The following is a 459,083-nucleotide window of genomic DNA, read 5'->3' as shown; positions in this document are numbered from 1 at the left end:
CTACGCCGACCTCTCCGGCCAAGGCGCTGCCGCCACCGCAGTGGCCTTCTCCGGCTATGTGCTCGGCGTGCTACCCGTGCTGCTGGCCCTGGGCGGGCTGGCCGACCGGGTCGGGCGCAGGCCATTGGTGCTTGCCGCACTGGCCCTGTCGATGGTCGCCACCGTACTGATGCTGCTGGCCCCCAGCCTGCAAACCCTGGGCCTGGCGCGGCTGTTCCTTGGGTTGGGTACCGGCCTGGCTTCGGCCACGGCCACCGCCTACATGGGAGAACTGATGGGCGGCTTGGACAACACCCGCGCCGCCAACTGGGTCACCGCCAGCACCTCGCTGGGCTTTGGCCTGGGCGCGGCGCTGACCAGCCTGTTCCTGTTGCGCGGCCCCAGCCTGACCCCGGGCAGCTTCCACCTGCAACTGCTGCTGGCGGCGCTGGCCATGTTGCTGGCATGGCGCCTGCCCGACCCACGCCCGGCACAACGCAACCCCATGCTGCGCCTGCCCTGCTACCCGCGTGGCAGCGTGGCCTATGGCCTGGCCATTCTGCTGGCGTGGGCCTGCGTGGGGCTGGTGATTGCCCTGCTGCCGGGCATCCTGCGCCAGCATGGGCTTAGCGCCTGGTCGGGGTTTTCGACCTTTTGCGTGATCAGCTGCGGGTTGTTGTTCCAGCCCATGGCACGACGCCTCAGCAGCCGTACGGCCACCTTGCTGGGGCTGGTGATATTGCCCTGCAGCTATGCCGTGCTGGCCTGGGGCGCGGACAGCGGCCAGCTGGGCGCGGTATTGCTGGGTGCGGTGGCGGCCAGTAGTGCGTGCTACGGGTTTATCTACCTGGGCGGGCTGGCAGCGGTGAACCAGTTGGCCGGCAGCGAGAAGACACGGGCCAGTGCCGGGTTCTTTCTACTGGCGTACCTGGGGTTCAGCCTGCCGGTGATCTTTACCGGCTTGCTGAGTGACCGGCTGGGGTCGCGGTTGGCGTTGCTGGTGTTTGGTGGGGTGCTGGTGGTGGGGTGTTTGCTGGTTGGGCTGGCATTGTGGTGGTCTGCCAGGGCCTCTTCGCGGGCCTGCCCGCTCCCACAGGGTTCGCGCTAGCCTTTGTGGTGGCCTGCAAGGGCCTCTTCGCGGGTAAACCCGCTCCCACAGAGATATCACCGGCCCCGAGAGCAGTGGGGTACCTGTGGGAGCGGGTTTACCCGCGAAGAAGGCCACACCGATATCAGATCAGATCGCCGTAGCCCCACCATCCACTGTCAGGCAATGCCCTGTGGTAAACGCCGCGCCGTCGCTGCACAAGTACAGCACGGCGCTGGCAATTTCCTCGACCTTGCCAATACGCCCCACCGGATGCATGGCAGCGGCAAACTCGGCCTTGCGTGGGTCGGCCTCATAGGCGCGGCGGAACATGTCGGTGTCGATCACCGCCGGGCACACCGCATTCACCCGGATGCCCTTCTTGGCGTACTCGATGGCCGCCGACTTGGTCAGGCCGATCACCGCGTGCTTGGAGGCGCTGTAGATGCTCATCTTCGGCGCCGCACCCAAGCCCGCCACCGAGGCGGTATTGACGATGGCCCCACCGCCCTGGGCCAACAGCAACGGCAGCTGGTACTTCATGCACAGCCATACACCCTTCACGTTGACGCCCATGATGGCATCGAACTCCGCCTCGCTGCCTTCGGCCAGGCGGCCCTGCTCGATCTCGATACCTGCGTTGTTGTAGGCATAGTCCAGCCGGCCATAGGCGGCGATCAGGCGCTCGTGCAGTTGGCGCACTTCGGCATCACGGGTAACGTCGCAGGCAATGAACAGCGCCTCCCCGCCCGCCGCGTGGATCAGTGCCACAGTGGCCTCGCCACCGGCCGGGTCGAGGTCGGCCACCACCACCTTCAAGCCCTCCCGGGCGAAAGCCAGGGCGGTCGCCCGGCCGATGCCGGCAGCGCCGCCGGTGACCAGGGCTACCTGGCCGGAAAAGGTCATGCTCATCGCGTGCTCCAAAGGGTGCTTGGTGGGGTTCAGAGCATAGTCAGCCACCACCCGGCCGGGCAGCATCATAACCCCACCGGTTGGGCTACCATGCTTGTCAGTGATGTTAAGGACCTGCCTACATCAACAGGGTAGATTTGACGTCTCCCCCTTCCACTGCCCACAAGGACCCGCCATGACCAACACCAACCGCCGCTTCCTGCTCGCCAAACGCCCGGTCGGCGCCGTGCGCCGTGACGACTTCAGCTTCGAGACCGTGCCCGCCGAACAACCCGGCGAAGGCCAGGTGCTGGTGCGCAACCTGTACCTGTCGCTGGACCCGGCCATGCGCGGCTGGATGAACGAAGGCAAGTCCTACATTCCGCCCGTGGCCTTGGGCCAGGTGATGCGCGCGCTGGGTGTTGGCGAGGTTGTCGCCTCCAACCACCCCGCCTACAAGCCGGGCGACCATGTAAGCGGTGCACTTGGCGTGCAGGACTATTTCACTGGCGAACCCCAGGGCCTGCACAAGATCGACCCCAACCTGGCGCCCCTGCCCCGCTACCTGTCGGCGCTGGGCATGACCGGCATGACCGCCTATTTCGCCCTGCTGGACGTTGGCCAGCCCAAGGCCGGTGACACCGTGGTCATTTCCGGCGCAGCCGGCGCAGTGGGCAGCATTGTCGGGCAGATTGCCAAGATCAAAGGCTGCCGCGTGGTCGGCATTGCCGGCGGCGCCGAGAAGTGCCAGTACCTGAAGGACGAACTGGGCTTTGACGGGGTGATCGACTACAAGGCCGAAGACGTGCTGGCCGGCCTGAAGCGCGAATGCCCCAAAGGCGTGGATGTGTACTTCGACAACGTCGGCGGCGACATCCTCGATGCCGTGCTGACCCGCATCAACTTCAAGGCACGCATCGTGATTTGCGGCGCGATCAGCCAGTACAACAACAAGGAAGCAGTGAAAGGCCCGGCCAACTACCTGTCGCTGCTGGTGAACCGCGCGCGCATGGAAGGCTTTGTGGTGATGGATTACACCAAGGACTACGGCAAGGCCGCACTGGAGATTGCCGGGTGGCTGGCCAGCGGGCAGGTGAAGAGCAAGGAAGATGTGGTGGAAGGGCTGGAGACCTTCCCCGAGACACTGCTGAAGCTGTTCAGTGGGGAGAACTTTGGCAAGTTGGTGCTGAAGGTTTGAGATTGAGGTAGCCAATACTGGCCTCATCGCCGGCAAGCCAGCTCCCACAGGTACAGCGCCACCCTTGAGCCCGACGCTGTACCTGTGGGAGCTGGCTTGCCGGCGATTGGGCCGCACAGCGGCCCCGGCGATAACTGCAGCACCGCGTTCGCAGCGCGTCAGACTTTCCTGAACCTTGCCCCCACCGCTTCAGCTTGAAGCAGCAAGCGAACTATCCTACGCAGCGGTCGGAAGCAGCTGAATTGTCGGGGAAATCCCTCAGGGATAACTTCACCGGGTCGCCATGTTGGTGACCGGGTGTGAGAACCTGTTATGCACTGCTGCTCCACTGTTCAATGGCAGCCATTCGCGGGCAGGCTTCGGCTTGGCCGGCGTCAGTGCACCGGTTTCTCACCCCGCGCAATGGCTGCCACCCTTGTCCGTGAGAAAGATCCGGGTGGTTTCTCCTCGTCACGCACTGGATTTTCACTATGAAAAAGTACACCCCCTCCCCAATCCTAACCGCAGGCCTGGAAACCTTCCTCGAAGCCGGCAACCCCACACAAGTCTTCGCAACGTCGCTCTGGTAGCATCCGCCCCCGCACCAACATCTTCGCTGCCTCAACCGGCAATCACAGCTAAATCAAGAGCATGGGCCTGGCAAGCAGCACGGCTCTAACGGGGGATCAATGGATTTATGGACTGCCTTCCAGGCACTCATCCTGGGTGTGGTTGAAGGGCTCACGGAGTTTCTACCAATCTCCAGTACCGGGCACCAGATCATCGTTGCCGATTTGATCGATTTCGGCGGTGAACGCGCGATTGCATTCAACATCATCATCCAACTGGCAGCGATCCTGGCGGTAGTGTGGGAGTTTCGCGGCAAGATCCTGGAAGTGGTGTTCGGCCTGAGCAGCCAGCCTACGGCACGGCGCTTCACTGGCAACCTGCTGTTGGCATTCATGCCGGCGGTGGTGCTGGGCGTGCTGTTCGCCGACCTGATTCACCACTACCTGTTCAACCCGATCACCGTGGCAACGGCCCTGGTGGTTGGCGGGGTGATCATGCTCTGGGCCGAACGCCGTACCCACCGCGTGGCGGTCGACCATGTCGATGACATGCGCTGGACCCATGCCTTGAAGATCGGCTTCGTCCAATGCCTGGCGATGATCCCGGGCACCTCGCGTTCCGGGTCCACCATCATCGGCGGCCTGCTGTTCGGCCTGTCGCGCAAGGCGGCGACCGAGTTCTCGTTCTTCCTGGCGATGCCGACCATGGTCGGTGCGGCGGTGTATTCGGGCTACAAGTACCGCGACCTGTTCCAGCCCGGCGACCTGCCGGTGTTTGCCATCGGCTTCGTGACCTCGTTCATCTTCGCCATGATCGCCGTGCGTGCGCTGCTCAAGTTCATCGCCAACCACAGCTACGCGACGTTCGCCTGGTATCGCATCGTCTTCGGTTTATTGATTCTGGCTACCTGGCAGTTCGGCTGGATCGACTGGTCGACAGCTCAAGGCTGATATCACGCCACAAAAATGAAAAGGGCTGCATTCGCAGCCCTTTTCATTGGTCAGGTTCAGCCGCGTATTTCAGCGACTACCGCAGCCAGCGCTTGCGCCGGGTTGGCGGCCTGGCTGATCGGGCGGCCGATCACCAGGTAGTCCGAACCGGCATCCAGTGCCTGGCGCGGGGTGAGGATACGGCGCTGGTCATCCTGCGCACTGCCCGCCGGGCGAATGCCCGGGGTCACCAGTTGCAGCGAAGGGTGCGCAGCCTTCAGCGCCGGGGCTTCCAGCGCCGAGCACACCAAACCGTCCATGCCAGCCTTCTCGGCCAGCGCGGCCAGGCGCAGCACCTGCTCTTGCGGGTCGACATCCAGACCGATGCCGGCCAGGTCTTCACGCTCCATGCTGGTCAGCACGGTCACGCCAATCAGCAACGGCTGCGGGCCGCTACGCTTGGCCAGCTCTTCACGGCAGGCCGCCATCATGCGCAGGCCACCGGAGCAATGCACGTTCACCATCCAGACCCCCATCTCGGCCGCAGCCTTCACCGCCATGGCGGTGGTGTTGGGGATGTCGTGGAACTTGAGGTCCAGGAACACTTCGAAGCCCTTGTCGCACAGGGTTTCGACAATGCCCGAAGCGCTGCTGGTGAACAGCTCCTTGCCAACCTTCACCCGGCACAGCGCAGGGTCAAGCTGGTCAGCCAGCTTCAGGGCGGCCTCACGGGTAGGGAAATCCAGGGCGACGATCAGGGGCGTCTGGCAGGCGGACATGGGCAGGGTCTCTTGGCAAGTCGAAAACGGCGCGCATTGTAAACGATGTGGCACAGGCTTTGGGGCCCGCGGGTCACGGAATTGGCCCGGCAGCGGCTGGCTCCTATAATTGAACCAACGGAACGGGCAATTGCTCAACATTTGTACAAGCGCTGCCCATCACCAGCAAAGGAGAACGACAATGCCCTGGTATGCCTGGCTGATACTCATCATAGCCCTCGGCTCGATCGTCGGCGGGCTGATGTTGCTGCGCGATACGGCAAAAAAACTGCCACTGACCGAAGAACAGCTGCGCAAGGTGCATGAGCGCAATGCCGAAGCGGATGCCAAGGATGCGCAGGACCGCTAGCGCGCCAGCGTCGCAAAGCCGCGTTCATAGAGTTGCACATAACTCATTGACTCAGCGGGGCCCCTGTGGGAGCGGCTTTAGCCGCGAATACCGGCGCAGCCGGTGCCATGCACCGCGTTGGGTTCTTCGCGGCTAAAGCCGCTCCCACATTGTCAGCACCAACTTCCAGACATGCTCCTACAGGCTATGAGGCAACCTGATGGGGCAAGACAGTTGCTCCCGCAGGGTACGCGGACCGCTTTCGAATTCAGTTTTCTCAATTGAATCTTGATAAAAGTCAGGGCCAGGACTCAAACCCCAGCCCCTCCCCCCTTACTCCACCATCACCTTGTCCCGGTTACGCTCCAGCAACGCATTACCAATCCCCTTGATCTCCAGCAGCTCATCCACCGAAGCAAACGGCCCATTGGCCTCCCGGTAAGCCACTATGGCCTCGGCCTTGGCCTTGCCTATCCCGTTCAGCTCCTTCTGCAACGTCAGCGCATCAGCCGTGTTCAGGTCCAGCCGCTGCGGCGGCTGGGCCTGCTGCTGAGTTACCACCGGTGCCGGCTCGGGTACCGCCGTGGTGCTGGCCGGGGCGGCGCTAAGGGAAAAGGACAGGCTGGCAAACAGCGGCAGCAGCAGGTACGACAGAACGTTGTTACGCATGGTGAACACTCCTTAGGTTGGTCATTTTCCAACAGCCGTTTTCCTTCGGCTGTGCAATCAACCCTAGCGGCAAACCTGACAGCGAAACAGCCAGCATCATCGGCGAATGGTTACCAAATCGATCAATCACCCAGCCAACTTCGCGAACCCAGAGACAATGGCTTTTCCCTCTCCCCCACCCCGACCCGAGAGCATTGGCGCCACACTCCATTGCCTGTAGCCGAATACCCGTTTGTCCGACGCCGCATACACAGCAAAACCCGCCCACATTCCTACAATCCCCGGTGAACAAGGCCTTACCACGAACAACCGCACTCCCCCGCCGGCAAACACCCCCCTGAAAACTGGCATCACATAAACCAACTGCTAGATTTTTGAGCAATGGACAGCCGTTTGCTTGAAGGACCCAAGCTGCATACCCCATACACCCGCCGCCTGCCCTCGCACCCAGCCCGTCCACCAGGCCAGCCTTCGTGCGCCCGATCGGCCCCTTTGGCCCACCAGTACTGCCCCGTCCAGCAAGAGGATCACCGCCGTGCCCCTCAAGACCCTCACCGTATTTGGCACTCGTCCAGAAGCCATCAAGATGGCCCCCCTCGCCCTGCAACTCGCCCAGGACGCCCGCTTCGAATCCCGCGTGTGCGTCACCGGCCAGCATCGGCAAATGCTCGACCAGGTACTGGAACTGTTCGGTATCACTCCCGATTACGACTTGAACATCATGAAGCCCGGCCAGGACCTGACCGGCGTGACCACGGGGATTTTGCAGGGTATCCAGCCGGTACTGGCCGAATTCAAGCCCGATGTGGTGCTGGTGCATGGCGACACCGCGACCACGTTTGCCACCAGCCTGGCGGCCTATTACCAGCAAATTCCCATCGCCCACGTAGAGGCCGGTCTGCGCACCAATAACCTGTATTCACCCTGGCCAGAGGAAGGCAACCGGCGCCTGACCGGCACCCTGGCCGCCCTGCACTTCGCCCCCACCGCCACCTCGCGTGACAACCTGCTAAGGGAAGGCATCGACCCGTCGAGCATTTTCACCACTGGCAATACCGTGATCGATGCCCTCCTGGAAGTGGTGCACAAGCTGGAGAGCCCCGCGCTGAGGGCCCAGTTCGAACGCCAATTCGATTACCTGGCTGCCAACCGCCGCATGGTACTGGTAACAGGCCATCGCCGAGAGAACTTTGGCGGTGGCTTCGAACGAATCTGCCAGGCACTGGTACAGACGGCGCGCCAGTTTCCGGAGGTGGATGTGGTGTACCCGGTGCACCTCAATCCCAACGTGCGCGAGCCGGTCAACCGGCTGCTGGCGGATGTGGGGAATATCTACCTGATCGAGCCGCTGGATTACCTGCCGTTCGTTTATCTGATGAGCCGTGCCTATGTGATTTTGACCGACTCGGGGGGCATTCAGGAGGAAGCGCCAGCGTTGGGCAAACCTGTGTTGGTAATGCGCGATACCACTGAGCGGCCGGAGGCAGTTACAGCCGGGACTGTGAAGCTCGTGGGCACGGAGCTAGGTTCTATTGCCGGTGAGTTGGCTAGGTTGCTAACGGATCATGGAGCGTATCGGGAGATGAGCGTGGCGCATAATCCGTATGGAGACGGGAAAGCGTGTGGGAGGATATTGCAGGCGCTTGCTGAGTTTGCCGACACGCTCAATGGTGAGAAGGCGCCAGCAGTTCATCCACCGAAGCAAACAGCCCATCGGCCTCCCGGTAGGCCACAATAGCCTTGGTCTTTCCTATTCTATTCAACTCCTTCTGTGAAGTGAGCACCTCAGCCGTGTGCAGATCCAGCCGCTGCGTGTACTAGGTCTGCTGCGGGTTTATCACAGACTCCAGCTCGTGCACACAGTGGCGCTGGTTGGGCGGCGCAACGGAAAAGGGCAGGCTGACGCACAGGTACAACAGAACGTTGTTAGGCATGGTAAACACTTAAATAACGCAACCAGCCCACCCAAAGAAATGGCATAACGCCATTTTCTAGGTTAACTTGATGAAATAAAGGCGATGGCAAATCGCCGCTAGGTAAATTCCGCTTTAACATAGGTTTCATTCAGACCAAAAGCTGTTGTTTTTTCCGAAAACCTTTCCAGACAAGACCATCGCCCGCTCGTCGTGTGCCTCAGTCAGACTGAATTTGTTGGCATGATGGCTGAATAGATTAAAACAATCGTTTTTATTGATTCATTTAATAAAAATATCATCCGATCAATCGATTAAAAGGGGCAGAAGCGGGTGGTCAGGGGAAAAAAACGTGCCAGACAGGGATGTCATATTGATGACGAAGTGATAAATTTGCGTCAATTGGACAACCTCTATGCTTGAAGGATCCGGGCAAACATGAATTTTTCTTCACCTCCCAGCAAGCCCCCCGCTCACGTGCGTGGCGCTACCCAGGCCAGCCCCCCCGGCCGATTTGCGTAACACCCACGATCCGCCCCGTAGCACCGATCCAAACGCCTTCACTCACACACAGAAGACCGTCGCCGTGTCCTTAAAGGCCCTCATCGTATTTGGCACCCGCCCAGAGGCCATCAAAATGGCTCCTCTGACATGCGACCTTGCCCAGGACGACCGCTTCGAGTCGCGCGTTTGCGTAACCGGCCAGCACCGCCAGATGATGGACCAGGTTCTGGAACTGTTCGAGATTACTCCCGACTACGACTTGAACATCATGAAGCCGGGACAGGACCTGACAGACGTAACCACTGCCATCCTGCAGGGTCTGAAACCTGTACTGGCCAGTTTCAAGCCGGACGTGGTACTTGTGCACGGCGATACCGCCACTACCTTTGCCACCAGCATCGCCGCTTACTACCAGCAGATTCCGGTCGTCCATGTCGAGGCAGGTCTGCGTACTGGCGACATCTATTCCCCCTGGCCGGAAGAGGGCAACCGTAAACTCGCTGGCGCACTTGCGTCGCTGCACTTGGCACCTACCGAGACCTCGCGCGATAACCTGTTGAGAGAAGGAGTCAATCCACAGAATATTGTCGTGACAGGCAATACCGTGATAGATGCGCTCTTGCAGGTGGTCGCCAAACTGGATACTGATCTTGGGCTAAAGGCGCAGCTCACCTCCCGCTTTGAATTTCTACACCCGGAGCGCAAGTTGGTTCTGGTCACTGGTCATCGCCGAGAAAACTTCGGTAGCGGCTTCGAGCGTATCTGCCAGGCCTTAGTAGAGACTGCGCAGCGCTTCCCTGAAGTGGACATCGTTTACCCGGTGCATCTGAATCCGAATGTACGAGAGCCAGTCAACCGCTTACTGGGCGGTCTCGACAATGTACACTTGATTGAACCGCTTGATTACCTTCCCTTCGTCTACCTGATGAAGCAGGCATATCTGATTCTCACTGACTCGGGCGGTATCCAGGAGGAGGCACCTTCGCTAGGTAAGCCTGTTCTGGTCATGCGAGATACTACAGAGCGACCTGAAGCAGTCAGTGCTGGCACAGTAAAACTGGTGGGTACTAGTGTAAGTGCCATTGTGAATGGATTACATAGTTTACTGACTGATGACAATATATATAGAGCCATGAGTCACGCCCATAATCCTTACGGGGATGGAAAGGCGTGCTCGCGGATCATCGCTACCCTAAGCAATTTGATTAAGAGGCAGTAAATGACTTTGGGTACCATCGCCGTGATTGGATTGGGCTATATTGGCCTGCCCACTGCAGCCGTATTTGCTTCTCGGAAGATAAAAGTAATAGGTGTTGATGTTAACCTTCATGCAGTAGAAGCAATCAATCGTGGTGAGGTTCATATCGTCGAGCCTGATCTCGACATGCTCGTACATGCGGCTGTGACTGAGGGTTATCTACGGGCTACATCAGTAGCTGAACCGGCCGATGCATTCCTGATTGCCGTACCTACTCCCTTTAATGAAAGACATGAGCCGGATCTATCGTTCATCAAGTCCGCGAGCAACAGCATCGCGCCGGTTTTGAAACCTGGAGATCTAGTAGTGCTCGAATCCACCTCGCCGGTGGGGGCGACCGAGCAGATGGCCGCTTGGTTGGCAGAAGCACGTCCGGATTTAACGTTCCCTCAGGATGCGGGAGAAGCGTCGGATATTCGTATTGCCCATTGCCCTGAGCGCGTATTACCGGGGCATGTCCTTCGTGAACTGGTACATAACGATAGAGTGATTGGCGGCATAACAGCGCGTTGCTCTGAAGTGGCCGCTAGCCTCTATAAAATTTTTGTAGAAGCTGAGTGCGTGATTACTGACGCTCGTACTGCCGAAATGTGCAAGCTGACAGAGAACAGTTTCCGCGACGTTAACATCGCCTTCGCCAATGAGTTATCTATTATTTGCGATAAATTGGGTGTAAATGTATGGGAACTGATTCGTCTGGCAAATAGACACCCACGTGTAGACATCTTGAAGCCTGGCCCGGGCGTCGGTGGGCACTGTGTCGCAGTGGATCCCTGGTTCATTGTAAATCAGGCTCCCAAACAGTCCCCATTGATTCGTACCGCGCGCGAGGTAAACGATGGGAAGCCTGCTTGGGTCATCGATAAGGTAAAGAGACTGGTCGATGAAGTAAGTGAAATTGCTGGAAAAAAAAGAGGAAGTGTTCAAATTGCCTGTTTGGGCCTGGCCTTCAAAGCAGACATCGACGATCTGCGTGAAAGTCCAGCATTGGCAATCACTCTCGAGCTTGCGAGGTTGTTCCCTGGGCAAATAGTTGCTGTTGAGCCAAATATTGATTTGCCTCCGAATATTTTGCGCGAAGCTGAAGTACCTTTGATAGAGTTCGCTGACGCCATGAAGGCGGATGTTCTATTGTTACTTGTTGATCATAAAATCTTCTCGAAGCAGGTGTTCGACCTGGGTCAGGAGAAGCGGCTTTTGGATACGCGGGGCGTATTCGCTTGACGTCAGTTTAAATTAGTACCTTTCTAGTGGGCGCGAGCCCGAATTAATTAACACGGAGTAGATAATGAAGCAGACGCTTCTGGAAAAACTTAATGACAAGACTGGCGTCATTGGTATCGTCGGGCTTGGCTATGTAGGGTTACCGCTGGTCCTACGTTACGCTGAAGTCGGCTACAAGGTGCTGGGTTTCGATATCGATCAATCGAAGATCGACCATATCGAAGGTGGCACCAGTTACATTGAGCACATTCCGGCAGCCTCTATCGCCCGCGCGGTAGAGCAAGGCTTCAAGGCTACTACCGACTTTTCGCAAGCCCGTGATGTTGATGCCCTGATTCTCTGTGTGCCTACGCCGCTCAACAAATACCGGGAGCCGGATCTGAGTTTCGTATTGGATACCACTGATTCGCTGGTGCCCCATCTCCGCGCGGGGCAGGTCGTATCATTGGAAAGTACGACTTACCCAGGTACCACCGAGGAAGAATTGCTGCCACGCATCGAATCGCGTGGCTTCCAGGTGGGAGAGGATGTATTTCTGGTTTACTCGCCGGAGCGTGAGGATCCGGGCAACCCGAATTTCACCACACGTACAATTCCAAAAGTGTGTGGTGGGCATACCACTGCCTGCCAAGAAGTGGGGATGGCACTGTACGGTCAGGTTATCGACCATGTAGTACCTGTTTCCAGCACCCGTGCTGCGGAAATGACCAAGCTTCTTGAGAACATCCACCGAGCCGTAAATATCGGCCTAGTCAACGAGATGAAGATCGTTGCAGACAAGATGGATATTGATATTCACGAAGTCATCCGTGCTGCAGCGACCAAGCCCTTTGGTTTCGTACCTTATTACCCTGGGCCTGGCCTTGGCGGGCACTGCATTCCTATCGACCCCTTCTACTTGACCTGGAAGGCCCGCGAATACGGTCTGCACACTCGTTTTATCGAGCTAGCCGGTGAGGTTAACTCTGCAATGCCTGACTACGTGATTTCCAAGTTGACTGGTGCGCTGAATGATCGAGAAAAATCAGTAAAAGGCAGTAAGGTACTGGTTCTGGGTATTGCGTATAAGAAAAACGTAGATGATATGCGCGAGTCTCCGTCTGTCTTCATGATGGAAAAACTGCGTGGACTGGGCGCCATTATTAGCTACAGCGATCCGCATGTTCCGGTATTCCCAAAAATGAGGGAGCACAGCTTTGATCTGAGCACTGTACATCTATCTGCGGAAAGTATCGCCGCATATGACTGCGTCCTCCTTGCTACTGATCATGACTGCTTTGATTATGAGCTTATAGGTTCTAGCGCCCAACTCGTCATTGATTGCCGCGGGCGCTTCAAAGCCATTGCAAATAACGTGGTGCGTGCTTGATATGAAAGACAACATATTCGAGTTTGACTATCATGGTGCTGCCATTGCTTTTAGGTTTCCCGAACGCTCGGATTACATAAAAGAAAAGATTATTTCCAACGCAAACTTTTATGAAGAAGATTTGCTTGCCGAAATAAGCAGGCTACCCATCGCTGAAGGTGCTTTCTGCGATGTCGGTGCTAACATTGGTAATCACAGTGTTTTTTTCTCTCGAATATTGGGTCGAGATGTCTACTCCTTCGAGCCCGTCTTGGAGAGCTACGGACTGCTATCTGAAAACATAAAACTCAATGGCGTGGAGTCGCACGTTCAAGCATTTAATGTGGCGATAGGAGCCACAGAGAGCCGCGGGGTTATGCAGGTTCACGAGCGGAATCTCGGTGCTTCCAAATTGGTGGAGGAAGAAGGGGGCGGCGTTAAAATATCGCTGCTGGATTCCATCCTCCCCCCCAAATCTAACATCGCCCTGATCAAAATTGATGTGGAAGGATATGAGTGCCAGGTATTGCGCGGAGCCACTGAGACGATAAAGCGTTGCAAGCCTGTATTGGTTATCGAGTCTCAGTCTATAGTTTCTTTTATTGAGCTTGGCTCTATCCTTCAGGATTATGGATACGTACCCATTGGGCAGAAGGGAAACACGGCGACTGTTTTTTTTGTGCATGAAGAAAATATGCCGCTTTACCGAGACATGATTCCGTTTCTTTCGCGAAATGATGTGGATGAAGCGCGGCGTAGAGTTCAGGGGCAGTTGGAAGGCGTTAAGTCAAAAATTCTCTCTTCGATTAAGGTTGTCGGTGAAAAGCTAGAGTATGACGGCTCAGATCTTGCTGCAGATATCCAGCAGTTAAAGGGATCAAGCGCTGGGGTGCAGCAGTTACTCGAAGGTGTTGTTACCACCTTTAATGAGCATCTTCGAGACGACGGGCGTGTACGTGAATTTGAACACCGTTGCCAAAAGCTTGAATCTGAGCTCCAGGAACAAGTGCTCTTGCTTGAGGAACTCAGCCGTTCTTCCGAGCAAAAAATAGCAGCTTGCGAACGAACAATCTCAGCTTTGCAGATGAATAATTCTGAACTTGAAGGGCAAGTACTCTTGCTTGAGGAGTTTAGTCGTTCATCTGAACAGGAATTGGCGGCTTGTGAAGAAACTATTTCTGCTTTAAAGACCAATAATTCCGAACTTGAGGGACAGGTACTCATGCTTGAGGACCTCAGTCGCTCGTCTGAGCAGGAGCTAGCAGTTTGCGAACAAATCATTTGTACTTTGAAGGCAAATAACTCTGAGCTTGAGGAACAGGTGCTATCGCTTGAGGGTGATCGTCGCGCTTCTGAACAAAAAATGATAGCTTGTGAGCAGGCTATATCTGATTTGAAGGTGAGCAACTCCAAACTTAAAGGGCAAGTACTCTCGCTCGAAGAGCTCAGTCGCACCTCTGAGCAGAAAATCACAAATTGTGAACAGACTATATCCAGTTTAGAAATCAGCAATCAGGCGCTAGCCTCAAGGTTAAAGCTTGAGCAAATTAGATCTGAACATCTGCACTCAGCGCTGGAACGGAGCTTCAATAGCAGGCTTCATAAACTGCAAAGCAATATGTTTTCTGTATCCAACAAGGCTACATTCGGCTTGGTCTCGGCCAGGAAAAGCTGGGATGTTTTTTCCGGCCAGTTGGATAGGCAAATCCGTATAGCGCAGGAACGGCAGGGTCCGGCGCTCACCTATGTGGCAGAGCGGCCCTCGGAAATTAAACAACATCGCGTAGATCTAGCACATTCCAACCTAAAGAAAACCAATGCGGCAAACACTCCGAAAGTGCGAGTCGGCATTGCATCTATCGAGATTCGCAGAACAGCTCTAAGTCATGTGATTGACTGCTTATATGACCAGGTTGATGAGCTGTACATTTACCTGAATGATTATTCGTACATTCCGGATTTCCTAAACAGGGAAAAGATCACTGTAATTCACGATAAAGGTGATGTTGGCGATCGTGGAAAATTCTATGGACTCATCAACTTTGAAGGATACTACTTCACCTGCGACGACGACATCTCCTATCCTCCGTACTATGTTAAGCATTGCATAGATGGTATTGAGCGTTACGGTCGGAAGTCCGTGGTCGGCTGGCATGGGTCGATTATTCTCCATCCGTTTGTAGATTACTACACTCCCACATCTCGTCGAGTCTTGTCGTTCCGAGCGGGTCGCCCTAAGGACACTGCAGTTCACGTTTTGGGTACTGGATGCACTGCCTTCCATACAAGCACCATCCAGCTAAGATATGAAGATTTTAAAACATCTAATATGGCGGATATCTATTTCGCCCTAATTGGACAGGCGCAAAGTATACCTTTCGTGGTATTGAAACACGATGCTGGGGAGGCCCTGCCTTTAGATATCCCTGACGACAAGGCCATTCATAAGGAATCCATGGCCTCGACTGGTTCAAAAGCTGATACGAAAGCACTGCAAAACAAACTTGTTGCAGAGCATAAAAATTGGAGCGCACCAGTTGCCGATATTGCTGTAGCACGCGAATCAAAAACTGTTGCTTATGTAGGACGTGTTGATACAGAACGCTGGAAAAAAGGCGGCATTCTCAAGTCCGGGAAAATGATCATCAACGCTTTGCGCCGATTCGGCCATAGAGTTATTCCCGTAGAGCTCGACACAGAATACAGCGCCCAGATTGCTAGCATTAAAGATGCCGATATAGTGTGGATATATCCTGGGGATCCAAATCGCCCGGATTTTCGTCTTGTAGAGCAACTGATTGAGCACGCGGCGGGAAGTGGCAAGAGCGTTTTTGTTAACCTCTCATTTAATGCGATGCCTACTAGAACTGACTGGATCGTAGAAAGGCTTTCCGCCTGGAAGCTCGCCTATGGCAGCCGTGTAAAAGCTTGTGTGTTTACCAATACGCTCAAAGGTATTTCTTCTTTCTCCGGCCTTGAAGACAACTTGGTTTGCTTGCCCAAGACCATTGACTTTAATGTCGATTTTCCATGTCCAACATTCAATTCTACCAAGGGAATATTCTTCGGCGATCTGCAAAAGTTACTAAACAAGGATTTGGTTGGCGGCGATATAGCCGCGTGGCTTGACGCGTTGCGGAAGGAATTACCCGGAGTTCCTTTGTACGCTGTTCGTCAATATGGTGGGAAGATCGATCGAGACCTGGGTCTTGAGGTAATACCTTACACCGTTGGTCAAGCGTGGGACAATTTCATCTCATCTTGCCGCATAGTCACATGTTTAACCCCTCACGCCACCTTTGAAATGATACCTGTTGAATCTGCTGGCTTAGGCATCCCTGCTGTCTATCGACCGATGCTGCATGCTCATTCTGAGGTGCTTTCGGTTTCGGGCATAGAAGTGAAAAATGTTGAAGAGTTCGTCCATGCCTGCAAGTGTTTATACACTGATGAGGCAATTTGGAATAGTTACAGTGTCAGTTCACGGCTTCGTGCACAAAGCCTCCATATAGACCATATTTCTGCGTCTATTCATCAGCAAATGGTAATGGCTAGTCGCTGAAATGAAAGGTATAGAAAATGGCGTTTAACAAAGAATTGAAGGCGAGAGGGTTGTCTGTAGCGGATCAGTACATCCCCCGCTCCCCATTTCGCTATGAACCGAAGGTGACGCTTGGCTCCTGCGAAATACAGGCGGGTGTCAGTGTAGGTATGCATACTTACATAAACGATGGTTTTGTCCGCTCTAATGTTGTAATTGGTCGGTACTGTTCTATTGGTCGAAATGTGATAATCGGTTCAGGCCATCATGAAATGGGCTTTTTGTCTACAAGTTCATTTTTCAATGCGCCGCCAAATACAGGCTCTAGTATCAAGTTAGCGGACTACAAAAAAAGGATCCGCGTGATAATAGGGCATGACGTTTGGGTTGGAGATCGTGCAATAATTCTTTCTGGGGTTTCGGTGGGTAATGGCGCCGTCATTGCCGCTGGATCGATTGTAACTAAAGACGTTGCTGACTACTCGGTAGTTGCCGGCGTACCTGCGAAACCTTTGAAATGGCGATTCGAGGACGAGTCCGTTCGTGATCGACTATGCCGAGTACGCTGGCATGAATTTGATCCTGAGAAACTCAAAGCCTTAGATATTTCTAACATTCATGAGGTTTTGGATACATTGGAGTCTTGGCCGGATGAGTGGCGGACTATGAAAAATAATCGACATGTACTGCTGTGAGACCTGACGTGCGAGATAGACTGATCAAATTGATAAAAAAGATCGGCGATCATGCGCTAGATTTTGCATTTGGTTTATTTTGCCTACGCAAAAAAATATACGATGACGATGTTTACCTTTTTTTGGCAATAAATGGCGCCGGTCTCGGACATTTGACCAGAGCTCTCGGTATAGCAAAGGCATTGAAGCGAAATAGACCTGAGACGAAGATTATCTTTCTCACCACAAGCATTGGTGTTCCCTTGGTTCTTCGCCAAGGGTTTACCTGTTTTCATGTACCACCATTTGCAATGGCGGGAGGTATAGGCGCTCGTGATTGGAATGGATTATTCTTTTCGCAACTTTTAAGTTTGATTTCACTTTATAGGCCTTCCAAAGTTGTTTTTGATGGAACTGTCCCTTACGAAGGTTTGCTGAGGGGAATGCGAAGGTTTCCTGCGATCAAGTTTATTTGGGTGAAAAGAGGGCTTTATAAGGATGTCGCTCTGAATGACAGATTGAAATCCCATGTACGGCGATTTTCCTCAGTTATCATTCCTGGTGAAATCGGGGATGATATTCCAGGCCCTAGCGGCAATGTAGTATTCGTGCCGCCGATTGTGATGTGTGAGAGGGAAGAGGTTCTACCCGTTGAGACTGCGATAGAGCGACTTGGGTTGCGGCCAGACAAAAAAAGGGTGCTAGTTCAACTCGGGGCAGGAAATATTAATGACATTTCTGGGCAGTTGGGGAAGGTCGTTTCCTTTTTGAACGACCGCGGCGATGTGGAGGTTTGTGTGGCTCACTCGCCTATTTCCCTCCACCCGTTTTTTCTTCCTAGAGTAAAGAATGTCGAACTCTACCCGATGAGTTGGTATTTTTCTGCCTTCGACCTGGTGGTTTGTGCCGCAGGTTATAATTCGGTCTGTGAGGTCGTTTATCACGAAGTCCCAACAATTCTTATACCTAACGTGTCTACAAAATCTGACGATCAGGTGAAACGAGCGGAGATGGCAGCGCTATTTGGAATCTTGGCGCTGAAAGAGCCGCTTGACAGAGAAGAGTTTCTCGATTCCGTTAGCCGCCTCATTGATGGGCAGGATAACAATACTCCCGACTGGAAGGCCAGTCGGAAGGTAAATGGGGCTGACAAAGCCTCTCATGTCATTCTTAACGTTTAGTGAGTAAAGTGATGTCTTCTGCTCTTGTTTTCAGGCGCGATATTGCAGGGCTTAGGGCTGTTGCTGTTATAGGTGTATTGCTATTCCATCTTGGCTTCTCCTGGGTTCCAGGGGGATTTGCCGGAGTTGATGTTTTTTTTGTAATCTCTGGTTATTTGATTACCAGTATATTACTTCGTGATGCTGCGTCCGAAACTTTTTCCTTCTCTAATTTCTACTTGCGACGAATTAAACGACTGCTTCCTGCTGCCTTGGTTGTAACGATATCCAGCTTGATTGCCGGTTACTTCCTGCTTGACCCTGCGGGATTTGAGAATTTGGCTTCCAGTGCACTGTACGCTTCATTCTTTTCTGCAAATATATACTTTTATTTGAACTCCGGATATTTTGATGCGAGCTCAGAAGAGTCCCCCCTATTACACATGTGGTCGCTCGGGGTAGAAGAGCAATTTTATATATTTTTCCCTCTAATTGTTATCGCACTGTTATCTCGCAGTCGGCGCATTGCCTTCTTCGGCATCGCAGCAATTTTTGTAGCGTCTTTTATTTTTTGCTTGTTCATGGCCTTTCATGATCCGATGTTTGGCTTTTATATGTTCCCAATGCGCGCCTGGGAACTTGGCGTCGGATGTCTTCTTGCTTTTTCGATTGGTAGTTCTGCTTCGGCTTATCTAAGGCAAGGTTTGGCCCTTTTGGGCTTGGTATTGATTGTTGGCTCAATGCTTCTATTGAACAAAGGGCTTTCCTATCCAAGTTATTGGGCTGCCATACCGGTGCTCGGAACTGCGTTGCTGATTCACTTTGGCCGCGAAGTTCCTTTTACCGAGCGCTGCCTTGGCTTTTGGCCTATGCAATTTATAGGAAAAATTTCCTATTCTGTTTATCTGTGGCATTGGCCATTGATTGTATTTTATCGCGCATATTGGTCTGGAAAAGAACTTTCTCTTACAGAATCGTTAGTGCTTCTTACCATTAGCCTATTTATGGGCTGGATATCTTGGAAATACGTAGAAGAAAAAATCCGTACGACGCCCATAAGGCCTCGATTTGTCGTGGGCACGGCGGCCATGGCAACATGTTTATTGGCACTTCTGGCAGGTACGGTACTGTTTTCCAACGGTTTCGAGAGCAGGCTCGTACGAAATACTGCTGAACTTACAGACATAAAGAAAATGTGGGACTGGACTTGTGTAGAACAGAAACTTGTTCCAGGAGGAGGACCTAGCTGTGTAGTTGGAGCCAGTTGGAAAAGCGCTGAAAAACACGGAGTTATTTGGGGCGATAGCCATTCTGAGCATTTCGCGGCCATCTTGGATTCAATTGCCAGCAAGAAAAATATTTCTATCGTTATCGCTCCCCGGTCTTGCCCTCCTTATCTAAATTTAAAATATGTCGGTTATAACAGGCCTGATGCTCCACTTTTTGGCCAGCGCTGTTCGACCAAGCAAGAGCTAATGTTGAAGTGGGTTAATGAATCTAATGATATCGATTTCATTATTATGGCCGCTGCCTGGAGTGGTCATGGCGAGAATCTTGCCTCCATTTCGGCAGATGTTACCAAGCACGGTCCTGAGTTGATGTATGATTCATTCTCAGCCCTTCTTAGTGGCTTGAGACTTGACGGGCGAAAACTGCTCCTCCTTGGTGAGATTCCGCGATTGAATTTCAGCTATAACGCCTGCGCTGGGGCTTCCTTAGGCATCCCATTCCGCCAGTGTTATTACGATTTCCGCACCTTGAATTACACAACTGTTACGGCCAGGCATGAACCTTATAATAGAGTACTGAGACAATTGGCATTGGATTGGAAGGCAAAGGTCTTGCTTCCTAGTCAAATGATGTGCACTCGGGATAGTTGCGGAACGTTCTTTGGTGGCGAGTTTATTTACCGGGATAGCAATCATCTGCGTAGAAACCTGAAGCCAGAAACGAACGCCGTACTTGCCAATGTCATTGGTCTTAATGGGTTCATTGACGAGCTTTAGTGCATTGTGGGTGCAGGAGCTTTGAAGAGCTCCTGCCTTCTTGCAGAATGAAGCACCAGCGTATTCAAGGTTATAAGGTAGTAGAGATGAAAGGTTTGTGGTTGATCTCAGTGCTGGGCTCCTTCTTTCAGTGGTCATTATCACTACTGAACAAGCTTCTGGTCGGGGCTACACTCTGCACCATATTGGTTGTTATTTTCTCAATTGCATCTCAATTATTCCTGATGGCCTCGTTCTTATTACCATTGAAGGTTATCATTCTAATGGGCTCGGACGGCATGCCGGGTTACTTCCCAAGCGTATTAATGCAGTATGAGAAAAACCATGTTATTTTCTTTCTCGTAGCACTTTCCGTTGTTTTTTATTTTCTATATTGGGGTTGCGAGCGCTTGATTCATGTCTCCTCTGATAAGGGGGCAGCGACACTTTTGTCTAAGAGTCGCAAACTTATCATTTTTCCCAATCAACGCGATCTTGCAAAAGTTTTCTTTCATCGCTATACAGGAATGCTGTCTGCATTCGTTTTTTGCTTAATCGCATTTTGCTGTATTGCTTTTGTTTTTGGTACGTTAGCGCTATTTTTGTTCGGACTTGTTTTTGCATTACTTTTAGGGATCGCAATTTTTCTCGAGCATTCCGAGTCTTCAAGAGATGTTATCTTCAGAAGCAGAGTGGTGGTTTTCAATGCCGTTGCGGCGCTTATTTTCATGGCTGGATTCTGTTTCATAGTCGTGGATTTTTTGTTGGGTGGCGGCGTGTCAGGTTATGTCGCTATCATTGCGCTTCTTCTCGTCAGACAGATGTTTGCTCGTGCATCTCAGGGTATATTAGACGGTATATCGCTGTCTTCGCAGCGTGATCAAATAAACGCCCTCTTCTTCCACGCGCATTCTTACTCAGCCCGTAATGCTGTTTTCGATCGTCCAGACTTCTGGGCATTACTTGGTGAAAAGAACACCATAATGATTGAATCTGTCGTACAGGATGTGGTTGGCCGAGAGGCCCGTGTCGTAGATTTCAAGTGGCGTGAGGTCGGTTGTTTTGGAGTATTGGGCTTCGAGGCCAAGTGTCTGGTAGATGGTAAATCAGAGACATTTGTCGTAAAAGTGTTCGAGCCCAGCCGAGAGGGTTTGCTCGTGCACGAGCAGGCACTTCTTTCGGTTGTCGATCGGTCATTCCCTTCATTCTCGTTTTTGGGAAGTACCGTGTTTGAAGGGTTCAAGGTCAGTGTTTTCTCCGCATACCCTTCAAGGGATATTGTATTGGCGGAACAGAACCTTTGTGGTTTGGAAGTCCTGGCAGAGCTCTGGTCGCTGCCACCACCTACTTCTCTGGTTGATATGCATGCTCGCTCAAAGCCAACGCTATCTGCTCGCGTTGCCGCTCTTGATTTTGGTCTTTTGAGATTGGCGGCTTACTCCGGACACGAGTCGGCGGTGGTAGAGCATTGTGCAAACCGGATGCCTGATATATTAGATTTTATTCAGAGCATGCCGCTTTCTATCTTTAATCCGGAATTAAACCTGTCGTCCATGCGACGTGCCGAGAAACGGATTATTGTTTCTCACTGGGGTGCGTGGTCCATCGAGCCTATTGGAGTAGGATGGTATTTCAAAGACAGCGGCCATCGATTTTTAAATGAATGGCTGCAGTTCGCTAAGATTCGACGCCCAGAACTCGAGAAGCTAACTGAGGCACAAGTAACCTTGGTTTCACTTATATCTGCCTTAGATTTCTACTATCGGCGCCAGTCGTTTAGAAGTGCAATAGAATTATTGCCTCAAATTCTGTCTGCCGCTGAGGCATTTCTCGTTGAAGCTTGATGTCGCTTGAACGATTGGTTTCTTTGGAGGGATGATGGCAACAGTCTCAATGATCGTATGGAACGATTTCCTCAATGATGCTCGCGTTCTCAAAGAGGCACAAACCCTCCAGAGCGCTGGCCATGAGGTGACAGTTTTTGCCTTGCATAAGCACGGTGTGACTTCTCGCACACAGGTTTTGAGTGATCGAATCAGGATAATACGCATCCCCCGCAGTCCGTTCTCTTGGCCAAATTCATCTCCCACCTCAACAAGAGGAGTCGGGCGGATTGATCGACTGGGGGTTGTAGGGCGGATGTCCCGAATTGCAGCCAGGCTGTGGACGCATGCCATGTTGTGTTGGCGCATGGCTCGCAGAAGTGCGGATGTGGTACATGCTCATGATGTCAATGTGCTTCCAACGGCATGGTTAGCTGCTCGTTTGAGCGGGGCGAAGCTTATATACGACGCTCACGAAATTAGTACCGGTAGGGAAGGCTATGCCAGTTTCCGGACGTTGGTTGCGATCATTGAACGAGCCTTGATGCCACGAGCCCAGGGCACTATCACCACTACTGACGCTCGAGCTAAGTTCTTTGCACGGGCATATGGAGTTGCGCGTCCAATCGTGCTGCAGAACCGGCCGCGTCTTCAGCCGGAGCAGGTATCCACCCGCATTCGGGATGAACTCCAGCTTGAGCAGCCCTGGCCTATCGTTCTTTACCAGGGGGGACTGCAACAGGGACGTGGGTTGGAGCGTCTTGTTCGGGCAGCAGCTCTGGTGCCGTACACGTACTTCGTTCTCATCGGTGGAGGACGGCTTGATGCAAGTTTACGCTCCATCGCAGCCGAACTAGGTCTAGGGGAGCGAGTTCGCTTTATTCCAACCGTAGGACTGGCAGAATTGCCTAGCTATACCGCATCTGCTGATATCGGCGTTCAGCCGATCGAGAATACCTGTTTAAACCATTTCACCACTGACTCAAACAAATTGTTCGAATACGTACAGGCCGGTTTGCCTGTAGTGGTCTCCGATCTACCAGAAATTCGGCGAGTGGTTAGGAAGCATGATTTGGGCCTGCTAGTTCCGCCTGGGGAGACCGAGGCTCTTGCCGCTGCACTGCGATCGTTGGTTGAAGACGAAGTCAGACGCAAGCTTCATGCCGGGCACTCGCGCACTGCCGCTGCCGTACTGAACTGGGAGGCGCAGGAGGACGATCTGCTCGACCTCTATAAGCGGGTGCTTGGGCCAATGGCAGGCTGATTCAGTACGATGATGACAAAACGAATCCTTTTTTTAAGTTTTTTTTACCCTCCGGATCTGTCAGCTGGCTCGTTTCGTTCGGCTGCGCTGGTCAAGGCGCTGCGTTTGCAGGGGGGGGAACAGTTGCATCTTGATGTGGTCACCACCCAGCCAAACCGTTACAACACCTTTAAAAGAGGCGCCGATACCTGCGAAGAGCATGATGGCTTACATCTACGACGTATTGTTCTGCCGAAGAACAAGGGTGGGCTGCTAGGGCAGGCATGGTCATTCCTGCATTTTGCGCTAGGCGCCTACCGATTCGCTCAGGGTAGAGAGTACGACGCAGTGTTCGCGACCTCGTCTCGGTTGATGACTGCGGTGCTGGGAACGTTTCTGGCGGCCCGCAAAGGCGCGCAGCTTTACCTTGATATCCGCGATATCTTTGTTGAGACCCTGGCTGGCGTGTTCAATTCGCCTATCTGGCGGCCGGTGGTATGGAGTTTCTCGATGCTGGAACGTTGGGTCCTTCGGCGAGCGACTGCCGTCAACCTTGTTTCACCGGGTTTTTTGCCTTATTTCCAGTCGCGATATCCGGACAGAAGGTTCTCGTTCTATTCCAATGGGGTGGATGCTGAGTTCACCGAGCCGCTTGTCTGCACTGAAAAGGACCGAGCAGAAGGAGAGCCTTTACGCGTGCTATATGCGGGTAACATCGGTGACGGTCAGGGGTTGCATTTAATCCTGCCTGCTTTGGCAGAGCGCTTGCGGGGGCGGATTAGGTTTCAGGTCATCGGTGATGGCAGGCATTCGGCGACTCTTCGTGAAGCGCTTAGCCTGCGCCAGCTCGACAATGTAGAACTTCTTGCGCCAGTACCACGCCAGCAAATCAAGGTGTTCTATGAGCAGGCCGATGTATTGTTTCTGCACCTGAACGACCTGCAGGCTTTCAAGCGAGTATTGCCATCAAAGCTTTTCGAATATGCTGCGTCGGGCAAACCAATATGGGCAGGTGTCTCCGGTTTTTCTACTGATTTTATTGCCAAGGAGGTATCCAATGCTGCCGTTTTTCCTTCGTGCAATGTGGCCTGCGCGGTTGAGGCTTTCGAAGCCGTAAAACTAGCTAGTGTCGATCGCCGGAAGTTTGTCGAGCGCTACGCTCGCGAGCGTATCATGGGGGAGATGGCGCGTGAAATACTAGAGCTGACACGATCAGTCTGATCCGCACCGTATCGGTTTGATCTAGGATATATTGACTCTCAGCCAACCTCATAAAAATCGAGAACACAGCATAGGATGAGCAGAACGCTTTAAATGTGCTCTTCGCTTAGCGCTTATTCACTATCTAGACCTCGATTGTGAGCGTTTCCACCATTATTCTTACATCGACATTGATAAATCTCCAGCCCGCAGAACCTTCGGGCTGGAGCAAGCATTTACCAGTTGACGATTGACACCTTTTCATTCGGAGGTGTGAACACGACTCCAGCCCTGTAGCTGTAACTATCGCCCTTTTTGAGCTCGAAACCGTTTGGTCTAGTAGACTTGTCCGCCAATACGACGCCGAGATACCACTTAGAGTACTTGCTACCTCTGATCAACATCTGACGTTCGTCCACGTAACGTGCATCGCCGTCTTCGTAGCCGCGATCCATCCAAAGCATCATGCCGCCGTGCTGCTCACTCTCAAAGGACGCAGCCCAGACGCTGGGGTTTTGCGATTTTGGCCCAGTATTAAAATCAACATCAATATATTGTTCAGTTGAGATTTCAGAGCCAAACAACGTCCGCCAATCTTTGAAACCAGTGGTAACAACTTGCAGACCGTGATCGGCGAAAACCCCGACGTCATCAAGAGCTGTATTTTGAGCATCAACATATATACCGCCATTCCGAAACTCTACTACAAACTCCTGACGCATAACCAAGCGCCCGGATTCTTTTGTATTAAACCCAACAATCTCGTTTGTCACATACACCGTAATATCTTCAGCCCTACCTCTTCCCGGGTCAGATTTTTCAACACCATCAATAACTATCTGGAAGTTAGTATTTTTTGCTGTGGGCTTACCATCGACGGCCCCTGTAGATCCATGACTGCCACCAGTATACGCCGTAGATCCCTTATCGTAATTACCGAGCGCCTTTACAATCATCGGTGGAAGCCAACCACTATCGGTGCGGTTTACTAGCATCCATTTGCCGAACGCACTTCCATTCTTTTCTCGATGCTCCACGGCACGAATATTCGGCAAATTATTTACACCCCAGCGCTCGAATGTAACCCTATAGCTATGCTCGCCATCATCCCACCAAACACGCAGAGCTTTTCCATCTCTGATATCCCAACCAAGTTCAGAAATTTCCCTTTCTTTTTTCTCGCCAGATGCAGACCAGAAATCAGTACCCTTGAACGGGGGTAACTCACTTTTAGGCAGAGAAACGATTACCAATATTGCCATCACTAATGCCGCAGCAAAAACTAAAATCTTTCTTTTCACGAATTGCTCTTCCAGAGATAGCCCCTCCCGGGCCTTGCAACCGCAATACTATCCTCTGGAAAGAGGATTCGCAAAATCAAGAGACCTTGACTTAGCCAGCGTTCGGTAATCCGTGTGGTTGCTGAGTTCTTTATCCAAATCCATGACGGTGGCTCGTTCCACCCAAACGGCCACCGGATGCGCGATGGCATGCTCCGAGTGATCTGCTCGGGTTCGGCATTCGATTAGATGCTCAAAAACGATCGCTAAAGCGACCAGCGGAGCTAGGATTGATCGCTTTGCGAATCTGGATGTTTGATCGGCCTTAGGTCCGGCAGCTCAACATCATCGAGCGCATGTTTGGCTCGCTGAAAATGAACCGCCGGATCGTGTCACGCATCAATAAGCCCTAGAAATCTCCACCGCCATGGTTTCGCTGGCTTAATCCATACACTGTTTCAAAATTTCTTTCGTACAGAACGTAAGATATGTGCTCAAGTGTCGCCTAATAAACCCTATCCCCCACCAACCTCTTCAAATACTGCCCATACCCATTCTTAGCCAACGGCTCCGCCAGCTTCAGCAACTGCTCCGCCCCAATCCACCCCTGCCTGTACGCCACCTCTTCCGGACAAGCCACCTTCAACCCCTGCCGCCGCTCGATGGTCGCGATATACCCACTCGCCTCGAGCAACGAGTCGTGCGTCCCGGTATCCAGCCAGGCATACCCGCGCCCCATGATCTCCACCGACAACCGGTGCTGCTCCAGGTACACCCGGTTCAAATCGGTAATCTCCAGCTCCCCCCGCTCAGATGGCTTGATGCCTTTGGCAATCTCGACCACGTCCTTGTCGTAGAAGTACAACCCGGTCACGGCATAACTGGACTTCGGCTTGGCCGGCTTCTCCTCCAGGCTGATCGCCTTGCCCTTCTCATCGAACTCGACCACGCCGTAACGCTCGGGGTCGTGAACGTGGTAGGCGAACACGCTGGCGCCTTCGCCACGGTCCATCGCGCTGCGCAGCAGCTGCTGGAAGTCATGGCCGTAATAGATGTTGTCACCCAGCACCAGCGCCGACAGGTCGTTGCCGATGAAGTCTTCACCAATCAGGAAAGCCTGTGCCAGGCCGTCTGGCGAGGCCTGTACGGCGTAGCTGATGTTGATGCCCCACTGGTGGCCGTCGCCCAGCAGTTGCTCGAAACGCGGGGTGTCCTGCGGGGTGGAAATGATCAGGATGTCCTGGATACCCGCCAGCATCAGGGTGGTCAGCGGGTAGTAGATCATCGGCTTGTCGTAAACCGGCAGCAGCTGCTTGGAAATAGCCAGGGTCGCGGGGTGCAGACGGGTACCCGACCCGCCCGCCAGGATGATGCCTTTACGCTTCATAGTGGTCATTTCTCGTGTATTTCCGTAAGCATGCGAGCCACACCCAGGCGCCAGTCTGGCAGGGTCAGGGCAAAGGCTTGCTGCAGTTTATGGGTATCCAGACGCGAGTTGGCCGGCCGCTTGGCCGGGGTCGGGTAGGCATCGGTGGTCAATGGGTTGACCTGTTCGGCGTGGGCTTTCAATGGCACGCCCAGGGCCGCTGCCTGCTCCAGCACGTAACGGGCGTAACCGCACCAGGTGGTTTCGCCGGCCGCCGCCAGGTGGTACAGGCCGGTCAGGGCCGGCTCGCGGCGGGTGGCGGTGATGGTGTGGGCGGTGATGTCGGCGATCAGTTCGGCACCGGTCGGGGCGCCATGCTGGTCATCGATCACGCCCAGGCTGTCGCGTTCCGCCGCCAGGCGCAGCATGGTCTTGGCGAAGTTGTTGCCACGTGCGGCATACACCCAGCAGGTGCGGAAGATCAGGTGCTGGCAACCGGAGGCCTGAATGGCCTGCTCGCCGGCCAGCTTGCTTTCGCCATAGGCATTCAGTGGGCCGACGCTGTCGTCTTCGCGCCAGGCTTGAGTACCCTGCCCCGGGAACACGTAGTCGGTGGAGTAATGTACCAGCAGTGCTCCGCAGTCGGCGGCGGCGCGGGCCAGCACGCCGACGGCTTCGGCGTTTACCTTGAAGGCTTGCTCGCGGTCGCTTTCCGCCTTGTCCACGGCAGTGTAGGCAGCGGCGTTGACGATTACATCGGGAGCATAGGCGCGCACGGTTTCGGCCAGGCCCGGCAGGTTTGCCAGGTCACCGCAATGTGCCTTGCTACGGGAATTGAGCGCCAGCACCTGGCCCAGCGGGGCCAGGCTGCGTTGCAGTTCCCAGCCTACCTGGCCGTCCTTGCCCAGTAGCAGAATCTTCATGCCGAGCGCCCTGCGTAATTTTTCTCGACCCAGTCGCGGTAGCTGCCGGACTGTACGTTCTGCACCCACTCCTGGTTGTCGAGGTACCAGGCCACGGTCTTGCGAATGCCGGTTTCGAAGGTTTCGGCAGGCTTCCAGCCCAGTTCGCGCTCGAGCTTGCGGGCGTCGATGGCGTAGCGGCGGTCATGGCCGGGGCGGTCGGTCACATAGGTGATCTGCTCGGCGTAGGGCTTGCCGTCGGCGCGGGGGCGCAGTTCATCCAGCAGGGCGCACACGCGGTTGACGATTTCCAGGTTGGGCTTTTCGTTCCAGCCGCCCACGTTGTACACCTCGCCGGTCTTGCCGGCTTCGAGCACGCGGCGGATGGCGCTGCAGTGGTCCTTGACGTACAGCCAGTCGCGAATCTGCTGGCCGTCGCCGTAAACTGGCAGCGGTTTGCCAGCCAGGGCGTTGACGATCATCAGCGGGATGAGCTTTTCCGGGAAGTGGTAGGGGCCGTAGTTGTTCGAACAGTTGGTGGTCAGCACCGGCAGGCCGTAGGTGTGGTGGTACGAGCGCACCAGGTGGTCGCTGGCGGCCTTGCTCGCCGAGTACGGGCTGTTGGGCTGGTACTGATGGGTTTCGGTGAAGGCCGGTTCGTCGGCGGCCAGCGAACCATACACTTCGTCGGTGGACACATGCAGGAAGCGGAAGGCCTGACGCGACTGCTCATCCAGGCCGCCCCAGTAGGCGCGAACGGCTTCCAGCAGGCGGAAGGTACCGACGATGTTGGTTTCGATGAAGTCTTCCGGGCCGTGAATCGAGCGGTCGACGTGCGACTCGGCGGCAAAGTTGACGATGGCGCGCGGCTGGTGGGTTTTCAGCAGCTGTTCCACCAGCGCGGAATCCCCAATGTCGCCATGCACGAAAGTGTGCCGCGCATCGCCCTGCAGGCTGCTCAGGGTCTGCAGGTTGCCTGCGTAGGTGAGTTTGTCGAGGTTGACCACGGGCTCGTCATTGCCGGCCAGCCAGTCCAGCACGAAGTTCGCGCCGATGAAGCCCGCACCACCAGTTACCAGAATAGTCATCGTTCAGTTCTTCCCAATTCCCGCGTTCAAACTTCACAACGTTTGAAGTTCATGTAGGCGTTCCTTTATCGGCACCGCCGTTTATTTTGTAAGTGCAGCGTTCAGGGCTCCATGCGCCGGCGCTGGTACAGCCAATCCACGATTTCCCCGCCAGGCACGTAACCGCTTACGGTGTCGCGCAGCAACTGTCGCACAGTGGCAAAGTCATCTTCCGCAGTCGCCTCGCGCAGGGCGTCAAGACGCTGCTTCAGCACGTCCCAGGGCAGGTAGTCCTCGTGGGCGCTCATGATCATGGGGTGGCGGGTGGCAATCACGTTGTCGCCGATCAGCAGCTCTTCGTACAACTTCTCGCCCGGGCGCAGGCCGGTGAAGTTGATGGCGATGTCGCCCAGCGGGTTGCGCTCGGAGCGGATACTGAAGCCGGACAGGTGAATCATCTTTTCCGCCAGTTCCACGATCTTCACTGGTTCGCCCATGTCCAGCACGAACACATCACCGCCCTGCCCCATGGAACCGGCCTGGATCACCAACTGCGCGGCCTCGGGGATGGTCATGAAGTAGCGGGTGATTTTCGGGTGGGTAACGGTCAGCGGCCCACCGGCCTTGATCTGCTTGTGGAACAGCGGAATGACCGAGCCCGAGGAGCCCAGCACATTACCGAAGCGCACCATGGTGAAGCGGGTCTTGTTCACCTGCGAGACGTTGCCGGTGTCACCCATCAGTACTGGTGCCAGCTCGCGGCTAAGGGCCTGCAGCACCATTTCGGCCAGGCGTTTGGTACTGCCCATCACGTTGGTGGGGCGCACGGCCTTGTCGGTGGAAATCAGCACGAAGTTGGCAACGCCGGCCTGCAGCGCGGCCTGGGCTGTGTACAGGGTACCGAACACGTTGTTCGACAGGCCTTCGGCAATGTTGTGCTCGACAATCGGCACGTGCTTGTAGGCCGCGGCGTGGTACACGGTGTCCACCTGCCAGGCGCGCATCACATCGAGCATCTTGGCCTGGTCGCGGACCGAGCCGAGGATAGGGATCAGCTGTACGGCCAGGCCTTCGCGATTGATGCGATGTTCCAGTTCGCCGGCAATGGTGTACAGGTTGAATTCGCTGTGATCGAACAACAACAGGGTGCGCGGCGTCTGCCCGAGGATCTGGCGGCACAGCTCGGAGCCGATCGAGCCGCCGGCGCCGGTCACCATTACTGTCTGGTCGATGATGCAGTGCTGTAGCAGGTCGCCTTGTGCCGGCACCGCATCGCGGCCCAGCAGGTCGGCAATGTCCACTTCCTGGATGTCATCCACCTTGACCCGGCCGCTGGCCAGGTCCATGAAGCCGGGCACACTGCGCACGTGCAGCGGGTAGCCTTCCAGCAGGTTGAGGATTTCGCGGCGACGGCTGCGGCTGACCGAGGGCAGCGCCAGCAGGATTTCTTCGGCGCCGGTATCGTCGATCATGCGTTGCAGCTGTTCCGGCTGGTACACCTGCAGGCCGGCGATCACCCGGTCGGTAATGCTGGCATCGTCGTCGATGAACGCAACCGGGCGCATGGCCTTGCCCATGCGCAGCGCCGCCACCAGCTGGTTACCGGCCGAGCCGGCGCCATAGATGGCCACCCGTGGCAGGCCGTCGTTGCGGTTGGCAAAGGGCACGTGCTGCACGGCAGTGGCAAACCAGTCGCCGAGGAAGTACTGGCGCATGGCCAGGCGCAGGCCGCCGACCATGATCAGGCTCAGCCACCAGTAGTTGAAGGTAATCGAGCGCGGCACCACGTTCTGGTGGTTGCTGGCCCAGTAGATGATGAAACCGAGGATCAGCGCCGACAGGGTTACCGCCTTGATGATGGCGATAAGCGCGTCATTGCCGAAATAGCGCATCACCGCCCGGTAAAGACCAAAGCGGATGAACAGCGGGATCGAGATGATCGGCGCCGTGATGAACAGCCAGGTGTGATCACGGACAGGGTTGGCCAGGTCATCGATGCCCAGGCGCACGACAAACGCCAGCCACAGCGCGAACCAGACCAGAATTACATCGGTCGCTACCTGGATCAGCCGCTTGTGGCGTCGAGGTAGTCCTAGCAGTCTTGAGCGCAGCTTATCCATAGAACCTCTGAGAGCGTTGCAAAGTGACATGTCTAGCGTCTTCTTTCTATCACTCTAGCTAGTGTTCGAGTTCACCGGCGCGCCAGCGCACGGCCAGAAACGCCAATGGCAGGTAGGCGATGATCACGCCCAACACGCCGTCCAGGCCCAGCAACAGCACACACAAGGCCACTGGCAGCAGCCAGAACAGGTTGAGCCCGGCCACAGCCAGGGTCACCGGTAGGTGCTTGCCATAGTGGCGCGAGGCGAACTGGTAGGCGTGGCTGCGGTGCGCTTCGTACACCTTGTCGCCGCGCAGCAGGCGGCGGATCAGGGTGAAGGTAGCGTCGACCACGAACACGCCCAGCAGGATCAGCCAGCACCAGAACAGCTGCGGCGCGGCCCAGGCCGCCTGCAGCGACAGGCCTGCCAGCACGATACCAAGGAAGCCACTGCCGGCGTCACCCATGAAGATCCTGGCCGGCGGGAAGTTCCAGAACAGGAAGCCTAGCGTGGCCGCCGCCAGCAACAGTGGCAGCGCCATCAACTGTGGCGCACCGGCCAAGGCCGAGAGCAACACCATGCCCAGGCAGGCGGTCACCGCTTCGACGCTGGCGATACCGTCGATACCGTCCATGAAGTTATACAGGTTGAGCATCCACACGCTGTAGAACGCGGCCAGGATGTAGCCGAACCACTGCAGGTCCAGGGTAAAGCCGAACACCTGCAGCGGCGCCAGGCCGCCCAGCCAGTACAGCATCCAGGCGGCTGCAGCGAAGTGGCCGAGCAGGCGCCAGCGGGCAGCGATGTGGCCGTGGTCGTCCATGAAGCCGATTACCGCGATCAGTGCCCCTGCCCCGCCGATGGCAACCAGTACCGGCAGCGGCACTGCACCCGCCAGGCCCAGCAGTGGCAGGCAGCCCAGAAAGCTCAGCACAATGGCCACACCGCCACCCCGTGGGGTGGGCACGGTGTGCGAACTGCGCGCGTTGGGCACGTCGATGATCTGCTTGTTCAGGGCGTAGCGCCGCAGCGCTGCGGTCAAGAGCAGGGATGCCCCTGCGACCAGGGGGATAAGCCACCATGCCATCATTCGTCTTGCTCTTTCAGAAAGTTGAGTGCCGTGGCCCGAAGTGCCTGGTCGACATCCAGCGGAGGCTGCCAGCCCAGCAGTTCACGGGTTTTGCCAATGTCTACCTGCAGCGAGCCGCACAGACGCTGGGCCAGCCCGGCCTTGCCGGCCAACGTGGCCGCACCCTTCAGCCAGGCGGCGGGTACAGGCAGCAGCCTGGCTGGCTTGCCCAGCGCATTGCCCAGCCGTTGCAGCAGTTCGGTGGTGGACAGGTCGTGGCCATCGCTGGCCAGAAAAGTCTGGTTGGCGGCGGCCGGGTGGTCGATGCAGGTCACAAGCAGGTCCACCAGGTTGTCCAGCGCCACCAGGCTGCGTTTGTTGTGGATGGCGCCGAACGGTAGCGGCACGCCTTTGCTCAGCCAGTTCATCATGCTGCGGAAGTTGGCTTTCACGCCTGGGCCATATACCAGCACCGGGCGCACGATCACCACTTCCAGCCCGGTTTCAGCGGCCAGTTGGCGCAGGCCGTCTTCGGCTTCGCGCTTGGAGATGCCGTACGGGTCCGAAGGCGCGGGGGTTTCGTCGGCGGTGAACGGCTGGCGGCCGTTGGTGGTTTCGCCGTTCACCTTCACCGAGCTTACAAAAATGAAGCGCCGCACGCCGGCCTGGGCGGCGGCCCGGGCCAGGCTCAGGGTACCTTCCACGTTTACCCGGCGGAACTCGGCCAGCGGATCGGCGGCGGTTTCCTGCATTACGTGCACGCGGGAGGCCAGGTGGATTACGGTGTCGACCTGCTCGAAATGCCCGGACGCAACATCCACCGCCGCCAGCGCGCTGAATGGCCGGTAGTCGACGCCCGCCAGCCGCTGGCCGGGCGCTTGTCGTACCAGCGCGCGCGGCGCCCAGCGTGTGTCTGCCGCAAGCCGCTGCAGCAACGCATTGCCGACAAAGCCGCTACCGCCGGTGGCCAGGATACCCGGCCGTTGCCCGTTGCCTTGCTCGGCCATCAGCCTCTCCCCGCCCGGCCCAGCAGGCGGGTGAACACGTTACGGTACTGGTCTGCCACCACCGACCAGCGGTATCGGCGGTTGGCAATTTCATGCAGGCGCGCCGACAGCTGCCCACGGGCGCCTTCATCGGCAAACAGGTCTTGGGCGTGGTTGCGCAGCGAGGTGCTGTCGGCAAAGTACAGCGCCTGGTCTTCGGTGGTGGCGCGGTTGAACGACACATCGAAGGCCACCACCGGCAGGCCAAGCCACATGGCTTCGACAAGCGACGGATTGGTACCACCGGCACTGTGACCATGCAGGTACACCGTGGCATTGCTGCGCAGCGGGCTCAGTTGCTCCACGTCGTAGATCGGGTCCAGCAGGTGAATATTGCTCACCCCTTCGTATTGCTTGCGCAGTTGCACGCCGTATTCACTGTGGTTCCAGTTGCCGATGATTGCCAGCGGCATGCCAGAGCCAGCGAAGGCTTCGAGAATGACATGGATGTTGTTCTCCGGCTCGATGCGGCACACCGTAAAGGCATAGGGTGCACCCAGGAAGGGGTAAGCCTGGCGGGCTTGCTCGCTTGGCTCGCCGGCCCTGGCCTGGTCGCCGCCATAGGCAATCAGTTCGCTGGGCTTGTTGTATTCAGCGGTCACATATTCCTGCAACACCTTGTTGTCGGTGATGACCGCATGGGCAAAACGCACGGCCACCGCTTCGGACAACTTCAGGAACCAGCGGGCGAAGTTGGACCACTTGGCGCGCTTCCATTCATAGCCGTCGATGTTCACCACGATCGGCTTGCGGGTCAGCAGGCGCATGAATGGCAGGGCAATGCAGCCGGAAACCCCCAGAATCAGCATCAGGTCATGCTTGCGGTAGGCGTGCAGCATGCTCAGCACATCGTACGGAATGCTTTGCACGCCATTGGCCTTGAGGTTCAGGTAGACCAGGCGGGCACGTTCGAAAAACTTCGGGCGCTGGGGGTAATGGGGTGCACTGCAATATACGGTGAGTTCGCAGTCAACCGGCAGGTTGCGCACCAATTGTTCGGTCAGTGTTTCCCAACCACCGTATTGTGCGGGCAAACCGACCGTACCAATCACTGCAATCTTATAGGTCATCAAACACCATCACGATATTTTTCTGGAAGTTGGCGGTGGAAAACTCACTCGCTTTTCTGCGTGCGCGCTCGGACAGTGCCTGGCACACCTGTGGGTCCTGCGACAGGCGCGCAACGGTGCGCACCAGTTGTTCATGGTTCTTCGAATCGATCTGGTAGCCCTCAACCCCGTCACTGACCAGTTCGACCGGGCCTCCTACCGGGGGCACTATGGTCGGGATGCCGAAAGCCATTGCCTCGAGAATGGTCAGGCCAAAGGTTTCGACGCAGCTCTCAACGCGAGAAAGGTTCAATACCAAACTGGCGTTGGAGTAGAACCGCACTACATCCGAAGTGGCGGGGTGAAGGGCAAGGTTTTCAGGTACGGTTACGCTCTTGAAGTAGTCATCTACCTCATCCTGGCTGGCGCTGAGGACCAATGTGAACTTTACCTGGGTGTGATCAGCCATGGCCGACGCCAGGGCAACGAACTCGTTAACGCCCTTGTAAGCCTTTAACGACGTCAACATCAAAACACCAAACTGCCCCTGATGCCGATGCTGGTAGACGGAGCTAGCAGCTTGGCGTTGAAAAGAATCGGCCAGACCGTTATAGACGGTGATTGCGGGCACACCTGCAATCACATCATGTTGCTGCAAGTACTTTGAAACATAGACGACTTTGCTGGCACAACGACCGATAACCCAACGAAGAAATGCTTTGAGTACAGCCGGGTTGATCGACGTCTCGTGGAGATGATAAACCACTGTTGCGCCTCGCAATTTTCCAGCAAGGGCTGCGCCAAACGGTAGCATTGTATTGACCAGCACAATCGAACCTGGCCGGGCGCGTCTGCACAGGAGGAAGAATAGAGCTACCTGGGACCAGAAATATGCCAGCAAAGTCAGCCAACGGTTGCCGAAACGCCTGTATGCGTACTTGTAAGTCGGTACATCCAGTTCGTCCAGAACGCCTTGACCGCTACTACCTACATACAAACTGCATTCATTGTCATGGCTCTGCAGCGCCATGATGGTCTGACCCAGCATGCGAGGGCTGCCACTGTAATCATTTAGCAGGTGGGCACAATGAAATGTCTTCACAACGGACCTGCTTTGCTCGAAACTCATTTGACAAACCCCGCGCTGGAAAACAACGCCTTCAGAAAGGATGGGCGGCGGTAAACAACAGCTTTGCGTACGGCTGCATAGAAAAGATAAGAATTTAGCAAGCCGCGCACCATCAACGAGTGCGACTCAAAGCTGATGCGAAGACCCAGCACCATCTCCTCAAATCGAAACAAGGCACGTGCAGGGGTGTCGGCGCTGTGCTCGGATAGGTCGTGTGCAATCGTCACATTCAGAACACATGCCTTAGGGAATACCTTTTCATAACGAATGAAGAAGTTGCTGTCTGTGGCATAAAACCGTAGACGCTCATCATAAAACGGCGACATGCGCTTGTAGCAGGCTTTGGTGAAGATCAAGCCGCTGTTTATACCCACCAGGTTCTTTGAAGAGACTACGCCAGGGGTGACGGAGGGTGTCAAACGGCCCTTGAAAAGCCAACGTGCTCCCGGGCTGACCAACTGGTGGTTACTGACCATCATCGGTAGGAATACACCAACCTGATCACCATCATGCGTGTCGAGCACTTGCTGGATCTGCTCCAGGCAGCGAGAAAGGCTTACATCCGAATAGTTGGTGTCGTCATCCGAGATCATGAACAGGTCGACCCCGGCTGCAAACACCTGTTCGGCAACCTGGTTATAGACCACCGACAGCCGCTGGTTGTCCGCCTCGTGCCAGCGCACACCCGGGCACGGCTGTGCCACGCCGGGGGAGTTGTTCCAGACGTGCAGTTGCAGGTCGATACCCTCGTCGCGCAGCAACGCCTGCTGCGTGAGCAACGACTGCAGGGCAATCGAGTCCTGGCTAGCTTTCCGATACAGGACGATCAGGACTGCCAGGCTCAACTTTTGTTCTTCTGTTTTCACCAAGGATCACCATCACCACGATCGCGAAAATGTAGAGGACAACACTGTTCGTATAGGACTGGAAAAAGAACGAGCTCAGGAAGAACGGGTAGCTGGCAATCACGAAGTTGCCCAGGCCATTTTTCCAGGAGCTGGCATGGGCCCTGTCCCGGACGATGATCGTCACCAGCTTGTGATACCAAAGGATCAACCCGGCCATGATCAGTAGGCCGACCCAACCGCAGGTGGCCAGCAGGTTGAGCCAGAACGAATCGAACCAGTGCGGCTGGCCCGGGCCTACCGCGCCAAAGCCATAGCCCATGGGGTGCGCGCCAAGCACCTCAAACATGTGCAGCCACTGGCGCTCGCGGTCCAGGGCCGACAAGTCCTCGGTGTAGCCCATCGACAGGTAGGCGAAAATCGCTGCGGTCAGACCCACGAACTGCAGGTAGCCCAGCAGCGAGATCAGCCAGGCCGTGCGCAGCACCCGGGCCACCACCAGCATCGAGCAGATGCACATCAGGCCGATCATGGCCGTACGTACCGAACCGATCACAATCAGCCCGCACAGCAGCAGGAAGGCAAAACTCAGCAGCAGGCGCCGGGTCAAAGACCAGTTGCGCCCGCTGAGCAACACGGCCAGGGTCATGGCGGCGGTATTGAGGATTACCGCAGAAAATTCCAGCGTGCCGGTAAAAAAGCCAGAAACCCGGGGCAGCCCGTCACGCATCGAGTTGTAGGGTTGCAGCTCATAGCCTTTGGCGGTAAGCAGCGGCCAGTACCAGAACTGCTCGACCGAAGCGATGGTCAGGTACTGATACAACGCATACACGCCGGTGAGTACGCTCATTGCCAGCACTGACCAGTACACATGGCGCAGCTTTTTCTCGGTCGGCACCGCCTGGGCCCAGACGGCCACCGCCATGCCAATGAACACCGGTACGGCCAGCGCGCGGAACATGCGCACCGACGATGCGCTCAAGTCGCCGAACAGCAGGTACAGGAAGGCGAAAAACAGCACCACCAGCAACCACCGCCCGACTTCAAGGTTGACCTTGCCACGCGCCGTGACGCTGGCCAGCACCCGCAGCAGGAGCCACGTGATCATCAGTAGGCTGATCATTTCTCGCCATCCGGCAAACACACTGCCCAGCCCCAGCGTCAACACTACGAAGTCGCTGAAGAACAGCAGGCAGAACAGCACGCCGATAAAGATCCTGATCACACTCACCCTCGCGCTCTGGTCAGCCTGGCCAGCCGGAACAGCGTGACCTTGATCAAGAGTTTGATTCTCGGTACCCAGGCATAGGCAAACAGCGCTCGCAACGCCAGCTTCGGGTCTATGCGGCACAGGGCGTCGAAGACATCCGCAGGGATCATGCTAGTGACCTTACCTGTCGGTTTCATGAAATCGAGGTTGCCCGTCCACGGCAACATGGCTGCCAGTTCGTTCTCGCTGTATTCGCCCTGCTCGATGCAAGCCAGGTAACGCGCTTTCACCGCCTCCAGCGAATTGACCCGCTGCACCGCCTCCAGTACCGGGGCACTGGGCCGGGGCTGTTCGATGCTGGCCAGCAGTTGGTCGACGCTGGCCACCTTCAGGCTGTCTGCGGGGGAGTAGCCCTGGATCGGCGCCACCAAGCCCACGCAACGCCGGCCCTTGAGCAATTGCTCGGCGAACGCCGTGCCACCGGGTATAGGGAAGCTGTCCAGGTAGAAGTCGGCTTTTTCCGCAAAGGCCAGGTAGTCCTTGTACGGTAGGTGGCGGCGGATGAAGAAGCGCTTGGGGTAGCGCAGCTTCACTGTCCACCACCAGGTGTTGGTCAGGGGGTTGGCGCCGATGATCCAGCACTCGGCATTGGGGAAACGCTGAAGAATCGCCGTGATCGACGGGCGCATGTCCAGGCCGCCGTGGGGCTTGTACTTGGCTGCCGAGGCAGCGCTGAACACCTTGATCCGCTCGTGGGTTGGCACGGCATCCGGCACTCTGGCGCCGCTGGTCTCGATCGGGATCGCCAGGAAGCTCTTCTGGCAGGTGAGGTGCTTTTTCTTGTCCAGGTGGTGCCCGTAGGCGCTGATCTCGAAATACACGTCGGCCACCGACGCACCAAAGCTGAACACGTGGTCGGCGTGGTTGACGAAGTACACCGTCAGCGCGGCACCACGCTGCTGCTTCAGCAAACCACAGGCAACGGTGGTGATGATGTCGTCCGGGTGAATGTGCAGCACCACCTTGTCGTACTGGGCCAGGATGTCGACGATGGACTGCAGCCGGGCGCACGGGTCATCGCCGTTTGCCACCTCGATATGGGCAAAATAGCCTGCCAGGCGTTCAAGCACCTGGGGCTTGGCGCTGCGCGCAACCAGCAGGTCCACAGGCCCCTCGTGCATGTGCGCCAGGCGCTCCATCAGCCGGGTATGCCCGCCTTGCATATAGGGTTCGCTGACCACATGCAGGCAACCGCGCGATACGCTGCTGGCAGCCGGCAGCTTGACCTGGCTGGCGCATCGGGCCACCAGGTGGCGCTCCAGCGCGGCCGCCTCGTAGATGTCCAGGTCCACGGCCCAGAGCAGCGCGCCATAGACTTGCGCCTGGGCCAAAGCCGGGCCCGGCGCTGCCGTCAGTATCCGATCCTGCAGCTGCTCCACCACTTGCTTCATTGTTCAGCTCCGTGCCGAATCAGCGACAATCGTCGGCAAACGCCGGAAAACCGTGAAATACATGACAATCGCGTACAACAGGTAATTGACTGCGTAGGCCAGTGTGACCTTCTCGTAACCCCAAAGCTGCGTGAGGTACACCGTCAAGCCGTACAGCGACAGGGTCGCGAGGATTTCCGTCACCAGGTACAGCCGCGTCAGGGCCTTGCCCAGCATCAGGTAGGCCATCAGCCAACTGGCGATCTTCAGGCTGTCGCCGACCATCTGCCAGGCGAACAGCTCGCGCATTGGCAGGAACGATTCGGAGAACAGTACCTGAATGATGAAGTCGCGCAGCAGGTAGATCACCAGCCCGGCGAGAATGGTCATCGGCAGGATCAGTTTGTAGCCCTGCAAAATCTCCCGGCGCAGCTCGCCGGCATCTGCCAGTTCGGACAGCCGCGGCAGGTAATACACCGCCAGGGTGGTGGTGATCAGCATCAGGTACGCCGAACTCAGACGCCACATGGCCTCCCAGTAGCCGGCTTGCTCCCAGCCGAAGGTGTTGCCCAGGTAGTCCCGCAGGAACACATGGCAAACCGGCAGGGAGCATGCCGTGACCACGGCCATCAGCGCGAACTTCGAGAGCCGGCCCAGGGCCTGACGGTCCAGGCCACCAAAAAAGTCGGCCAGGTGGAACCAGGGCGTGCGCATGCAGATCAGCAAGGTGGCCACAAAGCTCAACGACTGGTACACGGCCAGGGCTACCAGCGCACCGTACAGCCCTAGCTGGATGGTCAGCGCGCAGGTTACTACCAGCGAAATCAAGCTGCCCAGGATGTTGGCCAGCACATAGCGGGGCACATCCTTCTTGCCATTGAGAACCCCCAGCAACAATGAGTTGAAGGCAAAGAACACCAGGGTGGCGGCAAACCACAGCAGCACCGAAGCCAGCGATTCATCATTGAAGAACCAACTGGCCAAGGGTTTGCGCAGCACGATGATCAGCACCGCAAGCAGCAGCGAAACCAGTACCGACAATGTGCCGGCGGTTTTCCACACCTTGCGTTGCTCTTCGGGCTGCTCGGCAAACTCCGCCGTGTACTTGGTCACACCCGTGCTGACGGCACCGCTGGCCAGGGTGGTGAACATGGTCACTGCGTTCTGCAGCTGGCCGATGGCCGCATACCCGGCCGGCCCTACATACAGGGCCAGCACCTTGTTGAGGCCAAGCAAGGTGGCCATCTTTACCGCAACCGCTATGGCATTGAGCAGGCTAGTTCTGATCAGGGTCATACCTGGCACTCAAGGACGCGAAAAGCTGTTGCAGGCGTCAATGACGTGCTGGACTGAGGACGCAGTCAAGGTCGGGTCCATGGGCAGGCTCAACACCTGCTCATGCAGCCGCTCGGTCAGCGGCAACGACAGGTCGGCCAGTTGCGGATAGGCCTGCTGTCGGTGTGGTGGAATCGGATAGTGCACCAAGGTCTGTACACCTTGCTGGGCCAGATGCTGCTGCAACTGTTCGCGGCATTCGCTGCGCACCACGAACAGGTGCCAGGCATGCTGGCCGGCAACCCCCGGGTCAGGCAAGTGGATGGCCGGGTTGTCGATGCCGGCCAGGTACCGCTGCGCAACCTGCTGGCGCAAGCGTGTTTCTTCGTCCAGGTACGGCAACTTCACGCTCAGCAGCGCAGCCTGCAGTTCGTCCAGGCGGCTGTTCACCCCTTGGTACATGTTCATGTACTTCACATGCGAACCGTAGTTGCGCAACGATTTCAGCGTATCAGCCAGCGCATCGTCGTTGGTGGTGACCGCACCGGCATCACCCAGTGCCCCAAGGTTCTTGCCTGGGTAGAAGCTGAAGCCCGAGGCATCGCCCCATGCCCCCGCGCGGCGCCCGTCCAGCTTGGCAGCGTGGGATTGGGCAGAGTCTTCCAGCACTAGCAGGCCATGTTGCTTGGCGAATGCGTTGATCGCAGGCATGTCGGCCAAGCGGCCATACAGGTGCACCGGCATGATCACCCGGGTGCGCGGGGTCAGCGCTTGCTCCAGGTTGTGCGCGCCCAGGTTGAAGCTGGCCTCATCGGGCTCCACCAGCACCGGCACCAGCTTGTTCTCGGTAATCGCGAGGATGGTGGCAATATAAGTGTTGGCAGGTACCAGCACCTCATCACCCTCGGCGATGCGGCCCAGTTGTTTCCAGGCACGCAAGGTCAGTATCAGCGCGTCCAGGCCGTTGGCCACGCCAATGCAGTGCTTTACTCCGCAGTAACCGGCGAACTGGGCTTCGAACTGCTTGAGCTTTTCGCCCATGATGTACCAGCCCGAGTCGATAACCTCGGTGCAGGCATCAATCAATGCCTGACGGTATTGCGCATTCACACCCTGCAGATCGAGAAACTTAACCATTGCGGTCTATCACCCTGATAATTTTTGCTGGATTGCCTACAACGACCGCGTAAGGCGGGACGTCCTTGGTCACCACCGCCCCGGCCCCCACCATGGCGTACTCGCCGACGACAACGCCTGGCAGCAAGGTGGCATTGGCGCCGATGCTGGCGCCGCGCTCCAGGGTAATGCCATTGAACCGCTCCGGGTAAACCTTGGAACGTGGCATCGCGTCGTTGGTAAAGGTGGCGTTGGGGCCGATGAACACATCATCGGCAATACGGGTACCGTCCCATAGATAAACGCCAGACTTGACCGTGACGTTATCGCCCAGCACCACGTCGCCTTCAATCAGGGTATGTGCGCAGATGTTGCAATTACGCCCGATCTGCGCACCTTTCATGATCACGACAAACTGCCAGACCCGGGTGCCTTCGCCGATGGCGTCGCTTTTCACATCGGCCAGTTGATGAATGCTAGGCATCGCGTTTCAGCTCCGTGAACGTGGTGTAGTCACGAATGTAGTCGGCCTCGTCGTAATGCGCGTCGGCCAGTACCAGCAGCACGCAATCCGGGCTGAAATCATGCATTTCGTGCCAGACCATGGGCGGAATCAGGATGCCCTTGTTGAACGCGTCCAGCCAATGGTCGGTGCGGGTGGTACCGTCATCCATCAGCATCCGGCAGCGCCCGGACACGCAGATGGCCAGTTGGTTGAGTTCCTTGTGGGCGTGGAAGCCGCGGGAAACCCCGGGCAGCGTTTCGGTCAGGTAGTACACACGCTGGATGGCGAACGGCACGTTGTCCAGGGCTTGCAAGGCCACCAGCTGGCCGCGGTGATCGCCCAGCACCTTGAACAGCTCGATCTGGGCCAGGGTGCCCTCATCGGCGGCACTCAAGTGGTGCCGGAACGATGGGGCCTGGTTGTCCTTTTCGCTGACGATCAGGCCATCACGCATGGGCCAGTCGATCGCAAGGTCGGGGTCATCCCAGTGGATACTGCCTTCGGCTTCCTTGTTGTAAACATCGGTGGTCTTGTACAGGAAGTGGGTGTCGTCCTCGAGGGCGATAAAACCGTGCGCGAACCCTTCGGGGATCCACAACATGCGGTTGTTGCGCTCGCTCAGCTCCACCCCCACCCATTGCCCGAAAGTCGGGGAGCCAGGGCGGATATCGACTGCCACGTCATAGACAGCGCCACGCACTACCCGCACCAGCTTGCCCTGGGCGTGCGGCGCGCGCTGAAAGTGCAAGCCGCGCAAGACGCCGCGGTGGGACATGGAATGGTTGTCCTGGACGAACGCGCGGGGCTTGCTCAGGCCAAGCTCGAGCAATGCGCCATGAAAGCGGGTTTCATTGAAGGTTTCCGTGAACCACCCGCGATCATCCTCGTACACGGCGGGTTCCACTATGACTACATCAGGAATGTTCGTTTGAACAAGCTTCATCGGTAAACCTTTGGCATGATGTTTTGTCGGGGCCAGCCAGGCCAGCCCCCTTATTACGGCAGTTTCACCGTTTGCACGGCAAATGTCTCGCGCTAAATGTAGCGTGCGCGCTGATGTTCATGTTCAGCGTCAGGCCCGGCGTCTTTGCAGATTTTGCAAGGCATATCTCAGGGTTGCAATCAGGCAACCCAGGCCAAGGCCAACAATCACACCCAATGCAATGATCAAGTTGCGCCTGGGTTTAATCGGCACGTCCGGTTGCTCTATCGTGCCGTCAAGCTGATAAACACTAAAATTGCGCTTCGCTGCTACGAGCCCTTGGTAAAACTGCTGCCTTGTTTGTAAATCACGGAGTTCAAGGATGAACGGATCTTCGCTTTTACGCTGCTGCAAATTACCAATTTCCGCAGCCAGCGCCTTGCTTCCGCGCATGTAAGTCAGCTCACCGTCCATTTTCGACGACAATGCCTTGGAGACTTCGCCGTTTATCAGCGGTGGATTTTCCAGGCCAATGGCAGTTGCAATGCGCAGCGCCTCTTGCAAGCGGGTGATCTTGTCCTCACGCTCGCGCTGGCCGTTTTCCCGCAGGTTGTCGAGCTCCAGTTGCAGCGCGCTGGCGCGGACCTCGGCCTCCCTGGTCGCATCGTGCAACAGCTCGGCCTTGGCAGCCGCGCTGGCCTTGTCGACATAGGCAGCAGCCCAATCGGATGCCACGGCAGGGTCACGACCCCGGAAGGCCACGTAGGCCCGAGCCGGCTCACCTGCCGGTTGCACCACATCAAAGGAGCCATTGAACGCAGCGTACAAGGCGCCTTGCGTCCCCTGACCCCGGGGGATGGAGGGCAGGTAAACTTCTTTGAAAAACTGCCGTCGCAGGGTCTCACCGTTCAAATGTTCGACGAAGATATCAAAGACCTTCCGTGAGGTAAAAGGCTCGAGCCCGGTCTGGTTGGTCCGCCCATAGTTCAAGTCGGCAATATCACTTGACGAAGGCGCCGTCAGAAAAACTTTCGCTTCATAAACCGGTTTGGCCAACAGCGCATAAGCCAGTGCAATGAAAGTGACAGCTATCGTAACCAGAAAGATGAGAAGCTTTTGTCGCCATACCCCCTCCAGAAACTCCAACAAGTCAACTTCTTCACTATTGCTACTGCGGTGCTCAACGTCATTGCGCATTTCTTGGGTTTTTCCTTGGGTCTGACTGTGTGCACGGTTTCTGGTATACCAAAACAACACGAGCGACTGCATGGAACTGGCGAGACGCGCTCCCTCTCCAGTGTAGCGGCAATATGCCAATACCTAGCCCATCCAGCGTCGGGGTTAGTCGCAGTAGATAAACCTCGCCTGAATAAGTTCCCGCCGGGCGGCAGCCTGCATGCATTGTCAGACCAAGGGTTCAGGGTATCGAGACCTCCAGGCAGGCGCCCGCCTGTTCAGCCTGCTGGCGCAACGCCCCTTGCAGCGCTTTTTTTGCGCCTATTTCGCCATGTACCAACACCACCTTCGCGGGTTGCAGCTGGCCGCCCAAGGCAAACCGCACCAGCCCCTGTTGGTCCGCATGCCCGGAATATCCCGGCAATGTCATGACCTTGGCGCGCAGCTCATGCATCTGCCCATCCAGATCAATCTGCACAAACCCTTCCGACCCTTCACTGGCCTGCATCACCGCCCCCGGCGTCCCCTTGGCCTGATACCCCACAAACATCACCTCATGTCGCGAATCACCCAGCATGGCCTTGAGGTAATTGACGATGCGCCCACCCGAGCACATACCGTTACCAGCAATCACGATCGCTGGCCGTCCGGTGCTCTTGAGGTAATTGACCACTTGCTGATGGCGGGCATGGGTATCCACACTGATCAGTTGGCTGAACCCCAGCGGGTCGCGCCCTTCGGCAAGGCGCGCCCTGGCCTCGGCATTCCAGTAGTCGTGCAGTTCGCGGTACACGCCGGTGATGCGTTGGGCCAGAGGTGAATCAAGGATGATAGGTAACTGCGACCAGTCCAGCGGATCGCCATCGGTGGCCGGGGCTGCTTTGTTCAGCAGGGCCTTGCGGTTCAGAATGCCTTCCAGTTCGTACAGCAGCTCCTGTGTACGGCCAAGGCTGAACGCCGGAATCAGCAGCGTGCCCTGGTCGGCCAGGGCGCGGTCGATGGCCGCTTCCAGGCGCTGCTCGCGGTCACCGGCAGGCGGGTGCAGGCGGTCGCCGTAGGTGCTTTCGAGCACCAGCACATCGGCCCGCTCCGGGGGTTGCACGGGGCGCAGCAAGGGGTTGTTGCAGGCACCGAGGTCGCCGGAAAACACGTAGCGAGTGTTGGTTTGCTCATGCTGGATGTCACACTCGACATACGCCGAGCCCAGCAGATGCCCGGCACGTTGCAGGCGAATGCGACAGCTGACACCGGGGCGCTCGACCAGTGCGTGCCACTGCTCGAAAGGCAGGGGCACGATGAGGTCACGGAGGAAATCGAGGTATCTCGCCACATGGGCGGGCTCGCTGCTGATGCTCAGCTTGTAGGCGTCCTCCAGTATCAGCGGCAGCAACCGCGCGGAGGGCTCGCTGCACAGGATGGGGCCACGGTAGCCGGCAGCCAGCAGCGCCGGGATGCGGCCAACATGGTCTAGATGCACATGGGTGATGACCAAGGCCTGGATGCCCTGGACGTTGAAGCCGAGCGGCGCCGATGCTGCGCCTGGCGCGGCATCGCTGCCCTGCTCCAGGCCGCAGTCGATCAGCAGGCTGGTGGATAGATCGAGGTGCAGTTGATGGCAGGAGCCGGTAACGCCATGGGTGCCACCGTGATGGGAAAGAACAGGATATTCCATGCTGCACACACTCGCCTGGACCGAAAATGAAGTGCGTTATTACTCCATGACGACCGGTATAGGCATAGGTGAGACTTTCCCAAACAGTTGTAGGAAATGTCCTTAGTTACCGCTCAATGCTGCCTGGCGGGCAGAAGCCTTGATCTTGCGCTTGCTGCGCTGCACGCCGTAGGCACCCAGCAGTGGACCGACTGCCAGGCCAATGACCAGCGCGGCCAAGACCAGTACGGCGACCGGCATGGCCGGGGCTGCCCAACCGAACAGGACCAACGAGACGGTTTGCTGGTTCTCCAGCACGAAGAACAGCACCACAGCCGCCAACAGCAGCACGAACACCGCCGCCAGGGCGCGCTTGAGGTTACGCATCAGATTGCTCCTTGTGGATCAGGTGTGGGCCTCATCATGCTCTTCTTCATTGACCCGGTCGCGCAGCTCTTTGCCGGGTTTGAAGTGGGGCACGAACTTGCCTTCGAGGCTGACCGACTGGCCGGTCTTCGGGTTACGGCCTACGCGTGGGGCGCGATAGTGCAGCGAGAAGCTGCCAAAACCACGAATCTCGATGCGATCACCAGTGGCAAGGCATTGTGACATCTGTTCAAGCATGGTCTTGATGGCCAGCTCCACGTCCTTGGACGAGAGCAGCCCCTGATGGGTGACAATACGTTCGATCAGCTCCGACTTCGTCATATTTTTCCCTTCGTTATCAAGCAGCTAGATCATTGCTTAACCAGTTTGTAGCACGCTGGGAGGGATTTGAACAGGGTGGTTCTTGACTTAATAAAAAAATTCAAGATTGAAGTTTTACAGGAATGGTCTAGCTGGCGGGGGTTGGCAGGGCTGGCCCCATCGCCGGCAAGCCAGCTCCCATAGGGGCCGTGCAGGCTTTTGCAAATCCGGCCTGGGTCGCTGCCCCTGCAGAGACGCAGTCTGCTTTCAAGCCAGGCATCGACCTGTTGGGGAGCGGGCTTTTCGCGACACAAGACCGTTTACAAGAGGCCCGTTCAAGTACTGGCGCCCGGCACAGACCATGTGGGAGCGGGTTCACCCGCGAACACCGGCGCAGCCGGTGCCATGCATCGCGCTGAATTCTTCGCGGCTAAAGCCGCTCCCACAGGGTACACGGACCGCTTGCGAATTCAGTGCTCACCTTCTGCGCAGGGCACGCCAGCTGTTGGGGGCCAGGCGCCTATGCCAACTGCTGCCGGGAACCCGCTCGGGAAAAGCGCTTGCGCATCGCCAAGGCAGGCTTCTCTACCAACTGCCACGACACATACCCCGCCAACCAGGATGCCGGTACGGCAGCTAACATCAGCCAGTAAGGCCCGGCCCACGGCATCGCAGCCGCCAACACTTGCTGGATAGGAAATGCATACAGGTAGATACCGTACGAGTAATCCTCCAAAAACGAAGGAAGCTTCAACTGCGGGCGATAAGCTGCATACAACGTGCCGTACATCGTCAGAACGGCAAACGCAAAAACCTCAAGGCGCCCACCCTTGACCAACAGGAACAACACAACACAGGCAAGCAACAGCCACCCGTTGTACGGGATCACCGCCCGGCACGAATAAAACGCCGACCCGGCCAGGAAACACACAACCAGCTTGAACGGGTAGCCCGCAAAGGCTGGGTGCAAGGTATGCAGGCCAAGCGCAATCACCAGCGCGGCAAGCGTCAGCGCCGTCATCGGCCATCGGCAAACCTTGGCCACCAGCACCAACATCCCCAGCACCACGTACATGCGCGCTTCCAATGGAATGGTCCACAAGCTGCCATTGACCGATTCTCCATAGTGCCGCGGGGTAAAGCCCACCCCAGGCAATACGAACTGGGCATCCTTGAACACCAACAGCGGGCTATAGACGTACCTGTAAACCTGGCGCTGGGAAAAATACTCAGCAAGCGGCAGGGAGGTAACCACAGGCCCCAGCACAAAGGCCATGAGCAACAGGCACACCAGCAAACCAGGCAGGATCCGCAAGGCGCGGGCAAGGTAGAAGTCCCGGGCGCTGTTCTTTTCACCACTGGCAGCGATCAACAAACCGCTGACCATGAAGAATACTTCCACGCCCAGGCTATGAACGGGCACCGGCATACCCAACTGCAACCCAGGGTCGGTACAACTCAGGCACTCCAGATAGGACAACGCAAAGGAATGCCCCACCACTACGGCAGTTGCCGCCAGCAGCCTGATGATCAGGAAATTGTTATCGCGCCCGCGATTTTCCATGACGTCGCCAAACATCAACATCGCACAATCCCCCGACATGGCCTTCTTTCAGCATAAAAAAAAGGCGACCCGAAGGTCGCCTTTTTTTACCGATCAAACAGAACTCAGTTCTGCTTGGCCATTGCTTCGCGCAGCAGCGCAGCCATGGTGGTGTCGGCAGCCGCTTCCGGAGCGTTTTTCAGGCTCTGGATGGCTTCGCGCTCTTCAGCATCGTCCTTCGACTTGATGGACAGGCTGATAACGCGGGACTTGCGGTCAACGCTGATGATCTTGGCTTCGATCTCTTCGCCTTCCTTCAGAACGTTACGCGCGTCTTCAACGCGGTCACGGCTGATTTCGGAAGCTTTCAGAGTAGCTTCGATGTCGTCGGCCAGGGTGACGATGGCGCCTTTGGCGTCAACTTCTTTCACGATGCCCTTGACGATAGCGCCCTTGTCATTGACAGCAACGAAGTTGGAGAACGGATCGTCTTCCAGCTGCTTGATGCCCAGGGAGATGCGCTCGCGCTCTGGGTCGACCGACAGGATGACGGTTTCCAGCTCGTCGCCCTTCTTGAAACGACGTACGGCTTCTTCGCCGGTTTCGTTCCAGGAGATGTCGGACAGGTGAACCAGGCCGTCGATGCCGCCGTCCAGGCCGATGAAGATACCGAAGTCGGTGATCGACTTGATGGTACCGGTGATCTTGTCACCCTTGTTGAACTGGCCGGAGAAGTCTTCCCATGGGTTGGACTTGCACTGCTTGATGCCCAGGGAGATACGACGACGCTCTTCGTCGATGTCCAGAACCATGACTTCCACTTCGTCGCCAACCTGAACGACTTTCGACGGGTGGATGTTCTTGTTGGTCCAGTCCATTTCGGAAACGTGTACCAGACCTTCAACGCCTTCTTCCAGCTCAGCGAAGCAGCCGTAGTCGGTCAGGTTGGTAACGCGAGCCTGTACGCGAGTACCTTCTGGGTAACGGGCAGTGATAGCTACCCACGGATCTTCGCCCATCTGCTTCAGACCCAGCGAAACGCGGTTGCGCTCGCGGTCGAACTTCAGAACGCGTACGTCGACTTCGTCGCCAACGTTAACGATTTCCGATGGGTGCTTGATGCGCTTCCAGGCCATGTCGGTGATGTGCAGCAGGCCGTCGATACCGCCCAGGTCCACGAATGCGCCGTAGTCGGTGAGGTTCTTGACGATACCTTTGACTTGCTGGCCTTCCTGCAGGGTTTCCAGCAGGGCTTCGCGCTCGGCGGAGTTCTCGGCTTCCAGCACGCTGCGACGGGAAACGACAACGTTGTTGCGCTTCTGGTCCAGCTTGATGACCTTGAATTCCAGCTCTTTGCCTTCCAGGTGGGTGGTGTCGCGCACAGGGCGGACATCAACCAGGGAGCCCGGCAGGAACGCACGGATGCCGTTAACGTCGACAGTGAAGCCGCCCTTAACCTTACCGTTGATAACGCCCTTGACCACTTCTTCGGCGGCGAAAGCTGCTTCCAGAACAATCCAGCACTCGGCGCGCTTGGCTTTTTCACGGGACAGTTTGGTTTCGCCAAAGCCGTCTTCGACCGCGTCCAGCGCAACGTGAACTTCGTCACCGACCTTGATGGTCAGCTCGCCAGCTTCGTTGTAGAACTGCTCGAGCGGGATGACGCCCTCGGACTTCAGGCCAGCGTGTACGGTAACCCAGTCGCCGTCGATGTCGACAACGATACCGGTGATGATGGCACCCGGCTGAAGATTGAGGGTTTTCAGGCTTTCTTCAAAGAGTTCTGCAAAGCTTTCGCTCATTTTAATTCCTGTAGATTCGGGCGAAACAGACGCCCATCGCCACATTCCAGACAATGTGGGTTTGTTTTAAGTAAAGGAAAGCCGGCAGGACGTTGACTGGTGCCCCTGCCTGCTTTCCTGGCTATCAGAGAAGGTCGCGTAGCGCGATCTCGCTCCTGATACGTTGCAACACCTGCTCGATGGACAACTCGGTAGAGTCCAACTGAATGGCATCGACCGCTGGCTTCAGCGGGGCCACTGCACGTTGGGTGTCGCGCTCATCACGCGCACGAATCTCATCCAGCAGACTCGACAGACTAACATCTTCACCCTTGCCCTTCAACTGCAGGTAGCGGCGACGTGCCCGCTCCTCCGCACTGGCGGTGAGGAAGATCTTCAACGGCGCGTCCGGGAACACCACGGTACCCATGTCGCGACCGTCGGCAATCAGGCCCGGCGCCTCGCGGAATTCACGCTGACGCACCAGCAACGCATCACGCACGGCCGGCAGCGAAGCGACCATCGAGGCACCGGCACCGACTGTTTCGGTGCGGATGACATTGCTGACGTCCTCGCCCTCGAGGATGATCTGTTGCAGCTTACCGGGCTCGGCGGCGACGAACTGCACATCCAGATGGGCGGCAAGCTTGGTCAGCAGCTCTTCGTTGGTGAGATCGACGCCGTGGTTGCTGGCATTGAACGCCAGCAAACGGTACAGCGCGCCAGAGTCCAGCAGCCTCCAGCCCAGCTCGCGGGCCAGCAGCCCGGCAACCGTGCCCTTCCCCGAACCGCTTGGCCCGTCGATGGTGATGACCGGCGCCAGGGCACTCACGACTTGCCCTCTTCCGCCACGCGGATGCCCACTTCGGCGCACAGCGCCAGGAAGTTGGGGAACGAGGTGGCGACGTTGGCGCAATCGTGGATGCGGATCGGCGCGCTGGCGCGCAGCGAGGCAACACTGAAGGCCATGGCGATACGGTGGTCACCGTGGCCATGCACTTCGCCGCCGCCCAACTGGCCGCCGTCGATGATGATGCCGTCCGGGGTCGGCTCGCACTTGATGCCCAGGGTGATCAGGCCGTCGGCCATGACCTGGATACGGTCGGATTCCTTCACCCGCAGCTCTTCGGCACCCCGCAGCACGGTACGCCCTTCGGCGCAGGCAGCGGCGACGAACAGCACCGGGAACTCGTCGATCGCCAGTGGCACCAACTCTTCAGGGATGTCGATGCCTTTCAGCCTGGCACCGCGCACGCGCAGGTCGGCCACCGGCTCGCCACCGACTTCACGCTGGTTTTCCAGGGTGATGTCACCGCCCATCAGGCGCAGGATGTCGATCACGCCGGTACGGGTGGGGTTGATGCCAACGTGCTCCAGCACAAGCTCCGAGCCTTCGGCGATGGACGCCGCCACCAGGAAGAACGCCGCCGAGGAAATGTCGGCCGGTACTTCGATACGGGTGGCAGTGAGCTTGCCGCCGGACTGCAGCGAGGCCACCGGGCCGTTGCTGTCGACGCTGTAGCCGAAGCCGCGCAGCATGCGCTCGGTGTGGTCACGGGTTGGCGCAGGCTCGGTGACGGTGGTCTTGCCTTCGGCGTACAGGCCGGCCAGCAGCAGGCAGGATTTGACCTGGGCACTGGCCATCGGCAGCGTGTAGGTCAGCGCCTTGAGCTTGTGGCCACCGCGGATGGTCAGCGGCGGGCGGCCTTCAGGGCCGGTCTCGACCACGGCACCCATTTCGCGCAGCGGGTTGGCCACACGGTTCATCGGGCGCTTGGACAGCGAAGCGTCGCCGGTCATGGTCACATCGAACGGCTGGCCGGCCAGCAGGCCCGACAGCAGGCGCATCGAGGTACCCGAGTTGCCCACGTAAAGCGGCCCGGGTGGCGGCTTGAGGCCGTGCAGGCCAACGCCGTGAATGGTCACGCGGCCGTGGTTGGGGCCTTCGATGACCACACCCATGTCACGGAATGCCTGCAGGGTCGCCAGCGCGTCCTCACCTTCGAGGAAACCTTCGACCTCGGTGGTGCCTTCGGCCAGCGAGCCGAGCATGATCGAGCGGTGGGAAATCGACTTGTCGCCCGGTACGCGGATCCGCCCGGACAGGCGGCCACCCGGTTGGGCCAGGAAAATCAGATCGTTGGCGTTCATAGCGTCCACATAGGCCCGGCGGGCCAGGATTTTACTGAAATGCTCGCGGGCAACGCGTGCGCGGGTGAATACACCCAGCAGCTGGTGCCCGTCCCCTTCAGCGATCGCGTCGCGCAAGGCGTCGAGATCGCTGCGATATGTATCAAGCGTGCGCAGGACAGCGTCGCGGTTGGCGAGAAAGATGTCGTGCCACATGGTCGGGTCGCTGCCAGCGATTCTCGTGAAATCGCGGAAGCCTCCCGCAGCGTACCGGAAGATCTCGAGGTTTTCATTGCGCTTGGCCAGTGAATCGACCAGGCCGAAGGCCAGCAGGTGCGGCAGGTGGCTGGTGGCGGCAAGCACTTCGTCGTGGCGTTCGACCGACATGTGCTCCACATCGGCGTCCAGCGTGCGCCACAGGCGGTCGACCAGGGCCAGGGCGGCCGGGTCGGTTTCGGCCAGCGGGGTGAGAATGACCTTGTGCCGGCGGAACAGGGTGGCGTTGGAGGCCTCTACCCCGCTCTGCTCGGAGCCGGCGATGGGGTGGCCGGGGACGAAGCGCGACAGGCGGGCACCGAAGACGGCTCGCGCCTCACGGACGACGTTGCCCTTGGCACTGCCGACATCGGTAATGATGGCATCGCCGAGGTCGAGTTGAGCCAGGCGGGCCAGGACCTTTTCCATGGCCAGGATCGGCACGGCCAACTGGATGACATCGGCACCGACACAGGCGGCGGCAAGGTCTTCCTCGCAGCGATCGACCACGCCCAGGGCCACGGCCTGCTTGCGCGAGGGGGCGTCCAGGTCGACACCGACCACTTCGCGGCACAGGCCGCTTTCACGCAGGCCCTTGGCGAACGAGCCACCGATCAGGCCGAGGCCGACCACGACCAGACGGTTGATGATTGGCGCGGGTTTGGTTGTTACTGCTTTTACCACTGGTGCGAACCCTGTTCAGAAATCTAGGCAGCCTGTGAGGGCCATTGGGGCTGCTTTGCAGCCCATCGCAGGCAAGCCAGCTCCCACAGGGACTGCACAAACCTCATGGCTTGCGCGGTATCTGTAGGAGCGGCCTTGTGTCGCGATGGGGCGCGAAGCGGCCCCAACCCTCTCAAATCAAAGCACCGCCTTCGGATAAGAGCCCAGCACCTTCAGCGCCACAGCCTCCTGGCTGATCTGCTCGAGCACCGCCTTGATCAGCGGGTCGCGGTGATGGCCAACGAAGTCGATGAAGAACACGTAGGTCCACTTGCCGCTGCGCGACGGGCGGGTCTCGATGCGGGTCAGGTCGATGCCGTTCTGGTGGAACGGTACCAGCAGCTCGTGCAAGGCACCCGGCTTGTTGCTCATCGAAACGATGATCGAGGTCTTGTCGTCGCCGGTCGGCGGTACTTCCTGGTTGCCGATCATCAGGAAGCGCGTGGAGTTGTCCGGGCGGTCTTCGATCTTTTCGGCCAGGCGGGTCAAACCGTACAGGTTGGCCGCCATGTCGCCGGCGATCGCCGCCGAATTCCACTCGCCCTTGACCCGCTTGGCCGCCTCGGCATTGCTCGACACGGCCACGCGCTCCACGTTCGGGTAGTGCGCGTCCAGCCACTTGCGGCACTGGGCCAGCGACTGGGCGTGAGAGTAGATGCGGGTGATGCTGTCGGTCTTGGTGTTCTCGCCCACCAGCAGGTGGTGGTGGATGCGCAGCTCGACCTCGCCGCAAATCACCATGTCGTGCTCGAGGAAGCTGTCCAGGGTGTGGCTGACCGCGCCTTCGGTGGAGTTTTCCACCGGCACCACACCGAAGTTGACGGCACCGGCCGCCACTTCGCGGAACACTTCGTCGATGGCTGCCATCGGCCGGCTGACCACCGCGTGGCCGAAGTGCTTCATGGCCGCAGCCTGGGTGAAGGTGCCTTCAGGGCCGAGGTAGGCGATTTTAAGCGGTTCTTCCAGGGCCAGGCACGACGACATGATTTCGCGGAACAGCCGCGCCATCTCTTCGTTGTCCAGCGGGCCCTTGTTGCGCTCCATCACGCGCTTGAGCACGGCGGCTTCACGCTCGGGGCGGTAGAACACCGGCTTTTCGCCTTCCGCCAGCGAGGCGGTCTTGACCTTGGCCACTTCCTGGGCGCAACGGGCGCGCTCGCTGATCAGCTCGAGGATCTTTTCGTCGAGGCTGTCGATGCGAACGCGCAGCGCCTTCAGTTCGTGCTCGGACATCAGCCGTGCTCCTTCTCGAATTCGGCCATGTAGGCCACCAGGGCTTCGACTGCTTCAAGGCCCAGGGCGTTGTAGATGGAGGCGCGCATGCCGCCTACCGAACGGTGGCCCTTGAGGTTGAGCAGGCCACGGGCATCGGCGCCGGCGAGGAAGGCCTTGTCCAGGCGTTCGTCAGCCAGGCGGAACGGCACGTTCATCCACGAACGGGCGTTGTGGCTGATCGGGTTGGTGTAGAACTCGCTGCTGTCGATGAAGCCGTACAGGCGGTCTTTCTTGGCGCGGTTGCGCTGCTCCATGGCATCGACGCCACCCTGCTCTTTCAGCCATTCGAACACCAGGCCCGAGAGGTACCAGGAGTAGGTGGCCGGGGTGTTGTACATCGAGCCGTTGTCGGCCGAAACCTTGTAGTCGAGCATGGTCGGGCAGCTGCTGCGGGCGCGGCCCAGCAGGTCTTCGCGCACGATCACCACTACCAGGCCGCTCGGGCCGATGTTCTTCTGCGCGCCGGCGTAGATCAGGCCGTACTGCGACACGTCGATGGGGCGCGAGAGGATGTCGGACGACATGTCGACCACCAGTGGCACGTCACCGGTTTCTGGCACCCAGTCGAACTGCAGGCCACCGATGGTCTCGTTGGACGCATAGTGCACGTAGGCAGCGTTGCTGGTCAGCTTCCACTCGTTTTGGCCAGGGATGGCCAGGTAGTCGTAGGGCTTGGCGCTGGCGGCGACGTTGACGTTGCCGAAGCGGCGCGCTTCCTCGATGGCCTTCTTCGACCAGATGCCGGTCTCGATGTAGTCGGCGGTGCCGTTTTCCGGCAGCAGGTTCAGCGGGATTTCGGCGAACTGCTGGCTGGCGCCGCCCTGCAGGAACAGCACCTTGTAGTTGGAGGGGACGGACAGCAGGTCACGCAGGTCCTGCTCGGCCTTTTCGGCGATGGCCACGTAATCGTCGCTGCGATGGCTCATTTCCATCACCGACAAGCCCTTGCCATGCCAATCCAGCATCTCGGCCTGGGCGCGCTGCAGGACAGCGTCAGGAAGCGCGGCAGGGCCTGCGCAGAAGTTAAAGGCTCGTTTGCTCACATCCACTCTCGCTCTGCCAAATGGTACAAATCGTCAATCTTCAATGCTGCCAGGAACACTGTGGGAGCGGGTTCACCCGCGAACAAGGGCGAAGCCCTTGCCATCCACCGCGGTGCCTTCTTCGCGGGTAAACCCGCTCCCACAGGGCAATGCATCACCCTCGAGAGCATTGCCTGGCCTGATCAGTCAAACGGGGCGACCTTGGTCGCCCCGTTCGGGTTTTACGCTTGCTTACTCCTGCTGGGCCTCTTCGGCGCCAGCAGCTTCTTCGTTGTCTGGCGCTTCAGCCTCGACACCCTCTTCGTCCGTCTCGATCACATCATCGAGCTCGTCCTCGGAAGGCTCCTGGATACGCTCCAGGCCCACCAGCGTCTCGTCGGTAGCCAGCTTGATCAAGGTCACGCCCTGGGTGTTGCGGCCCAGGCTGGACACTTCGCCAACGCGGGTACGCACCAGCGTGCCCTGGTCGGAGATCAGCATGATCTCTTCGCCTTCCTGCACCTGGATGGCACCGATCAGCAAGCCGTTGCGCCCCTTGGTACCCATGGCGATCACGCCCTGGCCACCACGGCCGCGACGCGGGAACTTGGACAGCGGTGTGCGCTTGCCGAAGCCACGCTCGGAGGCGGTGAGGATCTGCGCGCCGGATTCCGGAATCAACATGGAGATGATCTGCTGGCCCTTGCCCAGCTTCATGCCGCGCACGCCACGGGCGTTACGGCCCATCTCGCGGACCACGCTTTCAGCGAAGCGGATCACCTTGCCGGCGTCGGAGAACATCATGACTTCCTTGGCACCGTCGGTGATGGCCGCGGCGATCAGGGTGTCACCTTCCTTCAGCTTCAGGGCGATCAGGCCGTTGGAGCGCGGACGGGCGAACTGCACCAGCGGGGTCTTCTTCACGGTACCCGAAGCGGTGGCCATGAAGATGTAGGCGCCAGTCGGCTCGGCAACCCACTCAGGGGTGTCGCCCTCTTCCTCGTCCACTTCCTCGGCCTCGACCACTTCGCCTTCGAGCACGGTGTCATCCGCATCCTCCAGCTCTTCGTCGGCATCAGCGCTCTGCTGCAGGGCCTCGAGGTCGATCTGCAGCATGGCGGTGATACGCTCACCCTCCTCCAGCGGCAGCAGGTTGACCATTGGCCGGCCGCGTGCGGCACGGGACGCCTCAGGAATGTCGTAGGTCTTCAGCCAGTACACCTTGCCCTTGCTGGAGAACAGCAGCAGGGTGGCGTGGCTGTTGGCGACCAGCAGGTGCTCGACGTAGTCCTCGTCCTTCACCCCGGTAGCCGACTTGCCTTTGCCGCCACGGCGCTGGGCCTGGTAGGCAGACAGCGGCTGGGTCTTGGCGTAGCCGCCGTGGGAGATGGTCACCACGCGCTCTTCTTCCGGGATCATGTCGCCGTAGTTGAGGTCGTGGCGCGCATCGAGGATTTCGGTGCGGCGGGCATCGCCATATTCGGCGCGGATGGCTTCCAGCTCTTCGCGGATCACTTCCATCAGGCGCTCGGCGCTGCTGAGGATGCGGATCAGTTCGCCGATCTGTTCGAGGATTTCCTGGTACTCGGCCAGCAGCTTTTCATGCTCCAGGCCGGTCAGGCGGTGCAGGCGCAGGTCGAGAATGGCCTGGGCCTGTTCCGGCGACAGGTAGTACTTGCCCTCACGCAGGCCGTACTGCTCCGGCAGGTCCTCGGGGCGGCAGGAATCGGCGCCGGCGCGCTCGACCATGACCTGCACGGCACTGGATTCCCAGGCGGTGGAAATCAGGGCTTCCTTGGCTTCGGACGGGGTCGGCGAGGCCTTGATCAGGGCGATGACCGGGTCGATGTTGGACAGCGCGACCGCCTGGCCTTCGAGGATGTGGCCGCGTTCGCGGGCCTTGCGCAGCTCGAACACGGTACGGCGGGTCACCACTTCACGGCGGTGACGCACGAACGCTTCGAGCAGGTCCTTGAGGTTGAGCAGGCGCGGACGGCCGTCGACCAGGGCCACCACGTTGATGCCGAATACGCTCTGCAGCTGGGTTTGCTGGTAGAGGTTGTTGAGCACCACCTCCGGCACCTCGCCGCGACGCAGCTCGATGACGATGCGCATGCCGTCCTTGTCGGACTCGTCGCGCAGCTCGGTGATGCCTTCGATCTTCTTCTCTTTGACCAGCTCGGCGATCTTCTCGATCAGGCGCGCCTTGTTCAGCTGGTACGGCAGCTCGGTGATTACGATCTGCTGGCGGCCGCCGACCTTGTCGATGTCTTCGATCTCGGAACGGGCGCGCATGTAGATGCGGCCACGACCGGTACGATAGGCCTCGATGATGCCCTGGCGGCCGTTGATCAGGCCGGCAGTCGGGAAGTCCGGGCCAGGGATGTGCTGCATCAGCTCATCGATGGTGACTTCGGGGTTGTCGATGAGTGCCAGGCAGCCATCGATGACCTCGCCGAGGTTGTGCGGCGGGATGTTGGTCGCCATGCCCACGGCGATACCGCTGGAACCGTTGACCAGCAGGTTGGGGATACGGGTCGGCATGACCGCCGGGATCTGCTCGGTGCCGTCATAGTTGGGCACCCAGTCGACGGTCTCTTTGTGCAGGTCGGCCAGCAGCTCGTGGGCCAGCTTGGCCATGCGCACTTCGGTGTATCGCATGGCTGCGGCGTTGTCGCCGTCCACCGAACCGAAGTTGCCCTGACCGTCGACCAGCAGGTAGCGCAGCGAGAACGGCTGGGCCATACGCACGATGGTGTCGTAGACAGCGGTGTCGCCGTGCGGGTGGTACTTACCGATCACGTCACCGACCACACGGGCGGATTTCTTGTACGGCTTGTTCCAGTCGTTGCCCAGTTCGCTCATCGCATAGAGAACGCGACGATGCACGGGCTTCAAGCCGTCACGCGCATCGGGCAGCGCTCGCCCGACAATCACGCTCATCGCGTAGTCGAGGTAAGACTGTCTCAGTTCGTCTTCGATATTGACCGGGAGGATTTCTTTGGCCAGTTCGCCCATGAGAAGCCTGATTCCTTTTTCTGGTGAAACTTCGCAGCTCCATCAAGGGCCGAACGAAGCTCGCCGCCGCAGCGCATAAGGGTGCGACGACTTACGACAAATCAATGAGTTGTGCCATGGATCTGCGCAATGAAGGCCGCCGTGATGGGCGGTCTTGGAAACTGCCGGATGTTATCACAAAGGCATGGGAGGTGGGGAGATGTGGCAGGTGGCCTCACGTGAGCGAAAATCTGGATTTTTTATAGCCTGTGCCGGCCTCTTCGCGGGTAAACCCGCTCCCACAGGTACACCACCGCCCTCAGGCCTTGTGCTATCCCTGTGGGAGCGGGTTTACCCGCGAAGAGGCCGGCACAGGCAGTGCAAAAATCAGTGCAGGCGCTTGCGGCAGATCAACTGCGCCAGCTTGGCCGTATCAGGCCGTTCGACGATGCCGCGCTCGGTCACGATCACGTCGATCAGGTCGGCCGGGGTCACATCGAACACCGGATTGAACACCTCGACATCCGGCGCCACCCGGGTACCGGCAATGTCCAGCAACTCGTCGGCAGCGCGCTCTTCCAGCGGAATGTCCTCGCCAGTGGCCAGGTTCAGGTCGATGCTGGTGCTCGGCGCCACCACCATGAAACGTACGCCGTGGTGCATGGCACTGACTGCCAGCTGGTAGGTGCCGATCTTGCTGGCCACATCGCCGTTGGCGGCGATGCAGTCCGCACCCACCACCACCCAGGTGATGCCCTTGCTTTTCATCAGGTGGGCCAGCGCCGAATCGGCACACAGGGTCACCGGAATGCCCTCGTTGGCCAGCTCCCAGGCGGTCAGGCGCGAGCCATGCAGCCAAGGGCGGGTCTCGCCGGCATATACCCGCTCGACCATACCCTCCAGGTAGCCGGCGCGGATCACCCCCAGCGCGGTACCGAAGCCACCGCAGGCCAGGGCGCCGGCGTTGCCGTAGGTGAGCAGGGCCTGGGCGTTGCCCTGGTGGCGGCGGATCAGTTCGATTCCCTGCTGGGCCATGGTCAGGTTGGCTTCGCGGTCGCTTTCGTGGATGGCCTGCGCTTCGGCCTCCAGCGCCGCCAGCACATCTTCGTCCGGGCGCAGCCGCTGCAGGCGCTCGCGCATGCGGTTCAGCGCCCAGAACAGGTTGGCGGCGGTAGGGCGCGCCTCAGCCAGGGTAAGGAAGTCTTCTTCCAGGTCCATTTCCCAGTCGCCACCCTCGGCCAGCCGCTCTTCCAGGGCCAGCACCAGGCCATAGGCCGCGGCAATGCCGATGGCCGACGCGCCGCGCACGGCCATGTCGCGGATCGCCGCCGCCACCTGCGCGACATTGTCGCAGGCCAGCCAGTGCTCTTGCGACGGCAGCAGGCGCTGGTCGAGCAGGTGCAGGACGCCGCCCTGCCAGCGGATCCCGGTCACCTTCTCCGCCGCCAAAAGTCGCTCGCGCATCGCCTCTCCCCGTCGTTCGGATATCAAAAGCCGGCGATTATAGCGACCCTCGGGGCCGAGCGCTCGGGTATACTCCGGCGCAATTTTGCGAAGTTTCAGAGGACTGTTCTAATGAGCAACGTCGACCGCGCCGAAATCGCCAAGTTCGAAGCGCTGGCCCACCGCTGGTGGGACCGCGAAAGCGAGTTCAAGCCGCTGCACGAAATCAACCCGCTGCGCGTCAACTGGATCGACGAACGCGCCAGCCTCGCCGGCAAGAAAGTGCTGGATGTGGGTTGCGGTGGCGGCATCCTCAGCGAAGCGATGGCCCTGCGCGGCGCCACGGTCACCGGCATCGACATGGGCGAGGCGCCACTGGCCGTGGCCCAGCTGCACCAGCTGGAGTCGGGCGTGCAGGTGGAGTACCGGCAGATCACCGCCGAAGCCCTGGCCGAGGAAATGCCTGAACAGTTCGACGTGGTCACCTGCCTGGAAATGCTCGAGCACGTGCCCGACCCGTCTTCGGTCATTCGCGCCTGCTACCGCATGGTCAAGCCTGGCGGCCAGGTGTTCTTCTCCACCATCAACCGCAACCCCAAGGCCTACCTGCTGGCCATCGTCGGCGCCGAGTACATCCTGAAGATGCTGCCGCGCGGCACCCACGACTTCAAGAAGTTCATCCGCCCGTCCGAGCTGGGCGCCTGGAGCCGCGTTGCCGGCCTGCAGGTGAAGGACATCATCGGCCTGACCTACAACCCGCTGACCAAGCACTACAAGCTCAGCAGCGACGTTGACGTCAATTACATGGTCCAGACCCTGCGCGAGGAATAAGCATGCGTTTGCGAGCAGTACTCTTCGACATGGACGGCACCTTGCTCGACACGGCGCCGGACTTCATCGCCATCTGCCAGGCCATGCTTGCCGAGCGCGGCCTGCCGGCTGTCGATGACAAGCTGATCCGTGATGTGATCTCCGGCGGTGCCCGGGCGATGGTCGCCGCGACCTTCGCCATGAGCCCGGAGGCCGAAGGCTTCGAGGCCCTGCGCCTGGAGTTCCTCGAGCGCTACCAGCGCGACTGTGCAGTGCACAGCAAGCTGTTCGACGGCATGGCCGAGCTGCTGGCCGACATCGAGAAAGGCAACCTGCTGTGGGGCGTGGTCACCAACAAGCCGGTGCGCTTCGCCGAGCCGATCATGCAGCAACTGGGCCTGGCCGAGCGTTCGGCGCTGCTGATCTGCCCGGACCATGTGAAAAACAGCAAGCCCGACCCCGAGCCGCTGATCCTCGCCTGCAAGACCCTGGACCTGGACCCGGCCAGCGTACTGTTCGTCGGCGACGACCTGCGCGACATCGAGTCTGGCCGCGACGCCGGCACCCGCACGGCGGCGGTGCGCTACGGCTATATTCATCCAGAGGACAACCCCAACAACTGGGGTGCCGATGTGGTGGTGGACCACCCACTGGAACTGCGCAAGGTTATCGACAGCGCGCTGTGCGGCTGCTGAACCCCGCCTAGACCGCAGCACAGCCCCTGTGGGAGCGGGTTCACCCGCGAATGCGTCAGCCCGGACAACATCGGCACCTGAACGTACGCATTCGCGGGTGAACCCGCTCCCACAAGGGACGGTGCCGCGCCAACGAACTCGAAGGACCTACCATGTTCGACTACACCGCCCGCCCCGACCTGCTGCAAGGCCGGGTCATCCTGGTTACCGGTGCCGGCCGCGGCATCGGCGCCGCTGCCGCCAAGGCCTACGCTGCGCTGGGCGCCACCGTGCTGCTGCTGGGCAAGACCGAGGCCAACCTCAACGAGGTCTATGACCAGATCGAAGCCGCCGGGCACCCGCAACCGGTGGTGATCCCGTTCAACCTGGAAACCGCCCTGCCCCACCAGTACGACGAACTGGCGGTGATGATCGAGGACCAGTTCGGCCGCCTCGACGGCCTGCTGAACAACGCTTCGATCATCGGCCCGCGCACACCGCTGGAGCAGCTGTCGGGTGACAACTTCATGCGCGTGATGCACATCAACGTCGATGCCACCTTCATGCTCACCAGCACATTGCTGCCGCTGCTGAAGCTGTCGGAAGACGCTTCGGTGGTGTTCACCAGCAGCAGCGTCGGGCGCAAGGGCCGGGCCTACTGGGGCGCCTATGGCGTGTCCAAGTTCGCCACCGAGGGCCTGATGCAGACCCTGGCCGATGAGCTGGAAGACGTTGCACCGGTGCGCTCCAACAGCATCAACCCAGGCGCCACGCGCACGGCAATGCGGGCACAGGCCTACCCCAGCGAAAACCCGCAGAACAACCCGCTGCCCGAAGAGATCATGCCGGTGTACCTGTACCTGATGGGGCCGGACAGCAAAGGGGTGAATGGGCAGGCGTTCAACGCCCAGTAAGACTTTTGCCTGTACCGGCCCTTTCGCGGGTGAACCCGCTCCCACAGGTACTGCACTGCCCTCATGGGCGGTGATTATCCTGTGGGAGCGGGTTCACCCGCGAAGAGGCCGGGACAGGCGAACACTCAGCCGGCGGCCAACGTCGGCCGCATGCGCCCCTGCTGGCGCCCTTCCAGCTGCATGCACCGTTCCAGGAACAGGTACATGCAGTCATAGCTCTTGCAAATCGCCTTGCGCAGTTCATTGCGCAGCCCCAGGGTCGGGTTCTCGCCAGCCAGGGTGCAAATGATCTCCAGCGCCTCCCACGGGTGCGCGTCGTCATACTGGGCATGCATCTTCAGCCACTTCATCGCCCGCTTGCGCTGGTCCTCCGGGAAGCCCAGCGCATAGGTGTCGGTGGAACACACCACCGCCGACCATTCACCGGTCGCACCTTCGATGGCGTAATTGGTCGCCGCCATGGAAATGGCCAGGTTCTCGGTCGCGCACACGCGCCAGCACCAGTCATTCAACCCGTTCAGCTCTGGCGGTACATCCTGGGCCTGCAGCTCGTGCAGGTGCACGCCATGCGCCTGGCACCAGTTCACCCAGTAGTCGGCATGGTTGAGCTCGACACGGATGTTGCGCATCAGCCAGCGCCGCGCCATGTCTTCGCCCTGGTGTCGGCCATAGCGGGTCTTGGTCAGGTTGTGGGCCATGTACAGCGAGAACTGCTCCACCACCGGCCAGCCACCGATCAGGTACTGGCGAATGGTCGATTGCTTCAGCTGGCCATCGCGCAGGCGCGCGTAGAACTCATGCTCGACGACCCGGCGCTTGCTCTCGCGGCAGTCTTCAATCAGTTGCTGGGCCCATTGGGGGTAGCTGGCGGGATCCATCAACGGCCCGATACGAACGAATGCGTCAATCACTTTCAGCTCCTTGATCCTTGTGATTTCTAGCTAGCGAAACGTGCCAGGCGCCCGCTGCAACAGAGGCCGGGCGGCGATCCGTTGGCGCTGCAGACTGTCACAGGTGAACACCTGAGGGCGTTCGATGAGGTAGCCCTGGGCGTAATCCACGCCAATTTCCTGCAAGGCCTGCTCGATCAAGGGTGTTTCGACGAATTCGGCAATGGTGCGCTTGCCCATTACGTGACCGATGTGGTTGATGACCTCGACCATGGCCCGGTTGACCGGGTCGTCGAGCATGTCCTTGACGAAACTCCCGTCGATCTTCAGGTAATCCACGGGCAAATGCTTGAGATAGGCGAACGACGACATGCCAGCGCAGAAATCATCGAGCGAGAAGCGACAACCCAGCCCCTTCAATTCGTTGATGAAACGAATGGCGCTGCCAAGGTTGGCTATGGCGCTGGTTTCGGTGATTTCGAAACAGATCATCCGCGGCGGGATGGCGTATTCGACGAACAGGCGTTGCAGGTATTCGAGGAACTTGTCGTCGCCAATACTCGACCCCGAAAGGTTGATCGCACAGATCGACAACGGCCCCTCGCGCCCTTCGTCCAGGCACTGGCGGATGACCAGGAACACATTACGCACCACCCAGCGGTCCAGCGCGGTCATCAGGCCATAGCGCTCGGCCGCCGGGATGAAGCTGCTGGGCAGGATGGTCCGCCCGCTTTCGTCGTGCAGGCGCAGCAGGATCTCGATATGGCCGGGGCCTTCGAAGGTTTTCAGCGGGGCGATTTCCTGGGCGTACAGGCAGAAGCGGTTTTCTTCCAGGGCCACGTGCAAGCGCTGGATCCAGGCCATTTCGCCAAAGCGCATGGACAGCTCGCTGTCGTCGGCGTGGTACACCTGCACGCGGTTGCGGCCCTTTTCCTTGGCCATGTAGCAGGCCATGTCGGCGGCGCGCAGCGAGGTTTCGAGGGTGCCTGGGGCCTGCGCCATGTGCACCAGGCCGACGCTGACGGTGGTAACGAACGGGCGCCCCTTCCACACGAAATGCAGGCTCTGCACCAGTTGGCGCAGCTGCTCGGCGATACGCTCGGCCTGGTCGGGCGGGCAGTTTTCCAGCAGCACGCCGAATTCGTCCCCACCCAGCCGGGCCAGGGTGTCGCCTTCACGCAGGCCGGACTGCAGCACGGCGCAGATGTGCCGCAGCAACTCGTCGCCGGCGGCATGCCCGCAGGTATCGTTGACCAGCTTGAACTGGTCGAGGTCGAGGAACATCAGCGAATGCCGCCCGGGCTGACGCGCCAGGTCGTTCAGCGCCTGCTCCAGGCGGTATTCGAACTCGCGGCGGTTGGCCAGGCCGGTCAGGGCGTCGTGGGTCGCCTGCCAGGACAGGTTGGCGATGTACTGGCGCTCCTGGGTCATGTCGTGCAGCACCAGCACGATACCGCTGACCTGGCCGTCATTGACGATCGGCGAGCCGACCAGGTTGACCGACACGGTGCTACCGTCCAGGCGCTGGATCAGCCTGGCATGTTCGGCGCCACCCTTGAGGCTGCCGCTGAGTACCTGCTCGACCAGGCTGCGGCCGTCCTCCTCGGCCTGCTCGTCCACCAGGCTGAACAGCGCCGACAGCGGCAGGCCCTCGGCTTGGCCGGCCTGCCAGTGGGTCAGATGCTCGGCGGCCGGGTTCAGGTAGCCGATACTGCCCTCCACATCGGTGGTAATCACCGCATCGCCAATGGCCTGCAGGGTAATCTGCGCCCGTTCCTTTTCTTCCTGCAGGGCGCTGGCAAAGGCCTGGCGCTGGGCCAGCAGCTTGCTGGAGCGGCGCCAGGCAATGGCAATCAGGAACATCGCGGTCAGCAGGTTGGTGATCAGCAGCACCCGCAGCAGCATGCGCGAGCCTTCGCCCAGGGCATCGCTGAACGCCTTGGCGGCCGGGGTTACCCCTTCGTTGATGGTGACGATGCGCGCCTTCCAGTCGCTGACGGTGCGGGCGTCGACCGGGCCAGCGGCGAAGCTGCTGCGCATTTCCATGGCCAGCATATCCAGCTTGCCCAGGTAGTCGTCGCCGATGTCCCAGTAGTCGATGGCCGTCTGCATGTAGCTGACGTTGCGAAAGTTGCGGTAGAACCAGATGATCCGCTCGACATCGTCGGGGTGGTTACCGCCTTGCAGCACGGCCTGGCGTGCGGCGTCCAGGTCGGGGCTGGGCTGGTCGAGCACCTCGCGCAGTTGGTGGTCGCCCTGGGGCACGGTGATGGCCTGGCGATAGCGATGGTAGGTGCTGTCGTCGCGGGTTTCGGCGTACAGGTTGAGGTAGTAGATGGCGTCTTTCTGCGCCTTGGACCAAAGGCTCTCGCCCGCCACATAGGCACGCACGGCCGAGAGCGTATAAAGGCTGAGGCTGCCCAAGGCTACCTGGAAGACCACAACGGCGATGAAGGGCCAGGTGATGCCGAGCAACTTTGGCGCTTCTAGAGTGCGATGTCCCTTCATGGAGTCCCTGTCACAGAGCAGATAAGGCGCAAATCAACCCAGACAAAGCACAGCGTAGGCCATTTGCCATACCGGCGGTTGGGTTTTTTATGGCAGGGAACTGGGGAATTTTTGCATGGCCTTCCCGGCCCTATCGCCGGCAAGCCAGCTCCCACAGGATTACCACAGGCCTGAGCATTGTGGGATACCTGTGGGAGCTGGCTTGCCGGCGATAGGGCCCGCACAGGCTGCCAAAAATTCAGCTCTGCTGCAGGTGCCCATACAACTTGGCATACAACCCACCCTCGGCAATCAGCTGCTGATGGTCGCCATCCTCGGCCACGTGCCCGCCGTCGAACACCAGCACCCGGTCGGCCTGCTTCACCGCCGACAGGCGGTGGGCGATGATCAGTGTGGTGCGGCCACTGAGGAAGCGCGCCAGGGCCTGGTGCAGGTTGTATTCGGTGGCAGCATCCAGCGCCGAGGTGGCTTCGTCGAGGATCACCACCTTGGGTTCGGCCAGCACCATGCGGGCAATGGCCAGGCGCTGGCGCTGGCCACCGGACAAGCGCACGCCGGAGCGTCCCACCACACTATCCAGGCCCTGCGGCAAGGCGGCGATGGTGGCATCCAGCTGGGCGATACGCAGCGCCTGCCAGCAGGCCTCGTCGCTGCAGTCACGGCCCATGGTCAGGTTGGCGCGCACGGTGTCGTTGAACAACGAGGGGTGCTGCAACACAACCGCAACGTTTTCGCGCAGGGTCTCCAGGCCGATTTCCTGCAGGCTGGCACCGCCAAAGCGAATGGTGCCGGCCTGGGCGCTATAGAGGCCCAGCAACAGTTGCACCAGCGTGCTCTTGCCACCACCGCTGGCGCCGACGATCGCCACTTTCTCGCCCGGGGCGATGGACAGGTCGAGGTGTTCGAGCACCGGCTCGTCGGCATAGGCAAAGCGCAGGTCGCGCACTTCGATGCCCACCGTATCGCGGCCGGCGAACGGGTCGCTGGCAGCCGGGTACTGCGGCTCGTCGGCGCGTGCCAGCAGCTCGTTCAGGCGGCTCAGCGCACCACCGGCGGCGTAGTAGGCATATTGCAGGTTGAGCAGTTGCTCCACCGGGCCGATCATGAACCACAGGTAGCTGAACACCGCCAGCATCTGCCCGATCGAAAGGTCGGAGAACAGCACGGTGAGCATGGCCGCGGCGCGGAAGATATCGATGCCGAACTGGAACAGCAGGCCACTGGCGCGGCCGCTGGCATCGCTTTTCCACTGCGAGTCCACGGCGTAGTCGCGCACTTCGCGGGCGCGCAGGCCAAGGCGGCCGAGGAAGTAGCCCTGGCGGTTGCCGGCGCGGATTTCCTGAATGGCATCGAGGGTTTCCGCCAGCGCTTGGGTAAACCGCGCGGTGCTGTCGTTCTCGAGCTTTTTCAGGTGCTTGACGCGCTTGCCCAACTGCACGGTGAAGTAAATCACCAGCGGGTTGAACAGCAATATCAGCAAGGCCAGCTGCCAGTGCATCCAGACCAGGATGGCCGCCGTGCCGGTCAGGGTCAGCATGGCCACCAGGAAGCGGCTCAGGGTTTCGCCGACGAACTTGTCGAGGGTGTCCAGGTCGGTGACCAGATGGGTGGTCACCGTGCCGCTGCCCAGGCTTTCGTATTCCTTCAGCGAAATGCGCTTGAGCCGCTCGATCAGGCGAATGCGCAGGCGGTAGACGATGTCCTTGGCCAGGCCGGCGAACAGCTTGGCCTGGATCACGTTGAACGCCAGCGCGGCCAGGCGCAGGCACAGGGTCAGCAGCAACATCAGGCCGATATAGCCCGCCGCCACCTGCCAGCTGGACGGCAGCAGGTGGTTCATCCACTTCAACGCGGCATCGCCATGGCCCAGCAGTACTTCGTCCACCAGCAGCGGCAGCAGCAGCGGGATGGGCACGCTGCAGCAGGCCGCCAATACGGCGATCAGGTTGGCGGACCAGAGGTTTTTCTTGTGATGCAGGGCCAGGCGGCGGATTTCCGCCCAGCTCAGTCGATCGGCCGCAGTGTGAGGCTTGCCCGGCACCGGGTCGGGTGACCCAGGCACATCAAGCACAGGCGGCCTGCTGCAGCCAGCGGCCGAGCAAGGGTTGCAGGCGCTCCAGCGGCTGGTAGCCGTTGGTCAGCAGGGCCAGCTGGCCATTGCGTTCGGCCAGCAGGGTCGGGAAACCGGCGATGCCCAGGTCCTGGGCCCAGCTGAAATCGGCTGCAGTGGCAGCGCGGGTGTCGGCACGGGCGAAAGCCTCGGCGAACACGGCACGGTCGAAGCCTGCCTGTTCGGCCAGGTCGACCAGATGCGGCGCAACGGTCACGTCCACGCCCTGCTCGTAGAACGAACGCTGGATCAGCGCCAGCAGCGGCCAGACGCGCTCGGTGTCCAGTTCGCGGGCAGTGACCAGGGCACGGCAGGCCGGCTCGGTGTCGTAGACGAAGCCGTCGGGCATGGCCCCCTCGAAGCGGAACGGCTGGCCGGTGGCATCGGCCACTGCCTGCCAGTGTTCGAGAATGTACTTGCGGGTAGAGCTGTCCAGGGCGCTGCCGCCGGTACGCAGCCCGCCCGGCACCAGGTGGGTAGGCACGCCTGCATCACGCGCCTGGGCGATCAGGGCCGCGGCCACGGGTGCGAAACCCCAGCACCAGGAGCACATCGGGTCCATCACATAGATCAGGCGTGCAGACATGCATCAAGCCTCGGCTTTGTAGTTGTAACCGATCGGGTGCGGCAGGTTGCGGGCCTTGGCCAGCTCGATCTGCTTCTGCCGGTCGATGGCGCTGCGCCGGGTCTTCTCGCTCAGGCTGTCCCAGCAATGCGGGCAGCTGACCCCTGGCGAATAGTGCTCGGACGCGCGCTCCTCTGCATTGATCGGGTGGCGGCAGGCGTGGCACTGGTCGTACTCGCCTTCGCTCAGGTCATGGCGCACCGTGACGCGGTTGTCGAAGACGAAGCAGTCGCCGTCCCACAGGCTTTCTTCCTGAGGCACTTCCTCGAAGTACTTCAGGATGCCGCCCTTAAGATGATAGACCGCCTCGAAGCCTTCACCGAGCATGTAGCTGGAGGCTTTTTCGCAACGAATGCCGCCGGTGCAGAACATGGCAACCTTCTTGTGCTTGCTCGGGTCGAAGTTGGCCTTGATGTAGTCGGGGAACTCGCGGAAGGTTTCGGTCTTCGGGTCGATGGCGCCCTTGAAGGTGCCGATGGCCACTTCGTAGTCGTTGCGGGTGTCGATCAGCAGCACTTCCGGGTCGCTGATCAGCGCGTTCCAGTCCTTGGGCTCGACGTAGGTACCGACCGCCTGGTTCGGGTCCACGCCCGGCACGCCGAGGGTGACGATCTCTTTCTTGAGCTTGACCTTGGTGCGGTAGAACGGCTGTTCGTCGCAGTACGATTCCTTGTGGTCGACATCGGCCAGGCGCGGGTCGTTGCGCAGCCAGGCCAGCAGGCCGTCGATGCCTTCGCGGGTGGCCGACACGGTGCCGTTGATGCCCTCGTGGGCCAGCAGCAGGGTGCCTTTGACGTTGTTGTCGAGCATGGCCTTGAGCAGCGGTTCGCGCAGCTCGACGTAGTCTTCCAGGGTGACGAACTTGTACAGCGCCGCGACGACGATGGGTTGGGACATGAAGCAGGTTCTCCAGGTGGTTGCCCTCGTAAGGGGCGGACCGGGTTTGACAGGTGTAGAAAAAGCTTGGGGGCGCTTTGCGCCCCTTTCGCGACACAAGGCCGCTCCTACAAGGGAATGCACAACCCGATGGCTGTTGCGGTCCCCTGTAGGAGCGGCCTTGTGTCGCGAAAGGGCCGCAAAGCGGCCCCCGGATCTTGCAGGATTCTACCAGAACAACAGCAAGGTTTCAGTGCCCGCCGCCCGCGCACACAGGCGAGGCCGGTGCAACGCCGACCTTGGCCCACTCTTCGGCGGTGTAGGTGTGGATGGCCAGGGCATGGATCTCGCCCATCAGCTCACCCATGGTGGCGTACACCTTCTGGTGGCGCTTGACGCTGTTCAACCCGGCAAACTGCTCGCTGACGATCACTGCCTTGTAGTGGGTCTCCTGACCACGACTGTGCATGTGGCTTTCGTTGAGCACTTGCAGGTGTTGCGGCGCCAGGGCAGCCAGCTGCTGTTCGATACGCTGTTGCATGGTCATCGCGGCGTACTCACTTCTTTGCCGGGGCAGCGGCCTTGCCAGCGTTCGGGTCCAGTTCCTTGGTCATGTCGTCCAGCAGCTTGTTCACCACCGGTACCGCTGGCTCCAGGCTCTGCTGGGTCAGCTGGGCCGACTGCTGGGTGACCTTGGGCATTTCGCGCAGCACTTTCTTGCCCAGCGGCGATTCGTAGAACTTGACCAGGTCCTTGAGCTCCTGCTCGGTGAAGGTCTGGGTGTACAGGTCGACCATCTTCGGCTTCAGCTTGTTCCAACCGATGGCGTTGTCCAGCGCGGCGTTGGCCTTGGCCTGGTAGCTTTCCAGCACCGGCTGCTTGGCGGCCGGGGCCTTGGTCTGGGCGAAACGCTGGGCGAACATCTGCTGGACCTGCATGTACACCGGGGTGCCCAGCTTGTCGGCGTTGGCCAGGGTCAGGAATTTCTCGGCAGCAGCGTTGTGGCTGGCGGTGGCAGCGAGTACCTGGCCGCTGGCGCAAGCCAGGGCAACGGCGGCACAAAGGACACGGAGACGGGTCATTGCATTTCCTTCGGAAGAGAGGGAGGCGGGTACCTCAGAGTAGAGCATTCTGCGCCGTGGTGGCGATGTGCTCAAGTGGCACGACGAGCGATGGAACCGCTCGGTCGAATCAGGGCCTAAACTGCGATTTCGAACTACACAGGAGTGAGTACAGAATGAGCCGTATCGAGACAGACAGCCTGGGCCCGGTCGAAGTTCCTGAGGACGCCTACTGGGGTGCGCAGACCCAGCGTTCGCTGATCAACTTCGCCATTGGCAAGGAACGCATGCCCATCGCGGTGCTGCACGCCCTGGCGCTGATCAAGAAGGCCGCGGCACGCGTCAACGACCGTAACGGTGACTTGCCAGCCGACATCGCCCGGCTGATCGAACAGGCCGCCGACGAAGTGCTGGACGGCCAGCATGACGACCAGTTCCCGCTGGTGGTCTGGCAGACCGGCAGCGGCACCCAGAGCAACATGAACGTCAACGAAGTGATCGCCGGCCGGGCCAACGAATTGGCCGGCAAGGGCCGTGGCGGCAAGGCGCCAGTGCACCCCAACGACCACGTCAACCGCTCGCAGAGTTCCAACGACTGCTTCCCTACCGCCATGCACATCGCTGCGGCGCATGCGGTGCACGACAAGTTGCTGCCGGCCATCGCAGAGCTTTCCTCGGGGCTGGCCGAGCTGTCGGCACGCCACCACACGCTGGTGAAGACCGGCCGCACGCACATGATGGACGCCACGCCGATCACCTTCGGCCAGGAAGTGTCGGCCTTCGTCGCCCAGCTCGACTATGCCCAGCGCGCCATCCGCGCCACCCTGCCGGCGGTATGCGAACTGGCCCAGGGCGGCACTGCCGTGGGTACCGGGCTCAACGCCCCGCATGGTTTTGCCGAAGCCATCGCCGCCGAACTGGCGGCGCTGTCCGGCCTGCCATTCGTCACTGCGCCGAACAAGTTCGCTGCCCTTGCCGGCCACGAGCCCCTGACCAGCCTGGCCGGCGCGCTGAAGACCCTGGCCGTGGCCCTGATGAAAATCGCCAACGACCTGCGCCTGCTGGGTTCCGGCCCGCGCGCCGGGCTGGCCGAGGTACGCCTGCCGGCCAACGAGCCGGGTAGCTCGATCATGCCCGGCAAGGTCAACCCGACCCAGTGCGAAGCGCTGTCGATGCTGGCCTGCCAGGTGCTGGGCAACGACGCGGCAATCGGCTTTGCCGCCAGCCAGGGGCATTTGCAGCTGAACGTGTTCAAGCCGGTGATCATCCACAACCTGCTGCAGTCGATCGAATTGCTGGCTGACGGCTGCCGCAACTTCCAGCAGCACTGCGTGGCGGGCATCGAGCCGGATGCCGAGCAGATGGCGGCGCACCTGGAGCGGGGGCTGATGCTGGTAACGGCGCTGAACCCGCATATTGGCTATGACAAGGCGGCGGAAATTGCCAAGAAGGCCTATGGCGAAGGCAAGACCTTGCGCGAGGCGGCACTGGAGTTGAAGTACCTGACCAATGAGCAGTTCGACCAGTGGGTGAGGCCGGAGAACATGCTGGCGCCGGGTGGCAAGAGCTGAGTCGTGCACTGCCTTTACCGGCCCTTTCGCGGGTGAACCCGCTCCCACAGGATTACCACCAGGCTGAATATTGTGGGATCCCTGTGGGAGCGGGTTCACCCGCGAAGAGGCCGGTACAGGCGATCAATGAACCTGGGCCAGCCGCGCCCTGCGCGCCCGCCACCCGGCCACCAGCGAAGGCCCCAGCGCCACCACCGCCGAGCCCAGCACCACGGTTACCGCCCCCACATAGCCCAGCGCATTGATGTCCTCGGCCTGCACATACTCAGGCCACACCAATGCCGCCAGCGCCACCGCGACGAAGGTCACCAGCGGGGTCAGCGCCAGCGTGGCACTCACCCGCGATGCTTCCCAGTGCGCCAGCGCCTCGGCGAACGCGCCGTAGGCCACCAGGGTATTCAGGCAACAGGCCAGCAACAGCCAACCTTGCACCGGGCTCAGCTGCAACGCCTCCAACGGGTGCACCCAGGGCGTCAGCAGCGCGGCGCAGCTGAGGTAGATCACCATCATTACCTGCTGCGAATTCCACACGGTCAGCAGCTGCTTCTGGCTGAGCGCATAAAACACCCAGATGCTGGTGGCCAGCAGAATGGTCAGCACGCCGGTGGTATAGGTGCCGAGCGAGGTCAGCAGCTCTTCCAGACGCTGGTTGAAAAACAGCCCGAACCCCGCCAGCAGGATCAGCAGGCCCACGCCCTGCCCCAGGCTGAAACGCTCGCGGAACACGAACACGCTGGCCACCAGCAACAGCACCGGGCCGATCTGCACGACCAGTTGCGCGGTGCCCGGGCTAAGCAGGTTCAGGCCGATCAGGTACAGCACGTAGTTGCCCATCAGGCCGAGCACGGCCACAGCCACCAGGCCCTTGCCCCTGGGCGCCAGTTTGCCGAAGGAAGGCAACCTGCGCTTGGCGGCCAGCCAGGCAAACAGCAGCCCGCCGGAGACCAGCAGGCGGTACCAGGTGACGGTGACCGGGTCGACCACTTGCAGCACCTGCTTGAGCTTGATCGGCAGGATGCCCCAGAGCAGCGCAGTCAGAAGTGCCAGGAACAGGCCATAGCCCCAGCGGCCGGTAATGGTGTGCATAAAATCCTCGATCAAGCCCGTGGTGGGGGTGGTTGAATTCTACGGGCTTGGAGGGCGGGGACGGTGGAGAGTGCCGAGAAAAGAATTCATCAGGTCATTCTTCTGGGGCATGGCTTGGTGGGTGGGTTGGCTGTTCTGGCCTCTTCGCGGGTAAACCCGCTCCCACAGGGACCCCACAAGATTCAGAGTGCATGTGAATCCTGTGGGAGCGGGTTTACCCGCGAAGAGGCCGGCACAGGCAACCAGGAACTTCGATTATTTCTTGTCCTTGGCAAACGCCGCCTCAAGCGCCTGGTTGATGGTGCGCAACACCTTCACCCGCGCCCAGCGCTTGTCGTTGGCCTCCACCAGCGTCCACGGCGCAATCTCGGTGCTGGTGCGGTCGACCATGTCACCCACCGCCTGGACATAGTCGTCCCACTTGTCGCGGTTGCGCCAGTCATCCTCGGTGATCTTGTAGCGCTTGAACGGGATCTGCTCGCGCTCTTCGAAACGCTCCAGCTGGGTCTGCTGGTCGATCGCCAGCCAGAACTTGACCACCACCGTGCCGGCGTTCACCAGCTGTTCCTCGAAATCGTTGATCTCGCTGTAGGCGCGCATCCAGTCGGCCGGGCTGCAGAAACCTTCCACCCGCTCCACCAGCACCCGTCCATACCAGGAACGGTCGAAGATGGTGAACTTGCCACGCGCCGGAATGTGCCGCCAGAACCGCCACAGGTATGGCTGCGCGCGTTCTTCTTCAGTGGGTGCGGCAATCGGCACGATACGGTACTGGCGGGGGTCCAGCGCGGCGGCCACGCGGCGGATGGCACCGCCCTTGCCGGCAGCGTCATTGCCTTCGAACACCGCCACCAGGGCATGCCGACGCATGCGCTTGTCGCGCAGCAGGCCGGCCAGGCGGGCTTGCTCGGTGACCAGTTGCTCCTGGTAGTCGGACTTGTCCAGGCGCAAGGTCATGTCCAGCGCGCCAAGCAGGCTGAGCTGGTCGATGCTGCGGCCCAGCGGGGCGACGTTGCCCCGGTGTTTGCCCTTGGGGCTGTTATCCAGTGCTGCCAGCAGGCTTTCCAACAGGATGCGCCCTACCGCCAGGCTGCGGTAGTTCGGGTCGACGCCCTCGATGACATGCCACGGCGCGTAGTCGCGGCTGGTGCGGCGCAGCACTCGCTCACCAAAGCGCACGAAACGGTCGTAGGTTTCCGACTGCTGCCAGTCCAGCGGGCTGATCTTCCAACTGTGCAGCGGGTCGTCCTTGAGCGACTTCAGCCGCGCCTTCATCTGCTTCTTGGACAGGTGGAACCAGAACTTGATGATCAGCGCACCTTCATCGCACAGCATCTCCTCCAGCCGTTCGGCGCCGGTGATGGCCTGGTCGAGCACGGCATCCTTGAACACCCCATGCACCCGCCCCTGCAGCATCTGGCTGTACCAGTTGCCGAAGAACACGCCCATCCGCCCCTTCGGTGGCAGGGCCCGCCAGTAGCGCCACGCCGGCGGGCGGGCCAGCTCTTCGTCGGTCTGCTGGTCGAAGGTGAGCACATCGATCATGCGCGGGTCCATCCACTCGTTAAGCAGCTTGACCGTCTCGCCCTTGCCGGCGCCCTCGATGCCGTTGATCAGCACGATCACCGGGAAGCGCGCCTGCTGCTTGAGTTCGTACTGGGCTTCGAGCAGGGCCTCGCGCAAAGCGGGTACCTCGGCGTCGTAAGCCTCCTTGTCGATGCTGTGGCCGATTTCTGCGGATTCGAACATGCACTGGCTCCTTCAATGGATAAGCAAGACTAGCGGATTTGAAGGCTTGTGCAGTACCTGTGGGAGCGGGCGCGCCCGCGAAGCGGCCGGCACAGCCTGCGCAAACCTCCCGGATGGCATAAAATCCGCCCATCCGCTGCAACCGAGCCAACCATGTCCACCCTCCTCCAGCACGCCCAGATCGACTGGGACGACCAGGGCCGCCCCCATTCGCGGCAATACGACGACGTCTATTTCGCGGTCAACGAAGGCATCGAAGAAACCAAGCACGTGTTTCTTGGGCAAACCCGCCTGGCCGAGCGCCTTGCCAACCTCGCCCCGCACGCCTGCCTGGTGATCGGCGAAACCGGGTTCGGCACCGGCATGAACTTCTACTGCGCCTGGCAACTGTTCGAGCAACACGCCCACGCCGAGGCCCGCCTACATTTCGTCAGCGTCGAAAAGTACCCCCTCGGTCGCGACGACATGGCCCGCGCCATGCGCCTGTGGCCGGAACTGGCGGCCTACAGCCAGCCCCTGCTGGAGCAGTACGTGGCAGTGCACCCGGGCTTCCAGCAGTTCACCTTCGACAACGGCAGGGTCACCCTCACCCTGCTGATAGGCGACGCACTGGAACAGTTGCCGCAACTCGATGCGCAGATCGACGTGTGGTTCCTCGACGGCTTCGCCCCGGCCAAGAACCCCGACATGTGGACCCCGGAGCTGTTCGCGCAGCTTGCACGGCTGTCACACCCGGGCACGGTGCTAGGCACCTTCACCACCACCGGCTGGGTACGCCGCAGCCTGGTCGACGCCGGCTTCGCCATGAAGAAGGTGCCGGGCATCGGCAAGAAATGGGAAGTGATGAGCGGCGCCTACGTCGGCCCTGTGCCCAGCCCCGGCGCGCCATGGTACGCGCGCCCTGCTGCCGCAGCGGGGCCGCGTGAAGCACTGGTGATTGGCGCCGGGCTCGCCGGCAGCACAACCGCCGCCAGCCTGGCCCGGCGTGGCTGGCAGGTTACCGTGCTGGAACGTCACCACACCCCGGCTCAGGAAGCTTCGGGTAACCCGCAAGGGGTGCTGTACCTGAAGCTGTCTGCCCACGGCACGGCGCTGTCGCAGATGATCCTGGCCGGTTTCGGCTACACCCGGCGCCAGCTGCAGCGCCTGCAACGTGGCCGCGACTGGGATGCCTGCGGCGTGCTGCAACTGGCCTTCGACAGCAAGGAAGCCGAACGCCAGGGCAAACTGGCTGGCGCCTTCGAACCCGGTCTTCTGCACTCGCTGGAACGTGCTGAGGCCGAAGCCATCGCCGGGGTGGCCTTGCCGGCTGGTGGGCTGTTCTATCCCGAAGGTGGCTGGGTACACCCACCAGCGCTGTGCCAGCAGCAGTTGCAGCACCCGGGTATCAACCTGCTGACGCACCAGGAAGTGCTCGAGCTGCGCAAGGTGGACGGGCAGTGGCAAGCCTGGGCTGGCGAACAGCTGCTGGCCAGCGCGCGGGTGGTGGTGCTGGCCGGTGCCACCGACGTACTGCGCTTCGAGCCATGCGCGCAGCTGCCGCTCAAGCGCATCCGCGGGCAGATCACCCGCCTGCCGGCCACCGCCAGCAGTCGCGCGCTGCGCACCGTGGTGTGTGCGGAAGGCTATGTGGCGCCGCCGCGTGGGGATGAACATACCTTGGGGGCGAGCTTCGACTTCCACGCCACAGACCTTGCGCCGACAGTGGCCGAGCACCAGGGCAACCTGGCATTGCTGGACGAGATTTCGCTCGACCTGGCCCGGCGCCTGGGCACCGCCGAGCTGGACCCTGGGCAATTGCAGGGGCGTGCGGCGTTCCGTTGCACCAGCCCGGACTACCTGCCGATCGTCGGGCCGATGGCGGATGCGCAGGCGTTCGCCCAGGCCTATGCAGTGCTGGGCCAGGATGCGCGGCAGGTGCCGGATGTGGCCTGCCCCTGGCTGGATGGGTTGTATGTGAACAGTGGGCATGGCTCGCGCGGGTTGATCACCGCGCCATTGAGTGGCGAGCTGGTGGCGGCGTGGGTGTGCGGGGAGCCGCTGCCGGTGCCACGGGCGGTGGCGGAGGCCTGTCATCCGAACCGGTTTGCCTTGCGCAGGTTGATTCGAGGGAAATAGGGGATTGGGCTGCTGTGCAGCCCATCGCGACACAAGGCCGCTCCTTGTATCTCGACTTTCGCCTCACAAGAGGCGAAAGTTCTCGACTGATCATCGAGGGAGGGTCATGAAGCGGAGCCGCTCCAAGGGCATCGAGCCCGTATTGTAGATAACGCTCTGGCCCTCCAACCCCACTCGAACAGTTCGAACGGTATCTAGTGCCGCCCCCCGGCGTGAGCACGCATTCGCAAGGTTGAACCGAGTGCTGGGTGATCGAAACTTCGTTGTCTGAGGGAGAAGATCATGTCTGTTGTTGTTGGCGTCGATGTAGCCAAGCGATCTTTCGATATTGCAACTCCACTTCCCAATGGGAAAGTCCGTACCAAAGCCAAGCTGGCCAATAATCCGAGTGGTTTTGAGCAATTCGCAACCTGGCTTGAGCAACATGCCGAACCACGTGCCTGGGTTATCATGGAGGCCACTGGCACTTATCACGAAGCGCTTGCTGAGTGCTTTCATGCCAAGGGTTACCGGGTGTGTATTCTGAATCCCGCCGTGATTGCCAAGTTTGCCGGAGCGGACCTTCGACGCGTCAAAACTGATAAGGCTGATGCCAAGGTTATTGCTGCTTACGGTCAGCAGAAAAAAGATTTGCTTCGTCAGTGGAAGCCTGAGCCGCCAGCTCAGCGGCGCTTGCGGGCCTTGGTGCGGCGTCTGGACGACCTGAAAGAGATGCAGCAGATGGAGCAGAACCGTCTGGATGTGTCGCAGATCGCTGTCCAGGAATCGATCAGAGCTGTAATTGGGCACATCAGCGAAGAAATAGCGAAAACCCGTAAGGCTATTGAGCAGACGATCGATGACGATCCAGACCTGCGCCAGCGACGAGAACTGATTACGTCGATTGATGGCCTGGGAGACACCACGGCCGCGCTGATCCTTGCAGAACTGGGTGATCCGCTGAAGTACGAAAGCCCGTCAGCCATGGTTGCGTTTGCAGGCCTCAACCCGATGATCCATCAATCGGGAGAGAAGATTGGCCAATCGACCATTTCCCGTACAGGAGCCCCAAGATTGCGCGCCGGCTTGTGGATGCCAGGCACTGTCTCGATCAGATACAACCCGGTCGTGAAGGCACTGGCAGAGCGTTTGAGCAATCGGCGTAAAGCCTACAAGCAGATAGTCTGCGCTGCTATGCGTAAGCTTTTGCACCTGGTGTATGGCGTAGTGAAATCCGGCAAACCGTTTGACCCTCAAATCGCTCTTGCGGGGTGAGGGTCAAGACGGTATCTACAGGAGATCGCGTTCCCTTGTAGGAGCGGCCTTGTGTCGCGAAAGGGGCGCATAGCGTCCCCAGGCCTTTGCCCCATATAACAGATCGATCTAAAACTCTCGCAAAGCACATGGGTCAGTTCCTTAAGGTGCCCTAATCCGGGGCACCCCCTCCCCAACGGAAAAACCGGTAAGGACCTATGTGCGGATTAGCAGGAGAGTTGCGTTTCACCCCCATCGACCAAGCCCCTCGCCCAGCCGACCTGGCTGCGGTAGAGCGCATAACCCATCACCTGGCGCCCCGCGGCCCGGATGCCTGGGGCTTCCATAGCCAAGGCCCGATCGCCCTCGGCCACCGGCGCCTGAAAATCATGGACCTGTCCGACGGCTCTGCCCAGCCGATGGTCGACAACACCCTGGGCCTGTCGCTGGCTTTCAACGGCGCCATCTACAACTTCCCCGAACTGCGCCAGGAGCTGCAAGCCCTGGGCTACAGCTTCTGGTCCGACGGCGACACCGAGGTGCTGCTCAAGGGCTACCACGCCTGGGGCGCGGCCCTGCTGCCCAAGCTCAATGGCATGTTCGCCCTGGCCATCTGGGAGCGCGACAACCAGCGCCTGTTCCTCGCCCGCGACCGCCTGGGCGTCAAACCCTTGTACCTGTCGCGCAACGGCGAGCGCCTGCGCTTCGCCTCGACCCTGCCAGCGCTGCTCAAGGGTGGTGACATCGACCCGATGCTCGACCCCGTGGCACTCAACCACTACCTGAATTTCCACGCCGTGGTGCCGGCACCACGCACCCTGCTGGCCAACGTGCAAAAGCTGGAACCCGGTACCTGGATGCGCATCGACCGCCATGGCGAAGTGGAACGCCAGACCTGGTGGCAGCTGCACTACGGCGCCAACCCCGACGAACGGGAACTGGACCTGGAAGGCTGGACCACCCGCGTGCTCGACGCCACCCGCGACGCCGTGGCCATTCGCCAACGGGCAGCGGTGGACGTGGGTGTGCTGCTGTCTGGCGGGGTCGATTCCAGCCTGCTGGTCGGCCTGCTGCGCGAAGTGGGCGTGGACGACCTGTCGACCTTCTCCATCGGTTTCGAGGATGCCGGCGGCGAACGCGGCGACGAGTTCCAGTACTCCGACCTGATCGCCAGGCACTACGGCACCCGTCACCACCAGCTGCGCATCGCCGAGCACGAGATCATCGAGCAGTTGCCAGCGGCCTTCCGCGCCATGAGCGAGCCGATGGTCAGCCACGACTGCATCGCCTTCTACCTGCTGTCGCGGGAAGTGGCCAAGCACTGCAAGGGCGTGCAAAGCGGCCAGGGCGCCGACGAGCTGTTCGCCGGCTACCACTGGTACCCGCAGGTAAACGGCGCCGAAGATGCCTTTGCCGCCTACCGCGATGCCTTCTTCGATCGCAGCCACGCCGAGTACCGCGACACCGTGCAGGCACCTTGGCTGCTGGAAAGCGACGCGGCCGGCGACTTCGTCCGTGAACATTTCGCCCGCCCCGGTGCCCCCGATGCGGTAGACAAAGCGCTGCGCCTGGACAGCACGGTAATGCTGGTCGACGACCCGGTCAAACGGGTCGACAACATGACCATGGCCTGGGGCCTGGAGGCGCGCACGCCATTCCTCGACTACCGGCTGGTGGAGCTGTCGGCGCGCATTCCGGCACGCTTCAAGCTGCCCGACGGCGGCAAGCAGGTGCTCAAGCAGGCGGCGCGGCGGGTGATCCCGCACGAGGTGATCGACCGCAAGAAAGGCTACTTCCCGGTGCCGGGCCTGAAGCACCTGGAAGGCGCCACCCTCGGCTGGGTACGTGAGCTGCTGACCGACCCCAGCCAGGACCGCGGGCTGTTCAACCCGGCCATGCTCGACCGCCTGCTGAGCAACCCGCACGGCCAGCTGACGCCGCTACGTGGTTCCAAGCTGTGGCAGCTGGCGGCACTGAACCTGTGGCTGAGCGAACAAGGAATCTGACCGATGAAAGCCCACGAAATCGCTTACGGTCAACGCCTGCTGCGCGGCCAGGCGCCGTCCTACGAGCGCCTGCAGGCGCGCCTGGCCGGCGATGGCAGCCAGCCCCACGACCAGCCACGCGCCGTGCATTGCGGCTGGGGCCGGTTGCTGATCGGCCACACCTACCCCAACCCGGCCGACCTGGCCGCCGACCTGCTGGAAGAGCGCCCCGGCGAGCGCGATATCGCCCTGTACGTGGCCGCGCCGCAGCAGCTGCTGGCCCAGGCCCCGCAGCAACTGTTCCTCGACCCCTCCGACACCCTGCGCCTGTGGTTCACCGACTACCGCCCGGCGCAGCGGGTGTTCCGCGGCTTCCGCGTGCGCCGGGCGCAGAACCCGGGCGACTGGCAGGCAATCAACACCCTGTACCAGGCGCGCGGCATGCTGCCGGTCGACGCCGAGCTGCTCACGCCTCTGCACCTGGGCGGCCCGGTGTACTGGCTGGCCGAGGACGAAGACACCGGCGCGGTGATCGGCAGCGTCATGGGCCTGAACCACGCCAAGGCATTCGACGACCCCGAACACGGCAGCAGCCTGTGGTGCCTGGCGGTAGACCCGCATTGCACCCGTCCCGGCGTGGGTGAAGTGCTGGTGCGCCACCTGATCGAACATTTCATGAGCCGTGGCCTGGCCTACCTGGACCTGTCGGTGCTGCACGACAACCGCCAGGCCAAGCGCCTGTACCAGAAGCTGGGTTTTCGCAACCTGCCGACCTTCGCGGTCAAGCGCAAGAACGGCATCAACGAACAATTGTTCCTGGGGCCTGGGCCTCAAGCCGACCTCAACCCGTATGCACGCATCATCGTCGACGAAGCGCTGCGCCGAGGCATCGAGGTACAGGTGGACGATGCCGCCGGCGGCCTTTTCACCCTCAGCCTGGGCGGGCGCCGCATTCGCTGCCGTGAGTCGCTCAGCGACCTGACCAGCGCCGTGACGATGACCCTGTGCCAGGACAAGCGCCTGACCCAGCATGCCCTGCACAACGCCGGGCTGCTGGTGCCAGCGCAACAGCTGGCCGGCAATGCCGACGACAACCTGGCGTTTCTCGACGAGCATGGCGCGGTGGTGGTCAAGCCGGTCGATGGTGAGCAAGGCCAGGGCGTGGCGGTGAACCTCACCTGCATCGACGACATTACCCGCGCCGTGGCGCATGCCCGCCAGTTCGACAGCCGCGTGTTGCTGGAAAGCTTCCATGCCGGGCATGACCTGCGCATCGTGGTAATCGGCTACGAAGTGGTCGCGGCAGCCATTCGTCACCCGGCGCAGGTGCTGGGCGATGGCAAGCACAGTATCCGCCAGCTGATCGATGCCCAAAGCCGTCGTCGCCAGGCGGCAACCGGTGGCGAAAGCCGCATTCCGCTGGACGACGAAACCGAGCGCACCCTGCGCGCGGCGGGCTTTGGTTATGAGGATGTGTTGCCCGCCGGCCAGCGCCTGGCCGTGCGGCGCACCGCCAACCTGCATACCGGCGGCACTCTGGAGGACGTGACCGAGCGCCTGCACCCGGTGCTGGCCGACGCCGCCGTGCGCGCTGCACGGGCGCTGGAGATCCCGGTGGTGGGGCTGGACTTCATGGTGCGTGATGCCGGGCAACCGGAGTACGTGATCATCGAGGCCAACGAGCGTGCCGGGTTGGCCAACCATGAACCGCAGCCGACCGCCGAGCGTTTTATCGACCTGCTGTTTCCGCATAGCCGGCCTTTGGCATAACCGCTGCTGGCCTCTTCGCGGGTAAACCCGCTCCCACAGAGACCCCACAAGTATCGAGGGCTGTGGTGGACCTGTGGGAGCGGGTTTACCCGCGAAGAAGCCGGCATAGGAGTAAAGGAGTCCCCCAACCATGTCCGACCGACATCCCGAACCCGATCTCGACTACCTCAAGCGCGTACTGCTGGAGATGCTCGCCATCCCCAGCCCCACCGGTTTCACCGACACCATCGTGCGCTACGTGGCCGAACGCCTGGACGAGCTGGGCATCCCCTTCGAGCTGACCCGCCGCGGCACCATCCGCGCCACCCTCAAGGGCCGGCAGACCTCACCCGACCGCGCCGTGTCCGCCCACCTGGACACCATTGGCGCCAGCGTGCGCCAGTTGCAGGACAATGGCCGCCTGGCCCTGGCGCCGGTCGGTTGTTGGTCCAGCCGCTTCGCCGAAGGCAGCCGGGTAAGCGTGTTCACCGACACTGGCGTATACCGGGGTAGCGTGCTGCCGCTGATGGCCAGCGGGCATGCCTTCAACACCGCCATCGACCAGATGCCGATCAGCTGGGAGCACGTCGAGGTACGCCTGGACGCCTACTGCGCCACCCGCGCCGACTGCGAGGCGCTGGGTGTGAGCATTGGTGATTTCGTTGCCTTCGACCCGTTGCCCGAATTCACCGAAAGCGGCCACATCAGCGCCCGCCACCTGGACGACAAGGCAGGTGTGGCAGCGCTGCTGGCGGCGCTGAAAGCCGTGGTGGAAAGCGGCCGCCAACCGTTGATCGACTGCCACCCACTGTTCACCATCACCGAAGAGACCGGCTCGGGGGCGGCTGGTGCCTTGCCCTGGGATGTCAGCGAGTTCGTCGGCATCGACATTGCCCCGGTGGCGCCCGGGCAGGCTTCCAGCGAGCATGCTGTGAGCGTGGCCATGCAGGACTCGTCGGGGCCTTACGACTACCACCTGTCCCGGCACCTGCTGAAACTGGCCGGCGACCACGACCTGCCGGTGCGGCGCGATCTGTTCCGCTACTACTTCAGCGATGCCCATTCGGCAGTGACGGCGGGGCACGATATTCGTACCGCGCTGGTGGCCTTTGGTTGCGATGCCACCCATGGCTACGAGCGAACACACATCGACAGCCTGGCGGCATTAAGCCGGTTGTTGTCGGCATACCTGCTGAGCCCACCGGTGTTTGCCAGTGATTCGCAGCCGGCCAATGCGTCGTTGGAGCGCTTCAGCCACCAGCTGGAGCATGATGCGCAGATGGAGAGCGATACGCGGGTGCCGGCGGTGGATAGCCTGGTTGGCAACAAGGGCTGAGGCCCTGGGGGCCGCAACGCGGCCCCAAAATCCCGAATGTTTCGCGTAGCATGCCCCCACCGACACCCTAGGCAACGCCCACCATGCTGATCCCCTACGACCAACTGCAAGCCGAAACCCTGACCCGCCTGATCGAGGACTTCGTCACCCGCGACGGTACCGACAACGGCGACGACACCCCGCTGGAAACCCGTGTGCTGCGGGTGCGCCAGGCACTGGCCAAGGGCCAGGCGTTCATCCTGTTCGACCTGGAAAGCCAGCAGTGCCAGTTGCTGGCCAAGCATGACGTGCCCCGGGAGTTGCTCGAATAGCAGGTCTGGCCTCATCGCCGGCAAGCCGGGCTCCCACAGGAATACCGCAGGCCTGATCCTTGCGCGGCCCCTGTGGGAGCGGGCGAGCCCGCGAAGAGGCCGGCACAGGCAACATCAGATTCCACGGGCTTTATCTTTCTGCCCCTCCTTGATGCGCTTGTACACCTCGGCCCGATGCACCGGCACCTGCCGTGGTGCATCCACGCCAAAGCGCACCACCCCGTCCCGCGTCTCCACGACCATGATCCGAATGTCATCGCCAATCACGATGATCTCTCCTACTTCGCGCCCTATTACCAGCATGCTCCAATCCTCCAGCGTGAGGGAAAACCGGAGCCTGCCCTGATGGCATACGGCTACTCAATAGTTCTGCCGCGATTCAGAAAGACCCTACATTTCCAGGTAACTTTACTTACAGACGAATCATCGCGACTGGGCCTTGGCCCGCATTTTTACCGCCATTTCGGCCATTTCGTCATACAGCCGCTCAGGGGCCTGACGCTTCAGTTGCCAGGCCTGGCGCCCAGCCTCATGGGGCAGGATCAGGAACTCGCCAGCCGCGACCTGGTGGTGGATGTGCTCGGCGATGTCCGCCGCATTGATTGGCGAGCCTTCAAGCAGTTTGCCAACCTGGGCTTTCATCGCCGGGTTCGGCCCACGGAAAGAGTCCAGCAGGTTGGTCTGGAAGAACGACGGGCACACCACGTGCACCGCCACCTCCAGTTGGCGTAGCTCGACCAGCAGGCTTTCCGACAGGGCCAGCACGCCGGCCTTGGCCACGTTGTAGTTGCTCATGCCCGGGCCCTGCATCAGCGCGGCCATCGAGGCGATGTTGATGATTCGCCCCTTGCTGCGCTCCAGCAGCGGCAGGAAGGCCTTGCAGCCCTTGACCACGCCCATCAGGTTGACCGCGATCTGCCAGTCCCAGTCTTCAAGCGACAGCTCGGCAAAGAAGCCGCCCGAGGCGACGCCAGCATTGTTGACGATCACGTCGATGCCACCGAACTGCTCGGTGCAGGCCTGCGCCAGGGCGGTGAGCTGGCTGTAGTCGCGCACGTCGCAACGCTGGACAAAGCCCTCGCCACCGGCTGCGCGGGCCAGCTCCAGGGTTTCGCGCAGGCCGGCTTCGTTGACATCGGCCAGCGCCAGGCGCCAGCCCTCACGTGCCCAACGCAGGGCGATCTCGCGACCGAGGCCGGACCCGGCGCCGGTGATCATGATGCGGTTTTGCATGGTGGCTGGCCTTGTTCTGATGGGTTGTGCAGCGAGTCTAATCAAGGCTTGGGGGGCTGGCAGGGTTCATCAGGGTAGTGAATGGACGGGCATGACTGCGTGGTTGGCCTGTGCCAGCCTCTTCGCGGGTAAACCCGCTCCCACAAGATCACCACAGGCCTGAAGGTTGCGCTGTTCTTGTGGGAGCGGGTTTACCCGCGAAGAGGCCGGCACGGCGCTACACAAATGGAATCTTTCACAAACTCCGGCAGTCCTTATTTACAAGAGGCCAGCAGTCCGAGGCCCTTGACCCTCAACCACGCAAGGACTCCGTCATGACCACGATTCTCATCATCATCCTGATCCTTCTGCTGATTGGTGGCTTACCGGTCTTCCCGCACTCGCGCAGCTGGGGCTATGGCCCGTCCGGCATCATCGGCGTGGTGCTGGTAATTCTGCTGGTGTTGTTGCTACTAGGCATGATCTAGCGGCAAAAACACAAAAAAACCGCGCCGAAGCGCGGTTTTTTTATTGCCTGAAGGATCAGTGCGAAACAGCACCCGAAGCACCCAGGCCAGTCTGCGAACGCACGAACTGCGGGAAGAACAGCGCACGTTCGTCTTCGGCAGCCTTGGACTTGTCGGTGACCGAGAAGAACCAGATGCTGACGAAGGCAATGGCCATGGAGAACAGTGCCGGATACTCGTACGGGTAGATCGGCTTCTCGTGGCCGAGGATCTGTACCCAGATGGTAGGGCCGAGAACCATCAGCGTCACCGCGCTCACCAGGCCCAACCAGCCGCCGATCATGGCGCCGCGGGTGGTCAGCTTCTTCCAGTACATCGAGAGCAGCAGTACCGGGAAGTTGCAGCTTGCCGCAATGGAGAACGCCAGGCCGACCATGAAGGCGATGTTCTGCTTCTCGAACAGGATGCCCAGGCCGATCGCCAGTACGCCCAGGGCGACGGTGGTGATCTTCGATACGCGGATCTCGTCCTTGTCGTTGGCCTTGCCCTTGCGCCATACGCTGGCATACAGGTCGTGGGACACTGCCGAAGCACCGGCCAGGGTCAGGCCGGCGACCACTGCCAGGATGGTGGCGAAGGCAACAGCCGAGATGAAGCCGAGGAACACGCTGCCACCCACCGCGTTGGCCAGGTGCACCGCTGCCATGTTGTTACCACCCAGCAGGGCACCAGCGGCGTCCTTGAAGTCCGGGTTGGTGCTGACCAGCAGGATGGCGCCAAAGCCGATGATGAAGGTGAGGATGTAGAAGTAGCCGATGAAGCCGGTGGCGTACAGCACGCTCTTGCGCGCTTCCTTGGCGTCACTGACGGTGAAGAAGCGCATCAGGATGTGCGGCAGGCCGGCGGTACCGAACATCAGCGCCAGGCCCAGCGAGAACGCGGAGATCGGGTCCTTGACCAGGCCACCCGGGCTCATGATCGCCTCGCCCTTGGCGTGCACCTTGATCGCTTCGGAGAACAGGGTGTTGAAGTCGAAGCCCACGTGCTTCATCACCATCAGCGCCATGAAGCTGGCACCGGACAGCAGCAGCACGGCCTTGATGATCTGTACCCAGGTAGTGGCCAGCATGCCGCCGAACAGCACGTACAGGCACATCAGGATACCCACCAGGATCACCGCCACGTGGTAGTCCAGGCCGAACAGCAGCTCGATCAGCTTGCCGGCACCGACCATCTGCGCGATCAGGTAGAAGGCCACAACCACCAGCGAACCGGAGGCCGACAGGGTGCGGATTTCCTTCTGCCCGAGGCGGTACGAGGCCACGTCGGCGAAGGTGTACTTGCCCAGGTTGCGCAGGCGTTCGGCGATCAGGAAGAGGATGATCGGCCAGCCGACCAGGAAGCCGATCGAGTAGATCAGGCCGTCGTAGCCGGAGGTGAACACCAGTGCGGAAATACCCAGGAACGAGGCCGCCGACATGTAGTCGCCGGCAATCGCCAGGCCGTTCTGGAAGCCGGTGATCTTGCCACCGGCGGCGTAGTAGTCAGACGCCGACTTGTTGCGCTTGGAGGCCCAGTAGGTGATGCCGAGGGTGAAGGCGACGAAGGCCACGAACATGGCGATCGCAGAAACGTTCAGCGGTTGCTTCTGCACCTCGCCGGTCAGGGCATCGGCGGCCCACACGGCGGGTGCGAAGGCTCCGCAGGCCAGTACGGCCAAGGTTTTGGCGTGGCGAATCATTGTTGCGCCTCCTTCAGGATGGCCTTGTTCAGCTCATCGAATTCGCCGTTGGCGCGGCGCACGTAGATGGCGGTCAGGACGAATGCCGAGATGATCAGGCCGACGCCCAGGGGAATGCCCCAGGTAATCGATGACTCAGGGCTGAGCTTGGTGCCCAGTATCTGAGGACCGTAGGCGATCAGAAGGATGAAGGCGCAATACAGGCCGAGCATGATCGCCGATAGAATCCAGGCGAACCGTTCGCGTTTGGTAACCAGCTCCTTGAAGCGGGGGCTGTTTTGTATCGAGAGGTAAATGCTGTCGTTCATTGTTTTTGTCCTAGCAGCACAGATAGGGGTGGAACCCACGACCCTTACTTTATGCGGCTATGGAACGCCAACCAGACGACCTTAGTCTTAGATGCAACGGTGTTTTACCAGTTGCGTAACAAAGTTATGGCCCTTTCGCGGGTGAACCCGCTCCCACAGGGGATTTGCGCAAGCCCGAAGACTGCGCAAATCCCTGTGGGAGCGGGTTCACCCGCGAAACAGCAAAACTGGCCCTGACGGGTTGTTACTTGCCAGTCCACTCCTTCACGCGATCAGGGTGCTTGGCCACCCAGTCCTTGGCCGCCGCTTCAGGCTTGGCGCCTTCCTGGATAGCCAGCATCACTTCGCCAATCTCGTCCTTCGACTGCCAGTTGAATTTCTTCAGGAACTCCGCCACTTCCGGGGCCTTGGTCGCCAGTTCCTTGCTGCCGATGCTGTTCACGGTTTCCGCGGCGCCATATACGCCTTTCGGGTCTTCGAGGAACTTCAGTTTCCACTTGGCGAACATCCAGTGCGGTACCCAGCCGGTCACCGCAATCGACTGCTGCTTGTTATAGGCTCGGCCCAGTTCCGCCGTCATCGCCGCACCGGAGCTGGCCTGCAGCTTGTAACCGGTCAGGTCGTAGTCCTTGATGGCCTGCTCGGTTTTCAGCATCACCCCGGAGCCGGCATCGATGCCGACAATCTTCTGCTTGAAGGTGTCGTCGGTCTTGAGGTCGGCGATGCTCACCGCCTTGACGTACTCGGGGACGATCAGGCCAATCTTGGCGTCCTTGAAGTTCGGGCCGTAGTCGACCACGTTGTCCTTGTTCTTGGCCCAGTACTCGCCATGGGTCACCGGCAACCAGGCCGACAACATGGCATCCAGCTTGCCGGTTGCCACGCCCTGCCACATGATCCCGGTGGCCACGGCCTGCAACTTCACGTCGTAGCCGAGCTTCTGCTTGATCACTTCGGCGGCCACGTTGGTGGTAGCCACGCTGTCAGCCCAACCATCCACGTAACCAATGCTTACTTCTTTGGCCATCGCCTGTGCCGCCCCCATGGCCAGTACCATGGCAGTGCCCACACCCAGGAAACGTCGCATTCTTGTATTAGCAGCCATCAAAGCATCCCCTCGTCAGGTCTCGGAATTTGCATCATCGTCCTGCAACAATAGTCGACCTGCTCCAGCTGCGACCTGTATGCGCGCCATATGCGACAGCACTATGCCATTAGCGCCATCGGCCTGCGGCGACCTGCGCGATCCTTGCATGCCAAAGGTTTGGCGCCGGGCTACTATCTACCCTTTTGCGCCTGACGATGGACCGCCCGATGCCCAGTTCTACCCGCCTGCTGCTGCCGTTGTACCTGCTTGCCTGCCTGCTCGCCCTGCTCGGGCTCGGAGGGCTCTGGTACGGGCTTGGCAAGCCGGTGCAACTACCGGACGCGGCCAGCCCGACGCACAAGCTGCAATGCGCTTCGTACACCCCGTTCGACAAGGACCAGTCGCCCTATGACCAGCCGTTCCGTCTGCGCCCGGCCCGCATGGATGCCGACCTGGCGTTGCTGGCTGAGCGTTTCCAGTGCATCCGTACCTATTCCCAGACCGGTCTTGAGGCAATCCCGGCACTGGCGCGCAAGCATGGCCTGAAGGTGATGCTGGGCGCCTGGGTCAACGCCCACCCGGCCGACACAGAAAAAGAAATCGAGCTGCTGATCGCCGCCGCCAACGCCAACCCCGATGTGGTCAGCGCGGTGATCGTCGGCAACGAGACGCTGCTGCGCAAGGAGGTGACCGGCGCACACCTGGCCACGCTGATCGCCCGGGTGAAAAGCCAGGTCAAGGTGCCGGTGACCTACGCCGATGTGTGGGAGTTCTGGTTGCAACACCCGCAGGTGGCGCCGGCGGTGGACTTTCTGACTATCCACCTGCTGCCTTACTGGGAAGACGACCCGCGTGGCATCGACGAAGCCTTGGCCCATGTCGCCGATGTGCGCCGGGTGTTTGGCACGCGCTTCGCGCCCAAGGACATCCTGATCGGCGAAACCGGCTGGCCCAGCGAAGGCCGCCAGCGCGAGACCGCGCAGCCCAGCCGGGTCAACGAGGCGCGCTTCATTCGCGGGTTCGTGGCCATGGCCGAAAGCAACGGCTGGCACTACAACCTGATCGAGGCGTTCGACCAGCCATGGAAACGCGCCAATGAGGGGGCGGTCGGTGGTTACTGGGGGCTGTACGATGCCGACCGGCAGGACAAGGGCGTGCTCGAAGGGCCGGTGAGCAACCTGCCCTACTGGCCGCAGTGGTTGCTGGCCAGTGCCGTGCTGATGGTATTGATGCTGATGCTTGCCGGGCGCCCCGCCACCCCGACGGCTACCATGCTGCTGCCGTTGTTGGCGGCGTTTGGGGCAGGCTGCCTGGGGCTTTGGGGCGAGCTGATGCGTACCCATGCGCGCTTTGCCGGGGAGTGGCTGTGGGCGGTGTTGCTGGCCGGGCTGAACCTGCTGGTGCTGGCCCATGCCGTGCTGGCCCTGGCGCGGCGCACGGGCTGGCGCGAGCGCCTGTACGCCTGGCTGCGGGCGCGGGCCGGCTGGCTGTTGCTGGCGGCGGGTTTTGCCGCAGCGGTGAGCATGCTGGCGATGGTGTTCGACCCACGCTATCGCAGCTTCCCGAGCGCGGCGTTGGCGTTGCCGGCGCTGGTGTTTGCACTGTGGCCGGTGCGGGCGCGGCGGGCGGAGGTGGCGTTGCTGGCGTTCATCGTCGGTGCCGGGGTGGCGCCGCAATTGTTTGTTGAGGGGTTGGAGAACCAACAGGCCTGGGGGTGGGCCGGGGTGAGTGTGCTGATGACCGCGGCCTTGTGGCGGAGCTTGCGCCTTGCTCGCACGGCCTGAAAATACACATCCCTGTAGATACTCTGTTGGCGGTCAAGCTTTTCTGAGGTGTTCAGAGCTGAAAAGCTTGGCCGTATCAAATGGCTCATTCCCGCGCATGCATGCCCAGATGCCTGTCAGGTACTTGCGCATGACCGCAGCGATAGCCTGCATTTTCTTCTTGCCCCTGTTGACCAACGACTCGTAAAAAGCCTTCGCATAAGGGTCGCAGCGCACTGCGGTCAAGGCAGGCATGTACATGGCTGCCCGTAGATAAGCATTCCCACTTTTGCCGAGTCTGCCGGGCTTATCAATGCTCGTTCCCGATTGGGTCTGTCGAACATCGAGACCCGCGTGGCGAGCTACCTGCGAGGACTTGAGTATTTGAGGAAGGATGGTCAGTTCAGCCAATGCCGCAAGTGCCGAGACTTCTCCCATCCCAGGCCCTGCGAGCAGCTGCTTGTACTGCCGAGTAAGCGTCGGACACTGGGCGACCAGCTCGCGGCCCGCCTTACGAAAGCGCTCAATTCGATTATCCAGTGAAGCAATCGCTTCCTCCTGATCCTCGATCAGCATCGACACGGTTGTAGCGGTCGCCTGCAATGCATGCAGTTCGTTCTTCGCCCTTGTACGATGCCCCACCAAACGATTGATGTGTCGCCCCAGAGCCCTCAGCTCAAGCTGCACAAGGCTTGGAGGTGTCCACAAGCGCGGTGTCATACGCTCGCCGTACTCGGACAGCAGTTGAGCATCTATTGCATCGGTCTTGCTGTTCACCAGCATTAGTTTGGCGAAATTGTGGAAGCTCTTGGGGTTGATCACGGATACAGGAAGGTCAGCCGCATGTAGCTCAAGGGCCAAGTCCAGGTAATAGATTCCGGTCGCCTCCATCACGATCGACTTGGGTTTGAGTGCCAGCAGCTTTTTCACCGCAGCCTTACGGCCTGCAGGGGTTTGAGCGATATCCCACTGTCCGGCCGGACGCCCATCTTTACGCACCGCAACGACCGAAGTACGTGAGCCGATATCGACGCCAACCCAGACACTCATTTCTTCCCTCTCCAAGCGAGTTAGGTAACAATGGCCTCCGGTTCCCCGACCTCGAACTTCATGCTGCTGCAACCTTGTAATGCGAAGTCCGACTTGTCGGCTTCTCGATACTCTTCGCAGTGGGCAATGAGGCGGGGGGCCTCTCTACATACAAGGTCAGGGGCAATGCCTGCCTTCAGGAGCGATCGGCCTCCCCGGAAGTGCTTCTTCAGCCCGACGAGAATAACCTCTCCCGCTAGGCCAGACACAACATACAAGGAGCGGCCTTGTGTCGCGATGGGCCGCAAAGCGGCCCCAGGATTAGCGCAATGGCATAGATTGCTGGGGCCGCTCTGCGGCCCATCGCGACACAAGGCCGCTCCTACAAAGTCCGCGTAGCACCAGCGTCCCGCACCAGCCGCAACCCCGCCAGCACCAGCGCGAACACGGCAATGCTGGCGGTATACAGCACCAGCGCCGGCACCGCGAAGACCAACGCCACCACCGCCAGCCACCAGCCTCCGCGGCCGGCAACCACCTGCGCCAGAAGCGCCAGCCCCAGCCCGCCCCAGGCCATCACCTGGTGATGAATGCCCAACCCCAGCAACGACCGCACCTCGCATTGCCAGTACGCCGCCGGGGCCGTGCACAGCCCCACCCACTGCCCGTCCTCCATCAGCCCGTAGCGCACGCCATAACTGGCAGCAAGCCAAAGCCCCAGAAACAGCACAAGCAGCGCAGCCGGCAGCGAACGAGACATCCAGTTCTCCAATAGCGGTAATCGAAAGCATCCATGATCGCCGATGCCCAGTTGTAAGGCAAAATCACATTCCTGCAGCTATGTTGCAGATAACAAGCACACCAAAGACCACCGCAGCTGGCAACTTTGCCCGGCCCGTTGTGGTCCTAGCCTGCACACTGCTCGACCTTGCGTTCTTTTGGGGGATTACATGCTTCGATCTTTGCGCCTCGCTGCCTTGCTCGGCGGCCTGCTCATGGCTGTGGCCGCTTCGGCGCGGGATATCGACGCCGCGAGCTATGGCTACCCCTTGACCAACCCGTTCGAGGCAACCATCGCCACCACGCCGCCGGACCAGCGCCCCACCCTGCCCGGCGACGACGAAATCAGCCAGTCCGACTACAGCCTCAACCTGCGCCCGGACCGTGAGTTCACCCTGCCCGACAATTTCTGGGCAGTGAAGAAGCTCAAGTACCGCCTGGCCCGCCAGGACCACGAGGCGCCGCTGATCTTCATCATCGCCGGCACCGGTGCGCCCTACACCAGCAGCATCAACGAATACCTGAAAAAGCTGTTCTACCAGGCCGGCTTCCACGTAGTGCAGCTGTCCTCGCCCACCAGCTATGACTTCATGAGCGCCGCCTCGCGCTTCGCCACCCCAGGCGTCAGCCAGGAGGATGCCGAAGACATGTACCGGGTGATGCAGGCCGTGCGCGCCCAGCACCCACGCCTGCCGATCAGCGAGTTCTACCTCACCGGCTACAGCCTGGGCGCACTCGACGCTGCCTTCGTCAGCCACCTGGACGAAACCCGCCGCAGCTTCAATTTCAAGCGCGTGCTGCTGCTGAACCCGCCGGTCAACCTGTACACCTCGATCAACAACCTGGATAAGCTGGTGCAAACCCAGGTCAAGGGCATCGACCGCAGCACCACCTTCTACGAGCTGATGCTGACCAAGCTGACCCGCTACTTCCAGGAAAAAGGCTACATCGACCTCAATGAAGCCCTGCTGTACGACTTCCAGCAGTCGCGCCAGCACCTGTCCAACGAGCAGATGGCCATGCTGATCGGCACCTCGTTCCGCTTCTCGGCGGCCGACATTGCCTTCACCTCCGACCTGATCAACCGGCGCGGCCTGATCATTCCGCCGAAGTTCCCGATCACCGAAGGCAGCAGCCTCACGCCGTTCTTCAAGCGCGCCCTGCAGTGCGACTTCGACTGCTACATGACCGAGCAGGTCATCCCCATGTGGCGCGCCCGCACCGACGGCAACAGCATCCTGCAACTGGTCAACCAGGTAAGCCTGTATGCGCTGGAAGACTACCTGAGCAGCAGCGACAAGATCGCCGTGATGCACAACGCCGACGACGTCATCCTCGGCCCTGGTGACATCGGCTTCCTGCGCAAGGTGTTCGGAGACCGCCTGACCCTCTACCCCCATGGCGGCCACTGCGGCAACCTCAATTACCGCGTCAACAGTGACGCCATGCTGGAGTTCTTCCGTGGTTAACAAACTCCTCTTTGCCACTGCCCTGTTCGCCGCCGGCCAGGCCATGGCCGCCGAAACCGCCCCTCGGGCCAGCGTGGTCGAGGCCGACCCGCAAGTCACCGAAGCACCGTTGACGCCCGAGGCCGATGGTTTCGTCGACCCGCTGCGCGAGCTGAAATTCAACCCGGGGCTGGACCAGCGCGAGTTCGAGCGCTCCACCCTGCAAGCACTGAATGTGTACGACCCGCTGGAATCGCTCAACCGGCGCGTCTACCACTTCAACTACCGCCTGGACCAATGGGTGCTGCTGCCGATGGTAAGCGGCTACCAGTACGTCACCCCACGCTTCGTGCGCACCGGGGTGACCAACTTCTTCAACAACCTGGGCGACGTGCCAAACCTGTTCAACAGCGTGTTGCAGTTGAAGGCCAAGCGCTCGGCAGAGATCACCGCACGGCTGATGTTCAACACCATCATCGGCGTGGGTGGGCTGTGGGACCCGGCGACCAAGATGGGCCTGCCGCGGCAAAGCGAAGACTTTGGCCAGACCTTGGGCTTCTACGGCGTACCGGACGGGCCGTACCTGATGCTGCCGGTACTGGGGCCGTCGAACCTGCGCGATGCCACCGGGCTGGTGGTGGACTATGCGGGCGAACAGGCGATCAACTACCTGAACGTGGCCGAAGCCAGCAGCGACCACCCGGAAATCTCCGTGCTGCGCGTGGTGGACAAGCGCTACAGCACCAAATTCCGCTATGGCCAGCTCAACTCGCCGTTCGAGTACGAGAAGGTGCGGTATGTGTATACCCAGGCGCGCAAACTGCAGATAGCCGAGTAAGCAGGCCAGGCCTCTTCGCGGGTAAACCCGCTCCCACAGGGACTGCACCACCCACAGGTATCGTGCGATCCCTGTGGGAGCGGGTTTACCCGCGAAGAGGCCGGCACAGGCAACATCAAATCCCCAGGAACTGGCAAAGCTCGCGCTTCTTGGCCAAGGCATCCTTTCGCCCCAGTTCGATCAGCTCGCTGCAATAACTGGCCTCGAACAGCAAATAGCTCAACACCCCCGCCCCGCTGGTACGCGTCGCCCCCGGCCCGCGCAGGAACATGCGCAACGCCGCCGGCAACTCGCGCCGGTGCCGCGCGGCAATCTCGTCCAGCGGCTGGCTGGGCGCTACCACCAGCACATCGATTGGCGCCAGGCCCAGACGCCGGGCGTCGAGGTGCGCCGGCAACAGGTGGCTCAAGTGGTTGAGGCGCTGAAGCAGCTCGATGTCGTCTTCCAGGCTGTCAATGAACGTACTGTTGAGCATGTGCCCGCCGATCTGCGCCAGGCTCGGCTGCTGCCCGCTGAACACCCGCTGGGTCGGCAATGGTGGCGCCGGCCGCTGCGGGTTGCCGCTGACCCCGACTACCAGTACTCGGCTGGCGCCCAGGTGCAGGGCCGGGCTGATCGGCGCCGATTGGCGTACCGCGCCATCACCGAAATATTCGTCGCCCAGCCGCACCGGGGCGAACAGCAACGGGATGGCCGCGCTGGCCAGCAGGTGGTCGATGGTCAACGGCGTGGGCATGCCGATGCGGCGGTGGCGCAACCAGGCTTCGATGGTGTCGCGGCCCTGGTAGAAGGTCACCGCCTGGCCGGACTCGTAGCCAAAGGCGGTTACCGCAACGGCGCGCAGTTGTTCGGCAGCCAGGGAGTGGGCGATACCGTCCAGGTTCAAGTGCGCCTGCAGCAAGCCGCGCAATGGGCTGCTGTCCAGCAGCGCCACTGGCGCCGGGCCACCCACGCCCAGCAGGTTGTGGGCGACGAAGCGGCTGGCCTGGCGGACCACCCCGGGCCAGTCGCTGCGGATCACCAGATGGCTGCGAAAGTTCTGCCAGAAGGCGGTGAGCCGCTGTACGGCGTCGCTGAAATGGGTGGCGCCGCTGGCCAGGGTGACGGCGTTGATGGCGCCGGCGGAGGTGCCGACGATGACCGGGAAGGGGTTGTGTGCGCCAGGCGGCAGCAGCTCGGCAATGCCGGCCAGCACGCCGACCTGGTAGGCAGCGCGGGCGCCGCCGCCAGAAAGGATAAGACCGGTTACCGGGGGTGGGGCCATAGGAGTCCTTCCTGGGGTTGGTGTGCTGTCAGTGCCGACCTATTCGCGGGTGAACCCGCTCCCACAAGTTCTCCACAGGCCTTGAAGGCTATGCAATACCTGTGGGAGCGGGTTCACCCGCGAATAGGCCGGCACAGGCAAAGCACGGCTCAGCGCTTTTTCTTCTCATACAGCCGCGGCGCCCCTTCGGGCCGCGACTTGAACCGGCGATGCGCCCACAGGTACTGCTCGGGGCATTCGCGCAACACGCTTTCCACCCACTGGTTGATGCGCAGGCAATCAGCCTCTTCGCTCTCCCCGGGGAAGTCCGCCAGCGGCGGGTGGATCACCAGCCGATAGCCGCTGCCGTCCTCCAGGCGCTTCTGGGTGAACGGAATCACCTGTGCCTTGCCCAACCGGGCAAACTTGGTGGTGGCAGTCACCGTCGCCGCCGGGATGCCGAACAGCGGCACGAACAGGCTCTGTTTCGCGCCATAGTCCTGGTCGGGTGCGTACCAGATCGCCCGGCCCGAACGCAGCAGCTTGAGCATGCCGCGCACGTCCTCGCGCTCCACCGCCAGCGAGTCGAGGTTATGCCGCTCGCGGCCGCTGCGCTGGATGAAGTCGAACAGCGGGTTGCCGTGTTCGCGGTACATGCCGTCGATGGTGTGTTGCTGGCCCAGCAATGCGGCGCCGATTTCCAGGGTGGTGAAATGCACGGCCATCAGGATGGCCCCCTGCCCCGCCTGCTGAGCGGCCTGCAGGTGCTCCAGCCCCTCGACATGGGCCAGACGCGCCAGCCGGGCCTTGGGCCACCACCAGCTCATGGCCATTTCGAAGAAGGCGATACCGGTAGAGGCAAAATTGGCCTTGAGCAGGCGCTGCCGTTCGTCGACCGACAGCTCCGGGAAACACAGCTCCAGGTTGCGCGCGGCAATGCGCCGCCGCTCACCGGCAAAGCGGTACATCACCGCTCCCAGCGCGGCACCGACTTTCAACAGGACCCGGTACGGCAACTGGACCACCAGCCACAGCAGGCCCAGGCCCAGCCACAGGCCCCAGAAACGTGGGTGAAGGAAATAGGGACGAAAACGCGGGCGTTCCATTGAAGCTTCCGGAAAGACAAAGGCCGCGCATTCTACAACGGATCAGCGCATGTTGCGGGCAACCGGTCTTATCGTTATAAGTCAGGGCACTTTTTTCGCAACAAGCCGTCTATGCAGACCATGAGCCCAAACCACACACCCGACACCGCCTCCGTGTTCCAGCTCAAGGGCAGCATGCTCGCCATTACAGTGCTGGAACTGGCGCGCAATGACCTTGAAGCCCTCGACCGCCAACTGGCGGCCAAAGTCGCCCAGGCACCGAACTTCTTCAGCAACACGCCGCTGGTGCTGGCGCTGGACAAGCTGCCGGCCGACGAGGGGGCAATCGACCTGCCCGGCTTGATGCGCATCTGCCGCCACCACGGCCTGCGTACCCTGGCCATCCGTGCCAACCGCATCGAGGACATCGCCGCGGCCATCGCCATCGACCTGCCGGTGCTGCCGCCATCAGGAGCCCGCGAACGGCCGCTGGAGCCCGAGCCCGAGGTGAAGAAGCCCGAGCCGGCCCCTGTGCCACCGCCAATCCTCGAGCCCGAAGTGCGCCCGACCCGCATCATCACCGCGCCAGTACGGGGCGGCCAGCAGATCTACGCCCAGGGTGGCGACCTGGTGGTGACCAGCTCGGTCAGCCCGGGGGCGGAACTTCTGGCCGATGGCAACATCCATGTGTACGGCGCCATGCGCGGCCGTGCCCTGGCCGGCATCAAAGGCAATACCAAGGCGCGTATCTTCTGCCAGCAGATGACCGCCGAAATGGTCTCCATCGCCGGCCAGTACAAGGTCTGCGAAGACTTGCGCCGCGACCCGCTGTGGGGCACCGGCGTGCAAATCAGCCTGTCTGGCGACGTGTTGAACATCACCCGTCTTTAACGGATACTTGCCAGCATTTTTAGTGCAACTTTTTATCGTTGCCATTTATTTGTATTTTTGCAGGGACTTGTGTCCCGATTATTTTAGGGGTGAAACACCTTGGCCAAGATTATCGTGGTTACTTCCGGCAAGGGGGGTGTGGGCAAGACCACCACCAGCGCCGCCATTGGTACCGGCCTCGCACTGCGCGGCCACAAGACCGTCATCGTCGACTTCGACGTGGGCCTGCGTAACCTCGACCTGATCATGGGCTGCGAACGCCGCGTGGTGTACGACTTCGTCAACGTGGTCAACGGCGAGGCCAACCTGCAACAGGCCCTGATCAAGGACAAGCGCCTCGAGAACCTGTTCGTGCTGGCCGCCAGCCAGACCCGTGACAAGGACGCGCTGACCCAGGAAGGCGTGGAAAAGGTCCTGATGGAGTTGAAGGAAACCTTCGACTACGTCATCTGCGACTCGCCGGCCGGTATCGAGAAAGGCGCGCACCTGGCGATGTACTTCGCCGACGAAGCCGTCGTGGTGACCAACCCCGAGGTTTCCTCGGTACGCGACTCCGACCGCATGCTGGGCATCCTGTCGAGCAAGTCGCGCCGCTCCGAGAACGGCGAAGAGCCGATCAAGGAACACCTGCTGATCACCCGCTACCACCCGGAGCGCGTGGAAAAGGGCGAAATGCTGAGCATCGCCGACGTCGAAGAGATCCTGGCGATCAAGCTCAAGGGTGTGATCCCCGAGAGCCAGGCAGTGCTCAAGGCTTCCAACCAGGGTATCCCGGTGATCCTCGACGACCAGAGCGATGCCGGCCAGGCCTATAGCGATACCGTCGACCGTCTGCTGGGCAAAGAAAAGCCCCTGCGGTTCATCGAAGTGCCGAAGCAAGGATTCTTCGCGCGCCTGTTTGGAGGCAAGTAAACCATGAACCTTTTTGACTTCTTTCGTGGCAGACAGAAACAGACCAGCGCGTCGGTAGCGAAAGAGCGTCTACAGATCATCGTGGCGCACGAGCGCGGCCAACGCAGCGAACCGGACTACCTGCCAGCGCTGCAGAAAGAACTGCTGGAAGTGATCCGCAAGTATGTGAACATCGGCAACGATGACGTGCATATCGAGCTGGAAAACCAGGGTAGCTGCTCGATTCTGGAGCTGAACATCACCTTGCCGGATCGCTGATTTCGCGACCTGGCCTGGATCATTGGGGCTGCTTTGCAGCCCATCGCCGGCAAGCCAGCTCCCACAGGGTCCGCGCTGTACCTGTGGGAGCTGGCTTGCCGGCGATGGGCCGCAAAGCGGCCCCAATGGTTTCCCCGATATCACAGAGATACTGCAATGCCGCTGTCCAACATCCAGATCCTGCACGAAGACGCCGCCATCCTGGTGATCAACAAACCGACCCTGCTGCTGTCGGTACCCGGCCGCGCCGAGGACAACAAGGACTGCCTGATCACCCGCCTGCAGGAAAACGGCTACCCCGACGCGCTGATCGTGCACCGCCTGGACTGGGAAACCTCCGGCATCATCCTGCTGGCCCGGGACGCCGACAGCCACCGTGAGCTGTCGCGCCAGTTCCACGACCGCGAAACCGAAAAGGCCTACACCGCGCTGTGCTGGGGCCAGCCGGCGCTGGACAGCGGCAGCATCGACCTGCCGCTGCGCTACGACCCGCCGACCAAGCCACGGCATGTGGTGGATCACGAGCAGGGCAAGCATGCGCTGACCTTCTGGCGCATCGTCGAGCGCTGCGGTGATTACTGCCGGGTAGAGCTGACACCGATTACCGGGCGTTCGCACCAGTTGCGCGTGCACATGCTGTCGATCGGGCACCCGCTGCTGGGCGACCGGTTGTATGCCAATCCCGAGGCGCTGGCGGCCCATGAGCGGCTGTGCCTGCATGCCTCGATGCTGAGCTTTACCCACCCGGTAACCGGGGAGCGGTTGAAGTTCGAGTGCCCTGCGCCTTTCTGAATTCGTATTGCCTGTACTGGCCTCTTCGCGGCTAAAGCCGCTCCCACAGGGACTGCACAGCCCTCAAGAGCGGTGCGGTCCCTGTGGGAGCGGCTTTAGCCGCAAAGAGGCAGACACAATTTACTGACCCAATACGCTAAACTCGCGCCACTGCTGTCTGGAGTGAGCCATGCGCGACGCACTGAATTCTGGCCTTGTCGATTTCCTCAAGGCCTCCCCCACGCCCTTCCACGCCACCGCCAGCCTGGCCCAGCGCCTGGAAGCTGCCGGCTACCAACGCCTGGACGAGCGCGACAGCTGGGCCACAGTGCCTGGCGGCCGCTACTACGTCACCCGTAACGACTCGTCGATCATCGCCATCAAGCTGGGCAAGCAGGCACCGTTGCTGAACGGCATCCGCATGGTCGGCGCCCACACCGACAGCCCGTGCCTGCGGGTCAAGCCGCAGCCCGAGCTGCAGCGCCAGGGCTTCCTGCAACTGGGCGTCGAAGTGTATGGCGGCGCCCTGCTGGCGCCATGGTTCGACCGCGACCTGTCGCTGGCCGGCCGGGTCACCTACCGCCGTGACGGCAAGGTCGAGAGCCAGCTGATCGACTTCAAGCTGCCAATCGCAGTCATCCCCAACCTGGCAATCCATCTCAACCGCACCGCCAACGAAGGCTGGGCGATCAACCCGCAGAACGAGCTGCCGCCAATCCTTGCCCAAGTGGCGGGTGACGAGCGCATCGACTTCCGCGCCCTGCTCACCGAGCAACTGGCCCGCGAGCACGAGCTGATCGCCGATGTGGTGCTGGATTACGAGCTGAGCTTCTACGACACCCAAGACGCCGCGCTGGTGGGCCTGAACGGCGACTTCATCGCCGGTGCGCGCCTGGACAACCTGTTGTCGTGCTATGCCGGCCTGCAGGCCCTGCTGGCCGCCGACAGCGATGAAACCTGTGTGTTGGTGTGCAATGACCACGAAGAAGTGGGCAGCTGCTCGGCCTGCGGCGCCGACGGCCCGATGCTGGAGCAGACCCTGCAGCGCCTGCTGCCGGATGGCGACGCCTACGTGCGTACCATCCAGCGCTCGCTGATGGTGTCGGCCGACAACGCCCACGGCGTGCACCCCAACTACGCCGACAAGCATGACGGCAACCACGGGCCCAAGCTCAACGCCGGGCCGGTCATCAAGGTGAACAACAACCAGCGCTACGCTACCAACAGCGAAACCGCCGGGTTCTTCCGCCACCTGTGCATGGCCGAGGAAGTGCCGGTGCAGAGCTTCGTGGTACGCAGCGACATGGGCTGTGGCTCGACCATCGGGCCGATTGCTGCCAGCCACCTGGGCGTGCGTACGGTGGATATCGGCTTGCCGACCTTTGCCATGCATTCGATTCGCGAACTGTGCGGCAGCCATGACCTGGCGCACCTGGTGAAGGTGCTGAGCGCCTTCTACCGTTGCCGCGAGTTGCCTTGATGTTGATGTAGGCAGGCTCGGCCTCTTCGCGGGTAAACCCGCTCCCACAGCGACCGCACAACTTTCAGCAGTTGTGCCATGCCTGTGGGAGCGGGTTTACCCGCGAAGAGGCCAGACCTGCCCAAGGTCAATCCCGCTTCGCCTGCTACCCGCTATGCTTGTTACATGGCCCTACTGCAAAAGGATTGCTGTCCATGTCCCCGTTCCTTTCCCTGTTCGTGCCGGTGTTCCTGTTCCTCATGCTGCTGACCATCGGCTTCAGCCTGCGCGAGCGCAACATCGGTGTGCTGATGATGTGGGTCGGCACCCTGGGTATCTTCGGCCTCACCTGCTGGAAAATCCTGGAGCAACTGCCGTCGTGAACCTCTACACTCGGCCAATCGTTTGACCTGAGGTAGTTTTGCCAGTGCCTGCCCTTCTGCGTTGCCTGTTCCTGCTGCTGTTCCTGTTTGTCACCCCGCTACAGGCTGCGGGCCTGCCCGGCCTGCTTGGTGGCAGCACGCCCGCGCAGCCTGAGGCCAGCGAACCGCTGGGCAAGTCGCTGGACGAGGTGATCAAGAACCTGGAAAACGACCAGCAGCGGGCCAAGCTGCTGGCCGACCTGAAAAAGCTGCGCGACGCCACCAGGCAATCGCAACCTACCGTCGAACAGGGCGTGCTCGGCCTGATCGGCGGCGCCCTGCATGACTTCGAAAAGCAGTTCAGCGGCGATGCCAGCCCGTTCCGTCGCTGGGCCGCGGAAATCGAACAGGCCCAGGTCGAGCTGACCGAGCTGGTGGTGCCGGTGCACCAGTGGCCGGCCATCCTGTTCGGCTTTGCCGCCATCATCGCCGTGTGGAGCGTGCTGGCCTATGCCTTCAACTGGGTCGGGCACCGGGTACGCCTGCGTTTTGGCCTGAGCGAGGAACTGCCGCAGCACCCGCGCACCTGGGACCTGGTGCGCTTTGCCCTGCGCAAGCTGGGCCCATGGCTGGTTGCGCTGGTGTTCACCGTGTACCTGAGCTTCGTGCTGCCGCCGTCGCTGGGCAAGTCGCTGGCCATGGTGCTGGCCTACGCACTGGTGGTCGGCACCTGCTTCTCGGCCATCTGCGTGATCGCCTTCTCGCTGCTCGACGGTCCCCATCGCCACCGCGCCCTGCACATCCTGCGCCACCAGGCGTTTCGCCCGCTGTGGCTGATCGGCAGCTTCGCCGCGTTTGGCGAAGCGATGAGCGACCCGCGCCTGACGGTCGCCCTCGGCACCCACCTGGCCCACGCGCTGGCCACCTTGGCCAACGTGATTGCGGCGCTGTGCACGGGGCTGTTCATCCTGCGTTTCCGCCGCCCGATCGCCCACCTGATCCGCAACCAGCCACTGTCACGGCGCCTGACCCGGCGCACGCTCAGCGACACCATCGAAATCCTCGGCAGCTTCTGGTTCGTGCCGGCACTGATCCTGGTGGCGATTTCGCTGTTCGCTACGTTCATCTCGGCCGGTGACACCAGCACTGCCTTGCGCCAGTCACTGATGTGCACGGTGCTGGTGGTGGTGTGCATGGTGCTCAACGGCCTGGTACGCCGCCACGCTGCCAACCCCAAGCGCGCCAACAAGCGCCAGGCGGTGTACGCCGAGCGCCTGCGCAACTTCGGCTACCTGCTGGTGCACCTGTTCATCTGGCTGGTGTTCATCGAGCTGGGGCTGCGCGTGTGGGGCCTGTCGATGATCAGCTTCGCCGAAGGCGACGGCCACGACATAAGCGTGCGCCTGCTGGGCCTGGCCGGCACGCTGATCGTCGCCTGGCTGGTGTGGATCCTTGCCGACACCGCCGTGCACCACGCCTTGGTGCGTTCGCGCCGGGGCCTGGCCAACGCCCGCGCGCAAACCATGATGCCGTTGATCCGCAACGTGATGTTCGTGGTCATTTTCATCATTGCGGTAATCGTCGCCCTGGCCAACATGGGCATGAACGTCACCCCGCTGCTGGCGGGTGCCGGCGTGATCGGCCTGGCCATCGGCTTTGGTGCGCAGTCACTGGTGGCCGACCTGATCACCGGGCTGTTCATCATCATCGAGGACTCGCTGGCCATCGACGACTACGTGGATGTGGGTGGGCACCTGGGCACGGTGGAGGGGCTGACCATCCGTACCGTGCGCCTGCGCGACATCGACGGCATCGTGCATACCATCCCGTTCAGCGAGATCAAGAGCATCAAGAACTACTCGCGCGAGTTCGGCTACGCGATCTTCCGCGTGGCGATCCCGCACAGCATGAACATCGACCAGGCAATCACGCTGATTCGCGAAGTGGGGCAGAAGCTGCGCAACGACCCGCTGATGCGCCGCAACATCTGGTCGCCGCTGGAGCTGCAGGGGGTGGAGAGCTTCGAGTCGGGGTCGGCGATCCTGCGGGCGCGGTTCAAGACTGCGCCGATCAAGCAGTGGGAGGTTTCGCGGGCGTTCAACCTGGCGTTGAAGCGGCAGCTGGACGAGGCGGGGCTGGATTTGGCGACGCCAAGGTTGTCAGTGCAGGTAGTGACTGCCGGTTCCTCCAGTTAGGGCCTCTTCGCGGGTGAACCCGCTCCCACAAGTACTGTGCAGGCTGAAACCTGTGCGGTCCCTGTGGGAGCGGGTTTACCCGCGAAGAAGCCAACACTTCATCCCGCCTGGGCTCGAATGCGGATGGCATCATGCCGCCAATACTCCAGATCACAGTCGATCAGGTGCCCATGCTGGTCACTGTTGACCCGGGTGATATGCAACCCGGGGCTTCCCGCCGACACCTTCAAGGCGCTGGCCGCCTCCACTGGCAATGCCGTCGGCAAGATCTCGAAGCACACCTGCCCATACTGGATGCCATACACCCGCCCATAAATCTCGGTCAGCGACTGGGCCAGGTCCTGTTCGAGAATCTCCGGGAAGTACCGGGGGTTGAGGTAGTGCTCGGCATACAGCACCGCTCGCCCATCGATCCGCCGCAACCGGCAGATACGCACCACGCTGGACAACGCCGGCAGCTGCAAGCGCGCACAGATGGCCGCCGAAGCCGGCTGCAGCCGCGCCGACAACAGCCCGGTACTGGGCACCCGCCCTTGGTCGCGGACCATGGCATGGAAGTGGCTGCGCTCGATCAGGTCGTAGGTCAGCCGTTCGGGCGCGACGAACCAGCCGCGACGCTCTTCGCGGTAGATCAACCCTTGGGCTTCCAGCTGCACCAGCGCCTCACGCAGGGTAATGCGCGTGGTGTCGAACACCTCGCTGAGCTTGCGCTCGGCCGGCAGCTTGCCGCCCGGCGCCAGCAGGCCGTGCTCGATCTGTTCCTGCAGGGCGTGGCAGATAGCTGTTACCGCACGCGGTGGCATCGACTGCATCAAAGGTTACCTATCTGGACTAGTCCAGCCCCAGAACAGGGCACTTGGAGAATAGTGCAAGCCTAGGCAGGGCTGATGAACATCCCGTGACAAAGGCTTTGGCCAGACACTGCCAGAAACGCGCCAAGCCAGCAGAACCGGGGCGGCTGCGTGGTCTACGCTGTAGCTTCAGGGCCGTCATCGGCCCTTCCCTACATCAAACTGTCACGCAAGCAGCCTACCTTGGCTCAAGGTTTGCTGACCTAGACCAACGGTCACCAGACAACGGCTTCACTCATAACAACCATCGCTAAAGGCACCCACCCAAGGAGCTTCGGATGAAAAAGTTGTTCATGGCGTCACTGCTCGGTTCGGCCATCGCCCTGTGTACCACGGCCATGGCCGCCGATACCGACCTCAAGGCCCTGGAAGACGCCGCCCGCAAGGAAGGCAACGTCAACAGTGTGGGCATGCCCGATGCCTGGGCCAACTGGAAAGGCACCTGGGAAGACCTGGCCAGCAAGTACGGCCTCAAGCACAGCGACACCGACATGAGCTCGGCCCAGGAAATTGCCAAGTTCGAAGCCGAGAAGGACAACGCCAGCGCCGACATCGGCGACGTGGGTGCTGCCTTCGGCCCGATCGCCGTGAGCAAGGGCGTGAGCCAACCGTACAAGCCGAGCACCTGGGACCAGGTGCCGACCTGGGCCAAGGACAAGGACGGCCACTGGGCACTGGCCTATACCGGCACCATCGCCTTCATCATCAACAAGGACCTGGTCAAGGAAGGCGAGCGGCCAACCTCCTGGCACGACCTGGAAAAAGGCAAGTACAAGGTCGCCATTGGTGACGTCGGCACCGCAGCCCAGGCCGCCAACGGCGTGCTGGCTGCGGCGATCGCCTACAAGGGTGACGAGACCAACCTGGCACCCGGTCTGCAGCTGTTCACCAAGCTGGCCCAGCAGAAGCGCCTGTCGCTGGCCAACCCGACCATCCAGACCCTGGAGAAGGGCGAGGTGGAGGTGGGCGTGGTGTGGGACTTCAACGGCCTGAGCTACCGCGAGCAGATCGACCCCAAGCGTTTCGAAGTGCTGATCCCGTCGGATGGCTCGGTGATCTCCGGCTATACCACCGTCATCAACAAGTACGCCAAGCACCCCAATGCGGCCAAGCTGACGCGTGAGTACATCTTCAGCGACGCCGGGCAGATCAACCTGGCCAAGGGGCATGCGCGGCCGATCCGTGCCGAGCACCTGAAGCTGCCGGCAGACGTGCAGGCCAAGCTGCTGCCGAATGAGCAGTACAAGGCGGCGCAGCCGATCAAGAATGCCGAGGCCTGGGAAAAGACCTCCAAGGCACTGCCGCAGATGTGGCAGGAGCAAGTGATCATCGAGATGGAGTAAGGGGCTAGCTTTTGTAGTGCCTGATCCGGCCCTTTCGCGGGTGAACCCGCTCCCACAGGGACAGCGTGCACCTCAATGCTGGCGCACAACCCTGTGGGAGCGGGTTTACCCGCGAAGAAGCCAACGCGATTCATGACTGGAGCCACCATGCAACACAACGTCATCCTGGTCCTGCTCGACGGCCTCAACTACCAGGTCGCCCACCACGCCATGGGCCACCTGCACGCCTACGTCGAGGCCGACCGTGCCGCGCTGTACCGCGTGGAATGCGAATTGCCGTCGCTGTCGCGGCCGCTGTACGAGTGCATCCTCACCGGCGTGCCTCCGATCGACAGCGGCATCGTGCACAACAACGTCAACCGCCTGTCCAACCAGCGCAGCGTGTTCCACTACGCCCGCGAGGCCAACCTCGGCACTGCGGCGGCGGCCTATCACTGGATGAGCGAGCTGTACAACCGCTCGCCCTTCGACCCGCAGCGTGACCGCCATACCCACGCACCGAAACTGCCGATCCAGCACGGGCTGTTCTACTGGGACGACCGTTACCCCGATTCGCACCTGCTGGCCGACGGCGAGTACCTGCGCCGCCGCCACGCCCCCAACTTCCTGCTGGTGCACCCGATGAGCATCGACGATGTCGGTCACCACCATGGCCTGGACAGCAGCCAGTATCGCAACGCCGCGCGCAGCGCCGACATCCTGCTGGCCGACTACCTGCCAGCCTGGCTCGAAGAGGGCTACCAGGTACTGGTTACCGCCGACCACGGCATGAACAACGACCGCTCGCACAATGGCCTGCTGACCGAGGAACGCGAAGTGCCACTGTTCGTCTTCGGCGATGCCTTCAGCCTCGACCCTGCGGCCAAACCGCTGCAGACCGAGCTGTGCGGAACCATCTGCGAGCTGCTTGGCGCGCCGCATGACAAGAGCGTCTGCCGGGAGCTGCTGAAGTGACCACACCCAAGCGCGGCAGCGCCCGTAGCCGCTACCTGGCCTTGCTGTGCCTGCTACCGTTCGCCGTGTTCTTCGTCATCTTCCAGATTGCCCCGCTGGCCTGGGTGGCGATCAACAGCCTGCAATCGGAAGCGGGCTGGGGCATGGACAACTTCAGCAAGGTATTCGCCTCGAAGTTCTACTTGCAGGCTCTGCAACGCAGCCTGGAGATCAGCTTCTGGTCGAGCCTGTTCGGCATCGTCATCGCCACCCTCGGCGCCTACTCGCTGCGCCAGGTGGACTCGAAGCTGCGCGACTTCGTCAGCGCCTTCGCCAACATGACCAGCAACTTCGCCGGGGTGCCGCTGGCCTTCGCCTTCATCATCCTGCTCGGTTTCAATGGCGCGCTGACCCTGCTGCTGAAGCAGGTCGGCCTGCTGGAAGACTTCAGCATCTATTCCAAGAGCGGGCTGATCCTGGTGTACACCTACTTCCAGATCCCGCTTGGCGTGTTGCTGCTGTACCCCGCGTTCGACGCCCTGCGCGAAGACTGGCGCGAGTCGGCCGCGCTGCTGGGCGCCAGCCACTGGCAATTCTGGCGGCATATCGGCTTGCCGGTGCTGGCTCCGGCACTGTTGGGCACCTTCGTCATCCTGTTGGCCAACGCCCTCGGTGCCTATGCCACCGTGTACGCGCTGACCACCGGCAACTTCAACGTACTGCCGATCCGCATCGCCGGCCTGGTGGCTGGTGACATCAGCCTCGACCCCAACCTGGCCAGCGCCCTGGCGATGGTCCTGGTGGGGCTGATGACGCTGGTCACGGTGGTGCATCAATGGCTGCTGAAAAGGAGCTACCATGCGCGCTGACGCCCGTTCCGGCGGCTGGTACCACCGCGCCGTGGTCTACCTGCTGTTCCTCATCCTGCTGCTGCCGCTGGCCGGCACCCTGCTCTACTCGCTGGCCACCAGCTGGTCGGCCAGCCTGCTGCCCAGCGGCCTCACCTTCAAATGGTACATCGCACTGTGGAGCGAGCCGCGCTTCCTGGCGGCCTTCGGCCAGTCGCTTCTGGTGTGCGTGGGCGCGCTGCTGCTGTCGGTGGTGCTGATCCTGCCGCTGCTGTTCGTGGTGCACTACCACTTCCCGAGGCTCGACGCGCTGATGAACATCCTCATCCTGCTGCCGTTCGCGGTGCCGCCGGTGGTGTCGTCGGTGGGGCTGTTGCAGCTGTATGGCAGCGGGCCCATGGCCATGGTCGGTACACCGTGGATCCTGATCGGCTGCTACTTCACCATCGCCCTGCCGTTCATGTACCGGGCCATTACCAACAACCTGCAGGCGATCAACCTGCGCGACCTGATGGACGCCGCCCAGCTGCTGGGCGCCAGCACCTGGCAGGCAGCGCTGCTGGTGGTACTGCCGAACCTGCGCAAGGGCCTGATGGTGGCGTTGCTGCTGTCGTTCTCGTTCCTGTTCGGCGAGTTCGTGTTCGCCAACCTGCTGGTCGGCACCCGCTACGAGACCCTGCAGGTGTACCTGAACAACATGCGCAACAGCAGCGGCCACTTCAACAGCGCGCTGGTGATCTCTTACTTCGCCTTCGTGCTGGTACTGACCTGGGTCGCCAACCGCCTGAACAAGGACAAGACCTGACATGAGCTTCGTCAGCGTACAGAAACTGCAAAAAAGCTACGCCGGCAGCCCGGTGTTCGAAAACATCGACTGCCGTATCGAACGCGGCGAGTTCGTTACCCTGCTCGGCCCTTCCGGTTGCGGCAAGTCCACGCTGCTGCGCTGCATCGCCGGGCTGACCCCGGTGGACAGCGGGCAGATCCTGCTCGACGGCCATGACATCGTGCCGCTGAGCCCGCAAAAGCGTGGCATCGGCATGGTGTTCCAGAGCTATGCGCTGTTCCCCAACATGACCGTGGAGCAGAACGTGGCCTTTGGCCTGCGCATGCAGAAGGTCAAAGCCGACGAGAGCCAGGCCCGGGTGCGCGAGGCGCTGGAGCTGGTGGAACTGGGCAACTTCGCCGGGCGCTACCCGCACCAGTTGTCCGGCGGCCAGTGCCAGCGCGTGGCCCTGGCCCGCTCGCTGGTCACCCGCCCGCGTTTGCTGCTGCTCGACGAGCCACTGTCGGCACTGGATGCGCGCATCCGCAAGCACCTGCGCGAGCAGATCCGCGCCATTCAGCGCGAGCTGGGGCTGACCACCATCTTCGTCACCCACGACCAGGAAGAGGCGCTGACCATGTCCGACCGCATCTTCCTGATGAACCAGGGGCGCATCGTCCAGAGCGGCGACGCCGAAACCCTCTACACCGCGCCGGTGGACCTGTTTGCCGCCGGCTTCATCGGCAACTACAACCTGCTCGACGCCGACAGTGCCAGCCGACTGCTGCAGCGCCCGGTGGCCAGCCGCCTGGCGATCCGCCCCGAGTCGATCACCCTGGGCATCAACGGCGAACTGGACGCCGAAGTGCGCAGCCACAGCCTGCTGGGCAATGTGATCCGCTACAAGGTGCGGGTGCGCGAGGTGGAACTGGTGGTCGACGTGCTCAACCGCTCACCGTCCGACCTGCATGCGGACGGGCAACGGGTAAGCTTGTCGATCGACCCCACGGCGCTACGGGAAGTGGCCTAAGGAGAATAAGCACCATGGCATTGGCAATTTTCGATCTGGACGAAACCCTCATCCACGGCGACTGCGCGTCGCTGTGGAGCGAGCAGATGGCCCGGCTGGGCTGGGTCGACGGCAAGGAATTCGTGCGCCGCGACCATGAGTTGATGGAGGCCTATGGCAAGGGCCACCTGCAGATGGAGGATTACATGGCCTTCAGCCTGGAGCCGATCGCCGGGCGCACCCTGGAAGAGGTCGAGCACCTGGTGGAGCCGTGGGTCGAAGAGGTGATCGAGCCGATCATCTACGGCGACGCCTGCCGCTGCATCGCCGAACACCGCAAGCGCGGGGATCGCATCCTGATCATTTCGGCGTCAGGTACGCACCTGGTCGGGCCGATTGCGGCGCGGCTGGGCGTGGACGAGTTCCTGGCGATCGAACTGGAGGCGGTGAATGGGGTTTATACCGGCAAGACCCATGGGGTACTGACCTATCGCGAAGGGAAGATCACGCGGTTGCTGGAGTGGCTGGACCAGGAGCAGGAGAACCTGGAGGGGGCAAGTTTCTATTCCGACTCGCGCAACGATTTGCCGTTGTTGCTGAAGGTGGATCATCCGCATGTGGTGAACCCGGATGCGGTGTTGCGCGAGCATGCCGAGATCAACAAGTGGCCGATCCTGAGCTGGGTCTGAGGTAATCGCATTGCCTGCACCGGCCCTTTCGCGGGTAAACCCGCTCCCACAGGGAACACACAGTTTTCAAGCCTGTGGTAATCCCTGTGGGAGCGGGTTCACCCGCGAAGAGGCCTGGCCTGTTTACATCAGGCTAGGGTCGATCACCATCACCAGCTTGCCCGACACCTGGTTGGTCTCAAGCTCGGCATACGCCGCCTGGGCAAACTCCACCGGGTAGGTATCCACCAGCTGCGGCGACAGGCGCCCTTCGGCAAACAGCGGCCACACCTGCTGCTGCAATTCGCGCAACAACTCGGCCTTGAAGCCGTCATCGCGGTTGCGCAGTGTGGAACCGGTAATCTCCAGGCGCTTGCCCAGTACCTGCGCCAGGTCCAGCTCGAACTTGCGCCCGCCCATCAGGCCGATGATCACCCAGCGCCCGTCACGCGCCAGCAACTTGAGGTTGAGCTCACCGTAGCTGGCGCCCACCGGGTCAAGAATCACATCGAACGGGCCGAAACCTTCCAGCGCGTCCAGGTTCTCGTTACGTACCACACCACCGGCGGCGCCCAGCGCCTCGCAGTAGGCCAGGCGGTCCTGCGAACCGACGCTGACCCACACCGGGCTGCCGAACGCCTTGCACAACTGGATGGCAGCCGAGCCAACGCCGCTGGCGCCAGCGTGCACCAGCACCTTCTCGCCAGCTTTCACGCCACCCAGCTGGAAGATGTTCAGCCAGGCAGTGGCATACACTTCCGGCAACGCCGCCGCCTCGTGCAGGCTCAGGCCCTCGGGCACCGGCAGCACGTGACGGGCATCCACCACCACTTCCTCGGCCATGGCACCGCTGGCCAGCAGTGCGCATACCCGATCACCTACCCGCCAGTCAGCACCGGCACCCACTTCTTCGATCACGCCGGAACACTCCAGGCCCATGTATGGGCTGGCGCCTGGCGGTGGTGGGTACAAACCTTTCATCTGCAGCAGATCGGCGCGGTTCAGCCCCGCAGCAGCCACGCGAATGCGCACTTGGCCTGCGTCGCAGGTCGGGCGTTCGGCCTCGACCCAGGCCACATGTCCGTCAACGCCTTGCAATGCCTTCACAGTGCCTCCATAGTTGAATCATATGACCGAGCCTGGGAACGCCAAGTCCCCAGGCTTTTTGCAGTATGCATCCGGTTATTTGCAACCGGTGAACAGAAAAGACGGCCTACTATGCGTGATCAATTGTCTCCACGTCGAATCAGCATGAAGCATTTCCTCCCAAGCACCGCCCTGGCGCTGATGATCGGCCTGGGCAGCCTCACGCTCGGCGGCAATGCGGCGGCCGCCAACAAGTGGGACAGCCTGCAGCCGGACCGCGACGAGATCGTCGCCAGCCTCAACGTGGTGGAATTGCTCAAGCGCCACCACTACAGCAAGCCGCCGCTGGACGACGCCCGCTCGGTCATCATCTATGACAGCTACATCAAGCTGCTGGACCCGGCACGCAGCTACTTCACCGCCGCCGACATCGCCGAATTCGACAAATGGAAAACGCAATTCGACGATTTCCTCAAGAGCGGTAACCTGGACCCTGGCTTCACCATCTACAAACGCTACCTGGACCGCGTCAAGCAACGCCTGGACTTCGCCCTGGCCGAGCTGAACAAGGGCGTGGACAAGATCGACTTCAACGCCAAGGAAACCTTGCTGATCGACCGCAAGGACGCCCCGTGGCTGAAGAACCAGGCCGAGCTCGACGACCTGTGGCGCAAACGCGTCAAGGACGAAGTACTGCGCCAGAAGATCGCCGGCAAGGAACCCAAGCAGATCCAGGAAACCCTGACCAAGCGCTACAAGAACCAGCTGTCGCGCCTGGACCAGACCCGTGCCGAGGACATCTTCCAGGCCTACATCAACACCTTCGCCCAGTCCTACGACCCACACACCAACTACCTGTCGCCGGACAACGCGGAAAACTTCGACATCAACATGAGCCTGTCGCTCGAAGGCATCGGCGCAGTGCTGCAAAGCGACAACGACCAGGTCAAGATCGTGCGCCTGGTGCCGGCAGGCCCGGCGGCCAAGACCAAGCAGGTGGCACCGGCCGACAAGATCATCGGTGTGGCCCAGGGCAACAAGGAAATGGTCGACGTGGTCGGCTGGCGCCTGGACGAAGTGGTCAAGCTGATCCGCGGCCCGAAAGGCTCGGTGGTGCGCCTGGAGATCATCCCGGCCAGCAACGCGCCCAGCGACCAGACCAGCAAGATCGTGTCGATCACCCGCGAGGCGGTGAAGCTCGAAGAGCAGGCTGCGAAGAAGTCGGTGCTCAAGCTCAAGCAGGACGGGCGTGACTACAAGCTGGGCATCATCGAGATCCCGGCCTTCTACCTCGATTTCAAGGCCTACCGCGCCGGTGACCCGGAGTACAAGAGCACCACGCGTGACGTGAAGAAGCTGCTCACCGAGTTGCAGAAAGAAAAAGTCGACGGCGTGGTCATCGACCTGCGCAACAACGGCGGCGGCTCGCTGCAGGAAGCCACCGAGCTGACCAGCCTGTTCATCGAGAAAGGCCCGACCGTGCTGGTGCGCAACAGCGACGGCCGTGTCGATGTGCTGGAAGACGAAAACCCCGGTGCCTTCTACAAGGGCCCGCTGGCGCTGCTGGTCAACCGCCTGTCGGCCTCGGCGTCGGAGATCTTCGCCGGTGCCATGCAGGACTACCACCGTGCGCTGATCATCGGTGGCCAGACCTTCGGCAAGGGCACCGTGCAGACCATCCAGCCACTCAACCATGGCGAGCTGAAGCTTACCCTGGCCAAGTTCTATCGGGTTTCCGGGCAGAGCACCCAGCATCAGGGCGTGCTGCCGGACATCGACTACCCGTCGATCATCGACACCAAGGAAATCGGCGAGAGCGCCCTGCCCGAGGCCATGCCATGGGACACCATTCGCCCGGTGGTCAAGCCGGCGGCCGACCCGTTCAAGCCGTTCCTGGCCCAGCTCAAGGCGCAGCATGAAGCGCGCAGCGACAAGGACGCGGAGTTCACCTACATCCGTGATCGCCTGGCCCTGACCCAGAAGCTGATGAACGAGAAGACCGTCAGCCTCAACGAGCAGGACCGCCGTGCACGCCACGACGAAATCGAGGCCAAGCAGCTGGCACTGGAGAACATCCGCCGCAAGGCCAAGGGTGAAGAGCCGCTGAAGGAGCTGAAGAAAGAGGACGAGGACGCGCTGCCGACCGAAGATGAAAACACCAAGCCCGAAGACGATGCCTACCTGTCGGAAACCGGTCGCATTCTGATCGATTACCTGAGTGCGAGCACCAAGGTAGCCAAGAAGTAAGGCACTGCGGCAATGATGGCAAATTAGCTTCACCTGTCATCAAACAGTCATGGCGCTGTCGTGAAATAGAGGGGCCGGGCGTGGAAACGCCCGGCCCTTTCATTTTCAGGAAAACGTCATGACCGTCGCCGAACAGCTCAGTGCCTTGAGTGCCATCCTGGCTCAACGCAACATTCACAGTCTGTTCCAGCCGATCATGTGCCTGAGCGAGCAACGGGTCTTCGGCCACGAGGCGTTGAGCCGCGGGCCGTCCAACAGCCCGCTGCACGCCCCACTTAACCTCTTCACCATCGCCCGCCAGGCCGGCCGCCTGACCGAGCTGGAGGCAACTTGCCGGGAAAGCGCCTGCCGACGTTTCAGCGAACAGCAGTTGCAGGGCAAGCTGTTTCTCAACATCTCGCCGGAGTCGCTGCTAGAGCCGCACTATCCCTCCGGTCAGACCCTGAAGCTGCTCGAACAGGTCGGGCTGCCGCCCAGCCGGGTGGTAATCGAGCTGACCGAACACACCCCGACCGACGACTTCCAGCTGCTGTCCAACGCCCTGCACCACTACCGCGACATGGGCTTCTCGATTGCCATCGACGATCTGGGGGCGGGTTATTCGAGCCTGCGCCTGTGGTCGGAGCTGCGCCCCGAATACGTGAAGATCGACCGCCATTTCATCGACGGCATCCACCGCGACCCGCTCAAGCGCGAGTTCGTCGGTTCGATCTTGCAGATTGCCAGGGCGTCGAAGGCTCAGGTAATTGCCGAAGGCATCGAGCTGGCGGAAGAGCTGGCGGTGCTGGTGGAGATGGGTGTGGACCTGGTGCAGGGCTACCTGCTGGGACGGCCGCAGGAGCTAGGGACGCGCGAAAGCCGGCCGCTACCGGCGCTGATGAATGTTCCGCAGGCAGAACAGCCGACGGTGCGGCTCAATGTCACGATCGGGCAGTTGCTGGAATTGTTTGGCCGGCACCAGCAACTGGATGCACTGGAAGTGGTAGATGCCGATGGCAGGGCTTGCGGGCTGATCCACAGGGATGCTTTGCCTGTGCCGGCCTCTTCGCGGGTAAACCCGCTCCCACAGGTTCACCACAGGGCTTGAGCCTTGCGTTGTACCTGTGGGAGCGGGTTTACCCGCGAAGAGGCCGGCACAGGCAAAAATCAGGCTGTTTCGGGGTAGCTGTACTCGAACACCCGCACTACCTCGGAGGCATGCCACGACGCCGCCTCCATGCCATCCACCGGCCCGGAGAAACGCCCCAGGCGCTCCACGCATTCAAAGAAGCCGGTACGCGGCAAACGGCTGGCACCCTGGCTGATCACCAGCGAGCTGCGCAATGGCTGCTCGGCGCGGGCATCCAGCACCGCCAGGTACTCCAGCGCGGCGGTCAGCGTCTGCATGGCCGGGCTGGGCAACTGCAAGCGCTCGATCAGCGCTCGATACGTCAGCAGGTGACGTTGACGACGGGCCAGGTCAAGCTCGCCCAGCAGGTTATCCCAGTGCTGACGGCTGATCCTGACCTGGCTCATGATGGCTCGCTCCAGCCAGCTACCCCCAGATGCCAAGCCAGGGCTCGGCGGATGGCAGCATCCGGCTGGCGCTCGCCCGATTCGATCATGGCCAGGTAAGCCGGGCTTACGCCGACATTGCGCGCCAGTTGCTCAGGCGCAATGCCCTTGGCCTGGCGAATCTGCGCCACTTCGCTGAAGGCTGGCAAGGGCGCACTGGCTGCATCGCCCTGCGCTGCACTGGCAACCACCTCGGCAGGTGCCTGCCCCGCGGCCTTGAGCAGTGCCTGGTACTGCTCCCAGGGAACGACGGCGTACTCGGGTTGACCGTCCCGGCTGATGACCTGAATACCCATTACAAACCCCTTTAAAAAGGATTACAGCATGTAATCCGTAGGCATAACCCTTATGCCAATTATATTACCAACTCTGGGGTCTGTGCAGTTGCGCTGCGGTTGCGGCCAGTTTTCACTGCGTGTTGCGTTCCAACCGCAGCGCTTCGGGGGTGGCCGGCAGGCGCTCGACCACGCGCAGCCGTTCGGGTGCCTGGCTGTCACGCCAGGCCTTGAAGCGCGCCAGTTCGTCGGCCACGGTCTTCAGCACCCAGCCCAGCACCGCGATGTCGTCCAGAAAGCCCACGCCCAGCAGCCAGTCGGGGATGGCGTCGATGGGGCTGACGAAATACAGCAGCCCGGCAACGATGGTGACCAGCGCCCTGGGGCTGATGGCGCGGTACTCGCCGCGCCACCAGGCCAGGCACAACGACTGCAGCAGCTTCACATCTTCACGCAACTGGCCGATGCGCGGGCCTTTGCGGGCTACCGCAAACAGCAAGGCCGGCAACCGGCCACGGCTGAGGAGGCGCTCGGCCAAGGGCAGGAAACGGGCGAAATTCCAAGGTGCGCTCATGGAGCCTCCAAGAGGAAAAGGTTATCCACATTTATTGTGGATAACCTTGTGAACAGGGCGACGTTTCCGACCCCAGGTGCCTGCCAGGCAAGGGCCCCGGTCAGATCGGGCGTTTTTTACACAGCCGTTTCACACCGTGGTTGCGTACGCCGCAAACAGTTTGCGTCAGAAGCCTTCTGCTTCTTCACGCTGCATTTCCTCGGACAGTATCAGCAGTTGCAGGTTCGTCCAACCACCTGGCACAAACGAAAACGCCCCGTCAGGACGGGGCGTTTTGCGTGGGCCAGCCAGTGTTACTTGGCAGGCGCTTCGGCCGGGGCCTCAGCAGGAGCTTCCGCTTCCGGCTCGGCACCTTGCAGTTGAGCTGGATCCTTGATGGCGATCAGTTCCAGGTCGAACACCAGTACCGAGTTGGCCGGGATCAGCGGGCTCGGGCTCTGCGCGCCGTAGGCCAGTTCAGCCGGGATGAACAGTTTGTACTTCTCGCCGACGTGCATCAGCTGCAGGCCTTCGACCCAACCCGGGATCACGCCGCTGACCGGCAGGTCGATCGGGCTGCCACGCTCGACGGAGCTGTCGAACACCTTGCCATCGATCAGCTTGCCTTCGTAGTGGACGGTGACCACGTCGGTCGCCTTGGGCTGCGGGCCGTCGGCCTTCTTGACCACTTCGTACTGCAGGCCCGAGGTAGTGGTGACCACGCCTGGTTTCTTGGCGTTTTCCTCGAGGAATTTCTTGCCGGCGGAAGCGGCTTCTTCGCTGGCCTTGGCCAGGCGCTCTTCGGCACGCTTCTGCAGCGCGGTGAAGGCCTCTACCAGCTCTTCGTCCTTGATGCGCTGTTCTTTCTTGCCAACGGCGTCTTCGATACCGAGGGCGACTGCTTTGGAATCAAGGTCTTCCATGCCTTCCTGAGCCAGGCTCTTGCCCATGTTCAGGCCGATACCGTAGGAGGCTTTCTGTGCCGGAGTCTTCAGCTCGGGGCTGCTGGTCTGTTGATCACAGCCAGCCAGTACCAGGCCTACCAGGGCAACCGCAGCCGCCAAACGATGCTGTTTCATGCTATTTCCTTGTTCATGCGCCAAAAGGGCAATCAGGGTAAAGCCGCGAGCTTAGCAGGCGGCCATGACCAATGGCTACCGGCATAGGAGCGGGTTTTGGTAAGGAAGTTCAGTAGTTAAACGCTTATTCATCAAAGGATGTGCAGCCAGTGGCCAGTATTGATCGGTTGCGACGCCTTTGCCCGGTTTTGCGGGGGATTTATTTAGCTGAATGCTGAGAAGCCTGCACTGGCCCTATCGCCGGCAAGCCAGCTCCCACAGGGATAGCACCTGCTTCAAGGCCTGTGGTTAACCTGTGGGAGCTGGCTTGCCGGCGATAGGGCCGAACCTGCGTTCAGGGGTAGCTGCCCTCTCGATACTGCCCTGCCACCTCGCGCAGCACTTCGCACACCCACTGCCCCGCCAGGCTCTGCGGCAAGGCGGCATTGCGACAGATGCCGACCGAACCGCCGGGTTCGCGCACGCCCAGGTCGAGCTCGACCAATTCGCCACGGCGCAGGTCGAGCAGCACCGCATCACGCGGCGCCACCCACACGGCATCGCTGCCCAGCAGGTAGCGCCGGCTTAGCGCCAGCGACAAGGTTTCCAGGCGCTGGGCCGGCATCTGGATGCCACCTTGTACGAACAGGCTGTCGGCATGTTGGCGGATGGTGGTGCCTGCAGGTGGCAATACCAACGGGTAACGGCCCACCTGCGCTCGCTCCACCGGCGTACCGGCCAACAACGGGTGGCCGGGCCGCACCACCAGGCTCATCGACTCGCTGTACAGGTGCTCGAACGACAAGCCCTGGATCTGCGGGCTGTCGGTCATGCGCCCGACCACCAGCTCCAGTTCACCCAGGCGCAACTGGCCGAGCAACTGCGCACTGACCCCGGTGACCACGCTGATCACCAGCGCCTCATGCCGCTGGTGCAGGCGGCACAGCACTTCGGGCATGAGCAGGCCTTCGACCGTGGACAGCACTCCGATGCGTACTTGCGACGGCGCCCGCGCCTCGCCACGCAGGCTGCTGACACCATCGCGCAGGGCCTGCACGCTGGGCCCGGCGTAACGCATGAAACGCGTGCCGGCCGGGGTCAGCTCGACGCCCTGGCGGCTGCGCGCAAACAGGCGCGTTTCCAGCAGGTCCTCGAGCTCCTTGAGGGTCTTGGATATGGCTGGCTGGCTGATTGCCAGGATGTCGGCAGCCCTGGCCAGGCTGCCCTGCCGGGCAATCTCCAGGAAGCACAGCAGGTGGCGGTACTTGATGCGGGTGTCGAGGTTCATGGGCTCAAGCTTAACGCATGCAGATAACCTGTACCGGCCCTTTCGCGGGTGAACCCGCTCCCACAGGGGGGCCCCACACCCTTACAGGTTAACGCGATACCTGTGGGAGCGGGTTCACCCGCGAAGGGGCCGGTAGAGACAAATCAGCATCAAGCCACAGCCAACTCCACCGCCTCCCCGTTCAACCGCACCGGCCACACGCGAAGTCGCTGCCCGCTATCCTCCAGGCATTCCCCGCTCTGCAGGCTGAAGTGCTGCTTGTACAACGGCGCCGCCACCACCAGCTCGCCCTGCACACTGCCCACCAGCCCGCGGCCGATGATGTTGGCACCGGACCGCGGGTCGCGGTTGTCCACCGCATACAGCGGCTGCGCCTGCCCCGGCAGGTAGAACAGCGCCACCTGGGCCCCGTCGAGCCAGACCACCACCCCGGAATCGGCCACCAGGTCATCCGCCTGGCACACGGCCTGCCAGTTCTCGTGGGTTTTCACAGCAGCATTGGACAGGTTCATCAGACAGCCTCCTCGACGGTTGGGATCAGGTGCAGTGGCGCAGCAGGCCGGCGCTGTTCGCGTTCGCGCACGAAGTGCACGTCCGGGTCGGCGCGGCGGTCGTTGACGAAAGTACGGAAGCGCTTGAGCTTCTCGGGGTCGCCAAGGGCGTTGGCCCACTCGCACTCATACTGGTCGACCACATGCTGCATCTGCGCTTCCAGCTCGCTGGCCAGGCCCAGGCTGTCGTCGATGATCACCTGCTTCAGGTAGTCCAGCCCGCCTTCCAGGTTCTCGCGCCACACCGAGGTGCGCTGCAGTTTGTCGGCGGTGCGGATGTAGAACATCAGCACGCGGTCGATCAGGCGTACGAGGGTCTCGTCGTCGAGGTCGGTGGCAAACAGTTCGGCATGCCGCGGGCGCATGCCGCCGTTGCCGCACACGTACAGGTTCCAGCCCTTGTCGGTGGCGATCACGCCGATGTCTTTGCTCTGTGCCTCGGCGCATTCGCGGGTGCAGCCAGACACCGCGAACTTGAGCTTGTGCGGGCTGCGCAGGCCTTTGTAGCGGTCTTCCAGGCGCAGGGCCATGCCGACGCTGTCCTGCACGCCGTAACGGCACCAGGTGCTGCCAACACACGATTTCACCGTGCGGGTCGACTTGCCGTAGGCATGGCCGGTTTCGAAGCCGGCCTCGATCAGCTCGCCCCAGATCAGCGGCAGCTCGTGCAACTGGGCGCCGAACAGGTCGATGCGCTGGCCGCCGGTGATCTTGGTGTACAGGTCGTACTTTTTCGCTACCTGGCCGATCACGATGAGCTTGTCGGGGGTGATTTCACCGCCGGGGATGCGCGGCACCACCGAGTAGGTGCCGTTCTTCTGCATGTTGGCCATGAAGGTGTCGTTGGTGTCCTGCAGCGGCACCAGCGCCGGGTCCATGATCGGCTGGTTCCAGCACGAGGCGAGGATACTGCCCACCGCCGGCTTACAGATGTCGCAGCCAACGTGGCCCTTGCCGTGGCGCTCGAGCAGTTCGTTGAAAGTACGGATACCCTCTACCCGCACCAGCCCGTACAGCTCCTGACGGGTGTAGGCGAAGTGCTCGCACAGGCTCTTGTCCACCGCCACGCCACGGGCGGTCAGTTCGTGCTCGAACACCTGCTTGAGCAGTGCCGCGCAACCACCGCAACCGGTAGCGGCCTTGGTGCAGCCCTTGACTGCGGCAAGGTCGCCGCAGCCGCTGTCGATGGCGGCGCAGACTGCGCCCTTGCTGACGTTGTGGCAGGAGCAGATGGTCGCGCTGTCGGGCAGCGCATCAGCACCCAGGGCCGGTGCACCGTCGCCTTGCGGCAGGATCAGTGCCGCCGGGTCGGCCGGCAGGGCGATGCCGTTCTGGGCGTATTGCAGCAGGGTGTCGTAGTAACTGTTGTCGCCGACCAGCACCGCACCGAGCACGTGCTTGCCGCTGGCATCCACCACCAGCCGGCGGTAGGCGCTGTTGGCTTCGTCGATGAAGCGGTAGCTGCGTGCACCCGGGGTGGCGCCATGGGCATCGCCGATGGAGCCGACATCCACGCCCAGCAACTTGAGCTTGGTCGACATGTCGGCACCGGTGAACTCGCCAGCGGCTTCACCCATCAGCAATGCTGCCAGGTTGCGCGCCATGCTGTAGCCCGGGGCAACCAGGCCGAACACGCTGCCGTTCCACGAAGCACACTCGCCAATGGCGAAAATGCATGGGTCGCTGCTGCGGCAGTGGTTGTCGATGACCACGCCACCACGCGCGGCAATGTCCAGGCCACAGGCACGGGCCAGGGCATCCTGCGGGCGGATACCCGCAGAGAACACGATCAGGTCGGTTTCCAGGTGCTCGCCGCCCTCGAAGTTCATGCGGTAGCGGTAGTCTTCACCCGCACCGATCGACTGGGTGGCACGCGACAGGTGCACACCAACACCCAGCGCTTCGATCTGCGCCTTGAGCGCGGCACCGCCCTCGCCGTCCAGCTGTACCGGCATCAGCCGTGGGGCGAATTCCACCACGTGGGCTTCCAGGCCCAGCGACTTGAGGGCGTTGGCTGCTTCCAGGCCAAGCAGGCCACCACCCACTACCACGCCACGGCGGGCACTGGCTGCGGCAGCGCGGATGGCATCGAGGTCGTCGAGGGTGCGGTAGACCAGGCGGGCATTGCCGCTGGAACCTTCGATCGGTGGCACGAAGGGGTAGGAACCTGTTGCCAGCACCAGCTGGTCGTAGCCATAGCGGCCCTCGGCGGTGACCACCTCAAAGCGCTCACGGTCGATTTCCAGCACCGCTTCGCCGAGGTGCAGGTGCACACCGCTGACGCCGTAGAAGTCCTGCCCGCACAGGGCCAGGGTTTCGGCACAGCTGCCGCCGAAGTATTCGGACAGGTGCACGCGGTCGTACGCACGTTGGCGCTCTTCGCCGAACACATGCACTTCGAAGCGCTGCAGGGCGCCGCGGCTGACCAGTTGTTCGACGCAATGGTGGCCGACCATGCCGTTGCCGACGATGACCAGTCGCTCTCGTTGCCCGCTGCTCGCTGTTGCCTTCATAAGCCGATCCTCGATCAAAAAAAAAGCGCCTGGAGCCGAAGCTCCAGGCGCCTTTGCCTGTATTCATCACGGTAGGGGCCCGGGTTGATCGCCGTTGATCAGGGGGCTTTGTTGTAACCAGGGTAAAGCAGGGAGTGTGCCAACCCTGTTTCCTGTACCGGCCTCTTCGCGGGTAAACCCGCTCCCACAGGGATCGCCACATTTTTCAGACCTGTGCAGTACCTGTGGGAGCGGGTTTACCCGCGAAGAGGCCGGCACACTTCATGCACATTCACAGTGCACTACACCCCATCCTGGGGCACGTCAGTACACATCCCGCCGATAGCGTTTGGCCTTGCTCAGATTCTCGACATAAGCCGCAGCCGCCACTGCATCCATGCCGCCATGCTCGGCCACGATCGCCCGCAACGCCGCATCCACATCCCTGGCCATGCGCTGCGCGTCGCCACACACATAGAAGTACGCCCCCGCCTCCAGCCACTGCCACAGCTGCGCGCCCTGTTCGAGCATGCGCTGCTGCACGTAGACCTTCTCGGCCTGGTCACGCGAAAACGCGGTGTCCAGGCGCAAGTGGCCTGTAGCCTGCCAGGCCTGCAACTGCTCCTGGTAATAGAAATCGGTGGCCGCGTACTGCTCGCCGAAGAACAGCCAGTTGGCCCCTTTCGCCCCACGTGCCTCTCGCTCTTCGAGGAAGGCCCTGAACGGCGCAATGCCGGTACCAGGCCCAACCATGATCACCGGCACGCTGTCGTCCTCGGGCAGGCGAAAGTGCTTCGACACCTGCGGGAAGATCGCCACCTTCAGTGCCTGCGCACGGTCGGCAAGGAAGCTTGAGCACACGCCTTTGCGCGCGCCATAGCGCACCGTGGAAACGGTCAGGTGCACCTGCTGCGGGTGCGCCAGCGGGCTGGAGCTGATCGAATACAGGCGCGGCTGCAACGGCTTGAGCAGCTCCAGCCAGCTGGCCAACGGCAGCTGCTGGGGGAAGGCGCGCAGCACATCGACCAGTTGCCGCCCCCACAACCAGTCCTGCAGCTCGGCCTTGCACTCGGGCTGCAGCAGGCGCTGCAGGTCCGGGGCATTGCCAGCGAAAGCCTGCAGCTGCTGCGGGGTGACCTTGGCGATCTCCAGGTGCGCTTGCAGGGCTTCGGTCAACGGCATGGCGGGCTGGCCTTTCAGCTCGACCATGGTCTGGCCATCGAGCTGCATCAGCGCCAGCAACTCGTCGACCAGGGCCGGACAGTTGCGCGGCCAAACGCCCAGGGCATCACCAGCGGCATAGGTGAAGCCGCTGCCGCTCAGGTCGAACACCAGTTGACGGGTTTCCTTGGTGGCACCCGGGCCGTTGAGCAAGCGGTTTTCCAGCAGGGTGGCGGCCCAAGGTTGCTGCTTGCCGTAGGCCGACACGGGCGCAGGCTCGGTGACCGGTTGCGGTCCAGCGGCGCGGCCTAGCGTGGGCAGCAGCGCATCCAGCCAGGCGGCGAAGGCGTCGTCGAAGTCCGGCTCGCAGTCCACCCGCTGCAGCAGGCGCCGCCCCCCAAGCTCGGCCAGGCGCTGGTCGAGCTGGCGGCCAAAGCCGCAGAACTGGTCGTAACTGGAGTCGCCCAGGGCCAGCACGGCAAAAGGCAGTTCGGCACAGTGGGCGCCCTCCTCGCCCTGCAAGGCGTGCCAAAATGCTGCTGCGCTGTCGGGCGCTTCGCCATCGCCAAAAGTGCTGGCGATCAGCACCACGCTGGCGGCGCCCTGCAGCTGGCGCGGGCTGACCGCTTCCATGCAACTGAGCTGCACATCGAGGCCGGCGGCGCGCAGGCGCTCGGCACAGCGTTCGGCCAACAGCTCGCCGTTGCCGGTTTGCGAAGCCCACAGCACCTGGTGCCGTGGTGCTTTCAACGGCACATCGGGCAGCGCCGCAGGCTGGGCGAACAGCCCGGCCAGCAAGCCATCGACGAACAACCGGCGGTTGGCGGCCAGCGGCGCACTGGCCGGCAGGCAGGGCACGCCCTCGGCGCGGGCCTGGTCCAGGCCCAGCAGGAAGCCTTGCAGGTAATGGCGCTCTTCCTCGGCCAGCACCGGGGCTGGCAGGGCGTCCAGGCCAAGCAGTCGGGACAGGGTGGCGGTCGGCATGCGGGCAGGCTCCGGATTGGCAGTGTTCAGATCAAGGGCTTCGATGCGCTCACCGGCAACCCGCTCCAGGGTCACGGCACAATGCTTGAACGCTGGCTGCAGCGACAGCGGGTCGACCGCATCGCAGGTCACGGCGTTGATCGCCAGCTGCTCGCCGATCAGGTCGTTCCAGTGGAACGGGGCAAAGCAGTTGCCCGGCATCACCCGGTCGCTGATTCGCACGGGCAGCACGGCCTGCCCACGGCGCGAGCGAATGGCCACCTGGTCCTTTTCGGCGATGCCCAGCCGGGCAGCATCGTCGCGATGGATTTCCACGAAGGGGCCGGGCTCCAGCTTGTTCAGCGCCGGTACCTTGCCGGTCTTGGTCAGGGTGTGCCACTGGTGCTGCACGCGGCCGGTATTCAGCACCATGGGGTAATCGGCATCTGGCAGCTCCGCTGCCGGCAACCAGGGGCGGGCGAAGAAGCGAGCCTTGCCGCTGGCGGTCGGGAAAGCCAACGTCGGGCACTCGCCCTGGGCATCGCGCAGCTGCGTCTGGCTGCTGCCGTCGTTGCGATAGCGCAATGGGCTGCGCGGGTTGTCGCGGCCCGGGGCGCAGGGCCACTGGTGCGGCTGCTCGCGCAGTTCGGCATAGCCGATGCCCCGCAGGTCGTAGCCGGTGGTTGGGTTGTGGAAGCGGCGGATTTCTTCGTACACCGCTTCGGCATCGGGGTAGTCGAAGGCGTCGGCGTAGCCCATGGCACAAGCGACCCGGGCGATGATCTGCCAGTCTGGCAGGCTCTGCCCGGGCGGTTCGACGGCGCGTGGCATGAGGGTGAGGTTGCGCTCGCTGTTGATCATCACGCCCTCGCCTTCGGCCCACAGCGCAGCCGGTAGCAGGATGTCGGCGTAGCGGTTGGTCTCGGTGTCGAGGAAGGCGTCCTGGGTAATCACCAGCTCAGCCTGGCGCAGGCCGTCGATCACCTGCTGGCGGTTGGCGACACTGGCCACCGGGTTGCTGCAGATGACCCAACAGGCTTTGACCACGCCGCTTTTCATCTGCTCGAACAGCGCCACCGTGCCCTCGCCGCCTTCGCTGCGCAGGCTGCCTGGGGCCAGTTGCCATTGCTGCTCGACGAAGGCGCGGTCTTGCGCTACCAGCGCCGAGCGCTGGCCTGGCAGGCCGGGGCCCATGTAGCCCATCTCGCGGCCGCCCATGGCATTGGGTTGGCCAGTCAACGAGAACGGCCCGCTGCCGGGGCGGCAGATGGCACCCGTGGCCAGATGCAGGTTGCAGACCGCATTGGTGTGCCAGGTGCCGTGGATGCTCTGGTTCAGCCCCATGGTCCAGCAGCTCATCCAGTTGCTGGCGCTGCCGATCCATTCGGCGGCCTTGATGATGTCGGCCTCGGCCAACCCGGTGATGGCGGCCACGCGGTCAGGGGTGTAGTCATCGAGAAAGGCCGGCAGTTCGTCCCAGCCTTCGGTGTGGCGGGCGATGAAGCCGGGGTCGGTGTGGCCGTTACGCAGCAGCAGGTGCAGCAGGCCGTTGAGCAAGGCCATGTCGCTGCCGGGGCGCACCTGCAGGAACAGGTCGGCCTTGTCGGCGGTAGCAGTGCGCCGCGGATCGACGACGATCAGCTTGGCACCCGCCTTGACCCGGTCGAGCAGGCGCAGGAACAGGATCGGGTGACAGTCGGCCATGTTGGCGCCGATGACCAGGAATACGTCGGCATGCTCGAAGTCCTGGTAGCTGCCGGGCGGGCCATCGGCACCGAGCGACAGCTTGTAGCCGCTGCCGGCACTGGCCATGCACAGGCGCGAGTTGGACTCGATGTGGCGGGTGCGGATAAAGCCTTTGGCCAGTTTGTTGGCCAGGTACTGTGCCTCCAGCGACATCTGCCCGGACACATACAGTGCCACGGCGTCGGGGCCGTGCTGGTCGATGATGCCACGCAGGCGCGCAGCGGCGGTGGCGATGGCCTGGTCGATGCCGGTTCGCGCTGGCTGCTGGCTGCGCTGCTGGCGTACATAGGCATCCTCCATGCGCCCGGCGGCGGTCAGCGGCAGGTGTGCGGTGAGGCCTTTGGTGCACAGGCGGCCAAAGTTGCTGGGGTGCTGCTTGTCGCCGCTGATCTTGCCGACCTTGCCATCGGCAACGCTCATGACGATGCCGCAACCGACGCCGCAATAGGGGCAGACGCTGCGCACTTCGCTGTTGGCCATGGGCGGGCTCCTGTGGGGAACGCAAAAGGCGCCGGCTGCTCCGGCTTGCTGGGCAAGCGGGGCAACACGGCGCCTTTGTCGTGAAGTTTTGTGGGCTGTCGACGTTGATAGCCCTGGGTAGCGGTAGATCAGCAATTTATGGGCCAGCTGTGCCGACCCTTTCGCGGGTGAACCCGCTCCCACAGGTACATCGCAGCCCTCAGGCCCTGTGATATCCCTGTGGGAGCGGGTTTACCCGCGAAGAGGCCGGTACAGGCTGTGCACCATGCGATGGCAACCCCGCCCTCCATGGCGCTATGCTGGGGCAAATTCCAGCATGAGCAACCGCCCTCCCCCCATGTCCCAGGTGATTATCAAGACCCCCGCCCAACTCGACCTGATGCGCCGCGCCGGCCAGCTGCTTGCCCAGGTGTTCGCCGACCTCGACAGCTTCATCCGCCCTGGCGTGACCACCATGCAGATCAACGACCGCGCCGAAGCGTTCATCATCGGCACGCTCAAGGCCCGCCCGGCGAGCAAGGGCCAGTACGGGTTCCCTTATTCGCTAAACACCTCGGTAGACCATGTGGTGTGCCATGGCATGCCCAAGGCCGATGAAGTGCTGAAGGAAGGCTCGATCATCAACGTCGACATCACCCTGGAACAAGGCGGCTACATCGCCGACTCGTCGAAGATGTACAGCATCGGGCCAATCAGCGATGAGGCGCAGCGCCTGGTCGACACCACCTATGACGCGCTATGGAAAGGCATCGAACAGGTACGCCCCGGGGCTACGTTGGGCGATATCGGCCATGCCATCCAGACCCATGCCGAAGCGGCGGGCTACAGCGTCGTGCGTGAGTATTGCGGGCATGGCATTGGCCAGCAGATGCATGAAGGGCCCGAGGTGCTGCACATTGGCCAGCGCGGGATGGGCCTGAAGTTGAAGCCGGGGATGGTGCTCACCATCGAACCGATGATCAACCAGGGCGGACGCGGGACGCGCACGCTGAAGGATGGCTGGACGGTGATTACCCGCGACCACAGCTTGTCGGCGCAGTGGGAGCATACCGTGGCGGTGACCGAGGATGGGTTTGAAGTGCTGACATTGCGGGAAGAAGAGCGTCGCGGCTGAAATTGCCGGGGGCGCAAAGCGGCCCCAGGATTTCATGAGCGATGAAATCGCTCAGGATGCAGAAACAAAAAAAGCGACCCTAGGGTCGCTTTCTCTGTTACTTCCGGGTGTTCAGTAGGCCCTGGAAGCGGAATATGGCGCAGCGGACGGGACTCGAACCCGCGACCCCCGGCGTGACAGGCCGGTATTCTAACCGACTGAACTACCGCTGCGCTAAACATCGAGTGGTGGGTGATGACGGGATCGAACCGCCGACCCTCTGCTTGTAAGGCAGATGCTCTCCCGGCTGAGCTAATCACCCATGTCTCTCGGTGTGGCGCGCATTCTACGGGTGACTTGGAGCTCTGGCAAGCACTTATCCAACTTTTTGCAAATTTCGCTAAAACACCAAATCGCAGGCACAAAAAAAGCGACCCTAAGGTCGCGTTCTCTGTTACTTCCGGGTGTTCAGTAGGCCCTGGAAGTGAAATATGGCGCAGCGGACGGGACTCGAACCCGCGACCCCCGGCGTGACAGGCCGGTATTCTAACCGACTGAACTACCGCTGCGCTAAACATCGAGTGGTGGGTGATGACGGGATCGAACCGCCGACCCTCTGCTTGTAAGGCAGATGCTCTCCCGGCTGAGCTAATCACCCTTCGTCTCGGTGTGGCGCGCATTCTACGGACGGCTCCGTACACTGGCAAGCACTTTTTAAACTTTTTTCAAAAAAAACCTCAGGCCTTTCAAAGACCTAGCGTTGCCACGTGCACCTTTACATCCAGCTACAGCTACTGGCACTCCGACAGGGTTGGCCTGGGAGCACCGCTCGGAGAATAATGCCCGCCTCATGCATTAAGGAGAGATTGCCCCTCATGTGGTTCAAGAACCTGCTGACCTACCGCCTGACCCAGGAAGTCCCATTCGAGCCTGAAGCGCTGGAAGCGGCACTGGCCAGCAAGCCGGCCCGCCCCTGCGCCAGCCAGGAGCTGACCACCTATGGTTTCGTCGCGCCATTCGGCAAGGGCGAAGACGCTCCTCTGGTGCATGTCAGCGGCGAGTACCTGCTGATTGCCGCGCGCAAGGAAGAACGCATCCTGCCCAGCAGCGTGGTCAACGACGCGGTGAAGGAAAAGGTCGAAGAGATCGAGACCGAGCAGATGCGCAAGGTCTATAAAAAGGAACGCGACCAGATCAAGGACGAGATCATCCAGGCCTTCCTGCCGCGCGCGTTCATCCGCCGTTCGATGATCTTCGCAGCCATCGCCCCGCGCCTGGGCGTGATCCTGGTCAACTCGGCCAGCGCCAAGCGTGCCGAAGACCTGCTGTCGACCCTGCGTGAAGTGATGGGCTCGCTGCCGGTGCGCCCGGCCACCGTGAAAATCGCACCGGTTGCCACCATGACCGAGTGGGTCAAGTCGCAGGAAGCTGCCGAAGGCTTCTATGTGCTGGACGAGTGCGAACTGCGCGACACTGCCGAAGACGGCGGCATCGTGCGCTGCAAGCGCCAGGACCTTACCGGCGAGGAAATCCAGCTGCACCTGAGCACTGGCAAGGTGGTCACCCAGTTGGCCCTGGCCTGGCAGGACAAGCTGTCGTTCATTCTGGATGACAAGATGGTGATCAAGCGCCTGAAGTTCGAAGAGCTGCTGCAGGAGCAGGCCGAACAGGACGGTGGCGATGAGGCTGCCCAGCAGTTCGATGCCAGCTTCCAGTTGATGATGATGACCTTTGCCGAATTCCTGCCGGTGCTGTTCGAGGCGCTGGGTGGGGAAGAGATCCCGCAAGGGGTCTGAGGTAAATGAGGTATCGGTGCAGGCCTGAAAGATATTTTTTGCCTGCACCGGCCCTATCGCCGGCAAGCCAGCTCCCACAGGAACACCACAGTATTCGGAACCTGTAGCGTACCTGTGGGAGCTGGCTTGCCGGCGATAGGGCCCCTGAAATTCACGCAGCTATAAATAGAAAAGGAATTGCCCCCATGCGTGCCCTCGCCACTCTCAGCCGCTTCGTCGGCAATACCTTCGCCTTGTGGGTGCTGGTGTTCGCCGTACTGGCCTTCGTGCAACCGCAATGGTTCATCGCCCTGAAGGTGGCCATCGTGCCGCTGCTGGGCCTGGTGATGTTCGGCATGGGCCTCACCCTCAAGCTCGATGACTTCGCCGCCCTCGCCCGCCAGCCCTGGCGGGTGATGCTGGGGGTGGTCGCGCACTTCGTGATCATGCCGGGCATGGCCTGGCTGCTGTGCCAGATGTTCCACCTGCCGCCGGAAATCGCCGTGGGCGTGATCCTGGTCGGTTGCTGCCCGAGCGGCACGGCGTCGAACGTGATGGTCTGGCTGTCGCGCGGCGACCTGGCGCTGGCGGTGGCGATCGCTGCGGTGACCACCCTGCTCGCCCCGCTGCTTACCCCGGCGCTGATCTGGTTCCTGGCCTCGGCCTGGCTGCCGGTGTCCTTCATGAACATGTTCTGGTCGATCCTGCAGCTGGTGATGCTGCCGATCGTGCTCGGGGTGCTGGCCCAGCGGCTGCTTGGCGCGCGAGTGCAAGCGGCGGTGCAGGTACTGCCGCTGGTGTCGGTGGTGAGCATCGTGATGATCGTGTGCGCGGTGGTGGCGGCCAGCCAGGCGAAGATCGCCGAATCGGGGCTGCTGATCATGGCTGTAGTGGTATTGCACAACAGCTTCGGCTACTTGCTGGGGTACCTGACCGGCAGGCTGTGCAAGCTGCCACTGGCACAGCGCAAGTCGCTGGCGCTGGAGGTGGGCATGCAGAACTCCGGGCTGGGCGCGGCACTGGCAGCGGCGCATTTTTCGCCGCTGGCTGCGGTGCCGAGTGCGTTGTTCAGTGTTTGGCACAATATTTCCGGGGCGCTGCTGTCGACCTGGTTCCGGCGCATGGGGGAACCTGTGGCAGAAGCTGAAGGTGGGGAGCCGGCCAGGCATTGATGTTGCCTGCACTGGCCCTTTCGCGGGTAAACCCGCTCCCACAGAGATCTCCACAGTACTCAGACCTGTGCAGTACCTGTGGGAGCGGGTTTACCCGCGAAGAGGCCCGCACAGGCTTGCCCAGAGGTTTGCATATGTGCACCATGGTACCCACTGTGAGGACGACCTCACGACGCACCGCGTGACCATTCCGGGGACGGCCCCATCATTGACAACGATGGAGACACACCATGTCCTGGATCATCCTGTTCTTCGCCGGCCTGTTCGAGGTCGGCTGGGCCGTCGGCCTGAAATACACCGACGGCTTCAGCAAGCCACTGCCCACCGTCCTCACCGTCGCCGCCATGGCCATCAGCCTGGGCCTGCTGGGCCTGGCCATGAAAGAGCTGCCGCTGGGCACCGCCTATGCCATCTGGACCGGCGTCGGCGCGGTCGGCACGGTGATCGCCGGTATCATCCTGTTCGGCGAGTCCATGGCCCTGGTACGCCTGGTCAGCGTGGCGCTGATCGTTACCGGCCTGGTCGGCCTGAAAGTCAGCGCCAGCTAACGCCCTCCGCCTAGCGCAGGTTGCCGCGCAGGCGGCTGACCTGCTCACGCAACGCCTCTGGCTGCGCCGCCTCCACCGGGATGGCGGCGCCTGCCACGATGGTCACCCGGGACCACAGGCGCTTGAAAAAGCCCTTGGCCGGGTCACGGCTGAAGAAGCTGCCCCAAAGCCCCTGCAAGGCCAACGGAATGACCGGCACCGGGGTTTCTTCGAGGATGCGGTTGACGCCGCCCTTGAACACATCGATTTCGCCGTCCCCGGTCAGCTTGCCCTCCGGGAAGATGCATACCAGCTCGCCATCGGCCAGGTACTCGGCAATGCGCGCGAAAGCACGTTCGTAGATGGCCAGGTCCTCGTTGCGCCCGGCAATCGGGATGGCGCCTGCGGTGCGGAACACGAAGTTGAGTACCGGCAGGTTGTAGATCTTGTAATACATGACGAAGCGGATCGGCCGACGGATCGCCCCGCCCAGCAGCAGCGCATCGACGAACGACACGTGGTTGCACACCAGCAGCGCCGCGCCTTCGTCGGGAATGCGCTCGAGGTCGCGGTGCTGCACGCGGTACATCGAATGGCTGAGCAGCCAGATCAGGAAGCGCATGGTGAACTCGGGCACGATCCTGAAGATATAGGCGTTGACCGCGATATTGAGCAGCGACACCACCAGGAACAGCTGCGGGATGCTCAACTCGGCCAGGCCCAGCAGGATGATGGTGAGTACTGCCGACACCACCATGAACAGGGCATTGAGGATGTTGTTGGCAGCGATCACCCGGGCGCGCTGGTCTTCGGGCGTGCGGGCCTGGATCAGTGCATACAGCGGTACGATGTAGAAGCCGCCGAACACCCCAAGGCCGACGATCGACAGCAGGATCCACCAGGCCTGGCCCATGCCCAACAGCGCCAGCCAGTCGTGCGGCGCCGCAGCAGCCGGTACATCGCCGGAGTGCCACCACCACAGCAGGCCGAACAGGCTCAGGCCGAACGAGCCGAAGGGCACCAGGCCGATTTCCACCTTGCGCCCGCTAAGCCGCTCGCATAGCAGCGAACCCAGGGCAATCCCCACCGAGAACAAGGTCAGTACCAGGGTCACCACCGTGCCATCACCGTGCAGCCAGTCCTTGGCGTAGGCCGGGATTTGCGTGAGGTAGATGGCGCCGACGAACCAGAACCACGAGTTGCCGACGATCGAGCGCGACACCGCCGGCGGCTGCCCCAGGCCCATGCGCAGGATCGCCCAAGACTGCTTGAAGATATTCCAGTCCAGCGGCATTTGCGGCGAGGCGGCGGCGGCCCGCGGGATCCAGCGGCTGGCCAGGTAGCCGAGCACGGCGGTGCCGACCACGCCACCGGCCACCACGGCGGCATAGCTTTCGCTCGACATCATCACCCCGGCGCCGATGGTGCCGGCGAGGATCGCCAGGAAGGTACCGGTTTCCACCAACCCATTGCCGCCGACCAGTTCTTCCTCGCGCAGGGCCTGCGGCAGGATCGAGTACTTCACCGGGCCGAACAGCGCCGAATGGGTTCCCATGCCGAACAGCGCCACCAGCATCAACGTCAGGTGGTTGGTGATGAAGCCGAGTGCGCCTACCGACATGATCGCGATCTCGGCCAGCTTGATGGCCCGGATCAACGCATCCTTGGCGAACTTCTCGCCAAACTGCCCGCCCAGCGCCGAAAACAGGAAGAACGGCAGGATGAACAGCAGGGCGCACAGGTTGACCCAGATCGAACGGTCACCGTCGCCCAGGCTGAGCTTGAACAGGATCGCCAGGATCAGCGACTGCTTGAACAGGTTGTCATTGAAGGCACCCAGCGACTGGGTGATGAAAAACGGCAGGAAACGCCGCTTGCCGAGCAAGGTGAATTGCGAGGAATGACTCATCGTCCATGGTCCTGAGGGCTTTTCAATTGGAGGCGCGCCGGGCGCGACAAGCCACAAATCTGCATGGGAAATGCACTGACTGGCAAGCGCTCAAGGATTCTGGAGGGCTGTACCGGCCCTTTCGCGGGCGTGCCCGCGAAAGGCCTGCGCAGCAGGCCTCTGTTGGCATATGCTGGTCACCACGGCAAAACAGAACAACAAGGATGTGTATGCTCGCCGCCATAAAACGCTACCCGCACACTGTACGCCTGCTGCTCGGCACCACCTTCACCCTCACCGTCGCCCGTGCCCTCACCCTGCCCTACCTGGTGGTGTACCTGGCCGACAATTTCCAGCTGCCGATCAGCCAGATCGGCCTGCTGATCGGTGGCGCACTGATCATCGCCTCGCTGCTGAGCCTGTATGGCGGCCACCTGGTGGATACCTTGCGCAACCACACACTGGTCAGCGCCAGCACTTTGCTGTTTGCCCTGGCCTTTGTCGGCGCGGTCGCCAGCAACTCGGCACTGCTGTTCTTTCTCTGCCTGATAATGATCAACCTGGCCCTGGCAGTGGTCGACATCGCCGCCAAGGCGGGCTTCTGCGCATTGCTCCCGGTGGAGGAGCGGGCCGAAGTGTTCGCCATCAAGTACACCCTCAGCAACGTCGGCTACGCCGCCGGCCCGCTGCTGGGGGTGGCCATGCTGGAGCTGAATGACCATATGCCGTTCATCGCCTCCGCCCTGCTCGGCCTGGGCATGTGCCTGGCCTACTGGCGCCTGGGTGACCGCAGCCTGCAGGCCAGTGTGCCGGACAAGCCCGGGGTCGGCTTCGGCCAGGTGGCACTGGGGCTGGCCCGTGACCGGCGGCTGGTATGCTTCACCCTGGGCGGGGTGCTGAGCGCGGTGGTATTCGGCCAGTTCACCGCCTACTTGTCTCAGTACTTGGTGGTAACCAGCAGCCCGGCTGAGGCGGCGCGCCTGATCGGCTACCTGGTGACCACCAACGCGGTGACGGTGATCGCCCTGCAGTACCTGATCGGCCGCCGCATCAGCCGCCAGCGCCTGATGCCCTGGCTGCTGGCCGGCATGGGCCTGTTCATCGCCGGGCTGCTGGGCTTTGCCTTTGCCGGTTCGGCGCTGGCGTGGTGCCTGGCGATGCTGGTGTTCACCCTGGGCGAGATCATCGTGATCCCGGCCGAGTACATGTTCATCGACCTGATCGCGCCGGAGCACTTGCGTGGGGTGTATTACGGAGCACAGAACCTGTCCAACCTCGGCGCGGCGCTGGGGCCGGTGATGGTGGGGTTCGCCCTGGTGCATCTGTGGCCGGGGGCGATCTTCTACCTGCTGGTGTTGTCGGTGATACTGGCGGGAGTGTTTTATTGGCTGGGTACCCGTAGAGGATGATGTCTGCTCTGCTGGCCTCTTCGCGGGTGAACCCGCTCCCACAGTGCAGTACCTGTGGGAGCGGGTTCACCCGCGAAAGGGCCGGCACAGGTTAAAGAGAACCCTGCGACCACCTGCCACTGCGACCATCGTCTGCGCTGACGAAGCGGCACCTGCGTGCCAGACTGATTGATCGGGACCGCGTTATCTTTTTGCTTCGGAGTTTTCATGTCGTTGTCCAGCGGGCTGATCGCCGTGGTCGCCCTGGCCTATATGGCCATCATGTTCGCCATCGCCTTCTACGGCGACCGCCGCAGCACGCCGTTGCCGCCGAAGCTGCGTGCCTGGGTGTACAGCCTGTCGCTGGCCGTGTACTGCACCAGCTGGACCTTCTTCGGCGCGGTCGGCCAGGCCGCCGAACAGCTCTGGGCATTCCTGCCGATCTACCTGGGCCCGGTGCTGCTGCTGATCTTCGCACCCTGGGTGCTGCAGAAGATGGTGCTGATCAGCAAGCAACAGAACATCACCTCGATTGCCGACTTCATCGCCGCGCGCTACGGCAAGTCGCAATCCCTGGCGGTGGTCGTGGCGCTGATCTGCCTGATCGGCGTGCTGCCGTACATTGCCTTGCAGCTCAAGGGCATCGTGCTGGGCGTGAACCTGCTGATCGGCGCCAATGCCGATGCCACCGGCACCCGCGTACAGGACACCGCACTGGTCGTGTCGCTGGTACTGGCACTGTTCGCCATCGTCTTCGGTACCCGCAGCCTGGACGTGACCGAACACCACCGCGGCATGGTCCTGGCGATTGCCTTCGAATCGTTGATCAAGCTGCTGGCCTTCCTGGCCGTGGGTATCTTCATCGTCTTCAACCTGTATGACGGCTTCGACGACCTGTTCAGCCAGGCCCGCCAGTCGATCCACCTGCAGGACTATTGGCAGGAGACCATCAACTGGCCGTCGATGGTGGTACAGACCGCCGTGGCGATGATGGCGATCATCTGCCTGCCACGGCAGTTCCACGTTACCGTGGTGGAGAACATCGAACCCCAGGACATGCGCCTGGCGCGCTGGGTATTCCCGATGTACCTGGCACTGGCCGCGCTGTTCGTGGTGCCGATTGCCCTGGCCGGGCAGATGCTGCTGCCGGGCACGGTGATTTCCGATTCGTTCGTCATCAGCCTGCCGCTGGCCGAGGCACACCCGAGCCTCGCCCTGCTGGCATTCATCGGTGGTGCCTCGGCGGCCACCGGCATGGTCATCGTCGAGGCCGTGGCGCTATCGACCATGGTCTCCAACGACATGCTGCTGCCCTGGCTGCTGCGCCGTACCAACGCCGAGCGGCCGTTCGAGGCGTTCCGTCACTGGATGCTCTCGGTACGCCGGGTGACCATCGTGGTGATCCTGCTGCTGGCGTATGTCAGCTACCGCCTGCTGGGCTCCACCGCCAGCCTGGCGACCATCGGCCAGATCGCTTTCGCCGCCGTGACCCAACTGACCCCGGCCATGCTCGGTGCGCTGTACTGGAAACAGGCCAACCGCCGCGGTGTGTTCGCCGGCCTGGCCGCTGGTATTTTCCTGTGGTTCTACACCCTGGTGCTGCCGATTGCCGCGCACAGCGTGGGCTGGTCGCTGCAGCTGTTCCCAGGGTTGGCGTGGCTGCACGGCAACCCGCTGAACCTGCCGATCAGCCCGCTGACCCAGGGCGTGGTGCTGTCGCTGGCGGGCAACTTCACCCTGTTCGCCTGGGTCTCGGTGCTGTCGCGCACGCGGGTTTCCGAGCACTGGCAGGCCGGCCGCTTCATAGGCCAGCAGACCAGCGCCAGGCCTAGCAGCAAGCCGCTGCTGGCGGTGCAGATCGACGACCTGCTGACCTTGGCCTCGCGCTTCGTCGGTGAAGAACGCGCCCGGCAGAGCTTCATCCGCTTCGCCTACCGCCAGGGCAAGGGCTTCAACCCCAACCAGAACGCCGACGGCGACTGGATCGAACACACCGAACGCCTGCTGGCCGGGGTACTCGGCACCTCGTCGACCCGTGCCGTGGTCAAGGCCGCCATCGAAGGCCGCGACATGCAACTGGAAGACGTGGTGCGTATCGCCGACGAAGCCAGCGAGGTGCTGCAGTTCAACCGCGCCCTGCTGCAAGGGGCCATCGAGAACATCAACCAGGGCATCAGCGTGGTCGACCAGAACCTGCACCTGGTGGCCTGGAACCGCCGTTACCTGGAACTGTTCAACTACCCCGACGGGCTGATCAGCGTGGGCCGGCCGATCGCCGACATCATCCGCTACAACGCCGAGCGCGGGCTGTGCGGCCCGGGCGAGGCGCAGGTGCATGTGGCGCGGCGCCTGCACTGGATGCGTCAGGGCCGTGCGCACTCCTCCGAGCGCTTGTTCCCCAATGGCCGGGTGATCGAACTGATCGGCAACCCGATGCCGGGCGGCGGTTTCGTCATGAGCTTCACCGATATCACCCCGTTCCGCGAGGCCGAACAAGCCCTGCGCGATGCCAACGAAAGCCTGGAGCAACGGGTGGCGGAACGCACTCATGAGCTGTCGCAACTGAACCAGGCGTTGTCCGAAGCCAAGAGCCGTGCCGAAGCGGTGAGCCAGTCCAAGACCCGTTTCCTGGCTGCGGTCAGCCATGACCTGATGCAGCCGCTGAATGCCGCCCGGCTGTTCTCCGCCGCCTTGTCGCAGCAAGCCGGGGGCATGAATGACGAGGCCCGCCAGCTGGTGCAGCACATGGACAGCTCGCTGCGCTCGGCCGAAGAGCTGATCAGCGACCTGCTGGACATCTCGCGCCTGGAAAACGGCAAGATCACACCGGATGCCAAACCCTTTGCCCTCAACGAGCTGTTCGACACCCTGGGCGCAGAATTCAAGGTGCTGGCCGCCGAGAAGGGCCTGGAGTTCCGCCTGCGTGGCAGCCGCCTGCGGGTGGACAGCGACATGAGGCTGCTGCGCCGGGTGCTGCAGAACTTCCTGACCAACGCCCTGCGCTATGGCAAGAGCCCGATCCTGCTGGGTGCACGGCGCCAAGGTGAGCGGTTGTGGCTCGAGGTTTGGGACCGCGGCCCGGGCATCGCCGACGACAAGCTGCAGGAGATCTTCCAGGAGTTCAAGCGCCTGGATAGCCACCAGACCCGCGCCGAGAAGGGCCTGGGCCTGGGCCTGGCGATCGCCGACGGCCTGTGCCGGGTGCTGGGGCACAAGCTGGAAGTGCGCTCGTGGCCGGGCAAGGGCACGGTGTTCCGCGTCAGCGTACCGATTGCCCGCCAGGCCGCCCCGGCGCCCACCGCCCCGGTGGAACAGGGCGGCCAGCCCCTGGCCGGGCTGCAGGTACTGTGCGTGGACAACGAAGACAGCATCCTGATCGGCATGAACAGCCTGCTCAGCCGCTGGGGCTGCCAGGTATGGACCGCGCGCAACCAAGCCGAATGCGAAGCCTTGCTGGGCAAAGGCATGCGCCCGCACCTGGCGCTGGTGGACTACCACCTGGACGACGGCGAGACCGGTACCGGGCTGATGGGCTGGCTACGCGCGCGCCTGGGTGAACCGGTGCCGGGTGTAGTGATCAGTGCCGACGGCAGCAAGGAAACTCTCGCCATGGTGCATGCCGCTGGCCTGGACTACCTGGCCAAGCCGGTCAAGCCGGCGGCCCTGCGCGCCATGCTCAATCGCCATCTGAGCCTGGTTCAGTAAGCGCTTCGTCCGGCAACGCCTCGTCGGACAACGCCCGCTCCAGCAGGTCGGCCGGCAGGCTCTTGCTGGCGCGGGCGCCCAGCAGCTTCAACTGTTCGCTGCGGCTGACCAGGTTGCCGCGCCCTTCGCACAGCTTGTTACGCGCGGCAGCATAGGCCTTGTCCACCTGCTGCAGGCGGCTGCCCAGCTCGTCCAGGTCCTGGATGAACAGCACGAACTTGTCGTACAGCCAGCCGGCACGCTCGGCGATCTCGCGGGCGTTCTGGCCCTGGCGTTCCTGCTTCCACAGGCTGTCGATCACCCGCAAGGTAGCCAGCAAGGTGGTCGGGCTGACGATCACGATCTGCCGGTCGAAGGCTTCCTGGAACAGGTTCGGCTCGGCCTGCAGGGCTGCCGAGAACGCTGCCTCGATCGGCACGAACAGCAGCACGAAATCCAGGCTGTGCAGGCCTTCGAGGCGGTTGTAGTCCTTGCTAGACAGACCTTTGACGTGGCTGCGCAGCGACTGCACATGCTGCTTGAGCGCGGCCTCGTCATTGCTGACGACGAACTGCTGGTAGGCGGTGAGGCTGACCTTGGCATCCACCACTACCTGCTTGTCGCCCGGCAGCATGATCAGCACATCAGGCTGGAAGCGCTCGCCATCGGCGCTCTTGAGGCTGACCTGGGTCTGGTATTCGCGGCCCTTTTCCAGGCCGGCATGCTCCAATACCCGTTCGAGGATCAGCTCACCCCAGTTGCCCTGGGTTTTCTGACCCTTCAGCGCCTGGGTCAGGTTGGTCGCTTCGTCGGACAGCCGCAGGTTCAGTTGTTGCAGGCGCTCCAGTTCCTTGCCCAGCGAGAAGCGCTCGCGGGCTTCCTGCTGGTAGCTTTCCTCCACGCGTTTTTCAAAGGCCTGGATGCGCTCCTTGAGCGGGTCGAGCAACTGGCCGAGATGCTGCTGGCTGGTCTGGGCGAAGCGCTGCTCGCGCTCGTCGAAGATCTTGGTAGCCATGTCGGCGAACTGGGCGCGCAGGGTGTCGCGAGCTTCCTGCAGGTCTTCCAGGCGCTGCTGGTGGCTTTCCTGCTGCTCGCGCAGTTCGGCGTCCAGGCGTGCGGTCTGCGCCTCCAGGCGGCGCAGTTCGGCTTCGCGGTTGGCACGTTCGAGGTTCCAGGCGTGGGCGGCGTCGCGGGCGTTGTCGCGATCGATCTGCAGCAGTTCCAGCTCACGGCCCTGGGCGGCCAGCTGGGTCTGCTTGACGGTGTTGGCTTCAGTAAGGTCGCTGACCTCGTCGCGGCTGGCCTCCAATTGCGCCTGCAGGCCGGCCATGGCCAGCTGGGCAGCATTGAGGCGCTCTTCAAGCAAGGCCTGCTCGCCTTGCCGCGCGCCCTGGCGGCGCTGCACCTGCATGACCCAACCCAGGCAAGGTAATGCACCTGCCACCAAGCCCAGCAGAATGCTGGCCAGATCCACTGTCATGCTTACCCCGAATGATCCTGGATGAATGCATCGCAGCTTATCAGCCTGAGCGGTGTGTTGCCTGTTCCGGCCTCTTCGCGGGTAACCCCGCTCCCACAGGGATTGCACAGTATCCGAGGTATAGCTATTCCTGTGGGAGCGGGTTTACCCGCGAAGAGGCCAGTGCTGGCAACACACCTCAGGCATGAAACCACTGCCTCAAAAGCCGCCGCGCCTCCTGCGACCCCTGCCCCGCCGCCAGCTCCAGCCAGTACCGCGCCTGCTCCGGCTCGCTGTGCTGGCACAGTCGCGCGTATTCCAGCTGCGCCCGCCGGTCACCGGCGCGGGCAGCCTGGCGCAGCAGTTCATGGCCAATACGCCGGTCACGGGCATTGCCGCAATCACGGCACAACATCTGCCCCAGCCGGCTTTGCGCCACTACCACACCCTGACGTGCTGGCTGTTTCAACAGACGCCCGGCCAGGTGCTTGACCTGCGGCTTGTCACCCAGGCGCGGGTTATCGAGCAGCCACAAGGCCACTTTGAGGGAAAACCGTTTGGGGGGAGGCGCAGGCGTGGATGCTGCGGGGCTGGCGAGGGGTTTACCGCGAAACTTCATGAGCAACAGGTATGGCAACTCGAAAGGCGCGCCACTTTACCCTTTTTTTTGCACCTTGGCCTTTCGATTTCCGGAGGATTGAAAAAATTTTCAATGATCTTTTCTTGACGTTTTCAAGTGGATGACCAAGAGGGCTTCCGGAGCATGTCGATTGTCGGACAGTTCACTGTATTGCTGGCACGCCCGTCCTAGAGCAAGCGCTCGGGACAATCCACAGTTCCTGTGGATAACTCGGTGGACAACCACCCCACATCCCTCGCAAACCCCCATGAATTGGGGCTTTCGCTCAAACTGACGATTTTTTCACCAGCTAAAAATAGTGTTTTTTTTCATTGACTTAACCGCCCAGTCAAGGCATTGGCGAAGCGGTTGTGGCGTACTGCGAGCCAGTTGCAAGCGCTGCTCCGAATGTGAACAAGTGCACCATAAACCTTCATTTGAGTGCACGAAATCGGTACATCCGGCCGGATGCGGGCTTTTTGCCCCCTCTTCCCAGCAGAGCAAATACGCGCCATACTGCTCGGCTCACCTGAACAAACATGAAATGCTTGCCAAGCGCCTGTATTTCCGTTAAGGTGCGCCTCGTTAGTACCAAGCTGAAAGTCAATTCTGGCCTTGAGCGTCCTTGCAGACCCGCTCCTCCCAAGGGTGGCGCTGCTGAAACCAGGACCGGCCAATTCGATGATTCACTCGCCAGCCCAGCGCTGTTCAAGCACGAATCACGTGACAGATTGATCAGGATCCCACCCCGACGGCCTTGAACCATGGCCCCGGCGTGCTGCCTGCCTTCTGAAGTACCTACCAGTCAGCCCACGCGCCCACCTTTGATTGCGCTCCCTCTGGCTGCCCTGTTCCAGTCAGGTTCGTTCGTCCCTTAATAAAGGCGTCACTGGAACGTTTCTATCATGCACGGATCATAACCCCGTGTTTAAAGCAGGAACCTCCAACAATATGCAAACTCATCATCAGATTCAGGCTGCCATTGGCACCCTCTCCCAGGCCTTCTCGCCGTTGAAGTGCCTTATCGTTGCACCTCGCAAGGGCAGCTTCAGCTTCACCCTGGTAGACGAACACGGCGTCGCCTGCCACACCGAGCGGCTGTACCCCGAACAGTACAGCCGCAGTGAACCGCTGCAGGCGGTCATCGCCCGCACCCGCCAGTCGCTCACTGCGTGAGTGGCGAATATTGCGGTATTCAAGCGCTGAATGATCACATCGCAAGCCTGCCTGAACGTTCGTGGCGTAATTGCCTTAAGGCATATAGCCCGAAACGTCAGGCAGCAATCGATTTAAAAACAGCCCTTTACACCACGATTATCACACTACACTTCAACTCGAGCGGTGCTTGCCGCTTCCGGCGGGCCTGATCACTCACCAGCTGCCAAGCTCCAGCGCCCGTCCGGCCCCTAACTGCTCGAGGGCATCATGGGTATCGCGGCGAATGAATTGTGTCAGTATGTGATCCGACCCACCCTGGTCTACCTGAACCGTCACTGCGCCAGCGCCGAAGCCTTGCTGCTGGGCATCGCCGCCAGCCAGTCGGCCCTGGGGTCGGCCTTGCACGACCGTCGTGGCCATGGCCTGTACCGTATCGGCGAACACCGTCACCAGGCGATCTGGGACGACTACCTTGCCCGAGACCCCGACCTGGCCAGCCTGGTCCGCGGCCTGGCTAGCCAGCACGCCTTCCTCGGCGGCCCGCACCTCGAACTCACCGTAAACCTGCGCTATTCCACCGCCATTGCCTGGATGCTCGTCGAAGAGCAGGCCACGCCCTTGCCTGCAGCCGACGACCTTCTCGCACTGGCGCGGATCTGGCGACAGATTTTCAACCCCCAAGGTCGCCTGCGCGACTTCACCCACGCCTGGCATACCTGCATAGATCAGAGATTGCCGCAGGCATCTTGAGACACGTCCTACAACGAAACCGGAAAAAAGGGAATTTTGGTCGGATTGTCCTACAAAACCGCTCTATCTCCTGCGATTGAGGCTATAGCGCGGCGCGTGATTTGTTGGTAGCTTTTCGACCCGGAGATCCCAAGGAGTTTTCTAATAATGAAAAAAGTAATGCTCAAAACCTCCCTCGGCATTGCCGTTGCCCTCGCTTCCAGCCAACTGCTTGCCGCAGGTTTCGCGCTGAACGAGCAAAGCATCAGCAGCATGGGGACCGGTTTCGCGGGACGTTCGTCTTCTGCCGAAGATGCCAGCACCGTATTTGGCAACCCTGCTGGCATGTCGCGCCTCAAGCGCGAACAAGTAACCGTGGGTGGCGCAGCTGTCATCGCCAAGTCCGACATCTCGGGCCCGGGTAGCAACTTTGGGGGGGAAACCGATGGCGACATGGTGCCGCTCGTTGGTGTGCCCATGGGTTACTACGTCAAACCGATCGACGACCACTGGAGCGTAGGCTTCGGCGTCTACGTACCGTTTGGCCTGGTGACCGACTACGGCGATGGTGACGCTGCACGTTACTGGGGCAAGAAGAGCCATGTCGAGGTAATCACCTTCCAGCCAACCGTAAGCTACGCCTTCAACGACAAGGTCTCGATCGGTTTTGGCCCGACCTTCAACCGCATCAAGGGCGAACTGGGCTCGAACTTGCCTACCCCCGCGTTCCTGGGTGGTCAAGACGGAGAGGTAAAGATCAAGGGTGACGATACCGCCGTGGGTTACAACATCGGCATCCTGGTCCAGGCCACCGACCGCACCCGTCTCGGCCTGACCTACCACTCGATGGTCGACTACAAGCTGGAAGGCAAAACTCGCGTCAGCACCCCGCTGATCGGACCGTTCAACGGTGACAAGTTCGATGCGACACTGAAGATCAAGACACCGGAATCGGTCGATTTCTCGGTCACCCACGAACTCGATGACCAGTGGACCCTGTACGCCGGTAGCACCTGGACTCGCTGGAGCCGTCTGGAAGACATCACCGTGCAAAACGATGTCCCAGCGCAACTTGCAGGTTCGGCATTCGAGACCATCAAGGAAGACCAGAATTGGCACGACACCTGGGCTCATGCCATTGGTGCGTCTTACAAAGTCAACAAGGAGTGGGTACTGCGCACCGGCTTTACCGTCGACCAGTCGCCTACCAACAACCACGACCGCTCGCCGCGCATTCCGACTGGCGATCGTAAGGTATTCAGCCTGGGTGCTGGCTGGAGCCCGAACGACGATATGACCATCGACGTAGCCTATTCCTACCTGTGGGAAGAAGACGTCAAGGTCAACCAGGTCAGCCCCACCAAAGGCAGCTACCAGGCCAAGTACGAGAACAGCGCTCACGGTATCGGTGCGTCCCTCACCTACCGCTTCTGATCAGTACGCTTCACATGAAAAACCGCCCTCGTGGCGGTTTTTTCATGCTTGCACCTGCCAGCTGTCGCCCAGGGCTTCGCAAAGGTAGTCCATGAATACACGCACTTTAGCGGTCATGGCGAAGCGGTCGGCCAGGCACAGGTAGATATCCATCGGTTCGGTCTGGGCATAGGCCTGGGCGCTGTCGCTGTATTCGAACAACGGCACCAGCGCCCCGGTGGCCAGATGCGGCCGGACGATGAACTCGGCCAGGCGGGTGATGCCGCCATCGTGCAGTGCCATCTGGGTCAGGGCATCGATGTCGTCGCTGATCAGGACACTGCCGAATTCTGCCTCGAACCGCAGCCCGTCGCGCATGAAGCCCCAACGCAGGAAGCGCCCATCCACCGGATAGCGGAACACCAGGCAGCGATGATCACGCAAGCCCTCGGGCGTGGCCGGTATACCGGCGCTTTGCAAGTAACCGGGCGAGGCACAGCAAATGAATGGTATACGGGCGATATGCCGGGCCACCAACTGGTCCTCCAGCTGTGGAGCAATGCGCAGGCTCACATCCACATCTTCGCGAGCATGGTTGACCCGGCGATCAGTCGTTACCAACTCTATCGAAAGTAGTGGGTAGCGGGCACTGAATGCGGGTATCAATGGTGCCAGAACGTGGCGACCGAAGGCGGATGTCGAGGCAATGCACAGCCGCCCCTGGGGTTCACTGTCGGGGGTGGTGACGGCCTGTTCGGCCATGGCCAGGTCGCGTTCGATGTGCCTGACGCGTTCGTAGTACTGGGTACCGGCGGGTGTCAGCGCCATACTGCGGGTGGTGCGGCTGAGCAGGCGAACCTGCAAGTGGCCTTCCAGGCGTGCCAGGTTCTGGCTGACCGCAGCCGGGCTCAGGCCCAGGTTGCGGGCACCGGCGGCGATACTGCCGGCTTCGACCACCTTGATGAAGCTGCGAATGGCGTTGAGCAGGTCCATGCTGAGCCTTTGGATTCGTAAGAATCTCTTTATAAAGAACTCAGTACGGCTGGTCTACAGCTGCTGCCCGGAGCGTTGCTAACTTGCGCCTTTACCCACCTTCCAGGAGTTCGCATGAGCAACCTCTCCCAGGCACGCAGTCGACGCAAATTGCACCCGGGGGCCATGCCCTACGTCTTTGCTTTCTACATGTCGTCGATCATGGCGCTGTTGATGTGTTTCGTGATTACGGCAGCGAATGCGGGGGTTAACGCCGAATATCTCGGTAACGTGCTGAAGGCGTACCAGTTGGCGATGCCTGTGGCGTTCGTATGTGTGTTGATGGTCAGGCCGGTGGTAGTGCGGTTGGTGGCGATTACGGTGCATGCAAAGTAACCCGTGGGGCCTCAGCGCTTGCCGGGCATCCATGCCCGTCACCTCCCTCCGCAAGACCTCTGCTCGGCCTCCTGAAGTCGCAATCTGCGGCGCCTGAACTATCGCGCGCTTAGAAGCAAAAGCCGAAGCAAGAGCAAGAGCAAGAGCAAGAGCAAGAGCAAGAGCAAGAGCAGCCAGGTTATGGCTGGGAGGCAATGGCCTTTTCGATGGCTGCCCGGAATGCTGGGTCATCCGGCTTGGTCAGGCTGGAAAAGTTACCAATCACCTTGCCCTTGCGGTCCACCACGTACTTGTAGAAATTCCACTTCGGCGCACTGCTCTGGCTGGCAAGTTCCGCGAACAGCGGTATCGCATCCGTGCCCCGCACCGCCTGTGTCTTGGTCATGGTAAAGGTGACGCCATAGTTGGCATAACAGACCTTGGCAGTCTTCTCGCTATCGGCGTCCTCCTGCTTGAAGTCATTGGACGGCACGCCAAGCATTTCCAGGCCTTGCTCGTGATATTCCTTGTATGTCGCCTCAAGCCCCTCGAACTGCGGCGCAAAACCGCAGTAACTGGCCGTGTTGACCACCACCAGCGGCTTGCCGGCAAAGCGCTCGCACAGGTCCACCTGCCCCTTGCCCCGCAACTCTGGCAGGCTGCTTTGCAACAACGCCGGGCAATCGGCAGCCCAGCTCGATGCGCCGGCAAGCAGGGCCAGCACCGGCACCATCAACCAATGTGCACGCATGACTCGTTTCTCCCGCAAGACAACCCTTGAACTTGCAGGGTAGCGCCTAACAAACACTCATGCCCAGTTGCATCATCGCCATCCCGCCCTTGTGCCAGCCCCACCACAACAGCGCCAGCAGCAACAGGGCGGCAAGGGCCAGTAGCCCTTGAGCCACATAGCGGTTCATGCAGCCTGGGCCTGCAGGCGGGCGACCGGGCGTTCGCGCACCGGCCAGTTGAGGGCGGCAGCCAGAAGGCTGAGCAGGATGGAAATCTGCCAGACCAGGTCGTAGCTGCCGGTGCGGTCATACACCACCCCGCCCAACCAGCCGCCAAGGAAGGCGCCCAGCTGGTGGAACAGGAAGACGATACCGCCAAGCATGGACAGGTTGCGCACGCCGAACAAGGTGGCCACCGTGCCGTTGGTCAACGGCACCGTGGACAACCACAGCAGGCCCATGGCGATGCCGAACAGGTAAGCGCTGATCTCAGTCACCGGCGCCCACAGGAACAGCACGATCACTACCGCACGCAGCAGGTACAACCCGGTCAGCAGGCGCGGCTTGGACATGCGCCCGCCCAGCCAGCCGGCGGTGAAGGTGCCGACGATATTGAACAGGCCTACCAGCGCCAGCACCGTTGTGCCGGTAGTCGCAGCCAAGTGCTGGTCGACCAGGTAGGCCGGCAGGTGCACGCCAATGAACACCACCTGGAAACCACAGACGAAAAAGCCCAGCGCCAGCAACCAGAAACCGGAGTGCGAGCACGCCTCGCGCAGGGCCTGGCCCAGGGTTTGTTCGGCACCATGAGTGGGCAGCGGGCGGTCACGCAGCAGGCCGACGAAGGGCACGATCAGCGCCACCATCAGGCCCAACACCAGCAACGCTGCGGACCAGCCCAGCCACTGGATAAGGCCGAGGGTGCCCGGCAACATGGCGAACTGGCCGAAAGAACCGGCAGCACTGGCAATGCCCATGGCCATGCTGCGCTTCTCCGCTGGCACGGCACGCCCGACCACGCCCAGGATGACTGAGAACGAGGTGCCGGACAGGCCCATACCGATCAACAAGCCGGCACTCAGCGACAACGACCAGGCAGAGTCGGCCATGCCCATCAGCACCAACCCGGCAGCGTAGAGAATACCGCCAATGATCACCACCCGCGCCGCGCCCAGGCGGTCGGCCAGGGCGCCAGCGAACGGTTGCGCCAGCCCCCAGATCAGGTTCTGCAAGGCAATGGCGAAGGCGAACACCTCACGCCCCCAGCCGAAGTCCGCGCTCATCGGCGCCAGGAACAGGCCGAAGCCGTGCCGCACACCCAGGGATAGCGCCAGGATCAACGCTGCCCCCACCAATACCCACCCGCTGGTTCGCCACACCGAAGTCATTGTCGTTATCTCCAGCACATCGCAAGGTTTTACGGGTATATACCCGCTTATAGTCGTATCAAATCAAGCCAGTTGGTTCAGCAAACGCACCAGTTCATCCCGCTGCCCTGTCCCCAGCCGCTCCACCAGTTCGGCCTGTGCCTGTTCCCAGGCCGGATGGGCCGCACGCAGCAGCTGGGTACCGGCCTCGGTCAGCAGCACCACGCGGTTGCGCTGGTCGTCACCATCGGCCAAGGCCACCAGCCCTTCAGCCTCCAGCACCCGCAGGTTGCGGCCCAGGGTACTGCGCTCAAGGCCCATGGCTTCCGCCAACGTGGTGATACTGGGGCGATCGAGCCGCTGCAGATGACGCAACAGGGAAAACTGGGCGACATTGACCCCAAAGCCGGCAAGGGCCTCGTCGTAATGTCGGCTCACCCCACGGGCGGCACGACGCAGGTGGGTACAGATACATTCACTGGTCAGCATGGATACGTGTATATACCCGCGTCAGTAATGTTGCAAGAGAAAGCGTTAACGGGGCTGCTACGCAGCCCCAAGTTACCTAACTGACAGGCATAACCCTCAGCCCGGGTTCAAGCGCCTGCGAATCGGCTCGAACTCCGCTGTAGCCTTGCGCGCCAGCGGGTCTGGAGCGCCCTGCTCGATTGCCTGCCAATAGCGCCACGGCACCTTGGCCGAGCCCAATTCGTAGTCCATGCCGTCCCAGTTATCTTCACGAAAGCTGTAGAAGGCCCAGTGCAACCGGTAGTGATCCAGCACGCTGAGCACGTCTTCCAGGTATTGCCGGCAGCCCGGTAACCTGCGCATGCAGCCGAACTCGCCCACCACCAGGCGCGAGCTGGGCACTTTCATGGCGGCGGCCCAGTCCAGCGGCTGGCGCAGGTACTGCGCCACACGTTGCCCATCCCATTGCTGCGCCTGCCCCGCGAACGGTGCCGGCCCGGGATAGGCGATGGGTTGCTTGCGCGTCATGTTCGGTGCACTGGTCACCAGATAGGGCTCGTACATGTGTACGCTGTACAGCACCCGCTGGTCCTCCAGAGGTGCCGGCCAGTAACCGAAAGCGTCGGCGGCGGCGAACCAGCCGGCATCGAGCATGACCGGCGTGTCGGAGTCCTCCTCGCGAATGGCTGCTATCAACTGCCGATACAAGGCAGGCAGATCACGCGCACCGCCCTGCTGCCGTGCATACCACTGCTGCATTTGCCCAGGGTCGGCATGCTCGGCCAGGCCACCTTGCTTCTCCGGGGCGGGCTCGTTGACCAGGTTGTAGGCAGCGATGGCCGGGTGGCCTTTCAGCTCACGGGCCAGATCCCGCCAGAACGCCGCAGCCTGCAACCAGTAGCGTTTGTCTTGCCAGAGGCGGTCGTCGAACTGGCCCTGATTGTTTTGCGACCAACGCATGCCGGGTAGCGAAAGCGGTGCGATGACCACCTTGAGGCCGGCCTTGTGGGCGCGGTCGAGGGTGGCTCGCAGCGTGGCCAGGTCGGTGGCAGGCAGGCCTTGGTAGGCATCGGCATCGCCGAGGAGGAAGTCGCGTTCTGCCGGCTGCCACTTGTCGTAGGACAGCCGCACCCAAGTCGCGCCATAACCGCCCAAGGCGTCGAAGTAGGCTTGATCAGGTGGCAGCCGGTTGAAGCTGTTGCCACCGTGGCGGGGGCTGTTCCAGAAAGCCATGAGATCGGCTGCCATGGCTGCGGGCACCATGGCCAACAGAAACGCAGCGAGAATGACATGACGCATGGTGCCGACACTCCTCGACAGTTAGCGGAGGGGCAAGCATACGCCAGTGAAAAGATGTCGGCTCTTGCTGAGTTTTTCAGGAATTTACCGACACGTTAGGCTCAGAAACGCCCTACAGAAACATCCTGCTTGCGCGGTCACTTGCAGGAGCAAGACTCAGAGGCCCAACGCCAACCCCAGCACCACGGCCAGTTCGAGCAGCTCCAGCATTGCACCGGCGGTATCGCCGGTAGCCCCGCCCAGGCGCCGGCACATCAGCTGTCGCAACCAGGCAAACACGGCGAACGCCAGCAGCACGATCCACCCGCCCAGGCCCAGGCAGAAAAGCACACAGCCCAGCAGCACCCACCCGGCCGCATACCGGGGAAGATGCTCGGCCAGCGCCTGCCCCAAACCACCCTGCCGTACATAAGGCGTACTCAGGAACAGCCCAAGCATTGCTGCCCGCCCGATCAAGGGTGCCAGTAGCAACTGTGCGCCAATGCCCCGCTCGACCAGCACCCACAACGCGCAGAACTTCAGCAACAGCACCAGCACCAGGGTGACCACGGCAATCGGCCCACTACGCGGGTCTTTCATGATCAGCAGGGTGCGTTCGCGGTCACCGAAACCGCCAAGCCAGGCGTCGGCACTGTCTGCCAGGCCATCCAGGTGCAAAGCGCCACTGAGCAGCACCCACAATGTCAGCAGCAGGGCCGCGTGCAGCGGCGTCGGTGCACCCTGCAGCAGGTGGCTGGCCAGCCACAGCAACAGGCCGAACAGCAACCCGACCAGTGGGTAGCAGAGCAGCGAGCGGCCTATCTCGCGCGGCGCTGGCATGCCTGGCAGAGTCACCGGCAGGCTGCTGAGAAATTGCAAGGCAATCCACAACGGCAACATTTCAGCGCCCCTCGACCAACTGGCCGTCGTCACCCGGCACCAGCCGCATCAGCGCAGCGTGGCCGACTTCGACCTGCAGTAACTGCGCCCTCGGCAAACCACGGGCACGGGCCAGCAGCAGCCGCATCACGCCACCATGGGTGATCAGCAGCACGCGCTTGCCGGCATGCTGCCGACTCAGGCGTTCGACAGCAGCCAGCACGCGCTCGGCAAACGCCTCGACCGGCTCGCCATTTGGCGGTGTGAATGCGTAAGGGTCCGCCCAGAAGCGCCCCAGCGCGTCCGCCTGGTCTTCCATGATCTGCGCCGCACTACGGCCCTCCCAGTCGCCAAAATGCAGCTCCTGTAACGCCGCTTCACGCTGTACGGGCAGGTTCAGCCGCTCGCCCAGCTCCTCGGCAAAATGCGCACAGCGCTGCAGCGGCGAACTGACCAGGACCTCCCACGGGCCGGCTTCGGCCACGGCATGGCGCATCTGCGCCCAGCCCTTGGCAGTCAAGGCATCATCAAGGCTACCACGCAGCCCGCCCTGTTCCGTTTCGCCATGGCGCAGCAGGTCGAGGATCATGCCGAGCGGTCCGCCACCGCAGCCTCGGCGAAGGTCGCCATCTGCCCGTGCAACGCACAGGCCAGGCGCAACAGCGGCACGGCCAGGGCAGCCCCACTGCCCTCGCCCAGGCGCAGGCCCAGCGCCAGCAACGGTTCGGCCTGCAACGCGTCGAGCAAGGCTTTGTGCCCAGGCTCTGCGCCTTGGTGGGCGAACAGCAGCCAAGCCCGGCACTGCGGGTTGAGGCGCACCGCCAGCAGCGCGGCGACACTGCAGATGAAGCCGTCCACCAGTACCGCGATACCTGCCTGCGCGCAACCAATGTAGGCACCGGCCAAGGCCGCGATCTCGAAACCACCGACACAACCCAGTGCCTGCAATGGATCGTTAGCGCTCAGGCCATGCAGGCTCAGCGCCCGTTCGATGACCTCGGCCTTGTGCCGCACCCCGGCGTGGTCCAGGCCGGTGCCCGGGCCACTCAACTCAGCCGGCGGGCAGCCCAGCAGGACGCTGGCCAAGGCAGCGGCAGCCGTGGTGTTGCCAATACCCATCTCGCCACCGATGAACAGCTGCGCGCCCTGTTCGGCGGCGCGCACGGCACTATCGCGACCAGCCTGCAGGGCGGCCTGCAGCTGGCCCTCGGTCATCGCTGGCTGGCGGGCGAAGTTGGCGGTACCGGCGCCCAGGCGCAGATGGCGCACGCCAGGCAGTTCCAGGTGCGGGTCGATGGTGCCCAGGTCGACCACTTCCAGGCTTGCCTGCAGCTGGCGCGCCAGCACGCTGATCGCCGCGCCACCGCCGACGAAGTTGCGCAGCATCTGCCCGGTCACCGCTTGCGGGTAGGCCGAGATGCCTTCCTCGACCACGCCGTGGTCACCGGCAAAAATGCTGATTGCGGTGCGGTCCAGGGTCGGCCGCTCACAGCCCTGCAGGCCGGCCAGCTGAATGGCCAGGCCTTCCAGCTGGCCCAGCGAACCGGCAGGTTTGGTCAACTGCTGCTGACGGGCGCGGGCCTGGTCCATGGCGGGGTTGTCGAGAGGTTGGCAGGGGGATTGCCACCAGGGTTGGGTCATGGTCATGGGCCTGTTCGTAGTTGGGTAATGGAAGCTTACAGAAACTCCGTAAGCGCGCCGTGCACCCTGTGGGAGCGGGTTCACCCGCGAAAAATGCGACGCGGTGCATGGCACCGGCTACGCCGGTGTTCGCGGGTAAACCCGCTCCCACAGGGGCCCTGCCAGATGCTCACGGCGCGGGTCCTTTGAGCATTAGGGGCAGGCCGGCCACGGTCAGCACCACGCGCTGACAGCGTTCGGCCACAGCCTGGTGCAGCCAGCCGGCCAGGTCGACATAGCGCCGGGTCAGCTCACCCATGGGCACGACGCCCAGGCCGGTTTCGTTACTGACCAGGATCACCGTGCCCGGCAACTGTTCCAGGCAGGCCAGCAGCGCATCACGCTCCTCGGCCAGGCGCTGGTCATCTTCGAGCATCAGCAGGTTGGTCAGCCACAGGGTCAGGCAATCCACCAGCAGGCACCGCCCTTCGGCCGCTTCGGCGCGCAGTACCGCGGCCAGGGCCAGGGGTTCTTCGATCACCCCCCAGTCACCGGGGCGACGCTGGCGGTGCAGCAGCACACGTTCGTTCATTTCACCATCCAGCGGCTGGCTGGTGGCGATGTAGGTCACCGGCAGGCCACTGGCGCTGGCAAGTTGTTCGGCCAGGCGGCTCTTGCCAGAGCGGGCGCCGCCGAGGATCAGGTTGAGCATGTCAGGCCACCCCACAGAGTTGGCGCAGGCGCGCGGTGTCCAGGTGCTTTTCCACCAGGTCGGCCAGGCGCTCGATATCGCGTTCGCGCAGGGCCTCGTAATCAATGACCTGCACATCCTCCAGGCCAGCCCAGCGCAGCAACGCCGCGCACGACTGGCTGCCTTCGAACAGGCCGTGCAGGTAGGTGGCAAGTATCTGGCCATCGGCACTGACAGCACCATCGCAACGGCCATCGGCAAGTTGCACGGCAGGCTGCTCCAGGGCAGGCCCCGTGGTGACGCCGGCATGAATTTCGTAACCGGCAATCGGAACTGTGTCGAGGTTCAGCGTGCCAACGACGTTGCGCAGCTGCTTCTCGGCTTCGAGCACCGTGGCGTAATCGAACAGGCCAAGCCCCGGGCTGGAGCCAGCCCCCCCTTCAAGACCAAGCGGGTCACGCACTTCGCGGCCCAGCATCTGCAGGCCACCGCAGATACCGATCAGCTTGCCGCCATAACGCAGGTGCCGGTCGATGGCCTTGTCCCAACCGCGCTCACGCAGTTGCGCCAGGTCGCCGCGCACACTCTTGGAACCCGGCAGGATGATCAGGTCGGCAGCCGGGATCGGCTGGCCCGGGCCGATGAACTGCAGGTCCACCTGGGGGTGCAGGCGCAGTGGGTCGAAGTCGGTGTGATTGCTGATACGCGGCAGCACCGGGACGATCACCTTGAGCACGCGCTCGGTCTTCGCCCCCTGGCGCACATCGATGCCGTCTTCGGCTTCCAGATGCAGGTCGGTGACATACGGCAGCACACCCAGCACCGGTTTGCCGGTGCGCTGCTCCAGCCAGTCCAGCCCCGGCTGCAGCAAGGCGATGTCGCCGCGAAAGCGGTTGATGACAAAACCCTTTACCCGCGCTTGCTCACTGGGCGACAGCAGCTCCAGCGTGCCGACCAGATGGGCGAACACGCCACCACGATTGATGTCGGCAACCAGGATCACCGGGCAGTCCACCGCTTCGGCAAAGCCCATGTTGGCGATGTCACCGGCACGCAGGTTGATCTCCGCTGGCGAGCCCGCGCCCTCGACCATGACCACCGGCCAGGCGGCGCTCAAACGCTGGTGCGAAGCCAGCACCGCCTGCATGGCGATGGCCTTGTAGTCGTGGTAGGCCACCGCATTCATGCTGGTGACGGCACGACCATGAATGATCACCTGGGCGCCGGTGTCGCTGTTGGGCTTGAGCAGCACCGGGTTCATGTCGGTGTGTGGTTGCAGCCGGCAGGCCTGGGCCTGAACCGCCTGGGCCCGGCCGATTTCACCGCCGTCGGCGGTCACCGCGCTGTTCAGCGCCATGTTCTGCGGCTTGAACGGCACCACGCCGACGCCCTGGCGCAACAGCCAGCGGCACAGTGCGGTCACCAGCGTGCTCTTGCCGGCGTCGGAGGTGGTGCCCTGCACCATGAGCGTAGTCATGCCGTTTCCTTTTGATAATCCGCCAGGGCCTGGGCCAGGCGCAGCTCATCCGCCGCGCATTCTGGCAGCCCAAGGCGTACCGCTGGCGGCTGCTCGAACAACCGCACCAGGATGCCGCGGCGGGCAAGAAAGTCATGCAGGTGCGCGGCATGCTCGCTGCGCACGTACTGAAACAGGTCGCAACCGCCGCTGGGCGCCAGGTCGGCGCTGCGCAACAGCATCGCCAGCCGCTGGCTGGCGGCGGCGCAGCGTTCGACCTGCACACGCTGGGCAGCGTGGTCGGCAAGGCTGGCCTGGGCCAGCACCCGGGTCGGGCCATTGACCGTCCACGGGCCGAGCAACTCGGCCAGGCGCTGCAGCAGGCTGCGTTCGGCGGCAACGAACCCGAGACGCACGCCAGCCAGGCCGAAGAACTTGCCGAACGAGCGCAGCACGATCAGCCCTGGGCGCTCGGCACAATCGACCACGCCATCCGCCGGGGTGTTGTCCATGAACGCTTCGTCGACCAACAGCCAGCCACCGCGGGCAGCCAGGCGCGCGTGCCACTCCAGCAGGCGCTCACGCGGCACCCGGCGGCCGGTGGGGTTGTTGGGGTTGACCAGCACCAGTACATCGAGGCTGTCGAGCGTCGCGTCGACCTGCGTTTCGTCCAGCTCTAGCAACTGGTGCCCCGCCCGTTGCCAGGCGTAGGGGTGCTCGGCATAGCACGGCGTCATTACCCCTACCCGACCGGTTGCGCGCAGCAGTGGCAAGGCCTGGATCGCAGCTTGGGAACCAGCCACCGCCAGCAATTGGCGGGCGCCGTAATACGCCCGTGCAGCGTCTTCCAGGCCGTCCTCGGTCTCCGGCAGGCGGGCCCAGGCCTCCATGGGAATCGGTGGAATCGGAAAAGGCCATGGCGCAATGCCGCTGGACAGATCGAGCCACTGCTCGCGGGCGATGCCGTATTGCCGTACCGCCCGCAGCAGGCGGCCTCCGTGTTCAAGCATTGATATAGGCCCCCAGGCAGATCACCAACAGCCACAGCCATACGCCGCGCTGCACCAGGCCCCAGCCGCGCTCGATGGCGTCGGCGTCGGCCACTGGCCCGTCACCCAGGCGTGGCCGCTCATGCAGCTCGCCGTGGTACACCGCTGGCCCACCGAGTTCCACCCCTAACGCACCAGCACCGGCAGCCATCACCGGCCCGGCATTGGGGCTATCCCACAGCGGGCCCTGCTTGCGCCAGCAGGCCAGGGCCAGGCGGGTCTTGCCCAGCAGCGCGTAGGTCAATGCCACCAGCCTGGCGGGAATATAGTTGAGCACATCGTCGACGCGCGCCGCGCACCAGCCGAAGCGTTCGAAGCGCTCGTTGCGGTAGCCCCACATGGCGTCCAGGGTGTTGCTCAGGCGGTACAGCACCACGCCCGGCGCGCCAGCCACCACGAACCAGAACAGCGCGGCGAATACCGCGTCGCTGCCATTCTCCAGCACCGATTCGGTGGCCGCTCGGGCTACCGCGGGTTCGTCCAGTTCGCGGGTTTCGCGGCTGACCAGGTAGCCCACACGGCGCCGCGCTTCCTGTAGGTCACCCTGGCGCAAGGCACTGGCCACCGGCAACACATGTTCGCCCAGGCTGCGCAGCCCGACAGCGCAGTACAGTGCCAGCACATCGACCAGCCAGCCGATATACGGCAGCCAGGAGAGGATCAGTGCCAACAGGGTAAGCGGCACCACGGCGAGGAACCATGCGCTCACCCCGTGGCTGCGCCAGCCGCGCCCACCGGCATTCAAGCGGCGCTCAAGGTTACTGGCCATGTTGCCGAAGGCCACCAGCGGGTGGCGCCGCTGCGGCTCGCCCAGCAAGGCATCCAGGGCCACCCCGGCCACGGTCAGCAAGGCCACGCTCATTGGTGCTCTCCCCATTGGTTCTCAAAGAGCATTTCACTCAAAGGCCGTTCCTCGGCCCAGTTTTCCAGCACCAGCATCGGTGCCGGGTAGAACTCGGTTACCGGCCCCAGGCACAGCACTGCGACCGGCTTGGCCCCGGCCGGCATGCCCAGCAGCGCCGCCAGCGCCTGCGGGTCGAACAGCGACACCCAGCCCATGCCAAGGCCTTCGCCACGGGCGGCCAGCCACAGGTTCTGGATGGCGCAGGCCAGCGAGGCCAGGTCCATTTCGGGCAAAGTGCGGCGGCCGAAGATATGCGGCTCGCGGTTGTCCATCAGGGCGGCCACCAGCAGCTCGGCGCAGTCGTTGATGCCTTCCACCTTCAGTTTCATGAAGGCGTCGGAGCGTTCGCCCAAGGCTTCGGCGGTACGTACCCGCTCTGCTTCCACCAATGCCTGGATGCGCGTGCGCAGGTCGCGCCGGGTGATGCGGATGAAACGCCAGGGCTGCATCAACCCGACGCTCGGTGCCTGGTGCGCGGCAGCCAACAGGCGGCCCAGCAGTTCCGGGGCTACCTCGCCACCGGCGAAGTGGCGCATGTCACGGCGTTCGCCGATGGCCCGGTAGATCGCGGCGCGCTCGACGTCGCTGTAGGCGTGCTCGCTCATGGTCGCAACAGCGCCGCCGCCGCATCTGGGTTGGAGGGGAAGTAGAAGTGCACGTAGGAAGCCGTCAGCCGACCCAGGCGGTACACCGCTTCGTGGCCACGCCCGCCGTTGGGGCTCAGGCCTCGGGCAATCGGCTCCAGTGCGGTACTGGTCAGCGAATGGTGATAGGTGTGCCCGCGCAAGGTGCCTTCCGGTAGTTCCACCGCCTGCAGCGCCAGGGCTGCCAGGCGCTTCTGCATGGTTGCTTCGCCGGGCAGCAGGCCGAGCAGTTCGGCACGCTCGCCGGCTACGTCAGTCAGGGCATCGAGCAGGTACAGCATGCCGCCGCACTCTGCCAGCAACGGTTTGCCCAAGGCGTGATGGGCGCGTATCGCCTCGCTCATCGGCGCATTGGCGGCCAGGGCGTGATGGTGCAGTTCGGGATAACCGCCCGGCAGGTACAGGCTGTCCACTGCTGGCAGCTCGCGGTCATGCAGCGGCGAGAAAAACTCCAGCTGTGCCCCCAGCTTGCGCAGCAGGTCGAGGTTGGCGCCATAGGTGAAGGCAAAGGCCTCGTCCCGCGCCACGCCAATGCGCACACCGGTCAACGAGGCAGCACTGGCTTGCGGTTCGGGTTCGGCAAAGGCCACTGGCGGCGGCAAGGCAGCATCGCAACTGGCACCAAGCGCCTCGGCAGCGGCATCCAGGCGCGCGTCCAGGTCGTTCAGTTCGCTGGCCTGGACCAGCCCCAGGTGGCGGCTGGGCAGCTCGATACCGCGCTCGCGGGACAAGCCCCCATACCAGCGCAGGCCTTCGGTCAGGCTGCCTTCCAGCAGTTGCGCATGGCGCAGGCTGCCAACCCGGTTGGCCAGCACACCGGCAAATGGCAGGTCCGCCTGGTAGCGCGCCAGGCCCAAGGCCAGGGCGCCGAAGGTCTGGGCCATGGCCGTGCCATCGATCACCGCCAGCACCGGCACGCCGAAGTGGCGCGCCAGGTCGGCGCTGGACGGCGTGCCGTCGAACAGCCCCATCACCCCTTCGATCAGGATCAGGTCGGCCTCGCCGGCGGCTTCCCACAGCAGGCGGCGGCTTTCCTCGGCGCCGATCATCCACAGGTCGAGCTGATACACCGGCGCGCCGCTGGCCCGCTCGAGGATCATCGGGTCGAGAAAGTCGGGCCCGCACTTGAACACCCGCACCTTGCGCCCGAGGTTGCGGTGCAGGCGGGCCAGGGCGGCGGTGACGGTGGTCTTGCCCTGGCCAGAGGCCGGTGCCGCGATCAGTACGGCGGGGCAATGGCGCGGCTGGCTCACAGCTCCACGCCCTTCTGTGCACGAATGCCGGCCTGGAACGCGTGCTTGAGCATGCCCATCTCGGTCACGGTGTCGGCCAGCTCGATCATCTCGGGTTTCGCGGCACGGCCAGTGACGATTACATGCTGCATCGGTGGGCGGGCCTGGATGTCGGACAGCACCTGATCAAGGTCGAGGTAGCCGTGCTTGAGGGCGATGTTCAGTTCATCGAGCACCACGAACTGCACGCTCGGGTCTTGCAGCAACTGGCGCGACACGGCCCAGGCCGCTTCGGCGGCGGCGATGTCGCGCTGGCGGTCCTGGGTTTCCCAGGTAAAGCCTTCGCCCATCACGTGGTAGCGCACCTGCTCGGGGAAGCGGCGGAAGAACAGCTCCTCGCCGGTGCTGTTGCGGCCTTTGATGAACTGCACCACACCGCACTGCATGCCATGGCCCAGGGCGCGAGCGAGCATACCGAAGGCCGAGCTGCTCTTGCCCTTGCCATTGCCGGTCAGCACCAGCAGCAGGCCGCATTCGTTGGGGGAATTGGCGATACGTTCGTCGATGATCGCCTTCTTGCGCTGCATGCGCGCCAGGTGGCGTTCGTCGCGTTCGGTGGATTCGCTCATCAGGGTTCTCCGCTGGCTGGCGCCACGGCAACGCGCGGCGACAGGTAAAAGGCGGGCAGACGGAGAACGCGCAGGGGCCGTGGCCGTAGGCCACGGTGCACCGCGCATCACCCTCCGTGATGCCGTTGGCAGTATCAGGCCGGTCTCCGGGCTTGTGAGCGGGCCTTGGCCCAAGCCTGCGCGCCTTCCCGGGTGCTGGCACCCAGTGGCCCTGCGCGGCCGCGACTCACCTACCGTTGCGGGGGCAGCGCCGGAATCGCGCCATGCTGGCACCCACCGGCTTCCCAGTTTCACCCTGCCCAGACGGGGCTGGCAGGACACCTGAAACACGCGCGAAGGTTAGAGGGTTGCACCGGGAGCGTCAATCGAAGCGGGCTGCTTTGCAGTCGAACAGGCATCGCCCGGGTAATGGCCAATTCACCTGGTTGTGCCACACTGAATACAGTGATATCACATAGCCATTACTTTCAGCTGAACGCGACAACAACGATAACAGGAGAGCGCAGCATGCGAGGCCAGATCATCAACAACCCGCGTCTGGAGTTCCTCGCCCCGGCGCTGGAGCGCTGGGGCGACTGTATCGACCGCTTCAACCAGTTTGCCGGCGATGCCGAAGCACCTTATTGGCATGGTGCAGCCGCCAATACCGGGCTGCTTGCCGCAGCGGCGTGGCAGGCCGAACTGGCGGCGCTGCAGCAGTTTGCCGGCAAGAAGCAGCGCGACGAAGGCGAGTATGAAGGGCGCTGCGACCTGTCGATCAGCAGTGCCGATGAAGCGCTGTACCTCAGTGTCAGCCAGCGCTGGCCAAAAATCGCCCGGCTGGACATGGCCGACGCCCTGCAGCAGACCGCTGCCCTCGCGCGTCAGGTGGCCTACCCCAGCCAGTTGAAGGCCGGGGCGTTGTTCATCAGCCCGTGGAAGGCTGGCCAGCATGCCAGCCCTGAGGAACTGCAGGACCTGGTCGACGACCTGCAGAAACATACTGCCTGTGCCATCGCCTGGTACTTCCCGTATGCCTATCGCAAGTTGCACAACGAGCTGGGGCAGTATTTTCCGGGGGTGGCGTTGTTGCTCAAGCAGGCTTGAAGCAACTTCGGCTCAGGCCGGGGCCGGAACTCGTTTCGCAAGCGCGATATGGCTTCTGTGGGAGCGGGCGTGCCCGCGAAGAATTCAACGCGGTGGCTGGCACCGGCTACGCCGGTATTCGCGGGCGCGCCCGCTCCCACAGAGCCCCTGCTAAATCTTTCAGTTATATGCGGCCCCCTGCGCGCCCTTCAGGTCCTAACGCATCATGCCGAGTTCGGCATCATCCAGCAGCGCTTTGCCCAAGGCACAAAGGTAGTGCGCGGCCCAGATCAGCTTTGGCTTGTCTTCCATCAGGCCGTCGATGGTCAGATCCCGTGCATAGCCAATCAATTCCGAGGCTTGTTCGCGGGCGTTCTGGCAGGAGATGCCGGGTTCGATGCGGAACAGGGGGTGGGTCTGGTTTTCACCTTGAAAGAATATGGTTTTGCCGACTGTGCATTTCGTGTCTTCGGTGGTCATTTAGGGCTCCTGTCGTAGTGAAGCGACCACCGACCGCGGCTAAACAGTATGGTGGCAGCTGTACGTGGGTTAGCCGACCGGGACGTCAGGCACCCGGCGCACCCGCAGGTGCCCCACGCACAGCCGCCATGAGGCGCCAATGCCGATTGCTCGGTATTGCACGGCTGCGGTGTCTGACGATTTCGGGCGGCTAACCCGGTCATTGAAGGTCAACGACATGCCGAGACTAGAGACCGCATTTGGCACGCGCAACGGAGAATAGGCGTTGGGAGTATCTTTGGGAAACGGCCTACAAGAAAGGTGTTAAATCTGATTCTTGGGCCCGCCCCGCCACCTTGCAACTGGCACATTGAGCCACCACCAGACCTGCACGCTCTTGCTCTTGCTCTTGCTCTTGCTTTTGCTTTTGCTTTTGCTTTTGCTTTTGCTTTTGCTTTTGATCTTGATCTTGATCTTCGCGACTTCAGGAGGCCGAGCAGAGGTCTTGCGGAGGGAGGTGACGGGCATGGATGCCCGTCAAGCGCTGAGGCCCCATGGATGGGGCCTGCAGCGCGTACTCCCGGGAGCAAGACCGGCGCGAGGGAACCCCGGAGCGCAGCGTAGGGGCCGGATGATGGGAGCGCAGCGTTTTTTGGTTACTTTTTGTCGCGTTTGACAAAAAGTGACTCGCCGTAAGGGCGAAAAGGTGAGTATGAGTCGCCATCGTAAATGGACTATGCCCGATATCAAAACCAGTACTTTTCCGCTCTTTGCTCTTTGCTCTTTGCTCTTTGCTCTTTGCTCTTTGCTTTCAAGCGTGGGCATCAACAACAAGGTCAACATTCATTTGCGAAGGTGGCGCTTAATCACCTTTCCGCCCTTACGGCGGGTCACTTTTTGTCAAACGCGACAAAAAGTAACCAAAAAACGCTGGCTCCTATCATCCGGCCCCTACGCTGCGCTCCGGGGTTCCCTCGCTACGGGCCTGCTCCCGGGAGTACGCGCTGCAGGCCCCATCCATGGGGCCTCAGCGCTTGACGGGCATCCATGCCCGTCACCTCCCTCCGCAGTCCCACCGCTCGGCCTCCTGAAGTCGCAATCTGCGGCGCCTGAACTATCGCGCGCTTAGAAGCAAAAGCAACGGCAACGACAACGACAACGACAACGACAACGACAACGACAGTTGGATGGTTGCCGGGAACCTGGCGAATGCCGCCGACCTCTCAATTCATAGGCCCTGTTAGGAGGACGCCGCCCATGAAACACCTGACGCCTTGGTTATTGGCCGCCAGCCTGACTGCCTGCGGCGAAACCGCCCTGCTGAATGTACTCGACGGCAGTGGCCCAACGCCCCAGTTGCCCGCTCCGGTCAAAACTGCCCTCCCCACCGTGAATATCGCCCCGGCAGTGGGCTGGCCAAAGGACGACAAGCCCGAGGCAGCACCAGGAACTCAGGTGAAAGCGTTTGCCAGCGGACTGGACCACCCTCGCTGGCTTTACCTGTTGCCCAACGGCGACGTGCTGGTGGCCGAAACCAACGCCCCGCCAAAGCCCGAAGATGGCAAGGGCCTGCGCGGCTGGGTCATGAAGAAGGTGATGAAGCGGGCAGGTGCAGGCGTGCCCAGCGCCAACCGCATTACCCTGCTGCGTGACGCCGACCACGACGGCGTGGCAGAAATCCGCACAACCTTCATCGAAGACCTCAACTCACCGTTCGGCATGGCCCTGGTCGGCAAGAACCTCTACATCGCCAACACCGACAAGCTGCTGCGCTTTCACTACGAGCCCGGTGCCATGCAAATTCGCAATGAAGGCCAGTCGGTGGTCGAGTTGCCAGGCGGGCCGCTCAACCACCACTGGACCAAGAACGTGATCGCCAGCCCCAATGGCAAGAAGCTTTTCGTGACGGTCGGTTCCAACAGCAACGTAGGCGAAAACGGCCTGGACAAGGAACAGGGGCGCGCCGCGATCTGGGAAGTTGACCCAGCCAGCGGCCAGCACCGCCTGTTCGCCACCGGCCTGCGCAACCCAAACGGCCTGGCCTGGGAGCCACACAGCGGTGCGTTGTGGACGGCAGTCAACGAGCGTGACGAGATCGGCAGCGATCTGGTGCCGGACTACATCACCTCCGTGAAGGACGGCGGTTTCTATGGCTGGCCCTACAGCTACTATGGCAGGCATGTGGACGAGCGCGTACAACCGCCAGCGCCTGACAAAGTGGCCCAGGCGCTGGTTCCCGACTATGCCGTGGGCCCACACACGGCTTCGCTGGGGCTGGCATTCGCCGAACCGAATGGGCTACCACCGCCGTTCCAACAGGGGGCGTTCGTGGGCCAGCATGGGTCGTGGAACCGCAAGCCGCACAGTGGCTACAAGGTGATTTTCGTGCCGTTCGACCCGTCAGGAAAACCCTCGGGCAAGCCTGTGGACCTGCTTACCGGGTTTCTGGATGAGCATGGCAAGGCCAAGGGCCGCCCGGTCGGGGTAATCAATGATGGGCGTGGCGGCGTGCTGGTAGCCGATGATGTCGGCAATGTGGTCTGGCGGGTGAGCAAGGCGCCGTGAGCCCGCATTGCCAACAGGATTGGGGCCGCTTTGCGGCCCTGCCATTCAGGGATTCTGCGCCAGATGCCCTTGCGGTATGACGCGCTTCGCCTGCAGGTAAGCCTTGGCCCAGTAGCTGTTGGACAGGTAGTCCAGGCGCACCGTGCCGCCGCTTGAAGGCGCATGCACGAAGCGCCCTTCCCCGACATAAATGCCAGCATGGCTGACCTGCGAGCCACCACTGGTGGCGAAGAACACCAGGTCACCGGACTGCAGCGAGTTGGCATCCACGGTCGGTGCGCGCATGACGATCATCTCACGCGTAGAACGCGGCAGGCTTATGCCGGCGGCATCACGGTAAACGTACTTGATCAGGCCACTGCAATCGAAACCGGAATCTGGCGTGTTGCCACCCCAGCGATAAGGCGTGCCCACCAGGCCGATAGCACGCATCAGCACGTCATCGGCAATCGGCGAAGGGCTGGGTTGGCTATAGGTTACCTGCGGCTGTACCACAGGGGCCGGCGCAGGCGCACGGCTGGAGCAGGCAGCCAGCAAGGCTGCCAAGGGGAGAAATGCGAAGCGCGCCATCTTTACCATGGCCAGAACATCCTGTCTGAGTCCGCTGGGCCGCAGCCGAAAAGAGTTGAGAATTTAGATTAGACGTTTTCTATAAATGCGCACGGCGGCGAGCTTTTTCAAAGCATCGCCGCCGTGGCAGGATATATCATTTTGCTATCAGTTGCGCGCGATATTGGTGGTCGGCGCCATGGCCAAGGCACGCTTGGCTTCGATGAAGGTCTTGCTCCAGTAGCGATCACCGAGGCTGTCGATGCGCACGCCACCGCTGCGGCGGCTGCTGGAGTGGATGAACTGGTTGTCACCCAGGTAGATGCCGGCATGGCTGACGCGGCCGCGGCCATTGGTGCTGAAGAACAGCAGGTCACCTGGCTTGAGCTTGTTGCGGGCCACTTTCGGCGCATCGACGTTGATCATTTCTCGCGTGGAACGCGGCAGGGTCACGCCCGCTTCTTCGCGGAACAGGTAGCCGATGAAACCACTGCAGTCGAAGCCGGACTTCTCCGAGGTACCACCGAAGCGGTAGCGGGTGCCGATCAACGACATGCCGCGCTCTAGAATGCTGTCAGCCAGTGCTGGCAACTGGTAAGGCTTGCTGCTGGAGAAAGACTGCAGGTCATCTTCGGTGGCCAGCTCTTCCGGCTCGCCGAATACCGACGAGGACGAGGCTTTGGCCTTGAACGCCGATTGTGCGGCGATCGGGGAGTGATCCTGGGACTGCGGCTCTGAATGAGATGCTGGGCCTTGGGCCGCGCAGCCAAAAAGCAGGGTCACGAGTGCGAGTGGCACGAGGGGTGCGAAGCGCTTCAGCATGGGCACGACCGTGTCTGTAATCCTTTAGAAGGGTGAAACTATGCCCTCTATCATGGCCATTTGCAAATTTTATCGAAAAAGATGTGACTTTTTTGTTTTGCCGCTCTGGCCCAACGTTTTCAGGGGCTTACCAACCCAGGGTTTCCTTGAGGAAAGGAATGGTGAGCTTGCGTTGCGCCTGCAACGAGGCCTGGTCGAGGCGTTCGAGCAGGTCGAACAACGCACTCATGCTGCGTGCGCCGCGGGTGAGGATGAAGTGGCCGACTTCATCGGTGAGGTGCAAGCCACGGCGCGATGCACGCAGTTGCAGGGCGCGCAGCTTGTCTTCGTCGGACAGGCCACGCATCTGGAACACCAGGGCCAGGGTCAGCCGCGACTTCAGGTCGGGCAGCTTGATCGGCAGTTCGCGCGGCGATGCCGAGGCAGCCAGCAGCAGCCGCCGGCCGCTGTCACGCAGGCGGTTGAACAGGTGGAACATGGCCTCTTCCCAGTCAGCCTTGCCGGCGATCACGTGCAGGTCATCGATGCACACCAGTTCGTACTGGGCCAGGTAGTCGAGCAGCCCTACACCACGATCGAGCAATTGCGCGAGCGGCAGGTAGACAGCGGGTTCGCCGCGTTGCTGGAAGCGATGGGTGGCAGCCTGTAGCAGGTGGGAACGGCCAACACCTTGCTTGCCCCACAGATAGATAAGGCTCTCGGTCCAGCCGGCGTCGGCTTCGCATAACCGCTCGACGTAGCCCAATGCCGCAGCATTGGCGCCCGGATAGTAGTTGATGAAGGTGGCGTCATCGCGCAGGCGCACACCCAGGGGCAACTGGATCGGTGGTTTCATGCTCGCGGGCGGTCGACAGGACCGCAGGGGGCCTTTGGTGAACAATCTGCAAAGTCTATACCCGCAGCGCGGGGCGCACAATCACGGCAGCGGATAGCCCAAGTAAAATCAACGAGTTGCGCGCCAAACGCCTGTGGCATCGGCCCTGTAGGAGCGGCCTTGTGTCGCGATGGGCCGCAAGGCGGCCCCGGAAATCCTGAGCCAGGGCAGATATCCTGGGGCCGCTGCGCGCCCCATCGCGACGCAAGGCCGCTCCTACAAGGGTCAGCGCAGCCAAGAGGCCTCAAGCTCACAACTCCGGGTCAATATCCCCGGCATACATGTCCGATTCCTTGTACAGATCATGCACATGTCGCAGCAGCACCATGATCACCGCCGCCACCGGCAGCGCCAGCAACACCCCGGTAAAGCCGAACAGCTCACCGCCGGCCAGGATCGCGAAAATCACCGCCACCGGGTGCAGGCCGATACGATCGCCGACCAGCAGCGGGGTCAGCACCATGCCTTCCAGCGCCTGGCCGACCATGAATACCGCGACGATGCCCAGCATCGGGTACAGGTCGCCACCAAACTGGAACAGGCCAGCCACCAAGGCCGCGCCGATGCCGATGATGAAGCCCATGTACGGCACGATGGCCGCCAGCCCGGCGAGCATGCCGATCAACAGGCCCAGTTCCAGCCCCACCAGCATCAGACCCGCCGAGTAGATGATGCCCAGCGCCACCATCACCAGCAGCTGCCCACGCACGAACGCGCCCAGCACTTCGTGGCACTCTCCTGCCAGGCCGAGCACCTGCGCCTCACGCTGACGTGGCAACAGGTTGCGCAGCTTGCCCATCATCAGGTCCCAATCTCGCAGCAGGTAGAAGCCCACCACCGGGATCAGCACCATGTTGGCCAGCCAGGCCATCAGCGCCAGGCCCGAGGCGGTGGCATGGGACAGCAGCACGCCGACGATATCGGTGGTCTGGCCCATGTGCGTGCTGATGGCGGCCTTGATCTTGTCGAACTTCCAGAAGCCGTCAGCCAGGCCCAGGCGGCTCTGCACCCAGGGCAGCGCCACGTGCTCGAGCCAGTCGAGCATCTGCGGCGCCAGCTCGTACAGGCGCACCAACTGCTTGGCCAGCATCGGTATCAGCACCAGCAGCAAGGCCAGCAGCAACAGGGTGAACAGGCCGAACACCACGACTACGCCCCAGGTGCGCGACAGCCCCAGGCGCTCCAGGCGGTCGACCAGCGGGTCGGCCAGGTAGGCCAGCAGGATGCCGACCAGGAATGGGGTAAGAATGTTGTGCAGGCTGTAAAGCAGCACGGCGACCAGCAGGGCAACGCCCAGCCAGATCCAACGACGCATGTCGGTCACGGTGTGCTCCCCTTACCAGCGAAAACGCAAACCGTCGAACGGCTTGGGTGCTGACTGGGTCGGCACTGGTTGCCCGGCCCCGGCAGTGTCTGCCGGTGCTGGAGGCGCCTGCACTGCGGGCGCCTGCTCTACCGGTACTTCCTGCAGCTTGGCCAGGCCAAGCTGGGCGCGCAGCTGTTCGCGGTTGGCGGTCACATCGTAGGTCAGGGTGCTGCCCTCGGCCATTTGCAAGCGTGGGCCAAAGGGTTCGAGCACGCGGGCGAGTTCGGCGTAGCGCTGCAGATTCATCCCCTGCACTTGCACCTGCAACTGGCTGCTGGCACCTGGGCGAGTGACGTAGCGCGGCGCCAGGCGGCTGCTGAGCGCCAGCATCACGGCGTCGGCCAACGCTGCCGGGTCGGCACCCTCGGCAGTACCTTGCTCACGCTGGTCGCCCAGCCACAGCTGCCACTTGCCCTGCCACTTGCCGTCGGTTTCCCGGGCATGCACCGCCAGCAAGGCATCGGCGCCGTAGCGCCCCGAGGCTTCGCGCAGCGCCGCAGGGTCGCTGCCTTCGATCTGCTCGGCATTGGCCACCAGTTGCTCCTGCAGGTCGGCCAGCGGCAGGCGCAACGGCAAGCCACGGTGCTGAGCGGCACGGCGCAGGGGTTGGGCGCTGGCCTGGCCGTCACCGACCAGGTTGCTGCCTTCGATACTGTCGTTCAGCCACCAGCCGAGGATCGAGGGGCGGTTGCTGCCCCACAAGGCCAGGCCGGCCTTGCGCAAGGCCCGTTCGGTACTGCCTGGGTCGAACTCGACCAGCACCGATTCGGGTGGCCCTGCTTCGCTGGCGACCTGGTTGATGATTTGCTGCGGGTCCTTGCGCAGCGCGGCCAATGCCGGGCTTTGCGCCGCCTTGGGGTCGCCGGTCAGGCGCGTTACCAAGGTATCGAGGGCCTGGGTGGTAGCCGCGGCACGGGCCTCGGCGCCCTGCCCGGTGACCGGCTCGCGCACTTGATAAAGGCCGGAGACATTTTCAGCATGGGCAGTGGCCGAGATCAGGGCCAGGCAACCGACTGCCAGAATATTGAAGAAACGCATGGAGGATTCCTGTCCAGAACACATGGAGCGACGGGGCGCTGCCCTGCAGGCTGTGACCGCCACGGACAAGAAATGCTCCGTGACACCGGGCATTTCTGCCTGCCACCTTTCCTATACCTTATACAGCCACCCGCGCGGCAACCAGTCGCGGCCCATGAAAGGATGTTTTTTAATGCTTTCGGCACCTGCCCGTCGGCCTGAGGATGGCCGCTGCCCGGCAACCCTGATAAAATCGCGCGCCTTCACAGACCACTGACGTTTCAGGCAGCCGCCGCTTACCAGCCGGCCTTGGCCGTCATGGTCGTTTTTAAGAATCCCTCCCTCCTAAAGGCCTGGATCAATGAGCAAGCAACCCTCCCTGAGCTACAAGGACGCCGGTGTAGACATCGACGCCGGCGAAGCACTGGTCGAACGCATCAAGGGCGTGGCAAAACGCACCGCACGCCCTGAAGTCATGGGTGGCCTGGGCGGCTTCGGCGCCCTCTGCGAGATCCCGGCCGGCTACAAGCAGCCGGTGCTGGTCTCCGGCACCGACGGCGTCGGCACCAAGCTGCGCCTGGCACTGAACCTGAACAAGCACGACAGCATCGGCCAGGACCTGGTCGCCATGTGCGTCAACGACCTGGTAGTGTGCGGCGCCGAGCCGCTGTTCTTCCTCGACTACTATGCCACCGGCAAACTGAACGTCGACGTGGCCGCCACCGTGGTCACCGGCATCGGTGCCGGTTGCGAACTGGCCGGCTGCTCGCTGGTCGGTGGTGAAACCGCCGAAATGCCTGGCATGTACGAAGGCGAAGACTACGACCTGGCAGGCTTCTGCGTCGGCGTGGTGGAAAAGGCCGAGATCATCGACGGCTCCAAGGTTGCCACCGGCGACGCACTGATCGCCCTGCCGTCCTCGGGCCCGCACTCCAACGGCTACTCGCTGATCCGCAAGATCCTCGAAGTGTCCGCCACCGACATCGAGAACACCCAGCTGGGCGGCAAGCCGTTGACCGACCTGCTGATGGCGCCGACCCGCATCTACGTCAAGCCGCTGCTGCAACTGATCAAGAACACCGGCGCGGTCAAGGCCATGGCCCACATCACCGGTGGCGGCCTGCTGGACAACATCCCGCGCGTACTGCCTGCCAACGCCCAGGCGGTGATCGACGTGGCCAGCTGGCAGCGCCCGGCAGTGTTCGACTTCCTGCAGGAAAAAGGCAACGTCGACGAGCATGAAATGCACCGCGTACTGAACTGCGGCGTCGGCATGGTCATCTGCGTGGCCCAGGATCAGGTAGAAGCAGCCCTGAACGAACTGCGCGCCGCTGGCGAGCAGCCATGGGTGATCGGCCACATCGCCGAAGCCGCCGAGGGCGCTGCCCAGGTCGAGCTGCAGAACCTCAAGGCACACTGATGCCAAGCAAGACCTGCAATGTAGTGGTACTGCTGTCGGGCTCCGGCAGCAACCTGCAAGCCCTGATCGACAGTTGCCAAGGCCAGGACAGCCCGGTGCGCATCCGTGCGGTGGTTTCCAACCGCGCCGATGCCTACGGCCTGCAACGCGCCGCGGCGGCCGGTATCGACAGCGTCGTGCTTGAGCACACCCAGTTCGACGGCCGTGAAGCCTTCGATGCCGCGCTGATGGCGCGCATCGACGGTTTCGCCCCGGACCTGGTAGTGCTGGCCGGCTTCATGCGTATCCTCAGTGGCGACTTCGTGCGCCACTATCAGGGCCGCCTGCTCAACATCCACCCGTCGCTGCTGCCCAAGCACAAGGGCTTGCATACCCACCGCCGGGCGCTGGAGGCAGGCGACGCCGAGCACGGCTGCAGCGTACACTTCGTGACTGAGGAACTCGATGGCGGCCCACTGGTCGTACAGGCTGTGGTACCGGTGGTGCCGGACGACACCGTCGAAAGCCTGGCCCAGCGGGTTCACCGCCAGGAACACCTGATTTACCCGCTGGCGGTGCGCTGGTTCGCCGAAGGGCGCTTGCGCCTTGGCGAACAGGGTGCATTACTGGATGGCCAGCCCCTGGCGGCCAGCGGTCACTTGATTCGATCCTAGGAGAATTTATGCGTCGCGCCCTGCTCTTGGCTCTCGCCGTGCTCGCCCTGCCCCTCCAGGCAGCTGATCTGAAGCCGTTCTCGGCCAGCTATACCGCAGACTGGAAGCAACTGCCCATGAGCGGCACCGCCGAGCGCAGCCTGGTCAAGAATGCCAACGGTACCTGGGACCTTAACTTCAAGGCTTCCATGATGATCGCCAGCCTGACCGAGCAAAGCACCCTGCGCCTGGACAACGACACCCTGCTGCCGCAGAAGTACCACTTCGAGCGTGGTGGCCTGGGCAAGGCCAAGAAGGTCGACCTGACCTTCGACTGGAACAGCAAGAAGGTCACCGGCAGCGACCGTGGCGACGCCATCACCCTGCCACTGAACCGTGGCGTGCTGGACAAGTCGTCCTATCAGCTGGCCCTGCAGCACGATGTGGCCGCTGGCAAGAAGAGCATGACCTACCAGGTGGTCGACGGTGACGAGATCGACACCTACGACTTCCGCGTGCTGGGCACCGAAAAGGTCACCACCAAGACCGGCCAGGTCGATGCGGTGAAGGTCGAGCGCGTGCGCGACCCAAGCCAGAGCAAGCGCATCACCGAGCTGTGGTTTGCCAAGGACTGGGACTACCTGCTGGTGCAACTGCGCCAGGTCGAGACCGACGGCAAGGAATACGTGATCGTGCTGCAGGATGGCACGGTGGATGGCAAGCTGGTGAAGGGCAACTGAGCCAGCGCTGCCAGCAGCACCCGAAGCCCCGCCTTGCGCGGGGCTTTTTTCTGACCTCTCAAAGCTCCCACACTTGACCGCGCTCCGGCTTCCATGAAACTTGTTTCATCCCAGTTTTATTTACTTAGCCTGCTAACAAACTCTATAAAGAGGGTGTGCGACACAGTGTCGCAGTCAACTGAAGCAGTGGAGTTTAACGATGACAGTCCAAGTAACCGAACGCGACGAATCGAAAATGTCCCACGAAGGCCTGGCCGCTGGCGTGCGGATCTGGGATGTGCACCAACAAGGCCAGCTGGTGGGGATGTTCCACAACGAACATGAAGCGCACCAGTACCGTACAGAGCTGGAAAACCTGGAAAACCAGCGCGCCACGCAATGACCCCATCTTCAAATGAAAAACCCCGCCTAGGCGGGGTTTTCATGGTTACCACATCAGATCATCCGGGATCTTGTAGGCCGCGTACGGGTCGTCTTCGTCCGCTTCCTCGACATGGGTGTTCAGCAGCAGGATGCGGCTTGGGTCGCGCTCCTGGATCTTCACCGCAGCTTCACGCGGGATGACTTCGTAACCACCGGCATGCGCCACCACAGCCAGCGCGCCATTGCTCAGCTTGGTCCGCATCAGGGCATTGACGGCAATGCGCTTGACCTTCTTGTCGTCGACGAAGTTGTAGTAGTCCTCGGTGCTCAGCTTCGGCAGGCGAGTCGCTTCGATCAACTGCTTGATCTGCGCGGCGCGGGCTTTCTGCTCGGCTTTTTCCTGCTGCTGGCGGTTCAGTTCCTGGTCACGCTTGGCTTTCTCGGCCATGGCTTCCTTGGCCAGGCGCTGTTGGGTGTCGTCCACCTCGACCTGGCCTTTGTGCTCCAGGCGTTTCTGTTTCTTCTCGGCCTTGTTGGCCTGGGAAACCTGTTTCTGGTTGACCAGACCGGCTTTGAGCAGTTGGTCGCGAAGGGAAAGGCTCATGAATGTTCACTCACTTATGCAACAGCTCAGCTGCAGCTGGGCAGGTTCTTTTCCTGACGTTTGGCTTCGCCCCAAAGGGCGTCCAGTTCGTCAAGGTTACAATCTTCGATGGATCGCCCACTGTCGCGCAATGCCTGTTCGATGAAGCGGAAACGCCGCTCGAACTTGCGGTTGGCACGGCGCAAGGCGTGTTCCGGGTCCTGCTTGAGGTGACGGGCCAGGTTGACGGCGGCGAACAGCAGGTCGCCGACTTCATCCTCGAGCGCATCGGCATCGCCATCGGCCATGGCCTGCAGCACTTCGTCCAGCTCTTCGCGGACCTTGTCCAGCACCGGCAATGCCGCAGGCCAGTCGAAACCGACCGTGGCCGCGCGCTTTTGCAGTTTGGCTGCCCGCGACAACGCCGGCAATGCCGCTGGTACGTCATCGAGCAACGACAGCTGTTCGGGCTGGCTCTTTTCCGCGCGCTCTTCAGCCTTGATTTCTTCCCAGCGTGACTTGACCTGGGCCTCGCTCAGGCTGGGGGTGTCCACCGGCGCGTACAGCTCGCCGGTGGGGAATACATGCGGGTGACGGCGAATGAGCTTGCGGGTGATGCTGTCGACCACGCCGTCGAACTCGAAACGCCCCTCCTCGCGGGCCAGCTGGCTGTAGTAGACCACCTGGAACAGCAGGTCGCCCAGCTCACCTTGCAGATGCTCGAAGTCGCCGCGCTCGATGGTGTCGGCAACCTCGTAGGCCTCTTCGATGGTGTGCGGGACGATGCTCGCGTAGTTCTGCTTCAGGTCCCACGGGCAGCCGTACTGCGGGTCGCGCAGGCGGGCCATGAGGTGCAGCAGGTCGTCGAGGGTGTAGGTCATGTAAGCAGGTCCTTCGGCGATGGCTTCTTCGCGGGTGAACCCGCTCCCACAGGAAAAGTGCACATTTGAAGACTTGCACCATCCCTGTGGGAGCGGGTTTACCCGCGAAGCAGGCGCCGCGGTCTCAAGGGGTACGATTACGCCGCGTCTCGATGATATTCGGCAACTGCGAGATCCGCCCCAGCAAGCGCCCGAGCGCGTCCAGGCCCGGAATCTCGATGGTCAGCGACATCAGCGCGGTGTTGTCTTCCTTGTTCGAGCGGGTGTTCACCGCCAGCACGTTGATCTTCTCGTTCAGCAGCACTTGCGACACATCACGCAGCAAGCCCGGGCGGTCATAGGCACGAATGACGATGTCGACCGGATAAGTCTGCACAGGGATCGGCCCCCAGCTGACCTGGATCATGCGCTCCGGTTCCTTGCCCGCCAACTGCAGCACCGAGGCGCAGTCCTGGCGGTGGATGCTCACGCCGCGGCCCTGAGTGATGTAGCCGACGATGGCGTCGCCCGGCAGCGGCTGGCAGCAGCCGGCCATCTGCGTCAGCAGGTTGCCGACACCCTGGATCTGGATGTCACCACGCTTGCCGGTGCGCGGCCCGGTAGGCTTGCGCGGTACCAGTTCGATCTGCTCGATGCGCTCGGGCTCCAGCAACTGCTGGGCGGCGTTGACCAGGTGCGCCAGGCGCAGGTCGCCGGCACCGAGCGAGGCAAACATGTCCTCGGCGGTCTTGACGTTGGTCTTTTCGGCCAGGCGCTCGAAATCCACCTGCGGCAGGCCCAGGCGGCTGAGCTCGCGTTCGAGCAAGGTCTTGCCGGCGGCAACGTTCTGGTCACGAGCCTGCAGCTTGAACCAGTGCACGATCTTGGCCCGCGCCCGCGAAGTGGTGACGTAGCCCAGGTTGGAGTTCAACCAGTCACGGCTGGGGTTGCCGTGCTTGCTGGTAATGATCTCGACCTGCTCGCCGGTCTGCAGGCTGTAGTTGAGCGGTACGATACGCCCGTTGATCTTGGCGCCGCGGCAGTTGTGGCCGATTTCGGTGTGCACGCGGTAGGCGAAGTCCAGCGGCGTGGCACCCTTTGGCAAGTCGATGGCGTGGCCGTCCGGGGTAAATACATAAACCCGATCCGGCTCGATGTCGACCCGCAACTGCTCGGCCAGGCCACCGATGTCGCCCAGCTCTTCGTGCCACTCCAGCACCTGACGCAGCCAGGAGATCTTCTCTTCGTAATGGTTGGAACTGGGCTTGACGTCGGTGCCCTTGTAGCGCCAGTGGGCGCAAACCCCAAGCTCGGCTTCCTCGTGCATGCCGTGGGTACGGATCTGCACTTCCAGCACCTTGCCCTCGGGGCCGATCACCGCGGTGTGCAGCGAGCGATAGCCGTTCTCCTTGGGGTTGGCGATGTAGTCGTCGAACTCCTTGGGGATGTGTCGCCACAGCGTGTGCACGATACCCAGCGCGGTGTAGCAGTCGCGGATTTCCGGCACCAGCACGCGTACCGCGCGCACGTCGTAGATCTGGCTGAATTCCAGGCCTTTGCGCTGCATCTTGCGCCAGATCGAATAGATATGCTTCGCCCGGCCGCTGATGTCGGCCTTGACGCCAGTGGCCAGCAGCTCGTTCTGCAGCTGGTTCATCACCTCGCTGATGAAGCGCTCGCGGTCCAGGCGACGCTCGTGCAGCAGCTTGGCGATCTGTTTGTACTGGTCGGGTTCGAGGTAGCGGAAGGACAGGTCTTCCAGCTCCCACTTGATGTGGCCGATACCCAGACGGTGCGCCAGCGGCGCATAGATATCGAACACCTCGCGCGCGACACGCAGGCGTTTCTCGTCGTCGGCTGCCTTGACCGCACGGATCGCGCAGGTGCGCTCGGCCAGCTTGATCAGCGCCACGCGCACATCGTCGACCATGGCCACGAGCATCTTGCGCAGGTTCTCGACCTGCGCCTGCGAGCCCAGCACCAGCGACTGGCGCGGGCTGAGGCTGGCGCTGATGGCGGCCATGCGCAGCACCCCGTCGATCAGCTTGGACACCACCGGGCCAAAGCGCTGGCTGACCTCGGCCAGGGTCACCTTGCCCTCGCGCACCGAGCGGTAGATGACCGCCGCCACCAGGGAATCCTGGTCGAGCTTGAGGTCGGCGAGGATTTCAGCGATCTCCAGGCCCGCCTGGAAGCTAGACGTACCGTCCGCCCAGGAATGCTTGGCCGGGTTGCCCTTTTTCTCGACCTCATGGGCAAACTCGCAGGCCTCTTTCAACGCTGCGCGATCCAGTGCCGAATCGACGCTTACCACATGGTCCAACCATGCTTCGAGATTGATACTGCCGTCGGTGTTGACCGGCTGGTGCACTCTCACCTGTACCATCTTTGTTTTACCTTTCCATACAGCACACCACTCGGGTGCGCTGGCGATCACCGTGCGGCCACCATTCCGTGGAGACCGCACCAAGGGGCCAGTCAGCTAGCCCGCTTCGAATAACGCCATGGCCTCGACATGCGCCGTCTGAGGAAACATGTCGAGAATCCCGGCCCTTTTTAACCGGTACCCCTGGCCGACCAGCACCTGGGCGTCTCGCGCCAGCGTGGCCGGGTTGCACGATACATAGACCAGCCTTCTGGCCTTGAGGCGGGCGATGCCTTGCACCACCTCGAAAGCACCGTCGCGCGGTGGATCCAAGAGTACCGCAGAAAAGCCCTCGGCGGCCCATCCGGCGCCCGCCAAAGGCTGCGATAAATCGGCCTGAAAAAACCGTGCGTTATGCACATTGTTGTTCCGGGCATTGGCCGCGGCCCGATCGACCATGGCCTGCACGCCTTCCACTGCCACCACCTCACGCGCCTGACGGGCCAGCGGCAGGGCGAAGTTGCCCAGGCCGCAGAACAGGTCCAGCACGCGCTCGTCGGCCTGGGGTGCGAGCCAGGCCAGGGCCTGCTCGATCATCGCCGTGTTGACCTGGGCATTTACCTGCACGAAGTCACCTGGGCGCCAGGCCAGTTCCAGCTGCCAGGGCGCCAGGGCAAAGCCCAACTGCGCGGCCGGGTCCACTGGCGCCGGCTCTCCTTCACCCTGCAGCCACAGCTGGGCGTTGGCCTGTTCGCAGAACGCCTGCAACCTGGCCAGGTCTTCGGCGGGCAACGGCGCGACATGGCGCACCAGCAGCGCCTCGGCAGTACCGCTGAACAGTTCCACATGGCCCAGCGCCTGAGGCTTGCTCAGCGAGCGCAGCACGGTAGGCAGGTGGCGCAGAATCGATTGCAAGGGCTGTACCAGCACCGCGCAATCGTCGATGGCAATGATGTCCTGACTGGCCTCGGCGCGGAAGCCGACCTCCAGCTGGCGCGCCTTGACGTCCCAGCGCACTGCCACGCGGGCGCGACGCCGGTAGCCGAACTCGGGCCCGCTCAGCGGTGCAGCCCATTCCTCGGGCTGCACGCCGGCCACCCGCTGCAGCTGCTCGGCCAGGGTGCGTTGCTTGAGCGCCAGCTGCGCTTCGTGCGGCAGGTGCTGCAGACTGCAGCCTCCGCAGCGCTCGTAATATCGGCACGGAGCCTGACGGCGTTCGGGGCTGGCCTGCAGCAAGCGCTCCAGGCGGGCCTCGACCACTTTGCCACGGGCATTGAGCACCCGCGCCTCTACAGCCTCCCCGGCCAGGGCGCCACTGACGAACCAGGTGCGCCCTTCGTGGAAGGCAATGCCGCGGCCGTCACCGGCCAGGCGCTCGATTTCCAGGCGCTGTTTCTTGCCCACCGGGACCTGGGGGCTGCGGTTGCCGCCGGCCGGCTGAAAGCGCAGGCCGCTGTTGCTTTTCTTCTTGGACATTTAGCTCGGGTCGAACAGGCCGGTGGACAGGTAACGGTCGCCGCGATCGCAGATGATCGCGACCATCGTGGCATTTTCCACCTCGCGGGACAGACGCAGCATGGCTGCAACTGCACCACCGGAAGACACACCGCAGAAAATGCCCTCTTCACGGGCAAGGCGGCGGGTGGTTTCCTCGGCTTCCTGCTGCGACATGTCGACCACGCGGTCGACGCGGCTGGCGTCGAAGATTTTCGGCAGGTATTCCTCGGGCCAGCGGCGGATGCCCGGAATGGCCGAGCCTTCCATTGGTTGCAGACCGATGATCTGCACCGCCGGGTTCTGTTCCTTGAGGTACTGCGAGCAGCCCATGATGGTACCGGTGGTACCCATGGAACTGACGAAATGGGTGATGGTGCCCTGGGTCTGCTGCCAGATCTCGGGGCCAGTGCTGTTGTAGTGAGCGATAGGGTTGTCGCCGTTGGCGAACTGGTCCAGCACCAGCCCGCGGCCTTCGCCCTGCAGCTTCTCGGCCAGGTCACGGGCGCCTTCCATGCCCTCTTCCTTGGTCACCAGGATCAGCTCGGCGCCGTAGGCGGTCATGGCAGCCTTGCGCTCGGCGGTGGAGTTGTCGGGCATGATCAGGATCATCTTGTAGCCCTTGATCGCCGCAGCCATCGCCAGGGCGATGCCGGTGTTGCCGGAGGTGGCTTCGATCAGAGTATCGCCGGGCTTGATCTGGCCGCGCAGTTCGGCGCGGGTGATCATCGACAGTGCCGGGCGGTCCTTTACCGAGCCGGCGGGATTGTTACCTTCGAGCTTGAGCAGGAGGGTGTTGCTGGTTTCGCCAGCAATACGCTGCAGGCGAACCAGGGGCGTATTGCCGACGCAATCGGCGATGGTTGGGTACTGCAAGGTCATGGCGTATTTCACAATCCGGACGGCAGGGGTGCCTATCATACCGGCAAACCCTTCGCGGCCATATCACGCAATCTGTGGTGAATATAGCTACAAGTTATATCGATAACCTGTACCAGCCCTTTCGCGGGTGAACCCGCTCCCACAGGGATTGCGCTGCATTCAAGATAACTGCTGTACCTGTGGGAGCGGGCGTGCCCGCGAAGAGGCCGGCACATGTAACGGCAAGCGCATCCACAACCGCAGCCCGCGCTTGCCATTCTCCGCCCACAAGGTGCCGCCCTGGCGCTGGATCGCACTGCGGGCAATGCTCAACCCCAGGCCGAAACCGCCATCTCCTGGCCGCGAACCGTCCAGCCGCGAGAACGGCGCAAAAATCCGCTCCAGGTCTTCTTCAGCCACGCCACCGCCCTCGTCTTCCAGCCACAACCTCCAATACCCGCCTTCACGTTGCCCACCGAGGCGCACCACACCATCGGCCGGCGAATGACGAATGGCGTTGCGCAACAGGTTTTCCAGCGCCTGGGCCAGGTGGTTGAGGTTGCCCTGCACCCAGCAGTCGGCCGGCACTTCGCAGCGCAGCCGCGCCAGCGACCAGCCGCTTTCATAGCTGGCATTCTCGGCCAGCAGCTCCCACAGCGCCTGCACCTCGATCGGCTCCAGGTTCATCGGCGCACGTTCGGCGTCCTGCCAGGCCAGTTGCAGGGTGTCCTCGACCAGCTGCTGCATGCAGTCCACCTCCCGCGTCAGGCGTTCACGCAGGCGTTGCAGGTCGGATTCGCCATCGCAGGCCACACGCAGCCGGCTCAGTGGCGTACGCATTTCGTGGGACAGGTCACGCAGCAACTGCTGCTGCATGGTTACCGTGCCCTGCAGCCGCTCGGCCATCTGGTCGAAGGCTCGGGCCAGTTCGCCCAGCTCGTCATGCCGGGCGATGGTGCGTGGATCGAGGCGCGCCGACAGCTGGTCGGCGCGCCAGGCGTTGGCCTGCTCGCGCAACTGGTTCAACGGCACGATGAGCATGCGATAAAGGCCCACGCACAACAGCAGGGTAAACAGGCCGGGAATGATGCCGTTGGTGACGATGCGCCACAGCATGCGGTATTGGCCGGGGTTGAAGCGCTGCGGCAGTTCGATCACCAGCATGCCCTGCTCCGGTGCCCCCGGGAACGGTATGCGCAGCCATGGCTGCTCGACGCTGCGCCGGCTCATCGGCCAGTCGACACCACGCAGGCGGGTGAGCCGCTGCATGATCTGCGGGTCGAGGCTGGCGCTGTCCAGCGGCCGCAGGTTGAGGTCGAGTACGCCAACCCAGCCGCGTTCGCGCTGGTGCATCGCCGTCACCCACCTGTCCAGCCCCATCCGCCCGCCACTGCGCCAGGCCTGCTCGGCCTCGGCAGCATAGCCACGCAAGGCCTGCCGCGCCGGCTCCGAGAGGAAAGCGTTCTGGGTTTCCATGTGCCGGCCCCAGGTGTAGCTGAGGCCGATCATCAGCAGGCAGAAGCCCACCAACAGGATGGCCAGCTTCCAGAACAGCGAATGGCGGTCGAGCATGGGTCACTCCGCCTCGCTGGCGCTGAGTACGTAGCCCTTGCCCCACACGGTGCGGATCTGCCGTTCGTGATAGCCGATGCCCTTGAGCTTGCGACGGATCTGGCTGACGTGCATGTCCAGGCTGCGATCATGCCGCGAATAGCCTCGCTGCAGCACTTGCTGGTAGAGGAACGGCTTGCTCAGCACTTCGTCGAGGTTGCGGTTGAGGATGTCGAGCAGGCGGAACTCGCTGGGGGTCAGCCCGGCCAGGCGACCCTCCAGGCGCACGTCGTACAGTCCCTCGTCGTATTGCAGTTCGCCACTGGCGGCATGCGCGTGCGGGGCTTGATGGCGTCGTTCGAGGGCCACGCGGCGCAGTATTGCTTCGATGCGTACCTGCAGCTCGGCCATGCTGAACGGCTTGGGCAGATAGTCGTCGGCACCGCGCTGGAAACCGCTGATGCGGTCGGCCTCGGCACCCAGCGCCGACATCAGGATCACCGGCGTGGCACTACGCTTGCGCAACTGCGCCAGGGCATCCAGACCGTTGAGCCCGGGCAGCAGGATGTCCATAAGCACCACATCGAAAGCCTGGCGGCCTGCCGTTTCCAGACCCTCCAATCCATTGCGGCACCAGGTCACCTGGAAACCGCCGCGCTGCAGCTCTTCGTGCAGGTAGGCACCGAGAACGGGGTCATCCTCGATGGCAAGGATGTTGGAATTGTGAATAGCTACAGGATTCATTGGCAACTGCCATGCATTCTCAATCGCGTGATTATTGAGTATCCAGCGCCTGCCAGGCAACCGCCCTGCGACCAATGCCCCTGCAAGGGCGCAAAACACATACTAAAGAGGTGCAATAGCACTGCAGGCGGAGTAACTTCCCGGCTTGGCCGTCATTGCGTGACGGTGTCCAGGCACATGACAGGAGGCGAGTGTGCTCGATCGCTTGGGAATTCGCAGCCGGGTCCTGCTGCTGGCTCTGCTGCCGGCCGGCCTGATGGCCCTGGTGCTGGGTAGTTACTTCACCTGGCTGCAACAGAACGACCTCCGCACCCAGTTGCTGCAACGCGGCAAGATGATCGCCGAGCAACTGGCGCCGCTGGCTGCGCCCGCCATGGCCAAGCTGGCACCGGCGCAACTGGAGCGTATTGCCGCGCAAACCCTGGAGCAGGCGGATGTGCGCGCGGTCGCCTTCCTGGCCCCTGACCGCACGCGTCTGGCCCACGCTGGCCCGAGCATGCTCAACCAGCCGCCCAGCGGCGGCACCGGCACCCAACTGCTGCAACGCAGCGGCAATGATGCCACCCGCTACCTGATGCCGGTGTTCGGCCACCATCGCGACCTGGCCACCGATGCCGTGCCGGCCGAAACCGAACGCCTGCTGGGCTGGGTCGAGATCGAGCTGTCCCACGACGGCACCCTGCTGCGCGGCTACCGCAACCTGTTCACCAGCCTGTTGCTGATTCTCGCCTGCCTGGTGCTCAGCGGCTTGCTGGCACTGCGCATGAGCCGCACCATCAACGACCCGATCAAGCGCATCAAGCACGCGGTCAACCAGCTCAAGGACGGCCACCTCGAGGAACGCCTGCCGGCCATGGGCAGCCATGAGCTGGACGAGCTGGCGCGCGGCATCAACCGCATGGCCGAAACCCTGCACAACGCCCACGAAGAGCTGCAACACAGCATCGATCAGGCCACCGAGGACGTGCGCCAGAACCTGGAAACCATCGAGATCCAGAACATCGAGCTGGACATGGCGCGCAAGGAGGCCCTGGAGGCCAGCCGCATCAAGTCGGAATTCCTGGCCAACATGAGCCACGAAATCCGCACCCCGCTCAACGGCATCCTCGGTTTCACCCACCTGCTGCAGAAAAGCGAGCTGACACCACGCCAGCTGGACTACCTGAGCACCATCGAGAAGTCCGCCGACAACCTGCTCGGGATCATCAACGAGATCCTCGATTTCTCCAAGATCGAGGCCGGCAAGCTGGTGCTCGACAGCATCCCCTTCAACCTGCGCGACCTGATCCAGGACACCCTGACCATCCTCGCCCCGGCCGCCCACGCCAAGCAGCTGGAGCTGCTCAGCCTGATCTACCGCGATACCCCGTCGTCGCTGATCGGCGACCCGTTGCGGCTCAAGCAGATCCTTACCAACCTGGTCAGCAACGCCATCAAGTTCACCCGCGAGGGCACCATCGTCGTGCGCGCCATGCTCGAAGACGAGCACGAAGACAGTGCGCAACTACGCATCAGCGTGCAGGACACCGGCATCGGCCTGTCGCCGCAGGATGTGCGTACGCTGTTCCAGGCCTTCAGCCAGGCCGACAACTCGCTGGCCCGCCAGCCTGGCGGCACTGGCCTGGGGCTGGTGATTTCCAAGCGCCTGATCGAACAGATGGGCGGCGAAATCGGTGTCGACAGCACCCCGGGCGAGGGTTCGCAGTTCTGGATCAGCCTGAACCTGCCCAAAGCCCACGACGGTGTCGAGGACCTGCCGCTGCAACCGCTGCTGGGTCGCCGCGCAGCCATCGTCGATGGCCACGAACTGGCGCGCCAGGCGTTGGAACACCAGCTGGAGGACTGCGGCCTCAGCGTCAGCCTGTTCCCCTCCTTCGACCAGTTGCTGCAGGGCGTGCAAGCTGCCAGCCAGGCCGGCCTGCCATTCGACTTCGCCGTGCTCGGCGCCAACCTTGGCAACCTGTCGCCCGAGCAGCTGGGCCATTACCACCAGCAGCTCGAACGCTACCATTGCCAGTGCGTGGTGCTGTGCCCGACCACCGAGCAGGCGCTCTACCATCCGTACCTGCCCAACGGCCATGGCCAGTTGTTGTCCAAGCCGACCTGCACGCGCAAACTGCGCCGCCTGTTGCTGGAACTGCTACAACCGCGCCGCCCGCAAGGCGAGGTGAACAGCGTCAACGGCCAGCGCCAGCCGAAAATCCTCTGCGTCGACGACAACCCCGCCAACCTGTTGCTGGTGCAGACCCTGCTCGAAGACATGGGCGCCGAGGTGCTGGCCGTCGACAACGGCTATGCGGCGGTGCAGGCGGTGCAGGACGAGCCGTTCGACCTGGTGCTGATGGACGTGCAGATGCCGGGCATGGACGGCCGCGCCTGCACCGAACAGATCCGCCTGTGGGAAAACACCCAAAGCAGCAACCCGCTGCCGATCGTCGCCCTCACCGCCCACGCCATGGCCAACGAGAAACGCGCGTTGCTGCACGGTGGCATGGACGACTATCTGACCAAGCCGATCAGCGAACGGCAACTGGCCCAGGTGGTGATGAAATGGACCGGCCTGAGCCTGGGCGCACCACAGCAGGAACGCCTGGCCGAGCAACTGGACAACAGTGATGACCTGAAGGTGCTGGACCCCGAGGAAGGCCTGCGCCTGGCCGCCGGCAAAGCAGACCTGGCGGCCGATATGCTGAGCATGCTGCTGAACTCGCTGGAAGCCGACCGCGAAGCCATACGCGCCGCCCGCGAGGCCGACGACCGCAACGGCCTGATCGAACAGGTGCACCGCCTGAACGGCGCCTCGCGTTATTGCGGCGTGCCGCAGTTGCGGGCCGCGTGCCAGCGCAGCGAAACCTTGCTCAAGCAGGAAAACCCGCTGGCACAACAGGCACTGGATGAACTGGATGCGGCGATCAACCGCTTGGCGGCGCAGGCCAGATTGAGCGCCTGACCAACGCGGTCTTGGTAGGAGCGGCCTTGTGTCGCGAAAGGGCCGCAAGGCGGCCCCGGCGATCGTCGCCATGGCATAGAACCTGGGGCCGCTCCGCGCCCCTTTTGCGACACAAGGCCGCTCCTACAGGGCCTGTGTCGTTAATGAGTCATGTATAAGGAATCAAACATGCGCGCCCTGTTGTTCAGCAGCCAGCACTACGACCAGGAAAGCTTCACCCGGGCCGCCAGCGGCACCACCCTGGACCTGCACTTCCAGCCCGCCCGCCTGACCCTCGACACCGCGGCCCTGGCCGATGGCTACGAGGTGGTCTGCGCCTTCATCAATGACGAGCTCGACGCCCAGGTGCTGCAGCGCCTGGCCGCAGGCGGCACACGCCTGGTCGCCCTGCGTTCGGCCGGCTACAACCATGTCGACCTGGCCACCGCCCAGCGCCTGGGCCTGACCGTGGTGCGAGTGCCGGCCTATTCGCCGCACGCCGTGGCCGAACACGCCGTGGCGCTGATCCTGGCCCTGAACCGGCGCCTGCACCGGGCCTACAACCGCACCCGCGAGGGTGACTTCACCCTGCACGGGCTTACCGGTTTCGACCTGCATGGCAAGACCGTCGGCGTGGTTGGTACCGGCCAGATCGGCACCGCGTTCGCCCGCATCATGGCCGGTTTTGGCTGCCAGTTGCTGGCCTATGACCCCTACCCCAACCCCGAGCTGCTGGCCCTGGGCGCGCGCTACCTGCCATTGCCCGAGTTGCTGCGCGAAGCCCGCGTCATCAGCCTGCACTGCCCGCTGACCGAACACACCCGGCACCTGATCAATGCACAAAGCCTGGCCCAGTTGCAGCCCGGCGCCATGCTGATCAACACCGGCCGCGGCGCGCTGGTCGACACCCCGGCGCTGATCGACGCGCTGAAGAGCGGCCAGCTCGGCTACCTGGGCCTGGACGTCTACGAAGAAGAAGCCCAGCTGTTCTTCGAGGACCGCTCCGACCTGCCGCTACAGGACGACGTACTGGCCCGCCTGTTGACCTTCCCCAACGTGATCATCACCGCCCACCAGGCGTTCCTTACCCGCGAGGCACTGGATGCCATCGCCGCGACCACGCTGGACAACATCAACCGCTGGGCGGCAGGCAATCCACAGAATCTGGTGATGGGTTAGTGCTAGGATACGCGGCATTTCTGGAGGACCCATGGTCGAGCACGATTTCCGCTACACCCTTTTCAACCCGCAACACACGCTTATCGAGTGCCGCGCCCTGGTGCCGGGCCGCTATCAGGTCACCGGCAACGGCGGCTCGATGCACATAGGCGACACCCTGCTGGTCACCCTCAAGGGCAGCAAGGACTTGTCCATGCGCCTGACAGTGGAGAGCGTACGCCACCTGATCAACCCGCGCGGCCAGTGGGTTGCCGTGGCCAGCGGCCCGGTGTTCAACGAACTGGAAATCCTCACCTGGCAGGTCGCGTGCGACAGCTGCGACGCCGTGCTGGACTTCGAGTTCGCGGTGGACGCCAAGCTGGGCAAGAAAGCCCGCCAGCCTGCAGCCAGCGCGCGCGTAGCCGAGCTGGGCTGGGCCAGCCGTGGCGAAAAACACCTGTGCCCGCGTTGCCAGGAGAGCGCCGAGTGAAGAATCTGCTGACCGGCGTGCTGATTGCCAGCGGCCTGCTCGGCTGCGCCGCGGAACCTTCGAAACTGCAGCAGGAGCGCAGCTACGTGCTGGAGTGGATTGGCGAACGACCACTGATCGACTACAGCCACCTGACCCTGACCCTGGCCAGCGATGGCCGTGCCTATGGCAACGGCGGCTGCAACCACTGGTTCGCGCCGTACACACTGGACGGCGAGCACCTGAGCTTCGGCAAGGTCGGCAAGACCCGCAAGCTCTGCGCACCGGCGTTGATGGAGCAGGAAAAGCGCTTCCTGCAGGCGCTGGAAACGGTGCAGCGCTGGGATGTGTCGCCTATCGAGCAGGTGCGTTTCTGGCCGGCCGAAGGCAAGCCGCTGCGCTTCTGGCCTGAGGAAGGCTGACCGATCCTCTGGCCTCTTCGCGGGTAAACCCGCTCCCACAGGTTCGGCGCAGGCTTTGAAAGCGGCGCTGTACCTGTGGGAGCGGGTTTACCCGCGAAGCTTTCTGGATCAGGCGCCTTTCAGGGCCTTGATCCTGGCCTGCAGCCCTTCCAGGGTCTGCTCGCCCATCAGCTGCTCCCGCACCTTGCCCTTGTCATCGATGATGTAGGTCACCGGCAATGCCTCGCTACGTGGCAGGTCATAGCGTTCGGCCGGGTCCTGTGCCAATACGGTGAAGGCGATGCCCAGGGTTTCGGCAGCCTGCTTGAGCTCCTGCCCCTGCAAGCCGTCGAAGTTCACACCCACCACCTTGATACCGTCGGCCGCCCACTGCTTGGCTGCCGCGTTCAGTTCAGGGATTTCGGTACGGCACGGTCCGCACCATTCGGCCCAGTAATTGAGCACCAGCCAGTGCCCATCGAGTTGTTCGGCCGTAATCGTATTACCGTGTTGGTCCACGCCATAATCGGCACCGCAACCACCGAGCAACAGGCTCGCGGTGATGGCCAGTACTGCTGCCAGACGCCTTGCCATGGGTCAATCCTTCTCGAGTTTTAAAGCAAATTGGTCAGTCGCTGCGGTTAGAATAGCCGCCACACCCTGCTGGATGCGACCCGACATGACCGACCTCACGCTCTATCATAACCCGCGCTGCTCGAAATCCCGCGGCGCCCTGGAACTGCTCGAAGCTCGCGGCCTGGCGCCGACCGTCGTTCGCTACCTCGAGACCCCGCCCGACGCTGCCACCCTGAAGGCCCTGCTCGGCAAGCTGGGCATCGCCCCGCGCCAACTGCTGCGTACCGGCGAGGACGAGTACAAGGAGCTGAACCTGGCCGACCCGGCGTTGACCGACGCACAACTGATCGAAGCCATGGCCCGGCACCCCAAATTGATCGAGCGGCCGATCCTGGTCGCCGGTGACAAGGCCGTGGTTGGCCGCCCGCCCGAGAAAGTACTGGAGATCCTGCCGTGAGCCAGCCTTACATCCTGGTGCTGTATTACAGCCGCCATGGTTCGACCAGCGAGATGGCCCGGCACATCGCCCGCGGCATCGAGCTGGCCGGCATGGAAGCCCGCCTGCGCACGGTGCCGGCAATTTCCACCGAGTGCGAAGCGGTGGCCCCGGACATCCCGGCCAGTGGCGCGCTGTACGCCACCCTGGACGACCTGCGCCACTGCGCCGGCCTGGTACTGGGCAGCCCGACCCGCTTCGGCAACATGGCGGCGCCGCTCAAGTACTTCCTGGATGGCACCAGCAGCCTGTGGCTGGGCGGTGAACTGGTCGGCAAGCCGGCAGGCGTTTTCACCTCCACTGCCAGCCTGCACGGCGGGCAGGAAACCACCCTGCTGTCGATGATGCTGCCCCTGATGCACCACGGCATGCTGGTGATGGGCCTGCCGTACAGCGAATCGGCACTGCTCGAGACCCGTGGCGGCGGCACCCCGTATGGCGCCAGCCATCATGCTGGCGCCGATGGCAAGCGCGAGCTCGACCAGCACGAGATCGCCCTGTGCCGCGCCCTTGGCCAACGCCTGGCGACCACCGCCAAGGCCCTGGAGGCCGCACGTGGCTAAGAAGCCCAAGGTATTGCCGGCGCTGGAATGGTTGGCACCGCGCCTGCGCCTGACGCGGGCGCTGAGCCTGGCGTTCTTCTTCGGCCTGATCGCCCTGCTGGTAGTGAACAACCTGTGGTTCGCCAACCTGCACGGGGCGCGGGTCGAGGTGATCCTGGCGATCGAACTGGTGCCGTTGTTGCTGTTGTTGCCGGGCATGCTGACAGGCAGCGCCCGGGCACATGCCTGGACCTGCTTCGTGGTGAATATCTATTTCATCAAGGGCGTGCTGGCGGCGTTCGACCCGGCGCGGGCGGTATTTGGCTGGGTAGAAGTGCTGGTGAGCCTGGGGCTGTTCATTGCCGGGCTGCTGTATGTGCGCTGGAAGTTCCAGCATGAGCGGCGCATGGCGGGCGAAGGGGCGTAAATTCTGGGGCCGCTTTGCGGCCCTTTCGCGACACAAGGCCGCTCCTACAGGGTATCGCGTATTCCTGTAGGAGCGGCCTTGTGTCGCGAAAGGGCTGCAAAGCAGCCCCAGCAATCTCAATGGTTGACGGTATGCGCGAGCATCACCGACAACTGGCACAGCGGCCGCCCACTCTCGGCATGCCACTGGTTGAACGCCTGCTGTACCAAGGCCAGGTCCCGCTGGCTGGTCGGCGGCTTGTCGATCAACTTCTGCGCAATCAACGCCGCAGCCATGTCATCGGTAGGGATGAACGTATCCTTGCCGACCATGCGCAAGAAGCGCGGTGCCGACAACCCGCCCAGCTGGTTACCGTGCTTGGCCAGGTACTTCCACAAGCCGACGATGTCGGTCACCGGCCAGTCGGCGATGAACGCACCAAAGCTGCCCTTCTCCTTCGCGATATCAAGCACCATCTGCGCATTGCGCGGCACGCTCTTGAGCTTGCCCAGGTGGCGGATGATGCGCTCGTCGTGCATGAGCCGCTCGAGGTGTTCGGCGCCCATCAACACCACCTTCTCCGGGTCGAAGCCGAAGAACACCTGCTCGAACGCCGGCCACTTGGCATCCACCAGGCTGTGCTTGAGCCCGGCGCGGAACACGCGCAGGGCCAAGGTCGACAGGTAGCGGTCGTCACTGATATCACGCAGCTGCGCCGGCGTGCGCGGCTGCGGCAGGAAGGCCTCCAGCGCCTGGGCCGAGCCGAAGCGGTTCAGGCAGTATTCGTGCAACCACTGGTAATCGCGCATGGGCTCAGATGTTCAGCACGTCAAGGAAACGCGGGGTGGCGTTTTCGTCGATCTTCAGGCTGGTGAAATCGAACAGGTTGCGGTCGGCCAACTGCGACGGTGCAACGTTCTGCAGGGCGCGGAAGATGCTCTCGGTACGCCCCGGGTGCTTGCGCTCCCATTCCACCAGCATGTCCTTGACCACCTGGCGCTGCAGGTTTTCCTGCGAGCCGCACAGGTTGCACGGGATGATCGGGAATTCCTTCATGTCCGAGTAGGCCTGGATGTCCTTCTCGCTGCAGTAGGCCAGCGGGCGGATCACCACGTTGCGGCCATCGTCGGCGCGCAGCTTCGGCGGCATGCCCTTGAGCGCGCCGTTGAAGAACATGTTGAGGAAGAAGGTTTCGACGATATCGTCGCGGTGGTGCCCCAGCGCCATCTTGGTCGCGCCGATTTCGTCGGCAAAGGTGTACAGGGTGCCACGGCGCAGGCGCGAACACAGCGAGCAGGTGGTCTTGCCCTCGGGGACCAGCTCCTTGACCACAGAATAGGTGTCCTTCTCGACGATGTGGTACTCGACGCCCAGTTCCTTGAGGTAGGCCGGCAGCACATGCTCGGGGAACCCCGGCTGCTTCTGGTCCATGTTCACCGCAACGATCTCGAACTTGATCGGTGCCACCTTCTGCAGGTGCAACAGAACGTCGAGCATGGTGTAGCTGTCCTTGCCGCCGGACAGGCAGACCATGACCTTGTCGCCATCCTCGATCATGTTGTAGTCGGTGATGGCTTCGCCGGCGAGACGACGCAGGCGTTTTTGCAGTTTGTTCTGGTTGACCGAGAGGGTGCCCATAGCGCTTGGATCCGCGAGGTGTGACAAAAGCCGGCTATTTTACGCACAAACGCGGCGGCGCTGTAGGCATTCCGATAAAGACTTCATCGTAATCAACAGCGCGCCTTACAGCGCAATTTGCTCTAAAAAGCACGGTTTATGCCGGTAACGGCTTCCTATACTGCGACATAAGGCCACATTACCGCTTGCTTCGGTGTTCCGGCCTGGCGCCGCTTGCGCTCCATCTGGGGGGCGTTTGGCAACATTGAGAGGAGTGATCGGCATGATTCATCACGTTGTGGGGCTGTTTACCCATCCCGACCAGGAATGGCGGGAAATTCGTGGCGAAGAAGAAACCATCAGCCACATGTACCTGACGCACACCCTGATCCTGGCTGCGATCCCCGCCGTGTCGGCCTTCATCGGTACCACCCAGGTCGGTTGGGTGATCGGCGACCGGCCAGCGGTGATGCTGACCATGGAAAGCGCCATCTGGATGAGCATCATGTCGTACCTGGCCATGCTTGCCGGGGTGGCGGTAATGGGGGCGTTCATCCACTGGATGGCCCGCACCTACGATGCCAACCCGTCAATGGCACAGTGCATCGCCTTTGCCACCTACACCGCCACACCGTTGTTCATCGGCGGCCTGGCGGCGCTGTACCCGCACCTGTGGCTGGGCATGCTGATCGGCACCGCCGCCATCTGCTACACGGTGTACCTGCTGTACGTCGGCTTGCCGACGTTCATGAACATACCGTCCGACGAAGGCTTCCTGTTCTCCAGCTCGGTGCTGGCGGTAGGCCTTGTGGTACTGGTGGCGATCATGGCCGCCACGGTGATCATCTGGGGACTGGGCGTGGGGCCCGTCTACACCAACTAGAACAGACCCGACCAACACTGGGGCATCAAACCTGGGGCCGCCGCAAGGCGGCCTCTGGCTGTGCGCTGACCGGTGGCTCGGCAGCCTGCCCGGGGTTGCGGCATAATGCCCGGTCAGGAGAACCACCCCGCCATGCCCGAGCTGCTCAGACAACGCGTCGAAACCTGTTACCAGCAAGCTGAAACCTTCTTCAAACGCCCCTTCCCGCGCCCGGAGGTCAGCTTCAAGCTGCGCGGGCAAAAAGCCGGTGTCGCCCACCTGCACCAGAACCTGCTGCGCTTCAACCTGCAGCTTTACCGCGAAAACCAGGAAGACTTCCTGCGCCAGACCGTGGCCCATGAAGTGGCGCACCTGGTGGCCCACCAGCTGTTCGGCGACCGTATCCAGGCCCATGGCGAGGAGTGGCAGCTGATCATGCGCGGGGTGTATGAACTGCCGCCCAACCGTTGCCACAACTACGAAGTGCAACGGCGCGTGGTGACCCGCTACATCTACCGCTGCCCGTGCCCACAGAGCGACTTCCCGTTTACTGCGCAGCGGCACAAGCTGGTGCGCCAGGGGCGGCGCTACCTGTGCAAGCGGTGTCGGGAGATATTGGTGTACAGCGGCGAGACGCGCGTGGAATAGGTTGTGTTGTGCCTGTTCCGGCCCCTTCGCGGGTAAACCCGCTCCCACAGGGATACCACTGACGTCAGGCCTTGTGGTAGCTCTGTGGGAGCGGGTTTACCCGCGAAGAGGCCAGTGTTGGCGACACATGAATCACAGGCACAAGAAAGGCGACCCTAAGGTCGCCTTCTTTGCATCAGCCTGTGCCTTACTTCTCGACGAAGGCACGCTCGATCAGGTAGTCACCCGGCTCGCGCATGCGCGGGGAGACCTTCAGGCCGAAGCTGTCCAGCACTTCGCTGGTCTCGTCGAGCATGCTCGGGCTGCCGCAGATCATCGCGCGATCGTCCTGCGGGTTGATCGGTGGCAGGCCGATGTCGCTGAACAGCTTGCCGCTGCGCATCAGGTCGGTCAGGCGGCCTTGGTTTTCGAACGGTTCACGGGTCACGGTCGGGTAGTAGATCAGCTTGTCGCGAACCGACTCGCCGAAGAATTCGTTCTGCGGCAGGTGCTCGGTGATGAACTCGCGGTAGGCCACTTCGTTCACGTAGCGCACGCCGTGCACCAGGATCACTTTCTCGAAGCGCTCGTAGGTTTCCGGGTCCTGGATGACGCTCATGAACGGTGCCAGGCCAGTGCCTGTGCTCAGCAGGTACAGGTGCTTACCCGGTTTCAGGTCATCGAGAACCAGGGTACCGGTAGGCTTCTTGCTGATGATGATCTCGTCGCCTTCCTTCAGGTGCTGCAACTGCGAGGTCAGCGGACCGTCCGGCACCTTGATGCTGAAGAACTCCAGGTGCTCTTCCCAGTTCGGCGAAGCGATGGAATAGGCGCGCATGAGCGGACGGCCGTTGTCCTGTTGCAGGCCGATCATCACGAACTGACCGTTCTCGAAGCGCAGGCCCGGGTCGCGGGTGCACTTGAAGCTGAACAGGGTGTCGTTCCAGTGGTGCACACTGAGGACACGTTCGTGGTTCATGTTGCTCATTTAATGGGGCTCCTGAAGAAAGACGCGGCGCGCGCAAGACGCGCAGTTGCGCGATAGTTTAGGGGCAGCGACAATATCTGTTAACTGGATTATCAAGATATGTGTTATCGGTTATATAGATATGCGATTTACACTTCGTCAGCTGCAAGTCTTCGTTGCCGTGGCCCAGCACCAGAGCGTTTCGCGCGCCGCCAGTGTGCTGGCCTTGTCGCAGTCGGCCGCCAGCACCTCGATCACCGAGCTTGAGCGCCAGTCCAGCTGCCAGCTGTTCGACCGCGCCGGCAAGCGCCTGAGCCTCAACGCCCTGGGCCAGCAACTGTTGCCGCAGGCCGTGGCCCTGCTCGACCAGGCCAAGGAAATCGAAGACCTGCTCAACGGCAAGTCCGGTTTCGGCTCGCTGGCGGTCGGTGCCACGCTGACCATCGGCAACTACCTGGCCACCCTGTTGATCGGCAGTTTCATGCAGGTGCACCCGGAAAGCCAGGTGAAGCTGCATGTGCAGAACACTGCGCATATCGTGCAACAGGTGGCGCATTACGAAATTGATCTGGGTCTGATCGAAGGCGATTGCAACCACCCGAACCTGGAAGTGCAGCCCTGGGTCGAGGACGAGCTGGTGGTGTTCTGCGCGCCGCAGCACCCGCTGGCCAAGCTGGGCCGCGCCGATGTACAGACCTTGTCCCAGGAAGCGTGGATCCTGCGCGAGCAGGGCTCAGGCACGCGCCTGACCTTCGACCAGGCCATGCGCCACCACCGCGCCAACCTCAACATCCGCCTGGAGCTGGAACACACCGAAGCGATCAAGCGCGCGGTGGAGTCGGGCCTTGGCATTGGCTGCATCTCGCGCCTGGCCCTGCGTGACGCCTTCCGCCGCGGCAGCCTGGTGCCGGTGGAAACCCCGGAGCTGGACCTGATGCGCCAGTTCTACTTCATCTGGCACAAACAGAAGTACCAGACCTCGGCCATGCGCGAATTTCTCGAACTGTGCCGCAACTTCACTGCCGGTTTCACACGCAGTGACGAGATCGTGTTGCCACCGATCGCTTAAAGCAGGATCACGCCCCACACCAGCGCCACCATGGTCAGTGCCACCAGTTGCGCGGCGCTGCCCATGTCCTTGGCGTTTTTCGAAAGTGGGTGGCGCTCGAGCGAAATGCGGTCGATGGCTGCCTCCACCGCCGAGTTGAACAGTTCGACGATCAAGCCCAACAGGCACACGGCGATCATGATCGCCCGCTCCGCACGGCTGACCGGTAGCCAGAAAGCGATCGGGACCAGCAGCACATTGAGCAGCACCAGCTGGCGGAACGCGGCCTCGCCCTTGAAAGCGGCGCGCAGGCCGTCCAGCGAATAGCCGGCAGCGTTGAAGATACGTTTGAGGCCGGTCTGGCCCTTGAATGGCGATGTCATGTATGTCACTTCACAACGGAAAGGCCAGCAGACTAGACCGGCACGGGTCAAAAAAGCGTGAAGCCACACGCACTCAGCTACTGGCAACCGATTCAAGTTGTTGCAGCAGCAAAGCCGCCTGGGTGCGAGTACGCACGCCCAGCTTGCGGAAGATCGCGGTCACGTGGGCCTTGATGGTCGCTTCCGAAACGCTCAGCTCATAGGCGATCTGCTTGTTCAGCAGGCCTTCGCAGACCATGGTCAGCACGCGGAACTGCTGTGGCGTGAGGCTGGCCAGCCCTTCGCTGGCGGCCTTGGCCTCGGCCGAGACATCGACTTTTTCGAACGCCTGCGGCGGCCACCAGACCTCGCCATCGAGCACTTTACGCACCGCATCCTGAATAACTTCCAGGGTGCTGGACTTGGGAATGAAGCCACTGGCGCCAAACTCGCGGGACTTGACCACCACTGCGGCCTCTTCCTGCGCCGATACCATCACCACGGGTATCTGCGGGTATTGCCCGCGCAGCAGCACCAGCCCGGAAAAACCATAGGCCCCTGGCATGTTCAAGTCCAGCAACACCAGGTCCCAATCGGCTTTTTCGCTCAGGCGGGTTTCCAGTTCGGCAATACTGGCGACTTCAACCAGGCGTACATCCGGGCCCAGGCCGAGGGTAACGGCCTGGCGCAAGGCGCCACGGAACAGCGGGTGGTCATCGGCAATCAGGATTTCGTAAGTGGCCATCGATCTGGGGATCCTGTTCTGTGTCGGGCACTCGGGTAAGGGTCATTATGAACCAAAGCAGGGGTTGTGCCCCTTGGACTATAGGAAGGTATGCAAACGCTGGTGGGTATCGTCCTGCTCGTCCAGCGGCAGGCGCCGCTTGCCGCTCAGGTAATGCAGGCTGAACACATCCAGGTAGGCGTCCAGCGCCTGCGAGGCCTGGGTATCGCCAGCCAGGTCCAGGCACATGGCGGCGACTTCCGCAGTGCAGAAGTGATCATCGCGCTTGGAGCGGCGCAGCCGGTAGCGGGACATCTGCTCGGCCTGCAGGCTCAACACCGGGAAGCGGTCAAGGTACGGGCTTTTGCGGAACATCTTGCGCGCTTCGGTCCAGGTGGCATCCAGCAGGATGAACAGCGGGCGCTTGCCCGGCTCGCGCACCACTTCGCTGACTACTCGCTCCTGGGCAACGAATTCGCCGGGAAAGACGATGTAGGGCTGCCAACGCGGATCGCCCAGCAACGCCAGCAAGCGTTCGTCGACCGAAGTGCGCAGCCAGCCGAAGGCCGAGGTGTCCTGGATCAGGTCGGCGATCAGCCAGCCGGTATTGGTGGGCTTGAGCGGCTCGGTGTCATGCATCAGCAGGCACACGCCGGACTCGGCCTGCACCCGAGGCTTCCAGGCGCACAGGCAATGAGTGGCAATGACCCGGCAGTCGGGGCAGCGCTCGGCACGCGAACCACGGGCGATGAAGGGCTTGTTGCTGCGCGCCAGGCGTTCGGCGCGCAGGCGCGCTACCGCATGGCTCATGCCGGCAGGCCTCTGGACAGGTTGGGAATGGACACAAGGATGACTCGGAGAAAACTAAGGGCGCCAGTCTATCAGAACAGCGGCCAATTGCTGTGCAGGTGGCGGCGCGGTCCTTATAATCGCTGTTTTTACCCAGCCTCGCGCCTGCGCGCTTCTGGGGCTGCTGCGCAGCCCCATTTGCAGCCAACGTGCGGTTGTCACGGAACGCCGTCGACCCGCGCATGTCAAAGCGCCAGTCATCGAACCAGGAGAGATTCATGCTGCGCCGTATCGTACCCGCCCTGAGCCTGTTGCTCGCCCTGCCCCTGGCAGCCCAGGCGGCTTCCAAGCAGGAATACGACCTGAACAACATGCTGCAGAAGGTTGCCAAAGAGAGCAGTGTCGGCACCCCGCGAGCCATCAACGAGGACATCCTCGACCAGGGTTACACGGTGGAAGGCAAGGCACTGGTCAACCACCTGAGCGTGCGCCAGGAGCATGCTGCGCGCATGCAGGCCAACCCCGATCAGGTACGCAGCCAGCTGGGTGACAGCGTCTGCCGCAACAGCGGTTTCCGCAACCTGATGTCCAAGGGCGCGGTGATGGTCTACCGCTTCACGGTCTACAAGACCAACCAACCGATCATGGATCAGGCGTTCGACAACGCCAGCTGCGTCGCAGGCAACAAGAAGAAGTAACCACTTCGATCGCTACGCCTTCTCGTCCTCACGGTCGCGCCAGTGCCCTTCAGCGGCATCGGCGCGCATCTCTGCCAGCAGCGCCTGCAAGTAGCGCGACTGGCATTCCAGCCCCGACAGCCTGCGCCGGCACTCGGCTTCCAGGCTCAGGTGATGCACCTGGGCCGCATTCTCCAGCTGCTGGTAAAGCTGCCGGTCCACTTCGATGATCAAGCGATGCATACCGCCACCTCCTGCATCGACACGTTTCGCTCTACCCAGTTAACCAAACCCGCATCCCCAGTGGCTGCATGCCGACGGGCGGCGATGCCGAACACCCCGGCACGATTGAGCGCAAGGGTCTAGATTGAGGTCAGAGGTATTGGTGCAGAAGGAGACGTTGCATGCCTTACCAATCGAGTGAACTGCTGTTCAGCCACTTCCGCGACAACAACATCGACCTGAGCAACATCGACGAACAGCTGCAACTGGTAGCCCCGAACAGCCCCAACCTGCCGCTGTACCGCGACATGATGCTGACCATCCTGCGCATGGCCCATGACGACACCGACCGCTGGAGCGCCAAGATCACCCTGCAGGCGCTGCGCGAACTGGACCATTCGTTCCGCACCCTGGAGCGCTACAAGGGCCGGCGCAAGGTGACCGTGTTCGGCTCGGCGCGCACCCCGCTGGAACACCCGATGTACGCCCTGGCCCGCGAACTGGGCGCAACCCTGGCACGCTCCGACCTGATGGTCATCACCGGTGCCGGCGGCGGCATCATGGCAGCTGCCCACGAAGGCGCCGGCAGCGACCACAGCCTGGGGTTCAACATCACCCTGCCCTTCGAGCAACACGCCAACCCCACGGTGGATGGCACCGACAAGCTGCTGCCGTTCCATTTTTTCTTCATCCGCAAGCTGTTCTTCGTCAAGGAGGCCGATGCCCTGGTGCTGTGCCCGGGTGGTTTCGGCACTCTGGATGAAGCGCTGGAAGTGCTGACCCTGATCCAGACCGGCAAGAGCCCGCTGGTACCGGTAGTGCTGCTGGATTCGCCAGGTGGCAGCTTCTGGCGCGACTGCCTGGACTTCATCAGCCGCCAACTGGAGGAGAACCGCTACATCCTGCCCAGCGACCTGAAACTGCTGCGCCTGGTGTACAGCGCTGACGAGGCAGTGGAAGAAATCAACCAGTTCTACAGTAACTACCACTCCAGCCGCTGGCTGAAGAGCCAGTTCGTGATCCGCATGCATCACCCGCTCAGCGAGGCGGCGCTGTATGACATCCAGGAAGGCTTTGCCGACTTGCGCCTGAGTGGCAAGTATCACCAGCAACCTGACAGCAGCGCCGAGCACGAAGTGGGCAATTTCAGCCACCTGACCCGTTTGTCATTTGCCTTCAATGGTCGGGATCAAGGCCGGCTGCGTGAACTGGTGGACTTCATCAACCTGCCGGAGAACTGGGCCAAGCCGCAACCCATGCATACCACGCAGCGGGCCAGGGAGGCGTTGAAGGTCAGTTGATCGTGATACTAGTCCGCGCATCCTGTGGGAGCGGGTTCATCGAGGCGTCGAACCGCCGCGAAGAATCCAACGCGGTGTATGACACCGGCTGCGCCGGTGTTCGCGGGTAAACCCGCTCCCACAAGAGCACGCACTGTCTGATGCCTCGCCTCAAACCTGTGGGAGCGGGCAAGCCCGCGAAGGGCCGCAAAGCGGCCCCGGTCTTCAGTAATCGTCGATATCACGCCCACTGAGCAGGCGGCCGATCATGTCCATGGGGAAACCCCGGTACGCCAGAAAACGGGTCTGCTGGGCACGGCTTCGGGGATCTTGCGGGCGTTGACCAGCAAACTTGCGCTGCCATACATCACGCATGCGCTCGCCCCAGTCCACCTCGCTCTCGCGAAGCGCCTGCTCGATATCAGCACGCGCCAAACCGCGCTGGCCTAGCTCTTCGCGAATACGCGCAGGGCCATAGCCGGAGCTGGAACGGTACCGGATGAAACTTTCGAGGTAGCGGGCTTCGCTAAGCAGCCCTTCTTCGGCGAGCCGGTCGAGTTCAGGCTCGATCAGCTCGTCCGAAGCGCCGCGCTGACGCAACTTGCGCGTCAGCTCGACGCGACCGTGCTCACGTCGCGCGAGCAGGTCCATGGCTGTCCGCCGAATGGCGACGGGGGTGTCGAGTACGGCGGACATGTTCGGCTATCTACCGCGCAATCAATAACCGGCGTCAGCGTCGGCCATGTCATCGGCATCGGCTTCGGCAGCAGCAGCCTTACCAGCAGCCGCAACAGCCCCAGAGGTCAGCAGCTTCTCACGAATCTGCTTCTCGATCTCGGCACCAATAGCCGGGTTCTCAGCCAGGTACTTGGCAGCGTTGGCTTTGCCTTGACCGATCTTGTTGCCTTGGTAGGCGTACCAGGCACCGGACTTCTCGACCAGACCCTGGGAAACACCCAGGTCAATGATCTCGCCGTTACGGTAGATACCCTTGCCGTAGAGGATCTGGAACTCGGCTTGACGGAATGGTGGAGAAACCTTGTTCTTGACGATCTTGACGCGGGTTTCGCTACCGACCACCTCGTCGCCTTCCTTGACCGCGCCGGTGCGGCGGATATCCAGACGCACCGAGGCGTAGAACTTCAGGGCGTTACCACCGGTGGTGGTTTCCGGGCTGCCGAACATCACACCGATCTTCATACGGATCTGGTTGATGAAGATGACCAGGCAGTTGGCGTTCTTGATGTTACCGGTGATCTTGCGCAGCGCCTGGGACATCAGGCGCGCCTGCAGGCCCACGTGCATGTCCCCCATCTCGCCTTCGATCTCGGCCTTCGGTACCAGGGCGGCCACGGAGTCGACGATGATCACGTCGACAGCGTTGGAACGCACCAGCATGTCGGTGATTTCCAGGGCCTGTTCGCCGGTGTCCGGCTGCGAAACCAGCAGGTCGTCGACGTTGACGCCCAGCTTGCCGGCGTACTCGGGGTCGAGGGCGTGTTCGGCGTCGACGAAGGCGCAGGTGGCGCCGTTCTTCTGGGCTTCGGCGATGACCGACAGAGTCAGCGTGGTCTTACCCGACGATTCCGGGCCGTAGATCTCGACGATACGGCCTTTTGGCAGGCCGCCGATGCCCAGGGCGATGTCCAGGCCCAGCGAGCCAGTGGAGATGGCAGGGATAGCCTGGCGCTCGTGGTCGCCCATGCGCATGACGGCGCCCTTGCCGAATTGGCGTTCGATCTGACCCAGGGCCGCAGCCAAGGCGCGCTTCTTGTTGTCGTCCATTGAAATCCTCACGTGTTCGACTTGGCCCTGACGGCCGGAATACCTGTATAAGTAGCCAGTATTATTCCACAGGCAAGCGCCCGCGCAAACCCCTGTTGTCGATTTACTCGGCACCAAGCTGTAACAAGCCGTCTAACGCGGCGATCACCGTCTGTCGGCGCACAGCCTCGCGGTCGCCGTCGAACTGGCGCCGCTCGCTGTACACATGGTTACCGTCGCCCCAGGCCAGCCACACGGTACCCACTGGTTTGGCCGGCGAACCACCGTCTGGCCCGGCCACGCCGCTCACCGCCACGGCAAAGCGCGCGCCGCTGGCAGCCTGGGCGCCGCGGACCATCGCTTCGACCACTTCCTGGCTTACCGCGCCAACCTGGCCGAACAACGCTGCGGGCACTCCCAGCTGACGGGTTTTCTGGGTGTTGGAATAGGTCACGTAACCGGCCTCGAACCAGGCCGAGCTGCCGGGCACACGGGTGATGGCCTCGGCGATGCCGCCACCGGTGCAGGATTCGGCGGTGCTCACCTGCGCGTTGAAGCGGCGCAGGTGCTCACCCAGGCGGATGGCAAGCGTGGTGATCGGGTCCATGTCGGGCTCCTTGTAGACTGCCTTCTACCCTAGCATTTCAGGATTGGGGAATGGGCGTCTGGCGGCGTGCTGGACATGAGGATGTTCGCCTCTGGATTTTTGGCGCCTGAAGCCCACACCAATCAGAAATTCAGCCGCAGCACGGTCCGCCAGAGGTTCTTCATCGGTGAACGACGATGCTTGGTCCAGTTGCGCTCCCACCACTCGTCCTCATTGCGCACCACCTGTTCCAGGTCGCTACCGGCCACGGCGGCGGCGTGCTGGCGGAACATCATGGGGAATACGCAATGCTGGCGGATCCGGTGCTTGACCACCACATCCACCGGCGTGCCATCGTAGGGGGTCTGCGCCAGGATCCGGCAGCCCTCGCGCGACAGCACATAAGCATGCAGCGCCACCACCCGCCCGCGGGCGATGAACGGGAACCAGGTCAGCCAGGTTCGCCCCATGGAATAACCCAGGTGCAAGGCCTCGAAAGGCCGTTTCTGCATGAAGCGATTGACCCAGCGCACTTGCGAAGGCTTGAACTCATAAGCCTTGGCATCGTCTTCGAAGATCAGGATTCGATCGAGGCCCTTATCCAGCGCATGACGGGCCAGTTGCTGATGGGATTCGTAGCAACCGCGCTTGGGATCGCTGTTTTTCTCGACGACATGAAAGTGCACTTCGTTGTCGAGCTGTCGCCCGATGGTTTCGCTGAACAGCGTGCGCCGGTCAGCGCGGGTGTCGAGGGAAATACAAAAAACCGCATCTACATCAAAACGAACTGCGCTCATGGCACTAATCAACCTGTTGCAATAACTTTCTATTGGGCCGCAGGCCCCCGCGAATGCGTCAGGCAAGCCATCCTGATGGGTAAGAGCGCGCAATTCTCCATGGCAGCTCGGTGCTGTCAACCTGCCTTCAATACAACCCTGCGCGCTTGCCAGACATGCAGGTACTGCCTGCCGGGTAGCCGTGTTAACCTATGCGGCTTGAAAAATCCGGTGGGTCTCGGCGTCGCGCATGCAACACAGAACGCCCCAATTTGCCCCACAATATTGAGACCTACTTTTTAAGCCCTTGATGAATAAAGCAATCTCCGATTTCTCCGCACACACCCCGATGATGCAGCAGTAGCGGAAATAATCGACCTCAGACCGCGACCAATGCGGCCTGCGAATCGAGCCTGTCTAATATGGTTCTGCCAGTTTCAGCGACTTTCGCCCAGCAAAACCGAGATGCTTTTGAGCGGTTTTAGACACCTGAACCACCCTCCCCGGCGTTCTGCCGAACGATTCCCTTCCTTTGTGTAGCCGCTCACTGCTTGTCGGGTCGCAGGCACCTTTCCTGCCCGGCAAACTCCATCGGGAACAACCCGAAGCTGAGAGGTGGCCGTCATGCAGCCCCCGACGGTACCGTGCCCTGAACGCATCGCGCCGCAGCTCGTTACGCTGGTCGGCCGGCCACCCGCCGGCGCCTGGCGATACGAGATTAAGTATGACGGGTACCGGATGCTGGCCAGGATCGATGGCTCGGTTCAGCTGTTCACCAAGAACGGGTACGACTGGACGGACCGTATGCCGCTGGTGGCCGCGGACCTGGCCCGGATGGCCGTCCACTCGGCCTGGCTCGACGGCGAGGTGGTTGTGCAGGATGACGATGGCCGGCGGCGGGCATCAGTTTGGAGAGCGACATGGAGCCGCAGTAGGCGGGGCGAATGCCCTAGGAGGCATTGTGTACGAGGTGTTGGTTGAAGCGGAGGCCAGTGTGCTGCAATGCGAGATCACCGACCTCGTTGACGAGCAGTCGAAGACCGGCGCCTGGTCGAGCGACTGGGACGCCCATGGCTACAGGGAGTTAGAGTTCCGTGTGGTCTCCGGTCAGTGGCTCGATCCAGACGGTACACCCCATGACCTGGGCATGAACGGCTGCGCAGAAGTTGTCGACCGATACGCCGAGTTCATCGAAGAAGAGTTATGGGCGCCCTGCCCTGCCGATTCAATGAAAAGGTGGCAAATTCTTTCCGCCCTTTTCCCGAAGCACAAGTGACCGAGACGCTGGGCTTACGGTTCAACACCATCTTTTGCCTTTATCGATGGAGCACCTTGAGCATCAGCGAGCCAGTTGGCAATGGCGCGTGCGACAATGCACGAACACTCAACCATCATCATGTGCTGTTCTCCTTCGATTAGATGCAGCGTCGAACCTGCTATTCGATCGGCTGTTCGCTTCATCGCGCCTTCTCCGAAGAACTGGTCATCCTTTCCGCCAATAACCAAAGTCTGTGCCTCGATGCTGTTCAGCCAATCTGCACGCTCGCCGGAACATTCCAACAAAGCATTCAGGTAACGAACAATCGTTTGGGTATTCCCCATTCGCTGAGCCAGTCGCTTACGACCAAGCCAAAGTGCCGCGCGTAGCAAGGCGTTTCGCCATGGGCGCCGAAAGACAGTGGTGAAACTTTCCATCAATGCAACGTAATCTTGAGCCAGGACGTGGGACACTTGCTGACGAACCAACCCCCTGCCGGTTTCGCCAAGCTCGTGAGCGCTTGAAACAAGAATGAGCCTGCGGACAAGGGCAGCGTTCCGAGAAGCGAGGCGCAATGCCAGGATGCCCCCGAATGATATACCGACCAGGATAATGGGCCCAAATCGTCGAGCGACCAGCTCCGCCATACGTTCCGCAAGTATCTGCAAGGTCGCACCTGGTACTGCATCGGGATACCCAAGCAAGACGAACGAAGTATTTGCAGGCAGAATTCGGGCGATTCGCCGACAATCCCTGCGCTGACGGCGAGGCGTCTGCTGCCGCATAAATCCTTGTCCACCGTTAATCACAACGACTTCCGGCGGCTTTTCTCCAAAATGAGTGTACGGGATACCACGCGCTTCGCAGAACTGGATAACGGGACCTGTTGCCTGCGATTCGGTGCCTGGACGTAAAGGATATTTCGAAAACATAATCTATGGTTTTAGTGTATTCATCATGCGCCGGGCGCCTGGACATTCGCGCTTGCAGAAACCGAAGCGACGGCCTTTTCAAGAAACTTCAGCAGACAGGGATGGAGCCAGGTACCGACGCGCAATTCTTCTTCGGACTCCTCTGCACGGCGTATGGCCTGGAGTGCGGCGTCGTCCAGTGCCAGCTTGTGCCGCATGGCCAGCCACGACCTTGCGATCAGCTGCACCTCGGCGCTCGTGGCTGGACAATGAGCGTTGCGCAGGACTTCCAGGCTATCAAGCAGGCCTGGCCACTCCCGCATCACGCCGATGTAAGTGCGTCGCAGGTATTGATAGGCGTTGGGGCTCAAATGCTTGCGATAGATCAGCAGGCGGTGCTCGCAGAACGCCTTCAGGATGTACTCTCCAAGCTGTGGAGAAAACCCCGTATTAAACAGGTCCTCCCCGCGCGAAGTGAGCAGATTGTCCACGCGCACGAACATTCCAGCGTTTGACCGCGTGTCTTTTTCCACCAGCGCAATCCAATCGCGTGCCGCACGGCGAGCAGCCGATGCGCGTGGAGACACTCCCCTTTCAAACAATGCCCTGAGGCCATCAATACGCTTCTGCCAAGGAGCCGCAAATCTTCCGTTAGCTCCAAGCAAGGGCAAACTGAGATCATCTTCACTGAGATGGTGGCGATAGAACGCCATCGCTTCCAGCGTATTGAGGCAACCCGCCTCCGACAGGTCTTCTTCAAGTAGTGCACGTTGCAAACGTTCCAGACGGGTGCGAAGTTTGTGCTGATGCGCTATCTCGGCATCGACACGGATCAGCTGCGCAGAAAGAATGGCCGGGGTTGAAAGTGTTCCTTCACACAGGATCTGGCGGATTTCACCCAGAGAAATGCCCAGCTCGCGAAGCGCCAGGATTTTGTTGAGCCGTTGGATGTCTGCCGCTCCGTAAAGCCGATAACCGGCATCGGAGCGAACTGACGGTTCAAGCAGCCCGAGGTTGTCATAGTGGTGCAATGTGCGTACCGAAAGCCCCGCCCGCTTGGCAAGTTCGCCGACTTTTAGCTGCACAGCAATGTCCCCTCACGCCAATTCAATGCACATTAGCCTACAGTTGCGGTGAACAGGCGCAAGCCACCATCCACGGCCTGGAGCCCATCTCGCCGACGCATGAAGTAGCGTGCGTTAATGGCTTCCGCATCCAGGCATTCCACATCGCAGAACCCGTTACAAAGGAGCATCTCCATTAATTGAGCGGGATCAAACGCGCTTAGCCAGGGCTCCCCTGCGGCCGCGAAAGACCGCGCAGCCATATCTTCCATCCATTGCTCTACCGGAGACAGAAACTCGCGTGAGATGCGGGCATCGAACACAATCTCGCTCTGGGAAGAATAAAGGGAAACCTGGCGGATGATCGCCGAAACGACTGAGGTTTCCAGGTAAGGAAGCACGCCCAAGCAGCTGAATATGGTCGGCAGCTTCGGATCAATTCCATGGTTACCGAGCAATTCCATCAGGGGGGCTTCAGCCAGGTCGGCAGTCAGAAAGACCACGTTGGAAGGAACGGAAATGCCGCTCTCCTTCAGACGGTCAAGTTTCCATTGTTGGGTCTGCGCTTGATCCAGTTCGACGCATCTGACGTTGTCAGGGATGCGAAGGAACAGCGTGTCCAGGCCTGCTCCCAAGATCACGACCTGGCGAACTCCGGTGCCAATAGCGCGAACGACCCTGTCTTCCACAAGCCTGGTGCGTGCGACCACAGCGGCGCGCATTGTTCGAAGCATGGGAGCGTTGTGGACATAGGGGTCAACGAGCGTTTGTCGCGCCAGGTTGCTGCCCAATATGTCGAACGCGTGTCTATCCTGCAAAAGCGTGGGCTCATCGAGCAGTTGATGGACCGCACGTGCAAGGGCCATGGTAAGCGCTGACTGGCGGCGGGGAATGCCATCGAGCAGTGGTTGCGGGTTCATGTTTCAATCACATCCCATTGATTTCAGTTGACCATAGAAATGGTCAACCCTCCCGTAACGTCAGGGTCAAGTCCGTTTTCCCGTTCCTGTTCGACTCTTTCGCCCATCAGGATCAGCCCCCAGGGCAAACTAGTTGTTCAGCTCAGAGAAACAGGCTCATGTAGCCAAGACAACATTCCTATCTGCACCGTCCGCTTTCGACCCAAAGCAGCCGTTCGAATTTGCTTGCGCAACCAGGCGGTTGTCAGCTTGAAGCATGCTTGGGCCAGCATTCACGGCAAACTGCTAAAAAAGTGCCCGAACACCTGGCCACAGTGTAGGGGTGATGCCAAGAATCAGGTGCTTTCTATCTGGAGCGCCAAGGCGCAAGATCAGTGGCTCTGCCAAGCAGCTAGTCGAATAACACCCGTGGCGGACCAGCAGGAACAAGCGATCTTGTAAATAGATACGCACTAGGCAAAACAAGTATTCTAGGGAGGGGACATGGTTTTAAATTTCGACAAACTCAACGCCGGCACGGCGTCTAAGCAGATTGATCCGCGAAAAATCTTCACCACGTTGAAGCGAGACACTCGATTTCGTCGCCCGCTTGATGAGCAAGCTGACGTACTGGACGCCTGGTTCACTCGTAGAGCAGCACGCGACCTGACACTGAAGATGAACACAGGTGGCGGGAAAACCGTGGTCGGGCTTCTGTGCCTTCAAAGCTCGCTCAATGAAAACTGAATCGCCCCTGGTTTCGTAGACACCTCCAAGCCTCATAATGAGGCCCAAATAGGAGGTGCCATGAGTCGTCAGCGTTACCCCGAAGAATTCAAGATCGAAGCGGTCAAGCAAGTGACCGAGAAAGGCAAACCTGTCGCCGATGTCGCCCAGCGCCTGGGCATGTCCGTGCACAGTCTTTACGCCTGGATCAAGGTCTACAGCAAGCCCCAAGAGCAGCGTCAGCAAGACGACGATCAGCAGGCCGAACTGCGCAAGCTACGCGCTGAACTCAAGCGCGTGACGGAAGAGCGAGACATCTTAAAAAAGGCCGCCGCGTACTTTGCCAAGGAGTGCGGCTGAAGTACGCCTTCATCAAGAAGCACTCGACTGATTACCCGGTGCGGCGCCTTTGCCAAACCCTCAAGGTGCACCCCAGCGGCTATTACGCCTGGCTGGCCGAGCCTCAATCTGCCCGAGCAAAAGAAGATCAACGTCTGCTTGGCTTGATCAAACACGCTTGGCTGGAAAGCGGAGGTGTATACGGCTACCGCAAAATTCACGATGACCTGCGTGAGCTGGGAGAGGAATGCGGCCGAAATCGAGTCAGGCGCTTGATGCAGGCGGAGGGGCTGCGTTCTCAAACGGGCTATCGGCGGCGTCCAGGGTTCTATGGTGGAAAACCAACAGTGGCCTCGCCCAACCACCTCGCGCGGCAGTTCAAGGTAAGTGAGCCGAACAAGGTCTGGGTGACAGATATCACTTACATCCGCACCTATGAAGGGTGGCTCTACCTCGCGGTAGTGCTGGATCTGTTCTCACGCCAAGTAATTGGTTGGTCAATGAAGCCAAGGATGTGCAGCGACCTGGCTATCGACGCGATGTTGATGGCTGTTTGGCGACGCAAGCCTCAGCAGCAAGTTATGATTCACTCAGATCAAGGCAGTCAGTTCAGTAGCTCGGATTGGAAAAGCTTTTTGAAGGCCAACAATGTAATCAGCAGCATGAGCCGGCGGGGAAACTGCCACGACAATGCCGTAGCCGAGAGCTTTTTCCAGCTTTTGAAGCGAGAGCGAATCCGACGAAAGATCTACACAACCCGTGAAGAAGCCCGAAGTGATATTTTCGATTACATCGAGATGTTCTATAACCCTAAACGCCGACACAGCAGTGCTATGCAGCTGTCTCCAGTAGAGTATGAGAAACGCTATTTCCTGAGCTTGGAGAGTGTCTAGAAAACCAGGGGCGATTCACAGGAAGGTTCCCGGGCTCACCTTGTTCTGCACCCGGGGCGGTGGCAAGCCGGTCTCCTATGAAACGGTTAAGGATGCATTCAAGAAGGCCTGCGATCAGGCCAACGTCACCGGAGCTACCATCCACGACCTTAGAGCCAAGTCGCTGACCGATACCGACAAACAGGGTAATGATGCCCAGAGGCTGGGTGGTCACACAGATGGCCGGATGACTCAGCGCTATCTGCGCCTTCGAGATATCAAAGTTGCAACCGGCCCAAGGTCAGTCGCATTGGAAAAAACATCCGTATCCAGCCCAACGAAAAAGCCCCTCAAATGAGGGGCCTTTTCTGTGCTTCTGATCAAAGGATCAGGCCATCAGTACTGGCTCAGCCAGGCCGTTGGCAGCACAAATTTGGTGAATATCACGCGATGCTTGCTTGAAATCAGCGATCGACTTTCGAGATTTCTCAAGGTTTTCCTTTCGCGCTGTCTGCGACATGGGCCTTAGATTTCGCAACGATTTCCCAACCATATGCATATCTCCCATTCCCTTTCTCACTTTCTCACTGTCTTTCATTTCTATCAGACGGGAATCAAAACGTCTTGGTTCCCCAGGTATGCATCTTTGAGTCGGGCTAGCCAATGACGATACGTTAGCCCGTCCTCCTCACAAATCAAGCTTTCTGATGGGGCGTCTCTTACAGAACCATCAGGAGCCATTAAAAGCAATGCTGTATAGACATCCATAAAGAGGTCATCGAACAGCTTGAACTGCTGCTGCAAGGGTTCCTTGAGCGGATGCTCAGGCTCAACCTCGTCTGCAAAGCAGAGATATTCTCCTTGCTGCGTTCTCCTCGGCCGGTGGTACATCACCACACCAGGCTTGAGGGGAGGCAGAGATCGCACGTTCTCGGTGGCTCTTACCAAGAACCATAGCCAAATAGTGGCAGCAGCACTCATGACGTAGCGACCAAAGGTGATTTCCACCATTCCCTTGGTCTCGTTCAGCGCCACGATCAGATCAATCATCGTTGCTACACACCCGCCGCCGTTGTGGCGCAGATGTAGCTCGAAGCTGCTACCAGGCTGTGCTGCGTTCAGCTGATCTATGACAGGCTGAACCGAGGCACGAGAGATTTCGTTGGGAAGCTCCAGCCGAATTTTGGCGGGAACCCTTACGATTTCGTCCAGCTGATCATTTGCTGCAGCTTCCAATGCTTCGCCTACCAACGCTTGATTCGGACGCGAATGGTACATGGGTGAAATGGCAGTGCCAATATGCAATCACGCATTATCTGATGAAATCTCTGTCCCAAAAGCGGACGAATCTTGGCAGAATACCCGCCTTAATTTTAGACAGATCGCGATTGTCTAATAGACGAACAGCTGTAAGGCCTTGAATGTCCAGTCTTTCCGACCATACCCCAATGATGCAGCAGTACTGGAAGCTGAAGAACCAGCACCCGGACCAGCTGATGTTCTACCGCATGGGCGACTTCTACGAGATCTTCTACGAAGATGCGAAAAAAGCCGCAAAACTGCTGGACATCACGCTGACCGCGCGCGGTCAGTCGGCCGGCCAGTCCATCCCCATGTGCGGGATTCCGTTCCATTCGCTGGAAGGCTACCTGGCCAAGCTGGTCAAGCTCGGCGAATCGGTGGTGATCTGCGAACAGATTGGCGACCCCGCCACCAGCAAGGGCCCGGTGGAACGCCAGGTGGTGCGCATCATCACCCCCGGTACGGTCAGCGACGAGGCCCTGCTCGACGAACGTCGCGACAACCTGATTGCCGCGCTGCTCGGTGACGAGCGCCTGTTCGGCCTGGCCGTACTGGACATCACCAGTGGCAACTTCAGCGTGCAGGAGATCAAGGGCTGGGAAAACCTGCTGGCCGAGCTCGAGCGCCTGAACCCGGTCGAGCTGCTGATCCCCGACGACTGGCCGCGCGACCTGCCTGCCGAAAAACGCCCGGGCGCCCGTCGCCGCGCGCCATGGGACTTCGACCGTGATTCGGCGCGCAAGGCCCTGTGCCAGCAGTTCGCGACCAAGGACCTCAAGGGCTTTGGCTGCGACAAGCTGACCCTGGCCATCGGCGCCGCCGGTTGCCTGCTGATCTACGCCAAGGAAACCCAGCGCACTGCCCTGCCGCACCTGCGCAGCCTGCGCCACGAACGCCTGGACGACACGGTCATCCTCGACGGCGCCAGCCGCCGCAACCTGGAGCTGGACATCAACCTGGCCGGCGGCCGCGACAACACCCTGCAATCGGTGATCGACCGCTGCCAGACCGCCATGGCCAGCCGTTTGCTGAGCCGCTGGTTGAACCGCCCGTTGCGCGACCTCAAGGTGTTGCAGGCACGCCAGGACTCGATCCGTTGCCTGCTCGACGGCTACCGCTTCGAGAAGCTGCAGCCGCAGCTCAAGGAAATCGGCGATATCGAGCGGATTCTCGCCCGTATCGGCCTGCGCAACGCCCGCCCACGCGACCTGGCACGCCTGCGCGACGCCTTGGGCGCGCTGCCCGAGCTGCAGAACGCCATGGCCGAGCTGGAGGCACCGCACCTGGCCCGCCTGGCCGCCATTACCGGCACCTACCCCGAACTGGCCAGCCTGCTGGAGCGGGCGATCATCGACAACCCGCCGGCGGTGATCCGCGATGGCGGCGTGCTCAAGGCCGGCTATGACAACGAACTGGACGAGCTGCTGGCGATCAGCGAGAACGCCGGCCAGTTTCTGATCGACCTGGAAGTCCGGGAAAAGGCCCGCACCGGCCTGGCCAACCTCAAGGTCGGCTACAACCGGGTGCATGGCTACTTCATCGAGCTGCCGACCAAGCAGGCCGAGCAGGCCCCGGGCGACTACATCCGCCGTCAGACCCTCAAGGGCGCCGAGCGCTTCATTACTCCGGAACTGAAGGCGTTCGAGGACAAGGCGCTGTCGGCCAAGAGCCGCGCCCTGGCCCGCGAAAAGATGCTCTACGACGCTCTGCTGGAAACCTTGATCAGCCACCTGGCGCCGCTGCAGGACAGCGCCGCCGCCCTGGCCGAACTGGACGTGCTCAGCAACCTGGCCGAACGTGCGCTGAACCTGGACCTGAACTGCCCGCGCTTCGTCGACGAGCCGTGCCTGCGTATCGAGCAGGGCCGTCACCCGGTGGTGGAACAGGTATTGACCACACCGTTCGTGGCCAACGACCTGGGCTTGGACAACAGCACGCGCATGCTGATCATCACCGGCCCGAACATGGGCGGTAAGTCTACCTACATGCGCCAGACCGCCCTGATCGTGCTGCTTGCGCACATCGGCAGCTTCGTGCCGGCGGCCAGCTGCGAGCTGTCGCTGGTCGACCGCATCTTTACCCGCATCGGCTCCAGTGACGACCTGGCCGGCGGCCGCTCGACCTTCATGGTCGAGATGAGCGAAACCGCCAATATCCTGCACAACGCCACCGACCGCAGCCTGGTGCTGATGGACGAAGTGGGCCGCGGCACCAGTACCTTCGACGGCCTGTCGCTGGCCTGGGCCGCCGCCGAGCGCCTGGCCCAGCTGCGTGCCTATACACTGTTCGCCACGCACTACTTCGAGCTCACCGTGCTGCCGGAAAGCGAGCCGCTGGTGGCCAACGTTCACCTGAACGCCACCGAGCACAACGAGCGCATCGTGTTCCTGCACCACGTGCTGCCTGGCCCCGCCAGCCAGAGCTACGGCCTGGCCGTGGCGCAGCTGGCTGGCGTGCCGACGGCCGTCATCCAGCGTGCCCGTGAACATCTGGCGAGACTGGAAACCACCAGCCTTGCGCATGAACAGCCCCCGGCCCAAAAGGCCAAGGACGTGCCACAGGTCCCGCACCAGAGCGACCTGTTCGCCAGCCTTCCACACCCGGCCATCGAGAAGCTGGGCAAGCTGCAGCTGGACGACATGACCCCGCGTCAAGCTATCGAAATGCTATATCAACTAAAGAACCTGTTATAACGGCGCCCACTACAAGCTGGTAGAATCCGCCGCGGTTTGCTGGTGCTGCAGGTTATTAGCCTGGCCTGCAGCCACATGCCCGTAAACCGCGCGGCCCTGAGAGGAAGGGCCGCCGCCGTCGCCTGAGGAGAGAATTAGAAATGACCTTCGTCGTCACCGACAACTGCATCAAATGCAAATACACCGACTGCGTGGAAGTCTGCCCGGTGGACTGCTTCTACGAAGGCCCGAACTTCCTGGTCATTCATCCGGACGAGTGCATCGACTGCGCCCTGTGCGAGCCGGAGTGCCCAGCGCAAGCCATCTTCTCGGAAGACGAAGTGCCAGCGGGCATGGAAAACTTCATCGAGCTGAACGCCGAACTGGCGGAAGTCTGGCCGAACATCACCGAGCGTAAGGACGCCCTGCCAGACGCTGAAGAGTGGGACGGCAAGACCGGCAAGATCGAACACCTGGAGCGCTGATAGCGCCGCATACGAAAAAGGCCCTTGCGGCCTTTTTTGTTTTTTGCAGGCAAAAAAAAGGGGCGGTTTGACCCGCCCACATTTTTTTCCGTAGTCCCTGCTTGTCCCAAACATCATCCTGATGAAATCGCTTCTTGCGATGTCCCTGGCTTTCCTCCTGAAAGCCTGTGCATGTCCCTGTGCACAGTTCGAATACTAGCGACTTGCGCTGGGCGGGCAACCGCTAAACCTCACAGGGTATTGCAGGTGACACATTTCCTCACAGCTGAATAAGCGAAGGTTTTCAATGAGTTGGGAAAATACAGGTGCTGGATACGACAATGATTTACTGAAGCATACATAGAAGGCTTACAGAACAAGTAAGCAAAGGCTTACACGCGATGTTACTGGGGTGGCGCGGTACACATTTGATATTGGTTTTGCCTGAGCGATTTTGGGGCTGCCTTGCAGCCCATCGCGACACAAGGCCGCTCCTACAGAGGACCGCGATCGCCTGCATGATCGCGCCCCCTGTAGGAGCGGCCTTGTGTCGCGAAAGGGGCGCAAAGCGCCCCCGGCAATTTTGAATGGGACACCTCTGGTCGCCACATACAAAAACGCCCCGAGGTCATCGGGGCGTTTGCTGTTACAGACCTTCGCTACTGGAACAACGATTCACTGGAAAGGCCGTTCTTCTCGAGGATCTCACGCAAACGCTTGAGCCCCTCGACCTGTATCTGCCGTACCCGCTCACGGGTCAGGCCGATCTCCAGGCCGACATCTTCCAGGGTGCTGCTTTCATGCCCGCGCAGGCCAAAGCGGCGCACCACCACCTCACGCTGCTTGTCGGTCAACTCACCCAGCCATTGGTCGATGCTCTGCGACAGGTCGTCATCCTGCAGCAGTTCGCACGGGTCGGTCGGGCGGTCGTCGGTCAAGGTATCGAGCAGGGTCTTGTCCGAGTCCGGGCCGAGCGACACATCCACCGAAGACACCCGCTCGTTCAGGCCCAGCATGCGCTTGACCTCGGCGACCGGCTTCTCCAGCAGCGTGGCGATTTCTTCTGGCGAGGGTTCGTGGTCCAGTTTCTGGGTCAGCTCGCGCGCGGCGCGCAGGTAGACGTTCAGCTCCTTGACCACGTGGATCGGCAGGCGAATGGTGCGGGTCTGGTTCATGATCGCCCGCTCGATGGTCTGGCGAATCCACCAGGTCGCATAGGTCGAGAACCGGAAACCACGCTCCGGGTCGAACTTCTCGACTGCACGGATCAGGCCCAGGTTGCCCTCCTCGATCAGGTCGAGCAGCGACAGGCCGCGGTTCACGTAACGGCGGGCAATTTTTACAACCAGGCGCAGGTTGCTTTCGATCATGCGCTTGCGGCCGGCGGGGTCGCCCTTTTGCGACAGGCGCGCAAAGTGCACTTCCTCTTCCGGCGAAAGCAGAGGCGAGAATCCGATCTCGTTGAGATACAGCTGGGTGGCATCGAGCGCCCGGCTGTAATCGATGTACTTGTGTTGCTTGAGCGAAGAGCCCGACTTGGCCCTCGTCCGAACCGAAGATACAGCAGGTTCGTCTGACACCACATCCGTTTCCAAAACGATACCCGTCTCCATCAGAAGTAGGTCATCGTCGATGTCAAACTCCGGCACTTCTTTACTGAGAGCCATTGTTATAGTCCTTTGCTGAGTTCGAACTCAGACTCGAGCGGCACCTGTCTCCCTGGCAGCGCTGGAGCCTGTCCCCTCTACATCACAGGAACAGGCCGGGCCCAACGGTCAACGACGTGGCAGGAACTGGAGCGGATCGACGGGTTTGCCCTGGCGGCGAATCTCGAAATGCAGCTTCACCCGATCAGTGCCCGTGGACCCCATTTCAGCAATCGACTGCCCTGCCTTGACCTGCTGCCCCTCCCGAACCAACAGCCTGCGGTTATGGCCGTAGGCACTGACGTAGGTATCGCTGTGCTTGATGATGATCAGTTCGCCATAGCCCCTCAAGCCACTCCCGGCGTACACCACTGAACCATCAGACGCAGCAAAAACAGGCTGTCCCAAATCACCGGCGATATCAATGCCTTTATTCAAACTACCGTTTGAAGCGAATTTTCCAATCAGCACGCCATTGGCAGGCCAGGTCCAGCCACCTACTGCGCGCTCTGCGGCAGGCACCGTGGCAACCACCGGGGCGCTGCTGGAGGCTGCCGGCGTGGCCGGCCTGGTGGTGCTGGCAGGGGGTGTGCTGGTACTGCCCACAGGCCGCCGGATGACCGTGGTCTTGCTCGACGACGACGGGCTGGACACCACCGTGGTGCTGCCGGTAGAGCCACTGCTGAAACGAATCGCTTGCCCCGGGCGAATAGTGTAAGGCGCCGCGATGCCGTTGCGCGCAGCCAGTTCCTTGTAGTCCCAGCCATAACGGAAGGCGATGGAGAACAGCGTATCGCCAGGCTTGACGATGTATTGCCCGGTGGTTACAGCCGGGCGCTTGGGCACGGTGTTATTGCGGTCGACCACCCGCGCGCTATTGCTGCTGGTGCTAGAGCAACCCACCAGTAGCGTGCCCATGGCCAGTGCAATCACCAGAAGCGTGAAACCCGACCCGTCCTTGCGCTGCCGAATGACTGTGTGACCCACCCGCGCTCCCCTCATGGTGCCGAAAACGATATGAAGACAAGAAATGCAATATTGTTGCAATTATAACCAAGCCCGCCCGCATTGGCAGGGTGGGTGAAAGACTGCTGCAAAGCCTTGGTGCACGCAGTGCGCTGGCGCTTCACCCCGCCAGATAGACAGGGCGTTGCCGCAAGAATTCGGTGCTGGCGCAAAAATATCGCGCGGCTCGAACCAGCCGTGTTCAGGCCAGCGGGCCGTTGAGCAGCGGTACGAAGCGCACGGCCCCCAGCACCCGGCGAGAGAATCCATGCTCCTCGCGCACGATCAGCATCAGCTGCTGGGTTTCACCGGCCGGCCCTACCGGGATCACCATACGGCCACCGGGTGCCAGCTGGTCAAGCAGTGCCTGCGGCACTTCCGGCGCCACGGCGGTGACGATGATGCCATTGTACGGCGCCAGCGCCGGCCAGCCTTCACAACCGTCGCCCCAGCGGAACACCACGTTACGCAGGTTCAGCTCCACCAGGCGCTCCTTGGCCCGGTCCTGCAGCACCTTGATGCGTTCCACCGAGAACACCCGCTCGACCAGCTGGGCCAGGATTGCCGTCTGGTAGCCCGAACCGGTGCCGATCTCCAGCACCTTGTCCAGCGGCCCGGCCTCGAGCAGCAGCTCGCTCATGTGGGCAACCATGAATGGTTGCGAGATGGTCTGGTTGTGGCCGATCGGCAGCGCAGTGTCTTCGTAGGCGCGATGCGCCAGCGCCTCGTCGACGAACAGATGGCGCGGGGTACGACGGATCACGTCGAGCACCTTGGTGTTCGATACGCCCTCCTCGCACAGGCGCTGGATCAGCCGCTCCCGGGTACGCTGGGAGGTCATGCCGATGCCACGCCGCAGCATATCGTCCTCGCGCATCAGAGCAGGCCCTCCAGCCAACCGTCGAGCTGCTCGAAGGCATCACTGAAGGTGCGGTCGAGCTGCAGCGGAGTGATCGATACATAGCCCTGCATCACCGCATGGAAGTCGGTACCCGGGCCACCGTCCTCGGCATCCCCGGCCACGGCGATCCAGTAGCCCTCCTTGCCGCGCGGGTTGACCACCTTGGTCGGCGCCGCCGCCCGCGCCCGGTGACCGAGGCGGGTGAGCTGAATGCCACGAATGTGCTCCAGCGGCAGGTTGGGGATGTTGACGTTGAGCACGGTGCGCGGCGGCAAGGCCAGACGCGACTGCGCCTCGACCAGGCGGCGGGCGATATGGGCCGCGGTCGGCAGGTTGTCCGGCTGGCGCGACAACAACGAAAACGCCAGCGAGGTACCACCGAGAAAACGGCCTTCCAGCGCGGCCGCGACCGTGCCCGAATAGAGCACGTCGTCGCCCAGGTTGGCACCGAGGTTGATCCCCGACACGACCATGTCCGGCGTCTGTGGCAACAGCCCATTGAGCCCCAGGTGCACGCAGTCGGTCGGCGTGCCGTTGAGGCTGATGAAGCCATTGGCCAAGGTCTGCGGGTGCAGTGGCCGGTCCAGCGTCAGCGAACTGCTGGCGCCGCTCTTGTCTTGATCCGGGGCTATAACCACGCACTCGGCGTAATCCGCCAGCGCAGCGTGCAGCGCGGCGATGCCGGGTGCGGTAACACCGTCGTCGTTCGAAATCAGAATACGCATGAGCTGTCCGTCTGCCCCGCCGACACCAGATCCACGACTTCGCGCACCACCACGGTGGCGAAGCATCCGGCCGGAAGGACGAATTCCAGTTGCAGGATATCAGGCTCGGGATAATGCCACGTAAGACCGCCAATAGGGAGCCGCAGAATACGTCGTTCGTGATCCATGCCCGCCAAGGCCAGCCACTGGCAAAGTGCCGGCTGCCGTGCGGCGATCGCATCCTCTTGTTGCGCAGAACTTCCCGTAGCCGGCGAATCGCCTGCTCCCCACAGCGGGCCGGTCGGATGCAAGTCAAGGATCGCCAGCCGAGGATCGGAACATTCCGACTCCCCAGCAGGAAAGAAGCTACGACTGGTGGTGAACGCCAACAGGTCGCCCACCTGGGCACGCGCCCAGCTACCGTCGGCAACACGGGCGGCCAGCACCTGGTTGAACAGGTAGCTGCGCCCGGCCGAGAGCAACCGCGAACGCACGTTGCGCTGTTCGGGCAAGGCCTTGCGTGCGGCCCAATCGAGGGCGTCGTGAACGTTGCCGCCACCGTGACCGAAGCGCTGAGTGCCGAAATAATTCGGCACGCCGTGCTGCTTGAGCTGTTCCAGGCGCGCATCCACCGCCTGGTGATCGGCAGCCAGGGCAGTCAGGCGCAAGGTGAAGCCGTTGGCCGAATGCGCGCCACGCTGCAGCTTGCGCTGGTGGCGCACCTGCTTGAGCACACGCAGGCTGGCATCCTCGGCACGTGACAGGTCCGGGTCGGCCTTGCCTGGCAGGTGCAGGCTGAACCACTGGCGGGTCAGGGCCTGGCGGTCCTTGAGGCCGGCGTAGCTGATCGTGCGCACCGGCACCCCAGCGGCACGGGCCAGGCGGCGGGCCGCCTCCTCGGTGTTCAGGTCACGCTTCTCGACCCAAAGCCACAGGTGCTCGCCCTGGCCCGACAGCGGGATGTCCAGTACTTCGTCGACCTGGAAATCTTCGGCCACCGCCTTGAGGACGGCGGTACCCAGCGGTTCGCCCGATGCGCGCGGGCCCAGCAGTTCCAGTTCGGTCATGCTGGCAGCAGCAGGGCTACCGAATGCACGGCGATGCCCTCCTCGCGGCCGGTGAAGCCCAGCTTCTCGGTAGTGGTAGCCTTGACGTTGACCTGGTCGAGCTCGACCTGCAGGTCTTCGGCGATCAGCTTGCGCATGGTTTCGATGTGCGGGGCCATCTTCGGCGCCTGGGCGACGATGGTGGCGTCGATGTTGCCGACTTTCCAGCCCTTGGCCTGGACGATGCCGACCACATGGCGCAACAGCACGCGGCTGTCGGCGCCCTTGAACTGCGGGTCGGTGTCGGGAAAGTGCTTGCCGATGTCTCCCAGCGCTGCCGCGCCTAGCAAGGCATCGCTCAGGGCGTGCAGCAACACGTCGCCATCGGAGTGGGCCAGCAGGCCGTATTTGTGGGGGATACGCACCCCGCCCAGGGTAATGAAATCACCGTCGCAGAAACGGTGCACATCGTAGCCATGGCCAATACGCATAGAAAAACGCCCTGAATGAGTCAGGGCGTGATTCTACCTGCTTTTGAGGCATTGGGGCTGGGGTGATCGGCACAGCATTGTCTGCGCCTGTGAGATCGAGCGCCGCCCGCGCGGCGCTTCGCGGGTGTTCGCCTTGACACTTTCTGCGCTTGTGAAACCGAGCGCCGCCCGCGCGGCGCTTCGCGGGGCAAGCCCGCTCCCACATTTGTTGCAACGTGGCCATGTCTGTTGGAGAGGCGTTGCCCGCCTTGGTGCATGTCTTCAGACAGGTGGGGCGGCAACAATGCCCACCTCGAAATCCCGTCATGCCAACAAGGCTGACAACCATGGCCTCACAGACATGGCCACGTTGCAACAAATGTGGGAGCGGGCTTGTCCCGCGAAGCGCCGCGCGGGCGGCGCTCAATCTCACAGGCGCTGAAAACGCTATGCCTTACACCCGCCCCAGCGCCACCGCATGATGACGCAGGTGTTCCTCGATAAAGCTGGCGATGAAGTAGTAGCTGTGGTCATAGCCAGGCTGCAGACGCAGGGTCAGTTCATGCCCCCCTTTGCGTGCCGCCTGCTCCAGGGCTTCAGGCTTGAGCTGCTTCTCGAGGAAGTCGTCGCGGTCCCCCTGGTCCACCAGCAACGGCGGACATTCGCCGGCCGGGGTCTCGGCCAGCAGCACACTGGCATCCCACTCGCGCCAGCGCGCACGGTCTTCACCCAGGTAGCGGCTGAAGGCTTTCTCGCCCCAAGGGCAATCCATCGGGTTGCTGATCGGCGAGAACGCCGACACCGAACGGTAGCGCCCCGGATTGCGCAAGGCGCACACCAGCGCGCCATGCCCGCCCATGGAGTGGCCGCTGATGCTGCGCTCGCCCGAAGCCGGGAAGTGCGCTTCGATCAACGCAGGCAACTCCTCCACCACATAGTCGTGCATGCGGTAGTGCTGGGCCCAGGGCTGCTGAGTGGCATTGAGATAGAAGCCGGCACCCAGGCCGAAGTCCCAGGCGCCGTCCGGGTCGCCCGGCACCTGCTCGCCACGCGGGCTGGTGTCGGGGGCGACGATGATCAACCCAAGCTCCGCGGCCAGGCGCTGGGCGCCGGCCTTCTGCATGAAGTTCTCGTCGGTGCAGGTGAGGCCGCTGAGCCAGTACAGCACCGGCAGCTTCTCGCCCTGTTCAGCCTGCGGCGGCAGGTAGACGGCGAACACCATGTCGCAGCCCAGCACCTTGGAGTGATGCCGGTAACGCTTGTGCCAGCCGCCGAAGCTCTTCTGGCAGGAGATGTTATCCAGGCTCATGGCAAACCTCAGAAGTGGATCACGCTGCGAATGCTCTTGCCTTCGTGCATCAGGTCGAAGGCCTTGTTGATGTCTTCCAGGCCCATGGTGTGGGTGATGAAGGTATCCAGCGGGATTTCGCCCTTCTCGGACATCTCCACGTAGCTTGGCAGCTCGCTGCGGCCACGTACGCCACCAAACGCCGAACCACGCCATACGCGGCCGGTGACCAGCTGGAACGGACGAGTGGCGATTTCCTGGCCGGCACCGGCCACGCCGATGATCACCGACTCACCCCAGCCCTTGTGGCAGCACTCCAGCGCGGCACGCATCAGTTGCACATTGCCGATGCACTCGAAGGAGAAGTCCACACCGCCGTCGGTGAGGTCGACGATCACTTCCTGGATTGGGCGGTCGTAGTCTTTCGGGTTGATGCAGTCGGTAGCACCCAGCTGACGGGCGATTTCGAACTTGGCCGGGTTGATGTCGATGGCAATGATGCGCGACGCCTTGGCCTTGACCGCACCGATTACCGCAGACAGGCCGATGCCACCCAGGCCGAAGATGGCCACGGTGTCACCCGGCTTGACCTTGGCGGTGTTGAGCACTGCGCCAATACCAGTGGTGACGCCACAACCCAGCAGGCAGACCTTTTCCAGCGGCGCTTCTTTCTGGATCTTGGCCACGGAGATTTCCGGCAGCACGGTGTACTCGGAGAAAGTCGAGGTACCCATGTAGTGGAACAGCTGCTGGCCCTTGTAGGAGAAGCGCGTGGTGCCGTCCGGCATCAGGCCCTTGCCCTGGGTGGCGCGGATAGCCTGGCACAGGTTGGTCTTGCCCGAGAGGCAGAACTTGCACTTACCGCATTCCGGGGTGTACAGCGGAATGACGTGGTCACCGACGGCGACCGAGGTGACGCCCTCGCCTATCGCCTCGACGATCGCGCCACCTTCGTGGCCGAGGATCGACGGGAAAATGCCCTCCGGGTCGGCGCCCGACAGGGTATAGGCGTCGGTGTGGCAGACACCGCTGGCGACCACGCGCAGCAGCACTTCACCGGCCTTGGGCATGGCCACGTCGACTTCGACGATTTCCAGGGGTTTCTTGGCTTCGAAGGCTACGGCAGCACGGGACTTGATCATCAAAGGTCTCCAGACAGAGGGTCGATTCAGTCTGGCAGTGTAATTCACCGTCTTTTGATGAATAATCATGGCAAAGACAAAACATTATTGCCATGCAGGGATAATCAATGAGTAGCCGCTGGGAAGGCATCGACGAATTCGTCGCCGTGGCCGAGTCGGGCCAGTTCACCGCGGCCGCCGAGCGCCTGGGGGTTTCCTCGTCGCATATCAGCCGGCAGATTGCCCGCCTGGAGGAACGGTTGCAGACGCGCCTGCTGTATCGCAGCACCCGGCGGGTGACCCTGAGCGAGGCCGGGCAGACATTCCTGCAGCACTGCCAGCGCCTGCAGGATGGCCGCGAGGAAGCCCTGCGCGCCATGGGCGACCTGGCCAGCGAGCCCAAGGGGTTGCTGCGCATGACCTGCGCGGTGGCCTATGGCGAGCGCTTCATCGTGCCGCTGGTGACACGGTTCATGGCGCTGTACCCGCAGCTGCGGGTGGATGTGGAACTGAGCAACCACACCCTCGACCTGGTGCACGAAGGCATGGACCTGGCCATCCGCCTGGGCCGCTTGGCCGACTCGCGACTGGTGGCAACCCGCCTGGCGCCACGGCGCATGTACCTGTGCGCCTCGCCGGCTTACCTGGAACGTTATGGCCGGCCGCACAGCCTGTCGGAGCTGGCGCGGCACAATTGCCTGGTGGGCAGTTCGGACTTGTGGGCGCTGCAGCAAGACGGCCGCGAGATCAGCCAGCGAGTGCAGGGCAACTGGCGTTGCAACAGCGGGCAGGCGGTGCTGGACGCGGCGCTGCAGGGCATGGGGTTGTGCCAGCTGCCGGATTATTACGTGCTGGAGCACTTGAACAGTGGCGCGCTGGTGTCGTTGCTGGAGGCGCACCAGCCACCGAATACGGCGGTGTGGGCACTGTATCCACAACAGCGGCACCTGTCGCCGAAGGTGCGGCGGCTGGTGGATTACCTGAAGGAAGGGTTGGCGGGGTTGCCGGAGTATCGCTTGAACTGAAACCTCGTGCTGCCTGGTCTGACCTCTTCGCGGGTAAACCCGCTCCCACAGGTACAGCGCAAACCTGAAGGGATGTGCGATACCTGTGGGAGCGGGTTTACCCGCGAAAAGGCCGGCACAGGAGCAAGAAATTCAGCGGCGCCCTGCCCAGCGCTGGCGCAACCACTCCAGGTCTTCCGGCCGGGTCACCTTGATGTTGTCGCTGCGCCCTTCGACCAGCCGTGGCGCCTGGCCAGACCACTCGATGGCGGAGGACTCGTCGGTCACCAGCACATCCGACACCAGGCACTCGGCCAGCGCCCGATGCAAGGCCCCCAGGCGGAACATCTGCGGCGTATAGGCCTGCCAAATGGTGCTGCGGTCCACGGTGGCACCCACCCGGCCATCGGCATCGGCGCGTTTGAGGGTATCGCGCGCCGGCACCGCCAGCAGGCCACCCACCGGGTCGTCCGCCAGCTCCGACAACAGCTTGTCCAGGTCGCTGCGCGTCAGGTTTGGTCGCGCGGCATCATGCACCAGTACCCAGTCGCTGTCCGCCGCCCCTTGGGCATGCAGCATCAGCAAGGCATTGAGCACCGAGTCGGCACGTTCGCGGCCACCCGCTGCGCGCTGGATGCGTGGGTCGCTGGCGCAGCGCAGGCGAGGCCAGTACGGGTCATCTTCGGCAATGCTGACCACCACACCCTTGAGCATCGGGTGGCCGAGAAAACAGTCGAGGCTGTGCTCGAGAATGGTCTGCCCAGCCAGCTCCAGGTACTGCTTGGGGCGGTCGGCAGCCATGCGGGCGCCTACGCCCGCAGCAGGAATCACGGCCCAGAAGGCGGGTAACGTTTCGATCATTTCTGTGGCAACTGGAAGAGGGTTTCGCCCTCTTTGACCATTCCCAATTCGTGGCGAGCCCGCTCTTCAACGGTCTCCATGCCTTTTTTCAGTTCCAGCACTTCGGCATCGAGCACGCGATTGCGCTCGAGCAAGCGCTCGTTTTCGGCATGCTGCTCGGCAATCTGCTGCTTCAGCTCGGTCACTTGCGCCAGGCTGCCGTTACCCACCCACAGGCGGTACTGCAGGCCACCCAGTAGCAGGAGCAGGACGAGGAACAACCAATAGGGACTGCGCATCACGTTATCCAGATTAAAAAGGCTGCCCGGGTATTTTTACTTCGGGGCCTCGAATAGCACGAAGCCTGGCCGAGGCCAGGCTTCGTCGACAGAAACCCGTTGGAATGTAGGAAAGAACAGTACGAACGTTCCTACAACTCCGGCTGCTGTCTTTTTACCATCTCTTGCTTAGCCGCGAAACTCGGCACGACCGCGGTAAACCGCTTTGGCACCCAGTTGCTCTTCGATGCGCAGCAGCTGGTTGTACTTGGAAACGCGGTCGGAACGGCACAGCGAGCCAGTCTTGATCTGGCCAGCAGCGGTACCCACGGCCAGGTCGGCAATGGTCGAGTCTTCGGTTTCACCGGAACGGTGCGAAATCACCGCGGTGTAACCAGCAGCCTTGGCCATCTGGATGGCCTCCAGGGTTTCGGTCAGCGAGCCGATCTGGTTGAACTTGATCAGGATCGAGTTACCGATGCCCTTCTCGATGCCTTCCTTGAGGATCTTGGTGTTGGTCACGAACAGGTCATCGCCAACCAGCTGCACCTTGGTGCCGATCTTGTCGGTGAGGATCTTCCAGCCAGCCCAGTCGGACTCGTCCAGGCCGTCTTCGATCGAGATGATCGGGAAGCGCTCGGTCAGGCCTTTCAGGTACTCGGCGAAGCCTTCGGCGTCGAACGACTTGCCTTCGCCAGACAGGTTGTACTTGCCGTCTTCGTAGAACTCGGAAGCCGCGCAGTCCAGGGCCAGGGTCACGTCGGTGCCCAGCTTGTAGCCGGCTTTCTCGACGGCTTCGGCGATGGCGCCCAGGGCGTCTTCGTTGGAAGCCAGGTTAGGGGCGAAACCACCTTCGTCACCAACGGCGGTGTTCAGGCCACGGGCCTTCAGCACGGCTTTGAGGTGGTGGAAGATTTCAGTACCCATGCGCAGGCCGTCGGAGAAGGTCTTGGCGCCAACTGGCTGAACCATGAACTCCTGGATGTCGACGTTGTTGTCGGCGTGCTCGCCACCGTTGATGATGTTCATCATCGGTACCGGCATCGAGTACTGGCCCGGGGTGCCGTTCAGGTTGGCGATGTGCGCGTACAGCGGCAGGTCCTGGTCCTGAGCAGCGGCCTTGGCGGCAGCCAGGGAGACGGCGAGGATGGCGTTGGCGCCCAGCTTGGCCTTGTTCTCGGTACCGTCCAGTTCGATCATGGCGCGGTCCAGGCCCTTCTGGTCGGCAGGGTCCTTGCCCAGCAGCAGGTCACGGATCGGGCCGTTGATGTTGGCGACGGCCTTCAGCACGCCCTTGCCCAGGTAACGGCTCTTGTCGCCATCACGCAGCTCCAGCGCTTCGCGCGAGCCAGTGGAAGCACCGGACGGCGCGCAAGCGCTGCCGATGATGCCGTTGTCGAGCAGTACATCGGCTTCCACGGTGGGGTTGCCACGCGAATCGAGAACTTCACGACCTTTGATGTCGACGATTTTTGCCATTGTTGTAAGCACTCCAGAATTGACGAAAACAACTTAGCTTAGGAAATTCTTGCCGTTCACCGGGCGGACATGCAGTGGGCAGGCCGGGTGAATGGAACCCCTGACCGGCTGGTCAGGGGTGGATCGGACGGTACTTTACCCGAGAATCGAGCTTTACGCGGTTTCTACCGTCGGAAAACTTTTCACCAGGTCGTCCAGTTGCTTGAGCTGGGCCAGGAACGGCTCCAGTTTGTCCAGGCGCAGGGCACATGGGCCATCGCACTTGGCATTGTCCGGATCGGGGTGGGCTTCGAGGAACAGCCCGGCCAGGCCCTGGCTCATGCCGGCCTTGGCCAGGTCGGTAACCTGGGCGCGGCGGCCACCGGCGGAATCGGCGCGACCACCCGGCATCTGCAGGGCGTGGGTCACGTCGAAGAACACCGGGTACTCGAACTGCTTCATGATGCCGAAGCCGAGCATGTCCACCACCAGGTTGTTGTAGCCGAAGCTCGAACCACGCTCGCAGAGGATCAACTGGTCGTTACCGGCCTCCTCGCACTTGGTCAGGATGTGCTTCATTTCCTGGGGTGCGAGGAACTGGGCCTTCTTGATGTTGATCACCGCGCCGGTCTTGGCCATGGCCACCACCAGGTCGGTCTGTCGCGACAGGAAGGCCGGCAGCTGGATGATGTCGCACACCTTGGCTACAGGCTCGGCCTGGTAGGGCTCGTGCACGTCGGTGATGACCGGCACGTTGAAGGTGCGCTTGATCTCTTCGAAGATCTTCAGCCCCTCTTCCATGCCCGGGCCACGGTACGAGGTTACCGACGAACGGTTGGCCTTGTCGAAGCTGGCCTTGAACACGTACGGGATACCGAGCTTCTCGGTCACCCGCACGTACTCCTCGCAGACCTTCATTGCCAGGTCACGGGACTCCAGGACGTTCATGCCGCCGAACAGGACGAACGGCTTGTCGTTGGCGATCTCGATGTTACCGACGCGAATGATCTTCTGGGTCATTGATCAGGCCTTGTTCTTCTGAGCCAGGGCTGCCTTGACGAAGCCGCTGAACAGCGGGTGGCCGTCACGCGGGGTCGAGGTGAATTCCGGGTGGAACTGGCAGGCGACGAACCATGGGTGGTCCTTGGACTCGACCACTTCCACCAGCGCACCGTCTTCGGAACGGCCAGAAACCACCAGGCCGGCGTCGACCAGTTGCGGCAGCAGGTTGTTGTTCACTTCGTAGCGGTGACGGTGACGCTCGGTGATCACGTCCTTGCCATAGCAGTCGTGCACCTTGGAACCGGCGGCCAGCTGGCAGTCCTGGGCGCCCAGGCGCATGGTGCCACCCAGGTCGGAGGCTTCGTTGCGGGTTTCGACGGCACCGGTGGCATCGGCCCACTCGGTGATCAGGCCGACTACCGGGTGGCCGCTGTTGCGGTCGAACTCGGTGGAGTTGGCGTCTTTCCAGCCCATCACGTTACGGGCGAATTCGATCACGGCCACCTGCATGCCCAGGCAGATACCCAGGTATGGCACCTTGTTCTCACGGGCGTATTGCACCGCGGTGATCTTGCCTTCCACGCCGCGCAGGCCGAAACCGCCCGGCACCAGGATGGCATCGGCGCCTTCGAGCAGGCTGGTGCCCTGGTTCTCGATGTCTTCCGAGTCGATGTAGCGCAGGTTGACCTTGGTGCGGTTAGTAATGCCGGCGTGGCTCATCGCTTCGATCAGCGACTTGTACGCATCCAGCAGCTCCATGTACTTGCCGACCATGGCGATGGTCACTTCGTGCTCGGGGTTGAGCTTGGCATCGACCACCTTGTCCCACTCGGACAGGTCGGCGCCATTGCACTGCAGGCCGAAACGCTCGACGACGAAGTCGTCCAGGCCCTGTGCGTGCAGCACGCCCGGGATCTTGTAGATGGTGTCGACGTCTTCCAGCGAAATCACCGCACGCTCTTCAACGTTGGTGAACAGCGCGATCTTGCGACGCGACGAGGCATCGACCGGGTGGTCGGAGCGGCAGATCAGCACGTCAGGCTGCAGACCGATGGAACGCAGTTCCTTCACCGAATGCTGGGTCGGCTTGGTCTTGGTCTCGCCAGCGGTGGCGATGTACGGGACCAGGGTCAGGTGCATCAGCATGGCGCGCTTGGAGCCCACTTCGACGCGCAGCTGGCGGATGGCCTCGAGGAACGGCTGCGACTCGATGTCACCCACGGTACCGCCGATTTCCACCAGGGCCACGTCGGCATCGCCGGCGCCCTTGATGATGCGACGCTTGATCTCGTCGGTGATGTGCGGGATGACCTGGATGGTCGCACCCAGATAATCACCACGGCGCTCTTTACGCAGCACGTGCTCGTAGATGCGGCCGGTGGTGAAGTTGTTGTTCTGGGTCATGGTGGTGCGGATGAACCGCTCGTAGTGGCCCAGGTCGAGGTCGGTCTCGGCGCCATCGTGGGTGACGAACACTTCACCGTGCTGGAACGGGCTCATGGTGCCCGGATCGACGTTGATGTACGGATCCAGCTTGAGCATGGTGACCTTCAGGCCCCGCGCTTCCAGGATGGCCGCCAGGGAAGCCGAGGCAATGCCTTTCCCCAATGAAGAAACAACACCGCCCGTGACGAATATGTAGCGCGTCATGAAAAACCCTAGAAGTCTGCGTTAAGGCGGCCAGCGCCGCCGGAGAAAGCGAAGGAAGGCCGAAGCCCCCGATCACCTGCGTCAATCACAGTGCATCTCGAAAAACTGCCGCGTCTGTACAGACCAGGGGTATCCCCGGCATGGAGCTCGCTCGTCATTTTCAGAATCAGCCCAGCAAAAAACTGCTTGGTAATCGGCAACTCCTGTGTTTTCGCGGAACCCACAGAAGCTGTATCAAGAAGGGAGGGTAGTCTACCCGAATGTACACTTCAGCTCAAACCTTGCGCGTTCGTCGGCAACTGCCAGCACAGCTGGCAATCAGCCTGCACCAGCCCGGGCAGGTTGGCCACCGCCAGCAGGCGCTCGCCCTGGTACAGCAATGGCAGGCGCGGGCGCAGGAAATGCGGTACCTGCTGTTCGTTGAGCAGGCGCTTGAGGTCGCGTCGGCCGCGGCCGGGGACATCGAGCACTTCGCCGCCCTGGCGGTAGGCAATGCGCAAGCCGTCCAGCGGCGCTGCGCCAACAAGACGCACACTGCCGTTACCCGGCAACAACAAAGGCTCGGCGGGATCGGCCCAGGCCAGTTCGCCGACGGGCAGTTGCAGCCAGTCTCCGCTCAACCACCAGATACGCCCATGACTGCGCAGCAGTTGCCCATCGGCAAGGCGCCAGGCGGGCTGGGCATCGGCTGCAGCATCGCGCAGGTCCGCCCAGCCGGCCCAGTGCCGGGCATCGGGCAGGCGGGCCCGGCGGCTCAGCCAGTATTGCAGGGCATTGCGCTGACGGGCCGGCGACAGCGCCACCAGGGTAGCCAGGTCGAGGGAGTCCAGCCCCGGCCAGGCAACCGGCCCGCCCTCCTCCGCGAGCGCCAGGTCATCCTCGGCCAGCTCGTCCAGCAGGCCCTGGGCTTCGCCCAGATGCTCGGCGGCGCGGGCCAGGTTCTGGCTGGCCTGCGGCCAACGTTGCCGAAGTAGCGGAAACACCTCGCTGCGCAGGTAGTTGCGGGCAAATTGTGTGTCAGCGTTTGACGGATCTTCGATCCAGGCCAGCCCGTTGGCCTGGGCGTGGTCCTGCAGTTGCTGGCGAGAGCAGCCCAGCAACGGCCTGACCAGGCTGCCCTGCCCTAGCGCCCGCTGCCCCGGCATCGCTGCCAGGCCACGCAGGCCTGCACCGCGCAGCAGGCGGAACAGCAAGGTTTCGGCCTGGTCGTCGCCGTGCTGGCCGGTGAACAGGATGTCGCCTGGGCCCAACAGCTGGCGGAAGGCGGCATAGCGGGCGTCGCGGGCGGCCTGCTCGAGGCTGGCGCCGGTGCTGACCTGGACATGGATGACCTGAAGTTCGATGCCGAGATTGTCGCAGACGGTCTGGCAGTGGGCGGGCCACGCGTCAGCGGCGGATTGCAGGCCATGGTGGATGTGGATGGCGCGCAATGGAGGGGATGCGTGATTGCGGGCGCGGTCGGCCAGCAGGTGCAGGAGGACGGTGGAGTCGAGACCGCCGGAAAAGGCGATGTACCAGGCTGGGGCGTTGAGCCAGGGGGTGAGGTTGATCATCGAACCCGCACTCCATTCGAGAATGCGTTCGCGGGTGAACCCGCTCCCACAGGGATCGCGCCGTTCCAGAGGGCTGCGCAGTACCTGTGGGAGCGGGTTCACCCGCGAACACCGGCGAAGCCGGTGCCATTCATCTCGCTATCAGAGGCCGTAGCTCATCAGGCGATCGTAACGGCGGGCCAGCAGCGCGTCATGGTCGAGCTTGCCGAGCATGTCCAGCTGCTGCACCAGGTCGGCACGGATGCTTTCCGACATCTTCGCCGGGTCACGGTGGGCGCCGCCCAGCGGCTCCTGGATGACCTTGTCGACGATGTTCAGGCTCTTCAGGCGCTCGGCAGTGATGCCCATGGCCTCTGCTGCGTCGGCTGCCTTGTCGGCAGTCTTCCAAAGGATCGAGGCGCAGCCTTCCGGCGAGATCACCGAGTAGGTGGAGTACTGCAGCATGTTCAACTGGTCGCACACGCCGATGGCCAGCGCACCGCCGGAACCACCCTCACCGATTACAGTGGCGATGATCGGGGTTTTCAGGCGCGCCATCACGCGCAGGTTCCAGGCGATGGCCTCGCTCTGGTTGCGTTCTTCGGCGTCGATGCCCGGGTAGGCGCCCGGGGTGTCGATGAAGGTCAGGATCGGCATCTTGAAGCGCTCGGCCATTTCCATCAGGCGGCAGGCCTTGCGGTAGCCCTCTGGGCGCGGCATGCCGAAGTTGCGGCGTACCTTCTCGCGCACTTCACGGCCCTTCTGGTGGCCGATGACCATGACCGGCTTGCCGTCCAGGCGCGCGGTACCACCGACGATGGCAGCGTCGTCGGAGAAGTGACGGTCACCATGCAGCTCTTCGAACTCGGTGAAGATGTGCTCCAGGTAGTCCAGGGTGTAAGGACGACGCGGGTGACGAGCCAGGCGGGCGATCTGCCAGCTGGTCAGGTTGCCGAAGATGCTTTCGGTCAGGGTGTTGCTCTTGTCTTGCAGACGGGCAATTTCATCGCTGATGTTCAGCGAGTTGTCGTTACCTACCAGGCGCAGGCCTTCGATCTTGGCTTGCAGGTCGGCAATCGGCTGTTCGAAATCGAGAAAATTCGGGTTCATAGTCATCCGTCTTGGGTCTACGGCCAGGCGGCCGGCCGGTTGATCCGTTTGGCGCCCTACCTTAAGGGATCAGGCGCATTCAGGTCGAGATTAAATTTTTTGTCGGTTCAACGATATTGCAGGAAGACGTTCTCACGCCCGAACTGGTCACGCAGCGCCTGAATCAGCCCATCGGCCGGGTCGATCGCCCACTGCTCGCCGAACTGCAGCATGGCCTTGGCGTCGCTGCCGGTGTACTCGAGGGTGATCGGGCAGGCGCCGCGGTGGCGGGTAATCAGTTCGCCCAGCCACTTCAGCCGGTCGCCCTTGAGCGCTTCGTGTGCCACCTTCAGGCGCAGGCTTTCGGCCAGCTTGGTGCGCGCATCCTCCATGGTCATCACCTGCTTCACCCGCAGGCGCAGGCCACCGGAGAAATCATCGTTGCTGACCTCGCCTTCGACAACCACCATGGCATCGGTCTGCAGCAAGGACTGTGCCGCCAAGAAGGCATCGGCAAACAGCGACGCCTCGATGCGCCCGGAACGGTCGTCCAGGGTGACGAAGCCCATCTTGTCGCCCTTCTTGTTCTTCATCACCCGCAGGGCAATGATCATGCCGGCGATGGTCTGGGTCTCGCGTGACGGCTTGAGGTCGATGATGCGCTGGCGGGCAAAGCGGCGAATCTCGGTCTCGTACTCGTCGATCGGGTGGCCGGTGAGGTACAGGCCAAGGGTGTCCTTCTCGCCCTTCAGGCGTTCCTTGAGGGTGAGTTCGCGCACCTTGCGGTGGTTGGCGTAGACGTCGGCATCCGCCTCTTCGAACATGCCGCCGAACAGGTCGACGTGGCCACTGTCAGCGGTGTGGGCAGCCTGCTCGGCAGACTTGATGGCCTCGCCCAGCGCCGAGAGCAAGGTTGCCCGGTTGATGTCGATGTTGGCCTGGTAGGCCTTGATCTCGTCATGGAAGTGCGGGCCCAGACGATCCAGCGCGCCGCTGCGGATCAGTGCGTCGAGGGTACGCTTGTTGACCCGCTTGAGGTCGATGCGCTCACAGAAATCGAACAGGTCCTTGAACGGGCCACCCTGCGCGCGGGCCTCGACGATGGCCTCCACCGGGCCTTCGCCCACGCCCTTGATGGCGCCCAGGCCATAGACGATGCGCCCGTCATTGTTCACGGTGAACTTGAAGTCGGAGAAGTTCACGTCCGGCGCGTCGAGGCGCAGCTTCATGTTGCGCACTTCTTCGACCAGCACCACCACCTTGTCGGTGTTGTGCATATCCGCCGACAACACAGCAGCCATGAACGCCGCCGGGTGGTGGGTTTTCAGCCAGGCAGTCTGGTACGACACCAGGCCATAGGCGGCGGAGTGGGATTTGTTGAAGCCGTAACCGGCGAACTTTTCTACCAGGTCGAAGATGTTACCGGCCAGCTCTGCATCGATATTGTTGTTGGCACAACCTTCGATGAAACCACCCCGCTGCTTGGCCATCTCCTCGGGCTTCTTCTTACCCATCGCACGGCGCAGCATGTCAGCGCCACCGAGGGTGTAGCCAGCCATTACCTGGGCGATCTGCATCACCTGTTCCTGGTACAGGATGATGCCGTAGGTCGGTGCCAGCACCGGCTTCAGGCCTTCGTACTGGTAGTCAGGGTGAGGGTAGGCGAGCTCGGCGCGGCCGTGCTTGCGGTTGATGAAGTCGTCCACCATGCCCGACTGCAGCGGGCCTGGGCGGAACAGCGCCACCAGTGCGATAAGGTCTTCCAGGCAGTCGGGCTTGAGCTTCTTGATCAGCTCTTTCATGCCCCGCGATTCAAGCTGGAACACCGCCGTGGTTTCGGCCTTCTGCAACAGCTCGTAGGTCTTGCGGTCGTCCAGCGGGATGAAGTCGATGTTTACATCGGGCAGGTTCTTCTTGGCCTGCTCGCGGTTGATGATCTCCATCGCCCACTTGATGATGGTCAGGGTGCGCAGGCCGAGGAAGTCGAACTTCACCAGGCCGGCAGCCTCGACGTCATCCTTGTCGAACTGGGTTACCAGGCCGCCGCCCTCTTCGTCACAGGCGATCGGCGAAAAGTCGGTGAGCTTGGTCGGGGCGATGACCACGCCACCGGCGTGCTTGCCGGTACCGCGGGTCACGCCCTCGAGCTTCAGGGCCATGTCCCAGATTTCGCGGGCGTCTTCGTCACCCTTGAGGAAGTCGCGCAGGATCTCTTCCTGCTCGTAGGCCTTCTCCAGGGTCATGCCCACTTCGAACGGGATCATCTTCGACAGACGGTCGGCCAGGCCGTAGGATTTGCCCTGGACCCGCGCCACGTCTCGCACCACCGCCTTCGCCGCCATGGTACCGAAGGTGATGATCTGGCTGACCGCGTTACGGCCATAGGCTTCGGCCACATAGTCGATCACCCGGTCCCGGCCATCCATGCAGAAGTCGACGTCGAAGTCGGGCATGGAAATACGTTCAGGGTTGAGGAAACGCTCGAACAGCAGGTCGTAGGCCAGCGGGTCGAGGTCGGTAATCTTCAGCACGTAGGCCACCAGCGAGCCGGCACCCGACCCTCGGCCCGGGCCGACCGGCACGCCGTTGTTCTTGGCCCACTTGATGAAGTCCATGACGATCAGGAAGTAACCGGGGAAACCCATCTGGATGATGATGTCCAGCTCGAACTTCAGGCGGTCGAGATAGACCTGGCGCTTCTCTTCGTAATCGGGCGTGGTCTCTTTCGGCCACAGCACTGCCAGGCGCTCTTCCAGGCCTTCGTGGGACACATGCCGCAGGTAATCATCAATGCCCATGCCGTTGGGCGTGGGGAAGTCGGGCAGGAAATACTTGCCCAGCTGCACCTGGATGTTGCAGCGCTTGGCGATCTCGACGGTGTTGGCGATGGCGTCGGGCAGGTCGCTGAACAGCTCGGTCATTTCCTCGGCCGACTTCAGATACTGCTGGTCGCTGTACATCCTTGGCCGGCGCGGGTCGTCGAGGGTCCAGCCCTCACCGATGCACACGCGGGTTTCGTGAGCATCGAAGTCCGACTGCTTGATGAAGCGCACATCGTTGGTTGCCACCAGCGGAGCGCCGAGCTTGTCGGCCAACGCCACGGCGGCGTGCACGTACTCCTCGTCGCGGGCGCGGTTGGTGCGCTGCACTTCGACATAGAAGCGCTCGGGGAACATGCCCATCCAGTCTCGCAGCAGGGCCTCGGCCTCATCGCCCTTGCCGGCCAGCAAGGCCATGCCGATGTCCCCTTCCTTGCCTGCGGACAGGGCGATCAGGCCCTCGCTGGCGGGGGCGATCCAGTCACGCTGGAGGATGACCAGGCCGTTGCGCTGGCCGTCGGTCCAGCCGCGCGAGATCAGCTCGGTGAGGTTGCGGTAGCCCTTGGGGTTCATGGCCAGGAAGCAGATACGCGACAGCGGTGCTTCCGGATCGGCAGCGGCCAGCCACAGGTCGGCGCCGCAGATCGGCTTGATGCCGGCGCCCATGGCGGTCTTGTAGAACTTTACCAGCGAGCACATGTTGCTCTGGTCGGTGATCGCCACCGCCGGCATGTTCATCCCGGCCAGTGCCTTGGCCAGCGGCTTGATCCGCACCAGGCCGTCGACCAGCGAGAATTCGGAGTGGACGCGCAGGTGAACGAAGGGAACCGACATGGAAGATCCTGTAGCAGTGCTGAACGACAAGGGCGGGATTGTAGCTTAAATGCGAGGGGGTTTTGGGGCTGCTTTGCAGCCCATCGCCGGCAAGCCAGCTCCCACAGGGACCGCGTAGCTGTCAGGGATTGTACGATCCATGTGGGAGCTGGCTTGCCGGCGATGGGCCGCAAAGCGGCCCCCAAAAATCAGATCAGGGCGTCGGTGACGCCTTCAAGCGCTTCCCAAGCTGCCCTCACCGGAGCAAAGGAACGCCGATGAATGGGCGTCGGCCCAAGCCGTGCCAGCGCCTCGAGGTGCACCGGGGTCGGGTACCCCTTGTGGCCCCCAATACCGTAACCCGGATAGATCAGCTCGAACGCGCTCATCTCTCGGTCGCGGGTCACCTTGGCCAGGATCGACGCCGCCGCAATGGCCGGCACCTGGCTATCCCCCTTGACTACCGGCGACGCCGGTACGGCCAGTTTCGGGCAGCGGTTACCGTCGATCAGGGCAAGCTTCGGTGTAATGTGCAAGCCTTCCACCGCTCGCTGCATCGCCAACATGGTGGCATGCAGGATGTTCAGGCGGTCGATTTCTTCGACCTCGGCGCGGGCGATGCAGAAGCTCAGGGCCTTTTCGCAGATTTCATCGAACAGCGCCTCGCGCCTGGCTTCGGTGAGTTTCTTCGAATCGTTCAGGCCGAGGATCGGGCGCGCCGGGTCGAGGATCACCGCTGCAGTCACCACCGCGCCGCACAGCGGGCCACGGCCCACTTCGTCGACACCGGCGACCAGGTCCTCGACCAGGTTGAAGTCCAGTCCAATTTGCATGTCAGCGGTCCTTGAGCAACGCCAGTACCGCCTCGGCAGCCTGGTTGGAGGCGTCACGGCGAAGGGTGCGGTGAATTTCGTCGAAACGTTCGGTCTGCTGGCTGCCATCGGCTACCAGAGGCGCCAGGGTGCTGGCCAGGGCTTCGCTGGTGGCGTCGTCCTGCAGCAGTTCGGGTACCAACGCCCGCTGGGCCAGCAGGTTCGGCAACGAAACGTAGGGGCTCTTTACCAGCCGTTTGAGAATCCAGTAGGTAAGAGGCGCCAGGCGATAGGCCACAACCATCGGCCGCTTGTACAGCAGCGCTTCGAGGGTGGCGGTACCCGAGGCGATCAACACCGCGTCACAGGCCGCCAGGGCCTGGTGCGACTGGCCATCGAGCAGGGTCAGCGGCAGCTCGCGCCCTTCAAGCATCTGCTCGACCTGGGCGCGCCGGGCGGCGTTGGCACAAGGCAGCACGAAACGCACGCCTGGCACCTGCTGGCGCAGCCGTTCGGCCGCATCCAGGAACAGCGCCCCCAGGCGCCCGACTTCGCCGCCACGACTACCCGGCATCAGCGCCACCACCGGCCCTTCACCCAGGCCAAGCGCGGCACGCGCCGCCGGGCGGTCGGCTTCGAGCGGGATGGTGTCGGCCAACGGGTGGCCGACGAAACGTACAGGCACGCCCTGCTCTTCATAGAACCGCGCCTCGAATGGCAACAGCGTCAGCATCAGGTCGCAGCCTTCGCGAATCTTCAGCACACGCTTCTGCCGCCAGGCCCAGACCGACGGGCTGACGTAGTGCACGGTCTTGATCCCGGCCTGACGCAGTTTCAGTTCGATGTTGAGGTTGAAGTCGGGGGCATCGATGCCGATGAACACGTCGGGCTTTTCGCCGATCAGGGTCTCGATCAGCAGCTTGCGGCGCTTGAGCAGCTCACGCAGGCGCCCCAGCACTTCAACCAGGCCCATGACGGCCAGGCGTTCCATGGGGAAATAGGATTGCAGGCCTTCGGCTTCCATCAAGGGGCCGCCAACGCCGATGAACCGAACGTCCGGGTGGCGCGCCTTGATGGCACGCATCAAGCCTGAACCCAGAATGTCGCCGCTGGCCTCACCTGCGACCAAGGCTACGCAAAGCTGGGCCATGTCAGCGCGTAATGCCGCGGGCGGAGTTCACGATCGACTGACGGAACAGCTCGACCTCAGGGTGTTGCGCGGCCAGTTCGGTCAGTTCCTTGAGCGCGTCTTCGACGGTCAGGCCCTGGCGATAGACAATCTTGTAGCAACGGCGCAGCACGTGAATGACCTCATCGCTGAAACCCCGACGGCGCATGCCTTCGAAGTTCATGCTGCGGGCCTCGGCCGGGCTGCCGAACACGGTGACGAAGGCCGGGACGTCCTTGCCGATAGCCGTGCCCATGCCGGAAAACGCATGGGCACCGATATGGCAGTACTGGTGCACCAGGGTATAACCGGACAGGATCGCCCAGTCACCCACATGCACATGGCCGGCCAGAGCGGTGTTGTTGACCAGGATGCAGTGGTTGCCGATGACGCTGTCGTGGCCGATGTGGGCATAGGCCATGATCAGGTTGTGGTCGCCCACAGTAGTTTCCGCACGGTCCTGAACGGTACCGCGGTGAATGGTCACCCCTTCGCGGAACACATTGTGGTCACCGATGACCAGACGCGTTGGCTCACCCTTGTACTTGAGGTCCGGGGTGTCTTCGCCGATCGAGGAAAACTGAAAGATACGGTTGTGCTTGCCGATGCGGGTAGGGCCTTTGAGCACAACATGCGGGCCGATAACGGTGCCCTCCCCGATCTCTACATCAGGGCCAACGATCGACCAAGGGCCGACCTCGACGCCATCGGCCAGTTTGGCCGAGGGATCGATAATGGCCCGAGGATCAATCGAATTCATAGGGAGCGTTCCGCGCAGGTGATTTCTGCCGAGCAAACCGGCTTGCCGTCGACCAGGGCGCGGCATTCGAACTTCCAGATCATGCTCTTGCGGCTGAGAAATTTGGCTTCCAGCACCAGCTGATCACCCGGCAGCACCGGCTGACGGAAGCGCAGTTTGTCGGAGCCGACAAAGTAGTACAGGGTGCCATCGGCCGGCTTGGCATCAAGCATCTTGAAGCCAAGGATGCCGGCCGCCTGGGCCATGGCTTCGATGATCAGAACGCCCGGCATGATCGGGTGCGCCGGGAAGTGGCCATTGAAGAACGGCTCGTTGATGCTGACATTCTTGTAGGCACGAATGCTCTGGGCCTCGTAGTCCAGATCCGTCACGCGGTCCACCAACAGGAACGGGTAACGGTGAGGCAGGTATTCGCGAATCTCGTTGATGTCCATCATTTCGGGGGGGAAGCCTGTAATAAGAATAGGGAGCGCAGGTGCTGACCACACGCTCCTTTTGCAGTCCAAAGAGGAGCCAGCTAGCGACTGTTCACTCTTGCTCAGGGAATGGTATCAGCCTTCTGATGTCGGCTGGCCACCTGAGGTCACGGTATCGACGCGTTTTTCCAGCTGCTGGAGACGCTTGGCCATGTCGTCCAGGTGCCGGATACGCGCGGCGCTCTTGCGCCATTCAGCCAGTGGCTGCATGGCAGTGCCGGAAGAATAGGCACCCGGTTCGGTGATCGAACGGGTCACCATGGTCATCCCGGACACGAAAACGTTATCACAGACATCGATATGACCCACCATGCCGACACCTCCGGCAATGGTGCAATGCTTGCCGATGCGCGTGCTGCCGGAAATTCCGACGCAGGCGGCCATGGCCGTGTGCTCACCGATCTGCACGTTGTGGGCGATCTGGATCTGGTTGTCGAGCTTGACCCCGTCAGCGATCCGCGTATCCGACAGCGCACCGCGATCGACCGCAGTGTTGACACCGATTTCCACGTCGTCGCCGATGGTCACGCCACCGATCTGAGCGATCTTGCGCCACACGCCCTTCTCGTTGGCAAAGCCGAAGCCTTCACCGCCGATCACCGCACCCGACTGGATGACCACACGCTTGCCGATGGTCACATCATGGTACAGGGTGACCCGTGGGGCCAGCCAGCCACCCTCACCGATCACGCAACGGGCACCGACCACGCAGTGTGCACCCACACTGACATTGGCCGCGATGCGCGCACCGCTTTCGATGACCGCGAACGGCCCGATGCTGGCACTGGCGTCCACCTGCGCGTCCTCCGCCACCACGGCGCTGGGATGAATACCCGCCACAGCCTTAGGTTTGGGATCGAACAGGTGGGAAATGCGCGCGTAGGCCAGGTACGGGTCGGCGACGATCAGCGCATTGCCGGCAAAGCCTTCGGCGTCCGCCGCCTTCAGCAGCACCGCAGCCGCCTGGCTGCTATCCAGGAATTTGCGGTACTGCGGATTGGCGAGGAAGCTCAACTGACCTGGGCCAGCCTCCTGCAAAGTGGCCAGCCCGGTAATCTGCAGCGCCTCGGGGCCCTTGAGGGTGGCGCCGAGGGCCTCGGCCAGCTGGCCTAGCGTCATGGTCACGGTCATATCAACGGGCTTGGTTCATGCGCTCGATGACTTGGCGGGTGATGTCGTACTGCGGTTTGACATCGATGACCGCGCCACGCTCGAGGACCAGGTCGTAACCGCCTTTCTTGATCACTTCCTCGACAGCGCCATCCAGCTTCGGCTTCAGTTGCTTGAGCATGTCGCGGTCGGCAACAGCCTTGGCTTCGTTCAGTTCCTTGGACTGGAACTGGAAGTCACGGGCTTTCTGCTTGAATTCGAGCTCAAGACGCTCACGCTCCTGCTGCTGCATCTTGTCGCCGCCCTTGATCAGACGGTCCTGAATGCCCTTGGCGCTGCTTTCCAGGCTTTTCAGCTTGGTCAGTTGCGGGCCGAACTTCTTCTCGGCATCCACGGCGTATTTCTTGGCCGCGTCAGATTCCAGCAGGGCCATCTGATAGTTCAGGACGGCAACCTTCATTTCGGCGAAAGCCGGGGTGGCGACCAGCGCCGCGGCCATTACGGCCAGTTGGGTCAACTTACGCACGATGCACTCCTGGATAAACCGTTGTCATTAAGCGAGGGCCGACCTCAGAAGGTCTGGCCCAGAGAGAATTGGAACACCTGGGTGTCGGCATCGTCCGGCTTCTTGACCGGCATTGCCAGGCTGAAGCTCAGCGGGCCCAGTGCGGTGATCCAGGTCACGCCCAGGCCGACCGAACTGGCCATGCCCGAGAAACCGACCTTCTCGCAATCAGGCTGGTTGCCGCAATTGGTGTCGAACACGTTACCCACGTCCCAGAACACGGAGGTGCGCAGCGAACGCTGGTCCTTGACGAACGGCAGCGGGAACAGCAGCTCGACACCGCCTTGTACCAGCACGTTGCCACCAAACGGCAACGGATCCTGGTCCGGGTCCTTCAGGGTGCCTGGCCGCGTACCGTCGCTCGGCGTACTGCGTGGGCCGAGGCTGCTGTCCTTGAAGCCACGCACCGAGTTGAAGCCACCCGCGAAGTAGTTCTCGTAGAACGGCAGGCCAGAGGTACCGCCGTAGCCATCACCATAGCCCAGCTCGGTGTGCAGGCGCAGGGTGTAGTTGTTGCTGATCGGCTTGAACAACTGGCCACGGTAGTCGAGCTTGTAGAACGACAGGTCACTTCCTGGAACAGTCGATTCCAGGGTCAGGCTCTGCGAGTGACCGCGGGTTGCCAGCACGCCCTTGTTCAGGGTCGATTCCGACCAGCCGATCGAGGCCTTGAAGTTCAGGAAGTTGTCGCCTTCCTCTTCGAGGAAATCGAAGATCTCGTCAACGGTGTACTTGCCGGTCTTGATCTTGTCCTGCTGCACGCTCAGGCCGTAGGTAAGGCGCGAGGTCTCGCTGATCGGGTAGCCCAGGCTGACGCCCGCACCGTAGCTGTCCACCGCGTAGCTGGCCACATCGACGTCGAGGTCGTCGTAGTCGGTGCTGCGGTAGAAGGCGTTGTAGCCCAGGCTCACGCCATCGGCAGTGAAGTAGGGGTCAACGAAGCCGAAGTTGTAGCGGGTCTGGTATTCCGAACGGGTCAGGCCGATGGAAACCTTGTTACCAGTACCGAGGAAGTTGCTCTGGCTGATCGAACCACCGAGGATCAGGCCGGCGCTCTGGGCGAAACCGACGCTGGCGGTGATCGAGCCGGAGGCCTGCTCCTCGACGCTGTAGTTGACGTCGACCTGGTCGTCGGTGCCCGGCACCGGCGGGGTCTCGACGTTCACTTCCTTGAAGAAGCCCAGGCGTTCCAGACGGGTCTTGGACTGGTCGATCAGGTAGGTCGAGGCCCAGCCGCCTTCCATCTGGCGCATTTCGCGACGCAGCACTTCGTCTTCGGTCTTGGTGTTGCCGCGGTAGTTGATGCGGTTGACGTAGGCACGCTTGCCCGGATCGACCACGAACATGATGTCGACGGTGTGGTCTTCATCGTTCGGCTGCGGCACGCCGTTGACGTTGGCGAAGGTGTAGCCTTCGTTACCCAGGCGGCGGGTGATCAGCTCGGAGGTGCTGGTCATCACCTTGCGCGAGAACACCTGGCCAGGCTGCACCAGCAGCAGCGACTTGACCTGGTCTTCCGGCACCTTCAGGTCACCGGACAGCTTCACGTCACGGACGGTGTACTTCTCGCCTTCGTTGATGTTGACGGTGATGTAGACGTGTTTCTTGTCCGGCGTGATGGACACCTGGGTGGAGGCGATGTCCATGTTGATGTAGCCGCGGTCCAGGTAGTAGGAACGCAGGCGCTCCAGGTCACCGGAGAGCTTTTCGCGGGCGTACTTGTCGTCGTTCTTGAAGAACGACAGCCAGTTGGTGGTCTTCAGCTCGAACAGCTGCGCCAGGGTCTCATCGTCGAACACGTTGTTGCCAACGACGTTGATGTGCTGGATGGCGGCGACGGTGCCTTCGTTGATCTTGATCTTCAATGCCACGCGGTTGCGCGGCTGCGGCACCACCTCGGCGTCGACCTCGGCCGAGTAGCGGCCCTGGGCCACGTACTGGCGCTGCAACTCGTTACGCACGCCTTCGAGGGTGGCACGCTGGAAGATCTCGCCTTCGGCCAGGCCGGATTGCTTCAGGCCCTTCATCAGGTCTTCGGTGCTGATCGCCTTGTTGCCTTCGATCTCGATGCTCGACACCGACGGGCGCTCGACCACGTTGATGATCAGGACATTGCCATCGCGGTTCAGCTGAATGTCCTGGAAGAAACCGGTCTTGAACAGGGAACGGGTCGACTCCACCAGGCGGCGGTCGTCGGCCTGGTCGCCGACGTTCAGCGGCAAGGCACCGAAGACACTGCCGGCGGAAACCCGCTGCAGGCCGTTGACGCGGATATCGGAGATGGTGAAGGACTCGGCGTGAACTTCAGCGATCATCAGTGCGGACATGACCGCAGTTAGCAGCAGACGTTTCATGAAGTCCTTTTATTCCAACTGGCAATAAACAGCCCGCCGCGACAAAACGGCAGGTTTCGCAATTGAGCGAAGCTTTATAGTCGACCCAGATCGTTGATCAGGGCGAGCAACATCACCCCTATGACCAAACTGATACCGATCTGGACCCCCCAACCTTGCACCCGATCCGACAGCGGACGACCGCGCGCCCACTCGACCAGGTAAAACAGCAAATGCCCCCCATCCAGAACCGGGATGGGCAGCAGGTTAAGAACCCCCAGGCTTATGCTCAGATAGGCCAGGAAATTCAGGAAATCCCCCACGCCGGACTGGGCTGAAGCGCCCGCCACTTTAGCAATGGTTATCGGTCCACTCAAGTTTTTTACCGAGAGCTCTCCGAACAGCATTTTCTTCAGCGATTCAAGGGTCAGGACACTCATGTTCCAGGTGCGTGACAAGCCCTCGCCCACCGCATCCAGCGGGCCGTAGCTGACTTCGCGGAGCATGTTGGCGGGCCATTCGCCACCTTTTACCCCGGCGCCAAGATAGCCGCCGGCCGCCTTGCCCTCGCCCTTGCGAGCCAGGGTGACCGGGACCTCCAGCGCAGCACCATCGCGTTCGACACGCACCATGACCTTGGCCTGTGGACGAGCCCGCACGGCATCGACCACCTGCTGCCATTCGCTCACTGCCACGCCATCGAGGGCCAGCAGCTTGTCACCGGTTTTCAGGCCCGCAGCGGCAGCCGGCCCCTTCGGATCGATCTCGGCCAACACCGGCACGATTGCCGGGCGCCAAGGGTGCAGCCCCAGGGACTGGATCGGGTCCGGTTCGTCGGCGCCCTTGAGCCAGCTGTCCAGCTTCACCTGCAATTGGCGCTCGGCGCTGGCACCCTCTTCGCGCACGCCAACTTGCAGGGTGCCGCTCTCACCCAGGCGGCGAACCAGCTGAAGGTTGACCGCAGACCAACCATTGGTCGGCTTGCCGTCGATGGAGACGATTTCCTGACCTGCGGTCAGGCCTGCCGATGCTGCCAGGCTGCCAGCATCGACCGCACCGATCACCGGGCGGATCTGCTGGGTGCCCAGCATCGCCAGCACCCAGAAGAACAGGATGGCCAGCAGGAAATTGGCAACCGGGCCCGCCGCGACGATCGCGATGCGCTGGCGCACGGACTTGCGGTTGAACGATTGCTCGACGAGTGCAGGCGGCACATCGCCTTCACGCTCGTCGAGCATCTTGACGTAGCCACCCAACGGGATCGCCGCGATCACGAACTCGGTGCCGTGGCGGTCATGCCAGCGCAACAGTGGCGTGCCAAAGCCCACCGAGAAGCGCAGCACCTTGACACCGCAGCGGCGCGCCACCCAGAAGTGGCCGAATTCATGGAAAGTGACCAGTACACCCAAGGCTACGAGGGTGCCGATAATCATGTAGAGCGCTGTCATATCCATCTCCGAATGATGTTCAGCGGGCTGGCATCATGCCCAGCCCCCTCGCGAACCGTGGTGGGCCAGCATCAACGACCGTGACGCCTCAGCCACTCACGGGAAAGCTCCCGGGCACGCTGGTCGGCGGCGAACACCGCGTCCAGCGATGGCAGCGGTACGACGGGCTCCTGATCGAGCACCTGTTCGATCATACCCGCGATCTCCGGGAAGCGGATACGCCGCTGGAGAAATGCCTCGACCGCGACCTCGTTGGCCGCATTGAGCACGGCCGGTGCGCTGTTGCCGGCCTCGGCAGCCTGCCGCGCCAGGCGCAGGCAAGGGAAGCGCTGTTCGTCGGGCGCCTGGAAATCCAGACGGGCGATGGCGAACAGGTCCAGCGGAGCCACCCCGGAATCGATCCGCTCGGGCCAGGCCAGGGCGCTGGCAATGGGCGTGCGCATGTCCGGGTTACCCAGCTGCGCCAGCACCGAACCGTCCACGTAGTCCACCAGGGAGTGGATCACGCTCTGCGGGTGCACCACCACTTCGACCTTGGCCGGTGCGGCATCGAACAGCCAGCAGGCCTCGATCAGTTCCAGGCCCTTGTTCATCATGCTGGCCGAATCCACGGAAATCTTGCGCCCCATGGACCAGTTGGGGTGCGCGCAGGCCTGTTCCGGGGTAACGTCCAGCAGCGCCTCGACGGGGGTCTCGCGGAACGGGCCGCCAGAGGCGGTGAGCAGGATCCGGCGTACGCCGACGGCACTCAGGCCGCGCGCATAGTCGCCGGGCATGCACTGGAAGATCGCATTGTGCTCGCTGTCGATCGGCAGCAGCACGGCACCACTGCGCCGCACCGCTTCCATGAACAGCGCGCCGGACATCACCAGCGCCTCCTTGTTGGCCAGCAACACCTTCTTGCCCGCCTCGACCGCCGCCAGGGTCGGGCGCAGGCCGGCGGCGCCGACGATGGCCGCCATCACCGCGTCCACTTCCGACGCAGAAGCCACCTGGCACAACCCGGCCTCGCCTTCCAGCACCTCGGTGGCGCAACCCGCCGCAGCCAGGCTCTGGCGCAGTCGGGTGGCCGCCTCGGCGCTCGGTACCACGGCGAACGCCGGGCGATGGCGCACGCACAGGGCCTGCAACTCGTCGATACGCGAATAGCCACTCAGGGCGAACACCTGATAGCGGTCAGGATGGCGGGCGATGACGTCCAGCGTGCTCAGGCCAATGGAACCGGTGGCCCCGAGCACGGTAATACGCTGCGCACGACTCACATCACACCCCATTCGGCAGCCCACAGCAGCACGGCGAAAATCGGGATCGCCGCAGTCAGGCTGTCGATGCGGTCGAGCACCCCACCATGGCCGGGCAACAGGTTGCTGCTGTCCTTGATGCCGGAACGGCGCTTGAACATGCTTTCGGTCAGGTCACCGACCACCGAAGACATGACCACCAGCGCGGCACTCAGCAGGCCCAGCAGGATCTGGCCGAAGCCCCAGTCGCGACTGATGCCGACCACCAGGGTAATCACCAGGCTGACCGCCAGGCCGCCATACACGCCTTCCCAGCTCTTGCCCGGGCTGACCTGAGGCGCCAGCTTGCGCTTGCCGAAGGCACGGCCAGAGAAGTACGCGCCAATATCGGCAGCCCACACCAGCACCATGACTGACAAGATCAGCCAGTTACCCAACGGCCAGTGCTTGAGCAGCACCAGCCCCTGCCAGGCCGGCAGCAAGACCAGCAGGCCGATCAGCAACCGGCAGGCGGCACTGGCCCACAGCTCGCTGCTGCGCGGATAGGTAAGCACCAGCCAGGTGGCCAACCCCCACCAGATCACCGCAGCACCCAGCACCCAGGGCGCCAGCTCCGGAAGGATGTACAGCAGCATCAGCGCTCCGGCGACGACCACGGCATAGGCGATGCGCAGCGGCTGGGCCATGAGCCCGGCCAGACGCGCCCACTCCCAGGCGCCGAGGGTCACCACGAAGCCGATGAACAAGGCGAAATCCCCACCGTTTAGCAGGAAGAAGCCACCCAGCGCGATCGGCAGCAGGATCAGCGCGGTAATGATGCGTTGTTTAAGCATTAAGCACGAGCTCCAGCCTCGACCTGCTCGCTGGTCTTACCGAAGCGGCGCTGGCGCGAAGCGAAATCGGCCAGGGCGTTGCGCATGGCCTCGTGTTTGAAGTCCGGCCAGTACAGGTCGGAGAAATACAGCTCGGCGTAGGCCAGCTGCCACAACAGGAAGTTGCTGATGCGGTGCTCGCCACCGGTGCGGATACACAGGTCCGGCAGCGGCAGCTCGCCGGTTGCCAGGCAGGTCTGCAGCAGGCCCGGAGTGATATCTTCCGGGCGCAGGTGCCCGGCTTGCACTTCCCGCGCCAGCCGCTGGGCGGCTTGGGCGATGTCCCACTGGCCACCGTAGTTGGCCGCGATCTGCAGGATGAAACGGTTGTTGCCGGCGGTCAGCGCCTCGGCTTCGCGCATGGCGGCCTGCAGCTCGGGATGGAAACGCGAACGGTCACCGATGATACGCAGGCTGATGTTGTTCTCGTTGAGGCGCTTGGCCTCGCGCCGCAGGGCCGAGAAGAACAGCTCCATCAGCGCACCGACCTCTTCGGCGGGACGCTGCCAGTTCTCGCTGGAGAAAGCGAACAGGGTCAGTACCTCGACCCCGGACTCGGCACAGACTTCGATGACCGCGCGAACGGCGTCGACACCCGCCTTGTGCCCGGCAACGCCGGGCAACAGGCGTTTTTTCGCCCAGCGGTTGTTGCCATCCATGATGATCGCGACATGACGCGGCACCGAGGACGGCGCCGCTGGCTTGGTCTTTTCCATTAAAAAACCCCGGCCTTAGACGGCCATCAGGTCCTTTTCCTTGGCTTTGAAGGCGGCATCGACCTCGGCAACATACTTGTCGGTCAGCTTCTGGATTTCGTCAGCGGCGCGACGCTCTTCGTCTTCGCTGATTTCCTTGTCCTTGGTCAGCTTCTTCAAGTCGGCCAGGGCGTCACGGCGCACGTTGCGCACGGCCACCTTGGCATCCTCGGCAACGCCGCTGGCCTGTTTGGTGTAGCCCTTGCGGGTTTCCTCGGTCAGGGCCGGCATCGGCACACGGATGGTGGTACCGGCGCTGGACGGGTTCAGGCCCAGGTCGGAGGTGAGAATGGCCTTCTCGATGGCGGCGCTGAGGTTCTTGTCGTGAGCGACGATCTTCAGGGTGCGGGCATCTTCGACGGTGATCGCGGCCACCTGGTTAAGCGGCATCTCGCTGCCCCAGGCCGTGACCTTGACGCTGTCCAGGATGCTCGGGTGGGCGCGACCGGTGCGGATTGCCGCCAGGTTGCGAGCCAGGGCCTCGAGGGACTTGGTCATGCGCTCCTGCGCGTCTTTCTTGATGTCGTTGATCATGCTTGGCCTTCCTCGATCAGAGTGCCTTCAGCGCCACCCACCACGATGTTCAGCAGGGCGCCAGGCTTGTTCATGTTGAATACCCGCAATGGCATCTTGTGGTCACGGCACAGGCAGATTGCGGTCAGGTCCATCACGCCCAGCTTGCGATCCAGGACCTCGTCGTAGGTCAGGTGATCGAACTTCTCGGCATGTGGGTCCTTGAATGGATCGGCAGTGTACACACCATCGACCTTGGTCGCTTTCAGCACCACGTCGGCATCGATTTCGATGGCGCGCAGGCAGGCCGCGGAGTCGGTGGTGAAGAACGGGTTGCCGGTACCGGCGGAGAAAATTACCACATCCCCGGAGTTGAGGTGACGAATAGCTTTGCGACGATCGTAATGATCGGTGACACCGACCATGGAAATGGCCGACATGACCAGGGCCGGGATGTTCGAGCGCTCGAGCGCGTCGCGCATGGCCAGGGCGTTCATCACGGTGGCCAGCATGCCCATGTGGTCACCAGTGACACGGTCCATGCCGGCTGCGCTGAGCGCGGCGCCGCGGAACAAGTTACCACCGCCGATCACCAGGCCGACCTGGACACCGATCCCTACCAGCTGGCCAACTTCGAGGGCCATGCGATCCAGCACTTTCGGGTCGATCCCGAAGTCTTCCGAGCCCATCAGGGCCTCGCCGCTAAGTTTGAGCAAAATGCGTTTATAGCGAGGTTGGCGACCACTCACCTGCTGAGCCATTGCGAGTCTCTCCTGCGGCGTACTTTTAGAAAATTCGTGCGGGCTGTTTGCAGCCAGCTAACTGTAGCGTGGCACCGCTTCGGTGCCAGCGGCGATGGGCCTTATAAACCCTTCGCCGTTTTGACAAAGAGGCTGCGCGCGTGAGCGGGCAGCCTCTTTGGGGCGACAGACGGGGCTGTCTTACTGCTTGGCAGCAGCGACCTGAGCGGCAACTTCAGCAGCGAAGTCGTCGACTGGCTTCTCGATGCCTTCGCCTACCTTGAAGTAGGTGAAGGAAACGATTTCAGCACCGGCTTTCTTGGCCAGCTCGCCAACCTTGACTTCCGGGTTCATGACGAAGGCTTGCTCGACCAGCGAGGCTTCGGCCAGGAACTTCGAGATACGACCTTTGATCATGTTCTCGACGATGTTTTCCGGCTTGCCGGCGATCTTGTCAGCGTTCAGCTGCAGGAAGACGCCCTTCTCGCGCTCGATGGCTTCGGCCGATACTTCCGACGGCAGCAGGAACTCAGGGTTCGAAGCTGCAACGTGCATGGCGATGTTCTTGGCCAGATCGACGTCGCCGCCTTTCAGGACAACGGCAGCGCCGATCTTGTTGCCGTGCAGGTAGGCACCGACAACGTCACCTTCAACGCGCACCAGGCGACGGATGTTGACGTTCTCGCCGCACTTGGCAACCAGGGCTTCACGAGCAGCTTCGCGCGAGGCGATCAGCGGAGCGGCGTCGGTCAGCTTCTGGGCGAAAGCTTCTTCGATGCTTTCGGCAACGAAGTTCTTGAAGTCATCTTGCAGGGCCAGGAAGTCGGTCTGCGAGTTCACTTCCAGCAGGACGGCGGATTTACCGTCGGTCTTGACCGCGATAGCGCCTTCAGCAGCGACGTTGCCAGCCTTTTTGGCGGCCTTGATGGCGCCCGAGGCACGCATGTCGTCAATGGCTTTTTCGATGTCGCCGTCGGCCTTTTCCAGGGCCTTCTTGCAATCCATCATGCCTTCGCCGGTACGCTCGCGCAGTTCTTTGACCAGCGCTGCAGTAATTGCTGCCATTTCAAAATCCTCTTGGAAAGTTTTTCAACCATTCCACCCGTTCGTCACGGGCGTTCAATTCTGCGAATCCGCTGTGTTTATCTCAGCTGACCCATGATGCGGGGCCGATGCTGACAGCAGGATTTCAAGGTGGCAAAAAGGGGGCAGAGCCCCCTTTTTGCGTGCCAAGTCGACGCTAGCGTCTAATTACTCGGCAGCAGGTGCAGCCGCTTCTTCAGCGTAAACTTCGGTGCCGCCGGCAACGTTGTTGCGGCCGCGGATGACTGCGTCAGCCATCGAAGTCATGTACAGCTCGATAGCGCGGATGGCGTCATCGTTACCTGGGATGATGTAGTCAACACCTTCCGGGCTGCTGTTGGTATCGACAACGCCGATAACCGGGATGCCCAGCTTGTTGGCTTCGGTGATCGCGATGCGCTCGTGATCAACGTCGATAACGAACAGAGCGTCTGGCAGACCACCCATGTCCTTGATGCCGCCCAGGCTGCGATCCAGTTTTTCCAGGTCGCGGGAGCGCATCAGAGCTTCTTTCTTGGTCAGCTTGGCGAAAGTGCCGTCTTCGGCCTGGGTTTCCAGGTCGCGCAGACGCTTGATCGAAGCGCGGATGGTCTTGTAGTTGGTCAGCATGCCGCCCAACCAACGGTGGTCAACGTACGGCGAACCGCAACGAGCAGCTTGCTCGGCGACGATCTTGCCGGCGGAACGCTTGGTGCCGACGAACAGGATCTTGTTCTTGCCCTGGGCCAGGCGTTCTACGAACGACAGAGCGTCGTTGAACATTGGCAGGGTTTTTTCCAGGTTGACGATATGGATCTTGTTACGCGCGCCGAAAATGTACTTGCCCATTTTCGGGTTCCAGTAACGGGTCTGGTGGCCGAAGTGCACACCGGCCTTCAGCATATCGCGCATGTTGACTTGGGACATGATAGTTCCTTGATAAGTCGGGTTGGGCCTCCACGTATCCCAATGACCAACCCGCGAATTCTGCAACTCGGGGCACCCAGGTCATCGTGTCGACACGTGTGTGGGTTAATGCTGACGGGGTCATCCCCGAAAGCGGCGCATTTTATACCACAGACCGCGGCCGAACGGAACCCGGATACCATTGCGTCCGTCAGCGGCTTTTGCAGCACCCCGCCAAACAGGCGAGAATGCTTTCCATAGATGACAGCTTCAACAAGGGTAACCGATTCGTGTGGGCGCGGGCTTGCCGGCGATGGACTGCGCAGCAGCCCCAATTCTCCATCCGCATGCCGACCGATCGGCGCCCTGCTCTGCTAGAATCCGGCCTTTCCCGTTTGTTCGCGCCGTGCACGGCGCCGTAGAGAGCCTGTAATGACCGTCACCATCAAGACTGCAGAAGACATCGAGAAGATGCGCATCGCCGGCCGCCTGGCCGCCGAGGTGCTGGAAATGATCGAGGAACACGTCAAGCCCGGTGTCACCACCGAAGAGCTGGACCGCCTGTGCCACGACTATATCGTCAACGTCCAGCAGGCCATCCCGGCACCGCTCAACTACAAGGGCTACCCGAAGTCGATCTGCACCTCGATCAACCATGTGGTCTGCCACGGCATCCCCAACGACAAGCCGCTCAAGGATGGTGACACGCTGAACATCGACGTCACCGTGATCAAGGACGGCTACCACGGCGACACCAGCCGCATGTTCCATGTCGGCACCGTGCCGGTATGGGCCGAGCGCCTGTCCAAGGTCACCCAGGAATGCATGTACAAGGCCATCGAACTGGTCAAGCCAGGCTGCCGCCTGGGCGACATCGGCGAAGTGATCCAGAAGCACGCTGAAAAGAACGGCTTCTCGGTGGTGCGCGAGTTCTGCGGCCATGGCATCGGCAAGGTGTTCCACGAAGAGCCGCAGATTCTGCACTACGGCCGCGCCGGCACCGGCATGGAGCTGAAGGAAGGCATGACCTTCACCATCGAGCCGATGATCAACCAGGGCAAGGCCGACACCAAGGTGCTGGGCGACGGCTGGACCGCCATCACCAAGGACCGCAAGCTCTCGGCCCAGTGGGAGCACACCCTGGTGGTGACTGCGACCGGCTACGAGATCTTCACCCTGCGCAAGGACGACACCATCCCGCGCACCTCGGCCTGACCGCACTCCCACAGGCCACCCCCACGACAGGAACGTGACGCGATGCCCCAGGTGGACCCCGAGCTGTTCGACCGCGGCCAGTTCCAGGCGGAACTGGCCCTCAAGGCGAGCCCCATCGCCGCCTTCAAGAAAGCCATCCGCCAGGCCGGCGAGGTGCTCGACAAGCGTTTCCGCAGTGGCAACGAAATTCGCCCGCTGATCGAGGCCCGCGCCTGGCTGGTCGACAACATCCTGCAACAGGCCTGGAACCAGTTCGACTGGGGCGATCAGAGCGGCATCGCCCTGGTCGCGGTGGGCGGTTACGGGCGCGGTGAGCTGCATCCGCATTCGGACATCGACCTGCTGATCCTGCTGGGTGCCGCCGAACACGAGCAGTACCGCGATGCCATCGAACGGTTTCTCACCCTGCTGTGGGACATCGGCCTGGAAGTTGGCCAGAGCGTGCGCACCGTCGACGAATGCGCAGAGCAGGCCCGAGCCGACCTGACGGTTATCACCAACCTGATGGAAAGCCGCACCATTGCCGGTCCCGAAGCGCTGCGCCAGCGCATGCTGGAAGTGACCAGCACTGCGCACATGTGGCCGAGCAAGGACTTCTTCCTGGCCAAGCGGGCTGAACTCAAGGCCCGCCACCACAAGTACAACGACACCGAGTACAACCTCGAACCCAATGTGAAAGGTTCACCCGGTGGCCTGCGCGACATCCAGACAGTGCTGTGGGTGGCCCGCCGCCAGTACGGCACCCTCAACCTGCACGCGCTGGCCGGCGAAGGTTTCCTGCTGGAAAGCGAGAATGAGCTGCTGGCCTCGTCCCAGGACTTCCTGTGGAGGGTGCGCTACGCCCTGCACATGCTGGCCGGGCGCGCCGAGGACCGCCTGCTGTTCGACCACCAGCGCAGCATCGCCGCGCTGCTGGGCTACAGCGACGACAACCCCAAGCGGGCGATCGAGCAGTTCATGCAGCAGTACTACCGGGTGGTGATGAGCATCAGCCAGTTGTGCGACCTGATCATCCAGCACTTCGAGGAGGTCATCCTCGCCGATGACGACAGCGGCACCACCCAGCCGCTGAATGCGCGCTTCCGCCTGCATGACGGCTATATAGAAGCGGCCAGGCCGAACGTGTTCAGGCGCACGCCGTTCGCCATGCTGGAAATCTTCGTGCTGATGGCCCAGCACCCCGAGATCAAGGGCGTACGTGCCGATACGGTGCGGCTGCTGCGTGAGCACCGGCACCTGATCGACGACACCTTCCGCACCGATATCCGCAACACCAGCCTGTTCATCGAGCTGTTCAAGTGCGAAATCGGCATCCACCGCAACCTGCGGCGGATGAACCGCTACGGTATCCTCGGCCGCTATTTGCCCGAGTTCGGCCTGATTGTCGGGCAAATGCAGCACGACCTGTTCCACATCTACACGGTCGATGCGCACACCCTCAACCTCATCAAGCACCTGCGCAAGCTGCAATACACGCCGGTGTCCGAGAAATTCCCGCTGGCCAGCAAGCTCATGGGGCGCCTGCCCAAGCCCGAGCTGATCTACCTGGCCGGCCTGTACCACGACATCGGCAAGGGCCGCCAGGGCGACCATTCGGAGCTGGGCGCGGTGGACGCGCAGAAGTTCTGCGAACGCCACCAGTTGCCGGCCTGGGACAGCCGGTTGATCGTCTGGCTGGTGCAGAACCACCTGGTAATGTCGACCACCGCCCAGCGCAAGGACTTGTCCGACCCTCAGGTGATCAACGATTTTGCCCTGCACGTGGGCGACGAGACACGCCTGGACTACCTGTACGTGCTGACCGTGGCCGATATCAACGCCACCAACCCCAGCCTGTGGAATTCGTGGCGGGCCAGCCTGCTGCGCCAGCTGTACACCGAGACCAAGCGCGCCCTGCGCCGTGGCCTGGAAAACCCGCTGGACCGCGAAGAGCAGATTCGCCAGACCCAATCGGCGGCGCTGGATATCCTGGTGCGCGAAGGCACCGACCCGGACGACGTCGAGCAACTGTGGTCGCAGCTGGGCGATGACTACTTCCTCAAGCACACCGCCGCCGACGTGGCATGGCACAGTGACGCGATTCTCCAGCAGCCGGCCGATGGCGGGCCGCTGGTGCTGATCAAGGAAACCACCCAGCGCGAATTCGAGGGTGGCACGCAGATCTTCATCTATGCCCCCGACCAGCACGACTTCTTCGCCGTGACGGTGGCGGCCATGTCGCAGCTGAACCTGAACATTCATGACGCGCGGATCATCACTTCGAGCAGCCAGTTCACTCTCGATACCTATATCGTGCTGGACAACGACGGCGGCTCGATCGGCGACAACCCGCAGCGGGTCAAGCAGATTCGCGATGGCCTGACCGAAGCGCTGCGCAACCCCGAGGACTACCCGACCATCATCCAGCGCCGGGTACCGCGCCAGCTCAAGCACTTCGACTTCCCGCCACAGGTGACCATTCTCAACGATGCCCAGCGACCGGTGACCATCCTCGAAATCACCGCACCCGACCGCCCAGGCCTGCTGGCCCGGCTGGGGCGGATCTTCCTGGAGTTCGACCTGTCGCTGCAGAACGCCAAGATCGCCACCCTTGGCGAGCGGGTGGAAGACGTGTTCTTCATCACCGATGCCGACAACCAGCCGCTGTCCGACCCACAGCTGTGCAGCCGGCTGCAGGAGGCCATCGTCCAGCAGCTGCAGGCCGGCCAGGCCAGCGATGCCAGCCCTACCCGCGTAACCTTTTAACGACTAGACGATTGACGAGACCTTGCGCCGATGAACCATGCCTTGACCCAGCTTCAGCCCTACCCGTTCGAGAAACTTCGCGCCCTGCTGGGTAGCGTTGCACCTGCGGCGGACAAGCGCGCCATCGCCCTGTCGATCGGTGAGCCGAAGCACGAATCGCCGGCGTTCGTTGCCCAGGCCATGGCCGACAACCTCGACAAGCTGGCAGTGTACCCAAGCACCATCGGCCTGCCGGCCCTGCGCCAGGCCATCGGCCAGTGGTGCGAGCGGCGCTTCGGCGTACCGGCCGGCTGGCTGGATGCCGACCGCCACATCCTGCCGGTCAACGGCACCCGTGAAGCGCTGTTCGCCTTCACCCAGGCCGTGGTCAACCGCGCCGATGACGGCCTGGTGGTCAGCCCCAACCCGTTCTACCAGATCTACGAAGGCGCAGCGCTGCTGGCCGGTGCCACCCCGCACTACCTGCCCTGCCTGGAAAGCAACGGTTTCAACCCCGACTTCGACGCCGTGCCGGCTGAAGTGTGGAAGCGTTGCCAGATCCTGTTCCTGTGCTCGCCGGGCAACCCCACCGGCGCACTGGTGCCGATAGCCACACTGAAGAAGCTGATTGCCCTGGCCGACGAGCACGACTTCGTGATTGCCGCCGACGAGTGCTACAGCGAGCTGTACTTCGACGAGGATGCCCCACCACCAGGCCTGCTGACTGCCTGTGCGGAACTGGGCCGCAGCGACTTCAAGCGCTGCGTGGTATTCCACAGCCTGTCCAAGCGCTCCAACCTGCCGGGCCTGCGCTCCGGCTTCGTCGCCGGTGACGCCGAGATCATCAAGCCGTTCCTGCTGTACCGTACCTACCACGGCTGCGCCATGCCGGTACAAACCCAGCTGGCCAGCATTGCTGCCTGGCAGGACGAGGCGCATGTGCGCGAGAATCGCGACCAGTACCGCGCCAAGTACGATGCCGTGCTGGATATCCTGCAGCCGGTGCTGGATGTGCAGCGCCCGGATGGCAGCTTTTACTTGTGGGCCAAGGTACCCGGCGGCGATGCCGAATTCACCCGCGACCTGTTCGAGGCCCAGCATGTGACGGTGGTGCCGGGGTCGTACCTGTCGCGTGAAGTGGATGGCGTGAACCCGGGTGCCGGGCGTGTGCGCATGGCACTGGTTGCACCGCTGGCCGAGTGCATCGAGGCGGCGGAGCGAATTCGCGCGTTTCTGCAGAACCGCTGATTTCGCAAGACCTGTGGGAGCGGGTTTACCCGCGAAGAATGCAACGCGGTGCATGGCACCGGCTTTGCCGGTGTTCGCGGGTGAACCCGCTCCCACAGGAGCCCTAAGAGGGAAGCCCCACGATCTACCTGACTGCCCCCAGGTTTGCCTCACTCATATCCAGCTCCCCCAGCACCTGCCGCACCACCTCATCCCCCACCAGATGCTGGCGATGCAGGTTGTACAGTTCCAACCGCTGCGCCCGCAGCGCCCGCAAGCGCAAACGCCGCTCCAGCAGGTCCATCTGCTCGGCCAGGGCCTTGGCCTCGGCGCTGTCGTTATAGCTGTCCAGCTCATCACGGTATTCCGCCATCAAGCGCGCCTTCAACTCGGTCGCCAGAGTCGCCTGCGCGGCATCCTGCGGCGCATTGCTGTCGATCACTTCCTCGGCCTCCAGCGCATGGATCGCCGCCTCGGCCGTGCGTCGCCACGCTTCCTGCACCTCCTGATGCAGCCGCTCGTCCGGGCTTTTGGTAATACCGCGCAGTAAAATCGGCAACGCGATACAGGCACTGATCAATGACAGCAGGATCACCCCCGCCGCAATGAAAATCAGCAGGTCACGCTCCGGGAAGGCTTTGCCCGCCCCTATCAGCAGCGGGATCGACATCACGCCGGCCAGGGTGACCGCACCGCGCACACCACCCAGGGTCAGCAACCAGCAGGAACGCGCCGTGGGCATCAGCACCAGCGCGGGCTTGCCGCGCCAGCGGCGTACCACACCGATCGAGCGCCAGATGCTCTGCACCCAGATGAACCGCAACAAGATCAGCGCGGCAAAGATCGCCACCACGTCCAGACAGCGGTAGGCCAGGGTCGGCCATACAGTCGCTTCGTGGCTGACCACCGCCTTGATGATGTCTGGCAGCTGCAGGCCCAACAGCAGGAAAATCAGGCCATTGAAAGCGAACTCCAACAGCGACCACACGCTGCGGTTGAGCAGGCGCGTGCTGGTCTGCCTTGGCAGCAGGTCGAGCCAGCTCTGCATCATGCCGGCCGCCACCGCCGAAAGGATGCCCGACACGCCCAGGCGCTCGGCCAGCACGTAGGCGGCGAAAGGCAGCAGCAACATGAACACCACGTGGGTGGCCGGGTCGTCCCAGCCGCGGGCGATCATCCATGCCCGCAGGCGGCCGATCAGCCAGCTCAGGGCCACGCCCACCGCCAGGCCGCCCAGGGCGACCAGAACGAAGCTGAAGCTTGCATCCGTCAGCGAGAACACCCCGGTGATCGCCGCCGCCAGGGCAAACTTGAAGGTCACCAGGCCCGAGGCATCGTTCATCAGGGCCTCGCCCTGGAGCATGTGCATCAGCGGGGTGGGCAGCCGGTCCTGGGTAATGGCCGAAACCGCCACGGCGTCGGTCGGCGACAGCACTGCGGCCAGGGCGAAGGCCACGGGCAGCGGGATGCTTGGCAGCAACCAGTGAATGAAGTAACCGGCACCGACCACGGTAAACAGCACAAGGCCCACGGCCAGCGCCACCACCGGCCCACGAATGCGCCACAACTCGCGCTTGGGAATGCGCCAGCCGTCGGCGAACAACAGCGGCGGCAGGAACAGGAACAGGAACAGCTCGGGGTCCAGTGCCACATGCAGGCCCAGTGTCGGCCAGGCGAGCAAGGCACCGGCGGCGATCTGCACCAGCGGCAAGGGCAGCGGAATCATGCGGCCGACCAGCTTCGACACGCTGACCAGCGTCAGCAGGATGAGAACGGTATAGGCGGACTGCATCCGGGAAAGCTTCCTTTGTGAACCAGAGACGACAACAGGGCGAAACATCGCCATTGAAACAATATGTTAGCGGCGATGGGCGATTCGGGGCCGCTGCACGATAGTCGCAGGTGGCAGATGAATATGTAACATGATGATACCCAGCAATCGTGACTGAGGTTGGCGAGCATCGTGCGCTAGTCAGCGCTTGAACTGCTGAAAACCCGTCGTATAATCATGCTTAACGAATAACGTTAAGCATTCAGCCTCATGATTCGAAGCTTTAGCTGTGCCGACACGGAAGCACTTTTTATTCATGGAAAGACACGGCGTTGGTCAGATATCAAGTCAGTTGCGGAACGCAAACTGGCCATGCTCGATGCCGCAACAGAGCTGCGAGACCTTCGGTCGCCACCTGGCAACCGTCTCGAGGCATTGAGCGGCAACCGTGCCGGCCAGCACAGTATCCGTGTCAATGACCAATGGCGCCTGTGCTTTACCTGGACCGACAACGGGCCGATTAACGTTGAAATTGTCGATTACCACTGAGGTGCATCATGCTCAAGAACGGTATGCGTCCGATTCATCCCGGAGAAGTCCTGCGTGAGGACTTTCAGAAAGAAATGGGTTTCAGCGCCGCGGCACTGGCCCGGGCGCTAGGCGTTGCCACGCCAACCGTCAACAACATCCTGCGTGAACGGGGCGGTGTTTCCGCCGACATGGCGCTGCGCCTGTCCATCTGCCTGGACACCACCCCCGAGTTCTGGCTCAACCTGCAGACCGCCTTCGATCTGCGCACCGCCGAACAGCAACACGGTGATGAGATCATCGGTTCGGTACAGCGCCTGGTCGCTTGAGACATACCTTGATCAATAAACGTGGGCACCACGGGCGTGGCGCCGCGAGGATCGTTCCCGCATAATCCCGCGACTGAAATTGGAAAACGGAGAGATTGGGGCAGCCTGTGACCCCAATGCACACAATGACCTACACGCTCTACGGCATCAAAGCCTGTGACACCATGAAAAAGGCGCGTACCTGGCTCGAAGACCAGGCCATCGCCTACGAATTCCACGACTACAAGGCCCAAGGCATCGATCGTGACAGCCTGAATCGCTGGTGCGACGAACACGGCTGGGAAGTCATCCTCAACCGTGCCGGCACCACCTTCCGCAAGCTGGACGACGCCAGCAAGGCCGACCTCGACCAGGCCAAGGCCGTCGAGCTGATGCTGGCCCAGCCGTCGATGATCAAGCGCCCGGTGCTCGACCTTGGCGCGCGTACCCTGGTCGGCTTCAAGCCCGACCTGTATGCCGCTGCCCTGGCCTGAGCCGCTACCCTATTTCGCACGAGGTAATCACATGTCCAATACCCTGTTCAGCCTGGCCTTCGGTGTCGGCTCCCAGAACCGCCAGGGCGCCTGGCTGGAAGTGTTCTACGCACAACCGCTGCTCAACCCGAGCGCCGAACTGGTCGCTGCAGTAGCCCCGGTTCTCGGTTACCAAGGTGGCAACCAGGCCATCGCCTTCAGCAACGCCCAGGCCGCGCAACTGGCCGAAGCCGTGAAAGGCGTGGATGCCGCCCAGGCCGCCCTGCTGACCCGCCTGGCTGAAAGCCACAAGCCGCTGGTCGCCACCCTGCTGGCCGAAGACGCCGCGCTGACCTCGACCCCAGAGGCCTACCTCAAGCTGCACCTGCTGTCGCACCGCCTGGTCAAGCCGCACGGCGTGAGCCTGGCCGGCATCTTCCCGCTGCTGCCGAACGTGGCCTGGACCAACCAGGGCGCGGTCGACCTGGCCGAACTCGCCGAACTGCAACTGGAAGCGCGCCTGAAGGGCGAGCTGCTGGAAGTGTTCTCGGTGGACAAGTTCCCGAAGATGACCGACTACGTGGTCCCGGCCGGCGTACGTATCGCCGACACCGCCCGCGTGCGCCTGGGCGCCTACATCGGCGAAGGCACCACCATCATGCACGAAGGCTTCGTCAACTTTAACGCCGGCACCGAAGGCCCGGGCATGATCGAAGGCCGCGTTTCCGCGGGCGTATTCGTCGGCAAGGGCTCGGACCTGGGCGGCGGCTGCTCGACCATGGGCACCCTGTCCGGTGGCGGCAACATCGTCATCAAGGTTGGCGAAGGCTGCCTGATCGGCGCCAACGCCGGTATCGGCATTCCGCTGGGCGACCGCAACACCGTCGAAGCCGGCCTGTACATCACCGCCGGTACCAAGGTGAACCTGCTGGACGAGAACAACCAGCTGGTCAAGGTGGTCAAGGCCCGCGACCTGGCCGGCCAGACCGACCTGCTGTTCCGCCGCAACTCGCTGAATGGCGCGGTGGAGTGCAAGACCCACAAGTCGGCCATCGAGCTGAACGAGGCGCTGCACGCGCACAACTGAGAACCCTCGGCGGTTTGAAGTGTTAAGATCGGGTCTGGCGCCAAGGTGCCAGACCCGATTTTCATTCCAGGCCCCGCGACCATGTTCCAGCCCTCCCCCTGGCGTGCCGATTTTCCCGCCATCGCCGCCCTGCAACGGCAGCACCAGACCTACCTGGACAGCGCCGCCACCACCCAGAAGCCGCAAGCCTTGCTCGATGCCCTGAGCCATTACTACGGCCATGGCGCGGCCAACGTGCACCGTGCCCAGCACTTGCCCGGCGCACTGGCGACCCAGGCCTTCGAAACCAGTCGTGACAAGGTTGCCGCCTGGCTCAATGCTGCAGACTCGCGGCAGATCATCTTCACCCACGGTGCTACCTCGGCGCTGAACTTGCTGGCCTACGGCCTGGAACACCGCTTCGAGGCCGGTGACGAAATTGCCGTCAGCGCCCTGGAGCACCATGCCAACCTGCTGCCCTGGCAACAGTTGGCGCGCCGGCGCAACTTGCGCCTGGTGGTGCTGCCGCTGGATGCCCATGGCCGCATCGACCTGGACCAGGCGCTGCAACTGATCGGCCCGCGCACCCGGGTGCTGGCGGTGAGCCAGCTGTCCAACGTGCTGGGCACATGGCAGCCGCTACCGGCGCTGCTGGCTCATGCCCGCGCCCAAGGCGCGTTGACCGTGGTCGACGGTGCCCAGGGCGTGGTGCATGGCCGCCATGATGTGCAGCAGCTTGGCTGCGACTTCTATGTATTCTCCAGCCACAAGCTGTACGGTCCGGAAGGTGTTGGCGTGCTGTACGGCCGCAGCGAGGCGCTGGACCTGCTGCACCACTGGCAGTTCGGTGGCGAAATGGTGCAACTGGCCGAGTACCAAAGCGCCAGCTTTCGCCCGGCACCGCTGGGGTTCGAGGCAGGTACGCCGCCGATCGCCGGAGTGATCGGCCTGGGCGCGACCCTGGACTACCTGGCAAGCCTCGATGCCCAGGCACTCGAAGCCCATGAAACCAGCCTGCACCAGCATCTGCTGCGCGGCCTGGCGGACCGTGATGGGGTGCGTATCCTGGGCAACCCACAGGCGGCCCTTGCCAGTTTCGTCATTGAAGGCGTACACAACGCCGACATCGCTCACCTGCTGACCGAGCAAGGCATTGCCGTGCGTGCCGGCCACCACTGTGCCATGCCGCTGCTGAAGGGTTTGGGCCTGGAGGGCGCGATCCGCGTGTCATTGGGGCTGTATAACGACAGCGATGACTTGCAGCGTTTCTTCGCGGCGCTGGATCAAGGCCTGGAGCTGTTGCGATGACGCTGCCCGATCAGGCGCGCCAGGCGCTGGAAGCTTTCGAGCAGGGCAAGGGTTGGGAACAGCGTGCGCGGCTGCTGATGCAGTGGGGCGACCGGCTGGAACCGCTGGCTGACAGCGATAAGACCGAGGCTAACCGCGTGCATGGCTGCGAAAGCCTGGTATGGCTGGTGGCCGAGCAGGTCGAGGGTTTGTGGCGGTTCAAGGCCAGCAGCGATGCACGCCTGTTGCGCGGGCTGCTGGCGTTGTTGCTGGTGCGGGTGCAGGGGTTGGCCAACGAAGAGCTCGCCGGGCTCGATCTGCGTGAGTGGTTCACTCAGCTAGGCCTGGAGCGTCAGCTGTCGCCATCGCGCAGCAATGGGCTGCATGCGGTGTTGCAGCGGATGGCGGAGTTGGCTTCCAACCGTTGAATCGGTGCTGGCCTCTTCGCGGGCTCGCCCGCTCCCACAGGTATCGCGTGGTGTTTTGGCTGGCGCTGTACCTGTAGGACCGAGTGGGCCAGAAGCAGTTATTCAGGCTTGACCCGCTCCGAAGGCCGCCGCGCCCCCGCTACCAGTTTTTCCACCGCCTTGCTCGCCGCCACCATGCCAAAGGTCGCGGTCACCATCATCACCGCGCCAAAGCCACCCGAGCAGTCCAGCCGCACACCCTCGCCCACGAAGCTTTTCTGCAAGCAAACGCTGCCATCGCCCTTGGGGTAGCGCAGCTGTTCGCTGGAGAACACACATGGCACGCCATAGTTGCGGCTGACATTGCGCGAGAAGTTGTAGTCGCGGCGCAGGGTGGAACGCACCCGCGAGGCCAGCGGGTCGTTGAAGGTCTTGTTCAGGTCGGCGATCTGGATTTGGGTCGGGTCGATCTGCCCACCGGCGCCACCGGTAGTGACGATGGCGATCTTGCGCCGCCGGCACCAGGCGATCAGCGCCGCCTTGGCCATGACGCTGTCGATACAGTCGATCACACAGTCGAGGTTTCCGGTGATGTATTCGACCATGGTGTCGCGGGTGACGAAGTCGGCCACTGCATGCACCGTGCACGCCGGGTTGATAGCCCGCAGGCGCTCGGCCATGACCTCGACCTTGGGCCGCCCCACCTGCCCTTCCAGGGCATGGGCCTGGCGGTTGGTGTTGCTGACGCACACATCGTCGAGGTCGAACAGGGTGATCTCGCCCACGCCACTGCGTGCCAGCGCTTCCGCCGCCCACGAGCCTACCCCGCCTATACCGACCACGGCCACATGGGCCTGGCTCAGACGGTGCAGCCCCTGGTCGCCATACAGCCGGGCAACGCCGGCGAAGCGTGGATCTTCTGTGCTCATGTTCATACCCCAAAAAACCGGCGCGCATTATATGCCAGCGGGCCCATGGCCTGCATCGTTAGGAAAGAGACTACCAACCCTGCTTTAATGTCCTATCACTTCGACACATATGGACGACAATGTCTTCACGTAAATTCGGCCTGAACCTGGTCGTGGTCCTGGCCATCGCCGCGTTGTTCACCGGGTTCTGGGCACTGATCAACCGCCCGGTCTCCGCCCCCGCCTGGCCAGAGCAGATCTCTGGTTTCTCGTATTCACCGTTCCGTCTGGGCGAAAGCCCGCAGAAGGGCCAGTACCCCAGTGACAACGAGATGCGCCAGGACCTGGAGCAGTTGAGCAAACTGACCGACAGCATCCGGATCTACACCGTGGAGGGCACCCAGGCGGATATCCCGCGCCTGGCCGAGGAGTTCGGCCTGCGGGTGACGCTGGGCATCTGGATCAGCCCGGACCTGGAGCGCAACGAACGCGAAATCGCCACGGCCATCCAGCTGGCCAACAACTCGCGCAGCGTGGTTCGGGTAGTGGTCGGCAACGAAGCGCTGTTCCGTGAAGAAGTCACCCCGGAAAACCTGATCAAGTACCTCGATCGGGTACGCGCAGCCGTCAAGGTGCCGGTGACCACCAGTGAGCAATGGCACATCTGGAAGGAAAACCCGCAGCTGGCCAAGCACGTCGACCTGATTGCCGCGCACATCCTGCCGTACTGGGAGTTCGTGCCGATGAAGGATTCGGTCGAGTTCGTGCTCGACCGCGCCCGCGAGCTGAAGCACCAGTTCCCGCGCAAACCCCTGCTGTTGTCGGAAGTTGGCTGGCCGAGCAACGGCCGCATGCGCGGCGGCGCCGATGCCACCCAGGCCGACCAGGCCATCTACCTGCGCACCCTGGTCAACACCCTCAACCGGCGTGGCTACAACTACTTCGTCATCGAAGCCTATGACCAGCCGTGGAAGGCCAGCGACGAAGGCTCGGTGGGTGCCTACTGGGGCGTGTACAACGCCGAACGCCAGCAAAAATTCAACTTCGACGGCCCGGTGGTGGCGATCCCGCAATGGCGTGCCCTGGCGGTGGCCTCGGTGGTGCTGGCGATGATTGCCCTGATGGTGCTGTTCATCGACGGTTCGGCCCTGCGCCAGCGAGGCCGCACCTTCCTGACCTTCATCACCTTCCTGTGCGGGTCGGTGCTGGTATGGATCGCCTACGACTACAGCCAGCAATACAGCACCTGGTTCAGCCTGACCGTGGGCGTGTTGCTGGCCCTCGGCGCGCTGGGCGTGTTCATCGTTTTGCTCACCGAGGCCCACGAACTGGCCGAGGCGGTGTGGATACACAAGCGCCGGCGCGAGTTCCTGCCGGTGCAGGCCGACAGCGCCTACCGGCCCAAGGTGTCGGTGCATGTGCCGTGCTACAACGAGCCGCCAGAGATGGTCAAACAGACCCTCGATGCCCTGGCCGCGCTGGACTACCCCGACTACGAAGTGCTGGTGATCGACAACAACACCAAGGACCCAGCCGTGTGGGAGCCGCTAAAGGCCCATTGCGAGAAGCTCGGCGAGCGCTTCAGGTTCTTCCATGTCGCGCCCCTGGCCGGCTTCAAGGGCGGCGCGCTGAACTACCTGATCCCGCATACCGCCAAGGACGCAGAAGTGATCGCGGTGATCGACTCGGACTACTGCGTCGACCGCAACTGGCTCAAGCACATGGTGCCGCACTTCGCCGACCCGAAGATTGCCGTGGTGCAGTCGCCGCAGGACTACCGCGACCAGCACGAAAGCGCTTTCAAGAAGCTGTGCTACAGCGAGTACAAGGGTTTTTTCCACATCGGCATGGTCACCCGCAACGACCGTGACGCGATCATCCAGCACGGCACCATGACCATGACCCGGCGCAGCGTGCTGGAAGAGCTGGGCTGGGCCGAGTGGTGCATCTGCGAGGACGCCGAACTGGGCTTGCGAGTGTTCGAGAAGGGCCTGTCGGCAGCGTATGCCCACAACAGCTACGGCAAAGGCCTGATGCCAGACACCTTCATCGACTTCAAGAAGCAACGCTTCCGCTGGGCGTATGGTGCCATCCAGATCATCAAGCACCATGCCAGCGCCCTGTTGCGCGGCAAGGGTAGCGAGCTGACCCGCGGCCAGCGCTACCACTTCCTGGCCGGCTGGCTGCCGTGGATCGCTGATGGCATGAACATCTTCTTCACCATCGGTGCACTGCTGTGGTCGGCGGCAATGATCATCGTGCCGCACCGGGTCGACCCACCATTGATGATCTTTGCCATTCCACCGCTGGCACTGTTCTTCTTCAAGGTCGGCAAGATCATCTTCCTTTACCGCCGCGCCGTAGGGGTGAACCTGAAAGATGCCTTTGCAGCGGCGCTGGCGGGGCTGGCACTGTCGCATACCATCGCCAAGGCGGTGCTGTACGGGTTCTTCACCAGCAGCATGCCGTTCTTCCGCACGCCGAAAAACGCCGACAGCCATGGGTTGCTGATGGCGATTTCCGAGGCGCGGGAAGAGCTGTTCATCATGTTGCTGTTGTGGGGCGCGGCGCTGGGTATCTACCTGGTGCAGGGCCTGCCGAGTTCGGACATGCGCTTCTGGGTGGCGATGTTGCTGGTGCAGTCGTTGCCTTATGTGGCGGCGTTGGTGATGGCGTTCCTGTCTTCGCTGCCCAAGCCTGGGGAGAAGGCCGCTGAGCCGCAGCAGGCTTGAGAATGCCGGGGGCGCTTTGCGCCCCTTTCGCGACACAAGGCCGCTCCTACAGTGGATCGCATCCTGTCAGATGCGGCGCGATCGCTTGTAGGAGCGGCCTTGTGTCGCGATGGGCCGCAAAGCGGCCCCATTGGCCTGACGGTTTGATATAAGATAACGCCCCTCAGATTTCCCCGCCTTGCCCCGGAGTCCCCCATGACGGCCCCTGCCGAGCTCTCGCCCACCCTACAACTGGCCTGCGACCTGATCCGTCGCCCCTCGGTCACCCCCGTCGACGCTGACTGCCAGGCGCAGATGATGAATCGCCTGGGCGCCGTGGGCTTCCAGCTGGAACCGATGCGTATCGAGGACGTCGACAACTTCTGGGCCACTCACGGCAACCAGGACGGCCCGGTGCTGTGCTTCGCCGGCCACACCGATGTGGTACCCACCGGCCCGGTACAGCAATGGCAGCATGAGCCGTTCGAAGCGCTGATCGACGCCGATGGCATGCTCTGCGGCCGTGGCGCCGCCGACATGAAAGGCAGCCTGGCCTCCATGGTGATTGCCAGCGAGCGCTTCGTGCAGGACTACCCGAACCACCGCGGCAAGGTCGCGTTCCTGATCACCAGCGACGAGGAAGGCCCGGCCCACCATGGCACCAAGGCCGTGGTCGAGCGCCTGAAAGCACGCAACGAGCGCCTGGACTGGTGCATCGTTGGCGAGCCCTCCAGCACCACCTTGCTGGGTGACGTGGTCAAGAACGGCCGCCGTGGCTCGTTGGGCGCCAAGCTCACAGTGCGCGGCAAGCAGGGCCATGTGGCCTACCCGCACCTGGCACGCAACCCGATCCACCTGGCCGCACCGGCCCTGGCAGAACTGGCGGCGGAGCACTGGGACGAAGGCAATGCGTTCTTCCCGCCGACCAGCTTCCAGATCTCCAACCTCAACTCCGGCACCGGTGCCACCAATGTGGTCCCGGGCGACCTGACCGCACTGTTCAACTTCCGCTTCTCCACCGAGTCGACTGTCGAAGGCCTGCAGGCGCGGGTATCGGCAATCCTCGACAAGCACGAGCTGGACTGGTCGATCGACTGGGCGCTGTCGGGCCTGCCGTTCCTTACCGAACCGGGCGAATTGCTGGACGCCGTTTCGGCCAGCATCAAGGGCGTCACCGGTCGCGACACCCAGCCGTCGACCAGCGGCGGTACCTCCGATGGCCGCTTCATCGCCACCATGGGTACCCAGGTGGTCGAACTCGGCCCGGTCAACGCCACCATCCACCAGGTGGATGAGCGGATCCTGGCCAGCGACCTCGACCTGCTGACCGAAATTTATTACCAGACCCTGGTCCGGTTGCTCGCCTGATGCTCGCCTGCCCTCTTTGCCAGGCGCCGCTGAGCCGGCTCGACAACGGTGTTGTGTGCCCGGCCGGCCACCGCTTCGACCGGGCCCGCCAGGGTTACCTGAACCTGCTGCCGGTGCAGCACAAGAACAGCCGCGACCCCGGTGACAACCAGGCCATGGTCGAAGCCCGCCGCGATTTCCTCGACGCCGGCCACTACGCGCCGGTGGCGCACCGCCTGGCCGAGCTGGCCGCCGAGCGCCAGCCCGGGGCCTGGCTGGACATCGGCTGCGGCGAGGGTTACTACACTGCGCAGATCGCCCAGGCTCTGCCGGCTGCCGACGGCTACGCACTGGACATTTCCCGCGAGGCAGTCAAGCGTGCCTGCCGCCGCGCGCCCGAGGTTACCTGGATGGTCGCCAGCATGGCCCGCGTGCCGCTTGCCGACGCCAGCTGCCAGTTCATCGCCAGCGTGTTCAGCCCGCTGGACTGGGCCGAGGCCAAGCGCCTGCTCGGCCCCGGCGGCGGCCTGATGCGGGTCGGCCCCACCAGCGGCCACCTGATGGAACTGCGCGAAGTGCTCTACGATGAAGTGCGCCCGTATGCCGACGACAAACACCTGGCCCTGGTCCCCGAAGGCATGGCCCATGCCCACAGCGAAACCCTGGAGTTCCGCCTGAGCCTGGCCGCACCCAAGGCCCGCGCCGACCTGCTGGCCATGACCCCGCACGGCTGGCGCGCCAGTGCCGAAAAGCGTGCCCGGGTCATCGACCAGCCCGAGCCGTTCGAAGTCACGGTTTCAATGCGTTATGACTATTTCGTGCGCCAAGACTGAGCACACCCGGAGCCCTTATGCGCCAACCTGATATCGAGATCTACCTGAAGGACGCCGACGTCGACCACAAGCAGATTGCCGAGTGGCTCGCCCAGGCAATCGGCCCATGCAGCGAATGGAAGCAGAAAGGCCATACCTTCAAATGCCTGGCCGGTAACATTCCGGTCACCTGGCTACCCAAGGCTGTAGGGAAATGGAACAGCCTGTACCTGGAAAGCGACCAGACGCCGTGGGCCGATGACGTCGCCTGCGCCCGCGCTGCATTTGCTGCACTGGGTGTGGAAGTGCGTTGCGCGCCAGGTGGCTGGGTGGAAGAAGATGGGGAAGAAGATGCCGACCGCTGGGTCCGCATCAGCGCCGACGGTGAAGAGGAAATCACCTGGCGCACCGCTTGAGCGGTATTTTTTGTGGGAGCCGGCTTGCCGGCGATGCAGGCAACACGGTGCCTGGCACCGGCTTCGCCGGTGATCGCCGGCAAGCCGGCTCCCACACAAACCGTTACAGCTTGAGGCTCAGAGGCCCACTACGTCTTCGGCTTGCAGGCCTTTCTGGCCCTGCACGCAGGCGTATTCCACCCGTTGCCCTTCGACCAGGGTACGATGCCCCTCACCGCGGATCGCCCGATAGTGGACGAAGACATCCGCACCACCTTCGCGCTGAATGAAGCCATAACCCTTGGCATCGTTGAACCACTTTACATTCCCAGTCTCACGAGACGACATCTGAACTACTCCGGATTTTTATTGTGAAGATCGCCTTGCAGACACAGGGTCTGCTCCCTGTGTCGACGCCGCTTGCGCAAATATCTTGCAAGTGGCAGGCCGAGTATATGACACAGAACAAAAAAATTTGATGACCGTCGCGCCGTTCGGCGATTTTTGCTGAACTTGCGCGGATACGGCAGACTAAATGGCTGGATACCCACCTGAAAATCACACCCAGGGCACACACCCCATGACCCGTTCCCCCCTGCGCCGCCTGATCTTCGGCGCCCTGCGTCGCCTGTTGTACCTGTGGGTGCGCTCCGAGACCATCAACCAGTCCTCCCTCACCCTCAAGCTCGACCGCAGCCGCCCGGTGTTCTACGCCTTGCCCTCGCCCGCACTCACCGACCTGGCCGTGCTCGACCATGAATGCACCAAGGCAGGCCTGCCGCGCCCGGTGCTGCCAGTAGCGGTTGGCCCGCTGCAGGAACCGGCGGCATTCTTCTACCTGACCCCGGACCCGGACTGGCTTGGCCGCCATGACAAGCGCGGCGCCCCGCCCACCCTGGAGCGCCTGGTCGCCGCCGTCAGCCAGCATGCCGAAGAGGATGCGCAGATCATTCCGGTCAGTGTGTTCTGGGGCCAGACCCCGGCGAGTGAGTCCAGCCCGTGGAAGTTGCTGTTCGCCGACAGCTGGGCAGTTACCGGGCGCCTGCGCCGGCTGCTGACCGTACTGATCCTCGGGCGCAAGACCCGGGTGCAGTTCTCCGCACCCATCCACCTGCGCGAACTGGTACAGCACAACAAGGGCCACGAGCGCACCGTGCGCATGGCCCAGCGCCTGATGCGCGTGCACTTTCGCAACCTCAAGACCGCCGTCATCGGCCCGGACATCTCGCACCGGCGCAACCTGGTCAAGGGCCTGATCCACGCCCCCCAGGTGCGCCAGGCCATCGTCGATGAGGCGCAGCGCGAGAACCTGCCGCTGGCCAAGGCCGAAGCCCAGGCTCTGCGCTATGGCAACGAGATCGCCTCGGACTACACCTACACCGCCATCCGCTTTCTCGAAGTGGTGCTGAGCTGGTTCTGGAACAAGATTTACGACGGCATCAAGGTCAACCACATCGACCAGGTGCAGGGCATCGCCCCTGGCCACGAAGTGATCTACGTACCGTGCCATCGCAGCCACATCGATTACCTGCTGCTGTCGTACCTGTTGTTCCGCAACGGCCTGACACCGCCGCACGTGGCTGCGGGCATCAACCTCAACATGCCGCTGGTGGGCAACCTGCTGCGCCGTGGAGGTGCCTTCTTCATGCGCCGTACGTTCAAGGGCAACCCGCTGTACACCGCAGTATTCAATGAATACCTGCACACCCTCTACACCAAGGGGTTCCCGGTCGAATACTTCGTCGAAGGCGGCCGCTCGCGCACCGGGCGCATGCTGCAGCCACGCACCGGGATGCTGGCCATTACCTTGCGCAGCTTCCTGCGCTCGTCGCGCACACCGATCGTGTTCGTGCCGGTGTACATCGGCTACGAACGCGTGCTCGAAGGGCGCACCTACCTGGGCGAATTGCGCGGTGCCAGCAAGAAGAAAGAGTCGATCTTCGACATCTTCAAGGTATTCGGTGCGCTAAAGCAGCGCTTTGGCCAGGTGTATGTGAACTTTGGCGAACCGATCCGCCTGGCCGGCTTCCTCGACCAGCAACAGCCCGGCTGGCGTGAACAGGACCACGGCCCGCAATACCGCCCTGCCTGGCTCAACGCCGCCACCACCCGCCTGGGCGAAACCGTGGCCCGCCACCTCAACGAGGCGGCCGCGATCAACCCGGTCAACCTGGTGGCCCTGGCGCTGCTGTCCACCAGCCGCCTGGCCCTGGACGAGCGCGCCCTGACCCGCGTGCTCGACCTGTACCTGGCCTTGCTGCGCCAGGTGCCCTATTCGCCGCACACCACCCTGCCCGAGGGCGATGGCCTGGCGCTGATCGAACACGTGCGCGGCATGAACCTGGTCGCCGAGCAGAAGGACGCCCTTGGCCGCATCCTGTACCTGGATGAAGGCAACGCGGTGCTGATGACCTATTACCGCAACAACGTGCTGCACATTTTCGCCTTGCCGGCGCTGCTGGCCAGCTTCTTCCTCAGCAGCTCGCGCATGAGCCGCGAACTGCTGGGCCAGTATGTGCATGCGCTGTACCCTTACCTGCAGGCCGAACTGTTCCTGCGCTGGACGCCGGAGCAGCTGGATGCGGTGATCGACCAGTGGCTGGCCGCACTGGTCGAGCAAGGGCTGCTGCGCCAGGACAACGATACTTACATTCGCCCGGCACCCAGCTCGCGGCAGTTCGTATTGCTCACCCTGCTCGCCCGCACCATCACCCAGACCCTGCAGCGCTTCTACATGGCAACTTCGCTGCTGCTCAACAGCGGACAGAACAGCCTCAGCGCCGAAGAACTGGAAGACCTGTGCGTGATGATGGCCCAGCGCCTGTCGATCTTGCATGGCCTGAACGCCCCGGAGTTCTTCGACAAGACCCTGTTCCGCCACTTCATCCAGACCTTGGTCGAGCAAGGAGTGCTGCACGCTGACGCGCAAGGCAAGCTGGGTTATCACGACAAGCTCGGCGAATTGGCAGAAGGCGTGGCCAAGCGTGTGCTGTCGGCGGAACTGCGCCTGTCGATCCGCCAGGTGGCGTTGCACCGTGATGAGCCGGTGGATCTGGTGCAAGGGTAGGCTTTCAGTCTGCTCACGCCCCTTGAGAGGGGGGAGTATCGATGTGCTGCATCTGCCCCCCTGTCAAGGAGTTCTGAAATGACGCTAATGAAATCATTCAACGTTGAAATCGTTTCTTCTGGCGATAACACCCTTCCACCGTCCGGGCTGGTCAAGTTGAGCCTGATCGATGTCTCCATGGCGGACGCACCGGCCATCAGCCTTGCCGAGCTGCGCCTGCGCTGTGGCGGCCTGATGCCGATCAATCTGCCGTTGACTTTTGACAGCAGCCTGATCGATCCACGCCGTAGTTATGCCCTCGCCGTGCGCATCGAAAAAGATGATCGACTGCACTACATCAACACCAGCCGTCACTCGATCGAGCCAGGCACAGTGTCCGGTACCCAACGTGTGACGGTCGACCAGATTGCTAGCGGCCCAGGCCAGCTTTCCCTCTGACCCCGTCCGCACCAGCGACTAACGGACGCAATCACCTTACGGTAGCCGCGCCGCAACTGAATATCTGCGTTCCTCTTCGTCCGCTCAATTCCCTCAATCACATCTACATCAAGGACCCGTCAGAAGAAATCCGCTAAAGTCCCTGGGGTTGGCCACAAGCCAACGCCTAGGACTTCGGAGATACCATGAAAAAGCTTTTTATGCTGTGTTGCGCATCCTTGCTCGCAGCCTGTTCCAGCCACACCCCGTCCAACCAGGCCAGCCTGGATGGCGAAGTCTTCTACCTGCAGCGCAGCGCCCTGCCATCTGCCGCCACCCTCAGCGTGGAACTGCAGGATGTCTCGCTGATGGATGCCCCGGCGGTTACCCTGGCCCGCCAGGCCGGCCCGGTCAAAGGCAACGTACCGCTGCCGTTCCACCTCACCTACGACCCGGCCCAGGTCAAGCCCGGCCACCGCTATGCGGTAAGCGCGCGCATCGAACTGGACGGCAAGCTGCTGTTCATCAACACCGAACACCACGGCGTCATGCTCGACGGCAGTGACCCACAGCCCGTGCGGGTGAAGGTCGACCCGGTTCGCTGATACCCGTACTCATCTGTTTACAAGGAAAGCTTCATGATCCGCACTTCCCTGCGCTTCACCACCCTGTGTGCCGGCCTGCTGCTGTCGGCCAGTGCCCTGGCCCTGTCGCTCGGCGACCTGACCCAGAAAGACGCCACCGGCGGCCTGAAGGATGCCCTGACTCAAGGCGCACAACTGGCCGTCAAGCAGCTGAGCACGCCGGGCGGCTTCAGCAACAACCCGGATGTGCGCATCGAACTGCCAGGCAACCTGGGCAAGGCCGCCAAGGCGATGAAGATGTTCGGCAAGGGTGAACAGGTCGAAGCCCTGGAAACCAGCATGAACAAGGCCGCCGAGGCTGCCGTGCCGCAGGCCCAGGCGATTCTGGTGGATGCCGTGAAGAACATGAGCGTGACAGATGCCAAAGGCATCCTCAGCGGCGGTGACGACTCGGCCACCCAGTACCTGAACAAGAGCAGCCGCGAACAGATCCGCGCCAGGTTCCTGCCGATCGTCAAGCAGGCTACCGACAAGGTTGGCCTGGCTCAGCAGTACAACAACTTTGCCGGGCAGGCCGTGGCGTTGGGTGTGGTCGACGCCAAAAGCGCCAGCATCGAGAACTACGTGACTGAAAAGGCACTGGATGGCCTGTTCGAGATGATTGCCAAGCAGGAGCAGAGCATCCGCCAGAACCCGGCTGAAGCGGCTACCAGCCTGGCCAAGAAGGTCTTCGGCGCCCTCTGATGGCCCCGGGGGCTGCTTTGCAGCCCATCGCGACACAAGGCCGCTCCCACATTGATCGGCGAATGCAGGACCTTTGTGGGAGCGGCCTTCAGCCCTTCTTCACCCTGAACCAAGCCGCATACAACGCCGGCAAGAACAGCAGGGTAAGCACGGTGGCCACGATCAACCCGCCCATGATCGCCACCGCCATCGGCCCGTAGAACACGCTACGCGACAACGGAATCATCGCCAGCACCGCCGCCAGTGCAGTCAGCACGATCGGGCGGAACCGCCGCACCGTGGCTTCGATGATCGCCTGCCAGCGCTCCATACCCGCCGCAATGTCCTGCTCGATCTGGTCCACCAGGATCACCGAGTTGCGCATGATCATCCCCGCCAGGGCAATGGTGCCGAGCATGGCGACAAAGCCGAACGGCTGGCGGAACACCAGCAGGAACAAGGTCACGCCAATCAGCCCCAGAGGCGCAGTGAGGAACACCATCACCGTGCGCGAGAAGCTGCGCAGCTGGATCATCAGCAAGCTCAGCACCACCACCACGAACAGCGGCATGCCGGCATTCACGGACTTTTGCCCGCGCTCGGAGTCCTCGACCGTGCCGCCCACTTCCAGCAAATAGCCATCCGGCAGCTTGGCGCGGATGTCATGCAGGGTCGGCTCTATCTGCTTCACCAGCGTCGCCGGCTGCTCCTTGTCGTAGATATCGGCGCGCACGGTCACCGTCGGCAGGCGGTTACGGTGCCAGATGATGCCTTCCTCGAAGCCGTACTCCAGGGTCGCGACCTGCGACAGCGCCACGCTCTGGCCATTGTCGGTCGGCAATGCCAGGCTGCCGAGGTTGCCCAGCTCGCTGCGTTCCTGGCGGGTGCCGCGCAGCAGGATCTCGATCAGCTCGTTGTCCTCGCGGTACTGGCTGACCGTGGTGCCGGTCAGCGAGCTTTGCAGGAAGCTCGACAGGTGCGCGGTGCTCACGCCCAGGGCGCGGGCGCGGTCCTGGTCGATCTCGAGGAACACCGCCTTGCTCGGCTCTTCCCAGTCCAGATGAACGTTGACCACATGCGGGTTCTGGCGCACCTTGTCGGCCACTTCGCGGGCCAGCGCACGGGCCTTCTCGATGTGCTCGCCAGTTACCCGGAACTGCACCGGGTAACCCACGGGCGGGCCGTTTTCCAGGCGGGTGACCCGGGCACGCAGGTCGGGGAACTGCTGGTCCACGGTGGTGATCAGCCAGCTGCGCAGGCGCTCGCGGTCCTCCATCGACTTGGCCAGTACCACGAACTGGGCGAAGCTGGCCGCCGGCAGCTGCTGGTCCAGCGGCAGGTAGAAACGCGGCGAACCGGTGCCCACATAGGCCACGTAGTTGTCGATACCCTCCTGCTGCTTGAGCAACGCCTCCAGTTGCTTGACCCGCTCGGCGGTGTTGGCCAGCGAGGCACCCTCGGCCAGTTTCAGGTCGACCATCAACTCCGGGCGCCCGGAGGCCGGGAAGAACTGCTGGGGCACGAAGCGGAACAGCAGGATACTGCCGACAAAGGCGGCAATGGTCAGCAGGATCACCGTCTTGCGCCGCCGCACGCACCACTCCACCACACGCCGTACACGCTGGTAGAACGGTGTGGCGTAAGGGTCTGGCGCGTGGCCGTCCTTGCCATGGCGCGCGGCATGCAGCTTGGCCAGATCTGGCAGCAGGCGCTCGCCCAGGTAAGGCACGAATACCACGGCGGCCACCCAGGAGGTCAGCAAGGCGATGGTCACCACCTGGAAGATCGAACGGGTGTATTCGCCCGTACTGGAGGCTGCCGTGGCAATGGGCAGGAAGCCCGCCGCCGTTATCAGGGTGCCGGTGAGCATCGGGAAGGCGGTGCTGCTCCAGGCGTAGCTGGCCGCCTTGAGGCGGTCGTAGCCCTGCTCCATCTTGATCGCCATCATCTCCACGGCAATGATCGCATCATCGACCAACAAGCCCAGGGCCAGCACCAGCGCGCCAAGGGAGATCTTGTGCAGGCCGATGCCGAAGTAGTGCATGGCGGCGAAGGTCATGGCCAACACCAGCGGGATAGCCAGCGCCACCACCAGCCCCGTGCGCAGGCCCAGCGAGAAGAAGCTCACCAGCAGCACGATGACCAGCGCCTCGACCAGCACCTGGACAAACTCGCCCACGCCGGCCTTGACCGCCGCCGGCTGGTCCGAAACCTTGCGCAGCTCCATGCCGGCCGGGAGGCTGCGGGCCAGGCGCTCGAACTCGCTTTCCAATGCCTTGCCCAGCACCAGGATGTCGCCGCCGTCCTTCATCGACACCGCCAGGCCAATGGCATCCTCGCCCATGAAGCGCATGCGCGGTGCGGGCGGGTCGTTGAAGCCGCGGTGCACTTCGGCCACATCGCCAATACGGAAGGTGCGATCGCCCACGCGGATGGGGAACTGGCGAATCTGCTCGACGCTGTCAAAGCGCCCGCTCACCCTCAGTTGCAGGCGCTCGCTGGGCATTTCGAAGAAGCCGGCGGTGCTGACCGCATTCTGTTCCTGCAGGGCCTGCTGCACGGCCTCCAGTGGCACGCCGAGGGTGGCCAGCTTGAGGTTGGACAGCTCGATCCAGATTTTCTCGTCCTGCAGGCCGATCAGCTCGACCTTGCCCACGTCCTTGACCCGCTGCAGCTGGATCTGGATACGGTCGGCATAGTCCTTGAGCACCGCGTAGTCGAAGCCCTCACCGGTCAGCGCATAGATGTTGCCGAAGGTGGTGCCGAACTCGTCATTGAAAAACGGGCCCTGGATTTCCGGCGGCAAAGTGTGGCGGATGTCCGCGACCTTCTTGCGGATCTGGTACCACAGCTCGGGGATGTCCTTGGAATGCAGCGAGTCGCGGGCCATGAAGGTGACCTGCGATTCGCCGGGGCGGGAAAACGAGACGATCCGCTCGTACTCGCCGGTTTCCATCAGCTTCTTCTCGATGCGCTCGGTAACCTGCCGCGACACTTCCTCGGCAGTGGCACCAGGCCACAGGGTACGAATGACCATGGCCTTGAAGGTGAACGGTGGGTCCTCGCTCTGGCCGAGCTTGGTGTAGGACATGGCGCCAATGGCCGCCAGCAGGACCATCAGGAACAGGACGATCTGGCGGTTGCGCAGCGCCCAGGCAGAAAGGTTGAAACCCATCGGGACTTACTCCTTGGCCGTCAGGTTCACTACGCGATTGGTACGATCCACGGGGCGTATCTCCTGGCCCTCGCGCAATACATGGCCACCCGCGGCGACTACCCAGTCGCCGGGGGCGAGGCCTTCGAGCACGGGTACGCTGTCGGCACCATAAGCCCCCAGGCGTACCACTGCCCGCTCCAGGCGGCTGTCCTTGGTGACCCGCCAGACGTAGGCCTGGCCGTTTTCCGCAGTGACTGCCGACAGGGGCACCGCCAGCGGGATCAGCCCTTCGTGGGCGATGAATACCCGGGCGCTCTGGCCCAGCTCCGCCGGTGTGGCGGCCGAGGTAAAGGCGATGCGGGCAGCGAAGGTGCGCGAACGCGGGTCGGCGGCCGGTGACAGCTCGCGGATGCGCCCCTGGAAGCGCTCTTGCGGGTGCGACCACAGCTCCACGCTCACCGGCTGGCCCACGGCGAAGCGGGCGAACTGCTGCTCCGGCAGGCCGATGGCCACTTCCCGCTCGCCATCGGCGGCCAGGGTGAACACGGTCTGCCCTGCGGCGACCACCTGGCCCACTTCCACCTGGCGCTTGGCGATCACCCCGGCCTGGGGTGCGCGCAGCACGGCATATTCAGCCTGATTGCCGGCCACGTCGAACTCGGCCTTGGCCTGTTTCAGCCGGGCTAGGCCGGCGCGATAGAGGTTTTCGGCGTTATCGAACTGGGAATGACTGACCATCTGCCGGTCCAGCAGCTTCTGGTAACGATCACGCTCGGCGCGCACCAGCGACAGGTTGGCTTCGGCGGCCGCCAACTGGGCACGGTTGGCTTCCAGTTGCAGGCGCACATCCTGCGGGTCAAGTTCGGCCAGCGGCTGCTCGGCCTTGACCCGCTGCCCCTCCTCGACCAGGCGTTTGCTGACCTTGCCGCCGATGCGGAAAGCCAGCTCCGGCTCGAAGCGCGCCCGCACTTCGCCGGGGTAACTGTCGGCAGCGGCTTCGGCCGGCTGCGGCTGCACCACCAGCGCCGGGCGCGGCGCAGCAGGTGGGGCGGCTTCCTGGCCGCACGCCGCCAGCAACAGCACGGCAGCGGCGGACAGAGCGATGGACAAGGCATGGCGCAACATGATGAATCCTTTCGCGGAGGGCACATTCAATATTTGTACTGGAGAGTATATTAAGTCAGGCAACGGACGCCGGGAAGAGGCTGCAGCCGAATACGACAGGCGCGCGTTGAACAACATGCGACCGTGCGCCTTCGGCCTCCCGGCGCCAGTGCCATGTAGTCCGATACTCCCACCCCGCCTAGGAGTATCAGCCGATGCGTGACTCATGGCGCTTCGCCATAGTGGAGGCCTATTACAGAGGCCTGGTCCGGCCTCTACAACCGGCAGTGCCTGGGAGAGAGCCATGACTATTCGCAAGAAGAACGCCTCGCCAACGGACAAACACAGCAGCCCCTCCGGCGACGACCTACCCCCCATCTCCTCACCAACCGTTACCACCGACCTGAGCGACTATAGTCCTGGCAGCACTGCCACCATCACGGCCAGCGGCTTTGCGGCTGGCAGCACGGTCGCATTCGAGGTGGACCATGTCACGGACGCCGGTGCGGACAAGCTGTGGGGCACTCCCGACGATGTACTCGCCAACAGCTCCGGCGAAGGTCACACCCCCTGGTACGTGACCGACGGCGGCGCTGACGATCTCGACGGCCAGGTCAACGGCAGCATCACCACCTCGTGGTACGTCAACCCCGACGATTCGGCGGGCGCCACCTTCCTGCTCAGCGCGACCGCCACGGGTGCTGACCAAGTGTTAGGCAGCGCTGACGATGTGATGGCCACGGCCTCGTTCACAGACAGCGCGCCGATCATCACCGCGACCGGTGTGAGCGTGACGCTGGACGAAACGGCCGCGTTGCAGAACGGCACAGCCACACCAACCCCGGCCTCGGATGCCGACGACAACGACATCCTGGTGGCGTCCCTGCCCTCCGCCTTCTCGAACCGCTTGACCACACTGGGGGCCGGTACCCCGGCAGGTGCCGCCTTGAGCGGCTATACCGGCGCCGTCGGCAACACCGGGAGCAATGCGTTCAGCATCACCCCGGTACCGGGAGGCAGCATCACCGACATCAGCTTCACCAACAGCGTTGGCGCGCCTCTCAATGGCTTGGACAGCGGGCTGGATACCCTCAATGGCGTCGACATCCTGCTCTACACCGATACCAACAACAACATCGTGCTGGGCCGCGCTGGCGGGCCGACAGGCGCGATCATCTTCGCGGGCTATATCGAAGAAACCGGATCGCCCGTCAGCGGCGGCAAGATCTGGACGGTGGAATACCAGCCGCTGAAGCACCCGAACACGGGCAACCCTGACGATGCGGTCAATCTGCTGAACAAGGTGTTCATCGGCACCAGCCAGGACCTGGCATTCAGCCTGGCCAACGCACCCTCCGGCCAGAACCTGTTCCTGATGTTCACCACCGCGAACCCGACCGTCGTCAATGATGGAGGCATCCTGCGCATCACCGACCCGACGATCATCGCCACCGGCAAGGACCCGGCCGACCAGTCGAGCGGTGCCAACATCACCACGGGCGATACGATCAATACCAGCCAGGCGGGCGGCCCGACCACCTTCGGCACCAACAACCAGATGATCGTGGAACAGGAAGGTGTCCGTTTTACCTTCGTCACCGGTGCCCGGCAGAATGTGACCATTCCCAACCTGGACCAGAACGAAGCGGATATCGAAGCTAACGTCGACTTCACCGCCGTGTTCAATGCAAGGTCGGCCACGTTCGATGTCGTGCAGTTGCAAAGCGGCAAGAGCGCCGTGGTCAGGATCAGCGCCTTCAGCACCGCCGCTGAACCTGGCGTGAATTTCGTCAATGGCTACGCCAACGATGCGGCGGTGGCGATCACCAACGTTCGCGTCATCAATATCGCCACTGGCCAGGTGATCGAGAATTCAAACGGGTCGGTGAATGACCCGAGCATCGTCATCAGCTTTGCTTCCGGCGTCGCCACCCTCACCGGCATCAAAGCCGGCCAGAAGATCGAGTACACCACCACACAGGATCACAACCGCGTACTCGTCGAGAATGGGGCCGCCGTCGACGCCAAAGGCAATGAACATGCCGACTTCGATATCGGCGGTTTCATGCTACGCCAGGTTTCTACCGCAACCGCCGAAATCGGCTCCAAAATGAGCTTCGAAGACGATGGGCCCAGTATCAGCACCACGGGTACGGAACCGGTCCTGACTGTCGATGAGACAATCCTGGCGACCGACGCCACCCAGAGCTTCGCAGCCAACTTCACCTCGGCCTTCGGCGCCGATGGCGCCGGTACGCTCACCTACGCCCTCGGCGTGGTGGCCGGCGCCTCCGGCTTGATCGATACGGCCACCGGCTCGGCAGTCAACCTGTCGCTCAATGGCACCGTAGTGGAAGGTCGCACGGCCGTCGGCAACCACCTGGTGTTCACCGTCAGCGTCGCCAGCAACGGCGAGGTCACCCTCGACCAGCTTCGCGCCGTCGTGCATCCCGACACCAACAACCCCGATGACTCGAAGACCCTGACCGCCGACAACCTGGTGACCTTGACCGCGACCAAGACCGACAAGGACGGCGACAGCGCCCAGGCCATACTCAACATCGGGCAGAACCTGGAATTCAAGGATGACGGTCCAAGCATCAGCACCACCGGCACGGAACCGGTCCTGACCGTCGATGAAACATTCCTGGCGACCGACGCCACCCAGAGCTTCGCCGCCAACTTCACCTCGGCCTTCGGCGCCGATGGCGCCGGTACGCTCACCTACGCCCTCGGCGTGGTGGCCGGCGCCTCCGGCCTGACCGACACGGCCACCGGCTCGGCAGTCAACCTCTCGCTCAACGGCACCGTAGTGGAAGGCCGCACGGCCGTCGGCAACCACCTGGTGTTCACCGTCAGCGTCGCCAGCAACGGCGAGGTCACCCTCGACCAGCTCCGCGCCATCGTACATCCCGATACCAGCAACCCCGATGATTCGAAGACCCTGACCGCCGACAACCTGGTGACCTTGACTGCGACCAAGACCGACAAGGATGGCGACAGCGCGCAGGCCACCCTCAACATCGGGCAGAACCTGGAATTCAAGGATGACGGTCCAAGCATCAGCACCACCGGCACGGAACCGGTCCTGACCGTCGATGAAACGGACCTGACGACCAACGCCACGCAAAGCTTCGCCGCCAACTTCACCTCGGCCTTCGGTGCCGATGACGCCGGCACGCTCACCTACGCCTTGGGCGTGGTGGCCGGCGCCTCCGGCCTGACCGACACGGCCACCGGCTCGGCAGTCAACCTGTCGCTCAATGGCACCGTGGTGGAAGGCCGCACGGCCGTCGGCAACCACCTGGTGTTCACCGTCAGCGTCGCCAGCAACGGCGAAGTCACCCTCGACCAGCTTCGCGCCGTCGTGCATCCCGATACCAGCAACCCCGATGACTCGAAGACCCTGACGTCCGACGACCTGGTGACCTTGACCGCGACCAAGACCGACAAGGACGGCGACAGCGCCCAGGCCACCCTCAACATCGGGCAGAACCTGGAATTCAAGGATGACGGTCCAAGCATCAGCACCACCGGCACGGAACCGGTCCTGACCGTCGATGAAACATTCCTGGCGACCGACGCCACCCAGAGCTTCGCCGCCAACTTCACCTCGGCCTTCGGCGCCGATGACGCCGGTACGCTCACCTACGCCCTGGGCGTGGTGGCCGGCGCCTCCGGCCTGACCGACACGGCTACCGGCTCGGCAGTCAATCTGTCGCTCAACGGCACCGTGGTGGAGGGCCGCACGGCCGTCGGCAACCACCTGGTGTTCACCGTCAGCGTCGCCAGCAACGGTTCCGTTACTCTCGACCAGCTTCGCGCCATCGTGCACCCCGACGCCAGCAACCCCGATGACTCGAAGACCCTGACCGCCGACAACCTGGTGACCTTGACCGCGACCAAGACCGACAAGGACGGCGACAGCGCCCAGGCTACCCTGAACATCGGGCAGAACCTGGTATTCCACGATGATGGACCGACACTTGCCTTCGGCAACCTGATCGGAACCGGGAGTATCCTGCCGCAATATGGGTTCTGGAACAGTACGATCAGCGCCGACGGCCTGGGGACGACCGGTCTGGACATTTCGCTGGTAGGTGGCCAGTTCACGCTGGTCAGGCCAGACAACACCACTACGACCGGTACCGGCACACTCACCGAGACGTCGCCTTCGCCCGACGCCAATGGTGCGTTCCACTTCAACGGCACCTTGACCGGGGACTTCGACAATAACGCCACAACGGCCAACACCACGATCGACTACACGCTGACGGCCTTTGCCAATGGCAGCTATACACTGGACCTGGTGCAAGGCTTCAGTTCGGTCACCACGTTCAGCAGTGCCGACGGCTCGCTCGATGCCGGCGGCCCGGACCCTGTTCGCACCTTGCTGATCCCCAAAACGAACGACCCGACCATTCCATCGGCATCCGAGGAGATCGTGTTCTTCTCCGCCAAAGCACTCGCCTCGACGGCAGACATCTTCACCGGCATAGGGCTCGGGGCCCCCGACCCGACCGAAGCCTCGCTACAGACCAATCCCCTGCCGTCGTACATCGACCCAGCGGCCATGAACGTCAGCACTTCCGGTATCGGCGTCGCCAACAACGTGCTCCAGGGCGACAACCTGGCAGCGATCAGCGCCGCCGATGAGAGTTTCGTGATCAACCCTGAGACGCTGTTGACGGGCATGAAGATCTTCATCGACAACTCCGTAGCGGGCTACAACACCGCGACCGAGGACCTGTACTACCGGATCTACTACGCGGACGGGACGACGTCGAACCTGACCGAGGTGAATACCCTGACACCAGAGGCTGGCGGCCAAGTGTCCTTCCTGGTCCAGAAGGAAGGCTCGACGCTGATCGACGCCGTTCAACTGACGATGGGGCGAGGCGACATCAAGATCCCGGTAATCGAGTTCATCAAGGAAACCGAGAACCTGGCCAGCGACGTCAAATTGCAGTTCAGTGCCACGCTGACGGACAAAGATGGCGACTCCGCGAGTAGCACGTTCGACGCCAACCTGTTCGCCAACGAACCGGACAACGCACCGTTCGACTTCACCCTGGTTGGCACGACCGGCCAGCGCGATGCCTTCAACGTCGACCTGTCGACCGATGAGCTCCTCTACCAGGTCAGCGGGTTCGATGCAGGCGCGGGGCAACGAGACACGCTGGTGCTCAATGGCGATCCAAATGCCGTCGTCCAGTCGATCGACAACACTGGCGCAGACAGCATCGTGACCATTGCCGAATCCGGCGGGCAGACGACGACCATCACCCTGGTCGGGGTCCACATCGACAACAACGACATCTTCAATGGCAGCGCCTGAAACATTGCGTGCGTGAAACCTGCGAGGGTGGCTGGAAACCACCCTCGCAGCGTAATGCCAGTCTGTTAAGCGATTTGGGGCCGCTTTGCGACCCATCGCCGGCAAGCCGGCTCCCACAGGTAGGGCGCAGACCTCAAGATTTTCGCGGTCCCTGTGGGAGCCCGGCTTGCCGGCGATGGGCTGCGCAGCAGCCCCAATGACGCTAACTGACTGGCATTACCTTCGCAGCGTGTTCTTTTGCAGGATAGGAGAAGCTTCGCCCCCAAAGGCCCTGGCCACTGGGTATTCAGTCCATCTCCCCCAATGTGGACGCAGGCGGCTCTTCGCCACCGATGAGTCCGTGACGCACCGCATACATCAGCAAGTCGATGCGGTTGGTGAGGTTGAGCTTCTGATAGATGCTGCTGAGGTGATTGTGCACGGTGTGCTCGCTGATACCCAGGCGCCCGGCAATGCACAGGTACTTGGCGGACGGGTCACCAACGATGGCGCGAACGAGTTCCCGCTCGCGCAACGTCAGCCGTGCATGTTTCGCCTGCGCCGGATTGCACCTGAACGGTATATGCCTGGCCGAGGCATAATCGGAAAGCCCACTGACCCAGGCTCTGTCCAGCCCGATGTCGCAATGGTGGACTTTGATGATGGCCTGGATAATCGACTCCGTTGAGTCCTCGGCCAGCACGATGCCAAGCGCGCCCGCCTCGATGGCCAGTGCAACGGGGACGGTCTCGTACCCCCCCTTGAGCACCAGCACTTTCATGCCGCCAGTGCGCGCGAGTTCGGCAACTACCTCGAGCGGGTCCAGCGCATCTGGAAAAAAGCTGAAGAAAATGACATCTGGCCGCAATTGATCGGCAAGATCCAGCGCATGGGTATAGGTGGTGGCCTGGCCACTCACTTCCATACGGGGTTTTCTGGCATCAATCAGATCGCGAAGCCCCAAGAGCACCAGTGGCCGACAATCGATTAGCATCACGCGTATGATTTTTACGGGGTCCGGCATCATCTTCCTGCCTCCCATGAAAAACGCTCCCTGTCCTCCCCTTGTAAGCCTTATCCTACAGGCCCTTCAGCGGAGTCTAGGCCAGCGAAGCGCAATGGCAGGCCCTTGCGGCATAAGTCAGCGACTCGATGCCCATGTGGATCGGAGCCTCACTTATCGAGCTCTGGACTTGAAAATCAAGGTCTTGGACTTGGCAACCCGTCCCCTTTGGCGCATTTCTGCCTTGGACGAAAAGTCAATTAAACGACGAATGGCGCGAACTTACGAACGCTGAAATTAGTCCGTCAATTTATCGACACGCATTAGGCTTTTGTCGCACTCGATCTCCTACCTCACTGTCGATCAGCTTTTCGCTGACAAACAGCAGGTTTTGCCCGCAGGTTTAGCCGGATGGCGCCTGACCCGTTAAGATGTTGTTTCTTCAACCAGATGCAGACCACAATGTCCAACGACGCCCCCATCGGCCCGGGCCGGCCCAAGGATCTGGCCAAGCGCGAGGCGATTCTCGAAGCGGCCAAGGCCCTGTTCCTCAGCCTTGGCTACGCCAACACCAGCATGGATGCGGTCGCTGCGGCGGCAGGTGTTTCGAAGCTTACTGTGTACAGCCACTTCACCGACAAGCAGACGCTGTTCTGCTCGGCGGTGATGGCCACCTGTCAGATCCAGTTGCCTGACCTGCTGTTCGAGTACCCCGACGGGGCGCCGGTGGAGGAGGTACTGCTGACAATCGCCCGTGGTTTCCAGGCGCTGATCAGCAGCGACGAAGCAGTCAAGCTGTGCCGCCTGATCATGGCCCAGGGCAGCCTCGACCCGAGCTTTGGCGAGTACTTCTACGAAGCCGGGCCCAAGCGCGTGCTAGCGGGGATGGAAGCTTTGCTGCGCGGGGCGCACGAGCGCGGGCTGCTGCGCATCGACAACCCGCTGCGTGCGGCGGAGCACTTCTTCTGCCTGGTCAAGGGCGCACCGGATTACCGCTTGCTGCTGGGGTGCGCGGGGCCGCTGGAGGGGGATGAGGCCGAGGCACATGTGCGCGAGGTGGTCAGGGTGTTCATGCGGGCGTTCCAGCCCTGATATCTGGATGCCTGTGCGGGCCTCTTCGCGGGTAAACCCGCTCCCACAAGTGCTGCACAAACTTCAGGATCACATCGATCCTGTGGGAGCGGGTTTACCCGCGAAGAGGCCCGCACAGGCATAGCCAAATCAGGCCTTGAGCGCCTTCTTCGGATAAATGTCATACCGGCTCGATTTGCCCTCCAGGCTGTGACTCGGCTTGGGCCCATCGATGATCGGCGCCTTGCGCGGTCGCTTCACCACCACCCGGTGGCTGGCCAACGCCAGCGCAGCTTCGAGCAACGCCGGGGCGTCCAGGTCATCACCGACCAAGGGCCGGAACACACGCATTTCCTTTTTCACCAGTGCGCTCTTGTCGCGGTGCGGGAACATCGGGTCGAGGTAAATGACCTGCGGGGCTTCGCCTTCCCAGGCACGCATACGCTCGATGGCGTTGCCGGTCAGCAGGCGCATGCGCCCGACAATCGGCCCCACTTCTTCATCCACGCGGGCCCGCGCCAGGCCATCTTCCAGCAACGCGGCAATCAGCGGCTGGCGCTCGATGAGGGTCATCTGGCAGCCCAGGCTGGCCAGCACGAACGCATCCTTGCCCAGCCCCGCCGTGGCATCCAGCACCTGCGGTCGCACCCCCTGAGCGATGCCCACCGCCTTGGCAATCATCTGCCCGTTGCCGCCGCCAAACTGGCGCCGGTGCGCGGCCTGGCCTTCGACGAAGTCCACCCGCACCGGCCCCGGGGCCTGCGGGCCCAGTTGCTGGATCTGCAAACCATCAACGCCCACCTGCACGGCAAACCCGGCAGCGTCGTCCTGCAGCGGCAACTCAAGGCGCTGTGCCCACGCAGCGGCTTGCGCCTCGAATTCAGCCGACAGCGCCTCGACCCGGATACCTGTGCCCTGCTCTTCCATCATTCACACCTAGAAATTGAACCCAGCCACTAATGTATCGGCCCTCGCAGCCGATACAGGCAATATCCCGCTATTCTGCCAGAGCACAACGCGCGCGACTGCCATGTCAGATACTCTTCCCATCGGCTTGACCTACCTGTCGCCTGTCGGCAACTACAGTCAGCACAACACCCAGGCACTCGGGGGCGTTAGCCACCTGTGGCAGGATTTCTTTGCCCGGGCCATGGCTGAGCAGCAGGAAGAGCCGGTAGACAGCGTCAGCCAGTCGTTCGTGCAATACGACCAGAGCAGCGGCGAGCCGATCGGCGGCGCCCGCGCGCTGGCCCTGATCGACGCACAGCGTGCCTGCCCGGTACACGACACCGAGGTGGCACCGCCCGAGCCCCTGTTCCTGCCCAAGGCAGAACTCGAAGCCAATCTGCTGCCGCCCGCCCCCGAGCCGTTCAGCGCAATCGAGCTGATCGAGCAGCAGCGCCAACTCGATATCAGCAACAGCTGGCTTCGCCCGGTGGTGATGAGCCAGGGTCACCCCATTGCCGAACCCGGCCCCGGCCCTACCCCGCGCTCGCTGTTCCTGCCGATCGCCGAGTTCGAGACCAACCTGCTGGAGCCGGCCCCCGAGCCGTTCGACACCCCTACTTTGGCCAAGCAACAGAACGAGCTGGAGTTCGACATTCACTGGGCACGCCCGGTGGTGCTGAACAACGTGCGCGCCCACGCCTGACCGCGCCCACGCTCAGCGACAGATCTGCCAGCGGCCCATGTCCACATGAAAGTGGTTGTGATGTGCAGCGTTGTAGTCTGGCCCCAGTACCGTGCTGAAACTGTCGCAGGCCGCCTGCTGCACCTGACGAAGGAACTCCGCCTTCTGCCCACCCGCCTGCCAGTCCTGCGCAAGGACGATACGCTGGCCGTCTTGCAGGCGAAAGCCGCTGATGTCCAGGGCATCGGCCGTGGCGTGCTGGCTCAGGCGCCCCTGCTTGCGATGGTAGACATTGCGGCAGGCAAAACTGCCCAGGTGGTCGACCTGCGTCACCGGCTGCCCCAACACCCGTTGCGCCACAGGCTGCAGGCCATGGTTTTCGAACAGTGCATACGCCACTGCCAACGGACAACTGGCCAGGAAGCTGCTGCCAAGCCGAGCATGACCACCGTCGATGCGCCATACGTTGCGCAATGGGCAGTCGGCAGAAGCCGAACTGTCGGCTTGCGCCCGGTAGCGCAACTGACTGGTTTGAAGTGCCAGGCGACACAGCGCCGGGTCATCGCGAAGGCGGGACAGCTTGTAAGGGGTCAACAGATTGGGGGGCTGACGCACGTCCAGCGGCGCCCATGGGTTCCACGCGGCGGGCAGACGCCAACCCAGCTGCCAGGCCAGCCCGGCAATCAACGACAGGCCGGCCAGCAACGCCAGCACGGCCCTCATCAGCGGCGGTACAGGTCGTTGAGTTGGGCGAACGGCAGCGCCTGCTCACCGTAGCCGAAGGTGCCCTCATCGCGAATCTCCAGCGCAGCCCGGTGGAAGGCCCCCAATGCGGCACGGGCAAGCGATGAGCCGACACTGATGCGGCGCACGCCCAGGTCCTGCAACTGGTTGACGCTCAACGGCACGCCCGCCATGCCCATCAGCACATTCACCGGCCGTGGCGCGACGGCCTGCACCACCGCGCGGATTTCCTCGACAGTACGCAGCCCGGGCGCGTAGAGCACATCGGCACCGGCTTCGGCATAGGCCTGCAGGCGCCGGATGGTGTCGTCCAGGTCCATGCGCCCATGCAACAGGTTCTCTGCCCGGGCGCACAGGGTGAACGGGAACGGCAGGCTGCGCGCCGCTTGCACGGCTGCGCGCACACGCTCTACTGCCAGCCCGAAATCATAGATCGGCGTATCGCTGCGACCACTGGCATCCTCGATAGAGCCCCCCACCAAGCCGGCTTCGGCGGCCCGCAGAATGGTCTGTCCGCAATCTTCGGGCAGGTCGCCAAAGCCGTTTTCCAGGTCGGCGGCCACCGGCAACGGGGTGGCATCGACGATCTCGCCGGCATTATCAAGGGTATCCTCCAGGCTCAAGGCGCCTTCGGCGTCCGGCCGGCCCAGGCTGAAGGCCAGGCCTGCACTGGTGGTAGCCAGCGCCTCGAAGCCCAGGCTGGCCAGCAACTTGGCCGAGCCGGCATCCCACGGGTTGGGGATGACGAAGGCGCTGTCGCGCTCGTGCAGGGCCTTGAAGGCTTCGGCTCGCAGGGTTTGCACATCCATGGTTAAACCTCCGGCAGTCAGGGAAAGGTCAGAGTAGCCCCAGTTGTTCGACCTCGGGGGTGCGCGGCAATTCCGGCAACGCGGCAAGGCCCGGCAGCCGCTGCATCAGGCGTTGGTGAAAGCGCTGGGCCAACGCCGCGGCCAGGCGGTTGTCCGAGGTGTGCAGGAAGATGTAGGGGTTGCGGCCTTCCTCGATCCAGGCGGCGATCTTGTCCACCCAAGGGGTAAGAAAGGCCTCGTTGGCCTCCAGCTGCGGGTGGCCGATGAAACGCACCTGCGGGTGCTGGCTGAAGGCTGCCGGGCGTGGCGGTACCTTGGGCTTCTTCGCTTGCGCATGCAGCACGGCGGCGTCACGAGAGGTACAGCTGAACAAGGCGCGCGGGTCGAGGCAGATACGTTCCACGCCGCGCTCATGCAGCAAGCGGTTGAGCAACCGCTCCTCTTCTCCCTTGGCGAAAAAGGCCTGGTTACGCACCTCCACTGCTACCGGCACCCCGACTTCGTCAAGGAAGTGGCAAAGCTCGCCCAGCCGTGCGGGGCTGAACTGGGCCGGCAACTGCAGCCAGTACGGCGCTACGCGCTGGCCCAGCGGGGCCATCAGGCGGGTGAAGTCAAAGGCCGGCTCCAGCTGATCGCGCAGGTCGCCTTCATGGCTGATGTCTCGCGGGAACTTGGCAGTGAAGCGAAAGTGTTCGGGCATGATCTGCGCCCAGCGCGCAATGGTGCCGGGTGCAGGACGTGCGTAGAAAGTGGTATTGCCCTCGACGGCGTTGAATACCTGGCTGTAGTAGCCGAGCATTTCACTGCTGTTGGCGTCGGCGGGATACAGGTAGCCGCGCCAGGCGTTTTCACTCCATGACGGACAACCGAGAAAATAAGGCAGTGGTGATGGACTCATCCACTAAATGTACAGGTCGAGCCCCAGTACTTCCATGTCCCAGTCGGTAAAACCGGCGGTGCTCAGGTAGCTGGCTAATGCGGTAGCGGTGCGGCGGTCACGGGCGCGGGGGAAGATCATGTCCTGCTGGCGGGCTGGCAAGCCACCGCTGCGACGGCGGGCGGTGGCTTCCTGAGGGGCGCTCTCGACCTCCTCGATCACCTCGGCATCATCGATGGCCTCGTCACGCACCGCTGCCTTGCGCGGCGTGCGCTTGATCGGATAGGACTGCGATGAGAAACCGTCGATACGCATGGAATGAGCACTCAGGACCAATGATGGCAATTTAGCAGCATCAGGAGTCCATCGCTAATGCTCGAGTGATAACTGGACCACAGATCGCGCAAAAGGTTTTAGTGTCATCGGCGATAACCGACAAGCAGCACTCAGCGCTTCTTGGGTGTGGCTACATTATCGCGCAGGTACACCGGTTGCGCCTGTTCGGCAACGATTGCCTCGCCGCGTGCCCAGGCAAAGCTGGCCAGGGCGAGAATGTCCAGAGCGTTGGGCAAGGCACTGGCATTACTGGCGGCCACCTGCACCGCCAAGCGCTCGGCATAGCCCCAACCGGTACCGGCACCGAACCACTCGCCAGTGCTACCCGCCGGCAGCGCCACCTGCTCGGGCGGCAGCACTGCCTCCTGGCCGACCAGGCGCATTTCACCTTCGGTGGCCTGGTAGCAGCCCCAATAGACTTCATCCATGCGCGCATCAATGGCAGCCGCCACTTGCTGCACACCCTGTTCGCGCAGCGCGCCCTGTGCCAGTGCGGCCAGGTTGGACACCGGCAAAACCGGGCGCTCCAGGGCGAAGGCCAGGCCCTGGACCACACCGATGGCAATGCGCACGCCGGTGAACGCGCCCGGGCCACGGCCAAAGGCGATGGCATCCAGCGCATTCAGCGCCACGCCGGACTCGGCCAGCAGCTGCTTGATCATCGGCAGCAGCTTCTGGGCATGCATGCGCGGGATCACCTCGTAATGGCTGGTTACCTTGCCGTCATGCAGCAGTGCGACGGAACAGGCTTCGGTGGCGGTATCCAGGGCCAGGAGGGTGGTCATCGAACGGGTATCCAGGTACTAGGGGGAAAAGAGCGGCAGTATAGAGCAGCTGCGGCGTTGTGTCCCTAAGGGGCAGCTGTACGGCCCCTTGACGCGGTCTCTGTGGGAGCGGCCTTGTGTCGCGATGGGGCGCGCAGCGGCCCCACATTTTCAGCTTCGCCGCGAAGATTGCCGGGGCTGCTCCGCAGCCCTTTCGCGACGCAAGGCCGCTCCCACAGGGACCGCGCCCCACAAACGACAACGGCCCGCAAGCGGGCCGTTGTCGAGGTGCGTCAGGCGCTGGATCAGCTCAGGGCTGCCAGGACCTTGGCGGTGATGGCTTCGACCGAGCCGACGCCTTCGATGTGGCTGTACTTCGGCTTGCCGCCATTGGCAGCCGACAGCTTCTGGTAGAAGTCCACCAGCGGCTTGGTCTGGCTGTGGTAGACCGACAGGCGATGGCGAACGGTTTCTTCCTTGTCGTCATCACGCTGGATCAGGTCTTCACCTGTCTCGTCGTCCTTGCCTTCCACTTTCGGCGGGTTGTACTGAACGTGGTAGGTGCGGCCCGAGGCCAGGTGCACGCGGCGGCCAGCCATGCGACCGACGATTTCCTCGTCGTCCACGGCGATTTCCACGACGGCGTCGATGTCGACACCGGCCGCGACCATGGCTTCGGCTTGCGGGATGGTGCGTGGGAAGCCGTCGAACAGGCAGCCCTTGGCGCAATCAGGCTGGGCGATGCGCTCCTTGACCAGGCTGATGATCAACTCGTCGGAGACCAGCTGGCCGGCATCCATGACTTTTTTCAGTTCCAGGCCCAGCGGGGTACCGGCCTTGACGGCGGCACGCAGCATGTCACCGGTGGAAATCTGGGGGATACCGAACTTTTCGGTGATGAACTTTGCCTGAGTACCTTTACCGGCCCCGGGAGCTCCCAGCAGAATTACGCGCATCTCGTGCTCCTCAAATTTTTTTATGAAATTCAATGGATTCGGCAACCAGGGCCAAGTCCGGAAAAATCGGGTATGACCATAAATCGGTCAGAAGGCTGCTCAAGATACACAGCGCCCGGCAGCCAGACAAGCGTCCCAAAGTTGCAGGAATGCGCCACCTAAGGCTGGCCTGGCAGGTGGTTGCGCCAGGCGCAACCACCCTCTTCGTCCACCTGCATGCCCGGCACAGCACTCGCCCGGGACGCTTCGGGCCTACCCTCACCCAGTGTTGCGCAGGCCGGCGGCAATACCCGCCACAGTGACCAGCAAGGCCTGCTCCAACGGGCTGTCCAGAGCGGCTTCGCGGCTGCGCGAACGGGCCAGCAACTCGGCCTGCAGGCGGTGCAACGGGTCCAGGTAGGTGTTGCGCAGGCTGATGAATTCCAGCGTCTCGGGGCTGTGCGCCAGTAGCACCGGCTGCCCGGTAAGGCCCAGCACCACCTGGCACGACTGCGACAATAGGTCGCGCAGGTGCGCACCCAAAGGCAGCAGGTGCGGTTGCACCAGACGTTCGTCGTAGGCCTCGGCGATCTGCGCATCGGCCTTGGCCAGTACCATCTCGAGCATGTCGATGCGGGTGCGGAAGAACGGCCATTGCTCGCGCATCTGCGCCAGCAGTTCACCCTGGCCACGGGCCAGGGCATTGTTCAATGCCGTTTCCCAGCCAAGCCAGGCTGGCAGCATCAGGCGGGTCTGGGTCCAGCCGAAGATCCACGGGATGGCCCGCAGGCTTTCGATGCCACCGGCGCGGCGCTTGGCCGGGCGGCTGCCCAGCGGCAGGCGCCCCAGTTCCTGCTCCGGGGTCGACTGGCGGAAGTACTCGACAAAATCGGGGTTCTCCCGCACCACGCCGCGGTAGGCCTTGACGCCATCGGCGGCAAGCTGGTCCATCACCTCGCGCCAGGCCGGCTGCGGTGGTGGCGGTGGCAACAAGGTGGCTTCGAGCACGGCGGCCAGGTACAGGTTGAGGTTCTGCTCAGCGATGCCCGGCAAACCGAACTTGAAGCGAATCATCTCGCCCTGCTCGGTGGTGCGGAAACGCCCCGCAACCGAACCCGGCGGCTGCGACAGGATCGCTGCGTGGGCCGGGCCACCGCCACGGCCTACCGTGCCGCCACGGCCGTGGAACAGCAGCAACTCGACCTGGTGCTCGGAGCAGATACGCACCAGGTTTTCCTGCGCCCGGTACTGCGCCCAGGCCGCAGCCGTGGTACCGGCATCCTTGGCCGAATCGGAGTAGCCGATCATCACTTCCTGCGGGCCGCGCAGGTTGGCGCGGTAGCCTGGCAGGCCGAGCAGGCGTTGCATTACCGGGCCGGCATTGTCGAGGTCGGCCAGGGTCTCGAACAGCGGCACCACGCGCATGGGCCGAGTCAGGCCGGCCTCCTTCAGCAGCAGCTGCACCGCCAGCACATCCGAGGCAGCACCGGCCATGGAGATGACGTAAGAGCCCAGCGATGCGGCTGGTGCGGCGGCAATTTCCCGGCAGGTGGCCAGCACCTCGGCGGTATCAGCCTGCGGCTTGAAGTGCGCGGGCAGCAGTGGCCGGCGGTTTTTCAGCTCGGCCTGGAGGAACTCGATGCGCTGCTCTTCATCCCAGTCGGCATAACGCCCCAGGCCCAGGTAGTCGGTAATCTCGCTCAATGCATCACAGTGGCGGGCGGCGTCCTGGCGTACGTCCAGGCGGCCGAGGAACAGGCCGAAGGTCACGGCGCGGCGCAGGCAGTCAAGCAACGGGCCTTCGGCGATCACACCCATGCCGCAGGCGTGCAGGGACTGGTAGCACAGCTCCAGCGGCGCGATCAGGTCGCGGTTGTCCACCAGCACCTCGGCGCTGGCCGGCTGGCTGCTGGTCAATGCCGAATGCGCCCAGGCGCGCGTTGCGCGCAGGCGATCGCGCAGTTGCTTGAGCAGGGAACGGTAGGGTTCGGCACTGTCGCCGACCCGCTCGCGCAGGGCTTCGTCGGCCTGCTGCATGGACAACTCGGAAGCCAGCGCATCGATGTCGCGCAGGAACAGGTCGGCAGCCATCCAACGTGCCAGCAGCAGCACTTCGCGGGTGACCGCTGCGGTCACGTTGGGGTTGCCATCACGATCACCGCCCATCCACGAGGCGAAGCGGATCGGCGCCGCCTCCAATGGCAGGCGCAGGCCGGTAGCCTCCAGCAGGGCCTTGTCGACCTTGCGCAAGTGGTTGGGGATGGCGTGCCACAGCGAATGCTCGATCACCGCGAAGCCCCACTTGGCTTCGTCCACCGGCGTGGGTCGGGTGCGGCGGATTTCTTCGGTGTGCCAGGCCTCGGCGATCAGCCGGCGCAGGCGCTCGCGCACCTGCTCGCGTTCGGCCACGGTCAGGTCGCGGTGGTCCTGGGCTGCCAGTTGGCCGGCGATGGCGTCGTACTTCTGGATCAGGGTGCGGCGGGCCACCTCGGTGGGGTGCGCAGTGAGCACCAGCTGGATGTCGAGCTTGGCCAATTGCCGGGCCAGGGCATCATTACTGTGCCCGGCCTGTTTCAGGCGCGCCAGCAGCTCGGGCAGCACCCGGGCCTCGAACGGCTCGGGCTGGTCGGCGTCGCGGCGGCGGATCAACTGGTACTGCTCGGCCATGTTGGCCAGGTTGAGGAACTGGTTGAAGGCCCTGGCCACGGGCAGCAAGTCTTCATCGGCCAGGTCCGCCAGGGTCGAGCTCAGTTGCTCGCCGGCACCGCGGCGGTCGGCCTTGGCACTGTGGCGGATGTCCTCGATCTTCTGCAGGAACGCCTCGCCATGCTGCTGGCAAATGGTATCGCCGAGCAGCTCACCCAACACATGGACATCTTCACGCAAACGCACATCGATATCGGTCATTGGCCCTCTCTCCGGCGCGGCTCTGGCGCATTGCATCCCTTTACAGCCTTTACGCGATCCCCTGTGAGAGCGGGTTCACCCGCGAAGCATCCAGCGCGGCGCCTGGCACCGGCTGCGCCAGTGTTCGCGGGTGAACCCGCTCCCACAGGGGAGTGCGGTATTCGCTCCAAGAGTGCCCACAGCCAGGCGCCGATGGCAAGCCGTGATCGGCCAAAGCAAACTAAAGTGAAAGCACGAGACTCCCATGCAATGCAGCCCTTCAAGGCGTCAACAGAGGTCATCATGAAAATCCGTGAACTCGCCCAGCACTGGGAACAGAATGCCGCCGGTACCCTCAGCCCCACGGGCCATGTCCTGCACCTGGACCTTGAGTCCGAAGCGCGCCTGGCCGCGCTGATCGACATGTACCCCAAGCGCACCGCCGAGGAACTGCTCGGTGAACTGGTCGCGGCAGCCCTCGAGGAACTGGAAGCCAGCTTCCCCTATGTGCAGGGCCGCCAGGTCATCGCCACCGACGAGGAAGGCGACCCGCTGTACGAGGACATCGGCCCTACCCCGCGCTTTTTGTCACTGTCGCGACAGCATCTGCAAACTCTGAGCAACCCTGCAGCCGACAGCGAGAAGTAACCCGCCACCTCACCGTTCCGGGCCTGATAAGGCCCGGAATACCGCTGCATCCCACAAAAGTTCCAGGCCAATCGCACTGACCGATCAGTCAGAAATAGTTGTCCGCTCGGGATGATTTTTTCTGAACTATCCGAAAAACGCGTCAGTCACAGCCAATAGCCATCACGCTAAAACCCTGCACACCTGCCGTTGTGCACCGTTGAGCTGAAGCGCGCGCACGTGTCAGGGAACGAGCGATGGACTGCTACGGACAATGTCGTAAACAGGAGTGAACCAATGGAACTGACCACCAAGAACACCCGCATCTACAAACCCTCATCCACTCATGTGCGCGGGTTCAAGCTGGCAGCACTGGCCCTGGGCAGCAGTTTGGTCCTGGCCGGCTGTGCCGGCAACCCGCCCACCGAGCAGTATGCAGTCACCCAGTCCGCCGTGAACTCCGCCGTCAGCGCTGGCGGCACCGAGTTCGCCGCCGTGGAAATGAAAGCGGCCCAGGACAAGTTCAAGCAGGCCGAGATCGCCATGCACGACAAGAAGTACGACGACGCCAGGCGCCTGGCCGAACAGGCCGAATGGGACGCCCGCCTCGCCGAACGCAAAGCCCAGGCGGCCAAGGCCCAGAAGGCCGTGCAGGATGCCCGCGAGGGCGTTCAGGACGTACGTGAGGAAGGCCTGCGCAGCGCTCAGTGAGCCCTGCCCCGCCCACCTCGGCCTTCGCAAACGATCAAAGGATGAACACTATGCGCAACTACGTCATGATTCCCGCCCTGCTGGCCCTGAGCGTCGGCCTTGCTGCCTGCTCGCACGACCCTAATGCCAACCTCGAATCGGCCCGCACCAACTTCTCCTCGCTGCAGAGCGACCCGCAATCGAGCAAGGTTGCAGCGCTGGAGACCAAGGACGCCCAGGACTGGCTGAACAAGGCCGACAAGGCCTACATGGACCGTGAAGACGAGAAGAAGGTCGACCAGTTGGCCTACCTGACCAACCAGCGCGTTGAGGTGGCCAAGCAGACCATCGCCCTGCGCACCGCCGAAGGCGAACTGAAGAACGCCTCGGCCCAGCGCGCCCAGGCCAAGCTGGACGCCCGCGACGCACAGATCGCCAAGCTGCAGGACAGCCTCAACGCCAAGCAGACCGACCGCGGCACGCTGGTCACCTTTGGTGATGTGCTGTTCGACTTCAACAAGGCCGAACTCAAGAGCAACGCCTACCCGAACGTCACCAAGCTGGCGCAGTTCCTCCAGGAAAACCCGGAGCGCAAGGTGATCGTCGAGGGTTATACCGACAGCGTAGGCTCGGCCAACTACAACCAGACCCTCTCCGAGCGCCGCGCCAACAGCGTGCGCATGGCACTGGTACGTGCCGGCGTCGACCCGGCACGCATCGTCGCCCAGGGCTATGGCAAGGAGTACCCGGTAGCGGACAACTCGAGCAATTCGGGGCGTGCGCAGAACCGTCGGGTGGAGGTGACCATCTCCAACGACAACCAGCCGGTAGCGCCGCGCTCGGTGAGCCAGGTACAGCAGTAAGACTGGTTAGCTGAACTGACAAGCCCCGCGATCGAAGCGGGGCTTTCTTTTGCCTGTACTGGCCCTTTCGCGGCTGAAGCCGCTCCCACAGGGACCGCGTACAGCCCCGACCCTGTGGGAGCGGCTTCAGCCGCGAAAGGGCCAGTACAGGCAACAAGATCGAGGCTCACTGCACCTGCTGCGGGGTTTCCTCACCCATGCAACGCACCGCGCGCTTGCGGTTGTCCACCAGCACCCCTGTCAGGCCTTTCTGCTGAGTATCGAACAGCACCAGCACACCATCCACGCACTGGGCCACTTGGGCTGCCGGGTCCAGCGAGACCTTGTAGTCCTCGCCGGGGAGGGTCTTGAGCATGGTGAAGTCCTGCAGCAACAGGGCATCTTCGGGCTTGGCGAAATGTAGGTAACCGTAGTACCACAAGGCCCCAACCGTCACGATGATGCTACCGACACCAGTCAGGATCAGCGGGATGGCGTTGCGTTCTTCACTCATTGCTTGTTCTTCTCGTCAGGGTAATTGGGCACTTCGGCCAGCCGCCGCAGGCCGTTGAAATGGCTGGGGTCGTCGAGGAAGCGCAGCATCACCTGGCGCCAGGTCGGGTCGGCGAAGGTCTGCACGTGGCCGCCACGGGTAAGTTGCAGCACCCTCGGCGCTGGCGCGTGCTGGTACAGGCGGATGCCGTTGTCCATCGGCACCAGGGTGTCGTCGATGCTGTGGAAGAACAGCTTGGGCGGGCTGCTCAGTTGCTCGATCGAGCGGATCGCGCTATCGCCGTCCGGCACCAGCCACGACAGCGGCACCTGCAGCGGCCAAGTCATCCACGAGGTGCTGAGGGCAAAGCGCCCGACCGCACGGTAACTGGCCGGCACCCCATCGAACACCAGGGCACTGAAACGCTGGCGCTGCTCCGGGTGGGCCGCCAGGTAGTGAATGGCCATGGCCCCGCCAAGGCTCTGCCCCAGCAGTACCAGCGGCTTGCCCTTGACCTCCGGCGCCTGGTCCAGCCAGGCCATGGCCGCGGCGATGTCCTGGTACACCTCCGGCAGGCTCGGCTCGCCCTGCGACAGGCCATAGCCGCGGTAATCGATCATCAACACCTGGTAGCCCTGCTCCGGCAGCCAGTAGCTGCCGCCCAGGTGCCCGGGCAGGTTGCCGCCATTGCCGTGCAGGTGCAGCACCGTACCCTTGACCTCGACCCCGGCCTTGGCCGGCAACCACCAGCCATGCAGGCGGATGCCATCAGCAGTGGTCAGGGTGACATCGCGGTACTCGAGCCTGGCCCGCTCGGGCGTGAACGCCTGGCCACGCTCGGGGTAGAAGAGCAGGCTGCTGCAACCGCCCAGGCCCAGCAGGATCAAACCCAGGGCCAGCAGGCGGCAGCACTCAGAGAATGTTCGCGTAATCGGCTTCAATGCGATCCAGGCTCAGGTGGTTGAGGAAGTTGGAGAAGCACATCCAGGCCGACAGCGCGTTGAGGTCGCGGAACTGCTCGGGCAGGTACTTGGGCGGCTCGACCAGGCCTTCCTCGACCAACTGTCGCAGGGTACGCATGTCTTCCAGAGTGGTCTTGCCACAGAACAGCAACGGGATCTGTTCGAGCTTGCCCTTCTTCACGGCCAACTGAATGTAGTTGTAAACCATGATGAAGCCTTTGAGGTAGGACAAGTCCTTGGTAAATGGCAGCCCATTGGGCACCGACCCGCGGAACACGCGGCTGGCGTTGCTGTAGCTCTGCGCCATCTCGAACCCCTGTTCGCGGAAGAAGTTGTAGACCTGCATGAAATCGGCTCCCTCCTCGACCATGTGGATGGCGCGGGTGCGGTTGGTGAGCTTGCGCAGGCGGCTGGGGTAGGAGGCGAAGGCGATCACCTCCATGAGGATGGCCAGGCCTTCCTGGGTCACCGTCGACGAGGGCGGGCCCTTGGCCAGGAAGGTACAGATCGGCTGGTTCAGGCCGTTGAGCGTGGTGCCGACATGCACCAGCCCTTCGTGCACCTCCAGCGCGCGCACGTCACGGGAGTTGAACATGGCGTCGGCACGCACCTTGATGTAGTCGGCCCCGGCCGCGGCATCGGCGACGATGCCGTCGGATTCGAATACACGGATGGTTTCCTCGGCCTCGCCGAACACCTTGTTCAGCCGGTGCTGGAGGATTTCCACGGCCTCCTTGGCGGTAAGGTTTTTCGGCTCGTCCTTGAGGTCGCCACGGCCATCGATGTTGTTCAGGTAGTCCGACAGCATCAGGCCGAGGTCGGCCAGGGTCGGGTCACCAGCGTGGAAGGCATCGGAGGCAGCGCCGTACAGCTCCTGGGAGATCAGGCCGAAATCCTCGGTGCCACGCGCTTCGAGCATGCGCACCACCATGCGGTATTCGCGGCACATGCGCTTCATGATCTGCCCGACCGGGTTGAACTGGCCGAGCTGGCGAATGATGTCGCGTTCGATGCCCTGGAACTCGGCCTTGACCGCGCTGGAATCGAACGCCAGCGGGCGCGACTGGTAGTAGGCACGGTCGACGGCCGGCGGCTCCTTGCCCTTGGCCTTGAGGAAGCCCTGGCGGATGTTGTCGTCCCACTTCACCGCGTCCAGAACCCGGATCGGGGTCTGTGCCGCAACGATGCGGTCGGACAGGGCGCGGATGGTTTGCTGGTATTCGTCCACCGGGGACTCCTTTCTAGTACAGGAAACCTGTACCGGCCTCTTCGCGGCTAAAGCCGCTCCCACAGGTACTGCATCAGGCTCAAAACCGGTGCGGTCCCTGTGGGAGCGGCTTCAGCCGCGAAGAAGCCAGCACGGTCATTTGCCGGAGCGCTGGAACCGCGCCACTTCAACGAACAGGTCGGAGTTGGCCGGGTCGTCCAGGTAGGCCAGCACCCGCGCCGAAGGGCTGTCGATCAATACGCCGTCGCCGTTGTCCTCCGGCACCTCGGTGCTGCGCCCTGTCAGTTCCTTCTTGTCCACTGCCTGCTGCACCTGTTCGACATCCAGGTTGTAGACCACCAGCTCCTTGCCATCGACGATATCGAAACCGCCGATCAGGAAGTTGCCACCCAGGCGCTTCGGCACCCCAGCCGACAGGTACCAGCGGTTGCCGTGGCGCGACACAGTGAACACGTATTCCTCCGGGGCCTTGCCCTTGGCCGTAGCCACCGCCTTGTAGGCATCACCGCCGCTACGGCTGATCACCAGCTTCAGCGGTTCGCCCCAGGCGTCCTTGCTGCTCCACTTGCCGAGCAGGGCCTTGGGCGCCGCCTGGTTGCTCGGCAAGGGCTCGTGGAAGGTCACCAGACAACCGCCCAGCAGCAGGAATGACAGAGTCAACAACACCACACGCCAGGCTTTCATCAGGTTCTCCTTGAAAAGTCGGTCTCGGCTCAGGCCGATGCCAGCACCAGCTGCAGGTATCGGCTAAGCATAGCGAGCATCTGCCCATCGGCTTGCGCGTTCGCATCCTTGAGCAGGCCCTGATATTCCATCTGCTCGATAATCGCCGTCAACATCTGGGCGTCCTGTTCCGGTTGCTGCGAGCCCACCACCTGCAGCAATTGGCGGGTGCCATGCAGCAGGATCTGCTCATGAGCGCACACCAGTTGAGCCAGACGCGGGCATAGCAGCGCCTCCTGGCGGAAGGCCTGCTCGGCCATCAGGAAGTCGCGGCGGTTCAGCAGTTGCCGCTGCACGTAGTCGGCAGTCATGCGTGCGACTTCGTCAGCCAACCGTGCCCGTGCCTGCGGGCTGCCGTCACCCTGCGCCAGCAACTGGCGCAACACCACCTCGGTATTGGCCCACAGCTTGGCCATGTAGGCGGCGCTGCGTTCGACGTACTGGGCGAAGGTATCGGTGAGCAGGTCCTCGATGTCCTTGAAGTAATAGGTGGTGGCCGACAGTGGCACACCGGCCTCGGCAGCGACGGCGCGGTGGCGCACGCCGCGTACGCCATCGCGCACGACAATGCGCATGGCGGCGTCGAGGATCAGTTGGCGACGCTGTTCGCTGCCCTGGCGGGCAGTCTTGCGGCCTTGGTATTGCACGCTTTCGGCGACGGCGGTGGCGATGCCGGCGGCGCCCTGGTGAGGCATTGCAGGTGTCACGGGGGGTACCTCATGGACAGTGTTTCGTCAGTACCGGCCTCTTCGCGGCTAAAGCCGCTCCCACGGGGACCGCACCAGCCTGAGGGTAGTGGGGCCCCTGTGGGAGCGGCTTTAGCCGCGAAGAGGCCGGTACTGACAACATAAAGCTTCAGGCAAGAAAAAGCCGCCTCGAAAGGCGGCTCGTTCAATTCACTCAGGCCTGCGGACGCATGTGCGGGAACAGGATCACGTCGCGGATCGACGGCGAGTTGGTCAGCAGCATCACCAGGCGGTCGATGCCGATGCCTTCACCAGCAGTCGGCGGCATGCCGTACTCCAGGGCGCGAACGAAGTCGGCGTCATAATGCATGGCTTCGTCGTCACCGGCGTCCTTCTCGGCCACCTGGGCCAGGAAGCGCTCGGCCTGGTCTTCGGCATCGTTGAGCTCGGAGTAGGCGTTGGCAATCTCGCGGCCACCGATGAACAGCTCGAAACGGTCGGTAACAGCCGGGTTGTCGTCGTTGCGACGGGCCAGCGGCGACACTTCGAACGGGTACTCGGTGATGAAGTGCGGCTGCTCCAGCTTGTGCTCGACCAGCTCTTCGAAAATCATCACCTGCAGCTTGCCCAGGCCTTCGTGGCCCAGCACCTTGGCGCCGGCCTTTTTGGCGATCTCGCGGGCGCGGTCGACGTCCTGCAGGTCGGCGGCGGTCAGCTCGGGGTTGTACTTGAGGATCGAGTCGAATACCGACAGGCGGGCGAACGGCTCGCCAAAGTGGAACACCTTGTCGCCGTACGGCACGTCGGTAGTGCCCAGCACCAACTGCGCCAGCTCGCGGAACAGTTCCTCGGTGAGGTCCATGTTGTCGCGGTAGTCAGCGTAGGCCTGGTAAAACTCGAGCATGGTGAATTCAGGGTTGTGACGAGTCGAAACGCCTTCGTTACGGAAGTTGCGGTTGATCTCGAACACCTTCTCGAAGCCACCAACCACCAGGCGCTTGAGGTACAGCTCCGGCGCAATACGCAGGAACATGGCCATGTCCAGGGCGTTGTGGTGGGTTTCGAACGGCTTGGCCGCGGCACCACCCGGGATGGTTTGCAGCATCGGCGTCTCGACTTCGAGGAAGTCGCGCTCGATGAGGAACTTGCGGATGTGCGAAATCACCTGCGAACGCACACGGAAGGTGTGGCGGGTTTCTTCATTGACCATCAGGTCGACGTAACGCTGGCGGTAGCGCTGCTCGGTGTCGGTCAGGCCGTGGTGCTTGTCGGGTAGCGGGCGCAGCGACTTGGTCAGCAGGCGCACGTTGGTCATTTCGACGTACAGGTCGCCCTTGCCGGAACGGGCCAGGGTACCTTCGGCGCTGATGATGTCGCCCAGGTCCCAGGTCTTGACCGCAGCCAGGGTTTCTTCGGGCAGGGTCTTGCGGTTGACGTAGACCTGAATACGGCCGGTCATGTCCTGAATGACCATGAACGAGCCGCGGTTGAGCATGATGCGGCCGGCAACCTTGACCGGAATCGCTGCAGCTTCCAGTTCTTCCTTGGTCTTGTCCGCATACTGCTTCTGCAGGTCGTTGCAGTAGCTGTCGCGACGGAAGTCATTGGGGAAGGCATTGCCCTTGGCGCGCTCGGCGGCAAGCTTTTCCTTGCGCAGGGCGATCAGGGCGTTTTCTTCCTGTTGCAGGTCTTGCGCTTCGGTCTTGAGGTCGCTCATTTCGTCATTCTTTCCATCAGGTGTTCGGTGCCCCTTTCGGGCAGGGCACGCGGTACCGGCCCAGGCCTGGTACCGCGGCGTTTGTGTGCGTTTTACAGCCCCTGCTTGAGGCTCGCTTCCAGGTACTGGTCGAGGTCGCCGTCCAGGACCTTCTGGCAGTCGCTGCGCTCGACACCGGTACGCAGGTCCTTGATACGCGAGTCATCCAGCACGTAGGAGCGGATCTGGTGGCCCCAGCCGATGTCCGACTTGCTGTCCTCCAGCGCCTGCGAGGCGGCGTTGCGCTTCTGCATTTCCAGCTCGTACAACTTGGCCCGCAGCATTTTCATGGCGGTGTCCTTGTTGGCGTGCTGAGAGCGTTCGTTCTGGCAGGCCACCACGGTGTTGGTCGGTACGTGGGTAATACGCACCGCCGAGTCGGTGGTGTTCACGTGCTGACCACCGGCACCGGAGGAACGGTAGGTGTCGATACGCAGGTCGGCCGGGTTGATCTCGATCTCGACCTTGTCGTCGATCTCAGGCGACACGAACACCGCGGAGAACGAGGTGTGGCGACGGGCACCGGAGTCGAACGGGCTCTTGCGCACCAGGCGGTGCACGCCGATTTCGGTGCGCAGCCAGCCGAAGGCGTACTCGCCCTTGATATGCACGGTGGCGCCCTTGATACCGGCGACTTCACCTTCGGAAAGCTCGATGATGGTGGCGTCGAAACCACGCTTGTCGGCCCAGCGCAGGTACATGCGCAGCAGGATGTTGGCCCAGTCCTGCGCCTCGGTACCACCGGAGCCGGCCTGGATGTCCAGGTAGGCGTTGTTCATGTCCATCTCGCCGCTGAACATGCGACGGAACTCGAGCTGGGCCAGTTTTTCTTCCAGGCCTTCCAGCTCGGTCACGACGTCGCCGACGGCACCTTCGTCATTTTCCTCGACGGCCATGTCGAGCAGGTCCTGGCAGTCCGCCAGGCCGCCGGACAGCTTGTCCAGGGTCTCGACGACCTGTGCCAGCATGGCACGCTCGCGGCCCAGGGCCTGTGCGTACTCGGGCTTGTTCCAGACGTTGGGGTCTTCCAGCTCGCGGTTGACTTCGATCAGGCGGTCATGCTTGTGATCGTAGTCAAAGATACCCCCGAATGGACTGGGAACGCTCGGTAAGGTCCTTGATGGTGTTCAGGATCGGTTGGATTTCCATGGGCGGACGGCTCTCGTACGAATTCGGTGAAAAGCCTGCGAGTATAACCGAGTCCGCCGCAGGGCGGCAGACCCGCCGGGCGGTAGCATGTATATCGAGCACTTGGAAATTGCACGGTCCTTGTGGGAGCGGCCTTGTGTCGCGATTGGGCCGCGCAGCGGCCCCAAGATTTTCAGCTCAGCAGCAGAGATTGCCGGGGCCGCTGCGCGGCCCAATCGCGACACAAGGCCGCTCCCACAGGGGCCGCGCCAGCTTCAGCTCTTCAGCGTTTCAGGCGATGCCAACCTGGTTGCGCCCGCCATTCTTGGCCTGGTACAGGCCTTTGTCCGCAGCCGAAATCAGCTGCCGGCTATGGCTGCCGATGGCCGGAGTCTGGGTGGCCAGGCCGATGCTCACGGTCAGATTCGAGTCGGGCACCGGCGCGGTGTGCGGGATGCCCAGGCCGAGCACGGTCTGGCGCAGCTTTTCGGCCACCAGGCGTGCCCCACCCGGCGAGGTGTTGGGCAATACCAGGACGAATTCCTCGCCGCCATAGCGCGCCGGCAGGTCGGTCGGCCGCGAGCACGCGCCGCGGAGCGCCTCGGCTACCTGGCGCAAGGCCTCGTCACCGGCCAGGTGGCCAAAGCTGTCGTTGTAGGCCTTGAAGTAGTCCACGTCGATCATCAGCAGCGACAACTGCTGCTGCTCACGCATGGCCCGGCGCCACTCCAGCTCCAGGTACTCGTCGAAGTGGCGGCGGTTGGACAACCCGGTCAGGCCATCGGAATTCATCAGCCGCTGCAGCATCAGGTTGGTATCGAGCAGTTGCTGCTGGCTGACGCGCAGGGCACGGTAGGCCTCGTCGCGCTGCAGCAAGGTCAGGTAGGAACGCGAGTGATAGCGGATCCGCGCTACCAGCTCGATGGTATCCGGCAGCTTGACCAGGTAATCGTTGGCCCCGGCAGCAAAGGCTGCGCTCTTGACCAGCGGGTCTTCCTTGGTCGACAGAACGATGATCGGAATGTCCTGGGTCGCCGGGTTGTTGCGGTATTCACGCACCAAAGTCAGCCCGTCCAGGCCAGGCATGATCAGGTCCTGAAGAATCACCGTAGGCTTGATGCGCATGGCCTGGGCCACCGCCTGGTGCGGGTCGGCACAGAAGTGGAAGTCGATGTTCTCTTCGTTGGCCAGGCCACGCCGCACCGCCTCGCCGATCATGGCCTGGTCATCGACCAGCAACACCATCGCCGAGTTCTCGTTGGGGGTCGTGAAACCTTCGATCGGTAAATCATTCATACCTGTTCACCCGATCACTGCCGGCCTGGCGGCGTGATTCAATACACTTCGTCATTTTGCGAAAAATTCCATCAAGCGCCCGGCTATGCGTTCCAGCGGGCGGATTTCCACTGCGGCATCGATGGCCGCAGCGGCCTTGGGCATTCCGTACACCGCACTGCTGGCCTGGTCCTGGGCAATGGTCAGGAAGCCCTGCTGGCGCATCAGCTTCAGGCCCTGGGCACCATCGCGGCCCATGCCGGTAAGCAACACGCCCACCGCATCGCCGTTCCAATAGCGCGCCACACTCTCGAAGAACACATCGATCGAGGGCCGATAGATTTCATTGACAGGTTCGGCAGTGTAGGCCAGTTGGCCATTCTGTAGCAGGCGGATGTGGTGATTGGTGCCGGCCAGCAACACCTGCCCCGGCTGCGGCGGCTCGCCTTCACGGGCCAGACGCACCGGCAGCCCGGCTGCGCTGCTGAGCCATTCGGCCATGCCCGCGGCAAACACCTGGTCCACATGCTGGACCAGCACGATGGCTGCCGGAAACGCCGCCGGCAGGCCCTTGAGCAGCACCTCGAGGGCGGCCGGGCCGCCGGCGGACGAGCCGATCGCCACCAGCCCGCGATGCTGGGCTGCAACCCGTACTGGCGCAGCGACCGGGCGTGCCGCCAGAGCTCGCTGCTGGCCGATCAGCCAGCTGATGTTCAGAATCTTGCGCAGCAAGGGCGCTGCCGCCTCTCGCGGGTCGCCCGCCCCCAGTGCCGGCGTGTCGACCACATCGAGGGCACCATGGCCCATGGCCTCGAACACCCGGTGCACATTCTGCTTGCGGTCGACCGTGACGATGACGATGGCGCATGGGGTTTCGGCCATGATCCTGCGGGTGGCCTCGACGCCGTCCATCACCGGCATGATCAGGTCCATGAGGATCAGGTCTGGCTGCAGCTCGGTGCAGCGCTGCACCGCCTCGGCACCATTGCTGGCCACCCACACCACCTGGTGCTCCGGCTCCAGGGCGACCGCCCGGCGCAGCGCCTCGACGGCCATGGGCATGTCGTTGACGATGGCGATCTTCATCCCTGAGCACCTCCGATCAGCTCAACCACAGCATCCAGCAACGCATCGTCATGGAAACTGGCCTTTGCCAAATAGTAGTCGGCGCCGGCGTCCAGGCCACGCCGTCGGTCTTCCTCACGGTCCTTGTAGGACACCACCATTACCGGCAGTGACTGCAGACGCTGGTCGCGGCGTACCAGGGTGACCAGCTCGATGCCGTCCATGCGCGGCATGTCGATGTCGGTGATCAGCAGGTCGAAGTCCTCGCCACGCAAGGCGTTCCAGCCGTCCATACCGTCCACCGCCACGGCCACATCGTAGCCACGGTTGCCGAGCAGCTTGCGCTGCAGTTCCCGCACGGTAAGCGAATCGTCGACCACCAGGATGCGCTGGCGCGCCACGCCACGGGCGCCGCTGCTGCCGCGCTCGATGCGTTCCAGGCTGCCGGTGCTGAGCAGTTTTTCCACCGAGCGCAGCAGGTCCTCGACATCGACGATCAGCACCACCGAGCCATCGTCGAGCAAGGCGCCGGAAGAAATGTCCTGCACCTTGCCCAGCCGTGGGTCGAGCGGCATCACCACCAGCACCCGCTCACCCACCAGCCGCTCCACGGCCACGCCATACAGTTGCTCGCGCTCGCGGATCACCACCACCCGCAGGCTGCTCTCCTGCGTCTGCCCGGCCGGGCGGTTGAGCAGCTGGCTGGCCGCGACCAGGCCGATGTGCCGGCCTTCGTGCCAGAAGTGCTGGCGCCCCTCGATCTGCACGATCTCGTCGGCGCCCACTTCGAGCGTGCGTTCGATATGGGCGAGCGGGAAGGCATAGGCCTCGCCGCCCACCTCGACCACCAGGCTGCGCACGACCGACAGGGTCAGCGGCACCTGCAGGTGGAAACGGCAGCCCTGCCCGGCCAGCTGGGTCAGCTCGATCGAACCGCGCAGCTCACGGATCATGTGCTGCACCGCATCCAGGCCCACGCCGCGCCCGGACACCTCGGTGACCTTGTCGCGCAGGCTGAACCCAGGCAGGAACAGGAACGTCAGCAACTCTTCCTCGCTCATCCGCGCCACCGTGTCGGCGGGCGACAGGGCGCGCTCGACAATGCTGCTGCGCAGGCGCTCAAGGTCGATGCCGGCACCGTCGTCGATCAGTTCCAGGCTGAGCATACCGGCCTGGTGCGAGGCCCGCAGGCGGATCACGCCCTCCTCCGCCTTGCCCGCCAGCAGGCGCCGCTCGGGCAGTTCGATGCCGTGGTCGACTGCGTTGCGCAACAGGTGGGTCAGCGGTGCTTCGAGTTTTTCCAGCACATCACGGTCGACCTGGGTCTTGTCCCCTTCCACCAGCAGCCGCACCGGCTTGCCCAGCGAACGGCCAAGGTCGCGCACCATGCGGCTCTGACCGGTCAGCACATCGGCAAACGGCCGCATCCGGCAAGCCAGCGCGGTGTCGTACAGCAGTTGTGCGCGCTGGCTGGCCTGCCAGCCGAACTCGTCCAGGTCGGCAGCCTGCTGCTGCAGGATCTGCTGGGTTTCCGCCAGCAGGCGCTGGGTCTGAGCCAAGGCTTCGAGCACCTCGCTGCTCTGGCCACTGTCCTCCAGTTGCATGCGCAGGCCATCAAGCGCCTGCATGCCCTGGCCGTGCATGCGCTTGAGGCGCTGCAGGGTGGCCAGGTACGGCTTGAGCCGCTGGGTTTCCACCAGCGACTTGCTGGACAGGTCGAGCAGGCTGTTGAGGCGGTCGGCGGTAACCCGCAGCACCCGCTCAGTGCCTTCGCCGGTGCGCTTGCCGGCCTTGCGACGGGGAGCCAGGTCGAGCTCGGATTCCAAGGGTTCGGCCGGCAGCGGCACAGGTTCGTCCTGTGCGATTGGCACCGGTGTTTCCGGCAGCGCTGGCACGGCTGGCGGCGCCGAGGGCATGGCTGCCGGCCCCGGCTCGAGCAGGCTGGCCATTTGCGCAAGGAACACCGGCAGCGTCGCCTGGGCACCGGCATCGCCAGGCGTGGCGATGCGCATCAGCAGGTCGGTGCCCTGCAGCAGGGCGTCGATATGCTCGGCGCTCAGCCGCAGGCGGCCCTCCTGGGCGGCCACCAGGCAGTCTTCCATGACATGGGCGACGCTGACGCCAGCGTCCACCCCGACGATCCGCGCGGCGCCCTTCAGCGAGTGGGCCGCGCGCATGCAAGCCTCGAGCTGGTCGGCCTGCGTGGGATTACGCTCCAGGGCCATCAGGCCGGCGCTGAGCACCTGGGTCTGCGCTTCGGCCTCCAGGCTGAACAGCTCGAGCAACGATGCGTCGCGCATTTGCTCTGGGGTCATGACAGGCTCCGCTGTACGGCAGACAGTAGGTGTTGATCGTCCAGTACCCGCACGCTGCGGCCACGCCATTGCAGGACCGCTGCGGTGAAGCGGGAGGCGTCCTGGCCGCTGCCCAGCAGCAGCGGGTCGAGCCGGTGAATGCCGTCGATTTCCTCGACCGCCATCACCACCGGCCCACCCTCCGCGGCCAATATCAGCATGCGTGGCATCGCCCGGCCAGTACGTTGCTCGGCAGCGCTGGCCCGCACACCCAGCAGGTCGGCCAGTGACAGGCACGGCACCAGCGCACCACGCACGTTGGCCACCCCCTGCAGCACCCGCGAGCGCTGGTGCGGCAGCGAATGCACCGCCTGCAGCGGGGCAATTTCGGCCAGGCAGGCGGTGGCCAGCGCCAGCCATTCTTCGCCAAGGCGGAACAGCAGCATGGAGCGGCCGGTGTTTTCCTCGGCCAGCGGCGCCACGGCAGCCTGGTGGTCCTGCATCAGCGCGTAGCGGTCGAGCAGGCGTGTGGCCGCAGCGGCATATACCTCGCAGTTGCGGCAGTGAACGTGACGTTCCAACAGCGGGCACTGCTTGTCGCCGTGCACGCCAATGCGGTTCCAGCAGTCGTCGATGTGCGCGTCATCCTCGGCGAGCAATTGCATCGCGGATTCCTTCATCGTTCAGACTCCCGGCCGACCCGCGCGGCGCGCTCCTGCAGGCGCCGGGCACCGGCCAGGTCGCCCTGGGCCGCCAACAAGGCCGCCAGGTGCACCAGCGCCTCGGGGTGCTGCGGCTCCAGGTACAGGGCTTTGCGATAGTGGGTCAGTGCCTGCTGCGCATCGCCTTCGGTATCGCTGAGCAGCCCCAGCCAGTAGTAAACCTGCGCCGAGGGCGCGAATTGCCCCAGATAGCGCTGGCATTCGGCACGGGCCTGCTCACTGGCGCCGGCATTGGCCAGCCGGGCAATGCTGGCCAGCAACTCGCTTGGCTCCTCGCGCTTGTGCTCGCGCGCCGGCGCTGGCTTGGCGGCCACGGGCAGCACCCGCAGCGGGCGTGGCAACGCTGCGCTCGGTAACGGATAGCCCGGCCTGGCAGGTGCTGGCGACATGCGCCGCAAGGGCTGGGCCGGGGGCGTAGCCAGCGCTGCGCTATCGCCCTGCTGACGCACGTAGGCGAACGACTGGGCAATCCCCAGCGGGCGCATGCCCAATCGCGCCAGCAAGCTGCCTTCTGCCGGGCCGATGAACAGCACGCCCTGGGGGTGCAGCAAGCGCTTGAGCATTTCGAACACCCGTTGCTGGGTCGGCACGTCAAAATAGATCAGCAAGTTACGGCAGAACACGAAGTCGTACAGGCCATCGCGGCTGGCCAGCGCCGGGTCGAGCACGTTGCCCACCTGCAGGCTGACTTGCTCGCGCACCCGTTCATGCAACTGGTGGCCTTCCTCCAAGGCATCGAAGTAACGCTCGCGAAAGCCCAGGTCGCTGCCACGGAAGGCATTGCGCCCGTAAACGGCCTGCCCGGCCTTGGCCACGGAACTGGGGCTGATGTCCATGCCGTCGATCATGAAGGCCCCCGGCGCGATACCCGCATCGAGCAAGGCCATGGCCAGCGAATAGGGCTCCTCGCCGGTCGAGCAAGGCAGGCTGAGCAAGCGCAGCGGGCGCGCCCCGGCCAGCTCGGCCAGGCGCTTGTGCGCCAGGCTGGCCAAGGCTGTGAAGGATTCGGGGTAACGGAAGAACCAGGTTTCCGGGACGATGACCGCTTCGATCAGTGCCTGCTGTTCATCCATCGACTGCTGCAGGTGCAACCAGTAATCATCCAGGTCTGCGGCGTTCACGGCCACGCAACGCTGGCGCAGCGCACGCTCGACCATGGTAGCGCCTACTGACTCCACATCCAGGCCGATGCGTTCGCGCAGGAAGCGGAAAAAATGCTGTTCGTTCATGTCGGCATCCCTGTCGGATCATCCGCGTACAGCAACGCGTGCACGGCATCGGGCAACAGGTCGTTGACTTCGATGCGCTGCAGCAAACCCTGTTCATCCTGACGCACCGGGCCCAGGTACGGGGCCTCACCGCTATCCACGCCATACGGCTGGAACTCGTCGGGGTGGCATCGCAGGGTTTCGGTGGCCTGCTCCAGGATCAGGCCAAGCTGCAGGCCGCCCCGATAGTGCACCAGCACCAGGCGGGTACTGGTACGCTGCGCTGCCGGCTGGCCGAAGCTCAATGCCGCCAGGTCGACCACCGGCACCAGCAGGCCCCGGTGCGCAAGAATGCCTGCGACCCAGGCAGGCGCCTTGGCGATCGGCTTGAGCTGCTGGCGCGGCAGCACCTCGATCACCTCGTGCACGCTCAGGGCAAAGCGTTGGTCGCGGATGCGAAACTGCAGGTACAACGCCCCCTTGGCGTTGCCCGCCCGCGCGGCGCGCGGCTGCAAGTCGTTCATCGCAGTCAGACTTTGAAGCGCGACACGCCGCCACGCAGGCCTGCCGCCACCTGGCTCAGCTCATCGATGGCGAAACTGGCCTGGCGCAGCGACTCGACAGTCTGGGTACTGGCATCGCTGAGCTGGGCCAGTGCCTGGTTGATCTGCTCGGCACCGGTGGCCTGGGCCTGCATGCCTTCGTTGACCATCAGCACGCGTGGCGCCAGGGCCTGCACCTGGTGGATGATCTGGCTGAGCTGCTCGCCCACCTGCTGCACCTCGAACATGCCGCGGCGCACTTCTTCGGAGAACTTGTCCATGCCCATGACCCCGGCCGATACCGCCGACTGGATCTCGCGCACCATCTGCTCGATATCGTAGGTGGCCACGGCGGTCTGGTCGGCCAGGCGGCGCACTTCGGTGGCCACCACGGCAAAGCCGCGGCCGTACTCGCCGGCCTTTTCCGCTTCGATGGCTGCGTTTAGCGACAGCAAGTTGGTCTGGTCGGCGACCTTGACGATGGTCACCACCATCTGGGTGATGTTGCTGGCTTTTTCATTAAGGATGCCGAGCTTGGCATTGACCAGGTCGGCGGCGCCCATCACCTGGTGCATGGTTTCCTCCATGCGCGCCAGGCCCTGCTGGCCGGAGCCGGCCAGGCTGGAGGCCTGATCGGCGGCCGAGGTGACTTCGGTCATGGTACGCACCAGGTCACGCGAGGTGGCGGCGATTTCCCGCGAGGTGGCGCCGATTTCGGTGGTGGTGGCGGCCGTTTCGGTAGCGGTGGCCTGCTGTTGCTTGGAGGTGGCGGCGATTTCGGTCACCGAGGTGGTCACCTGCACCGACGAACGCTGGGCCTGGGCCACCAGGTTGGCCAGGGCCTCGGCCATTTCGTTGAAGCCGCTTTCGATGGCACCGAACTCGTCCTTGCGGTCCAGGCTCAGGCGCATGCTCAGGTCGCCCGAGCGCAGTTTGTCGAGGGCGTGGACAATACGCTGCATGGGCGCGGTGATAGCGCGCATCAGCAACAGGCCGCACACGCCTGCGGCGATGATCGCCAGCAGGAGCGAAATGATCATGCTGCCCTTGGCCGTGCTCACTGCACCGACAATCTCGTTGGTGTCGGTATCGGCGGCGGCGCGGTTGTGCTCGATCACTTCGTTGAGGTGCTTGCGGCCCTCGAGCCAGGCCGGGGTCAGCACATCGGTGATCAACCGCTGGGCTTCGGCGTAGTTGCGTTGTCGATAGGCTTCCAGCACCTGGTCGACGATCTTGAGGTAGGCGGCTTCCATCTGGGTGAAGGCGTCGAAGCGCGCCTGGTCGTCATCATCCTGAATGGTCCCCTGGTAGCTGGTCATGTGCTCCTTCAGGCGGTCCTCGAAGCTCTTGAACAGCTCCGCGTCGGCCGAGGTGAATTCGCGGTGGTTGGACAGCCCCACCAGCTGCTGGCTGGTGACGTAGCTGTCGACCCAGGCGCTGCGGATCATCGAGCTGTAGTAGAGGCCGGGAATGCTGTCGGTCCCCACTGCCTGCTCGGCGGAGGCGATGGTCACCAACCGCGAGTAGGCTGCCACGATCATCAGCAGCATGATGGCGATGATCACGGCAAAACTTGCCAGGATCCGTTGGCGCAAGGTCCAGTTCTTCACATTCAGCCCTCAGGAATTCACAACGAGCGGGAAAATCGCCGAAGTATAGCCCAGGCGCCCAGCGCTCATGCGGCTGAAATGTGGGGTGACCAGGTAACCTGCCTGATGGGCAGGTCATTTTCTCTCTCTGGAAAGGCGCTTTTCTTGTGGGAGCGGCCTTGTGTCGCGAAAGGGCCGCAAAGCGGCCCCGGCAATCGTTTCCCTGCTGCTGATATACGGGGGCCGCTCTGCGGCCCATTCGCGACACAAGGCCGCTCCCACAAAGGCCCCGTCTATTGGGCGGCGGCAAGCCTTGCCTGACTTTCCAGTTCCTGACGCAAGGCAGGGTCCAGGCGCAACTGGCGGGCCAGTTCGTCCAGGTAGGCGCGCTCCATGAAGTTTTCCTGATCAACCATCATCACGCTGGCCAGGTACATCTCGGCGGCCATTTCCGGCGTTTGCGCGGCTCGGGCCACTTCGGCCGGGTCCAGCGGCTTGTTGAGCTCGGCATGCAGCCAGTGCTGCAACTCGCGGTCGTCATCCAGGCGGGTGAATTCGCCCTCGATCAGCGCACGCTCGCGTTCGTCGATATGGCCATCGGACTTGGCCGCCGCCACCAGCGCCCGCAGTACCGCCTGGCTGTGCAGCTCGGCCTGGGCCGGCGGCAGGCGGTCGACCGTCTGTGGCTCGGTGGCGGCCACTTGCTGGCGCGCCTGCCAGTTGCCGTAGGCCTTGTAAGCCAGCACACCGAGCACGGCCAGGCCGCCATAGGTCAGGGCCTTGCCACCATATTTGCGGGCTTTCTTGTTGCCCAGCAGCAAGCCCATGGCGCCCGCCGCCAGGGCGCCGCCACCGGCACCGGAAAGCAGGCTGCCAAGGCCGCCGGCACTGGCACCTGGCTTGCCAGAGCTGGCCTTGCCGGCCTGGCTGGCGAGCAGGTCCTGGCCGGACTTGAGCAACTGGTCGAGCAATCCCCGGGTATTCATCAAACGGTCTCCACATTGGCCAAGGGAACCATCAGGTTAAGCCCTGCCCGCGCTATCACCATGGGGGGATTTGCTTCCGGATGTTGCATTGGCTGGCAAAAAGCCAACTAGACTCGATATCGCCAATACCGCGCGTAACCGCACTACGTTTATAACGATCGCTTCACGGCTTGCTTGATGACTGCCCCGACCAAAATCTCCAAGAAGAGGGAACACCATGTCAGTGCACAAGACCGCATTGCTCGGCGCAACCGCCTGCGCCGTGCTGGCCAGCGCCAGCCTGCAGGCTGCCGAGCCGCCCAAGGCCCTGGGGCCCGGCGAGGGCCGCCTGGACATCGTCGCCTGGCCCGGCTACATCGAGCGCGGTGAAAGCGACAAGGCCTACGACTGGGTAACCGGCTTCGAGAAGGAAACCGGCTGCAAGGTCAGCGTAAAGACCGCTGCCACCTCGGACGAGATGGTCAGCCTGATGACCAAGGGCGGCTACGACCTGGTCACCGCCTCGGGCGATGCGTCGCTGCGACTGATCGCGGGCAAGCGGGTACAGCCGATCAACACTACCTTGATCCCCAACTGGAAAAACATCGACCCACGGCTGCAGAACGGTGGCTGGTACGTAGTCGACAAGCAGGTATACGGCACCCCGTACCAGTGGGGGCCGAACGTACTGCTGTACAACACCGACGTATTCAAGCAGGCGCCCACCAGCTGGGGCGTACTGTTCGAGCCGCAGAACCTTCCCGACGGCAAGCCGAACAAGGGCCGCGTGCAGGCCTACGATGGGCCGATCTACATCGCCGATGCGGCGTTGTACCTGAAGACGGCCAAGCCGGAGCTGGGCATCCAGGACCCGTACGAGCTTAACGAAGCGCAGTACAAGGCCGTGCTGGAACTGCTGCGCCAGCAGCAACCGCTGATTCACCGCTACTGGCATGACGCCACGGTGCAGATGAGCGATGTGAAGAACGAAGGCGTGGTCGCCTCCAGCTCCTGGGGCTACATGGTCAATGGCCTGAAGGCAGAGAAGCAGCCCGTGGCCTCGACCATCCCCAAGGAAGGCGCGACCGGCTGGGCCGACACCACCATGCTGCACAGCGAAGCCAAGCACCCCAACTGTGCCTACAAATGGATGGACTGGTCGCTGCAGCCGAAGGTACAGGGTGATGTGGCGGCCTGGTTCGGTTCGTTGCCGGCGGTGCCGGCGGCCTGCACCGGCAGCGAGCTGCTGGGGGCCGAGGGCTGCAAGACCAACGGTTTCGACAACTTCGACAAGATCGCCTTCTGGAAAACCCCGCAGGCCCAGGGCGGCAAGTTCGTGCCATATAGCCGCTGGACCCAGGATTACATTGCGATCATGGGTGGGCGCTGAGGTTGCCTGAATGCCTGTGCCGGCCTCTTCGCGGGTAAACCCGCTCCCACAGGTAAAGCGCCACCCTTGCAGGCGGTGATGAACCTGTGGGAGCGGGTTTACCCGCGAAGAGGCCGGTACAGGAGAAACCGTGTTGTCCGGAGCCTATGCATGCCCCTAGCCGTCCAGTTCACCCAGGTTTCCCGCACCTTCGGCGAGATCAAGGCCGTCGACCAGGTCAGCATCGACATCATCGATGGCGAATTCTTCTCCATGCTCGGCCCCTCTGGTTCGGGCAAGACCACCTGCCTGCGTCTGATTGCAGGCTTCGAGCAACCCACCAGCGGTTCGATCCGCATCCACGGCGTCGAGGCTGCCGGCGTACCGCCCTACCAGCGCGACGTCAACACCGTATTCCAGGACTACGCCCTGTTCCCGCACATGAACGTGCTGGACAACATTGCCTACGGCCTGAAGGTAAAGGGCGTGGCCAAGGCCGAACGCCACAGCCGGGCCGAAGAAGCCCTGGCGATGGTGGCCCTGGCCGGCTACGGCGCACGCAAGCCGGCGCAGTTGTCCGGCGGCCAGCGCCAGCGCGTGGCCCTGGCCCGCGCGCTGGTCAACCGGCCACGGGTACTGCTGCTGGACGAGCCGCTTGGCGCGCTGGACCTGAAGTTGCGCGAACAGATGCAGGGCGAGCTGAAAAAGCTGCAGCGCCAGCTGGGCATCACCTTCATATTCGTCACCCACGACCAGACCGAAGCGCTGTCGATGTCCGACCGTGTCGCAGTGTTCAACCGCGGCCGTATCGAGCAGGTCGACACCCCGCGCAACCTGTACATGCAGCCGGCGACCACCTTCGTCGCCGAATTCGTCGGCACCTCCAATGTGCTGCGTGGTGAATTGGCCATGGCGCTCAATGGCAGCCCGGCGCCCTTCTCCATCCGCCCTGAACACATCCGCCTCGGCGCCCCGGCCACAGCCGGCCAGCACGTCCAGGTCAGCGGCCTGCTGCGCGACATCCAGTACCAGGGCAGTGCCACCCGCTACGAGCTGCAACTGGACAGCGGCCAACTACTGGCGGTGAGCCAGGCCAACGACCGCTGGCAGGCGCAGGTACAGGCCTGGCAACCCGGGCAACCGGTACAGGCACACTGGCCCCACGAAGCCATGACGGTGCTGCAGGAAACCGAGGGCCGCTGACATGAGCACACTGCGCGGCCTGTCCAACCTGCTGTACCGGCGCCCCAACCTGTACCTGGCCCTGCTGCTGATCCCGCCACTGACCTGGTTCGGCGCAATTTACCTGGGTTCGCTGCTGAACCTGCTGTGGCAGGGCTTCTATACCTTCGACGACTTCACCATGGCGGTGACCCCGGACCTGACCCTGGGCAATTTCGCCGCGCTGTTCAACCCGTCGAACTTCGACATCATTCTGCGCACCTTGTGCATGGCGGTGGCGGTGTCGCTGGCCAGCGCCGTGCTGGCCTTCCCCATCGCCTACTACATGGCGCGCTACACCAGCGGCAAGACCAAGGCGTTTTTCTACATCGCCGTGATGATGCCGATGTGGGCCAGCTACATCGTCAAGACCTACGCGTGGACCCTGCTGCTGGCCAAGGGCGGCGTGGCCCAGTGGTTCGTCCAGCAACTGCACCTGGATGCCCTGTTGCAAACGGTGCTGGCGGTGCCGGGCGTGGGTGGCAGCACGCTGTCTACTTCGCATCTGGGGCGCTTCATGGTGTTCGTGTACATCTGGCTGCCGTTCATGATCCTGCCGATCCAGGCCTCGCTGGAACGCTTGCCGCCATCGCTGCTGCAAGCCTCGGCAGACCTCGGCGCCCGGCCCGGACAAACCTTCGTGCAGGTGATACTGCCGCTGTCGATCCCGGGCATTGCCGCCGGCTCGATATTCACTTTCTCGCTGACCCTGGGCGACTTCATCGTGCCGCAGCTGATCGGCCCGCCCGGTTACTTCATCGGCAGCATGGTCTATGCCCAGCAAGGGGCGATCGGCAACATGCCGATGGCCGCCGCATTCACCCTGGTGCCGATCGTGCTGATCGCGGTCTACCTGTCCATCGTCAAGCGACTGGGGGCCTTCGATGCACTCTGAAAATGCCTCGACCGGGCTGCGCCTGGCGGCCTGGGGCGGGTTGCTGTTCCTGCATTTCCCGATCCTGATCATCTTTCTGTATGCCTTCAACACCGAAGACGCGGCATTCAGCTTTCCGCCCAAGGGCTTTACCCTGAAGTGGTTCGCCGTGGCCTTCGCCCGGCCCGATGTGCTGGAAGCGATCAAGCTGTCGCTGCAAGTGGCCTGCCTGGCCACGCTGATCGCCCTGGTGCTCGGCACGCTGGCCTCGGCGGCGTTGTACCGGCGCAGCTTTTTCGGCAAGGAAAGCATTTCGCTGATGCTGATCCTGCCCATCGCCCTGCCCGGCATCATCACCGGCATCGCCCTGCTCTCGGCGTTCAAGGCCTTGGGGATCGAGCCCGGGGTGTTCACCATCGTGGTCGGCCACGCCACCTTCTGCGTGGTGATCGTCTACAACAACGTGATCGCCCGCCTGCGGCGGACTTCGCAGAGCCTGATCGAAGCCTCGATGGACCTGGGCGCCGACGGCTGGCAGACCTTTCGCTACATCATCCTGCCCAACCTGGGCTCGGCGCTACTGGCCGGCGGCATGCTGGCCTTTGCCCTGTCGTTCGACGAAATCATCGTCACCACCTTCACCGCCGGCCACGAACGCACCCTGCCGATCTGGCTGCTCAACCAGCTCAGCCGCCCGCGCGATGTGCCGGTGACCAACGTGGTCGCCATGCTGGTGATGCTGGTGACCATGCTGCCGATACTTGGTGCCTATTACCTGACCCGTGGCGGCGAAAGCGTCGCGGGCAGCGGCAAATGACCCTGGAGGAGTCCCCGATGCAAACGCAGATGCTGATCAATGGCCAGCTGGTCGCTGGCCAAGGCCCGGCCTGGACCGTGCTCAACCCGGCGCTGGGCACTGCCCTGGCGCAGATCAACGAAGCCAGCGAGGCCCAGGTGGACAGCGCCGTGCGCGCCGCCGACCAGGCCTTCGACAGCTGGTCGCAAACCAGCCCAAAGGAACGCTCGCAAGCCTTGCTGGCGCTGGCCGACGCCATCGAAGCCCATGGCGATGAACTGGCCCGCCTGGAATCGCAGAACTGCGGCAAGCCGCTAAGCGCCGCCCTGAATGACGAGATCCCGGCAATTGCCGACGTGTTCCGCTACTTTGCTGGTGCGGCGCGCTGCCTGGGCGGCTCGGCAGCCGGCGAATACCTGCCAGGCCATACTTCGATGATCCGCCGTGACCCGCTGGGCGTGGTGGCCTCGATCGCGCCATGGAACTACCCGTTGATGATGCTGGCGTGGAAGATCGCCCCGGCCCTGGCTGCCGGCAACACCGTGGTGATCAAGCCCTCCGAGCTGACCCCGCTGACCGCCCTGCGCCTCGGCGAACTCGCCCGGGACCTGCTGCCACCTGGGGTGCTGAACATCCTCTTCGGCCGTGGCCAGACGGTGGGCAACCCGCTGGTCAGCCACCCCAAGGTGCGCATGGTCTCGCTGACCGGCTCGATCCCCACCGGCGCGCACATCATCAGCGCCACTGCCGACAGCGTGAAACGCATGCACATGGAACTGGGCGGCAAGGCCCCGGTGCTGGTGTTCGACGATGCCGACATCGATGCCGCCATCGACGGTATCCGTACCTTCGGCTTCTACAACGCCGGCCAGGACTGCACCGCAGCCTGTCGGCTGTACGTGCAGGATGGCATCTACGAGCGTTTCGTCGAACGCCTGGGGGCCGCAGTGGCCAGCCTCAAGCCAGGTCTGCAGGAAGCCGAGGACACCGAACTGGGGCCACTGATCAGTGCCCAGCACCGCGACAAGGTTGCAGGGCTGGTACAACGGGCCATCGCCCAGCCGCACATCCGCCTGGTGACCGGTGGCAAGGCGATCGAGGGCGACGGTTTCTTCTTCGAGCCGACCGTGCTGGCCGATGCCCTGCAGGACGACGAAATCGTGCGTAACGAAGTGTTCGGCCCGGTTGTGTCGGTGACGCGCTTCAACGACGAAGCGCAGGCACTGGAATGGGCCAACGACTCCGAATACGGCTTGGCCTCATCGATATGGACCCGCGACACCGGCCGTGCCCACCGCCTGGCGGCGCGCCTGCAGTATGGCTGCACCTGGGTGAACACCCACTTCATGCTGGTCAGCGAAATGCCCCATGGCGGGCAGAAGCATTCGGGGTATGGCAAGGACATGTCGATGTATGGGCTGGAGGACTACACCTGTGTGCGGCATGTGATGATCAAGCATTGAGGGTAATGCCTGGGCTGAGACCGGCACCTCAGTCCAGGAGCTTTCCTGCAATCGGTTCGGCCCATTCCTAGTGCCACATCCTTTAGCTTGTAGTCATCGAAACTGGATTATCACGAGGCTGGATGACATGAAATATCGAGGACAACGAGCAAAGGTGAAATACAGCAAGGAAGACCATTCATGGGTCGGGCACCTATGCACAACTTGCGATATCGTCGGGTTTCACGCTCGGTCGCGCAGGCTATTGCCTGCCGCGTTCAAAGAGGCAGTGGTTGACTATTTGGAAGTAGCCAATAGAACAGGAGTAAGTATCAACGCCTGATTTTGCGCGACCTCTGTGGGAGCGGGTTCATCGAGGCGTCGAACCGCCGCGAACACCGGCAAAGCCGGTGCCATACACCGAGTCGCCTTCTTCGCGGGCATGCCCGCTCCCACAGATACCGCATCGCATTCAAAGGCGGTGCAATACCGTGTGGGAGCGGCCCTGTGTCGCGAAAGGGCCGCAAAGCGGCCCCGGTAATATCAGCGGCGGAGCTGGAAACCTGGGGCCGCTTCGCAGCCCTTTCGCGACACAAGGCCGCTCCTACAACGACCGCGTAATGCTTGGGTCAGGTCAATCCCGCAGGTCCGACTCGTGAATCGGGTTGGCCCGGCTGGTGGCGCGCTGGTATTGCGCAGGCCAGGTAGCTTTGTTGCCACCCAGATCGTCGTCGGCGTGCAGCGGCCAGTACGGGTCGCGCAGCAGTTCGCGGGCGAGGAAGATGATGTCGGCCTGGCCAGTGCGCAGAATGTGCTCGGCCTGGGCCGGTTCGGTGATCATGCCCACGGTGCCGGTGGCGATTTCCGATTCCTTGCGCACACGCTCGGCGAAGCGCGTCTGGTAGCCCGGGCCGGTGGGGATCTCGGCGTTGACCGAGGTGCCGCCGGAGGACACGTCGATCAGGTCGACGCCCAGGCCACGCAGGCGGCGGGCCAGTTCGACGGTTTCATCCGGGTTCCAGCCGTCCTCGACCCAGTCGGTCGCCGATACCCGCACGAACAGCGGTAACTCGGCAGGCCAGACCTTGCGCACGGCCTCGACCACCTGCAGGGTCAGGCGGATGCGGTTTTCGAAGCAACTACCGTACTCGTCGCGGCGCTGGTTGCTAAGTGGTGACAGGAACTGGTGCAACAGGTAGCCGTGGGCGGCGTGGATCTCGACCACCTTGAAGCCGGCCTTCAGGGCACGCTCGGTCGAGGCGACGAAGGCGGCGATCACCTGCTCGATTTCATCCTTGTTCAATTCACGCGGCGGGGTGTGCTGGGGGTCGAAGGCAATCTTCGACGGCCCTACCGGCTGCCAGCCGCCCTCTTCGAGCTTGACGCTGCCTTGCTTGCCCAGCCACGGGCGATAGGTGCTGGCCTTGCGCCCGGCGTGGGCCAGCTGAATACCGGGCATGCCCCCCTGGGCGGTGATGAAGCGGGTGATGCGTTGCAGCGGGGCGATCTGAGCGTCGTCCCACAGGCCGAGGTCTTCAGCGGTGATGCGGCCATCGGCGGTCACCGCCACGGCTTCAGTGATCACCAGGCCAGCGCCACCCACGGCGCGGCTGCCTAAATGGACAAGGTGCCAATCGTTGGCCAGGCCATCGACGGCGGAATACTGGCACATCGGCGAAACGGCGATGCGGTTGGGCAGGGTCAGCTGACGCAGGGTGTAAGGCTCGAGCAGCAGGCTCATGAGGGCACCTCCCAAGGACTCCAATGGTGATCCGGCCCGGGCACTCAGTTGCACGTCCCTGGCCCAGGTCCGGTCATAACTTCAGACTAGACCAGAATGGTTGGGGGGGAGGTTCCATGGGATTTTGGGTGGGGTGCGGGGTGTTTGGATCAAGGGTGATGTCGCCTATGAGATCGAGCGCCGCCCGCGCGGCGCTCGATCTCCTAGGCGACATCACTCTCAAGGCAGGCACATGGCAGCCCTGACCGTCGCTAAAGGCAAGCCCTCTGACAGGCATTTCAGATATCCCCTACGAGTCGGATCTGGTGATACCTGGCCTGAGGAAATACCCTACATGTTCTGTCGACAGGCGTCTGATTGTTCCTGGAAACACTGCCACTTAGTCTTTTCAGGTCGCTGAAATCCAGCGATGCGGGTGTGGAAACCCGGTCAACCTTCAAGTTCCTGTCGTAATGGCAGCTGTGTGCGGGAGGCCTTTTGGCCTACCGGGTTCCTTGAAGGCCGGTTTTCCACCCTGCATACAGTTGCCGCCCTTCGTGTGGAAACGGCGGTGGCAACTCCTTTAACCTTCAAGGAATTGCTAGAAAAATGACTACAGAAGACACCCAGTTCACCGTCGGCAAGACCACTTTCTTTCAGGGTGAAAACCAGACCCACCCATTATTTCGCATCGAAGCGGGCATTCCGTGCCGAGACGCCCGTGATCAGGCTTCGGAATTGATGGGCTATGTGCGGGAGTTGACCATCGTCGGGCTGATGGATGAGAAGCCCATGATGATCTGGGCTGCGCACTATCTCAGTGCGATGGCCAAGGCACTGATGGATGATGCCGAGTTAGGTATGGCGCGCTGAGTTTGATGTGATCATCGATCGCACATGGAGCACATTAGCCAGCCCGCCGCAGAGCCTTGTGGGAGCGGGTTTACCCGCGAAGAATGCGACTTGGTGCATGGCACCGGCTTCGCCGGTGTTCGCGGGTGAACCCGCTCCCACAGGTACAGCGCAAGCCTTGAGCCCGGTGCAGGCCCTGTGGGAGCGGGCATGCCCGCGAAGCAGCGACTCGGTGGATGGCACCGGCTTCGCCGGTGTTCACGGGTGAACCCGCTCCCACAACGGGTCAGCGCCAGGCCGTCAGCAGCGGCGGTATCTACCCTCAGCGCGGCTCCATGTGGGCAATCATCAACTGCACACTTTCATTACCACGAAACTCGTTCACATCCAGCTTGTATGCCAACTCGACCCAACGCACCGTGGGGTTCGGCCATACTTCGCGGTCAATGCCAAAGGCAATGCCGTCCAGCCGCACCGAGCCGCACTCGCTCTTGAGCACTACCTTCAAGTGCCGCTCGCCCACCACGCGCTGCTCCACCAGCTGGAACACGCCATGGAACAGCGGCTCGGGGAAGTGCTGCCCCCAGGGCCCGGCATGGCGCAGGGCCTTGGCCAGGTCGAGGTGGAACTCCTCCACCGCCAGGCTGCCGTCGGACAACAGCCGACCGGTCAGGTCCTCTTCACGCAATTGGCGTCGCACTTCTTCGTCGAACGCCTCGGCAAATGCCGGGAAATTGGCCTCGGGCAACGACAACCCCGCCGCCATCGCGTGGCCGCCGAACTTGCTGATCAGCTGCGGGTGGCGCGCCGCCACGGCATCCAGTGCATCACGAATATGGAACCCCGGCACCGAACGCGCCGACCCTTTGAGCATACCCTCGCCAGCGTCGGCGAAGGCGATAGTCGGCCGGTGGTAACGCTCCTTCAACCGCGAAGCCAGAATACCGATCACCCCCTGGTGCCAGTCGGCATCGAACAGGCACAGGCCATATGGCATCGACTCGACCGGCAGGTCCTTGAGCTGGGCCAGGGCCTCGCGCTGCATGCCCTGCTCGATGGACTTGCGGTCCTGGTTCAGGTCGTCCAGTTGCTGCGCCATGTCCTGGGCCAGGGCCGCGTCTTCACACAGCAGGCATTCGATGCCCAGGCTCATGTCGTCCAGGCGCCCGGCAGCGTTCAGCCGCGGGCCGAGGATGAAGCCGAGGTCGGTCGAGGTGATGCGCCGGTGATCGCGACGGGCCACTTCAAGAATGGCCTTGAGCCCCGGTCGGGCGCGGCCGGCGCGAATGCGTTCGAGGCCCTGGTGCACCAGGATGCGGTTGTTGGCATCCAATGGCACCACGTCGGCGACGCTGCCCAGGGCAACCAGGTCGAGCAATTCGCCGATGTTCGGCTGTGGCTGCGTTTCGTAACGCCCCAGGCTGCGCAGGCGCGCGCGCAACGCCATCAGCACGTAGAAGATCACCCCTACCCCGGCCAGCGCCTTGCTCGGGAAGCTACAGCCCGGCTGGTTGGGGTTGATGATCGCGTCGGCATCGGGCAACTCCGCGCCCGGCAGGTGGTGGTCGGTGACCAGCACCTTGAGTCCGGCGGCCTTGGCGGCAGCCACACCGTCGACGCTGGAAATGCCATTGTCCACGGTGATCAACAGCTGCGGCTGGCGTTGCAGCGCCACCTCGACGATTTCCGGAGTCAGACCGTAACCGTATTCGAAGCGGTTGGGCACAAGGTAGTCGACATGGGCCGCACCCAGCAGGCGCAGGCCCAGCACGCCGACGGTACTAGCGGTGGCGCCGTCGGCATCGAAGTCGCCAACGATGAGGATGCGCTGGCGCTGGTCGATGGCCTCGACCAGCAGGTCCACGCCGGCCTCGATGCCCTTGAGCTGCTGGTATGGCAGCAGGCGCGCGAGGCTTTTGTCCAGCTCGGCCTCGCTCTGCACGCCGCGGGCGGCGTACAGGCGGGTCAGCAAGGGCGGCAGGTTACCCAGGAATGGCAGGGTCGGCGGCAACGGGCGAGGTTCGATACGCATGGGTGATTCAGCCGCGCTCACCCAGCAGCCATTCCAGCTGCACTTCGTGCTGGCCACGGTCGTCGGTGACGAACAGCGTGCCCTCACTGATCATCACGTCCCACTTGATGGTGCGTGGCATGTCGGTGGCGAGGGTTTCCAGCACCTCCTGCGGCACGGCGGCGATGCTCAGGTTCTTCAAGCCCTTGACCGCATCAACCACCTTGTTCTGCCATACGCGCAGGCTGCCGTAGGCCAGCAGGCTGGTGCGCTCGGTGCGGCGTGAGCACCAGGTCAGTCGGTCGGCGTCCGGCTGGCCTACTTCGATCCAGTGCAGGATGCGATCGTCCAGGCTCTTTTCCCACAGCGCCGCTTCGTCCACATCGGACAAGCCACGGCCGAACGACAGGTTTTCGTTGTACCACAGGGCGTAGGCCAGCAGGCGCACGGCCATGCGTTCTTCGGTTTCCGAAGGGTGGCGGGCGATGGTCTGACGGACGTTTTCGTACACGCCGCGGTCGAGGTCGGTCAGGTTCAGTTCGAATTTGTAGGTAGTGGACGGCTGGGCCATGGTCGACGGGCTTCGTGCAAAAGAAAAGTGGCACAGTCTAACCCATCCGCACCTTCCATGCGCCGCAGCAGTACCCGGCGAAACCGACGTGTGATAAAAACACGGCTCTGCCCAGCTGCCACGGATGCCCCATGTCGACGCCCAGCAAACCCCTCGCCGGCCTCAAAGTAGTAGAACTCGGCACCCTGATCGCTGGGCCGTTCGCCTCGCGCATCTGTGCCGAATTCGGCGCCGAGGTGATAAAGGTCGAATCGCCCGACGGCGGCGACCCATTGCGCAAATGGCGCAAGCTGTACGAGGGCACCTCGCTGTGGTGGTTCGTGCAGGCCCGCAACAAGCAGTCGCTCACCCTCAACCTCAAGCACCCCGAGGGCCGTGAGATTCTCAAACGCCTGCTGGCCGAGGCCGACATCCTGATCGAGAACTTCCGCCCGGGCGTGCTGGAAAAACTCGGCCTGGGCTGGGATGTGCTGCATGCACTGAACCCGCGCCTGGTCATGGTGCGCCTGTCGGGCTTCGGCCAGACCGGGCCGATGAAAGACCAGCCGGGCTTTGGCGCGGTAGGCGAGTCGATGGGCGGCCTGCGCTACATCACCGGCTTCGACGACCGACCGCCGGTACGCACGGGTATTTCCATCGGTGATTCGATTGCCGCCCTGTGGGGGGTTATCGGCGCACTGATGGCGCTGCGGCACCGGGAAGTCAACGGCGGCCAGGGCCAGGTGGTGGACGTCGCCCTGTACGAAGCGATCTTCGCCATGATGGAAAGCATGGTCCCGGAGTTCGATGTGTTCGGCTTTATCCGCGAACGCACCGGCAACATCATGCCGGGCATCACACCCTCTTCCATCCACACCAGCGCCGACGGCAAGCATGTGCAGATCGGTGCCAACGGCGATGCGATCTTCAAGCGCTTCATGCAAGCCATTGGCCGCACCGACCTGGCCGACGACCCGACCCTGGCCACCAACGATGGCCGCGACCTGCGCCGTGACGAGCTGTACGGGGTAATCGACCGCTGGGCCAACAGCCTGCCACTGGAACAACTGATGCAAGTGCTGAACACCGCCGAAGTACCGGCCAGCCGCATCTATTCGGCCGAGGACATGTTCAACGACCCGCAGTACCTGGCACGCGAAATGTTCCTGCAGGCCAAGCTGCCGGACGGCAAGCCATTCCGCATGCCGGGCATCGTGCCCAAGCTGTCGGACACCCCCGGCTCCACCGAGTGGGTAGGCCCGGCGCTGGGCGAACATACCGAGGCGCTGCTCGGCAACCTGGGCTACGACGCAGCGGCTATCGCCAGCCTGCGCGCAGCAGGCACGGTCTGACCCTGGCGCGGCCCTGGTCCATGCGCACTGCCCGTTGCCTACGCCACCTGGCTCTGCTGTGCGGGCTGCTGCCCGCATTACTACTGCAGCCAGCCAACGCCAAGGAGCGCATCTTCTGGCTGGTGCGCGACCTGCCGCCGTTCACCATTCTGGAAGGACCGGAAAAAGGCCGTGGGGTGATCGACCAGCTGTTGCCTCTGCTTATCAGGCAGATGCCCGAATATGACCACAGCATCGTGCGCGTCAACCGCGCCCGCGGCATCCAGATGCTGCAGGACCCGCAGACCTTCACCTGCGACCCGACCTTACTGTGGACGCCGGACCGCGCCGAATACGTGCGGTTTTCAACGCCCTCTCTAGGCGTGTTCAGTGGCGGCCTGGTGCTGCGCAAGGACAGCGAGGCGCTGGTAGCGCCTTACCTCGACGGCCAGCAGGTAAATCTGCATGGCCTGCTGAGCAAGACTTCGCTGAAGCTGGGAGTTGTCGCCGAGCGCAGCTATGGCACACAGATCGACGCAATTCTGCGCCAGTTGCCCGAGACCGCGTTCAGCCGCCACTACGGCAACGACGCCACCGCCAACCTGCTGCAGATGCAACAGCTGGGGCGCCTGCGCATGGTGCTCGGCTACTGGCCCGAAGTGCGCTACCTGATCGAGCAGCAAGGCGGAGCACTGGCTGACTACCGGTTTCATCCTGTTCAAGGGGTGAACCGCTATCAGTTTCTGCATGTAGGCTGTTCGAACAGCGAGTTGGGGCGTAAAGCGATTGCGCACATCGACCAGTTGCTGCCTGCCCTGCGCCGGGACGTGTTGCCGGCATTGTATGCACGCTGGCTGGACCCGGCGTTGCAGGAAGACTACCTGGAAGAAAGCAAGCGCTTCTTCGAAGACCACTAGCTGTCGGCTCAGCCCCTGTAGGAGCGGCCTTGTGTCGCGATGGGGCGTGAAGCGGCCCCACATTTTCAGCTTCGCAGCGAAGGTTGCCGGGGCCGCTTTGCGGCCCATCGCGACACAAGACCGCTCCTGCAAGGATATGTGCCAGCCAGCAAAAAAAGAAACCCCGGGCGCTGGGGAGACACGCCCGGGGCCAAGCGAAAGCCCTTGAGGGCTTCCCGTGACAACCTTGCCAGCGCCGGAGCAAAGCACTGGCCGGGTTGCCCTACAGTGTCTGATAAACCACTCAGGCAAAGGTTCCATGAGGTTGCTGACGCTGCTGCAGTGCCGCGATCACACAGGGCTGCAGGCGCCCTTCGGCAATCTGCAGGTCACGGTGCAGGCCATCCACCAAATCGATCAACAGGCGTTGTTCCTGCAACTGACGCTCGCTTACCGTGCGCCGAAGGGTGATGCCGGCAAGGCGGTCGTGAACGGTCAATTGGCGATTACCCTGGGCATCGGCGACGCCAAGGTGTGTCTGATAGGGGGTCAGGGCTTCGTTAAGCAGTCTGCAGATTCTTTCCATCCGGATCACTCGCTGCGTGGTGGGATATAGAGGAACTGACCAACAGACGCAGCGGAAAGTTCGTTACACCGCGGCTGCTTCAGTGAGCATGCGGGGCCGAGGTGACAGTTTGAATACGCCGCCAAGGGCGCACCTGCAGTGCTTGCAGGGCACGCTGCAGGCGTGGCATCGAAAGCGGCCAGGGCAACTCGGCAAGCACCCACAGGCCCCGGTTTCTGGCCTCTTGGGCAAGGTTGTGGCGCTTGGGGGTAGCCTGGCCGACGAATAGCAAAGCGCGGGTTCGGTGCTGCTGTTCGAGCAAGGCAAGGCCGGCCCGGGTTGGCATGGCGTGGTCAAGGATCAGCAGATCGGGGCGGTGATCGGCGTTCAGGCAGGCGTCAAGGTCTGCGCTGGTTTCGCTGATGCGCACATGAAACATGCCTTGGGCGTTAAGGGCCTGGTGCAGGAGTATCTGGTGGGATGGGCGAGCCTGGTGAATCAACACATAGGGCTGGTGCATGAAAGCCGCTCCTGGTGGGAGGACCGGCTAATCTAGGCTTGGCGCTGGGTGAACTGAATAGGATTTTTCTGATTGGATTGAGGGAAAGCCTGAAATTGTTGGGGCCGCTTTGCGGCCCATCGCGACACAAGGCCGCTCCTACAGGGGAACGCGCCTGTTGCATGGGTCGCGATCTCCTGTAGGAGCGGCCTTGTGTCGCGAAAGGGCTGCGCAGCAGCCCCCGGGCGATAGCAATGCTTACAATGGTTTGCCGCGGTTACCATGCTGGCTGACAAAGCCCTGCACAGCCTTCAGGTCATTGGCCAGCACCGTGCAACGCTCCTCACGGCTGAACAGGTCGCTGAGGTGCGCCGGCAGCTCCAGCGCCTTGCCAACACCGGCCTTCTCCACCGCTTCCGGGAACTTGACCGGGTGCGCGGTACCCAGCACCACCATCGGCGTGTCCAGGCTGCGGCGGCATTCGCGGGCGGCCTTGACGCCGATTGCGGTGTGCGGGTCAAGCACCTCACCGGTGGCGGCAAATACTTCGGCGATGGTTTCGCAGGTCTGCTCGTCGCTCACTGCCAGCGAGTCGAACAGTTTGCGCGCTTCGGTCCAGCGGTCTTGCTCGACACTGAAGCCGCCACCTTGCTTGAAGTTGGCCATCAGCTCGGCAATGGCGCCACCGTTGCGGCCGTGCAGGTCGAACAGCAGGCGCTCGAAGTTGGACGAGACCATGATGTCCATCGACGGCGACAGGGTCGCGTGCAGGGTTTCCTTGACGTACTGGTTGCCGCTCATGAAGCGGTGCAGGATGTCGTTGCGGTTGGTGGCGACGATCAGCTGGCTGACCGGCAGGCCCATGTTACGTGCCAGGTAGCCTGCGAAGATGTCGCCGAAGTTGCCGGTCGGCACCGAGAACGCCACGGAACGCGCCGGGCCACCCAGCTGCAGGGCAGCGTGGAAGTAGTAGACGATCTGGGCCATGATCCGCGCCCAGTTGATCGAGTTGACCGCAACCAGGCGGGTGCCCTTGAGGAACGACTGGTCGGCGAAGCTGGCCTTGACCATTTCCTGGCAGTCGTCGAAGTTGCCTTCGACGGCGATGTTGTGGATGTTGTCACCGAAGATGGTGGTCATCTGCCGGCGTTGCACTTCCGACACGCGCTGGTGCGGGTGCAGGATGAAGATGTCGACGTTGTCGCAACGACGGCAGCCTTCGATGGCGGCGGAGCCGGTGTCACCGCTGGTAGCGCCGATGATCACCACGCGCTCGTTGCGCTTGGCCAGCACATGGTCGAGCAGGCGACCGAGCAGTTGCAGGGCGAAGTCCTTGAACGCCAGGGTCGGGCCGTGGAACAGCTCCAGGACCCACTCGTTGCTGTTCAACTGACGCAGCGGTGCAACCGCGGCGTGGGCGAACTCGCCGTAGGTTTCTTCGAGGATCTTCTTGAAATCGGCGTCGGCGATGCTGCCTTCGACGAACGGGCGCATCACCCGGAAGGCCAGTTCGTGGTACGGCAGGCCGGCCCACGAGGCGATTTCTTCCTGGGTGAAGCGTGGCAGGTTTTCCGGGACGTACAGGCCGCCGTCGCTGGCCAGGCCAGCCAGCAGGACGTCTTCGAAATTCAGGGCCGGAGCCTGACCGCGGGTGCTGATATAGCGCATGGGTGCAAACCTTCGATGCTGGGGCCGGGGCCGCACTGGCGGCCCGACGGCACAATTGTTAGTTGAGCTGCTCGACGCGAATGCGCACGACCTTGCCGACCACGTCCTGCAGGGCTTCCAGGGCAACGATGGCGTCGTTGATGCGCTGCTCGACCACGCGATGGGTCAGCAGGATCATCGGCACCAGGCCATCCTGTTCCTCGGCTTCCTTCTGCATGATCGACTCGATGTTGATGCCGCGCTCCGAGAGGATGCTGGCCACCTGGGCCAGTACGCCCGGGTGATCCTTGGCCTGGATGCGCAGGTAGTAGGCGCTTTCGCAGGCTTCGATCGGCAGGATCGGGTGGGCCGACAGCGAATCCGGCTGGAAGGCCAGGTGCGGCACGCGGTTTTCCGGGTCGGAGGTCATGGCACGAACCACATCGACCAGATCGCCGATCACCGACGAAGCGGTAGGCTCCATGCCGGCACCCGCGCCGTAGTACAGGGTGGAACCGGCGGCGTCGCCGTTGACCATGACGGCGTTCATCACGCCGTTGACGTTGGCGATCAGGCGGTCGGCCGGGATCAATGTCGGGTGTACACGCAGCTCGATGCCTTCGGCAGTGCGGCGGGCCACGCCCAGGTGCTTGATGCGGTAACCCAGGGCCTCGGCATAATTCACGTCTGCAGTGGTCAGCTGGGTGATACCTTCGGTATAGGCCTTGTCGAATTGCAGCGGGATGCCGAAAGCGATCGAGGCAAGGATGGTCAGCTTGTGCGCGGCATCGATGCCTTCAACGTCGAAGGTCGGGTCGGCTTCGGCGTAACCCAGCGCCTGGGCTTCGGCGAGTACGTCCGGGAAGGCACGGCCCTTCTCACGCATTTCGGTGAGGATGAAGTTGCCGGTGCCGTTGATGATGCCGGCCAGCCAGTTGATGTGGTTGGCCGACAGGCCTTCGCGGATGGCCTTGATCACCGGGATGCCACCGGCAACGGCCGCTTCGAAGGCAACGATCACGCCCTTCTCACGGGCCTTGGCAAAGATTTCATTGCCGTGCACGGCAATCAGCGCCTTGTTGGCGGTGACCACGTGCTTGCCGTTTTCGATGGCCTTGAGCACCAGCTCGCGGGCCACGGTGTAGCCACCGATCAGCTCGATGACAATGTCGATCTCCGGGTTGCTCGCAACTTCGAACACATCAGCGGTAATGGGGGTACCGGTAATCTGGCAGTTCGGGTTCTGCGAGCGCATGGCAATCTGTGCCACTTCAATACCGCGCCCGGCACGGCGGGCGATCTCCTCGGCGTTGCGCTGAAGTACATTGAAGGTTCCGCCACCGACGGTCCCCAACCCACAGATGCCTACTTTGACCGGTTTCACTGTGAACTCCCCATTGAACGGCCGACGCCTATGCCGACCGTGAAACATGCCGTCACCCCATGACGACGGCGTACTGAATTGGATTACTTGGCCAGTGCCAGCTTGGCGACCTGCGGTGCCGGCTGGTAGCCCGGAATGACCTGGCCGCTTTCAAGGACGATCGCCGGCGTGCCGTTGACGCCGATCGACTGGCCCAGCTGGAACTGCTTGCCGACCGGGTTGGCGCACTTGGCGGCCTTGATTTCCTCACCCTCGACCATCTTGTCCATCGCCGCTCGGCGGTCGCTGGAACACCAGACGGCCTGCAACTGCTGGTCACCCGGCGAACCGAGCCCCTGGCGCGGGAAGGCGACATAGCGCACTTCGATACCGCGGCGGTTGAGCTCAGGCACCTCGGCGTGCAGCTTGTGGCAGTACGGGCAGGTGGTGTCGGTGAACACGGTGATGTGCGACTTGGTCTCGCCCTTGGCAGGATAAACCACCATTTCGGCGGCTGGAATGCCGTTGATGAGCTTGGCAATGCCCAGGCGCTCGGTCTTCTCGGTGAGGTTGACCGGCTTGCCGTCCTGGATCTGGAACAGGTAACCCTGCATCACGAACTGGCCGTCGCCGCTGGCATACAGCACGCGGCCGCCCTGCAGCTTGACTTCATACAGGCCGCTGACCGGGCTGCTGGCCACGCTTTCGACGGGCACTTCCAACTCGAGGTTCTGCAACGACTTACGGATGGCCTGCTCGGCAGCTGCATTGCTGTCGGTTGCCGCGGCAACGGCAAAGGTACTGGCCAGCGCCAACGCGGCGGCGGCGAAAAACTGGGTCACGCGCATGGGAACTCCTGAAGGCGGACAGGGGCCGGAGGGCGTCACCTGCGGAAAATACGCGGTGACCGTGCGGCCCTTGGTGCAAACCGCCCAAGCCTACCACATCACACCGCCAGTGAAGGGCCTTGCAAGGACCGGTCGGCGGAACATGAAAAACATTCATCCACGCGGGTGGTGCTGGGCATGCAGTTGCTGCAGGCGGGCCTTGGCGACATGGGTGTAGATCTGCGTAGTCGACAGGTCACTGTGGCCCAGCAGCATCTGCACCACACGCAAGTCGGCGCCATGGTTGAGCAGGTGAGTAGCGAAGGCATGACGCAGGGTGTGCGGTGACAGCGGCTTGTCGATACCGGCGACCCGGGCATGGTGCTTGATACGATGCCAGAAGGTCTGACGGGTCATCTGCTCGCCACGCTGGCTGGGGAACAAGACGTCGCTGGGGCGGCCATTGAGCAGTTCGGCGCGGCCATCGCGCAGGTAGCGCTGCAACCACAGCACCGCCTCCTCGCCCATGGGCACCAGGCGCTCCTTGCTGCCCTTGCCCATCACCCGCAGCACGCCTTGGCGCAGGTTGACCTGGTCGAGGGCCAGGCTGACCAGCTCGGTGACACGCAGGCCGCAGGCGTAGAGCACTTCGAGCATGGCGCGGTCACGCTGGCCGATGGCTTCGCCCAGGTCCGGAGCTTGTAGCAAGGCTTCGACGTCTGCTTCGGACAACGACTTGGGCAGCGGCTTGCCCAGTTGCGGCATATCCACTTGCAGGGTGGGGTCGATGGCCACCAGTTTTTCCCGCAACAGGTAGCGGAAGAAGCCGCGCAGGCCGGACAGGAAGCGCGCCGTGGAGCGCGGCTTGTAGCCCTGGTCGAGGCGCCAGGCCAGGTGGTCGAGAATCAGCTCGCGTCCGGCGTCGGGCAAGCTGACGCCATGTTCCTGCAACCAGCCGTTGAACAGGGCCAGGTCACTGCGGTAGGACACGCGGGTGTTGTCGGACAGGCCCTTTTCAAGCCACAGGGCGTCGAGGAACTGGTCGATCAGGGGGTGGTCTAGGGCGGGCATTCGGGGCTGCTGGGTGTTGGTGGTGGGGCTAGTGTTTCACAGCAGCTCGGGGTTGTCTGTACTGGCCTCTTCGCGGGTGACCCCGCTCCCACAAGGGTCACACAGGTCCCGAAGGCGGTGATATCCCTGTGGGAGCGGGTTTACCCGCGAAAGGGCCTAAACAGGAGAACTCAGGCCTGGGGCAGAACGGGCACCGGCCGCTTGTCCTCATCGATGGCAACGAAGCTGAACACCCCGTGGATCGCCCGCTCGCGTCCATCCAGGTACATGTTCTCGACGAACACATCCACCTGTACCTGCAAGCTGGTATTACCTACCTTGATGACCGACCCCACCAACTCGACGATCGAGCCCGCCGGGATCGGATGCTTGAAGTCGATGCGGTCAGTCGACACGGTTACCAGCGGCAGGCGGCAGAAGCGCGTGGCGGCGATGAACGACACTTCGTCCATCCAGGCCAGGGCGGTGCCGCCGAAGAGGGTGTTGTGGTGGTTGGTGGTGTTGGGGAACACCGCCTTGGTCACGCGGGTCACCGACAGCTCGGTGCGGCGCAGGATTTCCTGGTCTCGGGTAGTCATGGCAATCACATCTTCGGGGGTCAAAACGCAAAAAAGCAGCCCGAAGGCTGCTTTTTTCTCGCTAGGCGGCCTCGGCCACCGGGCAAACTGCACTCAGGACAGTTTTTCCTTGATGCGAGCGGCTTTGCCGGACAGGTCGCGCAGGTAGTACAGCTTGGCTTTACGCACGTCACCACGACGTTTCACGGCCAGGCTGTCGATTTGCGGGCTGTAGGTCTGGAAGGTACGCTCTACGCCAACGCCGCTGGAGATCTTGCGCACGGTGAAGGCGCTGTTCAGACCGCGGTTACGCTTGGCGATAACGACGCCTTCGAACGCCTGCAGACGGGAACGCTCACCTTCCTTCACTTTAACCTGAACGACAACGGTGTCGCCTGGTGCGAAGGTCGGGATTTCCTTGCTCATCTGCTCGGCTTCGAGCTGCTGGATGATCTTGTTGGTCATGCTGTGCTCCTAAGATGGATACGTGATCCACCATCGATACGTTTAACTATCGTCCCGCTCGCGGAGATATTCCTCGAGCAGCTTCTTCTCTTCTCCAGAAAGCGAGCGACTTTCCAGAAGATCGGCGCGTCGTTCGAAGGTCCTACCAAGGGACTGCTTCATTCTCCAACGCCGGATGTGTGCATGGTTGCCACTTAGCAACACGTCGGGAACACGCTGATCCGCATACACCTCAGGCCGGGTGTAGTGCGGGCAATCGAGCAGACCGTCGGTGAAGGAATCTTCTTCCGCCGAGTCCACATGCCCTAAAGCTCCGGGCAGCAGCCGTGTAACCGCATCGATCAGTACCATGGCCGGCAGCTCGCCACCGGAAAGCACATAGTCGCCAATCGACCACTCCTCATCGACATGAGCCTCGATAAAGCGCTCGTCGATGCCTTCATAACGACCGGCGATCAGGATCAACGATTCCTGTTCGGCCAGGCCTTTGACCGCCTGCTGAGTCAGCTTGCGGCCTTGTGGCGAAAGGTAGATCACCTTCGCCGCTGCTCCGGTCGCTTGCCTGGCGCTAACCAGGGCGTCTTCCAGAGGCTTGATTTTCATCACCATGCCCGGACCACCGCCAAACGGCCGATCATCCACCGTGTGGTGACGATCTGTGGTGTAGTCCCGCGGGTTCCAGCAAGTCACCTGAAGCAACCCCTGTTTCACCGCGCGGCTGGTAATGCCGTACTCCGTGATGGCCGAGAACATCTCGGGGAACAACGTGATGACGTCTACGCGAAGGTTACCCATCGTTTAGAAGTCCGCGTCCCATTCAACCCGCATCACGCCTGCTTCCAGGTCGATGTCGAGCACGCATTGCGCCGTATAGGGCAACAGACGCTCGCGATCATCCAGGCTGCCTGCGCAGGGCTTGACCACCATGACATCGTTCGCACCGGTCTCCAACAGGTGATCGACCTTGCCGAACAGTTGTTCGTCCTGGTTGATGACCTTCAGGCCCACCAACTGGTACCAGTAGTACTCGTCAGCAGCCAGGTTGGGCAAAAGGCTCCGCGGAATGCAGATTTCGTAACCGCTCAGAAGACGGGCTTCATCGCGATCATCGAGGCCTTTCAGCTTCACGACCAGGCCCTTCTGGGAGCCACGACCGTTGACCAGCTCGACCTGCTTTACGTTGCCTTCGTGCCGAAGCGTCCAGCGCGGATAATCCAACAGGTTTTCAATCGGATCGGTAAAGGAATACACCTTCACCTCGCCGCGAACGCCGTGAACCGAAAAAATCTTGCCAACGACGATGAGGTCGTCAGCCTTTTCTGGCGTCGCGTTCATACTACTCAGGCAGCAGCCTTGGCAGCGTCCTTCAGCAGCTGAGCAACGCGCTCAGACGGCTGTGCACCCTGGCTCAGCCAGTAGTTGACGCGCTCTTGGTTGACCGACAGCTTGACTTCGGCGCCAGCAGCGATCGGGTTGAAGAAACCTACGCGCTCAACGAAACGGCCGTCACGGGCGTTACGCGAGTTGGTCACGGTCAGGTGGTAGAATGGGCGCTTTTTCGAGCCGCCACGGGCCAGACGAATGGTTACCATGTGAACATCGTTCCTATAGTCGGTGCTGCAGTTGATACAGCAGCTGGTACTGCAAATCTGAATGCCAAATAGGCACACGGGTGCCCAAAAGGCCGCATATTCTCGGGGAATACACGGACATTTGCAAATGACTTTTTCGGCAAGGCCCTGCCCTGCCGTCCAGATCCGCCGGTTGAGCCGCGAAATCCGCGGCGATTGCCCCGCCACGGCGGGGGTTCTGGGCGCCTGCCGGACAAACGGCAGGCCCCCGGAATAGGGGTTACAGCTTCGGCATGCCGCCGCCCGGCAGCATCCCGCCAAGGCCGCGCATCATCTTGGCCATGCCGCCCTTGGCGGAGAATTTCTTCATCATCTTCTGCATTTGCTTGTGCTGCTTGATCAGGCGGCCGACGTCCTGCACCTGGGTGCCGGAACCGATGGCGATTCGGCGCTTGCGCGAGCCGCTGATCAACTCCGGATCACGGCGCTCGGCCGGGGTCATGGAGTTGATGATTGCTTCCATCTGCTTGAACTGCTTCTCGGCGGCGCCCTGGGCATTGCCCATCTGCGACAGGTTGACCCCGCCGATGCTCGGCAGCTTGTCCATCAGGCCGCCGAGGCCGCCCATGTTCTTCATCTGCTGCAGCTGGTCGCGGAAGTCTTCGAGATCGAAGCCCTTGCCCTTCTTCAGCTTCTTGGCCAGCTTGTCGGCCTTGGCCTTGTCGATCGTCTGCTCGGCCTGCTCGATCAGGCTGAGCACGTCGCCCATGCCGAGGATTCGCGAGGCGACACGGTCGGGGTGGAACGGCTCGAGGGCTTCGGTCTTCTCGCCCATACCGATGAACTTGATCGGCTTGCCGGTAATGGCACGCACCGACAGCGCGGCACCGCCACGGGCGTCGCCGTCGACCTTGGTCAGCACCACGCCGGTCAGCGGCAGCGCCTCGCCAAAGGCCTTGGCGGTGTTGGCGGCGTCCTGGCCGGTCATGGCGTCGACCACGAACAGGGTCTCGATCGGCTTGACCGCGGCATGCAGCGCCTTGATCTCGTCCATCATGTCGGCGTCGATGTGCAGACGGCCGGCGGTGTCGACGATGACCACGTCGATGAACTTCAGCTTGGCTTCGCGGATGGCCGCTTCGGCGATGGCCACCGGTTTCTGGCTGATGTCGGACGGGAAGAAGGTGACGCCGATGTCGTTGGCCAGGGTTTCCAGCTGCTTGATCGCCGCCGGGCGGTAGACGTCGGCGGACACCACCATCACGCTCTTTTTCTTGCGCTCCTTGAGGAAGCGCGCCAGTTTGCCGGCGGTGGTGGTCTTGCCGGCGCCCTGCAGGCCAGCCATCAGCACCACGGCGGGCGGGGCGGCGTTGAGTGCGAGATCTTCGTTGGCCGCGCCCATCAGGCTTTCCAGCTCGGCCTGGACGATCTTCACGAACGCCTGGCCCGGGGTCAGGCTGCGCGACACTTCAGTGCCGACTGCACGGTCCTTGACGCTGTTGACGAAATCCTTGACCACCGGCAGGGCAACGTCGGCCTCGAGCAGGGCCATGCGCACTTCGCGCAGCGTGTCCTTGATGTTGTCTTCGGTCAGCTTGGCCTTGCCGGTGACATGGCGCAGCGTCTGTGACAGGCGGTCGGTCAGGTTTTCGAACATGGTGATCCTTTCAGGCCCAGTAAAAGCCGAGGTTTGTCAGGCGCCCAGCGGGGAATGCACACCCGCCAGGCACAGCAAGGCGGCGATTATAGCGAAGTGCGGCGACGGCGCACACCTTGCTGGCGGCCTGGTAGATATTCGGTGGCTGTGCCGGCCTCTTCGCGGGTGAACCCGCTCCCACAAGGTCTGCACCACACTCGAAACCGTGTGGGAGCGGGTTCACCCGCGAATGCTGCACCGCGGTCTGTCAGTCTTCCTAGACCAGCGCGATCTATGCCAAACTCCGTCTCTTTAAGGCTCGCCAACCAGGACTTATGTTCTCCTCACCCAGCCTCATCCCCAACCTGATCGCCGCCGGCCTATATATAGCCGCGGCCATCTACCAGGGCTCTTACCTTGCCCAGAACCGCAAGGCCGACAAGCGCCTGCTTGCCCTGCTGGGTGCCTTCGCGGTACTCGCCCAGGCTGGTGCGCTGTTCTTCCAGCTGATCACCCCGCTGGGCCTGAGCCTGGACTTCTTCAGTGCCGCCAGCCTGATCGCCGTGGCGGTCATCGCCCTGACCCTGCTGGCCTGCTTGCGCATACCCGTGGAAAACCTGCTGGTGCTGCTGTTCCCGCTGGGCGCGGTGACCGCGCTGCTGGCCCAGTTCGCGCCCCCCGGCACGGTGCCGCTGGTCAACGAAGAGCCAGGCATCCTCGCGCACATCCTGCTGTCGATCCTGGCCTACGGGCTGTTCACCATCGCGGTGTTCCAGGCACTGCTGTTGCTGCTGCAGGACCGCCAGCTGAAGAACAAGCACCCGTCCGGGCTGATCCGCAACTTCCCGCCACTGCAAACCATGGAAAGCCTGTTGTTCGGCTTCCTCTGGGCCGGCTGGTGCCTGCTGTCGCTGTCGCTGATCTCCGGCTGGCTGTTCCTCGACAACCTGTTCGCCCAGCATCTGGCACACAAGACCCTGCTGGCCTGTGTCGCCTGGGTGGTGTTCAGCGTGCTGCTGTGGGGCCGCACCCGCCTGGGCTGGCGTGGCCACAAGGCCATCCGCTGGACGCTGGCCGGTTTCTGCCTGCTGATGCTGGCCTATTTCGGCAGCAAGCTGGTTCGCGAATTCATCCTGCATATCTGACGGGCGCCCATGGATACCCTGCCGTACGCACCGCTATTCGGCACCCTGGCACTGGCGCTGTTGTGGTCGGCGCTGTTCACCGCAGTGGACGCCGCCCGCCTGCAACTCAATGGCACGCTGCGCGTCGGCGAGGACGGCCAGCCCGCGTTGCCGGCCCAGGCCCTGGTGCTGTGCGCCAGCCTGGGCAAGCTGCTGGTGCTGGGCCTGGCCTGCCTGGTCGGCCAGCGCCATGACGGCGAGCACGGCTTCTGGCTGGCCGGGTTGGCCGCCACCCTCGTCCTGCTGGTATTTGCCGAATACCTGCCACGGCGCCTGGCCCGGCGCAATCCGCAGGCGTTCGCCAGCCTTGGCGCCAGCCTGCTGAAAGTCCCCCTCACCCTGCTGCAACCGCTGGCCTGCCTGCTGGATGGCATTGCCAAGCTGATCCTGCGTCCGTTCCGCGTGCAGCCCACGGCCGTGGCCCTGCACCCGCAGGAAGCCGACGAGTTCGACGAGGACGAGGAACACGAGGCCCCGCGCCACGGCCTGCTGGACGGCCTGCAGTCACTGGACAAGATGACCGTCAACGACATCCTGGTACCGCGCAACGAAGTGGACGGCATCAGCCTCGACGAGCCGATCGAGCGCATCATCGAGCAACTGATCGTCAGCCGCCACACCCGCCTGCCGGTGTACCACAGCGACATCAACCAGGTTGAAGCAATCCTCAATACCAAGCTGATCAGCCACCTGCTGCCGAAGGCCGAACTGACCCTGGAAACGCTGCTCGGGGCCTGCTACGAGCCTTATTTCGTCCCCGAAAGCACACCCCTGCAAATGCAGCTGCTGAACTTCCACAAGCAGCAGCGCCGCCTGGGCGTGGTGGTGGACGAGTACGGCGAAGTGCTGGGCATCGTCACCCTGGAAGACATCCTCGAAGAGATCGTTGGCGAGTTCGAGGATGAACAGAGCCTGGACAACCCCCACGTGCACCCGCAGCCCGATGGCACGTTCGTCATCGACGGCACCGCTTCGCTGCGCGAGATCAACCGCAGCCTGGGCTGGCACCTGCCCTGCGACGGCGGGCCGAAAACCCTCAACGGGCTGGTCACCGAAGCACTGGAAAGCATCCCTGAAAGCGCCGTTTGCCTGAAGATCGGCCGCTATCGCCTGGAAATCCTCGAAACAGAGGACAATTGTGCCAGCAAGGTACTGGTGTGGGCCGTGACCCGATAGCTATACTCGGGTCACGCTTACCCAGCCCCGCCGTCCCGCCTGCTACCCGCACCCGGCGCTCGACGGCCAGTCCGCTCCACTGACACGCCCTGCGGTCCTGCTTCAACACCCCGAACAGTGCCCGCCCCGCCCCTACCCCCCTTGGGCTATCGTCAGTCGGGCGCACACAACAACAAAACGCTCCGGCGCCCGCGCCACCGTGCCTGTCCTTTGGCATTGCACGCCGCGTGGCTTATCCCAATGGAGCCGGACCAGACTGTCAGGGACCTATTCAATGACAACCAGCAGCACCTATGCCGAAGCGCCTGCCGCACCGGTCAACTCGCCCGCGCGGGTAGCCACTGCCAGCTTCATCGGCACTGCCATCGAGTTCTACGATTTCTACGTTTACGCCACTGCCGCCGCCCTGGTGATCGGCCCGGTGTTCTTCCCGTCCGGGTCGGGCACCGCGCAGATGCTGGCGGCCTTCCTTACCTTCGGTATCGCCTTCCTCGCCCGCCCACTGGGCTCGGCACTGTTCGGCCACTTTGGCGACCGCATCGGCCGCAAGTCGACCCTGGTAGCCTCGCTTCTGCTGATGGGCGTGTCCACCACAGCCATCGGCGTGCTGCCGGGCTATGACAGCATTGGCGTATGGGCGCCGATCATCCTCTGCCTGCTGCGTTTTGGCCAAGGCCTGGGGCTGGGCGGCGAATGGGGTGGCGCGGCTTTGCTGGCTACGGAGAACGCGCCGGAAGGCAAACGCGCCTGGTTCGGCATGTTCCCGCAGCTGGGCCCATCGATCGGCTTCCTGGCTGCCAACGGCCTGTTCCTGACCCTTGCCCTGGTGCTCAGCGACGAGCAGTTCCGCGAGTGGGGCTGGCGCATTCCGTTCCTGCTCAGCGCCGCGCTGGTACTGGTGGGGCTGTATGTACGCCTGAAGCTTGAAGAAAGCCCGGTATTCGCCAAGGCCGTCGCCCGCCACGAGCGGGTGAAAATGCCGGTGGTCGACCTGTTTTCCAGATACTGGCTGCCGACCCTGCTGGGCGCAGCGGCAATGGTGGTGTGCTACGCGCTGTTCTATATCTCCACGGTGTTCTCGCTGAGTTATGGCGTGACCACGCTGGGCTACAGCCGCGAAACGTTCCTTGGCCTGCTGTGCTTCGCGGTAGTGTTCATGGCCCTGGCCACACCGCTGTCGGCCTGGCTCAGCGACCGCTACGGGCGCAAACCGGTGCTGATCGTCGGCGGCCTGCTGGCGGTAGCCTCGGGCTTTACCATGGAGCCGCTGCTGACTTCGGGGTCGACCGCAGGGGTGGCGCTGTTCCTGGCCATCGAACTGTTCCTGATGGGCGTGACATTTGCGCCGATGGGGGCGCTGCTGCCGGAACTGTTCCCGACCCACGTGCGTTATACCGGCGCTTCGGCGGCGTATAACCTGGGCGGTATCGTCGGCGCCTCGGCTGCTCCGTTCTTTGCCCAGAAGCTGGTGAGCATGGGTGGGTTGAGCTGGGTGGGGGGATATGTATCGGTGGCGGCGGTGATCAGCTTGATTGCCGTGCTGTGCCTGAAAGAGACCCGCAATACACAGCTGTAAGTAAATGGGGCCGCGTTGCGGCCCTTCGCGGGCAAGCCCGCTCCCACAGGGGTAGCGCCGAAACCTGTGGGAGCGGGCTTGCCCGCGAAGGGCTGCAACGCAGCCCCAATCGGATCAGAACTCGACCTTGACCGCCTGCGCAGCACGGGTCGCCTTGGCACGCGCCGCTTCGACCGACTCGTCACGCGCCAGGCACACGCCCATGCGGCGGGTACCGTTGATTTCCGGCTTGCCGAACAGGCGAATGGCGGTATCCGGCTCGCTCAGCGCCGCACCCAGATTGGCAAAGCTGGTCTGCTGCGACTGCCCCTCGGGCAAGATCACCGCAGAAGCCGAAGGGCCGAACTGGCGCACTACCGGAATCGGCAGGCCAAGAATGGCGCGGGCATGCAGGGCAAACTGCGACAGGTCCTGGGAAATCAGGGTCACCAGACCGGTGTCATGCGGGCGTGGCGAGACTTCGCTGAACCACACCTGGTCGCCCTTCACGAACAGCTCCACGCCAAACAGGCCACGACCGCCCAGGGCATCGGTGACCGCCTTGGCCACCCGCTGCGACTCGGCCAGCGCCTTCGGGCTCATGGCCTGCGGCTGCCACGATTCCTGGTAGTCGCCCTTCTCCTGGCGATGGCCGACTGGCTCGAGGAAGGTGGTGCCGCCGACATGGCGCACGGTCAACAGGGTGATTTCGTACTCGAAGTCGATGAAGCCCTCGATAATCACCCGCCCTTTGCCGGCGCGACCGCCTTCCTGGGCGTAGTCCCACGACTTCTGCAGGTCGGCATCGCTGCGCAACAGGCTCTGGCCCTTGCCAGACGAACTCATCACCGGCTTGACCACGCACGGGTAGCCGACATCGGCAACGGCCTTGGCGTAGTCTTCGTAGGTGTCGGCGAAGTGGTACGGCGAGGTTGGCAGGTCCAGCTCTTCGGCGGCCAGGCGGCGGATGCCTTCGCGGTTCATGGTCAGCTGGGTGGCGCGGGCGGTCGGCACCACGGTGAAGCCTTCGTTTTCCAGCTCGACCAGGGTGGCGGTGGCGATGGCTTCGATTTCAGGGACGATGTAGTGCGGTTTCTCGGCCTCGATCACGGCACGCAGGGCCACGCCATCGAGCATGTTGACCACGTGGCTGCGGTGCGCCACCTGCATTGCCGGGGCATTGGCGTAGCGGTCGACGGCGATCACTTCGACGCCCAGGCGCTGCAGCTCGATCACCACTTCCTTGCCCAGCTCGCCACAGCCGCAGAGAAGTACACGGGTCGCGGTAGGCGACAAGGGGGTTCCGATACGGGTCATTTCAGGTCCTCGAAGGCGTCCGGGGCCGCACCAGGCTTGGCGCCACCCGCTGAAAAAGGACCGCTATTCTACACCATCAACCCGCCACGGCGGCCCGCCGGGCGCGAAATGCCATGGCCAGCCACACGGCGGTAACACCGGCAAATTTCGAGGCCATGGCGGTGCCGATCACGGCTGGGGTCAGGGCACCGATCATGCCGAAGAAGATGAAGGTGTCCACCGGGATGCTCAGCGCCGAACTCAGCCACAGGCGGTCGCGCAGCGGCCGGCGGGTGATGCTGAATACCAGCCAGTCGATCAGTTCGGAAATGAAGAACGCAGTGGCGCTGGCCAGGGCGATGGCCGGTTCCGAAGTGACATAGGACAGCACCAGCGCCGCCAGCATGGCGACCAGGGCCCCATGGCCGAAGCGGGTCTGCACCATGTCGCGCAGGATGAACACCAGGCCGCCCCAGGCGGACCAGATGATGTCCAGGTGTGGCGCGCTGGAGAAGGCGTAGTTGATCAGCACTACGCTGCTGATGTAGGCAATCAGATAGAACATGGCGGGTAGTCTGTGGGCAAGCCGCACAGATTACCGCTGGCTGGTTCGCGGGTAAACCCGCTCCCACAGGTACAACATCAGGTTCGAGGGCTACGCGATGCCTGTGGGAGCGGGTTCACCCGCGAAGAATCCAACACGGTGGATGGCACCGGCTGCGCCGGTGTTCGCGGGTGAACCCGCTCCCACAGGGGGGGCGAGTCAGCCCTAGAGGATGAGGCCAGCCTCTACTGCCCTTTCATGGCAAAGCTTGAGCACCGCCCGGCGCTCGTCGTTGTCCATCCGCCCCCAGCGGCCGATCTCGGCCACGGTTCGCTGGCAACCGGTGCAGATATCCTGCTCGTCCAACGCACAGATACTCACGCACGGCGAGGCCACCGGCCGCTCCACGACATCACTCATCGTCAACCACCAACTCCCGTGCATAACGCTGGGCATTGTGCACGTAATGCGCGGCACTGGCTTCGAGCATGCGCTTCTGCTGTTCGGTCAGCTCACGCACCACCTTGCCCGGCGAACCCATCACCAGCGAACCGTCGGGGATCTCCTTGCCTTCCGCAATCAGCGCATTGGCGCCGATGATGCAATGCTTGCCGATACGCGCGCCATTGAGGATGACCGCATTGATACCGACCAGGCTGTAGTCGCCCACCGTGCAGCCATGCAGCATGGCGTTGTGGCCAACGGTCACGCCCTTGCCAAGGGTCAGCGGAGAGCCCATGTCGGTGTGCATCACCGTGCCATCCTGCACGTTGCTGCCTTCGCCAATGTCGATCAGCTCGTTGTCCCCGCGCAGCACCGCGCCAAACCAAACGCTGGCATTGGCCTGCAGGCGCACCTTGCCGATCAGCGTGGCGTTGGGTGCGGCCCAACTGGTGGGGTGGCTCTCGACCCGCAGGTCGCCCAGGCGGTATTTCATGCTTGCTCCTCAGGCTGCAACGCAGACGACGGGGTTGGCCCCGCTCAGTTTTCGATGTAACGCTCAGGGGGCTGGTGCAGGCTGATGCCGGCATCGAACAGCAGGTTGACCAGTTCGACGATCATGATCGCCGACAACCCCCAGATCTTGTATTCGCCATAGCGATAGCTGGGCACATACCAGCTGCGCCCCTGGTAATCGATACGGTGGGTATGATCGCGCGGGTCCTGGCGGAAGAATTCCAGCGGCACGGTGAATACTGCCGCGATCTCGGCATCATTGGCACGGTATTCGACAAAATCGGGGATGAGCCCGACGAATGGCGTCACTTTCAGGCCGTGCAGCGAAATCAGCGGGCTGAGCGGGCCGATCACTTCAACCAGGCCTGGTGGCAGGCCGATTTCTTCTTCCGCTTCACGTAGCGCGGTGAACACCAGGTCCGGGTCTTCCGGGTCGCGGCGGCCACCGGGAAAAGCCACTTCACCGCCGTGAGTGGACAGGCCCTTGGCACGCAGGGTCAGGACCAGTTCGGGCGCTTCGCTGCGGGTGATGGGCAAAAGAACCGCCGCTTCAGGGAACCGCCGGTCGGTTTCCAGTGATGCGGGTTGGTGGTTGCTCATTCGGCGAAGTAGCTCGTCCAGCATTGCGCACACTCGTATTCAAGGCCTGCCTTGCATGATGCACCAAAGGCGCGAAGCACCCAAGCCCTGTGCGCTTGCGGCAAACCGGCCGTCGCGCCAAGATAAACCTGAGCAAAGGGAACCCCGAATGAAATACTGCAGCGCCTGCGGCCAGCCGGTCACTCAGCAGATTCCCGAGGGCGACAGCCGCCTGCGGTATGTCTGCGGGTCTTGCCGGATCGTCCATTATCAGAACCCCAACATCGTTGCCGGCGTGTTGCCGACCTGGGGCAGCCAGGTGCTGCTGTGCCGGCGCGCCATCGAGCCACGCCGAGGCTTCTGGACCTTGCCTGCCGGTTTCATGGAAAACGGCGAAACCCTGGACGAGGCCGCCCGTCGCGAAACCGTCGAGGAAGCCTGCGCCCGGGTCGCCAGCATGAGCCTGTACCAGCTGTTCGACCTGCCACACATCAACCAGGTGCACGTTTTCTTTCGCGCCGAGCTGGCAGACCTTGATTTCGCGATCGGCGTCGAAAGCCTGGAGGTGCGGCTGTTTGAAGAACATGAGATACCGTGGGGCGAGCTGGCTTTCCGCACCGTCACTCGCACACTAGAATGCTACTATCGCGATCGCATCGGGCAGCACTACCCAATAGGCCATGAATACCTGCCGCCGATGAACGTCTCGCCCACCACCTAGAAACCTTCGGGGATACCGTTACATGCGTTGGTTGCTTGCCCTTTTCTGCCTTTGCGTTACCTCGGTGTCCCAGGCGGCCTTCACCGAGACCATCATCCGCAAGCCGCAGCCGGCAGCGCAGAACCTGTCGCCTTCGCAGCAGGCCATGCAACCGCTGATCGACAAGGTGCTGGTGATCAAGTCCGAACGCCGACTGCAGCTGATCAGCCGTGGCGAACCGCTGAAGACCTACCGCATCTCGCTGGGCAAGCAGCCAAAAGGCGCCAAGGAGCGCGAAGGCGACAAGAAAACCCCCGAGGGCCTGTACTGGCTGGACTGGCGCAAGCAGAGCGACCGCTTCAACCTGGCCATGCACATCAATTACCCGAACATCACCGATGCCGCCCGTGCCACCCGCGAAGGGGTGAGCGCCGGCAGCATGATCATGATCCATGGCACGCCGATCGACGACGAGTATCCGGAGTGGTACTTCCACACCCTGGACTGGACGGACGGCTGTATTGCCATGCGTAACCGCGACATGCAGGAAGTGTGGGACCTGGTGCGGGATGGCACGTTGATCGAAATTCGGCCCTGATAGCGGGCCTTTCAACTGACGCTGTAGGAAGCTTCCCACCTCCAGGCAAGAACGCGCCTTACAAGCGCTTAGGCCGGGTACTGCATCCAGGCGCCCCCCCTAGTTTTTAGCATCCACGCAGACGAGTACGAAATCCGTACATCATTTGCGGGGTGCTTCAATGCCGTTCCACATTCACCGCGCCACCTGCTGGGCGCTCACCTGCTGCCTGTCCGGTTTGCTGACCGCGCCTCAGGCGCTGGCCGACGACCCCGCCAGCCAGCAACTGCGCGATCAGCAGCGCGGGCTGCGACAGCTGGAACAGCAACAGCGGCTGGAACGCTGGCAGCGCCAGCCCGCCCCGGCTGAAAGCCACGACACCACCGCCCCCCTCCCGCACGACCAGCGTTGCTGGGCCATAACCGGCGTACGCGTGGCCGGCAACCGCAAGCTTTCCGACTCGGCGTTAACGCCAACCCTTCGCAGGTTCATTACCCCATGCATGGGCATCGCGGAAATCAACGGGCTGCTGAAAGCCATCACCCAGCGCTATGTGCAAGCCGGATACCCGACCAGCCGGCCTTACCTGCAGCAACCGCCACAAAACGGCGCACCGCTGAACCTGGTCATCGTCGAAGGGTTCGTCGAGTCCATCGAAATGGCCGGCCCCGAATTGCCCCTGTCCCTCCCCGGCGCCTTTCCCGGCCTGCTCGGGCAGCCACTGTACCTGCCAGCCCTGGAGCAAGGCCTCGACCAGCTCAACCGCCTGCGCGCTTATGACCTGTCCGCAGAATTGCTGCCCGGCGAACTGCAGGGCGGCACCCGGGTTGTCGTGCAGCCGCGCAAGGTGGCCTCGCGCGGGCACCTGGACAGCCGCTTCGACAACCGCGGCAGCGACCTGACCGGGCGTCATCGCCTTAACCTCGGCTTCGGCCTGGACAGCCCGCTGGGCCTCAATGATGACCTGCGCCTGTCGCTGAACGGCACGGTGCTCGATGCGCCGGGGCAAAGCCAAGGCATCTCGCTGTACTACAGCATCCCCTACGGCGCCTGGACCTTCGCGCTCAGCGCCAGCGAGCTGCGCTACGAGGCGCCGCTCCCACACAGCCGCCAGGTAGCCGACGGCAGCAGCAGCTACCAGGGCCTGAGCGTCGAGCGGGTGCTGTGGCGCAACCAGCAAGGCATGCTCAGCGCCAGCGCCCGGCTGGACCGCAAGCAAATGGTCAACCGCAGCGCCGGCGCGGTGATCGTCCAGCAGAGCCCTACCCTGGTCTCCGTGGAGGCGGGCATCAACCTGCTGTGGCTCGAGGGAGGGCTGTGGAATGGCTACCTCGGTGTCGCCCAGGGTGTCGACGCCTTCGGTGCCGACCGCTCAGCGCTGGGCGCAGAGCGCCTGCGCCCGGATTTTCGCAAGTACCGCGCCAACCTGCTGCACCTGCGCCAGGGCCCGGCCAACCACCCATGGCGCTGGCAGAGCGAGCTGGGCCTGCAATACAGCAGTGACCCGCTACCCGCCGTCGAGCAGTTGCTGGTCAGCGACGATTCGGCCGTGCGCGGGTTTCGCCTGCGAACCTACTCCGGTGCCAGCAGCGCCGTCTGGCGCAACACCGTCAGCCAGCCGCTGCCGGAGGGCTGGGCCGCGCCTCTGCAAGTACGCCCCTACATCGGCCTGGACCTGGGCTGGACCCGCACTGCCGAAGGCAAGCCTTCCCAACGCCTCGCCGGGGCCACCGTCGGTGCCGAACTGAGCCTGCCCGGCAGCCACCTGCGCCTGGGCTACCAACGCGCGCTGTATGCCAGCGACCTGCCCCGCCCGCTGCTGGAACCCGGCTTCTGGGTGGTGGAACTGGCCCTGAACATCTGAATCACCCACAACAAAGAGAACGAGAACATGCAAACACTCTCGCAGTCACCGTCGTCCCGCCCAGATACCTTGCGCTGGGCCATCTTCCTGGCCCTGCTCGGGCCCGGCACCGCACTGGCCCAGGGTGGCCTGGCAGCAACCAGCGGCCCCGGCGGCACACCGGTCATCAACGACGGGCACGGTGTTCCGGTGATCGATATCGTCGCGCCAAACGCCAACGGGCTATCACACAATCAGTTCCTCGACTACAACGTCGACCGCTCCGGGGTGGTGCTGAACAATGCCACCCAGGCCGGGCAGTCGGAACTGGCCGGCGCCCTGGCAGCCAACCCGCAATTCCAGGGCCAGGCCGCCTCGACCATTCTCAACGAAGTGGTCAGCCGCAACGCCTCGCTGATCGAAGGGCCGCAGGAAATCTTCGGCCGCCCGGCCGACTACATCCTGGCCAACCCCAATGGCATCACCCTCAACGGCGGCAGTTTCATCAACACCACGCGCGCCGGCTTCGTGGTGGGCAGCCCCGAGTTCGAGGGCCAGCAACTGAAGTACCTCGACACGCTGAACGCCAGCGGTACCCTGCAAGTGCTCGAGGGCGGCCAGCGAAACCCCAACGGCGCCCTCGAGCTGATTGCCCCGCGCGTGGACGGCAAAGGGCTGCTGATGGCGCGCAACTCCATCGATATCACCGTCGGCCGAAACCGCATCGACAGCACCAGCGGCGAAATTGTCGAGCACCTGCCCGGCACCCCGTCCAGCATCGATGCCAGCCTGTTCGGCGCCATGCGCGCCGGGCGCATTCGCGTGGTGAGCACCGCAGAAGGTGCCGGTGTGCGTGTGGGGGCATCGCAGCTGCTGGGTATAGACGGGGTCGACATCCAGTCGGCCGGCGCCCTGCAGGTCAGCGGCAAGGCCGACAACCCCGTCGAACTGCACAGCGAACAGGGCGATCTGCGGCTGACTGCTGCCGATGACCTGACACTCGAAACCGTCGATGGGCAAGCTCGGCGAATCGAGGCCAAGGCCGGTAGAAAACTCACGCTGGACGCCACAACTCGCGAGAACATCGAGCGCGACAGCGAAAACTGGAACAAGAAGTTCCTGTTCGTCACCCGCGAAACCTACAACCGCGAAACCACCACCACCCAGCAGCAGCAACAGGGCAGCAGCTTGCAAGGCAAGGACGGCGTGCTGCTGCAATCCGCTGACGACATGCGCCTGGTGGCTGCCAAGGTGGATGCTGGCAATGAGCTGACCCTCGACAGCGGCGCCAACCTGGCCATCGCTGCCGGCATCGACAGCCAGCACACCGAAGAGCAGGTTCGCCACCGCAAGGACTTGTGGCGCGGTGACAGCGATACCGACCAGTACAAGGAAACCGCACAAGGCAGTGCGCTCCAGGCCCAACGCATGACGCTCAAGGCAAGGAATACCGTCGATGTGAAAGGAAGCAGCCTGCACAGCCGCGGCGACATGGCGATCGAAGCCAAGGAGGCAACCATCGGTACCACCGCCCTGCAGGAGCGCGGCACCCGGCGCGACTATCGCGGCGACCTGGTATCCGGCACCTTCTTTGGCGACCGCAAGGGTAACGACAGCGAAGGCCAGGCCGTCGCCGGCAGTAGCGTCACGGCGAATGGCAAGCTGACCGTGACAGCTGAGCAGGTGGCCATCAAGGGCAGTACCGTGCACGGCAAGGAGGACGCGGTGCTCTACAGCACAAAAGGTGCACTGGCCATCGAAGCCGACCATGGCCGCATCACCTCCACCGACCGTACGAGCGACAGCAAGCTGTTCGGCCTGATTGGCAGCGACCGCGAGAGCACCGAGCGTACGCAACAGGTGCTGACCAGCGACGTCAGCTCGGCCAGCAACCTGCGCCTGGCCAGCGCCGAGGAAATGCGCATCCAGGGCGCCAAGGTCGCAGCGGGCGGGCACCTGCAGGCAGAGGCCAAGGGCGACCTGCTGATTACCAGCGTGCAAGCGGTTGGCGAGCGCGAAACCCGCAACCAGCAACGTGGTTTCAGCGCCAGCGCCAAGCAGACCCAGGAGGCCGAGGATGGCAAGCCCGAGTCCCGCCAGTACTCGGCCGGCGTGGCCTATGACGTTGCCACCACCAGTAGCAAGCAGCGCACCACCAGCCAGGTCGCCAGTGAGCTCGAGGGCGCCTCGGTGAGCCTTGGCAGCGGGGCTCACCTGCAGGTCAACGGTTCCACGGTGAAGGCCACCGCAGGCGACCTCGATGTGCAGGCCCAAAAGGTGACCCTGGGGGCAACCCGCAACGACCGCGACAAAACCACCAGCACCACCAACAGTGGCGGCGGCCTGACGGTGACCGGCGGCATCGACCGGCTGGGCAGCCTGTTCGAAGGCCACCACAACCGCCAGGTGCAGGCCGAACGCGACAGCAAGGTGCAACGCAGCACATTGCAGGCCAGCGGCGACCTGAAGATCAGTGGCGATGAACTGGTCTCCGAGGCCGCACGCGTCGACGCCGGCAACACTCTGCAGGTAACGGCCAAACGCATCGACAACCGCGCGGTGCAGGATACCGAGGAGCGTGAACAAAGCCGTGACGACTGGTCGGGCAGCCTCGGCGCCAGTGTCGAGTACCGCGACCTTACCCGCCCCATCGAACGCCTGGTGCTGGGCGAAGAAGCCGCGCGCTTCCAGCAAGCCTCCCCCGAAGACGCCATGGCGCCGCCCAGCGTTGGCGCCGACATGACCGTGGAACACCTCAAACGCCTGGAAAACCAGCGCCGCGGCTTTGCCCAGGTGAGCGAGTTGTCCGGGGCCAAGGTCGAGGTCAAGGCCGACAACATCACCGACCAGGGCACCGCCTGGCGCGCCAACGCCGGCAAGCTGCAGATCGAGGCCGCACAACACCAGATGCAGGCTGCCGAGAACACCCAGGAAAATACCGTGCAACGCCTGGCCTACGGCGGTGATGTGCGCCTGGATACCAGCACCGGCGAAGACCTGAATGTACGCGCCGCCGGCAAAGGCGGCTCGCTGGACAAAAAGGACAGCGTCAGCAGCGCCGTACCCGGCAGCCTGTATGGGCAACAGGGTATCCAGGTGCAACTGGGCAGCTCTGGTCGTTATGAAGGGGCACGCATCGATGGCGGTGAAGGCAGCGTGGTCATGAGCAGCGCCGGTTCGCTGACATTGCCACAGGCAAACGACCGCACCGATCAGCAGTCACGCCAGCTCGACGGCAATGCCTGGGCCAAGGTCGGTAACCGCCCGGGCAGCACCGGCGTCGATGGCCGGGGCTACCTCGACCACGGCCAGAACCAGAGCACACAGCACAAGGCCCAGGTCGCGCAGATCGACGCCAAGGGCCAGGTACAACTGAACAGTGGCGGCGACCTGATGCTCGAAGGCACCCGCATTGGCAGCCGCGAGGCCAAGACTGGCGACATACAACTGCAAAGCGGGGGGCGGCTGCAGGTCAAGGCAGCCAGCGATACCCAGAACGCTAGCGGCGCCAAGATGGGCGGCGGCGTGGAATTGGCTGTAAAGGCGGGCAACACCAAAGGCGGTGCCATAGGCGGCCATTTCAGCCACGGCAAGCAGGACGAAGAGGCACGCCAGGCTGTAGCTGCCCAGTTCGCCAGCAACGGCACACTGACCCTGGGCAGCAGTGCCCGCGAGGATATCGCCCTGCATCTCGAGGGCCTGCAGGCCTCGGCCGAACAGATAACCCTCGACGCATCGAATGGCGGCATGCTGGTGGAAGCATCATCCAGCCAGGAGCGTCGTGACAACCTCGACATCACCGCCGGGGCCGGCTTCAACATGGCCAAGGGCGCGCTCGACACTCGCGGCCTGCATGGCCGTCTCAAGGTGGAGCTCGACAAGCGCGACAACCTGACCTGGAATGCCAGCGACCTGCGCGCCGAGCGTATCGACCTGCAAAGCCGTGGCGATACCCGCCTCGAAGGCGTCACCCTGGAAGCTGGGCGTATCAATGGAGTGATCGACGGCGACCTGCGCATCGCCAGCCGCAAGGACAACGTCGATACCCTGAGCGTGAAAGGCGATGCCCGGCTGAGCCAGGAGAAAAACCCGCGGGGCTACGTCAACGCGGCCACTTCGTTGGCAGGGCCGCTGGGGAGCAAGGTGGAGAAAAAAGCTGGTTCCGCCCTGAGCAAGGCAGACCCGGGGATCTCGCCCACCTTCAGCCTCGATGTGTCGCACACGCAGCGCGACAGCGTAGGCCAGCAGGCCACGCTCAAAGGTAGCGACGGTATCGACCTGCGGGTTGGTGGCAACGCTCACCTGGTGGGTGCACGCTTGCAGTCGGCCAAAGGTGATGCGGTGCTCGACGCCAACTCGGTGACCCGGGAAACACTGAGCGGTAACGACTATCGCCGGGATGTGTCGATCGATGCATCCAACTCGCCGGTGGACCTGGGCACGGCGGTGGCCGAGCTAGCCAAGGGCAAGGGGGCGGCGGATGGGGAAAATGCACTGGACCTGGGGTTGTTGAGGACCAGTGGGCACAATCGCAGTGAGCAGTGGGCTTCGAGTGTGCAGGGCAAGAAAAACTGAAGCAGGCGCCGCGCTGGAGGGCACGGGCTTCGCCCGTGTTCGCGGGTGAACCCGCTCCCACAGGGATGGCGTCCATTTTTTGATGTGTTGTTGGAGCGGCCTGTGTCTACCAGCGCAAGTCTCGTTGCCCTGCCAGCGCCTGCGGCCCAAGCCACCGCATGCCACGCAGCAAAGGCATCAGCGCCGCCTCCGGTTGCAACTCGACCATCACCTGCGCCCGGCGCGCTGGCAGGTCGGCATCCACGGCCAACTGATGCTGCCCTTGCTGCGCCAATTGCCCGCGCAGGTGCCAGCCGCTGCGGCAATCCATCTCCAGCCAGCCCTGCCCCAAGCCCAGCGACCAGGGCTGGCTCAGGGCAAGGTCGGTTACCGTCACGCGACCTTCGCTGACGCGGCATTGCCGCCCTGCCCCCTGTACCCGCAACGCGCCCTGCCACTGGCCGGCCAAGCGGTAATCCGTCGCCACCGACACTTGGGCGCCCATGGCCCTCGCCTCCAGCTGCCAGCGCCATGGCCAGCCTTCGGCGCGCAACTGCCAGGCCTGGCCCTGGAAGCCCAGTTGCGCATTCGCCTGCAAGCGCCAAGGCTGCACTGTCCAGTGCAAAGGCCCGACCGGGCCCAACTGTTGGGCCTGGCCTTGCCACAGGCTGCCACTGGCGTCACGCATTGGCAGGCCGAACGCACGCACCACCCAATTGGCCGGAAGCTCAACCAATACCGACACCACGAACACCAGCACAACCCACGCCATGCCCTTGCGGCTCATGGCTGCATCACCAGGTTGAAGCGCAGGCCCTTGCCATCCTGCTCCAGCCCCCATTGCAGTAGCTGTGCACCTTCTGCACGCAGGCTTTGCAACCAGCCTTGCAGCACTCGTTCGTCAGCCACCTGCCCACGCAGTTGCCAGGCCTTGCCCTGCGCATCGACCTCGGCCAGTTCGATCTGTCGCGCCTGGGCCGACTGGCGTAGCCGCTCCAGGTTCAACCCCGGGCCACCTTGCAAGCTGGCGGCCTGTTCGGCCAGCCCGCGCCACTGGTTGAGCTCGCGCCACTGCGCAAGGCCTGCGCGCAGGGCCAGGAAGGCCAGCAACAGGGCAATCAGCGCCCAGGCGAGCCTCAAACGATGACGCTGTAACCAGGCCCGGTTCATGAGGTTGCTCCCAAGTCGAACACCACCTGGCCGTCCTGCACCTGGACGGAGGCCCCAGCCGCTTTCGCCATGTCGTTCCATGGCGGCGCACCGCCCTCGCCCTCCAGCCGCAGGTGCCAGCGCTGGCCATCGAAGCGCACCGCTTGCAGGCGCCAGCTGGGGTGGTCACGCAGCCAGGCCTGCAACGCCGCCTCAAGGTCTTCTAGCTGGCGCGTGCGCAGTTGCTGTTGCAGTTCACTTTCGCGCAGGCGCTTGAGGGCCTGCGCGGCGTGCCGGGGGCCGGCCTGCTCACCGGTCAGGGCGATGACCTGGCTGCGCCAGATTTGCCCCTGGCCCCACTGCTTGCTCACCCACAGCCCGCCCCAGACGGCAGCCAGTACCAGGCAGGCCGCGAGCAACCGTTGCTGCGGCCGGGACACCACCGGCAGCGAGCGCACCTTGCGGGTACGCTCGAACAGGCCCGGCAATGTATCGAGCGGTGCCAGCGTACTGGGCCAGTCGCCGCTCAGCGCGACCTTTTGCAACTGCGCCCACGGTTGCCGTGGCACCTCGCCCAGTGCATCCGGCCAGGCCAGCCAGTGCTCCTGCCTGTCTTCCGCCAGCCCTTTGTAAAAACACAGGCCGGGGGTGCGCTGCCACTGCCAGGCACGGCCCGCATCGGGCGCTGGCAGCAGCTGTAGTTCTGCCCAGCAACGGGCTACCTGCAAGCCCCATTCGGCACACTGCCCGCGCCACTCGTCCAGTGGCTGGCGGGCTACCACCAACAACCGAAGATGGCCGGGCTCGCGGGCCAGGCAGGCGCAAGTCACCTCGTCGACAGCCTGTAGCAAGCGGTCTTCGAGCAACAGCGGCCATTCTTCACGCTTGAGCCCGGGCGGTGCCGGCACGCGGAAACAGCTGCAGGCCTCGGCAGGCAGGATCAACGCCACACGGGCTTGCAGGTTGGCCGGCGGCTCGCCCTGCCCCTGGCGTTGCACAAGGCCGTCCTGGGCCAGCGCCCAGTGCCAGACAACGCCCGGTCGCAGCAACAGCCACGACTGGGCCGGGGTGCGCCGCCCCCATTCAAACTTCATGAGCGCCCCCATGGGAGGGCGAAGGTGCAGACATAGGGTGCTCCATCACGCTGCAGTTCCAGACGCACGCCACGGCCGGGGTGCGCAGGTTGGTCGGAAGGCCAGGCCAGCCAGCGGCCGCCCTGGTAATAAAGAACATTCATGGCACTGACCCGCTCGAGCCGGTCGCGCTGGACCCAGCGTGGGGCGGCGGCGGCGTAGAGGTCGGCCGAGCTTTCCAGCAGCAGGCGCTGCTCGCGGGCCTCGAAGCGCAGGCGCTGGCGCTGCAGGCGCGAGCCGCCCTCGGCTTCCGGTATGCCGGTGATGGCGACCCAGAGCAACTGGTTGCTTGCCGGTTGCCAGTCCAGCCAGCGGCTGGCCAGGGGCAGGCGCTGGTCGTACAGACGGCGCATTACCGGGCTGTCGAAGCGACGCTCGAGGGCCAGGCAGAAGTCCAGCACTGAAGTTTCCTGGTTGGTGGTCTGCAGGCGCTCGCGGACCTTGAGCCAGCCATTGACCAGGGCGGCGAGCATGATGCCGAGCATGGCGGTAAGCGCCAGAGCCACCATCAGCTCGATCAGGGTCAGCCCGGCCTGCCGGTGCTTCACAGGCTGGACACTGGGCTGACGGGTATACACCCTCCCCGTGGGAGCGGGTTCACCCGCGAACACCGGCGCAGCCGGTGCCATGCACCGAGTTGCCTGCTTCGCGGGTAAACCCGCTCCCACAGGAACCGCGCAAGCATCACGATCTCTGTAACTCACTGCTGATCCAGGGGCAGACACCTGCGCGGGGTGGAACTGGGCCCCTGTGGGAGCGGGTTCACCCGCGAACACCGGCACAGCCGGTGCCATGCACCGAGTTGCCTGCTTCGCGGGTAAACCCGCTCCCACAGGAACCGCGCAAGCTTCACGATCTCTGTAGCTCATGGTCGCTCCAGGAACACGGTGTACTGGCCAAGCGGCAGGCGCTGGTCGCGGTCGGCGAACAACAGCAGCTCGCCACGGCGCAGGTCGCGTACGCCGGTGCGGCGCAGTTGCAGTTGCCAGTGGCAGCGCTGGCCGCCCTGGCTCAGTTCACCGCCAACCTGGTTTACAGCTGGCCAGTACTGCTCGACGGCAAAGCGGGTTTGCAGTTCTCGCGCGCATAGCAGGCCAAGGCGGTGTTGCTGCAGGTTGTCCTGCACCGCCAGGCGCTGGCGCAGGACCTGGCTGGTGATCACGGCCAGCACAGCGGCGATCACCAGGGCCACGGTCACCTCCAACAGGGTGAAGCCACGCTGATGCCGCTTCATGGGGCGACCACCACCTGCAGGCGGCCATCGCGGCTCCAGGCCCATTGCTGGCTGCCATCGGCCCAGTGCCAGCGCACGCTGCCCGGTTGCGCCCAGCCATGCGGAGTGAACAACAGACGCGGCTGCGGGCTGGCCGGCCAGTCCGGGCGCAGGCCCTTGGGCCAGTCGCCAAGGGCGACTGCTTCGACCTCCCAGCCATTACCCTCGCGCCGGACGAACTCTGGGCGCTGGCCATTCCAGCGCAGCCCGCGCAACTGCCCGGCATGCCTGGCCAGCGCAGCCTGCGCCCGGGTCTCGCTCGCCAGCCGTTGCAGCGCCTGGTCTGCACTGGCCTGGCTGTTGCCGAACCCGGCCACCGCCAATCCCGTCATCAGCCCGGCGATGGCCAGCACCACCAGCAACTCGATCAGGCTAAAACCCCGCTGACCGCGCATCTGTTACAGCTCCCAGTTACCCAGGTCGGCATCCTGGCCTTCGCCGCCCGGCAGGCCGTCGGCGCCCAGCGAGTACACGTCGACCCGGCCATGTTCACCGGGCATGCGGTACTGATACGGGGTGCCCCAAGGGTCTTCCGGCAGGCGGCGCACGTAGCCGTCGCTGCGCCAGGCCCGTGGCAGCGGTTCCTGGGCCGGCTTTTTCACCAGCGCGGCCAGGCCCTGCTCGCTACTGGGGAAGCGCAGGTTGTCCAGGCGGTACATGTCCAGCGCCTGCTCCAGGGTGGCCAGGTCGGCCATCACTTTCTGCTTCATGGCCTTGTCCTGGTTGCCCAGCACGCTGGGCGCGACCACGGCGATCAGCAGGCCGATGATGAAGATCACCACCATGATTTCCATGAGGGTGAAACCGCGCTGGCGGTTACGTCGATGCTGCATGGCAGTACTCCTTGTCGTCACAGTTGCAGGCCCTGGTTGAGTTGCATGATCGGCAACAGCACCGCCAGCACGATGAACAGCACCACGGCGCCCATCACCAGGATCATCAGGGGTTCGAACAGCGCCATGGCGGTATCGACCTGGCGGGCGAAGCCGCGCTCCTGGTCGTCGGCCACGCGCTCGAGCATGTCGGCCAAAGTGCCGCTGGCCTCGCCGCTGCCGACCATGTTCACCAGCAGCGGCGGGAACTGCTGGCTGGCATCCAGCGCGCGATGCAGGCTGGTGCCGCCCTGCACCTGCTGGCGCACCTGCTCCATGGCCAGGCGGATGCGCCGGTTGCCGACGGTTTCGGTGGCCACTTGCAGGGCTTCGAGCAGGGCCACGCCGCTGCCGCTGAGGATTGCCAGGCTGCGTGCCAGGCGCGCGCTTTCCAGCACCTGCAGCAGGCTGCCGATGTGGGGCAGGCGTAGCAGCAGCTGGTCGCGGCGCAGGCACCAGTGCGGCTTGCGCAACAACCAACCGCCAAGCACAGCGAGCATCAGGGCCAGCCCCAACAGCCAGGGCCCGGCCTGCACCAACCCTTGGCTCAGGCCGATCAGCAGCGTAGTGATGGGCGGCAGGCTCTGCCCGGCATGGGCAAACTGTTCGGTCAGCTTGGGTACGACGAAGGTCATCAGGCCTACCACCACGGCAAGTGACACCCCCATCAACACGGTGGGGTAGATCAGCGCCGTACGTGCCTTGTGCTGCTGCCGTTGTACCTGCTCCAGGTGGTCGGCGAGGCGGGTCAGCACCTGGGCCAGGCGCCCGGACCGCTCGCCGGCCTCGACCAGCGCGCAGTACAGGCCGGTAAACGGTGCCCCCTGACGCGCCAGACTGCGGGCCAGGCCCAGGCCTTCGGCAAGCGAGCCGCGCAAGGCCACCAGCACACCGTGCAGGGCGGGCTGGCGCAGTTGCCGTTCCAGGGTAGCCAGGGCGTCGACCAGCGGGATGCCGGCACCGGTCAGGGTGGCCAGCTGGCGAGTCAGTTCGCACAACTGGGCGCGGCTCAGGCGCTGGCGCCGGGGTTGCCGGGTGCCGGCCTCGTGACGCTGCAAGCGGCGGGCGAACAGGCCCTGCTCACGCAACAGCTGACGGGCATGACGCTCACTGTCGGCCTGCAAGCTGGCCTTGTGGGTCTTGCCGGCGAGGTCGACGGCCTGGTAGCGATAGGTCGGCATGGCTCAGCCCTGCACCACGCGCAGTACTTCGGCCAGGCTGGTCTCGCCACGGGCCAGGCAGTCGCTGGCCATCGCCACCAGGCTCTGCCGGCGCGCGGCCAGGTAGTCCTGCATGGCCAGTTCACTGGCACCGTCGTACAACAGGCCGATCAGCCCGGCATCCAGTTCGATGAACTCATACAGGCCCAGGCGCCCGACATACCCGCTGCCCTGGCACTGCTCGCAGCCCACCGCGTGGTAGCTGCTGCCCAGCGCCGCCAGTTCGGGCCACAAGTCGCGTTCCGCCTGTTGCAGCGGGTGCGCCACGGCGCAACTGCAGAGGCGCCGCACCAGGCGCTGGGCCAGAACACCGCGCAGGCAGGAGGCGATCAGGAACGGTTCGATGCCCATGTCGCGCAGGCGGGTCACCGCGCCCACCGCACTGTTGGTGTGCAGCGTGGACAACACCAGGTGGCCGGTGAGGCTGGCCTGCACGGCGATCTGCGCGGTCTCCTGGTCACGGATTTCGCCGAGCATGATCACGTCCGGGTCCTGGCGCAGGATGGCGCGCAGGCCGCTGGCAAAGGTCAGCCCGGCACGCGGGTTGATGGCGGTCTGGCCGATGCCGGCAATCGCGTATTCCACCGGGTCCTCGACAGTGAGGATGTTGCGGCTGCCGTCGTTGAGGCTGTTGAGGCTGGCATACAGGGTAGTGGTCTTGCCCGAACCGGTCGGCCCCGTTGACAGCACGATGCCGTTGGGCCGCGCCAGGCAACTGCGCAGGCCCTGCAACACCGCCGCCGGCATGCCCAGGTTGCCCAGCGCCAGCAGGCTGGCCTGCTTGTCGAGCACGCGCATCACCACCCTTTCGCCGTGGATGCCGGGCAGCGTCGAGACCCGTACATCCACTTCGCGCCCCGCCGCGCGCAGGGTGATGCGGCCATCCTGGGGCTGGCGCTTTTCAGCGATGTCCAGACGGGCCATGACCTTGATCCGCGACACCAGCATGGCCGACAGCGCACGCGGTGGGCGCAACACTTCGCGCAGGTGGCCATCGACCCGCAGGCGCACTACCAGGCTCTGCTCGAAGGTTTCTATATGAATGTCCGAAGCGCGCAGGCGCAGGGCCTGGCCGAACAGGCCGTTGATCAGGCGGATCACCGGTGCTTCGTCGTCGCTCTCCAGCAGGTCCTCGATACGCGGCATTTCGCTCATCAGGCTGTCCAGGTCGACCTGGTCGCCGATGCCTTCGATCAGCGCCTCGGTGGCAGCGTCACCGGCCTGATACAGCTGGCCGAGGCGTTCGTCGAACAGCGCAGGCTCCAGGTATTCGACCAAGCTGGGCTGGCCGTGCACACGCAGCAGCTCCTGCAATTGGGCGCTGTCGGCGTCGTGCCGCAGCCATAGCTGCCAGCCCTGCTGCGCAGGGCCCATGGCCACCCCGCTCTGCCGCGCCTGGCGATAAGGCAGCATCACCAGTCACCACCTTCCAGCCGTGCGCGGCTGGAGGGGAACACCTGCAGTAGCGGCGTAGCGTTCTGCGCATCAGCCAGGTCGGGCAACTGCAGCGGCGTGGTCTGTTGCAAGGTGCGGTACTTGTCTTCGCTGAGCCCGGCCAGGCTCGGCCCGTCACGCAGGATGCGCGGGCGGATGAACACCATCAGGTTCTGCTTGGTGTTCTTGGTCGCGTCGGAGCGGAACAGCCGGCCCAGGTAAGGGATATCGCCAAGCAGCGGCACGCGCTGGTCGCTGGTGCTCAGTTCGTCGCTGATCAGGCCACCGAGGATCACCAGGCCATTGTCCTCGACCATGACCTTGGTCTTGATCTCGCGCTTGTTGGTGATCACGTCGCTGGCCGCCGTAGTGTCGGCAATCGACGACACTTCCTGGACGATGTCCAGGCGCACGCTGTTGTCGATGTTGATCTGCGGCTTGATGCGCAGCTTCACCCCGACTTCCTTGCGCTCGATGGTCTGGTACGGGTTGGCGTTGTTCTGCGTCACCGACCCGGTGACGAAGGGTACTTCCTGGCCGACCAGGATCGACGCCTCGGCGTTGTCCAGGGTCAGCAGGGTGGGCGTGGACAGCAGGTTGAAGCCGCTTTTGCCCTTAAGCGCGTTGACCAGCATGGCGAAGTTGAAGCCGCCACCGAAATGGCCGATACCCGCCATGGCGCCGGTGGTGCTGGACAACAGGTCACCAAGGGCCTCGTTGTCGCCGCTGGCGGCGGCCCCGGCGATGCTGGCGATGTTCACTCCGTTGCTGCCGAAATTGACGATGCCGGCACCGAACTTTTCGTCGGCGAACAGCCACTGTACGCCCAGCTCCTGGGCGCTGCTGTCGGACACCTCGGCGATGATCGCTTCCACCACTACCTGGGCACGACGGATGTCCAGTTGCTCGACGATGGCGCGGTAGGCGGCCAGCTCGCTGTCGGGGCCGACCATGACCACGGCGTTGGTGCCTTCTTCGTATTCCAGGCGGATGCCCGAGCCCCCGGCGGCAGGCACGGCGGGCCTGTCCTTGCCTTCTGCTTCGCCCGCACCTTCAGAGGGCGCCATGCCTTCCTGGCTGAGCCCGCGCAACACCTTGACCACTTCGCCAGCATTGGCATGGCGCAGGTAGATGACCTGGGTACTGCCGCTGCCTGGTGCGTCCTGGGGGCGGTCGAGCTGGCGCAGCAGGCTGGCGATACGCTCCAGGTTGCTGCGCCAGTCGGTAACGACCAACTGGTGCGCCGCCGGGTAAGGTGTGATCACTCCGACCCGTGGGTCGATCAGGGGCTTGAGAATGCCCAGCACCTGCTCGCTGGCGGCGTTGCGCACATTGAATACCCGAGTAGCCACGCTGTCGCTGCCTTCCCCCTGCTGCCCTCCCGCCTCCACCGGCACTGGCTCCAGGCGAGCGGCCTGGTCGGGAACGATCTTCACGCTGCCGTTGGGCAGGTCGACCGTGGCATAGCCCTGGGCGCGCAGCTGGGCCAGGAAAATGTCGTAGATGGCATCGGCGTCATGCAGGTCGACGGTGCGCACCGTGACCTTGCCCTTGACCCGGGGGTCGACGATGAAGGTGGTGCCGGTGATACGCGACACGCTGTCGATGAACTCGCCCAGTTCGGTATCGACGAAGTTCACTTCGTACATCGGCGTACCGTTGTCGTCGAACACCGGTTCTTCAGCACAGGCCATGGACAGGGCCAGGCTCAGCGCGGCCGCCACGCAATATCTGACAGGCATCGTTCATCCTTGCCGCTTGAAGCCGGTCACGGCGGAGCGTGGCGGCCAGGGCAGGCGTTCACGCCGCCCCTGGTTGTTGAAAATCAGGCCATCGCTGTCGATGTCCTGCAGCACGATCCCTGGCGCCAGGCGCTGGCCGCGGGCCAAAGTGCGCACCTGCTCGCCATAGCGCAGCACTACCACGCTGGAGGCCAGTGGCTGGGCCTTGAGGCCGCCGAGGTATTGCAACGGCAGGCGGGTGATGGCGATGGCACCGTCGTCGTCGGGTGCCTGCCAATGGCCGACCATCAAGCCAGGCAACGGCTTGTCGGCCACTGCAGGCGCAGTGGCCGGTTGCGGCTGGCGGCCCAGTTGCAGCACACACTGGGCCGCCAGCCAGCCGGCCAAGGTCAGGCCAGCGCCAGTCAGCAGGCGCGAGGCGAGCATCACGAGGCCAGCTGCCTTGGGTGCCAGCCCGGGTGGCCCTGCACGTAGCGCACTTCGGGCAGCTGCAGGGGCGCCAGTTGCCAGTCGCTCGACTGGCGGGCGAGCCAGGCTTCGACCCGTTGCCACAGCGGCTCGCCGGCCTGGGTCTCGAACTGCAGACCAAAGGTGCGGCACAGGCCCTGCACCGGCTCCAGGCCACTGATACGCTTGCCTTGCGGGCTATAGCTGACACGCCAGGCCTGGCCCTGCCAGCGCGGCAGGTCCTGGCTGTTGTCCAGCAACAGCGGGTCGCCGAACAGTTGCTCAGCGGCGTTTTCCAATACTTGTTCGACCTGCCGGGCCGGCGCTTCGACCACCGGTGCCGGGTAGCCGCCGGTAAGGCTGATCAGGTGTTCGCGGGTAATGGCCGCCCCGGCGGGCAGCGGGTAGTCGTAACGCAGGCCCGGCAGCAGCACCGGCATGCTGCTGTCGTCGGCCAGGGCTTGATGCAGCAGGCGGTCCCAGCTGCCGCCTCGGGTATCGCGGCGCCACAGCGCCTGTGGCGCGCGGGCCAGCGGTTGATCGAGCCAGGCCGCGTGGCCAGCGCGCTGCTGGCGCAATTCTGCCTGCAATGCCCCGACACGCTGCTGCGCGGCGGGTGCCAGCTGTTGCTCAAAGGCTGGGAAGAAACGCCCGTCGAACTGCCACAGCCCGGCCACGCGCTGGCAGCGCAGGCGGAAGGCGCCGCTGCCCCGGCACCCGGCGAACAGCACCGGCACGCGGCGGCCGCTGGCCTGGCTCACCTCGACCGGCGCCGGCCACAGGTCCTGGCCGCGGGCGCACAGCAGCACGTCGATCTGCGGTAGCCGCTCGGCCAGCCACAGGCCCGGCCCGGTACCGACATCGGCCATGGCCACCACCAGGTCGGCCTCGCGCCGGGCCTGTTCGAACACCGGTTGCAATGACTGGTACCACTGTTTAAGGGAGGCTTTCTGGTCCTGGGCATAGGGGTCGGTCACGCCGACCACGGCAATACGTGCACCGCCGCGTTCGAAGATGTGCAATGCCTCCAGGCCCAATGCGCGACGTTGCGTGTCTGCCAGCCCGGCGCCCAGGGTAACGGTGCCAGCCTGGCGATACAGTGCCGGGCTGCGCTGTGGCCACAACACGCGCTCGTCGCTGCTGACCCGCGCTTCACTGCCCAGCAGCTGGCTGCCTCGCAGGCCGCTTTCGCCCTGGGTCAGGTAGGCCAGGCCACTGCCATTCCAGCCCTGGCCGTTCTCCAGGGTCAGGCTGTTGCCCGCCCCAGCCTCGCCGCGCAGCTGTTCGAGCAACGCTGCCAGCACCGCATAGCCGCCCAGCTGGGCAGATGCAGCCTGGCTGGCATCCAGCAGTGGCGCCAGCTGTGGGTAGGTGATACTGGCACTGCTGCCGGTCATCCATGGGGCGCGGCCCAGGTGGCTGACCGGCCCCAGGCGGGTGGCCGGCACCACCGCCTGGCCAGGCTGGCGCGCATCGAGGGTATCGGCCACGTAAAGCAGGTCGAGGCTGGCGTTGCCGCCCTGCTGCCCGGGGAATGCGGAGCAGGCGCCGAGTAACGGTGCCAAGGCACCGATACCCATCCAGCTGATCACTTCGCGCCTGTGCACACTGCTTGCCATCGAACCCGCCATCCTTATCCACGTTCATTCAGGGCACCGGATGTTGCGGCGTTGGTATTACAGTTTGATGGCAGAAATCCGACAGCCATTCCAAAGTGATCTGTAGAACACAGCGCTAAGAGCGAGTCGTTTTAAAACCGCCTTAACATTTCTGCCAATGAATCATCATATTTGCGCACTAAAGTCGCGGTTTCCTCCAACTCAGCCAACATAAGGACACCCTGATGAGTCGAGATACCGGCGACAACCTGGACCGGAACCAAAGCGGCAACCTGCCGATGGCCAACGTCATGGACGCCTACCTGAGCCGCCGCAGCGTGATGCGCGGCAGCCTGGGCGCCGCCATCGCCATGATTGCCGGTACCGGCCTGACAGGCTGCTTCGACGGTGGTGGTTCCGATCACGATGATCCGGAGCCACCCGTGACTGAGCCGGAAGAGCCGAAACTGGCACTGGGCTTCCAGTCCATACCGGGCTCGCGCACCGACGCCTGCGTGGTCGCCGCCGGCTACAGCGCCTATGTGCTGGCGCCTTGGGGCACGCCGATCAACAGCAACGGCAACCCGTGGAAATCCGACGGCAGCAACACCTCGACCGACCAGGCCAACGCCATGGGCATGCACCATGACGGCATGCACTTCTTCCCCATCAACGGCAGCTCTGAAGACGGCCTGCTGGCGATCAACTTCGAGTACATCGACACCGCCGCCCTGCACCCGGCCGGCCCGACCACCGATGTCAACGGCAAGCGCCCGGTCGAGGAAGTGCGCAAGGAAATCAACGCCCACGGCGCCGGTGTTGTCCGCCTGCAGAAAATCAACGGTCGCTGGCAGGTGGTCGACAACGACCCGCTCAACCGCCGCTTCACTACCGCCTCGCGCATGGAAATCACCGGCCCGCTGCGGGGTACCGAGCACGTCAAGACCAAGTACTCCACCGCCGGCACCCACTGCCGCGGCACCAACAACAACTGCGGCAACGGCTACACCCCGTGGGGCACCTACCTGACCTGCGAAGAGAACTGGCCAGGCATCTTCGTCAACAAGGGCACCCGCCCCGAAGACCAGCGCCGCATTGGCGTGGGCACCTCCAGCGGCCAGTACAAATGGGAAACCGCAGCCGGTGACAGCAGCGAAGTGGCCGACGAGTTCGCCCGTTTCGACGTCACCGTCAAAGGCGCCAGCGCCACCGACGACTACCGCAACGAAGCCAGCACCTACGGCTACATCGTCGAAATCGACCCGTACACCAGCAACACCCTGGCCACCAAGCGCACCGCGCTGGGCCGTTTCCGCCACGAAGGCTGCGCCCCAGGCCTGCCCGTGGCCGGCAAGCCGCTGGTGTGGTACATGGGTGACGACTCGAACAACGAGTACCTGTACAAGTGGGTGTCCACCGCCGTGTGGGACGCCGCCGATGCCACCCCCGCCGACCGCCTGGCCACCGGCGCCAAGTACCTCGACCACGGCAAGCTGTATGTAGCCCGCTTCAATGCCGACGGCACTGGCGTATGGTTGCTGCTGGACGTGGCCACCGCCACCACTGGCGGCAGCACCCTGGGCGCACTGTATGGCGACCTGCCGGGCATCATCCTCAACACCCGTGGTGCTGCCGATGCCGTGGGTGCAACGCCGATGGACCGCCCCGAATGGACCACGGTCAACCCGCTCAACGGCGACGTGTACCTGACCCTGACCAACAACAGCGCGCGCACCCCGGAAAAGGTGGATGCAGCCAACCCGCGCGGCCCGAACCGTCACGGCCACATCATCCGCTGGCATGACAGCGACGACCAGCTGAGCTTCACCTGGGACATCTTCGTGTTCGGCGCCAACGCTGCTGGCACCGCCGACATCAACCGCTCCGGCCTGACCGAACTGAACCAGTTCGCCAGCCCGGACGGCATGAGCTTCGATAGCCGTGGCGTGCTGTGGTTCGAGACCGACAACGGCGAGAGCAGCGTGACCGACTACACCAACGACCAGCTGCTGGCAGTGATCCCTACCAACCTGGTAGACGCCAGCGGCAAGCAGGTGCCGGTTAATGCCCAGAACCAGGTGGACCTGCGCCGCTTCTTCGTCGGGCCGAATGGCTGCGAGGTGACCGGGATTACCTTCACCCCCGACAACAAGACGCTATTCGTCAACATCCAGCACCCGGAGAACTGGCCGTATACCGACAAGGCTACCGATGCCACCCCGGCAGGTACCACGGTAAGGCCGCGGGCTGCGACGGTGGTGATCCAGCGTATCGATGGCGGGGAGATCGGCACCGCCTGACAGGGCGCCGGTCAGTCAGCCTTGTGCTGGCTGTACCGGCCTCTTCGCGGGTAAACCCGCTCCCACAGGTACTGCACAGTGTTCAAAACTGTGCGGTCCCTGTGGGAGCGGGTTTACCCGCGAAGAGGCCGGTGAATATTACCGAACCATCGGCTCCCGGCTACGCACCCGCACTTGCTGCGCCGGCACCCGGGCATGCCATTGCACCACCCCCAGCGCCTCCACCTGGAACTCGCTGCGTATCACCCGCCCCTCCTCCGCGAACGACAGCTGCAACAGAAAATACCCGCTGTTCAGTAGCAGCCCTTCGCTCAGCCGTTCGAACGTTTCGTCATCCACCGCCCCCAGCGCCTGGCGTAGCGCAGCTGCATCCACGTAACCTGACGCCGGCCGGCCGCTGATGATGCGGCTGAGCAACGAGCGCGGATAGCGCCCCTCATACAGCGCTTCCAGCAACGGCAGATGCTCCAGCCCCAGGGCATTGGCATTCAGCCGCCAGCCGGTGGTCTGCGGCAAGGCGCACAGCATCGGGTAACGGCCCTGGCGGCTGGCGTCCGGCTCCAGTAGCAGGTTCAACTCGCTGGTATCGAGCATCGGCTGGTTGGCCGCCAGGCGCGGTGGTTGCTGGCGCAGGTATTGGGCGCTCTCGGCGCCCTGCAGGCGGGTATCGCTGTCGGCATCCAGCCAGTCGGCCAGGGCGTCGACCAGGCGCTGCGCCGCCATGTCGTCGCCCAGCAGGTACCGCAACTGGCGCGCAGCACGCTCGCCGTCCGCGCCGAGCAACGCATTGACGTTGAAACAGGTGTGCTGGTCGCGGACCCGCAACTGCGCCTGGCCGGCGCCAAAATCGTAGTTCAAAGGCTGCCCACGCAAGGCCTGCCAGAACAGCGGGCTAAGCCGCCAGCTAGGGTCGCGCAGGGCCTGCTCGGCATAGGCCAGGCCGGCCTGCTCCATGGCTCGCGCCTGCACCCGCTGATGCAACAGGCGCACATCATCGACCTGGCGCCTGCCATCTTCCACCAGCCAGGCCATGCCTGCCGCCAGCATCGCCAGCACCACCATCACCATCAACAGGGCCGCACCCTGCTGTTGCCTGCCACCCATCCTTGCCTGCCTCTGTCGCCGAATGAAGACGCCAGTCAACACGCCAGGTGTTGCAGGTAGATGGCAATGAACGTTCGTCATGTGTACGTCATCTGCGCGAGGCAGGATTGTCTTTCCTTTTCATGGCCTTACAGGAGTAGTCGCAATGGGTGGCATTGGAATCTGGCAACTGGTGATCGTACTGCTGATCGTATTCCTGCTGTTTGGTACCAAGCGCCTGAAGGGCCTGGGCAGCGATGTGGGCGAGGCAATCCAGGGTTTTCGCAAGTCCATGGGCGGTGAAACTGACATCATTCCGCCAGCGCACACGCAGGTGCAGCAACAGTGCCCGTTGACCGGTCAGGGCACGCAGCAACCGCAAGCGGACCGTCAACCCTGATGTTCGAGGTAGGCTTCAGCGAGTTGCTGCTGGTCGGCATCGTCGCGCTTATGGTGCTGGGCCCGGAGCGCTTGCCGGTGGCGGCACGCACCCTCGGGCGCGGCCTGGGCCAGGCCCGCAAGGCCATGCACGCCCTGCGTACGCAGGTGGAGCGGGAGATCGACCTGCGCGCTGTCGAGCTGCCCAACCTCGACAGTGCGCCTTTGCAGCGCCTGGAACAGGAGATCCGCCAAGGCATCAGCCTGAAAGCGGAGCCGGCCAACGATGCGGCCACGGTCGCCTCCCCCAAGGAAAACGCTTCATGAGCATTGCCATCGACCCGGCGGCGAGCATGCCGCTGACCGAACACCTGCGCGACCTGCGCAAACGCCTGGTGCGTTGCCTGGCGCTGGTGGCGCTGGTGTTCGCCGGGCTGTTCCCCTTCGCCCAGACGCTGTACACGCTGATTTCCGAACCGTTGCGGCGCTTTTTGCCGGAAGGCGCCAGCATGATCGCTACCAGCGTCACTTCGCCGTTCCTGACGCCGTTCAAGCTGACCGCGATGTGCGCGCTGTTCGTGGCCATGCCGCTGCTGCTGCACCAGGCCTGGGGCTTTCTGGCGCCGGGGCTGTACCGCCGTGAACGGCGCATTGCCCTGCCATTGCTGATATCGAGCATCCTGCTGTTCTATGCCGGCATGGCCTTCGCCTTCTTCCTGGTGTTCCCGACGATGTTCGGCTTCTTTGCCAGCGTGACACCGGAGGGCGTGGCGATGATGACCGATATCAGCCAGTACCTGGACTTTATCCTCGCGCTGTTTCTGGCGTTCGGGCTGGCGTTCGAGATCCCGGTGGCGACGTTTATCGTGGTCTGGGTGGGGTTGGCCGATGTGGCTATGTTGCGGCGCAGCAGGCCTTACGTGATCGTCGGCTGCTTTGTGGTGGGGATGATCCTGACGCCGCCGGATGTGTTTTCGCAGACGATGCTGGCGGTGCCGATGTGGGTGCTGTTCGAGGTGGGGTTGCTGGCTTGTGGATGGTTGAAGCGGCCCGGGCAGGGCAAAGAGATTGTGGCTGGATTGTAGGGCCTCTTCGCGGGTGAACCCGCTCCCACAGGGATCGCACAATATCCGAGAGTTGTGCGATCACTGTGGGAGCGGGTTCACCCGCGAACAGCCTTGATGCGGTCTAGAACTCGGCGAGCCGCCAGACTTCGTAGGCAGGCGTCTCGTACGGGTGGCTCTGCTTGAGTGCAGCGACGACCTGGGCAATCAGGTCGTCAGCCACCACCAGCTCCACCTTCCACTCTTCCACCACCTCGACCTGGCCGGTTTGCCCGAGGAACGGCTGGCTGCCGTCCAGCGGGCGGAACTGGCCCTGGCCCAAGGCCTGCCAGGCGCAGTGGTCATAGTCACCGATGCGCCCGCCACCCGCGGCGAACACAGCGGCCTTGACCACTTCGACGTGGCTGGCGGGGACGAAGAAGGCGAGCTTGTACACGCCTTAGTTCACCCACACCCGTGCGTTACGGAACATACGCATCAGCGCGGCATCTTCCTGCCACTCATCCGGGCGCCAGGAGTTCTGCACGGCACGGAACACACGCTCCGGGTGCGGCATCATGATGGTCACGCGGCCGTCGCGGCTGGTGAGGCCGGTGATACCACGCGGCGAGCCGTTCGGGTTGGCCGGGTAGGCTTCGGTGACCTTGCCATGGTTGTCGACGTAGCGCAGGGCCACGCAACCGGACAGGTCGGCTGCCAGCAGTGCTTCTTCGCTGGCGAACTCGGCATGGCCTTCACCGTGGGCGATGGCGATCGGCATGCGCGAACCGGCCATACCCTGCAGGAAGATCGAGTTGGACTTCTGCACTTCGACCATGGCCACACGCGCCTCGAACTGCTCCGAGCGGTTGCGCACGAAGTGCGGCCAGTGCTCGGTACCCGGAATCAGCTCATGCAGGTTGGACATCATCTGGCAACCGTTGCACACGCCCAGGGCGAAGCTGTCGGTACGCTCGAAGAAGGCCTGGAAGGCATCGCGGGCGCGGCTGTTGAACAGCGCCGATTTGGCCCAGCCTTCACCGGCACCCAGCACGTCGCCGTAGGAGAAGCCACCGCAGGCGACCAGGCCCTTGAAAGCCTCGAAGTCGACACGGCCAGCGAGGATGTCGCTCATGTGCACATCGATGGCAGCGAAGCCGGCACGGTCGAAGGCAGCAGCCATTTCGACCTGGCCGTTGACGCCCTGCTCGCGCAGGATGGCCACTTGCGGGCGCACGCCCTTCTTGATGTACGGCGCGGCGATGTCGTCGTTGACGTCGAAGCCCAGCTTGACCGACAGGCCCGGGTTGTCTTCCTCGAGCAGCAGGTCGAATTCCTGGTCGGCGCAGTCGGCGTTGTCGCGCAGGCGCTGGATCTGGTAGCTGGTCTCGGCCCACTGGCGCTGCAGCATGCGACGGTCGTCGTCGAACAGCACTTCGCCGTTCAGGCTGATGGACACTTCACCGTTGTTGACCGGCTTGCCGATCACCGCGACGCACTCGCCCAGGCCTGCGGCGCTGAACTGTGCCAGCACATCCGGGGTGGCATCCTGGCGAACCTGGATGACCGCGCCCAGCTCTTCGTTGAAGAGGATGGCGGCCACCTCGGCCTTGCTGTCGGTCAGCGGGTCGAGTTGCAGGTCGAGGCCGCAGTGGCCGGCGAAGGCCATTTCCAGCACGGTGGTGACCAGGCCGCCGTCGGAGCGGTCGTGGTAGGCCAGCAGGTGGCCATCTTCGTTCAGGCCCTGAATCACGGCGAAGAACGCCTTCAGGTCTTCGGCGTCGTCGACGTCCGGTGCCTGGGCAGCGATCTTGCCGTAAGTCTGGGCCAGGATCGAGGCGCCCATGCGGTTCTTGCCGCGGCCCAGGTCGATCAGGATCAGGTCGGTTTCGCCCTTGTCCATGCGCAGTTGCGGAGTCAGGGTCTTGCGAATGTCGGTGACCGGGGCGAAGCCGGTGATGATCAGCGACATCGGCGAGGTGACGCTCTTCTCGACGCCCTCGTCGCTCCACTTGGTCTTCATCGACATCGAGTCTTTGCCGACCGGAATGGTAATGCCCAGCTCCGGGCACAGCTCCATGCCGACAGCCTTGACGGTATCGTACAGGCGGGCGTCTTCACCCGGGTGGCCGGCGGCAGACATCCAGTTGGCCGACAATTTGATGTCGGACAGCTTCTCGATGCGCGAGGCAGCCAGGTTGGTCAGTGTCTCGCCAATTGCCATGCGGCCGGACGCCGGGGCATCCAGCAATGCCAGCGGGGTACGCTCGCCCATGGCCATGGCTTCACCGGTGTAGACGTCGAAGCTGGTGGCGGTGACGGCGCAGTCGGCCACCGGTACCTGCCACGGGCCGACCATCTGGTCACGAGCTACCAGGCCGGTGATGGTACGGTCACCGATGGTGATCAGGAAGCTCTTGCTGGCCACGGCCGGGTGGCTGAGGACGCGCTGAACGGCATTGTCCAGGTCCAGCTTGCTCGGGTCGAAGTCATCGCCCAGCTCGGCTTCGCGGGTAACCGAACGGTGCATGCGTGGCGGCTTGCCCAGCAGTACGTCGAGCGGCATGTCTACCGGCGTGTTGCCGAAGTGGCTGTCGCTTACGGTCAGGTGTTGCTCTTCAGTCGCTTCACCCACTACGGCGAACGGGCAACGCTCACGCTCGCAGATTGCCTTGAAGCGCTCGAAGTCGACGGCGCTGACGGCCAGCACGTAACGCTCCTGCGATTCGTTGCTCCAGATTTCGTGCGGGGCCATGCCCGGCTCGTCGTTGGGCACGTTACGCAGCTCGAAGCGGCCACCACGGCCACCATCGTTGACCAGTTCCGGGAAGGCGTTGGAGATACCGCCGGCACCAACGTCGTGGATGAAGGCGATAGGGTTGGCGTCGCCCAGCTGCCAGCAGCGGTCGATGACCTCCTGGCAACGGCGCTCCATTTCCGGGTTTTCGCGCTGAACGGAGGCAAAGTCCAGGTCAGCCGAGCTGGCACCGGTAGCCACCGACGAGGCGGCGCCGCCGCCCAGGCCGATCAGCATGGCCGGGCCACCAAGCACGATCAGCTTGGCGCCGACAGTGATCTCGCCCTTCTGCACATGGTCTTCACGGATGTTGCCCATGCCACCGGCCAGCATGATCGGCTTGTGGTAGCCGCGCACTTCTTCACCGTGCGGGGTGTTGATGGCTTGCTCGAAGGTGCGGAAGTAACCGGTCAGGGCCGGGCGACCGAATTCGTTGTTGAACGCAGCGCCACCCAGAGGGCCTTCGATCATGATGTCGAGGGCGTCGACGATGCGCTCGGGCTTGCCGTAGGCCTGCTCCCACGGCTGTTCGAAGCCCGGGATGCGCAGGTTGGACACGGTGAAGCCGGTCAGGCCAGCCTTGGGCTTGGCGCCACGGCCGGTCGCGCCTTCGTCGCGGATTTCGCCGCCGGAGCCAGTGGAGGCGCCGGAGAACGGGGCGATGGCGGTTGGGTGGTTGTGCGTTTCCACCTTCATCAGGATGTGCACCGGCTCCTGCACCGCGCCGTACTGGCGGGTTTCAGGGTTCGGGAAGAAACGGCCGGCAACGTTGCCGACGATCACCGAGGCGTTGTCCTTGTACGCAGACAGCACACCTTCGTTGTGCATCTGATAGGTGTTCTTGATCATGCCGAACAGGCTCTTTTCCTGAGCCTGGCCGTCGATGTCCCAACTGGCGTTGAAGATCTTGTGGCGGCAGTGCTCGGAGTTGGCCTGGGCGAACATCATCAGTTCGATGTCGTTCGGGTTGCGCTTGAGGCCCTGGAAGGCGTTGACCAGGTAGTCGATCTCGTCTTCGGCCAGGGCCAGACCGAGGTCGATGTTGGCCTTGGCCAGGGCGTCACGGCCACCGGCGAGGATGTCCACCGAGGTCATCGGCTTGGGCTGGGCATGGCTGAACAGGTCAGCGGCCTGCTCCAGCTGGCCGAGCACGCGCTGGGTCATGCGGTCGTGCAGCTCGGCGGCGATCAGTTCGGCGTCGGCTTCGCTCAGGCTGCCGGCAACGTAGTAGGCGATACCACGCTCCAGGCGCTGGATCGACTGCAAGCCGCAGTTGTGGGCGATGTCGCTGGCCTTGCTGGCCCAAGGCGAAATGGTGCCCAGGCGCGGCACGACCAGGAACAGGCGGCCGCTCGGCTCCTGTACCGGCACGCTCGGGCCGTACTTGAGCAGACGGCCCAGCACCTGCTGCTGGTCGGCGGTCAGCTCGCCGTCGACATCGGCGAAGTGGGCAAATTCGGCATACAAACCAGTAACAGCGGGGACTTTCTGGCTCAGTTGCTCGAGTAATTTACCGTGGCGAAAGGCAGAAAGGGCAGGAGCGCCGCGCAGGATCAACATCGTCGGGACAGCCTCAGGAAGGGGTGTGCTTAGAGGCCGTGCATTCTAGCCTAATTCGAAGGGTTTCGGCACCCGCTCTACGCCATGCCTGCCGGGCGGCGGAACCGGACTTTCGGGTCAAAAAAATTGCCTTGTGTTGCCCGTTCCGGCCCTATCGCCGGCAAGCCGGCTCCCACAGGTATACCACCGCCCTCAAGGCCTGTGTTGTACCTGTGGGAGCCGGCTTGCCGGCGATAGGGCCGGTAAAGCACAGAACCCGCTACCAGACAAGCTAACAGTTGTCGAGATATGGTTGGGCCAGTCCTTTGCGTATACTGCAACCTATGTTCGCCCACACTGCTTTGCGCCAGCGTTGCGCCAGATGGCTTTTCGCAACCGGACTCTTTCTGCTGCTCGGTGCCTGCGTTGAAAAACCCAGCACCCTCGAGCGCGTGAAGGAGGATGGCGTGCTGCGCGTGATCACCCGCAACAGCCCGGCCACCTACTTTCAGGACCGCAACGGCGAAACCGGCTTCGAATACGAGCTGGTCCAGCATTTCGCCGAGGATCTCGGCGTGAAGCTGCAGATCGAGACCGCCGACAACCTCGACGAGCTGTACGACAGCCTCGGCAAGCCCTCCGGCCCGGTGCTGGCGGCCGCCGGCCTGGTCACCAGCGAACGGCGCAAGGCCCAGGTCAGGTACTCCCACCCTTACCTGGAAGTGACCCCACAGGTCATCTACCGCAACGGCCGCACCCGCCCCACCAACGCCAAGGGCCTGGTCGGCAAGAAGATCATGGTGCTCAAGGGCAGCAGCCACGCCGACCAGCTGGCCGAGCTGAAAAAGCAGTATCCGGGCCTGGAATACGAAGAATCCGACGCCGTCGAGGTGGTCGACCTGCTGCGCATGGTCGACGAAGGCCAGATCGACCTGACCCTGGTCGACTCCAACGAGCTGGCGATGAACCAGGTGTACTTCCCCAACGTGCGGGTTGCCTTCGACCTGGGCGACACCCGCGACCAGCGCTGGGCGGTGGCGGCCGGTGAAGACAACAGCCTGCTCAACGAGGTCAACGAGTTCCTCGACAAGGCGCAGAAGAACGGCACCCTGCAACGCCTGAAGGACCGCTACTACGGCCACGTCGACGTACTGGGCTACGTGGGTGCCTACACCTTCGCCCAGCACCTGCAGCAGCGCCTGCCCAAGTACGAAAAGCACTTCAAGAGCTACGCCAAGGTAGAGCAGGTGGACTGGCGCCTGCTGGCTGCCATCGGCTACCAGGAATCGATGTGGCAGCCTGAGGTCACTTCCAAGACCGGCGTACGCGGCCTGATGATGCTGACCCAGCGCACCGCCCAGGCCATGGGCGTGTCCAACCGCCTGGACCCGAAGCAGAGCATCCAGGGCGGCGCCAAATACTTCATGAAAATCAAGGAAGAGCTCGACGACAGCATCCAGGAACCGGACCGCACCTGGTTCGCCCTGGCCGCCTACAACGTCGGCAGCGGCCACCTGGAAGACGCCCGCACCCTGGCCAAGCGCGAGAAGCTCAACCCCAACAAGTGGCTGGATGTGAAGAAGATGCTGCCGCGGCTGTCGCAGAAGCAGTGGTATCGGCAGACCAGGTACGGTTACGCCCGGGGCGGCGAGCCTGTGCACTTTGTGGCCAACATCCGTCGCTACTACGACATTCTTACCTGGGTGACCCAGCCGCAGCTGGAAGGCCAGGTGGCCGAAGGCAGCCTGCATGTGCCCGGGGTGAACAAGGACAAACCGGCGGAGCAGTCGCCGCCGATGTAAGCCTGCACGGGCCTCTTCGCGGGTAAACCCGCTCCCACAGGTACATCACAGGTTTTGGAGATAGTGGTATTTTTGTGGGAGCGGGTTTACCCGCGAAGGGGCCGAAACAGGTCAGGACTTGGCCCGGCGAGCCTTGAAGAAGTCGCTGAGGATCTGCCCGCACTCTTCCGCCAGCACCCCGCCCTCCACCATCACCCGGTGGTTCAGGAAGCCCTGCCCGAAGAACTGCCCCTGGCTCTGCACGATCCCCGCCTTGGGCTCCAGCGCGCCGTACACCACCCGCATGACCCGTGAATGCACGATCAACCCCGCACACATGCTGCACGGTTCCAGGGTCACATACAGGGTACTGCCGGGTAGCCGGTAGTTGCTGGCGGATTTCGCCGCCGCGCGAATGGCCACCATCTCGGCATGCGCACTGGGGTCACTGTCGATGATCGGCCGGTTGAAGCCCTGCCCGATCACCTGCCCATGCTGCACCAGCACCGCGCCCACCGGCACCTCGCCCATGCCTGCGCCTTCGGCGGCCAGGGCCAGGGCCAGGCGCATGAATTCCTGATCGCGACTGCGATCGATGATCTGCGGACGCATCAGACCACCGCGATCGCGGCCATCAGGCCGGTTTCCATGTGGTCGATGACATGGCAGTGGAACATCCAGGTGCCCGGGTTATCCGCCACCAGCGCCACCTGGGCGCGTTCGTTCTTGCCTAGCAGGTAGGTGTCGGTGAACCACGGCTCGGTGATGTCGTGGCGGTTGGAGGCGATCACCTTGAAGCTCATGCCGTGCAGGTGGATCGGGTGCTGGTACTGGGTCATGTTCTTCAGCTCGAAGATGTAGCTCTTGCCCTTCTGCAACGTGGCGATGGGGCGCTCGGCGCAGGTCTTGTCGGTGATGTCCCAGGCCTGGCCGTTGATCTGCCACATGCTCGACGGCTTATCCTGATCCGTAGTGACCGAGACTTTTGCCGACCATTCGAAATTGAAGTTGAGCTTTTCGGCGTTTTCCAGATCCGGCTCGGCAATCGGGTTGGGCGGTAGCGCCGGCGGCCAGTCGCTCGGCGCGTCGTTGCTGGCTACCGAACGCAGGGTGCCCAGGCGCACGAAACCGTCGCGCAGGGAGATCTCCTGCCCCGCTTCGGGAATACGGATAGCCAGGCAGATGCGCATGCCAGGGCCGAGCCAGTAGTCATCGTCCAATGGCCGCGGGGTTACCGGGTTGCCGTCCAGGGCATAGATTTTTGCCTCGCAGTTGCCCTTGAGGTTGATGCGGTAGGTCCAGGTGTTATCGAGGTTCAGCAGACGCACCCGTACCACCTGACCGGCTGGCAACTCGGTGACTGAATCGGCCTGGCCATTGATGGTGATCAGGCGCCCGGCGGTGCCGTTGCGCGCGGCTTCTCGCGGAATGCTGAAAGGCAGCCAGGCCCCCTGCTCGTCCACGTGCCAGTTCTTCAGGCTCAGCGTGCGCTCATGCCTGAAGCCGGTCGGCTCGCGCTCCTCGACGATCAGCGGGCCGACCAGGCCACGGCCCAGCTCCTCGGAACTGCTGACATGCGGGTGGTACCAGTAGCTGCCGGCGTCCGGCACACGGAACTTGTAGTCGAAGTACTCGCCAGGCTTGACCGGCAATTGCGACACATAGGGCACGCCGTCCATTTCCAGCGGCAGGCGAATGCCGTGCCAATGGATGGTGGTTTCAACCGGCAAGTGGTTGATGAAGCGCACCCGCAGCCAGGTGCCCTGGCGTACGCGCAACTCGGTACCCGGGGCAGACGGGCCGAAGGCCCAGGCCTCGGTCTTGAAGCCCGGCACCAGCTCGACGTCCAGCGGTGCGGCGATCAGCTCATAGTCATGCCCGGCGTTGTCATCTTCGACCTTGCCCAGCCAGTAGCGCGCCGCGCCACCGGCGCCCAGGCCAACCACAACCAGGCCGGTCAGGCCTTTGAGCATTTGTCGACGAGTGAAGGACATCGGTGCGGGTACCTCGTGTTCTGCGCAATCAAGCTGCCAGCATGGCTGGCGATGAAGGGCGAATACGATACACCTGCAAATGGGAAATATTAAGTGAAGTCTCTTGCGATGCTTTCCGCAGCCTTCCCCTCGGCAGTATTGCCGGGGGCAGCACAGAGCGCGTTGAACCACTGCTGATCATCTGCGGCCGGCACCCGCAAGGCGGCCTGGAGCAGCTGCGGGTCGAGCAGGACGTTCAGGTTCTGCAGGCGCGTGGCGATTTCGGGGTGCGTATCGAACGGATGGGGGTTGGCCAGCCCCAGCACTTCCTCACCCAGTTGCAATGGCGTGCCTTGCAGGTGCGATGCCAGCGCCTGCAGCAGGTTGTTGCCACCGTGAGCGAGCAGCAAGCCGTCGATCACCCTGCCCAGGGCAATTGCCCGTAGCAGCGCCTGTACGAACAGCTTCGGGCCAGCGACCTCGGCACCGGCCCGATCAGCCAGCAATTCCTGTGCACGCCCCCAGTGATGAACCGCAATCTGGAAATGGTGCAAGAACTGCCCAGCCAGCCACAAGGTCGGCCGAACCACCCAGGGCGGAGCATCCTCGTCGCCGACCATCGCAGAATACTGCGCGCACATCAGGCTGAAACGCGCGCTGGTTTCGCTGCCTCGCTCCGTATCACGGCGCCTGAAATGACCCAGTTCGTGGCCGATGATCGAAGCCGCCTCGGCCTGGCTCAAGGCCGTCAGCAATGGTAGCGGCAGATACAACGTGCGCCCCGTGAGTACCTCCCCGCCGGGCTGCAGCAGGACCGGCACACTGGTGACGAAAAATCCCTGGTCAAGTCCGACCACGATATGGTCCGGGGCCGGCGCTTGCAGCTGCGTTGCCAAGGCCTCGATCCACTGCCACACCGCTGGCGTCGCCTGCCTGCCGAGCGGGCGGGCGAGAAACCTGGCAGTCGGAGACTGCATCAGCGGCCACTGCCTGCGCATTCGCCAGGCCTGGCGAACACACACAACCAGGACAGAGGCCAGCGGCAGCACCACGACCAGCACGCTCATGCCGCCCTGCGCTGCACGGCTCGCTCCGGAACTGGCCTCATAGAGCAACGCCAGGCACAGCGAACCGGCAAGCATGACCATGTAGATGCTCAAGCAACAGCCCAGGCCCTGCCAACTGGCCATCATGCGCTCATTCAGGTAGGCCGCAGAGCGCAGCGCCCGCCAGGCGTCTGCCTTCAGCTTGAGCCAGGCCCAGAGGCCGACCAGCAAAGCAGCCAATGCCAGCCAGCAGCTCACGCTGGCCATCACTTTGCGTACGCTTACCCAGTGGCGATCCGCATCGAGCAGGTCCAGTTGGCGCTGCAGGGCCTGCCGCGGCTCGACATGCCTGGCAAGCTCCTTGCGGGCTTCCCACGGCAATTGCTGTAGCAACGCCTCGCTGGGGGCCGCCAGCCATTGCCGTATGGTGCGAGCCTGATCCTGCGCCGTGTCGGCCCGCCAGTACTGCACATTGCCCCAGCCGAACAGCACCAGTGGCAACAGCAGCAGGATCAGGCCCCAACCGAAGCGCTTCATTGCTCCACAGCGCCGATGGTCACGCCCAGGCTCATCTGGCCGCTTCACCCAGGCGCGCCACGCCAGGAAACAGTTGCGCCAACGTGTGCCTGGCCTGGGCCGCTTGCAGATAGGCATAGAGCAGGTCCACCAGTTCCTGCAGGGCAAGGTGGCGCCCGGCTACGACAGGGGTGCACAACCACAAGCTGACGCGCAGTCCGCCCGCCACGGCTACAGCGTCAGGCGAGGCCAACGCCCTGAAACAGGCCGGCGCCAGCGTTGGCGCGCTGCCGGCCGCCGACACGGTAAAGATCAGGCGGGTGCTGAAATGTCGCTGCTCGACGTCGAAGCCGTCGAAGGCATGCAGGGGTGTCGGCGCCTGCGCATTGGCGAAGCACAGGCTATCGGGCGTAACGCTCAGCACCCGCTTGCCATGGCGGCGGTACAGCGCTGCGGCGCATGCCAGCGCCGCCGCCCCGGTGCCGGCCAGGCCGAGGCCGAAAGCAGAGAGCAGCCATATGGCGGCGCTGCTCGCCTGGGGGGCGAACAGTACCGCCAGCGCCATCAGCCATGTACCCAGCCCGGCAAGCGACAGGCCGGTCAAGGCACAGGCCAGCGCCTTGCCAAGCGAGCGCTCGCGCAGTTCGAAGCCCTCGACAGGGCCATCGGCCTGCGCCTGCAGGTACGCCAGGTGGGCTTCGCGTTCGTCGTTATTCATCAGCCTGCAACAGATCCAGTTGCCGTTGCGCATGGGCCGCATCGCGGTAAGCCGCCAGCATTGCGAGCACTTCCTCGTTGTCCAGCTTGCGCCCATTGCTGGCCAGGCCTGCGGACATGATGCGCACCTGCGGTCGCGGCTTTTTCAGCACCATGGCCTGGTTGCCGAAGAACTGCAGTTTCACCACGTGGTGCTTGGGAAGCACGGCTTCGCTGCTCATTTCCAGCGTCTGCACCGTGACCAGCCCTTCATCCTTGACCGAAACATCCTCCACTTCGGCCATGTCTACCGGGGCGTCCAGCGTATCGACGAACAACTGCCGGCGGGTCAGACGCATGAACACCTGGGTACCGGCATTGCGATGCTGCCAAGTCACCGCGGCGGCGATGAAGACCGTGAAGGCACAGGCTGCGACCGCGCCCATGCGCTCCAGGTTGAAGCAGACGGCGGTCAGAATCAGCGAGCCCAGCAACAGTATCGGCCCCCAGACCCGATAACGCCGGGAATTGGTGAACTCGCTCTGCTCTGGCACACGCTCGATCACTTGCTTGAGTTCGGCGATTACCCGGTCGCGCTGGGCGGCACGGGATTGCTCGTATTCCTGGCCGAGCGAACCGGACAGCTCGGACAGCGGGTCGTTGAACTCGCTCATGGTCATTGCGCCTCCTGCGTCGCCAGGTAATCGGTGAGGAATGCCTGGGCATTACCCTGATGCGACAGCCCTTCCGAATAGCCGACCTGCAGTGGCTGCGCCTCACCCGGCAGATACAGTTCGCCGCCCCAACTGCCCTGGATGATCAGCACCACGTATTTCTTGCCATCCACGGTGGTGGAGTAACGGGTATCCCGGCTGGTTTTCTCCACCTGCATTTTCTGGATGCGCATGTTCCAGTCGTGATCGACGCCTTCGATCTGCACCAGCGCTTCGTTTGCGGCGCGTTCACCGATGCGCAGCGTCCACACCTTGGCCCCTTGCGTGCCCATGTAGGCAACTACCTGGTCGGCCACCTCCGGCCGTTGTTCAGCGTGAACCTGGCCCAGCCACAGGCTGAGCGCAGCCACCAGCAGGGCAGTCCATTTACGATAAGCGAGCATGTGTTTTCCATCCTGAAGCGGAACAAACGCCCATTGAAATAAGCCTGGCCCGCACTGCCAACCCCGTTGACCGGTTCGCACAACAGACAGCGCCCTGCGCACAATGGCTGTCGCTGAAAATGTGCACGCGTTACCATTTCCGGCCATGCCGCCCGCTGCCAAGGATGCCTAGCGCCCATGCGATCTATCAGCCCCTACCTCGATACCGCTTTTTCATTCGATAGCCCCGGGTCACTCGCCGAGGCCGGCGTACTGGACGCAAGCAGCGCACGAGTGATGGGTAGCGCGACCGGCCACTATCGGGCGCAGACGGTACACGGCGGGTTGCAGTACTTCGATTGCAACCTGCAATTTCCGGAGCCGCTGAGGATCGACAAGGTGCTGCAGCAAAGCCTGTGCATCGTGCAGGTGTTCGACGGGGCGTGGCAGCACACGGTGGACGGAAAGCTCAACAGTTATGCCCCTGGTCAGTTGCACATGCTGGGCCTCGGTGAAAGCCTGGAGGCGCAGGACCAATTGCCCGCCAACAGCCACGCCCGCATGGCCGGGGTGCGTATTGCCGGCGATTACCTGCACGAGCTGGCCCGGGACGATGCGCAACTGATGCCGCTGCTGGCCCTTGCCGCCGATGGCATGCGCTTCGACCAGTTGCCGCAGTGGCCAACAATAAGCCGCCTGTTCCAGCAGCTGTATCTATCGCCCTACACGGGCGCACTCAGGCGCCTGCATTGCGAAAGCCTGAGCCTGGCCATCGTGCTGGAGCTGGCCAGCCACCTGATCGGCCACAGGCCGGCCGAAAAGCCCCAGGACCGGGGGCACCGCGATTTGGCCATTGAAACGCGTCGCCAGCTTGATGCAAACCTGAATGCCCCGCCCACTGCTGCAAGCCTTGCTCGCCAACTGGGGGTGAGCGAGACCACCTTGCGCCGCGCATTCAGCCATGAGTACGGCCGGTCGCTCCTGCAGTATGTGCGGCAACAGAGAATGGAACTGGCCCGCGCCCTGCTGCTGGAACGTCGCTGGCAGGTTTCGCAGGTTGCCTATCAGGTCGGCTACGCCAACCCTGCCAATTTCTGCCATGCCTACAAGGCGTATTTCGGGCGTTCTCCCGGGGCTGAATAGGGTTTTACCGGATAAAAAAACGGGCCTGCAATGCAGGCCCGTTTCATCAACCGCGAGGTGGGATCATTCCCACTCGATGGTCGCCGGCGGCTTGCTCGACACGTCGTAGGTAACGCGCGAGATACCATCGATTTCGTTGATGATACGGCCGCTGACGGTTTCCAGCAGCTCGTACGGCAGGTGCGCCCAACGTGCGGTCATGAAGTCCACGGTCTCGACGGCGCGCAGGGCCACGACCCAGGCGTAGCGACGGCCATCGCCAACGACGCCGACCGACTTGACCGGCTGGAACACCACGAATGCCTGGCTGGTCTTGTGGTACCAGTCGGCCTTGCGCAGCTCTTCGATGAAGATGTGGTCGGCGCGACGCAGGATGTCGGCGTATTCCTTCTTCACTTCACCGAGGATGCGCACGCCCAGGCCCGGGCCCGGGAATGGGTGGCGGTAGACCATGTCGTACGGCAGGCCCAGCTCCAGGCCGATCTTGCGTACTTCGTCCTTGAACAGCTCACGCAGCGGCTCGACCAGCTTGAGGTTCATTTCCTCCGGCAGGCCACCGACGTTGTGGTGCGACTTGATCACGTGGGCCTTGCCGCTCTTGGCGCCAGCCGACTCGATCACGTCCGGGTAGATGGTGCCTTGGGCGAGGAACTGGATGTTTTCCAGCTTGCTGGCTTCGGCATCGAACACGTCGATGAAGGTGCGGCCGATGATCTTGCGCTTCTTCTCCGGGTCGGCTTCGCCGGCCAGGTTGTCGAGGAACTGCTTCTCGGCGTCGGCGCGGATGACCTTGACGCCCATGTTCTCCTTGAACATGGCCATCACCTGGTCGCCTTCGTGCAGGCGCAGCAGGCCGTTGTCGACGAATACGCAGGTCAGCTGGTCGCCGATGGCGCGGTGCAGCAGCGCGGCAACAACCGAGCTGTCGACGCCGCCGGACAGGCCCAGCAGGACGTTGGCCGAACCGACCTGCTCACGCACCTGGGCAATGGCGTCTTCGACGATGTTGGACGGAGTCCACAGGGCTTCACAGCCGCAGATGTCCTGCACGAAGCGGGACAGGATGCGACCGCCCTGCTTGGTGTGGGTCACTTCCGGGTGGAACTGCACGCCGTAGTAGCCGCGCGCGTCGTCGAACATGCCGGCGATCGGGCAGCTCGGGGTGCTGGCCAGCACGTGGAAGTTGCCCGGCATCTGGGTGACCTTGTCGCCGTGGCTCATCCACACGTCCAGGCCCAGTACGCCGTCAGCGTCGATGTGGTCTTCGATGCCGTCGAGCAGGCGGCTCTTGCCGACCACGTCCACACGGGCATAACCGAATTCACGCAGGTCGGAACCTTCGACCTTGCCGCCCATCTGCTCGGCCATGGTCTGCATGCCGTAGCAGATGCCCAGCACTGGTACGTTCAGGTCGAACACCGCCTGCGGGGCGCGCGGGCTGTTGGCTTCGTGGACCGACTCGGGGCCGCCGGCGAGGATGATGCCGCGCGGGTTGAATTCGCGGATCGCTTCATCGTCCATGTCGAATGGATGCAGCTCGCAGTACACGCCGATTTCGCGCACGCGGCGGGCGATCAGCTGGGTGTACTGGGAACCGAAATCGAGGATCAGGATGCGGTGAGCGTGAATGTCGAGGGCCATGACTCAATCTCGTCAGTGGAAATCGGAAACGACGCGGGGCTGTCACGACAGCCCCGCATGCTTGAATTGCCAGAAGCCTCAGCCTACGCGGTAGTTAGGGGCTTCTTTGGTGATCTGCACGTCATGCACGTGGGACTCGGCCATGCCGGCACCGGTGATGCGCACGAATTCCGGCTTGGTGCGCATCTCTTCGATGGTTGCGCTGCCGGTGTAGCCCATGGACGAACGCAGGCCGCCCATCAGCTGGTGGATGATCGCGGCCAGCGCGCCCTTGTAGGGAACACGGCCTTCGATGCCTTCCGGTACCAGCTTCTCGGCACCGGCCGAGGAGTCCTGGAAGTAGCGGTCAGACGAGCCTTGCGCCTGTGCCATGGCACCCAGCGAGCCCATGCCACGGTAGGCCTTGTAGGAACGGCCCTGGAACAGTTCGACTTCACCCGGTGCCTCTTCGGTACCGGCGAACATAGAACCCATCATCACGCAGGAAGCACCGGCGACGATGGCCTTGGACAGGTCACCCGAGAAGCGGATGCCGCCGTCGGCGATCAGCGGCACGCCAGTGCCTTCCAGCGCAGCGGCAACGTTGGCGATGGCGCTGATTTGCGGCACGCCGACACCGGCAACGATACGGGTGGTGCAGATCGAGCCTGGGCCGATACCGACCTTGACCGCGTCAGCGCCAGCTTCGGCCAGCGCCTTGGCGGCAGCGCCGGTGGCGATGTTGCCGCCGATCACCTGCACTTGCGGGTAGGTTTCCTTGACCCAGCGAACGCGGTCGATCACACCTTTGGAGTGACCGTGGGCGGTGTCGACCACAACCACGTCAACACCAGCAGCCACCAGGGCGGCAACGCGCTCGCCGGTGTCCTTGCCGGTGCCGACCGCGGCGCCGACGCGCAGACGACCCTGGTCGTCCTTGCTGGCCAGCGGGTAGGCCTTGGCCTTTTCGATGTCCTTGACGGTCATCATGCCCTTGAGGTTGAACTTGTCGTCGACGATCAGGACTTTTTCCAGGCGGTGCTTGTGCAGCAGCTCGCGGACTTCGTTCTTGTCGGCGCCTTCGCGGACGGTGACCAGACGCTCTTTCGGGGTCATCACGTCGCGGACCTTGGCATCCAGGCGGCTTTCGAAGCGCACGTCACGAGAAGTGACGATGCCGACCAGGTCGCCGTTCGCCAGCACCGGTACACCGGAGATGTTGTTCAGGCGGGTCAGGTCGAACAGGTCGCGCACGGTGGCGTCGGCGTCGATGGTGATCGGGTCCTTGACCACGCCAGCCTCGAACTTCTTGACCTTGCGCACTTCGCTGGCCTGCTGTTCGATGGTCATGTTCTTGTGGATGATGCCGATGCCGCCTTCCTGGGCCATGGCAATGGCCAGGCGCGCTTCGGTCACGGTATCCATGGCAGCGGAAACCAGCGGAATGTTCAGCTCGATGCCGCGGGTCAAACGGGTCTTGAGACTGACTTCATTGGGCAGTACCTCGGAATAGCCAGGTACAAGGAGGATATCGTCGAAGGTCAGGGCTTCTTGGCTGATACGCAGCATCGCGGGGGCTCCCGGGCGGGAAAAATGGAAGCGCGCCATTATACTCATGCACGGCGCGCCGCTCAATGCAAAATAAGGGCCTTCGGTCAGCCTTGTGGCAGTTTTACCTGTACCACGGCCACCGGCTGGTCGAGCCAGTCGGCGAAGCTGTCGAGAAAGGCCTGGGTAAACCCGGCCTCGCCCCAGTTGTTGAAGATGAACCCCAGGTTGGAAAAGGCACATGGCTGCAGGTAAATGAAGCCATTGATGTCATCTTCGAACCCGCACAACGGGCAGGTGAAGTTGTCGCTCACCGCCGGCATCCATTCTTCCAGGCTTTCGAACAGCGGCTCGCCCACCTCGCGCCGGCACTCGGGGCAACCGGCCTCTTCGAGGAAACCTTCGGTAGGGGTATAGATGCAGCGTTTGAGCATCACCTCCAGGCCGTTGACTTGCTCGCCGAAGGGCAGTTTTTGCGGGTGCAGGGCCACTTTGCGGGCCCCTTCGGCCAGGGCATGGCCCATGCGGTTGCCGGTGCGGCCACAGGTGGTCAGCTGTTCCTCGACCAATTTCTCGCGCACCAGCCAGCGCAGGATGGCGCGGGCACGGGCTTCGTGCACCGGGACGGTAGACAGCTTGGGAACGATGATGCTCTGGGTGTTCATGAACGGGACAAGCCTGAAAAACTGCGGTAATGGCGCAATTCTACCGCCTGCTCAGGCGCTGAGATAGCGACCGATCAACGCCAGGCCGCTGGCCAGCACCAGCCACGTGACCAGGCGCACGAAGGCTTCGCGGGACAGCCGATGGGTAAGCCTGCACCCCGCCCAGAGGCCGACAAGCATGACCGGCAACAGGCAGGCGGCGAGCAGCAGCAGGCTTGGGTCGGCATACACGCCAGCGATCAGGAACAGCGTCAGACGCACCACGGTACTGCAACTGATCAGCGCGCTCTGGGTGGCGCGTACCTGCTCCTTGGCCTCCAGCCGGGCACTCAGGTACAGCGCATAAAGGAAGCCGCCGCTGCCGAACAAGGCACCGAACAGCCCGCCTGCCGTACCCATGGGCATTGCCCAGAAACCGGACAGGCTGGCCGGCCGCACCTTCACCGCTAGCCCGTACACGGCATAGGCCGTGACGAACAGGCCCATCAGCAGCAGCAACAGGTCGGACTTCAGCTGCAGCAGGAATACCACACCCAGCGTGCAGCCAATGGCCATGAACGGCAGTAGCCGCAGCAGTTCGCTGCGCACGACATCGCGGCGCGAGGGCAACAGGTTGCCGAAGGCTGCGACGAAGTCCAGCAGCACCAGCAGCGGAATGATCCGCGACAGCGGCATGAAGTGGATCAGCACTGGGCCGGCCACCAGCGCGGTGCCGAAGCCGGCGATACCGAAGACGATGTAGGCAACGCCGACACCAAGCAGGATGGGTAGCCAGTCAAGGCCGGAAAACGATAGTTGGGCGAGCATGGCAACGATTCCTCGGAAGACAGGCAAAGGTTAGCCAGCCACGAGCCATGCCGACTAATATGCCTTTATCGCCACACCCATCTCGAAAAGGCATGACATGACGTCGATTCGCCAGTTGCGTTACTTCGTGGAAATCGCCGAATGCGGCAGCTTCAGCGCTGCCGCCGAGCGGCTGTACATCGCCCAGTCGGCGCTGAGCCGACAGATCAAGGAGTTGGAGCAGCAACTGGGTACGCCACTGTTCGAGCGCACCGCGCGTCTGCCACGCCTGACCCTGGCCGGCCAGGCTTTGCTGGAACGGGCACGGCGCTTGCTGGCCGACCTGGCGCAGGCCGAGCGGGTGACCCGCGACATTGGTGAAGGGCTGCAGGGCAGCCTGCGCCTGAACCACTCCAGTACCGTACCGCTGACCGGCCCGCTGCTGGCTCGCCTGGGCGGCTACTTGCGCGACAACCCAGGGGTTTCACTGGAAATTGCCCAGCAGTCGTCGGAGGCGCAACTGGAGGATATTGCTGATGGACGCCTGGATATCGGCCTGCTGCGTTTGCCTGTGTTGCGACAGCATGAAGGGGTGCTGCTGCATGAACTGTTCAGCGAGCCACTGCTGCTGGCGGTTGCCGACGGGCATCCACTGGCTGGTGCGGCACAGGTGAGGCTTGAGCAGTTGCGCGAGGAGCGCTTCATTTCCATTCCGCACCGGGACCGTGGTGGGCTGAGCTACCTGTCGGCCTCGATGTGCATGGAGGCGGGCTTTTTCCCGCGCGCGGCGCAGGTGCTGTCGCGCAAGACCACCCAGTTGCAGCTGATTCAGGCGGGGTTTGGGGTGGCGTTGTTGCCGGAATGCATGCGTGAAATTGCGCCTGCCTCAGTCAGCTTCGTGGCGCTGGAGGGAGGGTGTGAGAGTACTGTGGCGATGGCTTGCAGGCGGGATGCAGGTTCGATGGTGCGCCAGTTCGTGACGGCGATGCAGGCCTGAAGGGCCCAATCGCCGGCAAGCCGGCTCCCACAGGTATCGCGTTGGGTGGGCATTGTGCCGTGCCTGTGGGAGCTGGCTTGCCGGCGATTGGGCCGGGACAGACAACCGGGGCCGATGTCCTTTATGATGCCCGTCATGATCAGAGACCCTTTCGAACGACTCGGCCTGGACCGCGAGGTCCTTACCGTCAGCCAACTCAACGGCCGCGCCCGTGTGCTGCTGGAAGACGTGTTCCGCAGCGTGTGGGTGGAAGGCGAGATATCCAACCTCGCCCGCCCTGCGTCCGGCCACATGTACTTCACCCTGAAGGACAGCGGCGCGCAGGTGCGCTGCGCGCTGTTCCGGCAGAACGCCACGCGGGTGCGCCAGGCCCTGCGCGACGGCCTGGCGGTGCGGGTACGCGGCAAGGTTTCGCTGTTCGAGGGGCGTGGCGATTACCAGCTGATTCTCGACACTGTCGAGCCGGCCGGCGACGGCGCCCTGCGCCTGGCCTTCGAGGCACTGAAAGAGAAGCTGGGTGCCGAGGGGCTGTTCAGCGCCGAACGCAAGCGGCCGCTGCCGGCCCACCCGCAGCGCATCGGCATCATCACCTCGCCCACTGGCGCGGTGATCCGCGACATCATCAGTGTGTTCGGTCGCCGTGCCCCGCAGGTGGAACTGAACCTGATCCCCACCGCAGTACAGGGCCGCGAAGCCATCGCCCAGATCGTGCGCGCCATCCGCCTGGCCGACAGCCTCGGGTTCGATGCGCTGATCCTGGCCCGGGGCGGCGGCTCGCTGGAGGACTTGTGGTGCTTCAACGAAGAAGCCGTGGCGCGGGCCGTGGCTGCCTGTGTCACGCCGATTGTCAGCGCTGTAGGCCATGAGACCGATGTATCGATCAGCGACTTCGTCGCCGACATGCGCGCCCCCACACCCTCTGCCGCAGCCGAACTGCTGGCCCCCGACAACAGTGGCCTGCAGCAACGGCTGGATGGCCTGCAACGGCGCCTGTTGCTGCGCATGCAGAACCGCCTTACCCACGACCGCCTGCGCCTGGAGTCGCTGACCCGACGCCTGCGCCACCCGGGCGAGCGCCTGCGCCAGCAGGCCCAGCGTCTGGACGACCTGGACATGCGCCTGCGCCGTGCATTCATGCTCAACCTCAACCAGCGCCATCAGCTGCTGGCACGCCTGGACACCCGCCTGGCCGCGCAGCACCCGGGGCGCACCCTGAAACTGCTGGGCCAACGCCTGGACAGCCTGGCCGAGCGCCTGCCACGGGCGATGCGCGAAGTGCTGAAGGACCGCCGCCAGCGCTTCCAGGCCCAGTTGCAGACGCTGCAGGTGGTCAGCCCGCTGGCCACCCTCGCCCGCGGCTACAGCATTCTGCTGGACGAACAGGGCCAGGCCATCCGCAGCGCCGAACAGACCCGCAACGGCCAGCGCCTGACCGCCCGCCTGAACGAAGGCGAGCTTTTGGTGCGAGTCGAAGACAACCACCTGACCCCGGTCACCCTCTCACTTCTGGACTGACACATGCCCCGCCTGCTCGCGCCCCTGCTTGCCCTTTCCCTCCTGCTGCTGACCGGTGGCGCCCAGGCCAGCTACATCACCCGCACGCTGAACAAGCCGGTACCCGGCGGCGTGGCGGTGGTCGACCTTGGCCCCGCAGCCAGCGCGCCCAGCGCCCGCTTCGACGGCAAACCGGTGCTGGTGGTGAAGGAGCAGGACAACTGGCTGGCCATCGTCGGCATCCCGTTGACCCAAAAGCCCGGCACTGCGGTGCTGAGCCAGGGCGGCCGTACCCTGCCTTTCAGCGTAGGTAGTAAAAAGTACCCCGAGCAGCGCATCACCCTGAAGAACACCCGCCAGGTCAACCCGAACCCGGCCGACCTCAAGCGCATCGACCGTGAGCTGGCCGAGCAGATAAAGGCTTACCGCAGCTTCAGCCCCACCCTGCCCAGCAACCTGATCCTCGACAAGCCGGTAAGCGGCCCGCTGTCGAGCAAGTTCGGCGTGCGCCGCTTCTTCAATGGCGAAGAACGCAACCCGCATGCCGGGCTGGATTTCGCGGTGCCGGCAGGCACGCCAATCAAGACCCCGGCCAATGGCAAGGTGATCCTGGTGGGCGATTACTTCTTCAATGGCCGCACGGTGTTCGTCGACCACGGACAGGGCTTTATCAGCATGTTCTGCCATATGTCGAAGATCGATGTGCAGGTTGGGCAGCAGCTGCGCCGGGGCGAAGTGGTCGGGCGTGTGGGCTCGACCGGGCGGGCTACCGGGCCGCACATGCACTGGAACGTCAGCCTGAATGATGCGCGGGTGGATCCGGCGATTTTCATTGGCGCGTTCCAGCCCTGAGATTTGCGTCGCAGTGCTGGCCTCTTCGCGGGTAAACCCGCTCCCACAGGGATAGCGCCCGCACCTGTGGGAGCGGGTTTACCCGCGAAGGGGCCACTACAGTCGACATCAGTTCAACTGTGTTGCGCCATCGAAAAATACCGCGCAAAAATAAAGAAGCACTCAGCAAAATAGGGCCATAAAATCGCGCCTTTTGATATTTTTTAAGCATTCCTCTCAATTTTTTCTGAACGCTTGCCATCCCCCACCCCACTGGTTAGGGTTGAAAGCATGAAAACCTTCAGCACCCTCATCCTGCTCCGACAACATCGCAGCCTCTGCCTGGTCAGCGCCCGACTACCAGGCTGAATCGCGTCGCCTCGCCTTTACATCTCGTTATCGCCCGGCAGGCCCGATCTCGGCCGCACACAAAAGGATTGCTTCCATGACCATGCTCAAAGACCCTTCGAAGAAATACCGCGCTTTCCCGACCATCGACCTGCCTGACCGTACCTGGCCGTCGAAGACCATCACTGCCGCGCCAATCTGGTGCAGCTCCGACCTGCGTGATGGCAACCAGTCGCTGATCGAGCCAATGGATTCGGAGAAGAAGCTGCGTTTCTGGAAGACCCTGGTGCAGGTTGGCGTGAAAGAAATCGAAGCCTCGTTCCCATCCGCCTCGCAGACCGATTTCGACTTCGTGCGCATGCTGATCGAAGACGGCCACATCCCGGACGACACTACCATCCAGGTGCTCACCCAGGCCCGTGAAGACCTCATCGCCCGCACCTTCGAATCGCTGCGCGGGGCGAAAAAGGCCATCGTCCACCTGTACAACGCCACCAGCCCGTCGTTCCGCCGCATCGTCTTCAACCAGGACAAGCAAGGCGTGAAGGACATTGCGGTGAACGCAGCCAAGCTGTTCGTCAAGTACGCCGCCCAGCAGCCGGAAACCCAGTGGACCTTCCAGTACTCGCCGGAAACCTTCAGCGCCACCGAGATGGAGTTCGCCAAGGAAGTCTGCGACGCGGTGATCGAGGTGTGGAACCCGACGCCTGAGCACAAGATCATCCTCAACCTGCCGGCCACCGTGGAAGTGTCCACGCCGAACATCTACGCCGACCAGATCGAGTGGTTCTGCCGTAATGTCAGCCGTCGCGACAGCGTAATCATCAGCCTGCACTGCCACAACGACCGTGGCACTGGCATTGCCGCCACCGAGCTGGGCCTCATGGCCGGTGCCGATCGCGCCGAAGGCTGCCTGTTCGGCAACGGCGAGCGTACCGGTAACGTCGACCTGGTGACCCTGGCATTGAACCTCTACACCCAGGGCATCGACCCGCTGCTGGACTTTTCCGACATCGACGGCGTGCGCAAGGTGGTCGAAGAGTGCAACCAGCTGCCGGTGCACCCACGCCACCCATACGTGGGCGACCTGGTCCACACCGCGTTCTCCGGCTCGCACCAGGACGCGATCCGCAAGGGCTTCGCCAAGCAGCAGGAAGGCGAGCTGTGGGAAGTCCCTTACTTGCCGATCGACCCGGCCGACATCGGTCGCAGCTACGAGGCAGTGATCCGCGTCAACAGCCAGTCGGGCAAAGGCGGTATCACCTACCTGCTCGAACAGGAATACGGCATCAGCCTGCCACGCCGCATGCAGATCGAATTCAGCCAGGTGGTACAGGGTGAAACCGACCGCCTGGGCCTGGAAATGACCGCCCAGCAGATCTACAGCCTGTTGCACAAGGAATACCTCCAGGCCAACGCCCCTTACGCGCTGGTCAGCCATCGCCTGCAGGAAGAGAACGGCCATAGTGCCGTGGAAGTGGAAGTCGCCGGTGAAGGCGAACCCACCCTGCACTGGCGTGGCAAGGGCAACGGCGCCCTGGAGGCGCTGGTGGCCGGCCTGCCGATTGCCGTGGAGATCATGGACTACAACGAGCATGCGATTGGCGCCGGTACCAATGCCAAGGCCGCGGCCTACATCGAACTGCGCGTGGCCGGTGGCCGCCCGGTACATGGCGTGGGCATCGATGAAAACATCACCACGGCCAGTTTCAAGGCACTGTTCAGCGCACTGAACCGCTCGCTGAGCCAGCAGGAAGCCAAGGCAGCCTGAGCCCTGGTGTGATTAATGAAGAAGCCCGCATCGTTTGATGCGGGCTTTTTTGTGTGCCTGTGCCGGCCTCTTCGCGGGTGAACCCGCTCCCACAGGGATCGCGCTGCACTCAGCAACTGTACAGTACCTGTGGGAGCGGGCGAGCCCGCGAAAGGGCCCCCACAGGCAATGCAAAGACTGCAGGCAAAAAAAAGGGGCGCCGACCAAGCGCCCCATAAGCCGTAAAGCACACAACAAATTCAGTTGGCGTCCAGCAGCGCCATCGCTTCCGCACTGCACGCTTCGATTCGCGCCCAATCGCCGTTCTTGATCCAGCTGCTGTCGAGCATCCAGGTGCCACCCACACACATCACATTGGGCAGCGCCATGTAGTTGCGCACGTTGGCCGGGTTCACACCGCCCGTAGGGCAGAAACGAATATCGCCGAACGGGCCACCGAAAGCCTTGATCGCCGCAACGCCGCCACTGATCTCCGCCGGGAACAGCTTGAAGCGGCGGTAGCCCAGGGCGTAGCCCATCATGATTTCGGACGGCGTGCTGATACCTGGCAGCAGCGGGATCTCGCTATCCACACCGGCTTCGAGAATATCCTGGGTGATGCCTGGGGTAACGACGAATTGCGCACCCGCAGCTTCAACCGCGGCGAACATGCCGCGATCGAGCACGGTGCCGGCACCGACACAAAGCTCCGGGCGCTGCTCGCGCAACACCTGGATGGCCTTCAGGCCGTGCTGCGAGCGCAAGGTCACTTCCAGGGTACGGATACCGCCGGCGGCCAGGGCGTCAGCCAGCGGCAGGATATCTTCCTCGCGGGCAATGGTGATCACCGGCAGGATGCGCGCCTTTTCGCAAATGGCGTCGATCCGTGCGGCTTTGTCGGCCATCGAGAGCTTGGGCTGTGGGCGTTCGAGGGTGGTCATGACTGTGGATCCTTGGCTCATGGGCACCAGTAGATGTCCAGGGGGGCGTGAAGAAAAGCGCGAATCGGCATTTCGGTAAGGTCGTTGCCAGCCAGCGCGGCGCGCAGGGTAGCGAGTTTGCCCTGCCCTTGTACGGACAGCGCGGTAAAGGCAGAGGTGGCCAACAGCGAGCGGGTCATCGACAGGCGCTGGTGCGGCACGCTCGGTGCCAGCAAAGGCAGGCAGCGGCGCGGGCTGGCCAGGTCGAGGCCTGCTTCCAGGTTGGGGCTGGCGGGGAACAGCGAGGCAGTATGGCCATCATCCCCCATGCCCAGCACCAGCACGTCGATCGGCGGCAGCTCGGCCAGGGCCTGGTCGGCCTTGTCCGCAGCGGCATCGAGGTTTTCCGCCTGCTGATACAGGCCAACGAAGCGGGCCTTGGCCGCCGCCCCCTTGAACAGGTGACGGGCCAGCAGGCCGGCATTGCTGTCGGCGTGCTCGACAGGCACCCAGCGCTCATCGGCCAGGCTGACGGTGACCTTGGCCCAGTCGAGGTTCTCGCTGGCCAGCTTCTCGAGGAACGGCACCGGGCTGCGGCCGCCGGACAGCACCACGCAGGCCTGGCCTTTGGCGGCAATTGCCGCGCGCAGGCGCTCGGCGACGTCATGGGCCTGGGTGGCCGCAAGCGCGGCCGCATCCGCCAGTTCATGGACGTTCACAACCGCCGGCAGTTTCAGTTCAGATATCCCCATACCACGCCCTCCCATCGCGTGTGATCAGTGCAATCGAGCTCATCGGCCCCCAGGAGCCTGCCGCATATGGCTTGGGTGCATCGCCCGCGTTACGCCAGCCGGCGATCAGCTGGTCGCACCACTTCCAGGCATACTCGATTTCGTCCTTGCGCACGAACAGGTTCTGGTTGCCGCGCATCACTTCGAGCAACAGCCGCTCGTAGGCATCCGGAATCCTTGCACTGCGCCAGGTATCGGAGAAATTCAGCTGCAACGGGCCACTGCGCAGTTGCATGCCTTTGTCCAGGCCCTGCTCCTTGGTCATCACCCGCAAAGAGATGCCTTCGTCCGGTTGCAAGCGGATGATCAGCTTGTTACCGATCTGCAAACGCTGTTCCGGGGCGAAGATGTAGTGCGGGGTTTCCTTGAAGTGGATGACGATCTGCGACAGCTTCTGCGGCATGCGCTTGCCGGTACGCAGGTAGAACGGCACCCCCGACCAGCGCCAGTTGCGGATGTCGGCACGCAGGGCGACGAAGGTTTCGGTGTCGCTCTGGGCGTTGGCGTTGTCTTCTTCCAGGTAACCGGGCACCGGCTTGCCATCGCTGTAGCCGGCGATGTACTGGCCGCGCACCACACGGGTGCTCAGCCCTTCACCGGTGATCGGTGCCAGGGCCTTGAGTACCTTGACCTTCTCGTCACGGATGGCATCGGCCGACAGTTCGCTGGGCGGGTCCATGGCGATCAGGCACAGCAGCTGCAGCAGGTGGTTCTGGATCATGTCGCGAAGCTGGCCGGCCTTGTCGAAGTAGCCCCAGCGGCCTTCGATACCGACCTTCTCGGCGACGGTGATCTCCACATGGGAGATGGAATTCTGGTTCCACTGGGTTTCGAACAGGCTGTTGGCGAAACGCAGGGCGATCAGGTTCTGCACCGTTTCCTTGCCCAGGTAGTGGTCGATACGGTAGACCCGGCCCTCCGGGAAGAACCGTGCCACGGCATCGTTTACCCGGCGCGACGACTCCAGGTCGTGGCCGATGGGCTTCTCCAGCACCACACGGGTGCGTGCGGCCAGCCCGGCCTTGTCGAGGTTTTCGCAGATGGCCCCGTACACCGCCGCAGCGGTGGCGAAGTAGGCAATCAGCGGCAGCTCGCCAGGCAACTGCTCGGCCAGGGCCTGGTAGCCCTCGGGCTGGAGGAAGTCCAGATGCTGGTAGCTCAGCCTGGCAAGGAAACGGCCCAGCGCGGCGGGCTCGATATCGGCCTCGGGTACATGCCGGCGCAGGTGCGCTTCGATGCTGTCCAGGTGGCCCTGCGCACTACCTGCCTCGCGGGCCAGCGCCAGCAGGCGGGTTTCCGGGTGCAACAAGTTGGCCCGGTCAAGCTGGTAAAGCGCAGGAAACAGCTTGCGCAATGCCAGATCGCCGAGGGCGCCAAACAGGGCAAAGGTGCAAGGTTCGACACTGATTGCAGCCATGATGTTGGTTCTTTCCTAAAGTTGGTCTAGGAATACCGCTTTCACATACGGTTTTCAAGGGATAATGTAGTAAAAACCACAACATTACACGCAAGTGTTACAGACAAGTGGTACGCCAACCGCGCCGACAGTACGATAGACGACCGTGCAAAAAGCCTGCTGCTTCCACAGCCGGCTGTCTTCCCGACCCAAGGACACACCCATGGACCGCGTGCGAAACCTCCTGGAACAGATCCAGGGCCGCCTCGACGAGCTGAACAAGGCCGAACGCAAAGTCGCCGAAGTCATCCTGCTCAACCCGCAACAAGCCACCCGCTTCAGCATCGCTGCGCTGGCCCAGGCGGCCAAGGTCAGCGAACCGACTGTCAACCGCTTCTGCCGCTCGTTCGGCGTCAGCGGCTACCCCGAGCTCAAGCTGCAGCTGGCGCAGAGCCTGGCCAGCGGCGCCGCCTACGTCAGCCGCGCGGTGGAGGCCGACGATGACCCGGCAGCCTACACCCAGAAGATCTTCGCCAGTGCCATCGCCTCGCTCGACAGCGCCTGCCAGCAGCTCGACCCGCAGCAGGTCAGCCGCGCCGTGGACATGATGATCCAGGCCCGGCAGATCCACTTCTTCGGCCTGGGCGCCTCGGCCCCGGTGGCGCTGGATGCCCAGCACAAGTTCTTCCGCTTCAACCTGGCAGTATCGGCGCACGCCGACGTGCTGATGCAGCGCATGCTGGCCTCGGTGGCGCACACCGGCGACCTGTTCGTGATCATCTCCTACACCGGGCGTACCCGCGAACTGGTCGATGTGGCCCGCCTGGCCCGAGAGAACGGCGCCTCGGTGCTGGGGCTGACCGCCGCCGGTTCGCCACTGGCCAATGCCTGCAGCCTGAGCCTGCACATTCCGCTGCCCGAAGACACCGACATCTACATGCCGATGACCTCACGGATCATCCAGCTGACCGTGCTCGATGTGCTGGCCACCGGCATGACCCTGCGCCGCGGCGTGGACTTCCAGCCGCACCTGCGCAAGATCAAGGAAAGCCTCAACGCCAGCCGCTACCCGATCGAGGACGACGAGCTCAGCTAAGCCGGTGCGCCTGCAGGCGCAGGTGGGCACGCTGCCCCGGCGCCAGGCTCAGGCCCTCGCCACCGCCGCTGGCAGCCTCGACGCAGACGAAGCGTTGGCATTCACGCCCGGTCACGCCCATCAGCGGGCGATTGCCCGGGTGCCAGACCACCGTGTCGTCGCTGTCACCGGTATCGATGCATAGCTCGCGCTGCCAGGCCGGGTCCTGCAGTTGCACCCGCGGCGTGCCGGGGTAGACCTTCTGGCAGCCGCCCTTGAGCTTCAGCGCGCCATCCTCACGGCAGGCCTGACGGTTCAGGCGGTCGTAGCCTTCGATATCCTCGAGCCCGGACAGCGCTATCTCGGACACGTCACTGATGCGCCAGTAGGCCAGCAGGGCATGGCTCAGCTGGCAGGGTTCGCTGTCCTGGTGCTCGGTGCTCAGGCTCAGTTCCATGCGGCTACCCAGCCGGGCGTGCAGGTCGACCTGCCAGTCGCACAGGTCCAGCCGCCATTTCAGGGTTACGCCCTCTTCGTCCTCCCGGCTGCCCACCAGCTTCCAGTCGAGCAGGCGCGCCCAGCCATGGGCCGGCCACAAGTCCTCGCTGGGGTGGCGGCCATACCATGGCCAGCACACCGGCACACCACCGCGGATCGCCCCAACCTGCGGCCACTGCTCGGCGCACCACAGCCAGGGCCGTTCACCCGCCGGTTGAAAATGCAGCAATTGCGCACCCTGACGGCTGAACACCGCCTGGCAACGGGGATGGTCGATGATCAGCACATCGCGCTGCTGGTAACGCTCCCACTCGAATGTCGGCCGCGGCCGCTGCGAGGTGAAGAAGCGATGGAGCGGATGTTCGGGCATGGTTCAGAGCTCTTGTTTTGAGATAGCGCTGTCTCGGCCTATCCCCGACAACCACTGAAGACCAGTGGGTGCCGGGTACCGAAGTGGATTGGCGTAAATTTACAACAATTGCTCTCAGAATGACGACTGAATCTTCAAACCTGCGACCAGCGCGTTGTCCACCTCATCCACCCCGCCCGGGCTCTTGATGTATTGCAGGTTGGGCCGCACGGTCAGCCAGTTGGTAACGTGGAAGCCGTAGTAGAGCTCGGCGTTGTACTCGGTACGCTGCAGCGGTACGAAGCCCGGGTTGTCGTAATCGCTGATGCCGCTCTGGGCGTTGAGCAGTTCGGCGCGCTTCTTCACATCGTCATTCACATGAATGCGCGCCACGCCGAAGCCGATATCGTCCTTGGGCCGGGCGTCGAAGGCGCCTTTGTAGACCAGGCCAACCTGCTGGTAGTTATCGACCACGTTGGTGGCCTTGTCGTGCACGGTGAAGTTGGCGAACAGGCTCAGGCCACGGTTTACGTCGCCGCCATGGGCAGTGACCTGCTGCTGTGCCACTACCCACCAGCCATGCTTGCTGGAGTGCGACTTGAAGGCCTCGCCCGTGAGCGCCTGCGGGTTGCCGTTGACGTCATCGAACACATCGTCGGCCTTGGCCGTGCTGTAGTAGTAACCCAGGCGGTATTCGCCCGGCAGGCCGTTGACCTTGGGTGACCACACCGCCTCCACCGGCAGGATAGCGCCTTTGGTGCCGCTGCCACTGAGCTTGAAGCCGTTGCCGGTTTCCAGGTTGGAAGGGTTCTGCTCGAAGGCACCGACCTGAACGAAGAATTCCGGGGTGATGTTGTATTTCACCCGCAGCGCCCACTGGCTGACCGGCCAGTTGTACCAGATACCGCCGACCCAGTTGCCCACCTGCGAGCCGCAGAAGGCCAGGTTCTGGAAGTCACAGGGGAAGCTGTTGAAGTCCTCGCCCTCGCCGAAGCGGCCGAATTTCACGTCCAGTGCACCGTCGAAGTACTTCTGCTTGACCCACATCTGGGTCAGGCGCCAGGTCTGGCCGCGGCCCCACACTTCCTGCACCGAGCTGAACTGCCCGGCGCGCGGGTCGCTGATGCGGTCGTTGGACAGGTTGCGGCCGCTGCGCTCGGTGATCGCCAGCTTGAACTCGGCATCGTGCCAGCCGAAGATTTTCTGCAAATCCAGGTGCGCGCCGAGGGCGAACTGGTCGCTGTAGCGCGCGGTCTTGTCGTCGTTGTAACCACCGTGCAGGTTGCCGGCAACCTCACCGACATAATCGAGGGTGAAGTCATAGCCCTTTTCCAGCAGCTCGGTGCGGGTGCCGCCCCAATCGCCGGTCATCCACTTCGATTCGCTGGAAAAGGCCTCGGCAGCCTGCGCGCCGCTGCCGGCGGCCATCGCCAGTGGAGCGAGCAAGGCCAGCGAGCCCAATGTCCTGATGCGTTTGCGCTGTTCCATCCCTTTGCGTCCTCTTTTTTCTTATTGACGGTGTAGACGAGTTATCGGCCTTTGAAGTGCGCCACGTTGTCTTTCATGGTTGCGGCAGTAGTGGCCAGGTGCAGGCGCTCGCCGCTGGCGGCGTCGAACAGCAACACCCGGGCCGGGTCGAATTGCAGGTTCAGGCTGTCGCCGACCCGGCACGCCACATCCGGCGCCAGGCGGCAGCAGACCTTGGTCTGGTTGAGGGTGACGAACACCAGCAGGTCCGGCCCGGTGGGCTCGGTTACCTGCACCTCGGCGCGGATGCCCGGCATGCCGTTGCCCTCCCCGGAGCCCAGCGCGATCTGCTCGGGGCGGATTCCCAGAATGATCTCGCGCCCCTCGAGTTCGTCGGCACCCAGCCCCAGAGGCAGTTCGCAGCGCGCCTGGCCGCTGTCGAGCAGCGCCAGCAGGCGGCCATCCTGTTTGGTCAGGCGCACCGGGATGAAGTTCATCGGCGGCGAACCGATGAAGCTGGCGACGAACTGGTTGGCCGGGTCGTTGTAGATCTGCTGTGGGGTACCGAACTGCTGGATGATGCCGTCCTTCATCACCGCCACCTTGTCGCCCAGGGTCATGGCCTCGATCTGGTCATGGGTGACGTACACGGTGGTGGTCTTCAGGCGCTGGTGCATCAGTTTCATTTCGGTACGCATCTCGACGCGCAGCTTGGCATCGAGGTTGGACAGCGGTTCATCGAACAGGTAGATCTTCGGCCGCCGTGCCAGCGCCCGGCCCATGGCCACACGCTGCTGCTGGCCACCGGACAGCTGCGCCGGCTTGCGCGCCAGCAGGTGCTCGATCTGCAACAGCTTGGCCACCCGCGCCACTTCCTCGTCGATGGCGGCCTGGGGCAGCTTGCGAATCTTCAGGCCGAACTCGATGTTCTCGCGTACGCTCATGGTCGGGTACAGCGCGTAGGACTGGAACACCATGGCGATGTCGCGGTCCTTGGGGCTCATGCCGCTGACGTCCTGCTGGTCGATGAGAATCGCACCGCCGGTGATCTGCTCCAGCCCGGCGATGCAGTTCATCAAGGTCGACTTGCCGCAACCAGACGGGCCGACCAGAATCAGGAACTCGCCGTCCTTGATCGACAGCTGGATGTCCTTGAGGGTGTCCGGCAAGCCGCTGCCGTAGGTCTTGTTCACATTGCGAAGTTCGAGCGTTGCCATGACTTACCCCTTTACCGCGCCAGCAGTCAGCCCGCGGACGAAATATTTGCCTGCCACCACGTAGACCAGCAGGGTTGGCAGGCCAGCGATCATCGCCGCCGCCATGTCGACGTTGTATTCCTTGGCCCCGGTGCTGGTGTTGACCAGGTTGTTCAGGGCCACGGTTATCGGTTGCGAGTCGCCGCTGGAGAACACCACGCCGAACAGGAAATCGTTCCAGATCTGGGTGAACTGCCAGATCAGGCAGACCATGATGATCGGCGTGGACATCGGCAGGATGATGCGGCGAAAGATGGTGAAGAACCCGGCGCCGTCCAGGCGCGCAGCCTTGACCAGCGCATCGGGGATGCTCACGTAGAAGTTGCGGAAGAACAGCGTGGTGAAAGCCAGGCCGTAGACCACGTGCACCAGTACCAGGCCGGTGGTGGTGCTGGCCAGGCCGAGCTTGCCGAGAGTGAACGAGGCCGGCAGCAGCACGGTCTGGAACGGCAGGAAGCAGCCGAACAGCAGCAGGCCGAAGAACAGCTGCGAACCGCGGAAGCGCCACATCGACAACACATAGCCGTTCAGTGCGCCGATGGCGGTAGAGATCAGCACCGCTGGCACGGTGATCATGATCGAGTTCCAGAAGTAACCGCTGACCGTGCTCCAGGCCTTTACCCAGCCGATGCCGGTAATTACCGACGGCCAGCTCAGCAGGTTGCCGGTGCTGATGTCTTCCGGGGTCTTGAAGCTGGTCAGCAGCATCACCACCAGCGGCACCAGGTACAGCAGCACCGCCAGCAACAGCACCGCATGGATGGCGATGCGGCTCGGGCTCGGCACCACTTTGTCGAGAGGGCTATGCATGGCGTTTGCTCCGCAGCTCCGAGTACAGGTAAGGCACGAGGATGGCCAGGATCGCACCGAGCATGAGGATGGCGCTGGCCGAGCCCATGCCCATCTGACCGCGGCTGAAGGTGAACGAATACATGAACATCGCCGGCAGGTCGGACGAGTAGCCTGGGCCGCCGGCCGTCATGGCCGCCACCAGGTCGAAGCTCTTGATGGCAATGTGCGAAAGAATCATCAGCGAGCTGAAGAACACCGGGCGCAGGCTGGGCAGCACCACGCGCCAGTAGATGCGCGGCAGGCTGGCGCCGTCGATCTGCGCGGCGCGGATGATCGACGGGTCGACGCCCCGCAGGCCGGCGAGGAACATTGCCATGATGAAGCCCGAGGCCTGCCACACGGCAGCGATCACCAGGCAGTACACCACCCGGTCGGGATCGATCAGCCAGTCCAGGCGAAAGCCCTCCCAGCCCCAGTCGCGCAGCAGCTTGTCCAGGCCCATGCCGGGGTTGAGCAGCCATTTCCAGGCGGTGCCGGTGACGATCATCGACAGCGCCATGGGGTACAGGTAGATGGTGCGGATGAAACCTTCGCGACGAATGCGCTGGTCCAGCAAGACCGCCAGCACTACGCCGATGACCAGGCTGATGACGATGAACAGGCCGCCGAACAGCAGCAGGTTCTTGCTTGCCACCCACCAGCGGTCGTTGTCGAACAGCCGGGCGTACTGCGCCAGGCCGGCCCATTTGTAGGTCGGCAGGAAGGTCGAAGTGGTGAAGGACAGGACGAAGGTCCAGAGGATGTAGCCGTAGAAGCCCACCAGGACGATGAACATGCTTGGGGCCAGTACCAGCTTGGGCAGCCAGCGCTGTAGCGCGTCCAGGGGTGAGGCCCGCAGTTGGGCGGTTGCTGTGGTCATGGTTCACCTCGAAGGCGCCGCACTCCCCTGTAGGAGCGGCCTTGTGTCGCGATGGGCTGCGCAGCAGCCCCAAAGGACTCAAGGTCGATTACCTACCTTAAAGATCGAGTGCGCAGGTTATGGGGCTGCTGCGCAGCCCATCGCGACACAAGGCCGCTCCTACAACGGGATCGCGTCAGCTTTACTGGGCAGCCTTGATCGCCGCTGCCAGTTTCTTCGCCGCATCGGCCGGGTCGGCCTTGGGGTCGTTGATGTAGTTGGTCACCACATCGAAGAACGCGCCCTGCACGGCCAGCGTGGTAGCCATGTTGTGCGCCATGCTCGGCTGCAGGCCGCCGGTCTTGGCGTCGGCCAGGAAGTCCTTGGCAGAGGTTTGCGCACAGGCGTCGAAACCGTACTTGCCCATGTCGGCAAGCATGTCGTTGCGCACCGGGATCGACCCCTTGTTGGTGCTGAAGACCTTCTGGAAGTCCTCGCCCAGCACCTTGCGGGCAATATCCTGCTGGCCGGCCGAGGTGCCGGCGTCGTTCTGCTTGAACACCACCAGTGAGTCGATGTTGTACAGGAAGGCCTTGTCGGTGCCGGGGAATGGAACGCACTGGTAATCCTTGCCGGCGGTTTTCTTCGCCAGGGTCCATTCGCTCTTGGCCCAATCGCCCATGATCTGCATGCCGGCCTTGCCATTGATGACCTTGGCCGCTTCCAGGTTCCAGTCCTGGCCTTTGCCATCCGGGTCCATGTAGGTGGCGACCTTCTTCAGTTCGGTCAGCGCCTTGACCATCTGCGGGCCGGTCAGGGCCGTGCTGTCGAGGTCGACCAGGGCCTTCTTGTAGCCATCGGCCCCCATCACCGCCAACACCACGCTTTCGAACACGGTGCTGTCCTGCCACGGCTGGCCACCATGGGCGAGCGGGATGAAGCCGGCAGCCTTGAGCTTGTCGGCGGCGGCATAGAATTCGTCGAGGGTGGCTGGCGCCTTGTCGATGCCGGCCTTCTTGAAGACGTCGGGGTTGATCCACAGCCAGTTGATGCGGTGGATGTTCACCGGCACGGCGACATAGTCACCGTCGTACTTGACGGTGTCTGCGACCTTCTTGTCGAGCAGGGAGTCCCACTTCTCGTCCTGCGCCACGCCCTTGAGCACATCGGCGTCGAGCAGGCCGGTAGCCGCCCAGTCCTGGATGTCCGGGCCCTTGATCTGCGCGACACCCGGCGGGTTGCCTGCCACGGCGCGGCTCTTGAGCACGGTCATGGCGGTGGCACCACCACCACCGGCGACGGCGCCGTCCTTCCAGGTGAAGCCATCCTTTTCGACCTGGGCCTTGAGCACATCGACCGCCGCTTTTTCACCACCGGAGGTCCACCAGTGCACCACCTCGACACTGCCTTTGGGTTCGGCAGCCAAGGCACTCAGCGGGAACAAGGAGGCCAGTGAGATTGCGGCAGCGAGACGGAGCGTGGAATTCATCGAAGCACCTTTCTTGTTGTTATGCCGTGCAAGTCGATCGCTTGCGTTGCATGAAGTCTAAACAGCGTGCTCGCCTCGCCAGGTAACGAAGCGATGCGTGAATGTCATCGTTTGGTTACATTGCCGGCCAGGTTGCTGGCCAGGCTGGGTGCCAATGGCAAGCCCGGCAGCAGCAGCGCCTGGTAGGCATGGTAGAGGTCGGGCTTGCCTGGCCAGATGGTTGCGGCCGGCTGGTTGTGCGCATCGAGTTCGTGGTGCCAGCTGCCAGCGCCATGGTCAATGAAATGGTTGGCGATGAAGTCCCAGCAACGGCGGTACCACTGCTCGTAGTGCGCCTCGCCCGTGCGCTGCAACAGGGCCGCGGCGGCGGCGCAGGCTTCGGCGTGCACCCAGTGCAGGCGCGCGCGCACCACCGGGCGGTCGGCCCAGTCCAGGGTGTAGACGAAACCGGGCGCGCCATCGACGCTCCAGGCCTGCTGGCAGGCTGTATCGAACAATGCGCGGGCACAGTCTGGCAGCCACTGCGGGGCATGCAGGCCGACCTGTTCCAGGCTGGCTTCCAGGTGCAGCAGCAACCGCGCCCACTCCAGGGCATGCCCGGGCGTGGAGCCATAAGGCCGGAAGTGGTCGGCCGGGTGCGCCTGGTTGTAGTGCGGCATTGGTTGCCAGAGGGCATCGAAATGCTCGATGACCCGGTGGCCGTTGGTGGCGGCATGGGTATGGATGATGCGTTCGGCGATGCGCAAGGCGCGTTGCAGCCACAGGCTGTCGCCAGTGACGTCTGCAAGGGCCAGGAAGGCCTCGACCGCATGCATGTTGCTGTTGGCGCCACGGTACTGCTCGGGCAACTGCCAGGCGCGGGAGAAGGCTTCCCGCAGGGCGCCCTCCTCTTCGCTCCAGAAATGCGCTTCGAGCACCTGCACCGCGTCTGCCAGCAGGGCTGGTGCACCGCCAGCACCTGCCATCACCGCCGAGCTGGCGGCCAGAGCGACGAAGGCATGCAGGTAAGCCGCCTTGCCGCTGTCGTCATGGCCACCGGGGTGGGCGAACCAGCCGCCGTAGGTGGCATCCTGCAGCGCGCCGCGCAGGGCAGCCACACCGTGTTCGGCATAGGCCAGGTAACCGGGCACGCCCTGCAGGTGGGCCAGGGCGAAACAGTGAGTCATGCGAGCGGTGATCAGGGTTTCGGCTCGGGCACCCGGTGCGAGCAGGCCTGCGGCGTCGAGGCTGCCGAAGCCATCGGGCAGTTTCGAAGCCGTGGCGAAGGCCAGCAGGCGCTGCCCTTCGGCAATGCGCCAGGCGGTGTGGGCCGGGGCGTCGAGCCAGCGGGTGGAAGGCAGGTTGGAGGTGCTCATGGGCCAGCTTGATCCTTGCCAGTCGTGTGCGAATTCTAGCTAGTGGGGTTTGCCGGGATGTCACGAAGGACGGCAGGATTGTCACCAGGGAGTGACATTTCGCTTGCCTGTGCCGGCCTCTTCGCGGGTGAACCCGCTCCCACAGCGGGCCGATAGGCCCATGCAAAGCCCGAGGCTGGTGCAAAAACCTGTGGAGCGGGTTCACCCGCGAAGCGGCCGGCACCAGTAACCCATACCCTCAGTCCATGCCCCTTGGCAGATACAAGGTCACCCGCAACCCGCCCTCACGCAGGTTGAGCAAGCTCACCTCCCCGCCATGGCTATGGGCAATGTTGCGCGCAATCCCCAACCCCAGCCCGTACCCCTGCTGCTGCCCGGCCAGACGGAAGTGCGGCTCGAACACCTGCTCCAGCTGCTGCTGCGGCACCCCCGGCCCCTGGTCATCCACCTGCAGGACGAACCCCTCGGCGTTATCGATGATGCGCAGCCGTGCCCGCTCGCCGTACTTGATGGCGTTGTCGATCAGGTTGCCGATGCAGCGCCGCAGCGCCAGTGGCTTGCCGGGGTACGGCGCCAGCGCACGGCCTTCGAGCGTGATGCGGCCATCGCCCAGGTAAGGCTCGGCCAGGATTTCCAGCACCTGGTTGAGGTCGACCGGCTCGATATTCTCGTGGATGTCGGTGTCCTTAACGCACTGCAATGCACCTTTTACCAACAGCTCCAGCTCGTCCAGATCCTGGCTGAACTTGGCCTGCAGGCGCTCGTCCTCCAGCAGCTCGACGCGCAGGCGCAAGCGGGTGATCGGCGTGCGCAGGTCGTGGGAAATGGCGCTGAACAACTGGCTGCGTTCGGTCAGGTAGCGGCTGATGCGCTCGCGCATGCTGTTGAACGCACGCCCCACCTCGACCACCTCGCTGCCACCGCCTTCGGCCACCGGCGCCACATCGGCGCCCAGCGACATCTCCCGCGCAGCCCGTGCCAGGCGTTTGAGCGGCCAGCTTTGCCAGTGCACCAGCAAGCCGATGAACAACAGCAGCAAAGCCGTGGTCAGCACGATGAAGCCGATCTGCTGACGCGGCAGGCGCTCGGCCTCCAGGCTGGTGTAGGGCTCCGGCAGCAGCGAGGCGATGTACAGCCATTCGCCCTCGTCCAGGCGGATCTGCGTGACCAGTACCGGCGGGTTGAGCGGTTCCAGGGTCAGTGAGTAATGCGCCCAGGAACGTGGCAGTTCGTCGAGCTTGAGGCCGCTGTTGAAGATGCGCAGGTCGTCGGGGCTGACGAACTCCACGGAAATTTCCATTTGCGAACCCAGGCGCTCATGCAGCACTTGCTGGAACACATCGATCACCGCCTGCTTGCGCGGGGTAACGGGCAGTAGCGGCATGTCCAGTGGCTTGGCGTTGAGCGACACGAAAAAGCGCGTGCCGCCCATGCTGCGCAGTTGGTCCAGGACCATCGGCCGGTAGGCGACCGGCAGCGAGCGGAAGTAGCTGACGCTGGCACTCATCGAATGAGCCAGGCTGCTGGCGCTGGCACGCAGGCCCTGCAACTGGCTGGCGCGCAATTGGGCAACCCAGATGATGCTCGACAGCCCCTGGGCAAGCAGCACCACCAGCAGGGTCAGCAGCAGCATGCGCCCCAGTAGCGAGCGCGGCAGCAGGCGCCAGCGCCGCTCAGGGCGCACTGCAGACATGGGCAGCCAGCAGGTAGCCGCTGCCGCGTACGGTGCGGATCAGCCGGGGTGGTTTGTCGGTATCGCGCAGGCGCTGGCGCAGACGGCTGACCGCCATGTCGACGATGCGGTCCAGCGGCATCGGCTCGCGGCCACGGGTGGCGTTGCCGATGGTGTCGCGGTCGAGAATCTGCTGTGGGTGGTCGAGGAACAGCTTGAGCAGGGCGAAATCGGCGCCGGAGAGAATCACCTCCTCGCCGTCGCGATGGAACAGGCGATGGCTGACCGTGTCCAGGCGCCAGTCGTCGAAGGCCAGCACGGCACTGCCGGGTGCCGCCTGGCCGAACTCGGCGCGGCGCAGCAGGGCCTTGATCCGCGCTTGCAGTTCACGGGGGCTGAACGGCTTGCCCAGGTAGTCGTCAGCGCCCAGCTCCAGGCCGATGACCCGGTCGGTCTCGTCGGAGCTGGCGGTGAGCATGATGATCGGTACCCGTGCCTGGCGCGGGTGCTGGCGTACCCAGCGGCACAGGCTGAAGCCGTCTTCGTCGGGCAGCATGACATCGAGGATGACCAGGTCGCAGGGGGTGGCTTCCAGGGCGCGGCGAAAGCCCTTGCCATCGGCTTCGGCATGCACCTGAAAGCCGGAGCGGCTCAGATAGGTTTGCAGCAGTTCGCGGATTTCCTGGTCGTCGTCGACCATCAGGATCGATTTGCCGGCAGTGGTCAAGGTGGTCCTTCCTCTTGTCAGTTACAGGTCTTTGTTGCCTGCTGTTGGGGCCGCTTCGCGCCCCATCGCGACGCAAGGCCGCTCCTACAGGGACCGCGCCGCGCCGGAAATATGCACTGCCCCGTGTAGGAGCGGCCTTGTGTCGCGATGGGCCGCGCAGCGGCCCCCATTTCACCTATCCATGATCCAACGCCTGCTGCAAGGCCACCCCGGCCCCCAGCAAGCCGGAAAACTCCGCCGTCACCAGCCACACCGGCACGCCAGCGAAATACCCACTCATGCAGCCCTTGTCGGCAAAGCTCGCGGCAAACCCGCTGCGCAGAAACAGCTCGGCAAAGCGCGGGATCACGCCGCCGACAATATAGACCCCACCCCGTGCGCCCAGCGTCAGAACATTGTTACCAGCGACTCGGCCAAGGAACCGGCAGAACTGCTCGACCACCGCCAACGCCCGTGGCTCGCCGCCGAGCGCGGCATCGGTGATCTGTGCCGGTGTCTTGTGTCGCGGTGTGTCGCCGTCCAGTGCGCAGATCGCCTGGTAAAGGCGCAGCAGCCCACCGCCACTGAGCACAGTCTCGGCGCTGACATGGCCGATCTGGCTGTGGATCTGTTGGTGAATAGCCGCTTCACGGGCATTGCCCACTGGCAAGTCGACGTGCCCGCCCTCGCCCGGCAAGGCGCACCAGCGCTGGTCGCCCAGACGCAACAGGGAGCCAACGCCCAGGCCGGTGCCCGGGCCGATGACCAACGCGGGACGCGAAAGGTCGGCCTGGCCCGGGCATACCTCACGGAATTCGCCTTCGCGCAGACGGGTCATGCCCAGCGCCATGGCGGTGAAATCATTGATCAGCAGCAGCTGCTCGATCTGCAGCCTCTGGCAGAACGCGAGGCGGCTCAGGCGCCAATGGTTGTTGGTGAAGCGGAACTCGTCACCGTTGACCGGCCCGGCCACTGCAAGGCAGGCCGCAATCAGCCCACCGCGAGCAATGCCAAGCCCGTCGAGATACGCCTCGATGGCCTGTTCCGGGCTGGTGTAGTCCTCGGTCGCGAAAACCTTCACTTCATGCAGCTGGTTGTCACGCCACAACGCAAAACGGGCATTGGTGCCGCCGATGTCGCCAACCAGCAGGTCCTTCATTTGAGGTTCTCCAGGGCCGAGGTGAACGCACTGGCGCCCTGCTCTGCCGGGCTGAACGCCATGCGCATGAAGCCGAACAGCTCGCGCCCGCAGCCCAGGTCGTTGCCCTGCGGCGCTGGCGGCAGGTCGCGGCTGGCCAGTTCTTCGGCCGACACCATTACCCGCAGCGTGCCTTTGACACCATCGACCCGCACCATATCACCATCGCGCACCCGTGCCAGCGGGCCGCCGTCATAAGCCTCGGGGCAAACGTGAATGGCCGCCGGGATCTTGCCCGAGGCACCAGACATGCGCCCGTCGGTGACCAGCGCTACCTTGAAGCCACGGTCCTGCAGCACGCCGAGGAACGGCGTGAGCTTGTGCAGCTCCGGCATGCCGTTGCAGCGCGGGCCCTGGAAGCGCACCACGGCGACGAAGTCGCGCTCCAGTTCACCGGCCTTGAACGCATCGGCCAGCGACTGCTGGTCGTGGAACACCCGCGCCGGGGCCTCGACCACCTGGTGCTCGGGAGCGACAGCGGACACCTTCATCACGCCGCGGCCGAGGTTGCCCTCCATCACCCGCAGGCCGCCTTCGGCCGAGAACGGCCGCGCCACCGGGCGCAGGATGCTTTCGTCCAGGCTGTGCTGCGGCCCTTCGCGCCACACCAGCTTGCCATTGTCGAGGAACGGCTCCTGGGTATAGCGGCGCAGGCCATGGCCGGCCACGGTGTTGACGTCTTCGTGCAGCAGCCCGGCATCGAGCAGCTCGCGGATCAGGAAGGCCATGCCGCCCGCAGCCTGGAAGTGGTTGATGTCGGCCTTGCCGTTGGGGTAGACATGGGACAGGGTCGGCACGACTTCGGACAGGTCGGCCATGTCCTGCCAGGTCAACTGGATACCCGCAGCCTGGGCAATCGCCGGAATGTGCAGGGTGTGGTTGGTCGAACCGCCGGTGGCGTGCAGGGCAACGATGGAGTTGACCAGCGCCTTTTCGTCGACGATTTCACCCAGCGGCATGAAGCTGCCGCTGGCCTTGGTCATGCGCGTGACCTGCTGTGCGGCCTCGGCGGTGAGCGCATCACGCAACGGTGTATACGGGTTGACGAACGAGGCCCCCGGCAGGTGCAGGCCCATCACTTCCATCACCAGCTGGTTGGTGTTGGCAGTGCCGTAGAACGTGCAGGTTCCCGGGCTGTGGTAGGACTTCATCTCCGACTCCAGCAGCTCTTCGCGGCTGGCCTTGCCCTCGGCGTAGCGCTGGCGCACATCAGCCTTCTGCTTGTTGGAAATACCGGAGACCATCGGCCCGCCCGGGACGAAGATGGTCGGCAAGTGGCCGAAGCGCAGCGCACCCATCATCAGGCCGGGGACGATCTTGTCGCAGATGCCCAGCATCAGCGCGGCGTCGAACATGTTGTGCGACAGGGCCACGGCGGTGGACATGGCGATCACTTCACGGCTGGCGATGGCCAGCTCCATGCCCGGCTCGCCCTGAGTCACGCCATCGCACATGGCCGGCACGCCGCCGGCGAACTGGCCGACCGAGCCGACCTCGCGCAGGGCCTGCTTGATCTGCGCGGGGAAGTGCTGGTACGGCTGGTGCGCCGAAAGCATGTCGTTGTAGGCCGAGACGATGGCCACGTTGGCCGCGTTCATCAGGCGCAGGGTCTGCTTGTCGTCGCTGCCGCAACCGGCCACGCCATGGGCGAAGTTGGCGCACTGCAGGCTGGCACGCATGGGGCCGTCACTTGCCGCGCCGCGAATCAGTTGCAGGTAGCGTTCGCGGGTGGCACGGCTACGTTCGACCAGCCGCTGGGTGACCTCAAGGATGCGCGGATGCATGTACTGGACTCCAGGCTAATTGTAAGGGCGGTTTGCCGGGCATTTCCCCTCCAAACGATTGCGGCCTAGGCTCAAGGTAGAGGAGCCGCTGCATCGATGAAGGCACATCGCCCAACCACTCGTTGTATATTTAAACAAAATACTGCCACTAAAAAGGCTTGTTTTCTATCGGAAGGTGAATAATCTTGTAATTCCAACAACAAAACCGTTTCAGTGAAGCTCCTTTGTGCCACAGGTTTCACTCGGACTGCCAGAGGTACTGCCATGACCCTACGCATCGCCATCAATGGATTCGGCCGCATCGGGCGCAACGTCCTGCGCGCACTGTATACCCAAGGCTACCGCCAGGACCTGCAGGTCGTCGCCATCAACGACCTGGGCGACAGCGCCATGAATGCCCACCTGCTCAAGTACGACAGCGTGCACGGCACCTTCGACGCCAGCGTCGAGGCCGACCACGAAAGCCTGACGGTCAATGGTGACCGTATCGCGGTCAGTGCCATCCGCAACCCGGCCGAACTGCCCTGGAAGGCCGAGGCGATCGACGTGGTATTCGAATGCACCGGGCTGTTCACCGAACGCGCCAAGGCCGCCGCACACCTGGCTGCGGGGGCTGGCAAGGTGATTGTCTCGGCACCAGCCAAAGGCGCCGATGCCACTGTGGTGTACGGGGTCAACCATGACATCCTGCGGGCCTCGCACCAGATCATTTCCAATGCCTCCTGCACTACCAACTGCCTGGCACCGATTGCCCAGGTGCTGCACCGCGAGTTCGGCATCGAACAGGGCCTGATGACCACCATCCATGCCTACACCAACGACCAGGTGCTGACCGATGTGTACCACGGCGACCCGTACCGTGCGCGTTCGGCGACCCAGTCGATGATCCCGAGCAAGACCGGTGCTGCCGAGGCCGTGGGCCTGGTGCTGCCGGAGCTGGCCGGCAAGCTTACCGGCATGGCGGTGCGGGTGCCGGTGATCAACGTGTCGCTGGTCGATCTCACCGTCAACCTCAAGCGCGAAGCCACGGCCGAGCAGGTCAACCAGCTGTTCCTCGAGGCCAGCAAGCATTCCAGGGTATTGGGCTACAACGCCTTGCCGCTGGTTTCCTGCGATTTCAACCACAACCCGCTGTCGTCGATCTTCGATGCCAACCATACCCGGGCCAACGGGCGCATGCTCAAGGTGCTGGCCTGGTATGACAACGAGTGGGGGTTCTCCAACCGCATGCTGGATAACTGTTTGGCCCTGTGCCGGGCCCGTTGAGCATGACATGGCATTTTTGCCGCCTTTGAGATCGAGCGCCGCCCGCGCGGCGCTTCGCGGGACAAGCCCGCTCCCACATTTGTGGCAACGTGCCGAACCTGTCAGGCCATGGTTGCCTGCCTTGTTGCCCTGACGCGATTTCTAGGCTGGCGCGGCTGCCGCACTTCCGGCCTCAAGTCATGCACCAAGGGCGGGCAACGCCTCTTTCACAGGCATGGCCACGTTGCAACAAATGTGGGAGCGGGCTTGTCCCGCGAAGCGCCGCGCGGGCGGCGCTCGATCTCACAGGCGCACAAACTATCCCGCCATGCGCCCACCCACTCACAATCTTTACCTTTTCCTAACATTTCCAAGCTTGACCTTCGATATGGATGATAAGCATTATCATTAACCTTTCGTCGGCCAGGTCCCCCAGTGAGTCAGTCCCGGTTCAACTCTGTCTTCCTCGTCCAGCGCCTTACCCTGCTGCGCACCTTGCAGCGCATGGTGGGCAACCCCACCACGGCCGAGGACCTGTTGCAGGAAACCTACCTGCGGGTATCCCGCGCAATCGGTGAGCGGCCCATCGAACACATCGAACCGTTCGTGTTCCAGACCGCACGCAATCTGGCCCTCGACCATCTGCGCGCGCGCCGGGTGCAATCGCGCATGCTGGTCGACGACGTACCCGACGAGGTGCTGCACAGCGTGGCCGCGCCCGCTACCAGCAGCGAGGATGCAGCCCATGCCGAACAGTTGCTCAGGCACCTGAGCATCAGCCTCAACCAGTTGAGCGAACGCCAGCAGCGCATCTTCATCCTCAGCCGCCTGCACGGCGCTACCTATCTGGAAATAGCCGAACAACTGAATGTTTCACCCAGCACGGTACAGAAGGAACTGAAACTGATCATGGCGATCTGCATGGGTGTCGCCGACCGCCTCAAGTGAGGCAACGCAAAGCCCTTGCCACGCCCCGCCTCAGCCTTGATCATTCGCAAAAAACCATTCAAGGATTCACCGTGACCGACAGCCCCCCTCGCCCGTCACCCGCCGGGCCCAGCGCCCGTGCTCGTGCCATGGACGAGGCGCTGGACTGGCTGGTGCGCCTGCAATGCGCTGACGCCGAGGACACCCAGGCCTTCGAGGCCTGGCTGAGCGCAGCGCCGGAAAATGCCGAGGCCTATGTCGAGGCAGAAGCCCTGTGGAATGGCGCACCGCTGCACCAGGTGGCCGTGCAGATGCATCAGCAACAGCGCCGCTCGTGGCGCGGGCGCCTGCGCAGCCACTGGAAACCCCTGGCAACGGCGGCGCTGCTGCTGGTCGGGCTGTTCACCCTCGGCAACCTGCCCATGCGCTTGCAGGCCGACCACCTGACGGTGGTGGGAGAGCGCCAGCGCCTGCAGCTGGAAGACGGGGCAAAAGTGCTGCTCAACACCAATTCGGCATTTGCCAGCGAGCAGCGTGATGGCCGCCAGGTCGCCCGCCTGCTGCAGGGCGAGGCCTATTTCCAGGTCCCCGAAGGCACGCTGCGGCCCCTTGAAGTGCAGGCCGGGCCGTTGCGCGCGCAGGTGCGCGACACCGACTTTGCCGTGCGCTACCTCGACGGCGAGGCACAGGTGCGGGTGCAGCGCGGCGATGTCGACCTGCAGGGGGCTCGCGACCAGCGCATCCGCCTGAGTGCCGGCGACAGCATAAGCGTCGGCCCCCAGGGATTCGGCCAGCGCCAGCGCCCCGACATGCATCGGGATCTGGCCTGGGTCGAAGGCCGACTGGTGTTCGAGAACTGCCCGCTGAGCCAGGTGCTGGCCGAGGTGCAGCGCTACTACCCGGGCTGGATCATCAACCGCAATGCACAACTGGAAGACATGGCGGTCACCGGCAACTACCGCCTCGACCAGCCGCTGGAAACCCTGCGCGCGCTGGCCCACATTACCTCGGCACAGCTGCATGAGTTCCCGGCGCTGGTCATCCTGAACTGATCCGCAAATCTGAAACCCGACACGCTCCCATAGAAGTCGGGATACGGATCGCCAGACCGCAATCCAACTTTTTTTACGCAGTCACGCTACCCCGCCCGTCTCGTTATAGCCAATGCAACTGATTCTCGTTTGAAAACGAGGATAGCCATCACCTATAACAGTCCGCGCGTCAGGGAGCGCTTCCGATGTCCACAGGTCCTACCCGCCCCTCCACCCGTCCTCGCCATGGAGGGCAGCTGTCCCTCCTGAGCCTTTCCCTACTGAACCTGGCCCTGCTCGCCAGCGGCGCCATCAGCCTGCCGGCACTGGCCGCCGAGCCGGCCCAGGCCAGCAGCCCGCGCATGGGCGACTACCGCTTCAGCATCGGCCAGCAGCCGCTGGTTTCGGCCATCAATGCTTTCAGCCAGGTCACCGGCTGGCAGGTCGGCTTCAGCGCCGAGCTGGCCGACGGCGTTGCCTCGCCAGGGGTGCAAGGTTCGCTACCGCCGGATGCCGCACTCAAGCGCCTGCTGCACGGCACCGGCCTGGGCTTTCGCAAGATCAGCAACGGCAATGTGGTGCTCGAACGCCAGGCCAGCGCCAATGTGATCGCCCTGCAGCAGGTCACCGTCAGCGCCACGCGCAGCGCCCAGGACGTCAGCCAGGTGCCGAGCACCGTCAGCGTGCAGACCCGCGAGCAGCTGGACCGGCAGAACGTCAACAACATCCAGGACCTGGTGCGCTACGAACCGGGCGTGTCGGTAGCCGGCACCGGACAGCGCAGCGGCCTGAACGGCTACAACATCCGTGGCATCGACGGCGAGCGCATCCTCACCCAGGTTGATGGCGTGTCGATCCCCGACAGTTTCTTCTTCGGCCCCTACGCCCAGACCCAGCGCAACTACGTGGACCCGGAGATCGTCAAGCGTGTGGAAATCCTCCGCGGCCCGGCCTCGGTGCTGTATGGCAGCAACGCCATCGGGGGGGCAGTAAGCTACTTCACCCTCGACCCTGACGACATCATCAAGCCCGGCAAGGACGCAGGTGCCCGCCTGAAGACCGGCTACAGCTCGGCCGACGAAAGCTGGCTGACCTCCGCCACCGTCGCCGGCCGCCAGGGCGAGTTCGACGGCCTGGTGCACCTGAGCCAGCGCAACGGTCACGAAACCGAAACCCACGGCGGCCACAGCGGTGACGGCCTGTCGCGTACCGAAGCCAACCCGATGGACGTGCGCACCACAAACGTACTGGCCAAGCTGGGCTGGAATTACGCCGACGACGCGCGCCTGGGCTTCACCTACGAGCGTTACAAGGATGACCGCGACCAGAACATCCTCAGTGCGGTGGGCGGGCCGTTCATTCCTGGCCGTGGTGCTTCGGGTTACTACAAGGCGCGTAGCGGCAACGACACCATCACCCGTGAACGCTTTGGCATCAACCATGAGTTCGGCCTGGATTCGCTGGTCGCCGACCATGTGAAGTGGAGCCTGAACTACCAGATCGCCAAGACCGACCAGTACACCGAGGAGGTCTACGCACCGCCTGGCCGTCAGGTGCTGCGTACCCGCGATACCACCTACAAGGACCGCCAGTGGGTATTCGACGCCCAGCTGGACAAGGCCTTCAGCCTCGGTGCCACCGAGCACCTGCTGACCTATGGCACCACCCTCAAGCACGAGAAGGTCACCGGTTCGCGCAGCGGCACCGGCACCTGCCTGACCGTTGGCTCAGGTTGTTCCGGCCCTGGCGCCGAGCGCCCGGCAGACGGCCAGGTGCTGGTCAGCGACTTCCCGGACCCGACCGTGAACACCTACAGCCTGTTCGTGCAGGATGAAATCCGCTGGAACAACTGGACCTTCATGCCTGGCGCTCGTTACGACTACACGCGAATGAAGCCCAGGTTCACCGAGGAATTCCTGCGTGGCCTTGAGTCCTCTGGTACCGCGCCCACCTCCCAGGACGACTCGGACAAGAAGTGGCACCGTATTTCGCCCAAGTTCGGCCTGACCTATGCCTTCAACGACAACTACACCTGGTATGGCCAGTACGCCGAAGGTTTCCGCACCCCGACTGCCAAGTCCATGTACGGGAAGTTCGAGAACATCGAGGAAGGCTACCGCGTAGAAGGCAACCCGGGCCTCGAGCCGGAAAAGAGCAAAAGCTATGAAACCGGCCTGCGTGGCAACTTCGACGCCGGCAACTTCGACGTGGCGGTGTTCTACAACAAGTACCGCGACTTCATCGACGAGGACGCCGTTAAAAGCGCCAACCTGGAGCAGACCTTCCAGGCCAACAACATCAAGCACGCCACTATCAAGGGTGCCGAGGTCAAGGGCCGCCTGAACCTCGACCACTTCGGTGCACCACAGGGCCTGTATACCCAGGGCTCGATCGCCTACACCCATGGCCGCAACGATGACACCGGCGAACCACTGAACACCGTCAACCCGCTCAAGGGCGTGTTCGGCCTGGGTTATGAACAACAGCACTACGGCGGCCTGCTGAGCTGGACACTGGTCAAGCGCAAGACCCGCGTCGACGACAGCACCTTCTACTCGCCCGACGGTTCGAGCTCCAAGTTCCGCACCCCGGGCTACGGGGTACTGGACCTGACCGGTTACTACAAGGTCACCGACGACGTGACCATCAACGCCGGCCTGTACAACCTCACCGACAAGAAGTACTGGCAGTGGGATTCGGTGCGCAGCTACGACGGCCAGGGTGAAGCGGCCGTGACCCAGCCGGCCAACATCGACCGCCTGACCATGCCGGGGCGCAACTTCGGCATCAATGTGGTTTGGGATATCTGACCTGGATTATCGCTGACAGGTTTGTTTCGTCAGCGCCGGCCTCTTCGCGGGTAAACCCGCTCCCACAGGAACATTACAGGCCCGAGGTCTGCGCAATACCTGTGGGAGCGGGTTCACCCGCGAAGAGGCCAGCACTACCAGCACAAATACCAGCTTTTTTTACTGTCCCGCCCCCGCTGTTTCGTCTTGTCTCTGAATGCCCCTTTTCCAAGGACTGCCCCATGACCGACCGCCCAGCCCTGCGCTCCCAGCGCCTCAACCAGATCACCCACGCCCCCCACGCCGAACTGGATGCCTTGGTCAAAGCCCATGCACCCTTCGACAGCCGCGAAAGCTTCGCCCGCTTCGTGGTCGCCCAGTACCTGTTCCAGGCCGAGCTGCAGGCCCTGTACAACGACCCGCAACTGATCGCCATCGTCCCCGACCTGGCCGAGCGCTGCCGTGCCGAACAGGCCCGCCTGGACCTCGCCGATCTCGACACCGAAGTACCGCCAGCCGTACCGGGTGCGCTGTGTAACCCGAGCCTGGGCGAGGCAATGGGCTGGATCTTCGTCTCTGAAGGCTCCAAACTGGGCGCTGCGTTTCTGATCAAGCGTGCCGTGGCCCTGGGACTGTCCGACAGCTTTGGTGCCCGACACCTGGGCGAACCGGCCGGTGGCCGTGCCGAAGGCTGGAAGCAGTTCACCCGCATTCTTGATGGCCTGGCCCTGTCGGAGGAAGAGGAAGCCGCTGCCGAACGCGGCGCAGTTGCGGCGTTCGAGCGCTTCACCGAGCTGCTCAAGCACGCTTATGCTGCGGATGCCGCGCTGGTTTGATACGCCGTACCCGGCCACCCTACCGGTGGCCGAACCGTTTTAAGCAGTGAGACCATGACCCGACCTGCCCGCTCGAAACTCGCCCGCCTGCTGTATGCGATCCTGGCTTACGTGAGCCTGGGTGTGGGCCTGGTCGCGATCGTCATACCCGGCCTGCCGACCACCGAATTCATCCTGCTGGCCGCCTGGGCGGCCACCCGTAGTTCACCGCGCCTGTCTGCCTGGCTGGAAAACCACCGGCTGTTCGGGCCGATCCTGCACAACTGGCGCAATGGCAAGGTGATCCAGCGGCGGGCCAAGGTCAGCGCGACCCTCAGCATGCTGCTGTGCGCGGGCCTGATGCTGACGCTCCTGGAACACCGTTGGCCGGTGTTCCTGGCCATTGCCGGCATGACCCTGGGCAACCTGTGGATCTGGTCACGCCCGGAGCACGCCCCCTGCCCTGCCCCGTCACAAGCTCAGCAGCCCTGAGTACAGGGCATAGGCCGCCAGCGCGGCACCTGCCAGCACGGCGGCAAAAATCAGCTTTTCCCAGGTGGTGAACAAGGCTTTTCCCTGCTCATGCTTGGCCCGGGCGAACAGGATCACGCCCGGCGCATACAGCAGCGCCGACAGCAGCAGGTACTTGAGCCCGCCGGCATACAACAGCCACACGGCATACACCAAGGCAACCAGCGCCACCAGCAGGTCCTTGCGGCGCAGGGCCGGCTGCCCATCGTAGGTTTCTTTACGCACCGCCAACAGCACGGCGTAGGCCGCCGACCACAGGTAGGGCACCAGGATCATCGACGAGGCCAGGTAGATCAGGCTGGTATAGGTACCGGCGGAAAACAGCGTGATCAGCAGGAAGCCCTGGATCATGCAGTTGGTCAGCCACAGGGCGTTGGCCGGCACATGGTTGGCGTTTTCCTTGGCCAGAAAGCGCGGCATGGTCTTGTCCCGCGCCGTGGCGAAGAGGATCTCGGCGCACAGCAACGCCCAGGACAGCAGCGCGCCAAGCAGCGAAACCGCCAGGCCGATACTGATCAGCAAGGCGCCCCACGGCCCGACGATATGCTCCAGTACCGAAGCCAGCGACGGGTTCTGCAGCCCGGCCAGTTCCGGCTGGGTCATCACCCCCAGCGACAACACGTTGACCAGCACCAGCAACGCCAGCACCCCCAGGAAACCGATCACCGTAGCCTTGCCCACATCCGACCGGCGCTCGGCACGCCCGGAATACACACTGGCGCCTTCGATGCCGATGAACACGAACACGGTGACCAGCATCATGTTGCGCACCTGCTCCAGCACGCTGCCGAACTGCGGGTTGCTCAGGCCCCAGATATCACGCGTGAAGATATCGGCGCGGAAGGCGAACGCCGCGATCACCACGAAAATCAGCAACGGCACCACCTTGGCCACGGTGGTCACCTGGTTGATGAACGCCGCCTCCTTGATACCGCGCAGCACCAGGAAGTGCACCGCCCACAGCAGCAGCGAGGCGCAGCCGATGGCGATTGGCGTGTTGCCCTCGCCGAACACCGGGAAGTAGAAGCCCAAGGTGCTGAACAGCAGCACGAAGTAGCCGACGTTGCCCAGCCAGGCACTGATCCAGTAGCCCCAGGCCGAGGAAAAACCCATGTACTCGCCAAAGCCGGCCTTGGCGTAGGCGTACACCCCCGAATCCAGCTCCGGCTTGCGGTTGGCCAGGGTCTGGAACACGAACGCCAGCGCCAGCATGCCAACGGCTGTGATGCCCCAGCCGATCAGCACCGCGCCCACGTCGGCACGCGCCGCCATGTTCTGCGGCAACGAGAATATTCCACCACCAATCATCGAGCCGACCACCAATGCGATCAGCGCGCCCAGGCGCAGCTTCTGTCCCGGTTCGCTCATGAGCCTTCCTTTTTTTGCGCGCTGTCATGGGCTTGAAACAGCCATGCGGTCCATTAAATGCTGTTACTTATAATGATCCTGATCAATGAAGCTATAGCACTAATAACTGCTTTGTCTATGGCCCTCATTGGTAAAAAATTAGCAGCTCCCGAGCAACTAGAAAAGAACCCGATAAAACTCGAAATTCTTGTGAAAAATTTGCGAAAGCGGCAAAAGCGGCTAGCTTCAAGCATCGCAGGCTGAACAGAGCGTTTGCTCTAGAAGGACATGGAGGTGCCAGCGTGCAAGGCTTGCAGCATAAGTTGTCGGCACTCTCCAGGAGCTTCGTGAAGGAATTTTCCTACTTCACGTCGCCATGAACTGACCCAAGTCAGCGAATGGCAGCGGCGTCGGATTTACTCTGTCGTCAACTTTCTCCTGGCAGGAGTTGTTAAATGTCTGATTCATCCGGAAAACTAAAGCTCGGCGCGTTAGTTGCACTTGTCGTCGGTTCGATGATTGGTGGCGGGATCTTCTCGCTGCCGCAAAACATGGCGGCCAGCGCAGGGGTTGGCGCTGTGCTGATCGGCTGGGCAATCACCGCGGTCGGCATGCTGACCCTGGCATTCGTGTTCCAGACCCTGGCCAATCGCAAGCCTGACCTGGATGGCGGGGTGTATGCCTATGCCAAGGCCGGTTTCGGCGACTACATGGGCTTCTCCTCGGCCTGGGGCTACTGGATCAGTGCCTGGCTGGGCAACGTCGGCTACTTCGTACTGCTGTTCAGCACCCTGGGCTACTTCTTCCCGATCTTCGGCGAAGGCAACACCCCTGCCGCCATCATCGGCGCGTCGGTGCTGCTGTGGGCGGTGCACTTCCTGGTGCTGCGCGGCATCAAGGAAGCGGCGTTCATCAACCTGGTCACCACCGTGGCCAAGGTGGTGCCGCTGCTGCTGTTTGCCCTGATCTGCCTGTTCGCCTTCAAGCTCGACATCTTCACCGCCGACATCTGGGCGGTGGGCACGCCAGAACTTGGCAGCGTGATGAACCAGGTGCGCAACATGATGCTGGTCACCGTTTGGGTGTTCATCGGCATCGAGGGTGCGAGCATCTTCTCGTCGCGGGCGGAAAAACGCTCTGACGTGGGCAAGGCCACGGTCATCGGCTTCGTTACCGTGCTGCTGTTCCTGGTGCTGGTCAACGTACTGTCGCTGGGCATCATGACCCAACCGGAACTGGCCAAGCTGCAGAACCCGTCGATGGCTGCCGTGCTGGAGCATGTGGTCGGCCACTGGGGTGCGGTGCTGATCAGCGTCGGCCTGATCATCTCGCTGCTCGGGGCCCTGCTGTCGTGGGTGCTGCTGTGCGCCGAGATCATGTTCGCCGCCGCCAAGGACCACACCATGCCGGAGTTCCTGCGCCGCGAGAACGCCAACCAGGTACCGGCCAACGCCCTGTGGCTGACCAACGCCATGGTGCAGATCTTCCTGGTGATCACGCTGTTTTCCAACAGCACCTACCTGTCGCTGATCTACCTGGCCACATCGATGATCCTGGTGCCTTACCTGTGGTCGGCGGCCTACGCCTTCCTGCTGGCATGGCGCAGCGAAACCTACGAACAGGCCCTGGCTGAGCGCAAGAAAGACCTGATCATCGGCGGCATCGCCCTGTTGTATGCCGTCTGGCTGCTGTACGCCGGCGGTGTGAAATACCTGCTGCTCTCGGCCCTGCTCTACGCACCTGGCGCCATCCTGTTCGCCAAGGCCAAGCGTGAAGTCGGCCAACCTGTCTTCACCAACGTGGAAAAGCTGATCTTTGCAGCCGTGGTCATCGGCGCCCTGGTGGCAGCCTTTGGCCTGTACGACGGCTTCCTGACTCTTTGACCCACGTCTTCGTTCAACTGGAGGAATGAAATCATGTCCGCTGAAAAACAGAAGTACGGTGTCCACTCCGAAGCCGGCAAACTGCGCAAGGTGATGGTTTGCGCCCCGGGCCTGGCGCACAAGCGCCTGACGCCGAGCAACTGTGACGAGCTGCTGTTCGACGACGTGATCTGGGTCGACCAGGCCAAGCGTGACCATTTCGACTTTGTCACCAAGATGCGCGAGCGCGGTGTCGATGTGCTGGAAATGCACAACCTGCTGACCGATATCGTGCAGCAACCCGAAGCATTGAAGTGGATCCTCGACCGCAAGATCACCGATGACACCGTCGGTGTGGGCCTGAACAACGAAGTGCGCAGCTGGCTCGAAGGCCTCGAGCCGCGCCATCTGGCCGAGTTCCTGATTGGCGGCGTGGCCGGCCAGGACCTGCCACAAAGCGAAGGCGCCGATGTGGTCAAGATGTACAACGACTACCTGGGCCACTCCAGCTTCATTCTGCCGCCGCTGCCCAACACCCAGTTCACCCGCGACACCACGTGCTGGATCTACGGCGGTGTCACCCTGAATCCGATGTACTGGCCGGCGCGCCGTCAGGAAACCCTGCTGACCACCGCCATCTACAAGTTCCACAAGGAGTTCACCAACGCCGACTTCGAAGTCTGGTACGGCGACCCGGACAAGGAACACGGCCAGTCCACCCTCGAAGGCGGTGACGTGATGCCGATCGGCAACGGCATCGTGCTGATCGGCATGGGCGAGCGCACCTCGCGTCAGGCCATCGGCCAGTTGGCGCGCAACCTGTTCGCCAAGGGCGCAGTCAAGGAGGTGATCGTCGCCGGCCTGCCGAAATCCCGCGCCGCCATGCACCTGGACACTGTGTTCAGCTTCTGCGACCGCGACCTGGTCACGGTCTTCCCGGAAGTGGTGAAAGAGATCATTCCATTCATCATCCGCCCCGACGAAAGCAAGCCTTACGGCATGGATGTACGCCGCATCAACAAGTCGTTCATCGAGGTGGTGGGCGAGCAACTGGGGGTCAAGCTGCGCGTGGTCGAGACCGGCGGCAACAGCTTCGCCGCCGAACGCGAACAGTGGGATGACGGCAACAACGTGGTGGCCATCGAGCCGGGCGTGGTCATTGGCTACGACCGCAACACCTACACGAATACCCTGCTGCGCAAGGCCGGGATCGAGGTCATCACCATCAGCGCCGGCGAACTGGGCCGGGGCCGTGGCGGCGGCCACTGCATGACCTGCCCGATCGTGCGTGACCCTATCGACTACTAACGACCATTACCCCCGGTCGCCCTCACGAAGCGGCGGCCGGTGCGTTCACCAAACTCAAGGAGAAATGTCATGGCGTTCAATATTCACAACCGCAACCTGCTCAGCCTGGAACACCACACCACCCGCGAGCTGCGCTACCTGCTGGACCTGTCCCGTGACCTCAAGCGCGCCAAGTACACCGGCACCGAGCAGCAGCACCTGAAGGGCAACAACATCGCCCTGATCTTCGAAAAAACCTCTACCCGTACCCGCTGCGCCTTCGAAGTGGCCGCTTATGACCAGGGCGCCAACGTTACCTACATCGACCCCAACTCTTCGCAGATCGGCCACAAGGAGAGCATGAAGGACACCGCCCGCGTGCTCGGGCGCATGTATGACGCCATCGAGTACCGTGGCTTCAAGCAGGAAATCGTCGAAGAACTGGCGAAGTTCGCCGGTGTTCCGGTGTTCAACGGCCTGACCGACGAATACCACCCGACGCAGATGATCGCCGACGTGCTGACCATGCGCGAGCACAGCGACAAGCCACTGCACGACATCAGCTACGCCTACCTGGGCGATGCCCGCAACAACATGGGCAACTCGCTGCTGCTGATCGGCGCCAAGCTCGGCATGGACGTGCGTATCGCCGCGCCCAAGGCGCTGTGGCCGCATGACGACCTGGTCGAGCGTTGCCGCAAGTACGCCGAGGAAAGCGGTGCGCGCATCACCCTCACCGAAGACCCGGTTGCCGCGGTCAAGGGTGTGGACTTCGTGCACACCGACGTGTGGGTATCGATGGGTGAGCCGATCGAAGCCTGGGGTGAGCGCATCAAGCTGCTCAAGCCGTATCAGGTGAATACACAACTGATGAAGTCCACCGGCAACCCGCGGACCAAGTTCATGCACTGCCTGCCGGCGTTCCACAACTCCGAAACCAAGGTAGGCAAGCAGATCGCCGAACAGTACCCGGACCTGGCCAACGGTATCGAAGTGACCGACGACGTCTTCGAGTCGCCGGCCTGCATCGCCTTCGAGCAGGCAGAAAACCGCATGCACACGATCAAGGCGATTCTGGTTTCGACGCTGGCTGACCTGTAAAGGCTGACACGACAAGCCGGGTACCCCGGTTCCCTGTGGGAGCGGGTTTACCCGCGAATGCGTCAGTAACACCAGCCGCGCTGCATGGGCTGACGCTTTCGCGGGTAAACCCGCTTCCACAAGGGAGCGGCGATACCGGTAGAGAACAGCGCTCCCTTCTTTCGTTAAAGGACATTCCCCATGCGTATCGTTGTTGCATTGGGCGGCAACGCCCTGCTGCGTCGCGGCGAGCCGATGACCGCTGACAACCAGCGCGCCAATATCCGCACCGCTACCGAACAGATCGCCAAGATCCACCCTGGCAACGAGCTGGTCATCGCCCACGGCAACGGCCCGCAAGTGGGCCTGCTGTCGCTGCAGGGCCTGTCCTACAAGCCCGACGAGGCCTACCCGCTGGACGTGCTGGGTGCAGAGACCGAGGGCATGATCGGCTACATGATCGAACAGGAACTGGGCAACCTGCTGGCCTTCGAAGTGCCGTTCGCCACCCTGCTGACCCAGGTCGAAGTGGACGCCAACGACCCCGCCTTCAAGGACCCGACCAAGTTCATCGGCCCGGTCTACGGCAAGGAAGAGGCCGAGCGCCTGGCCAAGGAAAAGGGTTGGGTGGTCAAGCCTGACGGCGACAAGTACCGCCGCGTGGTAGCCAGCCCGAAACCCAAGCGCATCTTCGAAATCCGCCCGATCAAGTGGCTGCTGGAAAAGAGCAGCATCGTGATCTGCGCCGGCGGCGGCGGCATCCCCACCATGTACGACGAGAACCGCAAGCTCAAGGGCATCGAGGCGGTGATCGACAAGGACCTGTGCTCTGCCCTGCTGGCGGAGCAGCTGGACGCCGACCTGCTGATCATCGCCACCGACGTCGATGCGGCCTACATCGACTGGGGCAAGCCGACCCAGAAAGCCATCGCCCAGGCGCACCCCGACGAACTGGAACGCCTCGGCTTCGCTGCCGGCTCCATGGGGCCGAAGGTGCAGGCGGCCTGCGATTTTGCCCGTAATACCGGCAAGGTGGCGGTGATCAGTTCGCTGGAAAACATCGAAGACATCGTCAAAGGCACTGCTGGTACGCGGGTGTCCACCGCCAAGCCAGGGATCAGCTACCGTTGAATGCAGTGGGCGGGCCGATGGGCCCGCCATTTTCACCTTCCAGAGGAGTCCGCCATGGCCCAGTACCAGCCCGGTCATGTACACATCGAGCGCACCGCGCTGAACAAGAACGACCACAGCTATGACCTGAACATCGAATACGAGGCCGCGTCGGATCCCAAGGAAGGCAGAGGCATCCAGTTCAAGATGCATGGCAGCATCGAAGGCAAGCCAGTGGAAGAAAAGTTCTTCCTGGCCAAGGACCAGGTGTTGCCCAGCTTCCTCATGCTACTGACCCGCAAGGCGCAGTCGTACCTGACGCCACCGAAGAAATTCGAAAACCTGAGTTCGCCGCACAAGCTTTATGACCATATGTTCGCGGACATTCGCGAAAAGCTTGATGTGAAGTCGGGCGATCCGATCAAGCCTGAACATCTGGAGTGATTTCAAGAACCGCGGGCTGCTTTGCAGCCCATCGCGACGCAAGGCCGCTCCCACAGGTTGGCCGCTGACCCCAAGGCCTGCGCGATACTTGTGGGAGCGGCCTTGCGTCGCGATGGGCCGCAAAGCGGCCCCGACAATGTTGAGGCATACTACCGCCCTCCCCAGCCACAACCGCACCCTCCCCATGCGCATCCACGTCAGCTTCATCGACCGCGTCGGCATCACCCAGGAAGTCCTCGCCCTGCTCGGTGCCCGCAACCTCAACCTGGACGCCGTGGAGATGGTCCCGCCGAACGTCTATATCGACGCCCCCACCCTCAGCCCCGCCGTGCTCGAAGAACTGCACGACGCGCTGTTCGAGGTGCATGGCGTGCGATCGGTGGAGGTGGTCGACATCCTGCCCGGCCAACGCCGACACCTGCAGCTCGATGCCCTGCTGGCAGCGATGAGCGACCCGGTGCTGGCCGTGGACAGCGCCGGCAAGGTGCTGCTGGCCAACCCGGCACTGATCGAGCTGTGCGGCCGTGAATCGGCCGGGCGCTCGGTAGGGGAACTGTTCGGCGACCCGGCGCTGCTGCAGGCACTGCTGGAAAACAACTTCCACCTGCCTATGCGCGAAATGCAGCTGAACGGCCACAGTCTGCTGCTGGATGCAACTCCCATTACCAACGCCGGTGGCCTGCTGACGCTGTACCCACCCACGCGCATGGGCGAACGCCTGTCGGCCCTGCACCACGACCATGCCGAAGGCTTCGATGCCTTGCTCGGCGAATCACCGGCCATCCGCACCCTCAAGGCCCGCGCGCTGCGCGTGGCGGCGCTCGATGCACCGCTGCTGGTGCATGGCGAAACCGGCACCGGCAAGGAGCTGGTAGCCCGCGCCTGCCACGCCATCAGCAGCCGCCACGCGGCGCCATTCCTGGCCCTGAACTGCGCCGCGCTACCCGAGAGCCTGGCCGAGAGCGAACTGTTCGGCTACGCCCCCGGCGCCTTCACCGGCGCACAACGGGGCGGCAAGCCGGGGCTGATGGAGCTGGCCAACCAGGGCACGGTATTCCTTGATGAAATAGGCGAGATGTCGCCGTACCTGCAGGCCAAGCTGCTGCGCTTTCTCAGCGATGGCAGCTTCCGCCGGGTAGGTGGCGACCGCGAAGTGAAGGTGGATGTACGCATCATCAGCGCCACCCACCGCGATCTGGAGCGCATGGTCGCCGAAGGCAGCTTCCGAGAAGACCTGTTCTACCGCCTGAACGTGCTCAATCTGCAGGTACCGCCGCTGCGCGAGCGTGGCCACGACATTCTGATGCTGGCGCATTTCTTCATGCAGCAGGCCTGCACGCAGATCCAGCGCCCGCCCTGCCGGCTGACCCCGGCCACCCATTCGGCACTGCTGGCCAACCCTTGGCCGGGCAATGTGCGCCAGCTGCAGAACGTGATATTCCGCGCGGCAGCGATCTGCGAAGGCAACCTGGTGGATATCGGTGACCTGGACATAGCCGGGACATCGGTGGCGCGTGGCCAGGACGGCGACGTGGCGAGCCTGGAGCAAGCAGTAGGGGATTTCGAGCGTGAGCTGTTGCAACGGTTATATGCCAGTTACCCGTCGACACGGCAACTGGCGGGGCGTCTGCAAACTTCGCACACCGCCATTGCGCAACGTTTGCGCAAATACGGTATTCCAGGCAGAAGCTGAGGCTTTTTACCGCTTAACTTCAGATTACCCCTACGGGTCTGACCAATACTTCAACAATCACTGCTGCGAAAATGGCGCTCATCCAATTGATGGAGAGAGCGCCTCTCATGCTTGACCTCGACTTCTACGGCACATTAGTCGCCGCCTCACTGGTGCTGTTGTTGGGCCACGGGCTGGTGACACGTGTCGCTGTCCTGCGAACCTACAATATCCCCGAGCCTGTTGCAGGCGGCCTGGTCGTTGCCCTGATCTTGCTGGCCTTGCGCAGTTTCGACCTGAAAGTGCAGTTCGATACATCATTGCAAGCACCCCTGATGCTGGCGTTCTTCGCCACCATTGGCCTGAACGCTGACTTCGCCAGCTTGAAAAAAGGCGGGCGCGTGGTCGGAATCTTCCTGGTCGTGGTGACCGGCTTGCTCGTGGTGCAAAACGCCATGGGCATCGGCCTGGCCACGATGTTGGGGCTGGACCCGCTTATGGGCCTGCTGACCGGCTCCATCACGCTATCCGGCGGCCACGGCACAGGTGCGGCGTGGAGCAGTACCTTCAGCGAAAAATATGGCCTGGCCTCCGCCTCGGAACTGGCCTTGGCCTCCGCCACCTTTGGCTTGGTGCTGGGCGGACTGATCGGCGGCCCGGTCGCCCGCCTGTTGATCAGGCGCGTGCAAACGCCCGGCGCCGATCAGGCGATAGCGCACTTGCCAAAGGGCTTTGAAGAGCCTGAAAAAGAACGCCTGATTACGCCATTCTCATTCATCGAGACGTTGGCGCTGATATCGGTCAGTCTGCTTGGCGGCACCTTGTTGAATAGCCAACTGCAAGGCACAGCGTTTGAATTGCCGACTTTCGTCTGCGTATTGTTTGTTGGCGTCTTGTTGCGTAATGGTCTTTCTGCACTGGGCGTGTACCAAGTGTTCGAGCGCGAAGTCTCGGTGCTGGGCAATGTCAGCCTGTCGCTGTTCCTGGCCATTGCACTGATGTCGCTCAAGTTGTGGGACCTGGCAGCCCTGGCCCTGCCCTTCCTGATTATCCTGGCGGCACAAACGTTGCTCATGGCGCTGTTCGCAATCTTCATTACCTTCCGGGTCATGGGCAGCAATTACGACGCAGCGATCTTGGCAGCCGGGCATTGTGGTTTCGGCCTGGGTGCCACACCTACCGCCATCGCCAACATGCAAGCCGTGACTCACCGCTTCGGACCCTCTCAGCTGGCGTTTCTGGTAGTACCGATGGTGGGTGCATTCTTCATCGACATCATCAATGTGATCATCATCAAGCTGTACCTGGCATTGCCGTTTTTTGTCGCAAGCTGACCCCATACACCCCGCTGTATTGATTTCGGTACAACGTATTGAAATCAATACAGCGTCCTTCAGATCCGTCTGTGCAAGGGTTTGATCCCCAAACCCTTTTCAATACCCCATCCGCTGTAGCGTTTTCATTCCACAAGAATGACAAAATGATTACGCATTCAAGTTAACACTTTGATTTATAACGGATTTTGCCGATTGGCCGCATTTTTGCTAAGGGAATCCCAACCCCAAGAGCGCGGAGCCACCGCGCCCAACGCCCTGCTTCCCGAGGATTCCCCATGAGCGAGTTGCGTTTCACTGAAGATCACGAATGGCTGCGCGTCGAAGCCGATGGCAGCGTTACCGTGGGCATCACCGCCTACGCCCAGAACGCCCTTGGCGATGTGGTTTTCGTGCAACTGCCAGAGTTGCAGCAGTATGAGAAAGGCAGCGAAGCGTCCACCGTCGAGTCGGTCAAGGCCGCCAGCGGTGTGTACATGCCCCTGACCGGCGAAGTGGTCCAGATCAACGACCAGCTCGAGGACAGCCCGGAACTGGTCAACGAAGACCCGATGGGCGAAGGCTGGTTCTTCCGCTTCATCCCCGCCGATGCCAGCGAAGTCACCGCCCTGCTCGACCAGGACGCCTATGACCGCCTGATCAAAGCCAACGACGACGCCTGAGGAACCCCGCCATGACCATCAACCTCGGCACCGCCAACGAATTCATCGCCCGCCACATCGGCCCGCGCGCCGCTGACGAGCAGGCCATGCTGGCCGCCCTCGGCTTCGACTCGCTGGAAGCCATGACCGCCGCGGTCATTCCCGACAGCATCAAGGGCACCAGCGTGCTCGGCTCGCACGACGGCCAGAGCGAAGCCGACGCGCTCGCCGCGCTCAAGGCCATCGCCGGCAAGAACCAGCTGTTCAAGAGCTACATCGGTCAGGGTTACTACAACACCCACACTCCGGCGCCGATCCTGCGCAACCTGCTGGAAAACCCGGCCTGGTACACCGCCTATACCCCGTACCAGCCAGAAATTTCCCAGGGCCGCCTGGAAGCGCTGCTGAACTTCCAGACCCTGATCAGCGACCTGACCGGCCTGCCGATCGCCAACGCCTCGCTGCTCGACGAAGCCACCGCTGCCGCCGAGGCCATGACCTTCTGCAAGCGCCTGTCGAAGAACAAGGCCAGCCACGCCTTCTTCGCCTCAGTGCACTGCCACCCGCAAACCCTCGACGTTCTGCGCACCCGTGCCGAACCGCTGGGCATCGAGATCGTGGTCGGCGACGAGCGCGAGCTGAGCGATGTCAGCGCCTTCTTCGGCGCCCTGCTGCAGTACCCGGCCAGCAACGGTGAAGTGTTCGACTACCGCGAAGTGGTCGAGCGCTTCCACGCAGCCAATGCCCTGGTCGCCGTTGCCGCCGACCTGCTGGCCCTGACCCTGCTGACCCCGCCGGGCGAGTTCGGTGCCGATGTGGCCATCGGCAGCGCCCAGCGCTTCGGCGTGCCACTGGGCTTCGGTGGCCCGCACGCGGCCTACTTCTCCACCCGTGACGCATTCAAGCGCGACATGCCGGGCCGCCTGGTCGGTGTGTCGATCGACCGCTTCGGCAAGACCGCACTGCGCCTGGCCATGCAGACCCGCGAACAGCACATCCGCCGCGAAAAGGCCACCAGCAACATCTGCACCGCCCAGGTGCTGCTGGCCAACATCGCCAGCACGTTCGCCGTGTATCACGGCCCGGCCGGCCTCAAGCGCATCGCCGAACGTACCCATGCCCTGACTGCGATCCTGGCCGCCGGCCTGAAAACGCTAGGCGTACAGGTAGTGGGCGCCAGCGCTTTCGACACCCTGACCCTGGCCACCGGCAATGCCACTGCCGGCCTGCATGAAAAGGCGCGCGCCCAGGGCATCAACCTGCGCCAGATCGACGCCGCCCACGTGGGCCTGTCGCTGGACGAAACCAGTAGCCAGGCCGATGTCGAGGCCCTGTGGCAGCTGATCGGTGGCGACCAGGCCCAGCCGGACTTCACCGCCCTGGCCGCCAGCACCGGCTCGCTGCTGCCTGCCGCCCTGCTGCGCCAGTCGGCCATCCTCGCGCACCCGGTATTCAACCGCTACCACAGCGAAACCGAGCTGATGCGCTACCTGCGCCGCCTGGCCGACAAGGACCTGGCGCTGGACCGCAGCATGATCCCGCTGGGCTCGTGCACCATGAAGCTGAACGCCGCCAGCGAAATGATCCCGGTCACCTGGGCCGAGTTCGGCAATCTGCACCCGTTTGCCCCAGCCGAGCAGAGCCAGGGCTACCTGCAGATGACCACCGAGCTGGAGGCCATGCTCTGCGCCGCCACCGGCTACGACGCCGTGTCGCTGCAGCCCAACGCCGGTTCCCAGGGCGAGTACGCAGGCCTGCTGGCCATCCGCGCCTACCACCGCAGCCGTGGCGAAGGCCACCGCGATATCTGCCTGATCCCGTCGTCGGCCCATGGCACCAACCCGGCAACCGCGCACATGGCCGGCATGCGCGTGGTGGTCACCGCCTGTGATGCCCGCGGCAACGTCGATGTCGAGGACCTGCGCGCCAAGGCCATCGAGCACCGCGAGCGCCTGGCCGCGATCATGATCACCTACCCGTCGACCCACGGCGTGTTCGAGGAAGCGATCGGTGAAATCTGCGCGATCATCCACGACAACGGTGGCCAGGTGTACATCGACGGGGCCAACATGAACGCCATGGTCGGCCTGTGCGCCCCGGGCAAGTTCGGTGGCGACGTTTCGCACCTGAACCTGCACAAGACTTTCTGCATCCCGCACGGCGGTGGCGGCCCGGGCGTCGGCCCGATCGGTGTCAAGTCGCACCTGGCGCCGTTCCTGCCCGGCCACGCGCAGCTGGAAAACACCGAGGGCGCGGTTTGCGCCGCGCCGTTCGGCAGCGCCAGCATCCTGCCGATCACCTGGATGTACATCCGCATGATGGGCGGTGCCGGACTCAAGCGTGCCTCGCAGATGGCGATCCTCAACGCCAACTACATCGCCCGTCGCCTGGAAGAGCACTATCCTGTTCTGTATACCGGCGGCAATGGCCTGGTTGCCCACGAGTGCATCCTCGACCTGCGCCCGCTGAAGGACACCAGCGGCATCAGCGTAGACGATGTGGCCAAGCGCCTGATCGACTTCGGCTTCCACGCCCCGACCATGTCCTTCCCGGTTGCAGGCACGCTGATGATCGAACCGACCGAAAGCGAGTCCAAGGAAGAACTGGACCGCTTCTGCGATGCGATGATCCAGATCCGCGAAGAAATTCGCGCGGTCGAGAACGGCAGCCTGGACAAGGACGACAACCCGCTGAAGAACGCCCCGCACACTGCGGCCGAGCTGGTTGGCGAATGGGCCCATGGCTACAGCCGCGAGCAGGCGGTGTACCCGCTGCCGAGCCTGGTGGAAGGCAAGTACTGGCCGCCGGTCGGCCGGGTCGATAACGTGTTCGGCGACCGCAACCTGGTGTGCGCCTGCCCGTCGATCGAGAGCTATCAGGACGCCTGATAGCCCCTCCCCCGCCACCTACCCTTGGATGGCGGGCCCTGTGGGAGCGGGTTTACCCGCGAATACGATTGTGGCTTTACCGCCGCATTCGCGGGTAAACCCGCTCCCACAGGGTTCAATGTCCACCCAGCATCTCTGGCAGGAGGTCCCATGTCACTGAGCGTCTTCGACCTGTTCAAGATCGGCATCGGCCCCTCCAGCTCCCACACGGTCGGCCCGATGCGCGCAGCCGCGCGTTTCGCCGAAGGGCTGCGCCGTGATGGCCTGCTTGCCCACACATCCAGCGTCAAGGCCGAGCTGTATGGCTCGCTCGGCGCCACCGGCAAGGGCCACGGCAGCGACAAGGCCGTGCTGCTGGGCCTCGAAGGCGAACACCCCGATGTCATCGACACCGACACCATCCCTGCCCGCCTGCAGGCCATCCGCGACAGCGGGCGGCTGAACCTGCTCGGAGAGCACGGCATCGCCTTCACCGAAAAGCAGCACCTGGCGATGATCCGCAAGCCGCTGGACTACCACCCCAACGGCATGATCTTCCGCGCCTTCGACGAGGCAGGCCTGCAAATCCGCAGCCGCGAGTACTACTCGGTGGGCGGCGGTTTCGTGGTCGACCAGGACGCCGCCGGACACGACCGCATCGTCGAGGACAGCACACCACTGGCCTACCCTTTCAAGACCGCCAAGGAGCTGCTCGGCCATTGCACCGGGCAAAACCTGTCGATCAGCCAGGTAATGTTGGCCAACGAGGCAGCCTGGCGCCCCGAGGCGGAAACCCGTGCCGGGCTGCTGCGCATCTGGCAGGTGATGCAGGATTGCGTCGAAGCCGGTTGCCAGCATGAAGGCATCCTGCCTGGCGGGCTGAAGGTCAAGCGCCGGGCGCCGGCGTTGTACCGCCAACTGAGCCGCCACCCCGAAGCCAGCCTGCGCGATGCCCTGTCGGTACTCGACTGGGTCAACCTCTATGCCCTGGCGGTGAACGAGGAAAACGCCTATGGCGGGCGTGTGGTCACCGCGCCTACCAACGGCGCGGCGGGCATCGTCCCGGCGGTGCTGCACTATTACATGCGCTTCGTACCGGGTGCCAACGAGGACGGGGTAGTGCGGTTTCTGCTCACCGCCGCAGCCATTGGCATCCTGTACAAGGAAAACGCCTCCATCTCCGGTGCCGAAGTTGGCTGCCAGGGCGAGGTCGGCGTGGCCTGTTCGATGGCCGCCGGGGCGCTGTGCGAAGTGATGGGTGGCAGCGTGCAACAGGTGGAAAACGCTGCCGAAATCGGCATGGAACACAACCTGGGCCTGACCTGCGACCCGATCGGCGGGCTGGTCCAGGTGCCTTGCATCGAGCGCAACGCCATGGGCTCGGTGAAGGCGATCAACGCAGTGCGCATGGCCTTGCGCGGCGACGGGCAGCACTACGTGTCGCTCGACAAGGTCATCCGCACCATGCGCCAGACCGGCGCCGACATGAAAAGCAAATACAAAGAGACCGCCCGTGGCGGCCTGGCCGTCAACATCATCGAGTGTTGACCCGACAACAACAGCAAGGAGTCACCGATGTCCGAAACACTGCTCAAGACCCCACTGCACGCCCTGCACCTGGAACTGGGTGCGCGCATGGTGCCGTTCGCCGGCTATGACATGCCGGTGCAGTACCCGTTGGGCGTGCTCAAGGAACACCTGCACACCCGCGAGCAGGCCGGCCTGTTCGATGTCTCGCACATGGGCCAGATCACCCTGCGCGGCGGCGATGCGGCCAAGGCCCTGGAAAGCCTGGTGCCGGTGGATATCATCGACCTGCCGGTGGGCATGCAGCGCTATGCCATGTTCACCAATGAGCAAGGCGGCATCCTCGACGACCTGATGGTCGCCAACCTGGGCGACGACACGCTGTTCCTGGTGGTCAACGCCGCCTGCAAGGAGCAGGACCTGGCCCACCTGCAAGCGCACATCGGCAGCCGTTGCGAGGTGCAGTCGCTGTTCGAGCAGCGCGCCCTGCTGGCCCTGCAAGGCCCGGCGGCGGTCAAGGTGCTGGAGCGCCTGGCGCCGGAAGTGGCCGGCATGACCTTCATGCAGTTCCGCCCGGTGAAACTGCTCGGTGAAGACTGCTTCGTCAGCCGCTCGGGCTACACAGGCGAAGACGGCTACGAAATTTCGGTACCGACACATGCCGCCGAAGCCTTGGCCCGCCGCCTGCTGGCCGAGCCCGAAGTACAGCCGATCGGCCTGGGTGCGCGCGACTCCCTGCGCCTTGAAGCCGGCCTGTGCCTGTATGGCCACGACATGAACACGGAGACCACGCCGGTGGAAGCCAGCCTGCTGTGGGCCATTTCCAAGGTTCGCCGTGCCGATGGCGCGCGTGCCGCAGGCTTCCCGGGTGCCGAAGCCATCTTCGCCCACCAGCGCGATGGCGTGGCGCGCAAACGTGTGGGCCTTTTGCCGCAGGAGCGTACGCCAGTACGTGAAGGCGCGGATATTGTCGATGCAAGCGATAAACCTGTAGGCAAAGTGTGCAGCGGCGGCTTCGGCCCGACACTCGGTGCACCTGTAGCAATGGGTTATATCGATAGTGAACATACTGCTATCGACACGCCACTGTTTGCCGTTGTGCGCGGAAAGAAGGTTGCCTTGAAAGTCAGCAAAATGCCTTTCGTGACACAACGTTACTACCGGGGCTGAAGCTGCTTTGTGAAGGTTGCGGTCAGCTTCGACATATTCGTTTTCGAACCTGTCCAATAACTTTTGGAACATGGCGCCAGGCCAGGCGCCATGCCGTGTCCGACAAATCGGTCGGTTATCGGCAAACGGCCGATTTTCCATACGACCAAGGGCTTGTTTTTCGCTCGGGAGTTGGCGTAGAGTCACTGCACTGTGTTTGCATGGGTCGCAACAGTTCGTGACCTGGGCCAGTAGCCGCAATCTGCTACAACCCGTTCGACGTCTCTTACTTTCCTGCAACCCAGCCCAGTAATCTTTTGCTTCCTGTTATTGCAAAAGAAACTGTCATCAAAATTCAAGCTTCATAGGAAATAAGACAATGGCTGAGCGTCAGAACGGTACCGTCAAGTGGTTCAATGACGAAAAAGGTTACGGTTTCATCACCCCAGAAAGCGGTGCTGATCTGTTCGTGCACTTCCGCGCTATCGAAGGCAACGGCTTCAAGAGCCTGAAAGAAGGCCAGAAAGTCTCCTTCGAAGCAGTGCAGGGCCAGAAAGGCCTGCAAGCTGACAAAGTTCAGGTTCTTGGCTAAGCCGAACCCGACTTCAAAAAAGCCCCTGCCAAGTGCAGGGGCTTTTTTTTGCCCGTAGAATAGCCGCTTCGTCTTCTGGAGCCGTTCTGCATGTCCAAGCCTCTGCTTTCACCCAAGGGTGATTTTCCACCGGTCGGCCTGGGCCGGCGCCTGGCGGCGATGTTCTATGACTTCCTGTTGTGCACGGCGCTACTGATCGTGACGGCCGGCGCCTATAAGCTGATCCAGATGGCGATCATCGGCGAAGCACGCATGCGTGAGCTGACCGAGGCTGGCGCACTCGACGGCGACCCACTGCTGTCCACCGTGCTGCTGTTCGTCCTGTTCGGTTTCTTTGCCAAGTTCTGGACCCATGGTGGGCAGACCCTGGGCATGCAGGTGTGGGGTGTGCGCGTGCAGAACACCGATGGCACGGCCATCAGCCTGTGGCAGGCGCTGCTGCGGTTCGTGGTGTCGATTGCCTCGTGGCTGTGCCTGGGGTTGGGTTTTTTCTGGGTGTTGGTCGACAAGCGCAAGCGCGGTTGGCATGACATCTATTCGGAAAGCCAGCTGGTGCGGGTGCCGAAGCAGAAGAAGTGAGCTGAGACTTGTATTGCCTGTGCTGACCTCTTCGCGGGTAAACCCGCTCCCACAGGTACAGCACAGGCATCACGACCGGTGCGATTCCTGTGGGAGCGGGTTTACCCGCGAAGGGGCCAGCACAAGCGAACACCCATGAAAAAGCCGACCCTGAGGTCGGCTTTTTTGTGCAGCTCAGGCCACTATCCGGCCCGGCGCAACAACCACACACCGGCCAGCGCACAGATGCCCGCCGGGATCACCACCGCCAGCAGCGGCGGGAAGCCGAACACCTGGCTCGAAGGCCCCAGCAGGTCCTGGGCGATGCGGAACACGAAGCCCACCAGCACACCGGTGAACACGCGCTGGCCAAGGGTTACCGAACGCAGCGGGCCGAAAATGAAGGAAATGGCCATCAGCACCAGCGCCGCGGTCACCATCGGCTGCAATACCTTGGTCCAGAACGCCAGCCAGTAACGGGCATTGTTCAGGCCCTGGTCGGACAGGTAGTGGATGTAGTCCCACAGCCCGGTAATGGACAGCGACTCCGGTGCCAGGATCACGGTGTTGAGCAGTTGCGGCGTGAGCGAAACGTCCCAGCGCTCCTGCGGCGCGGTCACCACTTCGGTGTGGTCGCCACGGAAGAATGTGGTGCGCACATCGCTGAGCATCCAGTGGTCGTCCTGGTACTGTGCACGGCGGGCGAAGCTCGAGGTGACAATCTTGCGCTCGCTGTCGAAACGGTAACGGGTCACACCCAGCAGCAGGCCGTTAGGCTGCACGGCGTTGATGTGCACGTACTCCTCGCCCTGGCGGTGCCACATGCCGCGCTTGGAACTTTGCGCATCACCACCACCCTGGGCCAGGGAACGGTCGGCCTGGGCCTTGTTCTCGGTCACCGGCGCCACGTACTCGCCGATCAACAAGCCGACCAGCATCAGCACCAGCATCGGCTTCATCACCGCCCAGACGATGCGCCCGATGGAAACCCCGGCAGCACGCATGATGGTCAGTTCGCTGCTGCTGGCCAGGCTGCCCAGGCCGATCAGGCAGCCGATCAGGGCGGCCATCGGCAGCATTTCGTACAGGCGCCGTGGTGCGGTCAGCAAGACGAAGTTGCCCGCCTCCATCACCGTGTAGGTGTCACTCAGGTCGCTCATCTCGTCGATGAAGGCAAACAGCGAAGCCAGGCCGAGGATGATCCCCAGCACGGCAAGGATGGCCAGCAGCACGCTCTGGCCGATATAGCGGTCGAGCTTACCCATGGGCCACCTCCGCACGACGGGCGGCGCGCTTGAGGCGCAGCGGCTCCCAGTACATCAGGCCCAGGCCGATCAGCAGGAACAGGCCGTGGACCCACCACATGCCCAGGGCGATCGGCAGTTTGCCCTTCTCGAGGGCGCCGCGTACGGAAATCAGCATTGTCAGGTAAGCCATGTACAGAAGAATTGCCGGCAGCAGCTTGAGGAAGCGGCCCTGGCGCGGGTTGACCCGGGACAGCGGCACCGCCAGCATGGTGACGATGAACACCAGGATCGGCAGCGACAACCGCCATTGCAGCTCGGCGCGCTCGCGCAGGCCCTTCTTGCCGATCAGCTCGGAAGTGGGGATGGCTTCGCGGTCGGTCACTTCCTCGGCGACTTCCGGCTTGGGCAGCAGCACGCCGTAGGTGTCGTACTTGATCGCACGGTAATCGGCCTGGCCCGGGTTGCCGTCGTAACGGTAACCGTTTTCCAGCACCAGGTAGCGGTTGCCATCGGCCTGGATTTCCTGGTGGCCTTTTTCGGCAACCAGCACCGACGGGGCGCGGTCCTTGGTCTTGTCCTGGTTGAAGCGCTTCTCGGAAATGAACACCCCGGCCAGGTTGATGCGGTCATCCGACAGCTCTTCGGTGTAGGTCACCCGCGAGCCGTCGCGCAGGGTCTGGAAGCGGCCCGGCACCAGGGTGTCGAACTCGGTCAGGGCGTCCTGCTGGGCGATGATCTGCTGCACCTGGGCCACCCCCAGCGGCGCCAGGCTCAGGCTCAGCCAGGCCACCAGCAGGGCGACCAGGGCGGCCGGCGCCATGGTCAGGCCCAGCAGGCGCTGCTGGCTCATGCCGGTGGCCGACAGCACGGTCATCTCGCTTTCTAGGTACAGGCGCCCGTACGCCAGGAGAATGCCGAGGAACAGCCCCAACGGCAGGATCAACTGCAGGAAGCCCGGCAGACGGAAGCCCATGATCAGGAACAGCACGCTCGGGTCGAGCACACCCTGGGCAGCCTGGGCCAGGTACTTGATGAAGCGCCCGCTCATGATGATCACCAGCAGCACGGCGCTGACGGCGCTCAAGGTCACCAGGACCTCGCGGGACAGATAACGAAAGACGATCAAACCAGACACTCCTGGGTTGTCAGGGCGGACTGCCAATCAATGGCGCCAGACAATGACTTAGTACAGCCAAGACCAATGCCGGTTCGCCAAAGGCGAACCTCCATGTAAAGTGCGCGCATTATCCTGTGATTGACCGCCCCTGTCACTTCGCCGCGCATGAAGGCGCACAACGGGGTTGTCAGCACGCTTGCCGCAGGCTCAAACTGGCAGCTTTTCCGCTGGCGCGCGACTACGCGGCCAGGCCTGTCCAGAGCGCTGGAATACACAGCGCCGACTGTATCGATCATTCGGGGATCCTGACATGGAACTGGTTGTAAAAAGCGTAGCTGCTGCATCCGTAAAAACCGCCACCCTGGTCCTCCCGGTAGGTGAAAACCGCAAGCTCGGCAGCGTGGCCAAGGCGGTCGACCAGGCCAGCGAAGGTGCCATCAGTGCCGTGCTCAAGCGTGGCGACCTGGCCGGCAAGCCCGGCCAGACCCTGCTCCTGCAGAACCTCGCGGGCCTGAAGGCCGAGCGCGTGCTGCTGGTGGGCAGCGGCAAGGACGAAGCCCTGGGCGACCGCGCCTGGCGCAAACTGGTCGCCAGCGTCGCCGGCGTGCTCAAAGGCTTGAACGGCACCGACGCCGTGCTGGCCCTGGACGACATCGCGGTCAGCAACCGCGACGCCCACTACGGCAAGTACCGCCTGCTGGCCGAAACCCTGCTCGACGGCGAATACGTGTTCGACCGCTTCAAGAGCCAGAAGGCCGAGCCGCGCGCGCTGAAAAAGATCACCCTGCTGGCCGACAAGGCCGGCCAGGCCGAGGTCGAACGTGCCGTCAAGCATGCCAGCGCCATCGCCACCGGCATGGCCTTCACCCGCGACCTGGGCAACCTGCCGCCTAACCTGTGCCACCCTAGCTTCCTGGCCGAACAGGCCAAGGACCTGGGCAAGGCGCACAAGGCGCTGAAAGTCGAAGTACTGGACGAAAAGAAGATCAAGGACCTGGGCATGGGCGCGTTCTACGCCGTCGGCCAGGGCAGCGACCAGCCACCACGCCTGATCGTGCTCAACTACCAGGGTGGCAAGAAGGCGGACAAACCGTTCGTATTGGTGGGCAAGGGCATCACCTTCGACACCGGCGGCATCAGCCTCAAGCCTGGCGCCGGCATGGACGAAATGAAATACGACATGTGCGGTGCCGCCAGCGTGCTCGGCACCCTGCGTGCGGTGCTCGAGCTGCAGCTGCCGGTCAACCTGGTGTGCCTGCTGGCCTGCGCCGAGAACATGCCGAGCGGCGGCGCCACCCGCCCGGGTGACATCGTCACCACCATGAGCGGGCAGACCGTGGAAATCCTCAACACCGACGCCGAAGGCCGCCTGGTGCTGTGCGACACCCTGACCTACGCCGAGCGCTTCAAGCCGCAGGCAGTCATCGACATCGCCACCCTGACCGGTGCCTGCATCGTCGCCCTGGGCAGCCACACCACCGGCCTGATGGGCAACAACGACGACCTGGTCGGCCAGTTGCTCGACGCCGGCAAGCGCGCCGACGACCGTGCCTGGCAGCTGCCGCTGTTCGATGAGTACCAGGAGCAACTGGACAGCCCGTTCGCCGACATGGGCAACATCGGCGGGCCGAAGGCCGGCACCATCACCGCCGGCTGCTTCCTGTCGCGCTTTGCCAAGGCCTACGACTGGGCGCACATGGACATCGCCGGCACCGCCTGGGTCAGCGGTGGCAAGGACAAGGGCGCCACTGGCCGCCCTGTGCCCCTGCTGACCCAGTACCTGCTGGACCGCGCCGGCGCCTGACGCCATGAAGCCGGTGGCGCCCCGCGCCACCGGCCGGCGATACCATCATGAGCAAAGTAGATTTCTACATCCTGCCAACCGACTCACTGTCGGCGCGGCTCGATTTCGCCTGCAAGCTGTGCGAAAAGGCCTGGCGCCTCGGCCACCGGGTCTACCTGCACTGCCAGGACGCCGAGCAGCGCAGCGAGCTGGATCAACGCCTGTGGCGCTTCAAGGGCGAGGCCTTCGTGCCCCACGATCTCGCGGAAATGCATGCCGATGCCAGCGTGGCACTGGGCCTGGCGGCCGACAGCGCGGGCGACCACCACGACCTGTTGATCAACCTGGGCACGGGCGTACCGGGCTTTGTCGGCCAGTTCGAGCGGGTGGCCGAAATCGTCATTGAAGAGCCTGGCATCCGCCAATCGGCCCGTGAACGATTCCGTTTCTACCGTGAACAGGGCTATGCTCTGCAAGACCACCGCTTACAGCGACTTTGACGACGATGGACAAGCCCTCCCCCCTGCCCGACTCCGCCCATCTGCTCGATGACCTCGAGTCGATACGCCAGCTGCTTGGCGACGCCGACCTGCAACCACCGCTGCTGACCGAGACGGTGGAGCAGATCCCGTTGCTGCTTGAAGAAGCGCCCGGCAACCACGCGCCAGCGGCCGAGCCGGTAGCTGCCGAGCCCGAAGATGACCCGCAGACCCGCCGCCAGGACACCCTGCTGCACCTGGAAAGCGAGCTGCGCGCGGCGGCGCAAATGATCATGCAGGATGTGATCAATGACTTTACCCCGCATATCGAGAACGAGATCAAGCGCCGGCTGGATGCGCGGATCGAGCGGTTGATCAAGCGTTCGGAGTAAGCCTGAAAATTCGGCGGCGCCTGCTTCGCGGGTAAACCCGCCCCCACAGGGATCGCAGGAGCCCTAAGACTTGTGAGGTCTCTGTGGGAGCGGGTTTACCCGCGAAGAGGCCATGCCTGCCCTGCCAGATAGCAGCAGCTTGTCGCCTGCGGCCCCCAGCTTGGTTATACTTCCCGGCTTTCCCGAATAAATGCACAGGGTCCCGCCGCGCATGGATAAGACCTACCAGCCGCACGCCATCGAAACTTCCTGGTACAACACCTGGGAGTCCGAGAACTATTTCGCCCCACAAGGTGCAGGCGAGTCCTACACCATCATGATCCCGCCGCCGAACGTCACCGGCAGCCTGCACATGGGCCACGGGTTCAACAACGCGATCATGGACGCCCTGATCCGTTTCCGCCGCATGCAAGGCCGCGACACCCTGTGGCAGCCTGGCACCGACCACGCCGGTATCGCCACCCAGATGCTGGTCGAGCGCCAGCTCGAGGCCAAGGGCCAGAACCGGCATGACCTGGGCCGCGAAAAGTTCCTGGAAAAGGTCTGGGAGTGGAAGGACCAGTCCGGTGGCAACATCAGTCGTCAGATCCGCCGCCTGGGCTCGTCGGTCGACTGGAGCCGCGAGCGCTTCACCATGGACGACGGCCTGTCCGAAGCGGTCAAGGAAGCCTTCGTGCGCCTGCATGAAGACGGCCTGATCTACCGCGGCAAGCGCCTGGTCAACTGGGACACCAAGCTGCACACGGCCATCTCCGACCTCGAAGTGGAAAACCACGACGAGAAGGGCCACCTGTGGAACCTGCGCTACCCACTGGCCGACGGCGCCAAGACCGCCGAAGGCAAGGACTACCTGGTCGTCGCCACTACCCGTCCGGAAACCTTGCTGGGTGACGCCGCCGTGGCGGTCAACCCGAACGACGAGCGCTACCAGGCACTGATCGGCAAGTTCGTCGAACTGCCGCTGGTCGGCCGCCGTATCCCGATCATCGCCGACGACTACTGCGACCCCGAGTTCGGTACCGGCTGCGTGAAGATCACCCCGGCCCACGACTTCAACGACTACGAAGTCGGCAAACGCCACAACCTGCCGCTGCTGAACATCTTCGACAAGAACGCCTTCGTGCTCGCCAGCGCGCAGGCCTTCAACCTCGACGGCAGCGTCAACGAGCAGGTGGACACCCGCCTGCCGGCCCAGTACGCCAACCTCGACCGCTTCGTCGCGCGCAAGCAGATCGTCGCCGACCTGGATGCCCAGGGCCTGCTGGTGAGCATCGACGACCATGCCCTGAAAGTACCGAAAGGCGACCGTTCGGGCACCGTCATCGAGCCGTGGCTGACCGACCAGTGGTACGTTTCCACCAAGCCGCTGGCAGAACCTGCCATCGCCGCCGTGGAAGATGGCCGCATCCAGTTCGTGCCCAAGCAGTACGAAAACATGTACTTCTCCTGGATGCGTGACATCCAGGACTGGTGCATCAGCCGCCAGCTGTGGTGGGGCCACCGCATTCCGGCGTGGTACGACGAGGCTGGCCAGGTCTATGTCGGCCGCAACGAGGAAGAAGTGCGCGCCAAGCACAGCCTGGGCGCCGATGTGGTCCTGCGTCAGGACGACGACGTACTCGACACCTGGTTCAGTTCGGGCCTGTGGACCTTCTCCACCCTGGGCTGGCCGGAGCAGACCGAGTTCCTCAAGAAGTTCCACTCCACCGATGTGCTGGTGACCGGCTTCGACATCATCTTCTTCTGGGTTGCGCGCATGATCATGCTGACCATGCACCTGATCAAGAACGAGGATGGCACCCCGCAGGTACCGTTCAAGACCGTGTACGTGCACGGCCTGGTACGTGACGGCCAGGGCCAGAAGATGTCCAAGTCCAAGGGCAACGTGCTGGACCCGCTGGACATCGTCGACGGCATCACCCTCGACGCCCTGCTGGAAAAGCGCACCAGCGGCATGATGCAGCCCAAGCTTGCCGAGAAGATCGCCAAGCAGACCAAGGCCGAGTTCCCCGAAGGTATCGCCAGCTACGGCACCGACGCCCTGCGCTTCACCTTCTGCTCGCTGGCCTCCACCGGGCGCGACATCAAGTTCGACATGGGCCGCGTCGAAGGCTACCGCAACTTCTGCAACAAGATCTGGAACGCCGCCCGCTACGTGCTGGACAAGGGCGAGGACTGCGGCCAGAACGGCGAAGCCTACGAGCTGTCGCTGGCCGACCGCTGGATCATCTCGCAGCTGCAGCGTACCGAAGCCGAAGTGACCCGCCAGCTGGAGCAGTTCCGCTTCGACCTGGCCAGCCAGGCGCTGTACGAGTTCATCTGGAACCAGTACTGCGACTGGTACCTGGAGCTGTCCAAGCCGGTGCTGTGGGACGAGAACGCCCCGGTCGAGCGCGCCCGTGGCACCCGCCGCACCCTGGTGCGCGTGCTGGAAGTGGCGCTGCGCCTGGCGCACCCGTTCATGCCGTTCATCACCGAAGAAATCTGGCAGCGCATCGCGCCGCTGGCCGGCATCGAAGGCAAGACCATCATGCTGCAGCCGTGGCCGGTGGCCAATGAAAGCCGCATCGACGCCGCCGCCGAAGGCGACATCGAGTGGCTCAAGGAACTGATGGTCGGCCTGCGCAACATCCGCGCCGAAATGAACATTGGCCCGGGCAAGCCGCTGCCGCTGTTCCTGAAGAACGCCAACGCCGACGACCAGCGTCGCCTGCAGGAAAACGAAGCCCTGCTGAAGAAGCTGGCCAAGGTCGAATCGTTCACCGTACTGGGCGATGCCGACGAAGCGCCGCTGTCGGCCACCGCCCTGGTCGGTGACCTGCAAGTGCTGGTGCCAATGGCCGGCCTGATTGACAAGGATGCCGAGCTGGCGCGCCTGAACAAGGAAATCCAGCGCCTGCAGGGTGAAGTGGCACGCGTGGGTGGCAAGCTGTCCAACGCCGCCTTCGTCGACAAGGCACCGCCTGCCGTGATCGAAAAAGAGCGCGCCAAGCTGGCCGAGTCCGAACAGGCCCTGGCCAACTTCACCGAGCAGCATGCTCGGATTGCAGCGCTTTAATCACTAGAGAAAAAGCTGGGGCCGCTTTGCGGCCCTTTCGCGACACAAGGCCGCTCCTACAGGGACGGCGCCGGTCTGAAGGGCGCCGCAATCCTGTAGGAGCGGCCTTGTGTCGCGAAAGGGCTGCAAAGCAGCCCCAGGCTCTATCAGCCACCGCTCGTATAGGGCTGGACACTGCCATGACCCCGAACAAACCCACCCTGCACCCGCGCAACCGCCACCAGGGCCGCTACGACTTCCCCAGCCTGATCAAGGCCCACCCTGACCTGGCGCGCTTCACCATCACCAACCCCCACGGCAAGCCCAGCATCGACTTCGCCAACCCCGAAGCCGTACGGGTGTTCAACCGTGCCCTGCTCAAGGCCCAGTACGGCATCCAGCACTGGGATATACCTGCCGACTACCTGTGCCCGCCGATTCCCGGCCGTGCCGACTACATCCACGTGGCTGCCGACCTGCTGGCCGAGGACAATGCCGGCGAGATCCCCAAGGGCGCCCAGGTGCGTGCGCTGGACATCGGCGTGGGTGCCAACTGCATTTACCCGCTGCTGGGCCACAGCGATTACCGCTGGCGCTTCCTCGGCTCGGACATCGACCCCGTGGCCCTGGCTTCGGCCAAGGCCATCGTCCAGGCCAACGGCCTGAGCAAGGCCATCACCCTGCGCCAGCAGGCCAACCGTGCGCACATCCTCAGTGGCCTGCTGCAGGAGGGCGAACGCTTCGACCTGACTCTGTGCAACCCGCCCTTCCATGCCTCACGCGAAGAAGCCACCCGTGGCAGCCAGCGCAAGTGGAAGAACCTGGGCAAGCAGGACCCCAGGCGCAAGCTGCCGGTGCTCAACTTCGGTGGCCAGAACAACGAACTGTGGTGCGAGGGCGGCGAGATCCGCTTTGTCAGCCAACTGGTCGGTGAAAGCGTGCAGTACGCCGAACAGGTACTGTGGTTCACCAGCCTGGTGTCCAAGGCCAGCAACCTGCCGGGGATCGAGGCCGCGCTCAGGAAAGCGGGCGCCAAGGCCGTGCGCATCAGTGAAATGGGCCAGGGGCAGAAGCAAAGCCGCATGGTCGCCTGGAGCTTCCACGACGACGCCGCGCGCCAGGCCTGGCACGCCGGGCGTAAAACCCAGGCATGAAAAAACCGCGCCCGGGCAAGCCGGGCGCGGTTTTGTCAAAGCTTCAACAATTACTTGTTGATGGCGTCGGTCAGCACTTTGGCTGGAACGAACTTGACGACTTTCTTGGCAGCGATTTCGATGGCAGCGCCAGTCGAAGGGTTGCGGCCGGTACGGGCAGGACGCTCGGTGACTTTCAGCTTGCCGATGCCTGGCAGAGTGATTTCAGCGCCGTTTTCCAGCTGATCGGCAACGATCTGGCCCAGTTGCTCCAGAGCGTTCTTGGCGGTGGCTTTTGGCGCGGCGATCGATTCGGCGATGTCGGCAATCAGTTGGTCTTTGGTCAATGCCATGGTGGTGTTCCTTCCCTATCAAATTCGATGGTTATGCAGCGAACTACGACGTTATCGGGCCAGCCCCTGTAAGTGGAGGGCCGCGCCAATCGCGTATGTAGATACGCAAATCGACGTTTGGTTCGACACGACGACAGCACGCTGCCAGCAATGCGCCACACAAGGGCGCAAGACCGCGCAAAGCTACCACAGGAACGGATAAATATCCGCTGCGCGCTTCGATTTAATGCAGGTTTTTCGGGGGTTTTAGCTTAAAACGCGCAAATTTGAACAAAAAACGAACAACCGATATTTCTGCCAACATCCGGCCACTGCATCGCCTTGCGTCTGGGGTAAACTGGCCGACTTTTGCAGCTCGCCGAGAATCCCATGCCAATCCGTCATTGCATCGTTCACCTGATCGACAAAAAGCCCGATGGCAGCCCCGCCGTGCTGCATGCCCGCGATTCCGAACTGGCCGCCTCCGACGCCATCGAAAACCTGCTGGCCGACCTCAATGACAGCTACAACGCCAAGCAAGGCAAGGCTTGGGGCTTTTTTCACGGCGAGTCCGGTGCCTACCCGCTGAGCGGCTGGCTGAAGCAGTACCTGGACGAAGAAAAGGACTTCACCGCCTTCAGCCGCGTGGCCGTGGAGCACCTGCAGAAGCTGATGGAGGAGTCCAACCTGTCCACCGGCGGCCACATCCTGTTTGCCCACTACCAGCAAGGCATGACCGAATACCTGGCGATCGCCCTGCTGCACCACAGCGAAGGCGTGGCGGTGAACGCCGAGCTCGATGTGATGCCTTCGCGCCACCTGGATCTTGGCCAGTTGCATCTGGCGGCGCGCATCAACCTGTCGGAGTGGAAGAACAACCAGAACTCCAAACAGTACATTTCGTTCATCAAGGGCAAGAACGGCAAGAAGGTTTCGGACTACTTCCGCGACTTCATTGGCTGCCAGGAGGGCGTCGACGGCCCGGGGGAAACCCGCACTCTGCTCAAGGCCTTCAGTGACTTCGTCGAGAGCGAAGACCTGCCGGAAGAATCCGCCCGCGAAAAAACCCAGACCCTGGTCGAGTACGCCACTACCCAGACCAAGCTGGGCGAGCCGGTCACGCTGGAAGAGCTGTCCAGCCTGATCGACGAGGACCGGCCCAAGGCGTTCTACGACCACATCCGCAACAAGGACTACGGCCTGTCGCCGGAAATCCCCGCAGACAAGCGCACCCTCAACCAGTTCCGCCGTTTCACCGGGCGTGCCGAGGGGTTGTCGATCAGCTTCGAAGCGCATCTGCTGGGGGACAAGGTCGAGTATGACGAAGAGGCAGGGACCTTGATCATCAAGGGCCTTCCGACCACCTTGGTGGATCAGTTGAAGCGGCGCAAGGACTGATGGCCCCGGGGCTGCTGGGCAGCCCATCGCCGGCAAGCCAGCTCCCACAGGTACTGCACAGGCCAGAGGTCCATGCAGTCGAAGTGGGAGCTGGCTTGCCACAGCGACGAACCGCGACGATGGGGTGCGAAGCGGCCCTAATTGGCAGCCAATACTGCGCCATAGGAAGCAACCAACGCCTCCTTCGCCGACTTGCGCAGCCGCTTCACCAGCCGCTCCTGGCGTAACGCCTCGCCCTTGTCCGGCCATTGCTCCACATACACCAGCGCCTGGGCCGGGCTGGTCTTGAAGTAACGCGCGCCCTGCCCTTTCTGGTGCGCCAGAAAGCGCCGCTGCGGGTCATCGCTGATGCCGCAATACAACGAACCATTGGCCGCCCTTACCAGGTAGACATACCAAGGTTTGCTGGCGGCGATCTGGACGGATTCACTCACCCTGGGCCTGCTGGTATGCGCGCAATCCTTTGAACGCCTGCTGGCGTACCTTGTTCTGCACCAGCGGCGACCAGCCCAGCAGCATGCCTGGCACGCCCAGCGCCTGCCGCGACCAGCGCCACAAGTCGAATTGGTCATCGTGCAGGCAGATCCGCCCGTCACGGATCACGAAACGCGCCTGGATATCGTTGACCACGATGCGGCCGGTCTGGCTGAACAGGTAGGTGGCCACCCAATGTGCGGCCCCGGTGCGTTCATCGGCGCGGACGTTGTCGAAGGTCAGGGTGAAGTCCTTGGCCCGGCTGGTGAGCATTCGCCACATGTCGCCTGCATCCTTGCCACGCAAGGTGCCGAAGACCGGGTCGCTGAAGACGATATCGTCGCTGTAGCAGGCGACCATGGCCTCGGCATCCAGGCGCTGGAAGGCCTGGTAGAAGCGGGTGATCAGGTCGCGGTTGGCGTCGCTCATGGGGGCTGGTCCGTCCTGGGGATGAAAGCAGCACGATAATCTGCCCCGGTTGGTTATGCCAGTACCGGCCCTTTCGCGGGTAAACCCGCTCCCACAGGTACCACACTGCTTCAAGATGTGTGCGATTCCCGTGGGAGCGGGTTTACCCGCGAAGAGGCCAGCACTGCTACCCCCCCCTTCAGACTTTCTCGCTGCTCACCTGCACATGCAACGCCCGCCCGGCCCCCAGGCCGAACACGATGGCACCCACCCCAAGCACGGCAAAAATCCACCCGACTGCCGACCAGCCACCGGTCAAGTCATGCACCAGCCCCACCGCAAGCGGCCCCATCGACGCCAGGGTATAACCCACCCCCTGCGCCATGCTCGACAGGTTCGCAGCGACATGGGCATCTTTCGAGCGCAGCACGATCAAGGTAAGCGCCAGGGCAAAGGTACCGCCCTGCCCCAGGCCCAGCACCACCGCCCAGCCCCACAGCCCGGAAAGCGGCGCATACAGGCAACCGAACAGGCCAGCCAGGGTAATCAGCATGACCAGCACGATCGCCAGGCGCTGGTCCTTGCCGCGAGTGGCCAGCCAGGGCGCACTGAGCGAACTGACCAGTTGCACGATCACCGACCCCGACAGCACCAGCCCCGCCTCGGTCGGGCTCAGGCCGCGGCCGATCAGGATCGATGGCAACCAACCAAAGACTATATAAGCCAGTGACGACTGCAGGCCCATGTACAGGGTCACCTGCCAGGCCAGCGGATCACGCCACAGCCCACGCACGCGATAGGCCACCTTGTGCAGGCCATGCCCCTGGCGGGCCTGCGGCAGCCATACCAGCATGGCCAGCAGGGCCGGCACTGCCCAGAAGCCCAGCCCCAGCGCCCAGCTGCCGTCGAAATGCTGCGCCAGCGGGACGGTCGCCCCCGCCGCCATCGCCGCCCCCAGGCACAGCGCCATGGTATAGACGCCGGTCAGTGTGCCGGCGTGCTGCGGGAAGTCGCGCTTGACGATACCCGGCAACAGCACGCCAATGATGCCGATGCTGGCCCCCGCCATGAGGCTGCCGAGGAACACCCCGGTGGCCCCCAGGCTACTGCGCACGACGATGCCAAGCGCCAGCGTGGCGAGGATGCCGAGAATCACCCGCTCGCTGCCAAAACGCAGCGCCAGCACCGGCGCCAACGGGGCGAACAGGCCCAGGCATAGCACTGGCAAGGTGGTCAACAAACCGGCCTGCGAGGCATTCAGCCCCAAGCCTTCGGACACCAGGCCCAGCACCGGCGCCATGCTCGACAATGCCGGGCGCAGGTTCAATGCCACCAGCACCAGGCCCAGCAACAACAGCCAAGGCCGCTGCAGTAGTACCGGCTGCTGTTGGACCTGCTCGTCGTCAGCCTCGGCGTCGATCAGCAACTCATCGAGGTCCCGCTCGCTCGGCGGGGTGTTACGGGTGATGGAATCAGCCATGGCTTTCTCGGAGTCAGGATTCGATAAGAGTACGGCTCAGGCGCTTGGCCTGCTCCGCATCGCGTTGCTCGATGGCGGCAAGGATTTGCCCATGCAGGTCGAACGTGGCCTGGCAGCGCGGCACGGTCGCCATGTTGTGCTGCAGCGCGGCCGCCACCACCCCGGAAAAGTACCGGTACAGCTCGCTCAAGGCTGGGTTATGGGCGGCATCGACCAGCCGCTGGTGAAACACCAGGTCGCAGGCCACGTAGGCATCGATATCACCGTGAAAATGCCCGGCACTGTTGGCCAGGGCATCACGCAGTGCCTGCAGGTCGGCATCGGTTCGGCGCAATGCAGCCAGGCCGATGGCCTCGGCTTCGAGGATGTGCCGGGTTTCACGGGCCTGCTCGGGCGTACAGCGCGACATCGCCTGTACCGCCTGTAGCGGGTCCTGGGCCGTGCGAAGGTAGCTGCCATCGCCCTGGCGGATCTCCACCAGGCCGCTGAACGCAAGCACGCGCATGGCCTCGCGCACTGTGTTGCGACTGATGCCCAGTTGCACGGCCAGTTCCGGCTCGGTCGGCAGGCGCTGACCGACTTGCCAGTCGCCCAGCATGATCCGTTCGCGCATGCGCTCGACGGCCAGTTCGACCAGTGAACGCTTGTTCAATTCGGTGCTCACGTAACTCAACCAATCATCCGATGAATTAGCTTAGCTTACTAGCGAGCAAGGGGTTTGTCATTGCGCTGCCTGTACTGACGCAATCGCCGGCAAGCCCGCTCCCACATTGACCGCACCGACCTCAAGCCATGTGCAGTACCTGTGGGAGCTGGCTTGCCGGCGATGAGGCCAGCACAGTCAGTAAAGAAAGTTGCTTCTCCAGGGCCTGTTTACCCCGTGGAAGCGGCGACGATACCGTCAGTTCAACGCATCGATCAACGCCTGGTTCATCTCTGGCGTGCCGATGGTGATGCGCAGGAACTGGGCAATGCGCGGCTGCTTGAAGTGGCGCACGATCACGCCCTGCTCGCGCAGGCGTGCAGCCAGCTCACCGGCGTCTTTTTGCGGATGGCGGGCGAAGATGAAGTTGGCCGCCGACGGCAGCACTTCGAAGCCCTTGCCCTGCAGCTGCCCGACCAAAACCTCGCGGCTGTCGATCACCTTGCGGCAGGTTTCCTCGAAGTACTCGCGGTCCTCGAACGCCGCCGCCGCGCCAACAATCGCCGCACGGTCCAGCGGGTAGGAGTTGAAGCTGTTCTTGATCCGCTCCAGCGCCTCGATCAGGTCCGGGTGGCCCACCGCCAGGCCAACCCGCAGCCCGGCCAACGAGCGCGACTTGGACAGGGTCTGGGTAACCAGCAGGTTGTCGTAGCGGCCCACCAGGCTGATCGCCGTTTCACCACCGAAGTCGATGTAGGCTTCATCGACCACCACCACCGAATCACGGTTGGCCTGAAGCAACTGCTCCACCGCCTGCAGCGGCATCAGGCAGCCGGTCGGCGCGTTGGGGTTGGGGAAGATGATGCCGGCGTTGGGCTTGTTGTAGTCCTCGATGCGGATCTGGAACTGTGGGTCCAGCGCCACCTGCTCGAACGCGATACCGTACAGGCCGCAGTACACCGGGTAGAAGCTGTAGCTGATGTCCGGGAACAGCAGCGGCGCGTCGTGCTGGAACAGGCCGTGGAAGATGTGCGCCAGTACCTCGTCCGAGCCGTTGCCGACGAACACTTGTGCCGGGGTTACGCCGTAGTACTCGGCCACCGCCTGCTTCAGCCGGTCACCATTCGGGTCCGGGTACAGGCGCAGGTTGTCGTTCAGCTCGCCGCGCATGGCTTCCAGGGCCTTGGGCGACGGGCCGTAGGGGTTTTCGTTGGTGTTCAGCTTGACCAGGCGGGCCAGCTTGGGCTGCTCGCCCGGCACGTAAGGCACCAGGTCCTTGACGAAGGGGCTCCAGAATCGACTCATGTTCAGTTCCCCTTCTCTTGGGTCAGGATGCGGTATTCAGCGCTGCGGGCGTGTGCGGTCAGCGACTCGCCACGGGCCAGGACCGAGGCGGTGTGGCCCAGCTCGGACGCCCCCTGCTCGGAGCAGAAAATGATCGACGAACGCTTCTGGAAGTCATACACCCCCAGTGGCGACGAGAAACGCGCGGTACCAGAGGTCGGCAGCACGTGGTTGGGCCCTGCGCAGTAGTCGCCCAGCGCTTCGCTGGTGTGGCGGCCCATGAAGATTGCGCCAGCGTGGCGGATGTGCGGCAGCCAGGCCTGCGGCTCGGCCACCGACAGCTCCAGGTGCTCCGGTGCAATGCGGTTGGCCACTTCAATGGCCTGCTGCATGTCACGCACCTGAATCAGCGCGCCACGGCCATTGATCGACTTCTCGATGATCTCGGCACGTTCCATGGTCGGCAGCAGCTTGTCGATGCTGGCGGCAACGCGGTCGAGGAAGGCGGCGTCCGGGCTGACCAGGATGGCCTGGGCATCTTCGTCGTGTTCTGCCTGGGAGAACAGGTCCATGGCGATCCAGTCCGGGTCGGTCTGGCCGTCGCACACCACGAGGATTTCCGACGGGCCGGCGATCATGTCGATACCCACCTGGCCGAACACGTGGCGCTTGGCGGTGGCGACGTAGATGTTGCCCGGGCCGACGATCTTGTCCACCTGCGGCACGCTTTCGGTACCGTAGGCCAGCGCGGCGACAGCCTGGGCGCCACCGACGGTGAACACCCGGTCGACACCGGCGATGCAGGCAGCCGCCAGCACCAGTTCGTTGACCTCGCCACGCGGGGTCGGCACAACCATTACCACTTCGGCCACGCCGGCAACCTTGGCCGGGATGGCGTTCATCAGCACCGACGATGGGTACGACGCCTTGCCACCCGGCACATACAGGCCAGCGCGGTCCAGCGGGGTGACCTTCTGACCCAGCACGGTGCCGTCGGCCTCGGTGTACTGCCAGGAGTCCTGTTTCTGCCGCTCGTGATACATGCGCACACGGTTGGCAGCCTTTTCCAGGGCTTCGCGCTGGACCGGGGTAATGCGGGTCAGGGCCAGTTCCAGGCGCTCGCGACCGAGAATCAGGTCGTCGATCGATTTGGCGTCGACACCATCGAAACGCTGGGTGAACTCCACCAATGCGGCATCACCACGCTCGCGCACGGCCTTGATGATGTCGAGCACCCGCTGGTTGACCGCGTCATCGGACACACTTTCCCAGCTCAGCAGATGATCCAGATGTCGGGCGAAATCCGGATCAGCAGCGTTGAGACGGGCAATTGCAGTGGACACGGTCATGGCGAGGGCCTCGATTAATGGCGAATGCTCAGGCGCCCTAGGCTACCAGTCCATCCGCGCGGGCACCCGAGAAAAATGGCTATGACGCGGATAGACGGGCGCGACAGCGAAGGTCGCGCACAGAAGGTAGTGAGTCAGCCGCGGTGTCGCGATTCGACCGCTCCGCGCAGCGTGTCGATCAGGCTCTGGATACGGGCGTGCTGCATTTTCATGGAGGCCTTGTTGACCACCAGGCGCGAGCTGATCGTGGCGATCAGTTCCTGGGGCTCCAGGCCGTTGGCACGCAGGGTGTTGCCGGTGTCGACAACGTCGATGATCTTGTCGGCGAGGTTGATCAGCGGTGCCAGCTCCATCGAGCCATACAGCTTGATGATGTCGACCTGGCGGCCCTGTTCGGCGTAGTAGCGCTTGGCTACGTTGACGAACTTGGTAGCCACGCGCAGACGGCCCTTGGGCTCGGGTGCGCCGACTACGCCAGCGGTCATCAGCTTGCAACGGGCAATCTGCAGGTCCAGGGGCTCGTATAGGCCCTGGCCGCCGTACTCCATCAGCACATCCTTGCCGGCCACACCCAGGTCGGCGGCACCATGCTCGACATAGGTCGGCACGTCGGTGGCACGCACGATCAGCAGGCGCACATCGTCCTGCGTGGTGGGGATGATCAGTTTGCGGCTCTTGTCCGGGTTCTCGGTCGGCACGATACCGGCCTCGGCCAGCAACGGCAGGGTATCGTCGAGAATACGGCCTTTGGAAAGCGCGATGGTCAACATTGGAACGTCGGTCCTTAAGCGGCTACTGCCGGCCGGGCGTCGAGCCCGACCGCATTTGATTCATTGTGGGAGCGGGCTTGCCCGCAAAGCAACCAGCGCGGTGCATGGCACCGGCTCTGCCGGTATTCGCGGGCAAGCCCGCTCCCACACGGTATGCCGAAGGGCTACTAGCCCGGTACGCGACGGATCTTCGCGCCCAGCATCTGCAGTTTTTCTTCGATGCACTCGTAACCACGGTCGATGTGGTAGATGCGATCGATCAGGGTATCGCCTTCGGCTACCAGCGCCGACAGCACCAGGCTGGCGGAAGCACGCAGGTCGGTGGCCATTACCGGGGCGCCTTTCAGCGCCTTGACGCCAGTGACGATGGCAGTGTTGCCTTCGACCTGGATCTGCGCGCCCATGCGGTGCATTTCGTAGACGTGCATGAAGCGGTTTTCGAAGATCGTCTCGATCACTGCACCGGTGCCTTCGGCAATGGCGTTGAGCGAGATGAACTGCGCCTGCATGTCGGTCGGGAACGCCGGGTACGGGGCGGTACGCAGGTTGACGGCTTTCGGCCGCTTGCCGTGCATGTCCAGCTCGATCCAGTCTTCGCCGGTGTTGATGTCGGCGCCGGCTTCCTTGAGTTTTTCCAGTACTGCTTCAAGGATGGTCGGGTCGGTGTCCTTGACCTTGACGCGGCCACCGGTCACGGCAGCGGCAACCAGGTAGGTACCGGTCTCGATACGGTCCGGCATCACCCGGTAGCTGGCCGAAGCCAGGCGCTCGACGCCATCGATGACGATGGTGTCGGTACCAGCGCCCTGGACGTTGCCGCCCATGGCGTTGATGAAGTTGGCCAGGTCGACCACTTCCGGCTCGCGCGCGGCGTTCTGCAGCACGCTGCGGCCCTTGGCCAGGGCTGCGGCCATCATGATGTTCTCGGTACCGGTCACGCTGACGGTGTCGAAGAAGAAGTGCGCACCGCGCAGGCCACCCTCAGGCGCCTTGGCCTTGATGTAGCCGCCTTCGACTTCGATCTTCGCGCCCATGGCCTCGAGGCCACGGATGTGCAGGTCGACCGGGCGCGAACCAATGGCGCAACCGCCAGGCAGGGCCACTTCGGCCTCGCCGAAACGGGCGACCATCGGGCCCAGCACCAGAATCGAGGCGCGCATGGTCTTGACCAGCTCGTAAGGCGCGACCAGGGTCTTGATGGTGCGAGGATCGATCTCGACCGCCAGCTTTTCGTCGATCACCGGCTCGATGCCCATGCGGCCGAACAGCTCGATCATGGTGGTGATGTCGTGCAGGTGCGGCAGGTTGCCCACGGTGACCGGGCCGTCGGCCAGCAGGGTCGCCGCCAGAATCGGCAGGGCTGCGTTCTTCGCGCCCGAAATACGGATCTCGCCATCAAGGCGAGCGCCGCCAGTAATAATCAGTTTGTCCATTGGAATCTCGCCGCCACGTTGGCTCAGGTGCGCTCAGCCCAGGCTGCGCTGCTGAAAAATTTCATGGTTACCGCATGGATGCTGCCATTGGCGATCCACGGATTCAGGTGAGCATAGATCGCCTGCTGGCGTTTGACCGGGCTCAGGCCAGCCAACTCGTCGCTGATCACGTTCAACTGGAAGTTGCAGCCTTCGCCTTCAACTTCGACCCGGGAACCCGGCAATTTCTCTTCAAGGAAGCTTTTAACTTCTACGGCCTGCATGCTCAACCTCAATCGGCGCCCGATGCGCACGGGTCGGCCATCATACAAAAAAGCCCCTCGCCTGCGAAGCCCAACGAGGGCTTCGCTGACCGAGGGGCCATCATCCGTGCCGGGCCATCAGGTTGCCAGCACTTCATCGAGGTCATAGACCTCGGCAATTTCCCGCATGTCGTCAGGCATGCCGCGCACCAGGCACCCCTTGCCGGTGGCCTGGGCATCGCGCATGAAAGCCAGCAGCAACGACAGGCCGACACTGGTGGAGCGCTGCACTGCCGAGCAATCGAGCACCATCTGCGCCTCGCGGCAGGCCGCGATCAGCGCCTTGCCCTGCTTGCGCAGGGCCGGCCCGCTGCGATAGTCCAGCACGCCTTCCAGGCGCAGCACGCCCGGCTCGGCCATGCTTACACCGGCCTCACTCATTTGACGGTCTTCTCTGGCGAGTTGTCGGCAGCCTGCTTGGCCTTGGCCACTTCGCCGGCCCAGCCGTCGATGGTCTTGTCCAGGTCGCCGCCATTGCGCTGCATGGCGTCGGCGAACTGGTCGCGGAACAGCTTGCCGATGTTGATGCCGTTGACGATCACGTTACGCACTTTCCATTCGCCACCCAGATTTTCCAGGGTGTACTGCACCGGGTACACGGCGCCATTGTTGCCGGTGACCTTCATGCCTACGGAGGCGCGCTTGCCGTCATCGGCCTTGGCCGGGTCTACGACGATACCCTGGTTGTTGTACTCCAGCAGCGCGTTACCGTAGAACTGGAACAGGCTGCGCTTGAAGTTTTCCTGGAAGCGCTGCATCTGCTCAGGCGTGGCCTTGCGCGAGTACTTGACGGTCATGATGCTTCTGGAAATACCGTCGGCATCGACCACAGGCGCGAGGATCCGGTCAAGGGTGTCGTAGAACGCTTGCGGGTTGGACTTGTACTGCTCCTTGTTGGCCTTGAGCTCACCCAGCAGTTCGGTGGTGGTGCTCTGCACCACATCGTGCGGCGACTGCGCGGCCATTGCCATCAGGGGGAAGGCCGCCAGCAGGACCAGCAGGCCACGTCGCAGGATCGAAATCATGGAAACTCCTTAATTAGCCGGTTGCGCTTCTTTCGGTTCCTTGCCAACGGAGTTGAGCAGGAACTTGCCAATCAGATCTTCCAGCACCAGCGCCGACTGGGTGTCGTGGATGGTCCCGCCGTCCTTGAGCACCTGGTCCTCACCGCCCACGCTGATGCCGATGTACTTCTCGCCAAGCAACCCGGCAGTGAGGATCGAGGCCGTGGAGTCGGTCGGCAGGTTGTCCACCGACTTGTCCAGTTGCAGCGTCACTCGACCGGTGTAGGAATCACGGTCCAGATCGATGGCGGTAACCTTGCCGATGGTCACACCGGCCATGGTCACTTTAGCTCTGACCGTCAAACCGGCGATATTGTCGAAGTAGGCATAAACTTTATAGGTATCGCTGCTCGGGCTGGCCGACAGCCCGCTGACACGCAGGGCGAGCAGCAGCAGCGCCAGGATCCCGGCCAGAAGGAACAGGCCGACACCGATTTCCAGGGTGCGGTTTTGCATCAGAAATCTCCAAACATCAAGGCGGTCAGAATAAAGTCCAGACCCAGCACTGCCAACGAGGCATAGACCACGGTCTTGGTGGTGGCACGGCTGATCCCTTCTGAGGTGGGCTCACAGTCGTACCCCTGGAATACGGCGATCCAGGTCGTGACGAAGGCAAATACCAGGCTCTTGATCAGCCCGTTGAGCACGTCGTCGGTGAACGAAACACTGTTCTGCATGTTGGCCCAGAACGAGCCCTCGTAGACGCCCAGCCAGTCCACCGCCACCCACGAGCCACCCCAGATACCGACCACGCTGAAAATCAGCGCCAGCAACGGCAGCGAGATGAAACCGGCCCACAGGCGCGGCGCAACGATGTACTTGAGCGGGTCGACGCCGATCATTTCAAGGCTCGACAACTGCTCGGTGGACTTCATGTTGCCGATTTCTGCGGTCAGCGCCGAACCGGCACGGCCGGCGAACAGCAACGCCGTCACCACCGGGCCGAGCTCGCGCAGCAGGGTCAGGGCGACCATTTGCCCCACTGCCTGCTCCGAGCCGTACTTGGTCAGGATGCTGAAGCCCTGCAGCGCCAGCACCATGCCGATGAACACCCCGGACACGACGATGATCGCAAGCGACAGCACGCCCACCGAGTACAGCTGTTTGGTCAGCAGCTGGAAGCCGCCACCAATGCCGCCACGGCCGATCAGCGCATGGAACAGGAACAGGCAGGAGCGCCCCAGCACGGCCAGCACGTCGATGGCCGAGCGCCCCAGCAGGCGGACGCGTTCGAGTAAGGATTTTCTGCGCATCAACGCGCTCCCAGCAGGTCGGCGCGGTAGTCAGGCGCAGGGAAGTGGAAAGGCACCGGGCCGTCCGGGTCGCCCTTCATGAATTGGCGAATACGGGGGTTGTCCGAGCCCATCAGCTCGTCAGGCGTCCCCTGGCCCAGCACCTGGCCGTCACCTACCACATAGATGTAGTCGGCGATGCTGGCAGTTTCCGCCAGGTCGTGGGAAACGACGATGCTGGTGATACCCAAGGCGTCGTTCAGCAAGCGGATCAGACGCACCAATACACCCATGGCAATTGGGTCCTGGCCGACGAACGGCTCGTCGTACATGAGGATCTGCGGGTCCAGGGCAATCGCCCGGGCCAGCGCCACACGGCGCTTCATGCCACCGGACAGCTCGTCGGGCATCAGGTCGATGGCACCGCGCAGCCCCACGGCCTGCAGCTTCATCAGCACGATATCGCGGATCATCTCGTCCGACAGCTGGGTATGCACGCGCAGCGGGAACGCGACGTTCTCGAACACATCGAGATCGGTGAACAGCGCGCCGCTCTGGAACAGCACCCCCATTTGCTTGCGGGCGTCGAACAGGTCACTGCGCGACAACGTCGGCAGGTTCTGCCCGGCAACCCAGACCTCACCGCTGGAGGGGCGCAACTGCGCGCCCATCAGGCGGAGCAACGTGGTCTTGCCGCAACCCGATGGCCCCATGATACCGGTGACCTTGCCGCGCGGGATGCGAATGTCGACGTTGCTGAAAATGCTGCGCGAACCGCGTTTGAAGGTAACCCCCTTCAACTCGACCGCGTAGGCGCTATCCACACTCATCTAGACTCCTTGCTAGTGCAGCCTTGTCCTAATGGACGTCGGCCTTCATCTGGAAGGCACAAGCGCCCCTGGCAGGCCGAATAGCGGCGAACTATAGCACCGCTGACAGCGCCGCCCCAAGGTCGGCTAGCGACTCGTTCAGCCCTGCGACAGGCTGGCGAGACATTCACCACGGCAATCGAAAGCGTGAGGGTTTCTTTCATTGCAGCTATAATCGCCGCCTTTTCATCAGGCATTGCTTTTTCGACATGAGCCAATCCAGCGAGCTGATCCAATCCGCCCAACGCACCCTGCGCCTGGAACTCGAGGCCGTAGAGGCCCTGCTGGCGCGCATCGACGACAATTTCGTCAAGGCCTGCGAACTGATCCTGGCCAGCAAGGGCCGGGTCGTCGTGGTCGGCATGGGCAAGTCCGGGCACATCGGCAACAAGATCGCCGCCACCCTGGCCAGCACCGGCACACCGGCGTTTTTCGTGCACCCGGCCGAAGCCAGCCATGGCGACATGGGCATGATCACCCGCGATGATGTCATCCTTGCCCTGTCGAATTCCGGCAGCACCGCCGAAATCGTCACCCTGCTGCCACTGATCAAGCGCCTGGGCATCAAGCTGATAAGCCTGACCGGCAACCCGGACTCGCCATTGGCCCAGGCTGCCGAGGTCAACCTCGACGCCCGCGTCGAGCAAGAGGCCTGCCCGCTGAACCTGGCCCCCACCTCCTCCACCACCGCATCGCTGGTGCTGGGCGACGCGCTGGCCATTGCCCTGCTCGAAGCCCGCGGCTTCACCGCCGAGGACTTTGCCTTCTCGCACCCGGGTGGCGCATTGGGCCGTCGCCTGCTGCTCAAGGTGGAGAACGTGATGCACGCCGGCGACGAACTGCCCCAGGTGCCCCGCGGCACCCTGCTCAAGGACGCGCTCCTTGAAATGTCCCGCAAAGGCCTGGGCATGACCGTGATCGTCGAAGCCGACGGCAAGCTGGCCGGGATCTTCACCGACGGCGACCTGCGCCGCAGCCTGGACCGCAACATCGACGTCCACACCACCCTGATCGACCAGGTCATGACCGTGCACGGCAAGACGGCCCGCGCCGAAATGCTCGCGGCCGAGGCCCTGAAGATCATGGAAGACCACAAGATCGGCGCCCTGGTGGTGGTGGACCGCGAGGACCGCCCCACCGGCGCCCTGAACATGCACGACCTGCTGCGCGCCGGCGTGATGTAAAGGAGCAATGGAATGAACCAGGACCTCATGCAACGCGGCAAGCACATCAAGCTGGCAGTGTTCGACGTGGACGGCGTGCTCACCGACGGGCGCCTGTACTTCCTCGAGGACGGCAGCGAATTCAAGACCTTCAACACCCTCGACGGCCAAGGCATCAAGATGCTCATGGCCTCGGGCGTTACCACCGCGATCATCAGCGGGCGCAAGACCCCGGTAGTCGAGCGCCGGGCGAAGAACCTCGGCATCCCGCACCTGTACCAGGGCCGCGAAGATAAACTGGTGGTGCTCGATGGCCTGCTCGCCGAACTGGGCCTGAGCTATGCTCAAGTGGCCTACCTGGGCGACGACCTGCCCGACCTCCCGGTGATCCGCCGGGTCGCCCTGGGCATGGCGGTGGCCAACGCCGCGCCGTTCGTTCGCCAGCACGCCCATGGCGTGACCCAGGCACGTGGCGGCGAAGGCGCAGCCCGTGAATTCTGCGAACTGATCATGCACGCCCAGGGCACCCTGGACGCTGCCAACGCCAATTACCTGTAAGGCTGCCCATGTTCAGCAAGAAAGCCCGCAACATTGCGCTGCTCGCAGTGATCGCCGCGCTGCTGGTAGCGATCGGCTACTGGAATGTCAGCCCGGAAAGCTTCCTCGACAAGCCGGTGGCCCAGGTCGACGAAAGCGCCATCGACTACTATGCGGTCAACGCCCACAGCCTGCAGTTCCTGCCCGACGGCAAGCTGCAGTACGAAATGACCGCGGACAAGGTCGAGCACCTCAAGGCCAGTGAAATCACTCTGCTGACCACGCCGGACCTGCACCTGTATCGCGGCACCGAATACCCCTGGCATGTGCAGAGCACCCGCGCCGAAGTCAACCCGGACGGCAGCGAAGTCGAACTGATCGACAACGTACGGGTCGCCCGGACCGACGAAAAGCAGCGCGAAATGATCATTACCAGCTCACGCATGACCGTGTTCCCGCAGAAGCAATATGCGCAGACCGAGCAAGCCGTTAGAATCGACGGCGCCGGTGGCACAACTACGGGCAAAGGAATGAAAGCGTATTTGAAAGAAGGCAAGATGGACTTGCTCTCTAACGTAAGAGGACAGTATGAGGCTCGTTAAAACCCTCCCCCTTCTGCTCAGCCTGAGCGCAGCACTGGGAAGCGCGAGCGCCCTCGCCCTGCCGAATGACCGTGACCAGCCTATCCGTATCCAGGCCGACAACGCCCACCTGGACGACAAGCAGGGTGTGGCCACCTACACCGGCGACGTGATCATCACCCAGGGTTCGATGATGATCAAAGGCAACACCGTGACCATCACCCGTTCCGCCTCCGGCGATATCGATGTGGTGACCTCGGTGGGCAACCTGGCCTACTTCGAGCAGCAGCAGAGCGCAGCCAAACCGGACAAGATGAAAGGCTGGGGCGTGACCATCCAGTATCAGGCGCAGAAAGACCTGGTGGTTCTCACCGACCGCGCCAAAGTCGAGAACGAAGGCAACACGACCGAAGGCGAGAAGATCGTCTACAACACCAAGACCCAGGTGGCAACCGCCGGTCGTGGTGGCAACGTGACTTCGCCGCGTCAGCGTATCGACATGGTGATCCAGCCCAAGAAGAAGGCCGAGTAAATGGCAACCCTCAAAGCCCAGCACCTGGCCAAGAGTTACAAGGGGCGGCAGGTCGTGCGTGACGTCAGCCTGTCGATCGACAGCGGCCAGATCGTCGGCCTGCTCGGCCCCAACGGCGCCGGCAAGACCACCTGCTTCTACATGATCGTCGGCCTGGTCCAGGCCGAACAGGGGCGCGTGCTGATCGACAACCTCGATGTCAGCCACCAGCCCATGCATGGTCGCGCCCGCGCCGGCATCGGCTACCTGCCACAGGAAGCCTCGATCTTCCGCAAGCTGTCGGTGGCCGACAACATCATGGCCATCCTCGAGACCCGCAAGGACCTCGACCGCGACGGCCGGCGCAAAGAGCTGGAAAGCCTGCTGCAGGAGTTCCACATCAGCCACATTCGCGACAACCTCGGCATGAGCCTTTCCGGTGGTGAGCGCCGCCGCGTGGAAATTGCCCGCGCGCTGGCGACCGCACCCAAGTTCATCCTGCTGGACGAACCGTTTGCCGGTGTCGACCCGATTTCGGTCGGCGACATCAAGCAGATCATCCATCACCTCAAGGCCAAGGGTATCGGCGTACTGATCACCGACCACAACGTGCGTGAGACCCTGGATATCTGCGAAACCGCCTATATCGTCAATGATGGCCGGCTGATCGCCGAAGGCGACGCCGAAACCATCCTGGCCAACGACCTGGTCAAAGAGGTTTACCTGGGCCACGAGTTCCGGCTCTGAGCCCGGCACGCGCCTGGAGTACCGGCAAATCGCCCTGCAACCCGGGTAAAGTTGTTACGGTACTCTAGGCAAACGCTACAATTTAAGGCATAAAACTTGCTTTATCCGGCGCCCCGGCGCCCTCGTGTAGTGGATGGCGCATGCGCGCCGGCGAACAAGGTATTAAGCCCCAGCCATGAAACCATCGCTCGTCCTAAAAATGGGCCAGCAACTGACGATGACCCCGCAGTTGCAACAGGCCATCCGCCTGCTCCAGCTTTCTACCCTGGACCTCCAACAGGAAATCCAGGAAGCGCTGGAGTCGAACCCGATGCTCGAACGTCAGGAAGACGGCGACGACTTCGACAACAGCGACCCGATGGCGGACAACGCCGAAAACAAGCCGGCCGCCGAAGTCCAGGACAACAGCTTCCAGGAAAGCACCACCAGTGCCGACACCCTGGAAGACGGTGAGTGGAGCGAGCGCATCCCCAACGAGCTGCCGGTCGACACCGCCTGGGAAGACATCTACCAGACCAGTGCCAGCAGCCTGCCGAGCAACGACGACGACGAGTGGGACTTCACCACCCGTACATCGGCCGGCGAAAGCCTGCAAAGCCACCTGTTGTGGCAACTCAACCTGGCCCCGATGTCCGACACCGACCGCCTGATCGCCGTCACCCTGATCGACAGCATCAACGGCCAGGGCTACCTGGAAGACACCCTCGAGGAGATCTGCGCCGGTTTCGACCCGGAGCTGGATATCGAGCTGGACGAAGTCGAAGCTGTACTGCACCGCATCCAGCAGTTCGAGCCAGCCGGCGTTGCCGCCCGCACCCTTGGCGAATGCCTGTTGCTGCAACTGCGCCAGCTGCCCGCGAGCACCCCGTGGATGGCCGAAGCCAAGCGCCTGGTCAGCGACTTCATCGACCTGCTCGGCAGCCGTGACTACAGCCAGCTGATGCGTCGCATGAAAATCAAGGAAGACGAGCTGCGCCAGGTCATCGAGCTGGTACAAAGCCTCAACCCGCGCCCCGGCTCGCAGATTGAGTCCAGCGAGCCTGAGTACGTGGTACCCGACGTCATCGTACGCAAGGACAGCGACCGCTGGCTGGTAGAGCTGAACCAGGAGGCCATTCCGCGCCTGCGCGTCAACCCGCAGTACGCCGGCTTCGTGCGCCGGGCCGACACCAGCGCCGACAACACCTTCATGCGCAACCAGCTGCAGGAAGCGCGCTGGTTCATCAAGAGCCTGCAAAGCCGCAACGAAACCCTGATGAAGGTGGCCACGCAGATCGTCGAGCACCAGCGCGGCTTCCTCGACCACGGCGACGAAGCGATGAAGCCTCTGGTGCTGCATGACATCGCCGAAGCGGTGGGCATGCACGAGTCGACCATTTCGCGGGTAACCACGCAGAAATACATGCACACGCCGCGTGGCATCTACGAACTGAAATACTTTTTCTCCAGCCACGTCAGCACCTCCGAAGGCGGAGAATGCTCGTCTACGGCGATCCGCGCGATCATCAAGAAACTGGTTGCGGCGGAAAATCAGAAAAAGCCATTGAGTGACAGCAAGATCGCTGGTTTACTGGAGGCACAAGGCATCCAGGTAGCCCGTCGCACCGTCGCCAAGTACCGCGAGTCCCTCGGCATCGCACCGTCGAGCGAGCGCAAGCGACTGATGTAGCCCCTGAGATGTGCCACAGCGTTTGTGGGGCAGGTGCAAGACCTGCCTCTTTATGCACGGGCAACAAAGGAGAAGCTGTATGCAAGTCAATATCAGTGGACAGCATGTAGAAGTCACCCAGCCACTGCGCGATTATGTGCTTGAAAAGCTCGCTCGCGTGGAAAGTCACTTCGACAAGATCACCAACGTGCAGGTCATCATGAAAGTCGAGAAGCTGCAGCAGAAGGTCGAGGCGACCTTGCAGATTCCCGGCGGCGAAGTGGTTGCCAACGCCGAACACGAAGACATGTATGCAGCGATCGACGCCTTGGCCGACAAGCTCGACCGCCAACTGAAAAAACACAAGGAAAAACAGCAAAGCCTGCTGCAAGGTGCAGCCGCCCGCTGATCCCCCTCATCCATGATCCGACTTGAAACCATCCTGACCCCCGGCCGTTCCCTCGTGAACGTGCCGGGCGGCAGCAAGAAGCGCGCCCTGGAAAAGGTCGCCACCGTCATCGCCGAACAAGTGCCCGAACTGGAGATGCAGGACGTCTTCGAAAAACTGGTCGCCCGGGAAAAACTCGGCTCGACCGGTTTCGGCAACGGCATCGCCATCCCGCACTGTCGGCTTGAAGGATGTTCCGCTCCGGTCAGCGCCCTGCTGCACCTGGAAGCGCCTATCGACTACGACGCCATCGATGGCGCGCCGGTGGACCTGCTGTTCGTCCTGCTGGTGCCAGAAGCCGCCACCGATGCCCATCTGGAACTGCTGCGCCAGATTGCCAGCATGCTCGATCGCAAGGAGGTCCGTGATCGCCTGCGTGCGGCCACCAGCAGCGAGGCCCTGTTCCAGGTTGTCCTGGACGTACAGAACGAGCACTGAACATGCGCCTGATCATCGTCAGCGGCCGGTCCGGCTCCGGCAAGAGCACCGCCCTCGATGTCCTGGAAGACAACGGTTTCTACTGCATTGACAACCTGCCCGCCGGGCTGCTGCCGCAGCTGGCGGAAAATGCGCTGATCAACACCGAATTACTGCAACCCAAGGTTGCCGTGTCGATCGACGCACGCAACCTGCCCAGCCACCTGACGCGTTTCCCCGAGTTGCTCGAAGAAGCCCGCGCCCGGCATATCCAGTGCGACGTGCTGTACCTGGATGCCGACGAAGACGTACTGCTCAAGCGCTTCTCGGAAACCCGCCGACGCCACCCGCTGACCAACGCCGACCGCTCGCTCGCGGAAGCGATTCGGGTGGAAAGCGAATTACTGGGGCCGATTGCAGACCTGGCCGACCTGAAGATCGACACTACCAGCCTGAACCTGTACCAGCTGCGTGATTCGATCAAGCTGCGCCTGCTCAACCAGCCCGAACCTGGAACGGCGTTCCTGGTCGAGTCGTTCGGTTTCAAGCGCGGAATGCCGGTCGATGCCGACCTGGTGTTCGATGTGCGCTGCCTGCCCAACCCCTACTGGAAGCCCGAACTGCGTGAGCACTCCGGCCTTGAGCAACCGGTGATCGACTACCTGGCCGCACAGGCGGATGTCGAAGAGATGTTCAACGACATTTCCAGCTACCTGCTCAAGTGGCTGCCCCGCTTCGCCGCCAGCAACCGTGCCTACGTCACCATTGCCATTGGCTGCACCGGCGGCCACCACCGCTCGGTGTACATCACCGAGCGCCTTGGCCAGTTGCTGCAGCAATCCCTGAAAAACGTCCAGGTCCGCCACCGCGACCTCTAGCCCAAGGATCCGCCCCACGATGCCCGCCCGTGAAATCACCATCATCAACAAGCTGGGTCTGCATGCCCGGGCGGCAGCCAAGTTCGTCGGCGTTGCCGGCCGCTTCCCCTGCCAGGTCAGGGTTGGGCGTGCACCGGACAAACTGGTGGATGGCAAGAGCATCATGGCGGTGATGATGCTGGCAGCAGGCAAAGGTACCCAGGTGCACCTGTATACCGAAGGTGAGCAGGACGTTGAAGCCATGGATGCGCTGGTCGAGCTGATCAACAACTTCTTCGACGAAGGCGAATGAATTTCGCTGGCCCGCACGGTCCGTGTGGGAACAGCGTTTTTGCGCACAACGCCTGTGGGAGATTGCCCAGTCCTTTGGGCTGCGCTATCGCGTAGAGAACTGAATTCGCAAGCGGTACGCGTACCCTGTGGGAGCGGCTTTAGCCGCGAAGAATCCAACGCGGTGCATGGCACCGGCTGCGCCGGTGTTCGCGGCTAAAGCCGCTTCCACAGCGTCCCCGCTAATTCAATGAGTTATGTGCCGCTCCCACAGCGAAGCCGGTGAACGCCCCATCATCCGGCGCAAACCGATGCACAGCCCCAAGCTGGCCAGACCAGGTCCAACCAGGCGAAGCCGCGCGCCAATAGCAGCGCAGTGCCTGCCAGCAACAGCAAAGTCCCAAGCGCCAGGCGAAACAGGCGCACACGGCTGACAGACATCATCTGAGAGCGCATACCGGGTAGACTCACTTCAGGGTTTCGAGGTAGCGGCGCTCCACTTCCGCCCAGTCAATGACGTTATAGAAGGCACCGATGTATTCCGGACGACGGTTCTGGTACTTCAGGTAGTAGGCATGCTCCCACACGTCCAGGCCGAGGATTGGCGTGTTGCCATGCATCAGCGGGCTGTCCTGGTTGCCGCTGCTTTCCACCACCAGGGTTTTCTGCGGGCTCACGCTGAGCCAGGCCCAGCCACTGCCGAAGCGGGTCAACGCAGCCTTGGTGAAGGCCTCCTTGAAGGCAGCGAAGCCGCCCAGCTGGGCATCGACGGCCTGCGCCAGAGCGCCCTGCGGCTCTCCCCCACCCTGCGGCGACATCACGGTCCAGAACAGGCTGTGGTTGGCGTGCCCACCGCCATGGTTGATCACTGCACCACGAAGGTTTTCCGGCAATTGCCCGACCGCGCCGAGCAGCTTTTCCACCGGCCATTCAGCCCATTCGGTGCCTTCGATGGCGGCGTTGAGGCCATTGACATAGGCCTGGTGGTGCCTGGAGTGGTGGATTTCCATGGTCTGCGCGTCGATGTGCGGTTCCAGCGCAGTGTAGGCGTAAGGCAGTGCAGGCAAGGTATGGGGCATATCAGTGAATTCCGTAGGCATGGGTTGGGCGATGACCAACGCGGCCATCGCTGGCGCTTGGGCCGTGACTCGGGGTCAGATACCACCGGCAGTGAGTTTTTCCGGGTCCAGCAGCGCTTCCAGCTGGTCACGCGACAGGTCGGTATGCTCCAGCGCCACATCGATGATCGGACGCCCCTGCTTGTAGGCGGTCTTGGCGATTTCGGCGGCCTTGAGGTAACCGATGATCGGGTTGAGCGCCGTGACCAGAATCGGGTTGCGGGCCAGGGCTTCCTTGAGCTTGCTTTCGTTGACCTTGAAGCTGGCGATGGCCTTGTCGGCGAGCAGGCGGCTGACGTTGGCCATCAGTTCGATGCTCTCCAGCAGGTTGCGGGCGATCACCGGCAGCATCACGTTCAGCTCGAAGTTGCCGGATTGGCCTGCGATGGCGATGGTGGCGTCATTGCCGATCACCTGGGCGGCGACCATGGCGGTGGCCTCCGGGATCACCGGGTTGACCTTGCCTGGCATGATCGAAGAGCCCGGCTGCAGACCTTGCAGTTCGATTTCGCCCAGCCCGGCCAGCGGGCCGGAGTTCATCCAGCGCAAGTCGTTGGCGATCTTCATCAGCGCCACGGCGGCAGTCTTGAGCTGGCCAGACAGGGCCACGGCGGTGTCCTGCGAGCCGATCAGGGCGAACAGGTTCTGCCCGGGGGTGAACTCGACCTGAGTCAGGCCGCTGAGCTGATGGGCGAAACCGGCAGCGAACCGTGGATGGGCGTTGATGCCGGTGCCCACGGCAGTGCCACCCTGGGCCAGCGCCTGCAAGCTCGGCAGGGTCGCTTCGATGTGTGCCTTGGCGCCACTGATCTGCGCCGCCCAGCCATCGAGCACCTGGCTCATGCGCACTGGCATGGCGTCCATCAGGTGGGTGCGACCAGTCTTCACGTACTGATGCACCTGTGCCGACTTGGCCTCTATCACCTGTACCAGGTGCGCCAGGGCAGGCAGCAGCTGCTCGTGCAGGGCCAGAGCGGCGCTGACATGAATGGTGGTCGGGATGATGTCGTTGCTGCTCTGGCCACAGTTGACGTGGTCGTTGGCGTTGACCGCCTCACCCAGCACGCGGCTGGCCAGCGTGGCGATCACCTCGTTGGCGTTCATGTTCGAGCTGGTACCGGAGCCGGTCTGGAACACATCCACCGGGAAATGCTGGATGAAGTCACCCGCCAGCAGTTGCTCGACTGCGGTTACGATGGCCTGCCCTTGCGCGCTCGACAGCTGCTCCAGTTCGACGTTGGCCTTGGCTGCGGCGGCCTTGGCCAGCAGCAGTGCGCGAATGAACTGGGCCGGCATGCGCTGGCCGCTGACCGGGAAGTTGTCGACCGCGCGCTGGGTCTGGGCACCGTACAGGGCCTGGGCCGGCACCTGCAGTTCGCCCATGCTGTCACGCTCGATACGGGTATCACTCATCATCAAATCCTTGCATCAGTTCATCGGGAGAGATCGACGGCAGCAGGCGGCAATTGGCCAACTGCAGGGCATAGGGCTGCCAACGCTGGTTTTGCGCCTCGCGGTCGAGGTTGCGCAGGTCCAGCAGTGGGCGCCAGGCCTGGTCCAGGCACAGGCAGCGCCAATGCCAGGGCAGCATGCGGTCGCAGGCGGTATCCAGCAGCAGGCGGAAGGAGGTCAGTGCCACCGTCCACGGCGAGGTCTCGGTGCAGCACACCAGATAGCGGCCTTCAGCCAGGTAATGCTCGATCAGACGCGGCTCGTCGGGCTCGAGCGCACAGCGGATGCGGCGGCTGAGCCAGCGCCAGTTTTCCAGGTAGGGCAGTTCGCGGAGGACGGGCTTCATGAACATCATCGCCGGGTTACTGGATAATGATATTCATTATTAAGTGATAAACAGAATCACTTCAAGAGGAAGGTGATGAAACAAAAAACCCGGCGTGGGGGCCGGGTCTTTTTTGTTGCATTGAGAAATCTCTACTGCCTGCACCGGCCTCTTCGCGGGTGAACCCGCTCCCACAGGGACGGCGCCGTACTTGATGACTGCGCATTACTTGTGGGAGCGGGTTCACCCGCGAATAGGCCGGTACAGGCTAAAGATCAGCTGCCAGCAACGGTCATCCGCTCGATCAGCACCGAACCGGTGTGAATGTTGCTGCGTGTCTCAAGATCGCAGCCAATCGCGACAATCTGCTGGAACATGTCTTTCATGTTCCCGGCAATGGTCACTTCCTGCACCGCGTGCTGGATCTCGCCATTCTCAACCCAGAACCCTGCCGCGCCGCGGGAATAATCCCCCGTCACCATGTTCAAGCCATGCCCCATCAACTCGGTCACCAGCAGCCCGCGCCCCATGCGCCGGATCAGCGCCGCCTGGTCCTCGACCCCATGGCTGACGAACAGGTTGTGCACGCCACCGGCGTTGGCGGTGCTTGGCAAACCCAGCTTGCGCCCGGAATAGGTACCCAACAGGTACGACACCAGCTCGCCCTTGTCGACGAACGGCTTGGCATAGGTAGCCAGGCCGTCGCCATCGAATGCGGCACTGCCCAGTGCCCGCGGAATATGCGGGCGCTCGTCGAGGGTCAGCCAGGCAGGGAACAGCCGCTGGCCAATGGTCCCCTCCAGGAACGAGGATTTGCGGTACAGGTTGCCGCCGGAGATGGCCGACAGGAAGCTGCCGAACAGGCCACCGGCCAACTCGGCCGAGAACAACACTGGCACCTCGCACGTCGGCACCGGCCGCGCACCCAGGCGGCTGGCGGCACGCTGGGCAGCGCGCACGCCGATGCTACGCGGGTCTGCCAGCAGGTTGCCCTGGCGGTTCACGTCGTACCAGTAGTCACGCTGCATCTGCCCGTCGCCTTCGGCGATCATCACGCAGCTCAGGCTGTGCCGGGTTGAGGCGTAGCCACCGATGAAACCATGACTGTTGCCATACACGCGACAGCCCTGGTGGGTATTGAGGGTGGTGCCGTCGGCGTTGAGGATGCGCGGGTCAGCGTCGAACGCCGCCGCCTCGCAGGCCAGGGCCATCTCGATGGCCTTCTCCGGCTCGAGGTCCCAGTCGTGGTACAGGTCCAGGTCCGGGATCTCGCGGGCCATCAGCGCTGCGTCGGCCAGGCCGGAACATTCGTCCTCGGAGGTATGCTTGGCAATCGCCAAGGCGGCGGTGACGGTTTCGCGGATCGCTTCCGGGCCACTGGCCGAGGTGCTGGCCGAGCCTTTGCGCTGGCCCACATAGAGGGTGATGCCAAAGCCCTGGTCGCGGTTGAACTCGACCGTTTCGACCTCACGCTGGCGTACCGTGGTGGACAGGCCCTGCTCCAGCGACACCGCCACTTCGCAGGCACTGGCCCCCTGGCGGCGCGCCTCGGCGATGATCGCCTCGACCTGCTCCTGCAATGCTGGCAGGTCTTTCGGACCTACGCTCTGGACTGCACTCATGGTTCTCTCCACTCAAATTCTGCGTTCGGCGAGGGTCATTCTACGACCGGGCCGGACAAGCGGCCCCCGACTGGTTATCATGGCGGCGATTTCTAGCGGACTGCCACCATGGTTGATTCAAACGACGACGCCTTCGACGGCGAAAAAAGCAAAACCCAGATCAAGCGCGAGCTGCATGCGCTGGTCGAACTCGGCGAGCGCCTAACCACGCTCAAGGCCGATACCCTGGCCCGCCTGCCGTTGACCGACGAGCTGCGCAAGGCCCTGGCCGAAGCCAGCAAGCACACCGCTCACGGTGCCCGCAAACGCCACATGTCGTTTGTCGGCAAGCTGATGCGCGTGCAGGACCTGGATGCCATCCAAGCCCTGCTCGAACAGATGGACAGCTCGACTCGCCAGTACAACGAGCGCTTCCACAGCCTGGAGCGCTGGCGCGACCGGCTGATCGACGGTAACGACGAAGACCTCGAGCGCTTCGTCAATGAGTACCCCGACACCGATCGCCAGCAGCTGCGCTCGCTGGTACGCCATGCCCAGCACGAGAAGGCGCGGAACAAGCCGCCTGCCGCCGCGCGCAAAGTGTTCAAGTACATCCGCGACCTCGACGAACTGCAGCGCGGGTTACGCTGATCACCCTGGGGCCGCTTTGCGACCCAATCGCGACACAAGGCCGCTCCCACAGTAAGTGCACAGCCATTTCTGCATGGCGCAATCCCTGTGGGAGCGGCCTTGCGTCGCGAAAGGACCGCAAAGCGGTCCCAGATGGCCGTCACGCCCCTGTACCGCCCACGGTAATCGCATCCAGCTTCAAGGTCGGCTGGCCGACCCCCACCGGCACCGACTGCCCGTCCTTGCCGCAAGTCCCTACCCCGCTGTCCAGCGCCAGGTCGTTACCGACCATCGACACCCGGCTCATCGCCTCCGGACCGTTGCCGATCAGGGTTGCCCCTTTCACCGGCGCGGTAATCTTGCCGTCTTCGATCAGGTAGGCCTCACTGGTCGAGAACACGAACTTGCCGCTGGTGATGTCCACCTGGCCACCGCCGAGGTTGGCGCAGTAGATGCCCTTCTTCACCGAAGCGATGATTTCCTGCGGGTCGCTTTCACCCGCACGCATGTAAGTGTTGGTCATGCGGGGCATCGGCAGGTGCGCGTAGGATTCGCGCCGGCCATTGCCGGTCACCGCCATGCCCATCAGGCGTGCGTTCAGCTTGTCCTGCATGTAGCCCTTGAGCACTCCGTTCTCGATCAGCGTGGTGCACTCGGTCGGGGTGCCTTCGTCATCCACGCTCAGCGAGCCTCGGCGGCCTTCGAGGGTGCCGTCGTCGACGATGGTGCACAGGCTCGACGCCACTTTCTCACCAATGCGGCCGCTGAACGCCGAACTGCCCTTGCGGTTGAAGTCACCTTCCAGGCCATGGCCGACAGCCTCGTGCAGCAGCACGCCCGACCAGCCCGAACCCAACACCACAGGCAGGGTACCAGCCGGAGCCGGGATCGCCTCCAGGTTCACCAGGGCCTGGCGCAGCGCTTCGCGGGCATAGCCCATGACCCGCTCTTCGGTGAAGTAGCGGTAGTCGGTACGCCCGCCACCGCCCTGCCCGCCCCGCTCGCGACGGCCATTCTGCTCGACGATGACGCTGACGTTGAAGCGCACCAGCGGACGCACGTCGGCGGCCAGGCTGCCATCGGCCGCAGCGATCAGGATGCGCTCCCAGACCCCGGCCATGCTCACACTGACCTGCTGGATACGCGGGTCCAGGGCTCGGGTGGCGGCGTCGACGCGTTTGAGCAGCTCGACCTTCTCGGCACGGCTGAGCACATCCAGCGGGTTGTCCGCCGGATAAAGGGCGGCCACATCCTGGCTGCGGAAGGCCTGCACCTTGCCGTTCTGGCCGGCACGCGAGATCGAACGGGCGGCACGGGCGGCCGAGGTCAGCGCTTCGAGGTTGATCGCGTTGCTGTAGGCAAAGCCGGTCTTTTCACCGGACTGGGCACGCACGCCCACGCCCTGGTCGAGGTTGAAACTGCCCTCTTTGACGATGCCGTCTTCCAGCGCCCAGGTTTCCGAGATCTGCCCCTGGAAATACAGGTCGGCGGCGTCGATGCCGGGGCCGGCCAACTCACCCAGCACGCTCTGCAGGCTGTCCAGGGTCAAGCCGCCTGGGGCCAGGAGCTGCTCGCTGACGGTGGATAACATCTGGCTCATAGTCACTCCGAGGTGTGCGCAGGCCGCAACGCGCCCTGCGAGAAAAAGCGCCGGTGCGATACCACCGGCATGCGCGCCCGGATGGACGCTTGTTCGTCAATGTCGCGCTCGGCGAGCAGTACCGCTTCACCTTGCGCCTGTTCCGCGACGATGCGCCCCCAGGGGTCGACGATCGCCGCATGGCCATGGGTTTCCCGTGGCCCCGGGTGAGTCCCGCCTTGCGCCGCAGCCAGCAGGTAGCACTGGGTCTCGATGGCCCGGGCGCGTACCAGCACTTCCCAGTGCGCCGCGCCCGTTACCGCAGTGAAGGCGGCCGGTGCAGTGATCAGTTCCGCGCCGGCGGCACGCAGTGCGCTGTACAGCTCGGGGAAGCGCAGGTCGTAGCACACGCTCAGCCCCAGCCGCCCCACCGGCGTATCAGCCACCACCACCTGGGCGCCGTGGGCGTAGTCATCGGACTCGCGGTAGCGGCCACGGTTGTCGGCAACGTCCACATCAAACAGGTGCAGCTTGTCATAGCGTGCCGCCACCTCACCGTGTTCGTCGATCAACAGCGAGCAGGCATGCGCCTTGGCTTCGGGCTGGCCGACCGGTGGCAATGGCAAGGTACCGGCGACAATCCATAACTTGAGGTCGCGGGCGGTGCGTTTCAACCATGGCAGGATCGGCCCTTCGCCCAACGCTTCGGCGCGGCCGATGGCAGCGGCGTCCTTGCGGCCCATGGCGGCGAAGTTTTCCGGCAGCACGGCCAGCCGTGCACCGCCAAGCGCGGCCTGCTCCAGCAGGGCACCGGCACGCTGCAGGTTGGCCAGCACATCGTCCTGGCTGACCATCTGGATTACAGCTGCCTTCATGGGCACTCCTAGCGGGATTTCTCGAAAGGTTTCACAAATGTGATTCTAGGCTCTTTCACCGGACCTTCGACACGGTAGTGCACGCTGGCGAAGCGCGACACGCGGTCCCCGATCAGCCGGTCGACCAGGAACAGCGCCCCGCCCACGGCCGGCGCGCCGACAATCAGGGCCGCCAGCGGCAGGTTGTTGGTCACCGGCAGGCTTACCTGCAGGTTGGCATCGACCCGGTCGCTTACCAGGTCCAGGGTACCGTCCAGCTCGAAGTTGCTCGACGGGCCAGTCACGGCGATTGGCTCGCGGGTCACGTAGACTCCGTTACTGGCCACCAGCAAGCCTTTGACCCGGTCGTAGG

The 459,083-nt window shown here is 62.9% G+C and carries 415 protein-coding genes, 4 tRNA genes, 3 pseudogenes and 1 riboswitch (2 of these 423 running past the window's edge); of the genes and pseudogenes, 165 read left to right on the top strand and 257 right to left on the bottom strand.

Going from position 1 to position 459,083, the window contains the following annotated elements; all coding sequences use genetic code 11:
• Positions 1-1,087: the 3' portion of an MFS transporter gene (locus RIN61_RS18600; protein ID WP_112251818.1), read on the top strand. 83 nt of this gene lie to the left of the window's left edge; the window shows 1,087 of its 1,170 coding nt (coding positions 84-1,170); its start codon lies beyond the left edge, outside the window; it ends in the stop codon at positions 1,085-1,087.
• A gap of 129 nt (positions 1,088-1,216) precedes the next feature.
• Here the strand turns inward: RIN61_RS18600 and RIN61_RS18595 are convergent, their stop codons facing one another.
• On the bottom strand, positions 1,217-1,978 hold the full coding sequence (locus tag RIN61_RS18595; RefSeq protein WP_112251873.1) for an SDR family oxidoreductase: 762 nt from the start codon (positions 1,976-1,978) through the stop codon (positions 1,217-1,219).
• Positions 1,979-2,153: 175 nt separating this feature from the next.
• Between RIN61_RS18595 and RIN61_RS18590 the strand changes: the two genes are divergently transcribed.
• Both RIN61_RS18590 and RIN61_RS18585 read left to right on the top strand, forming a co-directional pair.
• On the top strand, positions 2,154-3,155 hold the full coding sequence (locus tag RIN61_RS18590; RefSeq protein WP_112251817.1) for an NADP-dependent oxidoreductase: 1,002 nt from the start codon (positions 2,154-2,156) through the stop codon (positions 3,153-3,155).
• 668 nt (positions 3,156-3,823) lie between these two features.
• A complete protein-coding gene (locus RIN61_RS18585) occupies positions 3,824-4,654 on the top strand; it encodes an undecaprenyl-diphosphate phosphatase (protein ID WP_103462879.1) in 831 nt (276 codons plus the stop codon).
• Positions 4,655-4,710: 56 nt separating this feature from the next.
• On the opposite strand, the gene pyrF is transcribed toward RIN61_RS18585, so the two are convergent.
• Positions 4,711-5,412 carry an orotidine-5'-phosphate decarboxylase gene (gene pyrF, locus RIN61_RS18580; protein ID WP_021783074.1) on the bottom strand — a complete coding sequence of 234 codons (702 nt, stop codon included), beginning with the start codon at positions 5,410-5,412 and terminating at the stop codon, positions 4,711-4,713.
• Positions 5,413-5,593: 181 nt separating this feature from the next.
• Here pyrF and RIN61_RS18575 point away from each other — a divergent pair, with 181 nt between their 5' ends.
• Positions 5,594-5,761, top strand: coding sequence for a DUF2897 family protein (locus tag RIN61_RS18575; protein ID WP_010952850.1), 168 nt, complete (start codon positions 5,594-5,596; stop codon positions 5,759-5,761).
• A gap of 312 nt (positions 5,762-6,073) precedes the next feature.
• On the opposite strand, the gene RIN61_RS18570 is transcribed toward RIN61_RS18575, so the two are convergent.
• Positions 6,074-6,409 carry a ComEA family DNA-binding protein gene (locus RIN61_RS18570; protein ID WP_252379051.1) on the bottom strand — a complete coding sequence of 112 codons (336 nt, stop codon included), beginning with the start codon at positions 6,407-6,409 and terminating at the stop codon, positions 6,074-6,076.
• 535 nt (positions 6,410-6,944) lie between these two features.
• Between RIN61_RS18570 and wecB (RIN61_RS18565) the strand changes: the two genes are divergently transcribed.
• Positions 6,945-8,147, top strand: a complete 1,203-nt coding sequence (gene wecB, locus RIN61_RS18565) for a non-hydrolyzing UDP-N-acetylglucosamine 2-epimerase (protein WP_215520425.1) — start codon at positions 6,945-6,947, stop codon at positions 8,145-8,147.
• Here wecB (RIN61_RS18565) and RIN61_RS26825 read toward each other — a convergent pair.
• A pseudogene (locus RIN61_RS26825) lies at positions 8,092-8,220 on the bottom strand (ComEA family DNA-binding protein); the annotation flags it as partial. The gene wecB (RIN61_RS18565) and the pseudogene RIN61_RS26825 sit on opposite strands and share 56 nt — an antisense overlap.
• Before the next feature lie 688 nt (positions 8,221-8,908).
• On the opposite strand from RIN61_RS26825, the gene wecB (RIN61_RS18555) reads away from it, so the two are divergent.
• From wecB (RIN61_RS18555) to RIN61_RS18510, 10 genes are all read left to right on the top strand, one after another.
• On the top strand, positions 8,909-10,045 hold the full coding sequence (wecB, locus tag RIN61_RS18555; protein ID WP_215520424.1) for a non-hydrolyzing UDP-N-acetylglucosamine 2-epimerase: 1,137 nt from the start codon (positions 8,909-8,911) through the stop codon (positions 10,043-10,045).
• Positions 10,046-11,308: a UDP-N-acetyl-D-mannosamine dehydrogenase gene (gene wecC, locus RIN61_RS18550; RefSeq protein WP_215520423.1), complete on the top strand. Its 1,263-nt coding sequence runs from the start codon at positions 10,046-10,048 to the stop codon at positions 11,306-11,308. It begins immediately after the preceding gene.
• A gap of 64 nt (positions 11,309-11,372) precedes the next feature.
• A complete protein-coding gene (locus RIN61_RS18545) occupies positions 11,373-12,677 on the top strand; it encodes a nucleotide sugar dehydrogenase (RefSeq protein WP_215520422.1) in 1,305 nt (434 codons plus the stop codon).
• A gap of 1 nt (position 12,678) precedes the next feature.
• A complete protein-coding gene (locus tag RIN61_RS18540) occupies positions 12,679-16,218 on the top strand; it encodes an FkbM family methyltransferase (protein WP_313853325.1) in 3,540 nt (1,179 codons plus the stop codon).
• A 17-nt stretch (positions 16,219-16,235) separates the two neighbouring features.
• The gene (locus RIN61_RS18535) at positions 16,236-16,892 is read left to right on the top strand and encodes a CatB-related O-acetyltransferase (RefSeq protein ID WP_215520420.1); all 657 of its coding nucleotides are present in this window, start codon (positions 16,236-16,238) and stop codon (positions 16,890-16,892) included.
• Between the two features lie 8 nt (positions 16,893-16,900).
• Positions 16,901-18,052 carry a glycosyltransferase gene (locus RIN61_RS18530; RefSeq protein ID WP_215520419.1) on the top strand — a complete coding sequence of 384 codons (1,152 nt, stop codon included), beginning with the start codon at positions 16,901-16,903 and terminating at the stop codon, positions 18,050-18,052.
• 11 nt (positions 18,053-18,063) lie between these two features.
• Positions 18,064-20,037, top strand: coding sequence for an acyltransferase family protein (locus tag RIN61_RS18525; RefSeq protein WP_215520418.1), 1,974 nt, complete (start codon positions 18,064-18,066; stop codon positions 20,035-20,037).
• Positions 20,038-20,123: 86 nt separating this feature from the next.
• Positions 20,124-21,860 (top strand): hypothetical protein, encoded by a 1,737-nt coding sequence (locus RIN61_RS18520; protein WP_215520417.1) that lies wholly within the window; start codon positions 20,124-20,126, stop codon positions 21,858-21,860.
• 49 nt (positions 21,861-21,909) lie between these two features.
• The gene (locus tag RIN61_RS18515) at positions 21,910-23,103 is read left to right on the top strand and encodes a glycosyltransferase family 4 protein (RefSeq protein WP_252192049.1); all 1,194 of its coding nucleotides are present in this window, start codon (positions 21,910-21,912) and stop codon (positions 23,101-23,103) included.
• Between the two features lie 9 nt (positions 23,104-23,112).
• On the top strand, positions 23,113-24,303 hold the full coding sequence (locus RIN61_RS18510; protein ID WP_313853309.1) for a glycosyltransferase family 4 protein: 1,191 nt from the start codon (positions 23,113-23,115) through the stop codon (positions 24,301-24,303).
• A gap of 215 nt (positions 24,304-24,518) precedes the next feature.
• On the opposite strand, the gene RIN61_RS18505 is transcribed toward RIN61_RS18510, so the two are convergent.
• The 29 genes and pseudogenes from RIN61_RS18505 to mtnA all read right to left on the bottom strand — a co-directional run bounded on the left by RIN61_RS18505 (position 24,519) and on the right by mtnA (position 59,299).
• The gene (locus RIN61_RS18505; RefSeq protein WP_215520415.1) at positions 24,519-25,583 is read right to left on the bottom strand and encodes a hypothetical protein; all 1,065 of its coding nucleotides are present in this window, start codon (positions 25,581-25,583) and stop codon (positions 24,519-24,521) included.
• A gap of 484 nt (positions 25,584-26,067) precedes the next feature.
• Complete coding sequence (gene rfbA, locus RIN61_RS18495) at positions 26,068-26,949, bottom strand: glucose-1-phosphate thymidylyltransferase RfbA (RefSeq protein ID WP_215520437.1); 882 nt, start codon at positions 26,947-26,949, stop codon at positions 26,068-26,070.
• Positions 26,950-26,954: 5 nt separating this feature from the next.
• On the bottom strand, positions 26,955-27,851 hold the full coding sequence (rfbD, locus tag RIN61_RS18490; protein ID WP_215520414.1) for a dTDP-4-dehydrorhamnose reductase: 897 nt from the start codon (positions 27,849-27,851) through the stop codon (positions 26,955-26,957).
• Positions 27,848-28,918: a dTDP-glucose 4,6-dehydratase gene (gene rfbB, locus RIN61_RS18485; RefSeq protein WP_215520413.1), complete on the bottom strand. Its 1,071-nt coding sequence runs from the start codon at positions 28,916-28,918 to the stop codon at positions 27,848-27,850. The genes rfbD and rfbB overlap by 4 nt, the downstream gene beginning before the upstream one ends.
• A 101-nt stretch (positions 28,919-29,019) precedes the next feature.
• Positions 29,020-31,017: a polysaccharide biosynthesis protein gene (locus RIN61_RS18480; protein WP_215520412.1), complete on the bottom strand. Its 1,998-nt coding sequence runs from the start codon at positions 31,015-31,017 to the stop codon at positions 29,020-29,022.
• Between the two features lie 58 nt (positions 31,018-31,075).
• Positions 31,076-32,089, bottom strand: a complete 1,014-nt coding sequence (locus RIN61_RS18475) for an MraY family glycosyltransferase (RefSeq protein WP_215520411.1) — start codon at positions 32,087-32,089, stop codon at positions 31,076-31,078.
• Entirely contained in the window at positions 32,086-33,075 is a 990-nt protein-coding gene (locus RIN61_RS18470; RefSeq protein ID WP_215520410.1) for a UDP-glucose 4-epimerase family protein, read from the bottom strand. Before RIN61_RS18470 ends, RIN61_RS18475 begins: the two co-directional genes overlap by 4 nt.
• The gene (locus RIN61_RS18465; RefSeq protein WP_215520409.1) at positions 33,075-34,184 is read right to left on the bottom strand and encodes a DUF1972 domain-containing protein; all 1,110 of its coding nucleotides are present in this window, start codon (positions 34,182-34,184) and stop codon (positions 33,075-33,077) included. Before RIN61_RS18465 ends, RIN61_RS18470 begins: the two co-directional genes overlap by 1 nt.
• Positions 34,174-35,292, bottom strand: coding sequence for a glycosyltransferase family 4 protein (locus tag RIN61_RS18460; protein ID WP_252192048.1), 1,119 nt, complete (start codon positions 35,290-35,292; stop codon positions 34,174-34,176). Before RIN61_RS18460 ends, RIN61_RS18465 begins: the two co-directional genes overlap by 11 nt.
• Positions 35,289-36,158 carry a hypothetical protein gene (locus RIN61_RS18455; RefSeq protein ID WP_313853295.1) on the bottom strand — a complete coding sequence of 290 codons (870 nt, stop codon included), beginning with the start codon at positions 36,156-36,158 and terminating at the stop codon, positions 35,289-35,291. The genes RIN61_RS18460 and RIN61_RS18455 overlap by 4 nt, the downstream gene beginning before the upstream one ends.
• Positions 36,097-37,362 carry a hypothetical protein gene (locus tag RIN61_RS18450; protein ID WP_215520408.1) on the bottom strand — a complete coding sequence of 422 codons (1,266 nt, stop codon included), beginning with the start codon at positions 37,360-37,362 and terminating at the stop codon, positions 36,097-36,099. The genes RIN61_RS18455 and RIN61_RS18450 overlap by 62 nt, the downstream gene beginning before the upstream one ends.
• Before the next feature lie 2 nt (positions 37,363-37,364).
• A complete protein-coding gene (locus RIN61_RS18445) occupies positions 37,365-38,798 on the bottom strand; it encodes a hypothetical protein (RefSeq protein ID WP_215520407.1) in 1,434 nt (477 codons plus the stop codon).
• 3 nt (positions 38,799-38,801) lie between these two features.
• Positions 38,802-40,073, bottom strand: coding sequence for an O-antigen translocase (locus RIN61_RS18440; protein WP_215520406.1), 1,272 nt, complete (start codon positions 40,071-40,073; stop codon positions 38,802-38,804).
• Between the two features lie 9 nt (positions 40,074-40,082).
• Complete coding sequence (locus RIN61_RS18435; RefSeq protein ID WP_215520405.1) at positions 40,083-41,189, bottom strand: DegT/DnrJ/EryC1/StrS family aminotransferase; 1,107 nt, start codon at positions 41,187-41,189, stop codon at positions 40,083-40,085.
• Positions 41,182-41,652 (bottom strand): acyltransferase, encoded by a 471-nt coding sequence (locus tag RIN61_RS18430; protein ID WP_215520404.1) that lies wholly within the window; start codon positions 41,650-41,652, stop codon positions 41,182-41,184. Before RIN61_RS18430 ends, RIN61_RS18435 begins: the two co-directional genes overlap by 8 nt.
• Positions 41,645-42,019: a sugar 3,4-ketoisomerase gene (locus RIN61_RS18425; RefSeq protein WP_256202897.1), complete on the bottom strand. Its 375-nt coding sequence runs from the start codon at positions 42,017-42,019 to the stop codon at positions 41,645-41,647. The genes RIN61_RS18430 and RIN61_RS18425 overlap by 8 nt, the downstream gene beginning before the upstream one ends.
• Positions 42,020-42,076: 57 nt before the next feature.
• Positions 42,077-42,616: pseudogene (gene rfbC / locus RIN61_RS18420) on the bottom strand (dTDP-4-dehydrorhamnose 3,5-epimerase); the annotation flags it as partial.
• Between the two features lie 129 nt (positions 42,617-42,745).
• The gene (locus tag RIN61_RS18415; protein WP_215520402.1) at positions 42,746-43,792 is read right to left on the bottom strand and encodes an LPS O-antigen chain length determinant protein WzzB; all 1,047 of its coding nucleotides are present in this window, start codon (positions 43,790-43,792) and stop codon (positions 42,746-42,748) included.
• Between the two features lie 220 nt (positions 43,793-44,012).
• On the bottom strand, positions 44,013-45,443 hold the full coding sequence (locus RIN61_RS18410; protein ID WP_313853282.1) for an MBL fold metallo-hydrolase RNA specificity domain-containing protein: 1,431 nt from the start codon (positions 45,441-45,443) through the stop codon (positions 44,013-44,015).
• Between the two features lie 102 nt (positions 45,444-45,545).
• The gene (locus RIN61_RS18405) at positions 45,546-45,809 is read right to left on the bottom strand and encodes a lipopolysaccharide assembly protein LapA domain-containing protein (RefSeq protein ID WP_046615541.1); all 264 of its coding nucleotides are present in this window, start codon (positions 45,807-45,809) and stop codon (positions 45,546-45,548) included.
• An 18-nt stretch (positions 45,810-45,827) separates the two neighbouring features.
• Positions 45,828-46,130: an integration host factor subunit beta gene (gene ihfB / locus RIN61_RS18400; protein ID WP_087501542.1), complete on the bottom strand. Its 303-nt coding sequence runs from the start codon at positions 46,128-46,130 to the stop codon at positions 45,828-45,830.
• Between the two features lie 499 nt (positions 46,131-46,629).
• The gene (locus RIN61_RS18395) at positions 46,630-47,694 is read right to left on the bottom strand and encodes an acyltransferase family protein (protein WP_313853276.1); all 1,065 of its coding nucleotides are present in this window, start codon (positions 47,692-47,694) and stop codon (positions 46,630-46,632) included.
• Between the two features lie 83 nt (positions 47,695-47,777).
• Positions 47,778-49,454 (bottom strand): 30S ribosomal protein S1, encoded by a 1,677-nt coding sequence (gene rpsA / locus RIN61_RS18390; protein ID WP_003252673.1) that lies wholly within the window; start codon positions 49,452-49,454, stop codon positions 47,778-47,780.
• Positions 49,455-49,578: 124 nt separating this feature from the next.
• A complete protein-coding gene (gene cmk / locus RIN61_RS18385) occupies positions 49,579-50,265 on the bottom strand; it encodes a (d)CMP kinase (RefSeq protein ID WP_112249308.1) in 687 nt (228 codons plus the stop codon).
• Positions 50,262-52,469 carry a bifunctional prephenate dehydrogenase/3-phosphoshikimate 1-carboxyvinyltransferase gene (locus tag RIN61_RS18380; protein WP_258392777.1) on the bottom strand — a complete coding sequence of 736 codons (2,208 nt, stop codon included), beginning with the start codon at positions 52,467-52,469 and terminating at the stop codon, positions 50,262-50,264. Before RIN61_RS18380 ends, cmk begins: the two co-directional genes overlap by 4 nt.
• Positions 52,470-52,679: 210 nt before the next feature.
• Positions 52,680-53,774 carry a prephenate dehydratase gene (gene pheA / locus RIN61_RS18375; RefSeq protein ID WP_112249310.1) on the bottom strand — a complete coding sequence of 365 codons (1,095 nt, stop codon included), beginning with the start codon at positions 53,772-53,774 and terminating at the stop codon, positions 52,680-52,682.
• Positions 53,774-54,859: a 3-phosphoserine/phosphohydroxythreonine transaminase gene (gene serC, locus RIN61_RS18370; protein ID WP_112249369.1), complete on the bottom strand. Its 1,086-nt coding sequence runs from the start codon at positions 54,857-54,859 to the stop codon at positions 53,774-53,776. The genes pheA and serC overlap by 1 nt, the downstream gene beginning before the upstream one ends.
• A gap of 231 nt (positions 54,860-55,090) precedes the next feature.
• Positions 55,091-57,856 carry a DNA gyrase subunit A gene (gyrA, locus tag RIN61_RS18365; protein WP_112249311.1) on the bottom strand — a complete coding sequence of 922 codons (2,766 nt, stop codon included), beginning with the start codon at positions 57,854-57,856 and terminating at the stop codon, positions 55,091-55,093.
• 366 nt (positions 57,857-58,222) lie between these two features.
• Positions 58,223-59,299, bottom strand: coding sequence for an S-methyl-5-thioribose-1-phosphate isomerase (mtnA, locus tag RIN61_RS18360; RefSeq protein WP_112249312.1), 1,077 nt, complete (start codon positions 59,297-59,299; stop codon positions 58,223-58,225).
• A gap of 111 nt (positions 59,300-59,410) precedes the next feature.
• Here mtnA and ubiG point away from each other — a divergent pair, with 111 nt between their 5' ends.
• From ubiG to RIN61_RS18345, 3 genes are all read left to right on the top strand, one after another.
• The gene (ubiG, locus tag RIN61_RS18355) at positions 59,411-60,109 is read left to right on the top strand and encodes a bifunctional 2-polyprenyl-6-hydroxyphenol methylase/3-demethylubiquinol 3-O-methyltransferase UbiG (protein ID WP_112249313.1); all 699 of its coding nucleotides are present in this window, start codon (positions 59,411-59,413) and stop codon (positions 60,107-60,109) included.
• 2 nt (positions 60,110-60,111) lie between these two features.
• Positions 60,112-60,783 carry an N-acetylmuramic acid 6-phosphate phosphatase MupP gene (gene mupP, locus RIN61_RS18350; RefSeq protein WP_112249314.1) on the top strand — a complete coding sequence of 224 codons (672 nt, stop codon included), beginning with the start codon at positions 60,112-60,114 and terminating at the stop codon, positions 60,781-60,783.
• A gap of 152 nt (positions 60,784-60,935) precedes the next feature.
• On the top strand, positions 60,936-61,676 hold the full coding sequence (locus RIN61_RS18345; RefSeq protein WP_112249315.1) for a YciK family oxidoreductase: 741 nt from the start codon (positions 60,936-60,938) through the stop codon (positions 61,674-61,676).
• A gap of 125 nt (positions 61,677-61,801) precedes the next feature.
• Here RIN61_RS18345 and RIN61_RS18340 read toward each other — a convergent pair whose 3' ends face one another.
• From RIN61_RS18340 to RIN61_RS18310, 7 genes are all read right to left on the bottom strand, one after another.
• The gene (locus RIN61_RS18340) at positions 61,802-62,587 is read right to left on the bottom strand and encodes an iron-containing redox enzyme family protein (protein ID WP_112249316.1); all 786 of its coding nucleotides are present in this window, start codon (positions 62,585-62,587) and stop codon (positions 61,802-61,804) included.
• A 30-nt stretch (positions 62,588-62,617) separates the two neighbouring features.
• Positions 62,618-65,074, bottom strand: coding sequence for an EAL domain-containing protein (locus RIN61_RS18335; protein ID WP_313853262.1), 2,457 nt, complete (start codon positions 65,072-65,074; stop codon positions 62,618-62,620).
• 238 nt (positions 65,075-65,312) lie between these two features.
• Positions 65,313-67,145, bottom strand: a complete 1,833-nt coding sequence (locus tag RIN61_RS18330; protein ID WP_112249318.1) for an ABC transporter ATP-binding protein — start codon at positions 67,143-67,145, stop codon at positions 65,313-65,315.
• Entirely contained in the window at positions 67,138-67,770 is a 633-nt protein-coding gene (locus RIN61_RS18325; RefSeq protein WP_112249319.1) for a DsbA family protein, read from the bottom strand. The genes RIN61_RS18330 and RIN61_RS18325 overlap by 8 nt, the downstream gene beginning before the upstream one ends.
• A 3-nt stretch (positions 67,771-67,773) precedes the next feature.
• Positions 67,774-68,706 carry an oxygen-dependent tRNA uridine(34) hydroxylase TrhO gene (gene trhO, locus RIN61_RS18320; RefSeq protein WP_112249320.1) on the bottom strand — a complete coding sequence of 311 codons (933 nt, stop codon included), beginning with the start codon at positions 68,704-68,706 and terminating at the stop codon, positions 67,774-67,776.
• A 229-nt stretch (positions 68,707-68,935) separates the two neighbouring features.
• Positions 68,936-69,232 (bottom strand): BolA family protein, encoded by a 297-nt coding sequence (locus tag RIN61_RS18315; RefSeq protein WP_003252644.1) that lies wholly within the window; start codon positions 69,230-69,232, stop codon positions 68,936-68,938.
• A 10-nt stretch (positions 69,233-69,242) separates the two neighbouring features.
• The gene (locus RIN61_RS18310; protein WP_087501528.1) at positions 69,243-69,767 is read right to left on the bottom strand and encodes a DUF2059 domain-containing protein; all 525 of its coding nucleotides are present in this window, start codon (positions 69,765-69,767) and stop codon (positions 69,243-69,245) included.
• 155 nt (positions 69,768-69,922) lie between these two features.
• Here RIN61_RS18310 and RIN61_RS18305 point away from each other — a divergent pair, with 155 nt between their 5' ends.
• Entirely contained in the window at positions 69,923-71,317 is a 1,395-nt protein-coding gene (locus RIN61_RS18305) for a class II fumarate hydratase (protein ID WP_112249321.1), read from the top strand.
• A 123-nt stretch (positions 71,318-71,440) separates the two neighbouring features.
• Here the strand turns inward: RIN61_RS18305 and RIN61_RS18300 are convergent, their stop codons facing one another.
• Both RIN61_RS18300 and pap read right to left on the bottom strand, forming a co-directional pair.
• Positions 71,441-72,403 (bottom strand): DMT family transporter, encoded by a 963-nt coding sequence (locus RIN61_RS18300; protein ID WP_112249322.1) that lies wholly within the window; start codon positions 72,401-72,403, stop codon positions 71,441-71,443.
• Positions 72,404-72,658: 255 nt separating this feature from the next.
• On the bottom strand, positions 72,659-74,152 hold the full coding sequence (gene pap, locus RIN61_RS18295; protein ID WP_207877073.1) for a polyphosphate:AMP phosphotransferase: 1,494 nt from the start codon (positions 74,150-74,152) through the stop codon (positions 72,659-72,661).
• Positions 74,153-74,305: 153 nt separating this feature from the next.
• On the opposite strand from pap, the gene mnmC reads away from it, so the two are divergent.
• The 6 genes from mnmC (at position 74,306) to RIN61_RS18265 (ending at position 82,884) form a co-directional block, all read left to right on the top strand.
• Complete coding sequence (gene mnmC / locus RIN61_RS18290) at positions 74,306-76,270, top strand: bifunctional tRNA (5-methylaminomethyl-2-thiouridine)(34)-methyltransferase MnmC2/FAD-dependent 5-carboxymethylaminomethyl-2-thiouridine(34) oxidoreductase MnmC1 (RefSeq protein ID WP_313853249.1); 1,965 nt, start codon at positions 74,306-74,308, stop codon at positions 76,268-76,270.
• A gap of 282 nt (positions 76,271-76,552) precedes the next feature.
• The gene (locus RIN61_RS18285) at positions 76,553-77,524 is read left to right on the top strand and encodes an IS110 family RNA-guided transposase (RefSeq protein ID WP_207880112.1); all 972 of its coding nucleotides are present in this window, start codon (positions 76,553-76,555) and stop codon (positions 77,522-77,524) included.
• Positions 77,525-77,721: 197 nt separating this feature from the next.
• The gene (locus RIN61_RS18280) at positions 77,722-79,509 is read left to right on the top strand and encodes an N-acetylglutaminylglutamine amidotransferase (protein ID WP_112249325.1); all 1,788 of its coding nucleotides are present in this window, start codon (positions 77,722-77,724) and stop codon (positions 79,507-79,509) included.
• 3 nt (positions 79,510-79,512) lie between these two features.
• Positions 79,513-81,258, top strand: coding sequence for an N-acetylglutaminylglutamine synthetase (gene ngg / locus RIN61_RS18275; RefSeq protein ID WP_215520394.1), 1,746 nt, complete (start codon positions 79,513-79,515; stop codon positions 81,256-81,258).
• A 130-nt stretch (positions 81,259-81,388) separates the two neighbouring features.
• Positions 81,389-82,573, top strand: coding sequence for an osmoprotectant NAGGN system M42 family peptidase (locus RIN61_RS18270; protein ID WP_025338084.1), 1,185 nt, complete (start codon positions 81,389-81,391; stop codon positions 82,571-82,573).
• 83 nt (positions 82,574-82,656) lie between these two features.
• Positions 82,657-82,884 (top strand): YheU family protein, encoded by a 228-nt coding sequence (locus tag RIN61_RS18265; protein WP_004575803.1) that lies wholly within the window; start codon positions 82,657-82,659, stop codon positions 82,882-82,884.
• Positions 82,885-82,998: 114 nt separating this feature from the next.
• On the opposite strand, the gene csrA is transcribed toward RIN61_RS18265, so the two are convergent.
• Both csrA and RIN61_RS18255 read right to left on the bottom strand, forming a co-directional pair.
• Positions 82,999-83,187: a carbon storage regulator CsrA gene (gene csrA, locus RIN61_RS18260; protein WP_085589970.1), complete on the bottom strand. Its 189-nt coding sequence runs from the start codon at positions 83,185-83,187 to the stop codon at positions 82,999-83,001.
• Between the two features lie 120 nt (positions 83,188-83,307).
• The gene (locus RIN61_RS18255) at positions 83,308-84,117 is read right to left on the bottom strand and encodes an SDR family oxidoreductase (protein ID WP_112249327.1); all 810 of its coding nucleotides are present in this window, start codon (positions 84,115-84,117) and stop codon (positions 83,308-83,310) included.
• Positions 84,118-84,431: 314 nt separating this feature from the next.
• Between RIN61_RS18255 and RIN61_RS18250 the strand changes: the two genes are divergently transcribed.
• Positions 84,432-84,584 carry a DUF3309 family protein gene (locus RIN61_RS18250; RefSeq protein ID WP_003252624.1) on the top strand — a complete coding sequence of 51 codons (153 nt, stop codon included), beginning with the start codon at positions 84,432-84,434 and terminating at the stop codon, positions 84,582-84,584.
• Between the two features lie 55 nt (positions 84,585-84,639).
• Here the strand turns inward: RIN61_RS18250 and RIN61_RS18245 are convergent, their stop codons facing one another.
• From RIN61_RS18245 to RIN61_RS18235, 3 genes are all read right to left on the bottom strand, one after another.
• The gene (locus RIN61_RS18245; protein ID WP_112249328.1) at positions 84,640-86,304 is read right to left on the bottom strand and encodes a cation acetate symporter; all 1,665 of its coding nucleotides are present in this window, start codon (positions 86,302-86,304) and stop codon (positions 84,640-84,642) included.
• Positions 86,301-86,612, bottom strand: a complete 312-nt coding sequence (locus RIN61_RS18240) for a DUF485 domain-containing protein (protein WP_112249329.1) — start codon at positions 86,610-86,612, stop codon at positions 86,301-86,303. Before RIN61_RS18240 ends, RIN61_RS18245 begins: the two co-directional genes overlap by 4 nt.
• Before the next feature lie 244 nt (positions 86,613-86,856).
• A complete protein-coding gene (locus RIN61_RS18235) occupies positions 86,857-87,717 on the bottom strand; it encodes a glycine betaine ABC transporter substrate-binding protein (protein ID WP_112249330.1) in 861 nt (286 codons plus the stop codon).
• A 197-nt stretch (positions 87,718-87,914) separates the two neighbouring features.
• On the opposite strand from RIN61_RS18235, the gene RIN61_RS18230 reads away from it, so the two are divergent.
• Positions 87,915-89,483: a glycoside hydrolase family 17 protein gene (locus tag RIN61_RS18230; protein WP_313853245.1), complete on the top strand. Its 1,569-nt coding sequence runs from the start codon at positions 87,915-87,917 to the stop codon at positions 89,481-89,483.
• A gap of 33 nt (positions 89,484-89,516) precedes the next feature.
• Here RIN61_RS18230 and RIN61_RS18225 read toward each other — a convergent pair whose 3' ends face one another.
• Both RIN61_RS18225 and RIN61_RS18220 read right to left on the bottom strand, forming a co-directional pair.
• Positions 89,517-90,512, bottom strand: coding sequence for an IS110 family RNA-guided transposase (locus tag RIN61_RS18225; RefSeq protein ID WP_252379473.1), 996 nt, complete (start codon positions 90,510-90,512; stop codon positions 89,517-89,519).
• A gap of 361 nt (positions 90,513-90,873) precedes the next feature.
• Positions 90,874-91,251 (bottom strand): hypothetical protein, encoded by a 378-nt coding sequence (locus RIN61_RS18220; RefSeq protein WP_112249331.1) that lies wholly within the window; start codon positions 91,249-91,251, stop codon positions 90,874-90,876.
• A 190-nt stretch (positions 91,252-91,441) separates the two neighbouring features.
• Here RIN61_RS18220 and RIN61_RS18215 point away from each other — a divergent pair, with 190 nt between their 5' ends.
• A complete protein-coding gene (locus RIN61_RS18215; RefSeq protein ID WP_112249332.1) occupies positions 91,442-92,740 on the top strand; it encodes a ferredoxin reductase domain-containing protein in 1,299 nt (432 codons plus the stop codon).
• Positions 92,733-93,557, top strand: a complete 825-nt coding sequence (locus tag RIN61_RS18210; RefSeq protein WP_112249333.1) for an MlaA family lipoprotein — start codon at positions 92,733-92,735, stop codon at positions 93,555-93,557. Before RIN61_RS18215 ends, RIN61_RS18210 begins: the two co-directional genes overlap by 8 nt.
• A 115-nt stretch (positions 93,558-93,672) precedes the next feature.
• Here RIN61_RS18210 and RIN61_RS18205 read toward each other — a convergent pair whose 3' ends face one another.
• Both RIN61_RS18205 and RIN61_RS18200 read right to left on the bottom strand, forming a co-directional pair.
• On the bottom strand, positions 93,673-94,821 hold the full coding sequence (locus RIN61_RS18205; RefSeq protein ID WP_112249334.1) for a patatin-like phospholipase family protein: 1,149 nt from the start codon (positions 94,819-94,821) through the stop codon (positions 93,673-93,675).
• 149 nt (positions 94,822-94,970) lie between these two features.
• The gene (locus RIN61_RS18200) at positions 94,971-95,906 is read right to left on the bottom strand and encodes a lipid A biosynthesis lauroyl acyltransferase (RefSeq protein ID WP_133970636.1); all 936 of its coding nucleotides are present in this window, start codon (positions 95,904-95,906) and stop codon (positions 94,971-94,973) included.
• Positions 95,907-96,017: 111 nt separating this feature from the next.
• Here RIN61_RS18200 and minC point away from each other — a divergent pair, with 111 nt between their 5' ends.
• From minC to RIN61_RS18165, 7 genes are all read left to right on the top strand, one after another.
• Positions 96,018-96,776: a septum site-determining protein MinC gene (gene minC, locus RIN61_RS18195; RefSeq protein WP_112249336.1), complete on the top strand. Its 759-nt coding sequence runs from the start codon at positions 96,018-96,020 to the stop codon at positions 96,774-96,776.
• A gap of 99 nt (positions 96,777-96,875) precedes the next feature.
• Complete coding sequence (gene minD, locus RIN61_RS18190; protein WP_133970635.1) at positions 96,876-97,688, top strand: septum site-determining protein MinD; 813 nt, start codon at positions 96,876-96,878, stop codon at positions 97,686-97,688.
• Between the two features lie 3 nt (positions 97,689-97,691).
• Positions 97,692-97,946, top strand: a complete 255-nt coding sequence (minE, locus tag RIN61_RS18185) for a cell division topological specificity factor MinE (protein ID WP_003252572.1) — start codon at positions 97,692-97,694, stop codon at positions 97,944-97,946.
• A gap of 156 nt (positions 97,947-98,102) precedes the next feature.
• Positions 98,103-98,738 carry an RluA family pseudouridine synthase gene (locus RIN61_RS18180; RefSeq protein WP_112249338.1) on the top strand — a complete coding sequence of 212 codons (636 nt, stop codon included), beginning with the start codon at positions 98,103-98,105 and terminating at the stop codon, positions 98,736-98,738.
• 169 nt (positions 98,739-98,907) lie between these two features.
• A complete protein-coding gene (locus tag RIN61_RS18175; protein WP_133970634.1) occupies positions 98,908-100,197 on the top strand; it encodes a M18 family aminopeptidase in 1,290 nt (429 codons plus the stop codon).
• Between the two features lie 194 nt (positions 100,198-100,391).
• Entirely contained in the window at positions 100,392-100,559 is a 168-nt protein-coding gene (locus RIN61_RS18170) for a hypothetical protein (RefSeq protein WP_166674223.1), read from the top strand.
• A 44-nt stretch (positions 100,560-100,603) separates the two neighbouring features.
• Positions 100,604-102,733 carry a mechanosensitive ion channel family protein gene (locus tag RIN61_RS18165; protein WP_313853232.1) on the top strand — a complete coding sequence of 710 codons (2,130 nt, stop codon included), beginning with the start codon at positions 100,604-100,606 and terminating at the stop codon, positions 102,731-102,733.
• A gap of 98 nt (positions 102,734-102,831) precedes the next feature.
• Here RIN61_RS18165 and RIN61_RS18160 read toward each other — a convergent pair whose 3' ends face one another.
• Positions 102,832-103,545, bottom strand: a complete 714-nt coding sequence (locus RIN61_RS18160; RefSeq protein ID WP_112249341.1) for a UTRA domain-containing protein — start codon at positions 103,543-103,545, stop codon at positions 102,832-102,834.
• A 317-nt stretch (positions 103,546-103,862) separates the two neighbouring features.
• Here RIN61_RS18160 and RIN61_RS18155 point away from each other — a divergent pair, with 317 nt between their 5' ends.
• From RIN61_RS18155 to RIN61_RS18130, 6 genes are all read left to right on the top strand, one after another.
• Entirely contained in the window at positions 103,863-104,927 is a 1,065-nt protein-coding gene (locus tag RIN61_RS18155) for an ABC transporter substrate-binding protein (RefSeq protein WP_313853229.1), read from the top strand.
• Between the two features lie 147 nt (positions 104,928-105,074).
• Positions 105,075-105,881: an alkaline phosphatase family protein gene (locus RIN61_RS18150; protein ID WP_207877088.1), complete on the top strand. Its 807-nt coding sequence runs from the start codon at positions 105,075-105,077 to the stop codon at positions 105,879-105,881.
• Complete coding sequence (locus RIN61_RS18145; RefSeq protein WP_252379453.1) at positions 105,878-106,729, top strand: ABC transporter permease; 852 nt, start codon at positions 105,878-105,880, stop codon at positions 106,727-106,729. The genes RIN61_RS18150 and RIN61_RS18145 overlap by 4 nt, the downstream gene beginning before the upstream one ends.
• A complete protein-coding gene (locus RIN61_RS18140) occupies positions 106,719-107,513 on the top strand; it encodes an ABC transporter permease (RefSeq protein ID WP_013971414.1) in 795 nt (264 codons plus the stop codon). Before RIN61_RS18145 ends, RIN61_RS18140 begins: the two co-directional genes overlap by 11 nt.
• Position 107,514: 1 nt before the next feature.
• A complete protein-coding gene (locus RIN61_RS18135) occupies positions 107,515-108,504 on the top strand; it encodes an ABC transporter ATP-binding protein (RefSeq protein WP_215520387.1) in 990 nt (329 codons plus the stop codon).
• 14 nt (positions 108,505-108,518) lie between these two features.
• On the top strand, positions 108,519-109,172 hold the full coding sequence (locus tag RIN61_RS18130) for an HAD family hydrolase (protein WP_215520386.1): 654 nt from the start codon (positions 108,519-108,521) through the stop codon (positions 109,170-109,172).
• Between the two features lie 123 nt (positions 109,173-109,295).
• Here the strand turns inward: RIN61_RS18130 and RIN61_RS18125 are convergent, their stop codons facing one another.
• Positions 109,296-110,258 (bottom strand): NAD(P)H-quinone oxidoreductase, encoded by a 963-nt coding sequence (locus RIN61_RS18125; protein WP_112249348.1) that lies wholly within the window; start codon positions 110,256-110,258, stop codon positions 109,296-109,298.
• Positions 110,259-110,402: 144 nt separating this feature from the next.
• Here RIN61_RS18125 and RIN61_RS18120 point away from each other — a divergent pair, with 144 nt between their 5' ends.
• Both RIN61_RS18120 and RIN61_RS18115 read left to right on the top strand, forming a co-directional pair.
• Positions 110,403-112,484 carry a carboxy terminal-processing peptidase gene (locus RIN61_RS18120; RefSeq protein ID WP_181457283.1) on the top strand — a complete coding sequence of 694 codons (2,082 nt, stop codon included), beginning with the start codon at positions 110,403-110,405 and terminating at the stop codon, positions 112,482-112,484.
• Between the two features lie 118 nt (positions 112,485-112,602).
• Positions 112,603-113,571, top strand: a complete 969-nt coding sequence (locus tag RIN61_RS18115; protein ID WP_313853220.1) for an EAL domain-containing protein — start codon at positions 112,603-112,605, stop codon at positions 113,569-113,571.
• Between the two features lie 59 nt (positions 113,572-113,630).
• Here RIN61_RS18115 and RIN61_RS18110 read toward each other — a convergent pair whose 3' ends face one another.
• The 8 genes from RIN61_RS18110 to RIN61_RS18075 all read right to left on the bottom strand — a co-directional run bounded on the left by RIN61_RS18110 (position 113,631) and on the right by RIN61_RS18075 (position 124,605).
• Positions 113,631-113,999 (bottom strand): hypothetical protein, encoded by a 369-nt coding sequence (locus RIN61_RS18110; RefSeq protein WP_013971408.1) that lies wholly within the window; start codon positions 113,997-113,999, stop codon positions 113,631-113,633.
• Positions 113,996-114,334, bottom strand: a complete 339-nt coding sequence (locus RIN61_RS18105) for a helix-turn-helix domain-containing protein (RefSeq protein WP_112249351.1) — start codon at positions 114,332-114,334, stop codon at positions 113,996-113,998. The genes RIN61_RS18110 and RIN61_RS18105 overlap by 4 nt, the downstream gene beginning before the upstream one ends.
• Before the next feature lie 112 nt (positions 114,335-114,446).
• Positions 114,447-114,887 carry a YkvA family protein gene (locus tag RIN61_RS18100; RefSeq protein WP_112249352.1) on the bottom strand — a complete coding sequence of 147 codons (441 nt, stop codon included), beginning with the start codon at positions 114,885-114,887 and terminating at the stop codon, positions 114,447-114,449.
• Between the two features lie 293 nt (positions 114,888-115,180).
• Positions 115,181-115,945 carry a BamJ family beta-barrel-assembly machinery protein gene (locus tag RIN61_RS18095; RefSeq protein WP_112249353.1) on the bottom strand — a complete coding sequence of 255 codons (765 nt, stop codon included), beginning with the start codon at positions 115,943-115,945 and terminating at the stop codon, positions 115,181-115,183.
• 334 nt (positions 115,946-116,279) lie between these two features.
• Complete coding sequence (gene pcaQ, locus RIN61_RS18090; RefSeq protein ID WP_313853213.1) at positions 116,280-117,212, bottom strand: pca operon transcription factor PcaQ; 933 nt, start codon at positions 117,210-117,212, stop codon at positions 116,280-116,282.
• A 149-nt stretch (positions 117,213-117,361) separates the two neighbouring features.
• Positions 117,362-117,724 carry a nitrite reductase small subunit NirD gene (gene nirD / locus RIN61_RS18085; protein ID WP_112249355.1) on the bottom strand — a complete coding sequence of 121 codons (363 nt, stop codon included), beginning with the start codon at positions 117,722-117,724 and terminating at the stop codon, positions 117,362-117,364.
• A complete protein-coding gene (gene nirB / locus RIN61_RS18080; protein ID WP_313853211.1) occupies positions 117,724-120,276 on the bottom strand; it encodes a nitrite reductase large subunit NirB in 2,553 nt (850 codons plus the stop codon). The genes nirD and nirB overlap by 1 nt, the downstream gene beginning before the upstream one ends.
• Before the next feature lie 303 nt (positions 120,277-120,579).
• Positions 120,580-124,605, bottom strand: coding sequence for a bifunctional nitrate reductase/sulfite reductase flavoprotein subunit alpha (locus RIN61_RS18075; protein ID WP_313853209.1), 4,026 nt, complete (start codon positions 124,603-124,605; stop codon positions 120,580-120,582).
• Positions 124,606-124,921: 316 nt separating this feature from the next.
• On the opposite strand from RIN61_RS18075, the gene map (RIN61_RS18070) reads away from it, so the two are divergent.
• Positions 124,922-125,719 carry a type I methionyl aminopeptidase gene (map, locus tag RIN61_RS18070; protein WP_390899114.1) on the top strand — a complete coding sequence of 266 codons (798 nt, stop codon included), beginning with the start codon at positions 124,922-124,924 and terminating at the stop codon, positions 125,717-125,719.
• Positions 125,720-125,854: 135 nt separating this feature from the next.
• On the opposite strand, the gene RIN61_RS18065 is transcribed toward map (RIN61_RS18070), so the two are convergent.
• From RIN61_RS18065 to RIN61_RS18050, 4 genes are all read right to left on the bottom strand, one after another.
• Positions 125,855-125,931 (bottom strand) — tRNA-Asp (locus RIN61_RS18065).
• A 13-nt stretch (positions 125,932-125,944) separates the two neighbouring features.
• Positions 125,945-126,020, bottom strand: a tRNA-Val gene (locus RIN61_RS18060).
• Positions 126,021-126,190: 170 nt separating this feature from the next.
• Positions 126,191-126,267 (bottom strand) — tRNA-Asp (locus RIN61_RS18055).
• Between the two features lie 13 nt (positions 126,268-126,280).
• Positions 126,281-126,356, bottom strand: a tRNA-Val gene (locus RIN61_RS18050).
• A gap of 217 nt (positions 126,357-126,573) precedes the next feature.
• Here RIN61_RS18050 and rdgC point away from each other — a divergent pair.
• The 3 genes from rdgC to sugE all read left to right on the top strand — a co-directional run bounded on the left by rdgC (position 126,574) and on the right by sugE (position 129,193).
• Positions 126,574-127,494: a recombination-associated protein RdgC gene (gene rdgC, locus RIN61_RS18045; protein WP_013971401.1), complete on the top strand. Its 921-nt coding sequence runs from the start codon at positions 126,574-126,576 to the stop codon at positions 127,492-127,494.
• Between the two features lie 185 nt (positions 127,495-127,679).
• A complete protein-coding gene (locus tag RIN61_RS18040; RefSeq protein ID WP_313853205.1) occupies positions 127,680-128,645 on the top strand; it encodes a bile acid:sodium symporter family protein in 966 nt (321 codons plus the stop codon).
• Between the two features lie 230 nt (positions 128,646-128,875).
• Positions 128,876-129,193, top strand: a complete 318-nt coding sequence (gene sugE, locus RIN61_RS18035; RefSeq protein ID WP_025338047.1) for a quaternary ammonium compound efflux SMR transporter SugE — start codon at positions 128,876-128,878, stop codon at positions 129,191-129,193.
• Between the two features lie 10 nt (positions 129,194-129,203).
• Here sugE and RIN61_RS18030 read toward each other — a convergent pair whose 3' ends face one another.
• Positions 129,204-131,081: an MFS transporter gene (locus RIN61_RS18030; protein ID WP_112249361.1), complete on the bottom strand. Its 1,878-nt coding sequence runs from the start codon at positions 131,079-131,081 to the stop codon at positions 129,204-129,206.
• 209 nt (positions 131,082-131,290) lie between these two features.
• On the opposite strand from RIN61_RS18030, the gene RIN61_RS18025 reads away from it, so the two are divergent.
• Positions 131,291-132,469, top strand: a complete 1,179-nt coding sequence (locus RIN61_RS18025) for an MFS transporter (RefSeq protein WP_112249362.1) — start codon at positions 131,291-131,293, stop codon at positions 132,467-132,469.
• A 207-nt stretch (positions 132,470-132,676) separates the two neighbouring features.
• Positions 132,677-136,153 (top strand): hybrid sensor histidine kinase/response regulator, encoded by a 3,477-nt coding sequence (locus RIN61_RS18020; protein ID WP_313853201.1) that lies wholly within the window; start codon positions 132,677-132,679, stop codon positions 136,151-136,153.
• Here RIN61_RS18020 and rmuC read toward each other — a convergent pair.
• Complete coding sequence (gene rmuC, locus RIN61_RS18015) at positions 136,125-137,498, bottom strand: DNA recombination protein RmuC (RefSeq protein ID WP_313857646.1); 1,374 nt, start codon at positions 137,496-137,498, stop codon at positions 136,125-136,127. The two genes, RIN61_RS18020 and rmuC, sit on opposite strands and share 29 nt — an antisense overlap.
• A 292-nt stretch (positions 137,499-137,790) precedes the next feature.
• Positions 137,791-138,210 (bottom strand): tetratricopeptide repeat protein, encoded by a 420-nt coding sequence (locus RIN61_RS18010; RefSeq protein WP_025338042.1) that lies wholly within the window; start codon positions 138,208-138,210, stop codon positions 137,791-137,793.
• Positions 138,211-139,161: 951 nt separating this feature from the next.
• On the opposite strand from RIN61_RS18010, the gene RIN61_RS18005 reads away from it, so the two are divergent.
• From RIN61_RS18005 to RIN61_RS17995, 3 genes are all read left to right on the top strand, one after another.
• On the top strand, positions 139,162-139,386 hold the full coding sequence (locus RIN61_RS18005) for a hypothetical protein (RefSeq protein WP_003257337.1): 225 nt from the start codon (positions 139,162-139,164) through the stop codon (positions 139,384-139,386).
• A gap of 249 nt (positions 139,387-139,635) precedes the next feature.
• Entirely contained in the window at positions 139,636-140,118 is a 483-nt protein-coding gene (locus tag RIN61_RS18000) for a hypothetical protein (protein ID WP_025338041.1), read from the top strand.
• 147 nt (positions 140,119-140,265) lie between these two features.
• Positions 140,266-141,531 (top strand): OmpP1/FadL family transporter, encoded by a 1,266-nt coding sequence (locus RIN61_RS17995; protein WP_112249365.1) that lies wholly within the window; start codon positions 140,266-140,268, stop codon positions 141,529-141,531.
• 42 nt (positions 141,532-141,573) lie between these two features.
• Here RIN61_RS17995 and RIN61_RS17990 read toward each other — a convergent pair whose 3' ends face one another.
• The gene (locus RIN61_RS17990; protein WP_112249366.1) at positions 141,574-142,503 is read right to left on the bottom strand and encodes a LysR family transcriptional regulator; all 930 of its coding nucleotides are present in this window, start codon (positions 142,501-142,503) and stop codon (positions 141,574-141,576) included.
• Between the two features lie 114 nt (positions 142,504-142,617).
• On the opposite strand from RIN61_RS17990, the gene RIN61_RS17985 reads away from it, so the two are divergent.
• Positions 142,618-142,878 carry a DUF2798 domain-containing protein gene (locus RIN61_RS17985; protein ID WP_207877106.1) on the top strand — a complete coding sequence of 87 codons (261 nt, stop codon included), beginning with the start codon at positions 142,618-142,620 and terminating at the stop codon, positions 142,876-142,878.
• A 178-nt stretch (positions 142,879-143,056) separates the two neighbouring features.
• Here RIN61_RS17985 and RIN61_RS17980 read toward each other — a convergent pair whose 3' ends face one another.
• The 15 genes from RIN61_RS17980 to cobO form a co-directional block, all read right to left on the bottom strand.
• Complete coding sequence (locus RIN61_RS17980; protein ID WP_112252650.1) at positions 143,057-143,608, bottom strand: glutathione peroxidase; 552 nt, start codon at positions 143,606-143,608, stop codon at positions 143,057-143,059.
• A 46-nt stretch (positions 143,609-143,654) separates the two neighbouring features.
• Positions 143,655-143,777 (bottom strand): hypothetical protein, encoded by a 123-nt coding sequence (locus tag RIN61_RS17975; protein ID WP_313853199.1) that lies wholly within the window; start codon positions 143,775-143,777, stop codon positions 143,655-143,657.
• Complete coding sequence (locus RIN61_RS17970) at positions 143,774-144,976, bottom strand: MFS transporter (protein WP_112252651.1); 1,203 nt, start codon at positions 144,974-144,976, stop codon at positions 143,774-143,776. The genes RIN61_RS17975 and RIN61_RS17970 overlap by 4 nt, the downstream gene beginning before the upstream one ends.
• Positions 144,977-145,039: 63 nt before the next feature.
• Positions 145,040-145,444: a MarR family winged helix-turn-helix transcriptional regulator gene (locus tag RIN61_RS17965; RefSeq protein ID WP_112252652.1), complete on the bottom strand. Its 405-nt coding sequence runs from the start codon at positions 145,442-145,444 to the stop codon at positions 145,040-145,042.
• 96 nt (positions 145,445-145,540) lie between these two features.
• Entirely contained in the window at positions 145,541-146,656 is a 1,116-nt protein-coding gene (locus tag RIN61_RS17960; protein WP_181457371.1) for a glycoside hydrolase family 5 protein, read from the bottom strand.
• 222 nt (positions 146,657-146,878) lie between these two features.
• On the bottom strand, positions 146,879-147,601 hold the full coding sequence (locus tag RIN61_RS17955) for an adenosylcobinamide-GDP ribazoletransferase (protein ID WP_313853196.1): 723 nt from the start codon (positions 147,599-147,601) through the stop codon (positions 146,879-146,881).
• A 1-nt stretch (position 147,602) separates the two neighbouring features.
• On the bottom strand, positions 147,603-148,169 hold the full coding sequence (cobC, locus tag RIN61_RS17950; RefSeq protein ID WP_112252655.1) for an alpha-ribazole phosphatase family protein: 567 nt from the start codon (positions 148,167-148,169) through the stop codon (positions 147,603-147,605).
• Positions 148,166-149,221: a nicotinate-nucleotide--dimethylbenzimidazole phosphoribosyltransferase gene (cobT, locus tag RIN61_RS17945; protein ID WP_313857638.1), complete on the bottom strand. Its 1,056-nt coding sequence runs from the start codon at positions 149,219-149,221 to the stop codon at positions 148,166-148,168. The genes cobC and cobT overlap by 4 nt, the downstream gene beginning before the upstream one ends.
• 169 nt (positions 149,222-149,390) lie before the next feature.
• Positions 149,391-149,912 (bottom strand): bifunctional adenosylcobinamide kinase/adenosylcobinamide-phosphate guanylyltransferase, encoded by a 522-nt coding sequence (gene cobU / locus RIN61_RS17940; RefSeq protein ID WP_112252656.1) that lies wholly within the window; start codon positions 149,910-149,912, stop codon positions 149,391-149,393.
• A 1-nt stretch (position 149,913) separates the two neighbouring features.
• Entirely contained in the window at positions 149,914-151,368 is a 1,455-nt protein-coding gene (locus RIN61_RS17935; protein ID WP_252378637.1) for a cobyric acid synthase, read from the bottom strand.
• Complete coding sequence (gene cobD, locus RIN61_RS17930) at positions 151,365-152,357, bottom strand: threonine-phosphate decarboxylase CobD (protein ID WP_112252658.1); 993 nt, start codon at positions 152,355-152,357, stop codon at positions 151,365-151,367. Before cobD ends, RIN61_RS17935 begins: the two co-directional genes overlap by 4 nt.
• On the bottom strand, positions 152,350-153,258 hold the full coding sequence (cbiB, locus tag RIN61_RS17925; RefSeq protein WP_112252659.1) for an adenosylcobinamide-phosphate synthase CbiB: 909 nt from the start codon (positions 153,256-153,258) through the stop codon (positions 152,350-152,352). The genes cobD and cbiB overlap by 8 nt, the downstream gene beginning before the upstream one ends.
• A complete protein-coding gene (bluB, locus tag RIN61_RS17920) occupies positions 153,255-153,905 on the bottom strand; it encodes a 5,6-dimethylbenzimidazole synthase (RefSeq protein ID WP_112252660.1) in 651 nt (216 codons plus the stop codon). The genes cbiB and bluB overlap by 4 nt, the downstream gene beginning before the upstream one ends.
• Complete coding sequence (locus tag RIN61_RS17915; RefSeq protein WP_313853189.1) at positions 153,902-155,197, bottom strand: cobyrinic acid a,c-diamide synthase CobB; 1,296 nt, start codon at positions 155,195-155,197, stop codon at positions 153,902-153,904. The genes bluB and RIN61_RS17915 overlap by 4 nt, the downstream gene beginning before the upstream one ends.
• The gene (gene cobO / locus RIN61_RS17910; protein WP_013971375.1) at positions 155,194-155,805 is read right to left on the bottom strand and encodes a cob(I)yrinic acid a,c-diamide adenosyltransferase; all 612 of its coding nucleotides are present in this window, start codon (positions 155,803-155,805) and stop codon (positions 155,194-155,196) included. The genes RIN61_RS17915 and cobO overlap by 4 nt, the downstream gene beginning before the upstream one ends.
• 120 nt (positions 155,806-155,925) lie before the next feature.
• Positions 155,926-156,145, bottom strand: a riboswitch (cobalamin riboswitch).
• Positions 156,146-156,312: 167 nt separating this feature from the next.
• Here cobO and RIN61_RS17905 point away from each other — a divergent pair.
• Positions 156,313-156,891, top strand: coding sequence for a hypothetical protein (locus RIN61_RS17905; protein WP_112252662.1), 579 nt, complete (start codon positions 156,313-156,315; stop codon positions 156,889-156,891).
• Between the two features lie 195 nt (positions 156,892-157,086).
• On the opposite strand, the gene RIN61_RS17900 is transcribed toward RIN61_RS17905, so the two are convergent.
• Positions 157,087-157,350, bottom strand: a complete 264-nt coding sequence (locus RIN61_RS17900) for a DUF3077 domain-containing protein (RefSeq protein WP_112252663.1) — start codon at positions 157,348-157,350, stop codon at positions 157,087-157,089.
• A gap of 1,236 nt (positions 157,351-158,586) precedes the next feature.
• Between RIN61_RS17900 and RIN61_RS17895 the strand changes: the two genes are divergently transcribed.
• Positions 158,587-159,894, top strand: a complete 1,308-nt coding sequence (locus tag RIN61_RS17895) for a PQQ-dependent sugar dehydrogenase (protein ID WP_112251133.1) — start codon at positions 158,587-158,589, stop codon at positions 159,892-159,894.
• A 45-nt stretch (positions 159,895-159,939) separates the two neighbouring features.
• Here the strand turns inward: RIN61_RS17895 and RIN61_RS17890 are convergent, their stop codons facing one another.
• From RIN61_RS17890 to RIN61_RS17870, 5 genes are all read right to left on the bottom strand, one after another.
• On the bottom strand, positions 159,940-160,473 hold the full coding sequence (locus tag RIN61_RS17890; RefSeq protein ID WP_112251131.1) for a C40 family peptidase: 534 nt from the start codon (positions 160,471-160,473) through the stop codon (positions 159,940-159,942).
• Between the two features lie 138 nt (positions 160,474-160,611).
• Positions 160,612-161,265, bottom strand: a complete 654-nt coding sequence (locus RIN61_RS17885; RefSeq protein WP_112251129.1) for a C40 family peptidase — start codon at positions 161,263-161,265, stop codon at positions 160,612-160,614.
• A gap of 127 nt (positions 161,266-161,392) precedes the next feature.
• Positions 161,393-162,100, bottom strand: coding sequence for a DnaA regulatory inactivator Hda (hda, locus tag RIN61_RS17880; protein ID WP_112251127.1), 708 nt, complete (start codon positions 162,098-162,100; stop codon positions 161,393-161,395).
• A gap of 289 nt (positions 162,101-162,389) precedes the next feature.
• Entirely contained in the window at positions 162,390-163,463 is a 1,074-nt protein-coding gene (locus RIN61_RS17875; protein ID WP_207877118.1) for an AI-2E family transporter, read from the bottom strand.
• 12 nt (positions 163,464-163,475) lie between these two features.
• On the bottom strand, positions 163,476-164,543 hold the full coding sequence (locus RIN61_RS17870) for a DUF2066 domain-containing protein (protein WP_207877120.1): 1,068 nt from the start codon (positions 164,541-164,543) through the stop codon (positions 163,476-163,478).
• A 340-nt stretch (positions 164,544-164,883) separates the two neighbouring features.
• On the opposite strand from RIN61_RS17870, the gene purM reads away from it, so the two are divergent.
• The 4 genes from purM to RIN61_RS17850 all read left to right on the top strand — a co-directional run bounded on the left by purM (position 164,884) and on the right by RIN61_RS17850 (position 167,696).
• The gene (gene purM, locus RIN61_RS17865; RefSeq protein ID WP_087501448.1) at positions 164,884-165,942 is read left to right on the top strand and encodes a phosphoribosylformylglycinamidine cyclo-ligase; all 1,059 of its coding nucleotides are present in this window, start codon (positions 164,884-164,886) and stop codon (positions 165,940-165,942) included.
• Complete coding sequence (gene purN, locus RIN61_RS17860; RefSeq protein ID WP_313853179.1) at positions 165,942-166,595, top strand: phosphoribosylglycinamide formyltransferase; 654 nt, start codon at positions 165,942-165,944, stop codon at positions 166,593-166,595. Before purM ends, purN begins: the two co-directional genes overlap by 1 nt.
• Before the next feature lie 8 nt (positions 166,596-166,603).
• On the top strand, positions 166,604-167,314 hold the full coding sequence (locus RIN61_RS17855) for a DUF3108 domain-containing protein (RefSeq protein WP_112251121.1): 711 nt from the start codon (positions 166,604-166,606) through the stop codon (positions 167,312-167,314).
• A 199-nt stretch (positions 167,315-167,513) separates the two neighbouring features.
• Positions 167,514-167,696 (top strand): hypothetical protein, encoded by a 183-nt coding sequence (locus tag RIN61_RS17850; protein WP_003257734.1) that lies wholly within the window; start codon positions 167,514-167,516, stop codon positions 167,694-167,696.
• Between the two features lie 45 nt (positions 167,697-167,741).
• Here the strand turns inward: RIN61_RS17850 and RIN61_RS17845 are convergent, their stop codons facing one another.
• The 7 genes from RIN61_RS17845 to RIN61_RS17815 form a co-directional block, all read right to left on the bottom strand.
• Positions 167,742-168,281 (bottom strand): DUF2058 domain-containing protein, encoded by a 540-nt coding sequence (locus tag RIN61_RS17845; RefSeq protein ID WP_112251119.1) that lies wholly within the window; start codon positions 168,279-168,281, stop codon positions 167,742-167,744.
• 26 nt (positions 168,282-168,307) lie between these two features.
• Complete coding sequence (gene mazG, locus RIN61_RS17840) at positions 168,308-169,141, bottom strand: nucleoside triphosphate pyrophosphohydrolase (RefSeq protein WP_112251117.1); 834 nt, start codon at positions 169,139-169,141, stop codon at positions 168,308-168,310.
• Between the two features lie 124 nt (positions 169,142-169,265).
• Positions 169,266-171,506, bottom strand: a complete 2,241-nt coding sequence (gene relA / locus RIN61_RS17835; RefSeq protein ID WP_112251115.1) for a GTP diphosphokinase — start codon at positions 171,504-171,506, stop codon at positions 169,266-169,268.
• Positions 171,507-171,602: 96 nt separating this feature from the next.
• Entirely contained in the window at positions 171,603-172,961 is a 1,359-nt protein-coding gene (gene rlmD / locus RIN61_RS17830; RefSeq protein WP_313853175.1) for a 23S rRNA (uracil(1939)-C(5))-methyltransferase RlmD, read from the bottom strand.
• On the bottom strand, positions 172,962-173,861 hold the full coding sequence (gene cysM, locus RIN61_RS17825) for a cysteine synthase CysM (RefSeq protein WP_215520372.1): 900 nt from the start codon (positions 173,859-173,861) through the stop codon (positions 172,962-172,964).
• A gap of 159 nt (positions 173,862-174,020) precedes the next feature.
• Positions 174,021-175,412 (bottom strand): histidine kinase sensor domain-containing protein, encoded by a 1,392-nt coding sequence (locus RIN61_RS17820; protein ID WP_313853172.1) that lies wholly within the window; start codon positions 175,410-175,412, stop codon positions 174,021-174,023.
• 3 nt (positions 175,413-175,415) lie between these two features.
• Positions 175,416-176,135, bottom strand: a complete 720-nt coding sequence (locus tag RIN61_RS17815; protein WP_112251107.1) for a response regulator transcription factor — start codon at positions 176,133-176,135, stop codon at positions 175,416-175,418.
• A 193-nt stretch (positions 176,136-176,328) separates the two neighbouring features.
• On the opposite strand from RIN61_RS17815, the gene RIN61_RS17810 reads away from it, so the two are divergent.
• The 4 genes from RIN61_RS17810 (at position 176,329) to RIN61_RS17795 (ending at position 181,113) form a co-directional block, all read left to right on the top strand.
• The gene (locus RIN61_RS17810; RefSeq protein WP_112251105.1) at positions 176,329-179,085 is read left to right on the top strand and encodes a response regulator; all 2,757 of its coding nucleotides are present in this window, start codon (positions 176,329-176,331) and stop codon (positions 179,083-179,085) included.
• A gap of 168 nt (positions 179,086-179,253) precedes the next feature.
• The gene (locus RIN61_RS17805) at positions 179,254-180,243 is read left to right on the top strand and encodes a 2-hydroxyacid dehydrogenase (protein WP_112251103.1); all 990 of its coding nucleotides are present in this window, start codon (positions 179,254-179,256) and stop codon (positions 180,241-180,243) included.
• A 31-nt stretch (positions 180,244-180,274) separates the two neighbouring features.
• Complete coding sequence (locus RIN61_RS17800) at positions 180,275-180,712, top strand: hypothetical protein (protein WP_112251101.1); 438 nt, start codon at positions 180,275-180,277, stop codon at positions 180,710-180,712.
• Complete coding sequence (locus RIN61_RS17795) at positions 180,709-181,113, top strand: META domain-containing protein (RefSeq protein ID WP_112251099.1); 405 nt, start codon at positions 180,709-180,711, stop codon at positions 181,111-181,113. Before RIN61_RS17800 ends, RIN61_RS17795 begins: the two co-directional genes overlap by 4 nt.
• Before the next feature lie 108 nt (positions 181,114-181,221).
• Here the strand turns inward: RIN61_RS17795 and RIN61_RS17790 are convergent, their stop codons facing one another.
• Positions 181,222-181,686, bottom strand: a complete 465-nt coding sequence (locus RIN61_RS17790) for a TlpA disulfide reductase family protein (protein ID WP_215520369.1) — start codon at positions 181,684-181,686, stop codon at positions 181,222-181,224.
• Positions 181,687-181,771: 85 nt separating this feature from the next.
• Between RIN61_RS17790 and arsC the strand changes: the two genes are divergently transcribed.
• Genes arsC through RIN61_RS17775 form a run of 3 tightly spaced genes read left to right on the top strand, consistent with a single transcriptional unit; the run spans position 181,772 to position 183,133 of the window.
• Complete coding sequence (gene arsC, locus RIN61_RS17785; RefSeq protein ID WP_112251095.1) at positions 181,772-182,125, top strand: arsenate reductase (glutaredoxin); 354 nt, start codon at positions 181,772-181,774, stop codon at positions 182,123-182,125.
• Positions 182,122-182,727, top strand: coding sequence for an NAD(P)H:quinone oxidoreductase (wrbA, locus tag RIN61_RS17780; protein WP_025338005.1), 606 nt, complete (start codon positions 182,122-182,124; stop codon positions 182,725-182,727). The genes arsC and wrbA overlap by 4 nt, the downstream gene beginning before the upstream one ends.
• Positions 182,720-183,133: a DUF2069 domain-containing protein gene (locus RIN61_RS17775; protein WP_133970559.1), complete on the top strand. Its 414-nt coding sequence runs from the start codon at positions 182,720-182,722 to the stop codon at positions 183,131-183,133. The genes wrbA and RIN61_RS17775 overlap by 8 nt, the downstream gene beginning before the upstream one ends.
• A gap of 116 nt (positions 183,134-183,249) precedes the next feature.
• Here RIN61_RS17775 and RIN61_RS17770 read toward each other — a convergent pair whose 3' ends face one another.
• Both RIN61_RS17770 and ttcA read right to left on the bottom strand, forming a co-directional pair.
• Positions 183,250-183,921 carry a DNA-3-methyladenine glycosylase I gene (locus RIN61_RS17770; protein ID WP_112251092.1) on the bottom strand — a complete coding sequence of 224 codons (672 nt, stop codon included), beginning with the start codon at positions 183,919-183,921 and terminating at the stop codon, positions 183,250-183,252.
• A gap of 4 nt (positions 183,922-183,925) precedes the next feature.
• Positions 183,926-184,750 carry a tRNA 2-thiocytidine(32) synthetase TtcA gene (gene ttcA / locus RIN61_RS17765; protein WP_012270926.1) on the bottom strand — a complete coding sequence of 275 codons (825 nt, stop codon included), beginning with the start codon at positions 184,748-184,750 and terminating at the stop codon, positions 183,926-183,928.
• A gap of 262 nt (positions 184,751-185,012) precedes the next feature.
• On the opposite strand from ttcA, the gene RIN61_RS17760 reads away from it, so the two are divergent.
• Positions 185,013-185,612, top strand: coding sequence for a Yip1 family protein (locus RIN61_RS17760; protein WP_003252385.1), 600 nt, complete (start codon positions 185,013-185,015; stop codon positions 185,610-185,612).
• A 132-nt stretch (positions 185,613-185,744) separates the two neighbouring features.
• Complete coding sequence (locus tag RIN61_RS17755; protein WP_112251091.1) at positions 185,745-186,239, top strand: SprT family zinc-dependent metalloprotease; 495 nt, start codon at positions 185,745-185,747, stop codon at positions 186,237-186,239.
• A gap of 187 nt (positions 186,240-186,426) precedes the next feature.
• Here the strand turns inward: RIN61_RS17755 and fpr are convergent, their stop codons facing one another.
• Complete coding sequence (gene fpr, locus RIN61_RS17750; RefSeq protein ID WP_112251090.1) at positions 186,427-187,206, bottom strand: ferredoxin-NADP reductase; 780 nt, start codon at positions 187,204-187,206, stop codon at positions 186,427-186,429.
• A 121-nt stretch (positions 187,207-187,327) separates the two neighbouring features.
• On the opposite strand from fpr, the gene finR reads away from it, so the two are divergent.
• Complete coding sequence (finR, locus tag RIN61_RS17745; RefSeq protein WP_112251089.1) at positions 187,328-188,254, top strand: LysR family transcriptional regulator FinR; 927 nt, start codon at positions 187,328-187,330, stop codon at positions 188,252-188,254.
• Here the strand turns inward: finR and RIN61_RS17740 are convergent.
• The 3 genes from RIN61_RS17740 to RIN61_RS17730 form a co-directional block, all read right to left on the bottom strand.
• Positions 188,251-188,616 carry a diacylglycerol kinase gene (locus RIN61_RS17740; protein ID WP_004375479.1) on the bottom strand — a complete coding sequence of 122 codons (366 nt, stop codon included), beginning with the start codon at positions 188,614-188,616 and terminating at the stop codon, positions 188,251-188,253. The genes finR and RIN61_RS17740 overlap by 4 nt on opposite strands.
• A 73-nt stretch (positions 188,617-188,689) precedes the next feature.
• Entirely contained in the window at positions 188,690-189,340 is a 651-nt protein-coding gene (gene erdR / locus RIN61_RS17735) for a response regulator transcription factor ErdR (RefSeq protein WP_112251088.1), read from the bottom strand.
• A 78-nt stretch (positions 189,341-189,418) separates the two neighbouring features.
• A complete protein-coding gene (locus RIN61_RS17730; protein ID WP_215520367.1) occupies positions 189,419-190,129 on the bottom strand; it encodes a tRNA-uridine aminocarboxypropyltransferase in 711 nt (236 codons plus the stop codon).
• Positions 190,130-190,386: 257 nt separating this feature from the next.
• Between RIN61_RS17730 and RIN61_RS17725 the strand changes: the two genes are divergently transcribed.
• Complete coding sequence (locus RIN61_RS17725; protein WP_112251085.1) at positions 190,387-190,806, top strand: quorum-sensing-regulated virulence factor family protein; 420 nt, start codon at positions 190,387-190,389, stop codon at positions 190,804-190,806.
• 12 nt (positions 190,807-190,818) lie between these two features.
• Here RIN61_RS17725 and RIN61_RS17720 read toward each other — a convergent pair whose 3' ends face one another.
• A complete protein-coding gene (locus tag RIN61_RS17720; RefSeq protein WP_112251083.1) occupies positions 190,819-191,028 on the bottom strand; it encodes a hypothetical protein in 210 nt (69 codons plus the stop codon).
• A 161-nt stretch (positions 191,029-191,189) separates the two neighbouring features.
• On the opposite strand from RIN61_RS17720, the gene RIN61_RS17715 reads away from it, so the two are divergent.
• Positions 191,190-192,308, top strand: coding sequence for an LOG family protein (locus RIN61_RS17715; protein WP_112251081.1), 1,119 nt, complete (start codon positions 191,190-191,192; stop codon positions 192,306-192,308).
• A 204-nt stretch (positions 192,309-192,512) separates the two neighbouring features.
• Here RIN61_RS17715 and recX read toward each other — a convergent pair whose 3' ends face one another.
• The 4 genes from recX to RIN61_RS17695 all read right to left on the bottom strand — a co-directional run bounded on the left by recX (position 192,513) and on the right by RIN61_RS17695 (position 195,434).
• Positions 192,513-192,983 carry a recombination regulator RecX gene (gene recX / locus RIN61_RS17710; protein ID WP_085619270.1) on the bottom strand — a complete coding sequence of 157 codons (471 nt, stop codon included), beginning with the start codon at positions 192,981-192,983 and terminating at the stop codon, positions 192,513-192,515.
• Between the two features lie 21 nt (positions 192,984-193,004).
• A complete protein-coding gene (gene recA, locus RIN61_RS17705) occupies positions 193,005-194,072 on the bottom strand; it encodes a recombinase RecA (protein ID WP_015269214.1) in 1,068 nt (355 codons plus the stop codon).
• Between the two features lie 103 nt (positions 194,073-194,175).
• On the bottom strand, positions 194,176-194,658 hold the full coding sequence (locus RIN61_RS17700; protein ID WP_112251079.1) for a CinA family protein: 483 nt from the start codon (positions 194,656-194,658) through the stop codon (positions 194,176-194,178).
• A gap of 122 nt (positions 194,659-194,780) precedes the next feature.
• Positions 194,781-195,434 (bottom strand): glycosyltransferase family 25 protein, encoded by a 654-nt coding sequence (locus RIN61_RS17695; protein WP_112251077.1) that lies wholly within the window; start codon positions 195,432-195,434, stop codon positions 194,781-194,783.
• 603 nt (positions 195,435-196,037) lie between these two features.
• On the opposite strand from RIN61_RS17695, the gene RIN61_RS17690 reads away from it, so the two are divergent.
• Both RIN61_RS17690 and RIN61_RS17685 read left to right on the top strand, forming a co-directional pair.
• The gene (locus tag RIN61_RS17690; protein ID WP_153670798.1) at positions 196,038-196,394 is read left to right on the top strand and encodes an ATP-dependent DNA ligase; all 357 of its coding nucleotides are present in this window, start codon (positions 196,038-196,040) and stop codon (positions 196,392-196,394) included.
• Complete coding sequence (locus RIN61_RS17685; RefSeq protein WP_108479875.1) at positions 196,375-196,689, top strand: hypothetical protein; 315 nt, start codon at positions 196,375-196,377, stop codon at positions 196,687-196,689. Before RIN61_RS17690 ends, RIN61_RS17685 begins: the two co-directional genes overlap by 20 nt.
• A gap of 14 nt (positions 196,690-196,703) precedes the next feature.
• Here the strand turns inward: RIN61_RS17685 and RIN61_RS17680 are convergent, their stop codons facing one another.
• The 3 genes from RIN61_RS17680 to RIN61_RS17670 are packed head-to-tail and all read right to left on the bottom strand — an operon-like array spanning position 196,704 to position 199,566.
• The gene (locus RIN61_RS17680; RefSeq protein ID WP_313853149.1) at positions 196,704-197,603 is read right to left on the bottom strand and encodes an alpha/beta fold hydrolase; all 900 of its coding nucleotides are present in this window, start codon (positions 197,601-197,603) and stop codon (positions 196,704-196,706) included.
• 23 nt (positions 197,604-197,626) lie between these two features.
• Positions 197,627-198,667, bottom strand: a complete 1,041-nt coding sequence (locus tag RIN61_RS17675; protein WP_264209512.1) for a MerR family transcriptional regulator — start codon at positions 198,665-198,667, stop codon at positions 197,627-197,629.
• 32 nt (positions 198,668-198,699) lie between these two features.
• Positions 198,700-199,566 (bottom strand): class I SAM-dependent methyltransferase, encoded by an 867-nt coding sequence (locus RIN61_RS17670; RefSeq protein WP_108479878.1) that lies wholly within the window; start codon positions 199,564-199,566, stop codon positions 198,700-198,702.
• A 483-nt stretch (positions 199,567-200,049) separates the two neighbouring features.
• Between RIN61_RS17670 and RIN61_RS17665 the strand changes: the two genes are divergently transcribed.
• The 3 genes and pseudogenes from RIN61_RS17665 to RIN61_RS17655 all read left to right on the top strand — a co-directional run.
• Positions 200,050-200,292: a hypothetical protein gene (locus RIN61_RS17665; RefSeq protein WP_313853140.1), complete on the top strand. Its 243-nt coding sequence runs from the start codon at positions 200,050-200,052 to the stop codon at positions 200,290-200,292.
• A 60-nt stretch (positions 200,293-200,352) separates the two neighbouring features.
• Positions 200,353-201,503 (top strand): IS3 family transposase gene (locus RIN61_RS17660; protein WP_087535084.1). Its coding sequence is split into 2 segments (ribosomal slippage): positions 200,353-200,587 and positions 200,587-201,503, totalling 1,152 coding nucleotides; the frame shifts between segments, so codons are not numbered across the junction.
• Between the two features lie 10 nt (positions 201,504-201,513).
• Positions 201,514-201,840, top strand: a pseudogene (locus RIN61_RS17655) (tyrosine-type recombinase/integrase); the annotation flags it as partial.
• Positions 201,841-202,085: 245 nt separating this feature from the next.
• Here RIN61_RS17655 and RIN61_RS17650 read toward each other — a convergent pair.
• Positions 202,086-202,760 (bottom strand): hypothetical protein, encoded by a 675-nt coding sequence (locus RIN61_RS17650; RefSeq protein WP_084296974.1) that lies wholly within the window; start codon positions 202,758-202,760, stop codon positions 202,086-202,088.
• A gap of 143 nt (positions 202,761-202,903) precedes the next feature.
• Between RIN61_RS17650 and mutS the strand changes: the two genes are divergently transcribed.
• Positions 202,904-205,477, top strand: a complete 2,574-nt coding sequence (gene mutS, locus RIN61_RS17645; protein WP_313853136.1) for a DNA mismatch repair protein MutS — start codon at positions 202,904-202,906, stop codon at positions 205,475-205,477.
• 140 nt (positions 205,478-205,617) lie between these two features.
• The gene (gene fdxA, locus RIN61_RS17640; RefSeq protein ID WP_112251073.1) at positions 205,618-205,941 is read left to right on the top strand and encodes a ferredoxin FdxA; all 324 of its coding nucleotides are present in this window, start codon (positions 205,618-205,620) and stop codon (positions 205,939-205,941) included.
• A 638-nt stretch (positions 205,942-206,579) separates the two neighbouring features.
• Here fdxA and rpoS read toward each other — a convergent pair.
• The 8 genes from rpoS to RIN61_RS17600 form a co-directional block, all read right to left on the bottom strand.
• Positions 206,580-207,587, bottom strand: a complete 1,008-nt coding sequence (gene rpoS / locus RIN61_RS17635; RefSeq protein WP_013971277.1) for an RNA polymerase sigma factor RpoS — start codon at positions 207,585-207,587, stop codon at positions 206,580-206,582.
• A gap of 108 nt (positions 207,588-207,695) precedes the next feature.
• Positions 207,696-208,553, bottom strand: coding sequence for a peptidoglycan DD-metalloendopeptidase family protein (locus RIN61_RS17630; protein WP_313853133.1), 858 nt, complete (start codon positions 208,551-208,553; stop codon positions 207,696-207,698).
• A gap of 220 nt (positions 208,554-208,773) precedes the next feature.
• A complete protein-coding gene (locus RIN61_RS17625; RefSeq protein ID WP_015269209.1) occupies positions 208,774-209,412 on the bottom strand; it encodes a protein-L-isoaspartate(D-aspartate) O-methyltransferase in 639 nt (212 codons plus the stop codon).
• 35 nt (positions 209,413-209,447) lie between these two features.
• On the bottom strand, positions 209,448-210,197 hold the full coding sequence (surE, locus tag RIN61_RS17620) for a 5'/3'-nucleotidase SurE (RefSeq protein ID WP_085626450.1): 750 nt from the start codon (positions 210,195-210,197) through the stop codon (positions 209,448-209,450).
• A complete protein-coding gene (gene truD / locus RIN61_RS17615) occupies positions 210,185-211,243 on the bottom strand; it encodes a tRNA pseudouridine(13) synthase TruD (protein ID WP_112251069.1) in 1,059 nt (352 codons plus the stop codon). The genes surE and truD overlap by 13 nt, the downstream gene beginning before the upstream one ends.
• A complete protein-coding gene (gene ispF, locus RIN61_RS17610) occupies positions 211,240-211,713 on the bottom strand; it encodes a 2-C-methyl-D-erythritol 2,4-cyclodiphosphate synthase (RefSeq protein WP_015269207.1) in 474 nt (157 codons plus the stop codon). The genes truD and ispF overlap by 4 nt, the downstream gene beginning before the upstream one ends.
• A 433-nt stretch (positions 211,714-212,146) precedes the next feature.
• On the bottom strand, positions 212,147-213,001 hold the full coding sequence (gene fghA / locus RIN61_RS17605) for an S-formylglutathione hydrolase (protein ID WP_025337989.1): 855 nt from the start codon (positions 212,999-213,001) through the stop codon (positions 212,147-212,149).
• 8 nt (positions 213,002-213,009) lie between these two features.
• Entirely contained in the window at positions 213,010-214,122 is a 1,113-nt protein-coding gene (locus RIN61_RS17600) for an S-(hydroxymethyl)glutathione dehydrogenase/class III alcohol dehydrogenase (protein ID WP_039614790.1), read from the bottom strand.
• A 107-nt stretch (positions 214,123-214,229) separates the two neighbouring features.
• On the opposite strand from RIN61_RS17600, the gene RIN61_RS17595 reads away from it, so the two are divergent.
• Positions 214,230-215,126 (top strand): LysR substrate-binding domain-containing protein, encoded by an 897-nt coding sequence (locus RIN61_RS17595; RefSeq protein WP_015269205.1) that lies wholly within the window; start codon positions 214,230-214,232, stop codon positions 215,124-215,126.
• 132 nt (positions 215,127-215,258) lie between these two features.
• On the opposite strand, the gene ispD is transcribed toward RIN61_RS17595, so the two are convergent.
• The 23 genes from ispD to rpsB form a co-directional block, all read right to left on the bottom strand.
• Entirely contained in the window at positions 215,259-215,966 is a 708-nt protein-coding gene (gene ispD / locus RIN61_RS17590; protein WP_112251067.1) for a 2-C-methyl-D-erythritol 4-phosphate cytidylyltransferase, read from the bottom strand.
• Positions 215,963-216,244 (bottom strand): cell division protein FtsB, encoded by a 282-nt coding sequence (gene ftsB, locus RIN61_RS17585; protein WP_004375443.1) that lies wholly within the window; start codon positions 216,242-216,244, stop codon positions 215,963-215,965. The genes ispD and ftsB overlap by 4 nt, the downstream gene beginning before the upstream one ends.
• Positions 216,245-216,412: 168 nt before the next feature.
• Positions 216,413-217,702, bottom strand: coding sequence for a phosphopyruvate hydratase (gene eno / locus RIN61_RS17580; protein WP_025337986.1), 1,290 nt, complete (start codon positions 217,700-217,702; stop codon positions 216,413-216,415).
• 153 nt (positions 217,703-217,855) lie between these two features.
• Positions 217,856-218,701 carry a 3-deoxy-8-phosphooctulonate synthase gene (gene kdsA, locus RIN61_RS17575; protein ID WP_025337985.1) on the bottom strand — a complete coding sequence of 282 codons (846 nt, stop codon included), beginning with the start codon at positions 218,699-218,701 and terminating at the stop codon, positions 217,856-217,858.
• 3 nt (positions 218,702-218,704) lie between these two features.
• Positions 218,705-220,333 (bottom strand): CTP synthase, encoded by a 1,629-nt coding sequence (locus RIN61_RS17570; protein WP_112251065.1) that lies wholly within the window; start codon positions 220,331-220,333, stop codon positions 218,705-218,707.
• A gap of 269 nt (positions 220,334-220,602) precedes the next feature.
• A complete protein-coding gene (gene tilS, locus RIN61_RS17565; protein WP_207877130.1) occupies positions 220,603-221,886 on the bottom strand; it encodes a tRNA lysidine(34) synthetase TilS in 1,284 nt (427 codons plus the stop codon).
• A gap of 141 nt (positions 221,887-222,027) precedes the next feature.
• Complete coding sequence (gene accA / locus RIN61_RS17560) at positions 222,028-222,975, bottom strand: acetyl-CoA carboxylase carboxyl transferase subunit alpha (protein ID WP_015269200.1); 948 nt, start codon at positions 222,973-222,975, stop codon at positions 222,028-222,030.
• A 107-nt stretch (positions 222,976-223,082) separates the two neighbouring features.
• Positions 223,083-226,607, bottom strand: coding sequence for a DNA polymerase III subunit alpha (dnaE, locus tag RIN61_RS17555; protein WP_112251061.1), 3,525 nt, complete (start codon positions 226,605-226,607; stop codon positions 223,083-223,085).
• 188 nt (positions 226,608-226,795) lie between these two features.
• On the bottom strand, positions 226,796-227,419 hold the full coding sequence (gene rnhB, locus RIN61_RS17550; protein WP_112251059.1) for a ribonuclease HII: 624 nt from the start codon (positions 227,417-227,419) through the stop codon (positions 226,796-226,798).
• Position 227,420: 1 nt separating this feature from the next.
• Positions 227,421-228,548, bottom strand: coding sequence for a lipid-A-disaccharide synthase (lpxB, locus tag RIN61_RS17545; protein ID WP_207877132.1), 1,128 nt, complete (start codon positions 228,546-228,548; stop codon positions 227,421-227,423).
• A 1-nt stretch (position 228,549) separates the two neighbouring features.
• Positions 228,550-229,326 (bottom strand): acyl-ACP--UDP-N-acetylglucosamine O-acyltransferase, encoded by a 777-nt coding sequence (lpxA, locus tag RIN61_RS17540; RefSeq protein WP_112251055.1) that lies wholly within the window; start codon positions 229,324-229,326, stop codon positions 228,550-228,552.
• On the bottom strand, positions 229,323-229,763 hold the full coding sequence (gene fabZ, locus RIN61_RS17535) for a 3-hydroxyacyl-ACP dehydratase FabZ (RefSeq protein ID WP_028634990.1): 441 nt from the start codon (positions 229,761-229,763) through the stop codon (positions 229,323-229,325). Before fabZ ends, lpxA begins: the two co-directional genes overlap by 4 nt.
• A 114-nt stretch (positions 229,764-229,877) precedes the next feature.
• Positions 229,878-230,933, bottom strand: coding sequence for a UDP-3-O-(3-hydroxymyristoyl)glucosamine N-acyltransferase (gene lpxD / locus RIN61_RS17530; RefSeq protein ID WP_013971258.1), 1,056 nt, complete (start codon positions 230,931-230,933; stop codon positions 229,878-229,880).
• 1 nt (position 230,934) lies between these two features.
• Complete coding sequence (locus tag RIN61_RS17525; protein ID WP_112251053.1) at positions 230,935-231,438, bottom strand: OmpH/Skp family outer membrane protein; 504 nt, start codon at positions 231,436-231,438, stop codon at positions 230,935-230,937.
• Between the two features lie 44 nt (positions 231,439-231,482).
• Positions 231,483-233,831, bottom strand: a complete 2,349-nt coding sequence (bamA, locus tag RIN61_RS17520) for an outer membrane protein assembly factor BamA (protein WP_313853116.1) — start codon at positions 233,829-233,831, stop codon at positions 231,483-231,485.
• 74 nt (positions 233,832-233,905) lie between these two features.
• Positions 233,906-235,258 (bottom strand): RIP metalloprotease RseP, encoded by a 1,353-nt coding sequence (gene rseP, locus RIN61_RS17515; RefSeq protein WP_112251049.1) that lies wholly within the window; start codon positions 235,256-235,258, stop codon positions 233,906-233,908.
• A gap of 71 nt (positions 235,259-235,329) precedes the next feature.
• A complete protein-coding gene (ispC, locus tag RIN61_RS17510; RefSeq protein WP_112251047.1) occupies positions 235,330-236,520 on the bottom strand; it encodes a 1-deoxy-D-xylulose-5-phosphate reductoisomerase in 1,191 nt (396 codons plus the stop codon).
• Positions 236,517-237,332 carry a phosphatidate cytidylyltransferase gene (locus RIN61_RS17505; RefSeq protein ID WP_013971253.1) on the bottom strand — a complete coding sequence of 272 codons (816 nt, stop codon included), beginning with the start codon at positions 237,330-237,332 and terminating at the stop codon, positions 236,517-236,519. The genes ispC and RIN61_RS17505 overlap by 4 nt, the downstream gene beginning before the upstream one ends.
• A complete protein-coding gene (gene uppS / locus RIN61_RS17500) occupies positions 237,332-238,087 on the bottom strand; it encodes a polyprenyl diphosphate synthase (protein WP_015269194.1) in 756 nt (251 codons plus the stop codon). Before uppS ends, RIN61_RS17505 begins: the two co-directional genes overlap by 1 nt.
• 15 nt (positions 238,088-238,102) lie before the next feature.
• A complete protein-coding gene (gene frr / locus RIN61_RS17495; RefSeq protein WP_013971251.1) occupies positions 238,103-238,660 on the bottom strand; it encodes a ribosome recycling factor in 558 nt (185 codons plus the stop codon).
• Entirely contained in the window at positions 238,657-239,400 is a 744-nt protein-coding gene (gene pyrH / locus RIN61_RS17490) for a UMP kinase (protein WP_056796398.1), read from the bottom strand. The genes frr and pyrH overlap by 4 nt, the downstream gene beginning before the upstream one ends.
• A 180-nt stretch (positions 239,401-239,580) precedes the next feature.
• Complete coding sequence (tsf, locus tag RIN61_RS17485) at positions 239,581-240,444, bottom strand: translation elongation factor Ts (RefSeq protein WP_112251043.1); 864 nt, start codon at positions 240,442-240,444, stop codon at positions 239,581-239,583.
• 186 nt (positions 240,445-240,630) lie between these two features.
• Positions 240,631-241,368 carry a 30S ribosomal protein S2 gene (rpsB, locus tag RIN61_RS17480; protein ID WP_003252287.1) on the bottom strand — a complete coding sequence of 246 codons (738 nt, stop codon included), beginning with the start codon at positions 241,366-241,368 and terminating at the stop codon, positions 240,631-240,633.
• 411 nt (positions 241,369-241,779) lie between these two features.
• On the opposite strand from rpsB, the gene map (RIN61_RS17475) reads away from it, so the two are divergent.
• From map (RIN61_RS17475) to dapC, 3 genes are read left to right on the top strand one after another with little or no spacing between them, the layout of a single operon-like run.
• The gene (map, locus tag RIN61_RS17475; RefSeq protein ID WP_004375406.1) at positions 241,780-242,562 is read left to right on the top strand and encodes a type I methionyl aminopeptidase; all 783 of its coding nucleotides are present in this window, start codon (positions 241,780-241,782) and stop codon (positions 242,560-242,562) included.
• Between the two features lie 42 nt (positions 242,563-242,604).
• A complete protein-coding gene (locus RIN61_RS17470) occupies positions 242,605-245,307 on the top strand; it encodes a [protein-PII] uridylyltransferase (protein ID WP_207877136.1) in 2,703 nt (900 codons plus the stop codon).
• A gap of 30 nt (positions 245,308-245,337) precedes the next feature.
• The gene (dapC, locus tag RIN61_RS17465; protein WP_112251039.1) at positions 245,338-246,534 is read left to right on the top strand and encodes a succinyldiaminopimelate transaminase; all 1,197 of its coding nucleotides are present in this window, start codon (positions 245,338-245,340) and stop codon (positions 246,532-246,534) included.
• Positions 246,535-246,658: 124 nt separating this feature from the next.
• Here dapC and RIN61_RS17460 read toward each other — a convergent pair whose 3' ends face one another.
• Positions 246,659-248,305 (bottom strand): Na+/H+ antiporter, encoded by a 1,647-nt coding sequence (locus RIN61_RS17460; protein ID WP_112251037.1) that lies wholly within the window; start codon positions 248,303-248,305, stop codon positions 246,659-246,661.
• Between the two features lie 249 nt (positions 248,306-248,554).
• Here RIN61_RS17460 and RIN61_RS17455 point away from each other — a divergent pair, with 249 nt between their 5' ends.
• The 6 genes from RIN61_RS17455 to RIN61_RS17430 all read left to right on the top strand — a co-directional run bounded on the left by RIN61_RS17455 (position 248,555) and on the right by RIN61_RS17430 (position 252,374).
• Entirely contained in the window at positions 248,555-248,833 is a 279-nt protein-coding gene (locus tag RIN61_RS17455) for a type II toxin-antitoxin system RelE/ParE family toxin (protein WP_112251035.1), read from the top strand.
• An 8-nt stretch (positions 248,834-248,841) separates the two neighbouring features.
• Positions 248,842-249,141 (top strand): type II toxin-antitoxin system antitoxin GraA, encoded by a 300-nt coding sequence (gene graA, locus RIN61_RS17450; RefSeq protein ID WP_004375387.1) that lies wholly within the window; start codon positions 248,842-248,844, stop codon positions 249,139-249,141.
• Between the two features lie 125 nt (positions 249,142-249,266).
• The gene (locus RIN61_RS17445) at positions 249,267-249,614 is read left to right on the top strand and encodes an ArsC family reductase (RefSeq protein WP_025337970.1); all 348 of its coding nucleotides are present in this window, start codon (positions 249,267-249,269) and stop codon (positions 249,612-249,614) included.
• 31 nt (positions 249,615-249,645) lie between these two features.
• Entirely contained in the window at positions 249,646-250,680 is a 1,035-nt protein-coding gene (dapD, locus tag RIN61_RS17440) for a 2,3,4,5-tetrahydropyridine-2,6-dicarboxylate N-succinyltransferase (protein WP_025337969.1), read from the top strand.
• Positions 250,681-250,761: 81 nt separating this feature from the next.
• Positions 250,762-251,967: a cysteine desulfurase gene (locus tag RIN61_RS17435; RefSeq protein ID WP_207877140.1), complete on the top strand. Its 1,206-nt coding sequence runs from the start codon at positions 250,762-250,764 to the stop codon at positions 251,965-251,967.
• The gene (locus RIN61_RS17430; protein ID WP_215520361.1) at positions 251,964-252,374 is read left to right on the top strand and encodes a SufE family protein; all 411 of its coding nucleotides are present in this window, start codon (positions 251,964-251,966) and stop codon (positions 252,372-252,374) included. Before RIN61_RS17435 ends, RIN61_RS17430 begins: the two co-directional genes overlap by 4 nt.
• Positions 252,375-252,472: 98 nt before the next feature.
• Here RIN61_RS17430 and tcdA read toward each other — a convergent pair whose 3' ends face one another.
• Positions 252,473-253,282, bottom strand: coding sequence for a tRNA cyclic N6-threonylcarbamoyladenosine(37) synthase TcdA (tcdA, locus tag RIN61_RS17425; protein ID WP_313853096.1), 810 nt, complete (start codon positions 253,280-253,282; stop codon positions 252,473-252,475).
• A gap of 119 nt (positions 253,283-253,401) precedes the next feature.
• Here tcdA and RIN61_RS17420 point away from each other — a divergent pair, with 119 nt between their 5' ends.
• From RIN61_RS17420 to RIN61_RS17405, 4 genes are all read left to right on the top strand, one after another.
• Positions 253,402-255,993, top strand: coding sequence for a glycosyltransferase (locus RIN61_RS17420; RefSeq protein WP_112251027.1), 2,592 nt, complete (start codon positions 253,402-253,404; stop codon positions 255,991-255,993).
• Positions 255,994-256,188: 195 nt separating this feature from the next.
• Positions 256,189-257,340: a succinyl-diaminopimelate desuccinylase gene (gene dapE / locus RIN61_RS17415; RefSeq protein ID WP_252378629.1), complete on the top strand. Its 1,152-nt coding sequence runs from the start codon at positions 256,189-256,191 to the stop codon at positions 257,338-257,340.
• Positions 257,340-258,152: a putative RNA methyltransferase gene (locus RIN61_RS17410; RefSeq protein WP_252378628.1), complete on the top strand. Its 813-nt coding sequence runs from the start codon at positions 257,340-257,342 to the stop codon at positions 258,150-258,152. The genes dapE and RIN61_RS17410 overlap by 1 nt, the downstream gene beginning before the upstream one ends.
• A 17-nt stretch (positions 258,153-258,169) precedes the next feature.
• Positions 258,170-258,547 carry a hypothetical protein gene (locus RIN61_RS17405; RefSeq protein WP_112251022.1) on the top strand — a complete coding sequence of 126 codons (378 nt, stop codon included), beginning with the start codon at positions 258,170-258,172 and terminating at the stop codon, positions 258,545-258,547.
• A 117-nt stretch (positions 258,548-258,664) separates the two neighbouring features.
• On the opposite strand, the gene RIN61_RS17400 is transcribed toward RIN61_RS17405, so the two are convergent.
• On the bottom strand, positions 258,665-258,874 hold the full coding sequence (locus RIN61_RS17400) for a cold-shock protein (RefSeq protein WP_003252255.1): 210 nt from the start codon (positions 258,872-258,874) through the stop codon (positions 258,665-258,667).
• A 232-nt stretch (positions 258,875-259,106) separates the two neighbouring features.
• On the opposite strand from RIN61_RS17400, the gene plsB reads away from it, so the two are divergent.
• The 4 genes from plsB to RIN61_RS17380 all read left to right on the top strand — a co-directional run bounded on the left by plsB (position 259,107) and on the right by RIN61_RS17380 (position 263,338).
• Positions 259,107-261,593 carry a glycerol-3-phosphate 1-O-acyltransferase PlsB gene (gene plsB / locus RIN61_RS17395; protein WP_112251020.1) on the top strand — a complete coding sequence of 829 codons (2,487 nt, stop codon included), beginning with the start codon at positions 259,107-259,109 and terminating at the stop codon, positions 261,591-261,593.
• A gap of 78 nt (positions 261,594-261,671) precedes the next feature.
• Entirely contained in the window at positions 261,672-262,031 is a 360-nt protein-coding gene (locus tag RIN61_RS17390; RefSeq protein WP_112251018.1) for a YbaY family lipoprotein, read from the top strand.
• A gap of 185 nt (positions 262,032-262,216) precedes the next feature.
• Entirely contained in the window at positions 262,217-262,615 is a 399-nt protein-coding gene (locus RIN61_RS17385; protein ID WP_112251016.1) for a YbaY family lipoprotein, read from the top strand.
• A gap of 33 nt (positions 262,616-262,648) precedes the next feature.
• Entirely contained in the window at positions 262,649-263,338 is a 690-nt protein-coding gene (locus tag RIN61_RS17380) for a DUF4197 domain-containing protein (RefSeq protein ID WP_112251014.1), read from the top strand.
• Positions 263,339-263,426: 88 nt separating this feature from the next.
• Here RIN61_RS17380 and RIN61_RS17375 read toward each other — a convergent pair whose 3' ends face one another.
• Together RIN61_RS17375 and RIN61_RS17370 are read right to left on the bottom strand one after the other, a co-directional pair.
• Positions 263,427-266,492, bottom strand: coding sequence for an efflux RND transporter permease subunit (locus tag RIN61_RS17375; protein ID WP_112251012.1), 3,066 nt, complete (start codon positions 266,490-266,492; stop codon positions 263,427-263,429).
• A 6-nt stretch (positions 266,493-266,498) separates the two neighbouring features.
• Positions 266,499-267,599 (bottom strand): efflux RND transporter periplasmic adaptor subunit, encoded by a 1,101-nt coding sequence (locus tag RIN61_RS17370; protein ID WP_215520357.1) that lies wholly within the window; start codon positions 267,597-267,599, stop codon positions 266,499-266,501.
• A gap of 283 nt (positions 267,600-267,882) precedes the next feature.
• On the opposite strand from RIN61_RS17370, the gene RIN61_RS17365 reads away from it, so the two are divergent.
• Entirely contained in the window at positions 267,883-272,916 is a 5,034-nt protein-coding gene (locus RIN61_RS17365) for a DUF5801 repeats-in-toxin domain-containing protein (RefSeq protein WP_313853085.1), read from the top strand.
• A 286-nt stretch (positions 272,917-273,202) separates the two neighbouring features.
• Here the strand turns inward: RIN61_RS17365 and RIN61_RS17360 are convergent, their stop codons facing one another.
• Positions 273,203-273,919: a response regulator transcription factor gene (locus RIN61_RS17360; RefSeq protein WP_313857634.1), complete on the bottom strand. Its 717-nt coding sequence runs from the start codon at positions 273,917-273,919 to the stop codon at positions 273,203-273,205.
• A 429-nt stretch (positions 273,920-274,348) separates the two neighbouring features.
• On the opposite strand from RIN61_RS17360, the gene RIN61_RS17355 reads away from it, so the two are divergent.
• On the top strand, positions 274,349-274,990 hold the full coding sequence (locus RIN61_RS17355) for a TetR/AcrR family transcriptional regulator (protein ID WP_215520354.1): 642 nt from the start codon (positions 274,349-274,351) through the stop codon (positions 274,988-274,990).
• Positions 274,991-275,119: 129 nt separating this feature from the next.
• Here RIN61_RS17355 and RIN61_RS17350 read toward each other — a convergent pair whose 3' ends face one another.
• The gene (locus RIN61_RS17350) at positions 275,120-275,896 is read right to left on the bottom strand and encodes a class I SAM-dependent methyltransferase (RefSeq protein WP_112251006.1); all 777 of its coding nucleotides are present in this window, start codon (positions 275,894-275,896) and stop codon (positions 275,120-275,122) included.
• A gap of 103 nt (positions 275,897-275,999) precedes the next feature.
• Between RIN61_RS17350 and RIN61_RS17345 the strand changes: the two genes are divergently transcribed.
• Positions 276,000-276,620, top strand: coding sequence for an energy transducer TonB (locus RIN61_RS17345; protein WP_112251004.1), 621 nt, complete (start codon positions 276,000-276,002; stop codon positions 276,618-276,620).
• Between the two features lie 12 nt (positions 276,621-276,632).
• Here RIN61_RS17345 and RIN61_RS17340 read toward each other — a convergent pair whose 3' ends face one another.
• The 7 genes from RIN61_RS17340 to ppc all read right to left on the bottom strand — a co-directional run bounded on the left by RIN61_RS17340 (position 276,633) and on the right by ppc (position 283,971).
• On the bottom strand, positions 276,633-277,322 hold the full coding sequence (locus tag RIN61_RS17340; RefSeq protein ID WP_207877148.1) for an extensin-like domain-containing protein: 690 nt from the start codon (positions 277,320-277,322) through the stop codon (positions 276,633-276,635).
• Positions 277,322-278,152, bottom strand: coding sequence for an isocitrate lyase/PEP mutase family protein (locus RIN61_RS17335; RefSeq protein ID WP_112251000.1), 831 nt, complete (start codon positions 278,150-278,152; stop codon positions 277,322-277,324). The genes RIN61_RS17340 and RIN61_RS17335 overlap by 1 nt, the downstream gene beginning before the upstream one ends.
• Positions 278,153-278,180: 28 nt before the next feature.
• The gene (locus RIN61_RS17330) at positions 278,181-279,050 is read right to left on the bottom strand and encodes a DUF72 domain-containing protein (protein WP_313853078.1); all 870 of its coding nucleotides are present in this window, start codon (positions 279,048-279,050) and stop codon (positions 278,181-278,183) included.
• A 3-nt stretch (positions 279,051-279,053) separates the two neighbouring features.
• Positions 279,054-279,344: a hypothetical protein gene (locus tag RIN61_RS17325; protein ID WP_112250996.1), complete on the bottom strand. Its 291-nt coding sequence runs from the start codon at positions 279,342-279,344 to the stop codon at positions 279,054-279,056.
• Positions 279,345-279,475: 131 nt separating this feature from the next.
• Positions 279,476-280,150, bottom strand: a complete 675-nt coding sequence (gene tsaB, locus RIN61_RS17320; protein WP_112250994.1) for a tRNA (adenosine(37)-N6)-threonylcarbamoyltransferase complex dimerization subunit type 1 TsaB — start codon at positions 280,148-280,150, stop codon at positions 279,476-279,478.
• A 284-nt stretch (positions 280,151-280,434) separates the two neighbouring features.
• A complete protein-coding gene (gene adk / locus RIN61_RS17315; RefSeq protein ID WP_112250993.1) occupies positions 280,435-281,085 on the bottom strand; it encodes an adenylate kinase in 651 nt (216 codons plus the stop codon).
• Between the two features lie 258 nt (positions 281,086-281,343).
• Positions 281,344-283,971, bottom strand: a complete 2,628-nt coding sequence (gene ppc, locus RIN61_RS17310) for a phosphoenolpyruvate carboxylase (protein WP_313853074.1) — start codon at positions 283,969-283,971, stop codon at positions 281,344-281,346.
• Positions 283,972-284,253: 282 nt separating this feature from the next.
• Here ppc and RIN61_RS17305 point away from each other — a divergent pair, with 282 nt between their 5' ends.
• From RIN61_RS17305 to RIN61_RS17295, 3 genes are all read left to right on the top strand, one after another.
• Positions 284,254-284,598 carry a pilin assembly protein gene (locus tag RIN61_RS17305; protein WP_207877154.1) on the top strand — a complete coding sequence of 115 codons (345 nt, stop codon included), beginning with the start codon at positions 284,254-284,256 and terminating at the stop codon, positions 284,596-284,598.
• A 276-nt stretch (positions 284,599-284,874) separates the two neighbouring features.
• Positions 284,875-285,288: a DUF4398 domain-containing protein gene (locus RIN61_RS17300; RefSeq protein WP_112250987.1), complete on the top strand. Its 414-nt coding sequence runs from the start codon at positions 284,875-284,877 to the stop codon at positions 285,286-285,288.
• 50 nt (positions 285,289-285,338) lie between these two features.
• Positions 285,339-286,130: a lipotoxin F family OmpA-related lipoprotein LptF gene (locus RIN61_RS17295; protein WP_133970510.1), complete on the top strand. Its 792-nt coding sequence runs from the start codon at positions 285,339-285,341 to the stop codon at positions 286,128-286,130.
• Positions 286,131-286,296: 166 nt separating this feature from the next.
• Here RIN61_RS17295 and RIN61_RS17290 read toward each other — a convergent pair whose 3' ends face one another.
• The 15 genes from RIN61_RS17290 to RIN61_RS17220 all read right to left on the bottom strand — a co-directional run bounded on the left by RIN61_RS17290 (position 286,297) and on the right by RIN61_RS17220 (position 302,766).
• A complete protein-coding gene (locus RIN61_RS17290) occupies positions 286,297-286,623 on the bottom strand; it encodes a PA3694 family proteiin (protein ID WP_215520351.1) in 327 nt (108 codons plus the stop codon).
• Complete coding sequence (locus RIN61_RS17285) at positions 286,620-287,543, bottom strand: alpha/beta hydrolase (RefSeq protein ID WP_112250982.1); 924 nt, start codon at positions 287,541-287,543, stop codon at positions 286,620-286,622. Before RIN61_RS17285 ends, RIN61_RS17290 begins: the two co-directional genes overlap by 4 nt.
• Entirely contained in the window at positions 287,515-288,792 is a 1,278-nt protein-coding gene (locus RIN61_RS17280) for a flavohemoglobin expression-modulating QEGLA motif protein (RefSeq protein ID WP_085601946.1), read from the bottom strand. The genes RIN61_RS17285 and RIN61_RS17280 overlap by 29 nt, the downstream gene beginning before the upstream one ends.
• A 135-nt stretch (positions 288,793-288,927) precedes the next feature.
• Positions 288,928-289,476, bottom strand: a complete 549-nt coding sequence (locus RIN61_RS17275; RefSeq protein ID WP_003258915.1) for a hypothetical protein — start codon at positions 289,474-289,476, stop codon at positions 288,928-288,930.
• Between the two features lie 29 nt (positions 289,477-289,505).
• Positions 289,506-290,210, bottom strand: coding sequence for a TetR/AcrR family transcriptional regulator (locus RIN61_RS17270; protein ID WP_015269162.1), 705 nt, complete (start codon positions 290,208-290,210; stop codon positions 289,506-289,508).
• A gap of 205 nt (positions 290,211-290,415) precedes the next feature.
• Positions 290,416-291,918, bottom strand: coding sequence for a lysine--tRNA ligase (gene lysS / locus RIN61_RS17265; protein WP_114170942.1), 1,503 nt, complete (start codon positions 291,916-291,918; stop codon positions 290,416-290,418).
• A 92-nt stretch (positions 291,919-292,010) separates the two neighbouring features.
• Positions 292,011-293,106 (bottom strand): peptide chain release factor 2 gene (prfB, locus tag RIN61_RS17260; RefSeq protein WP_108480361.1). Its coding sequence is split into 2 segments (ribosomal slippage): positions 292,011-293,033 and positions 293,035-293,106, totalling 1,095 coding nucleotides; the frame shifts between segments, so codons are not numbered across the junction.
• A 270-nt stretch (positions 293,107-293,376) separates the two neighbouring features.
• Positions 293,377-294,381 carry a Wsp signal transduction system regulator diguanylate cyclase WspR gene (gene wspR / locus RIN61_RS17255; protein ID WP_112250976.1) on the bottom strand — a complete coding sequence of 335 codons (1,005 nt, stop codon included), beginning with the start codon at positions 294,379-294,381 and terminating at the stop codon, positions 293,377-293,379.
• 51 nt (positions 294,382-294,432) lie between these two features.
• A complete protein-coding gene (wspF, locus tag RIN61_RS17250) occupies positions 294,433-295,446 on the bottom strand; it encodes a Wsp signal transduction system protein-glutamate methylesterase WspF (RefSeq protein WP_112250974.1) in 1,014 nt (337 codons plus the stop codon).
• Positions 295,443-297,740 (bottom strand): hybrid sensor histidine kinase/response regulator, encoded by a 2,298-nt coding sequence (locus RIN61_RS17245; RefSeq protein WP_313853065.1) that lies wholly within the window; start codon positions 297,738-297,740, stop codon positions 295,443-295,445. The genes wspF and RIN61_RS17245 overlap by 4 nt, the downstream gene beginning before the upstream one ends.
• The gene (locus RIN61_RS17240) at positions 297,737-298,399 is read right to left on the bottom strand and encodes a chemotaxis protein CheW (RefSeq protein ID WP_313853063.1); all 663 of its coding nucleotides are present in this window, start codon (positions 298,397-298,399) and stop codon (positions 297,737-297,739) included. The genes RIN61_RS17245 and RIN61_RS17240 overlap by 4 nt, the downstream gene beginning before the upstream one ends.
• Positions 298,396-299,670 (bottom strand): CheR family methyltransferase, encoded by a 1,275-nt coding sequence (locus RIN61_RS17235; protein WP_112250968.1) that lies wholly within the window; start codon positions 299,668-299,670, stop codon positions 298,396-298,398. Before RIN61_RS17235 ends, RIN61_RS17240 begins: the two co-directional genes overlap by 4 nt.
• Positions 299,667-300,173 carry a chemotaxis protein CheW gene (locus RIN61_RS17230; protein WP_207877164.1) on the bottom strand — a complete coding sequence of 169 codons (507 nt, stop codon included), beginning with the start codon at positions 300,171-300,173 and terminating at the stop codon, positions 299,667-299,669. Before RIN61_RS17230 ends, RIN61_RS17235 begins: the two co-directional genes overlap by 4 nt.
• Positions 300,174-300,178: 5 nt before the next feature.
• Complete coding sequence (locus RIN61_RS17225; RefSeq protein WP_207877166.1) at positions 300,179-301,801, bottom strand: methyl-accepting chemotaxis protein; 1,623 nt, start codon at positions 301,799-301,801, stop codon at positions 300,179-300,181.
• A gap of 272 nt (positions 301,802-302,073) precedes the next feature.
• Positions 302,074-302,766, bottom strand: a complete 693-nt coding sequence (locus RIN61_RS17220; protein ID WP_313853058.1) for a tellurite resistance TerB family protein — start codon at positions 302,764-302,766, stop codon at positions 302,074-302,076.
• Positions 302,767-302,983: 217 nt separating this feature from the next.
• On the opposite strand from RIN61_RS17220, the gene ydcS reads away from it, so the two are divergent.
• The 5 genes from ydcS to RIN61_RS17195 all read left to right on the top strand — a co-directional run bounded on the left by ydcS (position 302,984) and on the right by RIN61_RS17195 (position 308,468).
• Positions 302,984-304,135: a putative ABC transporter substrate-binding protein YdcS gene (ydcS, locus tag RIN61_RS17215; protein ID WP_112250960.1), complete on the top strand. Its 1,152-nt coding sequence runs from the start codon at positions 302,984-302,986 to the stop codon at positions 304,133-304,135.
• Between the two features lie 150 nt (positions 304,136-304,285).
• Positions 304,286-305,317 carry an ABC transporter ATP-binding protein gene (locus RIN61_RS17210; RefSeq protein WP_112250958.1) on the top strand — a complete coding sequence of 344 codons (1,032 nt, stop codon included), beginning with the start codon at positions 304,286-304,288 and terminating at the stop codon, positions 305,315-305,317.
• Position 305,318: 1 nt separating this feature from the next.
• Entirely contained in the window at positions 305,319-306,230 is a 912-nt protein-coding gene (locus tag RIN61_RS17205; RefSeq protein ID WP_313853054.1) for an ABC transporter permease, read from the top strand.
• Positions 306,220-307,026 carry an ABC transporter permease gene (locus tag RIN61_RS17200; protein ID WP_112250954.1) on the top strand — a complete coding sequence of 269 codons (807 nt, stop codon included), beginning with the start codon at positions 306,220-306,222 and terminating at the stop codon, positions 307,024-307,026. Before RIN61_RS17205 ends, RIN61_RS17200 begins: the two co-directional genes overlap by 11 nt.
• A gap of 17 nt (positions 307,027-307,043) precedes the next feature.
• Positions 307,044-308,468, top strand: a complete 1,425-nt coding sequence (locus RIN61_RS17195; RefSeq protein WP_313853051.1) for a gamma-aminobutyraldehyde dehydrogenase — start codon at positions 307,044-307,046, stop codon at positions 308,466-308,468.
• Positions 308,469-309,081: 613 nt separating this feature from the next.
• Here RIN61_RS17195 and RIN61_RS17190 read toward each other — a convergent pair.
• A complete protein-coding gene (locus RIN61_RS17190) occupies positions 309,082-310,188 on the bottom strand; it encodes an NADH:flavin oxidoreductase/NADH oxidase (RefSeq protein WP_112250948.1) in 1,107 nt (368 codons plus the stop codon).
• 588 nt (positions 310,189-310,776) lie between these two features.
• On the opposite strand from RIN61_RS17190, the gene RIN61_RS17185 reads away from it, so the two are divergent.
• Positions 310,777-311,040: a DUF3077 domain-containing protein gene (locus RIN61_RS17185; RefSeq protein ID WP_025337923.1), complete on the top strand. Its 264-nt coding sequence runs from the start codon at positions 310,777-310,779 to the stop codon at positions 311,038-311,040.
• Between the two features lie 301 nt (positions 311,041-311,341).
• Here RIN61_RS17185 and recJ read toward each other — a convergent pair whose 3' ends face one another.
• Positions 311,342-313,051: a single-stranded-DNA-specific exonuclease RecJ gene (gene recJ, locus RIN61_RS17180; protein ID WP_085601932.1), complete on the bottom strand. Its 1,710-nt coding sequence runs from the start codon at positions 313,049-313,051 to the stop codon at positions 311,342-311,344.
• Positions 313,052-313,058: 7 nt separating this feature from the next.
• Positions 313,059-313,601, bottom strand: coding sequence for a YaeQ family protein (locus tag RIN61_RS17175; protein WP_013971198.1), 543 nt, complete (start codon positions 313,599-313,601; stop codon positions 313,059-313,061).
• Between the two features lie 131 nt (positions 313,602-313,732).
• Here RIN61_RS17175 and RIN61_RS17170 point away from each other — a divergent pair, with 131 nt between their 5' ends.
• Entirely contained in the window at positions 313,733-314,932 is a 1,200-nt protein-coding gene (locus tag RIN61_RS17170) for a CaiB/BaiF CoA transferase family protein (protein WP_112250946.1), read from the top strand.
• 20 nt (positions 314,933-314,952) lie between these two features.
• Positions 314,953-315,828, top strand: a complete 876-nt coding sequence (locus RIN61_RS17165) for a TIGR02285 family protein (RefSeq protein WP_112250944.1) — start codon at positions 314,953-314,955, stop codon at positions 315,826-315,828.
• A 283-nt stretch (positions 315,829-316,111) separates the two neighbouring features.
• Here the strand turns inward: RIN61_RS17165 and RIN61_RS17160 are convergent, their stop codons facing one another.
• From RIN61_RS17160 to ffh, 12 genes are all read right to left on the bottom strand, one after another.
• The gene (locus RIN61_RS17160) at positions 316,112-316,393 is read right to left on the bottom strand and encodes a DUF3509 domain-containing protein (protein ID WP_133970485.1); all 282 of its coding nucleotides are present in this window, start codon (positions 316,391-316,393) and stop codon (positions 316,112-316,114) included.
• Between the two features lie 79 nt (positions 316,394-316,472).
• A complete protein-coding gene (locus tag RIN61_RS17155) occupies positions 316,473-316,892 on the bottom strand; it encodes an ANTAR domain-containing protein (protein ID WP_207879873.1) in 420 nt (139 codons plus the stop codon).
• Positions 316,893-317,129: 237 nt separating this feature from the next.
• On the bottom strand, positions 317,130-318,539 hold the full coding sequence (thrC, locus tag RIN61_RS17150) for a threonine synthase (protein WP_112250940.1): 1,410 nt from the start codon (positions 318,537-318,539) through the stop codon (positions 317,130-317,132).
• A 58-nt stretch (positions 318,540-318,597) separates the two neighbouring features.
• Positions 318,598-319,902 (bottom strand): homoserine dehydrogenase, encoded by a 1,305-nt coding sequence (locus RIN61_RS17145; protein WP_112250938.1) that lies wholly within the window; start codon positions 319,900-319,902, stop codon positions 318,598-318,600.
• A gap of 83 nt (positions 319,903-319,985) precedes the next feature.
• Positions 319,986-320,729 (bottom strand): DsbC family protein, encoded by a 744-nt coding sequence (locus RIN61_RS17140; RefSeq protein ID WP_112250936.1) that lies wholly within the window; start codon positions 320,727-320,729, stop codon positions 319,986-319,988.
• 153 nt (positions 320,730-320,882) lie between these two features.
• The gene (gene xerD, locus RIN61_RS17135; RefSeq protein WP_112250934.1) at positions 320,883-321,779 is read right to left on the bottom strand and encodes a site-specific tyrosine recombinase XerD; all 897 of its coding nucleotides are present in this window, start codon (positions 321,777-321,779) and stop codon (positions 320,883-320,885) included.
• A 170-nt stretch (positions 321,780-321,949) separates the two neighbouring features.
• Positions 321,950-322,357, bottom strand: a complete 408-nt coding sequence (locus tag RIN61_RS17130; protein WP_025337914.1) for an acyl-CoA thioesterase — start codon at positions 322,355-322,357, stop codon at positions 321,950-321,952.
• 93 nt (positions 322,358-322,450) lie between these two features.
• Positions 322,451-322,801 carry a 50S ribosomal protein L19 gene (gene rplS, locus RIN61_RS17125; protein ID WP_003252148.1) on the bottom strand — a complete coding sequence of 117 codons (351 nt, stop codon included), beginning with the start codon at positions 322,799-322,801 and terminating at the stop codon, positions 322,451-322,453.
• Positions 322,802-322,843: 42 nt separating this feature from the next.
• Complete coding sequence (trmD, locus tag RIN61_RS17120) at positions 322,844-323,596, bottom strand: tRNA (guanosine(37)-N1)-methyltransferase TrmD (RefSeq protein WP_003252146.1); 753 nt, start codon at positions 323,594-323,596, stop codon at positions 322,844-322,846.
• A gap of 3 nt (positions 323,597-323,599) precedes the next feature.
• The gene (gene rimM, locus RIN61_RS17115; protein WP_313853039.1) at positions 323,600-324,136 is read right to left on the bottom strand and encodes a ribosome maturation factor RimM; all 537 of its coding nucleotides are present in this window, start codon (positions 324,134-324,136) and stop codon (positions 323,600-323,602) included.
• A 5-nt stretch (positions 324,137-324,141) separates the two neighbouring features.
• On the bottom strand, positions 324,142-324,393 hold the full coding sequence (gene rpsP, locus RIN61_RS17110) for a 30S ribosomal protein S16 (protein ID WP_003259424.1): 252 nt from the start codon (positions 324,391-324,393) through the stop codon (positions 324,142-324,144).
• Between the two features lie 259 nt (positions 324,394-324,652).
• Entirely contained in the window at positions 324,653-326,029 is a 1,377-nt protein-coding gene (gene ffh, locus RIN61_RS17105; protein WP_112250932.1) for a signal recognition particle protein, read from the bottom strand.
• 314 nt (positions 326,030-326,343) lie between these two features.
• Between ffh and RIN61_RS17100 the strand changes: the two genes are divergently transcribed.
• The 3 genes from RIN61_RS17100 to RIN61_RS17090 all read left to right on the top strand — a co-directional run bounded on the left by RIN61_RS17100 (position 326,344) and on the right by RIN61_RS17090 (position 329,944).
• A complete protein-coding gene (locus RIN61_RS17100; RefSeq protein WP_025337912.1) occupies positions 326,344-327,153 on the top strand; it encodes a cytochrome C assembly family protein in 810 nt (269 codons plus the stop codon).
• 9 nt (positions 327,154-327,162) lie between these two features.
• Positions 327,163-328,368 carry a transporter associated domain-containing protein gene (locus RIN61_RS17095; protein WP_207879875.1) on the top strand — a complete coding sequence of 402 codons (1,206 nt, stop codon included), beginning with the start codon at positions 327,163-327,165 and terminating at the stop codon, positions 328,366-328,368.
• A gap of 274 nt (positions 328,369-328,642) precedes the next feature.
• On the top strand, positions 328,643-329,944 hold the full coding sequence (locus RIN61_RS17090; protein WP_054573205.1) for an MFS transporter: 1,302 nt from the start codon (positions 328,643-328,645) through the stop codon (positions 329,942-329,944).
• Positions 329,945-330,058: 114 nt separating this feature from the next.
• On the opposite strand, the gene purT is transcribed toward RIN61_RS17090, so the two are convergent.
• The 5 genes from purT to RIN61_RS17065 form a co-directional block, all read right to left on the bottom strand.
• Entirely contained in the window at positions 330,059-331,240 is a 1,182-nt protein-coding gene (purT, locus tag RIN61_RS17085) for a formate-dependent phosphoribosylglycinamide formyltransferase (RefSeq protein ID WP_252378614.1), read from the bottom strand.
• A gap of 76 nt (positions 331,241-331,316) precedes the next feature.
• The gene (locus tag RIN61_RS17080) at positions 331,317-331,784 is read right to left on the bottom strand and encodes a 7-cyano-7-deazaguanine/7-aminomethyl-7-deazaguanine transporter (protein ID WP_003252131.1); all 468 of its coding nucleotides are present in this window, start codon (positions 331,782-331,784) and stop codon (positions 331,317-331,319) included.
• Positions 331,785-331,988: 204 nt separating this feature from the next.
• Positions 331,989-332,183: a DUF1289 domain-containing protein gene (locus tag RIN61_RS17075; protein WP_024086383.1), complete on the bottom strand. Its 195-nt coding sequence runs from the start codon at positions 332,181-332,183 to the stop codon at positions 331,989-331,991.
• Positions 332,176-332,700, bottom strand: coding sequence for a gamma carbonic anhydrase family protein (locus RIN61_RS17070; RefSeq protein WP_112250926.1), 525 nt, complete (start codon positions 332,698-332,700; stop codon positions 332,176-332,178). Before RIN61_RS17070 ends, RIN61_RS17075 begins: the two co-directional genes overlap by 8 nt.
• A gap of 44 nt (positions 332,701-332,744) precedes the next feature.
• A complete protein-coding gene (locus RIN61_RS17065; RefSeq protein ID WP_003252125.1) occupies positions 332,745-333,344 on the bottom strand; it encodes a CoA pyrophosphatase in 600 nt (199 codons plus the stop codon).
• Positions 333,345-333,468: 124 nt separating this feature from the next.
• Between RIN61_RS17065 and RIN61_RS17060 the strand changes: the two genes are divergently transcribed.
• From RIN61_RS17060 to RIN61_RS17045, 4 genes are all read left to right on the top strand, one after another.
• A complete protein-coding gene (locus RIN61_RS17060; protein WP_112250924.1) occupies positions 333,469-334,020 on the top strand; it encodes an NUDIX hydrolase in 552 nt (183 codons plus the stop codon).
• A gap of 22 nt (positions 334,021-334,042) precedes the next feature.
• Entirely contained in the window at positions 334,043-334,597 is a 555-nt protein-coding gene (locus tag RIN61_RS17055; protein ID WP_112250922.1) for a L,D-transpeptidase family protein, read from the top strand.
• A 160-nt stretch (positions 334,598-334,757) separates the two neighbouring features.
• Complete coding sequence (locus tag RIN61_RS17050; RefSeq protein WP_207878951.1) at positions 334,758-336,440, top strand: ShlB/FhaC/HecB family hemolysin secretion/activation protein; 1,683 nt, start codon at positions 334,758-334,760, stop codon at positions 336,438-336,440.
• A gap of 27 nt (positions 336,441-336,467) precedes the next feature.
• A complete protein-coding gene (locus RIN61_RS17045; protein WP_215520337.1) occupies positions 336,468-340,994 on the top strand; it encodes a hemagglutinin repeat-containing protein in 4,527 nt (1,508 codons plus the stop codon).
• 106 nt (positions 340,995-341,100) lie between these two features.
• On the opposite strand, the gene RIN61_RS17040 is transcribed toward RIN61_RS17045, so the two are convergent.
• The 12 genes from RIN61_RS17040 to RIN61_RS16985 all read right to left on the bottom strand — a co-directional run bounded on the left by RIN61_RS17040 (position 341,101) and on the right by RIN61_RS16985 (position 351,862).
• Positions 341,101-341,760 (bottom strand): general secretion pathway protein GspN, encoded by a 660-nt coding sequence (locus RIN61_RS17040; protein WP_112250916.1) that lies wholly within the window; start codon positions 341,758-341,760, stop codon positions 341,101-341,103.
• The gene (gene gspM, locus RIN61_RS17035) at positions 341,757-342,143 is read right to left on the bottom strand and encodes a type II secretion system protein GspM (RefSeq protein WP_112250915.1); all 387 of its coding nucleotides are present in this window, start codon (positions 342,141-342,143) and stop codon (positions 341,757-341,759) included. Before gspM ends, RIN61_RS17040 begins: the two co-directional genes overlap by 4 nt.
• The gene (gspL, locus tag RIN61_RS17030; protein ID WP_313853028.1) at positions 342,140-343,216 is read right to left on the bottom strand and encodes a type II secretion system protein GspL; all 1,077 of its coding nucleotides are present in this window, start codon (positions 343,214-343,216) and stop codon (positions 342,140-342,142) included. Before gspL ends, gspM begins: the two co-directional genes overlap by 4 nt.
• Positions 343,213-343,803: a PulJ/GspJ family protein gene (locus RIN61_RS17025; RefSeq protein WP_252378611.1), complete on the bottom strand. Its 591-nt coding sequence runs from the start codon at positions 343,801-343,803 to the stop codon at positions 343,213-343,215. The genes gspL and RIN61_RS17025 overlap by 4 nt, the downstream gene beginning before the upstream one ends.
• Before the next feature lie 317 nt (positions 343,804-344,120).
• On the bottom strand, positions 344,121-344,489 hold the full coding sequence (locus RIN61_RS17020; protein WP_313853026.1) for a type II secretion system protein: 369 nt from the start codon (positions 344,487-344,489) through the stop codon (positions 344,121-344,123).
• Positions 344,486-344,923 carry a type II secretion system minor pseudopilin GspH gene (gspH, locus tag RIN61_RS17015; RefSeq protein WP_313853024.1) on the bottom strand — a complete coding sequence of 146 codons (438 nt, stop codon included), beginning with the start codon at positions 344,921-344,923 and terminating at the stop codon, positions 344,486-344,488. Before gspH ends, RIN61_RS17020 begins: the two co-directional genes overlap by 4 nt.
• Before the next feature lie 3 nt (positions 344,924-344,926).
• Positions 344,927-345,361 (bottom strand): type II secretion system major pseudopilin GspG, encoded by a 435-nt coding sequence (gene gspG, locus RIN61_RS17010; RefSeq protein ID WP_013971171.1) that lies wholly within the window; start codon positions 345,359-345,361, stop codon positions 344,927-344,929.
• Positions 345,362-345,378: 17 nt separating this feature from the next.
• Positions 345,379-346,581 (bottom strand): type II secretion system inner membrane protein GspF, encoded by a 1,203-nt coding sequence (gene gspF / locus RIN61_RS17005; RefSeq protein WP_313853022.1) that lies wholly within the window; start codon positions 346,579-346,581, stop codon positions 345,379-345,381.
• A gap of 3 nt (positions 346,582-346,584) precedes the next feature.
• Positions 346,585-348,033 (bottom strand): GspE/PulE family protein, encoded by a 1,449-nt coding sequence (locus RIN61_RS17000; RefSeq protein WP_207878961.1) that lies wholly within the window; start codon positions 348,031-348,033, stop codon positions 346,585-346,587.
• Complete coding sequence (gspD, locus tag RIN61_RS16995) at positions 348,033-349,796, bottom strand: type II secretion system secretin GspD (protein WP_181457312.1); 1,764 nt, start codon at positions 349,794-349,796, stop codon at positions 348,033-348,035. The genes RIN61_RS17000 and gspD overlap by 1 nt, the downstream gene beginning before the upstream one ends.
• Before the next feature lie 3 nt (positions 349,797-349,799).
• Positions 349,800-350,225, bottom strand: coding sequence for a pilus assembly protein PilZ (locus tag RIN61_RS16990; RefSeq protein ID WP_207878940.1), 426 nt, complete (start codon positions 350,223-350,225; stop codon positions 349,800-349,802).
• The gene (locus tag RIN61_RS16985; RefSeq protein ID WP_112250896.1) at positions 350,222-351,862 is read right to left on the bottom strand and encodes a bifunctional UDP-sugar hydrolase/5'-nucleotidase; all 1,641 of its coding nucleotides are present in this window, start codon (positions 351,860-351,862) and stop codon (positions 350,222-350,224) included. The genes RIN61_RS16990 and RIN61_RS16985 overlap by 4 nt, the downstream gene beginning before the upstream one ends.
• Positions 351,863-352,086: 224 nt before the next feature.
• Between RIN61_RS16985 and RIN61_RS16980 the strand changes: the two genes are divergently transcribed.
• Positions 352,087-354,141 (top strand): PhoX family protein, encoded by a 2,055-nt coding sequence (locus tag RIN61_RS16980; protein ID WP_313853018.1) that lies wholly within the window; start codon positions 352,087-352,089, stop codon positions 354,139-354,141.
• 138 nt (positions 354,142-354,279) lie between these two features.
• Here the strand turns inward: RIN61_RS16980 and gspK are convergent, their stop codons facing one another.
• Positions 354,280-355,245 (bottom strand): type II secretion system minor pseudopilin GspK, encoded by a 966-nt coding sequence (gspK, locus tag RIN61_RS16975; RefSeq protein ID WP_112250894.1) that lies wholly within the window; start codon positions 355,243-355,245, stop codon positions 354,280-354,282.
• 145 nt (positions 355,246-355,390) lie between these two features.
• Here gspK and tatA point away from each other — a divergent pair, with 145 nt between their 5' ends.
• The 3 genes from tatA to tatC are packed head-to-tail and all read left to right on the top strand — an operon-like array spanning position 355,391 to position 356,687.
• On the top strand, positions 355,391-355,624 hold the full coding sequence (gene tatA / locus RIN61_RS16970) for a twin-arginine translocase TatA/TatE family subunit (protein ID WP_112250893.1): 234 nt from the start codon (positions 355,391-355,393) through the stop codon (positions 355,622-355,624).
• A complete protein-coding gene (tatB, locus tag RIN61_RS16965; RefSeq protein WP_112250892.1) occupies positions 355,624-355,929 on the top strand; it encodes a Sec-independent protein translocase protein TatB in 306 nt (101 codons plus the stop codon). Before tatA ends, tatB begins: the two co-directional genes overlap by 1 nt.
• Positions 355,926-356,687, top strand: coding sequence for a twin-arginine translocase subunit TatC (tatC, locus tag RIN61_RS16960; RefSeq protein ID WP_313853014.1), 762 nt, complete (start codon positions 355,926-355,928; stop codon positions 356,685-356,687). The genes tatB and tatC overlap by 4 nt, the downstream gene beginning before the upstream one ends.
• A 103-nt stretch (positions 356,688-356,790) precedes the next feature.
• On the opposite strand, the gene RIN61_RS16955 is transcribed toward tatC, so the two are convergent.
• Positions 356,791-357,102 carry a YqfO family protein gene (locus tag RIN61_RS16955; RefSeq protein ID WP_112250889.1) on the bottom strand — a complete coding sequence of 104 codons (312 nt, stop codon included), beginning with the start codon at positions 357,100-357,102 and terminating at the stop codon, positions 356,791-356,793.
• 3 nt (positions 357,103-357,105) lie between these two features.
• Complete coding sequence (purL, locus tag RIN61_RS16950; protein ID WP_133970341.1) at positions 357,106-361,002, bottom strand: phosphoribosylformylglycinamidine synthase; 3,897 nt, start codon at positions 361,000-361,002, stop codon at positions 357,106-357,108.
• Between the two features lie 323 nt (positions 361,003-361,325).
• Between purL and mltF the strand changes: the two genes are divergently transcribed.
• Complete coding sequence (gene mltF, locus RIN61_RS16945; protein WP_112250883.1) at positions 361,326-362,783, top strand: membrane-bound lytic murein transglycosylase MltF; 1,458 nt, start codon at positions 361,326-361,328, stop codon at positions 362,781-362,783.
• Between the two features lie 111 nt (positions 362,784-362,894).
• On the opposite strand, the gene tadA is transcribed toward mltF, so the two are convergent.
• The 6 genes from tadA to RIN61_RS16915 form a co-directional block, all read right to left on the bottom strand.
• A complete protein-coding gene (gene tadA, locus RIN61_RS16940; protein WP_207878933.1) occupies positions 362,895-363,374 on the bottom strand; it encodes a tRNA adenosine(34) deaminase TadA in 480 nt (159 codons plus the stop codon).
• Positions 363,374-364,756: a multicopper oxidase family protein gene (locus tag RIN61_RS16935; RefSeq protein ID WP_313853005.1), complete on the bottom strand. Its 1,383-nt coding sequence runs from the start codon at positions 364,754-364,756 to the stop codon at positions 363,374-363,376. The genes tadA and RIN61_RS16935 overlap by 1 nt, the downstream gene beginning before the upstream one ends.
• An 89-nt stretch (positions 364,757-364,845) precedes the next feature.
• Complete coding sequence (locus RIN61_RS16930) at positions 364,846-366,318, bottom strand: M48 family metallopeptidase (RefSeq protein WP_313853004.1); 1,473 nt, start codon at positions 366,316-366,318, stop codon at positions 364,846-364,848.
• A 31-nt stretch (positions 366,319-366,349) separates the two neighbouring features.
• Positions 366,350-367,015 carry a hypothetical protein gene (locus RIN61_RS16925; protein ID WP_313853003.1) on the bottom strand — a complete coding sequence of 222 codons (666 nt, stop codon included), beginning with the start codon at positions 367,013-367,015 and terminating at the stop codon, positions 366,350-366,352.
• A complete protein-coding gene (locus RIN61_RS16920; RefSeq protein WP_313853001.1) occupies positions 367,008-367,667 on the bottom strand; it encodes a hypothetical protein in 660 nt (219 codons plus the stop codon). The genes RIN61_RS16925 and RIN61_RS16920 overlap by 8 nt, the downstream gene beginning before the upstream one ends.
• 2 nt (positions 367,668-367,669) lie before the next feature.
• Complete coding sequence (locus tag RIN61_RS16915) at positions 367,670-368,110, bottom strand: hypothetical protein (RefSeq protein ID WP_114170622.1); 441 nt, start codon at positions 368,108-368,110, stop codon at positions 367,670-367,672.
• Between the two features lie 177 nt (positions 368,111-368,287).
• Between RIN61_RS16915 and RIN61_RS16910 the strand changes: the two genes are divergently transcribed.
• A complete protein-coding gene (locus tag RIN61_RS16910; protein ID WP_207878929.1) occupies positions 368,288-369,232 on the top strand; it encodes a helix-turn-helix transcriptional regulator in 945 nt (314 codons plus the stop codon).
• A 63-nt stretch (positions 369,233-369,295) separates the two neighbouring features.
• Here the strand turns inward: RIN61_RS16910 and guaA are convergent, their stop codons facing one another.
• From guaA to RIN61_RS16890, 4 genes are all read right to left on the bottom strand, one after another.
• Positions 369,296-370,873, bottom strand: coding sequence for a glutamine-hydrolyzing GMP synthase (gene guaA, locus RIN61_RS16905; protein WP_013971139.1), 1,578 nt, complete (start codon positions 370,871-370,873; stop codon positions 369,296-369,298).
• A gap of 78 nt (positions 370,874-370,951) precedes the next feature.
• Positions 370,952-372,421 carry an IMP dehydrogenase gene (guaB, locus tag RIN61_RS16900; protein ID WP_013971138.1) on the bottom strand — a complete coding sequence of 490 codons (1,470 nt, stop codon included), beginning with the start codon at positions 372,419-372,421 and terminating at the stop codon, positions 370,952-370,954.
• Positions 372,422-372,507: 86 nt separating this feature from the next.
• The gene (locus RIN61_RS16895; protein WP_313852989.1) at positions 372,508-373,065 is read right to left on the bottom strand and encodes a sugar ABC transporter ATPase; all 558 of its coding nucleotides are present in this window, start codon (positions 373,063-373,065) and stop codon (positions 372,508-372,510) included.
• A gap of 51 nt (positions 373,066-373,116) precedes the next feature.
• Positions 373,117-373,872, bottom strand: coding sequence for a sulfite exporter TauE/SafE family protein (locus tag RIN61_RS16890; RefSeq protein WP_313852986.1), 756 nt, complete (start codon positions 373,870-373,872; stop codon positions 373,117-373,119).
• A 97-nt stretch (positions 373,873-373,969) separates the two neighbouring features.
• On the opposite strand from RIN61_RS16890, the gene RIN61_RS16885 reads away from it, so the two are divergent.
• The 4 genes from RIN61_RS16885 to leuA all read left to right on the top strand — a co-directional run bounded on the left by RIN61_RS16885 (position 373,970) and on the right by leuA (position 379,292).
• Positions 373,970-374,848, top strand: coding sequence for a LysR family transcriptional regulator (locus RIN61_RS16885; RefSeq protein WP_207878928.1), 879 nt, complete (start codon positions 373,970-373,972; stop codon positions 374,846-374,848).
• Between the two features lie 135 nt (positions 374,849-374,983).
• Positions 374,984-376,363, top strand: a complete 1,380-nt coding sequence (gene xseA, locus RIN61_RS16880; RefSeq protein ID WP_112251138.1) for an exodeoxyribonuclease VII large subunit — start codon at positions 374,984-374,986, stop codon at positions 376,361-376,363.
• A gap of 3 nt (positions 376,364-376,366) precedes the next feature.
• On the top strand, positions 376,367-377,194 hold the full coding sequence (locus RIN61_RS16875) for a M23 family metallopeptidase (protein ID WP_112250869.1): 828 nt from the start codon (positions 376,367-376,369) through the stop codon (positions 377,192-377,194).
• Between the two features lie 424 nt (positions 377,195-377,618).
• Positions 377,619-379,292 carry a 2-isopropylmalate synthase gene (leuA, locus tag RIN61_RS16870; protein ID WP_313852983.1) on the top strand — a complete coding sequence of 558 codons (1,674 nt, stop codon included), beginning with the start codon at positions 377,619-377,621 and terminating at the stop codon, positions 379,290-379,292.
• A gap of 239 nt (positions 379,293-379,531) precedes the next feature.
• Here the strand turns inward: leuA and RIN61_RS16865 are convergent, their stop codons facing one another.
• From RIN61_RS16865 to zwf, 3 genes are read right to left on the bottom strand one after another with little or no spacing between them, the layout of a single operon-like run.
• Entirely contained in the window at positions 379,532-380,212 is a 681-nt protein-coding gene (locus RIN61_RS16865) for a bifunctional 4-hydroxy-2-oxoglutarate aldolase/2-dehydro-3-deoxy-phosphogluconate aldolase (RefSeq protein WP_112250863.1), read from the bottom strand.
• Positions 380,213-380,229: 17 nt separating this feature from the next.
• Positions 380,230-380,943 carry a 6-phosphogluconolactonase gene (gene pgl / locus RIN61_RS16860; protein WP_313852979.1) on the bottom strand — a complete coding sequence of 238 codons (714 nt, stop codon included), beginning with the start codon at positions 380,941-380,943 and terminating at the stop codon, positions 380,230-380,232.
• Positions 380,930-382,399 (bottom strand): glucose-6-phosphate dehydrogenase, encoded by a 1,470-nt coding sequence (zwf, locus tag RIN61_RS16855; RefSeq protein ID WP_112250859.1) that lies wholly within the window; start codon positions 382,397-382,399, stop codon positions 380,930-380,932. Before zwf ends, pgl begins: the two co-directional genes overlap by 14 nt.
• Positions 382,400-382,610: 211 nt before the next feature.
• Here zwf and hexR point away from each other — a divergent pair, with 211 nt between their 5' ends.
• A complete protein-coding gene (gene hexR, locus RIN61_RS16850; protein ID WP_181457315.1) occupies positions 382,611-383,474 on the top strand; it encodes a DNA-binding transcriptional regulator HexR in 864 nt (287 codons plus the stop codon).
• Here the strand turns inward: hexR and RIN61_RS16845 are convergent.
• From RIN61_RS16845 to edd, 11 genes are all read right to left on the bottom strand, one after another.
• A complete protein-coding gene (locus tag RIN61_RS16845) occupies positions 383,467-384,321 on the bottom strand; it encodes a D-hexose-6-phosphate mutarotase (RefSeq protein WP_112250855.1) in 855 nt (284 codons plus the stop codon). The two genes, hexR and RIN61_RS16845, sit on opposite strands and share 8 nt — an antisense overlap.
• A 114-nt stretch (positions 384,322-384,435) precedes the next feature.
• Positions 384,436-385,728: a carbohydrate porin gene (locus RIN61_RS16840; protein ID WP_252192062.1), complete on the bottom strand. Its 1,293-nt coding sequence runs from the start codon at positions 385,726-385,728 to the stop codon at positions 384,436-384,438.
• 101 nt (positions 385,729-385,829) lie between these two features.
• Positions 385,830-386,984 (bottom strand): ABC transporter ATP-binding protein, encoded by a 1,155-nt coding sequence (locus tag RIN61_RS16835; RefSeq protein WP_112250851.1) that lies wholly within the window; start codon positions 386,982-386,984, stop codon positions 385,830-385,832.
• 3 nt (positions 386,985-386,987) lie between these two features.
• The gene (locus tag RIN61_RS16830) at positions 386,988-387,833 is read right to left on the bottom strand and encodes a carbohydrate ABC transporter permease (protein ID WP_252378599.1); all 846 of its coding nucleotides are present in this window, start codon (positions 387,831-387,833) and stop codon (positions 386,988-386,990) included.
• Complete coding sequence (locus RIN61_RS16825) at positions 387,826-388,734, bottom strand: carbohydrate ABC transporter permease (RefSeq protein ID WP_112250847.1); 909 nt, start codon at positions 388,732-388,734, stop codon at positions 387,826-387,828. Before RIN61_RS16825 ends, RIN61_RS16830 begins: the two co-directional genes overlap by 8 nt.
• A gap of 181 nt (positions 388,735-388,915) precedes the next feature.
• On the bottom strand, positions 388,916-390,202 hold the full coding sequence (locus RIN61_RS16820) for an ABC transporter substrate-binding protein (RefSeq protein ID WP_112250845.1): 1,287 nt from the start codon (positions 390,200-390,202) through the stop codon (positions 388,916-388,918).
• Positions 390,203-390,306: 104 nt separating this feature from the next.
• Positions 390,307-391,557: a D-mannose isomerase gene (locus RIN61_RS16815; protein ID WP_313852974.1), complete on the bottom strand. Its 1,251-nt coding sequence runs from the start codon at positions 391,555-391,557 to the stop codon at positions 390,307-390,309.
• Between the two features lie 238 nt (positions 391,558-391,795).
• Positions 391,796-393,250: an ATP-binding protein gene (locus RIN61_RS16810; RefSeq protein WP_112250843.1), complete on the bottom strand. Its 1,455-nt coding sequence runs from the start codon at positions 393,248-393,250 to the stop codon at positions 391,796-391,798.
• On the bottom strand, positions 393,231-393,929 hold the full coding sequence (gene gltR / locus RIN61_RS16805) for a two-component system response regulator GltR (protein ID WP_390899150.1): 699 nt from the start codon (positions 393,927-393,929) through the stop codon (positions 393,231-393,233). Before gltR ends, RIN61_RS16810 begins: the two co-directional genes overlap by 20 nt.
• Positions 393,930-394,131: 202 nt before the next feature.
• On the bottom strand, positions 394,132-395,094 hold the full coding sequence (locus RIN61_RS16800; protein WP_112250841.1) for a glucokinase: 963 nt from the start codon (positions 395,092-395,094) through the stop codon (positions 394,132-394,134).
• The gene (edd, locus tag RIN61_RS16795; RefSeq protein ID WP_112250839.1) at positions 395,091-396,917 is read right to left on the bottom strand and encodes a phosphogluconate dehydratase; all 1,827 of its coding nucleotides are present in this window, start codon (positions 396,915-396,917) and stop codon (positions 395,091-395,093) included. The genes RIN61_RS16800 and edd overlap by 4 nt, the downstream gene beginning before the upstream one ends.
• Before the next feature lie 264 nt (positions 396,918-397,181).
• On the opposite strand from edd, the gene gap reads away from it, so the two are divergent.
• The 6 genes from gap (at position 397,182) to RIN61_RS16765 (ending at position 404,216) form a co-directional block, all read left to right on the top strand.
• Positions 397,182-398,183, top strand: a complete 1,002-nt coding sequence (gene gap, locus RIN61_RS16790; protein ID WP_041506241.1) for a type I glyceraldehyde-3-phosphate dehydrogenase — start codon at positions 397,182-397,184, stop codon at positions 398,181-398,183.
• Between the two features lie 414 nt (positions 398,184-398,597).
• Positions 398,598-399,110, top strand: coding sequence for an RNA polymerase sigma factor (locus RIN61_RS16785; protein ID WP_112250837.1), 513 nt, complete (start codon positions 398,598-398,600; stop codon positions 399,108-399,110).
• A 71-nt stretch (positions 399,111-399,181) separates the two neighbouring features.
• The gene (locus RIN61_RS16780; protein WP_313852967.1) at positions 399,182-400,141 is read left to right on the top strand and encodes a FecR family protein; all 960 of its coding nucleotides are present in this window, start codon (positions 399,182-399,184) and stop codon (positions 400,139-400,141) included.
• Positions 400,142-400,326: 185 nt separating this feature from the next.
• The gene (locus RIN61_RS16775) at positions 400,327-402,930 is read left to right on the top strand and encodes a TonB-dependent receptor (RefSeq protein ID WP_313852965.1); all 2,604 of its coding nucleotides are present in this window, start codon (positions 400,327-400,329) and stop codon (positions 402,928-402,930) included.
• A 221-nt stretch (positions 402,931-403,151) separates the two neighbouring features.
• Entirely contained in the window at positions 403,152-403,745 is a 594-nt protein-coding gene (locus RIN61_RS16770; RefSeq protein WP_215520318.1) for a biliverdin-producing heme oxygenase, read from the top strand.
• A 54-nt stretch (positions 403,746-403,799) separates the two neighbouring features.
• Positions 403,800-404,216, top strand: coding sequence for a YbaN family protein (locus RIN61_RS16765; protein ID WP_085624064.1), 417 nt, complete (start codon positions 403,800-403,802; stop codon positions 404,214-404,216).
• Here RIN61_RS16765 and arcD (RIN61_RS16760) read toward each other — a convergent pair.
• A complete protein-coding gene (gene arcD, locus RIN61_RS16760) occupies positions 404,196-405,623 on the bottom strand; it encodes an arginine-ornithine antiporter (RefSeq protein ID WP_133970373.1) in 1,428 nt (475 codons plus the stop codon). The genes RIN61_RS16765 and arcD (RIN61_RS16760) overlap by 21 nt on opposite strands.
• A gap of 434 nt (positions 405,624-406,057) precedes the next feature.
• Between arcD (RIN61_RS16760) and arcD (RIN61_RS16755) the strand changes: the two genes are divergently transcribed.
• The 13 genes from arcD (RIN61_RS16755) (at position 406,058) to RIN61_RS16695 (ending at position 421,746) form a co-directional block, all read left to right on the top strand.
• A complete protein-coding gene (gene arcD / locus RIN61_RS16755; protein WP_112250826.1) occupies positions 406,058-407,485 on the top strand; it encodes an arginine-ornithine antiporter in 1,428 nt (475 codons plus the stop codon).
• Positions 407,486-407,518: 33 nt separating this feature from the next.
• The gene (gene arcA / locus RIN61_RS16750) at positions 407,519-408,772 is read left to right on the top strand and encodes an arginine deiminase (protein ID WP_112250824.1); all 1,254 of its coding nucleotides are present in this window, start codon (positions 407,519-407,521) and stop codon (positions 408,770-408,772) included.
• Positions 408,773-408,841: 69 nt separating this feature from the next.
• Positions 408,842-409,852, top strand: coding sequence for an ornithine carbamoyltransferase (locus RIN61_RS16745; RefSeq protein ID WP_112250822.1), 1,011 nt, complete (start codon positions 408,842-408,844; stop codon positions 409,850-409,852).
• Between the two features lie 180 nt (positions 409,853-410,032).
• Entirely contained in the window at positions 410,033-410,962 is a 930-nt protein-coding gene (gene arcC, locus RIN61_RS16740) for a carbamate kinase (RefSeq protein WP_063911395.1), read from the top strand.
• Positions 410,963-411,016: 54 nt separating this feature from the next.
• Entirely contained in the window at positions 411,017-411,385 is a 369-nt protein-coding gene (locus RIN61_RS16735; RefSeq protein ID WP_063911394.1) for a DUF5064 family protein, read from the top strand.
• A 184-nt stretch (positions 411,386-411,569) separates the two neighbouring features.
• The gene (locus tag RIN61_RS16730; RefSeq protein WP_112250820.1) at positions 411,570-413,078 is read left to right on the top strand and encodes a transcriptional regulator GcsR; all 1,509 of its coding nucleotides are present in this window, start codon (positions 411,570-411,572) and stop codon (positions 413,076-413,078) included.
• Positions 413,079-413,185: 107 nt separating this feature from the next.
• Positions 413,186-414,391, top strand: coding sequence for a sodium/glutamate symporter (gene gltS, locus RIN61_RS16725; RefSeq protein WP_313852953.1), 1,206 nt, complete (start codon positions 413,186-413,188; stop codon positions 414,389-414,391).
• Positions 414,392-414,669: 278 nt separating this feature from the next.
• The gene (gene gcvH / locus RIN61_RS16720) at positions 414,670-415,053 is read left to right on the top strand and encodes a glycine cleavage system protein GcvH (RefSeq protein ID WP_112250816.1); all 384 of its coding nucleotides are present in this window, start codon (positions 414,670-414,672) and stop codon (positions 415,051-415,053) included.
• 11 nt (positions 415,054-415,064) lie between these two features.
• Positions 415,065-417,920: an aminomethyl-transferring glycine dehydrogenase gene (gene gcvP, locus RIN61_RS16715; protein ID WP_112250814.1), complete on the top strand. Its 2,856-nt coding sequence runs from the start codon at positions 415,065-415,067 to the stop codon at positions 417,918-417,920.
• 150 nt (positions 417,921-418,070) lie between these two features.
• Positions 418,071-419,447, top strand: a complete 1,377-nt coding sequence (locus tag RIN61_RS16710) for an L-serine ammonia-lyase (protein ID WP_313852950.1) — start codon at positions 418,071-418,073, stop codon at positions 419,445-419,447.
• Positions 419,448-419,474: 27 nt separating this feature from the next.
• Positions 419,475-420,596, top strand: a complete 1,122-nt coding sequence (gene gcvT, locus RIN61_RS16705; protein ID WP_112250810.1) for a glycine cleavage system aminomethyltransferase GcvT — start codon at positions 419,475-419,477, stop codon at positions 420,594-420,596.
• Between the two features lie 358 nt (positions 420,597-420,954).
• Positions 420,955-421,167 (top strand): cold-shock protein, encoded by a 213-nt coding sequence (locus RIN61_RS16700; RefSeq protein ID WP_028631500.1) that lies wholly within the window; start codon positions 420,955-420,957, stop codon positions 421,165-421,167.
• 90 nt (positions 421,168-421,257) lie between these two features.
• Positions 421,258-421,746: an RDD family protein gene (locus tag RIN61_RS16695; RefSeq protein ID WP_112250808.1), complete on the top strand. Its 489-nt coding sequence runs from the start codon at positions 421,258-421,260 to the stop codon at positions 421,744-421,746.
• Positions 421,747-421,928: 182 nt separating this feature from the next.
• Here RIN61_RS16695 and lptG read toward each other — a convergent pair whose 3' ends face one another.
• Complete coding sequence (lptG, locus tag RIN61_RS16690; protein ID WP_025337842.1) at positions 421,929-422,990, bottom strand: LPS export ABC transporter permease LptG; 1,062 nt, start codon at positions 422,988-422,990, stop codon at positions 421,929-421,931.
• Positions 422,983-424,098, bottom strand: coding sequence for an LPS export ABC transporter permease LptF (lptF, locus tag RIN61_RS16685; protein ID WP_015269075.1), 1,116 nt, complete (start codon positions 424,096-424,098; stop codon positions 422,983-422,985). The genes lptG and lptF overlap by 8 nt, the downstream gene beginning before the upstream one ends.
• Positions 424,099-424,399: 301 nt before the next feature.
• On the opposite strand from lptF, the gene RIN61_RS16680 reads away from it, so the two are divergent.
• From RIN61_RS16680 to rlmF, 5 genes are all read left to right on the top strand, one after another.
• Entirely contained in the window at positions 424,400-425,893 is a 1,494-nt protein-coding gene (locus RIN61_RS16680) for a leucyl aminopeptidase (protein ID WP_112250806.1), read from the top strand.
• A gap of 47 nt (positions 425,894-425,940) precedes the next feature.
• Positions 425,941-426,372, top strand: a complete 432-nt coding sequence (locus RIN61_RS16675) for a DNA polymerase III subunit chi (protein ID WP_112250804.1) — start codon at positions 425,941-425,943, stop codon at positions 426,370-426,372.
• Positions 426,373-426,377: 5 nt separating this feature from the next.
• Complete coding sequence (locus tag RIN61_RS16670) at positions 426,378-426,743, top strand: DNA polymerase III subunit chi (RefSeq protein WP_112250802.1); 366 nt, start codon at positions 426,378-426,380, stop codon at positions 426,741-426,743.
• 211 nt (positions 426,744-426,954) lie between these two features.
• A complete protein-coding gene (locus RIN61_RS16665) occupies positions 426,955-429,801 on the top strand; it encodes a valine--tRNA ligase (RefSeq protein ID WP_207877672.1) in 2,847 nt (948 codons plus the stop codon).
• Between the two features lie 179 nt (positions 429,802-429,980).
• Positions 429,981-430,934 carry a 23S rRNA (adenine(1618)-N(6))-methyltransferase RlmF gene (rlmF, locus tag RIN61_RS16660; RefSeq protein ID WP_313852941.1) on the top strand — a complete coding sequence of 318 codons (954 nt, stop codon included), beginning with the start codon at positions 429,981-429,983 and terminating at the stop codon, positions 430,932-430,934.
• Positions 430,935-430,984: 50 nt separating this feature from the next.
• Here rlmF and RIN61_RS16655 read toward each other — a convergent pair whose 3' ends face one another.
• Positions 430,985-431,266, bottom strand: coding sequence for an HU family DNA-binding protein (locus RIN61_RS16655; RefSeq protein WP_112250800.1), 282 nt, complete (start codon positions 431,264-431,266; stop codon positions 430,985-430,987).
• Positions 431,267-431,635: 369 nt separating this feature from the next.
• Between RIN61_RS16655 and yejK the strand changes: the two genes are divergently transcribed.
• Positions 431,636-432,643 (top strand): nucleoid-associated protein YejK, encoded by a 1,008-nt coding sequence (yejK, locus tag RIN61_RS16650; protein ID WP_085624016.1) that lies wholly within the window; start codon positions 431,636-431,638, stop codon positions 432,641-432,643.
• A gap of 137 nt (positions 432,644-432,780) precedes the next feature.
• On the opposite strand, the gene RIN61_RS16645 is transcribed toward yejK, so the two are convergent.
• The 14 genes from RIN61_RS16645 to RIN61_RS16580 all read right to left on the bottom strand — a co-directional run bounded on the left by RIN61_RS16645 (position 432,781) and on the right by RIN61_RS16580 (position 443,912).
• Entirely contained in the window at positions 432,781-433,077 is a 297-nt protein-coding gene (locus RIN61_RS16645) for a GIY-YIG nuclease family protein (RefSeq protein ID WP_112250799.1), read from the bottom strand.
• Complete coding sequence (locus RIN61_RS16640; protein WP_112250798.1) at positions 433,070-433,546, bottom strand: nuclear transport factor 2 family protein; 477 nt, start codon at positions 433,544-433,546, stop codon at positions 433,070-433,072. The genes RIN61_RS16645 and RIN61_RS16640 overlap by 8 nt, the downstream gene beginning before the upstream one ends.
• Positions 433,547-433,724: 178 nt before the next feature.
• Complete coding sequence (locus RIN61_RS16635; protein WP_313852936.1) at positions 433,725-435,005, bottom strand: CynX/NimT family MFS transporter; 1,281 nt, start codon at positions 435,003-435,005, stop codon at positions 433,725-433,727.
• A gap of 13 nt (positions 435,006-435,018) precedes the next feature.
• On the bottom strand, positions 435,019-435,669 hold the full coding sequence (locus tag RIN61_RS16630; RefSeq protein WP_112250795.1) for a FadR/GntR family transcriptional regulator: 651 nt from the start codon (positions 435,667-435,669) through the stop codon (positions 435,019-435,021).
• Between the two features lie 237 nt (positions 435,670-435,906).
• Positions 435,907-436,953 carry a histidinol-phosphate transaminase gene (gene hisC, locus RIN61_RS16625; RefSeq protein ID WP_112250793.1) on the bottom strand — a complete coding sequence of 349 codons (1,047 nt, stop codon included), beginning with the start codon at positions 436,951-436,953 and terminating at the stop codon, positions 435,907-435,909.
• A gap of 2 nt (positions 436,954-436,955) precedes the next feature.
• On the bottom strand, positions 436,956-438,281 hold the full coding sequence (gene hisD, locus RIN61_RS16620; RefSeq protein WP_112250791.1) for a histidinol dehydrogenase: 1,326 nt from the start codon (positions 438,279-438,281) through the stop codon (positions 436,956-436,958).
• A gap of 134 nt (positions 438,282-438,415) precedes the next feature.
• A complete protein-coding gene (hisG, locus tag RIN61_RS16615; RefSeq protein ID WP_003257924.1) occupies positions 438,416-439,051 on the bottom strand; it encodes an ATP phosphoribosyltransferase in 636 nt (211 codons plus the stop codon).
• Between the two features lie 167 nt (positions 439,052-439,218).
• Positions 439,219-440,484 (bottom strand): UDP-N-acetylglucosamine 1-carboxyvinyltransferase, encoded by a 1,266-nt coding sequence (gene murA, locus RIN61_RS16610; protein ID WP_112250789.1) that lies wholly within the window; start codon positions 440,482-440,484, stop codon positions 439,219-439,221.
• 23 nt (positions 440,485-440,507) lie between these two features.
• A complete protein-coding gene (locus RIN61_RS16605; RefSeq protein ID WP_003255121.1) occupies positions 440,508-440,747 on the bottom strand; it encodes a BolA family protein in 240 nt (79 codons plus the stop codon).
• Positions 440,748-440,864: 117 nt separating this feature from the next.
• The gene (locus RIN61_RS16600; RefSeq protein ID WP_207877681.1) at positions 440,865-441,167 is read right to left on the bottom strand and encodes an STAS domain-containing protein; all 303 of its coding nucleotides are present in this window, start codon (positions 441,165-441,167) and stop codon (positions 440,865-440,867) included.
• Positions 441,164-441,811, bottom strand: coding sequence for an MlaC/ttg2D family ABC transporter substrate-binding protein (locus RIN61_RS16595; RefSeq protein WP_196179828.1), 648 nt, complete (start codon positions 441,809-441,811; stop codon positions 441,164-441,166). The genes RIN61_RS16600 and RIN61_RS16595 overlap by 4 nt, the downstream gene beginning before the upstream one ends.
• A gap of 9 nt (positions 441,812-441,820) precedes the next feature.
• Positions 441,821-442,306 (bottom strand): outer membrane lipid asymmetry maintenance protein MlaD, encoded by a 486-nt coding sequence (gene mlaD / locus RIN61_RS16590; RefSeq protein ID WP_003257921.1) that lies wholly within the window; start codon positions 442,304-442,306, stop codon positions 441,821-441,823.
• Complete coding sequence (gene mlaE, locus RIN61_RS16585) at positions 442,306-443,103, bottom strand: lipid asymmetry maintenance ABC transporter permease subunit MlaE (RefSeq protein WP_013971083.1); 798 nt, start codon at positions 443,101-443,103, stop codon at positions 442,306-442,308. Before mlaE ends, mlaD begins: the two co-directional genes overlap by 1 nt.
• Positions 443,103-443,912: an ATP-binding cassette domain-containing protein gene (locus RIN61_RS16580; RefSeq protein ID WP_012270662.1), complete on the bottom strand. Its 810-nt coding sequence runs from the start codon at positions 443,910-443,912 to the stop codon at positions 443,103-443,105. The genes mlaE and RIN61_RS16580 overlap by 1 nt, the downstream gene beginning before the upstream one ends.
• 248 nt (positions 443,913-444,160) lie before the next feature.
• Here RIN61_RS16580 and RIN61_RS16575 point away from each other — a divergent pair, with 248 nt between their 5' ends.
• The 10 genes from RIN61_RS16575 to RIN61_RS16530 all read left to right on the top strand — a co-directional run bounded on the left by RIN61_RS16575 (position 444,161) and on the right by RIN61_RS16530 (position 451,173).
• On the top strand, positions 444,161-445,135 hold the full coding sequence (locus RIN61_RS16575; protein WP_003257920.1) for a KpsF/GutQ family sugar-phosphate isomerase: 975 nt from the start codon (positions 444,161-444,163) through the stop codon (positions 445,133-445,135).
• Positions 445,136-445,147: 12 nt separating this feature from the next.
• A complete protein-coding gene (locus tag RIN61_RS16570; RefSeq protein ID WP_112250784.1) occupies positions 445,148-445,672 on the top strand; it encodes a KdsC family phosphatase in 525 nt (174 codons plus the stop codon).
• Between the two features lie 8 nt (positions 445,673-445,680).
• Positions 445,681-446,253: an LPS export ABC transporter periplasmic protein LptC gene (lptC, locus tag RIN61_RS16565; protein WP_046615766.1), complete on the top strand. Its 573-nt coding sequence runs from the start codon at positions 445,681-445,683 to the stop codon at positions 446,251-446,253.
• Positions 446,240-446,764: a lipopolysaccharide transport periplasmic protein LptA gene (lptA, locus tag RIN61_RS16560; RefSeq protein ID WP_112250782.1), complete on the top strand. Its 525-nt coding sequence runs from the start codon at positions 446,240-446,242 to the stop codon at positions 446,762-446,764. Before lptC ends, lptA begins: the two co-directional genes overlap by 14 nt.
• Positions 446,765-447,490 (top strand): LPS export ABC transporter ATP-binding protein, encoded by a 726-nt coding sequence (lptB, locus tag RIN61_RS16555; RefSeq protein WP_003255132.1) that lies wholly within the window; start codon positions 446,765-446,767, stop codon positions 447,488-447,490. It abuts the gene before it with no gap.
• 175 nt (positions 447,491-447,665) lie between these two features.
• Positions 447,666-449,159, top strand: a complete 1,494-nt coding sequence (locus RIN61_RS16550) for an RNA polymerase factor sigma-54 (RefSeq protein WP_112250780.1) — start codon at positions 447,666-447,668, stop codon at positions 449,157-449,159.
• 79 nt (positions 449,160-449,238) lie between these two features.
• A complete protein-coding gene (hpf, locus tag RIN61_RS16545; RefSeq protein WP_003255135.1) occupies positions 449,239-449,547 on the top strand; it encodes a ribosome hibernation-promoting factor, HPF/YfiA family in 309 nt (102 codons plus the stop codon).
• A gap of 12 nt (positions 449,548-449,559) precedes the next feature.
• On the top strand, positions 449,560-450,024 hold the full coding sequence (gene ptsN / locus RIN61_RS16540) for a PTS IIA-like nitrogen regulatory protein PtsN (RefSeq protein WP_015269060.1): 465 nt from the start codon (positions 449,560-449,562) through the stop codon (positions 450,022-450,024).
• A gap of 2 nt (positions 450,025-450,026) precedes the next feature.
• The gene (gene rapZ / locus RIN61_RS16535; protein WP_112250778.1) at positions 450,027-450,881 is read left to right on the top strand and encodes an RNase adapter RapZ; all 855 of its coding nucleotides are present in this window, start codon (positions 450,027-450,029) and stop codon (positions 450,879-450,881) included.
• A 19-nt stretch (positions 450,882-450,900) separates the two neighbouring features.
• Positions 450,901-451,173: an HPr family phosphocarrier protein gene (locus tag RIN61_RS16530; RefSeq protein WP_112250776.1), complete on the top strand. Its 273-nt coding sequence runs from the start codon at positions 450,901-450,903 to the stop codon at positions 451,171-451,173.
• A 445-nt stretch (positions 451,174-451,618) separates the two neighbouring features.
• Here the strand turns inward: RIN61_RS16530 and RIN61_RS16525 are convergent, their stop codons facing one another.
• The 4 genes from RIN61_RS16525 to pmbA all read right to left on the bottom strand — a co-directional run bounded on the left by RIN61_RS16525 (position 451,619) and on the right by pmbA (position 455,668).
• Positions 451,619-452,230, bottom strand: a complete 612-nt coding sequence (locus RIN61_RS16525; protein WP_112251137.1) for a superoxide dismutase — start codon at positions 452,228-452,230, stop codon at positions 451,619-451,621.
• A gap of 75 nt (positions 452,231-452,305) precedes the next feature.
• Positions 452,306-453,682 carry a class II fumarate hydratase gene (locus RIN61_RS16520; protein WP_112250774.1) on the bottom strand — a complete coding sequence of 459 codons (1,377 nt, stop codon included), beginning with the start codon at positions 453,680-453,682 and terminating at the stop codon, positions 452,306-452,308.
• Positions 453,675-454,076, bottom strand: a complete 402-nt coding sequence (locus RIN61_RS16515) for a hypothetical protein (RefSeq protein ID WP_025337819.1) — start codon at positions 454,074-454,076, stop codon at positions 453,675-453,677. The genes RIN61_RS16520 and RIN61_RS16515 overlap by 8 nt, the downstream gene beginning before the upstream one ends.
• Positions 454,077-454,321: 245 nt before the next feature.
• Entirely contained in the window at positions 454,322-455,668 is a 1,347-nt protein-coding gene (pmbA, locus tag RIN61_RS16510; RefSeq protein ID WP_215520310.1) for a metalloprotease PmbA, read from the bottom strand.
• Between the two features lie 108 nt (positions 455,669-455,776).
• Here pmbA and yjgA point away from each other — a divergent pair, with 108 nt between their 5' ends.
• Positions 455,777-456,298 (top strand): ribosome biogenesis factor YjgA, encoded by a 522-nt coding sequence (yjgA, locus tag RIN61_RS16505; protein ID WP_085623972.1) that lies wholly within the window; start codon positions 455,777-455,779, stop codon positions 456,296-456,298.
• 139 nt (positions 456,299-456,437) lie between these two features.
• Here yjgA and tldD read toward each other — a convergent pair whose 3' ends face one another.
• The 3 genes in view from tldD to RIN61_RS16490 are tightly spaced (at most 8 nt apart) and all read right to left on the bottom strand, a layout consistent with a single transcriptional unit that may run on beyond the window.
• Positions 456,438-457,877: a metalloprotease TldD gene (gene tldD, locus RIN61_RS16500; protein ID WP_313852910.1), complete on the bottom strand. Its 1,440-nt coding sequence runs from the start codon at positions 457,875-457,877 to the stop codon at positions 456,438-456,440.
• Positions 457,878-457,879: 2 nt separating this feature from the next.
• Positions 457,880-458,731 (bottom strand): carbon-nitrogen hydrolase family protein, encoded by an 852-nt coding sequence (locus RIN61_RS16495; RefSeq protein ID WP_112250768.1) that lies wholly within the window; start codon positions 458,729-458,731, stop codon positions 457,880-457,882.
• A gap of 8 nt (positions 458,732-458,739) precedes the next feature.
• A protein-coding gene (locus RIN61_RS16490) for a YhdP family protein (RefSeq protein WP_313852908.1) crosses the window boundary here: on the bottom strand, positions 458,740-459,083 show its 3' end. Its footprint extends 3,478 nt past the window's final position; only the last 344 of its 3,822 coding nucleotides appear in the window; its start codon lies off the right edge, out of view; the stop codon is at positions 458,740-458,742.

The organism is Pseudomonas inefficax (genome assembly GCF_032164165.1).
Classification (GTDB): domain Bacteria; phylum Pseudomonadota; class Gammaproteobacteria; order Pseudomonadales; family Pseudomonadaceae; genus Aquipseudomonas; species Aquipseudomonas inefficax.
This window is presented reverse-complemented; position numbering and strand designations above follow the sequence as displayed.

Excerpts from the sequence above, each read along its gene's own strand:
- RIN61_RS16925 (WP_313853003.1), bottom strand. The coding sequence starts at position 367,015 with ATGAATAACGACGAACGCGAAGCCCACCTGGCGTACCTGCAGGCGCAG.
- RIN61_RS16595 (WP_196179828.1), bottom strand. The coding sequence starts at position 441,811 with ATGATTTCGATCCTGCGACGTGGCCTGCTGGTCCTGCTGGCGGCCTTC.
- RIN61_RS18135 (WP_215520387.1), top strand. The coding sequence starts at position 107,515 with ATGAGCTTCGTCAGCGTACAGAAACTGCAAAAAAGCTACGCCGGCAGC.
- RIN61_RS17155 (WP_207879873.1), bottom strand. The coding sequence starts at position 316,892 with ATGCACCAGCCCTATGTGTTGATTCACCAGGCTCGCCCATCCCACCAG.
- RIN61_RS17570 (WP_112251065.1), bottom strand. The coding sequence starts at position 220,333 with ATGACGCGCTACATATTCGTCACGGGCGGTGTTGTTTCTTCATTGGGG.
- gcvP (WP_112250814.1), top strand. The coding sequence starts at position 415,065 with ATGACCATCAACCTCGGCACCGCCAACGAATTCATCGCCCGCCACATC.
- RIN61_RS16735 (WP_063911394.1), top strand. The coding sequence starts at position 411,017 with ATGGCCCAGTACCAGCCCGGTCATGTACACATCGAGCGCACCGCGCTG.
- tatB (WP_112250892.1), top strand. The coding sequence starts at position 355,624 with ATGTTCGAGGTAGGCTTCAGCGAGTTGCTGCTGGTCGGCATCGTCGCG.
- RIN61_RS18130 (WP_215520386.1), top strand. The coding sequence starts at position 108,519 with ATGGCATTGGCAATTTTCGATCTGGACGAAACCCTCATCCACGGCGAC.
- tsf (WP_112251043.1), bottom strand. The coding sequence starts at position 240,444 with ATGGCAGCAATTACTGCAGCGCTGGTCAAAGAACTGCGCGAGCGTACC.
- RIN61_RS17850 (WP_003257734.1), top strand. The coding sequence starts at position 167,514 with ATGACAGTCCAAGTAACCGAACGCGACGAATCGAAAATGTCCCACGAA.
- RIN61_RS18285 (WP_207880112.1), top strand. The coding sequence starts at position 76,553 with ATGTCTGTTGTTGTTGGCGTCGATGTAGCCAAGCGATCTTTCGATATT.
- kdsA (WP_025337985.1), bottom strand. The coding sequence starts at position 218,701 with ATGACCCAGAAGATCATTCGCGTCGGTAACATCGAGATCGCCAACGAC.
- wspF (WP_112250974.1), bottom strand. The coding sequence starts at position 295,446 with ATGAAGATCGCCATCGTCAACGACATGCCCATGGCCGTCGAGGCGCTG.
- gltS (WP_313852953.1), top strand. The coding sequence starts at position 413,186 with ATGCTTGACCTCGACTTCTACGGCACATTAGTCGCCGCCTCACTGGTG.
- sugE (WP_025338047.1), top strand. The coding sequence starts at position 128,876 with ATGTCCTGGATCATCCTGTTCTTCGCCGGCCTGTTCGAGGTCGGCTGG.
- RIN61_RS18120 (WP_181457283.1), top strand. The coding sequence starts at position 110,403 with ATGAAGCATTTCCTCCCAAGCACCGCCCTGGCGCTGATGATCGGCCTG.
- RIN61_RS17400 (WP_003252255.1), bottom strand. The coding sequence starts at position 258,874 with ATGTCGTCTCGTGAGACTGGGAATGTAAAGTGGTTCAACGATGCCAAG.
- RIN61_RS18440 (WP_215520406.1), bottom strand. The coding sequence starts at position 40,073 with ATGACCCTGATCAGAACTAGCCTGCTCAATGCCATAGCGGTTGCGGTA.
- RIN61_RS18445 (WP_215520407.1), bottom strand. The coding sequence starts at position 38,798 with ATGAAGCAAGTGGTGGAGCAGCTGCAGGATCGGATACTGACGGCAGCG.
- RIN61_RS18480 (WP_215520412.1), bottom strand. The coding sequence starts at position 31,017 with ATGGATAAGCTGCGCTCAAGACTGCTAGGACTACCTCGACGCCACAAG.
- xerD (WP_112250934.1), bottom strand. The coding sequence starts at position 321,779 with ATGCCCGCCCTAGACCACCCCCTGATCGACCAGTTCCTCGACGCCCTG.
- rplS (WP_003252148.1), bottom strand. The coding sequence starts at position 322,801 with ATGACCAACAAGATCATCCAGCAGCTCGAAGCCGAGCAGATGAGCAAG.
- tsaB (WP_112250994.1), bottom strand. The coding sequence starts at position 280,150 with ATGACCACCCTCCTGGCCCTGGATACCGCCACCGAAGCCTGTTCCGTC.
- purT (WP_252378614.1), bottom strand. The coding sequence starts at position 331,240 with ATGACCCGTATCGGAACCCCCTTGTCGCCTACCGCGACCCGTGTACTT.
- RIN61_RS16635 (WP_313852936.1), bottom strand. The coding sequence starts at position 435,005 with ATGGCTGATTCCATCACCCGTAACACCCCGCCGAGCGAGCGGGACCTC.
- RIN61_RS17670 (WP_108479878.1), bottom strand. The coding sequence starts at position 199,566 with ATGAACCCGCAACCACTGCTCGATGGCATTCCCCGCCGCCAGTCAGCG.
- RIN61_RS17210 (WP_112250958.1), top strand. The coding sequence starts at position 304,286 with ATGCCCCTAGCCGTCCAGTTCACCCAGGTTTCCCGCACCTTCGGCGAG.
- RIN61_RS17385 (WP_112251016.1), top strand. The coding sequence starts at position 262,217 with ATGAAAAAGCTTTTTATGCTGTGTTGCGCATCCTTGCTCGCAGCCTGT.
- RIN61_RS17075 (WP_024086383.1), bottom strand. The coding sequence starts at position 332,183 with ATGAGTGATGTCGTGGAGCGGCCGGTGGCCTCGCCGTGCGTGAGTATC.
- RIN61_RS18150 (WP_207877088.1), top strand. The coding sequence starts at position 105,075 with ATGCAACACAACGTCATCCTGGTCCTGCTCGACGGCCTCAACTACCAG.
- RIN61_RS18300 (WP_112249322.1), bottom strand. The coding sequence starts at position 72,403 with ATGCACACCATTACCGGCCGCTGGGGCTATGGCCTGTTCCTGGCACTT.
- RIN61_RS17380 (WP_112251014.1), top strand. The coding sequence starts at position 262,649 with ATGATCCGCACTTCCCTGCGCTTCACCACCCTGTGTGCCGGCCTGCTG.
- mutS (WP_313853136.1), top strand. The coding sequence starts at position 202,904 with ATGTCCAGTCTTTCCGACCATACCCCAATGATGCAGCAGTACTGGAAG.
- RIN61_RS17895 (WP_112251133.1), top strand. The coding sequence starts at position 158,587 with ATGAAACACCTGACGCCTTGGTTATTGGCCGCCAGCCTGACTGCCTGC.
- RIN61_RS17960 (WP_181457371.1), bottom strand. The coding sequence starts at position 146,656 with ATGGCTTTCTGGAACAGCCCCCGCCACGGTGGCAACAGCTTCAACCGG.
- RIN61_RS17935 (WP_252378637.1), bottom strand. The coding sequence starts at position 151,368 with ATGACTACGCTCATGGTGCAGGGCACCACCTCCGACGCCGGCAAGAGC.
- RIN61_RS17195 (WP_313853051.1), top strand. The coding sequence starts at position 307,044 with ATGCAAACGCAGATGCTGATCAATGGCCAGCTGGTCGCTGGCCAAGGC.
- RIN61_RS17460 (WP_112251037.1), bottom strand. The coding sequence starts at position 248,305 with ATGCAGTCCGCCTATACCGTTCTCATCCTGCTGACGCTGGTCAGCGTG.
- RIN61_RS18030 (WP_112249361.1), bottom strand. The coding sequence starts at position 131,081 with ATGAGTCATTCCTCGCAATTCACCTTGCTCGGCAAGCGGCGTTTCCTG.
- RIN61_RS17790 (WP_215520369.1), bottom strand. The coding sequence starts at position 181,686 with ATGGCAAGGCGTCTGGCAGCAGTACTGGCCATCACCGCGAGCCTGTTG.
- wecC (WP_215520423.1), top strand. The coding sequence starts at position 10,046 with ATGACTTTGGGTACCATCGCCGTGATTGGATTGGGCTATATTGGCCTG.
- RIN61_RS16810 (WP_112250843.1), bottom strand. The coding sequence starts at position 393,250 with ATGTCTGCAGTGCGCCCTGAGCGGCGCTGGCGCCTGCTGCCGCGCTCG.
- RIN61_RS18215 (WP_112249332.1), top strand. The coding sequence starts at position 91,442 with ATGCTTCGATCTTTGCGCCTCGCTGCCTTGCTCGGCGGCCTGCTCATG.
- RIN61_RS17725 (WP_112251085.1), top strand. The coding sequence starts at position 190,387 with ATGCTGCGCCGTATCGTACCCGCCCTGAGCCTGTTGCTCGCCCTGCCC.
- mlaD (WP_003257921.1), bottom strand. The coding sequence starts at position 442,306 with ATGCAAAACCGCACCCTGGAAATCGGTGTCGGCCTGTTCCTTCTGGCC.
- RIN61_RS18470 (WP_215520410.1), bottom strand. The coding sequence starts at position 33,075 with ATGGCCGAGCAAGGCAACGGGCAACGGCCGGGTATCCTGGCCACCGGC.
- tatC (WP_313853014.1), top strand. The coding sequence starts at position 355,926 with ATGAGCATTGCCATCGACCCGGCGGCGAGCATGCCGCTGACCGAACAC.
- RIN61_RS16495 (WP_112250768.1), bottom strand. The coding sequence starts at position 458,731 with ATGAAGGCAGCTGTAATCCAGATGGTCAGCCAGGACGATGTGCTGGCC.
- RIN61_RS17985 (WP_207877106.1), top strand. The coding sequence starts at position 142,618 with ATGAGCAACCTCTCCCAGGCACGCAGTCGACGCAAATTGCACCCGGGG.
- ispD (WP_112251067.1), bottom strand. The coding sequence starts at position 215,966 with ATGATCGAAACGTTACCCGCCTTCTGGGCCGTGATTCCTGCTGCGGGC.
- tcdA (WP_313853096.1), bottom strand. The coding sequence starts at position 253,282 with ATGAGCACAGAAGATCCACGCTTCGCCGGCGTTGCCCGGCTGTATGGC.
- recJ (WP_085601932.1), bottom strand. The coding sequence starts at position 313,051 with ATGCGTATCGAACCTCGCCCGTTGCCGCCGACCCTGCCATTCCTGGGT.
- purL (WP_133970341.1), bottom strand. The coding sequence starts at position 361,002 with ATGTTGATCCTGCGCGGCGCTCCTGCCCTTTCTGCCTTTCGCCACGGT.
- surE (WP_085626450.1), bottom strand. The coding sequence starts at position 210,197 with ATGCGTATTCTGATTTCGAACGACGACGGTGTTACCGCACCCGGCATC.
- RIN61_RS17060 (WP_112250924.1), top strand. The coding sequence starts at position 333,469 with ATGAAATACTGCAGCGCCTGCGGCCAGCCGGTCACTCAGCAGATTCCC.
- ihfB (WP_087501542.1), bottom strand. The coding sequence starts at position 46,130 with ATGACGAAGTCGGAGCTGATCGAACGTATTGTCACCCATCAGGGGCTG.
- RIN61_RS16580 (WP_012270662.1), bottom strand. The coding sequence starts at position 443,912 with ATGAGTGTGGATAGCGCCTACGCGGTCGAGTTGAAGGGGGTTACCTTC.
- tatA (WP_112250893.1), top strand. The coding sequence starts at position 355,391 with ATGGGTGGCATTGGAATCTGGCAACTGGTGATCGTACTGCTGATCGTA.
- RIN61_RS18180 (WP_112249338.1), top strand. The coding sequence starts at position 98,103 with ATGCCGCTGTCCAACATCCAGATCCTGCACGAAGACGCCGCCATCCTG.
- RIN61_RS16530 (WP_112250776.1), top strand. The coding sequence starts at position 450,901 with ATGCCCGCCCGTGAAATCACCATCATCAACAAGCTGGGTCTGCATGCC.
- finR (WP_112251089.1), top strand. The coding sequence starts at position 187,328 with ATGCGATTTACACTTCGTCAGCTGCAAGTCTTCGTTGCCGTGGCCCAG.
- RIN61_RS17970 (WP_112252651.1), bottom strand. The coding sequence starts at position 144,976 with ATGACTTCGGTGTGGCGAACCAGCGGGTGGGTATTGGTGGGGGCAGCG.
- RIN61_RS18435 (WP_215520405.1), bottom strand. The coding sequence starts at position 41,189 with ATGGTTAAGTTTCTCGATCTGCAGGGTGTGAATGCGCAATACCGTCAG.
- gspL (WP_313853028.1), bottom strand. The coding sequence starts at position 343,216 with ATGAAGTTTGAATGGGGGCGGCGCACCCCGGCCCAGTCGTGGCTGTTG.
- RIN61_RS16835 (WP_112250851.1), bottom strand. The coding sequence starts at position 386,984 with ATGGCAACGCTCGAACTTCGCAATGTGAACAAGACCTACGGCAGCGGC.
- tadA (WP_207878933.1), bottom strand. The coding sequence starts at position 363,374 with ATGCGTCCGCAGATCATCGATCGCAGTCGCGATCAGGAATTCATGCGC.
- RIN61_RS16920 (WP_313853001.1), bottom strand. The coding sequence starts at position 367,667 with ATGAGCGAGTTCAACGACCCGCTGTCCGAGCTGTCCGGTTCGCTCGGC.
- RIN61_RS17805 (WP_112251103.1), top strand. The coding sequence starts at position 179,254 with ATGCGCGCCCTGTTGTTCAGCAGCCAGCACTACGACCAGGAAAGCTTC.
- RIN61_RS18575 (WP_010952850.1), top strand. The coding sequence starts at position 5,594 with ATGCCCTGGTATGCCTGGCTGATACTCATCATAGCCCTCGGCTCGATC.
- zwf (WP_112250859.1), bottom strand. The coding sequence starts at position 382,399 with ATGGCTGCAATCAGTGTCGAACCTTGCACCTTTGCCCTGTTTGGCGCC.
- RIN61_RS18000 (WP_025338041.1), top strand. The coding sequence starts at position 139,636 with ATGGGTATCGCGGCGAATGAATTGTGTCAGTATGTGATCCGACCCACC.
- cysM (WP_215520372.1), bottom strand. The coding sequence starts at position 173,861 with ATGACCTTGCAGTACCCAACCATCGCCGATTGCGTCGGCAATACGCCC.
- RIN61_RS18270 (WP_025338084.1), top strand. The coding sequence starts at position 81,389 with ATGTCCGACCGACATCCCGAACCCGATCTCGACTACCTCAAGCGCGTA.
- erdR (WP_112251088.1), bottom strand. The coding sequence starts at position 189,340 with ATGGCCACTTACGAAATCCTGATTGCCGATGACCACCCGCTGTTCCGT.
- RIN61_RS17600 (WP_039614790.1), bottom strand. The coding sequence starts at position 214,122 with ATGATCAAGTCCCGTGCTGCCGTAGCCTTCGAAGCCAAGAAACCCCTG.
- RIN61_RS17190 (WP_112250948.1), bottom strand. The coding sequence starts at position 310,188 with ATGAGCCTGCTGCTCGAGCCTTACACCCTGCGTCAGCTGACCCTGCCC.
- RIN61_RS16820 (WP_112250845.1), bottom strand. The coding sequence starts at position 390,202 with ATGAATTCCACGCTCCGTCTCGCTGCCGCAATCTCACTGGCCTCCTTG.
- RIN61_RS18105 (WP_112249351.1), bottom strand. The coding sequence starts at position 114,334 with ATGGGTATTCAGGTCATCAGCCGGGACGGTCAACCCGAGTACGCCGTC.
- pmbA (WP_215520310.1), bottom strand. The coding sequence starts at position 455,668 with ATGAGTGCAGTCCAGAGCGTAGGTCCGAAAGACCTGCCAGCATTGCAG.
- RIN61_RS17390 (WP_112251018.1), top strand. The coding sequence starts at position 261,672 with ATGACGCTAATGAAATCATTCAACGTTGAAATCGTTTCTTCTGGCGAT.
- RIN61_RS17760 (WP_003252385.1), top strand. The coding sequence starts at position 185,013 with ATGATTCATCACGTTGTGGGGCTGTTTACCCATCCCGACCAGGAATGG.
- RIN61_RS17300 (WP_112250987.1), top strand. The coding sequence starts at position 284,875 with ATGGAACTGACCACCAAGAACACCCGCATCTACAAACCCTCATCCACT.
- RIN61_RS16765 (WP_085624064.1), top strand. The coding sequence starts at position 403,800 with ATGACCCGACCTGCCCGCTCGAAACTCGCCCGCCTGCTGTATGCGATC.
- RIN61_RS17090 (WP_054573205.1), top strand. The coding sequence starts at position 328,643 with ATGACAACCAGCAGCACCTATGCCGAAGCGCCTGCCGCACCGGTCAAC.
- graA (WP_004375387.1), top strand. The coding sequence starts at position 248,842 with ATGCTCAAGAACGGTATGCGTCCGATTCATCCCGGAGAAGTCCTGCGT.
- RIN61_RS18590 (WP_112251817.1), top strand. The coding sequence starts at position 2,154 with ATGACCAACACCAACCGCCGCTTCCTGCTCGCCAAACGCCCGGTCGGC.
- RIN61_RS17730 (WP_215520367.1), bottom strand. The coding sequence starts at position 190,129 with ATGAGCCATGCGGTAGCGCGCCTGCGCGCCGAACGCCTGGCGCGCAGC.
- RIN61_RS18310 (WP_087501528.1), bottom strand. The coding sequence starts at position 69,767 with ATGACCCGTCTCCGTGTCCTTTGTGCCGCCGTTGCCCTGGCTTGCGCC.
- rfbA (WP_215520437.1), bottom strand. The coding sequence starts at position 26,949 with ATGAAGCGTAAAGGCATCATCCTGGCGGGCGGGTCGGGTACCCGTCTG.
- RIN61_RS18345 (WP_112249315.1), top strand. The coding sequence starts at position 60,936 with ATGTTCGACTACACCGCCCGCCCCGACCTGCTGCAAGGCCGGGTCATC.
- eno (WP_025337986.1), bottom strand. The coding sequence starts at position 217,702 with ATGGCAAAAATCGTCGACATCAAAGGTCGTGAAGTTCTCGATTCGCGT.
- lptA (WP_112250782.1), top strand. The coding sequence starts at position 446,240 with ATGAGGCTCGTTAAAACCCTCCCCCTTCTGCTCAGCCTGAGCGCAGCA.
- rimM (WP_313853039.1), bottom strand. The coding sequence starts at position 324,136 with ATGAACGCGACGCCAGAAAAGGCTGACGACCTCATCGTCGTTGGCAAG.
- ubiG (WP_112249313.1), top strand. The coding sequence starts at position 59,411 with ATGAGCAACGTCGACCGCGCCGAAATCGCCAAGTTCGAAGCGCTGGCC.
- map (WP_004375406.1), top strand. The coding sequence starts at position 241,780 with ATGACCGTCACCATCAAGACTGCAGAAGACATCGAGAAGATGCGCATC.
- RIN61_RS16895 (WP_313852989.1), bottom strand. The coding sequence starts at position 373,065 with ATGAACACCCAGAGCATCATCGTTCCCAAGCTGTCTACCGTCCCGGTG.
- RIN61_RS17050 (WP_207878951.1), top strand. The coding sequence starts at position 334,758 with ATGCCGTTCCACATTCACCGCGCCACCTGCTGGGCGCTCACCTGCTGC.
- lpxB (WP_207877132.1), bottom strand. The coding sequence starts at position 228,548 with ATGGCCCAGCTTTGCGTAGCCTTGGTCGCAGGTGAGGCCAGCGGCGAC.
- RIN61_RS17420 (WP_112251027.1), top strand. The coding sequence starts at position 253,402 with ATGTCTTCACGTAAATTCGGCCTGAACCTGGTCGTGGTCCTGGCCATC.
- RIN61_RS17955 (WP_313853196.1), bottom strand. The coding sequence starts at position 147,601 with ATGTTGCCGTTGTGGATTGCCTTGCAATTTCTCAGCAGCCTGCCGGTG.
- RIN61_RS16890 (WP_313852986.1), bottom strand. The coding sequence starts at position 373,872 with ATGCTCGCCCAACTATCGTTTTCCGGCCTTGACTGGCTACCCATCCTG.
- RIN61_RS17650 (WP_084296974.1), bottom strand. The coding sequence starts at position 202,760 with ATGTACCATTCGCGTCCGAATCAAGCGTTGGTAGGCGAAGCATTGGAA.
- RIN61_RS18200 (WP_133970636.1), bottom strand. The coding sequence starts at position 95,906 with ATGGAACGCCCGCGTTTTCGTCCCTATTTCCTTCACCCACGTTTCTGG.
- RIN61_RS16935 (WP_313853005.1), bottom strand. The coding sequence starts at position 364,756 with ATGTCCTTCACTCGTCGACAAATGCTCAAAGGCCTGACCGGCCTGGTT.
- RIN61_RS17690 (WP_153670798.1), top strand. The coding sequence starts at position 196,038 with ATGCAGCCCCCGACGGTACCGTGCCCTGAACGCATCGCGCCGCAGCTC.
- RIN61_RS17715 (WP_112251081.1), top strand. The coding sequence starts at position 191,190 with ATGCCTTACCAATCGAGTGAACTGCTGTTCAGCCACTTCCGCGACAAC.
- RIN61_RS17965 (WP_112252652.1), bottom strand. The coding sequence starts at position 145,444 with ATGCTGACCAGTGAATGTATCTGTACCCACCTGCGTCGTGCCGCCCGT.
- RIN61_RS16665 (WP_207877672.1), top strand. The coding sequence starts at position 426,955 with ATGGATAAGACCTACCAGCCGCACGCCATCGAAACTTCCTGGTACAAC.
- arsC (WP_112251095.1), top strand. The coding sequence starts at position 181,772 with ATGACCGACCTCACGCTCTATCATAACCCGCGCTGCTCGAAATCCCGC.
- RIN61_RS17995 (WP_112249365.1), top strand. The coding sequence starts at position 140,266 with ATGAAAAAAGTAATGCTCAAAACCTCCCTCGGCATTGCCGTTGCCCTC.
- ispF (WP_015269207.1), bottom strand. The coding sequence starts at position 211,713 with ATGCGTATTGGCCATGGCTACGATGTGCACCGTTTCTGCGACGGTGAT.
- RIN61_RS17345 (WP_112251004.1), top strand. The coding sequence starts at position 276,000 with ATGTCAGATACTCTTCCCATCGGCTTGACCTACCTGTCGCCTGTCGGC.
- RIN61_RS18510 (WP_313853309.1), top strand. The coding sequence starts at position 23,113 with ATGATGACAAAACGAATCCTTTTTTTAAGTTTTTTTTACCCTCCGGAT.
- trhO (WP_112249320.1), bottom strand. The coding sequence starts at position 68,706 with ATGTCCCAACCCATCGTCGTCGCGGCGCTGTACAAGTTCGTCACCCTG.
- mnmC (WP_313853249.1), top strand. The coding sequence starts at position 74,306 with ATGTCCACCCTCCTCCAGCACGCCCAGATCGACTGGGACGACCAGGGC.
- purM (WP_087501448.1), top strand. The coding sequence starts at position 164,884 with ATGAGCAAGCAACCCTCCCTGAGCTACAAGGACGCCGGTGTAGACATC.
- RIN61_RS18230 (WP_313853245.1), top strand. The coding sequence starts at position 87,915 with ATGGACCGCCCGATGCCCAGTTCTACCCGCCTGCTGCTGCCGTTGTAC.
- RIN61_RS17130 (WP_025337914.1), bottom strand. The coding sequence starts at position 322,357 with ATGACTACCCGAGACCAGGAAATCCTGCGCCGCACCGAGCTGTCGGTG.
- RIN61_RS17470 (WP_207877136.1), top strand. The coding sequence starts at position 242,605 with ATGCCCCAGGTGGACCCCGAGCTGTTCGACCGCGGCCAGTTCCAGGCG.
- RIN61_RS17855 (WP_112251121.1), top strand. The coding sequence starts at position 166,604 with ATGCGTCGCGCCCTGCTCTTGGCTCTCGCCGTGCTCGCCCTGCCCCTC.
- RIN61_RS17800 (WP_112251101.1), top strand. The coding sequence starts at position 180,275 with ATGGTCGAGCACGATTTCCGCTACACCCTTTTCAACCCGCAACACACG.
- cobD (WP_112252658.1), bottom strand. The coding sequence starts at position 152,357 with ATGCTTGAACACGGAGGCCGCCTGCTGCGGGCGGTACGGCAATACGGC.
- adk (WP_112250993.1), bottom strand. The coding sequence starts at position 281,085 with ATGCGCGTAATTCTGCTGGGAGCTCCCGGGGCCGGTAAAGGTACTCAG.
- pap (WP_207877073.1), bottom strand. The coding sequence starts at position 74,152 with ATGTTCGAATCCGCAGAAATCGGCCACAGCATCGACAAGGAGGCTTAC.
- RIN61_RS16515 (WP_025337819.1), bottom strand. The coding sequence starts at position 454,076 with ATGATGTTCATGAAGCCCGTCCTCCGCGAACTGCCCTACCTGGAAAAC.
- RIN61_RS17890 (WP_112251131.1), bottom strand. The coding sequence starts at position 160,473 with ATGGTAAAGATGGCGCGCTTCGCATTTCTCCCCTTGGCAGCCTTGCTG.
- frr (WP_013971251.1), bottom strand. The coding sequence starts at position 238,660 with ATGATCAACGACATCAAGAAAGACGCGCAGGAGCGCATGACCAAGTCC.
- RIN61_RS17295 (WP_133970510.1), top strand. The coding sequence starts at position 285,339 with ATGCGCAACTACGTCATGATTCCCGCCCTGCTGGCCCTGAGCGTCGGC.
- rfbD (WP_215520414.1), bottom strand. The coding sequence starts at position 27,851 with ATGAAGATTCTGCTACTGGGCAAGGACGGCCAGGTAGGCTGGGAACTG.
- RIN61_RS17720 (WP_112251083.1), bottom strand. The coding sequence starts at position 191,028 with ATGCATCGCTTGATCATCGAAGTGGACCGGCAGCTTTACCAGCAGCTG.
- lptB (WP_003255132.1), top strand. The coding sequence starts at position 446,765 with ATGGCAACCCTCAAAGCCCAGCACCTGGCCAAGAGTTACAAGGGGCGG.
- RIN61_RS18240 (WP_112249329.1), bottom strand. The coding sequence starts at position 86,612 with ATGAACGACAGCATTTACCTCTCGATACAAAACAGCCCCCGCTTCAAG.
- uppS (WP_015269194.1), bottom strand. The coding sequence starts at position 238,087 with ATGGAAAAGACCAAGCCAGCGGCGCCGTCCTCGGTGCCGCGTCATGTC.
- gspM (WP_112250915.1), bottom strand. The coding sequence starts at position 342,143 with ATGAACCGGGCCTGGTTACAGCGTCATCGTTTGAGGCTCGCCTGGGCG.
- RIN61_RS18395 (WP_313853276.1), bottom strand. The coding sequence starts at position 47,694 with ATGTTGATGTTTGGCGACGTCATGGAAAATCGCGGGCGCGATAACAAT.
- RIN61_RS17370 (WP_215520357.1), bottom strand. The coding sequence starts at position 267,599 with ATGTTGCGCCATGCCTTGTCCATCGCTCTGTCCGCCGCTGCCGTGCTG.
- fpr (WP_112251090.1), bottom strand. The coding sequence starts at position 187,206 with ATGAGCAACATGAACCACGAACGTGTCCTCAGTGTGCACCACTGGAAC.
- recX (WP_085619270.1), bottom strand. The coding sequence starts at position 192,983 with ATGTCCGCCGTACTCGACACCCCCGTCGCCATTCGGCGGACAGCCATG.
- RIN61_RS18020 (WP_313853201.1), top strand. The coding sequence starts at position 132,677 with ATGTCGTTGTCCAGCGGGCTGATCGCCGTGGTCGCCCTGGCCTATATG.
- RIN61_RS17740 (WP_004375479.1), bottom strand. The coding sequence starts at position 188,616 with ATGACATCGCCATTCAAGGGCCAGACCGGCCTCAAACGTATCTTCAAC.
- RIN61_RS17100 (WP_025337912.1), top strand. The coding sequence starts at position 326,344 with ATGTTCTCCTCACCCAGCCTCATCCCCAACCTGATCGCCGCCGGCCTA.
- pheA (WP_112249310.1), bottom strand. The coding sequence starts at position 53,774 with ATGTCCGAGCACGAACTGAAGGCGCTGCGCGTTCGCATCGACAGCCTC.
- RIN61_RS16730 (WP_112250820.1), top strand. The coding sequence starts at position 411,570 with ATGCGCATCCACGTCAGCTTCATCGACCGCGTCGGCATCACCCAGGAA.
- RIN61_RS17900 (WP_112252663.1), bottom strand. The coding sequence starts at position 157,350 with ATGACCACCGAAGACACGAAATGCACAGTCGGCAAAACCATATTCTTT.
- RIN61_RS17625 (WP_015269209.1), bottom strand. The coding sequence starts at position 209,412 with ATGACCTCCCAGCGTACCCGGGAGCGGCTGATCCAGCGCCTGTGCGAG.
- RIN61_RS18040 (WP_313853205.1), top strand. The coding sequence starts at position 127,680 with ATGCGTGCCCTCGCCACTCTCAGCCGCTTCGTCGGCAATACCTTCGCC.
- gspD (WP_181457312.1), bottom strand. The coding sequence starts at position 349,796 with ATGCCTGTCAGATATTGCGTGGCGGCCGCGCTGAGCCTGGCCCTGTCC.
- RIN61_RS17325 (WP_112250996.1), bottom strand. The coding sequence starts at position 279,344 with ATGCGTATCGACGGTTTCTCATCGCAGTCCTATCCGATCAAGCGCACG.
- rpoS (WP_013971277.1), bottom strand. The coding sequence starts at position 207,587 with ATGGCTCTCAGTAAAGAAGTGCCGGAGTTTGACATCGACGATGACCTA.
- RIN61_RS16605 (WP_003255121.1), bottom strand. The coding sequence starts at position 440,747 with ATGCAGGCCGTAGAAGTTAAAAGCTTCCTTGAAGAGAAATTGCCGGGT.
- RIN61_RS18095 (WP_112249353.1), bottom strand. The coding sequence starts at position 115,945 with ATGAAACAGCATCGTTTGGCGGCTGCGGTTGCCCTGGTAGGCCTGGTA.
- RIN61_RS16910 (WP_207878929.1), top strand. The coding sequence starts at position 368,288 with ATGCGATCTATCAGCCCCTACCTCGATACCGCTTTTTCATTCGATAGC.
- rpsA (WP_003252673.1), bottom strand. The coding sequence starts at position 49,454 with ATGAGCGAAAGCTTTGCAGAACTCTTTGAAGAAAGCCTGAAAACCCTC.
- RIN61_RS16575 (WP_003257920.1), top strand. The coding sequence starts at position 444,161 with ATGAGCCAATCCAGCGAGCTGATCCAATCCGCCCAACGCACCCTGCGC.
- RIN61_RS17055 (WP_112250922.1), top strand. The coding sequence starts at position 334,043 with ATGCGTTGGTTGCTTGCCCTTTTCTGCCTTTGCGTTACCTCGGTGTCC.
- RIN61_RS16815 (WP_313852974.1), bottom strand. The coding sequence starts at position 391,557 with ATGAGCACCTCCAACCTGCCTTCCACCCGCTGGCTCGACGCCCCGGCC.
- rnhB (WP_112251059.1), bottom strand. The coding sequence starts at position 227,419 with ATGCAAATTGGACTGGACTTCAACCTGGTCGAGGACCTGGTCGCCGGT.
- RIN61_RS18335 (WP_313853262.1), bottom strand. The coding sequence starts at position 65,074 with ATGAAGGGACATCGCACTCTAGAAGCGCCAAAGTTGCTCGGCATCACC.
- RIN61_RS18325 (WP_112249319.1), bottom strand. The coding sequence starts at position 67,770 with ATGTCTGCACGCCTGATCTATGTGATGGACCCGATGTGCTCCTGGTGC.
- arcA (WP_112250824.1), top strand. The coding sequence starts at position 407,519 with ATGTCCGCTGAAAAACAGAAGTACGGTGTCCACTCCGAAGCCGGCAAA.
- bamA (WP_313853116.1), bottom strand. The coding sequence starts at position 233,831 with ATGAAACGTCTGCTGCTAACTGCGGTCATGTCCGCACTGATGATCGCT.
- RIN61_RS16775 (WP_313852965.1), top strand. The coding sequence starts at position 400,327 with ATGTCCACAGGTCCTACCCGCCCCTCCACCCGTCCTCGCCATGGAGGG.
- RIN61_RS16865 (WP_112250863.1), bottom strand. The coding sequence starts at position 380,212 with ATGACCACCCTCGAACGCCCACAGCCCAAGCTCTCGATGGCCGACAAA.
- RIN61_RS17455 (WP_112251035.1), top strand. The coding sequence starts at position 248,555 with ATGATTCGAAGCTTTAGCTGTGCCGACACGGAAGCACTTTTTATTCAT.
- mtnA (WP_112249312.1), bottom strand. The coding sequence starts at position 59,299 with ATGCGCGAGCGACTTTTGGCGGCGGAGAAGGTGACCGGGATCCGCTGG.
- RIN61_RS18315 (WP_003252644.1), bottom strand. The coding sequence starts at position 69,232 with ATGACCATGCAACAGCGTATCGAACAGCAGCTGGCTGCCCTGGCGCCG.
- cobO (WP_013971375.1), bottom strand. The coding sequence starts at position 155,805 with ATGAGCGAATCCACCGAACGCGACGAACGCCACCTGGCGCGCATGCAG.
- fabZ (WP_028634990.1), bottom strand. The coding sequence starts at position 229,763 with ATGATGGACATCAACGAGATTCGCGAATACCTGCCTCACCGTTACCCG.
- RIN61_RS18170 (WP_166674223.1), top strand. The coding sequence starts at position 100,392 with ATGTCCCCGTTCCTTTCCCTGTTCGTGCCGGTGTTCCTGTTCCTCATG.
- RIN61_RS17160 (WP_133970485.1), bottom strand. The coding sequence starts at position 316,393 with ATGGAAAGAATCTGCAGACTGCTTAACGAAGCCCTGACCCCCTATCAG.
- RIN61_RS17700 (WP_112251079.1), bottom strand. The coding sequence starts at position 194,658 with ATGGACCCGATCACCACGCTTGCCATCCGCCTGGGTGAGCACCTGCGC.
- RIN61_RS16675 (WP_112250804.1), top strand. The coding sequence starts at position 425,941 with ATGAGCAAAGTAGATTTCTACATCCTGCCAACCGACTCACTGTCGGCG.
- arcC (WP_063911395.1), top strand. The coding sequence starts at position 410,033 with ATGCGTATCGTTGTTGCATTGGGCGGCAACGCCCTGCTGCGTCGCGGC.
- rpsB (WP_003252287.1), bottom strand. The coding sequence starts at position 241,368 with ATGTCCCAAGTCAACATGCGCGATATGCTGAAGGCCGGTGTGCACTTC.
- RIN61_RS17140 (WP_112250936.1), bottom strand. The coding sequence starts at position 320,729 with ATGCGCGTGACCCAGTTTTTCGCCGCCGCCGCGTTGGCGCTGGCCAGT.
- RIN61_RS17405 (WP_112251022.1), top strand. The coding sequence starts at position 258,170 with ATGCGCCAACCTGATATCGAGATCTACCTGAAGGACGCCGACGTCGAC.
- RIN61_RS16930 (WP_313853004.1), bottom strand. The coding sequence starts at position 366,318 with ATGAAGCGCTTCGGTTGGGGCCTGATCCTGCTGCTGTTGCCACTGGTG.
- RIN61_RS16520 (WP_112250774.1), bottom strand. The coding sequence starts at position 453,682 with ATGAGTGATACCCGTATCGAGCGTGACAGCATGGGCGAACTGCAGGTG.
- lptG (WP_025337842.1), bottom strand. The coding sequence starts at position 422,990 with ATGGGTAAGCTCGACCGCTATATCGGCCAGAGCGTGCTGCTGGCCATC.
- cobC (WP_112252655.1), bottom strand. The coding sequence starts at position 148,169 with ATGATCCTCGACCTGCTGCGCCATGGCGAAACGGAACAGGGCGGGCTG.
- RIN61_RS17220 (WP_313853058.1), bottom strand. The coding sequence starts at position 302,766 with ATGAATACCCGGGGATTGCTCGACCAGTTGCTCAAGTCCGGCCAGGAC.
- RIN61_RS18245 (WP_112249328.1), bottom strand. The coding sequence starts at position 86,304 with ATGATTCGCCACGCCAAAACCTTGGCCGTACTGGCCTGCGGAGCCTTC.
- cbiB (WP_112252659.1), bottom strand. The coding sequence starts at position 153,258 with ATGAGCGTGGCCTTGCTGACCGTGGCCGGGGTGGCCCTGGATGCCTTG.
- RIN61_RS16680 (WP_112250806.1), top strand. The coding sequence starts at position 424,400 with ATGGAACTGGTTGTAAAAAGCGTAGCTGCTGCATCCGTAAAAACCGCC.
- RIN61_RS17770 (WP_112251092.1), bottom strand. The coding sequence starts at position 183,921 with ATGCGCGATTACCAGTGGTTGCACGAATACTGCCTGAACCGCTTCGGC.
- bluB (WP_112252660.1), bottom strand. The coding sequence starts at position 153,905 with ATGAGCGAGCACGCCTACAGCGACGTCGAGCGCGCCGCGATCTACCGG.
- RIN61_RS18025 (WP_112249362.1), top strand. The coding sequence starts at position 131,291 with ATGCTCGCCGCCATAAAACGCTACCCGCACACTGTACGCCTGCTGCTC.
- csrA (WP_085589970.1), bottom strand. The coding sequence starts at position 83,187 with ATGCTGGTAATAGGGCGCGAAGTAGGAGAGATCATCGTGATTGGCGAT.
- lpxA (WP_112251055.1), bottom strand. The coding sequence starts at position 229,326 with ATGAATTCGATTGATCCTCGGGCCATTATCGATCCCTCGGCCAAACTG.
- RIN61_RS16770 (WP_215520318.1), top strand. The coding sequence starts at position 403,152 with ATGACCGACCGCCCAGCCCTGCGCTCCCAGCGCCTCAACCAGATCACC.
- truD (WP_112251069.1), bottom strand. The coding sequence starts at position 211,243 with ATGACCGAACTGGAACTGCTGGGCCCGCGCGCATCGGGCGAACCGCTG.
- RIN61_RS18205 (WP_112249334.1), bottom strand. The coding sequence starts at position 94,821 with ATGGCCCCACCCCCGGTAACCGGTCTTATCCTTTCTGGCGGCGGCGCC.
- RIN61_RS18160 (WP_112249341.1), bottom strand. The coding sequence starts at position 103,545 with ATGCAGTCGATGCCACCGCGTGCGGTAACAGCTATCTGCCACGCCCTG.
- RIN61_RS17070 (WP_112250926.1), bottom strand. The coding sequence starts at position 332,700 with ATGAAATACCGCCTGGGCGACCTGCGGGTCGAGAGCCACCCCACCAGT.
- guaB (WP_013971138.1), bottom strand. The coding sequence starts at position 372,421 with ATGCTGCGTATCAGCCAAGAAGCCCTGACCTTCGACGATATCCTCCTT.
- cobU (WP_112252656.1), bottom strand. The coding sequence starts at position 149,912 with ATGCTCAACCTGATCCTCGGCGGCGCCCGCTCTGGCAAGAGCCGCCTG.
- RIN61_RS17275 (WP_003258915.1), bottom strand. The coding sequence starts at position 289,476 with ATGAAAGCCTGGCGTGTGGTGTTGTTGACTCTGTCATTCCTGCTGCTG.
- ffh (WP_112250932.1), bottom strand. The coding sequence starts at position 326,029 with ATGTTCGAAAACCTGACCGACCGCCTGTCACAGACGCTGCGCCATGTC.
- RIN61_RS18010 (WP_025338042.1), bottom strand. The coding sequence starts at position 138,210 with ATGAAGTTTCGCGGTAAACCCCTCGCCAGCCCCGCAGCATCCACGCCT.
- RIN61_RS16655 (WP_112250800.1), bottom strand. The coding sequence starts at position 431,266 with ATGGCATTGACCAAAGACCAACTGATTGCCGACATCGCCGAATCGATC.
- gcvH (WP_112250816.1), top strand. The coding sequence starts at position 414,670 with ATGAGCGAGTTGCGTTTCACTGAAGATCACGAATGGCTGCGCGTCGAA.
- RIN61_RS17505 (WP_013971253.1), bottom strand. The coding sequence starts at position 237,332 with ATGCTTAAACAACGCATCATTACCGCGCTGATCCTGCTGCCGATCGCG.
- pcaQ (WP_313853213.1), bottom strand. The coding sequence starts at position 117,212 with ATGAACCTCGACACCCGCATCAAGTACCGCCACCTGCTGTGCTTCCTG.
- RIN61_RS18155 (WP_313853229.1), top strand. The coding sequence starts at position 103,863 with ATGAAAAAGTTGTTCATGGCGTCACTGCTCGGTTCGGCCATCGCCCTG.
- RIN61_RS17365 (WP_313853085.1), top strand. The coding sequence starts at position 267,883 with ATGACTATTCGCAAGAAGAACGCCTCGCCAACGGACAAACACAGCAGC.
- yejK (WP_085624016.1), top strand. The coding sequence starts at position 431,636 with ATGCCAATCCGTCATTGCATCGTTCACCTGATCGACAAAAAGCCCGAT.
- hisG (WP_003257924.1), bottom strand. The coding sequence starts at position 439,051 with ATGTTGACCATCGCGCTTTCCAAAGGCCGTATTCTCGACGATACCCTG.
- minE (WP_003252572.1), top strand. The coding sequence starts at position 97,692 with ATGAACCTTTTTGACTTCTTTCGTGGCAGACAGAAACAGACCAGCGCG.
- RIN61_RS16825 (WP_112250847.1), bottom strand. The coding sequence starts at position 388,734 with ATGACCACAGCAACCGCCCAACTGCGGGCCTCACCCCTGGACGCGCTA.
- RIN61_RS18535 (WP_215520420.1), top strand. The coding sequence starts at position 16,236 with ATGGCGTTTAACAAAGAATTGAAGGCGAGAGGGTTGTCTGTAGCGGAT.
- RIN61_RS17335 (WP_112251000.1), bottom strand. The coding sequence starts at position 278,152 with ATGGATGTGCAAACCCTGCGAGCCGAAGCCTTCAAGGCCCTGCACGAG.
- RIN61_RS16525 (WP_112251137.1), bottom strand. The coding sequence starts at position 452,230 with ATGCCCCATACCTTGCCTGCACTGCCTTACGCCTACACTGCGCTGGAA.
- RIN61_RS18220 (WP_112249331.1), bottom strand. The coding sequence starts at position 91,251 with ATGTCTCGTTCGCTGCCGGCTGCGCTGCTTGTGCTGTTTCTGGGGCTT.
- rapZ (WP_112250778.1), top strand. The coding sequence starts at position 450,027 with ATGCGCCTGATCATCGTCAGCGGCCGGTCCGGCTCCGGCAAGAGCACC.
- RIN61_RS17330 (WP_313853078.1), bottom strand. The coding sequence starts at position 279,050 with ATGAGTCCATCACCACTGCCTTATTTTCTCGGTTGTCCGTCATGGAGT.
- RIN61_RS16885 (WP_207878928.1), top strand. The coding sequence starts at position 373,970 with ATGACGTCGATTCGCCAGTTGCGTTACTTCGTGGAAATCGCCGAATGC.
- recA (WP_015269214.1), bottom strand. The coding sequence starts at position 194,072 with ATGGACGACAACAAGAAGCGCGCCTTGGCTGCGGCCCTGGGTCAGATC.
- RIN61_RS17695 (WP_112251077.1), bottom strand. The coding sequence starts at position 195,434 with ATGAGCGCAGTTCGTTTTGATGTAGATGCGGTTTTTTGTATTTCCCTC.
- RIN61_RS18475 (WP_215520411.1), bottom strand. The coding sequence starts at position 32,089 with ATGATGGCATGGTGGCTTATCCCCCTGGTCGCAGGGGCATCCCTGCTC.
- gspG (WP_013971171.1), bottom strand. The coding sequence starts at position 345,361 with ATGCAGCATCGACGTAACCGCCAGCGCGGTTTCACCCTCATGGAAATC.
- RIN61_RS17165 (WP_112250944.1), top strand. The coding sequence starts at position 314,953 with ATGCGCACTGCCCGTTGCCTACGCCACCTGGCTCTGCTGTGCGGGCTG.
- RIN61_RS16670 (WP_112250802.1), top strand. The coding sequence starts at position 426,378 with ATGGACAAGCCCTCCCCCCTGCCCGACTCCGCCCATCTGCTCGATGAC.
- RIN61_RS16980 (WP_313853018.1), top strand. The coding sequence starts at position 352,087 with ATGAGTCGAGATACCGGCGACAACCTGGACCGGAACCAAAGCGGCAAC.
- yjgA (WP_085623972.1), top strand. The coding sequence starts at position 455,777 with ATGGTTGATTCAAACGACGACGCCTTCGACGGCGAAAAAAGCAAAACC.
- RIN61_RS17200 (WP_112250954.1), top strand. The coding sequence starts at position 306,220 with ATGCACTCTGAAAATGCCTCGACCGGGCTGCGCCTGGCGGCCTGGGGC.
- thrC (WP_112250940.1), bottom strand. The coding sequence starts at position 318,539 with ATGCGCTATATCAGCACCCGCGGTCAGGCTCCGGCCCTGAATTTCGAA.
- ptsN (WP_015269060.1), top strand. The coding sequence starts at position 449,560 with ATGATCCGACTTGAAACCATCCTGACCCCCGGCCGTTCCCTCGTGAAC.
- RIN61_RS17680 (WP_313853149.1), bottom strand. The coding sequence starts at position 197,603 with ATGTTTTCGAAATATCCTTTACGTCCAGGCACCGAATCGCAGGCAACA.
- RIN61_RS17350 (WP_112251006.1), bottom strand. The coding sequence starts at position 275,896 with ATGGAAGAGCAGGGCACAGGTATCCGGGTCGAGGCGCTGTCGGCTGAA.
- RIN61_RS16570 (WP_112250784.1), top strand. The coding sequence starts at position 445,148 with ATGAACCAGGACCTCATGCAACGCGGCAAGCACATCAAGCTGGCAGTG.
- ftsB (WP_004375443.1), bottom strand. The coding sequence starts at position 216,244 with ATGCGCAGTCCCTATTGGTTGTTCCTCGTCCTGCTCCTGCTACTGGGT.
- mazG (WP_112251117.1), bottom strand. The coding sequence starts at position 169,141 with ATGACCTACACCCTCGACGACCTGCTGCACCTCATGGCCCGCCTGCGC.
- cobT (WP_313857638.1), bottom strand. The coding sequence starts at position 149,221 with ATGACCCAACCCTGGTGGCAATCCCCCTGCCAACCTCTCGACAACCCC.
- RIN61_RS17230 (WP_207877164.1), bottom strand. The coding sequence starts at position 300,173 with ATGAACGACTTGCAGCCGCGCGCCGCGCGGGCGGGCAACGCCAAGGGG.
- RIN61_RS18460 (WP_252192048.1), bottom strand. The coding sequence starts at position 35,292 with ATGAGTTTCGAGCAAAGCAGGTCCGTTGTGAAGACATTTCATTGTGCC.
- murA (WP_112250789.1), bottom strand. The coding sequence starts at position 440,484 with ATGGACAAACTGATTATTACTGGCGGCGCTCGCCTTGATGGCGAGATC.
- RIN61_RS16840 (WP_252192062.1), bottom strand. The coding sequence starts at position 385,728 with ATGGCCGCCGGCAGCGGCGCGCAGGCTGCCGAGGCCTTTTCCAGCGAA.
- rfbB (WP_215520413.1), bottom strand. The coding sequence starts at position 28,918 with ATGACTATTCTGGTAACTGGTGGTGCGGGCTTCATCGGCGCGAACTTC.
- RIN61_RS17665 (WP_313853140.1), top strand. The coding sequence starts at position 200,050 with ATGGTTTTAAATTTCGACAAACTCAACGCCGGCACGGCGTCTAAGCAG.
- RIN61_RS18410 (WP_313853282.1), bottom strand. The coding sequence starts at position 45,443 with ATGGAATATCCTGTTCTTTCCCATCACGGTGGCACCCATGGCGTTACC.
- RIN61_RS16695 (WP_112250808.1), top strand. The coding sequence starts at position 421,258 with ATGTCCAAGCCTCTGCTTTCACCCAAGGGTGATTTTCCACCGGTCGGC.
- RIN61_RS18115 (WP_313853220.1), top strand. The coding sequence starts at position 112,603 with ATGACCGTCGCCGAACAGCTCAGTGCCTTGAGTGCCATCCTGGCTCAA.
- RIN61_RS17245 (WP_313853065.1), bottom strand. The coding sequence starts at position 297,740 with ATGACCCCAGAGCAAATGCGCGACGCATCGTTGCTCGAGCTGTTCAGC.
- gcvT (WP_112250810.1), top strand. The coding sequence starts at position 419,475 with ATGTCCGAAACACTGCTCAAGACCCCACTGCACGCCCTGCACCTGGAA.
- rlmF (WP_313852941.1), top strand. The coding sequence starts at position 429,981 with ATGACCCCGAACAAACCCACCCTGCACCCGCGCAACCGCCACCAGGGC.
- RIN61_RS16550 (WP_112250780.1), top strand. The coding sequence starts at position 447,666 with ATGAAACCATCGCTCGTCCTAAAAATGGGCCAGCAACTGACGATGACC.
- RIN61_RS17000 (WP_207878961.1), bottom strand. The coding sequence starts at position 348,033 with ATGCTGCCTTATCGCCAGGCGCGGCAGAGCGGGGTGGCCATGGGCCCT.
- RIN61_RS17205 (WP_313853054.1), top strand. The coding sequence starts at position 305,319 with ATGAGCACACTGCGCGGCCTGTCCAACCTGCTGTACCGGCGCCCCAAC.
- pyrH (WP_056796398.1), bottom strand. The coding sequence starts at position 239,400 with ATGGCTCAGCAGGTGAGTGGTCGCCAACCTCGCTATAAACGCATTTTG.
- hisD (WP_112250791.1), bottom strand. The coding sequence starts at position 438,281 with ATGACCGTGTCCACTGCAATTGCCCGTCTCAACGCTGCTGATCCGGAT.
- tilS (WP_207877130.1), bottom strand. The coding sequence starts at position 221,886 with ATGATCAACCTCACCCCCTGGCTCAACGCCCCAGCCTGGTACATCGCC.
- ttcA (WP_012270926.1), bottom strand. The coding sequence starts at position 184,750 with ATGGGCACCCTCTCGGTCAACCAGAACAAACTGCAAAAACGCCTGCGT.
- RIN61_RS17355 (WP_215520354.1), top strand. The coding sequence starts at position 274,349 with ATGCAGACCACAATGTCCAACGACGCCCCCATCGGCCCGGGCCGGCCC.
- RIN61_RS17435 (WP_207877140.1), top strand. The coding sequence starts at position 250,762 with ATGTTCCAGCCCTCCCCCTGGCGTGCCGATTTTCCCGCCATCGCCGCC.
- ngg (WP_215520394.1), top strand. The coding sequence starts at position 79,513 with ATGAAAGCCCACGAAATCGCTTACGGTCAACGCCTGCTGCGCGGCCAG.
- RIN61_RS17170 (WP_112250946.1), top strand. The coding sequence starts at position 313,733 with ATGTCGACGCCCAGCAAACCCCTCGCCGGCCTCAAAGTAGTAGAACTC.
- RIN61_RS16985 (WP_112250896.1), bottom strand. The coding sequence starts at position 351,862 with ATGGCAAGCAGTGTGCACAGGCGCGAAGTGATCAGCTGGATGGGTATC.
- RIN61_RS16875 (WP_112250869.1), top strand. The coding sequence starts at position 376,367 with ATGCCCCGCCTGCTCGCGCCCCTGCTTGCCCTTTCCCTCCTGCTGCTG.
- gap (WP_041506241.1), top strand. The coding sequence starts at position 397,182 with ATGACCCTACGCATCGCCATCAATGGATTCGGCCGCATCGGGCGCAAC.
- RIN61_RS16845 (WP_112250855.1), bottom strand. The coding sequence starts at position 384,321 with ATGCCCGAACATCCGCTCCATCGCTTCTTCACCTCGCAGCGGCCGCGG.
- fdxA (WP_112251073.1), top strand. The coding sequence starts at position 205,618 with ATGACCTTCGTCGTCACCGACAACTGCATCAAATGCAAATACACCGAC.
- nirD (WP_112249355.1), bottom strand. The coding sequence starts at position 117,724 with ATGAACCTGTCCAATGCTGCTGTGAAAACCCACGAGAACTGGCAGGCC.
- RIN61_RS17340 (WP_207877148.1), bottom strand. The coding sequence starts at position 277,322 with ATGAGGGCCGTGCTGGCGTTGCTGGCCGGCCTGTCGTTGATTGCCGGG.
- tldD (WP_313852910.1), bottom strand. The coding sequence starts at position 457,877 with ATGAGCCAGATGTTATCCACCGTCAGCGAGCAGCTCCTGGCCCCAGGC.
- RIN61_RS18540 (WP_313853325.1), top strand. The coding sequence starts at position 12,679 with ATGAAAGACAACATATTCGAGTTTGACTATCATGGTGCTGCCATTGCT.
- RIN61_RS17410 (WP_252378628.1), top strand. The coding sequence starts at position 257,340 with ATGCTCGCCTGCCCTCTTTGCCAGGCGCCGCTGAGCCGGCTCGACAAC.
- rpsP (WP_003259424.1), bottom strand. The coding sequence starts at position 324,393 with ATGGTAACCATTCGTCTGGCCCGTGGCGGCTCGAAAAAGCGCCCATTC.
- plsB (WP_112251020.1), top strand. The coding sequence starts at position 259,107 with ATGACCCGTTCCCCCCTGCGCCGCCTGATCTTCGGCGCCCTGCGTCGC.
- RIN61_RS18175 (WP_133970634.1), top strand. The coding sequence starts at position 98,908 with ATGCGCGACGCACTGAATTCTGGCCTTGTCGATTTCCTCAAGGCCTCC.
- dnaE (WP_112251061.1), bottom strand. The coding sequence starts at position 226,607 with ATGTCGGTTCCCTTCGTTCACCTGCGCGTCCACTCCGAATTCTCGCTG.
- RIN61_RS17065 (WP_003252125.1), bottom strand. The coding sequence starts at position 333,344 with ATGCTGGACGAGCTACTTCGCCGAATGAGCAACCACCAACCCGCATCA.
- RIN61_RS17430 (WP_215520361.1), top strand. The coding sequence starts at position 251,964 with ATGACGCTGCCCGATCAGGCGCGCCAGGCGCTGGAAGCTTTCGAGCAG.
- RIN61_RS18525 (WP_215520418.1), top strand. The coding sequence starts at position 18,064 with ATGTCTTCTGCTCTTGTTTTCAGGCGCGATATTGCAGGGCTTAGGGCT.
- RIN61_RS18235 (WP_112249330.1), bottom strand. The coding sequence starts at position 87,717 with ATGGCTGCTAATACAAGAATGCGACGTTTCCTGGGTGTGGGCACTGCC.
- pyrF (WP_021783074.1), bottom strand. The coding sequence starts at position 5,412 with ATGTCCGCCTGCCAGACGCCCCTGATCGTCGCCCTGGATTTCCCTACC.
- RIN61_RS18280 (WP_112249325.1), top strand. The coding sequence starts at position 77,722 with ATGTGCGGATTAGCAGGAGAGTTGCGTTTCACCCCCATCGACCAAGCC.
- RIN61_RS17270 (WP_015269162.1), bottom strand. The coding sequence starts at position 290,210 with ATGCCTCACCAGGGCGCCGCCGGCATCGCCACCGCCGTCGCCGAAAGC.
- trmD (WP_003252146.1), bottom strand. The coding sequence starts at position 323,596 with ATGGGTAACCTTCGCGTAGACGTCATCACGTTGTTCCCCGAGATGTTC.
- gspK (WP_112250894.1), bottom strand. The coding sequence starts at position 355,245 with ATGGGTGGCAGGCAACAGCAGGGTGCGGCCCTGTTGATGGTGATGGTG.
- RIN61_RS18005 (WP_003257337.1), top strand. The coding sequence starts at position 139,162 with ATGCAAACTCATCATCAGATTCAGGCTGCCATTGGCACCCTCTCCCAG.
- RIN61_RS16600 (WP_207877681.1), bottom strand. The coding sequence starts at position 441,167 with ATGAGTGAGGCCGGTGTAAGCATGGCCGAGCCGGGCGTGCTGCGCCTG.
- accA (WP_015269200.1), bottom strand. The coding sequence starts at position 222,975 with ATGAACCCGAATTTTCTCGATTTCGAACAGCCGATTGCCGACCTGCAA.
- RIN61_RS16745 (WP_112250822.1), top strand. The coding sequence starts at position 408,842 with ATGGCGTTCAATATTCACAACCGCAACCTGCTCAGCCTGGAACACCAC.
- lysS (WP_114170942.1), bottom strand. The coding sequence starts at position 291,918 with ATGAGCGACCTCAAGACCGAAGCGCAAGACCTGCAACAGGAAGAAAAC.
- wspR (WP_112250976.1), bottom strand. The coding sequence starts at position 294,381 with ATGAATGATTTACCGATCGAAGGTTTCACGACCCCCAACGAGAACTCG.
- RIN61_RS18585 (WP_103462879.1), top strand. The coding sequence starts at position 3,824 with ATGGATTTATGGACTGCCTTCCAGGCACTCATCCTGGGTGTGGTTGAA.
- RIN61_RS17815 (WP_112251107.1), bottom strand. The coding sequence starts at position 176,135 with ATGAATCCTGTAGCTATTCACAATTCCAACATCCTTGCCATCGAGGAT.
- guaA (WP_013971139.1), bottom strand. The coding sequence starts at position 370,873 with ATGGCCCTCGACATTCACGCTCACCGCATCCTGATCCTCGATTTCGGT.
- RIN61_RS17240 (WP_313853063.1), bottom strand. The coding sequence starts at position 298,399 with ATGAAGGAATCCGCGATGCAATTGCTCGCCGAGGATGACGCGCACATC.
- RIN61_RS17975 (WP_313853199.1), bottom strand. The coding sequence starts at position 143,777 with ATGAACCGCTATGTGGCTCAAGGGCTACTGGCCCTTGCCGCCCTGTTG.
- lptC (WP_046615766.1), top strand. The coding sequence starts at position 445,681 with ATGTTCAGCAAGAAAGCCCGCAACATTGCGCTGCTCGCAGTGATCGCC.
- RIN61_RS18405 (WP_046615541.1), bottom strand. The coding sequence starts at position 45,809 with ATGCGTAACCTCAAGCGCGCCCTGGCGGCGGTGTTCGTGCTGCTGTTG.
- RIN61_RS16700 (WP_028631500.1), top strand. The coding sequence starts at position 420,955 with ATGGCTGAGCGTCAGAACGGTACCGTCAAGTGGTTCAATGACGAAAAA.
- gspH (WP_313853024.1), bottom strand. The coding sequence starts at position 344,923 with ATGCGCGGTCAGCGGGGTTTTAGCCTGATCGAGTTGCTGGTGGTGCTG.
- RIN61_RS17235 (WP_112250968.1), bottom strand. The coding sequence starts at position 299,670 with ATGAACGAACAGCATTTTTTCCGCTTCCTGCGCGAACGCATCGGCCTG.
- RIN61_RS17305 (WP_207877154.1), top strand. The coding sequence starts at position 284,254 with ATGAAAATCCGTGAACTCGCCCAGCACTGGGAACAGAATGCCGCCGGT.
- mlaE (WP_013971083.1), bottom strand. The coding sequence starts at position 443,103 with ATGCGCAGAAAATCCTTACTCGAACGCGTCCGCCTGCTGGGGCGCTCG.
- RIN61_RS16915 (WP_114170622.1), bottom strand. The coding sequence starts at position 368,110 with ATGCTCGCTTATCGTAAATGGACTGCCCTGCTGGTGGCTGCGCTCAGC.
- RIN61_RS18305 (WP_112249321.1), top strand. The coding sequence starts at position 69,923 with ATGAGCCGTATCGAGACAGACAGCCTGGGCCCGGTCGAAGTTCCTGAG.
- RIN61_RS17905 (WP_112252662.1), top strand. The coding sequence starts at position 156,313 with ATGCGAGGCCAGATCATCAACAACCCGCGTCTGGAGTTCCTCGCCCCG.
- RIN61_RS18100 (WP_112249352.1), bottom strand. The coding sequence starts at position 114,887 with ATGAGCGCACCTTGGAATTTCGCCCGTTTCCTGCCCTTGGCCGAGCGC.
- rdgC (WP_013971401.1), top strand. The coding sequence starts at position 126,574 with ATGTGGTTCAAGAACCTGCTGACCTACCGCCTGACCCAGGAAGTCCCA.
- RIN61_RS17040 (WP_112250916.1), bottom strand. The coding sequence starts at position 341,760 with ATGAGCCGCAAGGGCATGGCGTGGGTTGTGCTGGTGTTCGTGGTGTCG.
- RIN61_RS16710 (WP_313852950.1), top strand. The coding sequence starts at position 418,071 with ATGTCACTGAGCGTCTTCGACCTGTTCAAGATCGGCATCGGCCCCTCC.
- RIN61_RS17045 (WP_215520337.1), top strand. The coding sequence starts at position 336,468 with ATGCAAACACTCTCGCAGTCACCGTCGTCCCGCCCAGATACCTTGCGC.
- hisC (WP_112250793.1), bottom strand. The coding sequence starts at position 436,953 with ATGAGTCGATTCTGGAGCCCCTTCGTCAAGGACCTGGTGCCTTACGTG.
- hpf (WP_003255135.1), top strand. The coding sequence starts at position 449,239 with ATGCAAGTCAATATCAGTGGACAGCATGTAGAAGTCACCCAGCCACTG.
- rseP (WP_112251049.1), bottom strand. The coding sequence starts at position 235,258 with ATGACAGCGCTCTACATGATTATCGGCACCCTCGTAGCCTTGGGTGTA.
- pgl (WP_313852979.1), bottom strand. The coding sequence starts at position 380,943 with ATGGGGATATCTGAACTGAAACTGCCGGCGGTTGTGAACGTCCATGAA.
- RIN61_RS17990 (WP_112249366.1), bottom strand. The coding sequence starts at position 142,503 with ATGGACCTGCTCAACGCCATTCGCAGCTTCATCAAGGTGGTCGAAGCC.
- RIN61_RS18430 (WP_215520404.1), bottom strand. The coding sequence starts at position 41,652 with ATGCCTAGCATTCATCAACTGGCCGATGTGAAAAGCGACGCCATCGGC.
- RIN61_RS17290 (WP_215520351.1), bottom strand. The coding sequence starts at position 286,623 with ATGAGTGAAGAACGCAACGCCATCCCGCTGATCCTGACTGGTGTCGGT.
- hda (WP_112251127.1), bottom strand. The coding sequence starts at position 162,100 with ATGAAACCACCGATCCAGTTGCCCCTGGGTGTGCGCCTGCGCGATGAC.
- RIN61_RS17020 (WP_313853026.1), bottom strand. The coding sequence starts at position 344,489 with ATGAAGCGGCATCAGCGTGGCTTCACCCTGTTGGAGGTGACCGTGGCC.
- RIN61_RS17595 (WP_015269205.1), top strand. The coding sequence starts at position 214,230 with ATGAGTAGCCGCTGGGAAGGCATCGACGAATTCGTCGCCGTGGCCGAG.
- RIN61_RS18075 (WP_313853209.1), bottom strand. The coding sequence starts at position 124,605 with ATGGCCAACAGCGAAGTGCGCAGCGTCTGCCCCTATTGCGGCGTCGGT.
- RIN61_RS18515 (WP_252192049.1), top strand. The coding sequence starts at position 21,910 with ATGATCGTATGGAACGATTTCCTCAATGATGCTCGCGTTCTCAAAGAG.
- RIN61_RS17360 (WP_313857634.1), bottom strand. The coding sequence starts at position 273,919 with ATGCCGGACCCCGTAAAAATCATACGCGTGATGCTAATCGATTGTCGG.
- RIN61_RS18570 (WP_252379051.1), bottom strand. The coding sequence starts at position 6,409 with ATGCGTAACAACGTTCTGTCGTACCTGCTGCTGCCGCTGTTTGCCAGC.
- leuA (WP_313852983.1), top strand. The coding sequence starts at position 377,619 with ATGACCATGCTCAAAGACCCTTCGAAGAAATACCGCGCTTTCCCGACC.
- mupP (WP_112249314.1), top strand. The coding sequence starts at position 60,112 with ATGCGTTTGCGAGCAGTACTCTTCGACATGGACGGCACCTTGCTCGAC.
- RIN61_RS18265 (WP_004575803.1), top strand. The coding sequence starts at position 82,657 with ATGCTGATCCCCTACGACCAACTGCAAGCCGAAACCCTGACCCGCCTG.
- rlmD (WP_313853175.1), bottom strand. The coding sequence starts at position 172,961 with ATGTCCAAGAAGAAAAGCAACAGCGGCCTGCGCTTTCAGCCGGCCGGC.
- RIN61_RS17080 (WP_003252131.1), bottom strand. The coding sequence starts at position 331,784 with ATGTTCTATCTGATTGCCTACATCAGCAGCGTAGTGCTGATCAACTAC.
- RIN61_RS18465 (WP_215520409.1), bottom strand. The coding sequence starts at position 34,184 with ATGACCTATAAGATTGCAGTGATTGGTACGGTCGGTTTGCCCGCACAA.
- RIN61_RS17980 (WP_112252650.1), bottom strand. The coding sequence starts at position 143,608 with ATGCGTGCACATTGGTTGATGGTGCCGGTGCTGGCCCTGCTTGCCGGC.
- RIN61_RS17185 (WP_025337923.1), top strand. The coding sequence starts at position 310,777 with ATGACTACAGAAGACACCCAGTTCACCGTCGGCAAGACCACTTTCTTT.
- lpxD (WP_013971258.1), bottom strand. The coding sequence starts at position 230,933 with ATGACCGTGACCATGACGCTAGGCCAGCTGGCCGAGGCCCTCGGCGCC.
- dapE (WP_252378629.1), top strand. The coding sequence starts at position 256,189 with ATGACGGCCCCTGCCGAGCTCTCGCCCACCCTACAACTGGCCTGCGAC.
- RIN61_RS17845 (WP_112251119.1), bottom strand. The coding sequence starts at position 168,281 with ATGAGCCTTTCCCTTCGCGACCAACTGCTCAAAGCCGGTCTGGTCAAC.
- RIN61_RS18255 (WP_112249327.1), bottom strand. The coding sequence starts at position 84,117 with ATGCAAAACCGCATCATGATCACCGGCGCCGGGTCCGGCCTCGGTCGC.
- RIN61_RS17095 (WP_207879875.1), top strand. The coding sequence starts at position 327,163 with ATGGATACCCTGCCGTACGCACCGCTATTCGGCACCCTGGCACTGGCG.
- edd (WP_112250839.1), bottom strand. The coding sequence starts at position 396,917 with ATGCATCCGCGCATCCTTGAGGTCACCCAGCGGCTGGTCGAACGTAGC.
- RIN61_RS18225 (WP_252379473.1), bottom strand. The coding sequence starts at position 90,512 with ATGAGTGTCTGGGTTGGCGTCGATATCGGCTCACGTACTTCGGTCGTT.
- RIN61_RS18415 (WP_215520402.1), bottom strand. The coding sequence starts at position 43,792 with ATGCGCAATGACGTTGAGCACCGCAGTAGCAATAGTGAAGAAGTTGAC.
- arcD (WP_133970373.1), bottom strand. The coding sequence starts at position 405,623 with ATGAGCGAACCGGGACAGAAGCTGCGCCTGGGCGCGCTGATCGCATTG.
- RIN61_RS16640 (WP_112250798.1), bottom strand. The coding sequence starts at position 433,546 with ATGAGCGACGCCAACCGCGACCTGATCACCCGCTTCTACCAGGCCTTC.
- RIN61_RS17375 (WP_112251012.1), bottom strand. The coding sequence starts at position 266,492 with ATGGGTTTCAACCTTTCTGCCTGGGCGCTGCGCAACCGCCAGATCGTC.
- map (WP_390899114.1), top strand. The coding sequence starts at position 124,922 with ATGAGCAACCGCCCTCCCCCCATGTCCCAGGTGATTATCAAGACCCCC.
- RIN61_RS18250 (WP_003252624.1), top strand. The coding sequence starts at position 84,432 with ATGACCACGATTCTCATCATCATCCTGATCCTTCTGCTGATTGGTGGC.
- dapC (WP_112251039.1), top strand. The coding sequence starts at position 245,338 with ATGAACCATGCCTTGACCCAGCTTCAGCCCTACCCGTTCGAGAAACTT.
- RIN61_RS18520 (WP_215520417.1), top strand. The coding sequence starts at position 20,124 with ATGAAAGGTTTGTGGTTGATCTCAGTGCTGGGCTCCTTCTTTCAGTGG.
- RIN61_RS18545 (WP_215520422.1), top strand. The coding sequence starts at position 11,373 with ATGAAGCAGACGCTTCTGGAAAAACTTAATGACAAGACTGGCGTCATT.
- RIN61_RS18140 (WP_013971414.1), top strand. The coding sequence starts at position 106,719 with ATGCGCGCTGACGCCCGTTCCGGCGGCTGGTACCACCGCGCCGTGGTC.
- ppc (WP_313853074.1), bottom strand. The coding sequence starts at position 283,971 with ATGACCGATATCGATGTGCGTTTGCGTGAAGATGTCCATGTGTTGGGT.
- RIN61_RS16830 (WP_252378599.1), bottom strand. The coding sequence starts at position 387,833 with ATGCATAGCCCTCTCGACAAAGTGGTGCCGAGCCCGAGCCGCATCGCC.
- RIN61_RS17445 (WP_025337970.1), top strand. The coding sequence starts at position 249,267 with ATGACCTACACGCTCTACGGCATCAAAGCCTGTGACACCATGAAAAAG.
- gyrA (WP_112249311.1), bottom strand. The coding sequence starts at position 57,856 with ATGGGCGAACTGGCCAAAGAAATCCTCCCGGTCAATATCGAAGACGAA.
- RIN61_RS17175 (WP_013971198.1), bottom strand. The coding sequence starts at position 313,601 with ATGGCCCAGCCGTCCACTACCTACAAATTCGAACTGAACCTGACCGAC.
- RIN61_RS18110 (WP_013971408.1), bottom strand. The coding sequence starts at position 113,999 with ATGAGCCAGGTCAGGATCAGCCGTCAGCACTGGGATAACCTGCTGGGC.
- relA (WP_112251115.1), bottom strand. The coding sequence starts at position 171,506 with ATGGTACAGGTGAGAGTGCACCAGCCGGTCAACACCGACGGCAGTATC.
- dapD (WP_025337969.1), top strand. The coding sequence starts at position 249,646 with ATGTCCAATACCCTGTTCAGCCTGGCCTTCGGTGTCGGCTCCCAGAAC.
- RIN61_RS17820 (WP_313853172.1), bottom strand. The coding sequence starts at position 175,412 with ATGCTCGACCGCCATTCGCTGTTCTGGAAGCTGGCCATCCTGTTGGTG.
- RIN61_RS16800 (WP_112250841.1), bottom strand. The coding sequence starts at position 395,094 with ATGAAGGACCTGCTGGTTGGCGACATCGGCGGCACCAATGCCCGTTTT.
- RIN61_RS17870 (WP_207877120.1), bottom strand. The coding sequence starts at position 164,543 with ATGCGTTTCTTCAATATTCTGGCAGTCGGTTGCCTGGCCCTGATCTCG.
- RIN61_RS18595 (WP_112251873.1), bottom strand. The coding sequence starts at position 1,978 with ATGAGCATGACCTTTTCCGGCCAGGTAGCCCTGGTCACCGGCGGCGCT.
- xseA (WP_112251138.1), top strand. The coding sequence starts at position 374,984 with ATGATCAGAGACCCTTTCGAACGACTCGGCCTGGACCGCGAGGTCCTT.
- purN (WP_313853179.1), top strand. The coding sequence starts at position 165,942 with ATGCCAAGCAAGACCTGCAATGTAGTGGTACTGCTGTCGGGCTCCGGC.
- ydcS (WP_112250960.1), top strand. The coding sequence starts at position 302,984 with ATGTCAGTGCACAAGACCGCATTGCTCGGCGCAACCGCCTGCGCCGTG.
- gltR (WP_390899150.1), bottom strand. The coding sequence starts at position 393,929 with ATGGTCGACGACGACCAGGAAATCCGCGAACTGCTGCAAACCTATCTG.
- RIN61_RS17885 (WP_112251129.1), bottom strand. The coding sequence starts at position 161,265 with ATGCTGAAGCGCTTCGCACCCCTCGTGCCACTCGCACTCGTGACCCTG.
- arcD (WP_112250826.1), top strand. The coding sequence starts at position 406,058 with ATGTCTGATTCATCCGGAAAACTAAAGCTCGGCGCGTTAGTTGCACTT.
- minC (WP_112249336.1), top strand. The coding sequence starts at position 96,018 with ATGCAGACCATGAGCCCAAACCACACACCCGACACCGCCTCCGTGTTC.
- fghA (WP_025337989.1), bottom strand. The coding sequence starts at position 213,001 with ATGAGCCTGGATAACATCTCCTGCCAGAAGAGCTTCGGCGGCTGGCAC.
- nirB (WP_313853211.1), bottom strand. The coding sequence starts at position 120,276 with ATGAAGGCAACAGCGAGCAGCGGGCAACGAGAGCGACTGGTCATCGTC.
- gspF (WP_313853022.1), bottom strand. The coding sequence starts at position 346,581 with ATGCCGACCTATCGCTACCAGGCCGTCGACCTCGCCGGCAAGACCCAC.
- mltF (WP_112250883.1), top strand. The coding sequence starts at position 361,326 with ATGTTCGCCCACACTGCTTTGCGCCAGCGTTGCGCCAGATGGCTTTTC.
- RIN61_RS17755 (WP_112251091.1), top strand. The coding sequence starts at position 185,745 with ATGCCCGAGCTGCTCAGACAACGCGTCGAAACCTGTTACCAGCAAGCT.